We start from the raw sequence: 461,373 nt of genomic DNA, 5'->3' as shown, positions 1-461,373 counted from the left end.
CTGCTGATCATCCGGCTGGAAGAGAAGGCGCTGCGCGGCAAGGTGTCGCTTGCCGAAGCCATCGAGTAACGCGCGGACGCACTATGTCGTTGCGGGCGCCAGCGCGCGGTGCCTGGCCCGGCGCGCGACGCTGCCCTCGTATAGCGCCCAGCGCAGCGTGGGCGCCACGGTGCGCATGGCTGCCGACGCAAACGCTGCCTGCAGCGGCGGCCGCTTGAGATCGAGCATTTGTATCGCCCACGGCGGCAGCAACTGGATGCCCGCATCCAGGAAGAGGCGTACCGCCGGGCGCAACCCCGGGCGCGGCGCCTGCCACGTCATCAACACCTCCACCACCGTGCGCGTGCGATCGCCGGCCACCAGCTCGGCGCGCATCGCATTCAGATAGGTCTGCACGGCTGCCCGCGATTTCGGCACGTCGCGCGCGCCGAGCATCTCGGCCACCAGCGAGGTCTCTTCAAAATAACGATCCTGCTGGGTGACACTCAGGTTGCCATCCACGTAACGCAGATAGCCTGCCAGGAAGCTCGACATCTCGGCCACATGCACCCAGGTGAGCAGGTCTGGGTCGTTGGCCGAATACGGCCGGCCATCGGGCGCGATGCCTTGCACTCGGTCGTGGATGGTCTTGACGCGCTCGATGAGCGCCAGCGCATCATGCCGGCTGCCGTACGTGGTGCCGGCCACGAACTGGGCGGTGCGGCCCAGGCGCCCTTGCAGGTCTTCGCGAAAGTTGGAGTGGTCCCACACGCCGGCCAGCGCACGCGGGTGCAGCGCCTGGAGCAACAGCGCGCTGATGCCACCGGCCATCATCGCCGGAAAATCGGCATGCACCTTCCAGCAGACCGCGTCGGGGCCGAACAGGCCCGGGTCGCCTGGCGGCGAGGCAATGTCGAGGGTGAGGCTGCCGGTGGCGCGCGTAAGGCCGCGGACCTGGTTGGCGATGCGTTCGCGAATGGCGACGAGTGGCGAGGGCATGGTGCCGGAAGTGCCGGGAAGCACGAGGCGAAGAAGCGTTCATTTTACCGAGCCGCATCGAAGCACGCCCTGGCTGTCGTGATGACAGAACGCCGCATGGCCGATGTGCATCCGCAGGACCATTTGTTGCGAGACTGTGGGCGTTAGCGCCTCCTAGAATGAAGACCAATTCCACAAAAACGCCGTTTATGACCTTGCACCGACATCCCGCCTGGCTGCGCCCGATTGCCCTGCTTGCGCTGGTGGCCGGCCTATGCCTGAGCCCCGCCTCGCGCGCGGCAGACAATGCGCAGGGCCTGCGCGACAAATATCAGAGCGTGGCGTCCCAGTTGGCTGACAACCCGTTCCACCGCCCGCTGGCGTTGGAATCCACCGAGACGCCCACCATGCTCCAGGGCGACATTTACAGCGTGGTCGATTACCCGTTCGCTACGGTGAGCGGTGCGTTGAGTGACGCGACGCAAGGCCCCGGCAACTGGTGCGACGTGCTGATCCTGCACCTGAACATCAAGTATTGCCGCGCCGGGTCCGGGCCCCGTGGCACCGTGCTCGACGTGAATTTGGGTCGCAAGGTTGAGCAGAGCTTGTCGGCCAGCTATCGGCTGGAGTTCAACTACCGCCCCGTTGCAAGCAGCGCAGATTACTTTCGCGTGGAACTGAATGCCGAGTCCGGCCCGTTCAGCACGAAGGATTACCGAATCATGCTGGAGGCCATTCCGGCCCCGGCCGGCGGCAATCGCACCTTTCTGCATCTGACGTACTCGTACGGTTATGGCACCGCAGGGCGGCTGGCCATGCGCACGTATCTGGGCACGGTCGGCAGCGACAAGGTGGGTTTTACAAAGACGGCAGAATCCTCAGCCACCGCACCTGAATATGTGGGCGGTGTGCGAGGCTTGCTTGAGCGCAACACCATGCGCTACTACCTCGCCATCGATGCCTATCTGAAGGCGTTGTCGGCGTCGCCCGACAAGCGCCTGCAGCAGCGGCTGAGCACGTGGTTCAACGCGACCGAGCAATACCCGCGCCAGTTGCATGAAGTGGAGCGGCAGGACTACCTGCAGATGAAGCGCCACGAAGTCGAGCGCCAGCAGACGGCGCAGTAACGCTTCAGGCGGGCCGGTAGACCTTGGCGAAGCGCTGTGCCTGCACGACGCCGTAGTCGCCAGGGGCGTATTGGAGTACCCAGTCACCGGGCTGGCCGTGCAGCACATCGCCGGCTTCGGAGCGCGCCATCGAGAACGCTTCGCTCATCTGCCTGGCAAGCACCACGCTCGGGCGGTTGCGATAAGCGCCGGCCTGCCCATGTGCGAGCGATGCATCGGCGGGAGCGTACTTCGCATCGAAACGTTCGCGCGAGACCACCCAGCGGTCGCCCGTTGAACCGGTGATCAGCGCATCGCCGGGGGCGTAGTGGTTGGGGCCTTCCAGGCTCATCAGCTCGCCGGCTTCGGCGGCAAAGTCGACGTGGACGGTCTCGTCCTTAACGAAGGGGCGGGCGGCGGGGTCCGTGCGCAGGTCGACGTGTTGCAGCGTGGGCATGAGGTGACGCGAAAGCGATGAAGGCGAGGTCGGGCGAAAGGCCATAAGCGTAGCGCAAATGGCATGGCTGCAGCGTGGTGGGATTGCCGTTGCGGCTGCTTTCCAGCATCTTGTGGCGTGTCGGGCAGTCAGATCATGCGCGATTTTGCCCAGACCGCATCCGCTGAATCGCACCGACTTCTTTCGTCGATGTCTCATGCCAAGGAATCCATCGTGACCGCATGTGAACCCCACGCGCCATCCCAACTGACCGATCTCGATATGGCACTGTTGCGCCAGGCGATTGCGGTGGCCGACGACGCACGCAGGCGCGGGCGCCATCCGTTCGGCGCACTGGTGGCCGATGAACACGGCAACGTGATCGCCAGCGCGGGCAACAACTCGATGCCGCCCGAAGGCGACCCCACGCAGCATGCCGAGCTGGCGGCCGCGGCAGCAGCGGCCAGGATCCTGTCGCCCGAGCAGCTTGCGCGTTGCACGCTGTACACCAGTGCCGAGCCTTGCTGCATGTGCTCGGGCGCCATCTACTGGTGCAACATCGGCCGCGTGGTCTATGCGTTGTCGGAGCATCACCTGTTGACGCTTACGGGCGACCACCCAGAAAACCCGACGTTCTCGCTGCCATGCCGCGAGGTGTTTGTACGCGGCCAGCGCCAAATCGACGTGCACGGCCCGCTCATCGAAGACGAAGCCGCGCAATCTCACATCGGCTTCTGGGGGTGAGCGCCATGAACGTTCAAGATCGTCATGCTTTGTAGGGGCGTGTAAGCAACGGCGATAGAGCGATGGGCCGATCGCGCGCACAAGACCGCAGCTCAATTTTGCGGGGTGCGCATGCTCATCGATCGGTCCGTCATCGCTACGTACAAGCCCGACGCGCTGCAAGACACGATCGTCGACATGGAAGGCTGGGCGATGCCGCTTGACGCTGACCCGTCAGTCGAGACCGGCCAGATTCTGGGCGGCAACTACCGGCGCGTGTTCGAGGCGACGGTGGGTTGATCGGGGCCCGTGCTCTTTCTCACGGGCCAACGCGTGGTACGCAAGCGCTATAGGGCAGAAGCGATGGCGCCCATAGAGTGGTCTCGCCCTCTGCGGTTTGCTGTCTGTCGGGGGCATTTCTTTCACTCTTTGCGGAGCCCACCATGCCCCAAGCATTGCGCATCTATCAACTGGAATTCACCCAGAACAACGTCTCGGCCGGCAGCCTGCATACCAATCTGCAGACGTACGCTGCGCCCATCGCCCTGAGTGATCAGCGTTTCATCGTCGGTATTCGGCTGAACGAGCGCGGACTCCGCGATCTGCTCGGACACTTTTACTCCAACGGCCCCGCCATTATGCGTGTCGAGCACACCGACCGAGATGACTACGACCGCGCCGTCTGGACGCAGATCAACAACATCGTGAACAACGCCACCAATGCCAACATTGAGGTCGATTGGTAGGCTTGGAACCGGGCAGCGGCGCCCGGCCGATGATGGCGCGGACGTAGTAGAAGATCGTGGCGCGTGCATGCGGGCGGGTGAGCGCACCAGCCTAGACGTCCGCCCGCCGTCCGGTCAATGCCGCATGCGCGCGCGGTAGCGGACATTGGCGGTGTGATTGGCGTGTGGCCCAATACGGCGGATCTTCCCAATCTCGATGCCATGGCGATGGGCATCAAGCGCATGGCCGATTTGGTGGGCGTGGCGCACGTGGGGCTGGGCACCGACATGCTCGGTTTTATCCGGCCGCCGGTGTTCACCGGTTACGCGCAGTTGCCGACGCTGGCCACGGCGCTGCTGAAAGCGGGGTTCACTTCAGTGGAAACGGGCCAGATTCTGGGTGGCAATTACCGGCGCGTGTTCGAGGCGACGGTAGGTTGATCGTGGCCCGCAGGGCGCCAGGCAATGACGCCTTGCGGGCCCGATCACCGCACTTCCCCGTGTGTGCCCTGCGTTGCTGCGTTCCTGCGTATTAGCGGTCGTACTCGACCGACGTGGTGAAGTTCAGATCCAGCGGGTCTGCCCACGACATGTTGGTGAACGACATGTCTTGCGCGCCCGACCAACCCGTCACTGCGGGGAAAGCCACCCCCTGGTCGCCCGCTACATTGACGGTGAGCGTGGTCCCGGGCGCTGCCGGTGCGGCGCGGCCCACACCGTTCACGAACACCGTCGACTGGCCCGACATCGTGGAACGAATCTGCACGTTGACGCGCTTCACGAATGGCACGCCCGCCTTGGTCGTCCACGTGACGGGCAAGGTGGCGCCGCCTGCAAACGTTGATGCCGTGCCCGGGGTGAGGATGTCGCGCGTGGTCTGCGAGATGTCCTGCCACGTGTATTGGCGCAGCGCATCGGGCGAGGGCGACGGCGTGCGCAGCCGCACCGTGTACGTCTTGGACGGCTGGCTCGTAACACCGCCCTGATAGATGGCGATCGTGTAGGCGCTGAACGGCGTGATGGTCGCCAGCTCCGATGCCGTCAGTTGCGGCTTGGCCCAGGCCGTGTTGTTGCGCGGTGCATCGCCGGGCCACGTGAAGCCGCCCTGGTTGGCCGGGTCCTGTGCCACGCCTGCCAAGCGGAAGTTATTGCGGCAGGAGCTTTGCTTGGCAAGCAGAGCGAGTTGCGCCGGGGTCTGGCTCGCGCCAACCTGCGCACGGATATTCAGCGTGTCGCACGTGCCCGAAGAGGGCTGCAGGAACACGCCATTGCGCAGACCGGGCCCCGTAACAATCGCAAAGTCGACCGGCGTGCCGGCGGCGTCCGCGATGCCCACCTGCATGTTGATCGAATCGACAAACGCGTTGGTGCCCGTCAGCGCGGTGGCGCTGTTCAGCCAGTCCCACTTCTGCGCGTTGGCGTTGACTTTCGTGAACACGGCGCGCTGGTTGCCGACGATGCGCCAGCCGTTGTCGCCGCTGGCGCGTGAGGCAGGTTGTACCGCCACTTGCACGTGTTGCTGCATGCCGTCGCGAAGGCCATCGGCGCGGGTCCAGGCGAGCTTGACCCACAACGTGTCACCGCTGCTGGATGCTATGCGGATGATCTCCGGCAGGCTGAAGCTGGCGTTGTTCATCGCGTCGTCGGCAAACAGGCCCGGATTGCCCCCGCCCGATGCCGGGCCGAACTCCTGGTCAGCCGTCATGCCGTTGTTCAGGTAGGCCGACGGCACGCCGTTGATGAGCGCGCCGTTGGCCACGTCATCCACGAAGATTTGGCCGCAAACGGGCACGCTGCCGCCCGTGCGCGCCGCACCCGTGGAGCCGGCAAAGCACTGGTTCAGCGCAGTTTGCAGCGCAGCAAGGTCCGAGGCGGTCGGCAGGTTGGTGACGGGGTTGCCATTCATGGTCGCCACGCTGGGCAGGCTCGCCTTGTCGCTGGGCTGGGGCGCTACACCCGGCGCAAGCTGCAATTGCGCAGGCGTATCGCTCGACGCGCCCGCCACAGAGCTGATCTGCACGCTGCCGTCCGGCAGCACGTTCACCTTCAGCTGGTCGAGCAGGCGGTCGAGCCCCGGTGCGCCGGCCGTCAACGGGCCCGAGATCAGATCCACCCCGGTGTTGCCGGTGGCGGCCAGCAGGTCGGCCAGGGCGGCGGCATAGGCGGCCACTGTGCTTGAGACGGTTTGCGCGGTCACCTTGCTCTGCAGCAGGCCCGTGTTGCCCAGGAGCTTGCTCGGGTTGTCGCCCACGATGGTGGCGGCAATGGCATTGGTGATGGGCGTGATATTGATTGTCTGGCTGCCGGCACTGGCGGACAGCGCGATCAGCGTGGCTTGCGAGTCGGCCACGTTGCCGGCCGCCGACAACACGAACGGCGCGGCAAGACCCGTGACCGTGCACTGGAAAGCCCCCGTGGTGGCGTTGGCCGGGCAGTCGACCGACTTGCCGGCTGCGTCCATCAGCGTGACTGTCGCGCCCTGCATGGCCGCGCCCGTGGCGGCAACGCCGCTGACGGTCTGTGCTGCCGGAACGTTGGTGCCGGGCGATGTGCTGGCGCTGCTGCCGGAATCGCTGCCGCCGCAGCCCGACAGGGCAAGCGTGGCCAGTGCGATTGCAATGGGGGTGAGTTTCATGGAGTCCTCCGCTGGATCGTGGGTGCGCCGTGCATGCGACGCCGTTATTCGGCACGGAGATTCTCAAGTCGGCACTATGCGCCCGCATCATTCATTTGGAGGAAAGCGCCCCCAAATGAATGATGTTGAGCACCGCACGCGCGTGCTAAGTTATGTGCCCATAACATCACCGCAGCCACTTGGTTCTCACAGAGTGAGCATGGCGGGCGCCAAGGCCAGACAGCCATCCTTCGGGGGAGGGACGCGTGCTCAAAGACCAGCTTATTGGTGATCTGTACGAAGCTGCGGTAACGCAGGAAGGGTTTCTGAACGTGTTCCAGGGCGTGACCGAATCGCTTGGTGCCGACCTGTTCCACATGTTCAGTTGGGACGCCGTGCGCAATGCACCTCAGCTTTCGGTCTACTCCCCGAAGCAGGGGCTGGACGACACCATCGGGCTGTATGACCGGTACTACGGCGCATTGGACCCCCGACGCGGTTTTGTCGAACGTGCGAGCGTGCGCGAGTTTGCCTTCTGCCAGGATTACCTGTCCGATGCGTATGTTGAGCGCAGCGAATTCTTCCAGGACTATCAAATCCCTGCGGGTTTCCGTTACCTGATGGGCGTGCGCCTGGAGCGCCCCGGCAGCAGCGACATCCTGCTCGGCATGTTGCGCGCGCACGGCCGGACGCCCTTTTCCGACGAGGATCGTTTCAACGCTGCCGGCATGACCGACCACCTGCAGCGCACGATCAACCTCTGGCGGGATACACGCGTGCTGCATCGCGATGCAGCGCTCGGCGCCGAATTGATGGAGCAGCTTGGCCTGGCCGTATTCGCGCTCGGGCGGGACCAGCGCGTGCTGTTTGCCAATGCGCAAGCCGAAGCGTTGCTGCGCGCATCAACTTGCCTGCGGCTGGAGCACGGCCGACTGACAGCCGCGTTTGCTGCCGACAACGATGGTCTGCAAGCTGCACTGGCGCGGGTGACGAAGTCACGCAAGGGCGAGAGCTTTGCCGTGCGGCCGGCGCTCGGGGCGCCACACGAGATCTTTCTCGGCATTTCCCAATTGCCCGCCAATGCCGCGCATGCCGCGTTTGGCGATGCCGCCATGCTGGTCACCGCCCGGCGCAAGGGCGATGCGGTGCCGGTGACAGCCATGCAGTTGCGCCAGGCGTTCGGTCTGTCAGCGGCAGAGGCAGCGGTGGGCGAAGCACTGATCGCCGGCAAGACACCCGACGAATATGCGGCCGACGCCAATGTCGCCATGTCGACCGTGCGCTCGCAACTGCGGGCGATCTTCGAGAAGACCTGCACGCGCTCCCAGGCAGAAGCCGTGGGAGCGATGCTTTGGGTGCTGTCGCAGCGCAGGCCGCAAGGCTAGGCGGGCGTCAAGAAAGCACCGGGCGGAAGAAGCTGCGCTCGTAGCTGACGATGCAGCCGGTTTCTTCGGCGTACTGGATGGCCGCCATGCAATCGGGATCGGTCTTGGCGCGCTCGCGATAGACCTCGTAGGTCGCCAGACTCGGGAACGAGAATAAGGCCAGCGCGACGTTGTTCGCCCCTTCCGATGGGAGAAAGTAGCCGTGGTGCTGGCCGCCGAATTTCTCGACGAGCGGAATCCACATCTTTCCGTAGGCTTCGAATTCGACAAGCCGTGCCGGGTTGATGATGTAGCGGAGGTAGCAGGTGATCATGGCGCGTGTGGTGAGGTCGGGAGCGCGCCAGCCTAAACGCCCGCCCGCGGTCCGGTCAATGCCATATGTGGGCGGCGTGCTCAGTAGTACCGCAGTTCTGTCGCCTTGCCGTGGAACACCTTGTACGAATAGATCGTGTAGCCGACGATGGTTGGCAGCACGATGGCCACGCCCACCAGCATGAACTCCAGCGATTCCGGCGCACTGGCGGCCTGCCAGATGTCGAGCCTGTCCACAACGAGATACGGAAAGAGGCTGTAGGCCAGGCCATTGAAGGCCAGCAGGAAGATGGCGCCGGTGCCGACAAACGGCGCCCAGATCAGGTGTTCGTCACCCTTGGCAATCTGCCGTGGCAGGCGGCGCAGTACCCAGTCGATCAGCAGGAACAGCACGAACGTCACCAGCGGCACGGGCGCCAGCAGGATGATGTTCGGCAGCGCAAACCACTTGTCGAACACGCGTGTGCTGACCCACGGCGTTGCCAGCGACACGGCGGCCACGCCCAGCGCGGTGAACCACAGGCTGCCGCGAGCCCACTGCACCGCGCGCAATTGCAGCGCACCTTCGGTCTTCATGATGAGCCACGTGGCGCCCAGCAGCAGGTAGCCGGCAATCAGGCCGCCCGCCGTGCAGATCGCAAAGATGACGTTGGCTGCGTCGTACTGGAAGCCTGTGATGTACAGCCCGAGCATCAGACCCTGCGCTGCGGTGGCGATGACCGAGCCGGCATAGAACGCGCGGTTCCACCACGGCTTGTGGTGCGCGCGCGCCTTGACGCGAAAGTCGAATGCCACGCCACGCAGGATGAGGCCGAACAGCATCAGTGCCACCGGCAAATACAACGCGCCCAGGATCTCGCCATGTGCAGCCGGAAACGCCACCAGCAGCAGCCCGACCCCGAGCACGAGCCAGGTTTCGTTGGCGTCCCAGAACGGGCCGATGGAGGCGATCATCGTGTCTTTTTCGGCGTCGTCGGCGCGGCGCAGCAGGATGCCGACGCCCAGGTCGTACCCGTCGAGCACAACATAGGCGAGCACGGCAATGCCCATCAGGGCCATGAAGACCATCGGCAGCCAGCCGGCGGGTTGGGTGAGGTCAGGGATGGTGCTCATGCGTGGCTCGCGAGGGGCGAAGAAAGTTGAGAGGTGTGCTTGGCTGGGATATCGGCATCCGTCGGATCGATGGCACCGCCGGCCTTCCGGGCCAGATAGAAGACCACGCCGATGTAGGAGGCGATGAGGAACGCGTACAGCGCGAGATACATCGCCAGCGTGCTGCCGATCATCCGCGCGGGCACGGACGACGCAGCCTGCGCGGTGGTCAGCACGCCATAGACGAGCCACGGTTGCCGGCCGATCTCGGTGATGTACCAGCCGGCCACCACGGCCACCCAGCCTGAGAACGTCATGGCGACGAGGGCGCGTGCCAGCCAGTTCGGCAGTTCACCATTGCGGCGGAGGCGCCAGGCGCTCGTCCACGACACCGCCAGCATTAGCAGCCCGACGCCCACCATCAGGCGGAAGGCGAAGAACACCGGCAGCACGGGCGGGTGCTGGTCGAACTGATCGAGCCCCCGCACCTCGCCGTCGAGCGAATGCGTGAGATACAGCGACGCCAACTTCGGCACCGCAATCTCGTAGCGGTTGCTGTGCGAAGCTGCATCGGGAATGCCAAACAGCACGGCGGGCACGCCGCGCTCGGTTTGCCAGATGCCTTCCATCGCGGCCAGCTTGGCCGGTTGATGCTCCAGCGTGTTGAGACCGTGCGCGTCGCCGGCGGCAATCTGCAGCGGGATCAGCATGGCGGCGAGCACCACGCCTGTCTTGAGCGCCGCACGCACATCGCCACCGCGGTCCTTGCGCAGCCAGCGGTAGGCCGATACGCCCGCCAGCAGGAACGACACCGTCAGCCCCGAGGCCAGCAGCATGTGCGTGAACCGATACGGGAACGACGGGTTGAAGATGATCGCCAGCCAGCTTTGCGGATGTGCGCGGCCGTCGATCATCACGTAGCCGGCGGGTGTCTGCATCCACGAGTTGAGCGCGATGATCCAGAACACCGAGATGGTCGTGCCCAGCGCGACCAGGAACGTCGCGAATGTATGGATGCGCGGGCTGACGCGGCCTGTGCCGAACAGCATGATCCCGAGAAAGCTGGCCTCCAGAAAGAACGCGGTCAGCACTTCATACGCCAGCAGCGGCCCGGCGATGTTGCCGACGGTATTCATATAGCCGGGCCAGTTTGTGCCGAACTGAAAGCTCATCGTCACGCCGGACACCACGCCCAGCGCGAACGTCAATGCAAAGACCTTTACCCAAAGGCGATATGCGGCCATCCAGGCTTCGTTGCCGGTCTTGCGATAGCGCAGCTTGAAGAACAGCAGCACCCACGCAAGCGCGATGCTGATGGTGGGAAAGAGGATGTGGAACGTGATGTTGGCGCCAAACTGGATGCGCGCAAGGACAACGGGATCGAGCGACATGGTTTTTCTTGATACGGGGCTACTTCGATTTGCCGCCAACGACAACGGCAAGCTTGTTCTTCATCTCCAGCAGCTTGTGCACCTTGGAGCCCATCTTCATGAGTTGCTGCAACGAGTCGGCGTCGAGTTTCTGCACGTCGTCAAACCAGTTGGTCATGAGCGTGATGAGCTGGTACATCTCCTTCATGCGTGCCTGGGCGTGGCGGTCATCCGGATCGGTGGGGGATTCGAGCATGACGTCGCGCAGCAACGAGAGCGTGGGGTCGATCTCGCGCTTGCGGCGCTCCTCGGCCAGCGTGCGGAAGATGGTCCAGATGTCGTCCGGGGCGGAGAAATATTCGCGCCGGTCGCCCGGCTTGTGCGACAGCCGCACGAGCTTCCAAGACTCCAGCTCCTTCAGCCCGATGCTTACGTTTGAGCGGGAGAAGCCCAGCGCCTCGGCGATCTCGTCCGCGTTGATTGGCTCGCGCGCGGCGTAGAGCAGCGCGTAGATCTGCCCGACGGTGCGGTTGATGCCCCAGCGGCTGCCCATCTCGCCGAAATGCAGGACGAAGCGCTGTTTCAAGGGGGAGAGTTGCATTGTTTTGATCTTTCTCAATTTTTAGGAATTTCTGAAAGTTTAGCCCCCGTTGCCGCCCTTGGGATGTGACGCGCTGTCGCGGCGCGCGTGGGACGCTGCCCGCGGCCGAAGGTGCTCCAAGTGTGAGATCGATTCACAGGAAAACGTGTGGCGCCTCAATATCGCGCTTTGTATCTTATTTATCCGCCAATAATTAACGCAGATAAGGTATTAGCGGACTCGGCATACGGCATTCACTCGTGTCGCTTGCTGAAAAAGACAAGGGAGCGCGCGGGCGAAGCAGATAAGAATCATTTCCACTGAAGCAGTATCTGCTCGGGCAGATGAATGGGTGTTGGCTGAAAAACTAGGTTATCGGGTCTTAATAAATCCAGTTATGTGCCGATAATCCGTTGCGAAGTAAATCATCAAAGGAGATCCCCCCATGCGTGTCAACGAACCTGTTACCCAGCACGAATACGAGTTCCCGGACAACGCCACGCTCATGTCGACCACCGACACCCAGAGCTACATCGCCTATGCGAATGCAGCGTTTGTGGAGGTGAGCGGTTTTTCCCGCGAAGAGATTGAGGGCCAGCCACATAACATCGTGCGCCACCCCGATATGCCAACCGAGGCATTTGCCGATATGTGGGCCACGCTCAAGGCGGGGCAGCCATGGACGGCGCTGGTCAAGAACCGCCGCAAGGATGGCGACCATTATTGGGTGCGAGCCAACGCCACGCCCGTGGTGCGTAACGGACGGGTCAGCGGCTATATGTCGGTGCGCACCAAGCCCACGCGCGAGGAAATCGCCGCGGCCGAAGCGCTCTACAAGGATTTCCGCACCGGTCAGGCGGGCAGCCGCAAGTTTCACAAGGGTCTGATCGTGCGAACGGGCTTGATGGCCTGGCGTTCGGTGTTCCAACTGATGCCGGTGCGCTGGCGCATCCGGCTCACCTTCCTCGCATTGCTGCCCGCGTTGGCGGCGGCGGCGTGGGCATTTGGTCTCTCCGGCGCGGCGCTCGGCGGTTTTGCCGGCGCGTTGCTCGTGGCGCTGGCGCTGGCCTCATGGTCCTTGAAGGTGCAGATCGCCACGCCGCTTGAAAAGCTGCAGGAGCTCGCGCTGAGCGTGGCCTCGGGCGAGAGCCGGAAAGTCGCCATCGCAGACCGCGTGGACGAGATCGGCATGACGTTGCGCACGATCAGCCAGCTCGGGCTGATGTTCCGCTGGTTGATCGACGACGTGGCCGAGCAGGTTGTCAACGTGCAGTCGGCCAGCCAGGAGATCGCCAAGGGCAACGGCGACATCAACACCCGCACCGAGCAAGCCGCCGCGAGCCTGGAAGAAACCTCCAGCTCCATGACGCAAATGACCGCCACGGTGGCCAGCAATGCAGAGACGGCGGGGCAGGCGAATACGCTGTCGGGCGCGGCCACGCAGGCGGCGGTCAACGGCGGCCGTGCCATGGAGCAGGTGGTGGCCACCATGGGCGCCATCACGCAGAGTGCCAAGCAGATTGCCGACATCATCGGCGTGATCGACAGCATTGCCTTCCAGACCAACATCCTGGCACTCAATGCCGCCGTGGAGGCCGCGCGTGCCGGCGAACAAGGTCGGGGTTTTGCCGTCGTGGCGGGCGAGGTGCGTGCGCTTGCGCAGCGCAGCGCCGGCGCAGCCAAGGAGATCAAGGAGCTGATCGGCTCCAGTGTCGACAAGGTCGAATCGGGCTCGCGGCTGGTGGACGATGCCGGCAAGACCATGGACGACATCGTCGAGCAGGTCAAAAAGGTCTCGGCCATGATCGCCGACATCAGCCTGGCGACGGCGCAGCAGACCGACGGCATCACGCAGGTCAGCCAGGCGGTCAACCATCTGGATCAGGTCACGCAGGAGAACGCCACGCTGGTCGGCCAGAGCGCGGCGGCGGCCGAGGGCTTGCGCATTCAGGCCACGCGCCTAGTGGAGGCGGTCAACGTGTTCCGTTGAGCACGATGCAATTGCAAAAACCGTGTGAGCGCCACAGCGCGATTGTGCTGTCTTCGCCTACTATGCCTGTGCGGTAACGTCCCTCAAAACGCACATTCTTTGGAGCGCGAACATGGCCTCACACGGTTTGATTGCCTGGTTGATCATTGGCGCGGTGGCGGGCTGGCTGGCCGGCATCCTGGTCAAGGGTGGCGGTTTCGGCATCTTCGTCGACATCGTGGTCGGCATCGTCGGTGCGTTCATCGGCGGATGGCTAGCTGGGGTGCTGGGCATCTCGCTGGGCGGCGGGTGGATCGGCTCGATCATCACGGCGGTGATCGGTGCAGTGATCCTGCTGTTCATCATTCGGCTGATCAAGCGCGCATAGCGCAAGGAAGCACCAGTCCCAAGAACGGCGGTGGATGGCAGTGTCATCCAACCGCCGGATTTCAACACGCACCCCATCACCTAGACTGGTTGAACCAAGGGCAGCCGCGCCGCGCCACAAGCGCCGGCACGGCCGGTACACGCTAACCCAGCGAGGCCACCATGTCTGACCAGCTCACCACCGCACCGCAAGAACTCTACGAAGGGTTCGAGATTCACGTTGTGCCAAGCCCGACGCGGGCAAACTCCACGCGCTACACCTACACCGGCTACGTGTGCCACCCGGGCGCCGATCCTCAGTTGCCCGGTCACGTCGTGCCCTTTCATGCTGACGGGGACGACACCTTCCGCAGCCCAGAAGAGGCCATGGAGGAAGCCGTGCACGTGGCGCGCAGCATTGTCGACGGCACGCATCCGGATCTGTCGGTGCTGTCGATCGTGACGCACGGCTACTGACGCCGATACCTGCCGACATCTGGTCCGGCGGCTCCCTCAAATCGGTCCTGCACGTGATGCACCGGTCGCCATTGGCGGCCGCCGACGCATTTGCTGTGCCGCACCATCCCGAATCGCATCTGCACCGAAACCGTGCGATGCAGTGCTCGCGCATGAGGCACGCACCCCGGCCGATTTCGAGCTCATTTCCTGCAAACCGCGATAGCACAAGGCTTTGCGCGCCTGGCATACCTGTTGCATAGCAACATTGCGCGGGTCAAAGGCGATTCGTGCTCTTCGTGGTGAAGGCCCTGGTGCTCAGGGCTAATTGGACAACGGCGTCCCAGAACTCGGCTCTTGCAGCCCTGTTCTCGGACGCCTTTCTTTTTTTTGGCCCCTGATTGGGATTCAACATGACCGGCAAAGCCACCCGAATCGACCTGTTCAGCCTGCGTACGCCGCAGATGCGCGCCTTCCACCTGACGTGGCTCGCGTTCTTCGTGTGTTTCTACGCATGGTTTGCCTGCGCGCCGCTCATGCCGGTGCTCAAGGGCGAGTTCCACCTCACGCCCGGCCAGATCGCCAACATCAACATCGCCGCAGTGGCGGTGACGATCCTGGTGCGGTTGCTTGTCGGCCCGCTGTGCGATCGCTTTGGCCCGCGCAAGACCTATACCGGTTTGCTGCTGCTGGGGGCCATTCCGGTGCTGGGCGTGGCGCTCGCGCAAAGCTACGAAACCTTCCTCTTCTTCCGCCTGGCGATCGGCGCGATTGGCGCGAGCTTCGTCATCACGCAATACCACACGTCGGTCATGTTCGCGCCCAACGTGGTGGGCACGGCCAACGCGGCCGCTGCAGGTTGGGGCAATGCGGGCGGCGGTGTGGCACAAGGCACGATGCCGCTGCTGCTGACCGCCATCGTGATGATGGGCGTGACGCAGAGCATGGGCTGGCGCCTCGCCATGGTGGTGCCGGGCGTGGCGATGCTGATCGTCGCGGCTCTGTACTGGCGTTATACGCAGGACTGCCCGGAAGGCAATTTCAGCGCGCTGCGCGCTGCCGGCAAGACCATCGAAGGCGGCAAGAAGGGCGGCTGGGGCAGCTTCGTGGCAGCCGCTGGTAACTATCGTGTGTGGCTGCTGTTCATCACCTACGGCGCGTGCTTTGGCGTGGAGATCTTCATCCACAACATCGCCGCCACCTATTACGTCGACCACTTTGGCCTGTCGCTGTCGGGCGCAGGCATGGCTGCGGCGAGCTTCGGTCTGCTGGCGCTGTTTGCACGCGCGCTGGGCGGCATCGTGTCGGACCGCGTGGCAGCCAAGCGTGGCCTGGATGCGCGTACTCAACTGCTGTGCTTGCTGATGGTGGGCGAGGGCCTGGGCCTGTTCGGTTTCGCCCACGCAGGAAGCGTGACGGTGGCGGTGCTCGCGATGCTCGGTTTCGGCCTGTTCACGCACATGGCGTGCGGCGCCACGTATGCGCTGGTGCCGTTCATTGACCGCCGCGCGCTGGGTGGCGTGGCCGGCATCATCGGCGCGGGCGGCAACGCCGGCGCGGTGGCGGCGGGCTTCCTGCTCAAGGGTATGGCCGACACGCAAGCCACGTTGTCGGTGCTCGGCGTGTTTGTGGCGCTGTCTGCCATCTGCGCGATTGCCGTGCGCTTCTCGCCGGAACACAAGGCGCGCGAGCAAGCGCTGTACGACAACACGCTGGCCGCCGCCGCCAACGCCTAACGCAGTCAAGGAGACATCACCATGACCATGAAGATCGTCGTCATTGGCCACGGAATGGTGGGCCATAAGTTTCTGGAAAGCCTGCTGCACACACCGGGCCATCACCTTCAGGTGACGGTGCTGTGCGAAGAGCCGCGCCCCGCATACGACCGCGTGCACTTGTCGGAATTCTTCACGGGCAAGACGGCGGAAGATCTCTCGCTCGTGGCCCCGGGTTTCTTTGATCGCGATGACGTGGTGCTCAAGCTCAACGCTCGCGCCACGGCCATCGACACCATTGCCAAAACGGTAACGGCCTCCACCGGCGAGGTGCTGCCGTACGACAAGCTGGTCATCGCTTCGGGCTCGTCGCCGTTTGTGCCGCCGGTGCCGGGCAAGGACCGCAAGGACTGCTTCGTCTATCGCACCATCGAAGACCTCGAAGCGATGGCCGAATGTGGCCAGCGTGCCAAGACGGGCGTCGTCATTGGTGGCGGCCTGCTGGGGCTCGAATGTGCCAAGGCGCTGCGTGACATGAACCTGCAAACGCACGTGGTCGAGTTTGCCGGCCGCCTGATGGCGATGCAGGTGGACGACGGCGGCGGCCGCATGCTGCGCCGGAAGATCGAAGATCTTGGCGTGACCGTTCACACGCAGAAGAACACCTCGGAGATCATCGACGGCGAAACGGCGACGCATCGCCTGAACTTTGCCGACGGCACGCACCTGGAAGCCGACATGGTCGTCTTCTCGGCCGGCATCCGTCCGCGCGATGAACTGGCGCGCGCCTGCGGGCTGGAAGTGGGCGAACGCGGCGGCATTGTGATCGACTCCGAGTGCCGTACCTCGGCGCCGGACGTGTACGCGATTGGCGAATGCGCGCTGTGGGGCGGCAAGGTCTACGGCCTGGTCGCGCCGGGCTACGAGATGGCGCGCATCACCGCCAAGCAGATCCTGGCCGCCGACGAGGTGGCAGAGTTCAGCGGCGCCGACATGAGCACCAAGCTCAAGCTGATGGGCGTAGACGTCGCCAGCCTGGGCGATGCACAAGGCATCACGCCGGGCAGCCGCAGCGTGCAGTTCACCGACGAGCGCAAGCAGATCTACAAGAAGCTGGTGGTGTCGGAAGACGGCAAGTACCTGCTGGGCGGTGTGCTTGTTGGCGATGCGGCTGAATACGGCACGCTGCTGCAGATGATGCTCAACCGCATCGAGCTGCCCGAGGCGCCGGAATTCCTGATCCTGCCGCAGGCCGATGGCAACGCGCGCCCCGCATTGGGCGTGGATGCGCTGCCCGATAGCGCGCAGATCTGCTCGTGCAACGATGTATCGAAGGGCGCGCTGTGCCAGGCGGTGTGCGCCGGCGCCACCACCGTGGGCGCGCTCAAGGACGCGACCAAGGCCGGCACTTCGTGCGGCGGCTGCGTGCCGCTCATGACGCAGGTGATGAAGGCCGAGATGAAGAAGCAAGGCCTGGCCGTCAACAACCACATCTGCGAGCACTTTCCGTATTCGCGCCAGGAGCTGTATCACCTGGTGCGCGTGGGCCGCATCCAGTCGTTCGAAGCATTGCTGGAAGCGCACGGCAGCGGTATGGGATGCGACATCTGCAAGCCGGCCGTCGCGAGCATCCTCGCCTCGTGCTGGAACGACTTCGTACTCAAGAAAGAGCACGCCGGCCTGCAGGATTCCAACGACTACTTCCTCGCCAACATCCAGAAGGATGGGACGTACTCCGTGGTGCCGCGCATGGCGGGCGGCGAAGTGACGGCAGATGGCCTGATCGCCGTGGGGCAGGTCGCCAAGAAATACGGCCTGTACACCAAGATCACGGGCGGCCAGCGTGTCGACCTGTTCGGTGCGCGTCTGGAGCAGTTGCCGCTGATCTGGGAAGAGCTGATTGCGGCCGGCTTCGAGTCGGGCCATGCCTATGGCAAGTCGCTGCGTACGGTGAAGTCGTGCGTGGGCTCCACATGGTGCCGGTATGGCGTGGGCGATTCGGTTGGCTTTGCGGTGGCGCTGGAGAACCGCTACAAGGGGTTGCGCTCGCCGCACAAGCTGAAGTTTGGCGTGTCGGGCTGCACGCGCGAATGTGCCGAAGCGCAGGGCAAGGATGTCGGCATCATCGCTACCGAAAAAGGCTGGAACCTGTACGTGTGCGGCAACGGCGGCATGAAACCCCGTCATGCCGAACTGCTGGCGGCAGACCTCGACCAGGAAACGCTCATCAAGTATGTCGACCGCTTCCTGATGTTCTACGTGCGCACGGCCGACCGCCTGCAACGCACCAGCACGTGGCGCGACAACCTGGAAGGCGGCCTGGATTACCTCAAGGACGTGGTCATCAACGACAAGCTGGGCATCGTGGCGGAACTCGAAGCCGACATGCAGCACGTGGTCGACACCTATCAGGACGAGTGGAAGACGGCTGTGACCAACCCCGAAGTGCGCAAGCGCTTCCGTCACTTCGTCAACAGCGAAGCGAAGGATGCGAATGTCGTCTTTGTAGAGGAGCGCGGCCAGATCCGCCCTGCCACGGTGGAGGAGCGTGCCAAGACGCGGCCCGTGCGCATTCCTGTTGTTGCTGAAGCTGCTTGAGCTTGATAGAGGAGGACGCCATGCAAGCATCCCGTTGGACCCCGATCTGTGCCCTGGACGACATCGTTCCCAACACCGGCGTCTGCGCGCTGGTGGAAGGCGACCAGGTTGCCGTGTTCCGTGTGGGCGGCAACACACCGCAAAGCGTGTACGCCATCGGCAACTACGACCCGAACTCCGCCGCCGCCGTGCTCTCGCGCGGGCTGGTCGGCAACCTGGGAGAGCGCATTGTCGTCGCCTCGCCCATCTACAAGCAGCATTTCGACCTGACCACGGGCGAGTGCCTGGAAGCGCCGGCCAATTCCGTGCATGCCTACGCAACCAAGGTGGAAGACGGCAAGGTCTGGATAGCGGCATGAGCCGCAAGCCGTGAGCCGCGGCCATGGCCGCCGGCACGGAGTGAATCAAATGACCGACAACCTTCAGGAGAAGGCAGCATGAACGCCAAGACCGTACGCCCCAAGCTGGTCGTCATCGGCAACGGCATGGCCGGCATGCGCACGGTCGAAGAGTTGCTCAAGCTGGCGCCGGACCTGTACGACGTGACCGTGTTCGGTGAAGAGCCGCACGGCAACTACAACCGCATCCTGCTCTCGCCCGTGCTGGCGGGTGAGAAGCAGGTTGACGACATCATGCTCAACACGCGTGAGTGGTACGACGAGAACGACATCACGCTGCATGCGGGCGACCCGGTGGTCGCCATCGACCGCCCGCGCCGCACGCTGCGCTCGCGCGACGGCGTGGAGGTGCGCTACGACCGCCTGCTGATCGCCACGGGCTCGCGGCCGTTCATCCTGCCGGTGCCGGGGCACCTGCTTCCGGGCGTGATCGCCTTCCGCGACATTCAAGACGTGGAGACGATGCTGGAGGCGGCCCGCAACCACCGGCATGCGGTCGTCATCGGCGGTGGCCTGCTTGGGCTGGAAGCCGCCAACGGCCTGATGCGTCAGGGCATGGACGTGACCGTGGTGCACCTGCCCGACAGCCTGATGGAGCGCCAGCTCGACAAGCCGGCCGCCAAGCTGTTGCAGAAGGCGCTGGAGGCCAAGGGCCTGCGCTTCTTGTTGGGTGCGCACACGGCAGAGCTACTTGGCACCGACCGCGTGACTGCCGTCCGCTTCAAGGACGGCACCCAAATTCCCGCCGACCTCGTCGTCATGACTGCCGGCGTACGCCCGAACATTGAACTTGCAAAGGCCGCCGGCCTGCACTGCGAACGCGCCATCATCGTCGACGACACGCTGCAAACCTACGACCCGCGCATCTACGCCGTGGGCGAATGCGTGCAGCACCGCAGCGCAACGTTCGGTCTGGTTGCACCCATCTGGGACCAGGCCCGCGTGTGTGCCGCGCACCTGGCCGGTGCCGGACACCGCCGCTATATCCAGCAGGCCACGGCGACCAAGCTGAAGGTCACGGGCGTGGACTTGTATTCCGCTGGCGATTTCATCGGCGGCGACGGCACCGAAGACATCGTGCTGCGCGACCCGCGCCGTGGCGTCTACAAGCGCCTTGTGCTGAAGGAAGACCGCATCGTCGGCGCGGTGCTGTACGGCGATGTGGCTGATGGCCCGTGGTATTTCGACATGATCCAGCGCCAGACCCCGATCACACCGATTCGCCAGCGCCTGTTGTTTGGCCGTGCGCTGTGCGAAGCAGAAGCCGCCTGATCTCTGATCTGCCTGACATCCAAGGCCATCTCATGACGATGACGACCATCCCCATCCACCCGGCAGTCGATACCGCCGCCAACACAGTGCGCACCACCTGCCCGTACTGCGGCGTGGGCTGCGGCGTGCTGGCGACCCCGCAGGCGGATGGCAGCGTCGGCATTGCCGGGGACCCGGCGCATCCGTCCAACGCTGGGCGCCTGTGCGTGAAAGGCTCGGCGCTGGGCGAGACCGTCAGCCTGGACGGCCGGCTGCTATATCCGGCCATGCGCGAGCGCTCGCATGACGCGGACGCTGCGCAGCTCACCAAGCCGGCGCCATTGCAACGCGTCTCGTGGGAGACCGCGCTCGATGCCGTCGCGCAAGGTTTTCGCCGCATCGCTGAAGAGCACGGCCCGGATTCCGTGGCGCTCTACGTCTCAGGCCAGTTGCTGACCGAGGATTACTACGTCGCCAACAAGCTGATGAAGGGCTTTATCGGCACGGCAAACATTGATACCAACTCGCGGCTGTGCATGTCGTCGGCCGTGGCCGGGCACAAGCGTGCGTTTGGCGAAGACCTCGTGCCCGTCTGCTATGACGATCTGGAAACGGCGGACCTCGTCGTGCTGGTGGGGTCCAACACAGCGTGGTGCCACCCGATCCTGTTCCAGCGCATCGTGCGTGCCAAGGAAGCGCGGCCGGAGATGAAGGTGGTGGTGGTTGACCCGCGCCACACGGCCACGTGCGAGCTGGCCGATCTGCATCTGCCCATCAAGCCCGGCACCGATGTGTGGCTGTTCAATGGCCTGCTGTCGTTCCTCTCGCGGCGCGGTGTGGTGGACCGGAACTTCGTCACGCTGCACACCAACGGCCCGGATGCCGCCCTGGAAGCCGCAGGCACCGAGAGCCACGACGTCGAAGCCATCGCCAAGGCCTGCAAGCTCAAGCTCGACGATCTGCTGACGTTCTACAACTGGTTTGCCGAGACTGAACGCACCATTACAGCGTTTTCGATGGGCGTCAACCAATCGACAGCGGGCACGGACAAGGTCAACAGCATCATCAACTGCCACCTGCTCACGGGCCGAATCGGCCGCGCGGGTATGGGGCCGTTTTCGATTACCGGCCAGCCGAATGCGATGGGCGGACGCGAAGTGGGCGGTCTGGCCAACATGCTCGCCGCACACATGGAACTGAACGAGCCTTCGCATCGCGACCTCGTGCAGACGTTTTGGGGCGCACCGCGCATGGCCGACAAGGTGGGCCTCAAGGCGGTGGACCTCTTCAACGCCATTGAAGACGGGCGGATCAAGGCCGTGTGGATCATGGGCACCAACCCCGTGGTCAGCCTGCCCGATGCGGACCAGGCGCGCCGTGCGCTGGCCAAGTGCGAGCTCGTCGTTGCTTCGGACATCGTTGAAGCCACCGACACCACCGTTCTGGCCGACATCCTGCTGCCCGCACTGGGCTGGGGCGAGAAAGACGGCACGGTGACGAACTCCGAGCGCCGCATCTCACGCCAGCGCGCCTTTCTGCCGGCTCCCGGCGAGGCGCGTGCCGACTGGGACATCATCGCCGACGTTGCCCGCCGCATGGGTTACGACGGCTTCGACTTCAAGAGCCCGGGTGATGTGTTTGATGAACACGCACGCTTGTCCGCCTACGCCAACGATGCAAGCGGCACGCGTCGTGCCTTCCATCTGGGCGGCCTGACGGGGCTTGATGCCGATGCATACAACGACATGTCGCCGGTGCAATGGCCCATCGCAACGTCAGGCAACAGCGAAGCGCGTCTCTTCAGCGATGGCCGTTTCGCCCACCCCGATGGCCGCGCGCGTTTCGTGCCGACGCCTGCCCGTGCGCCCGCGCATGCGGCAGATGGCGAATATCCGCTCATCCTCAACACCGGCCGAGTACGCGACCAATGGCACACCATGACGCGCACTGGCCGCGCGCCCAAGCTGGCGGACCACGTGCCCGAACCGTTCGTCGATCTGCACCCGCACGATGCGCTCCTGGCCGGCGTGCGCGAGGGCGGCCTGGCGCGCGTGTCGTCACTCTGGGGCAGTGTGGTGGCACGCGTGCGCATGACGGGCGGCATCGCGCGCGGCAGCGTGTTCGTGCCGATCCACTGGAACGGCCAGTTTGCTTCCGATGCGCGCGTGGGCGCGGTCGTCAATCCGGTGGTCGACCCGGTCTCGGGCGAGCCGGAGTTCAAGCACACGCCGGTGATGGTTGAGCCTTTCGATGTGGCGTGGCACGGCTTTGTTCTCTCGCGTCGCGCGCTCGACACCGACGATGCAACCTGGTGGACGCGCATTCAAGGCAAGCAATTCGTGCGCTATGAGCTGGCCGGCCGCCAGCATCTTGGCTCTGTACACGATTGGGCGCGCGCGCTGCTTGGCGTGACCGACCCACATGCCGATTGGCTCGAATATGAAGACACCACCGCGCGTGTTTACCGCGCCGTGCACGTGGTGGATGACCGCATCGAAGCCTGCGTGTTTCTGTCACCCCGTCCGGACCTGCCGTCGCGCAACTGGCTCGCGGGCCTGTTCGCGCAAGAGCGCCTGGAAGACGTCGATCGCGCGGGCGTGCTGCTCGGCCAGCCGATCGAAGCGGGCGTCGATGTGGGGCCAACCGTGTGCTCGTGCTTTGGCGTAGGCCGCAATACGATCTGCGATGCCATCCGCACCAAGGGCCTGCAAACCACCGGCGAGATCACGGCTTGCCTGAAGGCGGGCGGCAATTGCGGGTCGTGCGTGCCGGAACTCAAACGGCTGCTGGTGGAGGCGCGCGTGCAGCAGGCCGCATGACCTTTGCATCACGGTACGCGCCAGACCGCTTTTATGCCCGGGTAATATTGACATCTAATTAAACCCGGGTAGAATGCGTTCCTGTTGAAACTTCAGCAGGAGCGCTTCTCATGGATGCCGCAGCAATCCACGCGTGCACGGCCTTTGCCGGCACACAACGCCTGGCCGGCGGGCCCGTCCGCGATGTCGCACGGGCCGTCAAGATACACCTCGATGCGCATCCCGAATCGCAGGTGCTGGTGTTCGACAACACCAGCGCGCAGCCCGTGGAGTTCGACTTGCGCGGCACGGTTGAAGAGGTGCTGGCGCGCATCGATCAACCCGCCCCATCTGCCGCTGAACCCGCCGAATCCGAAAGCCGCCCGCGTGGCCCCGGCCGTCCCAAGCTGGGCGTGATTGCCCGCGAGGTGACCTTGCTGCCGCGCCACTGGGACTGGCTGGCCGCGCAGCCGGGCGGGGCGTCGGTTACGCTGCGCAAGCTGGTCGAAGATGCGCGCCGCGCCGCCGAAGGCGCAGACCGCCGCCGTGTTGCGCAAGAGGCGGCGTATCGCTTCATGTCCGCCATGGCCGGCAACGCCGCGGGCTTTGAAGATGCCACGCGCGCCTTGTTTGCCGCGGATGCCATGGCGTTCGAATCCCTTACCCAATCCTGGCCCGCCGACGTGCGCGACTTTGCGCGCGAACTGGCGAGCCGGGCATTCCATCCTCAACAGGAGGCTGCATGACCGCGCCTGCTGCTCGCCCGTTGTGGCGAACATTCATTGCATTCCTCGGCCCGCTGATCCTGGCCAACATCTTGCAATCGTTGTCGGGCACGCTCAACAACGTCTATGTCGGACACTTGCTGGGCGTGAAGGCGCTCGCTGCGGTGTCGGCATTCTTCCCGATCCTGTTCTTCTTCATCGCCTTCATCATCGGGCTGGGCTCCGGGGCGGCGGTGTTGATCGGGCAGGCTTGGGGCGCCAAGAAGCCCGAGGCGGTCAAGACCGTTGCGGGTACCACGCTGTCGGTGGGCTTCATCGTCGGGCTGGCGGTGGCGCTGCTGGGCGGGCCGTTTGCAAACGCGCTGCTGGGGTGGCTCGGCACGCCGGCCGACATCCTGCAGGACGCCACGCTTTACGCCAGCGTCATGCTCTATGCCATGCCGGGCCTGTTTGTCTACCTGCTTGCCACGGCGATGATGCGCGGCGTGGGCGACACGCGCACGCCGCTGCGTACGCTCGCGCTGTCGACGTCGATCGGGCTGGTGCTGACGCCCACCTTCATCCGCGGCTGGTTTGGCTTGCCGCAACTGGGTGTGGCAAGCGGCGCCGTGGCCACCATCATCTCGTTCACCGTGGCGCTGGTGTGGCTCGCCTTCTTCCTGCGCCGGCGCAATCATCCTCTTGCGCCTGATGCCGTGTTGGCGCGCCATTTGTGGGTCGATTTCGGGGTGCTCAAAACCGTGCTGAAGATCGGCGTGCCGACGGGCGTGCAGCTTGTGGTGATCTCGATTGCCGAGCTGGCGCTGCTGTCATTCGTCAACGGCTTCGGCTCCGACGCAACGGCCGCTTACGGTGCAGGCACGCAGATCATCAGCTACGTGCAGTTTCCCGCCATGTCGATTGCGATTACGGCGTCCATCCTCGGCGCGCAAGCCATCGGCTCGGGCAATACGGAGCGGCTTGATGCCATTACGCGCACCGGGCTGTGGCTCAACTTGGCCATTACCGGCGTGCTGGTGGTGATGGCCTTGCTGTTCTCGCGCGCTGTCATCGGCTGGTTCACCACGAACACGGAGGTGATGAGCCTTGCCCAGAACCTGCTGCATATCTCGCTGTGGAGCTCGGTCATCTTTGGCATGGCGAGCGTCTTCTCGGGCGTGATGCGTTCTAGCGGCACGGTGATGGCGCCCACGGCGATTTCCATCCTCGCCATCGCGGCGGTGGAAGTGCCGGTGGCCTGGGTGCTGAGCCGGCATATCGGCACCGACGGCATCTGGGCTGCATACCCGGCCGCCTTCCTTGCCATGTTCGTGATGCAGGGGCTGTATTACGCGCTCGTGTGGCGCCGCCGCGCGCAGCGGTTCGGCATCCGCCGTATGGTTTGACGACACTGCTGCCGGCTGCCGCGGGTGCGGCCGGCGGTGGAGCGCGTGTGGGTTACGCCACGTTCTCGCGCAAGGCCTTCTTGTTGATCTTGCCGACGCTCGTCTTCGGTATCTCTGCGACGAAGGCGATCCGGTCCAGTTCCGGCACGGCGTACTTGCTGATGCGTTTGGCTTCAGCGTGTGCCAGCAGGCAATCGCGGATGGCCTCAGCCTTCAGGCGCGCACCGGGCTTGCCGACGACAAACGCCATCGGCCGTTCGCCCCACTTCGCGTCGCGCACACCGATCACTGCGCTTTCCTGCACGCCCGGCACCTGGGCAATCAGGCTTTCCACTTCAATGGACGACACCCACTCGCCGCCGGTCTTGATCACGTCCTTGATGCGGTCGACGATCTGCACAAATCCATCGGGCGTTATGACGGCGATGTCTTGCGTGTGCAGGTAGCCGCCGGCCCACAGCTCTTCTGATGCTGCCGGCTTGTTGAAGTAACCCTGCGTGAGGTACGGCGTACGCAGCACGATCTCGCCTTGATGCTTGCCGTCGTGGGGCACATCGCGCAGATGCTCGTCGACGATGCGCAATTCGGCCAGCGGCACCGGGCGCCCCGTCGCGCAGCGCATGCGGATCTCTTCCTGCTGGTCTGCGGGCTTACGGCCCGGCGGCAGTTGCGCCAGCGCAACCACGGGGCCGGTTTCCGACATGCCATAGCCGGCAAACACATCAATGCCCCGCGCGAGCGCCGCCTCGCAGAGCGCCGGCGACAACGCCGAGCCGCCGATGAGAACCTTCCACCCCGACAGATCGTGCATGCCGCCTTCCGCCGCCTGCAGCAGCATCTGCAGCAGCGTCGGCACGCAATGCGAGAAAGTCACCCGTTCCGTATCGTGCAGCTTGAGGAGAAGATCGGCCGCGTAGCGCCCCGGCAGAACGATCTTCAGGCCCAGCATGACGGCGATGTACGGCATGCCCCACGCCAGGACGTGGAACATCGGCGTGATCGGCATGTACACGTCTTCGCGGTGCAGGCGCTGGCCATCGCGCGGTGCGCACAGCGTCGTGGCGGTCGCCATGGTGTGCAGCACGATATCGCGGTGGCTGTAGCTCACGCCCTTGGGGTCACCGGTCGTGCCGGTCGTGTAGAAGGTTGCGGCCCGCGTGCGTTCGTCGAAATCGGCAAATGCAAAATCGGATGATGCATGGGCGAGCAGCGCCTCGTACTCGCCCGCCACCGGCAGCGTGGTGTGCGGCATGGGCGCGTTGTCGGCCAGCACCACAACGTGGCGCACGCTCGTCAGTTCGTTCCAGATCTCTTCCAGCAGAGGCACGAAGTCGGCGTGTACCAGCACGACTTCGGCCCGCGCATCGTTGAGCGTGTAGAGAATCTGCTGAGCAGAGAGCCGCACGTTCACGGTGAACAGCGTTGCGCCCATCATCGGCACGCCGAAGTAGCACTCGAGGTAGCGGTGGCTGTCCCAGTCCATGACGGCCACGGTCGAGCCGTGGTGGACCTCCAGCGTGCTTAGTGCCGATGCGAGCCTACCGATGCGTTCACGAAACGTGCGATAGCTGTGGCGCAGCGCACCACGATAGGTGATTTCCTGTTCGCTGTAGAGACATTGCGCATTGGTCAGCAAGTGCTTGACGAGCAGCGGATACGTGTAAGCCGAAGGTGTCGGGGTGATGAGGTTCGGATGCATGTTGAATGGTCTCGTTCAGTGTGCAGGTTCGTATCGCGCTTGGCGAATCAGCTGGCGTCTTCGAGCTGGATGACGACGTGGCCGTCGGTCTCCTGAACGGGGTAGGTTTTCAGGCACAAGCCGCCGGAGCCGGGCGTGCAGCCGGTGGCGAGATCGAAGCGCAAGCCATGCGCCGGGCACTGCAATACGTTGCCGACAAGACGGCCCGAGGCCAGCGATGCACCGTTGTGCGGGCAACTGTTGTCGATGGCATGAAGCCGGCCTTCAACGTTGAACAGGACGATGCTGCGGCCGTTGACGAAGACGAGCTTGCGCTCTCCGGCGCCCAGCTCGCCGGACAAGGCCACGGTGACATTGCACGCCATGTTATTCACTGCGCTTCCTCTTGCGATTGCAGTGGCGATAGCGACAGTGCGTTCTGCATGGCGCGCACCAGCGTGCTTGCCGGATGCGCACCGGAAATCGCCACGTCCGAGTTGAAGATGAAATGCGGCACCCCGGAAACAGTCACGCCGCGGCCCACTGGCTTGCAGACGCTGGGTGGGCACGCGCCGAGCGCCATTGCCTGGGCGATGTCGTGCTCGAACTCCAGGCGCTGCAGCACGTCTTCGTTGCCGATGTCGGCGCCTTCCAAAAAATAGGCACTGAAGATGCGCTCGATGAGCTGAGCGGGCTGTCCGCCCGCGTCGACCCGGCGATATTTCCGAACCACACCGTGCGCGCGCTCGGTATTGGGCAGGACATTGATGCGTGTGAAGTCGAAGTCGATGCCGGCCGCTTGCCCGGCGCGCTGCACCTGAGCACGCCGCATCGACACAGCAGTGGGGCTGCCGAGGCGGCTGAGATAGAACGCCTGATAGGGCAACCCGTCAGCCGGGGTGTCCGGCAGCAGCGGATACGGGCGCCATCGCACCTTCGGCTTCACCTCCGGATGCAGCGTCGCGAACGTGCGCAGCGCGCTGGCCAGATGGCGCGTACCGATCCAGCACCACGGACAGATGAAGTCGAAGAAGACATCGACGGTGAGCTTGGTGCGTGGGCGGATTGCGTCGCGCGGACTTGCCTGCATGGGCCGGTCAATCGAGTTCATGGATCAGGGCTTCCGCCATGGGCCACGGGCCGAAGCCGGCGGCAGGGTTCAAATGACCGACGTCTCCCAGATCGATCAGGCGGCTGCCCCAGTCGGCGGCCATGCCGGCCACGCGTTCGAACGATGCCAATGGATCGTTCCGACTGGCGGCGACGATGCTTGGAAACGGCAGCGGACGCCGGGGGCAGGGCAGCCAGCCATTTTTTTGCAGCACGTCCTGCGTGGGGTAGCCCGACGGCAACTGCGTGTCGAGATCGGCCGGGGTGGCCAGCAGGGCGCCGTGGATTTTGCGCGCGTGCCGCTTGGCCCAATGCACGGTGATCATCACGCCTGCGCTATGCGCCACCAGGATCACCGGGCCGTCGATGGCGCTGACGGCTTTGTCCAACGCTGCCACCCGTGCCGCGCAGCTCAGCCGGTCGACTTCCAGCGGCGGGACTGACGCAGCCTTGTGGCCCGCAGCCCGGAGTCTGGCTTCGAGCAACGTCTGCCAGTGTTCGGCCACGTGGTCGCGCAGGCCGGGCACCATGAGGATGGTGGGAGAAGTGTTGGACAACGTCATGATGAAGCGCCATGAAGAAAAAACGAGGAGGTCACCCTCCTCGAATGCCGACCGGGGAGACGGCGGAGTCCGCCTCCCGTGGTGTGGGCCGCTCAGAACTTGTGGCGAATACCGACGGCCGCGCCGAGCATGCTGGTCTTGCCGGCACCCAGGCCGTAGCCGGTGGCGTTGAGGTCCACCGTGGCCTGGTCGAGCGCCAGGCCCGCGTTGCGCGCATAGGCCGTGGTCAGGTACAGATCGGTGCGCTTGGAAAGGGTGTAGTCGGCAATGAACGCTACCTGCCACGGGTTGGCCTGCGTGGACGGCGCGCTGTTGATGGTCTTGATCTTCTGGTACGAGTATTCGAGCGAGAGCATCACGGCGTTTGTCGCCTGATAGTTCACGCCGGCCCAGAAGTAGTCGTCGCGCAGCGCCACGCTGCCGTTGGCGTTCTTGTTCTGGCCCCAGCGGTAGCCGCCCATGACCTTGAACACGTCGCCAACGAGGTAGCTGCCCGCCAGCGCCGCCTTGCGCACGGTGCCGGAGCTGAACGCGCCACCGCCCAGCGGGGCGCTGGGGTTGTACTGGTCATATGCGAGCGTGGCACCCAGCGGGCCAGCCGAGTACGCCACCCCGGCGCCATAGCCGCTGTCGCGCCGGGCTTGGCCGGGCACCTCGCCGTTGCCGCCGCCGGCGGGGTTGGCGCTCGGGGCGCCGGTGCCGAACGACCAATGCGCCTGCGCAGTCACCGGGCCGAAGTTGCCCGTGTACATGGCGGTGTTGTCGGACCGGAAATTCACGCCGGTCTGCACGGCGGCCGGTTCGTACTGCGTGGAATACGCCATCGGCTCGAAGTTGGCCAGCAACTGGAAGAGCGTCGTGTACTGGCGGCCGAAAGTGAATTGCCCGATCGTGCTGCTCTTGAGCCCAACGTAGGCCTGGCGCCCGAACAGCCGGCCGCCTTGCTGCGATTGGCCCGTGTCGCTTGCAAATCCGCTTTCGAGCACGAACAGCGCGCTCAGGCCGCCGCCAAGGTCTTCCACGCCACGCAAGCCCCAGCGCGAGCCTGACAGGCCGCCGCTTTGCATCGACACGCGGTTGCCCGAGCTGCCCGGTGTGGCGCCCGCCAGGTTGGTCGCATATTCGATGTTGGTATCCACCACGCCGTACAGCGTCACGCCGGATTGCGCGCAGGCCGCGCCGGCGCAGGCCAGCAGTGCAGCGGGGGCGATGTGCTTCGTCTTCATGTTGCAGGGTCTCCTCTTGGTGTTATCGCCGACGGGTCCGATGTGTCCCGACGATCGTTAGAACGGCTTGCCGCCGATGATGCCGGCGCGTTCCATCTTGCGATGGCACGGCGCGTAATCCATGACCGCGTAGTGCTGCGTGGCGGTGTTGTCCCAGATGGCCACGCTGTTCGGCTTCCAGCGCCAGCGCACCTGGTATTCAGGAATGTAGGCCTGGCTGATCAGGTAGCGCAGCAGCTCCGATGCACCTGTCGTGGCGTCCTGCCCGTAGCGCACGCGCCCAGGGGTGTGGTAGTTCGTGAAGTGGGTCGTGAAGCCGTTGACGTACAGGACTTTCTCGTCCGTTTCGGGGTGTGTGCGCACCACGGGGTGTTCCGGATCGGGGTATTGCGCCTTGAGGGCGAGACGCTTTTCGATGGGCATGGCGGCACCAAAGCTGGCCTCGATGCTGTGGCGGGCGCGCAGGTTTGCAATGTCGCGCTTGACGTCTTCCGGCAGCTTCTCGTACGCCAGCGCCATGTTCGCCCACATGGTGTCGCCGCCCACGGGCGGGCATTCCACGCAGCGCAGCACGGCGCCAAACTGCGGTGCCTCGCGCCACGTGGTGTCGGCGTGCCAACAGTTTTCGTAGCGATCGTTCGGGTGGTCGGGCGTCTTGTAGATGCGCACGAGGCCCGGGTGCTCCGGGTCGCTACCGGCCACGGGGTGGTCTTCCAGATCGCCAAAGCGGCGTGCAAACGCGACATGCTGCGCGCGGCTTAACTCTTGATCGCGCAGGAAGATCACGCGGTGCTTGAGCAGCGCGGTGCGGATTTCGCCGAACAGGCCTTCGTCTTCGATCGCGTCAGCCAGTTGCACGCCGGTCAGCTCGGCACCCAGGGCGTTGGTCAGTTGTTCGATACGCATGGCGGCCCCTCAGATGACGAAGACGGACGAACCCGTCGTCTTGCGCGATTCCAGATCGCGGTGTGCCTGCACGGCGTCTTCCAATGCATAGCGTTGGTGGATCTCGATCTTGATGCGACCGGCGGCCACGTGATCGAACAGCTCGCCGGCAAGCTCGGCTTTCTCGGCCGGATCGGCGATGTAATCGGCCAGGGCCGGGCGCGTGAGGTAAAGCGATCCCTTCATCGCCAGCAGTTGCGGGTTGAACGGTGGGATCGGGCCAGATGCCGTGCCCACGCACACCATCAGGCCGCGTCGCTTGAGCGAATCGAGCGAGGCATCGAAGGTGGCCTTGCCCACGCTGTCGAACACCACGTTCACGCCCACGCCGTCGGTCAGTTCGCGCACGCGTTTTGCAACGTCTTCGTGCGCGTAGTTGATGACGTGGTCGCAGCCGTGCGCGCGGGCGATGTCCGCCTTGGCTTCGCTCGATACCGTGCCGATCACGGTCAGCCCAAGCAACTTGGCCCACTGCGAGACGATGAGCCCCACGCCGCCGGCGGCCGCATGCAGAAGGATCGTGTTGCCCTTCGCAAACGGGTAGATGCGGCGCAGCAGGTAGGCCGACGTCAGGCCGCGCATGGTCATGGCGGCGGCGGTTTCGCAGGCAATGGCAGCGGGCAGCTTGATGAGCGGTGCGGCCGGGATGAGCCGTTCGGTGCTGTACGCACCCAGCGTGTTGATGAAGCCGGTGTAGGTCACGCGATCGCCCACGGCGACATTGCTCACGCCATCGCCCACGGCTTCAACGATGCCTGCTGCTTCCACGCCCATGCCGGCGGGGCGGGGTACGGGGTAGAGGCCCGAGCGGAAGTAGGTGTCGGCAAAGTTCAGGCCAACGGCTTCGTGGCGCAGACGGACCTGCCCCGGGCCGGGTTGGCCCACTTCGACGGTCTCGCAGCGCAAGACCTCGGGGCCGCCGGTTTCATGAAAGCGGACTGCGGTTGCCATGGATGTCTCCTGGATTCTTTTTCAGATGTTTGGGGTGCGCGCCGCCCGCGCGGCTCGCTTGGCGAGACGCGGTCAAGGCGGGAGAGGGGTGCGATGCCTTGTGGCGGCGCGCGGTTAGCGGAGTCAGGCCGTCATGCGGAAGCAACGGCGGCTGGTGCAGCGGTGGGCGCTGCGTCGATCGACACGTTGGCCACGCGCTTGAGTTCAGCTTCGTAGCTGCGTGCGGCCAGCAAGAAGCAGCCTGCCGCAACCACGCCGAAGATCGGCATCACTGCCAGGGCGGTCTGCAGGCCCCACGCGTCGGACACGGCGCCGCCCACAAACGGCCCGATGGCCAGGCCGAACAGGTTCTGGAACAGCGAGAGCACCGCAGCTCCGGTTGAGCGCACGCCGGGGTGCACCACGTCGAACACCACGCTGGAAGCCGGGGCCACCGTGCACGTCATCAAGAAGCCGCCGAAGGCGATCAGGAGGAACTGCTGGTTGGCCGGCATGGCGGTACCAAAGGCCGTCATGAACACGAGCAACGTGACCACCGCCAGCACAGCCACGGCAATCAGCCGGTTGCGCTGGCGGCGCGCTGCAACCACATCGGCCACCACACCCCACACGAAGGCGCCCAGCGCACCGCACAGCACCACCAGTGCGGCTTGCATGGCAGCGCGGTCCGGCGGTGTCCCGTGATAGCGATTCAGGTAGCTCGGCAGCCACGCCCAGATGGTCGACACGACGATCAACTGGAAGGCTGCGCCCAGGCACGTCCACCATAGCGTGCGCGAACTGGTGAGCGCGCCCGCAACGCGTTGCAGAAGCGTGCCTGCGGGTTGCCGCACTTGCGTGCCGCCAGCGGCCATCGCCACCGTTTTGTAGTCCGGCACGAACACATAGAGCAGCGCCAGCACCAGCCCCGGTACGCCCACCACGCCAAATGCCGCCTGCCAGCCCCAGCGCGCTGCAATCACGCCACCGAGCAACACGCCCAATACCGAACCGACAGATGCCGCGGCAAAGAAGGCGCCCATCAACGTGGCGCGCAGGCGCTTGGGGAACAGGCTGGCAATCAGTGCCGCACCCACCGAGCCGTAGCCGGTCTCACCCACGCCCACGATGGCGCGCGCGGTGAAGAGCTGTCCGTAATTGCGCGTGAACATGCAGGAGATCGTTGCCAGGCTCCATACGGTGGCCATCACGACGATGCTCTTGACGCGGCTGTAGCGGTCGGCCAACAGCGCCACCGGCAAGCCACCCACCGCCACCACGATCGAGATGACCGAGACGAGCGCGCCAAGTTGCTTGTCGGACAGCGCCCAGGCTGTCTTCAGATGCGGGAAAAGCGACACGATGACTTGCCGGTCGATGTAATCGAACAGCATCAGTGCAAAGGTCATTGCAAACGCAAACCACGCCTGGGGTCGGCCGACGAGGTAGCCGTCGTGGTGGTCTGCGCGCGGGTCGGCGGCATGCAGATTCATGGTTGTCTCCGAGTGGCGGCGCTTGCGTTGAGCGCCGCCTGTGTTGGCCCGGTGATACTGCGGCTTCTAGTTTAGGCCGCGCGCAGCGGCAGGTTTTTCACGTTCGGGGCACGGTTGGGGGACATGCCGTTCTTCGCCAGCGTTTCTTCCACGCTGTCATATTGCACGCCGATGCGGTAGATGGCGCGGGCCTCCTTGCCGCTGGCAACCTCACGGCCCAGTTCATGCGCCACGCGCACGCACTGCTCGATCTGCTGCACGGATGTCATGCGGTTGCCGTGCTGGTCGATGATCGTGTCTTCAATGCCGCAGCGCGGGTGCAGGCCCATTGCCATGGCCATCATGTTGAAGGGCAGCACGTTCTTGAGCAGCGACTCGGCCGTCAGCGTGCAACCATCCGGCGCGCGGTGGATGAAGTTGAAGAAGTTGAACGGGTTGGGGCCGTCGAAGCCGCCGCCAATGCCGATCCACGTCAGGTTGAGCGGGCCCTTGTAGACGCCCTTGCGGACCACGCGCTCCAGCGTTTCCAGCGCGTGGATGCCGGTCAACTGGAAGTGCGGTTGCACACCGGAGGCCTGCAGACGGCGCAGGTGCTCCTCCAGCCAGGCGGGGCCGGCGGGCACGGTCATTTCTGCGTAGGCCGCAGCCAGCGCCGGATTGGCCAGCGATGTGCCCTCCAGATATGCCGGATACAGCAACTCCATGATGTTCATCTGCGTGGTGTTGACGGCCACGGTCACCTGATCGGGTGCTGGGGTCAGGTCGGCCAGCATGTGGCGCGTGTCGTCCGACAGCCACTTGGCGGCTTGCCCTTCGTCTTCCGGCGCAAAAGAAATCGAGCCGCCTACCTGGATGATCATGTCGGGCACCGCCGCACGCACGCCGGCAATCAGCTCGTTGAATTTCGAGAGCCGCTTGGAGCCCTTGCCGTCCAGTTCACGCACGTGCAGGTGCAGCACGGTCGCGCCGGCGTTGTAGCAATCGACGGCCTTCTGCACCTGTTCTTCCATCGTGACCGGAATGTCTTCGGGAAAATCTTCCGGCATCCATTCCGGGCCGTACGGCGCAACGGTAATGACGACTTTGTCCTGGTTTTCGGGGTGCAGCGAATCATCGAGGAATTGCATGTTGGGGGCTCCTGTAGGGGATGTCTCGGCTGGACTTCACTATAGGGAAGCGGTAGCTTTGAATTTCTCAATTGGCGCCAATTTTTTCTCTTTTGGCGCCATTCCGTGTAAACACCAAGACGGTTCGGAGCACCCTGAAATCTATGGAAACGATGGTGCGTGCCCGCTCGCTCAACGGCTACTTCCAGGTCGTGCGGCGGCTCGGTTTCAACCCGCAGGAGGCGCTGCGGCAGGTGGGGCTGGACCCCGCCAGACTGACCGATCCAGAGCAGCTCGTCTCGGTCGTGGCGACGTGCCAGTTGATGGAGATCACCGCCGCTAACGCCCCGTGCCCGACGCTCGGGCTGCAGATGGCCGAGGCGCGCCAGGAACTGGATTTCGGTGTGCTCGGGTTGTTGCTCGCCCACAAGCGCACGCTGCGCGAGGCGCTGCAGGCCATCATCCAGTACCGCCACCTGCTGAATGAGGCGCTGGCGATCTACCTGGAATCCGACGGCGACATGGTGGTCATTCGCGAAGAGGTGATCACCGAGACGCCGGTGCCGCTGCGGCAGGCCAACGAGCTGGCCGTCGGCGTGCTCGCCCGGACGTGCAGCGCGCTGCTGGGGGTTCACTGGAAGCCGCGAAGCATCCACTTCTCACATGCCGCCCCCAGCGACGTCAGCCTGCATCGGCGCGTGTTTGGTTGCCCCATCGTGTTCGGCAGCGACTTCAACGGCATCGTCTGCGCGGCTGCCGATCTGGAGACGCCCAACCCTGCGGCTGACCCGGCCCTCGTGCGTTACGCGGAGAGCCTTGCCGAGCCGCTCAATGTATCGGCGCAAGAGGCGGTGGTGCAGGACGTGCGTCGGGCGATCTACCTGCTGCTGCCGCTGGAGCGCGCCTCGGTGGAGCAGGTGGCGGACCACCTCCACCTGAGCGTGCGGACCTTGCAACGCCAGTTGGAATCGGCTGGCATGACGTTCTCTGACCTGGTGGAGGAGGTCCGGCACAACCTGGCCGTTCGTTACATGGCGAACCCGAGCTACCGGATCGGGCGGGTAGCTGCGTTGCTCGGCTATACGCGGCAGGCGTCGTTCACGCGCTGGTTCATCGCCCACTTCGGCATGACGCCGCGTGCGTGGCGCGATGTGCAGCGCGGTGATCGCGGTGCCGACGCGGCTCAGGCAGGTTCAAGCCCGGCCGACGTATCGTCCGCACGCGGCTGACGCGCCAGCCGCACCGCGGGCGATTGCAGGATGCACAGCAACTGCAGTGCAAAGCCCGCCGCCGCCATCAGCAGGCACGCCCCCGCACCAGCGTGTGCGGCAAGCCACGCGGCCATTGCTGCGCCGATCGGCCGAGCGCCATACGACATCACATTCACTGCGGATACGCGCGCCAGCAGCGTGGGCGGCGTTACCGTTTGCCGAAGCGTCGTCGTGCTCACCACCCACAGAATCGGCCCACAACCCAGCAGAAAGAACCCCGCTTGTGCCAGCGCGGGCCACGGCTGCCAGAGCGTGGCCGCAAGAAGCACACCGCCCGCCAGTCCGCACACCGGGCCAGTCGCCACCACATGGCCGAAGCGCCAGCGCGCCAGAATGCGCGCGGCCAGCAGCGCGCCGATCACCATGCCCGCGCCGTACATGCCGAGCGTCATCCCAATCGCTTGTGCAGAGAGGTTCAACCGATGCGCCGCATACGGAACGAAGATGGCAAACACCATGAAGAACGCCATGGTGAAGACGCACTGCGTGATGAACACCGGCCGCAGCAGCGGATGGTGGAACACGAAGCGCGCGCCCTCGGCAATGTCGCGCAGCGGGTGCGCCGCGTGCCGCGCCACGGGCTCCGGAGCCGTCACACCTGCCAGCAGCGCCGCAGCCATGGCGGACAACGCCGCCGCCAGCGCGAATGCTGTCATCGAGCCGGTCCAGCCGATCAACGCACCGCCGATAGCCGGCCCGCACGCAAATGCAATCGTGCGCGCCAGCTCGATGCGGCCGTTTGCGCGCGCAAGCATCGCTGCCGGCACGAGCGAAGGCACCAGCGCTGGCGCCGCCACGCTGAACACCACCGTGCCGCACACCGCAATAAAGCCCAGCACGCCCAGCGTTGCCAGGTTCAGCCGCCCCGCCACCAGCAGGCCCGCCACAACAAACAACGCCAGCGCGCGCACCGCCTCTGCGCCGGCCATCAATGCGCGTTTGGGCCAACGGTCCGCCAGCATGCCCACGGGAATGGCAAACAGCACAAACGGCAGCGTGAGGGCCACCTGCAGCCAGCTCGCTGTGCTGGCGTCGGCATGCAGGGTAAGCACCGCAACCATTGGCATGGCGGCCAGCGCAATCTGTTCGGCCGACTGCGCGGCCAGGTTCGAGGCCGCCAGCCGGTTGAAGCCCGGCGGCAGGCGGTCGACAGCAGAGTCATGGGGATCGGACATCGCACACTCCTGAAAATGTTCACTTCAGGGTACGGACAGCGATGCCTGGAAGCGCTCCGCTTCTTGCGGGCGAACTCGGAACTCGTAACTCGGAGCGTGATTACAAGATGGGGGCGAACAGTTTGGCCACGTGCATGATCACGCGGCGCAGCGGGTGTGCACGTTCGTATTCGTCGCGGCCAACGCGAGCGGCTTCGGCAAAATCGACTTCGAGCATCTGTGCGACGTCATTGGCGAAGCGCGGGTCGGCGGTCATGATCATCAGCTCGAAGTTCAGGCGGAACGAGCGGTTGTCGAGGTTGGCGCTGCCCACGGCGGCGGCCTCGTCGTCGATCAGCACGACCTTCTGGTGCAGGAAGCCTGGCAGGTAGCGGTAGATTTTCACGCCTGCGCGGATCGCCTGATACGCGTACAGCGTGGAGGCCAGGAACACCATGTGATGGTCTGGCCGTGACGGGATCAGGATGCGCACGTCCACCCCGCGCAGCACGGCCAGGCGAAGCGCGGCAAACACAGCTTCGTCTGGTATGAAGTACGGCGACGTAATCCACAGCCGCTTGCGCGCCGATTGAATGGCTTCCATGAAGAACAGCGAGCAGGTTTCCTGCTTGTCTGCCGGGCCGCTAGCCACCACCTGACAGACCATGTCTTCCTCAGGCCGCAGTTCTGGCACGATCAACTGCGGCACTTCGCGGGCGGCCCAATACCAGTCTTCGGCAAAGGTCAGCTGCAAGTCCATCACCGCCGCACCGACGATCTCGATATGCGTGTCGCGCCACGGTGCGAGCGGCGGCTTTTCACCCATGTATTCGTTGCCGACGTTGTGGCCGCCAACGTAAGCGCGCTCGCCATCCACCACCACGAGCTTGCGGTGGTTGCGGAAGTTGAGCTGGAAGCGGTTGACGAACCCGGCGTGTGTGGAGAACGGCTTGGCCTGCACGCCGCCTTCAATGAGGCGCTGCACATAGCGGCGGGGCAGCGCGTGGCAGCCGATGCTGTCGAAGAGAAAGTACACCCGCACCCCGGCACGTGCGCGCTCGAGCAGCAGTTCGGCCAGGCGGCGGCCGAGCGTGTCGTCATGCACGATGAAGAACTGGACGATCAGCACGCGCCGCGCCTGTGCAATCGCCGCAAAGATGGCATCGAAGGTTTCCGCGCCGTTGACGAGCAGACGCACGCGATTCCGGGCCAGGCACGGTGTGCCGGTCAGGCGCGGCAAGGCCTGCATGCAGGTGTGCTGCGGCGCGACCACGCTGGATTCATGGTCGCGCAGGCGGCGCCAGTCGTCGGAGAGGGTGATTTCGCGCAGGCGGGCGTTGTGAAAGCGTCGCGCATCCACATAGCCGGCAAAGGTGCTTCGCCCGAAGATCAGATAGGGGATCAGCGTGAACTCCGGCAGCGTGACGAGCGAAATGGCCCACGCGATGGCACCCTGTGACGTGCGCACGGTCAGCACGGCATGCATGGCCGCGAGCACGCCCACGCAGTGCACAAGAAAGAGGAAAGTGGCAAATGCCGTGGTGTTGGTCAGCATTGAAGGCAGTGGGGGGAAACGGCACACCGTTGGCCATTTTGACACGCTCGGGGTGGCGTCGGATAAACACGGATATTGCCCCGGCTGATATCTCGCGTAGTCTGGCCGTGGCGTCGGTTCAGGCACGCCACATGCTGGTGTGAAGTAGACGTCCTCTCGACCTGCCGTACCCAACACAACATCGAACATGCAAGGGCACCCGAGGAACCTCCCGATCGCGTATCTGCGCGCCTGGTTTGCGTGTCTGGCCATCGCGCTGGTGACGGATTGCGCAAGCTTGCCGGAACACGTCGATCGCACCGTGACGACGGCGCTGCCCAATGCCGAGTCGGCCACCTCGCTCGGGCGCCTCGCACAGTCGAATGCGCCCTCGGCGGATGTGTCCGGCTTCCGGCTGATCCCGTCGGGCGAAGAAGCCTATGCCACGTTGCTCACGCTGGCCGACCGGGCCGAGCGCACGCTAGACTTGCAGTACTTCATCATTGCGAGCGACAACAGCGTGCGCGAACTGATGCGCCATGTGCGGGCCGCTGCCGACCGCGGGGTGCGCGTACGCATGCTGGTCGACGATCTGCACAGCGATGGGCGCGATCTGGCATTTCTCAAATTCTCGTCGCACAAGAACATCGACGTGCGGCTGTTCAACCCGTTTCCGGGCGGGCGGATGTCGAACGTCACACGGTACCTGAGCGGTGCCGCTGAGTTCCGCCGCGTCAATCGGCGCATGCACAACAAGGCCTTCATTGCTGACAACGCCCTGGCCGTGACGGGCGGGCGCAATCTGGGCGCTGAATATTTCACGCAGAACCAGACCACCAACTTCGTCGATCTGGACGTGCTGGCCGCGGGGCCGGCGGTGCGCCAGTTGTCGTCGGCGTTCGATGCGTACTGGAATAGCGAATTTGCCTATCCGGTGCAGGCACTGGCGCCCGAGCCGAGCAAGGCGCATCCGCCCGAGCCGAGAGAGGGCAACTATCCGCCGCCGGTGACGATGCCCAACCGGCCTGAAGGGCCGCCGCAGCATATCGATGTGCCGACCCGGCCGATCGACATGGGCTCCGGTTCGGCCAAGCCGGCATCCGATCAGACGATCTCGCAGCTCGAGCAACGCCGCAACCAGACCGATCTCGCCAGCCCCGCGCCGGAGCAGCCCTTGCCACTCAAGCCTGCCCCGCGCGATTGGTTCCTGGCTGATCAGATCGCCCGTGGCCGCCTGCGCCTCGAGTGGGCGCCCGCGCAGGTGATCGTCGATCGTCCAGCCAAGGTGTCGGGTGACGAGGTGGAACCTGGCGGCGAGCGCCTTGCCCAGACGCTTCTGCGTCTGGTTGACGAGGCCAAGCGCGAGGTGGTGCTGATCTCGCCGTACTTCGTGCCGGGCAAGCGCGGCGTCGAGGTAGCCAAGCGCCTGCAGGATCGGGGCGTGCGGCTGCGTGTGCTGACCAACTCACTGGCAGCGACCGACGCGCCCATCGTGCATGTGGGTTACGCGAAATATCGCGGCGCGCTGATCGACGACGGTGTCGAACTGTACGAACTGCGCCCGACGCTGGGCGATCGCCCGAAGATGTTCGGCACGTTCCGTTCGTCGCAGGCAAGCCTGCATGTGAAATCGATCGTGGTGGACCGCAGCACGCTGTTTGTCGGCTCGATGAACATCGACCCGCGCTCCATCGGGCTGAATACGGAAACGGGGTTGATCATCCGCAGCCCGGTGCTGTCGGATGCAGTAGCCAAGCTGTTTGACGATTCGGTGCGCGACAGCGCCTACCGGGTGACCAAGGACGACGGCCACTTGCGCTGGACCACGCATGAGAACGGCAAGGAGATCGTCGTCGATCACGAGCCGGAAGTGGGCCTCGGCCGCCGGACGTGGATCCAGATGTTGGCGCCATTTACCCCGGAAGAGCTCCTGTAGCGGCTCCAAAAGAAAAAACGCCGCGAACTTGCGGCGTTTCTCATCTCAAGCCAGGGGCTCCCCCCGACCGTCCCTTTATTACATCTTCTGCTTGGTGTTGTCAGCAGCGTTTTCCAGCTTCTGGCCGCCCGTCTGAATGTCCTTGCCCATGCCGGCCATCGTATTGCAGCCTGCCAGGACGACGCAGCCCAGGGCCAGCAGCGCGATCAGTTTCTTCATCTCGATCCCCTAGTGAGCCGTGCGGTATCCCGCACGATGTTTGCGTAATTGCCACCCCAACGGTGGCGCAACCCGCATTTTAGTGCCACCTCGCGCACGCGGGTGCGTCGGCCGCATCTTTTTTACTTCTTGCATATCACTTGCGGCGCATTCCGGACATTCGCGGTGATGCCCTCTATTTCCGCCGTCGCCTGCCGTTAGCACCTTTGGGAGTGAACAGGGTGCCTGGAGAGGGGCGCGGGAAGACGATCTCTGCGCCGCACGGCCCAATCATGCGGGGGAAAACAATATGTGGAAGTGGATGGATACGAGCATTCGCACGCGGCTGACGTTCCTGGTCGCGGTATTTGCAGTCATGATTGCCGTGGTGGGTTTCGCCGGTATCACGACCGGCCGGGCCACCAATGAAGATTTGCGCGCCGTGTATCTGGAAGATGCCAAGGGCCTGGACCTGCTGGCAAAAGACACCATCAACCTGCTGTGGGCGCGCATCCACCTGACCAATTTCGATGCGGTCTCGTCGCCTGAAGAGCTCAAGAAGCTGCTGTCCGATGCGCACACGATGGTCAACACAGCCAACGATGCCTGGGCCCAGTTCATGAAGCTGCCGATTCCCGATGCGGACCGCGCCCAACTGCAAGCCGCCGACGCGGCGCGCACCAAGTTCGTCAAGACCGCGCTGGAGCCGGCCATCGCCGCACTGGAACGCAGTGACCTCACCACGTACCGCGAACTGAACACGAACCTGGTGCCGAAGCTGTTTGTGGATTACGACTCGGCGCTCGGCCCCCTGGTTGGGGCGCGCTTCAAGTACGGCCAGCAACGCTTTGATCATTCCCAGTCGCGCTATGCGATGAGCATCTGGATCTCGGGTGGCTTGCTGGCCGCCGCGCTGGTGCTGTCGGTGGTGGCGCGTGGCGTGCTTGGCCGCACGGTGGTGCGTCCGCTTGAGCGCGCCATTCAGGTGTTCGAACGCATGGCATCGGGCGACCTCGCCGCGCGCATGGAAGGCCAGACCGCTGCGGGGCGCCGCGACGAAACCGCACGCCTGATGCACGCCGTATCGTCCATGCAAACGAGCCTGCAGCAGATCATCGGCCAGGTGCGCACGGGCTCGGATTCGATCGCCAGTGCCACCAAGCAGATCGCCGCCGGCAATGCCGACCTGTCGCAGCGTACCGAGCAGCAGGCCTCGTCGCTGGAAGAAACGGCGTCGAGCATGGAAGAGCTGACGAGCATCGTGAAGCAGAACGCCGACAACGCGCGTCAGGCAAGCACGCTGGCCGTCAACGCTTCGGATATTGCCGTCAAGGGCGGGGAAGTCGTGGGCCGCGTGGTGGACACGATGGCTGGCATCAACGAAAGCAGCCGAAAGATCGCCGACATCATCGGCGTGATCGAAGGCATTGCGTTCCAGACCAACATCCTCGCGTTGAATGCCGCGGTGGAAGCCGCACGCGCGGGCGAGCAGGGCCGCGGCTTTGCGGTTGTTGCCGGTGAAGTGCGCAGCCTTGCACAGCGCAGCGCCACGGCTGCCAAAGAGATCAAGGAACTGATTGGCGATTCGGTGGGCCGCGTGCAGAACGGTACGACCCTCGTGGCCGAAGCTGGCACGGTGATCGACGAGGTGGTGGTGGCCGTGCGCCGCGTGACCGACATCATGGGCGAGATCAGCGCTGCGTCAGAAGAGCAGAGCAGCGGCATCGAACAGGTCAATCAGGCCGTCACGCAGATGGATCAGGTGACGCAACAGAATGCAGCGCTGGTCGAACAGGCTGCTGCGGCGGCGGAATCGCTGGAAGAGCAGGCGGAGGCGCTGCGTAGCGCCGTGGCGGTCTTCCGCGTCGAGCACGCATAAGCAGCACGCGCGCAAGCACCAATGCCCTTCCGCCGTGAAAGCGGGAGGGCATTTTCTACGGCATCAGATCGCGTGCGCGCTCGGCAATCACGTCTTGTGTGTCGTCGATCCAGCGAGCAGGGAAAGGCTGCGAAAGCAGGTAGCCCTGGATCACGTCGCACCGGCAGGCGCGCAATGCGTGGAGCTGCGCGGCGGTTTCCACGCGCGTGGCGATGACGGGCACGCCCGCGCCATGCGCGGCAGTCACCAGGCGCTGCAGCACCGCGTGATCGCTCGCGTTGGTCACTGCGTTGACGATGGCCTGATCGAGCTTGACCTGATCGGGGCGGAACGTTGCCAGGCAATCAAGGCTGTGCGCGGTGGCGCCAAAATCTTCCACTGCCACGCGTGCGCCGCAGGCGTGCAGAGCTTCCACGGCTTTCTGCGCCGAACCGTTGGCACGATGCAGCGTGTGTTCCGATATTTCAAAGACGAGGCGTGTGGCCGGAACCGCGTGGCGCGCCGCAATCTCGCGCACCACGTCGCTCAATTGCGGATCAAGCAGCTGCGCAACCGACAAATTGACGGCTGCATGCACGCCTAGCTGGTGCCGGCTGTTGCGTCCCGCGCGCTGGGATTCCTCGCGCAGCAGCCCGGCCAGCATCTGGGCGGCGTTGTCGAGCACCCAGTGGCCCACCTCGCGAATGTCGCCCGTCTGCTCCAGGATCGGCAGAAAATCGGCAGGCGCCACGACTCCCAGTTCCGGTGAAATCCAGCGCAGCAAAAATTCGTAGCCGACGATCCGGCCGTCGGTCAGGCTCAGTTGCGGCTGCAGGTTCAGGCTGAACTGACGGCGCGCAAGCGCATGGCGCAGCCGGGCGGCCAGGCGTGGATGCTCGGCGGCGGCGTCGTATCCATCAATGGCGGCGGTGTTCCCGCCCGAGATCGGAGGCATGGCCGCCGGGGCATACAGCGCCGGGCTTTGTTCGGCACCGTGCTGGACCCCGTAGAGCGCCCGGTCGGCCTGTTCAATCAGCCGCGCTGCATCGGAAGGCATGGTCTCAAAAAGCGTCATGCCGATGCTGCACGAGCAGACCAGTTCGTAACCATGCGTGATGAAAGGTCGCGTGAGTGCCGCGGAGATCCGCCGCGCGAGGTCGTGCACGTCTTGTGCCGAGACGAAATCTGCGCAGGCAACGGCAAAGGTTTCAGGGCCGACGCGCCCGACGATGGGTGCGATGCCATTCGCTGGCGGCACGCTCAACGCTTCAAGCCGCGATGCACATTCGACGATGACCTCGCGCGCGGCCAGCGGCCCGAGCGTGTTGGTGGCCTCGGCAAAATGGTCGAAGCCGATCAGCAGCAGTGCGCCGATTGCATCCTGGCGTGCGGGTTGCGGCATGGCAGCCAGCAGCTGAACGAATCGTTCGCGGTCCGGCAATCCGGAGATTGGGTCCAGACTCGATGGCGCGGCAGACCTTGCGCGGCTCATAAATGGGGATCGTCCTGCAAATGCCTTTAAAACGGAAATACGTGCACTCGGCGCACTTTCAATTGTATAGCTTTGTCACAAGCTCGCCTTCTGCATCATAAGCTGAAAACCGGCCATGGAGGCCGCTTCCGGGCATGTTTTCGGGTGCGTCCGGCAGGCGGTTTTAACGTTTAACAGCAATTAAGTCTGATCAAAAAAAGTCGAATATCAGGTCTGTCTGCACGTTACACCATACGCTGGCCGCCCCAAAGCAGCTGTTCATAGATAAAGCACTGCAGCAGCATTTTTTGAGCAGCGACCAATTCGATGAATTCCACGCCGTATTGGTAAACGTTGGGCAGATCGGCCGGCTTCTCACTTCGCACGAGGGCCGCGGCCACCAGTTCGGAGTGGTAGTCGCGCGTTTTCACGCGAAAGCGCAGACGCGCCGGCGCGCCGCTCACTTCCAGCCGATGCGCGGAGCGGAATGACGCGCCCGTGGTGCTGATGTCGGAGATATGGATCATGCGCGGCGGGTCGCCGCTCACCAGCATCTTGCCGACCACGTTGGCACGCACGCGCAGCGATTTGCGCAACGTGCGGTTCTTGATCCGCCGCGGTGGTGACAACACGACGTATTCGAACGGGATGCGGCACACCCCCATCACCGTGCATTCGAAACTGGCAATGCCCTCGCCCGAGAATGCGTGGACTTCCACCAGCTCGTCCTTGACCGGCATGACCGTGCGGCCGTTGTCGGTTGGCATGGTGATGAGCAGATGGCGCTGCGGGCTGTAGCCCATCACGCGCGCGGCTCCCTTGGTCTGGCCGGCGCCCGCGGTCAGGCGCACGGTCAGCATGCCGCCGGGGCGCAAGCCCAGCAGCTCCATGGCGATCGTGCGTTCGCCGTCAGGGTCGTCGCCCATGTCGGGGAACATCGTGTTCGGGAACTGCGTATTTGCAAACGCGGGTGCAGGCGCGGGCGTGCCGTCCGCCAGACGGTGCGGGCGGTGCAGCGTGCACAGCAGGTCGACCTCCTCCGGGGAATGGATGACGTCGCCCTTCGGGACGAGCAGCTGCCCGTCGGCGTCAAGCATCGGCCACGGCAGGGGGATCGCAAGCGGAATGTCGAGAGGTTGAAGTTCGAGCATGGCAATAGGGGAGCCAACAGCCGCGCACGGCCCCACCGGTTTTATACGGCCAAATGTTGCATAACTTTAAGCGCGCTTATTGTGCGGGGTGCGTGGCACGCTCGTTGCGACCCCGCAGCCATGATCGAGCACAATGTCGGTTCCAAAGTGGATGGGGTGGGCACGCGCATGGCGTCTCGGCGGCATTTCTGGGCGGCGGTGGAGCAGTTTGCGCGCTATGTCGTCATCGGCGGGGGCGCGACGCTGGCGCATTATGTGGTGCTGTTCGGGCTGGTGCAGGTGGGCGTCTCGCCCTGGCGGGCGTCGGTGGCAGGCAGCGTGATCGGGGCCACGCTCAACTACTTCATCAGCCGGCAGGCCGTCTTCAACAGCACACGCGGGCACGTCGGCGCGATGGTGCGGTTCGGCCTGGTGGCCTTTCTTGCGCTCGGTTGTAACGCGACCATCATGGCCATCGGTCTGGGGATTGGCCTGTATTACCTGATCGCGCAGGTGTTCGCCTCGGCCATCACGGCCATCTTCAACTTCCTGCTGCACCGTTACTGGACGTTTCGTGACGCCGACGCAGTCGGCGCGCCAACTGAGCCGCAGCCGACCATCGTGCCGGAGCGGCCCACGCATCACGGGCCCTGAGCGGCCCTGCCCAGATTAATGTCGGCTTGCCACGCTGTGCAGGCCGGCCGTGGTTTCCGTAACAAACGTCACTTCGCCGATGCCGTCAGCAGGCGGCGTGGGGGCACCGTCACGCAGGCGCTCCACCACGAGGTGTACATCGATTACATCGGCCACACCGGATGCCTCCAGCGACACAAGTGCGGCCAGCTGCGCAATCGCAAACGTATCCGCGAGTAGCGGCGTGTCGTCGTGGAGATCGCCGGCAACGCGTGCAGGTGAGGTGTTGCCGGTAGCGCGCGTGCGGTGCTGTGCCGTCTCACGGGCGCGATAGGCGAAGTAGGCGTCGGCAAAGTGCACGCGGTGCGCGTCGAATACGCGCACGGCGGCGGTAAGGGCGTCGTCCACCCAGGCTGGATCGATTGGTGCCGTGCCGGGCTCCGTCCCTTCGGGTAGGCCCGCGAGCTTGAGCGCATACCGATGCGTCTGCGTGCCGGGGGCGACAAAACTCAATTCCATACAACCTCCCACAACCGCGTGCGCTTGTGCCGCGGCTCGCCGTGTTTGAATTCGCCCCCCCGAGCGATATTGAAGAATAGTAACGGAGCGGGCCGTTTGCGCGTTTCGTCCTTCCGGATGAGGTTGAGCGGCCTTGTCTTAACCTTAAGACATTCACAATGTGGAGATTGGGTGCCACCCACGTGGCAAACGGTTGCGTGCCGGCGGCGTCTGTGCGACCTAACCGAACGGCTAACTGCTTCGCCCAGGGGGCCGGTGTACAGTTATCGGGTGTCTGGCGACGCCGGGCAGCTGTCGACAATCGACGTCGACAAACGCAGACGGGAATGACGCGGGGCGCGTTTCCTTCGCGTCATCTCGCGCACATGGGGACCCAAAGCGGGCACGCGGTCCATGTCCCCTCGCGGGAAGGGATTGCCCCGTTAACTCGCGGCTTCTATAGTCCGCCTCGATTCGTGCGCTTGCAACGCACCTAGGTCTGCCATTACCCGCCGCCAACTGGGCCACGCAGACCACGAGACCGGTTACGGGGATCACGCCAACTGCCACCGCGCGCCTAACGCAACGATTGCGTCATGGGGCACCGGCGGTGCGATGGCCATCATATCAACCACCCCCCGGGACTGCCGCATTCGCGAAACAGCATCGCCATGCTTGAGGACCACCACTTGTACAAGGCTGCGATCGAACATTCGCCGATAGGAATCGGCCTGTGCGCGCCGGAGGGTCGCTTCCTCGACGTGAACCGAGCGCTGTGCGCGCTGACCGGCCACGAAGCGCAGGCGCTGCGCGCGCGCGATCTGTTTGACCTGTGCCACCCCGACCACACTGAACGCACACGACATGGCGTTGAATCGCTGCTCGCCGGTCAGCGCGACACGCTGTCGATGGAAACGCGCCTGGTCCGCCAGGACGGCACCACCGTCTGGGTGCAGACCGACGTGGCGGTGGCGCGCGACGACGGCAATGAGCACCTTGTCGTGCAGATGCAGGACGTGACCGCGCGGCGCCTGGCGCTGGAATCGCTGCGCGCGTCGGAGCAACGGCTGGCCTATGTGCTGGACGGCGCGGGGCTGGGTACGTTTGACTGGTCCACGCGTGCACGGCATGTGTCGTTCAACCGTCGGACGGCCGACATGCTCGGCTACGAGCCAACGGATCTGTCCAACGATCCGGATGCCTGGTTCGCCATGGTGCATCCGCAAGACGCGGCCTTGAGCGCGCGACGCATCTATCGCCATATGCGCGGCGATGCCGACAGCTTTGAAGTTGAACAGCGCATGCGCGCGCGCCATGGTCAATGGATCTGGGTGGCGGCGCGCGGCCGCGTGACCGAGCGCGATGCCCGCGGCACGGCCACGCGCGTGAGCGGCACGCTGCTCGACGTGACACAGCGGCGCACGGCGCTGGACCGGGCGCACCACCTCGCGCTGCACGATCCGCTGACGGACTTGCCCAATGCACGTTTGTTGCGCGATCGCCTGTTCGTCGCCATTCAGGCGGCACGTCGCGCGCGCGGCCAGGTTGCGGTCGTGTTCATCGATCTCGATCGCTTCAAGCCCGTCAACGATGAATACGGCCACGGGGTTGGCGATCTCGTCCTGAAGGCTACGGCCATGCGGTTGCGCAGCGGGCTGCGTGCCTCGGACACGGTGGCGCGCCTGGGCGGCGATGAGTTTGTCGCCGTGCTCACGCATTGCGCCACGCGCGACGATGTGACGCAAACCGTCGAACGCCTGATCGAAGAATTGCAGACGCCGTTCCGTGTGGAAGGCCATGTGCTGTCGATGGGCGTGAGCGCCGGCGTGGCGCTGTATCCGACCGACGGGCATGACGCGCAGACGCTCATCCGCAATGCCGACGCTGCGATGTATGAAGTCAAACGCGCCGGCGGCAACGGCGTGGGCTTCCATGCCTCGCTCAATTACGAGCGGCTGATGGGCATGCGATCGCGCGATCGCGATCTCGACGGCGACGCGCGTTGATTCACCGCCGCACGCCAAAACAAAACGGCCCGCCGCAGGGCAGGCCGTCTTTCTTCAAGCGTTGCAAACGCTCAAATCTTAGAACGTGTAACGCAAGTAAAGCTCGTTCAGGTCCGTGCCCGGATTCGGGCGCTTGATCGACGCGTTCGACAGGTGTTCGAAGCGGTAGCCCATTTGGAATTGTTGCTTGCTGCCAAAGGCCACGCCCACGCCGATCATGTCGGAGAACTGGAAGGCCGTGCTGAAATAGTGCTCGTTGGACGTGCTGACGTGCGACAGCAAGCGCGGGCCGACACCAGCCTCGATGAACGGTACCCACGAGCCGCCGCGCTTTTCAAGCCGGAACAGCGGCGTCACGCCGAATTCGGTGATGTTTTGGCGGTTGGTGCCCTTGGTCGAGCGCCACTGGCCCAGCGCGACTTCCCAATCCAGATTCACGAACCAGCCTTCCGGGTTGCCCCAGTGGAAGCCCGAGTCGAAGTCGAGGTCGACGCCGTATTTCTCGATGCCGTGCTTGTTGTCTTTGCCATAGATGACGCGCACGGACGGGTCAGCCTGAGCGGGCAGGGCGGCAAACAGCGTGGCGGCGCCCAGGGCGGCAGCCAGCAGCTTGGCGGAACGGGGAAGCGCGGATCGGATCATCAGAGAGAGCAGAGTCAGTTGAGCGGCGCGCGTGAATCGGGGCAACTGCGTCGGCAACCACGCGCGCGGCGGACATGGTGGCTGGCAAACAGACGGCCTGGATAGGACCGGGGCGGCTTGCAAGGCATCGGGCGACGCAATTTGCGCGCCCGATGCTGCATCAGCCGGCCCGGATGGTCGGGGCGGTCTGAAATAAAGTCCGTCGATTATAGGGGGAACTATCCGACTGCGTGCGGGCTTACGCACAAGGGGACATTGCCGGTGGCGAAATGTTGTCGGCCACCGGCAACAAAAGAAGGGTTATTGCGCGGCAGGAACGGATGCCGGTTGCAGTGCCGCCTGGCCAACCACCGGCACTTCGCCGTGCCACCCGCCGCCCAGCGCCTTGACCAGCAGGACGGCTGCCGAATATTGCTTGCCTTGCAGCGTGAGCAGCGTGCGCTCGGCATTGTAGGCCGTGGCCTGCGCGGTGATGACTTCCAGGAAGCTCACCGTGCCCGCGCGATAGCGGTTCAGATTGAGTTGCGCGGCTTCCTGCGCGGCCTTGACGGCATCGGCCTGCACGCCAAATTCCTGCGTCTGCCAGCGAAGCGCGGCGAGGTTGTCTTCGACATCCTGGAACGCGCCCAGCACCGTCTGGCGATATGTTGCGACCGACGCGTCATAAGCAGCGCCGGCCTTGTCGACGGCGGCTGCACGCGCGCCGCCATCGAACAGCGTGGCGGCCAGCGTCGGGCCGATCGACCAGACGCGGCTCGGCAGCGTTGCCAGGCGCGTCAGCGTGTTGGCAGCCAAACCTGCCGATGCGCCCAGCGTGAGCGTCGGGAAGTATGCAGCCTTGGCCACGCCGATCTGCGCGTTGGCAGCGGCCATGCGGCGCTCGGCGGCGGCGACGTCAGGGCGGCGTTCCAGCACGGCCGATGGCACTTCGAGCGGAATGGCGGGCAGGGCAGGCAAGTCGGCCGCGCTGGCAGCGGTGGCCGGGGCCAGCGAGAATTCCGCCGGCGGTTTGCCGATCAGCACCGCAATGGCGTGCTCAAGCTGCGCGCGGGTGACTTCGGTATCCAGCAGCAGCGCCTGCGACTGCTTAAGCTGCGTCTGCGCGGTCAGCACATCCGACCGCTGCGCCACGCCCACGGCGTACTGGTTTTGCGTGAGCTTCAGGAAACGCTCGTAGTCTGCAACCGTGCGTTGCAAGACAGCCTTCTGGGTATCCGTGACACGCAATTGAAAATAGTTCTGCGCAAGCGTTGCCTGCGCGGACAGCAAAGCGGACGACAAATCACCGACACTGGCTTGCGCGCTGGCCTTGTTGGACTCCACCGATCGGCGGATGCGGCCCCACAGGTCCAGTTCCCAACTGGCGTTGAGCGAAAGGCTTTGCGAGTTGAGCAGGCTCGGGTTGCCGGTCGACAGGCTGCCGTCCGGGTTGACCGAGGTGCGCACTGAACGGCTGCGTGTGGCCGAGGCACTGGCACCCAGCGTGGGGAAGAACGAAGCCTGCGCCGATTGCACCAGCGCCTGGGCTTGCCGGTATTGCGCCTCGGCCACCAGGATGTTCTGGTTGGCGGCGGCCACCTGTTCTTCCAGCGCGTTCAGTTGCGGGTCGTTGAAGATCTCCCACCACTTGCCGCGGGCAATGGCGTCGCTCGGGTCGGCGACTTTCCAGTCGCCGGCTTCTTTGTATTGCTGCGGCACTTCGGCGGTGGGGCGCTTGTAATCGGGCCCGACCGCGCAGGCCGAGACGAGCGCGCACGCAGCCAGCGCGAGCAATGAGGTACGAAGGGCTTGAGTGCCTCTTGTCATGTTCAGCTTCCTTGCGAATCCAATGCGGGCAGCGGTGCGTCTTTGCTGCGGCCGGCGCGACGCAGGCGCAGCCGGTCGAGCGCCAGATAGACCACCGGCGTGGTGTAGAGCGTGAGGATCTGGCTGACCAGCAGCCCGCCAACGATGGAGATGCCCAGCGGCGTGCGCAGCTCCGCGCCGTCGCCATGGCCGAGCGCCAGGGGCAGGGCGCCCAGCAGCGCGGCCATCGTCGTCATCAAGATCGGCCGGAAGCGCAGCACGCACGCGTGGAAGATCGCATCCGCGGGGCTCATGCCCTGGCTGCGCTCGGCCTCCAGCGCGAAGTCGATCATCATGATCGCGTTCTTCTTGACGATGCCGATGAGCAGAATCACGCCGATCAACGCGATGATCGAAAAGTCCGTGTCTGTAATGATGAGGGCCAACAGCGCCCCGACACCGGCTGAGGGCAGTGTCGACAGAATCGTGATGGGGTGGACGTAGCTCTCGTACAGCACGCCCAGCACGATGTAGATGGTGATGAGCGCAAACAGGATCAGCACGGGCTGGCTGGAGAGCGAATCCTGGAACGCCTTGGCGGTGCCCTGGAAGCTGCCGTGCACGGAGGACGGCACGCCGATGCGGTTCATCGCGTCCTGGATGTCCTGCGTGGCACCCGACAGCGAAGCCCCTGGCGCCAAGTTGAACGAGATCGTGCTCGCCGCGAATTGCCCCTGGTGGTTGACTGCCAGCGCCGTGTTGGTCGGCTCGTAGTGCGAGAAGGTCGACAGCGGCACCTGCGCACCTGTTGATGTGATGAGGTAAATGTCCCGCAGGCCGTCGGGGTTCTGCCAGTACTGCGGTGCGGCTTCCATCACCACACGGTACTGGTTGAGCGGGTTGTAGATCGTCGACACCTGGCGCTGTCCGAACGCGTTGTTCAGCGCGTTGTCGACATCGCTCGGATTGATGCCCAGCGACTTCGCCTTGTCGCGGTCAATGACGAGGGAAGTCTGCAGGCCCTTGTCCTGCGTATCGGTGTTGACGTCTGTCAGCGATTTCACCTGCGTGAGTGCCTGCTTGATTTTCGGATCCCACGCGCGCAGCTCGTTCAAGTCATCGGCCTGCAACGTGTATTGGTACTGCGCGTTGCTCGCCCGGCCCCCCACGCGGATGTCCTGTACGGATTGCAGGAACAGGCTCGCTCCTGGCTCGCGCGCCAACTTGCCACGCAGGCGATTGATCACCTGATCGGCAGAGAGTTTTCGGTCGGCCAATGGCTTGAGCTGGATGAACATGAAGCCGCTGTTCCGCTGGCTGCCTCCCGTGAAGCCGACGACGTTTTCAACCGCAGGGTCTTGCTGGATGATGTGGATGAAATCGGTCACCTTCGTGCGCATGGCCTGGAACGAGATGGCCTGGTCTGCCTGGATGTTGCCGATCACGCGGCCTGTGTCCTGCTGCGGGAAGAACCCTTTGGGTACGATGATGTACAGATAGACGTTCAGGCAAACCGTCGCAAACAGGATCAGCAGTGTGAGCCAGCTGTGCCGCAGCGCCCACGCCAGCGAGTTGCGATAGATGTCGAGCAGGAAGGTGAAGAAGCCTTCGGTCTTGCGGTGGAACCAGCCGTGTTCTTCCTCGGCGGCGGGCTTGAGCAAGCGCGCGCACATCATCGGCGTGGTGGTGAGCGACACCACCAGCGACACCAGGATGGCGACCGACAGCGTCACTGCAAACTCACGGAACAGCCGCCCCACGATGCCGCCCATCATCAGCAGCGGGATGAACACCGCAATCAGCGACAGGCTCATCGACACCACGGTAAAGCCGACCTCGCGCGCGCCCTTGAGCGCGGCCTGCATGGGCCGCATGCCGTTTTCGATGTGCCGCGAGACGTTCTCGAGCACCACGATCGCGTCGTCCACGACAAAGCCTGTCGCTACCGTCAACGCCATCAGCGAAAGGTTGTCGAGGCTGTAGCCGCACAGGTACATCACCCCGAATGTGCCGATGAGCGAGACCGGCACCGCCACGCTCGGAATGAGCGTCGCCCGCACGTTGCGCAGGAACAGGAACACCACCATGATCACCAGCGCAATCGACAGCACCAGCGTGCGCTCCACATCCCTGAGCGAGGCGCGGATGGTGGGTGTGCGGTCCATCATCACATCGAGGTTGATCTGCGCGGGAATGGTGTTGCGCAGGTACGGCAGGATGTCGTTGATGCGGTCGACCGTGTCGATGATGTTGGCGCCCGGTTGCCGGCTGATGATGAGCAGCACCGACGGCTTGCCATTGGCCGAGCCATAGTTGCGGATGTCCTGCACGCTGTCACTGACGCCTGCCACGTCAGCCAGCCGCACCAGCGAGCCATTGCGCCACGCGACGATGAGCGACTGGTATTCGGCAGCCTTCTTGGCCTGGTCGTTGGCGTAGATGGTCCAGACGCGTTCGCCGGATTCCATCATGCCCTTGGGCTTGTTGGCGTTAGTGCTGGCGATGACGGTGCGCACGGTCTCCATCGAGATGCCGTACTTGTTCAGTGCCATCGGGTTCAGCTCCACCCGCACCGCCGGCAGCGACGCACCGCCGATGGTGACCTGGCCGACGCCGTTCACTTGCGACAGCTTCTGCGCAAGGATGGTCGAGGCCGCGTCGTACAGCTCGCCGCGCGACTTGGTGTCGGACGTCAGCCCCACGATCATGATCGGCGCATCTGCCGGATTGACCTTCCGATACGTCGGGTTGCTCGGCAGGCCCGAAGGCAGCAGGCTGCGCGACGCATTGATGGCCGCCTGCACGTCGCGCGCAGCGCCGTCGATGTCGCGCGACAGGTCAAACTGCAGCGTGATCCGTGACGAACCGAGCGAGCTGGACGAAGTCATCTCGGTAATGCCAGCGATGCGGCCGAGTGATCGCTCCAGTGGCGTCGCCACAGTGGCTGCCATGGTCTCAGGGCTGGCGCCCGGCAGCGACGCGTTGACCGAGATGGTCGGAAAGTCCACCTGCGGCAGCGGCGACACCGGCAGCAAGCGGAACGCCGCGATACCGGCCAACGCCACGCCGATGGTCAGCAGCGCCGTGGCAACCGGCCGGGCGATGAAGGTGGCGGACAGATTCATCGCGGTCCGCCAGACTGATTGGTGCCCGCAGCGCCGTGGCGTCGGGCAGCACGGCGCGCGCGCCAGTCACGCAGGCGTTCGCCCAGGTTGTCGAAGGCCAGATAGATGACTGGCGTGGTGAACAGCGTCAGCACCTGGCTGACCAGCAGGCCGCCCACCATCGTGATCCCCAGCGGCTGACGCAGCTCGGAGCCCACGCCGGTGCCCAGCATCAGCGGCAGGGCACCCAGCAGGGCGGCCATGGTCGTCATCAGAATCGGGCGGAAGCGCAGCAGACACGCTTGGTGGATGGCGTCGCGCGGGGTCATGCCCTGCTCGCGCTCTGCTTCCAGCGCGAAGTCGATCATCATGATCGCGTTCTTCTTGACGATACCGATCAGCAGGATGATCCCGATGATCGCGATGATGCCCATGTCCTTGCCCGATACCAGCAGCGACAGCAGGGCACCCACGCCGGCCGACGGAAGCGTCGACAGGATCGTCACCGGGTGGATCGTGCTTTCGTACAACACGCCCAGCACGATATACATCGTGATGACGGCTGCGAGGATCAGCCACAACTGATTCGACAGCGACGCACGGAACGCCAGCGCCGCACCCTGGAAACTGGTTTGCATGCTGGCCGGCAAGCCGATTTCCTGTTCGACGGCATTGATCGTGTCGACCGCCGCACCTAATGAGGCACGCGGCGCCAGGTTGAACGAAATGGTCGCGGCCGGGAATTGCCCCTGGTGGTTCACCACCAGCGAGCCCGGTTGTTCCACCACCGTGGCAAACGCGCCCAACGGAATCTGTTGGCCACTGCTAGAGGCCACGTGCAGGTCGTACAGCGATTGCGGCCCAAGCTGCATCTTCGGGTCCGTTTCGAGCACTACGCGGTATTGGTTCGATTGCGTGAAGATGGTCGAAATCAGGCGCTGGCCGTAAGCGCTGTACAGCACGCTGTCCACCGCTGCCATCGTGATGCCGTACACCGCGGCCTTGTCGCGGTCGACCTGCACGTAGGCGCGCAAGCCGTTGTCCTGCAAGTCGCTCGCCACGTCGCGCAGTTCGTTGGTCTGCTGCAGGCGTTCAACGAGTTTCGGCACCCACTTGGAGAGGTTGTTCGGGTCTGGATCTTCCACCGTGAACTGGTACTGCGTGCGGCTCACGCGATCTTCAATCGTCAGATCCTGCACCGGCTGCATGTACAGCGAGATACCCGCCACCTTCGCCAATTCGGGCTGCAGGCGCTGAATGATCTCGGTGGCGTCGGCGTCGCGTTTATCTTTCGGCTTGAGGTTGATCAGCATGCGGCCGCTGTTGAGCGTGGTGTTCACGCCATCCACGCCGATGAACGACGACAGGCTCTCGACCGCAGGGTCTTTGAGCACGACCTCGGCCAGCTTCTGCTGCCGCTCGGCCATGGCCGAGAACGAAATCGACTGCGATGCATCCGAAATGCCCTGGATCACGCCGGTGTCCTGCACCGGGAAGAATCCCTTGGGCACCACCACATACAGCAGGCCTGTCAGCACCAGCGTGCCGATGGCCACCAGCAGCGTGGTCTTCTGCCGGTCAAGCACCCATTGCAGCATGCGGCCGTACCGCGCGATGACGTTGTCGAAGAACGCGCCCGCAGCGTGATAGAAGCGCGATTGTTCAGCTTCAGGGATGTGCTTGAGCAAGCGTGCGCACATCATCGGCGTGAGCGTGAGCGACACCACGGCCGAGATCAGGATCGATACCGCCAGCGTGATCGCAAACTCGCGGAACAGCCGCCCGACCACGTCGCCCATGAACAGCAGCGGAATTAGCACGGCGATGAGCGAGAACGTGAGCGAGATGATCGTGAAGCCGATCTGCTTGGAACCCTTGAGTGCGGCTTCCATGGGCGGGTCGCCCTCTTCGATGTAGCGGGCGATGTTTTCGATCATGACGATGGCATCGTCGACCACGAAGCCGGTGGCAATCGTGAGCGCCATCAGCGTGAGGTTGTTGATCGAGAACCCGGCCAGGTACATCACGCCGAACGTACCGACCAGCGACAGCGGCACCGCCACCGCCGGAATGACCGTGGCTGGCACGTTACGCAGGAACAGGAAGATCACCATCACGACCAGCGCCACGGCCAGCATCAGTTCGAACTGCACGTCTGATACCGAGGCGCGGATCGTTGTGGTGCGGTCGGTCAGTAGCGCTACCTCTACGTTGCCGGGCAGTGTTTCTTTCAACTGTGGCAGCAGCGCTTTGGCACGGTTGACCACCTCGATCACGTTGGCGCCAGGCTGGCGCTGCACGTTCAGGATGATGGCGGGGGTGGTGTTGGACCACGCGGCCAGCTTGCTGTTTTCGGCGCCGTCAACGATCTGCGCCACGTCGGTCAGGCGGATGGGCGCGCCGTTCTTGTAGGCGACGATCATCTTGCCGTACTCGGCGGCCGACTTGAGTTGATCGTTGGCGTCGATGGTGGAGGCGCGCATCGGGCCGTCGAAGCTGCCCTTGGCGCCATTCACGTTGGCGGTGCCGATGGCGGTGCGGATGTCGTCGATCGACAGCCCGAGCGCGGCTAGCGCTGACGTATTGGCCTGGATGCGGACGGCCGGGCGCTGCCCGCCGCTGATGCTGACCAGGCCAATGCCCGGCAACTGCGACAGCTTTTGCGCGATGCGCGTGTCGACCAGGTCTTCCAGCTTGGGCAACGGCATCGTGTTGGAAGTGATCGCCAGCGTGAGGATCGGCGCGTCGGCCGGGTTCACCTTGCTGTAGATCGGCGGCATCGGCAGGTCGTTCGGCAGCAGGTTGCCGGCCGCGTTGATGGCCGCCTGCACCTCCTGCTCGGCAATATCGAGCGAGAGGGACAGATCAAACTGCAGCGTGATGACCGAGGCGCCGCCCGAGCTGGACGACGTCATCTGTTTCAGGCCGGGCATCTGCCCGAACTGCCGCTCCAGCGGTGCGGTGATGGACGAGGTCATCACGTCGGGGCTGGCACCCGGGTACAGCGTTGTTACCTGGATGGTCGGATAATCGACCTCGGGCAGCGCAGAGAGCGGCAGCATCCGGTACGCCACCAGGCCCGATAGCAGGATGGCGACCATCAACAGCGTGGTCGCCACGGGCCGGAGGATGAAGATTCGGGAGGGATTCATGCCAGCTCGGAACAGAAGACTTCGTCAGGCGAGTGCACGCAATGCACGACTCACGGCTTACGGCTTGGCAGCCGGGGCACTTGCGGCGGGTGCCGAAGCGTCACCCTGGCCACGGCGATGACGCCCGCCCTGATGGGCCTGGCCGGCCGCGGGTGCGCTTGCGGCGGCGGCACCCGGCTGAATCACCTCCACCGGCGAGCCATCGCGCAGCTTGTCTGCACCGTCGATCACCACACGCTCTCCGGGCTGCAGGCCTTGCGCAACCGACACGCGTTCCTCTTCGGTCACGCCCAGCTTGACCACCCGCAGCGCCACCTTGTTGTCTTCGCCGATCACGTAGACGAAGGTGCCCTGCGTGCCGCGCTGGATGGCTGCGCTCGGCACGATTACCACGTCGCGTAGCGTATCTACACGCATGCGCACGTTCACGAACTGATTCGGGAACAGCATGGCGTTCTGGTTCGGAAACTGCGCACGCAGCTTGACCGTACCGGTGGTGTTGTCGATGGTGTTGTCCACCGTCATGAGCACGCCGCGCGCGAGCTGCGTGGTCTGGCCGCGGTCCCAGGCTTCCACCTGCAGCTTGTCGCCGGACTGCAGGCGCGGCATGACCTTGGGCAGGCTGTCTTCAGGAATGGAATAGATGACGGTGATCGGGTCGATCTGCGTGATGACCACGATGCCGTTGGTGTCCGAGGCGTGCACGATGTTGCCCGGATCGACCTGGCGCAGGCCAACCCGGCCCGACACCGGCGCAGTGATGCGCGTATAGGAAAGCTGCACGCGGGCGTTGTCGACGTTGCCCTGGTCCAGCTTGACCGTGCCGTCGTACTGACGCACCAGCGCTGCCTGCGTATCCACCTGCTGCTTGGAGATCGAATCCTGCGAGAGCAGCGTCTGGTAGCGCTGCAGGTCGAGCTTGGCGTTCTGCAACAGCGCCTGATCGCGCGCAAGCTGACCTTCCGCCTGGGCAAGCTGTGCCTGATAGGTGCGCGGGTCGACCTCGGCCAGCAGGTCGCCGGCCTTGACGGTCTGCCCCTCCGTAAACGCCAAGCGCACGAGTTGGCCATCTACACGTGTCTTGACCGTCACGTTGTTGACTGGCGTGACATTGCCCAGCGCCGACAGCACCACGTTGATGTCGCCTTTGACGGCCGTGCCGACCATCACAGGCATCGGCTTGCCGGCCATGGCCGCGCCGCGCCCACCGGGGCCACCTCGCCCACCGGGGCCGCCCGCGTTGCGGTACTTCGCGTGATAGACCGCATAGCCGATCAGCACCAGGATAATGATCACCACCCAGATGCCCCAGCGGCGGCGCTTGCCACCCTCGCGCGGGGGCGGCAGCAGCGTTGGAGACACCTCGTTGGGCGTCTCCTTCCCCTCGTGCGTACGGCGGCCGGCGTCGTCAAACTGGCCGGGCTTCTGGTCCTTGGGATCGGACATGTTGGCGTTCCTGTTCTTAACAATATGGGGACGAGCGCACATGATAGCTGGCGCCCATGCCAGTCAGACCGCAGCTTAAAGGCAACGTCTTTGCGAAGAATTAGTCGCGCAGCGGGTTCTATTACGGCAGATTACAAACCCATCGCGGTGTTACCGGGCGAAACAATATGGTGAAAGCGCGCGCGATTCGTGGTGGCCACAATCGCTATCATGAGCACACCTTCCTGCGCATACCAGACACTCCACCAGACAGATGAGCGGCACCAAGATCCTGGTCGTCGATGACGACGTCGAACTGCGCGACCTTCTGCGCGAATACCTGACCCAGCAGGGTTTTGCCGTTTCCGTGCTGCATGACGGCGATGGGCTGGGCGCCCGGCTCGAACGGGAGCGCCCGGCCCTTGTCGTGCTCGACCTGATGATGCCCAAGGTGGACGGCCTGTCCGCCCTGCGCGACCTGCGTGCCCGCAACGACGACGTGCCCGTCATCCTGCTCACCGCTCGCAGCGATGAGATCGATCGCATCATCGGCCTGGAAATCGGTGCCGACGACTATCTCGGCAAGCCGTTCTCGCCTCGCGAGCTGCTCGCCCGTATCAACGCGGTGCTGCGCCGGCGTCTTTCCGTGCCGGCCTCCGCACCAGAAGACCGCGACAGCTTCAGCTTCGGGCCCTTCAAGCTCAACTTCCGCATGCGCACGCTGTTTCGTGGCGACAGCGCATTGTCCATCAGCGATACCGAATTCGCGCTGCTCAAGCTGCTGATCGGGCATGCGATGCAGGTGCTCACGCGCGAGCACATCGTCGAGCTGATGTACGGGCCGGGCAGCGGTGTGTCCGACCGGGGCATCGACGTACAGATCTGGCGCCTGCGCCGCGTGCTGGAAGAAGACGCCCAGCGCCCGCGATACATCCAGACCGTGCGCGGCCGCGGCTACACCTTCGTGCCGGACGAGCGGGAAGAGGCCAATGAAGTTCAAGGCTAGATTCGACACGCTGTTCGGCCGGCTGGCGGTGCTGATCGTGGTGGTGCTCGTGCTGAGCCACTTCTCGTGGCTGGGCGTGCTGCGCGCGGAGCGCCGCGAGCGGCAGTTCCAGGCGTCGGTAGATCAGATGGCGTTCCAGTTGCAGGCCTTCCAGGCGGCGATGGACGGCCATCTGCATGTGAAACTGCCCGATCTCGTGACCGAAACTGATGAGCCGCCCTCGGGCGACGCGTCTTCGGCATCGGACAAGTCTGCGGAGTTGGTGCGACAGCTTGCGCGCCGTTTGCCATCCGACACGCAGTTGCGGCTCGAAGTGGGCCCCACGCCCCGCGTGTTCGTGCGCTTTTCGCAGCGCAACAAGTGGATTGCCATGCCCCTGGTGTGGGTGCATGCGCCGCCCACCATCTCGGCCGTGGTGCCGGGCGTGATGGTGGTGTTGGCGATTGCCATTGCGTTCTCGCTGTTTGCGGCGTGGCAGATCCAGCGCCCCGTGCGCGAGCTGGCCGATGCTGCCGGGGCGTTAGCCCGGCGCCGCTACGTGGCGCCGCTCAAGGAGCGCGGCCCGTACGAACTCCGGCAATTGACTGACCAGTTCAACCATATGGCAACTGACTTGTCGGCCGCTGACGAAGAGCGCAACACCATGCTGGCTGGCATTGCGCACGACCTGAAGACGCCGCTGTCACGCCTGCGCCTGCGTGCCGAAATGCTGGCCGACCAGAAGGCTGGCGCCGGTATCGAACGCGACGTCGAGTCCATGTCGGCCATCGTCGAACAGTTTCTCGCCTATGCGCAAAGCGGCGACAGCGAGGCGCGCGAGGTGTCGGTCGATCGCCATCTGCGCGGCCTGGTGCAGCCCTTTGCAGAGCACGGCAAACATGTCGCGCTCGATCTCCATGCGGGAGACCGCTTCCGCCTCAAGCCGACGCATCTGGAGCGCATCGTCGTCAACCTGCTCGACAACGCGTTCGCGTATGGCGCGGAGCCGGTGAACGTGCGCACCGCGGCGGACGAAACCGGCTATACGCTGACGGTGGAAGACCACGGCGCTGGCATCCCCGCTGCCGACTTTGACCGCGTCATGCGGCCCTTTGTGCGCCTGGATCCGGCGCGTGGCGGCAATGCGCATTGCGGGCTTGGGTTGGCAATCGTCGATCGGCTGGTGCGCCACCTGGGCGGGGATCTCGCCGTCGGGCCGGCGGATGTGGACGCGCCGTCGCCGGGGTTTCGCGTCACCATGCGGTTTCCGGCCTCAACAGCGGCGGCTTGATCGCCCGATCGCTCGACTGATTGCCCGACTGACACATGGGCAAGCGATTGCGTGAGCTATCCTAGGCGAGGCAAGCACGCTTGTTGCGTGCGTTCACCAGAACTCCGGGAGGAAAACGCATGAATCGCGCTGTCTGTCTCGTCAAGGATGCCGGCCAAGCCCGCATAACCGCCGCCGTTGCCGCGTGTGTGCTGGCGACGGGCCTGGCGGCCTGCTCGTCGCCGATGCCTCCGTGGCAGCCGCCGCGCACGATTATTCAGCCTGCGCCGCCGCCCGCACCGGCACCTGCGCCGGTGACCACGCTGCCGCCGTCACCGGCCATGCAGCCGGCGCCGTCTCAGCCGCCGGCCTACGCTCCACCGCCTGCCGCAGACACCGAACCCCCGCGCGCAACGCCGGGCATGGCGAATCCGGCATCCACGTATTGCCTGCAGCGCGGCGGCCAACTTGAGTTTTCCACGCGTGCGAACGGGGCTGACGTTGGAACCTGCGTCAGCCCCGGCGGCGACGAATGCGAGGAATGGGCGTTCCTGCGCGGTAGTTGCACGTGGTAAGTCGCGGCAGTTGCCGCAGGCAATAAAAAAGGGCCGCAGATATTGCGGCCCTTTTTGTTTGGAGGAGGCGAATGGTTTGGAGATGCGCTTACCGCCGCGCCACCACCACCTTGTCTGCAGATTCGGCCACCAGGCGCATGGGCACGCCGGCGTCTTGGAGTTTCTGCCAAGTGGTGCGGCGCATGAATGCGTAGGCGGGTGGCCCGTCGGTCCAGCGTTTGATCCATTCGTCTGTGGTGGCGACAACCTTGCTCGGCTCCAGGCCAGCGCCCATTTCCAGTTCGTCAAAGCCCGAGACCAGCGTCATCGGGCGACCGAGGTAGTAGATGGCGGTCTGGTCCAGCCACTCGACCGAGTAGAACGGCATCTCGGCCGGAATCGGGCCCGTCGCGCTCAGCGTCTTTTCGATGACGTCGCGGGCGGACAGTGCGTCGCGGAAGATCTCGCTGGCGTTGAGGACGCGGTCCCAGCAGACCAGGGCGGAGATGGATAGCACGATCACGGCCACGGTGCGCTTCTGCCAGCGCAGCGCCAAGAGTGCGGCCAGCGTACCGACGGCCAGCATGGCCATCACCTGACGCAACGCTGGCATGGCCAGCGCAACCTGTTCGGCGGGCATCTTCGCGCCGGCCTTGGCGCCGATCATCGGCACCGCAAACCACAAGCCGATGGCGATCAGCAGATTGACGCCCAGCGACCACGCAACGGCGCGCGTGGGCATCTTCTCCAGCGCCAGCGCCAGCGCAATCGCCAGTGCAGGGAAGGCCGGCACGATGTAGCCCGGCAGCTTCGAGTTGGATACCGAGAAGAACAGGAAAATCATTCCCGCCCACGCAATCGACCAGCGCATCAGGTCAAACTGTCGCGTGCCAACGAAGAGATCGGCCACGCGACCCATGCGCCGGCCGATGGCCGCAAACAGCAGCGGCGTCCACGGCAGCAGCCCAGCCAGGCCCACCGCGATGAAGTACCACCACTTGCCGCTGCGATGGTGCTCGTTGGTCAGGAAGCGCTCGAAATGCTCGTGGATGAAGAAGAAATGGAAGAACTCGGGGTTGCGCTCCTGCACCATGACGAACCACGGCACCGTGGCGATCAGGTACAGCGCAAGGCCAGGTAGCCAATGCATGCGGCGGATCAGTGCCCAGTCGCGCGTCATCAGCAGGTAGGCCATGCCGATCAAGCCCGGGACGACCAGCCCGATCAAGCCCTTGGTGAGCGTCGCGCCCGCCAGCGCCAGCCAGACCACCAGCATCCACGCGAGCTGCCCGCGACGCGATGCACCGCGCCGCTGGGCCAGCGCGAAGCCGCACGCGCCGACCGTCAGGAAAAAACCCACGCCCATGTCCAGCGTGATGACCTGCCCGAACAGCAGATACAGCAGCGACGAGGCGAGAATCGCCGCGCCGGTTGCCGCCGCGCGCCCACCGCGATAGACCGCCAGCGTCCAGGCTGTCATCAGGATCCCGCCCAGGCCGAACAGCACTGGCCACAGGCGCGCACCCCAGGCATTGACGCCGAATGCCTGGAACGTGGCGGCCGTCGTCCAGTACTGCAGGGGCGGCTTCTCGAAATATTTGAGATCGTTCAGGCGGGGCGTCACCCAGTCACCGGAAGCCACCATCTCGCGCGGGATCTCCGCATAGCGGCCTTCATCTGGTCGGAAGAGGGTGGAACGCTGGAACAGGTCGTCCGTCCACAGCGCGAGGAACACGGCGATGAGCGCGACGACAAGCAACGCCATCCATGGCGAGCGGCGGGAGGAGACTGGGCGGGATTCCATGCTGGGGTGAACTTCGCGGGCACGGTCGGAAAGGGTAGGATTCTAGTCGATGCCGGATTAGCGGATGGTTAGCCTGGCCAAATGTCTTTGACCTCACCTGTAAGACGCATGAGCAAGGCCAAGCTCGACACCTACCTCAACGACCGCCTCGACTGGAACCTGCTCCGCACGTTTCTCGCCATTGCGCGGGAACGCAGCATCAGCCGCGCCGCCACGCGCCTGCACCTGACGCAGCCGGCGGTGAGCCAGGCGCTCAAGCGTCTTGAAGACCAGCTCGGCCTGCAATTGATCGACCGCCAGGCCAATCCCATTGAGATCACGCGCGCGGGCGAAGAGGTTCGCCTGATTGCCGAGGAGGTCTACGGCACCATTTCGCGCCTGTCGCAGGCCAGCGGCGAGGGCGGACACGAGATTGCCGGCATGGTGCGCGTGGCCATCGTCAGCGGGCTGGATTTTCCGGAGTACGACGCGTTTCTCGGCCGTTTTCATCGGGACTACCCGCGCATCGAACTCGAATGCCAGGAAATGCGCAGCGCCGACGTGGTGCGCAGCCTGGAATTGCGCACGGCCACGCTCGGCCTATCACCCAAACGGGCGCTGCCCAGGAAGATCGAGCACCGGTTGTTCCTGCGCCAGCGCTACGCCCTGTTCTGTGGGCAATATCACCCGCTCTTCGGCAACGCCGATGTGCAGATTGCCGACCTAGCGGGCGAAAAGTTTGTCTCGTTCACCGGCGACAAGATCGGCGATCCGCTCTCGATGCTCACGTTCTTTCGCGATGAGATGGGCCTGACCGGGCCGGTGGTCGGCTCGTCGTCGAGCATGTGGGAAGTGCGGCGGCTGATCGTGGCGGGCTTTGGCATCGGTTGCCTGCCCGAGCATGTGGCGCAGGACGACGTGGAGCAGGGCCGTTTGCAGCGCCTGCCGCCCGAAGGCGGCGTGGCCGATGTCGACATGCACCTGCTGTGGATGGCCGACCGCAAGTTCAGCGCGGCGGAAGCGGCGTTTCTGGAAGCGCTGCACCGTTTTATTGATGTGCGCTATCCCGAAACCGCTTTGCGGGCGATGGGCGGTCAGTAACCCCGCTTGATATCCACCACATTTGCGAGCGCCTCGCCATTGAGCAGGCGCCGCACGTTTTGCGCGACTTGCAAGCCGATGGTATCGGCGCTGGCGACCGATGCCATGTGCGGTGTAACGATCAGGTTGGGTGCTCGCCAAAGCGGGGCGCTTGCGGGCAGCGGCTCGTGGGGGAATACATCGATGATTGCGCCTCCGAGCTGTCCATCTTCCAGTGCTTCGAGCAGATCGGGCGCGACGAGGTGTTCGCCGCGCCCGACGTGAATCAGCTTGGCGCCGGGCTTGAGCTGCGCGAACGTGCCTGCGTTGAGCAAGCCGCGTGTGGCTTCGGTCAGCGGCAACAGGCAGATCAGGATATCGGTGCCGTCAAGGAACATCGGCAAGCCTGCCTGGCCGCAGTACACGCCGATGCCGGGCAGGTCGCGCGATTGGCGCGCCCAGCCGCGTACGGTGAAGCCGAGTCGATGCAGTTCTTCGGCCACGTGCGAACCGATTTCTCCCAGGCCCATCACGCCCACGGTGCAGGTCGACGGATGTTGCTGTGCCGGCCGCAACCACGTTGCGCTGCGCTGGTTTGCCAGCACACGGTCCAGCTGCCGATGGAAATGCAGCACGCCCCAGGTGACGAATTCCGCCATGCCGCGTGCATGCTGTGGGTCGACCACGCGGCACAGTGGGACGGCAGGCAGCGTGGGGTCGACGAGGATGTTGTCGACGCCGGCCGCGATGCTGTGCACAAGGCGCACGCGCGGCATTGCGGCGATGGCGCCTTCAGGCGGATTCCAGCAAACAGCGATTTCCGCGTCCTGCGCGGCAGGTTCCCCGTACATGCGTACATCGAACTCTGGCGCCGCGCGCAAGATGGACGGCACCAGGTGCGACATGTCGTAGTCGCGACTGATGAGGGCAAGGGTCGTCATGCGCGTCAGCTCCGGTAATCGGAGCGGGAGGTGTCGATCAAGCGCAGCGCCGCAAGCCATGCACGGCGCGCAATGACGGGGGACTCTTCCCGATTGAACTGAGCAGCCGTGCGCTGACGCACTTCTTCAGGTGGAAAGCGCAACTGCGTGCCGCCGGCCAGCGCCTGCACCTGTGCCTGGCAAGCGCGTTCAAGAAAGTAGATCTCGTGGAACGCATCCGCTGCCGTGGTGCCGCCGGCCAGCAAGCCGTGGTTGCGCAGGATCATCGCCTTGTGCTGGCCGAAGTCGTGCAGGAGGCGTTCGCGCTCGCCCAGGTCCAGCGCGATGCCTTCGTAGTCGTGATACGCGAGCTTGCCGTAGAACTTGAGCGCATGTTGGCTGATCGGCAGCAGACCATGCTCTTGGGCCGAGACCGCAATGCCCGCGGCCGTATGCGTGTGCACCACGAAGTGCAAGTCGTCGCGCGCTGCGTGAATGGCTGAGTGGATCGTGAAACCGGCTGCGTTGACGGCGTAGTGCTCCGGGTCCGCATCGGCGCGTTCGTCGATGACATTGCCGTCCAGATCGATCTTGACCAGATCCGACGCGCGCATCTCGCCAAACAGCACGCCGTAGCGGTTGATGAGGAAGGCGGGGCGGCCATCCTCATCCGGAAGGCGCGCGGTGATGTGTGTGTCGATCATGTCCGTCATGCGGAAATGGTCGACGAGCCGGTACAGCGCGGCCAGATCGGTACGGACCTGCCATTCGATTTCAGAGAACGCCGCAGGGCGTGGCGTGTGCAGCGAAACGTGTTGAGCTTCCATGGGAATGCGGATGGAGGTGGACATCAATTCGTGGCGAGCGCAGCCGATTCTTCAGGCTGCCTGCCGTCGCGATACCGACCCAGGCCGATGATGCCGATGAGCGAGATCGCGGAGAGCCCCGTAAAGAACAGCGCCAGCGGCAGCCATTCGCCCTTGTAGCGTTCAGCCAGCATCGTGCCGATGAGCGGGGTGGTGCCGCCCGCGATCATGGTGCAGACCTGATAGGCGATCGAGATGCCGGAGTAGCGCACGCGCGTGGGGAAAGCAGGCGTCATGAACCCGGCGATGACGGCATACACGGCAGACAGCGTGACCACCGCCAGCGTGATGCCTGCCACCATCGCCACGGGGTTTTGCGTGCTCACCAGCAGGAACATCGGATATGGCGTGAACATCGAGATGAATGCGGCCCAGGTCAGGAAACGTGTGTCGCCGTAGCGTTGCGCCAGCAGCGCCGACACCGGCTGCGACGCCAACTGCAGGATCGTCACCATGAACAGGCAATCGAGAATCAGCGCCTTCGACATGCCCAGGTACGTCGTGACGTACGAAATCATGAACGTGTTGGTGAAGAAGAACCCTGCGGAGCCGATGGTGGTGGCCATGGCTGCCAGCACGATGGGGCGCCACGCCGTGCGCAGCACTTCGCCCACCGGGTTCTTGAGCACTTCGTTGTTCTTCTTCATACGCTCGAACTCGGGCGATTCCTTCACCCCCATGCGGATCGCTACGCCCACGAGCAGCAGCACGAAGCTCGCCAGGAACGGCAGGCGCCAGCCCCACGTGATGAAGCTCTCATGATCGAGCGACGACACCAGGCGGAACGACAGCAACGAGAGGATCAACCCAACGGGGCTACCCATCTGCGGGAACGACGCGAAGAACACACGCTTGGCTTTCGGTGCGTGCTCGCTTGCCATCAGCACCGCGCCGCCCCATTCGCCGCCCACCGCAATGCCTTGAAGCACGCGCAGCAGCACCAGCAGGATCGGCGCCCACACGCCGATGGTCGCGTAGCCGGGCAGCAATCCGATGCCGGTGGTGGCAATGCCCATCAGGAACATCGTCACGAGCAGCATCTTCTTGCGGCCGATGCGGTCACCCAGGTGGCCGAACACGGCGCCCGAGAGCGGTCGCGCGATAAAGCCCACGAAGAACGTCGCGAACGACGCCATCGTGCTCAGGAAATGGTTGCTGCTCGGAAAGAACACCTCACCCAGGACGAGCGCGGCGGCCGTGGCGTAGGTGTAGTAGTCATAGAACTCGACGGCGGTGCCGATGAAGGCGGCGGTGGCCGCACGCACGGGTTGGTGCGTCGCGGTGGATGGTTGCGGCGTTGACATGGGGCGTCCTCCTCTTTTGGGCGTGGTCCCGCTGCTGCGCCGCCGATGTTCGAACATCGGTCTGTGCCGTGGAAGCGGGATGTCGGTCGTCAGCCGACGCCGCCATTTATGCGCATCGATGTGGGCGGCGGCAAATTCGCATTTTTGATTCCCCGTATTAGCCGGGCTTATGCCCCCGGATGGGGCGTTCACGGGGCGCTCTTGCGTCATCGAGGTGCGGAAGCGCTATCGGGTCATCACTGCATGCACGCTTCGCGCCAGTGGTATTTGCTGGATTTATAGCCCGAATAAAGATTCGCAATTTGACGCGCATTTTGCGAGTGCCAGATAAAGACGGCTGAATGCGCCGAGCCGGTCGGCGTGCATGCAAAGGAATGGAGACATGTTGAAGGTCAACGGGGCGCGGCTGTGGTCGAGCCTGATGGAAATGGCAGCGGTTGGCGGCACGTCCAAGGGCGGCGTGCGGCGCTTGGCGTTGACAGAAGAGGACGCCGCTGGCCGCGCGCTGTTCACGCGCTGGTGCAAGGACGCGGGCATGACGCTCAGCACCGACCGCGTCGGCAATCTGTTCGCACACCGCGCCGGCAAGTCCGCCGAAGCCCGCACCGTGGCGAGCGGCAGCCATCTCGACACGCAGCCCGAAGGCGGGCGCTTTGATGGCGTCTACGGCGTGCTGGCCGCGCTGGAAGTCGTGCGCACGCTCAACGACGCGGGTATCGAAACCGATAAACCCATCGAGATTGTTGTGTGGACCAACGAGGAGGGCGCGCGCTTCACGCCCGCCATGTTGGGTTCTGCTGCATTTGCGGGCGTGATGCCGCTGGAACAGGCACTGGCCTCGCGCGATGCGCAGGGCGTCTCGGTGGCCGATGCGCTGGCGGCGACGGGCTACGCGGGCGAACGTGCCGTCCCCGGGGCACCGTTCGACGCGTATTTCGAGGCGCATATCGAGCAAGGCCCGATCCTGGAAGAGAACGGCGTGCCGATTGGCGTCGTCACGGGCGGGCAGGCGATCCGCTGGCTCGATGTGCGTGTGCGGGGCCAGGCGGCACATGCGGGCACCACGCCAATGCGCTTTCGGCGCGATGCGATGTTCGCAGCCGCCGAGATGGCTGCCTCGCTGGAAACGCTGGTCGAGATGTTTGCCCCGTACGGCCTCGTGACCATTGGCGAGATCGGTATCCGCAATGCCTCACGCAACACCATCGCCGCCGATCTGACCTTCACGGTGGACTTGCGCCACCACGAAGACGCTCGCATCGCCGAGATGGAAACCGCGCTGCGAGAGCGCTTTGCCGACATTGCCGAGCGCCGTGGCCTGGCTGTGCAGATCGACCAGCACTGGGTGAGCCCGGCCACGCCATTTGACGCGACCTGCGTGAAGGCGGTGGCCGATGCTGTGGAAGCACTTGACTACCCGCACCAGCGCATCGTGAGCGGCGCGGGACACGACGCCATCCACATTGCCAAGCGTTGCCCGACGGCGATGATCTTCATCCCGTGCGTCAACGGCCTGAGCCACAACGCAGCCGAAGATGCGCTACCCGAAGATGTGACGCGCGGCGCCGATGTGCTGCTGCACGCCATGTTGGCCCGGGCGCAGTGAACGAGATAGCGGGATAGCACTTTGCCCGACCCGTCAGTAGGGGCGAATCGTTGCAACTTGTTGCGGTAGCATTGCGCTTGCCGGCGATCCTGCCGGTTCAGTACGTCTTCAGGGCGGGGTGGAATTCCCCACCGGCGGTATGCGGACCTTGCGTCCGTGAGCCCGCGAGCGCCTTGCATGCGCCTGCATGCAAGGGTCAGCAGATCCGGTGAGAGGCCGGGGCCGACGGTCAGAGTCCGGATGGAAGAAGATGTGCGGAACAACACGCCCGTGCGACAGGGGCGCTTGGCTTTGCGCCCGGCTGCGCCGCTGCATGGCGCGCGCGTGTTTGTCTGCTTGCCCTGGAACGTCTTGTCGCCAATCTTGCGAGGAGCGTTTCCATGTTGTCCACTCAGCAATCCCCTGTAGTTCACCCGCCCGCATTGCCTGCCAGCAATGTGATGCTTGACGCCATCGATGCCCGCTTTGATCCGGCCGACATGCCTGCGCGCATGGCCGCCGCGCTCGACGCTGTGCGGTTGGGCGTGCCTGTTGTCGTGCTTGACGATGCCGACCGCGAGAATGAGGCCGACCTCATCGTCGCTGCCGACAAGCTCACGCAGGCCAGCATGGCCATGCTTATTCGCGAGTGCAGCGGCATCGTCTGCCTGTGCCTGACGGCCGAGAAGAGCGCATCGCTCGGCTTGCGTCCGATGGTGGAAGACAACCGCAGCCAGTACGGCACGGCGTTCACGGTGTCGATCGAGGCACGCACGGGCGTGAGCACCGGCGTCTCTGCGGCGGACCGCATCACGACCATCCGCGCAGCCATCGCGGCAGATGCCGATACGCAATCGGTCGTCAGCCCCGGGCACGTGTTTCCGCTGGTGGCAAAGGAGGGTGGGGTACTGGCACGGCGCGGCCATACCGAGGGCTCGGTCGACCTGGCACGTCTGGCGGGCTTGCCGCCGGCTGCCGTGCTATGCGAACTGATGCTGCCCGACGGCACCATGGCACGGAGGGACGAAGCGGTGCGTTTCGCTGATCAGCACAACCTGCCGGTGCTGACCATTGAAGACATCGTTCAATATCGGGAGCAGATGGAGCGCGCGGTCAGCTTCGTCTAAAGCCGAAGCCGGCCGCGCGAAAGAGGTAACGCCGATTTACCGCTTGAGCGCGGCCGCTTCCTTGGCGAGCGCCGTGATGCCTGCCCAGTCGCCGGCAGCGACCTTGTCCTTGGGCACCATCCACGAGCCGCCTACGCACACCACGTTGGGCAGCGCGAGGTAGTCGGGCGCGCTTTGCGGCGTGATGCCGCCGGTCGGGCAGAAACGCACATCGCCGAACGGTCCGTAGATCGACTTGAGCATCGGGATGCCGCCCGCCGCTTCAGCCGGGAAGAACTTGAGCGTGTTCAGGCCGAATTCCAGCGCCAGGATCAGCTCGGACGGCGTGGCGATGCCCGGCAGCCAGTCGAGTTCTGTCTTGGCCTGCGCCACGGCCAGCATGGGCGTAATGCCCGGCGACACCGCAAACACCGCGCCGGCATCCTTCGCCTGCTGGAAATGCTCTGGCCGCGTGAGCGTGCCGGCACCGACGATGGCATCGCTGCCCAGGTCATTCACCACCGCACGGATCACATCCAGCGCCACCGGCGTGCGCATCGTGATCTCGAACGTGCGGATACCGCCCTCGTACAGCGCGCGGCACACCTTGACGCCTTCATCGACAGATTGGAACTGCAGCACGGGGATGACCGGGCCGGCCTTGACGACGGAATCGATACCCACAACGTTCTCCTAGATCAACTTCAACAGAACAAGCTTAAACGACGGTCGCCAGCGCAAGCGTGAGCAGCAGCGCGACGATCGAGATGATGGTTTCCAGCACCGTCCACGTCTTGAAGGTCTGCGGCACGGTCAGGTTGAAGTACTCCTTCACCAGCCAGAAGCCGCCGTCGTTCACGTGAGAAAGGATCAGCGAACCGGCGCCGGTGGCCAGCACCATCAACTCCGGCTTGACCGCGGCGCCCGAAGCTGCGGCGATCGGGGCGACGATGCCGCAGGCGGTCGTCATGGCAACAGTGGCCGAACCCGTGGCGATACGGATCAGCACGGCCACCACCCAGCCCAGCAGCAGCGGCGACAGATGGGCATCGGTGGCGACAGCCACGATGGCCTTCGACACGCCCGAATCACGCAGAATCTGGCCGAAGCCGCCGCCTGCGCCCACCACCAGCGTGATCGTAGCGATCGGTGCCAGGCACTCGTTGGTGAACTTGAGGATGGTCTCGCGGGTGAAACCGCGTGCCTTGCCGAACGTGTAGAAGCTCACGATGGCGGCAATCAGCAGGGCCATCACCGAGTTGCCGGCCAGCTTGAGAATGTCGTTCGCCAGCGTCTTGGGCGCGGCGATCAGGTCGGCCCAGCTGCCGATCAGCATCAGCACCACCGGCAGCAGGATCGTGAACAGCGTCACGCCAAAGCCCGGCAGTTCGCGCTTCTGGTCGGCTTCAACAAATTGCGCGGCCAGCGGGTTGTTCTCGTCCGGCTTGACGTAGCGCGAGACCAGCATTGCCCACAGCGGACCGGCCAGGATGGCCGTCGGCAGGCCGACGATCAGCGCATACATGATGGTCTTGCCGATGTCGGCTTGGTAAGCCGTCACCGCCAGCAGCGCGGCCGGGTGCGGAGGGATCAGGCCGTGCACCACCGACAGGCCGGCCACCATCGGCAGGCCGACCATCAGGATCGGCGTGCCCGTGCGCTTGGCCACGTTGAAGGCAATCGGGATCAACAGCACGAAACCGACCTCAAAGAACACCGGCAAACCGATGATGAACGCCACGACCATCATGGCCCAGTGCGCGTTCTTCTCGCCAAAGGCACTGATGAGTGTTTTGGCGATGCGCTCGGCACCCCCGGATTCCGCCATCATCTTGCCGAGCATCGTCCCCAGGCCCACCACCAGCGCAATATGGCCGAGCGTGCCGCCCACACCGGTTTCGAATGCCTTGACGATATTGCCCATCGGCATGCCGACCACCACGCCCAGCGCGAGCGAGACGACGATCAGCGTGACGAACGGGTTCAGTTTCTGGACAGCAATCAGGTAGATCAGCGCGACCACCGCCAGCGCGGCGGTCAGCAATAGCGAGTTGCCTTGCATCGGGACCATCGGGTTTCCTCCTCAGGGATATTCACGGCTCTTGTTGTCGTGAGCGCTCCGTCGTGCGGGGCGCCCGTTTTGAATTGCACTTGTATTGCGCGTTACGGCTTCTTGTAGGCCACGCAATCGACTTCAACCTTGCAGTCGATCACCATGCTCGACACCACGCAGGCGCGCGCGGGCGGGTTGGCGCCGAAGTACTCCTTGAACACCTTGTTGAACGACTGGAAGTCGCGCGGATCATCCAGCCACACGCCGCATCGCACGACGTGTTCGGGGCCGTAGCCCGCTTCAGCCAGGATGGCGAGCACGTTCTTGATGGTCTGGTGCGATTGCTCGACGATGCCGTTGCCGACCACCTCGCCGTTCACCATGGGCGTCTGGCCCGAGACAAACAGCCAACCGTCTGCGCCGGCTGCGCGGGCAAAGGGCAGGTGCTGGCCACCGGTGCCGGTGCCGCCTTCAACGCCAATTCGGGTAATCGTCATCGCTACGTTCCTTCTTTCAAAACTCTCAAACAAACTTGGATTTCAGTGGACTTCCGCGGCCGCAACGGCTTGCGCACGTGGCCCGCGCTTGAGGAAGCGCCCGGCACGATGCGGTTGCACGGCGCCATCCTGATACGAGAGGCGGCCGTTGACCCACACCGCCGCAATCCCCGCAGCGGGTTGCTGCGGATCGGTAAAGGTGGCGACATCGCGCACCGTTTCGGGGTCGAACAGCACGAGATCGGCCCAGTAGCCTTCGCGCACCAGGCCACGTTCGGTCAGGCCGAAGCGCTCGGCGGACTGGCCTGTCATCTTGCGGATAGCGGCCGAAAGCGAGAGCAGCTTGCGCTCGCGGCTGTAATACCCGAGCACGCGCGGGAAGGCGCCCCACAGGCGCGGATGCGGTTTCGGGTCGTTGGGCAGGCCGTCGGAGCCGATTACCGTGGCAGGGTGGGTGATGATGCGGTCCAGATCCTGCGCCGACATGTTGTGGTACACGGCGCCGGCCGGCTGCAGGCGGCGCGCGGCGTCCGTCAGGTCGGTGCCCCACGCGGCGGCGATCTCCTTGAGCGTCTGCCCGGCCATGCCCGGCTCCGGCTCCGACCAGGTAATGAAGATGTCGAACTCGTCCGTCACCTGCTTGAGGTCCAGCGTGGACGAGCTTGCGGTGTACGGATAGCAGTCGCACCCCACCGGCTGATAGCGCTGCGCACCTTCGATGGATTCCAGCACTTCGCCCGCGCGGCCCCAGTTGGCCGCACCTGCGCACTTCAGGTGCGAGATCACGATGGGCACGCGCGCATGCTTGCCGATGCGATAAGCCTCGGCCATCGCATCCAGAATGGCGGCAAATTCGGTACGCAGATGCGTCGTGTAGATGGCGCCGGCCTCGGCCAGCGGCTCGGCCAGGCCCATCACTTCCTCGGTGGTCGACGCAAAGGCATTGGCGTAAGCCAGTCCGGTCGACAGGCCCAGCGCGCCGTGATCGAGCGCCTCGCGCAACTGTGCGCGCATGCCTTCGACTTCATCGGCGGTGGCAGGGCGGTCGAGGCGGTCCAGGTGGTTGTTGCGCAGCGCCGTGTGGCCGACCAGCGCCGCCACATTGACGGCCGGCTTGGCGAGCTCCACCGCATCGACATAGGCGGCGAAGGTCGGGTATGCAAACGCGCTGGCTGGCCCGAGTAGGTTCATCGGGTCGGGCGGTTCACCCTTGAGCGTGGCGGGCGACGCGCTAATGCCGCAGTTCCCGACGATCACCGTTGTAATGCCCTGCGACACCTTGCACAGCATGTCGGGCGTGCGGATCACGTTGGTGTCGTCGTGCGTGTGCACGTCGATGAAGCCCGGGGCGAGGACGCGGCCCTCGCCGGCGATTTCCTCATCCCCCAGCCAAGCGGTGGAGTCCGATGTGGCGATAGCGGCGATGCGGCCGTCGGTGATGGCCACGTCGAACAGCGTGGCCTCAGGTTCGTGGCCGCTACCGTCCACAATGCGGACTTGGCGGATGACGGTGTCGTACTGCTGCATGTGCTGCTCCTGCTCAATCTCCGAGCGGCTGGCGATTGCCGCCGCCGCGATGCGCATCGAGCACGTACTTGATGCGCCGTAAGAGCTCCTTGCTGCGATCGGCCTGCTGCAGTGCGACCTCGGTGGCCAGCAGGTCGATCATCATCATCATGGCGTAGCGCGATGACGACGGCTTGAAGATGAAATCGGTTTCCATGGCCTGGATCGGCAGCAAGACATCGGCCAGCGCCGCCAGCGGCGAGCCGATGGCCGTGATGGCGACGATCTTGGCGCCGTACTCGCGCGCGATGGTCACGCTGTCGATCACCTCGGGCACGTGTCCAGTGACGGAAAATACGACCACCACATCGTCCGGGCTGAGCGTGGCCGCGACCATCCTCTGCAGCATCGAATCATGATAGGTGGTGACCGGCCGTCCCAAGCGGGCGAGGCGGTAGCGCATTTCGTCGGCCATGGTGGTCGAGCCGCCACCCATGCCGAATACGGCAATCATGCGCGCCGCCACCAGCGCCACTGCCGCGGCGCGGAACGCCTCGGGTTGCACCAGCGCGCGGTTGGCCTCCAGCACATTGCTGATGTCGGCCAGGATGCCGTCGGCGCTCGACGGTGGGCGGTCTGCGCCGCCATCCAGAAAGCGCTGGCCGACTGCGGCTGCCTGCGCTAGCTTGAGCTTGAGTTCACGCACGTCGCGGCAGCCCATCGCCTTGGCAAATCGGGTGACGCTGGCCTCACTCACGCCAGCGCGTTCGGCCAGCGTCTGGATGCTGCCGGCGGCGGCCTCGGCAATGTCGCTCAAGACCGTTTGCGCGACCTTCTGCTCGGCGGGGCGCAGTTCTGCGGCGCGCTGGGAGAGTCGGGTCACGATGTCCATCGGTTCACGCATGAGGTCGGGCTTAGGGTCTCGCATTCTGGCCCCCGGTAGTCGTCCGGATAGCGGCTTTAAGAGTGCTTTGGTACTTTGTAACAGGCTGGCCGGGAGAATAATTTCGCCGCTATCATTGTGTCAACCCGATGTTTACCCCCAAAGGAACGCGAGCCGATTCCCATGAGTGATACAAAGTACCAAGGAGACGCCAACGCCGTCGTCAACCCGCTCGACAAGGGCTTGGGTGCGTTGGAAACCGCATGCGCGCCGGAACAGATTGCTGCCCAGCGCTGGAATGTGTTGAACGAAGACCTGAACCTGCCCGCGGCGGTGCTCTCGCAATCGCGTGTGGAGCACAACCTGGCCTGGATGCAGCGCTTCGTGAGCGAATACGGTGCCAAGCTCGCGCCGCATGGCAAGACGACGATGGCCCCGCGCCTGTTCCAACGCCAACTGGCCGGCGGTGCATGGGGCATTACGCTGGCAACGGCGCACCAGACGCGTGTTGCCTATGCCCACGGCGTGCGTCGCGTGCTGATGGCCAACCAGTTGGTCGGCAAGCGCAACATGGCCATCCTGGCTGAGCTGCTGGCTGATCCGACGTTCGAGTTCTTCTGTCTGGTGGATGCGGCGGACCAAGTCGATCAGCTTGCCGCCTTCTTCGGCAAGGTCGGCCGTCCGATCCAGGTGCTGATCGAGCTGGGCGTGCAGGGCGGCCGCACCGGCGTGCGCGACGACGCGCAATTGCAATCGGTGCTCGACGCGCTCACGCGTGCCAATGACGCCGTCAAGCTCGCAGGCGTCGAAGTCTATGAGGGTGTGATCAAGGAAGAAGCGGATATCCGCACCTTCCTGCAGCGCGCCGTGAAGGTGATGGAGGATCTGGCCAAGGCGGGTCGCCTGCAGCGCACGCCGGCCGTGCTGACCGGCGCCGGGTCGGCCTGGTACGACGTGGTGGCAGAAGAGTTCGCCAAGGCCAATATCGGCCAGCCGCTGGATGTCGTGCTGCGCCCGGGCTGCTACCTGACGCACGACGTGGGCATCTACCGCGCGGCGCAGGCTCGTATCGACGCCAACAACCCCATCGCGCACAAGATGCGTTCGAGCTTGCTGCCGGCGCTCCAGCTTTGGGCCTATGTGCAATCCGTGCCTGAGGCTGAGCGCGCCATCATCGCAATGGGCAAACGTGACGCTGCATTCGACGCGGGCCTGCCGCTGCCGGTGCTGCATTTCCGCCCGGGTGACAAGACGCCGTCAGCCACGCCCGCGCACTGGGAAGTCACCGGCATGATGGATCAGCATGCCTACCTGAAAATCGCCCCCGGCGACGACATCAAGGTGGGCGACATGATCGCCTTTGATATCTCGCACCCGTGCCTGACGTTCGACAAGTGGCGCCAGATTTCGGTGGTTGACGATGCGTACAACGTGGTCGACGTTGTGCAGACCTACTTCTGAGCGAGAGCGCCCATGGCAGACATCCTCGCCTATGGCGAAGCGCTGATCGAGTTCAACCAGGCGGATCCCGGCAGCACGTCGTGGAATTTCGGCTTCGGCGGTGATACGTCGAACTTCTGCATTGCCGCGGCACGGCAGGGCGCACGCACCGGCTATATCAGCGCGGTGGGCGCCGACCGCTTCGGCCAGGCGCTGCGCGCGCTGTGGCAGGACGAAGGTGTCGACCACACCTACGTGCACACCGATACGCAGGCGCCCACAGGCCTGTACTTCGTTTCGCACGATGCGCGTGGCCACCACTTCGACTACCTGCGCGCGGGCTCGGCGGCCAGCCGCTTCCAGACGATGCAACTGCCGTTGCAGGCGATTTCGTCTGCCAAGGCCTTTCACCTGTCAGGCATCAGCCTGGCGATCAGCGATACCGCGTGCGACGCGGGTTTGGCGGCGATGGCGCATGCGCGGGCGTCGGGTGTGCTCGTCTCGTTCGACACCAACCTGCGCTTGCGCCTGTGGCCGCTGGCGCGCGCCCGCGCCGTGATGCAGGAAGCGATGCGCACGTGCGATCTGTGCCTGCCGAGCTGGGACGATGTGACGGTGCTGCTCGACTGCCATGACCGTGATGGCATTGTCGATACGCTGCTCGGATGGGGCGTGAAGCTGGTGGCGCTCAAGATGGGCGCGGAAGGCTGCTATGTGGCGACACCGGAGTCCCGTACGCTGGTGCCGCGTCACACCGTCAATGCGATTGACGCGACGGGCGCGGGCGATTGCTTTGGTGGGTCGTTCGTGGCGCGGATCGTGGCGGGAGACTCGCCGGTAGAGGCGGCGCGGTATGCCAATGTGGCGGCTGCGATTTCGACTACTGGGTATAGCGCTGTGGCGCCGATTCCTCGGGCTGAGGTTGTGCGGGCGGCGTTGGCCTCGGCTCAGGCTGCTTGAATGGGCGTTGCGGGTGGGCTTCGTGTTTCATCCCCTGCCGGGGCTGACTCACTTTCTTTGTCTTGCCAAAGAAAGTAAGCAAAGAAAGGCGCGCCCGATGCGGCGAACCCCTCCTTGAATTTATGTGACCGTGCGGGGAAGGAGGCAAACTCGCTTCGCTCAGACAGGCCTCCTTCCTTTTTCCGCACGCTCACAGAAATTCAAGGCGCCGCATAGGGCAAGGTACGGCCAAACCCTCGTGTGCCTGTGTTCGTGCCAGAGTGGGTGCTTATTGGGTAAAAAAAACGCCACTGCATTGTTTGCGGTGGCGTTTCTCTTTTGCGCATCGTGTGCTTACTTTCCCGGCACCAGATGCACCCTAGACTCGGTAGCCGCCTCAACCGCCTTGCGCGAATACAGCAACGGGAAATACTCACCCTTGAGCCACAGCAGTGCTAGGTCGCGGTAGTGCGGGCTGTCAGGGTCACCGGACTGGCCGGGCAGGTTGACGGCGCGCGAGTTGTCCCAGTTGCCGACGTCCACCACCGTGCGGAACGACGGGCCGTTGGTCTGCAGGAAATCGTTCGCGCGATACGTGGATTGGTTTGGCGTGTAGGGGCTGCCGCCTTCGGGCGTGGGGCCGACGTTGAGCTTGGCGCGCGTCGCCTCGTCGACGATGGCGGCGAAGGGATGGGCGTTCAGGTTGTGGTGCAACTGGCCCCAGTTCCACGCCTGCGGGTTCGGGCCCTGGCGCCTGACCATGTCGCTCCACGCCAGTTTCAGGCTGTTGAGCAACACGGCATCGCGCTTGGCCGCGGCCTGTTGCGGGTCTTCGCCAAACTTGCGATCGCTGCCTTGCGGGTGTTCCAGCGTGTCGAGCATGACGGCGGTATCGGGCGCGGCCATTGCCTCGGCGCCGGCCTTGGAAAGCACGGCATTCTTGAACGCGCGGCCAAGATAATGCGTGAACCAGACCTCATGCAGCGCGGCCTGCGGAGAATCCTCCAGCATGGTCGCGTTCCAGCCCTTGAACAGATTGAGCGCAGCCTGCGTGTCGGCGTCGTTGGACGATAGCGGCGCCAGCAATGCCATCAGCCTGCGCGCCGGGATCGACACCATGTCGTTCTGCAAGTGCATCGAATCTTCGATCGACACCTTGTCGAGCTTGGCCAGCACTTCGTCAATGCGCGCGTGGCGCGAGCCGTTGGTCCACTCAAAGCCCAGTTTCCGCTCGCGGTACGGGTAATCCGGCGGCAGGTTCATCTCGTTGGACGAGGTGAAGTAGCCAGACTTCGGGTTGTAGGCGCTGGGCAGTTGATCGCCGCGCCAGAAGCCGGCCCATTCGTAGCGGCCGTCACCGGGTACGGGCAGCAGGCCATCCCAGTTCGGGCGGATCGGGGCGAGGCCGCCCGGCACCCAGCCGATGTTGCCCTTCGTGTCCGCATAGACCTGGTTTTCGGTGGGCGCGCCCCAGTTCATCATGGATTGCTTGAACTGCGCGAAGGTGCGTGCGCGCATGTAGCCGACCGACCCGAAATACGGCGACATGCCCGGTGACAGCCACGCGGAGCGCACGGCATACGCCCGGTGCTTCTCGGCATCGATGTAGATCACGGGGCCGTGGCGCGTGAAGGTCAGGTCGACGGGGCGGGGCTCACCGCCGCGCACCTTCACGGCTTCGTGCAGCACGGTGAAAGGCTCCCAGCCGCCGTTGTAGCGGTATTCGCTGTTGTTGACCGGGTTCAGCTCGTAGACGTAGAGGTCTTCCTGATCAATGTTGAAGATGGTCAGGCCGAACGCGATGTGCCCGTTATGCCCGATCGACACGGCCGGCAGCGATGGCTCTCCGGCGCCGATGATGTCGAGCGTGGGTGTGCTGACGTGGGCGATGTAGCGCAGGCTCGGTGCCGAATACGCGCGGTGCGGGTCGTTGGCCATCACGGCGCGGCCCGTGGTGGATTTGCCCGGTGCGATCACCCAGTTGTTGCTGCCCTCCATGGTCTCTTCAAGGTTGGCAGCGGCGGCCACGCGCGTGCTGTCGACATCTACGCCCTTGAGCGATTCAGGCGTGAGGCGCACGCCCTGCGTGGCGAGCGTGAAGACTTTCAGCAGATCCTTCGGCAGGCACGGGTCCAGGCCATCGGGCAACTGGGTTTGCCAGGCAGGCTGCAGGCCGAAGCGGATGGTGTCGTCGGCAAGATTGGCCTTGCACGCCACGTTGGCGCGCGCAACTTCCGATTGCAGATTGCGCGTCAGCCCGTGGCTGCGGATGCGAACCACGTCTTCCGGCGCCCAGTGCGCGGGCGTGTAGTTCAGCTTGCGGAACTCGAACGGCATCTGCTCCGGATGCTTGGCCAGCCAGTCGACATACGCGTTGATGCCGGCAACGAAGCGCGTGGCAATGCGCTGCGCATCGGGGCTGTAATGATTCCATTCGACCTGCATGTCACCGCGATATAGGAACAGCCGCGTCGCGCGATCCTGCTCGACATAGGCCGGCCCGAATACTTCTGAGAGTTGCCCCAGGCCCCGGCGACGCCACAAGTCGATCTGGAACAGGCGGTCTCGCGCCGCGTTGAAGCCTTGGGCGAAGAAGCCGTCGTCTTCGCTCTTGGCGTAGATGTGCGGCACGCCCCAGCGGTCGATCAGGATGTCGGCGGGTTTTGACAGGCCGGGTACGGCGATGGTCTGGGTGGCCGCCTTGGGCGCGTCTTTGGCAACGGCCTGCGCGGAAATGCCGAGCGCAACGGCAGACAACAGCATGGGAAGCGAACGGATAAGCATGGCGATGCAGTCTCCTCTCTGAGCCCGGAATGCCAGCGCAGCCCAGACGGGCAGGGAGGATTCAGGCGTTCTTATGGATACGGCAGACAACCGCGAACGCGGTTCATGGGAAGGGCAAGCTGGCCGATCGAGTGAGCCGGTGCTGGCAACTGCTAGGGGAGAGATGCCCACCGATCGGCACAGACCGATGAGTATGCGGATGCGCCGCCACTTGCGCCAATGACTTTTGTTCGGTCAACCATTCCGTCAAGGCATGGTTGCCGATGTGTCACACCAGCGTCTCAGGCCCGGTCTTGCGATGCACATTGGCGGCCAGAACGTGGCCCAGCTCGCCCGGGAAGATCGGCTTGGTGATGACGGATTGGTAACCGGCTTCCTTCGCTGCCTTCAGGCGGATCGGGTCGGCAAACGCCGTCACGGCGATGGCGGGCATGTCGGTCAAACCGCGTTCGCGCACGGCCCGGACCAGCTGCATGCCGTCCATGCCCGGCATGGCGAGGTCGCTGACCAGCGCATCGAACGGGTAGGCGTTGGCGGCTGCTTGTTCCAGCGCATCGAGCGCGGCAGCCCCACTGGATACGGTGACAACCTCTGCGCCGTAGCGCTCCAGCATCAGCGCGATCACGCCGAGCGATTCTGGGTTGTCATCCACCGCCAGCACGCGGATGCCGTCCAGCGTCGGCATGCCCGTCCCCGCCACCAAGCCCGGCGTTCGGTTGGCCTGTTCGCCCGGTTGCGCTGCATGCAGCGGTAGCGACACGGCCATGGTGGTGCCACGGTCCGCACCGCTGCTGGCCGCGGTGATGCGGCCGTGGTGCAGCTCGACGAGTTGTTTGGCAATCGCCAGCCCCAGGCCGAGTCCGCCGTGTCGGCGCGTGCTCGACAGATCCGCCTGCTGGAAGCGGTCAAAAATATGCGGCAGGAAGGCCGGCTCGATGCCGATGCCGGTATCGCGCACGGTGGCGACCACGCCTTCGGGCGACGGGTGCACCGAGAGCCGGATGTGCCCACCCTCGGGCGTGAACTTGACGGCGTTGGCCAGCAGGTTCCAGAAGACCTGCTTCAGGCGTCCGGCATCGCCTTGCAGCATTGGCACGGGCAGGAATTCGGTATCGATGGTGATGTTCTTCTGGCGCGCCATGGGCTCGATGGTCTCGCGCGCGCGTTCCAGCACGTCGGCCAGGTCCACGGGGCCTACCTCCAGGGGCACCTTGCCCGAGAGGATGGCCGACATGTCGAGCAGATCGTCGATCAGGTGGACTTGCGTACGGGCGCTGCGCTCGATGGCTTCAATGCCGCGCTTGAACATCGCTTCATCGTAGGCGCGCATGTTCAGCAGTTGCGCCCAGCCCAGCACCGCGTTGAGCGGCGTGCGCAGCTCGTGGCTGACCGTCGCCAGGAAATCGTCCTTCAGGCGGCTGGCGCGCTCGGCTTCTTCGCGGGCGCGGGATTCGGCTTCGAGCAGCTGCGTGCGGCGCGCCTCGGTCTGGCGGCGCTCGCTGATGTCGATCACGGCGTTGGTCAGACCGATGATCTCGCCCGTGTCGTCTCGCAGCGGCATGACCACCACGTCGTAGACCACGCGCTGCGTATGGCGCCGACGGAAAGCGAACTCCACGCGCGTAGGCGTGCCGGTTTCGATGACGTGCTGGCCGGCTTCAGTCAGGCGCGACGCGGCGCGGCGGCCGAACACTTCGCGTACCGTCCGCCCGAGGAGTTGCTCGGGCTGCAGGCCGAACACGGGGTTGTGGACCCACGTGAAGTGCATCGTGTTGTCGACGTCGTAGAGCGAAATGGGCGAGGCCTGCAGTGCGGCCAGCAGGCGCTGCTGCGATAGGCGTTGCTGGGTTTCGGCCCGCGCGCGCCGTTCAGCCCCGGCGCGGGCCCGGCGCAACTGCTCACACAGCGCGCAGATGAGCAGCGCACCCACCCCAAACACCGTCATCTGGATTGGCGTGAGTGGAATAGCGGCAGGCCAGCTTTGCAGCGCGGCCAGCCCGATGAAGAGCCCCGCATAACAGACGATGGCCAGCATCCCCGGCCAGAAGCCGCCATACCACGCGGCAATCGTCACCACCGGAAAGGCAAGATAGAACGGCAAATGGATGCCCATCGCCGATTCGAGCAGCACCCGGCCAATCGTGCCGACTGCGGCCGCACCGATCGCCACCAGCCACGCCGATGGACGAATGGCCGGTGCACCGTTGAACCCGCTGGTGCTGAAAGGCCCAGGATCCGGCAGCCGGGCAGCGCCGGCAGCGCGCGCGTCCGACGGGCGGGACGAAGAGGGCAGGATGGACGTCACAGTCAGGCGCAATACCGGGCGTGGAACAAGGCAGCCAAAGGTGACTCAGGATACGAATTGGCCACCGTCGATGCCATCGGGGTTTCGCTGACACGCTTGCAAGACACTGCCCCATTCTTGCTCAAGCCACCAGCGGCGCGGGTCTGCGGGTTTATCCCCCTGAAGAGGGGTGTCCGGTGTGCTCGTGATGCGGATCGCGCATGCGGTCGCGGTGCGTCAGGGCAGGGAACAGCCGCATCCAGGCTGCCGCCACCAAGAGCGTGCCCAGGCCACCAATCACCACCGAGGCCACGGGCCCCAGCAGCCCGGCCAACATGCCCGATTCGAATTCGCCCAACTGGTTGGACGCGCCTACGAACACTGAATTGACTGCGCTCACGCGCCCGCGCATGGCATCCGGCGTGTCGAGCTGCACCAGCGACGTCCGGATCACCACACTGATCATGTCCGACGCGCCTAGCAGCACCAGCGCCAGCATCGACACCGGCAGCCAGCGCGACACCCCGAAAACCAGCGTCGCCAGTCCAAACACCGCCACGGCGGCAAACATGACCCGGCCAACGTGCCGATCCAGCGGGCGGTGCGCCAGGAAGAGCGCCATGCCCAGCGCCCCCACCGCCGGCGCCGAGCGCAGCAGCCCCAGACCCCATGCGCCTGTGCCCAGGATGTCGCGCGCGTAGATCGGCAGCAGCGCTGTCGCCCCGCCCAGCAGCACGGCAAACAGGTCGAGCGAGATGGCGCCCAGCACCACCGGCCGCCCCTTGATGAAGGCGATGCCCGCGAACAGCGATTCGAGGCTCACCGGCGTGCTGACGGGCACCGCGCGCTCCATCCGCACCAGCGCCAGGAGCACGTGCGCCAACATGAACAGCCCGGCTGCCGTGGCATACACCACCGGCGCGCCGGCCACGTACAGAAAGCCACCCAGCGCCGGCCCCAGGATGACGCCGGTCTGCCCGGCCGAGCTGGACAGCGCCACCGCGCGCGGCAATGCCTGCAGTGGCACCAGCGTCGGCAATAGCGCTTGCAGCGTCGGCGTCTCGAACGCGCGCATCGCGCCAATCACCACCACGCACAGGAAGATCGGTTGCACACCGGCGTGCCCGTTGGCCGCCAAGACGGCCAGCGCGAGCGCAACCAGTGCTTCGACGGCCTGGCAGGCGCGTACGACGTATCGCCGGTCGTAGCGGTCCGCAATATGGCCGGAGGCCAGTACCAGCACCACCGACGGCAGGAACTGCGCCAGCCCCACCAGCCCCAGCACATAGGCGCTGCGCGTCAGGTCGTAGATCTGCCAGCCAACAGCCACCCCGAACATCTGATACGCGAAGGTGGTGGACAGCCGGGCGAACCAGAACAGCCTGAAGGCAGGGTAGGAGAACGGCGCATCTGACAGCGTTTGCGCGGATGCAGAAGAGGGGGCGGGAGAAAGACCGGCGTCGCCAGACACGTTGGATGTGCGCCGGAACCCGGCGATCAATGAAGGAGGCGAAAAAGAGGCGTGAAGCGTCCGTCATCGTAACGGAAGTCGCCCCTTTGTAGCCGCCCACGCGGGTATGCGGCTTGCGGAACTGTCGGTACCTCATTACAGGAGATTTCATCATGGCCATGCACCACGCCCGGTCCAAGCCGGCGCCGGCCAAATCGAAGGCCACACCGAAGCCCCAGCGCTGGTCGCACCATGTGATGGAAACCAGTGACGCGCTGGACATCGAACCCGACATCTTCAAGTCGCGCAGCCCCGCGCGGATTGCCGCGTCGCTCAAGGCTTCAGCCGAGCACAGCCGGCGGCGCAAGGGGACAGCATTCCAGTCGGCCATGTCAATGCTGACGTTCTATATCAATCGGGCTGGGCACAACCTCAGCGCCGGGCGGCGCCAGATTCTCGAGCGTGCCAAGGATGCGCTGCGCGCCGAATTTGGCCGCCCAGCACACAGCGCGGCCAAGGGCCGGCACTGATGAAGGTTTGGAGCCGCTCAGATGGTCAGCATGACGCTGAGCAGTTGACGGGCGACCGCCTTGTAGTCGGCTTCGGCACCCTGCGGCGAATACGTGGACAGTGTCTTGCCCCGGTATTTGACCGTCACGATGCCGTTGCGGGTCGAATAGGTGGCTTCGATGCTCCGGCCGTTGCGCTCGAGATTGAAGGGGATGGTCTCTGCAACCAGTCGCGCGGTTTCCTGTGTCGCCCGCGGCGTGGGCGGCACGGCCGACAACGGCGAGTATGAGGCGGGGGCTTGTTGTTCTGGGTGGCGCATGGCGCCTCCTCTTCGGGGAAACGGGTGTGCACTCCAACGCAGGTTCCGTACCAGCCCCGTCCGGCAAGGACATGCCGTGCGACCGCCCGAAAAATGGCACCTCAACCGCCATCAGGCGTTCGTCATGCGCGCGGGTTTGACGCCACGCGTCGGTCCGCTGACGATATTTGTCAGATTTGTAAACGCAATTAACCGCCAGGATTTTTTGGCCCCGTGCAAATCCGGGCTATCAAGGCGGAGGGACAGGTGCCATTCTGGTAAGTGCAATGGCGCGCGCATCGCATGCCAGCCGCATGCATATCGCGCCTTGCAGACACCCTGCCGACGTTCCAACCATGCCAACAAGGAGGCGATATGGGTTCCCATACCTACAAGATGATCGAGCTGGTCGGTTCTTCACCCGACTCCAGCGATGCAGCCGTCCGCAACGCCATCGCGCGCGCGGGCGAGACCCTCAAGCATCTGGACTGGTTTGAGGTGCTGGAAACACGTGGCCACTTGGTCGACGGCAAAATCGCCCACTGGCAGGTGACGATCAAGGTGGGGATGCGGCTTGAAACGCTGGAGAGCGAGAAGCCCGCCGGCAAGAAGAAGGGCAAATAGCGGCTAAAGAAAAAGGCGGCCAGGATTGCTCCGGGCCGCCTTTCTCGTGAGGACTGCGCTGCAGCGTTATTGCGCTTGCGTGAAGTCCAGCGCGTTGGTCAGGTCGCCCATCGGCTTGTTGCCGTTGGAGACGAGCGCCGCGTCACGTTGCTTGATACCCGGCAGCGTCGGCAGGTCGAAGCGGTGCGTGATCAGGCGCAGGACCGAAGCCGTGTCGTACTGGGTGTGGTCAACGAAGCCCTTCTTGGCGAACGGCGAGACGATGATCGCCGGGATACGCGTGCCCGGGCCCCAGCGGTCAGCCTTCGGCACCGTGGCGTGGTCGTAGAAGCCGCCGTTTTCGTCATACGTCACGACGATCACCATGTTCTTCCACTGCGGGCTCTTCTGCAGTTGAGCGATCACGTTGGCGATGTGCGCGTCGCCGTCAGCCACGTTGGCATAGCCCGGGTGCTGGTTCAGGTTGCCTTGCGGCTTGTAGAACGTCACAGCGGGCAGCTTGCCAGCGGCTGCGTCTTGCAGGAAGGCGGCGTCGTAGTCGCGCAGGTGAGCGGCACGTTCAGCAGCGCCGGTGGCCGTGGCCGGGTCGAAGCGGCTGAAGTAGTTGAACGGCTGGTGGTGCGGCTGGAACTGGATCGAGCCGCTGTAGATCACGCTGCGCGTGGTGTTCGGGGCGTCGGCCAGGGCTGCATTCCAGGCGCCCGCATACCAGGCCCAGTCCACGCCACGGGCCGTCAGCAGATCACCGATGTTGGTGGTCGACTGCTTGGGCAGCGTGGTGGCCTTGGTCGGATCGGCGTAGGCCGCGTTGCCGCTGGCCACGGCATTGCCCGACGGCTGGTACGGCGGCTGCATCGTGTTGACGGCGTACGCGTTGCCGTCCTTGTCGACCGGCGTCAGGTTGCCGTCCTTGGTCGCGTTGCCATCATCGGCGGCGCCGGCGTACGACGTCGGTGCGCCCGCCATCACGGAGCTCGCTGCGGGAATCAGCGTCGGGCTGCCATCTGCATTCGTCTTGACGTTGGCAATGCTGTTGGCCGCCGGCGATGCCTTTGCGTTCGGATAGATCGGTGCGCACGCGCAGATCAGGTATTGGTGGTTCAGGAACGAACCGCCGAAAGCGCCCATGAAGAAGTTATCCGCCAGCGTGTATTGCTTGGCGATGTTCCACATGGCCATCTTGCTGCCGTCGTAGTAGCCCATGGTCAGGCCACCGGCATCGGCAAAGGCGGCGAACTTGTCATTCTTGCCGCCGTTGATCTGCATCTGGTTCTGGTAGAAGCGGTGCCAGAGGTCGCGCGTGATGACGTTCTGGCCGACCACCGTGCCCGTGCTGCCGAAGCCCGACGGGCTGTCGATCTGGAACATCTGGTTGGGCATGTTGGCCGTGGAGGCCTGCGTGATCTGCACGCTTTGACCGGCTGCGGTCACGCCACCCCAGGTGGGCGGCAGCGTCGGCAGTACGGAGCCGTCGAAGTCCTTCTGCGCAACGGCAGTGCCCGTCGAACTCTGGTTCACACCGGGAATGCCATTGGCGCCGGGGAACAGGCCGTACAGGTTATCGAAGCCGCGGTTTTCTGCGTAGATCACCACGATCGTCTTGACGTTGCTGGCCAGCGCCATGCGCTTGGCAACGCCGTCGCGCAGGCTCTTGCCGATGTCGCCGCCATTGGCAACGGCGTCGGCAATCAGGGCGATGGCCTGGTCGATTTCAGCCTGCAGCGCAGCCTTGGTGCCAGCGTCGGTTTCCTTGTTGTGGTCTTCCAGCAGCTTGTCGATCGTCACGCCAAGGCGGGCGGCGAGCGCGGTCTTGGCGGCATTGATGTCGCCGCCGTTGCTGTCCATCAGCACTGCCAGTTCGGTCGAGATGGCGCTGACAACGGCATTGGCGCCAGCCGGTGCGCGAAACACCAGCGGCTGCGTGATAGCCGTGTGCGCGCCGGTGTCCGGATCGTTGCGGAAGGCGTCCGTACCGATTTCAACGGTGATGGGGCCCGTGCCCGACAGCGTGTAGGCACCGTTCTTGTCGGTGCGCGTGCTGGTTTCACCGGCATCGCACTTGCCATTGTTGTTGGCGTCGATACAGACCTTGGCATTCTCGAAGTAGCTGCCCGTCACGACGCCCGACGTGGACGCGGAGGCATTGCTGCTCGAATCACTGCCACCACAGGCAGACATGCTGGCCGCAACCAACGCGGTCAGCGGCAAAAGACGAAGCGCTCGGCTCATGATTTCCCTGGATTGTTGTGTGGGGGACGAAAGCGAGCGGGAGTCTGTGCTTCGTGTGTGACAAGTTGATGATGAAAACGCAGGCGTAGCGCCGATTTCGCCCCAGTTCAGCGTGATGACCATCATCAGGATGAGCAGGGGCGCCACCGAACGTTTGAAGACATTTGCCACCATGGGACCTCTCCAAGGGCTGACGTGACACACGTTTGACGACATCAAAGTGTCATGGGAGCCATGCTAAGTTGCAAGGCTCCCAAAATTTCGCCTATCGCCAATGCGCCGCCTTCTGCCTGCTGCAACTCTTCGCGTGATCGCTGTTTCTGCGCTTGTGCTTGTTGGACTGGCTGCCGGATTGAGCGGTTGCGGCCGCGGCGAAGCAGCGGTGGCCCATGCCGCAACCGTGGGAGCTTCGGCACCGGCAGCAGCGGCTGCTGCGGCAACACCCGCCAAGCCCGCAGCGGCGCCGGCGTACGAAAAGGCCTTCTACACAATGATGGCCACGCGCCGCCCGTCGGTACCCGCAATGACGGCGCTGGGCAAGGCGCTGTTTTTTGATCCTGCCCTGTCTGCTTCGGGCAAGCAGTCCTGCGCAAGCTGCCATAGCCCGACGCATGCGTATGGCCCGCCGAACGATCTGTCAGTGCAACTGGGTGGCGCAGACATGCGCAAGACCGGCGTGCGTGCCGCGCCGTCATTGCGCTATATCCAGAACGTGCCTGCGTTCACCGAGCATTTCTACGAGAGCGACGGCAACGACTCAGAAGATCAAGGCCCGACCGGCGGCTACACCTGGGACGGCCGCGTGTCGTCCACGCACGATCAGGCACGCATCCCGCTGTTGTCTGCGCACGAGATGGCCAACGGCACGCAGGCCGCCGTGGTGGCCAAGCTGCGCAATGGCCGTCATGCGCAGGCCTTCCGCCAAGTGTTTGGCAACGACATCCTGGACAACGAAGACACAGCCTTCCGTGCGGCGCTGATGGTGCTGGAGGTCTTCCAGCAGACGCCGGCCGAGTTCTATCCGTATGACAGCAAGTACGACGCGTTTTTGCGCAAGCAGGTGAAGCTGTCGCCGCAGGAAATGCGCGGGCTGCAGGCATTCGCCGATCCGGCCAAGGGCAACTGCGCCTCGTGCCACGTGAGTGCCATCAAGCAGGACGGGGCGTTCCCGGCCTTCACCGATTTCGGCCACATTGCCGTGGGCGTTCCGCGCAACCGTACGCTTGCGGCCAATGCTGACCCGAAGTTCTTCGATCTGGGCCTGTGCGGGCCCGATCGGACCGACCTGAAAGACCGCGCGGACTACTGCGGCCGCTTCCGCACGCCCTCGCTGCGCAATGTGGCACTACGCAAGACGTTCTTCCACAACGGCGCGATCCATTCGCTGGAAGACGCGGTGCGCTTCTACGCCCAGCGCGACACGCAACCGCAGAAGTGGTATCCGCGTAAGGCAGACGGCACGGTCGACAAGTTCGACGACCTGCCGCCCCAATACCGCGCCAACGTCAACATGGAGCCGCCGTTTGGCGGCAAGCCCGGAGGCAAGCCCGTGCTGTCCGAGGCCGATGTGCGCGACATCGTTGCCTTCCTCAAGACGCTCACCGACGGCTACCGCCCCGTGCGGACGACGCAATCCAGCGCCCAAGGCGGCAGCCGGGTTGCACAGCGCTGAACTGCCGGCTCCAAGCCCCGCGGCCCGTTTGTTGCAACACCCAACGCGGGATTCGCGCAAGGCCGTGCGTGCGCTGCGGTTATCATCGGCGGATCGTCTTTTTGCAGTCTTCCATTTCCCGCTATGACCTGGCTTGCTGACCCGTCCATCTGGATCGGCCTGTTCACCCTGGTGGTGCTCGAGATTGTTCTCGGCATCGACAACCTCGTTTTCATCGCCATCCTGGTCAACAAGCTGCCGCCAGCGCTGCGCGACCGTGCCCGGGTGATCGGGCTAGGCCTCGCCCTGCTGATGCGTATGGTGCTGCTGGCCGCTATGTCGTGGCTGATCGGGCTCACCAAGCCCCTGCTCACGCTTGGGCCGGTCGATCTGTCGGGCCGGTCAATCATCCTGCTGCTGGGCGGTTTCTTCCTGCTGTTCAAGGCCACGTCCGAGCTGCATGAGCGTCTGGACGGCGAGCCGCAGGACGAAAGCCATGGCACCGGTCACGGCAAGTTCTGGAATGTGATCGCGCAGGTGGTGATTCTCGATGCGGTGTTCTCCATCGACTCCGTCATCACCGCCGTGGGCATGGTCAACGATTTGCCGGTGATGATGACGGCCGTGGTGATTGCCATGGGCGCCATGCTGTTTGCCTCGCGCCCGCTGACGGAGTTCGTCAACGCGCATCGCACGGTGGTGGTGTTGTGCCTGAGCTTCCTGCTGATGATCGGCTTCTCGCTCGTTGCCGAGGGCCTGGGCTTTCATATTCCGAAGGGCTATCTGTATGCGGCGATCGGCTTCTCGATCCTGATCGAGTTCTTCAACCAGGTAGCCCAGCACAATACAGTGCGCTACGATCGCCGCCGCCCGCTGCGCGAGCGCACCGCCGATGCGGTGCTAAGCCTGCTGGGCGACCGCCGGGGCGCGCCGGCAGAGTCCGAATCGCACGAGGCCGCCTCGCACGACGCTGGCCAGTCCGTGCCCGAGACCGTGTTCCGCCCCGAAGAGCGCAGCATGGTCAGCGGCGTGCTGGACCTGGCCGAGCGCTCAGTGCGCTCGATCATGACGCCGCGCCACGATATTTCGTGGGTGGATCTCGATGCCGACGTGTCCATCACGCGCAAGCTGTTGCTGGCTGTGCCGCATAACCAGTTTCCGGTGTGCCGCGGCGGGTTGGATGACCTGGTTGGCGTGGCGCGCGCCAAGGACCTGATGGGCGACCTCGACACGCGCGGTGCCATCGACGTGGAGCGCAGCGTCAAGCCTGCGCTCAAGGTGTCGGACAACGTCGGCATCCTGCGCCTGATGGACAAGCTCAAGCGCGCACGCGGCCGCATGATGTTGGTGACGGATTCGCTGGATGTCGTGCAGGGCGTGGTGACGCCCATCGACGTGCTCGAAGCCATTGCCGGTGAATTCCCCGATGAAGACGAACGGCCGGGCGTGGTGGAAGTCAGCGATGGCTGCTGGGAAGTCGCCGGCGAGGCTGACCTGCGCCGTCTCGAAGATGTGCTGCATGTCGACTGGCTGCTCGACGAAGGCGGCAGCGCCACGAGCCTGGGCGGCTACCTCTTCAATCAATGGGACCGCCTGCCCGAAGTGGGCGATACGCTGGTGCGCCACGACCTGCGTTTCGTGATCCTTGAAGCCGGTAGCCGCCGCATCGTGCGCGTGCGGATTGAGCGTATGGAAGATGTGACGGCACCCGAGGCGGAAGCCTAAGACGTCGTCGATATTGCTGGCCGTGGTGCACGCGCCAAGCCAAGGCTGAGCACCGCTGCCAGCACGCAAGCAATGCCACCCACCTGGCGCGTGCTGACGGCCTCGCCGAGCAGCGTTGCTGCAAATACCATGGCTGCCACAGGTGCTAACGCGGTAAACAACGATGCCTCTGCACCGCTCACGCGCGCGGCCCCGGCATACCAGAGCACAAAACCACCGACGGTCGGCACGATGGCGTAATACGCCACGGCCATCAGCGCGTGCGTTGCTTGCGCCGATGCGTGCAACTGCCACGGCGCTTCCCACAGCGCGGGCAGCAGAGCCGTCAGCAAGCCGAATGTACTCATCAATGCCGACAGCGCAAGCGGTGGCACCGGCGTGCGCAGCCGCTTGTTGAGCAGGATGAAAAGCCCCTCGCACACCACTGCGCCCATCACGAGCAGATTGCCCAGCAGCGGATGGGTCGCGTCGCCGCGCGGCTGCAGGGCGATGGCCAGCACGCCGGCGGTGGCCAGCGCAATCGCTCCCAGCACCGCGCGCCCGGGCCGTTCGCCCAGCAGCGCGATGGCGATCAGGGCCGACATGACCGGCAGCGTGCCGATGATGACGCCAGCGTCTGCGGCTGACGTGTGCCGTAACCCGGAAATGAGCAGCGTCGTATAACCCACGCTGCCGGCACCCGCCTGCACGAAAAGCAGCGCCCAATCCCGGCGTGCGAGCACGGGCCAGCGTGTGCGCGTCATGCGCATGATGAACAGGAACAGCGGCAGCGCCATCGCAAAGCGCAACGCTGTCGCCGTAAATGGCGGCAAGCCCGCCGCGATGATCTTGCTGGCCGCAACGGTGCTGCCCACCAGCACCATTGCCAGGGCGAGGTAAAGACAACCTTCGAGTCGTTTGGACATATCGCATCCTGCGTGTGTGGAAGCCGCAGGATGGGCCCGCGCGATGTGCGCGTCTTGAACGAAATTGCAGCGGGGGGAGGGTGGGGGGAGGATGCGGCTAGCGCGCTGCCGCCACCATGCCCGGCGACACGCCGTACTTGCGGACGAACTGCCGCGTCATGTGGCTTTGATCGGCAAAACCGCATGCGGCTGCCACTTCCGCCAGCGGCTCGCCTTGGGCGATCAGGCGGCGCGCCAGGGCCACGCGCCGTTGCACCTGATAGGCGTGAGGCGTGAGGCCGGTCACGCGGGCAAAACCGCGCAATACCTGAAAGCGGCTCAGGCCTGTTTCCTGTGCGAGGTCGAGCAGGGAGATGGCCGCCGCGGGGTCGTCATCGATGCGGGTGCGGGCAAGCCGGATGGCGTCGGGGGCTGCGTCAGCGTGGTGGTTGGTGCGGTCGTTGGCGGCGTGCAGCGCGTCTGCCAGTACGGACAGCAGCAGCTGCTCGCGCAGCAGTGCATTACTTTGTGCGGCGGGCACCGTCATCTGCGCAAACAGCATGCGCATGCGGGGAGCGAGGTCTGCGTCGTGGATGACCGGGCGGTCGAATTCAGCGTCGCCGCAGTGGCCGGGGTGCAGGTCCGTCGCCAATTCAGCGACCACGCCGGGGTCGAGGTAAAGCATGCGCCATGCGCGGCCGGCATCGCCGATGGGTGTTCCATCGTGCACTTCAAACGGATTGACCGTGATGACGTCGCCTGCGCCGGCTTCTACCGTGCCGCGTCCGCTGAATGATCTCTGCGCTCCGCGATCAACGATGCCGATGCCGAACTGGCCATGCGTATGGCGCGGGAAGGCGTGGCCGGAATCTGCGGCGACGGCTTCCACGCCGCGCATGGCGCAGCGATGCATCGAAAACGCGAGGTTGGCCGGCCGGCTGGGCAAGGGCGGTTCCTTGTGAGGGGACGCGAATCTACGGGTGTGCAGCGTGGCAGCAGCATACGCTTTCTTCGCATTTCGCTCATTTTTCGCGCACCGGCGGTTGGTATGCTGGCGCTTTCTGCGGCAGCGCGCCCGGTAAGATGCGGCCGTGCCTGCTGCCGGGCAGCGCGGGAACCGCTCCCGCCAGCGGCGTCCGGCAGCCCCTGATTGATCCATGCGCCCGTCTTTCGGTATTACCTCCAAGCTGTTCGTTGCGTTGTTCATGCTGAGCATCGTTGTTGCGCTCGCCATGGGCGCGGCGGTGCGCTGGCGCTTTGATGCCAACTTTCTCGACTACGTGAACGCGCGCGAATCCGAGCGCATGGCCGTGCTCGCGCAGGGCGTGGAAGCCGCCTACACGCAGCACGGCAACTGGGATTTCCTGCGCAACGATCGCATGGCGTGGTTCCGCCTGCTGCGCCGCGAAGGCGCCCGGGCCCGAGCCAATGGCATGGGCGGCGACCGCTTCGACCTCCCGCCGGGCCACCGCTTCGATCCGCTCCCGCCCGGACCGGACCGCGGCATCGACAGAGACATGCCGCCTGGCCCGCCTCCCGCAGGGAGCCTGCCGCCGCACCCGCCCGGCGAGCCGCCGATCCCGCACTCGCCGATCTGGCTGCTTGATGCGCAGCGCAACGTCATCATTGGCGACGGGCCGCCGCTCGGGCCGAACGCGCGCTGGCATGAACTGCACCACAACGGCCAGACCGTAGGCTGGCTGGCCATGCCGCCGCGCGTGCGGGTTCCCGAAGGCGCGGATCAGGCCTTCCAAGCGCAGCAGTTGCGTGCCACGTGGATCATCGCGGGCCTGTCTGTCCTGCTGGCGGCGCTGGTGGCGGTGCTGCTCGCGCGCGGCCTGCTCGCTCCGATGCGCCGGCTGACGGATGCCGCACGCCGTATGGCTGACGGCGACTACGCCACCCGTGTCGACGTGCATTCGCGCGATGAACTTGGCGGGCTCGCGGCGGATTTCAACCACCTTGCCGCATCGCTGGAGGCCAACCAGAAAATGCGGCGTCAGCTCACGGCCGACATCTCGCACGAGCTGCGCACGCCCCTGGCGGTGCTGCGCGGCGAACTGGAAGCACTCGAAGACGGCGTGCGCCCGCTGACGGCCACCTCGCTCGCGTCATTGCAGGCGGAGGTGTCGACGCTCAGCAAGCTCATCGATGACTTGTACGAACTCTCGCTGGCCGACGTGGGGGCGCTCGCCTTCCACATGGAGCCGCTCGACCTGGCCGATACCGTGTGCAGCGCCGTGCAGGGCTTCACGTCACGCCTGATGGAAAAGGGCATCGCGCTGCAGCTGGACGTGCCGGCAGCACCGTCGCATGCAACGATGGTCAAGGGCGACGCGCAGCGCCTGCGGCAGGTCATGCAGAACCTGTTGGAGAACACCCTGCGCTACACCGATGCCGGCGGCACGCTGCGCGTGCATGTCCATCTGGACGGTGACTGGCAGCACATCGACGTGCAGGACAGCGCGCCGGGCGTGCCCGAGGCGATGCTGCCGCGCATCTTCGACCGCCTGTTCCGCGTTGATGCCTCACGCAGCCGGGCGCAGGGCGGGGCTGGCCTGGGCCTGAGCTTGTGCCAGACCATCGTCGCTGCACACGGCGGCACCATTGAAGCCAGACCTTCGCCGTTGGGCGGGCTGTGGATCGCCATTCGCCTGCCTGTTCTTGATGTGCTTGATCCGCTAGCCGACCATGATTCTGATCATTGAAGACGAACCCAAGCTGGCCGCATTGATGACTGACTATCTGCGCGCCGCTCACTATGAGACCGAGTGGCTGGCCGATGGCACGCATGCCACGCAGCGCGTTCGCGAAACCTCACCCGAACTCGTGCTGCTCGACCTGATGCTGCCCGGCAAGGACGGGCTGGAGATCTGCCGCGAGGTGCGCGCCTTTAGCGAGGTGCCCATCGTCATGGTGACGGCGCGCGTGGAAGAAATCGACCGCCTGCTCGGCCTCGAGCTTGGCGCTGACGACTACGTCTGCAAGCCCTTCAGCCCGCGCGAACTGGTGGCGCGCATCAAGACCATCCTGCGCCGCGTACAGCGCGCTGGCGGCGTGCCGGAGAGCGCCTTGCAGATCGACGGTGCCGCCTATGCCGCCACGCTGCGCGGCCAGCGCCTCGACCTCACGCCGGTGGAGTTTCGCCTGCTGGCCGCACTGGCGGGCGCACCGGGGCGCATTCTGTCGCGCTCGAACCTGCTCGAGCAGATCTACGACGACCACCGCATCGTGACCGACCGCACGGTCGATACCCACATCAAGAACCTGCGCCGCAAGATGGAGCAGGTGAACCCGGGCACCGACATGATCCATTCCGTCTACGGCGTGGGTTACCGACTCGACGCCTGAGGTTCAAGAAAACTCCTCTGTTTGCCCACCTTTTGTGCAGGGTCGATGGCTACAGTGAACGTATGGCCGGCATGTTCGGCCGACGATCTCATGAGGAGCTTCAACATGACCGCAGTGACTTCCCGCGTGGCAGGTTTTGCCGCCGGACTTTTGCTTTCGTGCGCCGCGCTGGCCCAGACCGCCGGGCCCGGCGCTGTTCCGCTCTCGCCCATGCCACCCATGTCACCACGTGGTCCGGGCATGATGGAGCGCGGGCCAGGCATGGGTCCAGGCGGCCCGCGTGGCATGGGCCCGCATCATGGCGGCGCGCCCTTTCTGCGTGGCCTGAGGCTGAGCGAAGAGCAGCGTGACAAGATTTTCGCCATCGAATATGCGCAGATGCCCGAAGCGCGAGAGCAGCGCAAGGCTATCGAGCATGCCCGCCGCGATCTGCATCAGATGGTGGCGTCAGGCCAGTATGACGAGGCGCGTGCGCGTGCCCTGACTGAATCGCTCGGCCGCGCCGTTGCCCGCGAAGCGCAATTGCGCGCGCAGGCCGGCGCCAAGATCATGCAGGTGCTTACGCCGGAACAGCGCAAACAGGTGGGTGAGCGTGAAGCCCAGCGCGTGGCGGAACTCGAGTCCGGCGAAGGCGGGCCGGAACCGGTGCCGATGATGTAATTCGCGGCTGCCCAAAGATGGAATCGATTCTCGGTCCGCAGCGGAGCCCGAGAACGGATTTCTAGCGGTAGACCACCACCGGCACGTGCGCGTAGGTCAGCACCTTGCGCGTCTCGTTGCCGATCAACAGTCGCCCCATCAGGCTGCGGTGCCCGTGCGATGCCATGAAAATGACGTCGCACGCGTGCCGCTTTGCCGCATCGAGGATGCCCAGATAGGGCTCGGCAAACTGCGACACATCGCTGTCGAACTGCACGCCTTCTTCCCGCGCACGCTCTGCAATGCGGTCGATGCAGTCCTTCGCGTAGCCCTGCACCGTTTCCATGTAATGCGCATGCGGACACTCGCCCACGCCGGCCGAATAGGCCATGTTGGGGAATTCTTCAATGCACGTGTAGGCGGTGAGACGGCAACCGGTGGCGTGCGCCAGCTTAAGCGCGCCGTCGATGGCCTTGCGGCACTGCTCGGAGCCGTCGGTCGGCAGGAGGATATGGGTAAACATGGCGGTCTCCATGGGGAACCCATCTCCACGTTACTGCGCCCGCCGATGCGCCTCTATCGTGGAAAACGCTAGTCCAGCACAGCTTTTCGGCCGATATGGACGACCAGGACAACCAAACGATCGCAATGCACGGTCGTTCGCATATTGACTTGGCAGATTGCGGGCTAGCCCCGTTGCCACGCCTGCCGGTAGCGCGACGGCGACGCGCCAAGCTGCAGCGCAAATCGCCGGCTGAAATGGCTGGCGCTGGCAAAGCCGCAGCGCTCCGCAATCGTCGCCAGCGCAAGGGTGGTCGTGCGCAGCAGCGTTTGCGCGCGCGCCATGCGCTGCTGCATCACCCACTCATGCGGCGCCGCCCCGAAAGACGCGCGAAACATCCGCGCGAAATGGAATTCCGACAGATTCGCTTCTGCCGCCAATTGCCCGAGTGACAGCGGCAGGTGCAGTTCGGCGTCGATGCGCGCGGCAATGCGCCGGCACACGTGTGGCGCCAGCCCGCCGCGCACAGCCAGCGCCCGTGTGCGGCCCTGGGTCTGCACGAGATACGACAGTGTGTCGTTGGCCAGCGCGTTGGCGCGCATGCGCGCGTCCAGGTCGGTCCAATCGAGCTTGGCGATGTTCGCGCAGGCTTGTGCGAGATGAGCGTCTTCGATGAAGGTGCGGTCGTGCAGCGTAAACAGGCGCGGCTCTGCGTCGAGCAGGCGTACAGCGTGTCCGGCCAGCGCATCGGGCGTGAAATACAGGTGAACGAAGCGCATCGGCTGCTCGATCACCCAGCTCGACTGGTGTTCGGCCGGCAGCATGCACACGCGGCCCGGCGCGCCGAACAGGTGCGGTAGATCTTGCCGGTGCGTGGTGTAGCCGCCTTGCAGATAGACCGACAGCGTGTGGTGCTCGGGCTGGATGTAGCGCGCCTCGTCGTGCTCGTTGCGCCAGATGGCGGCGGTCACGCCGTCGCCCAGATTCGTCACGCGCTCAAGCGATGCGCGCGAGCCGCGTGCAAGCGTGCCGAAGACGCTCGCGTCTGCGGTTACGCGAGGGTCGGCAGGTTGATGCGAAGGGGGCGTGGGGGCGGGGCGCACGCGTCGATGTTACCAACGATGGCATCGCGATGCGACGCAAAGAGCCCGGACGCTATCCGCTGCAGAGCTGGCGCGCCACCTCGCCCGCCAGGCCGACGCCATCCACGCGTTGCCAGCCCGCATCGTTGGCGATCTGTCTTTCGCTGACGGTCAGCGCGCCTTGATACAGCTTGGCTTGCGAGACCGAGAACTGCCGGCTGCGGCAATCGACGGTGTACAGAAAATCGGCCATGTCGCCGCGAAAGGCGCCGAACATGCGCTGCAGCGACCGCATGCCCGCACGGTTGGATGCTTCTACGCGCACCCACGCGCTGACCGGGCCGCTGGGCATCCGCTGGATGCTGCCGACGTCGAGCGACGCGTGGCTGTCCGGTTGATCGGGCAGCGGGATCCAGCGCTCAGCACCGGCCACCGGCATGGACAGCGCTGCCAGCGCCGCCAGCATGCCGGTCACGACACGGTGTGTGAAGCCGACGGATGTCATCGGGGCTTGCCGCCCGGTACGGGAATGGCAATCGAGTCGGAATGGCTGCAGGCCATCATCACGCCTGCCTTGTCGACGTCGATCATCACGGTGCCCGGCTTGTCGGCCGTGCTGGGCGTGGCCGCGAGGCTGCCCGACAGGCGCTGCATGATCGCCTGGCAGGTCGGGGCCGTGGAGGCAACGGTCGTGGCTTTGGCTGTCTTGGCGGCCGGAATTGGGGCAGGTGCGGCAGCAGCAACGGGTGGACGACTGGGAGCAGGGGCTGCCGCAGCCGCGGGCGGCGTAGAAGCGTGCGCACGCGGCAACGCAACAAGTGCGGCCAGCACGCTCACGGCAATCAACAACCGCGTGGTGCGCCGTGAAAGCGATCGATTGGGGGGAGACAGAGACGGCATGACAGTCCAGACACGTGCATCCAATTTGCGCCTGCTAGGTCACGGGGCAGACGCGCTCTTTCGACCACTAACGGCACGCCGCGCCCGAACTTGACGCGGCAATCTGCCTCATGGATCACTCAAGCGTGATTTTGCCTGCGCAAAATACTTCATGTGAACGACATAATCGGGCGGGGTTGGAACATTCTCACCAATGTAGCGACCAACCAATATGCCGGGGAGATTTTTTCCGGCATCGTCGCATCGTGAAACGAACCGCACATAAGGCTCGCACATGCAGGCGATGTAAGCAGACGGGGCAAGCAGCAACGGGGTTCGTGCAGTGCCAAAACAAATGGGTCGGCGGAAATGAAAATGCGATGGAATATCCGGCCTTTTCCGCCCTTTGTTTTTCCAAGGGGGCCACTATGATTCCTAACATGGTGATGCGATGGAGCTTTGCGTCGCTTGCCTCACGGGTCGGTTCTCCTCTCTGGAACAGATCGACACGGTCCAGAGATTTCAACCCGCGCCTCGTCAACTGAGCGCGGGTTTTTTCTTGGGTCATGCCAACGTAGGGTGGCCACCACACGCCCCTCAGGGGTATCACACGCTGAACCCTTCAGTTTTCCACCGGCGCGCCGTTGTGGTTAGGGGCGAGACACGTGTAGTCTGCCTCTCGCTTTCCCATTGCCGTCGCTGTTGCTGTTATCGCTCAAGCCATCGCATTGCCCATGACCCAGTTTCTTCCGGCGCAGGCCGGAGCCTCTCCTACAGACGTTGCGCCGCGCTCCGAAGCCGCGCAACGTCCGGTGGCGGCCATGGCGGGGGCGATGACTGATATGCGCGGTACCGGTTTCGACGCGCTGTCCCGGCTGTCGTCCGACGCGGTATTGCTGACCGTGGACGGGCGGCTGGTGCGAGCCAACCCGGCCGCCGCCCGCTTGCTGGGCGCGCAGGATCCAGCGCAACTGACGGGCCTGCAACTCGCCGGCCTGATTCATCCCGATGACGTTGCCCAGGTGATTCCGCGCCTGGCAGGCATGGTGAGCAGCGGCCTTTCTGCCCAGCCGGTCGAACACCGTCTGGTGCGCGCCGACTACACGCATGTGCTGGTTGCCAGCGAAGCCGCTGCGTGCGAGCACGAAGGTCAGCCCGCCGTCATGCTCGTGCTGCGCGAGGCCATGTCGCGCCATGCGTTGGAGCGCAATGCCGTAAAGGCTCGCGCCGAAGCGCTGCATGCGCGCCGTCTGCTTGCTTCGGAGAACGCCGTGCTTGCGCAACTTGCCTCCAATGCGACGCTGTCGACTGTGCTGCGCCACCTGTGCCTGTACGTCGAGCAGGTCTATCCGAATGCAATGTCGGCGCTGTTGTTGCTGGACGCCGACTCCCAGACCATGAGTGTGGCCGCTGCGCCGACGCTACCTGCGGGCTATGCCGCCACGCTGGAGAGCACGCCCGTCGGTCCCGACGCTGGCGCATGCGGCTGTGCCGTGTATCTGGGTGAGGCCGTTTTCATCGACAACATTGCGACCGACCCGCGCTGGCAACACGAGCGCACGGCAGCATTGGCAGCGGGCTTTGTTTCCGCATGGGCTTTGCCGATTCGCTCATCGCGCGGCGACAAGCTTGGCGTGCTCGGGCTGTTCTATCGGCAACCGTGCATGCCTGTGGAAGAAGAACAGCATTTCCTCGACGACGTCACGCATCTGGCAGGCGTTGCCATTCAGAAAGACAACGTCGAACGGGGCCTGGCCGAAAGCGAGGAGCGCTATCGGCTGGCGATCTCGAACCTGCACGAAGGCGTCGTGATCATGTCGCCGGACGGCGTGGTGCAGGCTGCCAACGCCAGCGCCGAGCGCATCTTGCGCGTGCGCCCGGGGCAGCTCGTCGGGCGAAACCGGCTCGACCCGATTCAACGCGTGGTGGACGAAGACGGCAAGGAAGTCGGTTCGACCATGATGCCGTCAGGGTTGGTGCTGCGCACCGGCGAACCCATCTTCGGTCGCGTGTACGGGCTGTTGCTCAAGACCGGTGAGCTGATGTGGGTGCGGCAGAACATCATCCCCATCCGTCGCCATGCTGAGCCGGCACCAAGCAGCGTGATGTTGTCGTTTGCCGATATCACCGATATCAAGCGCGCCGAGCAGCGCCTGCGCCATCTCGCTGCGCACGATGCGCTCACGGGGTTGACCAACCGCAGCTTCTTCATCGCGCACCTCGAAAGCACCATTGAGAGCGCCCGCGACGAGAGCCGTGAGCTGGCGTTGTTCTTCCTCGATCTCGACCGCTTCAAGAGCGTGAACGATACCGCCGGCCATGCTTGCGGCGACACGCTGCTGCAAAGCGCCGCCGCACGCCTGACCGATTGCATCGGCCCAGGTGACGTGATCGCCCGCCTGGGCGGCGACGAATTCGTCATCCTGATCGACCAGCGTGTCGAAGGAAAGCGCATTGCGTTGCTGGCTGAACGATTGCTTCAAGCCATGCGCGAGCCGTTCGATACCGTCAACGGGCGTTACTACCTGGGCGTGTCGATTGGTGTGGCGCTGTATCCGCATGACGGCATTTCGGGTTCCGACCTGCTGCGTTCGGCCGACGCCGCCATGTACCGCGCCAAGCAGAACGGCCGCAACCGTGCGCAGTTCTACACGGCTGAGCTCAACGCCCGGCTGCAACGCCGCTACATGCTGGAAAACGCGCTGCGCGATGCGCGCGAGAACAACGAACTGCAGCTCGTCTATCAACCCAAGTACGACCTGGCCAGCCATCGCATCGTCGGGGCCGAGGCGCTGCTGCGCTGGAACAGCGCCAAGCTTGGGGCGATCTCGCCGGTGGAGTTCATCCCGGTGGCGGAAGAGACCGGTCTGATCGTGCCGATTGGCGCATGGGTCTTACGGCGCGCGTGCGAACAGGCTGTGATCTGGTACGAGGCGCTGGGCTATGACTTCCGTATGGCGGTCAACCTGTCGGCGCGCCAGTTCCAGGCCGGGGACGTGGTCCCCATGATCGAACAGACGCTGGCCGACACCGGCCTGCCGCCTACCGCGCTCGAAGTCGAAATTACCGAAAGCCTGCTGATGGGCGGTGCGGATGAGGTCCGACCGATGTTCGATGCGCTCACCGCGCAGGGCATCCGGATCTCGATCGACGATTTCGGTACCGGTTATTCATCGCTGTCGTATCTGCAGCGCTTCCCGATCAGCAACGTGAAGATCGACCGCTCGTTCATCACCGGCATTCCGGGCGATCCGGATTCCGTGGCGTTGACGGAGGCCATCGTCGCCATGGCGCGCGCGCTGGGCATGACCGTCACCGCCGAAGGCGTGGAAGACGCCGACCAGGTGGAGTTCCTCGCCAAGGCGGGTTGCCAGGAAATCCAGGGTTACTACATCGGCAAGCCGGTCACGGCCGAAGGTTTCGACCGTTTGCTGCGTGCGCACCTGTCGGTGGTGGATGCCGGCGTGCGCGCCGCGCTGGGCTGACAGCGCGGCTAGCTGCACGGCTGGCTGAGCCGTTCACACCGGCGTTTCTGCCGTTCGTCGCAATCCGCTCCCGCGTGCGGGGGCCGGCACCTAAGCTGGCGTCATTCCAACAGGGAGACCGCCATGCTCGAATCGATCGCCTCCATCGTGTCGCATACGCCCACCTGGGTGTTCGTGGTGTTTGCCGTGCTGATCGCCATCGGGGTGCGTCAGATGCAGCCCCGCATCGTGTCGCGCCGCCGTCTGATCGTACTGCCGCTGGTGGTGGCCGCGTATTCGCTTTACGGTGTGTCGATGGCAAGCCATGGCAGCCCGCTTGCGCTCACGATGTGGCTGGTGGCCGTTCTGGTGGCGTTTCTGCTGACGTATATGTCGCCGCCCAACGGCGCTGTGTCTGAAACGGCCCGCACCGTTCGGGTGCCCGGAAGCTGGGTGCCGATGGTGGTGATCGTGGGCCTGTTTGCCGCCCGCTATGCCTACAACGTGATGCTGGCGATGCACCCGGAGGTCTCGCACTCTGCCAGCTTCATGGCGATGTTCAGCGCGCTGTTCGGCTTCCTGGGCGGTCTGCTGCTCTCGCGCTCGGTGCTGCTGCATGTGCGTACGCCGCGCCTAGCGGCGGCTTGAGCCGACCAATCAGCGTTAACATCTTGCATGTTGCAATCTCCATCCAAGACGAGACGACATGCTGGAACTCGACGGCACCATCTGGCTGCGCGCCGGTGAAGACAATTGGGGCGGGCGCGGCCGGATCGAACTGCTGGCTGCCATCGGGCAGACCGGCTCCATCACCGCAGGCGCGAAAGCTGTGGGTCTTTCCTACAAGGCCGCGTGGGACGCCATCGACACCATGAACAACCTGGCCGGCGAGCCGCTGGTGGTGCGCACCACGGGCGGCAAGGGCGGCGGCGGCAGTGTGCTGACGCCGCGCGCGCAACGGCTGATCGAGAGCTTCCGCGTGCTGGAAGCGGAGCACCGTCGCTTTGTCGAACGCCTGGATGCCGCCGCGCACGCTGCCAGCGAAGACGTCACCCTGCTGCGCCGCCTCATGCTGCGCACGAGCGCGCGCAACGCGCTGTTCGGCACGGTGGAATCGGTCGCATCAGGCGCCGTCAATGATGTGGTGACGCTGCGCCTGCCCGGCGGTCAGGCTGTTGCCGCCACCATCACCCAGGAAAGCACGCGCGTGCTGGGGCTGGCGCCGGGCGTGCAGGCCGTCGCGCTCATCAAGGCGCCTGCCGTGATGCTGATGCGCGGCGCCGGCGAGTGGCGCGTCTCGGCTGAAAACCAGTTGCCGTGCGTGGTCACGGAAATCCGCGATGGCGCGGTGCAGGCCGAAGTGCGCCTGCGCCTGCTGGATGCGAGTGCCGCATCGGCCGGGGAAACCGTGCTGGTGGCCATGCTCTCGCGCACGGCTGTGGAAACGCTGGCACTCGCCGAAGGCGTGGAAGCCGTGGCGGTGTTTGAAGCGTCGAGCGTGATCCTGGGATTGGCCTAAGCCCCCATGACGCTCAAAACCCTGCTGATCGTCTACCACTCGATGACGGGTGGCGCGCGCCAGATGGCCGAGGCTGCGCAGGCGGGTGCCGCAGAAGAAGGCGGCGTTGCCGTGCGGTTGATGCACGCAGCGCAGGCCGGCCCCGACGATGTGCTGGGGGCGGACGGCTATCTTTTCGCGACACCGGAAAACCTCGCAGCCATCAGCGGGCAGCTCAAGGATTTTTTCGACCGCTGCTATTACCCGGCGCTCGACCGCATCAACGGCCGGCCATACGCGTGCCTGATCTGTGCAGGCAGCGATGGCCAGAACGCGGTGCGCCAGATTGAGCGCATTGCCACTGGCTGGCGGCTCAAGCCCGTGGCCGAGCCGATCATCGTCTGCACGCATGCGCAAACACCCGAAGCCATCCTGGCCCCCAAGCAGATTGGCGCAGACGAGCTGGAGCGCTGCCGCACCCTGGGGCAGGCCATGGCCACCGGGCTCGCGTTGGGCGTTTTCTAGCGCTTCACCACAGCCGTCAGATGCGGATACGGCGACAGCGGTGCCGCATCGGGTGCGCGCACCGCATCGGCCACGACGCGGCCATCGCGCAACTCGAATACGTGGTCTCCGAAGATCTCCACATCGGCCGGGTCGTGCGTGATCATCAGCATGGGTATCTGCAGCCGCGCTTGCAGGGCGGACAGCTCGGAACGCATGCGCGTGCGCAGTGCCGGGTCCAGTGCGGCAAAAGGCTCGTCGAGCAGCAGCATCGATGGCTCGGCGATCAGCGCGCGAGCCAGCGCCACACGCTGGCGCTGCCCGCCGGAAATCTGCGACGGGTAATTGGCGGCGACGGCGCCCAGCTCGAACGTGTCGATCCACTGCTGCACGCGCGGGTCGCGTGTGCGGCGCGGCGGGTTGAACCACCCGCGCTTGAGCCCGAACGCGATGTTCTGCGCCACCGTCAGGTGGTTGAAGAGCGCGTAGTCCTGGAAGAGGTAGCCGACGCGGCGTTCCTGCGCGCTCAGGTTGATGCTCTCGGCGTGGTCGAACAGCGTGCGGCCGTTCAGCACGATGCGGCCGCGCTCGGGCGTCATGAGGCCCGCAATGCTGCGCAACGTGAGGCTCTTGCCGGCGCCCGACGGGCCGTACAGCACCACGCGCCGGCTCTCCGAGCGCACGGCAACGTCGAGCGAGAACACGCGCGCTGCGCTGGTGAGCGTTTTCTGCACGACGAGATCGATCATGCCGCCGCTCATGCCAGTTGCTCCTGCAGGCTCGGCGCGCGTGCCTGTAGCAGGCGGCTGGCCACCACCAGCACCACGATGCAGGTGAGCGAGGTAATCAACACCAACGTGTTGGCCGTGGCATCGTCGCCGGCCTGCACGGCTTCGTAGATGGCGACGGAAAGCGTCTGCGTACGGCCGGGCAGGTTGCCGGCAATCATGAGCGTGGCACCAAATTCGCCCAATGCGCGCGCAAACGCCAGCAGAACGCCGGCGGCGATGCCGCGTGCGGCCAGCGGCAGCGTGACGCGAAAGAAGACTGCGGCCTCCGGCAAGCCCAGCACGCGCGCCGCGCTTTCCAGTTGATGATCCACACCTTCAAAGGCGGCGCGCGCGGATTTCATGACCAGCGGAAACGCCACCACGGTGGAGGCGATCACCGCGCCCTGCCACGTAAAGACGAGCTGGATACCCATGCTGTCTAGCCATCCGCCGACCGTGCCGCGCCGGCCCAGCAGCACCAGCAGGTAATAACCGAGCACCGTGGGTGGCAGCACCAGGGGCAGGGTCAGGACGGAATCGATGACGTCGCGCAGGCGGCTGCGCGTGCGCGCGAGCGCGTAGGCTGCGCCCACGCCCAGCACGAGGTTCAGGACGGTCGCCCAGCCGGCCACCTTGAGTGAAAGCAGCAGAGGCATCCAGATGGATGTGGACATGCGAATAGTGAGCGAAGGTGCCATCGGCCGGCCGAGTGATTCTCGCGAACCGAGAGGTGACGCGTTGGGTGCCGGCGACAGATTGGAAGAGTTATCCGCAATATAGGGTTGGATATAACGCACGGTCAATCCTGACACAGTGATGCCCGGCATGCGGCAAGGGGCATGGACGCGCGGCCCCACAGCCATTGTCAGAGGCATGGTTCGCTGCATTGCGACATAAGCCGCGTCGATGGTGGGGCACTAAAAAGTTTTGTTGGACAACGTTGCCACCGGCTTGCAACAATGCGCCAAAACGTAGGCCGGACGTCGCTTTTCACGATCTGTGCCCAGCGGTGCTCAGGGTCACCGCGCAGCAAATGTCATCCCCCGGGGGGGAAACAGCCTTGGCGATGGCCGGAAGCATTCCGGCGGCCAAGCAGGTGTTTCCAACATGACCGGAGGACGGCAATGGCCGCCGCACATCGCTCAGATGGTCTGCAGGCAGTACGTTTCCCCCGCGCCGAAGACCTGGCGCTGCTGATGGACATGCGCACCGCGCTCAAGGCGGCGGGCGCGCAGTCTGGCGTTTCCACCCACGCAAGCACTTCCGTCCAGCTTGACCTGGATGCGCTATCCGCGAAGGCGGACACTGCGCCGCTGCCAGGGCACGCCGATTCCCTGGCCGCGCGCACTGCCGCAGACGATGCCGCCAATGGCGACCGCTTTTTCGTACCGCTGCCGCCTGGGACGGACATGGTTTCGGTGGACGAGCACGCGCTGCTGTTCGAGCCCGCGCCCGCACAGCCGGGTCGACTGCGCTTGGCTGCCGAGCTGCAGGCCGCACGCGGGGTGGCCGAGCGTGCGCGCATCGTGTCCGGGCTGATGGGGTTGATGGGTTTTTCTTCGCTCACCTACGCGCTGACCGAACACCACGAAAACGCGCCGCCCACGGTGGCCATGCTCAAGAATTACGTGGCGCCGCGGTTCCTGCAGCGCTACTGCGACGAGCGCCTCTTCACCGTCGACCCGCGCCTGCCTGCGGTGTTTGCCACGGGCATGCCGCTGGTGTGGGATCTGGCATCGCTCGCGCGGGGCCAGGCGCGCATGGAACCAGCGATGCGCGCGCTGCTGCAGACGATGGACGAACACGGCTTGCGCAGCGGCGTGATGTTCAGCCTGGGTGCGGGCAAGGGCATGAACCATGCGATTGTCAGCCTCAGTTCGCCGCATGCGGGGCGGGAATGGATCAGCGACAGCGTGCTTGGCCAGTCGATCCTCTTTGGCATGGCGCTGCATCAGGTCTGGCGGGCGCCGCTGCAAACGTTCACGCGCAACACGCGCGTATCTGGTGAAGACGCACCGCTCACCGTCATGCAAAGCCGAGTGCTGACGTGCCTGGCCGCCGGCATGAGCGACAAGGAAATCGCCATCAAGCTGCACACCACGGCGCACAACGTTGATTACCACCTACGCCTGATTCGCCGCCGCTACGGCGCGACCAACCGCGCTCAGTTGGCCTACATTGCGGGCCGCCTGAACCTGATCTGACCGGGATGGGGATGTGGAAGCTGCCGCGCGGCGTTCAGCGCGGCAGCGCCACGCAGCGCAGGCACGATGTGCCGTCGGCGCGATTACATGCAAGGATCATCACCTGCCGGCCGGTCTGGCCGGTGCATGCGCTGCCGGTCAGCACTCGTGGCTGCGCGGGCGCAGATACCGGGCGTGGCGCCCTGGGAGCGGGCGTACCGCCGCCGGCGGGCACGACAGGAATTGGCTCGATCCGTCCACGGGCGGCGTCGGGCACGATGGCCGGCACGTCGCCCGCATTGGCGACAACCTTCTGCACATAGCCGTGGCGGAAGCCGGTCTCGAAATTGCCGCTGTAATAGCACGACAGCGCCGCGCGCAACGCCTGTTGCTGATCTCCATAGCGCGGCAATGAGCGTGCAAAGCATTCAGCCAGGATGGTGCCGCCTGCGCGCAGGTTGCGGCAGGCATCGAACGCGGTTTCCAGCGTCTCGCCAAAGCGTGCGAGGTTGTAGCGGTTGACCTGCCCGAGCCCCACGCTGAAGTTGTAGCCCTGGCGTTCCAGCGAATGCGCAGTTGCCACGGCTTCTTCCAGCGTGGCGGGCTGGCGCTCGAGCCTGCCGCCCACCACGCCGATCGCATAGGGGTTGTAGGCAGACTCTGTACGCACCAGCGCTTCGAGCGTGACGCGGTCAACGCGCGGCGCGCACGTGGCGGCCAGCGTGGCGAAGGCTCGTGCATCAATACGCGGGCCTGCCACGGCAGACGTGGTTGCCATGCAAGCGCCAAATGCCATGGCGGCAATGATCAAAGCACTGGCACGCATGGTCGCTACCTCTATCGATAAGACAGCACGAGCCCGTGCACGAGCACCGACCAGCCATCGAGCATCACGAACAGCAGCAGCTTGAACGGCACCGAGATGGTGGTCGGCGCAATCATCTGCATGCCCAACGCCAGCAACAGGTTGGCCACCACCAGGTCGACCACCACGAAGATGATGTAGAGCACAAAGCCCACCTGGAACGCCTTGATCAGCTCGGTGAGGGTGAAGCTCGGCACGAGCACCGTCAGGTCGTCGTTCTTCAGGCCGGCCGCCCGCTCCTTGGGCCAGATGCTCGTTGCCGATTTGACGAAGAAGTTGCGCTCCGATTCCAGCGTGTGTGTCTGAAGGAATTTCTTCACCGGCGGCTGCGCCGCATCGAGGATGGCGATCACGTCATCCACGCTCATCTGGCTGCTCAGGTTGAAGTTGCGCCCGCGCAGGTTGTCGACCATGTCCATGCCGACCGGCGCCATGATGAACACCGTCAGGATCAGCGCGATGCCGTTGAGCACGATGTTGGGCGGCACCTGCTGAATGCCCAGCGCCGAGCGCAGCAGGCCAAACACCACCACCAGCTTGGTGTAGCTCGTGACCATGAGCGCGGCAAAGGGCGCGATGCCCAGCGCCGCCACCACGGCGATCATCGCTACGGGATTGGGCAGGTTTCCCATGGGGCGTGTCGAGTGTGTCGATGCGTTGTTCTTGTTGAGGGGAGGGCTGGGCGTTATGCCTGCCCCGGTGCCGCCTGACCGATGAAGCGCGATACGCGCACACCAAGCCGGTTGCCGACAGCAATCAGGTGGCCTTCGCCCACCGGCATGCCATTGGCCAGGATGCGGATGACAGCCTGGTTGAGTGGCTGCGCCAGCTCCATGACCGTGCCGGGCCGCAACGCACGCAGTTCGGCCAACGACAGGCGCCGCTCTTCCAACTCGAAGGTGGTGACGAGTTCGATGTCGTCCAGGCTGTCGGTGGGAAGCGGGCGCGCCGTGGGCTCGGTGCCGGATGCAGCGGTGTTCGGGGCTGGGTTCTCGGTTGTCATTGGCTTTTCCTCCACGTTTTCCACGACGATGCGCGTGCCTTGCACTTGTCCGAACACACGCAGGTGCAGCCGCCCGCGCACACGGGCCACGCAGCGCAATGCATCGCCCGCAGGCAGCCATTTTTCGATGCGCACGATGTCGCCCAGCGCAATGCCGGCAAAGTCCCGGCGCGACAGAAAGGTGGCGCCCAGCTCGAAGCGCAGCGGCACGTGCGTGCCCATGAAGGCGGCCAGCGGAAGGGGCTCCGCAGTCAGCTCGGTCGGGCACAGTTCGGGCAGGACGTTGGGCGCGTCGAACAGCAGTCCGGCGCGCGCCAGCCATGGCGCGGCACCGTCTTCGATGGGTGCGTCATCGTGGCGGCTGATCATCATCTGCAGGACGTCTGGCCGGTCCAGCAGGACCTCTGGCGAGGCGGCCTCCGGCAACCATGTAAGCGCACGTCCGCTGCGTTGTTCGATACCGCGTGCGAGTGGCGCCAAGGCATCGGCCAGCACCGCGCAGCGCAGGGCTTGCGGCACGTGCGCATCTGCGGCGTCGGCCAGCCATGCATGCTCAGCGGCGGCATCGAGCAGCAGCCAGCCCGGTGCATCGCCCAGCGTGAATCGATAGGCCTGTGCCGCAGCCTGCACGGCATGGGCTTCGCAACGCGCTTCGAAGGGCGTGTGCCCTACGGAAAACGGTAGTGCCGCGCGCGCCAGGTAAAGGCGCGACAGCGTATGCGCCAGTGTCTGGTCCACAGCCGAGAGCATGCGGGCGTCGAGCGTATTCATGTCATGAACATGCGCCCGGCCATATAGGCCAGCTGCACGCGGTTCTGCGCACCGTATTTCTTCTTGAGCTGACGCAGGTGATAGTCGACGTTGTGCGGCGACATGTTGAGCTGCTCGGCAATCGCCTTGTCCGATAACCCGCTGGTGATGAACTCCAGAATTTGCCGTTGCACCTGCGTGAGCGCGCGCGCGTGCGTGTCTTCATGCAATGGCTTGGCGTGCTGCATAAGAAATTCATGCAGGCCCAGCCCCACGGCATAGGCTTGGCCGACCACGTTGTCGGCAATCCAGCCCTTGGCGTTGTTGCCCGATCCAAAGCAGATGACGCTGTGCTCCAGGCTGCGCGGGCTGACGACACCAAAGCTGATGCCGCTGCGCAGGCCGGCGCGTTCGGCGTCTTGCAGCAGGCGGTGCAGGCGATCCGCATCTGCCGGAGCGGTGAGTGTGGCGCCCAGGTCGGCCAGATCCCACACAAGTGGCCATTCGTAGCGCAGCGCGAAGGCCAGCCGCGGGTCGACTTCAAAGTAGCGTTCGTCGACGTAGCGCTTGGGCCAGTTCGGCGGGGAATACGCACGGAAGTACAGCACGCGCGTAATCGATTCCCCAATGCGTGTCAGCCGGTAGTAGCAGAGCCAGTCGAAGCCGATGCTGCGCAAGACTGCGCGCAGCAGCAATTGTCGTTCCTGAGCACCGTGCGCGGCCCGCAGGTCCTGCGCGGTTTCAGAGAAGGACTCTGCGCGCGCCGTCGCACCCAGGCGGATCGATTCCGCATCGACCACGATGTGCTCTTCGCCAAACAGGATCGGCGCGCGGACATCGCCGGCACCCACATTCGAAGCATTCAACCGTGGCCTCTCGCGTGGCAAGTGAATGCACTTACTGTAGTGGCGCGCACACGCTGCGATGAACTACCGAAAAGCGTAGTCGACCCCGAAACTTCGTCAGAGATTGGCTGCACGACTACGAGTTTCAGCGTTGAGCGGACAGCCCCCCCACTTCTACACTTTTCGCAAGGGAAGCGGGTGCTGAACGGCGCCGGTCTTCTACGGACATTCGTGGGCTATGCCCACACGGCCCAAAGGCGCTCCATGGCAAAGCCTCGCAATCTTGCTGCAGCGTTGGACGTTCCGCTCTCCGGCTTGCGCTGGGCGCGGCTGTTGAACTACGACATTGCGATTGCCGTGTTTGTGGTGGCGGTCGTCGCGCTCTTTGTACTGCCGCTGCCGACCGTCGTGTTGGACGGGCTCATCTCGCTCAATCTGGCGGCCAGCATCGTGCTGCTGTGCGTGTCGATCTATCTGCCGTCAGCACTTGCGTTCTCGTCATTTCCGGCCGTGCTGCTGTTCACGACGTTGTTCCGGCTGTCGCTGAACATCGCGTCGTGCAAGCTGATCCTGCTGCAGGCCAATGCAGGCCACGTGATCGACACGTTCGGCAAGCTGGTGGTCGGCAACAACTTCGTCGTGGGCGGCGTGGTGTTCCTGGTGATTGCGGTGGTGCAGTTCATCGTGATCGCCAAGGGCTCGGAGCGCGTGGCGGAGGTCGGTGCGCGATTTTCGCTGGATGCGATGCCCGGCAAGCAGATGAGCATCGACGCTGATCTCCGGGCCGGCATCATCACGTCGGACGAAGCCAAGCGCCGCCGCGAAGCGCTGGAGCAGGAATCGCAGTTGCACGGCGCGATGGACGGTGCGATGAAGTTCGTCAAGGGCGACGCCATCGCGGGCATCATCATCGCGGTCATCAACATCCTGGCTGGTATTGCCGTGGGTGCGCTCATGCACGGCATGTCGATTGGCGATGCGCTGCACCGTTACGCGATCCTGACGGTGGGCGACGGCATGGCCTCGCAGATTCCGTCGCTGCTGGTGTCGATTGCAGCCGGTATCGTCACCACCCGCGTGGCGACGCGGGATCGTGAAGCACGCCACCTTGGCCAGCAGATCGGCGCGCAGATCACCGCCCATCCGCGCGGCATGCTGATGGCCAGCGGTGTGCTGCTAGCGTTTCTGCTGGTGCCCGGGTTTCCGAAGTGGTCGTTCCTGCTGCTGGCGATCGGCACCGCTTCGGCTGCGTTCCTCCGCATGCGCCAGCGCCGGCAGGCCCCGCCGCTCGATCTGCTGGTGCTCGGCCCCGACGCACGGCGGTTGGCCGAGCCCGAGGCAGGCTCGCCCGCTGAAGGCATTGCGGCACCCATTGCGGTGCGCCTGTCGGATGACCTGCGCGGCGAGATCGAACTCGTTGCCTTGCAGACCCGCCTGGCCGAAGCCAAATCACGCGTGCAGCGCAGGCTCGGCGCGGTGTTCCCGCGTGTGCAACTGAACTGGGATGCGGCGTTGCCCGCCCACAGTTACGCGTTGCTTGTGCAGGACGTGCTGGCCGCCGAAGGCACGCTGCCGGAGCGCGATGCGATTTCGGACGCCGCCGTGCCCTCCGAAGACCGCCTCGCGGCCGAAGTCGAAACGCTCATCGAGCGCAACGCCGCGTCACTCATCGGCATTCAGGAAACACAGAACCTCATCCAGATCATGCGCCGCGAACACGGCGAACTGGTGGCCGAACTCACACGGCTGGTGCCCCCACAGCGCATTACGGAAGTGCTGCGCCGGCTGGTGCAGGAGGGCGTGTCGATCCGCAACCTGCGCGCCATTTTCGAGAGCCTGATCACGTGGTCGCCCAAGGAGCCGGAAGACGTGATCGGCCTTGTAGAACTGGTGCGCGTGGATTTGCACCGCCAGATCACCGAGCAGTTCTGCGGCACCAGCCGCGTGCTCGATGTGGTGCTGTTCGAGCAGTCCTTGCAGGAGCGCATCGAGCAGGCCGTCGTGCACACCAAGCAGGGCAGCGTGTTGAGCCTCACGCGTGAGGCTAAGCAGGCGATTACCGACCAGGTGGTGAAGATCCTTGGCGGCACACGCCCGCTGGAGAAAGACCGGCATGGCCGCCCGCTGGCGGTGATGGTGTCGCTCAATTGCAGGCGCTACGTCAAGACGATGTTGCAACCGGTGTTTGGCGATCTGCCGGTGCTGTCGTACCAGGAGATCGACGAAGCCATCGAACTCAACACGGTGGGCTGGGTGACCAACCCCGCCTGAACACACAGAACGCACGGACCGCACAAGGAGACAGGCCCATGAACATGAGCGCCACCATTCTTGAAGCCACCCGCCAGGGCTTGCTGCTGGTGCTGCTGGTCTCATTGCCGGTGGTGGCCGTGGCGACGGTATCGGCCTTGCTGATTGCCATCGCGCAGGCAGTGACGCAGATCCAGGATCAGAGCATCGGGCTGTCGGTGCGGCTGATTGCGGTGATGGTGACCATCGTGGTGCTGGCGGGGTGGGGCGGACGCGAAGTGCTGCGTTTTGCCCGCATGGCACTCGATCAGGTGTTTTACGGCGGTGTGGCGCCTTTTTAGCGAGGGGATCGCGAGATGGCGCCGAACGAACAACAACATAACCGAGCGAGAACACGCGTGAACAAACGCTATCGATTCCTGCGGTGGAGTGCATCGGCGGCCTGTCTGTGGTTGCTGACGACTGCGGCCATGGTGCAGGCGGCCGAGCTGCGCTGGCGCAACCGGTCTTACACGCTGGTGGCGGAAGGTAAGAAGGTGGGCGATTTCATCCGCGAGCTGGCGGCATCCCAAGGCGTGACGGCGGTCGTCGACCCGAAGGTGGAGGGCACCATCAACGGCAAGTTCTCGGGCCCGCCGGCCAGCACGCTCAACACGGTGTGCGCCACCTACGGGCTCACGTGGTACTACGACGGTTCGCTCATCTACGTGGACCGCGCAGATGATTCACAGACGCAGGTCTTCCCGATTCCGAAGGGCAGCGGGCCAGAGCTTGCGCAGATCCTGCGTGCCATGCAGATCACCGATCAGCGCTTTCCGCTGGTTGTGAGCGACAAGGAAAACACGGTCTACGCGTCTGGCCCGAAGCGCTATGTGGAACTGGTGCGCCAGGCCATTGCATCGATTGCCGATCCGGCGCGCGGCATGGATCGCGCAGAGATTCGCGCGTTCCCGCTCAAGTACGCCTGGGCGGGCGATGTGGAGATCAATCGGTCTGGCAAGCCCGTGACGATTCCGGGCATTGCCACCATGATGCGTCGCCTGCTAGGCGCACCCAACCCGGGTGCCAGCAGCCCCGGCATGTCGCCTACGCGCGCCATGCGGCTGACTGGGCCGACGCGGCAGATGAAGCTCAGTTCCGGCGACAGCATCAACGTGCCGCGCATCGAGATTCCGCTGGCGGGCGCGCAAGGCGATTCCGGCTACGGCGTGCAGGCACCGGTAGCATCGGGCGGTGGTGCGCCGCCTGACCTGCCGCGCATCGAGGCCGACGCCGGCATCAACGCCGTGCTCATCCGCGATGTGCCCGAGCACATGGCGCAATACGAGCGCCTGATTGCCTCGCTTGATACCAAGCCGCGGCTGGTGGAGATCAACCTCACCATCATCGACATCAGCACCGATTCGCTCGACAGCCTGGGCGTTGACTGGCGCCTGCATACCACGCACGGCGATTTCCAATCCGGCAACGGCAACAATCCGCCGCTCACATTCAACCTCGGCACCACCGAAGACGGCCAGACCGGCGCCACCACGCCGATCGGCATGGCGCTCACCGCATCGATTGGCGGCAGCTTGCGCAACTACCTGCTGGCGCGCATCAATGCGCTCACGCAGAGCGGCAATGCGCAATTGCAAGCCAAGCCGAAGGTGCTGGCGCTGGACAACACCGAGGCCATCCTTGAAAACCTCATCCACTTCTACGTGCCGGTGTCGGGCTTTCAGGATGCATCGCTGTACGGCATCACGACGGGCACGAGCGTGAAGGTCACGCCGCTCATCGTCAACGAGGCCGGGCAGATGAGCGTGATGATGTCGATCGACATTGATGACGGCAACCTGACCAACGACCGCGTCTCGCAACTGCCCGTGGTGCAGGAGCGTTCGATCGTGACCAAGGCGATGATCGAAGAAGGCAAGAGCCTGCTGATTGCCGGCTTCAACTCCGACAGCCTGAACAACACCAAGTCGGGCATTCCGTTCCTGTCAGACGTGCCCTTCATCGGCAATCTGTTCAAGTACACCAACAAGACCGGCCAGCACATGGAGCGTTTCTATCTGCTGACCCCGCGCATCCTGACCGCCGTCAGCACCAACCCGAACGACGTGCCCGCCGTGTCGATTCCGGGTGTTGGTATGCCGGTGCCGGGATCGACCGATTGGAAACCGGGCCCGTTGCCCAACACGCCGGCACCCAACCAGCCGCCGGCCAGTGTCGGTACCTTGCCCACGCCGCCTGTTTCACGACTGCATGAACCAGCCAGCCATACAACCCTCGCCGCACTCGGATAAATCGCCCTGGAAGCTGTGCTTCCTGAGCGGCCCGCTGTACGGCAGATCGATGCCGCTGCGGATGGGCGCCAACGTGGTCGGTTCGGCGCCCAGCTGCGAAATCATCGTGCCCGACAGCAGCGTCGCCGCGCGCGAGTTGATGTTCGAGGTGGGCGGCATTGCCGTCTCTGCCCGCCGGCTGGACGACGCCGAGCCAACGCTCAACGGCCAGCCCTTCGGCCAGACGCGCCGCAGCGTGGTGCCGGGCGATGTGATTGCCATGGGCGACATCCGCGTCGGCATCGAGAAGGTCGGGACGATCCGCATGCCGGCCGCTGCGGTGGAAGGTGGGGGTGCTGCGGTGCTGGCAGAGCGCGTGCCGTCGTGGCTGCCGCTGGCCGCCGCGGTGTGGCTGTCTCGGGTGTCCACCAAGGCCGGGCGCGGGCGGACGTGGCTGATAGCCGGCATCGGCCTGTGGCTTGCGGTGCTGCTGGCCGGTGGCGTGGTGGCGTTTGCCGGGCACGACGGCTGGTCGCTCTGGGGGCGCGACCCAGCAGCGCGTGCAGCGCAGGTCCGTCACGCGTTGGGTGATCCGGCGGAGATTGTGGTGACGCCGGCGTCGGACGGCACGTCGCGCGTGTCCGGCTACGTGCCGACCGAGGCAGACCATCAGGCGCTGCTGAGCCGCGCGCGCGGGTTGTCCGATGTGTCGATTGGCGAGGTGTATGTGGTGAGCGATCTGCTGGCCGCTGCGCAGCAGTACTTCAGCGCGGGCGGCACAAGCGGTACGGCCGCGCTGAACGTGGCCTACGACGGACATGGCCGCATCGTGGTGAGCGGCACGGCCGATCGGGCGCAGGCATGGCAGCGCATCCGCAACTACGCGCGCGACGCCAAGCCGGCCGTCGAGGTGATCGACCGCGTGGCGTGGGATGGCCCGCCGCCGCCGAACATCGTGGCGGAAGCGCCGCGCGCCGACGGCCTGCCCGCCATCGTGAGCACGTATGAAGACGAAGACGGCACGCGCTTTGTGCAGACACGCGATGGCCAGTTGTATTTCGAGGGCGCCCGGCTCAAGGGCGGCCTCCAGGTGAAGAGCATCGCTTCAGATGGTGTGGTGCTCGACCGCGGCGGGCAATCGGTCACGTGGCCGATCCAGCCGCAAACACCGTAGCGCAGCGGGTCCCCCTTTCCCGCGCGTGAGGTGTGTCGTACGGAGGTCGCCGGCAGATGCGAGGCCGGCAGCCCCCGCCAGGCAGTTGGTAGTTCCGGTAGTTCCGGTAGTTCCGGTAGTTCCGTTTGATCCTTTTGACCCTTTTGACTGACATCCAGGAGAGCACCATGGCAGGTACACCCACCACCGGCGTTGACGGCGCCATCGGCAGCATCAACCAGTCCGGCGATGACCAACTGAAGATCGCCACGGCAGTGCAGGCAGCCGCAGCCAAGGGCGCCGCAGCCAGCGGCATCATCGGCGCGGCCCAATCGCTGAGCAATACGGCGGCTTCGGCAGCCGGTGCCGTCCGCGACGGCGCGCGCGCGAGCTGACGCGCAACCCCAGCGGCGGCGGGCGCGGCCTGCCGCCGCTTCACCGAATTCAGGAGGGCACGATGTCGATCGAAGCGAATGCGATTGCGGCCGTTGCCGCGACTCAGGCCGCACAGGCGCAAGCCGGCGGCGCTGCCGGTGCCAGCCAGGCCGCGCAGGTGAACCCCGCGGCGTATGCGGCCCAAGGCCCGGGGCAGGTCGAGCAGGGCATCGGCACTCCGGCTACGCAGGCCGCCATGCCCACCGACGCCCAGCAGTTTGGCGGCATGATGCGCCCGGTTGCCACCACGACGGTGCAGCCGGCCACGCTGCCGGCGCAGCCCATTCCGATGGCCTCCAACGCAACGCCATCGCCGGTGCCGGATGTGTCGTTCTCGTTCACGCGCGGGCCCGGTGCCGACGGTGCGATGGGCCAGTGGCGCGACTACGGCCATGACCTCAACGAGCGCTACACCAGCATCAACAGCAAGCGGCAGGAGATGCTCGACTCGCTCGACAGCATGGACGTGACCATGACGATGGTGAAGCTGGCTGACTTCAGCTACTTCGCCTCGATGACGCTGGCCGAGTACCAGATGGACATGAGCTTTGCGCAGGCCGCCAACGGCGTGAGCCACTCGCTGCTGAAGAACCAGGAAGGCTGACATGAACCGATTGCTGGGTGTGCTGATGGCGCTTGCCTGCCTCTTCGGCCTGGCCGGGTGCGAGCAGGAGCTGTACACCGGCCTGTCGGAGGTCGAGGTCAACGAGATGGTGGCCGCGCTATCGGCGGCAGGCATCAGCGGGCAGAAGCTCGTGCAGGACGGGCAGGGCCAGGAGGGCCGTACCTGGACGCTTACCGTCGACCAGGCCGACATGGGCCCTTCGCTGGCCGTGCTGCGTGCGCAGGGCCTGCCGCGCCCGCGCCTGGCATCGCTTGGCCAGGTGTTCCAGAAACAGGGGCTGGTGGCCACGCCTGCTGAAGAGCGCGTGCGCTACATCTACGGCGTATCGCAGGAGCTGTCGCGCACGCTGCTGGATGTGGACGGCGTGATGCTGGCGCACGTGCACGTCGTCATTCCCGAGAATGATCCGCTGGCCGACAAGGCCAAGCCAGCCTCCGCTGCTGTGTACATCCGCTACCGGCCCGGTGTGAACCTCACCGCCATGGCGCCGATGGTGAAAGACCTGGTCGCGCACAGCATTGAAGGGCTGAGCTACGACAACGTATCGCTGTTCTTGCAGGGCGCACAGCCGGTGCCCGTGGACGCGCGAAAGGGCGCGGCGTTGCTGGGCACATTCAGCACGCGCAACCCCCTGGTGTGGTTGCTTGGCTTGCTGATCGTCGCGGCGCTTGTTGTGACGGGTCTTGTGGCATGGCGGCGCGGCGTGTTCGACAACCTCAGCGGACGTAGGCCGGAGCGCGCGTCATGACCACCGATGCGCGCCTGGCAGGGCTGGTTGCCACGTTCAACCTGCGGCCGGATCGCTATATCGACGCGTCGTGGCTCCCGGCCGACTGGCCGCTTGCGCTGCGCGACCCCGCCCGTTACGGCGAGGCAGGGCGCGCCGTGCTGGCGCGGGCGCTGCTGCAAGCCCATCAGTTGCAGGATGAATGGGACTACGACTTTGCTGCCGTGGAAAAGCGCATCGCCCTGTTGCCCGCCGACGCGCTGGAGCGCCTGGCCGTGTGCTGCGGCCTTTGCCTGCATCGCCAGTGGCTGCGCGAGGGCGAAGTCCCGCGCAAGACGCGGCAGGCCATCGATCTGGCGCTCGGCGCACCGCTGGTGGCATTTGCGTTGGAGCGCATGCCGGCCTTCGAGGCCGTTGCCGAAACCCTGCAGGTGCAGCGTCAGCACCCCCGCCTGGCGGTGGAAACGCTGCGTGCCCGTGGGCGCCGGATACTGACCGATTTTTTGGTGCCCTTTGGTCCGGCCGTCATTCGTCGGCTGGCGCTGAAGTTTCCGCGCAATGCGGTCGATGCCGATCGGCCGCCGTATTTGCTGGGTCGCACGCAACGCGCTGAACTGGGCGAGCTGCTGCGGCTGAGCTTGATTCCTGAACAGGTGCCGGCATGGGACTGGCTTTTCTGATTACTACTGACAAGCTGCAGATCCTGAGCGAGCGCAAGGTGCTCAAACAGCACGAGTATGCAGCGCTGCTCGACGCCACGAGCATCCTCGGCAACGCACAGGAAGAGCGCGAGAGGCTGCTGGAAGATGCCGAAGCCCATCGCCAGCAACAACTCAAGGCAGGCTACGACGAGGGCTATGAAAAGGGCGAACGCGAAGCCGCCACGCGGCTGTATGCCGATGCGCTTGCCAACGCGCGTGCCCTGGCGGCCATGAAGCAATTGATGGCCGAGCTCGTCACGCGCACCGTGCGTGAGCTGGTGGCCGATCTGCCGCGCGAGGCCATCTATGCCAAGGCGTTCGCGCGCATTGAAACACTGGTCGAACACGAGCCTGTGCTGACGGTGCGCATCGCCCCGCAGCAGGTGGCCGATCTGGAACGCGTGCTGGGAACCATGACCGACGGTACCCGCCGCGTGCGCGTGGTGCCCGATGCCAGCCTGTCGGAAGAGGCGCTGGTGGTGGAGACCGCATCCGGCGTGGTCGAAGCCGGCATCGACACGCAACTGGCTGCGCTGCACGCCGCACTCGTTGGGGACGAAGCATGACCGAACCCGCCGTCAGCCACATCATCGACGCGGGCGATCTGGAACGTAGCCTGCGCGACGTGCTGGAGCGCGCCGACGGCGTGGCTGCGGGCGTCCAGATGCGCGGGCGCATTCACCGTGCGGTGGGGCTCATGCTCAATGCATCGGGCATCCAGGCGCGGCTGGGCGAGGTGTGCGAATTGCGCACGCCCGGTGAACGTAGCATCTATGCGGAAGTCGTTGGCTTCGAGCGGCAGTCGACCTTGTTGACGCCGCTGGGCAGTGTGCACGGCTTGTCGGCGGCGACGGAGGTGATCCCATCCGGCAGCGCGCATCGCTTTGGCGTGGGCGACGCGTTGCTTGGCCGCGTGCTCGATGGGCTGGGCGCGCCCATGGATAACGGCGGGCCGCTGTTCATCAACGAGCGTGTTTCAACGCATGCAGAACCACCTAGCCCGCTGTCTCGCCGCCGCATCGACGCGCCGCTTTCAACCGGCGTGCGCGCCATTGACGCCATGCTCACGGTGGGCATTGGCCAGCGGCTTGGCATCTTTGCGCCGTCGGGTGTGGGCAAGAGCACGCTGCTTGGCATGATCGCGCGCGGTGCGCAGAGCGATGTCAACGTCATCGCGCTGATTGGCGAGCGCGGGCGCGAAGTGCGTGAATTCCTGGAGCTGTGCCTGCCGGAGGCGACGCGGCGCAAGACGGTGCTGGTGGTATCTACGTCTGACCGGCCGGCCATGGAGCGCGTGAAGTGCGCGCTGGTGGCCACCGCCGTGGCCGAGTATTTCCGCGACCGCGGCAAGAACGTGCTGCTGCTGGTCGATTCGCTCACGCGGTTTGCGCGGGCGCAGCGCGAGGTGGGCTTGGCGAGCGGCGAGCCGCCCACGCGACGCAGTTTTCCGCCCTCTACGTTTTCCGTATTGCCGCAGTTGCTGGAACGGGCAGGCGCCGGTGCGCATGGTGTCATCACCGCCTTCTACACCGTGCTGGTGGAGGGCGATGAAGAGAGCGATCCGATCGCCGAAGAGGTGCGCTCGATCGTCGACGGGCACATCGTGCTCTCGCGCAAGCAGGCGCTGGCGGGGCGCTATCCGGCCATCGATTTGCTGGCCAGCATCAGCCGTGTGATGCCGCAGGTGACCACGCCCGCGCATCGCGCCGCCGCGCAACGCGTGCGCGAGCTGCTGGCCAAGTACCAGGAGATCGAATTGCTCGTGCAGATTGGCGAATACCGCGAAGGCAGCGATGCCCTGGGCGATACCGCATTGCGCGCCCATGCCGCGCTCGGTCGCTTCTTTGAGCAAGACGCCGATGCGCGTGTGAAGCTGGAGCGCACCGTGGCCGACCTCGAAGCCGTGGTGGGGGCGCTATGAGCGATGTGCTGCGGCAGCTCGCGCGCGTGCGCGAAGCGCGCAAGCTTGGTGCCATGGCGCGTGCGCAGAAGCAGGCTGCCCTGGTGGCCCAGGCAGCCGCGCAGAACGCGGCGGCGCAGCAAGGGTTGCAGCAAACGGTATCGGCGCGGTCTGCGCACGACGCCGCCGTCGAACAGGCCGTGCGTGAGGATGCCCGTAGCGCCGTCGCGCTGCTGTGCGGCGCCAATGCCGCGCGGCTGGCGCTGGATCGTGCCATCGTCAACGCGCATGTCGAATCAACGCAGACCGGCACTGCGCTGGCGGCCGAAGAGGTGGCGCAGGCCCGTGCACAGCGGCATGTGGCCCGCGCAAATGCCAAGTGCGAAGCCGTCGATCGTGCCGAGCAGCGCGTGGTGGCCGCCCAGCGCCGCGCGGCGGAATGGCAGGAAGAAGACGCCGCGCTTGAAGCCCAGCTCGCGCGCCAGTTGGTCAGCCAGAAGATCACCGCCTGAGCCGATGCAAGGGTTCGATCCACACTCCATGGAAGGCCTGTTCCGGCAAGCGTTGCTGGTGCTGCCGCGCCTGCTGCCCATCATGTTCATCGTGCCCGTGTTCAGCGGGCGGGTGGTAACGGGCATGGTGCGCAGCGGGTTTATCGCCATCCTGGCGGTGTTCGTGGCGCCGTCCATGGCGGGCGCGGCGATGAACGTGCAGGGCGGCGGCCTGTGGATGGCGCTGGCGCTCAAGGAAGCGCTGATCGGCGTGCTGCTCGGCATGGCGTTTGGCGCGCTGCTTTGGGCTATCGAAAACATCGGCCACCTGATCGACTTTCAGACAGGCTCGGGAAACGCATCGTTCTTTGATCCGGTGGCCGGGCATGAGAGCGGGCCGACCGCCAGTTTTCTCGGCTTCATGGCGGTCACGTTGTTTGTCACGGGCGGCGGCCTGCATGTGATGCTTGGCGCGTTCTTCGAGTCGTACAAGCTTTGGCCGATTGAGCGCATGTTGCCAAGCGCATCGGTTGCGCTGGAGCAGTTTGCGGTGCACGAGGCCGATAGCGTGCTTGGCTGGACGCTCAAGCTGGCCGCACCCGTGATCATCGTGCTGGTGGTGGCGGAGCTGGGCATTGGGCTGATCAACCGCTCGGTGCCGCAGTTGAACGTGTTCCTGTTTGCTCAGCCGGTAAAAAGCCTGCTGGCCGTGCTGATGATGGTGCTGTTCCTCGGCTTTGTCTTTGAATCGATGCGCACCTTCCTGGCCGGCAATGGCGAGATGGTCTGGCTGTTGCGCGCGCTGCTGCACAACCCCGGCTCATGAGCGAGAAACAGCACAAGCCCACACAGCGCCGGCTGGAGGACGCGCGGCGCGAAGGCGAAGTCGTCCGCAGCACGGACGTGACGAGCGCGCTGGTCTTTATGGGGATGCTCGTGCTGTTGTGGCAAGGCGGGCCGTGGTTGCTCGAACGCATGCGCGGCCTGCTGATACAGAACGTGAGCGCCGTGGCGCAGGCGCGCGACCCGGCTGCAGCGGTGCGGCAGGCATTGGTATCGGCAGGGGCGGAGTGGATCCTGTTGAGCGCAGCCGTCCTGGTGCTGGTGACCGTGCTGGCCGTGCTCGGTGCGTTTGCCCAAGTGGGCGGCATGTTCGCGCCCAAGCGCCTGATGCCGCAAATGTCACGGCTCAATCCTGGCGAAGGCATTCAGCGCATGTTCTCCGTGCGCAACCTGATCGGCCTGGCCATCATGCTGTTCAAGGTGGCTTGCCTGGCGCTGACGCTGTTCGTGGTGATTCGCGGGTCGTTGGCGTTGCCGCTGCAGGCGGGCTACGGGCGGCCGGCGGCCATCCTGGCCGTGGTCGCGCACATGATTCTTCTGCTGTTCGGCTGGGCGGCGGTGGTTTACGTGCTGATGGCTGCGCTCGACTACTGGCACGTGCGTTTCGAATTCTTCAAGAAGAACCGCATGTCTACCGAAGAACTGCGCCGTGAGCACCGCGAGCTGCAGGGCGATCCGCACATCGTGGGACGCCGCCGCCAGCTTGCATTGGAGGTGCAATACAGCGCGCTGGAAGATCGCATGCGCATTGCCACCGCCATCGTGTTCAGTGCGCGGCATGCGGTGGCGCTGTATTACCCCGGCGATGGCACGTTGCCGATGGTGATCGCCAAGGGCAGCGGCGAGTCTGTCCAGCGCATCCGGCAGATGGCCGAATACCACCTCGTACCGACCGCAGCCAACGCCGGCCTGGCGGAGCGCCTGCACGACACCGTGCCGATGGATACCACCATTGACCGCACGCTGTTCCGCGATGTGGCGGCGCTGCTGCGCTGGGCTGAAGGCGCGGATGCGGTGGGTAACCCGTACGTGTCGTCAACCTCCTGAACGCGCACAAGAAAACAGCGGGCAAACAGCGGGCGCCTGACTGCTGCGCCCGCCGTTGATGGCTCACCTTCCCCGTTATCCGATCCGCACGATGTCCCCCGGGACGACAAGATCCGGGTCCTGCCCCGTTGCGCCCTGCGTGTACGGATTGCCGTCCAGCGCGGCCCAGTCGAACTGGCTGTTCATCGGCGGCAGCTTGTCGAATGCGGCAAGCGTACGCGGGTCGGATGCCGGGCCCGTGGTGCCGAGCAGCTTGGCGGCATCGGCAGCGCTCAGTTGCCAGAGCGTGTCGCCAGGGCCAACGATCGCGTACTGCGGCGAGGTGGCCGTGCCGATCGAAGGTAACGCGTGCGGAGCGTTGGCGCGCAGCACGTCACCGCTCACGCCTTGCATGTCGGGCAGCGGGAACGCGGCAATGGGCTGGTTGTTTTGATCCTGACCGTTGCCGCTGGCCTGCACTTGCGCGACGGCCGGCTTGGCTGCCTGGTTGGGCACGAACAGCTCGATGCCGAAGCGCGTGACTGCCGCTACACCCAGGATCACACCGCCAGGCAGCATGGCGTTGCTTGGCAGGCGCTGGCCGACCTTGGGCATCAGGTCGCCGGCAATGCGCAGGGCGCCTGCACCGAATGCCAGGTCCAGTGCCGCCTTGGTGGCGCCCATGGCCGGGCTGTTCGTATGCATGAGCGCGTCGTTCATCGCCAGGGGTACCGAACCGACCGTGTACAGCGACATCGTGAACGCCTGGGCACGGTTGAGCCACGGGCTCGTGTTGGTCGGCTTGTCGTTGAACGTAGCGCCCAGGCGGCCGGCAAAGTTCCGGCTGGACAGCGCCAGGTTGGCGCTCAGGAACAGCGCATTGCTCCAGAACGATGGCGTGTTCAGGTGTGCCCCATGTGTGGCAAACCAGTAAGCCGTGTTGCCGTTGTTGAGCGCCAGCGTGAGCAGTTGCAGCGTGTCGTTGGCGCGGCCAATGGGGCTCTTTGGAGAAAGCAATTTCGCCGGTGCGCTCGTGAGCGCTTGCAGGCGCTGCACGTCGCGCTCAGTCTGGGCGTCGGGGTTGTTTTTCTTGCTTAGCGCATCGGCGAGGGCGTCCGGGTTGGCTTGGAAATGATCCAGCGCTTCACCGATGGCCGCGCGGTCTGTCTTTGACAGCCCCCAACGGCCGGCCTGATCGCGCACGTTGGCTTTGAGCCACGCCAGCGCCGAGGCGGAGTCCTCCGTCCCCAGCTTGCCAAGCTGCTCGTTGATCGCGCGTGTCTTGTTGGCGCGCAGCGCCGCGATGCTGCCGCGATACATGAATGAAAGCGGACTCGTGACGGAGGGGTCGAATACCGCATGCGTGGCGGCGCTTCCGGTGAGCGTGGCGGAACTCGCAGCCGTGGAGAACGCCCCCGTCAGCGAGCCCGCGAAGATCCACCGGATCCACGGCTTGCGCTTGGGTTCTCCGGCGCTGGCGGCGCTGTTCGGCTCGGTGGGCGGGTTGCCGTTGCTATCGTCGCCGGCCTCGCCGGTCTTGATTGGCGGGGTGCTGGGCTCCGTGGGCTTGCTGCTGGAGGCCTGCGTGCCGGGTGCGGGCGTGTCCGGCGACGGGCTGTCCGGACCCTTCGGCCCCGTCGCGTTTGCTGCCGCTGGTGGGGGCACGTCAGGCTTCTTGCCGGCGGCCAGATTGATCATCTGCACAACGGTCTGGTAAGTGTTGCTGTCGTGCCCGCCCACGGTCGGATCGGTGCGGCCGGTGACGCCATCAACCGCCCCGGCGTTGGCACTGGCCTGGAGCGCGTCCATGTGCTGCTGATGCGTACTGAGCAAATCCGTGCGGCCAGCGGCCTTCAATGCAGATGCCGCAAGGCCGTGCGCGCCCCAGTTTGAGTTCGATGCGCTCACGTAGTGGTCGGCCGCTACAACGGAGCGGGGGTCGACCACGGTGCCGTCGGGCAGCGTCACTTGCGGGGCCGTGCGGCGCGTGTTGCCCATGCCGGCTTCATGCCCGCGCGAGCCTACGCCGATGGTGGTCACGCCATCGGTCTTCCAGCCGGCTGCGACCACTTCATCCAGCGGCACGGTCTGGTCAGTGACGTCGTTACCGTTCTGGTCGATATACCGGCCATCGGCGTTGCGACCGTGCACGTTGATCGAGACGATCGTGTCGGGCGACTCCTGGTTGATGAGGTCTTGCGCGGTGGTGCGTGCCGGCTCGCCGGGGGCTGCATCGAACGGGACGATGCTGTAGTCGTTGACCGCCGCGCCGCGTGCCTGAAGGGCGGCATCGAGCGCGGGCACCGCTTGGTGCGGGACCACATAGACGACCTGCTTGCCTGATGCCTGCATGTCGTGGCCAAACACGGCGGCGCCGGCAATGCCGTCGGTGTCGACAGCGCCATGCGCATTGCGGGCGCCGGCTAGCACCAGGATGCGGTTGCTGTCCTGTAGCGCGGCGGCGGCGTTGTCGACCCCCTTCGGGTTTTCAATGCGCGCCATGTCGGGGTTGAACAGCGCCATCACGGCGTTGCTGATGGGCGTGGGCTCCATGCGCGGGTTCGGCGGGATGGTGCCGTCCAGCGTCTTGCCGGGGCCGAACCTGCGCACGCGCTGCACGGGCACGTTGAGGCGCTCCATCAGGTTCTGCACCGATTCGCTCACGGGCCCGGTCTTGCCGGAAGTCACGACGTAAGGCTCGGTGGAATAGGCGGCGCTGGGTACGTGCCACTCGGCCTTCCCGATCTGGTTGAGCAGGGCCTTGGCCTGGTACTCCATCGGATCGATCACGGGAATATCCATGCCGCGCTTCTGCAGCGAGGTCACGAGAAAATCCTTCATGGCCGGGTAGTGCGTGCAGCACAGCCACAACGACGTGGTATTCGGGTCGAGTTCCTCCACGTATTTGTCCGAGGCGGCTTGCAGCTCCGCTTTCACCGCCGGGTCATCGCTCTTGTGCTTGAGGTCGTTGACGAAATCCGCAAATTTGTGGGCTGCCACAGCCTGCGGTGTGATGTCGCCATTGGTCAGCTCAGCGACCTTGTTCTGGTATGCGCCGCTCTTGACGGTGCCTGCTGTGGCGATGACGGCAGGGCGGTCACCGCCGTGTTCGACCATGGCGCGCGAGGTCACGTCAATCAGGTTGATGACAGGCACATCCACGTTGTCCAGCGCTTTCGGGAACGCCGTACACGCGGTGTTGCACGCCATGGCCACCATGGCCGCCTTCAGGCGCTGTGCGGTCTGCAGGCCATTGCCCACCAGCCGGATGAGCGTATCGGGGCTCTTGGGGCCGTAGGGCGCGTTGGCATGGTCCACCACCGGCACCATCTGCAGGTCTTCCCCCGTTTCGGCCTTGATGATTGCCAGCATGTTCTTGGCCGCGATCAGCCCGCCGTTGCTGGAGTCGAAAGCGGCAACGGTGAAGGGTTCGTTTGGCGTGGCCTCGTCAAACGTCTTGCCGTCAGGCATGTGGTTCATGGCGTTACGCAGCAGTACGAGCATGCCCTGGTGCACCTGCGAGGCGAAACCGTCGACGCTGGCTTCGCCCTTGCGGCTCACGCCATCCACCGCACCGGCATCCACCGAAGCCTTGATGGCCGCGTGCAGTTGCTCCGGCTTGGGCATGAGATCCAGCCGCCCCATGTTGCGCAGCATGTTGGCCAGGATGGCCTGCGCGCCAAAGTTGGAGTTCCACGCCGTGACAGGAAAGTCCACCGGGACCGTCGACGCGAAATCGACCGTGCTGCCGTCGGCCAGCGTGACCGGCGGGATCTTGCTGCGCAGGCTGCCCATGCCGGCTTCGTTGCCGCCGTCACCCACGCCCACCGTGACGATGCCCTTGCGCTTGTTGGCCTCCAGAACGATCTGGTCTTTCGGCGCATTGACGTCGGCGACCGAGATGCCGCGCATGTTCAGGTAATCGCCGTCGGCATTGCGCGCCGGCAGCTCGATGGCCACCACGGCTTCGGGCTGCACGCGGTCGAGCAGTTCGTTGGCCGCATCGCGCGCGGGCTGGCCGCGCTTGGCATCGAACAGCTCGAGCTTGACGAGGTGGCCGCCCGGATATGTATCGAGCACCGACTGGAGCACGGGCATGTTGGCCGAGTCGGTGGCGACGGTGATGTCGTAGCCGGCCTGTGCGAGCGTGGCGGCTTTCTCGCCTGTGCCGACGGGGCCATCGGTTTCCGGCAGCATGCGGCCTGTGGTGGGGTCGCGCCCCACTGTAAAGCCGGTCACCATCAGGATGCGCTTGCCCATCAGCGCGGCGGCGGCATCTTCGGTCCCGCCCTTGACGAAGAAGTTGCGGATGCCGCGGTCGATGAACATGGCCTGGATGCGGTCCACCGGCGACATGATGCGATCGGCCGTGCGCCCGAATACCGACGACTTGCCGCGATAGAGCTGCATGCGCTGGCGCCAGCTCATGCGCACCGGGTCTTTGATGTTGGCGGTATCGTGCGCGAACTCGGCCTTGCTCAGGATGAGTTGCCGCTGCTCATCGCTCATCTTCGAAAGCGCGCTGGCCAGGCGCCGCACGCCAATGCCACGCGGGTGACGGCCAGCGGTGGTCCCGCTGGTACGGTAATTCTCTGCGTCAAGCAAAAGGTCGGCGTGCTGCGACAGCGCGTTCTGCGTGCCCGCGTCGAGTGCCTTTTGCGTGTCGGTAAAGTTGGTGAGCGTGACTTCCGGGTTGGCGAGGTCATCCAAAGCGCCCGGCAGCGGCCGCGAAGGGCGGGCGGGTCCCGTGTTGGTTGGATTGCCTTCGTCGCCCGGCGTGCCCGTTTTGCCGGGTTCAGGGGGGAGCTCGCCTGCTGTTTTGGGCTTGCCTGTGGCCGGGTCGATCGGGTCGGTTCCGGGCTTGCCCATCGTGCCGTCTTTCCCATCGTTGCCAGCGGTGGTGCCGGCAGGCTCCGTCGTCTTGCCGCTGGCTTGCGTGATCACTGGCTCGGTGGTCGGGTCGGTTGTGGGCCGGCCCGCGCTGGCTGGGTCATTGGCAGCCACCGTGGTGGGCTCGGGCACCACCTCGGTGGGCTTGTAGCGGTCGGCGTTGTTCTTCAGGGCGTTGAGCAGGCCGACGCGCTCCGTGCCTTGCGACAGGCCAACTCGTTCGAGCATGCGCGTTGCGCCCACCTGGCCCAGGCCGAGACCCAGGAACATGATGGATTCGGCTTTCTGTTCGCCCGACATCCGGTCGCCGTACATCAGCAGGTCCTTGACCTGCGCGCCCGTCATGACGATGCCGCCGCCACCGGCCACCAAATCCGAAGCCGAGCGCGTGAGCGTGAACATCTTTGAGGCCGCCGCCGCTTCCGACAACGCGGACACCCCCTTGCCGGCCAGGCTGTATTCGCCCGCTGCGGATGTGACGATGGCTAGCCAGTCGTTAAAGGCCTCGGGGTTGGTGGGCGACCACGAGCGGCCGTGGTCGGCCAGCGTGTTGAGGTGGTCGACGGATTCGCCAACGATCCAGCCTGTGCCCACCGCCACCATGGCGCCGCCCACAATCGATGCGCCGCCGAATGTGCCGACCGACAGGATCACCCCGCCCACCGCCGTGGCCACGCCGGCCACGATGTCGACAACGTGCCGGATCTTTTGCCCCGTTGTGGTGATGTGCGCGCTGAAGTGATCGACGTCAGGGATGCCCTTGCTGTCGAGCGCCACAGTGCCCGCAAGGTTCTTCGGCACGTAGATCGTGCCACCGTCAGATAGGGCGTTGTTATGGCGGTAGTCGTCGAGGTTCTCGTAGTCCCAGCCGCGATCGTCGATGTAGTGCGGCTTGCCCCCATTCTTGTCGGTGACTTCGAACAACGCCGTCGGCATCACGCCTGCGCTCTTGTCCACGTAGGCAATCGGAATGGCTTTCACGGTTGGGTTGTTGCCACCCACCTCGTGGATCTTCTTGTTGACCTCGTCGATGATCTTGGTGCTGTTGCCGCTGGTGAACCACGCTGTGCCGGTGGTGCCACTGCTCTGCGCGCCGGCGTTGTCAGCCTGGATCATCAGCGCGCCGCCGATGTAGTTTTTGAGCTGCGTGTCGGCATCAGGGCCGGTGAAAGACTGCGCCTTGTCGTTGTAGAGCGGCGTGTCCTTGCCAAAGGTGGCCTTGGACATCTGCCCGAAGATGTTCTTCAACCCCGCATTCTGGTCGGACTGGAACGTCTTGTAGTCGGCTTCCGCCTGCTTTTGCTGGACCTTCTCGTTGCCGCGATCGAATGCGCGTTGCAGCATGTCGGCGTTGGGCAAGTCCTTGCCGTGCTGCTGGATCAGCGCGTTGGTGACCGTGGCGCCGTTGCCGTCGCCCACGGCGTTCTGCACCGGCACCCACGACGGCATGCTCCCCCCCGAGCCGGAGGTCTGCATGCTGTAGAGGAACGATTTGGCATTCGAGTTGGTGGTCAGCCAGTTGGCAACCTGCTGGGCGTGGTCGGTGCTCGACTGGTCACTGGCAAAGCGCGGCGAATCGGCCACGGCAGCCGTCAGGCTCAAGCCGCCGTAAAAGTCCGAGCCGTGGGGCACGAGTCCCGACGTGTCGGCGCCGGCGTTGCTCTGGAACCAGTTGCCGTTGTCGTTGAAGCGATCTTCTACGGTGGTCAGCAGGTTGTTTGCCACCTCGGGTGGGGCCACCTTGGCCAGGTCCTTCATCCATTTGCCGACGGCGTCGTATTTGACGGTGCTATCGGCCATCTTGCGACTGGCGTCGGGGTCGTCGGGGTTGTACTTGTAGACCTGGGTGAGGTCGCTGATCTGCTTGTTGAAGTAGTCGCTGTGTGCGTTGAAGAACGGCGCGCCGGCCACCTGGTACAGATGGTCGCGCGCGTCGGGGTCGGCGCTGGTGACCGACACGTCGTTCATGTTGGTCGACAGGATCTTCAGCGCGCCCTGCGCATCGCCCGCCTTCATCTTGGCCGCGACCTGATCCTTGGTGTAGTTCACGCGCACGTCGTAGCTGGCTGCGCCGATCTGTTCGTAGATCTGCTCGGCGTTCTTGTCATTGGCGTGCGGCCGCGCAAGCTGCACGCACGCGAACTGCACCGGATCGTTGGTGGCGAGCGCCTTGTCCTGCGCCGACAGCGTTGGGTCGTTCGGGTTGATGTGGTTGATCTGGTACTGGATCGCATCGGCTGTGGCGATGTTCCTGGCAAACGCGAGGCTGCCGTCGTCCCAATCGGGGTGGGCCTTTGCCAGCGCATCGGCGGCGTCGTTGGCCGCCTTCAGGTTATCGCCCGAGCCGAAGTTCTCATAGCTTGAAAGCTCGCCGCCAATGGCGGTCTTGAAGTCCTGGATGGCCTTGTCCAGGTTGGTCTGCGCCGTGTTGATCGAGTCCTGCTTGTCTTCAGCGATGGTCCTGTTGGTGACCTTGATGTTCTGCGCATCCTGCAGCTTGTCTTGCGCGTCGAGCACGCCGTCGCGCGCTTCCGATGCGGTGCGCTGGCTCGGGTCTTGCTTCTCCACCGCGTCCTTTGCATCGTCGACGATCTTGTCGAGCCATTTGGCATCGGGGTCGCGTTTCTTGATGGCGTCCGCTGCGTCTTCGATGGCTTTCTTCTCGCCGCCAGCGGGCGCTTCGTCGGCCTGCCGGCGCAGCTCGTTCTGCACCGAGTTGATGACGTCCGAAAGCGGCTTGTCGAGCTTGGCCTGGGCGGCCTTGGAGTCGTCGCCGTTGTTGATGTAGTCGTTGACCGCCGTGTTGGCCGTCTGGATGGCCGCGTCGGTCTTGGTTTTGGCGTCGGCGGCTGCTTGTTTCTGCTCAGGGGTGGGTGGAGGCGGCGGCGGGGGCGGCGGACGGTAGTAGACGATGCGGCCGTTGATCTCGTCGATGGCGGGCATGGTGTTCTCCAGCGGCGCCCCATACGGGGTGGGCCTGATTGAAAGCAATCGGGTGATAGGGGCATTCTGGACGCCGGTTGTCAGCGCAGCTATTGGCGAATTACGTAGTGCGGCGCGGGATGGGGGCGCCCGCGTTGTAGAAACTACGAGGTTCCGTGGCAGTTTTGGCCGGGCATTGGTAAAAACCGCCCAGCACGCGTGCATGAGCGTGCGCCGCAGCGCGAAAATCCGTAACCTGAGCGCGCTGCATGGGCCGATGGCGCAGCGAGTGCGCCGCAAGCGAGCCGCATACAACAACACGAGGGGCAGGGCATGAACCTACGTTTTCTGGAAACCTTTGTCTGGGTGGCGCGGCTGCGCAGTTTTCGGCTCACCGCAGACAAGCTGTTCACTACGCAGGCGTCCATTTCTGCACGCATTGCCGCGCTGGAAGAAGAGCTTGGCGTACGCCTGTTTGACCGCGACACACGCGGCGTGCAACTCACGCCCGATGGCCACAAGGTGCTGGAATATGCAGACCGCATGGTGAGCACGCTGCACCAGTTGCAGGCGGCCGTGGCACAACGCCCGGGCTTTGAGGGGCGCGTGCGGGTCGGGGCGATGGACAGCGTCATCCATACGTGGCTCTCGCCGCTCATTGCGCGCACGGCGGAGATGTTTCCCGCCCTGGAAATCGAACTCGTGGCCGACAGCGCGATGCACCTCGTCGAGCAGTTGCAGAAGGGCGCGCTCGACATTGCGTTCCAGACCGATCTGCTGCGTGCCGAAAGCGTGCGCAACGTGCAGCTCGCGCAGTACCCGATCCATTGGGTGGTGGCCACCAACTCGCGGTTGGCGCATCCATACGGCAGCCTGGGCGAACTTGCGCGCGAACGGCTCATCACCTTCGTGCGCAACTCCCGGCCGCATCAGGACATGCTGAACCTGCTGCACCTGAGCGGGGTGGAATCACCGCGCGTGAACTGCGTCAATTCGGTGGCCGCCATGACGCGCCTGGTGGGCGATGGCTTTGGCGTGGGCGCGTTGCCCACCGTGCTGGTGCGCGACCGCATTGAGAGCGGCGCGTTGACGGTGCTGGAAGTGGAGCCGGCGTTGCCCGCCCTGCCGATCATCGCGTCGTGGCGCGCGGGGGCGGGGCTGGAGGTGCACGAAGCCATCGTCGGCCTGGCGCGCACGATGGCGCGCGAATTCTGCCTCTCGGTCGGGCCGCGCTACGCCATTGCCGAAGAAGTCGAGCGCAATACGGAAGCGGCCTAGGCTAACGCAGCGTGCCGTGGCGCCAGCGTCAGAAGATCGAGCGGCCGGTCAGCGTCGTGAGCCATTCCAGCGCCTGCAGGCCGGCCAGCGAATTGCCGCTGACGTCCAGCCCCGGAGACCATACGCACACGCCAAATTCGCCCGGCAGCACGGCGACGATGCCGCCGCCCACGCCGCTCTTGGCCGGCAGCCCCACGCGATAGACGAAGTCGCCAGCCGCGTCGTAGGTACCGCAGGTCAGCATCAGTGCAGAGAGGCGCTTGGCAGGGCTGGTACCGACGATGTGCTCACCGCTCCACGGCACGACGCCGCCGTTGGCGAGAAACAGCACGGCGCGGGCGAGGTCGGTGCAATCCATCTCGATGGCGCATTGGCGGCAGTACGCATCGATGACAGTTTCCACCGGCATGTGCAGGTTGCCGAAGCTCTTCATGAAGTGGGCCATCGCGCGATTTCGGTCGGCATGGGCCAGTTCGGATTCGGCCACGCGCCGCACGTAGTCGATGCGTGGGTTGTCGACCAGCCGCCGCATGAATTGCACCAGTGCGGTTTCAGCCTGCACGAAGCGGCGGCACAGCACGTCGGTCACGACCAGCGCACCGGCATTGATGAACGGGTTGCGCGGGATGCCGTTCTCGTATTCGAGTTGCACCAGCGAGTTGAAAGCATTGCCGGAGGGTTCGCGGCCGACACGTTGCCAGAGCGTTTCGCCCTCAAGCTGAAAGGCCAGCGTGCAGGCAAACAGCTTGGAGATGCTCTGGATCGAGAACGGCACATCCGCCTTGCCCACCGTGTAGACATCGCCGCCCAGGGTGACGATTGCCATGCCGAAATCCGCCGCATTGGTGCCGGCCAGCTCGGGGATGTAATCGGCAACCCGCCCCTGGCCGAGGTACGGCTGGATGTCGCGGTGGATGGTGTCCAGGATCGCTTGGTAGTCCATGTCAGGCCAGGAGGGCAAACGGTGGGGCGGCGATTTTACACGCGCGGGTGCTGCACCGGCCTCGGCAATCACCTTTTCCTATCGCCTGCAATCCGAAACTTTCGTTGGACCGCGTTTCATCACGCTTTCACAATCAGCCGCACGAACAACCTTGTGGAAGAGCTTGCATGACTACGGCAGTGGAGACAGCCCAGGCAAAAAGAATGCCGGAACAACCGGCACCGATGCCCGTACCCGCCCGCACGGGCGCCAGCGTGGCCTACGCAAATCCGTATTCCGCCCGACTGGCAGCACGCTCGGGCGTGCTGCGTGGCCATACCAGCGGCCTGTGCGATGGCTATGTGCAGGCCAACATTGTGATGCTGCGCGATACGTGGGCCAACGAGTTCCTGCGCTTCTGCCAGCTCAACCCGAAGCCGTGCCCGCTGCTGGACGTGACCGAGCCCGGCGTGCCCGTGTTCCGCCATCTCGGCCAGGACGTTGACGTGCGCCGCGACGTGCCGCGTTACCGCGTCTACCGCAACGGCGAACTGGCCGGCGAACCGGCCGACGTTGAAGCGCTGTGGACCGACGACATGGTTGCGTTTGCCATTGGCTGCTCGTTCTCGTTCGAGCATGCGTTGATGGAGGCGGGTGTGCCGCTGCGTCATATCGCCATGTCGCGCAACGTGGCGATGTATCGCACGTCGGTCGATACGATCGGTACGTCCCGCCTGGCCGGCAAGCTGGTGGTGTCGATGCGGCCGATGTCGGTGCCAGATGCCATCCGCGCGATCGAGATCACCTCCCGCATGCCGCGTGCGCACGGCGCGCCGGTGCACTTTGGTGACCCGGCGGCCATCGGCATTGCTGATCTGGCGCAGCCCGACTGGGGGGATGCGGTGCCCGTGCAGCCGGGTGAAGTTCCGGTGTTCTGGGCCTGTGGCGTGACACCCCAGGCGGTGGTGCAACAAGCGCGGCCTGAGCTGTGCATTACGCATGCGCCGGGGCACATGCTGATTACAGACTTGCGCACCGCAGCGCTGACCTGAGCGCGCAGTCGCAAGACCGAAAGAGCGAAAGACGGACGGGTACCGGGGTTCCAGCCGGCGCACGCAGAGGCGCTGGCCTATAGCAAGCAATAAGCGATAGACGCATCGAGACAGCATCAGTAACAAGGAGGAAACACCATGACAACCGAAGCCACGGTTGCGCGAGCGCCCGCCGGGACGGACGCCACAGCCGCAACCAATTCCGGCGGTTTGTTCCGCTGGTACCGAGAGATCTCCACGCAGGAGCGCCGCACGTTCTGGAGCTGCAAGGTGGGCTACGCGCTCGACGCGATGGACACGCAGATCCTGAGCTTCGTCATCCCCACGTTGATCGGCGTGTGGGGGCTTTCCAAGGCCGATGCGGGGTTGATCGGCACGTGCACGTTGCTGGCATCGGCGGCGGGCGGCTGGGTGGCTGGCATCCTGTCGGATCGAATCGGGCGGGTGCGCGCGTTGCAGATCACCATCCTCTGGTTTGCGGTGTTCACTTTCCTGTGCGGCCTCGCGCAGAACTACGAACAACTGCTGATTGCACGCACGCTCATGGGCTTCGGCTTTGGCGGCGAGTGGACGGCCGGCGCGGTGCTGATCGGTGAAGCCATTCGCTCGCGGGATCGGGGCAAGGCCGTTGGCATGGTGCAAGCAGGGTGGGCGCTGGGGTGGGGCGCATCGGCATTGCTGTACGCGTGGTTCTTCAGCGTGATGCCCCCTGAGACCGCATGGCGCGCGTTGTTCCTCGTGGGGATCGTGCCTGCCGTGTTCGTGTTCTTCCTGCGCCGGCTGGTGAAAGAGCCAGAGGTGTTTCAGGAAGCGAAGTCACAAGCCGCCGAGCGCACGAGCTTCTTCGAGATTTTCTCTCCGCGGCTGTTGAGCACCACGCTGCGTGCCGCTGTGCTGACCACCGGCGCGCAAGGCGGCTACTACGCCATCACCACGTGGCTGCCGACGTTCCTGAAAACCGAGCGCCATTTGACCGTGCTGGGCACCGGCGGCTATCTGGCCGTGGTGATCATCGGTTCGTACATCGGCTACCTGATCAGCGCGGTGCTGACTGACCGCCTGGGCCGCAAGCGCAATTTCATCCTGTTTGCTGTGGGCTCGATGGTGGTGGCGCTGGCCTACACGCAGCTGGAGGTGACCGACAGCACAATGCTGCTGCTCGGCCTGCCGCTGGGCTTCTTTGCCTCGGGCATCTTTGCCGGCATGGGCGCGTTCCTGACCGAATTGTTTCCAACGGCGGTGCGCGGCTCGGGTCAGGGCTTTTGCTACAACGTGGGCCGGGCGGTGGGCGCATGCTTTCCGTTCCTGATCGGGCAGGTGAGTGCGCATTCGTCGCTCGGGCATGCCATTGGCATCTTCGCGGCGGGCGCCTATGGGCTGCTCATCGTGGCGGCTCTCACGTTGCCGGAAACGCGCGGCCGAGAACTCGAATCGATTTAACTCCTGTGCTTCCCCCAAAAGTGCACAGCGCGCGGCGTTTGGAAGACGCCGCGCTTTTTTTTGTCAGCCGATAATCCAAACACCCCACTAATGGGTGGGAATGATTTGGCCTTTTTGTGTTTTCGTTGCACGTTGCAATTGCGTATGTTTCGGTTTCAAGACAAGCCGGGCATGAGACGCCGATTTATCAGCTGATTATTCAAGATCAGGCAATCAACCGGCTGCAACGCAAGTGCCAGTGCGGCTCCGCGTCCTGCGGACAGTTTCAGCAACGCACGCGATCCCGCATCCAATTTTCTCCGTTAGCGCTGGTTATGTCCGGCACCCCCTAAAGAAGGGGTAATCCTAGTCAGCCTTTCTGTTTAAAAAAACGAGGGGTGGCGGCAATGGCGTGTTCATTGAGAAAATTGCGGCCTGCACGACGCCCGGTTTCCCCGCCCCCACGGTCGCACAAGAACAAGAAGGAGGCACGGAGGAGGCGTCACCCGTTTCCCTTCGTCAGTCCTGTGTGCTGTATGCGCGTCTGCGATGCGCATGCCGTGCGTCTTCTATCCGGCTATGAAAATTCTCTCCGTCTTCGGCACACGGCCCGAAGCGATCAAGATGGCGCCGCTCGTCAAGGCACTGGCCGAGCAGTCGGCCATGGAATCCGTCGTATGCGTGACGGGGCAGCACAAGCAGATGCTGCAGCAGGTGCTGGACCTGTTCGACATCACGCCGCAATACGACCTGGAGCTGATGACGCAGAACCAGACGTTGAACGGACTGAGCGCGCGCCTGCTCACAGCGTTTGACGACGTGCTGGAGACAGTGCGCCCCGACCGCATCCTGGTGCACGGCGACACGACCACCGCGATGATGTCGGCCATGGCGGCGTTCCACCGTCGCATTCCCATCGGCCACGTTGAAGCCGGCCTGCGCACGGGCGACCTGTACCAACCGTGGCCGGAAGAGATGAACCGCCGCACCATCGACGTGTGCGCCGATCTGCTGTTTGCCCCGACCGATTCGTCGCGCCGCAACCTGCAGGCAGAGAACCTGGGCGGGCGCATTCTGGTGACGGGCAATACCGTGATCGACGCGCTGCTGCAGACCACGCAGCGCATCGTGAAGGACGATGCCTTCCGCAACGAGCTGGATGCGCATTTCCCCTTCCTGAAGGACGACCGCAAGGTGCTCCTGGTGACGGGACACCGGCGTGAAAACTTCGGTTCGGGATTCGCCAACATTTGCGAGGCGCTGGCCAAACTGGCGCGCCGCGACGATATCCAGATCGTCTATCCGATCCACCTGAACCCCAACGTGCGCGGGCCCGTGCAGACCGCGCTGGCAGGCCTGCCGAATGTGCACCTGATCGAGCCGCTGGACTACGCCCGCTTCGTGCGCCTGATGCAGCGTGCCCACGTGATCCTGACCGACTCGGGCGGCGTGCAGGAAGAGGCGCCGTCGCTGGGCAAGCCGGTGCTCGTCATGCGCAACGTGACGGAGCGCCCGGAGGCCGTGCAGGCCGGCACCGTACGCCTGGTCGGCACTGAGGTGGACAGCATCGTGGGAGCCGTCAGCCACCTGTACGACAACGACGACGCATGGCGCGCGTTCTCGCAGCACCTCAACCCCTATGGCGATGGGCTGGCTTCGCAGCGCATCGTGTCCGCCCTGGGCGGCGGCTTCGTCCATGAATTCCTGGGCGACGCGGACGCACGCGAAGCCGCGTGAGCGGAAACCGAAAAGGCAATCACGATCATGTCCACGCTCGCAATCGATATTCTGCTGGTGCTTGCGTTCTGCATCATCACGCTGCTGGTGGTGTACACCGCGCGTCACTACCTGTTCACGCTGAACCGGCTGTTCGGCCGTCAGCGTCAGCCGTACCTCGACATTGAACAGGGTGTGTGGCCCAGCGTGGTGGTCTGCGTGGCGGCGCACAACGAAGAGCGCGTGATTGCCGATTGCCTCAACGCGCTGCTGCTGGTGGATTACCCGCAGGACAAGCTGACCATCATGCCGGTCAATGACCGCTCGAAGGACCGCACGCGCGAGATCATCGACGAGATTGCAGCGCGCAACCCAGGCCGCTTCCAGCGCTTTCACCGCACGGAGGGCCGGCCCGGCAAGGCGGCGGCGTTGCGCGACGCCACGCAGTTGATCGACGCCGAGATCATGATCGTGTTCGATGCCGACTACCTGCCGGCGCGCGGCCTCATCAAACAGCTCGTGGCGCCGTTCTTTGATCCGGAAGTGGGCGCCATCATGGGCCGCGTGGTGCCGGTGAATGCCGGTGCGAACCTGCTCACGCGCCTGCTCGATTTGGAGCGCTCCGGCGGCTACCAGGTCGACCAGACCGCCCGCATGAACCTGGGCCTGGTACCGCAGTACGGCGGCACCGTGGGCGGCATCCGCCGTCGCGCGCTGGACGATATCGGCGGCTGGAACATCGACACGCTGGCCGAAGACACCGATGTGACGTTCCGCCTGCTGCAGCACGGCTGGAAAACGGTCTACCAGAACCGCTCCGAATGCTACGAAGAGGTGCCCGAAGTCTGGCCCGTGCGGCTCAAGCAAATCAGCCGGTGGTCGCGCGGGCACAACCAGGTGATGGTGCAGAACATCCGCAAGCTGCTCGCCAATGACCGCATCAGCCGGCTGGAACGGCTGGATGGCGCATTGCTGCTGCTGATTTTCGTCATGCCGATGGTGCAGCTGGCCGGCTGGGTGGTGGCCGTCATCCTGTTCTATGCGGCGGCGCAGTCCATCGTCTCGGGCTGGATTCTTCTGGCGGCGCTGCTGTGCTACGGCGGGCTGGGTACCAACGCGGCCTTCTTTGAGATTGCGGCGGCCACCTACCTCGATGGGCATCGCAACCGCATCCGCTTGCTGCCGCTGAACCTGCTCGGCTTCCTGGTCAGCATGATGACGATCGCGCGCGCGGGTGTGACGCAGGTGATCGATGCCGTGAAAAAGCGCGAACTGGTGTGGGACAAGACCGAGCGCTTCCGCACCGAAGCCGCGGGTGTGGTCAACCTCATGGCTGGCGAGGTGCCCGTGCGCACCGGCCCGGAGGGCACATGATCGGAAGCGTGCTGCTGCTGAGCGGCGCGGTTGCGGGCCTGCTCGTGCTGCCGTTCCTGCCGGCGTTGTCGGAATGGCTGCGCCCCACCGACTCCGCGCCGCTGCCGATGCGGCGTGACCAGCCGAACAATCTCACCTTCTTTGCCAACAGCTTCCGCCGCCGGCTGCAAGAGCAGTACGGCGTGGATGTTGAAGCCATGCGTGCTGCGGGTGCCGCCTACCAGGTGCCCGTGAGCGCGGAACTGAGCGTGGGGCGCGACCCGCGCGGCCGGCCGTCTGCCGAGCAATCCGGGCTGGTGCGCATGCTGGACAAGGTCAACCACATCGTCGTGTTCCGGGGCAACGCGTGGTTGGGCCCACGCAGCCGCGTGCGTGCCGACTTGTACGTCGAGCAGGATGTCGAGGTGGAGCACGACACCCGCCTGCGTGCCTGCCTGGCTGAAGGCGATATCGAACTGGGCGAAAACGTGGTGGTGCAGCGCTGGGTGCATGGCCGCAATGTGCGGTTGCGGCCTAACGTGCGTGTCGAAGGCCGTGTCACGGCGGAGGACCGCATCGTGATGGCTGCACCGGCGCGCTTCGAACGTGCGGGCGCCACTGAGGTGATGTTTGGCGACGTGCGCAACGCTGCGCAGCCGGCGGGCATGCCGAAACCCGCAACCGAGCGCCGCGTGCTCGATGGCGATGCCACGCTGTCGGCCGGCGAGGTAACCGATTGCGACTACGTGGTGCGCGGCGACTGCCGTGTCGCGGGCGGCATTGCGCTCGAAGGCAGTATCAAGACGCACGGGCACCTCCGTACGGGCGACGGCGTACGCATCGCCGGGACGCTGTCTGCGCGCAAGAATCTTGAGATCGGCGCGGGCAGTGCGGTACTGGGCCCGCTGATCGGTTTTGAGGACATCGTCCTCGGACCCAACTGCCGTATCGGCCGCCCTGATGCGCCGACCACGCTGGTCTGCAACCGCCTGTTCGTTTCGGCGGGCTGCGTCGTGCATGGCGTGATTACCGCGCACGAGTTCGCGCGTGTGGAAGGGTAAGGAGGCTTGCATGGTCACGTTCTGGAGCGCTTGCGTTCGCCGCTGCGGTGCCGTACTGGTCGGGCTTGTGCTGTCGGCTGCCGCTGCGCACGGTGCCACGATGTTTGAAGACTTCACCACGCCCGACGGGGCCATGACCGTATTCGCCCGGGGCGATTACGTCGAGCCCTACGTTGCCATCGAAGCCCTGCTGGTCGCGCACCGCCTGGGTGCCGACGTGCAAGCCCCGGCTGTGGGGCTTGCCAATTGGCTGCTGCCGTATCAACAGGCCAATGGCACGTTCCCACGCCTTTGCCGCAATGGCACAGACGGATGGGCCGCATGTGGCCACGCCGACGCGGATGACTCGCAAGCGGTGTTCTGGTGCCTGCTCGTCAACGAGATCCTGCATGGCCCGCCGCAACTGCTGGCGAGCTGCAGCCTCGCGTTGATGCACCTGGCCACGCTGTGGGACCCGAAGCGCGCGACATTCCAGGCGTTTGCCGACCGGCCGGAAGCCTACTTTGCCGACAACGTGGAAGTGGCCGGGGCACTCAAGCACCTGCGTGCCGACCCCAAGGCATCGTTGCACTACACGCTGGAGCTGGCCGCGCTGCCCACACACAAACAGATGATGGACGGCCTTGCGCATGCCTATGGTTACCAACGGAATGGCGCGCTGGAGCCCGCACGCGTGAGCCTGCCGCCCACGCCCTACGGCTTCTACCCGACGGCGGTTGCGCCGGTCTATCCGTGGGTGCATGACCTGGAAACCGGCTCCGCCGCCCAGCGTAAATGGGCGGTATGGAAGTTCCGCTACGGGCAGGCGTGGCTGTCGGGCAAGGCAGACCCGTTCCCGTGGGGCATGATCGCCTGGGCCGCCTACACGCTGGGCGATATGCCGACCGCGCAGAAGTGGCTGCAGGCCGCGCCGCAATGGCGCGCCGCAGGCCGCTGGAACTTGATGGAAGAGGGCGCGTTGATCGGGCTCTCGCATGCACTGGCGATTTCCGAATGAGCACACCTTCCAAGCGCATCAACTGGCGTAAGCACCTGGCCAGCCTGTTGATCCTGATCGCCTTTGCCGCCTGCGCGCTGCTGCTGGCACGCAACCTTAGCGCCGGCCCAGGCCGCCCGCAGACCGACGACATCGTGCTGGTGGTGCCTGACAACCTCGGGCAAGACAACCGCATCTACGTGCAGGCCTGGGAAGACGCCGCACTGGAAGAGGGCGTGCGCCTGCGCACCATGTCGGCGTCGGATTTCGTGCGCCATGGGTTGAATGGCGAGCGTGTGTTTGCCGGTGTGATCCTGCCCGACACTGTGCACCGGTCGATGACGACCGCGCTCGTCAACCAGATCAGCCAGTTCGTGCAAGACGGCGGCGCGCTCATGCAGGTGTACGACGCCGGCATCCTCAACGAAAAGGGCTTCTACGAGGATGGCGCCTCGCGCATGTCCACGCTGGCCGGCGTGCAGTACGGCTTCTATTCAACGCTGCGCGAAAAGATGGCCAGCAAGGCCACCGTCTATGGCCAGCCCGATGCAATGGTCGATCTGCATATTCCGCCGGGGCGCTGGATTGTCTCGCAAGGGCGCGCCGTGTTGTCGGGCTACGGCCACGACATGCTGCAGTATCCGACCCTGCGCACGCATGGCGACTACGCCGGCAAGGTGCTGCTGCGCTCCGAAGACAACTCGATCATTGCGGGCGAGCGCAGCGTGGGCAAAGGCCACGTGTTGTTCGTCAACCTGCCGCTGACGTATCTCAAACTGCGTACCGATGGCGTGCTGATGCACGGCTTCCTCAGCTACTTTGCCGGCCACGTGCTGGAACAGCCGCGCCTGTCGCCGGCGCCGCAAGGTGTGGGTGGCCTCGTGCTGAACTGGCACTGCGACGCGCGCATCTGTATTGACGCCACAGACAAGCTGATTGAAGACGGCGTCTTCAAGCGCGGCCCGTTCAGCTTCCACATCACCGCCGGCCCTGACCAGCGCCAGTTTGGCGACGGCTTGGGCGTGAACCTGGCTCACAACCCTGCGTTTGCGGAGGTCGTGCACGGCCTGATGAAGCAAGGGCACGAGGTAGGCAGCCACGGCGGCTGGATTCACGACTGGTTTGGCCTGAACGTGACGGAAGAGAACCAGGCCACCATGGAGACCTATCTGCAGAAGAATGCAGACGCCATCCAGGAGCTGACCGGCAAGCCGCAGACCGAGTATTCCGCCCCCACCGGCAACCAGCCCGAATGGGCGACGCGCTGGCTGGATGAGCACAACGTCAAGGGCTACTACTTCACCGGCAACATTGGCCAGGGGCCGACGCGCACGTATCGCAACGGCCGGCGCGACGCGCACATCTGGTCTTTCCCCGTACAGACGTATGGCCAGTACGCGACTATCGAAGAAGCCGACATGGCGCACATTCCGGAAGCGGAGATTGCGGCGTGGCTGACTTCGCTGGTGAAGTTCACCACGGACTCCGGCGAGATCCGCCTCATCTACTTCCACCCGCCCGGGGCGGTGCGCTACCTGCACGCCATTGACGCGCTGATGGAAGCCGCCGACGCGGAAGAGGCACGCAAGCGCTTCCACTGGCACACCATCACGCAGATGGCCGAGTTTGCCGAGCGGCGTGAGAAGACCGTGTGGCACACGACATCGGATCGCGGCGACGTGCGCGTGATTGCAGAGAATCCTGAAACACTGAACGACCTGACGTGGCTGTTCCCGGCGGATCGCTATGCCGAGCCGCGTGTGGAGACGGGCCAAGCGAGCGTGGTGCGGGAAGGGAGCAACTGGCGCGTGGTCGCAGGCACGGGCAACAAGCTCGCTATTGCAGCCCGGTTGAACACCGGCAGCTAAGCACAAGAGAACAAGCAGGCAGGGCCGCCGCCACGCATCAAAAAAAATGGCAGGCGCCCGCTTCAATAACAGACGGGGAAATATCAGCGTGGACCGAACTCCAATCGCGTGGATGGTGGCGGCGGCCATCTGCGGCATGACAGCGCCAGCGGCGTGGGCTCAGGCTGCCGAGCCGGCCGCCGCCCCGGATGCCGCCAAGCCGGCGCAAGACGCACAACCGGCGCAACCGACAGAAACTGCACAACCGGCCGGAGCGATGCAACCGGCAGAGCCGGTAACCCAGCAAGAGGCTGCAACCGAACCGGAACAACCGGCTGCACAGGAAGGCGCCACGCCGCCGGCAGACGCCACGGCATTGGCCGCAACCCCCGTGCCCACGCCTGGCGCCAACGCGCCCACCGTGCCGCAGCCTGTGCCGGAACCCTACGCGCCCGAGCGCGCCGCCATCGAAGCCGTGCTCGACACCGGCCGTATGAGCGACGGCTTTGGCGGTGCCACGGCAGTGGCCTTGCGCGGCATGATGGTCACCTCATATGGCATCTGGCAGGCTGAGCTGGATCGGCAGAGCCGGTTTGGCTTTGCGGGCCAGTACGGCGCACTCTCGCTCACGCGCGATATCTCCGAGGATTACTACTTCCTGGTTGGCGCTGGCACGGGCAACAGCGAGCTGTTCTCGAAGTGGCGTGTGGATGTAGCGGGCTATCGCAAGTTCGGCCCCGACCGCCGTTTCGTGGCCGGCATTGGTGCGTACTACGCGCAGGGCCAGGACAGTGTGCGCAATGACCAGGGGCTGGTGCTCAGCTCGCTGGCGTATTTCCAGTCGGTGGTGCTGGAAGGCGGCCTGCGCTTCAACCGGGCCAATCCCGGGCTTGTGTTCGGCCCGAGCCAATACATTGCAGCCACGATCGGCAACGACGAAAAGCGCGCGCTCGTGCTGCGCGTGGAGCACGCTCGCGAGGCTTATCAAGTCTTGACCACCGGCACCGAGCGTGCGGACTACAACAGCATGAGCTACGCCATCCAGTGGCGCGAGCGCGTGTCGCGCGATCTGCTGTTGCTCATCGGCGCGCAGTACTACCGCAACCCCTTCTACAACCGCACCTACGGTGAAATCGGCTTCCGCTGGAGTTTCCGATGAACGCCAAGCCGATCGAGGAAGCGCCAGCCGACGACTTGCCCACCAGGCGGAGATTGCGCGGGCATGAGCCCAAGCGGGTGATCGGCTATCGCGGCGATCGCATCGTCATGCACCGTGCGATGCGGCGTCTGGCGTTCCCGCTCTCGCGCTGGATCGACGTGCTGGGGCTTCCGCTGGCGCTCACCGCCGGCTACTGCGCGCTCTGGCCAACCGTGGCCCGTCTGTGGGAACGCATCATCGGTTTCTGGAGCGTGGCATTGGAAGGGCAGGTTCGCGTGGCGGCCGTGAAGGCGCTCGTGCCGGGCTTTGGTGCCATTCCGTATCCGCACAGCGACGCCGGTTTGCCCACCGCCGTGCAATGGCTGGTCGGGATGATCGTCACGCTGGCGCTGCTGTTCGGCACCCGCTTCATCGGCGGCCGTGCGTTGCCGCTGGCGTACTGGCTGCGCTTTATTGGCGTGGTGCAGGCCAGCGCCCAGTTCTACTTCTTCATGTGGCCCGCCAGCTTTCCGTATGACGGCGGGGGTTCCATCGGCTCGCTCACGCAGGCGTCGGTCGTGGTGGTGCTGATCACGCCATGGCTCTATGCGCTGATCTACAACGTGCTGGACTTTGGCCTGATCCGCAAGCTTGTGCTGTCGGTCATGGGCATGGCGTATCTGACGGTCTTCATTCCGTTTCAGTACACGCTGGCGTCAGTGGTGCTGCTCAAGGGGTCGATGCTGTGGTACCCGCAGATCTTTCTGCTTTGGGCCGTGTTCCTGCAGTTCGGCACGCTGGTGGGCTTCTATGCGTGGGCGATGAGCTGGAACGCGCGCGGCGCCACGTCAAAGACGTTCGGCGCCTGAGTGCATAGCCCCAGTGCGGGGAGCTGCGCTGGTTTTTTATCAATCGTTAATGTTGGCGTGGTCCTCCGCCAATTAAGTGCATGCATGCCGACGCGGCACAGCGCATTTAGCCCGCGTTAAACCAGAATTCAATAAATTTCAGGTTCCAAGTAACGGAACGCTCATCTGCAAAACGCATGCTTCCACTAGCATGCGAGCCATCGCTTGTCGACAACGTATCGGCGGGCATGCCGGGGGGATTCCGGCTGAAGGCAACGAGTCTGCGTAGTTGGCCCGGCCGGTGCAAATCGCATAGCACGATGGGAGCGGGCCCATGAGTTTCACCTCTACCGGCAACGGCAAAGCGCCGTCCGGAAATTCCTTTTTGTCGACGCTGTCTGGCGGCGGATTGTCGTCGGGCATCGGCATGGTTGCGGACGCCGCAGGCATGCTGGGCAACGCGCCGGGGGCCGGTTTGATAGGCGGCGCGGCCCGCGCTGCGCAGTTGGCGCAGACGGGCATGTCATTGCTGGGGCGTACGCCAGCCTCGATTGCCGATGCCATCAACGGCATGCCGGGCGCGAAGTCTCGCCTGACGCAGGACAGCCGCTTCGTGCGCATGGAGTCGCCACTCGGGCCCGACGTACTGCTAGTCAACGCGCTGGTGGTGGACGAGTACGTCAGCCGCCTGCCGGAAATCCATCTCGACCTGCTATCGCACCAGAGCGAAATTGAGATCGACAAGATCGTCGGGCAGCAGGTGTCGGTGTCGCTGGAACCCAAGTCCAGCGGCGGCGTGTTCAGCCAGTTGGCGGCCGGGCCGGAGATCGGCCAGCGCTACTTTCAGGGCTACGTTGCATCGTTCGGGCGAGTCGGGCACCCCGGCTCGGTCACGCGCTACGAGATGACGGTGGTGCCGTGGTTCTGGTTTCTCACGCGCTCGACGGACTGCCGCATCTTCCAGAACAAGACGGCGGAAGACATCCTCTCCGAGATCTTTGTCGAGCTCGGCTTTCACGATTTCGAGTTCAACCTGAAGTCGGAGCAGGCGCGGCTCGAATACGTCGTCATGTACCGGGAGTCCTACTACAACTTTTGCGCCCGCCTGTTGGAGCAGGAGGGCATGTTCTGGACGCACCGCTACGAGAAAGACCGGCACGTTCTCGTCATTGGCGACACCAATGACCTGTTCAAGCCGCTGACGCCTGTCGATACGATTTCGTACTACGGCGCCAGCGCCGCCAGCGAGCGCAACGGCATCGACCGGTGGGACGAGGCGTTCAACTTTCGCGTGGGCAAGATCACCTATCGGGATTTCAATTACGACACGCCGTCGTCGCCGCTGATGCACGTGGAAGTGCCGACCACGCTGAAGAACCCGAACATCGGCGGCACCGAGCGCTACGAATACCACTCGCTGTACGACCACAGCGACGACGGCCGCCGGTACGCGCGCTATGCCATGGAGGCAGAAGAGGCGCAGGCGCATCGGTTCAAGGGGGCGGGCTTCGTGCAGGCCATGACCACGGCCGGGCGCTTCCGGCTGACCAATCACCCCGTCTCCGCATACGACGACAAGTCCTTTGTGCTGCTGCACGTACGCCACCACGCCGTGAACGACTACACGAGCCAGGGCGCCGAGCAGCCGTACCGCAACAGCTTTACGTGCCTGCCCGTGGATGTGCCGTTCCGTCCCGAGCGCCGCACACCCAAGCCCTACATGTACGGTACGCAGGCGGCGGTGGTGGTCGGCCCAAAAGGCGAAGAGATCCATACCGACGGCAGCCGCGTCAAGGTGCATTTCTTCTGGGACCGGCGCGGCAAGATGGATGGCTCCGATTCCATCTGGGTGCGCGTGTCGCAGCCGTGGGCCGGCGCGGGTTGGGGCGGCGCGGCCATCCCGCGTATCGGCCAAGAGGTGATCGTCGCCTTCAACGAGGGCGACCCCGACAACCCCGTCATCGTCGGCCGCGTCTTCAACGGCGAGGCCGCCAACCCGTACCACGGCGACGGCGGCCAGACCATGGGTATCCGCAGCCAGACGCACAAGGGCGGCGGCTCCAACGAACTGCGCTTCTCTGACGTCAACGGCGCGCAAGAGGTGTTCATGCACGCGCAGAAAGACATGAACACCGTGGTGCAAGACGCGCAAAGCACGCATGTGGTCAAGGGCGATCGGACGATTCTGGTGTCCACGGGCAACCATGCGACTGAAGTCTCTACCGGCAACATGAGCGAGGCGGTCAAGGGTGACCGCACGACATTGGTGACGCAGGGTGATCACAAGACGCAGGTCGATACCGGCAACATGGAAACCACCGTCGCCAAGGGTGACAAGAAGCTCACCGTTGCCCAGGGCAACTACGAGACGACGGTGTCGGTCGGCGATCAGTCCCACACCGTGACCCAAGGCAACACCACGCAGAAGTCGCCCGCCGGTGTGCACACGATCGAGGCCAAGGAACTGTGGATCAAGGTGGGCGGTGCTGGCGGTACGTCGATCCACATGACAGCCGACGCGATTGAGCTGCACAAGGGCTCGTCCACGATCCGGCTGGATGCGGCCGAGATCAAGATCCAGGCACCCAATACCCATATCAACCCGGATAACGGCTGACATCATGTATCAGATGCAGGAAGGTTCCTTGTCGCTCCCACCGGACTGGATCGACAAGACGATGAATGTGTTCGTCTCCGCCTCCACCGGCACGGAAGGCGTGAGCTTTGTCGTCACGCGCGAGCGTCTGCCATGGGGCATGCAGTTTGGCGAGTACGCCGCCAGCGAGCTGCAAAAGCTCGCCAAGCAGGTGCCCGACTATGAAGCGGTGAGCAGCAGCGAAACCACGGTGTCCGGTCGGGCAGCGTATGCGCACGAATACAAATGGTCGAACAACGGCCGGCCGCTGCAGCAGTTGCTGACGATGGTGGAGCATGGCAAGCAGGTGCTGATGCTCACCTTTACCGCGCCCGGCGTGCTGAGCGCCAGCCAGAAGACGCTGGTAGAAGGCGTGGTGCAGAGCCTGCGCCTGAACGAGCCGGCCTGAGCGCAGCGCAGTCATGGCTGATCAAGATCCAAGCACACCCACTTCTCCGACCGGGCCGAGCGGTACCGCCGAGGAGCGCTTGGCCGCGCTTCAGAACCTGGAAGACGGCGAGGCGAAGAAGCAGTCACAGATGAAGTGGGTGGACGGCGCCAACTATGGGATGTTGGGTGCCGACGTCGGCTACGGTGCTTACGCAGCGGGCACGGCCGCCACCGCCGCGGGTGCGACCGGCGCTGCAGCAGCGGGCGCGGCGGCGCTGGCGGCGGTGCCCGCCGTGGTGGCCCTCGGCGGTGCGTGGGTGCTGGGCAAGATCGGCGTGACAGGGGCGATGGCGGAAGGCGCCGAGTGGCTCGGCGACAAGCTTGGCCTCACCATCGGCCGGGGCGACCCGCACCCCGCCTGCGTGGGTGACGACATCGCGCATTCATCAGGCTTCTGGGGCATGGTGGCAGGTCTCGCGATCGGGGTCGCCATCGGTGCCATGGTGGCGGCAACCGTGGCCACGGGCGGGCTCGCCGGCGCAGTGCTGGTGGGGGCCTGCATGGCAGGCGGCCTGAGCATCGGCAGTGCTCTGGCGTCGGCCAGCCAGAGCATGGGCAGCAACTGCGGCAAGATCGCCACGGGTTCAGGCAACGTCACGTTCGAGGGTAAAGCCGCGGCGCGCGTGACGGACATCATCGCCTGCGACAAGCATCCCGGGCCCGAGCCGCTGGTCGAAGGCAGTCTGACCATCACCGTCAACCAACTGCCGATCGTGCGCATCGGCCATTCGAGCCATTGCAGCGGCAAGGTGAACTCCGGCCGCAAAAGCATCCTGATCGACAAGACCACCGGACAGTTCGGGCCGAAAAACCCCGAGCTGACGGCGGGCGAGGAGTTCTTTGCGGGTCTCGTGGGTGGGCTGCTTGGGGCCAAGCTGGGCGGCATGATCGGCGGCAGGGCGCCGGGGGAGCCGAACAAGTCGGCCGAACGTGATGGCGTCAAAGACGAAACCGCCACCAACTGCAAAGACCCGATCGACGTGGCGACCGGCGAGATGGTGGAGATCCGCACAGACGTGTCGATTCCCGGTGTTCTGCCTCTCGTGCTCACGCGCCGCTACCGCACGCGTTCGGATGACGAGGGCCTGCTCGGTCCAAAGTGGTCAACGAACTGGTCGCAGCGCTTGCGGTTGGATGAAGGTCGCCTCGTTCGCTTCTTCGATGGCGGTGGGCTCACGATCACCTTTGAGGCACCCGATGCCGATCTCAACGGCATCAACCTGCGCGAATCACGTTATCGCCTGGAGGGCACGCGAACCGCACCTCGCGTGCTTGACGATGAAACGCGCCATATCCTGTGGTTTGCACCATTGGTCGACGGCGCCGTATCGCGAATCGAGCGTATCGAGGACTGGAGCGGCAATGCCATCGCGTTCGAGTACGACTCGCATGGCCGGCTGACAGGGCTGCGACACACGACCGGTTACGCGCTCGTGTTGACGTATCCGGGCGCGCTGCGGACTGTGTCCAGCATTACCTTGCTCGAAGAGTCGGGCGAGACACGACGTTTGGCCGACTACGTGTATGAAGGCGGCATGCTCGCGCAGGTATCGAGCTTCCAGCATGGCCAGTTCTACTACTCCTACGACGCGCACGGCTGGATGACGAGCTGGCGCGACGCCGACCAGACAGAGGTTCGCTACGCCTACGACGGCTTCGGCCGCGTGGTCGAGACCGGCACGCGCGAGGGTTACCACACCGGCCGCTTCGTCTATGAGGACGGCCTCACGCGTGTGCTCGATGTCGATGGTGAATGGCTCTACGCCCACAACGCCGAAGGACTGGTCACACGCGAGGTGAACCCGCTTGGACATGTGATTCAACGCGAGTGGCAACTCGGCCGATTGGTGTCGCAAACCGACCCGCTCGGGCGGCGCACCGATTTTGGGTACGACGCACAGGGCCGGCTGGCCAGCATGGGCGATCCCACCGGCGGCGCCACGCTGTTCAAGTACGACGCACAGCGTCGCCTTGCGGCTGTGGTGCAGCCGAACGGTGATCGCGTGGCAATGGAGTATGACGACAAGCATCGGCTGATCGCACGCACCGAACCCGATGGGCAGGTCAAACGCTATCGGTACGGTGAACGGGGCGAGCTTCTGCGGGCGGTCGAGGCCGAGCAGGAAACCCGCTTCGACTACGACGCACAGCTTCGGCTCATCAGCACGCGGTTCCCGAACGGCGCGAAGCACGGCTCGCGCTTTGACGTGCTTGGCCGCCTGCTGGAAGAAGTTGATGCGAAGGGCAACGTGACCCGTCACGATTACGCCGCCGGCCTGGACAACCCGCGCGGCGGCCGGGCGCAGACCACGCTGCCGGACGGCAGCACGCATCGTACCGCCTACAACGCCGAGGGGCTGGCGGTGGCGAGCACCGATCCGCTGGGGCGCATCACGCGCCATACCTACGGTCCGTTCGATCTGCTGACAAGCACGATTGACGCCGCAGGTCACATCACCCGCTTTGAATACGACCATGCGACGCGGCCGGCACGGATCGTCAACGCGCGCGGTGAGGTGTGGGAGTTCCGCTATGACGCGGCCGGGCGGCTTGTCACCGAGATCGACTGGGGTGGTCGAGTCTCGCACTATGAGCGAGACGTAGCTGGGCGCGTGGTCAAGAAGACGTGGCCGGACGGCGGTGTCTGGCTCTATCGCTATGACGCGGGGGATCACCCTGTGGCCATCGACGCGGGCGATGTCAAACTCGTCTATCGGTACGACGCCGCCGGGCGCATGACAGCTGCGGCCGTGCAAGGCGAGTCCACGCACATCATCCGCTTTCGCTACGACGGCAAGGGCCGCTTGATCGAAGAGGATCAGCACGGCCAGCGCGTTGAGCATGCCTACGATGCGCGGGGTCGACGCGATGCGCGCAAGACGGCGCATCGTGAGACACGCTATGAGTACGATGCGCTTGGCGCGCTCACGCAGGTTGGCGGCATGCGCATCCAGCGGGATCTGCTCGGAAACGAAACAGGTCGTCAGGCCGGTGAGTTTGTTTTGCAGCGACAGTACGACGCCGTAGGCCGCCTGCAGCGCCAGACAGTCGGCCCCCGTACCGCCTTCGACGCGCTGCCGGTCAACCCCGTTGAAGCGCTGCAGCAACTGACGCGTCAACATTTCCGTTACGACGCTGCCGGGCAACTCGCGCAGATCGATACCGACGCAGACAGCTTCGCGTATGCGCACGACGTACGCGGACAAGTCACTTCCGTCGACAGCGTTCGCCAGCCCGCCGAGCACTATGCCTACGATGTGTCCGGGAACATTGCCGCGCATGGCCGCCCGGGGCCGGTTGATCGGCACGACTACCTGGCGGGTGGCTTGCCCGTTCAGGCGGGGCATGTCCACTACCGCTACGACGCTCGCGGGCGGGTCATCGAAAAGACCATCGAGGAACCGGGCGCTCAACCCCGGACATGGCGTTACACCTGGGATGGCCTGAACCGCCTGGTCGGATTGCACACCCCCGCCAACGAAACCTGGGCGTACCGCTACGACGCCTTCGGCAGGCGTGTTGAAAAAAGGCATGTCGGGACAGGCAGCGCGGTGCGCTTCTTGTGGGATGGCTACACGCTGGCCGAACAGTGGGAGTGCGGTCGCGATGGGCGCATGGGCGCTGCCACGACCTGGCATTTCGAGCCCGAAAGCTTCGCACCGTTGGCCCAGGAACGTGGCGACCAGATGTACGCCATCTTCTGCGCACCCACTGGCCTACCGCTGGAGATATACCGGGACTCGGGTGAGAAAGTCTGGTCTGCCCGCTACAACCTGTGGGGCAAGCGCATCAGCGAAGAGGCGCATGCGGCAGAACCCGCCCCAGACACCAGCCTGCGTTTTGCAGGGCAATGGGCAGACGAAGAGTCCGGCCTGCACTACAACCTCAACCGCTACTACGACCCCGACAGCGGCTGCTATCTCAGCATTGACCCGATTGCCATCCGGGGCGGGCACCGTACGCAGGGCTATGTGCAGAACCCGTTGCGGCAGGTGGATCCACTTGGGCTGGCGGTTTGTCCGGAGCGGTACGACCGATATAAGCAATTGCGTGCGGAGGGGTACTCGGCGGCAGATGCTGCGAAGTTGTCGAAGACGGCAGAAGACGGCACCTTGCCTGAGGTGCCGGGGACCCGAGAAAGCGCCGGTGGTAACACAACCGGCGGCCGGAAATATGGCCCGAAAGAAGGCGAGTCGGAACCCGATTGGGGTGGGCTGGTACGTGGTTACGAGGGCGATCCTCCGGCTGACATGGTCAACCCGCATGGACACCATGCAGTGTTCAAGAAGGGGCGCGGCGTGAAGATGCGAGAGTATCTGGACGAGAGCAAAGACGTCCTCGAAAACTACGATATCGATTGGTACAGAGGACAGGAAAATTTGGGATGGGCGCCAAATAAGAACCACAGCACCGCCGCTGCTAAAGCTGTTCGGGATGCGTTGGTGGAGGCGCACCAAACCGTGGGAACGAGGGAGGCGGTTGTAGATGCGTTGGCCAAGCTAAAAGAGCATTTCAGGAATGATACGATTGGAACCCTTTTCGATTAACGGGGATTGACATGGATTTCGACGATCTTCGCTCGAAGATTGAGCAGGCTGCCTCAGAAGCTTTTCTCGCAGTAAGAAGAAAGTTTCCTAGCCAGATTTTTTGCGGCTATGCCCTGTATTCAGATCCGGATGCGGTGACGGTCGCACCTGCCGTGAATTCGGTTGGTCACCTGCAAAAGATGATTGGCGATGACCCGGGGGACGCCGTCTATTACCGATGGAGTCCCGGTGAGTGGGATCACGAGTTCGAAGGTGCCGAGTACTTCAAGGATATCTCCATCCTTTTGAATAACGAGGCCAAAAAGCTGGATTCGGAAGCCAAGCGCGAAGCATTCCGAGAGCGTGTCTACGAATCCTGTGTTGCAGTGCTCGAATCCATGAAATCGAAGGGTTTTTTCTCCGATATGGATGAAACAGGGGTGTTGGTTTTCACCATATCCGATGGCGAAAGCGATTTGGAAAGCGACTGGATCGCTCGCTTGAACCGACGTGAACTCGCTGAGGAATTCCGGAATTGGATTGTTTCCCTGGGGTGATATGCCGGAGCTACCGGAAGCGATTCATCAGCAAATCGTCGCGCTGTGCGCCCAGGGCGACGAACTGGTAGAGCACGGGAACCTCGACGCCGCCAAACAGCAATACACCGCCGCACTGCGCCTGCTGCCCGACAACCCGCTCGACTGGGAAGCCGCCACGTAGATTTACGTCGCCATTGGCGACGTCCACTTCCGCACGAACAATTTCGACAAGGCGTTCAAGTGCGTCTACAACGCCGTGCAGTGTCCCAAGGGCTTGGGCAATCCGTACATCCATCTTCGCCTCGGCTAGCTTTACTACGAGCAAGGCAACTTCGATAAGGCGGCTGATGAACTGACCCGCGCCTATATGGGCGGCGGCTTGGACATCTTTCTCGACGGCAATCCAAAGTCACTCGAATTCCGCTCAGCTAGTGCAACCCACGTGGCTCGAACATGTCTGGCGGCACGCCGGCGCATCGCCCTGAAACAGCCGATCACGGGCGTTGATGGCTGGAACGTGACCCTCCGACCCTCGCGGTCGGACCTCCACGGGCCACACGCGAGCCTCGAACAGTCGCCTTCCACAGTCAGAGGTCGAAATTTCCGAGCTCTGACAGCCGGCTTCCGGCCTCGGACCGTCGCGCATGAGCCTCAGAGGCGCAACATCGACGGTTTGAGGGCGACGCTCGGGTCTCTGAGGTCCGATGTATCGGATGTTTTCGGGCCGCGTTCGGGCCTCCGAGGGCCGTGCGCCACCGTTTGACGGTCGCGCGCCGCTCTCGGACTGTCGCAATCGAATGTTTGGGATCGAAACGCGCACCGAAAACTGCGGCGCTCTACCGTCTGCGGGGCAACGGCGGTGGGTAAAGGGTCGAGTTTGCTTCGGCAAGTTTCGATCGCCGCTCGCTGGGAACCGAAATGCGCAATATGCGCACCGCTGTTGAAGCCCCGAGCCTCGTGCATGGAAGCGGGACGCGGAAGAAGCGTCCGCCGCCGCAATCGGCGCAGTTCACTGCAAAACGGCAAAAAAAAACGCGGCCGAAGCCGCGCAGATCTCGCTTTCCAGAGAGAGAGGAGAGAAATTCTTACTGCTGCGCCACCGTTGCCGGGTTGGCCGCGTTGGCCGGTGGCAGATCGCCCCAGCCACCGCCCAGCGCCTTGATGAGCCCCACCGTGGAGTTCATGCGGCTGCCGGCCAGTTGTACACCGATGCGTTCGGCGGACAGCATGTTGCGCTCGGCATCGATCACGTCCAGGTAATTGACCGAACCCGCGTTGTAGCGCGTGCGCGAGAGTTGCGCGGCGCGCGTAGACGCGCGTACGGCATCGTCCTGGGCCTTGGATTGATCGGCCAGGAGGCGCAGTTCCGAAAGGTTGTCTTCCACCTCGCGGAAGGCGACGAGCACGCTTTCGCGGTAGTTGGCAACGTTCTCTTCATACGCGGCACGCGCCTGCTTCACGCCAGCACTGCGTGCGCCACCGTCAAAGATCGGCAGTGACAGCGCGGTGCCCACCAGCGGCCCGAGAATCCACGTACGGCTGCCCCACTTGAGCAGGTCGCCGATGTCGTGTGACTCGTAGCCGAAGCCACCCGTGAGCTGCAGTTGCGGGAAGAACGCCGCGCGTGCCACGCCGATGCGCCCGTTGGCCGCCGCCATCGAGCGTTCCGCCGCAGCCACGTCGGGGCGGCGTTCCAGCAGGGCGGAAGGCAGCCCGGCCGGTACGCGCACGTCGGCCGATTGCAGCGGGTCGGTGGCCATCGTGAAATCAGCCGGTGCCTTGCCCAGCAGCGTTGCCAGTGCATGCTCCAGCACCGCGCGGCGGCGCTGTACGCCGATGCGGTCGGAGCGTGCCGTTGCCAGTTCGGCATCGGCGCGGGCAACGTCCAGCTCGCCAATGTCGCCCGTGTTGAAGCGGCGCTGCACCAGCTTGAGCGCCTCTTCACGGCCGACCAGCGTGCGGGAGAGCAAGGCCTCTTCCGCATCCAGCGTGCGCAGGCTGAAGTACGTCTGCGCCACGTCGGCCTGCAATGACAGGCGGGCCGCACGGTACAGCGCTTCGACACGCTCTGCATCGGCGCCGGCGGCATCGATGTTGTTGCGCACGCGGCCGAACAGGTCGACCTCATACGCCACGGTGGACTGCGCACGCCAGTACGTCTGCGGCTGCACGGGCGCACCGACCGGTAAGCCGGCCGATGCCGCCGAGGCCCGCTGGCGCGTCGGACCGAAGCCCGCATCCAGTTCCGGGAACAGCGATGCACGGTTGGCCTGCACGAAGGCACGCGCCTGATTCACGCGTGCGGCTGCGGCGGCCAGCGTGGGGCTGGCTTCAGCGGCCTGCGCTTCGAGCTTGTCGAGCGTCGGGTCGTTGAAGATCTTCCACCACGCGCCGTCGGCGGGCAGGGCGGGCTCGGCGGTCTTCCACTTGCCTTGCTCGCCTGCAGCCAACGGTGCGTCCGCCGGTTGTGCCGGTTGTGCGGCTTCCTTGAAGGCGTTGGGCGTGCCAACGTCCGGCTTCTCGTAGGTCGGGGCGAGCGAGCAGGCCGCGAGGAACAGCGCGGCGGCCAGCGCCAGCGGGGTCCAGCGGCCCGACCGCATGGCCGGACCTGTCTGTTGTTGTGTAGACGCGTTCATAGCGATGTCTTGATGAGTGTTGACCTTAGTGCTGGGCCGAGGGCACGGGCAGCGCGCCGTCCAGGTCCAGATCGCGGTCGGGTGCATCTTCAGAGCGCTGGCCGCGGCGTGCCGCCAGCGTGCGCAGCAGCACGTAGAACACCGGGGTGAGGAACAGGCCGAACAGCGTCACACCCAGCATCCCCGCGAACACGGCCACGCCCATGGCATGGCGCATTTCCGCGCCGGCGCCGGTCGACACCACCAGGGGCACCACGCCCATGATGAAAGCGATCGACGTCATCAGGATCGGGCGCAGACGCAGGCGGCAGGCCTCGATGGCGGCTTGCACGATGGTGCGACCTTGCAGCTCAAGCTCGCGCGCAAACTCCACGATCAGGATCGCGTTCTTGCACGCCAGCCCCACCAGCACCACCAGACCGATCTGCGTGAAGATGTTGTTGTCTCCATGCGAGAGCCAGACGCCCAGCATGGCGGCAAACAAGCTCATCGGCACGATCAGGATCACGGCCAGCGGCAGCGTCAGGCTTTCGTACTGGGCAGCCAGCACCAGGAAAACCAGCAGCACGCAGATCGGGAAGATCCACACGGCCGAGTTGCCGGCCAGGATCTGCTGATACGTCAGATCCGTCCACTCGAAGCGCACGCCCTTGGGCAGAGTTTCATGCGCAATGCGTTCCACAGCCGCCTGCGCCTGACCAGACGAGAAGCCCGGGGCCGGGCCACCGTTGATGTCGGCAGCGGTGTAGCCGTTGTAGCGCACGACCATGTCCGGCCCGAAGCCTTGCGACACGCGCAGCAGCGAAGACAGCGGAACCATCTCGCCTGCGGTGTTGCGCGTCTTCAGCTGCAGGATGTCTTCTGCATGGGCGCGGAACGGCGCGTCTGCCTGCACCTTCACTTGATACGTGCGGCCGAAGCGGTTGAAGTCGTTCACATACAGCGAGCCCAGGTACACCTGCATGGTGTCGAACACATCGGTCACCGGCACGCCAAGCTGCTTGGCCTTCACGCGGTCCAGGTCTGCGTTCAACTGCGGCACGTTGATCTGGTAGCTTGAGAACGACGGGCCCAGTTCAGGCGTCTTGCGTGCCTTGGCCATGAAGGCCTGCGTGGCGGCAAAGAGCTGTTCGTAGCCGACCGAGCCGCGGTCTTCCAGTTGCAGCTTGAAGCCACCCACAGTGCCGAGGCCTTGCACCGGCGGCGGCGGGAACACCGCAATGAAGGCGTCCTTGATGGCGCCGTATTGCTTGTTCAACTGGCCCGCAATCGCGCCGCCCGACAGGTCGGCACTCTTGCGCTGGTCAAACGGCTTGAGCGTGACGAACACGATGCCGGCGCTCGGGCTGTTGGTGAAGCCGTTGATCGACAGGCCCGGGAACGCCACGGCGCTTTCCACGCCGGGGTGCTTCAGGGCGATGTCCGACATGCGGCGGATCACGTCTTCCGTGCGGTCCAGCGAGGCACCGTCTGGCAGCTGCGCGAAGCTCACCAGGTACTGCTTGTCCTGCATCGGCACGAAGCCGCCCGGCACCTTGTTGAACAGCAGCGCAGTCGCACCGATCAGCGCCAGGTAGATACCGAGCATGACGGCCTTGCGACCAATCACGCGCGACGTGCTGCGGCCATACGATTCGGATGCGGCACCAAACACGCGGTTGAACGGACGGAAGATCCAGCCCAGGCCCTTGTCCATCGTGCGCGCCAGCCAATCCTTCGGCGCGTCATGGCTCTTGAGCAGGAGGGCGGCCAGCGCCGGCGACAGCGTGAGCGAGTTGAAGGCCGAGATGACGGTCGAGATGGAGATCGTCAGCGCGAACTGCTTGTAGAACTGACCGGTCAGGCCCGTCATGAAGGCCAGCGGCACGAACACGGCAATCAGCGTCAGGGCAATGGCGATGATCGGGCCGCTCACCTCGCGCATGGCCTTGTAGGTGGCCTCGCGTGGCGATAACCCTTCGGCGATGTTCCGCTCGACGTTTTCCACCACCACGATGGCATCGTCCACCACGATCCCGATCGCCAGCACCAGCCCGAACAGCGACAGCGCGTTGATCGAGAAGCCGAACATCAGCATCAGGCCAAACGTACCGATGATGGACACCGGCACCGCCAGCAGCGGAATGATCGACGCACGCCACGTCTGCAGGAACAGGATCACCACCAGCACCACAAGCGCCACCGCTTCCAGCAGCGTATGCGTGACGGCTTCGATACTCGATCGGACGAACTGCGTCGGGTCGTAGACGATGCGGTAGTCGACGCCTTCGGGAAAGTCTTCCTTCAGCTCGGCCATCGTCTTGCGCACGTCATCCGAAATCTGCAGCGCGTTGGAACCCGGCGCCTGGAAGATCGGAATGGCCACCGCCTGCTTGTTGTCCAGCAGCGAGCGCAGGCCGTATTCCGATGCGGCCAGCTCGATGCGGGCCACGTCACGCAAATACGTGACGGCGCCATCGGGCGAACTCTTCAGGATGATGTCGCCGAATTCCTGTTCGGTCTTCAGCCGGCCCTGCGCGTTGACGGACAGTTGCAGATCCGTGCCCGGCACCGAGGGCGAACCGCCGATCACGCCAGCCGCCACCTGCACGTTCTGGTCGCGGATGGCTTTGACCACTTCGTTGGCAGTCAGGCCGCGCTCGGCCACCTTGTTCGGGTCGAGCCACACGCGCATCGAGTAGTCACCCGAGCCGAAGAGCTGCACCTGGCCGACACCGCTGATCCGTGCCAAACGATCCTTGACGTTGAGCACTGCGTAGTTGCGCAGGTACGTCATGTCGTAGCGGTCGTTGGGCGACAGCAAGTGCACCACCATCGTCAGGTCGGGGCTGCTCTTGACGGTCGTCACGCCCAGGCGTTGCACCACGTCGGGCAGACGCGGCAGCGCCTGCGACACGCGGTTCTGCACGAGCTGCTGCGCCTTGTCAGGGTCGGTGCCCAGCTTGAAGGTGACCGTCGTGGTCAGGTTGCCGTCGCTGTTGGCTTGCGACTGCATGTAGAGCATGTTCTCGACGCCGTTGATCTGCTCTTCGAGCGGCGAGGCGACGGTCTCGGCAATCACCTTCGGGTTGGCGCCCGGGAACTGCGCGCGCACCACCACCGAAGGCGGCACGACCTCGGGGTACTCCGAGATCGGCAATCGCCAGATCGAGATGATCCCGACCAGCAGGATCAGCGTGGATAGCACGCCCGCAAAGATCGGGCGGTCCACGAAAAATTTAGAGAAGTTCATGGCTATGAGCGATGAGTTTCAGTCGCAATCCGGCGCAATCAGGCGCGGTCGGCCGGAAGGCGTTGGGCGTCGGCTGCGGTCTTGGCGTTGGCGGGCTTGGTTTCGGCCTTGGCGGCGGGCGCAGCGGGCGCGGCGGGTGTTTGGGCTTTGGCTTCGGCGGGCGCGGCGGGGGCTTCCGGCTGTGCGCCCGGCAACACCACACGCTTCGTGACCAGGCTATCCATGGTCACCGTGTTGGGTGCCACGGCGTCGCCCGGGCGCACGCGCTGGATGCCGTTCACGACGATGCGGTCACCCGCCTTCAGGCCCGACTTCACCACGCGCAGGCCGTCAATGGAGGCGCCCAGCACAACCGGGCGATAGCTCGTCTTGTTGGCGGCATCCACCACCAGGACGAACTTCTTGTCCTGGTCCGTGCCGATGGCCTTGTCGCTGATGAGGATGGCGTCGTGCGGTGCGCCGGTGCTCATGCGCACGCGGGCGTAGAGCCCGGGCGTGAGGCGGCCGTCGGCGTTGTCCAGCGTGGCGCGCACGCGGATGGTGCCCGAGCGCACGTCCAGCCGGTTGTCGACGGACTGGATTACGCCTTCGCGCGTGTAGCCGTCTTCATTGGCCAGCCCGATGTAGACCGGTGTCTTCGCGCCCTGGGCCGCCTTGGCGGAGTAGCGCAGGTAGCTTTGCTCATCCGCATCGAACGCCACGTACATCGGCGAGACCGACACCAGCGTCGTCAATACCGGGGCAGCGCCACCGGCGGAAACGACGTTGCCGACCGTAATCTCTGCGCGCGACACGCGGCCTGCGACCGGCGCCACGATGTGCGTGTACTCCAGGTTCAGCTTGGCGGCATCCAGCGCGGCGGCGGCGCCTTGCAGGTTGGCCTGTGCCTCGCGTGCGGCGTTTTCCTTCTCTTCGAACTCGCGGCGCGCGATGGCGTTGTCGGCCACCAGCTTTCGTGCACGGTCCAGCTCCGACGTGGTGTAGGCCACGCGCGATTTGGCGGCCGTCAGCGCGGCTTGCGTGCGGGCGACTTCGGCGGCGTAGGGGCGCGGGTCAATGGTGAACAGCGCGTCGCCCTTCTTGACGATGCTGCCGTCCTTGAAGTGGACGGCGGTGACGGTGCCGCTCACCAGCGGGCGGACTTCAACGCGTTGAACGGCTTCAATGCGGCCGGAAAACTCATCCCATTCGGCCACGTTCTTTGCCAGGACCGGCGCCACATCCACCGGCGTGGCGGCTGGGGCGGCTGCCGGCTGCTGCGATGCGCCGGCGCTGGAGACCAGACCGTAGGTGCCCACAGCTGCAACGCCGAGCACGGCGGCAACCGAAATGGCGAGTGTGCGTTTGGACAGGCTCATGATGACTCTCTCGATTTTGTTGGGTAAGCAAAGAGAAAAGACTGGATAAAAGCGCTTTGGCCGCAGCGTAGAAAAACGCGGGCGGCCTCGCACTCCGTTTCTTGTTGTATGGGTTCAGCCAGGCGTCTCCGCGGTCGGGTCAATGGAGGTGTGATCCTTTCGATCCGCACGTGCGCGGCGTTTGCGTGGCGCAGCCGCTTGCCGCGTCATCCCGAGGTGCCAGCGCAGGAAGCACGTCATCTCGTCTTGCGCCACCGCGCTCATGGCAATCGAGTCATGGCAGGCCTCGTTCACGCGCACGACCTGCGTGACGACGCCCGCTTCAATCAGGCACGCGGCATAGCGTTCGGCTTCGGTGCGCAGAAGGTCTTGCGGCGCGGTCAGCAGCAGGGCGGGGGGCAGGCCCTGAAGGCGGCGCGATTCCACGGGTGCGGCGTATGGGTGGACGCGCTCGGTCGGCCGGGGCAGGTACTGGCGATAGCAATCGGCGCAGACCTCGGCCGAGTTGTCGGCGTTGGCCAGATGGTCTGGGCGCACACGGGCCATGGTCGGATCGAGCATCGGCGCGATCAGGACCTGGGCGCGCAGATTGGGGCCGCCACGGTCGCGCGCAATCATCGTCAGCGCGGCAGACAGGTTGCCGCCGGCGTCATGCCCGGCCACTGCGATGCGGCGACGGTCAATGCCCCATGCCTCGGCATGGTCGGCCATGCAGCACAGTGCGGCGTACACGTCTTCGGGCGCGGCAGGAAAGGGCGCGGCCGGCGCAAGCGAATAGCCAACCGTAACCACCACCGCCGGCAATGTGGCGGCCAGAAGGCGCGCCGGTGCATCGGCATCGTCAATCGAGCCGCGCACGAAACCACCGCCATGCAGGTACAGCACCCCAGGGCGGCGCAACGGCGCGGCGGCATCGTCGGAGTGCATTTCAGGGCGGAACACGCGCAGGCGGATGCGGCTGGCGTAACCCTGCGTCCAATAGTCTTCCGACGAGACCGGGCGCGGCAGCGGCTCCGCACCAGCCGTTTCATCGCATGCGGAAGCTTGCTCAGGCAGCTTGGATGCTGCGCCGCGCAAATTGTTATTCAGTGCAACATTTGTGGGGGCGGGCGTTGCGTACGGTCGCGCTGGACGAACAGCGGCGGATGCCGCATCGCTGGCCAGCGTGCGATCCGAAACAACGAGGCGCGGTGGAGAAGAACCCATGATGTCAGGCGGGGCTTACCTTTACGGATAACCCGGATATCGATGGGCTGAATGATGGTGATTAGACGAACGCGGATAAATGCCTATAATCGGACATCACTATTAGTTGCAGCCGAACAATCAAAATTTACGGTTGTGCTACAAAGTGTTCTTGCTCGAGGCCGATCTTGTTGCACTGCGAAAACCCGTAGTCGCCGCCTTCCTGATCGCGCCTCATGCTCAGAACGCGTGCGTGTTCTCGAGCATGAGCAGACCCCTTGATTCCACAGGTCCGGCGCATTGCCCGTTTGATTCCGGCAGTGCGCCCGCCCCGTGGAGTCCGTCCCTAAGGAGCCGCAGATGGATCGCTTGCAGGCCATGCAGGTTTTCACGCGTGTCGTGGAGGCCAGCAGTTTCACCAAGGCTGCCGACAGCCTTCAGTTACCCCGCGCCACGGTGACGAACCTGGTGCAAAGCCTTGAGGCGCATCTCGGCGTGCGCCTGCTGCACCGGACCACGCGCCGCGTGAACGTCACCGCCGATGGCGCTGCGTACTACGAGCGCTGCGTGCGTCTGCTCGGCGATCTGGAAGAGACCGAGGCTGCGTTCTCGCAAAGCGCATCGGGGGCGCGCGGCACCCTGCGCATCGACGTGCCTGCGTCGATTGGCAAACGGTTGCTTGTGCCGCGCATTCGGGATTTTCACGAGGCGTACCCCGATCTTCAGCTGGAGATCGGCATGAGCGACCGCACCGTCGACCTGGTCCAGGAGGGTGTGGATTGCGCCGTGCGTGGCGGCGAGTTGCAGGATTCGAGCCTCGTCGCGCGGCGCATCGGCCAGCTGTCGATGGTCAATTGCGCGTCGCCCGAATATCTGGCCCGCTTCGGCACGCCCCAAACGTTGGAAGACCTCCAGGACCACACGGCGGTGAATTACTTCTCTGCGCGCAACGGCCGCCGCATGGACTGGGATTTCGTGATCGACGGGCAGAAGCAGATCCACAAGGTGCGCAGCATGGTGTCCGTCAACGATGCCGAATCGGCGGTGGCGTGCGGCCTGCATGGCCTGGGGCTGCTGCAGACTTCGCGCTTCCTGGTGTACGAGCACCTGATGTCGGGTGCGTTGGTGGAAGTGCTGCCGGACCATGTTTCGGAGCCGGTGCCTGTGTCGGTGGTGTATCCGCACAACCGGCACTTGTCGCCCAAGGTGCGGGTGTTTGTGGACTGGGTGGCGACGCTGTTTGCTGACCACCCGTGCCTGCAGCTCAAGGAAAATCCACGGCTGCAGATTGTTAGCGCCGCCTGAACAGTTATTTCTGCAAAGTCGCATTTATCAGACGGGAGCAACGATCTATTCTGCCCTCCAAGCGCAACAACGAGCGCAAACGAACAAGGAACAGATCATGAACTCCCGCCTCTTCTCTGCTTTTTTCCGCCGCGCCGTCCTGGCCATGGTGGCCACCGTATCGGCTTCTGCCGCGCTGCTGTCGCAGCCCGCAACGGCTTCCATCCAGCCCAACTTTGACGCTCCGGCCGCGACGCAGGCGGGCCGCTTCGACCCGTACACCCAAGGCGCTGACCGCCAGGCAGACACCTACGGCTATCTGTCGTGGAAGAACGATCGCTTTGATCCGTACAGCCAAGGCGCGGATCGCCAGGCCGACACGTATGGCTACCTGTCGTGGAATGGCGATGCGAGCTATCCGAAGGCCGGCGCTGCATCGCGCGCATAAACCGCGCACCCGCTGAATTTCTCCTCCTCCCTGTTTGCGGCGTGACTTTAGCGGTCACGCCGCATTTTTATTGGTGCTAGAGCCGGAGCACGGGGGCGCGGATGTCGGGTTGGGAGTATCGTCGCAAGCATGCAGACCGTCATCCTCACGTTCGATTCCAGTCTGACGCCGCTTCTTCCGCTGGCGTTGCGCGGGCGTCCCGTTGTGCGCGCGTGGGCAGAGGGCGCCACGCTCAAGCACGCTATCGAGGCGCTTGGCGTGCCGCATACCGAAGTGGGGCAAGTCCTGGTGGATGGCGCACCCGCGGGTCTGGAGGCCATGTTGCCCGGTCGGGGGCACGTTGCCGTCTCAGCCGTGGAGCCCCTGTTGCCGACCGCGCCGCTGCATTTTCTGTGCGACGCCCACTTGGGGGCCACCGCTCGGCTGCTGCGCATGGCGGGCTTTGACACTACCTACGACAACAATTACGCCGACGCGGCCATCGAAGCGCTGGCCCTGGGCGAAGACTGGATCGTGCTCTCGCGTGACCGTGAGCTTCTCAAGCGACGCGGCATCCGCCGGGGCGCATTCATCCGCGCGCGCGAGCCGCAAGCGCAGATGCGTGAAATCGTGACGCGCCTGCGGCTGGCCGATGTGGCCAAGCCGTTCTCACGCTGTCTCGAATGCAATGTGCCGCTGCGGATGCTAAGCCCGGAAGAGGCTTCCGCCAGCGTGCCGCCCCGCGTGCGCGAGCGCCAACGGCTCTTCAGCACCTGCGATGTCTGCCGGCGTATCTATTGGCCCGGTTCGCACTGGGCACGCATGAATGCGGTGCTGGCCGACATGCTGTCGCCCCAAGCCGGCGTATCGATAGACCTACCGGAAGCGGTCGAACGTATGTCGCGCACTGGTAGCGCAGGCGCCTGACTACTGCGATGGCGCGTTGCGCAGATCGGCCACAAACCGCTCGCGCCAGATGGTGAGGTTGGCCGCCCGCAGCCGATCCATCATGTGGGCATAGCGCGCCTTGCGCTCTTCCAGTGGCATCGTCAATGCGCGGTTCAGTGCCTCGGCCATGCCGCGCGTGTCGTACGGGTTGACGATCAGCGCGGCATCCAGCTCGCGCGCCGCGCCGGCAAAGCGCGACAGCACGAGCACGCCTGGGTCTTCCGGGTCTTGCGCGGCCACGTATTCCTTGGCAACGAGGTTCATGCCATCGCGCAGCGGTGTGACATAGCCGATCTGCGAGCTGCGGAAGAGGGCCATCAGCACGCGCCGTTCGTACTGCTTGTTGATGTAGCGGATGGGCGTCCAGTCCAGCTCCGAATGCTTGCCGTTGATGCGGCCCGACTCGGCCTCCAGCCGCTGCCGGATCTGCTGATAGGTCTGCACATCCTGTCGCGACGTTGGCGCTATCTGGATGAAGGTCACGTGGCGGCGGTGGTCCGGAAAATCGTCCAGCAACTGCTCGAACGCGCGGAAACGCTCCGGCAGCCCCTTGGAATAGTCGAGCCGATCCACGCTCATGATGAGTCTCGGCGGCTGCTGGCCTTGACCTTGCCCCTGACCAACGGCGCGCTCGCCGCGCGGGCTCGCATGCCGCGTGAATGGATTGCGCCGCGCCAGCGACGCCTTGGCTTGCTGCGCAATCTCGTCCGGATGCACACCGATCGGGTAGACCTCGGCGCGCAGCGTGTGGCCGTAGGCGTGCACGGGGCCGTTCTGTTCCTTCTGTTCGATATAGCCGCGCGCCTCGCGCTCGATGTAGTCGTAAAAGGCGACGCGATCGGTCTCGGTCTGGAAACCGACCAGATCGTACGAACACAGGGCGCGCATCAGGTCTTCATGCGGCGGAATCGTCGTCAGGATTTCCGGCGACGGAAACGGAATGTGCAGGAAGAATCCGATGCGGTTGGTGAGCCCCAGCGCGCGGCACTCCGCGGCAAATGGAATCAGGTGGTAGTCGTGCACCCAGAGGATGTCATCGGGCTGCACCAGTGCCTTGAGCTGATGCGCGAACTGCGCATTCACGCGTCGGTAGCCGTGGTACTCCTGGCGCTCGTAACGTGAGAGGTCCACGCGGTAGTGGAAGATCGGCCACAACGTTGCGTTGGCGAAGCCGCGGTAGTACTGATCGTAGTCTTTGCGGTTCAGGCCGACGGTGGCATAGGTGATGTTGCCCTTTGTGACGATGTTCGGCTCGTGCGACACAGTGGTCGCGCTCTCACCGCTCCAGCCAAACCAGATGCCGCCGGTTTCACGCAGCGCATCAAACACCCCCACGGCCAAGCCGCCCGCAGTTCCCTGGCCCTCGGTAACGGGCGCAACGCGGTTGGAGACAACAATGAGTCGGCTCATGCGGCACCTCGCTTGGGCGGGGCCGCCAGCGTTGCCAGCCATGCGCGCAATGCCGCGGCGTCTTGCACGCGCCAGCGCGCTTGGCTCGGGCCCGCACCCACCTTGATCGACCAGCCCTCCAGCGCATTGACGGCATCGAAGGCGCTTTCATCGGTCAGGTCATCGCCAGCAAACAGCACGGTGCGGCCCATGAAGGGCGACTCGGTCATCAGCGTATGTACTACATCGCCTTTGCTGGCGCCGCGCGGCTTGAGTTCGACAACCATCTTGCCGGCCTGCAGGCGCACGTGGTCGGCATAGCGGCGCGCGATGCGGTCAGCCACCGTCAGCACGGCGTTCTCAGCCTCTGGTGCGTGGCGGTAGTGCAGGGCAAAAGCGATGCCCTTGCTCTCCAGCACCACGCCGGAAAACTGCGTCGACAACTGCGTGAGTTCGGCGCGCAACTCGCGCTCCAGCCGGGCGAGCGCGTCGGCGTCGGTGTTCAGGCGGACGAAGCCGCCGTCTGCATAGCGGCGTTCGGCGCCGTGCACACCGGCGATGACGAGCCCCGGCAGAGACAGGCGCGACTCGACGTCGTGCACCGTGCGCCCGCTGATGATCGCCAATGCGCCCCCGCTTGCGGCGTGCAGCGCGGCCAGCGTTTCACGCAGCGGCGCGCCGACATGCACGGCATCGGGCTGCGGAGCGATGTCGACGAGCGTGCCGTCAAAGTCCAGCAAGAAAGCCGTCCGGCCCAGGTCGAGCGAGGGCAGCGGAACGGCGTTGGCAGAAGACTGGGGAGAGACGTTCTTAGGCAAACCGGTTCTTGGGAATGTGCGTGATGCGCCTTTTCACGCAAGAACCGGGCCGACCGCGCCAGCCGTTGTCATTTCGGCATTCACGGTGGATCGGCGGTGGCCGTCAGATTGTAAAAACGGCCACGTGATGCAAAACCTTCATATGGCGCGTGACCGATACGTCATAACGATGCCGCTAAGCGGGTGCCCTGGTTGATGGCACGCTTGGCATCGAGTTCGAGTGCTTCGTCGGCGCCGCCAATGACGTGCACCTTGGCTCCGCCCGCCTGCAGCGGCTCGACCAATTCACGCAGCGGCTCCTGCCCTGCGCACAGCACGATGGAGTCGACCGCCAGCCATTCGGCGGCTTCGCGTTTTTCACCGTAGCTCACGAGCAGGCCTTCGTCGCCGATGCGCTCGTAGTTGACGCCGCCCACCATGCGCACGCCCAGGTTCTTCAGGCTTGTGCGATGAATCCAGCCGGTGGTCTTGCCCAGCCCGCCGCCGAGTTTGCCGGCACGCCGCTGCAGCAGGACGATCTCGCGCGCGGGTGTTTGGGGTTCAGGGCGGATGCCATCCACACCGCCACGCACTTCGGTCGGATCACCGACGCCCCATTCAGCGCGCCACGTTTGCAGATCCAGCGTGGGCGAGTGGCCGTCAAGCGCGAGGAATTCCGCCACGTCAAAGCCGATGCCACCCGCGCCGACAATCGCCACGCGCTTGCCCACTGGCTTGCGATGGCGCAGCACATCGATGTACGACAGCACGCTCGGATGGTCCTGCCCAGGGATCTTCGGATTGCGCGGCGACACGCCTGTCGCGATGATGATCTCGTCGTACTTGCCTGCCAGCAGTTGCTGCGCATCCACACGCGCACCCAGGCGGGGCGTCACGCCGGTGGCCTCCACCCGGCGCTTGAAGTAACGCAGCATCTCGTGAAATTCTTCCTTGCCGGGGATCGTCTTGGCCATGTTCAACTGACCGCCGAGTTCCGGCGCCGCGTCAAACAGGTCTACGGCGTGCCCGCGCTCGGCCAGCGTGATGGCTGCCGACAAGCCAGCAGGCCCCGCGCCCACCACCGCAAACCGCCGCTTGACGGGCGTCGGGCGGATGATGAGTTCGGTCTCATGGCACGCCCGCGGGTTGACGAGGCAGCTCGCAATCTTGGCCTTGAATGCGTGATCCAGGCACGCCTGGTTGCAGGCGATGCAGGTGTTGATATCTTGCGCGCGGTTCGTGGCGGCCTTGCGTACGAAGTCGGCATCGGCCAGCAGCGGGCGCGCCATCGACACCATGTCGGCGTAGCCATCGGCCAGCACGGTTTCGGCCACCTCCGGCGTGTTGATGCGGTTGGACGTCACCAGCGGGATGCCGACTTCGCCTTTCATCTTCTTCGTCACCCATGCAAACGCCGCGCGCGGCACGCTCGTCGCAATGGTGGGGATGCGTGCCTCGTGCCAGCCGATGCCCGTGTTGATGATGGTGGCGCCCGCGCGCTCCACGGCCTTGGCCAGTTGCACGACTTCTTCCCACGAGCTGCCGTCCGGGATCAGGTCGATCATCGACAAGCGATAGATGATGATGAAATCCTTGCCGACAGCCTCGCGCGTGCGCTGGACGATTTCCACGGGCAGGCGCATGCGGTTCGCATAGCTGCCGCCCCAGTCGTCCGTGCGTTTGTTGGTGTGCGTGACGAGAAACTGGTTGATGAAGTAGCCCTCGGAACCCATGATCTCGACGCCGTCGTAGCCGGCTTCGCGGGCCAGTTGGGCGCAGCGCACGAAGGCACGGATCTGCCGTTCGATACCGCGCGCCGACAGCTCGCGTGGCGTGAACGGGCTGATAGGCGATCGCAGCGCAGTGGGCGCCACCGCAAACGGGTGGTAGCCGTAGCGGCCAGTGTGCAGTATTTGCAGGGCGATCTTGCCGCCTTCCTCGTGCACGGCGTTGGTGACCGTGCGGTGGCGGCGTGCGGCGCCATGCGTGGCGAGGCGCCCCGCAAAAGGCTTTGTCCACCCGGCAATGTTGGGTGCGAATCCGCCCGTGACCATCAGCCCGACATCGCCGCGTGCGCGCTCGGCAAAGTAGGCGGCCAGCCGGTCAAAGTGGTTGCCATCTTCCAGACCGGTGTGCATCGAGCCCATCAGCACGCGGTTCTTGAGCGTGGTGAAGCCCAGATCGAGGGGCTGAAGCAGGTGGGGGTAAGGCGAGGAGGGCGTGGAAGAGGGCATGTCCGGCGCAGGGCACAGGCGCTGCGATGATGTGGAAACGCGCCGGACGGTAGCACCCAAGCGCCCGTTGGAACAACAGGGCGGGGTTCTAGATGTGTGGACTGCGCGTCAGGATTTTCCCGACTTCTTCGCGTCGTCTTCAGCGGGCTTGCCGAGCAGCGCTTTCAGGAGTTTGTTCTGGGGAATCGCCTTGCCGGTGCCCTGGCCGGGCTTGCCGGTGCGCTGGCTGCCGCGCTTGATGTTGTTGGCAATCTTGAGGCCCTTGAGTTTTTCGAGGTCTGTTTTCTTCACGATGGGGTCCGCAATGGGATACATGGGCTGCGTGTTACGCTCGGCAGGATACGCGAATTGCCAAACCCCCGGTCCGCCCGCGCCCGTTTTTCTGCATTTCCGCTACCGCATTGACCTCATTCACGCCGCCCGCCACGCCCGTTCCGGATCTGTTTCAGCCCAGCCTGCAAGACTGGGCTGAGCGGCCCGCGCAAGCCTTCGAGCACTGGTTGGCCGCACGCGGCTATCGCGAATCGTCGGCGACGGTGTACCGCGCGATGTGGCGCAAATGGCTGCGCTGGGCGGAGTCCCACCAGCGCGCATTGGCCGATTGGAGCGCCGGCGACATCGCTGCGTTTCTCGACGAGTCGGGCCTGACCAAGCTGCATCGCTACCGCTACGCGCGCCTGATAGAGCGCGTCTTCCATCAGATCGAGCAGCAACGGACTGGCACGCACAACCCTGCAAGCTCTGCGGTGCAGCAGAAGTTGGCCGAAGGCGAGAACGATCCGACCACGTTCCTTTCATCGGCTGAACGTGCGGCAATCGAGGCGTCACTGGAAGTGGGCGCGCAGGCCGGCGAGGCCGCCGTCAACGCCAGCGCGTTCAAGCTGGCGCGCGACCGCGCACTCGTAGCCGTGTGCCATGGCGCGGGGCTGAAGGTTGCGCAGGTGCAATCGTTGTTGCTCCGCCAAGTGGACGAGGCGCTGGAGGCGATCACCGTCGAGCGCTCGCGCGGCCCCTCATACAAGGCGCCTTTGCTCGAAGCCGCTCGCCCTGCGTTGGCGGCGTGGCTGGCGGTGCGCGCACACGCAGAAGTGCCGGGCGAGCGCGTGTTCGTTGCCGATTCCGGCGGGCGCGTCATGCACGCCGCGTCTGTGTACCGGCGCGTGGAGGCATGGCTGGCCGCGTTGCCGGCGTTGCTGCACCGCAGCGAGCGGCTGTCACCACAGACGCTGCGCAACGGCTATACCGCCGCGCTGTTCGATGCAGGAGCAGACCCTGCTGAGGTGGGGTACGCACTGGGCTTGCGCGATGCGACTTCGGCGTGGCGTCTGCGCGCCGCCTATGCTGAGTGGCAGGCGGCTGCCCATCCCGACGGCCGGCCGTAGTGCCTTTTGGGCAACCAGAGCTTCAAACTGACCGCGAGCCGTTGGCAGGCTTTGCTATGATCGCGCTGTTTTGCGCGCTGCGGAGCAGGTCGGCGCAGCGTAGAACGACGATGCCGGGTTCAAACCGGCACGCTAGCTCTCTCCTTCCTCGATACCTCGCACCCCATGACAGAAACCATTCTGCTGACCGGCGCTACCGGCTACATCGCCTCGCACACCTGGGTTGAACTGTTGGATGCGGGCTACCAGGTGATTGGCCTCGACAACCTCTGCAACAGCAGCTCGACCGTGCTGTCCCGCATCGAGCAGATCACCGCCAAGACACCCAAGTTCGTTCAGGGCGACGTACGTGACCGGCGCCTGCTCGACGACCTGTTTGCCAGTTCGCGCATCTCGGCTGTCATCCACTTTGCGGCGCTCAAGTCGGTGGGCGAATCGGTGCAGAAGCCGCTGGCCTATTACGACAACAATATGGGCGGACTGGTCACGCTGTGCGCGGCCATGGCGCATGCGAATGTGCGCCAGCTCGTATTCAGCTCGTCGGCAACGGTGTATGGCAATCCGCATACCGTGCCGATTACCGAATCGTTTCCGCTGTCGGCCACCAATCCGTATGGCCAGACCAAGGTGATGGGCGAGCAGGTGCTGCGCGATCTGGAGATTTCCAACGCCGCCTGGCAAATCGCTTATCTGCGTTATTTCAACCCGGTGGGGGCGCATCACAGCGGCCTGATCGGCGAAGACCCGCGCGGCATCCCCAACAATCTGATGCCGTACGTGGCCCAGGTGGCGGTCGGCAAGCGAGAGAAGCTCTCGATTTACGGCGGTGACTGGCCCACGCCCGACGGTACCGGCGTGCGCGACTACATCCACGTGGTGGATCTGGCGCGCGGGCATCTGTCGGCGCTTGACACGCTGCGCCGTGACAACCGCGGTTTTACCGTCAACCTCGGCACGGGCCGCGGATATTCGGTTCTGGAAGTCGTGGAGGCTTACAAGCGCGCCAGCGGCAAGCCGGTGCCGTATCAGATTGTGGACCGCCGCCCCGGCGACATTGCCGCATGCTATGCCGATCCGGCACTGGCGGCCTCGCTCCTGGGGTGGCGCGCGCAATACGGCATCGAGCGCATGTGTGAAGACTCGTGGCGTTGGCAGAGCATGAATCCGGACGGCTTTCAGACCCGTGGTTGATTCATTGAACGGATCGAACCAACAGGAGACGCCCCTTCGTGGATGAGGCGTTCATCGCTCACCTGATCAGTGCGCTGGCGCACGCATTGTTGCCTGCGTTGCTGCCATTTGTCGTGGCGTGCGGCGCGGGCAGTTTGCTGCTGAGATTGCTCGATGACTTGCGCAGCGCGATGGCCCCGCGCACGCGCGTGCCGCTGGTCATGACGGCGCTGATCTCGGCGGTTGGGCTGTGGGCGGTGCCGCTGCTGCCGCTGCTTGCGCATTGGCCGTTGCACGAAGACACTGCGGTGCTCGTGATGACGCTGGCTTCGTTCTGCTGGAGCCTGGCCGTTGCGGCATTGTGGTGTGTGCTGGGCGGTCGTGCAGGTCTGATGCGCGCCATGTTGCTTGGCGTGTTGCTGAGCGTAAGCGGGCCGATCGCGGTGTTGCTGCTGGTCGGCGTGACAAGCTTCAGCGCCACCGCTTGGGAAGACGCTGGGCTGCTGGCTATCGTCATGGTGCTGTCGTCCATGGGGTGTGCGGCGGCGCTGCAGTTTGCGCTTTCGGCACGATCGGGGGCGACGGGGGTGGCGGTGCGTCGCCCTGGCGTGAGTCTGTTTTTGAGCGTGCTGTTTGGCGCCGCGCTGACGGTGGATGCCGTGTACACGGCGTCGCTTGCAGGCTCGTTTTCACCGCTTTCCGCCATGCCGGGCAATGCGCCCGCAGGGTTGCGGTTATTGCTGGTGATTGGCACGGTTGCAACGGTGCTGGCAGCGCTGCTGCTGGGCTATCGGGACCGCGCTACGGGCGACACTGCCACCGCCATCTCGGCGCGCGAAATTCGTCTGCGCAAGGAAACCGTGCAGGCACTCAACGACCTGGAGCAGAGCTATCGCCGCCGCGAAGCAGAGCTCGTTGCACGTCATCAACTGCTGCTCGACGGCGCAGATGTCGGCCTTTGGGAGTTCGATCTGGTCACGCGTGCCGCGCAGTTTTCCGCGCGCTTTGCCGACATGCTGGGCTACTCGCTCAAGGAGATCGGCCCAAGCACGAGCGAGTATCTCCGCCTTGTGTATCCGGACGATCTGCCCATGGTGCTCAATCGCATCCAAGCACATGTTGACGGCAACACACCCGCATACGTGGCGGAATTCCGCATGCGGCACAAGGATGGCAGCTATCGCCAGATTGCTGCGCACGGCGTTGCAGTGCGGGACGCCGGTGGCCATGCCGTGCGCATGGCCGGGTCGCATATCGAGGTGGCGGCAAAAGTAGCCTCGGCAGAATTTGCCGTGGCGTCTTCTTCAACTTCCGTCGACGCGCCCGAAACGCTGCGTCGCCATGGCTTGTGGGAGTCCTGGACACCTGTCGACCATCCCCCGGCGGAAGCTGCTGCACCGCAAACGGAATCGACATCAACGCCCGTGCCCGCCACGACCTCCACTGGCGGCACGCTTCCGAGCATCAATCCTGACGCCTTGCGCTGAGGCGTTTTCTTTCTTTCTTTCCCTTTCTCGCTGGCGAACGGGCGCTTGAGTACATGTCCTACTCAAGTTTTTCGTGTTTGTGTTCGATAGCTCAAGCAGAGCGCGTGTAATCGCGCCAGGGGAGCGCCGCGAACGGCATTTGTGCCATGCGCGGACAAAAGAAACGCTTGGAGGGAAGGAAGATGAATCGACTCACGCTTCGTCAGAAGCTGTGGCTGCCGCTCGTCCTGAGCTGGCTTTGTCTGTTGTTGATCACGTTGTGGAGCGCCTGGGAAACCCGCACTCTGCGTTTGGAAGAACGCGAGCGCGACTTGCAGAACATCAGTGAATCCGTATTCAGCATCATCAAGGACTACGGACAGATGGCGCAAGACGGCAAGCTCACCGCCGACGAAGCACGCGCCCAGGCCCTCGCGCGCATCAAGGTGATCCGCTACGGTAAGGATGGCTACTTCAGCATCAACCAGACCAACTCGGTGATGGTGATGCACCCGATCAAAGCCGAAATGAACGGCAAGGACATGTCGGGTTTTACCGATCCGGCAGGGAATCATCTGTTCCAGGAAATCTCTCGCGCGGGCAAGAGCGGCGGCGGTTTTGTCGATTATCTATGGCCGAAGCCTGGCGCGGAGGCCCCGCAGCCGAAAAAGAGCTACGTGCTGTATTACCAGCCGTGGGATTGGTGCCTCGTCACGGGCACCTACATGGACGACATCACGACCGCATTCCACGCCTCGCTCCTCAAGGCACTGGGGCTGCTGTTTGGCGTCGGCTTGCTGATGACGGTGGTGGTCGTGGCCGTTACGCGCAGCCTGCAGCGCCAGCTGGGGGGCGAGCCAGCCTATGCCGCCCATATTGCCGGCCGCATCGCCGCGGGTGATCTGGCTGTGCAAGTTGAAACCCGCTCGGGGGACCGCGACAGCATGCTGTTCGCCATGTCGCAGATGCAGCAGCAACTGACCGGCACGATTGGCGACATCAAGAATTCGGCGGATTCCATTGCCAGTGCCACCAAGCAGATTGCCGCCGGCAATGCCGACCTGTCGCAGCGTACCGAGCAGCAGGCCTCGTCGCTGGAGGAAACGGCGTCGAGCATGGAAGAGCTGACGAGCATCGTGAAGCAGAACGCTGATAACGCGCGTCAGGCAAGCACGCTGGCCGTCAACGCGTCGGATATTGCGGTCAAGGGCGGTGAGGTGGTCGGGCGCGTGGTCGAGACCATGTCCGGCATCAACGAGAGCAGCAAGAAGATTGCCGACATCATCGGTGTGATCGAGGGCATCGCCTTCCAAACCAACATCCTGGCGCTGAACGCTGCCGTAGAGGCCGCCCGCGCGGGCGAGCAAGGCCGCGGCTTTGCCGTGGTGGCGGGTGAGGTGCGCAGCCTGGCGCAACGCTCAGCAAGTGCGGCCAAGGAGATCAAGGAACTGATCGGCGATTCGGTGGGCCGTGTGCAGAACGGCTCAGCGCTGGTGGAAGAGGCCGGTGTGGTGATTCAGGACGTGGTGACCGCCGTCAAGCGCGTCACAGACATCATGGGCGAGATTTCCGCGGCGTCCGACGAGCAGAGTTCCGGCATCGAACAGGTCAACCAGGCTGTGAATCAGATGGACGAAGTGACGCAGCAGAATGCCGCGCTCGTGGAGCAGGCGGCGGCCGCAGCGCTGTCCCTGGAAGAGCAGGCGCAATTGCTGCGCACGGCAGTGGGGCGCTTCCAGGTATAACCCCGCTTGACCTCTGTCACGCAGAAATGCAAAAGGCCGGCAAATTCGCCGGCCTTTCTCTTCTGTGGTTTCCGGCTCGCCTCTTTGTGCGGGCTCGGAATGCTGCGCTGAAAGCGCTGCTCAGGCAACCAGAAAATCCTCCATCTTCCGGCCCGACGACAACTCCTTTACCAGCCAGCCCGGGCGCTTGCCACGACCCGTCCAGGTATTGCCATTGTTGTCGCGGTAACGCACCGGCACCTTGCGGCCAGCCTTCTTCGAGGCCACTGCGCCCTTGGCGCCAAAACCGAGGTCTTCGGCGGTCAGGCCGTATTCCACGATCTTGTGTTTGATTTCAGCAATCACCGTTGCTTGTTCATTTGCCCGGAGTTCATCGGCTTGGCGCTGCAGTTCAGAGATCTTCTGAACGATTTCCTTGTAAGTCGGCATTATGGATTCCTCAACTTTGCAATTGAAACATGGGCACGCTCCCCGTAGCCCACGGCATTATAACGACTTTGCAGGTGAGAATTGAATTTCGTTAAGACCTCATGTCAACGGCGTGGATTTTTTGCTGCGCCGCTTTTGCGCAAACCTGTATGTGGCGGGCGTTTGCGGGGTGTGTCGAAATCGTAAACATATGAACCGTTGCAAAACCATTGGGCTGTATTGCAGTCGATGCAGCGCACTCTCTACGCAATCCCAACACAATTCCTTTCTTATGTGACTGCTTCATTGCTTCGGCAATCGCATCTACCATTCACCTAATATTTCCGAATATGAAGGTGAAAGGTTGCTGAAAGGTTGTGTCGAATGCATCAAGCCGGCGCATTTTCTATGCCGCCTTTTCGAGCTTGAGTGTTCAGGCGTACTCCATTCCAAGCAAGCCCTGAAAATCCTTGGCCGGCATGGGGCGGGCCAGAAGATAGCCCTGCACCTGATCGCATTGCAGATTCACCAGTGCCTGCATTTGCGCTTGGGTTTCCACGCCCTCTGCAACCACCGTCATGTCCAGCGAGTGCGCCATCGCACAAATGGCGCGAATGATGGCAGCTGCCTCGGGCGGGTTGTCGTCGAGCGCAGAGACGAACGCGCGATCGATTTTGATCTGCTGGGCGCGAAAGCGCTGCAGATAACTGAGGCTGGAATAACCGGTGCCGAAATCGTCGATGGCCACCTCGAAGCCGAGCGACTGGATCTGACGAATGGCGGCAATGCTCTGGCCGGCATCGCGCATGGCCGCCGTCTCGGTAATCTCGAACATCAACCGATGCGCGGCAACCTGGTAGCGATGCAGGATCTGCGACAGACGCTGCACGAGATCGGGCTGCTGGAACTGCCGTGGCGAGAGGTTGACGGCAATGCGCTGCGGCGGCATGCCGAGGGCGTCCCAATGCATGATCTGACGGCAGACTTCTTCGACCACCCAGTCGCCAAGTTCGACGATGGTGCCGGTGCGTTCGGCCAGCGGGATGAACTCCGCCGGAGACACGGGGCCGAGCTCCGGATGATTCCAGCGCAGCAGTGCTTCAGCGCCGGTCATGGCCTGGGTGTGCGCATCGTACTTCGGCTGGTAGTGCACCGAGAGCTGCCCGTTGAGCGCTGCATGCGAGAGCGCACGTTGAATCTGTAGCACGCGGTGCGCGGTGGTGTTCAGGCGCGGCTCGAAGAAGCGGTAGGCGTTGCCGGTGGACTGCTTGCAATCGAACATGGCCGTGTCGGCATGTTCAAGCAGCGTGTCTGCCGTCGCGCCGTTGTGTGGATGGACGACCACGCCAATGCTGGCGGTCGCGCGAAGGCGCCGGCCGTCCACCTCCACCGATTCACGCAGGCGGAACAGCAGCTTGTCGCCGATGGTGGCGGCAGATTCGGGTAGCGCCAGGCCTTCAACGAGGATGCCGAATTCGTCGCCGCCAAGGCGTGCCACGGTGTCTTCGCCGCGAATGGTCTGGCGTAGGCGCTCGGCAATGATCTGCAGCACGCGGTCGCCCGCGTTGCGGCCGTATTGATCGTTGATCTGGCCGAAGTTGTCGAGATCCAGGTAGAAGAGAGCAAACGGACGCCCGCGCCGCGTGGATGACAAAATTGCCGCCTCCAGTGCTTCGCGTAGATGCAATCGGTTCGGCAGGCCGGTCAGCGTGTCGTGGAGTTGAGGCCGGGGCGTTTGGTTTGCCACGCGTGCCAGTGATGCTTCCAGGTGTGCCTGCGCCGAGTCGACACGCGTTTCGAGCATCATCAGCACGGCATGCAAGCCCAGCGCGATCAACACACCGCCGGCGCTGAGCATGATGACGGGCACGATATGCATCGTCGACTCATCTGCCGGCCATGCGGTGGCACCCGGCCACAACACAAGCGACAGCACAGCCGTTGTGGCCAGCACCGCCGCAGCACGGGCACGCAGACCTACGGCAGCGCGGCGCTGGGCGGGTGGCATATGAAACGCCATACACATTGCCAGGCACACGCCTGCGCCAAGCACCAGCGTGCCGCCGCCCCAGCCCAGCAGGGCGCGGCGCAGCGGTAAGGCCTCGTCATGCACCCAGGGACGCGTGAGATACAGCTCCATCGTCAACAGCCCGATGCCAAGCGCCACAGCGCCCATGGCAACGCTGCGTCGTTGCGGAGCCTGTGCACCATTGGAGGGCGATGTGTCCGGCAACACGATGGAGAAAGCCGCCAGCGATGCAGCCAGCGCAGTCATGAGCGTTGCCGCAATCGGCGCGGATATAGGTGTGCCGACCTGCCGATGCAGGCCAAGCTGGCCGAGCCAAAGCCCGGACCACAACCCAATGCCAAGAATGGCGGCGCAGGCAATGCGCCAGTTGCGGCGTTTTGCGACCGTCGAGCCCCCCGGCAGACGTGTCGCAGCGTCCAGTGCGGCAAACGTGGTCAGCCCTGTGCTGACCCACGCAAACAGCAGCAGCGCAATATGGAAATCGTTATGCATGCGAGCGCATCCGGCGCGGCCCCCCGATCTACGACCAGCGCCTAGTCTGTGTTTTGCGGCGAGGATAGCGCAAAAACCTGTCGTTTCAGGCCGCGAAAAGGTGCGTTTGTTGCGCGCTATTCACAGAATGCGTTGGAATCATTCGCCGCTACCGCCTCGCATCAAGCAAGCATGACGGCGCCACGCCTGTCTTAGAGGATCGGCAGAAACTGTCGAAACGTGAGCCGGGTATACGCGGATGGCTCGACGCCCGTGGTTGGGCGTCGAAGTCAGGCGAAGTGGGGAGGAAAATCGGGCGCGAACTCAGGCATTGAGGCGGCCGCGTCGGCGTGAAGCCGGGGTGGCGGCGCCTGCACGCTCCAGATCGACGCTGGGCAGCAGATGCAGCAGGCGCACAAGTTCAGACTGGCGATGTGTGCCGGTCTTGCGCAGGATGTCGCGGATATGCACGCGGACCGTGTGCAGCGAGAGGAATTCGCGCTCGGCAATTTCCTGCAGGGTTTCGCCTGCGGCCAGCCGTGCAGCGACGATGCATTCCTTGTTGGTCAGCCCAAAGAGTGAGGCGAGCACGCCGGCGTCCATGACCGAGCGGGCCTCGGAGTTGCCGACGAGAACCAGCGCCAGCGGCGAAGCCCAGGTCGAACGCATCGCATCGGAGGGCGCGAGGGGCGTGGCAATGAAAGGCACCGGGCGGCCATCGCGCGCCAGGTACATCCACGAACCGGCCGCGCCTTGTACGCCGAGTGACCCGGCGGCATGTTCGATAAGGTTGCGCAGTGCCGCGTCGTGCGTGTGATCTGCCGAGTGCAGCAGGCCGCCATCGAGCGACAGACGGTCGTCGCCCGTCGTCATCGTGCGCGCCCAGGCATTGGCGTATTTCACGCGCATGGTGCGCTCGATGACCATCACGCCGAAGTCCAGCGTATCCAGGCCGGCCATCCCGAGTGCGGCGAGTTCGTTCAGCTCCAGATTGCGCTGCTGCATGCGCGCAGCCCGCTGCAGGTGCGGCAGCACGCGTTGAAGGCGTGTCTCGCGCTCGATGGCGCTGACTTCCGACACATCGTCGTCGCGCGTGCGCAGACGCATCGTGACGCACATGTCGGGCGTATCGATCAGGGTCATCGAGGCCGACGGCGTCTCTTCAGGTTGCCCGGCGTTGATCAGTTGCGGGTCCTGGCAGAAGGCGTTGCAGTGACCTGGTTGCGGGCAGTGCTGGCACCAGCCCGACGAAACGCCGTGACGCGGCGTGTCGGTGTGCTTATCCCAAACGAAATAGTGTGCGCTTTCGGCGCCGGCGTAGACGGAGAGCAGGGCCAGGGCGATCGGCATCTGCGCAGGCTCGAGTACCGCCTCGTAGATGGTATCGACGAGTCGATGGAATTCTGCGTCATCCGATAGACGTTGCAGCATGATGGCCCCCGGTGCGTATTGCGACAGCTCAGAGTGCATTCCCTTGCTGTCGGCGTGTTGCGGCGTGATGCCGCCGTCGCTGTCATGATTATTGTTGTTCTGCGCGACTTCTGTGGTAATCGGCAACTCTTTGGAAAAACTTAACATTCCGCTTTTGATGCTCCCAAATTCCGGCGGCGATGTATCCCCCCCTTGAGAGGGGAGTATGGTCGACTTTCAGCGCTGAAAATATAAAAAATATAAAAAAGTAGTTCACATGTTCATGATTCCAGCGCGGGTCAGTTGAACTGGTAGGTATAGGCCGCGTTGAACCGCAGGCTGCGCGAGCTTGAGTTGATCGGTTTGTCGCCGACCGGTCGCGCGATGGCGAGGTCCAGCGTGTAGTACTTCCGATCGGAGAAGCGCACCCCCAGCGCGATCGACCCGAGCTGATCATGCACGAGCGTGCCCGCGTTTGAATAGACCTTTGCGGTGTCGTACAGCACGTAGGGCTGCAGGGTTTTCAGGTAATCCATCGATACCTGGAAGGCACGGTTGAGTTCGACCGAAGCGCCCCAGCCGCGATCACCCGCCACTTCACCGGCCGGATAGGCGAGGCCGAAGAAGCGCCCGCCAAAGCTGATCTGTTCCGACGATGGCAGTACCGCGCCGCTGTACTGCGCGGCTCCCGACACCACCACGCCAAAACCCAGGGGCAGGTCGTGGGCTTCGCTGGCGGTGATGCGCGTGCGCAGGAAGCTCAGGTCGACGTTGTTGTTGACCGATTTGCCTGCGCCGAGGCTGTTGATGCCTTGGTAAATGCCAAGCGACGCACGGCGCGTTTCACCGGGTTTCACCTCGGTGTACAGCGCTTCAGCGCCAGCCACGCGCACCTTGGCATCCAGTTCAGTCTGGGCAAAACCGGGGTTTTGCGGCGTATAGCGCTGCTTGTCGTCGTTGCCGTAGAAAGTGCCCGTCACCGTCAGGTTGCGCGAGTTCGACAGCAACACCGGATAGCTCAACGACAACCCAAGCCGCTGCGTGTCGGTCAGGTAGCGCGACTGATAGCCCAGTTGCTCCAGCGGCAGATTTTCGGGCATGCCGCGATAGTGTGACCACGTGAGCTTGGCAAGCAGCCCATCGGTGCCGATCGGCTGCGCCCACGTGGCGGAGTAGAACGTCTCGTGATCCGACCCACGCGGTTGCAGCGTCGAGACGGTGATCTGCTCACCCAGCGGCGTCACGCTATTGAGCGTGCCCGTGATGATCGCCCGCACACCCGGCGAGCGGTATTCGACGCCCGTGCCGATGGTGTACGGCTGGCGCTTCACGTTCAACACGAGCTCGCTCGCGCCATCGGTGGTGGTGGGCGGCTGCACGGTCGCGGTGATCTGCACGCCGGGTTGCAGCGCGAGCACACCAGTTACACGCTCGAAGGTTTCGCGGCGCAGGGGTTTCTCATTCATCAGGCGCTGCGAGATTTCGCGCAGGCGACCTTCCAACGGGCCGGGTGTGCCCTCGATGCGCATGCGTGCCACATAGCCTTCGACCACGGTGACGCGCACGACGCCGCCTTCAAACGTCTGTGCCGGCACAAAAGCAAACGAGAGCGGGAAACCGCGGTCGGCATACAGCTTGGTGACATCGTTCGCGGCCTGCAGCAGTTGCGCGACGGTGATGTCATGCCCGGCCAACGGCGCGAAATGCGCGGCCACCTCGGGGAACGGCAGCGTCTTGACGCCTTCGATCTGGAACTTGGTCGGGGTGAGATGCGTGGCAAGCAGATTTTCCAGCGCCGGATTCGGCCGCTGCACTTCTACCTGGATCTTCTGCTGGGGCGGGCGGGAGGTATCGACCTTGGGAAGCGTGTCGATCGGGTTGCCTTGGTTGGGGCTGCTTTGTGCCCAGCTCAGTGCCGGGCCGGTCAGTGCTACGCCTGTGGCCAGGGCCAACCGCATGGTGGTGGTCCGCACGCCTGTCTCCTCCGTGGTTTTCGTTTGTGGTGTCGCGAAGCGGTGCAGCCGCGCGTTGGATCAAACGATAACCGCGAGACATGGTGCTTTACAACAAGACACATAGAGGGAGCGTTCACGCGACGCAACGGCCCAAGTAAATACTGGGATGCGTCGGTGCGTGCCAGCCAGCCCAATGACGATGCCGCATTGCGCGGCATCGGTGCGTTTGAAACGTGACAGCGGCGGACTGGCGTGATAGCCGGTCCGCCGAAGCGCAGAGCGTGGATCAGCGGGGCGTGCCGCCCAGTGCGGTGCCCACCGTGCCCAGCAGACCGCCCACCGCGCCAGTGACCGGCGCCAGCGGTGTAGCACCGCCGGCCGACGCCAAGCCTGTGCCTACCGTGGTGACCACGTTGCCAACCGGAGCCGTGAGCGTGCTGACGGGGCCGAGCGGGTTGCTGGCCCCGCCGGCTGCGCCGCCCAGTACGCTAGTGATGGGAGCGAGCGGGTTGGAGCCACCAGCGCCGCCAAGACCACCAAGTGCGCCGGTGATCGGAGCGAGCGGGTTGCTGCCGCCCGTCGCGCCACCCAGGCCGCCCACCAAGCCTGTGATCGGAGCCAACGGATTGGCACCACCAGCGCCGCCAAGACCGCCGAGTGCGCCGGTGATCGGAGCGAGCGGGTTGCTGCCGCCCGTCGCGCCACCAAGGCCGCCCAGCAAGCCCGTGATCGGAGCCAGCGGATTGGAGCCGCCAGCGCCGCCAAGACCGCCGAGGCCACCAAGTGCGCCAGTGATCGGGGCGAGCGGGTTGCCGCCCGATGCCGTCGGCGAATACACCACGCCGCCGAGCGCGGCAACCGTGTTGCCCGTGGCCGTCACCACGCCACCCAGGCCGCTCACCACCGGAACGTTCGCTGCGGTGAGGGTGGTGCCGCCATTGGCCACCGCGCCACCAATCGTGCCCAGCAGCGTGTTTGCCGGCGAGCCGAGGCCCGTGGCAGCGCCCAGCGTCTGTGTACCGCTGGTGATCTGCGAAGTCAGCGGCACGATGGCCGTGCTCAGTTGCTGCGTGAGTTGTTCCACCGGGCCGGTCGACAAGGCTGTGCCCAGCGTGCTGCCGCCATTGGCAACCGCTTGGCCGACTTGCGTGACCACGCCTGCCAGCGGTGTCGTCACCGGAGCCAGCGGCGCCAGAGGGCCAGTGCCGAGGTTATTGACCAGCGTGCCGGCGCTCGTGACCGTGTTGCCTGCGCCAGTCACCACATTCCCGAGGCTGGAAACCGTGGTGCCCACCGGATTGGCGTTGCGGCCGATGCTGCCCAACCCGTCTTGAATGCCAGTGCCCAGTGCCGAGACTGTCGCGCCGGCATTTTCGACCACGCCGCCCAGCCCGCTTTGCACGCCGCTCAGTTGCGAGGGCAGCGGTGCGGTGGCGATGGTATTGCCAAGGCCGCTCACCGTCGAGCCAGCCGCCGTGACGACGCCGCCTGCATTGTTGAGGACGGCGCCAGCCGGCGTCAGCGGAGCCGGTGCCGGCGTCGGGCTGGGGGACGGCGAAGGCGACGGCGAAGGGGAGGGCGACGGAGACGGTGAAGGCGACGGCGTGGAGCCGCTGCCGCTGTTATTCGAGCCGCTGCCGTTGGAGCCGCCCAGCGAACTGCCCATGTCGCCGGAGCCGGAGCTGGCGCAACCACCCAAAACCAGCAGGCTTGCCATGGTGGCGGCCAGGCACTTGATGTTCTTATTCATGATGGATCTCCCGTTTTAAAAGTCCGCTTTAGTCAGCTGGAAAATGTCTCACTGTCGATGTGAGGTGGCCGGACTCTGCAAACGGTGTGCCATGTCACGGTTATTACGCAATGCGTAATGAGGTGTGTGAATTTGTCGCGTTTAGCTCAATAAAAATGGAGGGATTGTGAAAACTAATCAGAATATGGGATTTACATACCCCACCAAAGTGGGGGTTAAACGTTTGCTTAGAGGGTTATGTCCGAGGCGAATGTGTTCCCGTGTCACGTTACGTCGTAACGCTCGGAACACGGATTTGGGTGGGAAACAGTCTGTGTTCAGGGTCGGCTGACACCTGGCGCGCTGCCTACAAAACCAATAACCACGCCGTCCTTTGAAAACTGAATCCGGTTTCTACTGCGCCTGGCATGCCATTTGCAGAATGTGGCCCGCAGTCCGCAATACCGAGCTCAGACATCAAGACACATCATTCCAAGAAGGGGACGGACCATGACTCACATTCGACACTCCATTCGCATTGCGCCGTTGGCCTGCGCTGTTGCCGCTCTCATGCTGGCGGCTTGCTCTTCGGGAGGCTCCGGCTCCGGCAGTTCGCCGAATCCGAGCCCGAGCGACACGACAGGCGTGACGCCCGTCGGCAAGGTCGCAAACGGCACCGGCAACACCGTTGTGGCGACCGGCCAGGCAGTCAGCAGCCTCGGCTCGACGCTCCAGAACGCAAACATTCCCGGCCTGTCGGACCAAGCCAAGGCTGGCCTTGGCGGCACCGTGGACAACACTGGCAAAGCGGTCAGCGATCTCGGCCTGGGCGTCCAGACCGGGCTCGGCAAGATGGGCCAGAACCCGAACCCGATCGGCACGACGGTGGCCAGCACCGGCAATGTCGTGACGGATCTCGGCCAGGCAACCGTAAGCGCCGGCTCCCTCGTGCAGGGCCTCGGCCAAGGCTCTGGCGCACCGCTCGCACCGATCACCCAACCGGTGGGCGGCGGCGTTCAGCAGATCGGCCAGGCGCTGATCGGCGGCGGCACGCTGCTGGGCAGCGCGCTGTCTTCCGGCGCGGTTCAGCAGGTGACGCAGCAACTGAGCACGGCGATCGTGCCGGTTACCACGCAGGTCAGTGGCGCCACCCAGATGATTGGCGATTCGACGGGCCTGGGCGGAGCCCTGAACAACCTGCTGGGAACCGTTGGCGGCGGCGTGGCCGGCGCCGGCAACACCCTCACCGGGACGGGCGTGCCGGTGGTCTCGAACCTGGGCCCGGTGGTGACTTCACTCGGCACCACGGTTGCGGCAATCGGCGGCGTCGCCACGACCGGCGGTTCGGCGGGCAGCAATCCGCTGGGAGGCTTGCTCGGCGGCGTGGGCGGCGGCACTGGCGGCACGAACCCGCTGGCGCCGTTGACCGGCTTGCTGGGCGGCGCATCTGGCGGTTCCAACCCCCTGGCCCCTGTCACGGGCCTGCTGGGCGGCGCAGCCGGTGGCAGCAACCCGCTGGCCCCCGTCACCAACCTGCTGAGCGGCGCGACCAGCGCGGCCGGCGGCGCATCGGGCAGCAATCCGCTGGCCCCTGTAACCAACTTGCTGGGCGGCGTTGGCAGCCTGGCGCACTGAGCAGTACCTGTCTGTGCTCTTGAAGGTGCGCGGGCGTGTTCCCGTCGCTCGCGCATCCTTTTTTTGCCTAGACAGACATGGGGAGCGTTCAGGCCGGCCCCCAAGGATTAATGGGAAACCCGTCCAGATAATTGATCTAGTCTTAGGGTCATTAGGGGATTTCCATTAGTTTTCAGTGGGTTGGCACGTCTTTAACAAAATTAAATAGAGACTTCACTCTAATTTGCGGCAAGTACCTAAATTGAGTTATTTTGTTTGCGACACCGCACGCCTATAAAGTTGTTACGCGTGTTACGTGACATACGTGACATGCCAAAAAAAATAGAATGCCCATGGGGGGCGTGTGGTGATCATCGGGCGTGTTCGGGACGCTTTGTTCGGTGATATTTGAATTCCGTTCCATTAGTGGAACGGCGCGAACGGCGAGATTTTTTTGCTGCTCGTGTCATCGCAGTAAATCCCCATGCGTTTTATCCGTTATTAGTAAATATGAACTGGCTAAGGTTGGAGCGCCGAAAGCTGGTCGGGATCAACACATCCGCGGGCGAGTGCAAACAGGAGAGAGATCATGAAGAACGCCATTCTGAAGTTCATCCGTGACGAACAAGGTGCCACTGCCGTCGAGTACGGCATGATCGCTGGCCTCATCGCAGCAGCGATCGTGACGATCGTGTCCACGCTCGGTACCAAGCTTGAGAGCGTGTTTGCGTCTATCTGCCAAGCCGTCAACAAGAACGTGGCTTGCTAGCAACCTGGTACGGCCACGTCGATACGCCAGGCTGGGCAGCGATCGTAGTCCTTTCATTAGTTGCAATTGCGCAGGATTTCCGTTCAAGACGGGTGCCGAACTGGCTCGTCGCTGCGGGGGTTGTGCTGTCCGTCACCCTGATCAAGTTCGGCGGGGTACAGGCGCTTGCCTATGACTGGCAGGACTTCTGGCTCGGCGGAGCGATTGCGTTTGCCTGCTTTCTGCCGCTGTACGCCCTCGGCTGGATGGGCGCCGGTGACGTGAAGTTCTTCACTGTCGTCGGCCTGCTGGCAGGCTGGCATGGCCTTGTGGCCGTGTGGCTTATCTCGAGCATGATTTCCGGCCTGCATGCGCTCGCCATCATGGTGTTACGCCAGTTCGACGCGTCGTCGCCACCTGCGTGGATCGTGATGCGCGTGTGCCCAGCGATCGTGCGTTGGGACACCGCTCAGGCGGGGCGCCGCGGTATCCCGTACGCCGCCTATATGGCAATCGGGTTGCTGAGCCTGCCGTGGGTGCCGTCAGTGATGCGGATGCCGTGGCTGCCGGGCATGTAGTTCAGACAGTTGAAGCGTTGAACAAGAGCCGCCAAGCGGCCAGCCTATAAGAAAGGAGTCGGCCATGCCGACATTGCAACGGGAACGGGAGGGTGCTCGTACGCGCCCGAAAGTCCGCACGCATGGCGTCCGCCGCCCCCGGCGGCACGGCAGCCGCGGCGCAGCTTCAGTCGAATTTGCCGTCGTCGTGCCGGTGCTGTTGGTGCTCATGCTTGGCATCGTGTACTACGGCATGATCCTCGCCATGCAGCAGGCGCTGACCCTGGCGGCGGAAGAGGGCGCACGCGCCGCGCTCCGCTATCAGCCTTCCAACACGCAACGCGTGGCAGCTGCCTATGCGGCCGTGACGTCGGTACTCCCCACGTTCCTTACCGGGCGGGTGCAGACCAATCAGAACAGCACCCCGCTCGTGAATTGCCAGAACGTGGCAGGCATGCAATGCCTGAGCGTGGTCCTGACGTTGCCCGTGACCTCCGGCAACAACCCCCTGCTGCCTTCGATACCGCTGTTGCCAGCGCCGGACACATTGACGGGTTCAGCCGTCGTGCAGCTGGTGCCTGGCTCCTGACACTTTTCGGTTCGCTGACCCACTCGATCGACCGCTCGGACACGCTGCCCAGATGACCAGCAAACACCTCCAGATCTTCGCCGCCGCGCTGTTGCTGCTGGCCGCCATTCTTGGCGCCGTGGCATGGAAGACGGCGCATCGCCCGCCGGCACCCGTGGCCGAGCAGAAAGATGGCAAAGCCGTCTATCCGGTGGTCGTGACCACGAAACCGCTGGAGGCGGGCAAGCCCATCACCGCAGACCAAGTGGCCGTCGAGCAACTGCCCATCAATCCGGCGGAGGCGTTTTCGGACGTGACGAAGGTGGTGGGGCGTGAACCCATTCTGCCGGTCGGCGTCGGTGTGCCATTGATTGCCTCGCAACTGTCGTCGGGCCTTGCGCAGCAGGTGGAGGCCGGGCAGCGCGCGGTCGCCATCAACGTGGATGAGGTGATCGGTGTGGGCAACCGCGTGATGCCGGGCGATTACGTCGACGTGTTCCTGGTGATGCGCAAGGATGGCCAGGAGGTCGAAGACAGCCAGGCACGCCTGCTGTTGCCGCACCTGCGTGTCCTGGCGTTTGGCCCGCTGGCCGTCAATGAAGGGGCGCAGAAGCAGCCCGAGAACAACGGGGTCACGCGCAAGGTCGATCAAGCCAAGACGGCCGTGCTGGCAGTGCCGGTGGAAGCGGTCAGCCAGTTGGCGATGGCACATCAGAGCGGTCGCCTGCTGCTGGCGCTGCGCAACCCGGGGGACGACGCCGAGCCGACCGTGAAGCCGCAGGACGCAGCCCTGCTGGCTGCCGCGAACCGCAATCCGATGGACGTGGCACAGGCCGGGGTATCCCTTGCCAGCCTGACTGGCGCGGCGCGCCGCTCGCCGGTGCTTCAGGTGCCGCCGCTGCCCGTGGTGGCGTCAACGCGCGCGACCGCACGAGCCAATACGGTCGCCACCGGCGGCGTAGAAATCATCCGCGCAGGAAAACGTGAGGAGCAACATGACTGATGCCGCCATGGTTCGCGGTTGGATGGGCGTACTCGCGTTGGGCTGCGCCGCCTTGGTGCCGAGCGCATTTGCCGAGACGGCACCAACCGGCCAGACGCTTCATCTCCTGACGGGCAGTCAGCGCGAAATTCGCCTGGGCAAGCCGCTAGAGCGCATTGCCATCGGCAACCCTGAAATTGCCGATGCGTTGCTGCTCAAGGGGCGCGGCACGGCCACGAGCGTTTTAATCATCGCGAAGAAGCCGGGCGCGGCCAACGTGATGGTCTGGACGCAAGGCGGCGTTGCGACGACTTACAACGTCCAAGTGGACGCCGTGGCGCCTCTGCCTGGCGATCCGGCCGTGGTTGCGCAAGGCGATAGCGCGGTCGTGTCCGGCCAGCCTAAAGATGTCTACGCGCTTGCCCGTGCGCGCCGCTCGGCCGCCGCAGCCAGCGGCGGGGAAAAACCTAAGGACGGCAACGTCATCGACACCACCTCGATGAACGTGCCGGGCACGGTGCAAGTCGACGTGCGCGTGGTGGAGTTCAGCAAGACGGTGCTCAAGGAAGCGGGTTTCTCCTTCACCCGCACACGTGGCGGTTTCAGCTTCAGCACGTTCTCTCCGTCATCGCTGACCAAATACACATTCGGCTCGACAGGGTTGTCGACCGAATCGACCATGCCGATCGGCTCCGCGTTCAACCTGCTGATCGGGTCGGTCAGCAAGGGGCTCTTTGGCAACCTGAGTTTGATGGAATCGAACGGCATGGCGCGCGTGCTGGCCGAGCCAAGCCTGGTTGCCCTGTCAGGCCAGAGCGCCAACTTCCTGGCCGGCGGCGAGATTCCGATTCCCGTGCCGCAAGCGCTGGGTACCACCACCATCGAGTACAAGCCGTTCGGCATCGGGCTGACGGTCTCACCGACGATCCTGTCGGAAAATCGCATCGCCCTGAAAGTGGCGCCCGAAGCGAGCGATCTGGATTTCAGCCGAGGCATCACGCTCAATGGCGCAACGGTGCCGGCCATCGTCACGCGCCGTGCCGATACGACCGTTGAACTCGGCGATGGCGAGAGCTTTGTCATCGGCGGGCTGGTCAGCCGATCGACGCTGTCCAACGTCGACAAGGTGCCGTTCCTGGGCGACGTGCCGATCATCGGGACGTTCTTCAAACGCCTGAACTACAACCAGGAAGAGCGGGAGTTGGTGATCATCGTCACGCCGCATCTGGTCAAGCCGATGGCACGCAATGCGCCAATCGACAAGATGCTGCCGGGACAGAGCGGCGGGCGGGATCGCGATACCGCAGGCGACGCTGTGTGGCGGCCGTTTGCCCTGGGGGTGGCAGATCCGGCCACCATGCCCGGGTTCTCGAAGTAAGGGGCCGGCATGGATTACTTCCTTCTGCACGGCGGCGCGCGTGGCGGTATGCAGGGCGACGCCCAGGCGGCAGCTGTGCACCGCTGGCTGGCTGGGGCGATTCGCGAGCTGGGCGTGCTAGTGGCTGAGACGACCGGTCACGACGCATTCATTGAGCAGATTGGCGCAGTGAACCCCGAAGTCGTGTTCGTGCGCTTTGCCTCGTCGCCCACGCTCATTGACGTGCCAGATGACGACCAAAAGTTGGGCGAGGGCGCCGACGCCATCAACGAGGCGACGCAACTGGTCGCGCAACTCACGCGGTTGTTTCCGGGCTTGCCGCTCGTGGCTGTGGGTTCCGCTGCCGATGGCCGCGCGATGCTGGCTGCCTTGCGCGCAGGGGTGAAGGATTTCGTCGATGTGGACGGCGCACCGGCCGAGGCCGTGCGCGTGGTGCGCCGCCTGCTGGCGGAGCGCGCATCGGCTGAGCCGACCCGCCGCGGCCGCGTGCTGGCCGTGTTGGGCGCACGCCCTGGCGTGGGCGCCACCACGTTGGCCACCAATCTGGCCACGCTCGTGCGCCGCACGTCGGCCAGTGATGTAATGCTGCTCGACCTGGGGCAGCCGCTGCGTGACGGCGCGCTGTACCTCAACGTGCAGACCAATTTCCATTTCGTTGAGGCTGTGCGCAACCTGCGCCGTTTCGACCAGGTGTTTGTACAGACCGCGCTGTCGCGTCATCCGAACGGGCTTGCCGTCCTGCCGCTGCCGATCTCGCTGGCGGAAATGCGCGACATTTCGTTCTCTGAAGCGCTCGGCCTGCTCAATCGGCTGCGTACGTTCTTCGACCTGCAGGTCGTTGACCTGGGCGGGTTCGGCAACGTCGATTTCATCGCGCAGATCATCAAGGCCGCCGACGACGTGATGCTGGTAACCGAGCAGAGCGTAGGCGCCATCGTGTCGGCGGCCGAGCTGATGCAGGAACTCAAGAAACGCGAAATTGACCGCGACCACCTGCACCTGACCATTTCGAAATTCGACACGCGCCTGTCGTTGGACGCAGCGCAGATTGCCGAGCGGCTGGAGATCCCCTCGGTGCTGACCGTGCCGAACCGCCGCGAAGCGCTGGTGATCGCCTCCAACCAGGGCGCGATGCTGGCGGAGACCCACCCCACGGATGCCTATGTGCGTGCGCTAGCCCAGATTGCCCAGACGCTGGGCTATGCGCAGCAGAGTGAGCGCGCGTCAGGTGTGTCGAGCTGGGTGTCTGGCGTGAGTGCGCGGCTGGGCGGGCGCTTTGGCGGGCGCTCCAAACGCAAGTCGGCAGACGCCACTGAACTGGATATCGGTACCTCCGAACGGAACGCGACATGACCCAACCCATCGAGTTCTCCAACCAGGCGGACGCCGGCCACGGCGTGTTTGCCGTTTCGCAGGCCTTCCAGGACATCAAGGAAGCCGCGCACGAACACCTGCTGACGCGCATCGAAGAACTTGGCGCCGAGTTCGGTCGTTGGTCGCGCACGGCCATCCAGCGTTTCGTCGATCTGGAAGTGGAAGGCTTCACGCGTATGCGCCGCATCCCCGTCAACGAGACGGAGGTGCGGCAGATTGCCGAGGCGCTGACCAAGGAGTTGGCCGGCTTTGGCCCCATCGAAGACCTGCTGGCCGACCCGGCGGTGGAAGACATTCTCGTCAACGGTCATCTGGACGTGTACGTGTCGCGTCACGGCATTCTCGAGCGCATTCCGGTGCGCTTTTCCGACAACAACCACCTGCTGCGCATCGTGCGCCGCATCCTCGCGCCGATCGGGCGCCGGTTGGATGAGTCGAACCCGATGGTCGATGCGCGCTTGCCCGACGGCGGCCGCATCAACGTGGTCATTCCGCCGCTGGCCCTCGAAGGGCCGGTGGTGTCGATCCGCAAGTTTCGAAAAGACCCGCTCAAGCCGGAAGACCTGCTCGGCCTGGGCACCATGAGTGAAGAGATCGGTGCGCTGATCGAATCTGCTGTGCGCGCCCGATGCAACATCCTGGTGAGCGGCGGTACCAGCTCGGGCAAGACCTCGCTGCTTAACGCGATGGCGTATCACATTCCCGAGGTCGAGCGCGTGATCACCATTGAGGACACGGCCGAACTGTCGCTCAACCACCCGCACGTGGTGCGCTTGGAAAGCCGGCCGGGCGGATTCGAGGGCACGGGCGTCGTCACGATTCGGGAGCTGCTGCGCAACAGCCTGCGCATGCGGCCCGACCGCATTATCGTGGGCGAAGTGCGTGGCGGTGAAGTGCTGGAGATGCTGCAAGCCATGAGCACCGGCCACGATGGCTCGATGGGCACCATTCACGCCAGCAGCCCGCGCGAATGCCTCTACCGGCTGGAGATGCTGGCGGGCTTTGCCGGCTTCCAAGGCAGTGAGGTGAGCTTGCGCCGGCAGATCACCAACGCCATTGATTTCATCGTGCAGATCGGGCGGTTGTCCAGCGGTAAGCGCCGCATCCTGTCGATCACGGAAGTGACGGGGCTGGGGGACAACATCATCTCCACGCAGGAGCTGTACCGCTACGAGCCCTACATTGGCCCGGACGGCGAGGAGGTCGACCGCTGGACGGCGCTCGGCCTGCAGCCGCATTCGCCCAAGCTGGCCCGCATGCGCAATAGCGAGGGCGGCGGGATGGATGGCGGCATGACTGGATTCGGTGGCGGAGGCCGTTTCCATGTCTAGCATGACGCTCTGGTTTGGTTGCCTCGCGCTGCTCCTGATGGGCGCATCGCTCATGCTGTGGGCGGAGGCCGTGCGCCGTCGAGAGCGCGAGGCATCGCGCAGCTTCGTGCGCGCACAGACCGAGCAGATCAATGCGCGTTATCAACCGAATGTGGAGCCCGTGCCGGCAAGCGTGCCCGATTCGCTCAATCGCGCCTGGCACGATGCATTGCGCCGCGCCGATATCGAGCCGAGCCGGCGTTTTTACGTGCTGCTGATTGGCCCGGCGCTGATGATTGCGCTCGCGGTCTGGGCGATGTCGAGCGCGCTTTCGGCCCTGACGGCGCTGGCACTGTATGTCTTGATCGTTGCGTTCCTGTTTTGGAACCGCACCCGGAAGATGAACGAGCGCCTGCTGGCGCAATTGCCAGGCTTTCTCGATGGCGTGGTGCGGCTGATGAGCATTGGCAGCGCGGTACCCGCGGCGTTTCAGGCGGCGAGTGCCAATACCGAGCAGCCATTGCGCAACTGCCTGATCGCCATCACGCAGATGCAGCGCGCGGGCAAGGACCTCGATGCTGCAGTGCTGACAGTCGGCCAGCAGTACCGTGTGAACGAACTGGTCCTGCTGTCGTCGGTGCTGCGCCTGGCATTGCGCTACGGCGGGCGGGCCGACATTGTGATGGAGCGCACGGCTGCATTCATGCGTGACCGGCAGCAAGCCCAGCGCGAGCTGTTTGCACTGTCGGCGGAAACGCGCTTGTCCGCATGGATCATCGGCCTGCTGCCGATCGTGGTGGGCGGTGTCATCGTCATGTTCAACGCGGCGTACATCATGTCGATGTGGCGTGACCCGTTCGGCAAGACGTTGATTCTTACGGCATTCGGCATGGAAGTGCTGGGTGCGGTCATGCTGGCCAAGCTAGCGAAATCGGTCTGAGGAGAACGCATGGACGATGCCCTGATCACCCTCAGCCTGACCGCGGCGGCCGCGGGCGTACTGGTATTCGGTGGGCTCGCGGTGCGCGCAACGCTCACGCGACATCGCAGCGCACGCAAGCTCGATACGGCGCTGTCCGACATGCGGGCGACGGCGGCCAACCCCGCCGCAACCGCCGCGTCGCCGGTTGTGCAGCCCGCCGCCAAACCCCGCCCGCACGGCCCGCGTGAAGCGCAGCAGCTCCAGCAACAGATTGCCAAGGTTGGACAACGGTGGATCGACACCGGCCTGGGCCGCCGCATCGTGACGGAGGAAGACCGCAAGCTGCTTGAAGAATGCGGCTACTACGGCGAACACGCCCGCACCGTCTTTGGTGGGACCCGTATCCTGCTGCCGCCGCTGCTTGCTGTGTTCGGCGCACTGCATGCGTCATCGCTCCTGTTTGTGTTCGTGTTCGGCTTTGTCGGCATCGCGTTGGGCTACCTTGCTCCGAAGTGGCTGCTCGGGCGCCGCAAGGAAACCCGCCGGCGCCGTATGGACGACGAGCTGCCCATCATGGTCGACATGCTTCGGCTGCTGCAGGGCGTCGGCTTGTCAATTGACCAGAGCCTGCAGGTGATCGCCAACGAGTTCCACAGCATGCTGCCCGTGCTGGCGGGCGAATTTGGCCGCGCCAACCAGCAGTTCGCCTCGGGCCGCCCCCGCGAGCAGACACTGCTGCGCATTGCGCGCCTGTTCGACAACGAAGACCTGAAGGGCCTGATTACGCTACTCACGCAGGTGGATCGCTTCGGCGGCGCAGTGCAGGAGCCGCTGCGGCAGTTCGGTGGGCGTCTGCAGGAGAACCGCCGCGCGCGCCTGAAGGAGCGCGTGGGCAAGCTGACCGTGCAGATGACGATGATCATGGTCATGACGCTATTGCCCGCGTTGCTGATCGTCACTGCGGGGCCGGGCTTCATGGGCGTCATGCGCAGCCTGCAACACACCGGGGGACATTGAGATGACACGCTTCCCAAACACCGCGCGCGCCAGCTTGGTCGGCGTGGCCATGTTGACAATCCTCCTGGCTGGCTGTGGCTCGATGGCCACGTCCGACATGAGCCTGCGCGCCGATGCCGATATTGAAATGGCACGTCAGCGCCAAAGCCAGGAGAAGTCCGAGATCACCAGTCCGGCGACGTATCTTTCGTTGATCCGCAAGATGCAGGAGCAGGGCCTGTACTACGCGTCGCTCGCGCATATCGATGCCTACCAGCAACGCTATGGCCGCGCGCCCGAAATCATGCTGCTGCGCGCGGATGCGCTGCGCGAAACCGATCAACTTGCCGCTGCCGATGCTGAGTACCGCGCGGTGGTGGGCGCCACCTCCGCCATGGGTGCAGGCACGCAAGGCGGATTGCTCAATGCCGCGGCCTGGCGTGGGCTGGGCATCGTTGCGGGGCGCCAGGGCAACTTTGCCGAAGCGGCTCGCCGGCTGCAGGTCGCGGCTCAGGCCAATCCGACCGACGCCAGCACGGCCAGCGATCTTGGCTACGCGCTCATGCGTGCTGGCGAGGTCGAGCAAGCCCGCGTGCCGTTGATGCAGGCACAGCAGATGGCCGCCGCCAGCCCGAAGATCGCGGGCAACCTAGCGATCTGGCTGACCGTGAACGATCGCAAGGGCGATGCTGCATCGCTCGCGTCGCATGCACAACTGACGGCCTCTGCCCTCAAGGCAGTCGATGACGACGTTGCCCGCGTGCGCGCTGCGTGGCGAGATCGCCGTATCGCTCGGGAAACCACGACGATGGCGCCGCGCGGCGTGGCAATGGGGCCTTCTGCCGCAGCGTCTGCTGGCGTCTCGGTCGCCGCCGCGGCGACCGCCACCCAAACATCGGCGCGCCCGCTGGCATTGCAGCGCGGTCGCCTGCTTGACACCTTGGAGGCTTCACAATGACTTCCCGCATCTTGATGGCCGCCGGTGTGGCGGCATGGCTGACGTGCGGCGTCGCCGGCGCCCAGGGGTTCTCGGGCAGCGACTCGCAGGGCGCCGCGGCGGCACCCAAGGTCGGCACCCACGTGAATGATGCGACGCGGGCGCTGTTCAAGGCGCAAGCCGAGGGCACCTACGCGGGCGAGTTCGTGCCGTTGCGAGGCGAGCAGGCAGCGCTGGCCTATCAGCGCTACCTCAATTCGTTCAATCAGGCCATGCCTGGCCTTGCACAGCAGAGCTCCGGAACGCGGGCGTCGACAGTCAACCTTGTCCAGCAATCTGGGCGCTGATCTCTGCAAAACGTACCTCACGCTGTGACACGAGCCACCGCCCCCCGTCTTCGCCGAGCCGTCATGCTCCGCCGCCGCCTGCGTGGCGCGGTCAGCGTGATGACGGCCACTTTTATCGCCACGGTCGGGCTGGCGGTGCTGGTGTCGATCGACATCGGCAACCTGTTCTATCAGCAGCGCGCGCTGCAACGCTCGGCCGATCTGGCAGCGATGGCCGCCGTGCAGAGGCTTGACCTGCCGACCGCCGCACAACAGGCGGTGGTGCAGAACGGACTGACAGTCGACGGCACCAATGTCACGCTGGCAGTCGTGCCAGGCGTTTGGGATGCCAGCGCGGGCACGGCGCCCACGTACTTCACCGCGCAGGCGGCCGTTGACGGCAACACCAACGCAGCACAGGTGACGATCACGCAGAACGTGCCGTATTTCTTCATGGTGGGCCGGCGGCAACTGACGGCGACGGCGATTGCGAAGAACACATCCATCGTAGCGTTCTCGCTCGGGTCTGGGCTTGCCTCAGTCGATAACGGACTTCTGAACCAGCTGCTCGGATACCTGCTCCACACGAACTTGAATATCGATGCCGTTTCGTATCAGGGGCTGGCCACGACCAACATCCGCCTGGCCGACCTAGCGGTGGCGCTGGGTGCGGGGTCGATGCAGGAACTGCTGTCGCTGTCGCCTAGCCTAGGGACTTTTTTCAATGCCGTGATCTCGGTGGCGTCGCAGTCCGGGCTGGCCGGGGTGTCGGTGGGTGGGGCAGGCGCCAGCAATGCGCTGTCGTTTGGCAGCGATCTGAATGTGCCGATCAATATTGGCGATGGAGGAGCCTCGTCGCCGGGCTTGCTGCAGGTGCTGGCGTTGGCGGGCAATGAGCAGGCTGCCCTCAACGCCACCGTCAATGTGCTCGATCTCCTGACAACCGCTGCGCAGATTGCGAATAGCCAGTCGGCTGTGAATGTGTCGCCGGTTACGCTCAACATCCTAGGGCTGGGGACGGTCACGCTATCGCTGAAGATCATTGAACCGCCGGCGATTGCTGTTGGGCCACCGGGGCAATTTTTGTCGGGACCGAACGCAGGGCAGTGGAGAACGCAAGCGCGGACGGCGCAAGTGCGGTTGGGTTTAGGCATCAATGCCAATGTGCTGGGGCTTGCCGGTATTACGTTGCCGATCGGTTTGCAGGTCGCGGGCGCCCAGGGGCACGCGAAATCGACCAGCTGCGTCGTTCCTCGTCAGAACTCGACAGCCACCATCTCCGTACAACCCCAGCCCGTTTCGCTGTGCATTGCTACAGGGGCGGATACGGCGGTAAGTGGCGCGTTGAATTGCGCATCGGCCGCACCGGCGCCTCTCGTCACTCTGCTTGGGATTGGTGCAGTCAGTATTAAGGCCAACGTGTCGCCGACCCCCAATTCGGGGTGGGCTGACGAAACCATCGCGGCCACTCAGATCGGTTTGAATCCGCAGACCGATACAAGCGGCAATTCACCACCGCGTGTGAGTACGCAAGCAGTGTTTGGCTCTGTCCTGAACAGCAACCTTGATCAGCTGCAGTTGACCGTCCTGGGAATTCCACTTGGGCCGATCGGTACGGCGATTCTGTCTCCGGTGCTGGCTCTGATCGGCTCGACGCTCGACGCCATCCTGACCCCTCTACTCGAAGTCCTCGGCATCCAACTGGGCTACGCCGACATCAAACTCCTCTCGCTCGACTGCGACGCCGTCGAGTTGGTTTACTGACATGGAAGCGACGACATGAAAACCGATCGCTGGGCGTACGAAACGCTTGAGATTTTTGTCTGGGAAGGCCGCCACGACATTGCCGATCGTGTAGCGCGGTTCATGGCGCCGTTCGGGGCAGAGGTCATCCGCGCAGGCGGTATCGATTTTCAACCGGCCGAGCCGCGGCTGAAGCCAGCGGTGGCGGTGATCAGCGCATCGGTAGTGGAAAGCGGTGGCTTTACTGTGCTCGACTGGCAGGCTGCGCAAGGCATGCCGGTGATCTGGGTGGCGGCGGATACGCAGCATGATTCGAGCCGCTTCCCGCCCGAATACACGTACGTGCTGGGTCCGGATTTTGGCGCCACCGAGCTGCGCGCGCAGATCAGCAAGGTCCTGCCGTCGATGTCGTCTGCGCAGGCCCAGGCGCAGGATCAGAGCGACCTCGTGGCCGCATCGCCGGCCATGCATGGGTTGCTGGAGCAGGTCGATACCTTTGCCGATTGCGACAGCAACGTCATGCTTTATGGCGAAACCGGCGCCGGCAAGGAGCGTATTGCGCGCCTGCTGCACGACAAGAACAGCGTCTACGGCAAGGGGCCATTCGTGGCGGTCAACTGCGGTGCGATTCCCGACGGGCTGTTCGAATCGCAGTTCTTCGGCCATGCCAAGGGCGCGTTCACGGGCGCCATGTACGCGCACCGCGGCTACTTTGAACAGGCCAACGGCGGCACGCTGTTCCTCGATGAGCTGGGAGATCTGCCGCTGTACCAGCAGGTGAAGCTGTTGCGCGTGCTGGAAGACAGCGAATGCACGCGGTTGGGTTCGACGGTGCCGGTCAAGCTGGATTTCCGGCTGGTAGCCGCCACCAACAAGAACCTGCGCGAAATGGTCGCCACGGGCAAGTTCCGCGCAGATCTGTACTTCCGTCTGGCCGTGATCGAGTTGCGCATCCCCAGCCTGGAGCAGCGCGGCGCAGACGACAAGATCGCGCTGTTGCACTCCTTCCTGCGGCACTTGCTGGGCGACAAAACCTTTAATGCCATGCCGCCGGTACCGGAATGGGTGCGGGCCTCGGTCGGTCGCGCCTACTTTGCCGGCAATGTGCGTGAGCTGCGCAACCTGGCAGAGCGCATCGGCATTACGCTGCGCCAGTTCGGCCGCTGGGACGAAGCCCGCATCCTGCCGCTGTTCGCCGGCCTGCAGCGCGATGCTTTCGAGCGCGAAGGCGGCAATGGCGAGCGCGGTAGCGGTGGAAATGGCAGCAGTGGTGGCGAAGAAGAGCGTCGCCGTATCCTCGCCGCGCTGGACGCCAACAATTGGCGCCGCCAGGACACCGCCGCCACGCTGGGCATCAGCCGCAAGGTGCTGTGGGAAAAGATGCGCAAATACCAGATTGCCGACGGCGAAGCCGAGCTGCGCGAACTGGAGTGACGCCATACAACACCCTACTGCGCGGCGGGCGTCCGGCTCGCCACTTGGGGAGGCGGATCGCGTATAGTTTTCGGCTGCAACACCTGCGCAGAATCCACAGGGTCGAGATGAGAACACAACAACAATCAGGGAAAGCGTCGCATCAGGCGTTTCAGAGGGGATTGGCCATCGCGGCCGCAGTCGCAGTCTTGGCCGGTACGGCCGCCTGCACATCTGCCGTGGCGCAGAGTCCGGCCGCACCGCCCACCGCCATTGCTCCGATTGCCGCCGCCGCGCCCGTGCCGGCGTTGACGGCCACGGTTGGCCAGCCGGCTGCAGCTGCACCCGCTGCCAGTGCGCCAGCCACGCCCAGCGGCGCGGCCAGCACCGGCAGCCGGGCTTCGTCCAGCGCCGTATTCGAGCTGCAACAGCGCATGCAGGCGCACGAACTGTCGGAGCTGCGAACCACGTACAACGGCGCCTACGGCGCCAGCCTGCTGTTTGCCCAGAGTGACCTGACGTACTACGTCACGCTGTTCCAGCAGAAAGACCTCTGGCGTGTCATCAAGACCACCAACGAAGCCTTTGCCGAACGTCTGTACAACGACTTCGCCCAGCAGACCCGCACGATGGCCGATCTGGAGCTGCAGCGCATCCGCCTGGAAGCCCAGAAAGAGCGTTCCGAGCGCCAGATTGCCGCCCAGCAGGAAAAGCTCCGTGGTCTGAAGACCGACCTGGACATCCAGCGTCAGCAGCAGGCCCAGGCGCAGGAGCGGCAGAAGACTGCCCGGACCGAAGCCGAAGCGCTGGATATCGAACGCCGCGCCGCTCGCGCCCGCGTAGACGAATTGCAGCGTCAGATCCGCGAACTCGAAGCACAGGTCAACGCGCCGTTCAGTCCACAGCCGCGCCGGCGCTGATTCAACGCTTCACGTCATCCCCAGATCGGGCGGCCTACGGGTCGCCCGGTTCACTTTTAGGGGGCGGCATTCAAACATGGCGACTTTGTTTGATGCGGAGCGGGACGGCGCGTACATTGGCGGACAACCCATTTTCGCAGTCGACCGCGCATGCGTTCCGCCTCCGAGTTACCCGCCAATGCTTCGCCCGCAGCGGCGGCGCCCATCCCGCAGCCCAAGGGGCTGCCGTGGCTGGGCAACCTGCTTCAACTTCCCAAAGACCGCCTGGCCCAGACGCTCCTGGAGACCAGTCGGCAGTTTCCCCAAGGCCTTTACCAGCTCGACTTTGCCGGGCGGCGCGTGCCGTTCGTCTATTCCGCCGATCTGGTGGCCGAACTGTGCGACGAAACGCGCTTTCGCAAACTGATCGGGCCGCCGCTGTCGTTCCTGAGGGCGGGGGCGGGCGATGGCCTCTTCACCGCGCATCAGGACGAGCCCAACTGGGGCAAGGCGCATCGCATTCTGCTGCCGGCCTTCAGCCAGCGCGCGATGAAGGGCTACTTCGACGTCATGCTTGAAGTGGCCAACGCGCTGGCCGACAAATGGGCGCGCCAGGGGCCCGACGCCGATATCCCCGTGGCCGACGATATGACGCGGCTCACGCTCGACACCATCTCGCTGGCGGGCTTTGGATATCGCTTTGATTCGTTCAACACGCCGGAGCTGCATCCGTTCCTGGCGGCCATGGTGGGTGTGCTGTCCGAAGCCATGGGCAAACTCACGCGCCTGCCGCTCAAAGACCGCTTCATGCGCGAGCACCATCGCCGGTTTGCGCACGACGTGGCCGCCATGCACCAACTGGTGGACGAGGTGATCCGCGCACGCCGTCAGGCAACACATGGCGGCAGCGGCGCGAGCGACTTGCTCGGGCTGATGCTCAACGCCCGCGATCCGGTGTCGGACGAGCCGTTGGATGACACGAACATCCGCTTCCAGGTCATCACCTTCCTGATTGCCGGGCATGAAACCACGAGCGGCTTGCTGACGTTCGCGCTCTACATGCTGCTGCGCCATCCGGCGGTGCTGGCGCAGGCGTACGCCGAGGTCGACCGCGTGCTGCCGGGCGATACCGTGCCGCAATATGCGCACCTCGCGCAGCTCGACGTGATCGAACGCGTGTTGAAGGAAACGCTGCGCCTGTGGCCGACCGCCCCGAGCTTTGGGGTGGCGCCTTACGAAGACACGCGCATTGGCGGTCGCTACGCCATCCGCAAGGACCAGCGCGTGGTGACCGTGCTGCTGGCCCTGCACCGCGACCCGGCGGTGTGGGACCGCCCCGAAGTCTTTGACATCGACCGTTTCCTGCCCGAGAACGAAGCCAAGCTCCACCCGCATGCCTACAAGCCCTTCGGCAACGGCGAGCGCGCCTGCATCGGCCGCCAGTTTGCGTTGACGGAAGCCAAGCTCGCGCTGGCGGTGATCCTGCAGCGCTTTGCGTTGTCCGACCCGTACGATTACGGCTTCCATATCAAGGAAACGCTGACGCTCAAACCGGACGGTTTCCGCCTGCGCGCGCGGCTGCGCAATGCGCGGGAGCGGCTGTCGATCGCCATGCCTTCGCGCACGGAGGTGGTCACACGAAACGACGCCGAAGCCGCGCTAGCCGGCGGCGGCGAACCGATGCATGTGCTGTACGGCGGCAGCCTGGGCACCTGCCAGGACATCGCCGAGCAGCTTGCTGCCACCGCATCGCGCGCTGGGTTCGACGCCAAGGTGGCGCCGCTGGATACGATTGCCGACGCGCTGCCGCAGCGGGGCGTGCTGATCGTGGTGGCCGCCACGTACAACGGCCGCGCGCCGGACAGCGCCCGCACGCTGGAGGCGCGCCTGGATGCCGCCGATGCGCTTACGCGGCAGGCAACAGGATTGCGCTATGCGGTGCTTGGCTGCGGCAACTCGCAATGGCCCGCGTTCCAGGCGTTTCCAAAGCGGGTGGAAGCGATGCTTGCGGCAGCCGGCGCACAAGCCATCGTGCCGCGCGGCGAGGCTGATGGAAACGCTGGTTTCGACGCCGCCGTTGATGCCTGGACGCGCGGCTTGTGGAGCGCCCTGGGCGCCCGCCAAGCGCAGGCCGATGGCCCCTCCGTCCACGTCGAGTATCTCGCTCCCGACGCCGTGCGCGCCGCCACGCTGCCGCCCACCGCCCGCGCGATGACGGTGATGGCCAACGAAGAACTCATCAGCGACCCCACCGGCCTGTGGGACTTCACACAGGAAGCCCCGCGCGGCCCCACGCGTCACCTCACCGTGCGGTTGCCCGACGACGTGACCTACGCCACCGGAGACCACCTCGCCGTCTATCCGCGCAATGCGGACGACCGAGTCGACGCGGCCATCGCTCGACTCGGATTGGAGGGCGACGCGCTCGTCACGCTGACCGCGCGCCATGCGCACGTGCGGCATTTGCCGCTCAACCAGGCGGTGTCCGTGCGCCAGTTGCTGCGTGATTTCGTCGAGCTGCAGGACACCGCCACCGTGCGCGACATCACCGCGCTGCATGCGGCCACGCGCTGTCCGTTCACGCGAGGCCAACTTGCGGTCTGGCTGGAAGGCAACGATGCAGCGCAACGCTTCGACCAGGACATTCAAGTCGCGCACGTGAGCGTGCTTGACCTGCTGATCCGTTTCCCGGCGATTGAATTGACGCTGGAGGCGTTTCTCGCGCGGCTTGGCGCAATGCGACCGCGCTTCTACTCCATTGCGTCGTCGGCGCGTGTGTCGCCGGGCGTGGCTGCGCTGACGGTGGGCACGGTGTCGGGGCCGGCATGGTCTGGGGTTGGCACGTATCGCGGTACGGCATCGAACTACCTGATGACGCTGCGTGCAGGCGCGGAGATCGCTGCCGCCGTGCGCACGCCCAACCCGCCGTTTGCCCCCGACGCCGATGCCGGTAAGCCGATGGTGCTGATCGGCGCCGGAACGGGCATCGCGCCGTTCCGAGGTTTCCTGGAAGAGCGCGCCGCGCAGCAGGCGGCAGGCGAGGCGGTGGCAACGTCGTTGCTGTGCTTCGGCTGCCGCCACCCCGAGCACGACTTCCTCTACCGCGACACCTTGCGCGTGTGGGAAACCGCAGGCGTGGTGCGCGTTTTCCCGGCATATTCATGCGTGGCCGATCATCCGCATCGCTTCGTGCAGCATGCGCTGTGGGATGCGCGCGAAGCCGTGTGGGCGGCGTTCGATGCGGGCGCCACGTTGTACGTGTGCGGCGACGGCCGTGCGATGGCGCCGGCGGTGCGCGACACGCTGATCCGCATGCACCAGGCGCGCTACGGTAGCGACCTTGCGACCGCGTCTGACTGGTTGACGGCGCAAATGCAATCCGGCCGCTACCGCCAGGACGTCTTCAACTGAGGCTGCCTATAGGGCTCTGATGGGGCACTGATAGGACGCGGATAGCGGGCGTGGGTGTTCGGCACTGCCGCATTGGCGGCCCCGCTTGAGCGGGGGCGCGGGTGCCCCATGTTACGATTTGCCCCTCGGAGCACCGCGCTTTTGGCTCAGCGACGCCCTGTCAGGCGCGTCCGGCGCAGCAGCTCCACGAGGAGAAATGAAAATGTGGCGCCGAATCAAAGCGTCCTGGATGGCGATCTTTCTGGTCACCCTGCTGGGTGTCGGGTACTTGTGGATGTACCGTTTTGAGCCGCTGCTCTCTGGCGAAGCTGGCAGCGATGTGTTCGTGTGGGACCGCTGGACCCACCGCGTCTGTGCGCTGACCGACAACGGTGAAGCCACCGAATGGCGGTGCGACAACGCCATGGAAACCGACGGCTCCAGCAACAACACCAACTCGGATGTCTCGATACGGAAACGCATGCGAGACGCCGTCCAGCGCATCAAGCTGTAAATCCCACGCCCGCCGTTCGTTGCGGGCGTTTTTCTTTCCCTGATTGTTATCCCTTGCTGGGTTCAGCCGCGTCCACCAGTTCAGGCGAGGGCACGGGCGTGAGCTTGCGCACCTGCGCGGTTTCCATGCGGCCCTGACGCTGGAACGGCCCAAGGTTTTGGGGCTGGCCGGATTCCAGCGCGCGTTCGATGGCGGCCAGCACGCGCACGTCGGCCAGGCCTTCTTCACCGTTCGGTTCGGGCTCCCGGTTGCGGAGGATGCAATCGGAGAAGTACTGCAGCTCGCCGCCAAACTGGTCGGTGGCGTCGAAGGCTTGTTCGTGCGTCTTGCCGTCGATTGTGGCGCGGTATTTCAGCCCGACGCCAAACATGAAGCCGGGCGAGACTTCCAGGTCCCCCTTTGTGCCGAGGATGCGGTACTGGTCCATGCTGGCGCCGCTGTAGCTGACCACGAACTGGGCGATGCGGTGGTCGGAAAAGCGCAGCGTCACGCTGACGGTGTCATCGAAGTTGAAGGGCAGCTCGGGGTCGCGCACGCCGCACGCTGAAACCTCCACCGGTTCTTCGCCAAACAGATTGCGCACCGCGTTGATGGGGTACACGCCCATGTCCGACACAGGCCCGGCCCAATAGCCGTGGCTGGCGCGGTGGTTGGACGGCGCCACGGATTGGCTGAACACGGCCGAAAACGCGCGGATGCGGCCCAGCTTGCCTGCGCGCACGAGTTCAATGGCGGCCAGCGTGGCGGGCTCAAAGTGCAGCCGGTAGGCGATCATCAATTTTGCGTTGCCGTTGCGGGCCGCTTCGATCATCGCTTCACAATCCGCCTCGCTGGTTGCCATGGGCTTTTCAAGCAAGGCATGGATGCCGCGCTGCAGGGCGGGCAGGGCGTATTGGCGGTGCATGTCGTTGGGCAGCGCCAGGTAGATCGCGTCGATATCTCCGGAGGAGAGCAACTGGTCGTAGTCGGCATAACCGTGGACGTGCTCGATGCCGTAGCGGTCGGCCAGCGCCGTGGCCTTGGCTTCATCGCCAGTGACCAGGGCGGTGACGACGGAGTTGCCGCTCTGTGCCACGCCCGGCAGAAACGCCGCCTGCGAAATCCACCCGGCGCCGACCACGGCATAACGCACCGGGCTCTGAACGGTGCGGGCTGGAGCGACTTGCGGCTCACGTTCAGCTTCATGAAAAGCGGTAGACATGACAATTCCTTTGCAATCGTTGCGCACGGAGGGCCTGCCGATGCCGTGGTGCGGCGCGCTTGGCCGTGCGGGTTCTAACTGACTAAGCAAAGGTGGTGCCCGGTGAGCGCAAAAGGCGTTGCACCGGGCTACAGTCGAACGCCGTGCCGTGCGCTTAGGCGTGCTCGGCGCGGCTGTCGGCTGGGGCTTGGTCGCGCTCGGTCATGCCGTAGTCGCGCACCACGTGGGCGATGCGCAACCGATAGTCGGCAAATGCGTGGTCGCGGCCGGCGTGCTGTGCGCCGCGGTGCTGCTCCATGTTGCGCCAGGCCTTGACGGCCTCTTCATCGCGAAAGAACGACAGCGAAAGCATCTTGTCTGGGTTGGTGATGCTCTGGAAGCGCTCCACCGAGATAAAGCCGTCGACCTGCTCAAGCAGCGGCTTCAAACGCGCGGCGAGGTTGAGGTAGGTATCGCGCTGGCCTGGTGCGGGTTCGACTTCGAAGATGACAGCGATCATGGCAAGTCTCCTGGGGTGTTTTCGCAGCGGTTTCGTTGTTTGCAATTTCAAGCGTGAAAGCTGGGAATGCGCGCGTTGGGCGACGGGCGATACGCCACCTCACCAAGGCTGGCGAGCCACCGGTCGATATCCGGCAGGCTCAGCAGATGCAGCACCGCTTCGCGCGCGATGGTGGTTGCCAATGCATCGGCGGGGCAGCGGTGCACGCCGCCGCCGAACGTCCACAGGCGCGGCTCTGCGCGGTCGATGTCGAAACGTAGCGGGTCCGGGTTGGCTGTGCCATCGACGTTGGCAGCGGCCAGCAGCACCAGGATCTTGTCGCCCGCGCGCAGCGACTGGCCGAGCAGCACAACATCGTGCGCGACAAAGCGGCGCGTGTTCTGCACAGGCGCGTCGCGGCGCAGGATCTCGCGCACGAAGGGCTCGATGGCGTGCGGTTGTGCGCGCAGCCGTGTCGCCAAGCCAGCGTGCCGGGACAGCGCGACGATGCAGTTGCCGAGCAGCCCGGCGCAGGCGTCGTAGGTTTGCGCGAGCAGGGCAGCGAGGTTGGTGATCTCGGCGTCGCCGTCATCATCACCGCTAGCGAGCGGGGAGTCGGTAAAGCGGCGCTGCAGGCGGTCGACGGCGGCATCTGCTTGTGCAACGGCTGCTGCGCTGGCACCCGGGCCGAGCGCGGCCAAGTACGCGGCAATGTCAGCCTGGCAGGCAGGCGCATCGGCGTGATCGCCCAGCAGCGTTTGCGCGATCGTGGCGAGCGGCACGGCGAAGTGAGCATCGGTCTCCAGCGCAGCGTGCAGATGCGCTGCATCGGGCAGCGCAGTGCGAGCATGCCGCTGCGCGCGGCCGGCCAGCGCCGACGCATCCAGCCGGCCCAGCGCGGCTATCACCTTCGCCTTGCGCGCGCTGTGGTCCGGTCCGTCGATCTGGCGCACGAGGCGCCCGAAGAATGCGCCCGTGGGCGTGGCGGTCACGGCCCTGGGCACGGGTTCATCGGCCGGCCGTACGCGGCAGGCAGCGCTGCCGAGCACAGCGTCCACGGCTTCGGCGCTGGCGGCCACCCACCAGCCGAGGGCGGCATCGAAGAAGAATGGGCGCTTGGCGGCAAGTTCAGCGTAATAGGGTGCCGGGTCGGCATGCACGATGGCTTGCAGCGCGTCGGCGGGCGGGGCGATGTCCAGGGCAGTCATCAGCGTGGGGGCGCGGGAGTAAGATGGCGCCCATTGTCTGGACTGCCCGCCCGCGTGTCACGCGCCAACAGTTTGGTCTCCATCGAACCATGCCTGCATCTTCCTCAGCCACCGAATCGACAACCCAGCCTGACATCGGCCGCGTGGCCGCCACCATTGGCGATCCCACCCGCATCCGCATGCTGCTGCTGTTGATGGAAGGTCGCTCGCTTACCGCCAAGGAACTCGCCTACGGGGCCGGCGTGGAGCCCGCCACGGCCAGCGCGCACTTGCGCCGGCTTGAGGCCGATGCGCTCATCACTTCGCTGTCCAGCGGGCGCTACAAATACTTCGGGCTGCGCTCGCCGGCGGTGGCGGAGATGATCGAATCGTTGCTGGTGGTCGCACCGGAAAAACCAGCCGACCCGCGGCGCTCGGCCGTGCCCGAAAACCTGCGAGCGGCGCGCCTGTGTTACGACCATCTGGCCGGTCAGCTTGGCACGGAAGTCTCGGAGAAACTGCTGTCGCGCGGCTGGCTAATGCAGCTCGATGAAACGCACGGCGCCTACGACGTGACGCCCGAGGGTGGGCAGGCGCTGGCCGCCATCGGCGTCGATGTGAACGCGCTGCGCAACGGCCGACGCCGCTTTGCTTACGGTTGCATGGATTGGAGCGAGCGGCGCCCGCATCTGGCCGGTGCGCTCGGGGCCGCCGTGGCAGAACGCTGCATCGCACTGGGATGGCTGGCGCGGCAGAAGCATTCGCGCGCACTGAGCATGACCGAAACCGGGCAGCGCGAATTGCACGCGTGGCTGCACACGGCGTAGTTTTGGCCGCCGTGCGTTAGCTGCCGTCGCGGACCGTCTTTACGTAGTCGCGCTGGAACACGCACATGCGCAAAGCGTTGTGATACGCGCCGTTGCTGAAGAACTCCTCGATCAGTTCGCCTTCGCGCTGGAAGCCGCATTTTTCGTAGACGTGGATCGCGCGTTCGTTCTCCACATCGACGACGAGATACAGCTTGTGCAGATTCAGCACCATGAATGCATAGTCGATTGCCAGTCGCGTTGCGGTTGATGCATAGCCGTGACCTTGCCAGCCGGGCGCGATGATGATCTGGAATTCGCCGCGGCGGTGGATGTAGTTCAGCTCCATCAACTCCACCAGACCCACGGCTTCGCCGGCGTCGTTCTCGCAGATGAAGCGGCGCTCGCGCTGGTCGTGCACGTGGCGGTCGTAGAGTTGTGAGAGTTCGGTGAAGGTTTCGTATGGTTCTTCGAACCAGTAACGCATGATTTTCGCGTCGTTATTCAGCTCGTGCACGAAACGCAGGTCATTGCGTTCCAGCGGGCGCAGGGAAAGATCGCGGGATTTCTCGATCACCATGTTGTTGTCCTTGTTGTGTTGAGGCGCTCGACATCGCTTCGACGCCCCTACGTTTTTAGCAAGGACGTGTCGCTGCGGATGTGTTTTTGCGCTGCGGTTGCGCGCGTCGGCGCCGATCCAGATACAGCCACCATCCCGTTGCCGCAAACACCGGCAGCATCAATGCTCCGATCAACACTAGCACGACGCCGATCGGCCCGAAGTAGCGTCCATTGTGAAGCGGCAACATGCCGGCCAGCAGACGTTGCATTGGCGGTTTGCTTGCGAAGGATTCGTTGCGGATGACCGCGCCGGTGCTGGCGTCTATCGTCAAGCGGTTGAAGGCGCGGTCGTGCGGTGCGTCGGCGGGAAGCCAGTTGATATCGACTTTGCCGGTACGGGCGTCGTCGATACGGAGGGTGGCAGTTCCGTAATTGGACGCGCTGGCCAGAAAAGCGTTCCAAGTGCGCGCCAATGCCGCACCTCCGAGCGGTTGTCGCACGCCTTCCAACGGTTTTGCCTTGGCGGCGACAGGCATGCCGGCAAAGCGCTGCAGGCCATCGCGGTACCAGTCATACGCCCAATACAGCCCGCTGAAGGCGGCCAGCAAATACAGCGGCAGCACCAGCGTGCCGATGACGGTATGCACATCCCACCAGCGGATGCGGCCAGCGCGGCTCCAGCGGATGACCAGCCAGCTTCGCCAGTTCGTGACGCGACGCGGCCAACGCAGGTACAGGCCCGACAGCGCCATCATGACGAGCCCAATCGTGCTGGCCCCCACGATTTGCTTGCCGATCTCATCCGCAAGCAATGTCCGGTGCAGCAGTTTGACTGTGGCAAAGAAGCGCTGGCCGCGAGCTTCGGGCAGCAACGTGCCGGTAGCGGCATCGATGTAGCGCAGCTCACCGCGGCTGCTGCCGCCGTGTTTGCCGGGCGGCCACGCATACCAGACGCGCCACGGCTCGGTTGGGTCGGATGCGGCAGTGATGAAGGTGACAGGGCGCTCGGGCATGGCAGCGCGGGCCTGCGCGGCCACCTGCGGCAGCGTTGGCGCGGGGCCGGTGCGCGCGGGCAGGCTAAGCACGCCGGGGTTGAGCGCCCGCAGCAGTTCGTCTTCGTACGCCATCAGGGCGCCGGTGGCGCCAACGACGGCCAGCACCACACTGGCCGACAAACCGATCAGCCAGTGCAGGCGGAAGAGTACCCGTCGCAGCATTGCGTTCGCCGCTTACATCTTGTAGCGCACGCCCAGCAGCGCCATGCGCGGGGCACCCGGCATGTTGTAGTTCTCTGCGCCGCCGTGCGCCGACACGTAGTACGCGCGGTTGAACAGGTTCTGCAGGTTCAACGTGACATCAACGTGCTTGCTGCGATAACCGGCGCCCAGGTCGACGGTCATGTAGCCGGGCAACGTCGTCAGGTTGTACTGCGATGCATAACGCGCAGCTTCCGCACGCACGCCGCCGGCTACGTAGAAGCCGTTCGGCAGATCGTGCTTAAGCCATACCGAGCCGCTATGCCGCGGTGTGAGCGACGGCTGATTGCCGTTGACGGCTACGCCGCCGCTGCGGTCGTTCGGGTTCTCCAGGCGGCCGTTCAGGTAGGCATAGCTCGCCATCAGCGACCAGGTTTTCACAATCTCGCCCGTGAACGACAGCTCCAGGCCGCGCGTGCGCTGCGTGCCGATGGGCACACCCAGCAGCGTGACGGGATCTGCCGCCGTCAGGTTGGTCTGCTTCATGTCGAACAGCGCGGCCGTGACGCTTGCACCGGCCGACAGATCGTACTTGGCGCCAATCTCGTAGTTCGTGGTCGATTGCGGGGCCAGTGCGCCGCTGTTGGGGAAGAACGTAAAGCTATCCGCCAGCGGCTGGAACGAGCGGCTGTACGACGCGTACAGCGAAAGCGGCTCGATCGGGTGATACACAACGCCCAGGCGCGGGCTGACCGGCTTGTCGGTGCGAGACAGATCCACATTGCGCGCGGTCAGGTCGTCGCGGCTTTGCTTGAGGATTTCATAGCGCAGGCCGGCGAGCACCGTCCATTGCGGTGAGAACTTGATCAAGTCCTGCACGTACGCCGCATACGTCTCGTTGTGCGAGAGGCCGTAGTTGGTCGGCACCGCGTTGCCGGGTACGGTCGGCAACACCTGCAGCGTCGGGTTGAAGAGGTTGTAGGTCGTGCTGCCCGGCGCGCCGGCCACGCGGTCGCTCTTGTCCTGGTAACCCAGCTCGATGCCGTACAGCAGCGTGTGCTGGATGCCCCAGGTTTCGGCCTTCTGCGTCAGCTCGTTCTGCCACAGCGTGCCGCGGTCGCTGCGGTTGCGCTGGTTGACGGAGAGCGTGACAGTCGGGATCGGCCCGTCGGTGACGCGGCTGACGGTTGTGTAGTTGTTGCGGCCGAGCGAGTATTCGTAGTTGCGCACCACGCTGTGGAACGACCATTTGTCGTTGAAGCGGTGGTCCAGCGTGCCGGTCACGCTCTTGACGGTGGACTCGACATTGCCGGCAGCGGCATTGGCGGAGCCATAGCGTGTCTCGATCGGTACGTCGACAGGGCGGCCGTGGTACGACGGCACGCCCTGGTCTGCAATACGCTTGTCGTGCAGGTAGTCGAACTGCACCGTTAGCTTGGTATCCTGCGCGAGGTTGAACAGGAACGATGGCGAAATCGCCTGGCGGCGCAGGAAGTAGTCGTTGCGGAAACCACCCGAATCTTCAACGGCGCCGGTGATGCGCGCGCGGATGGCGTCGTCATTGATGGACGTGTTCAAGTCGAACTCTGCGCGCTTCTGGCGCTCGGTGCCTACCACCACGCCCACCTCTGCCAGCGGCGTCGCCAGCGGTTTCTTGGTCACGCGATTGATGATGCCGCCGGATGAACCACGGCCATACAGCACGGCGGCTGGACCCTTCAGCACTTCAATGCGGTCGATGTTGGACAGATCACGGAAGTAGAGCGAGTCGTCCCGCAGGCCGTCGACGTACTGGTCATTGATCGACGAGAAACCGCGAATGGTCACCTGATCGCGCTGCGCATCGCCCAGCGAGGCTGACACGCCCGGCACGTTGCGCAGCGTGTCGTTGATCGACAGCGCACCCTGGTCCTGGATCACTGCACGCGGCACGACGTTCACCGACTGCGGAATCTCGCGCAACGGCACCGGAATCTTCGTGGCAGTGTTCGCGATGGGCGTGTCGTAGCTCATGCTGCTGCGCGTACCCTTGACCGTGGAAGTTGGCAAGGTGCCGGCGTCGGCTGCGGCAACGGTGTCGGCGGCAGTTGCCACCTGGGCAAACGGCAGCGTTCCAAGGACGGCCAGAGACAAGCACAAACGTTTCGGCGGCATTGCAGTTCCCGTAAAGTGAAAAAAGTAGAGCGCGACTCCCTCCCCCGAGGTTGGCGCCTTCAGAATGTGAAGGCGCAAATAATAATGAGAACAATTCCTATTTACAAGAGAGTTAAGGCGGGCTTTTGACGATAGGCAACGTTTGCCGATCTTGTGCGCGGCAATTTTCCGTGGCATACCGCAAGATTTTGGGCACCAAGTTGCGCCTTGGTCGTCTCATTCGCCTGCTTTCTGCCATTTTTTAAACATGTCGCATTCATCACATCAGATGCCGTTGAAAGCCGCTTTGGTGGGCTACGGCTACGCTGGCAAGCTGTTTCACGCCGCGTTGATCGACGCCACGCCCGGGCTGCATTTGCAGGTCATCGGTTCCAACCGGCCAGACGCCGTGCATGCGGATCGGCCCAACGCCGTGGTCTGCACGCCCGAGGCGGCGGCTACGCATTCGGACGTCGACCTCGTCGTCATTGCCGCGCCCAACGACCGCCATGCGCCTTTGGCCGAAGCTGCGTTGCGCGCGGGCAAGCATGTCGTCGTGGATAAGCCGTTTACCGTCACGCTGGCAGAGGCGCGGCATCTGGCTCGGGTGGCGCGTGAAACGGGGCGCGTGCTGTCGGTCTTCCAGAACCGCCGCTGGGACAGCGATTTCCTCGCTGTGCAAGCCGCGATTGCCGGCGGCAACATCGGCGAGGCCATGCACGTCGAGGCGCATTTCGACCGCTATCGCCCGCAGGTTCGCGCCCGCTGGCGTGAGCAGGCGGGGCAGGGCACGGGCATCTGGTTTGATCTTGGCCCGCACCTGATCGACCAGACACTGCAACTGCTTGGCCTGCCGGATGCGGTGAGCGCCTCGTTTGCACGCCAGCGGCCGGGCGCCGAAACGCCGGACTGGGCGCATGTCGTCCTGGAAGCGGGCGAGCGCCGAGCGGTCCTTCACGCGAGCATGTTGGTGGCGGGCGGCTCGCCGCGCTGGGTCGTTCATGGAACGCGCGGTTCGTTCATCAAGCGCCGGATGGATCAGCAGGAAGCGCAGCTGCTTGCCGGCATGCAGCCCGGTGCGCAAGGCTGGGGTGTGGACGATGACGCGGGCCTGCAGATCGACGGTGCAACCTCGGCCGAAACCAGCATTGCAACGCCCGCGGGCGATCAGCGCGCTTACTACGCTGCTGTTCGCGACGCCATCCTCGGCCTGCGCGCAAACCCGGTCCCGCCCGTGCAGGCTGTGGCCGTCATGGCCGTGCTGGAAGCCGCCGTGGCCGCCGCCGAAACCGGCACGGCGGTCGTGCCGGACCTGACCGATGCAGAACGCGCAGACTGGCTGGCTGCGCAGGAGACCGCCTCGTGAACGGCGTCGTCATCCTGTTGCTGGTGGCGGGCGGTTTGCTCGCCGTGGTGGCGCTGGTGCAGATGCTGGCCTCGCGGCTGACGCTGCCGGAATCGACATTGCTGGCGCTGGCGGGCATCGGCATCGGCGGCGCCTATGTGATCGTGCAGAACAGCGCGCCGGCTTCCGCAACCACGTTCTTCGCGCCGCTGGTCGATCCGAGTTGGCCGGCGGAGGCGTATCTGTGGCTGTTCTTGCCGCCGCTGCTCTTTCAGGCAGCGCTGTCGGTGGACGTGCGCAGCATGGCGCCGGATGCCGCGCCGATCTTGATGCTGGCCATCGTGGCCGTGGTGGTTGCCACGGGCGTGATCGGGCTCGCAGCGGCCGCTGTCACGCCGTTCGGCATCGTCACGTGCCTGCTGCTTGGCGCGATGATTGCCACGACCGATCCATCCGCGGTGATTGCGGTGTTTCGCGATGTGGGCGCGCCGGCACGGTTGATCCGCCTGGTGGAGGGCGAGGCGCTGCTCAACGACGCGGCGGCCATTGCCATCATGGGCGTGCTGCTTGCGATGCTGACGGGCCACGGCGGTGATGCCACCGTTGGCACCGGCCTGCGCGAACTGGCGAAGGCGTTTGGTGGCGGCGTGGTATTCGGGTTGATTGCCGGGCGCATCGCCGCATTCCTGCTGCCGGCGCTGCGCGGCATTGCTCAGGCTGAAGCCGCGTGGACGCTGGCGCTGCCGTATCCGCTGTATCTCGTGGCCGAAAACGTGCTGGGCGTGTCGGGCGTGGTGTCGGTGGTTTGCGCGGGGTTGGTGATCGGCGCGCTGGGGCGGACACGCCTGACGCCGCGCAACTGGTCGCACCTGCAACTCATTTGGGAGCAGATTGCTGCGCTGGCCGGGGCGGTGGTCTTTTTGCTGGCTGCGGTGCGCGTGCCGGAGCTGTTGCACGGCGTGGTGTGGAAAGACGCGCTGTGGCTGGCGGTGATCGTGCTGGCCGCACTCGCTGCGCGCCTTGCGGTGCTGTTTGGCCTGTTGCCTGCGCTCGCGTGGCTCAAGCTCTCCGCTCCGGTCACCCATGCCTACAAGCTCGCGATTGCATGGGGTGGCTTGCGTGGCGCCGTCACGTTGGTACTGGCGCTAGGTGTGGCGGAGAACCAGGCTGTGCGCGAGGCGGATCGTCATTTCGTCACCATCCTCGCCACCGGCTTTGTGCTGGTGAGCGTGCTCTTCAACGGCGCCACGCTGCGCTGGGTGATGCGCCAGCTGGGGTTGGATCAGTTGTCGCCGCAAGAACAGGCCCTGCAGGGCCAGGCGCTGAACATGTCGACAGAGGAAGTGGAATCGACCATGCGCCGCATCGGCGGGCATTTCCATTTCGCCTCGGGCGCGACGGACCAGGCAGCGGAGGCGTATCGGCGAGAGGTCGCGGCCGGCGCGGTTGAGCTGAACCTTGAGGAAGCGCTGTCCGAACGCGAGCGCCTGACCATTGGCCTCGTTTCACTCGCCACGCGTGAGCGCGAGTTGATTCCCGAGTACGGCAACGGCCTGGTCTCCATCCGGAACCTTGACGCGATGATGCGCAACACCGCCGACATGATCGACGCGGCCCGCACGGAAGGGCGCCTGGGCTACAAGCGCGCATCGCGGCGCATCCTGGCCAAGCACGCCGGCTACCGGTTCGCGGTCTGGCTGCACCGCGTGGTGCATATCGACCGCCCACTGGCCAACGCGCTGGCCGATCGCTTTGAATTGCTCATCTGTCGTCAGACGGTGCTCGAACGCTTGCGCGCTTACAACCGTACGTCGCTGCAGCCCGTGTTGGGCGAGCGCATGGCAGACCTGCTCGACGGCGTGTTGATTGCCCGGATCGAGGCGGCGGAAGAGGGCTTGGCCGAGCTGCGCGGAAAGTTTGGCGACTACAGTGCCGCGCTGGAAAAGCGCCTGCTGGTGCTGTTCGCACTCTACATCGGCCAGAGCAAGATCGACACGATGCTGGCCGAAACGGTGATCTCGAAAGAGGTCTACAAGCAGATCAGCGCGGTGATCCACCGTGCCTGGACGGCCGCGCTGCCGCGGCCGCCGCTGTCGACTGCATTGCACATGCCGCCCGCACGGGAGTAGCTTGCTCAGAGCCGCTTGTCCTCCCGCTCCACGCCCGGATGGCGGTGGATGTCGTGCGTGACGAAGCCCGTGTCGTTATCGGGCATCTCCAGCCACTCCGGGTGCGAGAGCGATTCGCGAATATCCGCCAGGCCCGAGGCCCAGTGGTCGCGCATGGTTGATGGCCCGAACTGGATGTCCTTGCCCGGCCCCTCGTGTTCCTTGGCAGCGTAAATGAGGTGGAAGACGTTGTAGCGCTTGGTACAGGCCATCTCCTGCGCGTGCTTGTACCACTGGGTGCGCTCGAACTCCTTGGGCGGCAGGTGATCGAGCAGCTTGCGCATGAGCCGGCGCGTGGATTGCGAACGCTCCATCCAGTCGGTGGTAAGCCGCGTGCGGCTGGAGTACTGCAAGTCCTTCTGCCGGCTGGCCACGCCGATCATCGTGTTGGGCACCGGGCCCAGCGCGCTCCAGAGGTCTACCTGAAACACCAGCGTGTCGCGGCGCGGCTTGGTGCCCAGCACATACGACAGCGGTGTGTTGGAGACGACACCGCCGTCCCAGTAATACTCGCCGTCGATCAGCACGGGCGGAAAGCCCGGCGGCAGCGCGCCCGATGCCATGAAGTGCTCCGCGCGCAGACGGCGCTCGGTGTTATCAAACGCTTCCAGATTGCCCGTGCGGACGTTCACGGCGCCCACTGACACGCGGATGCCGCCATCGTTGATGCGGTCGAAATCGCACAGGCGTTCCAGCGTCGCCTTGAGCGGCGTGGTGTCGTAATAGCTGGCTTCGAGCGGGTCGACTTCGTTGGCTGGAAGCGGAGCGGGAAAGCGCGGTGTAAAAAAACCGCGCTGGCCCTCGAGCAGCGTGTCGGCGGCCTGCATGGCGGTCAGCCATTTGCGCAGATGCGCATTGCCGTCAAACCAGGCGTTTTCCAGGATGTCGGGCAGCGGCGGCGAGAACGTCGGCTGCGTGATGATCTGCCAGAACTCACGCAGCTTTGCTTGTCGATGCTCGGGCGCATTGCCGGCAATGATGGCCGTATTCAGCGCCCCGATGGAGATGCCCGCAATCCAGTTCGGCACGATGCCGGCTTCGTCCAGCCCTTCGAACACGCCGGCCTGGTACGAGCCAAGCGCGCCGCCGCCTTGCAGCACCAGCGCGATGTTCTCGTACGCCGGCAGCACGATGCGCTGTGCCGTGGTGAGCGGCGCATCTGCCGGGCGCGACGATTCTGCCGGCGTGGGCCGCTTGCTTGCGGCCACGCGTAGTTTGGGTGCGGGCATATCTTCTCCAACCTCCTTGCGTGTGCTGAGATTTACTGCATGAACCAGCCGTGGCTCACCACGAACGATTGGCCAGTCAGCGCAGCGCTCGGGAACGTGGCCAGGAAGCGAACCGTCTCGGCCACGTCTTCCACCGTGGTGAACACGCCGTCCACGGTATCACCCAGCATGACCTTTTTCACGACCTCGTCTTCGCTGATGCCGAGTTCCTTGGCCTGCTCGGGAATCTGCTTTTCGACCAGCGGCGTGCGCACAAAACCGGGGCACACCACGTGCGAACGCACGTTATGCGCCGCGCCTTCCTTGGCCAGCACCTTGTTCAGGCCGAGCAGCGCGTGCTTGGCCGCCACGTAGGCCGATTTGAGCGGTGAGCCCTCGTGAGAGTGCACCGACCCCATGTAGATCACCACGCCGCCACGGTCGTCCTTGTACATGTGGCGCAGCGCGGCGCGTGTGGTCAGAAACGCGCCGTCGACGTGGATAGCCTGCATCTTCTTCCAGTCGGCAAACGAGTAGCTCACGAACGGGTTGACGATCTGGATCCCGGCGTTCGAAACGAGGATGTCGACCGAGCCGAGCTCTTCAGCCACGCGATCGATGCCGCTGTCCACGGCTTGCTCGTCGGTGACGTCCATGCGCAGGCCGATCGCCTTGCCGCCTGCATCGCTGATCTCTTTGGCGACGGCCTTGGCGCCGTCTTCGTTCAAGTCAACGATGGCGATGGCCGCGCCCGAATTGGCGAGCGTGAGGGCGATCTGCTTGCCGATGCCGCTTGCGGCACCCGTGACGACAGCGACTTTGCCTTTCAAATCAGACATGTGTGTACTCCGAGGGTTGACGGAAAAAAAGGATGGCGTCGGGCAGGCGTTACTGCGCGAGGTAATCGAACACGACCTCGCCCATGCCAAGGGTCAGGTCTGCAATGATGTGTCGGGCTTCGACAATCTCCAGCACGGGCAGTTCGGCCACGGGGGCCAGTGCATGGTGCGCCAACTCCAGCGACGCCGGCCCCGTCCAGGCGCCTTTCATGTCGACGTCAATCATGTAGTTGCGCGACAGCTCGCAGATGCGCGCGGTCTTGCCGTCCACGTGCGGAATGATCTTGAGCAGAAAGTTGGGGCGCTCCAGGCGGCGTTTCTGCTCGGCGAGGTCCAGCTCGCGGTGCTTGTAACCCATGGTGCCGGTTGCCACGCGCACGGGGCCGTAGTCGAGCGTGCCGATCAGCGTGTCCTTGTCGGTCACGAGCTGGGGTGAGGCGAGCTTCTTGGGAAAGCCCCACATTTCACGGCCGCCGGCCAGGGGCGGATGGTCGTCCAGATACATCGCGAGCGTGTACGTGCCGGGCTTGCCTTCGTAGGTGACTGGGATGACCTGGCCGCTTTCGGTGTAATCGCCAAAGCCGGTGGAGTCGGCCATGCGGATGAACTCGTAGGCGACCAGCGGTTCGGGCACCTCCAGCGGCTCCGGCACCATGGCGCGCAGCGTGGCCGGGTCGGTGCGGTACGTGATGATGAAGAACTCGCGATGGATGAAGCGGTACGGGCCGGGCGGGTAGGCGGGGCTCGTGAGCGGCATTGCGAACGCGGTTTCGCGGACGGTCTTGATGTCCATGGCACTCCTTGTGCAGGTTGGGCTGCAAGTGGCGTTGGGAATCGGTACGGCGCAAGAGAACGGTAGGCGACAGCGCATCGTGTCGCGCTTGTGTGACGCTGCAACCATCCGGTCACGCCGAATTCACGTTTGAGTGCCCATAACGTGATTGATTGCATGCAATACGTCATTGCGACGCATGCTGGGCAGCGCCGTTACGCGTGCGAGAGGAATTCCCAGAGTGCCGGTTCGGCGGAGTAAGCCACATTGAAGCGTAGCCACGGGCTGGGCTCGTCATGCGGCCGGAAGTACTGTCCCGGCGCGAGCCAGATGTTGTGGTCGATGGCCCGATTGGCCAGCGCAGCGGCATCTGCGTGGCCCGGCAGCCGGGCCCATAGGAAGAGGCCGCGCCCCGGTGTATCGAACAGTTCGGCACCATGTTGGCGCATGAGGGCTTCGACTTGCGTGTGCGCTTCTCCCAGTCGTGCAATCAGCCGGGCCACGTGCTCGGCATAGACGGGGCGCGTGACGAAAGCGTGCACGATGCGCTCGGTGATCTCCGACGAGGTGAGCGCCACTGCCATCTTGGTGCGCGCCAGCTCGCGCGTGATGGCGGCGTCTGCCACCACATAGCCCGCCCGCAATGAGGGTGAAATCGTCTTGGAGAACCCACTTACGTACAACGTGCGGCGAAGGCCATCGAGCGAGGCCAGCATGGGCGCGGCGGGGTCGGCCAGCTCGCGGTGCAGATCGTCTTCAACGATCCAGAGGCCGTGTTGTTCGGCCAGTTGCAGCACGCGGTAAGCGTTTTGCGCGGTCATCGACGAGCCGGTGGGGTTCTGCAGCACGGAGCTGGTGAAGAGCGCGCGCGGCCGGTCCGCATCGTCCGCGCGGAGGATGGTTTCCAATGCCGCTGTGTCGAGCCCATCTGGCGTGCGTGGCACCCCGATCACGCGCAGGCCGGCCAGCTTGAGCACCTGGAGCACGTTGCAGTAGCCCGGATCATCCACGGCCACGACGTCGCCGGCCTTGAACAAGGTGCGGACGATCAGATCGAGTGCCTGGGTGGCGCCGCTGGTCAGCAGCACTTGCGAGCGTTCCACCGGCAACCCCCGCAGCGCAAGCGACTGCGCCACGTATTCGCCCAGCGGCGCATAACCCCACGGATGTCCGTAGCCCGCCACCCGCAGTGCGGAAACACGGCTCACCGCGCGCATGGCTTCCTGCACGCCGCGCTCGTCCAGCCAGTCGTTCGGCAGCCAGCCGCAGCCCGGTTTGATGGCGATGGAGCGATCGGCAAACACATCCGACAGCAGCCACGCCGCGTTGAGTGTGGGCGGCTCCCAGCGCGGGGCCACCGGCGCTGGTTGGGTGGGGGTGCGCGCCGCCACCAGATAGCCCGAGCGCGGCCGCGCCACGATGGCGCCCAGCGCCGCCAGCCGCGTATAGGCCTCCGCCACCGTAAAGGTGCTCACATCGTGGGCCTGCGCCAACTTGCGCACGGAGGGCAGCCGCGTGCCCGGCAGCAGGGTATGGCTGTCGACCGCCGCACGAATGCCTTGGACGATCTGGTCGACCAACGTACGCTGGGGATGAGAAGGATCGAGTTCGAGTTGCATGTTGCGATGCGGCATGGGCGGGGTGGTCGGCGCCTATACAGTTTCTTATAGAACCGCCATCTGTGCATGTCCGTGTCGGATTTGACTCTGTACAGTTTGCTCCAACGGCTGGCTTGCCAGTCCATTCCCTTTCCGCTGTTTTTTCGGAGTGACCGATGAAACCCGCACCGCACCCGCTGGAAACGACCGATCTGTCTTACTTCTGGATGCCGTTTACGGCCAACCGCCAGTACAAGGCCGCACCGCGCTTGCTGACGTCTGCCCAGGGCATGTACTACCGAGACGGCGACGGCCGCGAGGTGCTGGACGGCACGGCCGGCCTGTGGTGCGTCAACGCCGGCCATTGCCGCAAGGAAATCGTCGACGCCATCACCGCGCAGGCTGCCACGCTGGATTTCGCACCCACCTTCCAGATGGGCCACCCGCTTGCGTTTCGTGCGGCAGAAAAAGTCGCCGAGATCATGCCGGAGGGTCTGAATCGCATCTTCTTCGTCAACTCCGGTTCGGAAGCGGTGGATACGGCGCTCAAGATTGCGCTGGCATACCACCGTGCACGGGGCGAAGGGCAGCGCACACGCCTGATCGGCCGCGAGCGCGGCTATCACGGGGTGGGTTTCGGCGGCATCTCGGTGGGCGGCATCTCGCCAAACCGCAAGGCGTTCTCGGCCAACCTGCTGCCGAGCGTCGACCACCTGCCGCACACGCATGCGCCTGAGCACAATGCGTTTTCCAAGGGCCAGCCAGCCTGGGGTGAGCACCTGGCCGACGAACTGGAGCGTCTTGTGACGCTGCATGACGCGTCGACCATTGCCGCCGTCATCGTTGAGCCGCTGGCAGGTTCCACGGGCGTGCTGGTGCCGCCCAAGGGCTATCTGCAGCGCCTGCGCGCGCTGTGCGACAAGCACGGCATCCTGCTTATCTTCGACGAGGTCATTACCGGTTTTGGCCGCCTTGGCGCGGCAACGGCGGCGGAGTTCTTTGGCGTGACGCCAGATCTGCTGACGATGGCCAAGGGCATCAACAACGCCGCCGTGCCGATGGGCGCCGTGGCCGTGCGCCAGTCGGTGCACGATGCCGTCGTCGATGCCGGCGCGCCTGGCGCGATCGAGTTGTTCCACGGCTACACGTATTCGGCGCACCCGCTGGCAGCGGCCGCGGCGGTGGCCGCACTGGATCTGTACCGCAGCGAAGGGCTGTTCGAGCGCGCACGTGCGATGTCGCCGGCGTTTGAAGCAGCAGCGCATTCGGTCAAGGGCGCGCCGCATGTGAAGGACATCCGCAACCTGGGCCTGGTCGCCGGCATCGAGCTGGAATCGCGGCCGGGCGCGGTGGGCGCGCGCGCTTACGAAGTCTTCCTGAAATGCCTGGAGCGTGGCGTGCTGGTGCGCTACACCGGCGACATCCTGGCGTTCTCCCCGCCGCTCATCATCGAAGAGGCGCAGATCGCGCGCATCTTCGACACCGTTCGTACCGTTCTGCAAGAGGTAGCCTGAAATGAACCGACCGATTGATCCCGCCGTGACGGAATCCGTCATCAGCCATTACATCGGCGGGCAACGCCATGCCGGCAACGGCACGCGCAGCGCCGATGTGTTCAATCCCGCCACGGGCGCCGTGAGCGCGCAGGTGCTGCTGGGTGGCAAATCCGAAGTGGACGCGGCCGTGGCCGCGGCGCATGCGGCCGCCGCCGACTGGGCCGAGACCTCGCCGCTCAAGCGCTCGCGCGTTCTGTTCAAGTTCAAGGAACTGCTCGACCAGAACCAGGACGCCCTGGCTGCCGCCATCACGCGGGAGCACGGCAAGGTGTTCTCCGATGCCAAGGGCGAAGTCACGCGCGGCATTGAAGTGGTCGAGTTCGCCTGCGGCATTCCGAACCTGCTCAAGACCGACTTCACCGACAACATCGGCGGCGGCATCGACAACTGGAACCTGCGCCAACCGCTGGGCGTGGTGGCCGGCATCACGCCGTTCAATTTCCCGTTCATGGTGCCGATGTGGATGGCGCCGGTGGCACTGGCGTGCGGCAACACGTTCATCCTCAAGCCGAGTGAGCGCGATCCGACCCCCAGTCTGATGATTGCCGACCTGCTCAAGCAGGCTGGCCTGCCCGATGGCGTGTTCAACGTCGTACAGGGTGGCAAGGATGCCGTCGATGCGCTGCTCGAGCATCCGGATGTGCAGGCCGTCTCGTTCGTCGGCAGCACGCCCATCGCCGAATACATCTACGCCGAGGGCACCAAGCGCGGCAAGCGCGTGCAAGCCCTGGGTGGCGCAAAGAACCACCTCGTGGTCATGCCAGATGCGGACCTCGACCAAGCCGTGGATGCCCTGATCGGTGCCGGCTACGGTTCGGCCGGCGAGCGCTGCATGGCGATCTCCGTGGCCGTGGCAGTGGGCGACGTGGCTGACAAGCTGGTCCCGCGCCTTGCCGAGCGCGCCCGTGCGCTCAAGATCGGCAACGGCATGCAAGCCGACAGCGAAATGGGCCCGCTCGTAACCGCCGCGCACAAGGCGAAGGTTGAGGGCTATATCGCCAAGGGCGTGGAAGAGGGCGCCAAGCTGGTGGTGGACGGCCGTGGCCACTCGGTCGAGGGCCATACCGAAGGCTTCTTCACGGGCGGCACGCTGTTCGACCACGTCAAGCCCGGCATGACGATCTACAAGGAAGAAATCTTCGGCCCGGTGCTTTCGGTGGTGCGCGTGCATGATCTTGCCGAGGCGGTGAAACTGATCAACGCGCACGAGTTTGGCAACGGCGTGTCGTGCTACACGAGCGATGGCGGCGTGGCGCGCGCATTTGCCCGGCAGATCCAGGTGGGTATGGTCGGGATCAACGTGCCGATTCCGGTGCCGATGGCGTGGCATAGTTTTGGCGGCTGGAAGCGCTCGCTGTTCGGTGACCACCACGCCTATGGGGAAGAAGGTGTTCGTTTCTACACGCGTTACAAGAGCGTGATGCAACGCTGGCCGGATTCGATTGCCAAGGGCGCCGAGTTCGTGATGCCGACAGCCAAGTAATCCGGCGCATCACCCATGAGAAAGGGAGGCAATGCCTCCCTTTTTCTTTTGAACATGCCGAGTTGAAACCGGCGTGTCATATTGGTTTGATGTTGACGGCGATCAGTTCGCCGTCGGGCCCGATCTCTACGTCAAAACTGACGCGCTGCCCTTCATGGAATGTCTGCGAGCGCGAAAACTGGATTTCCGAATCCCGAATGAAACTCGGGGCAGCATGCATTTCTGCAGCTGCCCCGGCGGGCGGATCATACTGAACGGCGTTCTCTTCAATTCGGCTGGCCATTGCATGCTCCCAATAGGGGTTCGTCAAACCAGGTCACCGCTTCCGATGACCCTCCGACTGCTTGATGGCAAACACGTACTGAACAACCTGCCTGGCGGAATATCCCAGCCAATACACGCGCGAGGAAACCCCGCGCGGCAAGCCAAAACCGGGCTACCGCGCCCGCGTGCTCCTTGTTACTGGGGCACGATGTTCGAAGCTTGCTTGCCCTTAGGGCCTTGCGTGACTTCGAACGACACCTTCTGACCTTCCTTCAGGCTTTTGAAGCCTGCGGAGTTGATAGCAGAGAAATGTGCGAAAAGGTCTTCGCCGCCATCATCCGGGGTAATGAAGCCGAAACCCTTTGCGTCGTTGAACCACTTGACGGTACCAGTAGCCATGATTTTGAGTCGTGAAGTTGAGAAATCGATCGGCCGCCGGCCAAATACAAACACAGCTGGCAGACCCGGCCGAACCGGCCAAACGATCGTTTGGTGAATATATGCTTGGCGCGTCTCCCCGTCAAAGTCTGTTTTTTTAAGCTTTTTGCTTAGACCCGGTGGACATGTTGTTTTCAGCCGCTCAGCAGGGTTGGCGCAGGCTTGCCATCGGTGCAAACACCGGCGCAAAACCGCGCGTTTTCACCTAAGCTTTAGTGGCTTCTGCCGCACTCGGCTCGCCCCGTAAAGCCAGCGCCGCAGACGGTGCACGAAAATTGCGTGCGCCCCCGTCGTTCCAGTCGCAGCCTATCCATGACGACCGCCGCAGCCAGTAAAACCAAAAAAAATCCCGCGTTGATGGCCACCATGATTGGCGCAATCGGCGTGGTTTTCGGGGACATCGGCACCAGCCCCCTGTACGCGCTAAAGGAATGCTTCAACCCCGAGCATGGGGTTCCGTTTTCCGATCAGACCGTCTTCGGCATCCTGTCGATGCTGTTCTGGGCGATGACGCTGGTGGTGTCCGTCAAATACGTGTTGTTCGTTATGCGCGCGGACAACAACGGCGAAGGTGGCATCCTCGCCCTGACGGCGCTAGCCATGCGCGCAAGCAGGGGAGGCGCCCGGTTCACACGCACGTTGATGCTGCTCGGCCTGCTGGGGGCCGCCATGTTCTACGGCGATGCCGTCATCACACCCGCCATTTCGGTGCTCTCCGCCATTGAGGGCATGGAGATCATGGCGCCCGCGCTGCAGAAGTGGGTGTTGCCTTTGGCGCTGATCGTGCTGATCGCCCTGTTTTTGATCCAGAAGCAGGGCACGCACGTGGTGGGGCGCCTGTTCGGGCCAATCATGGTGCTCTGGTTCCTGCTGCTGGGGCTGATGGGGGTGGTTTCGGTGGCGAAGTCGCCGCAGATATTGGTGGCACTGAGCCCTGTGTACGCCATCGAGTTCGGATTCCGGCATACGGTGCTGGCGTTCATCGTGTTCGGCTCGGTGTTTCTGGCGCTGACCGGCGCTGAGGCGCTATACGCCGACATGGGCCACTTTGGCGTGCGCCCGATCCGCTATGCGTGGTTCTACATTGCCATGCCGTGCCTGTTGCTGAACTACTTTGGCCAGGGCGCCTTGCTGCTGCGCGAGCCGAGCGCCGTGCAGAACCCGTTCTTCCTGTTGATGCCGAACTGGGCAGTGGGTCCGATGGTGGTATTGGCCACGGTGGCCACCGTCATTGCGTCGCAGGCAGTCATCTCAGGTGCATTTTCGATGACGGCGCAGGCGGTGCATCTGGGCTATGCGCCGCGCATGAAGATTCTCTACACGTCGGATGTGGAGATCGGCCAGATCTACGTGCCGGTGGTCAACTACATGCTTTTGGTGCTGGTGGTAGCGGTGGTGTTGGCTTTCGGCAAGTCCGACAACCTTGCTGCGGCCTACGGTATTGCGGTAACGACCACCATGGTGCTCACGACGGGTCTAGTCACGGTCGTCATGCGTAACGCCTGGAAGTGGCGCCTGTGGCTGGTGGCCTGCATCGGCACGGTTTTCCTGGCGGTGGATTTGTCCTTCTTTTCCGCCAACCTGCTGAAGATTGCCGCGGGTGGCTGGTTTCCGCTGCTGCTGGGTGGCTTGATCTTCTTCCTGATGGTGACGTGGCACTCGGGCACGCAGCTGTTGAAGGCGCGCAATGTGGAAGGTGGCATTCCGCTCGAACCATTCATGGAAGGGCTGCTGCGCCATCCACCGTATCGTGTGGACGGCACGGCCGTGTATCTCACGCCGAGCATGGATTTCGTGCCCTTGGCGTTGCTGCACAACCTCAAGCACAACCACGTGCTGCACAAGCGCGTGCTGTTCATCCACTTCCGCACGCTGGCCGTGCCGTATGTGGACCCAGCCAAGCGCCTGGTTATCAAAACCATTGGCGACGACATCCACACGGCCGTGGTCGATTTCGGCTTCAAGGAAACACCGGCGGTGGACGAGATCGTCCGTAACGTGGGTGAGCGACTGGGCATCGTTTTTGAAGATATGGAAACCTCGTTCTTCATTACGCGCGCCACGGTGGTGCCGTCGCCGCTGCCCGGCATGGCGATGTGGCGCGAATCGCTGTTTGCCTGGATGCAACACAACAGCGCCAAGCCGTCGGACTTCTTCCGGATTCCCGCCAACCGACTGGTCGAGCTGGGGAGCAAGGTGGAGATTTAGCCTCGGGCGTGCTGTGCGCTACGCAAACCGCGTCACGCTCTCGCCCCGGCAGAACGCCAGCAGTGTCAGCTGTCCGGCCTTGGCGTGGCGAATCGCCAGCGAGGACGGCGCGGAGATTGTCGCCAGCAGCGGCACCTGCACCTGTACGCACTTGCGCGCCAGTTCGAAGCTCGCGCGGCTTGTCATGACGATGAACCCGTCTGAGGGGTGGATGCCGATCCGGGCCAGTCGGCCGATCAGCTTGTCCAGCGCGTTGTGACGGCCCACGTCTTCCAGCACATGCAGCGGCGCGTTGCCGTCCGCAGGTACCCAGCCCGCGGCATGCAAGCCGCCCGTGAGCGCGTTGGCAGGTTGATGCGCCGTCATCGCCTGCATGGCGTCCAGCACTTGTGCGTCGGTCAATGACGCCATCCACGTGGGCGGGACTAGCGGGGTCGGTGCATCTTCAAAGGTCTGCAGGCTTTCAATGCCACACAGGCCGCAGCCGGTTGGGCCGGCCAGCGCGCGGCGGCGTTCCTTCAGCCGCACGAAGCAATGCGAAGCGATTTCCGCATGCACTTCAAGCCCATGCGGGTGCGTTTCCACGTCTGCGCCACGCCAATCGGCGCGACTGTCGATGATGCCTTCGGACAGCGCAAAGCCCAATGCAAAGTCTTCCAGGTCGGCTGGCGACGCCATCATCACCGCATGCGTGATGCCGTTGAAGACAAGCGCGACCGGCGCTTCATCGGCGACAGCGGTGGAGGCGTCTTCTTGCGTGCCGGTGCGCGTGCGTTTTGTCGCGGTTGTCGAAACGACGGGCATTCCGGCGGGGTGGCGGGGCAGAAAAGTCATGCAGTGAGATCGGGCAGAACGCGGCCGGCGTCGAGCAGCACGATGAGCCAGCGTGTGTCGTCCATGGCGACGCGCAGCAGGCCCGCGTCAGCCAGCGGATGCAGCGCGCGTAGCACCGTGCTGGCGCGCTCGCCTACGCGCTTGGTCAGCCAGGGTAGCGAGACCGGCTTGGCGGCGTCGGTCTCGCGCAATGCGGCCAGCAGCGCCAGTTGCAGCGCAGACCACGCCGGCTCGGTAGACATCAGGCTTCTGCCGTGGTGGCCGCTTGGGACTCTGCGGTGCGCTCGGCCTGGCTCGGCACCAGCATCACCGGAATCGACTTGGACGTCGGCGTGCGGGCCTGGTCAGCCACGGAAGACAGCGGCACCAGCGGATTCGTCTCGGGGTAATACGCCGCCAAGCAGCCGCGCGGAATGTCGTACGCCACAAGGCGGAAGCCATCGGCGCGGCGCGTGTTGCCGTCTTCGGAGAGCGTCACCATGTCGACCCACTCGCCGTCCTTCATGCGGATCGTGTGCAGGTCTTCCTTGTTGATGAAGACCACGCGGCGCTGGCCGAACACGCCGCGGTAGCGGTCGTCCATGCCATAGATGGTGGTGTTGTACTGATCGTGCGATCGCACCGTGGCCAGCGTGAAGACCGTCGTGTCCGCATGGCGCTCGCGGGCGCGGTGGACGGGCGTGTCGGTCGGCACGGCGTGCGTGTGGAATTCCGCCTTGCCCGACGGCGTGCTCCACACACGTTCGGATGCGGTGTTGCGCAGGCGGAAGCCGCCCGGCACGCGAATCTTCTCGTTGAAGCCGGCAAAGTCGTCGAACACGGCTTCAATGCGCTCGCGGATGCGGTCGTAGTCTTCCACCAGCCAGCGCCACGGGATCGTGCTCTCGGGCAACGTGGCTTCCGCCAGCCGCGCCACGATGGCCGGCTCCGACAGCAGATGCGCCGAGGCCGGCGGATTGATGCCCGCCGACATGTGCACCATGCTCATCGAATCTTCCACCGTCACGCCTTGCGTGCCGCCGGCCTGTTGGTCGACTTCGGTGCGGCCCAGGCACGGCAGGATCAGCGCGGCCTTGCCGTGCACGATGTGGCTGCGGTTGAGCTTGGTGGTCACGTGCACGGTCAGGTCGCACTGGCGCAGGCCGGCCCACGTGGCGGCGGTGTCCGGCGTGGCCGCCGCAAAGTTACCGCCCATGGCGAAGAACACGCGCGCGGCGCCTTGCTGCATCGCCTCAATGGCGCCGACGGTGTCGTAGCCATGTTCGCGCGGCACCTGGATGCCGAAGACCTTTTCAAGCCGATCCAGAAACGCAGGGGCGGGCTTTTCGTAGATGCCCATCGTCCGGTCGCCCTGCACGTTGCTGTGGCCGCGCACCGGGCACGCGCCGGCGCCCGGGCGGCCGATGTTGCCCCGCAGGAGCAACAGGTTGACGATCATCTGGATCGTCGCGACCGAATGCTTGTGCTGCGTAATGCCCATGCCCCAGCAGGCGATGACGCTGCCGGCCTTGATGTACGTGTCGCCAGCCTGGCGGATTTCGTTCTCCGGCAGGCCCGATTCTGCTTCGATGGTCGCCCACGATTCCGCGCGCACGTCGGCGGCGAAGGCATCATAGCCGCCGGTGTGCTGGGCGATGAAGGCGTGGTCGATGATGGCGGGCTCTCCGCGGCTGCGTGCCACGTCGTCACGTTCGATCACGTGTTTGATGATGCCTTTGACGGTGGCCAGGTCGCCGCCGATGCGCACCTGGTGGTACTCCGTGCTGATGCGCGTGGAGCCCAGCGTCAGCATCTCGATCTTGCTTTGCGGATCGGCAAAGCGCTCCAGCCCGCGCTCGCGCAGCGGGTTGAACGAAACAATCTTGGCGCCGCGCTTGGACGCCTCGCGCAGCTCACCGAGCATGCGCGGGTGATTTGTCCCCGGGTTCTGCCCGAAGATGAAGATGGCGTCAGCCTTGGTGAAATCGTCGAGCGTGACGGTGCCCTTGCCAACGCCGATGCTGCCCCGCATGCCCGTGCCGGAAGGCTCGTGGCACATGTTGGAGCAGTCGGGGAAATTGTTCGTGCCGTAGGCGCGCACGAACAACTGGTAGAGGAAGGCCGCCTCATTGCTGGTGCGGCCGGAGGTGTAGAAGATCGCCTGGTTCGGATCGGGCAGCGCGCGCAGGTGCTGCGCGATCAGCGCGAAGGCGGCATCCCATTCGATCGGGACGTATTTGTCGCTGGCCGCGTCGTAGACCATCGGGTGCGTCAGGCGCCCTTGGTCTTCGAGGGCGTAGTCGGACCAGTCGGCCAACTCCCGCACGGTGTGCTGTGCGAAGAATTCCGGCGTGGTGCGGCGGGATGTAGCCTCAGCGGCCACGGCCTTGACGCCGTTCTCGCAAAATTCAAACGTGGAGGCGTGGTCGCGGTCAGGCCAGGCGCAGCCGGGGCAGTCGAAGCCGTCGGGCTGGTTGGCCGACAGCATCGTCTTGGCGCCCTTGGCCGCGATGCCCTGCGACAGCAGTTGATGCGCAACGCTTTTAAGCGCGCCCCAGCCACCGGCCGGATGACGGTAGAACTCGATCTTCTGGTGCTTCATGGGTGGCGGGGCGGCTTTAAATCACGTATTTAGGAGAACAGAACGGCAGCTTTTTGGAGTGTAATCCAAACCCCCCAGCCCAACGGCAGGCCCACGGCGGCCCAGGCCACCACCACGGCCACGGCAGAGCCCGGATGCGCTTTCCATTCCAGCGACGTTTCCGGCGAGGCAACCGACGGCGTCGGGCTCTTTGTTGCAGCAGCGTGACGCTGCTCGTCGAGTTGCGCTTCGGTCATGAAGTGCTTTGCGTTGACCGGGCGCACCAGCAGGTTGCAGATGAAGCCGAGGATCAGCAGGCCGGCCAGGATCATCATCGTGATGTCGTACACGGCTGCGCGTTCCACGCCATGGGCGATCTGGTATTCGCGCAGGTAGTTCACCAGCACGGGGCCCAGAATGCCGGCCGTCGACCATGCCGTGAGCAGGCGGCCGTGAATGGCGCCCACCATCTGCGTGCCGAACATGTCAGCCAGATAGGCCGGCACGGTCGCAAAACCGCCGCCGTACATCGACAGGATCACGCAAAAGGCCAGTGCGAACAGGGCGATATTGCCCGTGTGCGACGTCCACGGAATCGAGGCGTACAGCACGAAGCCAAGCACGAAGAAGACGGCGTACGTCATCTTGCGGCCCAGGCGATCCGACAGCGATGCCCAGAAGAAACGGCCACCGATGTTGAACAGGCTCAGCAGACCCGTGAAGCCCGCAGCGATGGCCGCGATCTGTCCCTTTTGCGCGGCGGTCAGGTCCATGAACGACGTCGTCACGCCCAGCAGCTTGCCGCCAAACACTTCCTGCAGCAGCGGCGAAGCCATGCCCAGCACACCAATACCGGCCGACACGTTCAGGCATAGCACGGCCCAGATCAGCCAGAACTGCGGCGTCTTCAGCGCTTCGTTTGCGTGCACGTGGCGTTGCGTGACCATCGTGTCTTTCGCCCTGGTGGGCGAGGGGGTCCAGCCGGCCGGTTTCCAGCCCGTGGGCGGCACGCGGTAACCCAGCGCACCGGCCATCATGAACACGAAGTAGATGCCGGCCAGCACAATAAACGTTTGCGACACGCCCACCGATTCGGGCGTGGCAAACAACTTCATCAGGCGGTCAGCCAGCGGGGCGCCGATCATCGCGCCGCCGCCAAAGCCCATGATGGCCATGCCGGTCGCCATGCCGCGCTTGTCCGGAAACCACTTGATCAGCGTCGACACGGGGGAGATGTAGCCCAGCCCCAGGCCGATGCCGCCGATCACACCAGAGCCCACCCACAGCAGCCAAAGTTGGTGCATCTGGATGCCAAGCGCGGAAATCAACAGCCCGCCGCACCAGCACACGGCCGACACGACGCCAGCCTTGCGCGGGCCGACGCGCTCGAGCCAACCGCCCCACATGGCTGCGGATGCGCCCAGGAAAACGAAGAACAGCGTGAACATCCAGCCCAGGCTGGACACGCGCCAATCACAGGTGGTGGTGAACAGCTCGGCGATCAGCGAGACATCGGCGCCGCAGGTGAGCGGCTTGGTGATGCCAAGCGCGCGGCCAAGCGGCAGCCAGAAGACGGAGAAACCATAGGCCATGCCAATGCACAGATGGATGGCCAATGCAGCAGGCGGAACCAGCCAGCGGTTGAAGCCAACCGCGGCGACGGTGCGCTCGCGCGAAAAAAATGGATGCAGGACTGCTTCGGACATCGAATCCCCCCGGATAAGTTGAGCCCGTGTTGTGACGTACGTGGTGAAACGGTGCGGCCGTGCCGGTCATGGCCGGCGCGTGCCAGGCGGCTGCAGTTGGAGTGCGCCGACGTTGCCCGCGAAAGATAGTGGGGTAGCGTGTCCTAGATCAATAGTTGTAATCACCCGTTGTATTGCGAATCACGCAATTTGCAGCCTAATCAATTAGTTTATGTTTGAAAAAACATAACTTGATTGGGCCCAGGGTGACGCTTCTCCGCAACCGATGGCTTGTGGAGCGCGGCGCGCCGTTAGCCCGCCACCGCCGCGTTTGGCCAGGGACAGTCATTGGCCTGCTGGCGGAATTCATCGGCCAAGGCGCGCAGGCAGGCGAGGGCGGATTGCATTTCTTGCGCTCGCTGCTGATAGGGCCCGATGCTTTGCGCAGCGCGCTCGATGCGACGGGCAGCGTCGCCAATCGGCTGATGCCCCAGCATGCGCGCGGAACCGACGATGCGATGCGCCGCTTCCACGATCTGCGCATCTTCGCCGCCGCGGATGGCGTTCGCCAGGTTGGCGAGATCCTGTTCTGCCGTCTCGCAGAATAGATCGACAATAAAACGCCATTGCTGCAGATCATTGCCAAACAGCTCGATGAGTGTGGCGACGACCTGCGGCGGGAACTGGGCGACGACGCTTGGGGCTACGTTGGGCGTGGGGAGCATGGTGGCGACGCGTGCGATGAGAATCAGAGGCGCACTCTGCTCGCCTCGGCTACGCGCAACCATGAGATTGGTCCGATTCTGGTGTCAGTCCAAATAAAAACGGGCACACCGCTGGCAAAGCGATGCGCCCGTTGCGCCTTCAACGCACGCGGCTTAAGGCAGCATGGCCGCAGTCGGATTGACGTCCGAATCGCGCGAGGGCGGCCGGCGATGACGGTGCGCCCACGTGAAGACCACCGGCAGCACCAGCAGCGTGAGAATCGTCGTGGTGACCATGCCGCCGACGATCACCAGCGCCAGCGGGCGCTGCGCTTCCGAGCCGATGCTGTGCGACAGCGCCGCCGGCAACAAGCCCAGGCCCGCCAGCATGGCCGTCATGATCACAGGGCGCAGGCGCAGTGCGGCGCCGTCCACGGTGGCTTCGCGCACGTTTTCAGATTGCGCCAGACGATTGACGTACGAGATCAGGATCACCCCGTCCTGGATGGCGATGCCGAACAACGACAGGAAGCCAATCCCCGCTGAAATTGATAGCGTTTCGTGCGCGATATGCAGCGCCAGCAGCCCCCCGATGGCGGCAAACGGCACATTCAGCACCACCATCAGCGCATCCTTGAAGTTGCCGAACGTGCTGTACAGCAGCAGGAAGATCACGAGAATCGTCAACGGCACGATCACCATCAGCTTGCTCTGGGCGACCTTCATCTCGTTGAACTGGCCATCCCACTTGACGGTGTAGCCCTCGGGCAACTGCACGCCGTCGCCCACCACGCGCTGTGCTTCGTCCACGGCGCTGCCCAAGTCACGGCCGCGCACGCCGAACTTGATGGCGATGTAGCGCTTGCCGAGTTCACGGTAGATGAAGAATGGGCCGTCGGTCATTTCCACCTTGGCGATCATCGACAGCGGGATGTGCTGGCCATCGGGCGTATCGATCAGCAGCTCGCGGATGGCGTCGTACGACGCACGTGCTTGCTGGTTCAATCGCACCGCCAGGCCGAACGATTTTTCGCCCTCCAGGATTTGCGTGACCGGCGCCCCGCCAATGGCGTACTGCACGAGGTTCTGCACGTCGCTCACGTTGATGTTGAAGCGCGCAGCGGCCTGGCGGTCGATGGAAACGTTCAGCGTCGGCTGGCCCAGTTCGCGGAAGATGCCAACGTCCACCAGCCCTGGCACCTTCTTGAGTTGCGCCTGGATTTCATTGGCCTTGGCTTCGAGCACATTCAGGTCGTTGCCGAACAGCTTGACCGAGTTCTCGCCCTTCACGCCCGAGAGCGCTTCATCCACGTTGTCCTGGATGTATTGCGAGAAGTTGTATTCGATGCCGGGAATCTTTTCCAGGCGCTTGGACAGGCGCTCGACAAGCTTCGCCTTCGTCATACCGGCCGGCCATTGGTCAGGCGGCGCGAAGTACAGACCGTATTCCTGGTTGAACACGCCGGTGGAATCGGTGCCGTCATCGGGGCGGCCGATCTGCACCGAAACCTGGTTGATCTCCGGCTGCTTGACGAAGTACGCGCGCAGGTCGTTGGCCACTGACGACGAGTAGTCCAGGTCGACCGTGTTGGGCAACGTAATGCGCAGCCACAGGTTGTTTTCTTCCAGCGTCGGGAGGAACTCCGTACCGAGGAACGTGGCGCTGTACAGCGCCAGAACGAGCGCTGTGATGGCGGTAGCAAAGACCGCCATCGGGCGTGCAATCAGCTTGCGCAGCAGCGGCTTATACCAGCGCAGAATCGCCGTAATAAACGCTGGCGAATGCGGATGCAGCGTCTTGCCGAACACGAACGACGTGGTGGCCGGCACGAACGTCAGGCTCAGCACGATCGACGCCATCAGCGCAAAGCCCATCGTGAACGCCATCGGCTTGAAGATGATGCCTTCCACGCCGCCGATGAAGAACAGCGGCGAATACGCCACGATGATGATGCCCGTGGAGAAAATCATCGCGCGCTGCACTTCGCTGGTGGCCTTGACGATGGCGTCATCCAGCTTCTCGGCACCTTCTTCCAGGTGCCGCATGATGTTTTCCATCACGATCACGGCCGCGTCGACAATCACCCCAAAGTCGATCGCCCCAAGCGAGATCAAATTGGCCGGCACATGGAAATGCTCCATGCTGATGAACGACACGCACAGCGCCAGCGGAATCACCGCCGCCACCACAGCCGCCGCACGGAAGTTGCCCAGGAAGACGAACAACACCGCCAGCACCAGCGAGATGCCGACCACCAGCGTGTGTTCAACCGTGCCCATGGTGATGTCGAGCAGCACCTGGCGGTCGTAGAACGGCTTGATCTGGACGCTCTTGGGCAGGATGCCGTTGTTCAGCTCCGTTACCTTTTCGCGCACCTTGGCCAGCACCTCGCTGGCGTTGGCGTCGCGCTTGAGCAGCACGATGCCTTCCACCACGTCGGGCTGATCGTTGTATTGCACTTGGCCCAGACGCTGCACGTTGCCGACTTCCACCTCGGCAATATCGCGCACGCGCACCGGCACGCCGTTGTTGGCGGCCACCACCACGTTGCGGATATCGTCAACCGTCTGCAGCAGGCCCACGCCGCGCACGACGAACTGTTGCTCGCCGTCGCGCAACAGGTTGCCGCCCGTGTTGTTGTTGGCGTTGCCGATGGCCGTGATGAGCTGCGACAGTGTGATGCCGTACGACTGCAGCTTCGCCGGCGAAGGCACGATGTGATACTCCTTCACCTTGCCGCCGAAGGAGCTGACATCGGCCACGCCCTGCACGTGCTTCAGCTCTTTGGTGATGTCGTAGTCCTGGTAGCTCTTGAGCGTGGTGAGGTCTACGCCGTCGCCCACGAGGCGAAAGCGCATGATCTCGCCCGTTGCATCCGAGTCCGGGCTCAGCGACGGCTGCACACCGGTCGGCAGATTGGCTGCCGCCACATATTGCGAGAAGTTCTGCCGCGCCTTGAAGCTGTCGGTGCCTTCCTTGAACTTGAGTGTCACCACCGACAGCCCGAACAGCGATACCGAGCGGAACGACTGCACATCCGGCACGCCGGCCAGCGCATTTTCAATCGGGATGGTGATCTGCTGTTCGACTTCGGTCGTGCTGCGGCCCGGCCATTGCGTGATGGCCTGCACCGACAACGGCGCCACGCCCGGATACGCCTGCAGCGGCAGCTCGCGGAACGCCAACACGCCCGCCACCAGCAGCGCGATCGCCAGGAAAACAATCAGCAGCCGCCGCTTGAGAATGCCCGCGATGGGGTTGAAGCCCATGCCTACGCCCCCGCCTTGACGATCATCTCGTTGAGCAGCGCGGCGCCGCGCACGACCACCTGCGACGAAGCCTCAAGCCCGGCCGTCACGGCAAAGTTGCCGTCGGTGCCGGTGTCCTTGCCGTGCACTTCCACGCGCTTGAAGTGCGTGGCGTCGCTCTGCACGATCACGTAGTAGCTGCCGTGGTCTTTCACCAGGGCGGCCTTCGGCACCACCGTGGCCTGGCCGCTGCCCGTCTGGATGCGCGCCGTGGCGTACATCTCGGGGCGCAGCAGGCCATCGGTGTTGGGCACGTCGCAGCGCACCGTTAAGGTGTGCGTTGCCGGGTCGATGTTCGGGGCAATGAAGCTCACACGGCCGGTGAACTCGCGGTCCGGATACGCCGCCGTGTGCAGCGAGATCGGCTGGCCGATGTGCACGCTGGCAATGTCGTTCTCATACACATTGCCCGTGAACCACAGCACACGCGTATCGACGATGCTCATGAACGAGTCGCCCACGTTCAGGAAGGCGCCTGGGTCCATGTTGCGCTTGACGATCGTGCCAGAGATGGGCGCGCGCAGCGTCAGGTGTTCAGCCGGCGTGCCGCGCTTGGCAATCTGCGCGACATCGGCATCGGACATGCCCAGCACATGCAGGCGGCCTGCGGCGGACTGCACGGTGGCGTCTGCATCGTCCTGCAGATCCTTCATGTTGGAACCCTTGAGCTGGCGGGCGGTATTCAGCGCCAGCAGGTATTCCTTCTGTGCCGAGATGAAGTCTGGCGAGTAGAGCTGCGCAATCGGTTGGCCCTCACGCACCAGCGCACCTTCGAACAGGAGAATCTGGTCCAGCCGCCCAGCCACGCGCGCCGATGCCAGCTTGGTGCGCTCGGCGTTATAGGCGAGCTTGCCGGGCGTGGAGAGCTCCACCGGCACTGAAAGCTGACTGACCTGCGCAACCTTCACCTGCTGCGGGTCGAAGCCGCCGGCCGGAATTTCCACGGAATCCGGCTTCGCGCGCGGCGTGGCTGCAGGAGCGGATGCGGGGGCAGCGGGCTTTGCGGTCTCGGCCGGTGAAGCGGCGGGCCATTTGCGTCCGACCACCACACCAACAGCCAGGGCTGCGGCCAAGGCGATGACTGCAACAACGGGAGAGAACTTCTTCATGATGTTATTGAGCTTGAACCGGCGAGCGACCCGTGGCCGCGAGCAGCGCGTGATAGGCCTGCAAGGCTGTGGCCTGAGCCTGGGCGACCGACAGTTCGGCGTTCCTGAGCGCGCCCTGGGCGGTGAGCAGGTCGTTGAAATCAGCGTTGTTGCTGGCGTAGTTGGTCATCGTCACGCGATAGGCCGCCAGCGCCTGCGGCAGTTGCCGCTGCTTGTTGAAGTCAAGTTGGGCAAGCGTCTGGCGCAGCGTGTTGTAGGCGGTATCGACGGCCAATAACGTCTGCTGGCGCACCGACACGTCATTCGCCTCGGTGGCAATCTGACTTTCCACCGCCTGATTGACGCCGTACTTCTCTTTGGCCAAGAACCAGAACGGAATGATCACATCCAGCTCGAGCTGGTAGCTGTTCGGGCGCACGCCATACGGCGGGTTGTCCGTCGTAACGGTGGCGATGACCTGGAAGTCGGGCAGGTAGGCCTTGCGAGCGAGCGTCACGCTCTTGCGTGCGGCGTCCATCAAGTCTGCCGACGCCTTGATCGACGGGTGCTCGCGCAGCGCCTGGTTTTCCAGCTCGGGCAGCGGCTCTTCCGGCAGGTGTACGGACTCGTCGTCGGCGCGCAGCACAAGCGGGAAGCTCGGCTCCTTGCCGATGAGCGTGTTGAGGGTCTGAAGCGTGCTGTCGTACTGACGCTGTGCGGCAAACAGGTCGTTCTGCGCGCTGCTCTGCATGACCTGCGCGTTGAGGAAGTCGGCGTACGCAGCGGCGTTGTTGGCGTAGCGCACACGCGTGATCTGCTTGACCTGCTCCAGGCGCGTGATGGCCAGCTTCTGTACATCGATCTGTTTCTGCAGCGCGATCGCTTGGTAATACGTGGTGGAAAGCTGAGCGTAGAGCTGCAGGTACAGCGCGTCGTTTTGCGCGTTCAGCGATTCCGCCTGGCGATCGGCAATCTCGGCTGCCAGCGCCTTCTTGCCCGGAAACGGGATCTGCTGCGTCAGGTTGTACTGGCTGCCGCCCGCGCGGTTGACCGCCAGCGGAAACCCCTTAGGAATGCTGTTCCAGATGTAGCCGAGTTGCGGGTTATTGGGCGCGGCAAGTTGCGGTGGGATCGACTTGGCCGACAGGTAGTTATGGCGCGCCTGGATCAACTGCGGGTTGTTGCCCTTCAGTTCTTGCAGCAGCTCGACCAGGTTGAAGCCGGCGCCCGTCACGCCCGGCACGGAAGGCTTGATCGGCGGCATGGTCGCCACCGGCATGCTGGCCGCAGCCGGCGCCGGTGCTGGCGTGGCTGCCCAGGCAGCGGCAATTGGCAGGCAGGCCACCGCGCACAGCACGGCCCTTGCCTGTGGATGGAACGCACCCCGATGTTTCACTGCAGCAGACTCCCCTTGAGACGGGAGCGTTTTTACCGACGCGAACTTTCAAGCGCCTTTCACGACTCAGCAAGCCGCCAGGGCGTGGGGGAAACGCGCCAAACCCGCCCTGCGGCGGGAGTCTGCGACAGTCATATGACGAAACGTGGCGGAGTCTCAGGTCGGTGCAAGCGGGCATGGCATCCCGACGCGGGCAGCGAGTGCATCACGCGTGGCCTGCAAGCTGGCGATGCGCACATCGATGGCGGTAAGTTTCTCCCGCAGTAGCGCCGTAACGGCGGCATCGATGTCGGGTTGCTGCCACACCTGCGCCATCCCTTCGCCAATTTCTGCCAGCGTGAAGCCCAGTTGCTGAGCCGTGCGCACGTAGTTCACGAGTTCGACGGTTTCGGGCGGGTAGGCGCGGTAGCCGTTACTGCGGCGACGAGCTCGGATCAGGCCTCGTGCTTCGTAAAAGCGCAGGCCGTCCCGCGAGACGCCAGTGGCGGCGGCCAGATCGCCGATGGAAAGGTCGCCGGTACGCGCGTTGGGAGCGGAAGCGGGAAGTGCAACAGGCATGGTGGCTTGGAAGAGTGAGGCGGCCGAGGGCTTGACCTTGGAGCGTACACCAGGCTTTACCGTGGCGACTCCTTCACTTCATTCCTGGAGTTTCACCATGGTTTCTGAATCGACCTTCCTGCGTGTGGTGCGGGCCAGCGGCTGGTATGACCTGATCGTGACTGCACCGTTTGCCACGCCGTGGACGTTTGCCCTCTTGCATCAAGCGCTCACCGCATTGGCGCATGCGCTGGGCATCGGCAGCTTGCCGGCATTTGAGCCAGAGCACCTGTTGATGGCCAATCTGATGGGGTCGGTGGTGTGCGTGTGGTCGGCGCTGCGTATCCGACAGCCGAGTGTGGCGCTGGGCCGGTACGACGCCGTGGCGCGCGGCCTCTTTGCGGCGTGGCTGGCCTATGCGCTGGCATCGGGTGCCACGCTGCTGGCGTTGCCGTTCCTGATTGTGGAGATCGGCTTCGGCCTGCTGCAATCGGTGCCCGTGGGCCGCTTGCCAGGGCGGACGGGCGCGCAGGCAACTTAAGTGCTTGAACGCGTTAGCGCGCGGCGGGGGCGCTGGCCGGCGCTGCGGGCGGCAAGCCGGCAGGGATGAACGGACCGCCGCCCAGCACCTGCATGCGCGAGAGCACGCGCAACTGGTTGTCGAGCTTGGCCGAGTCAACAAAGCGTTTGACGTCGTCACCAGCCCGGCGGGCCATTTCGGCGGTATCGACCCAGCCCGTCAGCGTGACCTTGCCGTCCGGGGTGGAGCGGATGCGAATCTGACGCGTGCTGAGCGCCGTGTCCTGATCCAGCGCTGCCTTGACTTGGTACGTCAGCAGCGAATCGTCGAGCATGTGTGCGCCGGTGGCGTTCGGGCTATCGCCCCACGCGCAGGCAGTCAGGAGAGTTGCGGCGGTGATTGCAGCCAACACACCGGCCGAGGCAGCGAAGGACAACTGAGGGAAGCGCATCGATGCTCCTGAAGAGAGGGCGACAAGCCAACATCATAAGCCCGTCGCCCACGCATTCTGCTTAACGCGTGCGGCGCTCCCAAAGGGTCTGCGCCGCCAGCCAACCCGGTCCCACCGTCGCCACCAGCGCTATCAGCACACCCCACACAAAATGAAACTCGATGGCCGATGCGGACAGATTGGCCCAGTAGGATACCGCCGCCACGACGTTGACGAAGAACAGTCCTGCTGCCGCAAGCCGCGGCACGATGCCGGCCAGCATGAGAGACGGGAAGACCAGTTCGCCAAACGTGCCGAGCGCGGCTGCCAGGGCGGGCGGCAATAGCGGCACCTTGTATTCCTCGGTGAAGAGCAGCACGGTCGTGTCCCAGTCGTGCAGCTTGGTCAGGCCCGAGCGGAAGAACACGTAGAACAGATATGCCCGCGCGATCAACAGGATGAGCGAGCAGAGCGCGCTTTGCGGCCCGGCGAGTCGGTCAAGCGAAGCGCGGATGCGCGTGAGTGGGGCAAAGGTCGTGGCGAGGGTGTTCATGGCGTGTCTCCAGTTGGCGGAGTTGTTGGGCATGCAGACAGTGCGAGCAGCCCCGAGCGATAGAGGCCAGACAGGCATGCGGTCAAATCAAGATTTGGCTGTTCGGCCAGCGTGGTTTCGAGTGCGGCTTGAAGCGACGGCGTAGCGTCGCAAGCTGCGAGGAACGTGGCTGTGGGGGCATCAAGATCGAGCACGGCAACACGATGCCCGCGCACGGCAATCGCTGCGGCTTCGCCCACACCCAGGTCGATTTTGTTGAGTGAGATGGTTGCGCCGGGCTGATGGGCGCGCCAGATTGAAACCACGGGCCACGGCGAAACCACCCACTGCGCTCCCTCGACCAACCCCGCGCGAAGCGTGTCTGCAGGTTGTGCGAGCAGGTCGGCGTTGGCCGCTTCCACGTGCGCATCCGGCGCGTAATGCGCCCAGTGCACGCACCACTCCAGACGCGCCACGTCAGCGAGATACGGCACGCTGTGCGCCAACGGAGATTGCGCAATGACATCCGGCAGCGCATTTCCATAGCGATGCAGATTCGGGGATGTAGATGCCTGCACGTCCAGCGTGTCGCGCACCAGCGCATCAAAGCAGTCTTCACCGACGAGCGCGCGGCAGACGGGATACGCGCCCGCCAGCGCGTTGCGCAGAATGGCCAGACGCGCATTGCGGTAGATGGCAATACCGCGCGCCTCTTCGTGGCTTGCAGGGTTGGTCAGAGCGCCGATAAGGTGCGCTTCCCAGTCAGGCAGTCGCATGGCGTGGCTCCTGCATGGGTGCATTGGCGTGGCGGTCGAGCGTTGCTTGGGCGCGTGCAGCTTCGTCCAGCAACACCTGCACGGGCGGCAGTTCCGCATCCCATTCGACCAGCGTCGGGCGTGCGCCGTGCTTGGCAATCCATGCGTCGTACAGCGCCCAGACGGGCGCATGGACCGGCGCGCTATGTGTGTCGATCAGCATGTCGTCTTCCACGCTGAAGCCGGCTAGGTGAATCTCGCCGACCAGCGCAGGGTCGATATCGGCCAGTACCGATTCGACGGTCACGCCATGGTTGACGCTGTTCACGTACAGATTGTTCAGGTCCAGCAAGATGCCGCAGCCCGTACGCCGGGCGAGGGCGGTCAGGAATGCGCCTTCGGAGAGGGCTTCGTCGGCATCGACCAGCGCGCGGCAGTCGATGTACGCGGCGATGTTCTCGATCAGCAGCGGCCGCTTGAGGATGTCCTGTGCACGCATGATGTTGGCGCAGACGACATCCAGCGATTCGCGGGAATAGGGTAGCGGCAGCAGGTCGTTGACGACCTGCGGACCGCTGCGGTTGAAGCACAGGTGCTCGGAAATGGCGGCGGGCGCTACCGCATCGGCCAGCGTGGCGATGGCGCGTACGTGCTCGACGTCCAGTCCATCCGCATTGCCCAGCCCCATGCCCACGCCGTGCAGGCTCACGGGCTGGTGCGCTCGTGCGGCCAGCAGCGCTGCGCAGGCGGGGCCGCCATACAGATAGTTCTCGCTGTGCACTTCCACCCAGGGGAAGCGGGCTTCCCCGCGCAACAGGGCGGGAAAGTGCGGTGCGCGCAGGCCTGCGCCGGCGCAGGTTGGCAGAGCGGTCTGCATGGCGGTCACCCGGCGTCGCGCGTTACTTGGACGGGGCCTGCATCGTGCCGCCCATCTGCGCGCAGGTGCCGGCCGGCACGTACTTCCACGACATTGGGTCCTTGTCCATCTTCGATTGGCCGGCGCAGGCGTGGGCGCTGCCCGGGCTGGCGCAATCGTTCTGGCCGGCCTTGGCGACGCCGTAGCACTTTTCCTTGCCGGCGGCATCAGCGGCCTGCACCGGTGTCGACAGAGCGCCCAGCGCGAGCAGGCTACCCAGAGCGGCGGCGATCATGGCGTGTTGTTTCATTTGTGTTCTCCTTGAGTGGCAGGTGTCATTGAACGGCGGACAGGGCCAAATCCCTCGCCGTACGGTGCACTGCGGCATCGCGCAGATGTGTTCCGTGCACCTTCGTCGGCGCACGCGGGCGTTCCTGACACGGAGAACAAAAATTTTTTGATTTTTTTTTGTGAGGCAATCCGCCAATAAAAAAGGCGACCCCGATGGGTCGCCTTCCGGCTGAACAGGAAAGATTTACCTGGCGTGCGCCGCGCGCGTGCGTGCCGCCTTCTTGGCGGCGGCGGATCGGCCGGCTGCGCCCTTGGTGGCAGCGCCCTTCTTGGCCGCCGCCGAGCGCTCACTGCTCGAACGCTTGGAAGCCGCGCTGTGCGCCTGCTTGGACAGCGAGGATTTGGAAGCCGCCGAATGCCCTTCCTTCTTCAGCGTGCGCGTTGTGGTTTTGCTGCGCTTGGCCGTGGATTCCTTGCTGGCACTGGCGTGGCTGCCAGTCTTGTTGCCTGCCTTGCTGCCGGCCTTGACGTCATGTTCCGCCTTCTTGCGTGTGGCGGCCGACGCTTTGCCTTCCCCCGGCGGCTTGACGGCAACGCCCGCGCGGCGTGCTTTCGATAGACCGATCGCAATGGCCTGCTTGGTGTTTTTCGCACCGTGCTTGCCTTCACGGATGTGATCCATCTCTTCCTTCACGAAGTTACCCGCCTGGGTCGAGGCGGCCTTGCCGTGGCGCTTGTCGGCGCGCGCACGTTCTACGGTTTTGCGTTCCGGCATGATGACGTCCTCCGTTGGGTTGGAGCGCCAGCCGGTCATGCTGGGCATCAGCCCACAGATCAACAAACCGGCAGCGCTTGCACACCACCACGCAACCGGCGTACCTGTGCATTGCCTGCGCTTCAGCCCACGCGGAAATGCTCGATACTCTGTCCTGCGTTGACGGCGCGCTTCAGCCAGTCGGGCATGTCGCCCATGCCGTCCCAGTGCTGGCCGTCGGCGCTCATGTAGACCGGGCCGATGGGGGCGGATGGTGCGGGTGGCGGCGGTGGCGCGTCAAAACAGCCATGCGCCTGCAAATCTTCGACAGACAGGTCGTAGGTTTGCATTTGTTCCAGGATCCAAGCGATCGCGGTTTCGCGACCCGGCTCCGGCGGGTGACCTTCCTTCATCTTGTACGTGTGTTTGGGGTTTTCTGTCCGCTGGCTGCCAAAGGGAGAGAGAGGCAGGCGCAGGGCGCGCCGGGCGCCAGCGGAAAACGCACAAGAATAACAGCAGTTGGGCCGCAGATTCGTGTTGCGAATGTGGGGGACTATTGCGCGTATTGCGTTATTTGGAAACGGGGGATTCGGCCCGTGCCCGCAACCAGCGATACGGCGACCACCCGAGGTTCATGCCCGCCGCTGCCAGCAGGATCGCGCCGGCACCCAAAAACTGCGCCAGTTGCAGGCGATGCCCGAACGCAACGATATCTACCACGATGGCAACAATCGGATAGATGAACGACAACGATCCGGTCAGATGCGTCGGCAGCCTCTGGATGGCGCCATACAGCAGGATGTACATCAACCCCGTATGCACCACGCCCAGCGTGATCAGCATCCCCCATGTGTGCGCATCAGCCGGCAGATGCCGCAGATTGGCCAGCGGCGCCAGCATCAGCACGCCCACACACACCTGGATGAGCGCGATCAGATGCGGCGGCGTCCCGGCCAGCTTCTTGATCAGGAGCGCGGCCACCGCATAGGCAAACGCCGCGCCGAGCGCCATCGCAATGCCAGTCAGGTAATCGGTCCCTACGCCGGCCGCAGGCCCCACCTGCACAATCAGTACGACGCCGATAAAGGCGATGGCCAGCCATGTGAGTTTGGCCGCCGTCAGCTTTTCTGACAGAAACAGCGCGCCCAGCCCGACCAGCATGAACGGCTGCGTGTTGTAGACCGCCGTGGCAATCGAGATAGATGCGCGCGGATACGCCGCGAACAGCAGCAGCCAATTGATGACGATTGCCACGCCGCCCAACGCGGCAATGCCCGCACGACGCCACGTGATGGCGCCGTGCAGCAGCCCCAGGCCGGCGCAAACCCCCAGCAGCGTCAGCGCGCCGAACACGCAGCGCCAGAACACAACGTCGGCCACCGGCTGGCCGGAGCGGACAACGAACCAGCCGATCGTCCCGGAGATGACCATGGCGGTGGTCATCTCGACCGTGCCGCGCGTCTTATCGTTCATGCGAACCACCTTGAGCGTTGGATGCAAGAAGGATCGCATGCGGATCGAGTGACTTCCATTGCTTTTCTAAGGCAAAATTGACGTTCTTTCTAATGAAGTAAGGCGAAATGCCCGAATTGAAGATGGAGGAGCAATGAACATGATTGACGTGCTGGATCAACGCATTCTTGACGTCCTGCTGACCGATTCCCGCATTTCGCTCAAGCAACTGGCCGAGCAGGTGGGGCTTTCGTCCCCCAGCGTGTCGGAGCGCCTGCGGCGGCTGGAGGAGCGCGGCGTGATCCGGCATTACACCGTCGACATTGACCCGGCGGCGCTGGGCTACACGCTGCAGGCCATCGTGCGCGTGCGGCCCATGCCGGGCAAGCTGCATATCGTGCAGAAGCTGATCGAAGAGATTCCCGAGATCGGCGAATGCGACAAGGTCACGGGCGAGGACTGCTTCATCGCCCGGCTGTATGTGCGCTCGATCGATCAGCTCGACCAGATTCTCGATCGCGTGGCGTATCACGCCGAGACCAACACCGCCATCGTCAAGACGCAGCCGGTAAAGCGACGTGCGCCGCCGTTTGCACCGGCTGACTGACGTGCTGGCGGTTATGCGGCAACAGCGGGCTCCTGGATGGCTGCACGCGCCATGGCTTGCCGCAGATCGGCAATCAGATCTTCCGGCGCTTCCAGCCCGACATTGAGCCGCACCAGGCGGCCGTGATAGTGGCGATTCGGTCGCGCCAGATCAGGATATGGCATCACCAGGCTGCTCGTGCCGCCCCAGCTCATGCCGATCTGGAACATGCGCAGCGCATCGATGAACGCGTTGACCTGCTCGGCCGAGACGCTTTCCTGGAATACCACCGAAAACACGCTGGTTGCGCCGGTAAAGTCGCGCTTCCAGAGTTCGTGGCCGGGGCATGACGGCAGCGCCGGATGGAGCACGGTGGCAACGCAATCCTGCAGATGAAGCCAGCGCGCCACCGCCAGCGTGGAGGCTTGCAGGCGCTCCAGCCGCAGCCCCAGCGTTTGCAGGCCACGCAGCGCCAGGCTGCAATCGTCGGGCGAGGCGCCCATGCCAAGGTCGGCAAACGCGCTGCCCACACGTTCGAACATCGCTTCCGAGTTGACCGAGACCGAGCCGAGCAACAGGTCGCTGTGCCCGCCCACGTACTTCGTCAGCGCCTGCATGCTGACGTCCACGCCGTGCGCAAAGGCATCGAAATACACGCCGGCCGTGTACGTGTTGTCGAGCGCCACCGGCACGCCGCGCGCGTGCGCCGCTGCCACGATGGCCGGCACGTCCTGCACTTCCATCGTGACCGACCCGGGGCTTTCAGTCCAAACCAGTGTGGTGTTTGGGCGGATGAGCCCGCCGATGCCCGCGCCGATGAGCGGGTCATAGGTTTCGACTTCGATGCCCATGCGTTTGAGCAAGCCGGCGGCCATGCTGCGGTTGGGTCCATACGCACTGAACGGCACCAGCGCATGGCTGCCCGCGCCGCAGCACGCGAGGTAGACGAGCGCGATGGCAGCCTGCCCGCCAGGGACGATAAAGCTGTGGCGCGCGCGTTCCAGTTGCGCAATCCGCGCGCCAAGCTCAATGGCCGTCGGTGTGCCGTAGAGGCCGTAGGTGTAGCCGTGCTGCGCATGGCGCCAGTCGTCCACGACCTGCGCGGCGTTGTCGAACAACACAGTGGAACCACGGTAGACCGGGGTGACCAATGACCGGAAGCCGCCAGGGGCAAGCGTTTCGGGGTTGACGAGCTGGGATTGCCAATGCATGGGATGGCCCTCTACGAACATGTGGACCGTGAAATCCTATGTCACGTCAGCAGAGCAATTTCAGCTATTCTGCCCAGCCAGACGCAAAAATTTCTCGCTCCCCGCCCTTTATGGCCACGCAGAAATCGCTCGAACTCGACGCATTCGATATCGCTATTCTCAACGCTGTGCAGCGGTGCTACACCACGCCACTGCGCGTGATCGGGGAGCAGGTCAATCTATCGACCGCCGCCGTGCAGCGGCGCATCAAACGGATGGAGGAAGCGGGCGTCATCGTGGGCAACGTGGCGGTGGTGGACCCGGAGCGGGTGGCCAAACCCATCACCGTGATCGTTGAAGTGCATGCCGAGCGCACCAATACCGCGGCAATGGCTGCGCTCAAGAAGGCGCTCTCCGGCCCCGAGGTGCAGCAGTGCTACTACGTGACGGGCGAGGCCGATTTCGTCCTCATCCTGAACGTGGCCACGATGACGGAGTACGAAGCTCTGGCGCGACGCCTGTTCGACGACAACGACAACATCCGCTGGTACCGCACGGCCGTGGTCCTCAACCGCGTGAAGGTTGGGCTCGAGGTGCCGCTGGGCTAGCGATGCGTGCCGTTCCACCGCCTGCACAATGCGTCAATACGGGGATGAGGCTATAGTGCCCCGGCGCACCGCCTGATAAGGTTCGCGCGCCATAACACGTACGCCGGCACGACCGGCGTCCTTGAAGGTACCAAAGGAGCTCCTATGCAGAATCCAAGAACAGGCATGCGGTGGATCGCCGCCGCAATCGCATCGATCAGCATCACGACCGTCGCACACGCGGCATCCGTCGCACCCGTGGCCGCAGAAAACGGCATGGTCGTTGCGGCGCAGCATCTGGCCAGCAAGGTCGGTGTGGAAGTGCTCAAGCGCGGCGGCAATGCTGTCGACGCAGCAGTCGCCGTGGGTTACGCGCTGGCCGTGGTCTATCCGGCAGCGGGCAACCTTGGCGGCGGTGGTTTCATGACCATTCAGCTGGCCGATGGTCGCAAGACCTTCCTCGACTTCCGTGAAGTCGCACCGAAGGGCGCCACCGCCAACATGTACCTCGACAAGGACGGCAACGTCATCAAGGGCGCGTCCACCAAGGGCCATCTGGCCGTGGGTGTGCCGGGCACCGTGTCGGGCATGGAGTATGCGCGCCAGAAGTACGGCACGATGCAACGCGCTGCACTGATCGCGCCGGCCATCACGCTGGCCGACAAGGGCTTCGTCCTCGATCAGGGCGATGTCGACATGCTGCACACCTCCACCAAGGACTTCCAGGAAGACGCTGCATCGGGCGCGATCTTCCTGAACAAGGGGCAGCCGTTCCAAGTGGGCGAGAAGCTCGTCCAGCATGACTTGGCCAAGACGCTGCGCGAGATCAGCAACAAGGGCACCGACGGTTTCTACAAGGGCTGGGTCGGGCAGGCCATTGCTGCATCGAGCAAGGCCGGTGGTGGCCTGATCACGCAAGAAGATCTGGTCGGCTACAAAACGCGCGAACTGGCGCCGGTCGAGTGCGACTACCGTGGCTATCACGTGGTGTCGGCACCGCCCCCGAGTTCGGGCGGCGTGGTCATCTGCGAAATGCTGAACATCCTGGAAGGCTATCCGCTCAAGGACCTGGGCTGGCATTCCGCGCAGGCAACGCACTACCAGATCGAAGCCATGCGCCACGCCTATGTGGACCGCAACAGCTACCTGGGCGACCCGGACTTCGTGAAGAACCCGCTGGACCGCCTACTGAGCAAGGACTATGCGGCCAAGATCCGTGCGGTGATCGACCCGAAGAAGGCTGGTGTGTCGAAGGACATCAAGCCGGGCGTCGAACCGCATGAGGGCAGCAACACGACGCATTACTCGATTGCCGACAAGTACGGCAACGCGGTGTCGGTGACGTACACGCTCAACGACTGGTTTGGCGCGAAGGTGACGGCCGCCAAGACGGGCGTGGTCCTGAACGACGAGATGGACGACTTCACGGCCAAGGTCGGTGTGCCGAACCTGTACGGCCTGGTGCAGGGCGAGGCCAACTCGATTGCCCCGGGCAAGCGTCCGCTGTCATCGATGAGCCCGACCATCGTTACCAAGGATGGCAAGCCTGTCATGGTGGTGGGCACGCCGGGCGGCAGCCGCATCATCACGGCCGTCATGCTGACCATGATCAACGCGATCGACTACGGCATGAACGTGCAGGAAGCCGTCGACATGCCGCGCTTCCACCAGCAATGGCTGCCGGACGTGACCAACGTCGAGCCGTACGCGCTGTCGGAGGATACGCGCAAGATCCTGACGTCGATGGGCCACAACCTGGGGGCGCCGCAGCCGGCCAACCACCTGGCGGCGATCATTGTCGGGGCGCCGTCGCTGGGCGGCAAGCCGGTCGGCAACAACCGCTTCTATGGCGCGAATGATCCGCGTCGCAATACGGGGTTGGCAGCCGGTTATTGAGTGGCATTGCAGCATCCGCAGTACGAAAAAAAGCCCGCCGAAACTTGGCGGGCTTTTTTCTTGGCGACGTTTTCCGGGTCAGGCCGCCGCAGTCAACACCGGCAGATTGCCTTCGCCAAAACCGTGGTGCCCGCGCCGCTGCACGATCTCGAAGAAGATCTCGCCTGGATGGCGTTTGACGAAGGTTTGCAGGAACAGTTTGGGCACGCCGTCGACGATCTCGCCGTCGACCAGGATGCCATATCGGCGCAAGGCTTCCAGGTCCAATCCGTGATCGGGCAAGCGCGCGTCGACGGTGTCGTAGTAGTGTGCCGGGGGCTCGACGAAGGTGAGGCCGTTGGCGGCCAGCGCGGCGGCTGTACGCAGGATGTCGTCGGTAGCCAGCGCAATGTGTTGCACGCCTTCGCCGGGGTGGTCGGGCAGGTAGGCGTGCATGAGGTGCGCGCGGTGCGTGCCTTCTTCATAAAGCGGGATGCGGATCATGCCGCACGACGACACCATCACGCGGGAATCCGCCGCGACGTGCCAGTTGGCGTGCAGCTCGTGGATCTCGCGAAAGCCGAGCTGGTTGCGGTAGAAGTCGATCCAATCCTGCAGGCGGCCGGCGCCGACGGTTTGCGTCAGGTGGTCGACGCGTGCCAGCCCAACGCCGGCGTGGTGCCAGTCCTCATGCGCGGTCTCTGCATCCAGCGGCCGGAAATCGATGTCGTAGATGGAGATGTCGCCCAGGCCGCCCCTGGCGCCGTGCTTGCCGCGCCAGCGGTCGACAAAATACAGATGCGTATCGCCCACGCCCTGGATTGCCGGGATCACCAGTTCGCTCGGGCCGATGGGCTCGGCTTCGGCCGGCCATGCGCCCAGTTCGACGGCACGACCGTAGGCGTGCTGGGCATCGTCGACGCGGATGCCGATGGCGCAGATGCCCACGCCATATTCCTCAGCCCAGCGGTGCGCGAAGGACTCGGCTTCGGCGTTGACGAGGAAGTTCATGTCGCCTTGCCGATACAGCGTGACGTCCTTGCTTACGTGCCGCGCGATGGCCTTGAAGCCCAGCGATGCGAACACCTGGCCCAGCGCAGCCGGCGCTTGCGTGGCGAACTCGATGAACTCCAAGCCGGCGGTCTTGAAAGGCAGGTCGGCGTTGCGGCTCATGGTCAAACTCCTGTGGCTGAAGCAAAGAATGCAGACACCGCATTGTGTACCACGCGCGTGGCAATGCGCATCCAGCAGTTGCTATGCGGCAGCGCTTTGTGGATCCGGCTGGTTCTGCAGCTTCGGTAGCCAAAGGAAGGCGATGGACGCCAGCACGGCGCCGGCAAGCATCATCGGCACCACCATGGGCCAGGCACCAAGGCTGTGCGATATGTCGTCAAAGGCCGCCGCGGTCTGGCCCAGGCAGAAGGCCGCCAGCATCATGATGAAGCCCGACCATGACACCGCGCGCCCCGCAAGATGCGGCAGTTCGCCCACCGCACCGGCTTGGCCGCAAGGCTGGTGAATGCCGTGGCCCATGCAATAGACGCCATGCCCGAGCAGCAGAGGCCACGCCTGCCCGGGAAGCAGCCAGCAGCCCAATCCCTGGATGCTGGCGCCGAGCAGGCTGAGCGTTGCGCCTTGCTGCACCGTTCGCACGAGGCTCTGCCTGCGCAGCAGGCGCCGACAGCCCGTCGTGCTCAGGATATAGACGAGCGATCCGCCGGCCGGTATCCAGCCATAAAGCTCGGGAGACAGGCCGAGGTACGCGATATAGACCATCGGCGAAAGCAGCAGGAAGCAGAAGATGCCGGCGTAGGTCGTGGCTGCCAGCAACCCCCAGACGCGAAAATCTGCGCTGGCGAAGATCTCGCGCACGCTGCCCGCCTGGGCGTGCCTCTCTTGGCGGGTTTCGGCAAAGCCGTACCAGCACATCGCCCACAGCACGACTGCATAGAAGCTCATGCCCGCCAGCACCCAGCGCCAACCTGCGTGTTGTGCGACGAAGGCACCGAGAATCGGTGCCATCAACGCCACGAAACCCAGCCCCGTGAGGCCGCGTGCCATGACGTGCGGACCATCGCGCGCCGGGTGCAGATCGCGCACAGCGGCGCGTGCGCACACCAAGATGGCGGCCATCGAGAAACCCTGCAAGGCGCGTGCGGCGGTCAACATGGAAGCGGTTGTCGCCAGCGCGCCGGCCAGTGCAGCCACGGCATAGCACGCCAGCCCGATCAGCAGCACCAGGCGGCGGCCAAAACGATCGGCCAGGCTGCCCATCGGCAGTTGCCCAATGCCAAAGGCCAGCGCGAAGACCGTGAGGCTCGTGCTGGCCGATCCCAGCGTCTTGGCAATGGCGGGCAGGGCGGGGAGGTAACTGTCGGTTGCAACCGGTTGCGCCGATAGCAGCAACGGCAACAGCAGGGCAAAGCTCAGAGGGCGACGCGTCATCGGCTCAGTATGCAATGGCTGCGCTGCGCCGCAGCTCATCTGCGGTGGCGGTGCCGAAGCCGAAGAACTCCAGGTACGCGGGAATCATCTCGAACAGCATGTCGGTGCCGACCTGGACATCGCAACCCTTGTCGAGCGCCGCGCGCAGCAGCGGCGTGTACTCGGATTTCATGACCACCTCGCCGACAAAGCAGCTCGGCGCGATGCGTGCCACGTCGAAGGGCAGCGGATCGTCTTCCTTCATGCCCACCGGCGTGGCGTTGACCACCACGTCGAAGCCGTCCGGATCATTCGACCCGGTGCGCACCACCAACGCTGGGTAATGCTCGCGCAGACGCCGCCCCAGCGATTCAGCCGATTCTGTGCGCGTGTCATACAAGGCAAGCTCGCCGACACCCGCAGCCGCCAGCGACGCGGCAATCGCCGAGCCGACACCGCCGGCCCCCGAGAGCAGCACACGCGCCCCGTCCAACTGGCGCCCCTTGCGCAGCACGCCGCGCACGAAGCCGGCACCGTCGAACTGGTCGCCCAGCAACGTGCCGTCATCGCGCTTGAGCACCGCATTGCAGGCGCCCGCGATGCGCACGGCCGGCGTGACTTCGTCGACCAGATCCACCGTGGTGACCTTGTGCGGCATGGTAATTAGCGCGCCGCGCAGGTTGGTAAAGCGGCAGATCGATTCGAAGCTCTGCGCGTAATCCTCTGCCTTCACCCCCATGGGCACCACAACGGCGTCGATGCCTTTTTGCTCGAACCAGGGGTTGTAGATCATCGGCGACTTGAAGGTCTCGGTCGGGTAGCCGATGTGGGCAATGAGGGTGGTTTTTCCAGAAATCATGGTTCAGGCGTGCGTGTTTCAGGCGGCCAAGGCTCCGGCCCGCTGGCGGGCATATTCGGCCTTGTCGACGGGTTGGGCGGCTGGCTGGCCCAGCTCGTCCATATGAATGCGGTAGGTCTCGCGTGCGGTCATGGCGGCCACGGCGGCAATCACCGTGACGCCAAAGGCAATGGCGCCCACGGTCAGCCAGATGTTGGTGGCTCCCGGCGGTGCCACGGCGGTGAAGAGGGCCGGCAGCATGGCGGTGATAGCCGTGCCGACGTTCTGCGAAATTGCCATGGCCGACACACGGGTGCGCGTCGGGAACAATTCCGGATAGAAGCTCGGGAACACCGCGTTGTAGCCCTGGTAGACCACGCCCCACATCAGAATCGAGATGACGAAGGCGAGCGGCACGTTCTTGATGCTGATGGCGTACAGGTAGGCAAAGGCGAGCAGGCCAGCGAGCAGCGAACCGATCACGATCGGCGGCTTGCGGCCGATGCGGTCGGACAGGTCACCAACATATGGAATGACGAGCACTGCAACGATGTTGCCCACCACCGGAATCCACAGGTAGATGTCTTGGGCAAAGCCGATGCCGTAAGCCGGCTGCACCGCATAGGCGGCGCCAAAGATGGTCGCCACCACCGGAATCACGTTCATCAGCGCCATGCAGACCACGCGCAGCATGTCGGGCGTGCTGTATTTGAAGGCGTCGATCACGGGGGAGCGCGGGCGGCCTTGTTGCTGTTGCTCAGCGGTAAACGCGGGGGTTTCGTGCACTTCGCGGCGGATGATGTAGCCGGCGATGATGACGACGAAGCTCAGAACGAACGGAATGCGCCAGCCCCAGGCGTTGAACTGGTCGGCGGGCATGTAGTGCGCCAGCGGTAGGAATACGGCGGCCGCCAGGATCTGCCCGGCCTGCACGCCTTGCAGCGTAAAGCTCGCGAAGAACCCGCGCCGGCCAAACGGTGCGTGCTCCAGGATCATCGAGCTGGCGCCCGAGATTTCACCGGCCACGGCAAAGCCCTGGATCAAGCGCATGATGACCAGCAATGCGGGAGCCCACAGACCGACTTGGTCATACGTGGGCAGCAGGCCCACGGCAATCGTCGAAAAACCCATCAGGAACATGCACCAGAGCAGCACGTTCTTGCGCCCGTGCGTGTCGCCCAGATGGCCCAGCACGAACGCGCCGATCGGCCGCGCGATATAACCCACGCCGTACGTCGCCAGCGAGGCGATGATGGCCGTCTTCGGGTCACCCTTGGGGAAGAAGATCTGCGGAAAGATCAGCGCTGCGGCGGTGGCGTAGATGAAGAAGTCGTAGTACTCGAGCGCCGAGCCGATCCAGCCGCTGGCGGCGGCTTTCTTCGACTGGTGCTTGCCCAGGGGTTCATGGGCAGGGGCTGCGGTCATGGTTGTCTCCGGTTTTATCTGTGCGGCCTATCGTGCGATTCGTTCGATGAAGGGCCGTCTGTACACGCAACGCAGCGTAGTCCGCCGCCAGGGCGGGGCACAAGCGACTGCTGATTAAATTCGTTCGATAATCGCACAACGTGGTGCGAATAACGTACGAGTCAAGGGTTTCTCCGAGTTCATATGTCTGTCAAAGCGCGAGGTCTTGGTGCAACGGACGTGCGTGGCGCGCTACAGCACGCGCATGATCGAAAGCGCGGTGTCCTGCAGTACCTGCAGCACACGCTGCAAGGCGTGCTCCGTTGTTTCCTCGCCGACTTGCATGTTCACACTCAGCGCGGCAATCACGTTGCCATGCCGATCGCGCAACGGCACCGCCACGCCACGCACGCCAATCTGCAATTGCTGTTCGACCACGGCGTAATCCTGCCGGCCCGCCTTGCGGATTTCATCGAACAGGCGGTCCCGCTGCAGGATCGTGTAAGGCGTGTAGGGCGTCAGCACGCAGGTCTCCAGCCATACCTTGACCTTTTGCTCGGGTTGCGCGGCCAGCATCATCACGCCGGCCGAGGCGAGCGGCGCCGGCACGCGCGCACCCAGCACGAATCCGGTACTCATGACCCGGCTGGTGCTGGTGCGCGAGATGAAAACGAGCTCCCAATCATCCAGCACGCTGAGGTACGCCACCTCGCCCACAGCGGCAGTCACCTGCTGCAGGAAGGGCTGCACCGTGCGCGGCAGGCGCGCCGAATCGAAGTACGACCAGCCCACCTTCAGCACGCGCGGCGTCAGGCTGAACAGCGTGCCTTCGCTGGTGAGGTAGCCCAGGTGTTCGAGGGTCAGCAGATAGCGGCGCGCGGCCGTGCGGGTGAGGCCGGTCAACTCGGCGGCCTGGGTGGGCGTCAGGCGCGGGTGCTCGTGGTCGAACGCCTCCAAGATGGCGAGCCCTTTTTCCAGCCCAGCGATCCAGTCGCGCCGGTTCAGCGGTTCCTTCGTCATGGCGATAACCCTAAAAACGAGCGATATGTGCGCATGATTGTACGATCATCGAACGCTGTTGCGCGAATGCCGCTTGTCGGCATGTTGGGGCGCTCCTACGCTGCGGGCATTGCTTGACGTTCGACCACCGTATCGCCATGAACTCGCTTCACCCAGCACGTCGCCCCAAATGCATCGCCACGGTGTGCCTGTCCGGCACGCTGCCTGAAAAGCTGGAAGCCGCGGCCGCCGCGGGCTTTGACGGCGTCGAGATCTTCGAAAACGACCTGTTGAATTTCGACGGATCGCCGGCGCGCGTGCGGCAAATGGCGGCGGAACTTGGGCTGGCGATCATGCTGTACCAGCCCTTCCGCGATTTCGAGGCAATGCCCGGCGAACTGCTCGCCCGTAACCTGGCGCGCGCCGAGCGCAAGTTCGACGTGATGGCCGAGCTGGGCGTCGAGATGGTGCTCGTCTGCAGCAACGTGCAGGACATCGCCATCGACGATCCTGCGCGCTCGGCAGACGATCTGCGCCAGATGGCAGAAGCAGCGGCACGGCGCGGGCTGCGCGTGGGATATGAGGCACTGGCCTGGGGGCGGCACACGCGGACCTGGCGTCAGGCGTGGCAGATTGTGCGGCAGGCTGACCACCCGGCGCTCGGGCTGATTCTCGACAGCTTCCATACGCTGTCGCTGGGCGACACGCTGGATGGCATTCACGACGTACCGGCAGACAAGCTGTTCTTCGTGCAATTTGCAGACGCCCCGAAGTTGTCGATGGACGTACTGTCCTGGAGCCGGCATCACCGTAATTTCCCGGGGCAGGGTGACCTTCCGGTGACGGACTTTGCGCGCGACTTGCTTGCTGCGGGCTATACGGGGCCCTTGTCGCTTGAAGTCTTCAATGACGAATTCCGCTCTGCACCGGCGCGGCTCACGGCGCTGGACGGCATGCGTTCGCTGCGCTGGCTGGAGTCCGAAGCTGGCGGTGCGGAACTGCCTGCGGCTGCTCAATTTGAAGGCGTGGATTTTCTGGAGTTTGCGGTGGACGCGGCGGCAGGACGGGAACTTGAAACGCGCCTGCGTGCGCTGGGTTTTATTCTTGCGGGGCACCATCGCTCCAAGGCGGTTGACCTGTATCGGCAAGGCGGCGTCAACGTGATCCTGAACATGGAGCAGGACAGCGCCGCGTCGGAGCACTTCCAGCTGCACGGGCCGTCTGTCTGTGCGATCGGCCTGAAGGTGGACGATGCCGAGCGCGCCATGACACGCGCACGTGAGCTGTGCGCCCAGGAGTGGCGCGGGCCCGTGGGGCCGACTGAGCGCAGCATTCCCGCGCTGCGCGCACCCGATGGCACGCTGCTCTATCTGATCGACGATCGCGAGGCCGATCGCAGCATCTATGAAAGCGATTTTGTCTTGCATCCTGGCGTGCAAGACGATGCAGCAGGCTGGGCATCGATTGACCATGTTGCGCAGGCGCTGCCCGCGCACCGGCTCGACAGCTTTGTGCTGTTCTACCGTGCCGTCTTTGGCATGCACGCCGAAGCCGTACAGGAGATTGCCGATCCGTACGGCCTCGTGAAAAGCCGGGCGATGGTGAGCCCGGACCGCAACGTGCGGATTCCGCTCAACGTATCGGAAAGTGGGCGCACGGCCACGGGCAGGTTCATCACGGCCTACGCGGGCTCGGGGGTGCATCACATTGCATTCCGCACTGAGCGGCTGTTCGAGACCATTGAGGCCATTGACCGTGGCGCGGCCTGCCTACAGCACGTGCCAGAGAACTACTACGACGACGTTGCCGCCCGACTTGGGCTGGATGACGCGCTGCTCACCCGCCTGCACGACGACGGTCTTCTCTACGACCGCGACCCGCACGGCGATTTTCTGCACGCCTACACCGAACCCTTTCGCGAGCGCTTCTTCTTCGAGCTTGTCCAGCGCAACGGCTACCTGGGCTACGGCGCAGCAAACGCTGCCGTGCGCATGGCTGTGCAGGCACAACTGAGCCGCGGCGCCACCACTTCGGCTGACCACTGAGACACGAGAAATCTTGCGCTCACGGTTGTGCGGCCATGGGCGCTATCCACGCAACACCGCGGCTGCGCGTGCGGCCGTCGCACATCCATACCCATCACACCAAAGAGGAGACAAGGGAGCCATGAACAAGACAATGATTGCCGCACTGGTGCTCGGAGCCACGAGCCTGCCAGCGGCGGCGCAAACCGCCGGCGGTGTCACGCTCTACGGGCTGATCGACACCACCATCCGCTACAGCACGCACGAAAATGCGGCAGGCAACAGCAATCTGCAGATGACAGACGGTGTGCTGACCGGCAGCCGTTGGGGCTTGCGCGGCACGGAAGACCTGGGCGGCGGCACCAAGGCCATGTTCATCCTGGAATCGGGCTTCTCCCCCGATACCGGTGGCAGCCAGCAGGGCGGACGTCTGTTCGGGCGTACCGCAGTGGTCGGCCTCGAAGGCGACTACGGCAAGCTTTACCTCGGCCGGCAATACACGCTGGCGCACGAGGTCCTGTCTTCATACGAGGCGATGGCGTTTGCCAACAATTCCATCGTCGGCTATCAAGGCGGCAACTACACCGGCCTGCGCTACGACAACACGGTCAAATACATCAAATCGTTCGGCGGCCTGCAACTTGCCGGCGCATGGACCTTTGGCGAGGCAGCGGGCAGCTTCAGCAAGAGTTCGGCCGGCGCCGGCTCGATCGTCTACAGCATGGGCCCGGCTGAAGTGGGCGCGGTGTATCAGGTCACGCGCGATGTGTCATCAGCGTTCTTCGGTGCGGTGCCGGCTGCGCTGGCGAGCAAGCAGACGGTCTGGGGCTTTGGCGGCAAGCTTGATACCTCGATTGCCACGTGGTACCTGGGCTATACAAACAGCCGCCTCGACGTGGCCGACTACAAGAACCAAGCCGCCTATGTGGGCGCGAAGGTGCCGATCTCCGGCGCACTGAGTTTCATCGGCACCGTGCAATATGACTGGATGAAGCATCTCGACGCGAGCGGCAAGCGCCTGACCACCGCCGGCATGCTCGACTACGCCTTCAGCAAGCGCACCGACGTCTACGCCGAAGTTGACTACACCCGCCTGCAGGGCGCCTGGATTGCGCTGAATAGCGCGGCCGCGTTCAACAACTCGGGTAACACGTATGGCAACAACTCGCGCCTGGGCGTCATGCTGGGCGTGCGGCACAAGTTCTGATCGCTCCGATCGCTCTCGCAATGAAAAAGCCCGCCAGAGTCTCGGCGGGCTTTTTCTTTTGCTGCGATCAATGCAATGGGCAGTCGCGCGCGATCACGTCGCCCACCATTGCGGCGGTGGCGCCGGATAGCGTCCAACCCAGATGCCCGTGGCCCGTGTTGTAGAACACGCGCCCATGCCGCCCACGGCCGACGCGCGGCATCATGTCCGGCATCATCGGGCGCAAGCCCGCCCACGGCACCACGCGCGACGTGCCAATCGCAAAGTTGCGGCGCGTCCAGGCCACCAGGGGCTCGATGCGGTCCGCGCGGATATCGCGGTTGTAACCGTTGAACTCCGCCGTGCCCGCCACGCGGAAGCGGCCAGCGCCGAGGCGGCTGGTCACGATCTTCGCGCTCTCATCGAGCAGGCTGACCCACGGCGCGCCTTGCACGCTGGCTTCGTCGTCCAGGTGCACCGTGATCGAATATCCCTTGACCGGATACACGTTGATGCGATCGCCCACCATTTGCGCGATATGCCGGCTGCCCACGCCCGCGCACACGACCATCGCGTCGGCGGCAATGTCCTGCACGACATTCGCCTCGCTGGTGGAAAGGCGGTCATCCAGCGTGGTTTGCAGCAAGAGACGAACGCCGCCTTCACTGGTTTGCACATCGCGCACATCCACGCCTTGCACAAAGCGCACACCGCGCTTTTCGCACGCCTGCGCGAGACCGCGCGTGAACTTGTGGATGTCGCCGGTGGCGTCGGATTCTGTGAAATAACCGCCGTAGTAGTTGCCCCGCAGTGTGGGCTCGATGGCTGCAATGTCTTCGGGGCTCACGGCGTGGCGCTCAAGCCCGCCGGCGACGAGCAGGGCGTTGGCCTTGCCTGCGGCCGTAAAGCTCGCCTTGTCGTGATAGACGTGCAGAATGCCGCGCTTCTGCAGATCGAAATCGATTTGTTCCCGTTCGGCCATCGCAAACAGATGCTTGCGTGCCTCGATGGCCATGCGCGTGGTTTCGATGGTGTTGCGGCGGTAGTGCGCGATGCTAGCGACGAACTCGCCGATCCACGAGTATTTGTGCCAGGACGGCTTGGGATTGAGCAGGAGCGGGGCGTCGTTGCGCAGCATCCATTTGATGCCCTTGAGCAGCGTGCCGGTGCTGTTCCAGACTTCAGCGTTGCTGGCGGAAAGCTGCCCGCCGTTGGCGAACGAGGTTTCCATGGCCGGATACAAGTGGCGGTCGAGCACCGTGACCCGATAGCCGAGTTGCGAGAGCGTGTAAGCAGTGGTGACGCCGGATATGCCGGCGCCGACGATGACGATGTGCGTCATGGCGGTCCCTATGGAGTGATGTCATGACCGGACGATCCGGTCGGCTCACCCCATCTGTCTCGGGACCTGAGAGCTTGGGCGTCAGCAGCGCTGGCGCCATCCCCTTCGGTGGGCGCACGCGTGCACGCCTCTCTCCAGATTCGCAGTCGACGCCACAGTCCTTTTGCCTGAGAGTTTCCGGGGTGGTTGCTCCATCGGCGCCGGGCGTTGCGCGTGTGCGCGTTAAGCCCGGTCTCTCCTGCGGCGTGTTGCAGCTGTCGTTGGTGCGTCAGCCGCGCCTGCGTGCTGCCGGTGTGGGCAGCGGGAGGGAGTGTGTCACGGGTCGTGGCGTTCGGCAAGTCGGGATGTACCGGAGGCGATGGATGGCGTGTCGTCCTTCAGGTCCACGCCGCTGCGACCGAGCGCCAGCGCGCCTTTGAGCAGGAACACCAGCCGGGTCGCTGCCTGGTCATAAGTCAGCCCTGCCGGGCGCACATTCGAGATGCAGTTGCGCTGCGCATCGGAGCAACCGACGCGCGGCGCGTAGGTCAGGTAAATGCCCAGGCTGTCAGGCGAACTCAACCCCGGCCGTTCACCGATCAGCATCACCACCTGCCGCGCACCAAGCAACGCACCGATCTCATCCCCCAACGCCACGCGAGACTGCCCGGCGATGACAACAGGGCCGATGGACCAGTCGCGCGGCAGACGATCGCGCACGCAGCACAGGAGTGGCACGCTGTGGCTTTGCACCGCCAATGCGGAAAGCCCGTCAGCAATCACAAAGACAACGTCGAAGGGCTGCGCTGGCCGCAACGGGCCGAGTTTTACTCGGCTGGCATCGTCAAGCCGGCGGCCGAGATCTGGACGGCGCAGATACTGGGCGCGGTCAGCTGCCGCGCTGTGCACGGTCAATGCCGTGAGGCCCGCCTGCCCAAGCGCGGCCGACAACGCCGTGCTATCGAGCGGCAAGTGCACGGCATCGCGCGCTTGGGCATGTGCCACGCCAAACGCGAGCACGGCGTCGGTCGTCTGGCTGTTGCCGGCGCGGCCCAACGCAATACGTGCGTCGGTAAAGGCACGCAAGTGTGTCCACGGATTCGGCTGAACGAGCGTGTGTTTCGGCATGTGCGGATATCCAACGGGGTTCACAGCGCGTGGGCCAACTGCAGCAGCGGCTGCCGCGCCGTGGCGTCTTGCAGGCGCCCAGCGGCGTCGACAATACCCATGCTTTGCAGCCACGCCTCAAACTCCGGCGCCGGCCGCAGGCCCAGCGTGTCGCGCAGATAGAGTGCGTCATGAAACGAGGTGCTCTGGTAATTGAGCATGATGTCGTCGGCGCCCGGCACGCCCATGATGAAGTGGATGCCGGCCACGCCAAACAGCGTGAGCAGCGTATCCATGTCGTCCTGATCGGCTTCAGCGTGGTTGGTGTAGCAGACGTCGCAGCCCATGGGCAGGCCCATCAGCTTGCCGCAGAAGTGGTCTTCCAGCCCCGCGCGGATGATCTGCTTGCCGTCGTAGAGATACTCCGGACCGATAAAACCGACCACCGTGTTGACCAGCAACGGCGAGAACGCCCGCGCCACCGCATAGGCACGCGCCTCCATGGTTTGCTGATCGACGCCGTGATGCGCATTGGCCGACAACGCGCTGCCCTGGCCGGTCTCGAAATACATCACGTTATTGCCGACCGCACCGCGCGCCAGGCCCTGCGCCGCGTCATGCGCCTCGGCCAGCAAGGCAAGACTAATGCCGAATCCCGCGTTGGCCTGTTCGCTGCCCGCCACCGATTGAAACACCAGGTCAACCGGCGCGCCCTGGTCAATGGCGCGCAGTGTGTTTGTCACGTGGGTCAGCACGCACGACTGCGTGGGAATGGCGTAGCGATTGCGCAGTTCATCGACCAATTGCAGCAGCGATACGATCGCACCGAGATTGTCGCCCGCAGGGTTGATGCCGATGGTCGCATCGCCGCAGCCATAGAGCAGGCCATCGATGATCGACGCGGCAATACCTTTGGGGTCGTCCGTCGGGTGATTGGGCTGCAGCCGGACTGACAATCGGCCGGGCAAGCCGATGGTGTTGCGAAAGCGCGTGACCACGCGGCACTTGCGGGCCACGGAAATCAGATCCTGATTGCGCATCAGCTTGCTGACCGCGGCGGCCATTTCGGGCGTGATGCCGGGCGCGACGCTTGCCAGCGTCTGGCTGTCCGTCTCATGCAGGAGCAACCAGTTGCGGAACTCGCCCACCGTGAGCGAGGCAATCGGCCGGAAGGCCTGTGCGTCGTGCCGATCAAGAATCAGGCGCGTGACCTCGTCTTCCTCATAAGGCACCAGCGCTTCGTTAAGGAACGCCGACAGCGGCACGTCTGCCAGCGCCATGCGCGCGGCCATGCGCTCGCCTTCGCTGGCAGCAGCCAGGCCCGCCAGATAGTCGCCGGAGCGCGCCGGGCTGGCTTTGGCCAGGAGCGTCTTGAGATCGTTGAACACATAGCGCTGCGCGCCAATGGCCTGAGCGAAGTGCATGATGGGATACGCGGAAGCGTCCAATGACGGTGACGGTGACGGCGATGCCTATCCTGCCACTTTAGTTGCCTTCTATGCCACGGCGGCAATGTTCTAATACGCGCTTCCCAAACGTCGATCTCGCCCGCAAATGACCGCATCCGCCACACCGTCCCGCACACATCACGCGGGCTCTGCCATGGAAGTGCTGGCGGTCTTTCTCAAGCTGGGTCTCACCAGTTTCGGTGGGCCGGTCGCACATATCGGCTACTTCCGGCGCGAGCTCGTGGAGCGCCGCCGCTGGCTGGACGACGCAACATTCACCGACCTTGTCGGGCTTTGCCAGTTTCTGCCGGGGCCTGCCAGCAGCCAGGTGGGGTTTTCCGTCGGGCTGCTTCGGGCGGGATGGCGTGGCGGGTTGGCAGCATGGTGCGGCTTTACGCTGCCCTCCGTCTTGCTGCTGCTGGTTTTTGCGATGCTCGCGCCGAGCTTGGGCGGCCCGATTGGCGCGGGCCTGATCCACGGTTTGAAGCTGGTTGCCGTTGCGGTGGTGGCGCAGGCCGTGTGGGACATGGCGCGCAAGCTTTGTCCTGACTGGCAGCGCGCAGGTATCGCGCTGATCAGCATCGCCGTGCTCAGCGCGTTGACGACCGTTTACGCGCAACTTGTCGTGATCGTGCTTGGCGCCGTACTGGGGCTGATGTTATGCCGATCGTCCCGTCCGGCGAGTGGTGCTCCGAGGGCGGAGCAGGGGGCTGCATTCCGCGTGTCTCACGTGGCGAGCATCGTCAGCCTGGTGCTCTTCTGCGCGCTGCTGTTCGGGCTTCCGGTTGTTGCAGGTCTTCATCCGTGGATGCCCGCCAAGGTGTTCGACGCGTTCTATCGTTCGGGCGCGTTGGTTTTCGGGGGCGGGCACGTCGTGCTTCCGCTGCTGGAGCATCAGACGGTCGCGACGGGTTGGGTCACGTCGAACGATTTCTTGGCAGGCTACGGCGCCGCGCAGGCCGTGCCCGGGCCGTTGTTCACCTTCGCCGCTTTCCTTGGCTGGACGATCGGACCGGGGCTGAATCACTGGGCCGGGGCTGCGCTTGCCACGGTGGGCATTTTTCTGCCGGGCCTGCTGCTGGTCATCGCGGCGCTGCCTTACTGGCAGGCGTTGCGCGCGCGTCCTTCCATGGCGGCGCTGCTGGCGGGTGTGAATGCCGCAGTCGTTGGATTGCTGGCTTTTGCCCTTTACACACCCGTCTGGACGAGCGCCGTGCGGTCATGGAGCGACTTTGCCGTCGCGGCGATTGCGTTCCTGCTGCTGACGCGATGGAAAACGCCACCGCTGATTGTGGTGGCGTTTTGTGCGGCGGCGGGCGTTGCCGCTGCCATGCTGGGTTGAATCGCGCTCTTCCTACGAGCGGCAACCGGTAACTGCGCAGGGGCAGGGGGTCATTCGTCCATGAGCCGAACCCTGACCTTCTTGCCCTTCAGCGTGCCGCCGTTGAGCTTGCGCAGCGCCTCGCGTGCGATGCCGCGGTCGACCGCAACGTAGGTCGAGAATTCGGTCACGTTGATCTTGCCGATCTGGTCGCCCCGAAAGCCGGCGTCGCCTGTCAGGGCACCGAGCACATCGCCGGGGCGGATCTTCTCCTTGCGTCCGCCGAGAATCTGTAGCGTTTCCATTGGCGGCAGCAGCGGTGCGTCATTGCCGGTATCCAGCTCGTCGAGCTTGTGCCATTCGACCTCGCGCCCGAGGGCCTGCTCGATGTTGCCGACACGGCCCATCTCGTCCATGCTCGCGAGGCTCAGCGCCCAGCCGTTCTCATCGGCGCGGCCCGTGCGGCCAATGCGATGCACGTGCACTTCGGGGTCGGGTGTCACGTCAACGTTGATCACCGCTTCGAGCTGCGCAATGTCGAGCCCGCGCGCGGCAACGTCCGTTGCCACGAGCACCGAGCAACTGCGGTTCGCGAACTGGATCAATACCTGATCGCGCTCGCGCTGTTCGAGTTCGCCATGCAGCGCCAGCGCGTGGATGCCCTGAGCGCGCAGCACGTCGAGCAGGTCACGGCATTGCTGCTTCGTGTTGCAGAACGCGAGCGTGCTCACCGGCCGATAGTGCTTGAGCAGCAGCCCGACCGCATGCAGCCGCTTGTTGTCGGTCACCTCGTAGAAGCGCTGGCGAATCTTGCTGTCGTCGTGGCGCTCTTCGAGCTTCACCTCTTTTGGATTGCGCAGAATGCGCTGGCTCAGCTTCGCAATACCTTCCGGATAGGTCGCCGAGAACAGCAGCGTCTGTCGATCAGGCGGGCATTGGCGCACGACCGTCGCGATGTCATCGAAGAAGCCCATGTCGAGCATGCGGTCTGCTTCGTCAAGCACGAGCGTCTTCAGTGCGCCGAGCGCGAGATTGCCGCGCTCCAGATGGTCCATGATGCGCCCCGGCGTGCCGACGATGACGTGCGCGCCATGTTCGAGGCTCGCCGCCTGCGGGCGCATCGGTGTGCCGCCGCAGAGCGTCAGTACCTTTACGTTTTCTTCGGCGCGTGCCAGGCGGCGGATTTCCTGCGCAACCTGATCGGCAAGCTCGCGCGTCGGGCAGAGCACCATCGCCTGCACGTCGAAGCTGCGCGCGTCGAGCCGTGCGAGCAGTGCCAGCGCAAACGCTGCCGTTTTGCCGCTGCCCGTCTTTGCCTGCGCGATCAGATCGTGGCCCGCAAGCGCGATGGGCAGGCTTGCAGCCTGGATCGGCGTCATGTCGGTGTAGCCGAGCTGCGCAAGGTTCGCGAGCACGGCCGGGGCGAGCGCTAGGGTGGTGAAGGGCGTGGCGGTTGGTTCGATGGTCATGTCGTTGCGTTGGATCACTTGAGCGGCTTGCCTTCGATTTGCTTGTAGATGACCCGGCCGTCTTTGGTTTCGACGCGTTTGAGATAGTTGCGCGCGCCGCATAGCGCACAGCGGAACAGCGGCCCTTGGCCCTCATCCTTGATGACGACGTCGGACAGCTCCCACTGCGTGCCGCAGCTCTGGTTGATGCAAGTGAACACGATTTTCTCTAAATGGATTGTTCGTTGCGCCTCGATGACGAGGCAGGTGGGCCGGGGCCGCGAGCGCGCCGATGTCAATCCGGATCAATATCTCAACCACAAATGGCGTTGCCGAGCCGTTCGTAGGAGATTGCGCTGCCCTTTGGCTATTTTGGCCTGACAGGTGGGGAAGTCATCTCGTCTCGCGACGCCCACGCCATGCGCCCAATGCATCCTGTTGGTGCAACAGATTCGCGGGTACAACGTTGGGAGCGATGGAAATATGGGGCCGATCTTGCAGATCGTCACGTTTTCCCCGCCGGACTCTAACACACCCATTTAGGCCCGTAAGGCGCGGGCGAAGCCTCTGTGACGACTGGCAGGAAACTGCAGATGTCATTTCTTTGACACTGTCTAGAGTCCGCGCTCTTGTCCCGGTTTGAGGTGCGTCAAGTCTGGTCGGTAGCCGCTGGCATCTAATGGATCGCATATTGGCAATCGTTTGACGCCCCAACTATGCGCACCGCCCCCGTGCCGTCTTCATCGACTGCAGAACAGATCGATCTGCCGATCGATCTGCCGTTTCACGCTGCTCTTGCCCGCACATCGAATTCGCTGTCCCTCGCATCAATGCAACTAGCGTTGCTTGATTGGGCGCTGCATCTTGCCGTCTCGCCTGGGAAGCGGCTGGATCTGTGCCGCCTGGCGCTGACGCAGGCCGAACAACTCGAGCGTTACATCCGGGACTGTATGGCGTCCGGCCCTCAGGACGTGTGCCTTTGCGTCCAGCCGCCGGCCCGCGACCGTCGTTTCTCGGCGGACGAGTGGCGCCTGTGGCCGTTCAACGTATTGCACCAGTCCTTCCTGTTGACCGAACAATGGTGGGAGGCGGCCACGCGCGGCGTGTGGGGTGTCGCCAAACATCATGAGGACGTGGTTGCCTTTGCTGCACGTCAATGGCTCGACATGATGTCACCGGGCAACCAACTGGTAACCAACCCGATTGTTCTGCGCCGGACCTTTGAACAGCACGGCACCAATCTCGTGCGTGGCGCGCTCAATGCGCTTGACGATCTGGAGCGCTCCATGAGCGGCGCGCCGGCCGCCGGCACTGAACGCTTTGCGGTGGGCCGCGACGTTGCCATCACTCCCGGCAAGGTGGTCCTGCGCAACCGCCTGATCGAACTGATCCAGTACACGCCGACCACGAGCAAGGTCCAGGCCGAGCCCATCCTGATCGTGCCGGCATGGATCATGAAGTACTACATCCTGGATCTGTCTCCGCAGAACTCGCTGATCCGCTATCTGGTAGAGCAGGGCCATACCGTGTTCTGCATCTCCTGGAAAAATCCCGACGAGGCCGATCGCACCCTCGACATGGATGACTACCTCAAGCTCGGTGTCTTTGCCGCGCTCGATGCCGTCAATGCCATCGTGCCGGGCCAGCGCGTCCACGCCACCGGTTACTGCCTCGGGGGCACGTTATTGGCCATTGCCGCGGCTGCCATGGCGCGCGATGGCGATGCGCGGCTGGCATCCATGACGCTCTTTGCCGCACAGACAGACTTTTGCGAGCCGGGCGAACTCGGCCTGTTCATCGACGAGGCGCAGGTCAGTCTGCTGGAAGCGCAGATGGAGCAGACCGGCTATTTACGCGCCAGCCAGATGGCCGGAGCCTTCCAGATGCTGCGCTCGTACGACTTGCTGTGGTCGAGGGTGGTGGGTGAATACCTGCTGGGCGATCGGGCACCCATGAACGATCTGATGGCCTGGAACGCCGATGCCACGCGCATGCCCGCGCGGATGCACAGCCAGTATCTGCGGCATCTGTTTCTGAACGACGACCTGAGCGAGGGCCGCTACCCCGTCAACGGCAAGCCGGTGGCCCTTAACGACATCGACCTGCCGATCTTCGTTGTGGGCACGTTGACCGACCACGTGGCGCCATGGCGCTCGGTCTACAAGCTGCATCACTTGACCGAGTCGGAGCTGACGTTCGTGTTGACAAGCGGCGGTCATAACGCCGGCATCGTCAGCCCGCCGGCCAACTCGCATCGGCGGTTCCAGATGCAGACACGCCACGTCGGCGAGACATCAGCGGCGCCAGATGACTGGCTGGCATCGGCCCCCACCACCGACGGTTCATGGTGGCCAGCATGGGATGCATGGCTGGTCGCGCATGCATCGGGCGCTACAGCGGTCAAACCGCCGAAGATGGGCGTACCCGGACTGCTGCCACTGGCCGATGCGCCCGGCACCTACGTGCTGGAGAAATAGATGCGTGTGGAGAAACAACGCCGGGCATGCGGCAGGTACGCCGGCACGCGTATGGCCGCCATGGTGGCCTCTGCCACTGCGCTGGCCCTGTCGGCTTGCATCTCGATGGCGCCGCCTTACGAGGCACCTGCCTTGCCCGTGGCTCAGCACTACGACGCCGACGATGGCCGGGATGGCCTGTCTGCCTCCGCCACCGGCTGGCAGGCGTACTTTACGGACAAGCGCCTGCAGGCGTTGATCGCTCAGGCGCTGGAGAATAACCGCGACCTGCGCACCGCCGTGCTGCGGGTGGAAGAGGCGCGTGCCGCGTTTGGCATCCAGCGGGCGGAGATATTTCCGCACCTCGACGCGCAGGCCGGCATCAGCCGCCTGAGCATTCCGGCGGACCTGAGCCCGTTCGGCACGCCGATGCGTGTAACGCAATACCAAGTGGGCGCCGGTGTCTCCAGTTGGGAGATCGATTTCTGGGGGCGCGTACGCAACCTCAACGACGCCGCACTGGAAAGCTATGTGGCTTCCGACGCCGCGCGCCGTGCGGTAGCGCTTGGGCTGATCGCGCAGGTGGCCGACAGCTACCTTGTATTGCGTGAACTGGACGAGCGCATCGCGCTGGCGCAGCAAACCGTGGATAGCCGAACCGAGACACTGCGCATCTTCTCGCGTCGTGTGGCAGTGGGGGCGACTTCACGATTGAACCAAACGCAGGTCGAGACCCTGCTGACCCAGGCGCAGGCGCTGTTGACGCAATTGCAGCAGGCGCGGGACGCGCAGGCGCACGGCCTGGCCTTGCTTGTCGGCAAGCCGATCGACTTGCCACCGGTTTCTGAGCCACTTGACGAGCACCGCATGCTGGCGGAGCTACGCGCGGGCCTGCCTTCCGACCTGCTGGCGCAGCGCCCGGACATTGTGGCTGCGGAACATCGCCTGCGTGCTGCGCATGCCAGCATCGGTGCTGCACGGGCGGCGTTTTTCCCACGCGTGGCCCTGACCGGCGCTTACGGCACGATCAGCCCGGAACTGGGCAATCTGTTTGCGCCCGGTACGCGCGCCTGGGTTTTTGCACCCAGCATCAGCCTCCCGCTGTTTGAAGGCGGCAAGCTACGCAGCAACCTTGACTTGGCAGAAGCCCGCCGAGACCTTGCCGTGGCTGCCTACGAGAAGACCGTGCAGAGCGCTTTCCGCGACGTGTCCGACGCGCTGTCCGCACGCAAGTGGGTGGCCGAACAGCTCGACATTGCGAAGGCCGCGCTAGCAGCGCAGACCGAACGCGCTCGGCTGTCACAACTGCGTTTCGACGCCGGCGCATCGACATTCCTCGAGGTGCTTGACGCCCAGCGCGATTTGCTTGCCGCTCAGCAGCAACTGGTGCAGGTGCGCCGCGCGCTTCTGTCGAGCCGCGTTGGCCTGTATGCGGCGCTGGGCGGCGGCACGCAAGCTGTCGAATCCGCACCCGATCCGCAACCCCATCTGAGCCCGACGCCGCCACCGCGCGTATCGGGCGAACCAACACCATGACCACGACTCCCCGACAACGATGGATTGCGCTGCTCGCTGCCGCCTTGGTGGTCGCCGGTGGGGCGTTCGCATGGAAGGCCTTGCGGCAAGACGGGCCCGGAAAGGGCTTTGTGAGCGGCAACGGCCGGATCGAGGCCACCGAAATCGACGTAGCCACCAAGCTTCCCGGCCGCGTGCAAGACATCCTTGTGGATGAGGGCGACTTCGTGCGGGCCGGCCAGCCGCTTGCGCACATGCAGGTGCAGACCTTGGAGGCGCAGCGCGACGAAGCTCAGGCGCGGCGGCAGCAATCGGTTTCTGCCGTGGCAAGTGCACAGGCCCAGGTGGCTGTACGAGAGGCTGACCGGCAGGCCGCACTGGCGCAGATCGCCCTGCGTGAGAGCGATCTGGATGCCGCGCAACGGCGGTTGACACGGTCCGAGACGCTGTCGAACGAAGGGGCCTCGTCGATGCAGGAGCTGGACGACGACCGCGCCCGGGTGCGCAGCGCCAAGGCCGCGCTTGTGGCGGCCCGCGCGCAAGCCGAGGCGGCGCAGGCCGCCGTATTGGCCGCCCGTACGCAGGTGGCCGGCGCCGGTGCCACCGTCAAGGCGGCCGACGCAACCGTACTGCGCATCAAGGCGGATATCGATGACAGCGCCTTGACGGCCCCGCGCGACGCCCGCGTGCAATACCGCATCGCCCAGCCCGGTGAGGTTCTGGCCGGTGGCGGGCGCCTGCTCAATCTCGTGGATCTTTCCGACGTCTACATGACCTTCTTCGTGCCGGAGACGGACGCAGGCCGCATTGCCATGGGCAGCGAAGTGCGTATCGTGCTCGACGCCGCGCCGCAATTCGTGATTCCGGCGCGCGTGTCCTTTGTGGCCAGCACTGCGCAATTCACCCCCAAGACCGTGGAGACGGCCAGCGAGCGCCAGAAGCTGATGTTCCGCGTCAAGGCCCAGATCGATCGCGATCTGCTGCGCAAACACCTGAAGCTGGTGAAGACTGGCCTGCCCGGCATGGCGTGGCTCAAGCTCGACGGGCAAGCCGAATGGCCGGCCGGCCTGGCGATCAAGGTTCCGCAGTGACCACCTCTGCCGACCCATCTGCGTTACATGACGGGCCCCTTGCGCCGCCGGTGGCGAGCCTGGCCGGCGTGAGCCTGCGCTATCGCAAGACGCTGGCGCTGGATGGCGTCACGCTCGACTTGCCCGCCGGGTGCATGGTCGGACTGATCGGCCCGGACGGCGTGGGCAAGTCCAGCCTGTTGTCATTGGTGGCCGGCGCGCGTGCCCTGCAGGACGGCGCAGTGCATGTGCTGGGCAGCGACATGGCCGATCGCCGTGCGCGCGCCGCGGTCGGTCCACGCATTGCTTACATGCCGCAAGGGTTGGGCCGCAACCTGTACCCCACGCTGTCGATCGAGGAGAACCTGCAGTTCTTCGGCCGGCTGTTCGGCCACGATGCGGCGGAGCGCCGACACCGCATTGATGCGCTCACGTCGAGCACCGGCCTGCGGGCGTTTCTCTCACGCCCAGCCGGCAAGCTGTCGGGCGGCATGAAACAGAAGCTGGCCTTGTGCTGCGCGCTGATCCACGACCCGGATCTCCTGATCCTGGACGAGCCGACCACGGGCGTTGACCCGCTCTCGCGCACGCAGTTCTGGGACTTGATTGCCGATATTCGCGCTGCGCGCCCCGGCATGAGCGTGATCGTGGCCACGGCTTACATGGAAGAGGCTGAGCGCTTCGACTGGCTGGTCGCCATGGATGCGGGGCAGGTGCTTGCCACCGGCACGCCGGCCGAACTGCGCAGCCGTGCCGGTACCGATTCGCTTGAAGCCGCTTTCATTGCGCTCCTGCCGCTCACGCGCCGGCAGGGTCATCAAGCCGTGGTGGTGCCACCCCTGGTGGCCGGTGCAGAAGACGATGTGGCCGTGCAGGCGAGCGGCCTGACCATGCGCTTTGGCGACTTTGTGGCGGTCGACCACGTCGACTTCCGAATCCGTCGTGGAGAGATCTTCGGCTTTCTCGGCTCGAACGGCTGCGGCAAGTCGACCACCATGAAGATGCTCACCGGCCTGCTGCCTGCCAGCGAGGGCCAAGCGTGGTTGTTTGGTCACCCGATCGATCCGAAGGACATCGACACACGCCGGCGCGTGGGCTACATGTCGCAGGCGTTCTCTCTGTATGGCGAGCTGACCGTGCGCCAGAACCTTGTGCTGCATGCGCGCCTGTTCCAGGTGCCTGAGCCGGAGGTGCAGTCGCGTGCGGCCGAGATGCTGACCCGTTTCGGGCTGCAAGAGGTGTCCGACAGCCTGCCCCAGAGCTTGCCGCTGGGCATGCGGCAGCGGCTGTCGCTGGCCGTGGCGATGGTTCACAAGCCTGAGCTGCTGATCCTGGATGAGCCGACTTCCGGTGTGGACCCGGTCGCGCGCGATATGTTCTGGCGCCTGATGATCGACCTCGCCCGGCGGGATCGCGTGACCATCTTCATCTCCACGCACTTCATGAACGAGGCCGAGCGATGCGACCGCATCTCGCTCATGCATGCCGGCCGCGTGCTGGTGAGCGATGCGCCCGCGGCGCTGGTGCGTGCTCGCGGCACACAGACGCTGGAGCAGGCGTTCGTTGCCTATCTGCAGGAGGCCGCCGAAGCGTCTGAGGGCACCGCCAAGATTGCCGCGCCGCTGCCCGTACGCACGGCTGCCGCCAGTGCGCCTAGCGGCATGCCCGCGCGCCGCCGCTTCAGTCTTGCTCGAGCACTGAGCTATTCGCAGCGTGAGGCGCTGGAGCTGCGCCGCGACCGCGTGCGCGCCACGCTGGCGCTGCTGGGTACGGCCATTCTGATGTTCATCATCGGATACGGCATCAGCCTGGATGTGGAGAACCTGACGTACGCCGTGCTGGATCGCGACCAGACCGTGCTTTCGCACGACTACACGCTCAACCTGGCGGGCTCGCGTTATTTCATCGAAAAACCCCCGATTCGTGACTACGCTGAGTTGGACCGCCGCATGCGCAACGGCGAGTTGTCGCTGGCGATTGAAATCCCACCGGGCTTTGCGCGCGACATTGAACGCGGCGCGGCCGTACAGATCGGCGCCTGGGTGGATGGTGCAATGCCCACCCGCGCAGAAACTGTTCGAGGTTACGTGCAGGCCATCCACCAGCTCTGGCTTGCGGATGCGGCTGTACACCGGCTGGGTGTGCGTCTTGCGACACCCAGCAGCGTCGAAACGCGCTATCGCTACAACCCCGACGTGAAAAGCCTGCCTGCCATGGTGCCCGCCGTGATTCCGATGCTGCTGATGATGATTCCCGCGATGCTGGCGGCGTTGTCGGTGGTGCGTGAAAAGGAGCTGGGCTCCATCATCAATTTCTACGTGACACCGGTCACCCGTGCGGAGTTTGTGCTCGGCAAGCAGGCGCCGTATATCGTGCTGGCCATGCTGAACTTCTTCTTGCTGGCGCTGCTGGCGGTGACGGTGTTCGGTGTGCCGATCAAGGGCAGCTTTGCGACGCTCGCGCTGGGGGCGCTGATCTTCGTGACGTGTTCGACGGGTTTTGGGCTGTTTGCGTCCACCTTCACGCAAAGCCAGATCGCGGCCATGTTCGTCACCATGATCGGCACAATCATTCCTTGTGTGCAGTTTGCCGGATTGCTCAATCCGGTGTCGTCGCTGGAAGGGGCGGGGGCCTTGATCGGACGCGTGTATCCGGCCACGCATTTCCTGACCATCAGCCGGGGCGTGTTCAGCAAGGCGCTGGATATGGGTGCGTTGGGCAGCGCCTTCTGGCCACTCCTGGCGGCGGTGCCGTTCATCCTGGGCGCCACCTTGCTGATGCTGCGCAAGCAGGAAAGGTAGGAGAGCCAGATCATGCCGAGCCTTCCGATCGATCGCCGCACCGCTCGCCTGAACAACATCTTCCGTCTTGGCATCAAGGAATTACGAAGCCTGGCGCGCGACCCGATGATGCTGGTGCTCATCGTCTATACCTTCACGGTGTCGATCTACGTGGCGGCCACAGCCATGCCGGCAAGCCTGCACAATGCCTCGATCGCCATCGTCGATGAAGACAGCTCACCGCTGTCGGCGCGCATTGTCTCGAGCTTCTATCCACCGCATTTCCGCACGCCGGCGCTGATCCCGCTCACCGAGGTGGACCCAGGCATGGACAGCGGCCGCTACACGTTCGTGCTCGACATTCCGCCCAACTTCCAGCGCGATGTGCTGGCCGGCCGCGCACCGTCCATCCAGCTCAACATCGACGCCACGCGCATGAGCCAGGCTTTTACCGGCAACGGCTACATCCAGCAGATCGTCGCGGGCGAGGTGAATACGTTCCTGCAGCGCCACCGCGCTGCGCCTGCCACGCCAGTCGACCTGGTGCTGCGCACGCGCTTCAATCCGAACCTGGAGCAGACGTGGTTCGGCTCGTTGATGGAAATCATCAACAACGTGACCATGCTGTCGATCATCCTGACCGGAGCCGCGCTCATCCGCGAACGCGAGCACGGCACGATCGAGCACCTGCTCGTGATGCCTGTCACGCCATTCGAGATCATGGTGTCCAAGGTCTGGTCGATGGGGCTGGTGGTGGTGGTGGCCGCCCTGGTTGCACTGGTGTGTGTGGTGCAGGGCGCGCTGCATGTACCGATCGAGGGCTCGATCCTGCTGTTCATGCTGGTGGCGACGCTGCATCTGTTTGCCACGACTTCCATGGGGATTTTTCTTGCGACGGTGGCGCGATCCATGCCGCAGTTCGGCATGCTGTTGGTTCTGGTGTTGCTGCCGCTGCAGTTGCTATCGGGCGGGACCACCCCGCGCGAGAGCATGCCCAGCGTGGTGCAGGACATCATGTTCGCTGCACCAACCACGCACTTTGTGTCGGCTTCGCAAGCCATTCTCTATCGGGGTGCGGGGCTCGAGGTCGTGTGGCCGCAGTGTCTGGCCATCTGCGTAATCGGCACCGTGCTGTTTCTCGCATCATTGACGCGCTTTCGCCAAACCATCAGCCAGATGGCTTAAAGGAGCCAACATGGATACACCCGCTAACGTTCCTCTCGCGCTCCAAAAGGCGCAAGTCAAGTTCGCGCTGCAGACGTTGGGCCTGCTCAAGGCAACACGGCAGCGCTGGTATGAACTGGGCGCCGAGCTGCTGGCCCAAGACGTTGCTCGCACCGAGTCTGCGCTGGCCGATCTGCAAGGCGTCGAAGACTGGAACGCCTTTGCAGCGCTGCTGCCCAACGCATTCTGGCAGACCAGCCAGCGCACCATGAATGTGCTGCAAGGCGTGCTGCAGACGGCCATCTCTAACCAATCGAGCTTCGTGGCGGATTATCAGCGCGTCATGCTGGAATGGCAGCAGGCTTCCGTACGGGCATTGAGCACGGCAGGCAATGCCATGCCGGTCAATACGGCCCTGCAGGGCATGCTGTCGGCGTGGGGCGTGCCGGGCGATGCATTGCTCCGCTCCGCACCCGAACGGTCAACTCCTGTACGTGCGCCCGGCAAGGGCAACGGTCAACTCCACCAAGCTTCCTGACGAGCACACATGGGCCCCGATCATCTGTCTGCACCGCCGGTGCTGCTGCCGGGTGGCGATCTGAGCGTGGTGCGCAATCGCACCTTTGACGAGATTGCCATTGGCGACACGGCTGCCATTCTGCGCACGCTCACGGCGGAGGACATCCAGCTCTTTGCTGTGTTGTCTGGGGACGTCAACCCGCAGCACCTGGATCCGGAGTTTGCGGCGTCCACGCGTTTTCATGGTGTGATTGCCCACGGCATGCTGGGCGGCGCGCTTATCTCCGCTTTGCTTGGCACGCGTTTGCCGGGGCCGGGAACGATCTACCTTGGGCAGACGCTGCAATTCCTCGCACCGGTGCGCGTGGGCGACACCTTGACCATTCGCGTGACGGTGGTCAGCAAGGAGGAGGAAAGAAAGCGGATCAAGCTGGCATGCACCTGTACAAACGACGGCGGCACGGTGGCCATCACGGGCGAGGCCGAGGTCATCGCGCCCACCGAGCGGATCGAGCGTCCGCGCACCACACTGCCGGATGTGCGTATCACCACCGGCAGTGATGGGATCCACCGCTTGCTCGACCATGTACGGCCTCTTGGTGCGATCCGCATGGCGGTCGTCCACCCGTGCGATGCGCTGAGCCTGTCCGCCGTGATGGACGCGCACGCTGAAGGTCTGATCGAGCCTTGCCTTGTTGCGCCGTACGCCAAGCTGATGCGCGTAGCCGCCGAGGCTGGCCTTGACCTCAAGGGCATCGAGATCGAAGACGTGCCGCACAGCAGCGCCGCCGCCACCCGCGCAGTGGAGCTTGTCACGCAGGGCAGGGCAGAGGCGCTGATGAAGGGCAGCCTGCATACCGACGAGTTGATGGCGGCGGTGGTGCGCGAGGAGGCAGGGCTGCGTACCAAACGTCGGATCAGCCATTGTTTTCTGATGCAGTCGCCAGCGTATCCGCGCCCGTTTATCGTGACGGATGCCGCCATCAACATCGCGCCGACCTTGGATCAAAAGGCGGACATTGTCCGCAACGCCATCGATCTGGCGCATGCGATTGGCGTTGAACGGCCGCGGGTGGCGATCCTTGCGGCGATCGAGACTGTGAACCCGCGCATGCCCGCCACGCTTGATGCGGCCGCACTGTGCAAGATGGCGGATCGCGGTCAGATCGAGGGCGGTGTGCTGGACGGGCCGCTGGCTTTCGACAACGCGGTATCTGCCGCTGCAGCGCGTATCAAGGGCATTGTTTCGGAAGTCGCTGGTCAGGCCGATGTGCTGGTTGTGCCCGATCTGGAAAGCGGCAACATGCTCGCCAAACAGCTGGAATACCTGGGCGGCGCTGCCAGCGCAGGCATTGTGCTCGGCGCCCGCGTGCCCATTGTGTTGACCAGCCGTGCCGACTCGCGCGAGTCGCGCATCGCGTCGTGTGCCGTTGCCACCTTGCTGGCTCACCGTTACCGCAACTTACCGCCATGAAAGATTGCATCGTCGTACTGAATTGCGGCTCGTCGAGCATCAAGTTTGCGTTGTTCGATGCCACCCTGGATCCATTGCCGCGCGCACCCATGTGGAGCGGCAAAGTGGAGGGCATCGGCACCGAGCACCCCGTGGCGACAGAGGCAGGCGCGCCAACACAATCGCTAGAGCTTGACAGTGCGCAGCCATATCACGCCGCGCTCATGCACATTCGCCAGCGTGTCGAGCACAGGCTGGACGGCCGCCGGCTGATGGCCGTGGCGCATCGGGTGGTGCATGGCGGCTCCAAATACTTCGCCCCGGTACGCGTGAGCGCCGATGTGTTGTCCGATCTACGCAGCTACATTCCTCTGGCGCCCCTGCATCAGCCGTTTGCCCTGGAGGCCATCGAGGCGCTTCTGTCGGACTTGCCTGATGTGCCGCAGGTCGCGTGCTTCGATACCGCTTTTCACCGCACGCTGCCGCAGGTCGAGACGATGCTGCCGCTGCCTTATACGGCATGGGAGCGTGGTCTGCGACGCTATGGCTTTCATGGGTTGTCGTACGAATACATGTCGATCGCTTTGCCGGAACGGCATGGCGATATCGCACTCGAGCGAACCATCGTCGCGCACCTGGGAAGCGGCGCCAGCCTATGTGCAATGCACGGGCTGAAGAGCGTAGCCACAACCATGGGGTTTTCCGCCCTCGATGGCCTGATGATGGGGACGCGATGCGGCGCGCTTGATCCGGGTGCGGTGCTCTACATGATGGAGACGGAGCATCTTTCCCCTGCACAGGTCGGGCACGTGCTGTATCACGAATCGGGTCTGCTTGGGGTGTCAGGGCTGTCTTCCGACCCGCGCGAGCTGATTGCGCGAGAGGCTGACAACCCGCGTGCACAGGCAGCGCTCGCGCTCTACGTGCGCCGGATCGTCCGTGAGATCGGTGCCCTGGTGGCCGTGCTGGGTGGCCTGGATTTCTTGGTCTTCACGGCGGGTATTGGCGAACACAATGCCGTGCTGCGCGAACGCGTTGTGGGCGCACTTGGTTATTTGGGTGCCGACCTGGATGACGCGGCCAACCAGGCGCATGCGGCGATCATCTCCAGTTCAGCGAGCCGGATTCGCGTAGCAGTGGAGCCTACAAACGAGGAGTGGGTGGCAGCACGGCATGTGGTTCAGTGCAATCGATGATCATGAGGCTTCTTGGCGAAACCGCTGATCGGCTCGGCAGACGGTTACGCAACCTCGGGCTACATCGCCCCATGTCCACTTGGCTTAGTGGACATGGGCTTGCGGAAATCAGCATTACCGTGGCATCTGCCTCCACATCTGATGGTTCAGCATCATCTGCTCCATCATCTCGTAGTGAAGGTCCATGTACTGGTCCGACATGTACTGGCGTTCCTTCATCTGCTCGGGCGTGAGGTGCGAGTAGTAGCCTCCCATCCCTCGCCACCCCATCATCGGGCCGCCGCCCATCATGTGGCCGCCGCGCATTCCACGGCCACCCATCATTCCAGGACCGCCCATCATTCCCGGGCCCCACAGCTCGCGCATCATGCCCATCGTGCTCTGCATCGTTGCCCAATGTTCGTCGAGCAGTTTCTGGCGCTCTTTCGGATCCTGGGTCTGACGGGCCTTGTCCATTTCTTCCTGCATCTTCTTCATATTCTCTCGAACAGCCGCCGTCTTTTTGTCGAACTCAGCCACGTTTGTTTGCGTCTGCGCGGTTTGACTGCCCTTGTTCGCGGGAGTGGTCTGTTGAGCAAGGACGGGCGCGCTGGAAATGGCCACACATGAAAGCATGGTCAGCAACACTGCTTTTTTCATCACGTATCTCCTGAAGCGAAATATGAAGGCCAATCTGAGTGAGGTGGCGTGCGATGGCGATGGCTCTCAATAGGGCAATCCTTCTTCGATCGGAAGGGAAGGGTCCCGGGACCACTCGTTCCAGGAACCGAGATATAGCCGCACGTTCTTGATGCCGGCTTCCTCCAGTGCGACGAACGTTGTGGATGCGCGCGCCCCTTTGAAGCAGAAAACAATGACGGGGGTTTCCTGACGAATCCCGACGGTCGCGCATTCGGCAAGAATCTCCGCTGGTGACTTGAACATCTGCCCAGTGGGGGTCGGCTTCATCATGCGATACCACTCAAGCCAGACCGAGCCCGGAATACGGCCTTTTCGCGGGCAGAAGTCCTTGCCGTAGGGCGATGAACTCTCGCCAATCCACTCGTCCACGTCCCGTACATCGAGCTTTACGACATGCGGGTCCGCGACTGCCTCCTTCATCTCGTCGAGGTCGACGAGGATGCGGCTTCCTTGCGTTGCCAGAGGAAAGTCGGCGGGCTTCGGGGCCGGCACGTCTGTCGTGCTTGGTAGCGCCGCCGCGCGCCATGCGCTGAAGCCACCGTGGAGCACCTTGATCTTGTCTCTGGGATAACCGAGGTAGCGGAGCAGAACGTAGCCCCGACAAGACTGCCCAAAGCCGGTCGTCATCGATTGCTCATAGACAACAGCTGTCTCCTTCCCGGACAAACCAGCCTTGCCAAAGGCTTCGCTAAATGCCTGCCGCAATGCCGCCACGCCTTGCGGCGTTGACGTCGCCAAATAAGTAAAGATTTCATGGATATTGACCGCGCCAGGCAAATGCGCTTCGGCAAAACCGGCCGCGTCCCGGGTATCGATGAGTACGAGTGGCTCGGTTTTCATCATCTCCGCCAACTCGACAGGAGACATGAGAACTCTTTCGTGCATGGCCGACCTCATCGTGTGATGGACAAAGGCGTTTCGGCGCAGGCAATCTTCAAACAAGCGCCTGAAGAAAATGTAGGCACTGTGGCGAAGTCGATATTGATGCCCGTCAACTGGGCGCGCGGCTGCAACGCGCCACGTTGCGCATCATGCCAATGGTCAAGCCGACCAGCAGCCGCCTGCAGCGCCGCAGGTGGCTGACCAAAGTTTGCGCGGGTGCGGAATTGCCCCTTCTTTTAACCCCCCGGACTGCCTGCCAACTGCCGCGCAGATGGGCGCGCGCGATGTGGCCTCAGAGGGCGTTAAGCGGGATTTTCAGGTAGCGAACGCCGTTCTCTTCGGGCGGCGGCAGCTCTCCAGCACGGATGTTGATCTGCACTGAAGGCAGAATCAGCGTCGGCATCGCCAGCGTCGCATCGCGGGCCTGTCGCATGGCGACAAACTGCGCCTCGGTCACGCCGTCGTGCACATGGATATTGCGATTGCGTTCGTCACGCACCGTCGTCTCCCAGGCCGGCCCCCGTCCTTCGGGCGGGTAGTCGTGACACATGAAGAGCCGGGTCTCGCCCGGCAAGTCGAGCAGCTTCCGGATGGAGTGAAACAGCTCGTGTGCATTGCCACCCGGGAAGTCACAGCGCGCGGTGCCAACGTCCGGCATGAACAGCGTGTCGCCGACGAAGACCGCATCCTCGAATTGGTACGCCATGTCGGCAGGCGTGTGACCTGGCACGTGAATCGCCTTGCCGGTCAACCCGCCAACGGAGAACGTCGCGCCGTCTTCAAACAGATGGTCGAACTGTGACCCGTCTGGCTGGAACTCCGGCTCCAAATTAAAGAGTTGTTTGAACACGGCCTGCACGCCGCGGATGTTTTGGCCGATGCCGATGCGGCCACCCAGATGACGCTTGAGATAGGGCGCGGCGGAAAGGTGGTCTGCGTGCGCATGCGTCTCAAGAATCCATTCGACGCGCAACGCACGCTCGCGCACAAACGCGATGACCCGGTCGGCGCTGGCCGTCGACGTCCGGCCCGACTTTGGGTCGTAATCCAGGACCGAGTCGATGATCGCGCACTCGGAGCGCGCTTCCTGATGAACCACGTAGGTCACTGTCCAGGTTGCCGGGTCAAAGAACGGCTGAACAATCGGTTGCATGGGGCCTCCTATGCCGCACATCAATCTACTGGAAAATAATATATTTTTTTATATACTATACGCATGGAAACCGAAAGCTCATATGGACAACGATCAAGTTGCTATTGACCTCGTCAGCATGCAAGCCGCCGCAACGAACGCGTGCGCCTTGCTCAAGGTGCTCGCCAATCCTGACCGACTGCTGCTGATGTGTCAGTTGTCGCAAGAGGAGCTGTCCGTGGGCGCACTGGAGGAGCGGCTGGGCATCCGGCAGCCGACGCTGTCGCAACAGCTGGGCATCCTGCGCGAGAACGGCTTAGTGGCGTCACGTCGTGATGGGAAGAACATCTTTTATTCGGTCGAAAGTGGGCCGGCGCTCGCAGTCATGACTGTCCTTTACGAACAGTTCTGCGCCGACGGCAAAGGGGAAAAGACATGCTGATTGACATTACAAACTTCACGCCTGGCCTTTCGCTGGCCGGCGGACTGATCATCGGTGCGGCGGCGGCCGTGCTGGTGCTGTTCAACGGCCGTATCGCAGGCATCAGCGGCATCCTGGGCGGCTTATTGGGCCTGCCACGCACCGATATGGTCTGGCGCGTGACTTTCCTTGTCGGTCTGATCGGTGCCCCGGTCATTGCGACTTTGCTCGGCAGGCCGCCCGTTGCAGAAATCCAGGCCGGCTGGAGTGAAATCCTGGTCGCCGGCTTTCTGGTGGGCCTGGGCACGCGCTACGCCAGCGGTTGCACAAGCGGCCACGGGGTATGCGGTATCTCGCGCGGCTCCGTTCGCTCCCTGGTTGCGACCTCCACCTTCATGGCGGCTGGCTTCCTGACCGTCTTCGTGCAACGGCATCTGATTGGAGGCTGACATGGCTGCCATTACCGCACTGCTCGCTGGCTTGCTGTTCGGCCTGGGCTTAATGATTTCCGGGATGGCCAATCCGGCCAAGGTGCAGGGCTTTCTCGACCTGGCAGGCCGGTGGGACCCTTCTCTTGCTTTCGTGATGATCGGCGCGATTGCCGTTGGCTCACTCGCGTTCTTCTTTGCCAAACGCCGCAAGCGTTCGTTCCTCGGATTGTCCATGCAGTTGCCAGCAAGCACGGTCGTGACATTGCGGCTGGTGTTGGGCAGCGCCTCGTTTGGTATCGGCTGGGGCTTGGCAGGCTTCTGCCCGGGCCCCGCGCTCGTGGCCCTGGGTGCGGGCTATCCGAAAGCGATCGGCTTCGTAGCCGCCATGGTGGCGGGCATGGTTGTCTTCGAGGTCTTTGAGCGAATGAAATCCAGCGCACAACACGCATAAGCAGGCGACGGGGAGTCAATGGAAAACATCGTTGTAAGCAGCGCCGCACTTGGCGCTGTGGTCGGTCTCATCCTGGCGTTGACTGGTGCAGGTGGCGCGATCCTCGCGGTTCCGCTTCTACTGTTCGTCCTGCGCCTCAATGTTGCAGAGGCCGCGCCGGTCGCCCTGCTTGCAGTGGGCCTGTCTGCGGCCGTTGGAGCTGCCATCGGCCTGCGGGCGGGCATCGTGCGCTACCGCGCCGCTATGCTGATGGCCTTGGCCGGTACGGTCTTCTCACCCGCCGGCTTGTGGCTTGCGCACCGTCTTCCGAACGGACCGCTGACGCTGCTCTTCGCTGCCGTGCTGGCCTTTGTTGCGCTGCGCATGTTCAAGCAGGCTAGCGCGAGTGCTCCACACAAAGCGGAAACCGAGCAGCACCCGCAACCGTGTCAACTGGATAACCAGACCGGCCGCTTTGTCTGGACTGCTTCCTGCACCCGCGCGCTCGCGCTTTCGGGCATTGGCGCTGGCTTTCTCTCGGGCCTGCTGGGGGTGGGTGGGGGCTTCGTCATCGTTCCCGCGCTCAAGAAAGCCACCAATGCCCCGGTGCACTCCATCGTGGCGACCTCTCTGGCAGTCATTACCTTGGTGTCCGCCTCAGGCGTCATCACAACTGCCTTGTCCGGGCGAATGAACTGGCAGATTGGCGTGCCTTTTGCCACGGGCGCCATGCTTGCCATGCTGGGTGGGCGGGTCGTGGCCGGTCGGTTGAGCGGCCACAGGCTGCAGCAGGGCTTCGCGTTCATCGCGGGTCTTATCGCCATCGGGATGGTGGCGAAGGTCGCGCTGGCAACGTAAAGCCAAACACACAAACGTACCCAGGAAAGGTACGCCTCATACAAAGGAGACACTCTTGAACTCAATCAAATCGCGCACCCTGGTCGTAGCGCTTCTGGCGGCAACCAGCATGCCGGCGCTATCGCAACCTCAGACCGTCCCGATGCACGTGCCGGAAGAGTCGTCGATCCCACAGGGGCCCATGGGGGACGGCATCAAGCGCGGCAAGGAGTTGCTGACGGATACCCACAAACAGTTGCCCCGCAACGTGGGCAACGGCCTGAACTGCACGAGTTGCCATCTGAATGGCGGGACGACGGCCTACGCATCGCCTTGGATCGGGCTCACCGGAGCCTTTCCGGAGTACCGGTCTCGCAGCGGCAAAATCATCTCGCTCCAGGAGCGCATCAACGATTGCTTCCAGCGCTCGATGAACGGCAAACCGCTGCCCTTCGACTCGGCAGAGATGAACGCCATCATGGCCTATATGAAGTGGCTGTCCACAGGCGTGCCTACTGGCACCAATGTGGCCGGCCGGGGTTTCGAAAAGATTGACACCTCGCTCGTTCCAAACCGCGAGCACGGCAAATCAGTCTACGAAGCACAGTGTGCGTCCTGCCATGGCGCAGAGGGGCAGGGCACCAAGAATCCGCAAGGTGGCTACATCTTCCCGCCACTGTGGGGCAATGACTCGTTCAACGTGGGCGCGGGGATGGCCCGGCTGTACACCGCCGCTGCGTTCGTGAAGCACAACATGCCGCTTGGCCAGGGCGGCACGCTGTCAGCGCAGGATGCCGTGGATGTCGCCGCGTTCTTTACCCAGCAACCTCGCCCCGACTATGCGCCACGTGTCAACGACTGGCCCAAAGGTGACAGGCCGAAGGACGCGCGCTAACGCTGGGCGGCCGGACGGCGAATCACTTAGCAAAGTGTTGCGCTACATCATGACCCCGCTTTTGACTTGAGTTAAAAATTTCTGCAAGGCGCATATAAGACGCCCAACCTCTGAACGGATTGCGCAGCACGTTCAGCGTTGGTGAAGAAGCCTGTGCAATCGTCGTTGAATGAAGGAGTCCGCCATGCAAGCAAATGTTGGAACGATCGACCGCGTAATTCGAATCGTTGTCGGGTTGGTCTTGATTGGTCTGGCCGCGACAGGGCGCGTTGGCGCCTGGGGCTGGATTGGCATCGTGCCACTCCTGACAGGCATCGTGCGCGTCTGCCCCGCCTACAGCATTCTGGGCGTGAAAACGTGCGCTGCGCCGAAGACGGAAGCAAAGTGACGTCACTTCAGTTGGTCAGTTCTCCTGACCAACTGCTGTGGCCCCACTGAGCGACATTTCCCGAAGAGATAGGCGTGAGCCAACGCCTTTGACTACCTCGTCGCCAGCGGGAATAGCGGCGTCTCAAGACTGGCAAGGTCAGGGTTCTGACCAAGGGCTGGGCGTCACCCGCGTCGGCAGGCAAGGGCAATGGTGTCGACGTCAGCATCGCCGTCAGCGATTTCAAGATCAGCAAGCCTGCTGGCAAGCGCGCTATTGAGAAAATCCGCCACTGACGAAGCGCGCTTGCGCTTTGATTGCCGTTTCAGGTGAGCGCTCTGTGCCCAGGCAAGCGTGCTCAGTCTTTGGCCGCTTCCGATTGATTCTCCAGTTCGCGCAAATTCTCCAGCGCGGCCTCCGCCATCTTGACTCGAAAGCGCCCGTTCTGGAGCTGGGTTCGAGAAAGAACTCGGCGACTGGGCTGGCGTCCCGCAAGGCGGCACAGGCATCCCCATAGTTGACCTGACGCCAGTTTCCGGATCGGCTTACCGCATCGCCTTGTTGGGGCGTTCGTGGTACTGCGGTTGGCTGCCTGAGCCCAAATTCAGCTTTCCGTGCCAGTGCATCGGCGTGATGCGGATCAACGCCCGCAGATTGGGGTTGGCTAGCATAACTTTATCCGTGCAATGGAGCATGCCGATGCGGGCAAAGAATTCGATGCCGAGAATGCCAGCATCGCCTCTTGGCGCCGCTGTGTTGGCGGATCGTTATCTCGCTCCAGGCGAGACAACATGCGAGGACATCTTCAAGCGCGTCGCGCGTGCCCTTGCCGTCGCGGAAGCTCCCGAGCTTCGCACGCGTTTTACTCGCTTGTTCTACTCCAACTTGCTGCAAGGTGCCATTGGCGCGGGGCGGATCATGGCGAACGCGGGAGGTGCGAAGTCGGGGACGATGGTGAATTGTTTTGTTCATCCTATCGCCACCAGCGGACAGCCCGTTGCAGACGCATCTGATATTGAACAGGCTTTGCAGAAGGCGCGCGTCACGCTGCAGATGGGTGGCGGGGTGGGCTACGATTTCTCGGTCATCGCCCCTGTCGATTCCGAGCAGGCAACATCAAACGGCGGGATGGGGAGCGTCTGTGCGGTCATCGATGCCTTCGATCGAACGTGTATGGCGCTGGCGCAAGGCGACACACGAGGAGGGGCGCAGATGGCTGTGCTGCGCTGTGACCATCCCGACCTCGCAGCTTTCGTCGCCGCCAAGCGCGGACGAAAGCGCTGGTCAACGTTCAACATATCGGTGGCTGTTACCGATGCTTTCATGCAAGCCGTTGCCGATGATGGATTGTGGCGGCTGCAACATCGCGCTGCGCCTAACGCTCGGCGGTTGGAAGAGGGCGCCCACCTGCTGCCCGACGGAAGCTGGTGCTACGCAGTCATACCCGCACGGCAACTCTGGGGCATGCTTGCGGAAGCGGCGCGCCATAGCGCAGAACCGGGCCTACTGTTCATCGACACCATCAACGCAGCCAACGACCTTGCCGGGATTGAAACCATCGCTGCGACCAACCCGTGTGGCGAGCAACCGTTGCCGCCATGGGGCGGTTGTGTGCTTGGCCCCATCGATCTGTCAAGGTGGGTGCGATGCCCGTTTGGCGCGGGCGGGCAACCCATGTTTGACTTCATCGGATTGGGCCGGGTAGTGCGCATTCAAGTCAGAATGCTCGACAACGCGATCGATGTCACCCGCTGGCCGTTGGCTGAGCATAGGCAGGAGGCCCACGCCAAGCGCAGGATCGGTGTAGGCGTGACCGGACTTGCCGATGCGCTGACAATGATGCGCCTGCCCTACGACGCTCCAGAGGCACGAAATATGGCATCGCAGATCGCGCGCTGCCTGCGCGACAACGCGTACGCAGCCTCTGCCGAACTTGCGCGCGAGCGCGGGCCGTATCCGCTGTTTCAGGCGGAGCGTAGCCTGGCATCCGGGCACTTCAGTGCTTCGCTACCACGGGCTGTGCGAGAAGCCATTGCAAAGCATGGTCTGCGCAATAGCCACCTGTTGTCTCTCGCACCCACCGGGAGCGTCAGTCTTGCGTTCGGAGACAACTGCTCCAGCGGCATCGAGCCAGCGTTCGACTGGGTGTATCAACGTCGAGTGCGCATTCAGCATCGCGCGCCACTGCTTTACGGTGTAGAGAACCGCGCCTATCGGAGTTTCCGTGCGCAGTATGGACAGGGTGCCATGTTGCCTAGCTACTTCGTCACCGCGAGGCAAGTCGATGGCTTTGACCATCTGCGCATGGTGGCGACGCTGCAGCCGTTCGTTGATGCATCGATCTCCAAGACGGTCCTTGTCCCCAGTGACACATCCTGCGGCTATGTTGAATCGCTGCTCTTTCATGCGTGGCAGCTGCGGCTCAAGGGCATCACGATCTTCAGGCCGGGCGCAGGATCGGACGATGTGCTGTCCGCGTTGCCCATCGTTGATGGCCGACCCGCATGCTTTTGCTGAGCATGCCGATTCCGGGTCAAGCTAGGTTCGAGTCATCCTAACCGTGCAGAGCGCGCGTACATCCGCTCCGAACTGCCGCGCGACCCGGCGAACAGCGCAAACGGCTTGAGTGCGGACGGTTGGTGGCTGCTCAGACTGGGTGCACGTTCGAGAAGTCAGGCGGAGCGGGCCCGTGGCGACGATGGCTACCGGAAAAAAACGGGGGCTACCGGGGTTGAGTGGCAGCGCTCGCCTTGACGATATAGGCGACGACATCATCCAGCGTCACCAGGCGTGCATAGTCGGATTCGGGAATCTCGACTTTCAGCTTGTCATGCAAGCCCAACAGGAAGTTGAGCCAATCCATTGAATCGAGGTCTACCTGTCTGCGCAAGGGCCGGTCGGCACGTAGCGTAGCGGCATCGATCTCGGGGGCGATTGCTCGCAGCGCCGAGATCACGATCGCACGGATGTCACCTTCGTTCATTGGTCCAGCGCCTCCGGGTGCTGCAGCTGTTCGCGTAGTTCCATGAGGAAGAGGGCGCCTCGGTGGCCATCAGAGACCCGATGATCCGCCGAGAGGCTTGCAGTAAAGGCTGGCATGATCTTCAGCACGCCGTTCTCAGCCCATGGTTGCTCTGCGATGCGGCCGAAGCCGACCAACGCAACCTGTGGCGGATAGATGATGCCGAACACCTGTGCAACCCCCTGATCGCCGAGGTTGGTCACGGTGATGGTGGGCGAAGATATCTCGGAACTTCTCAATGATCCGGCTCGGCAGCGCTTGACCAGATCCGCGAGTTCCTGCATCAACCGGGTGAGAGGTTTGGCATGGGCGTCCAATAACGCCGGGGCGATCAGTCCACCTTGCCTCAATGAGATTGCTACACCGATGTGTGCGGCCGTCGACGCTTCAAAGTTGCCGCCGCGAAAGACTCCGTTGAACTCCGGAAATTGCTTGAGCGAAAGCGCGACGGCCTTGATGAGTGCAACCGCAGGCAACAACCGTTCAGCCAATGGGCGCTTGGCATTCTCCACTGCAAGCCAATTCAGCATGGTTGCCATTGGGATCGTTTCTGCCACGTAGTAATGCGGTATTTCTTGCTTGGAGCGCGTCATGGCGCTGGCAATGGTCTTGCGGATGTCGGGTGATTTTCCGCCCGGCACTGCGGCGTTTGCCTGAGCAGCGTGCTCAATGTCGGCCAACGTGACGGCCCCGCCGTGACCCGTACCGACGATGGTGCTGCTATCGATACCGCGCTCGCGCGCGGCCCGACGTGCTGCGGGCGAGACCATGTGGCGGTGCTCTGGCAGAGGCGCGGAGGCCACAGCGTGCGTGATCCCGTGCAAATGCGTGACGGTGCCTGGCGCTTCCCCCGGCTCCACAAATGTCGCCATCAGCGTTCCAACCGGAATCTTCATGCCTGGCTCGACCAGGAGCTCCGCGACGGTGCCGTCGTGCCAACTCTCGACGTCTATCGCGGCCTTGCTGGTATCCACCACGGCGATGATCTGGCCCTTCTTGACGACGTCACCGGGCTTGATCAGCCATTCCAGCAACGTCCCTTCGTCCATGTCAGCGCCCAGAGAGGGCAGCGTGAACTCGATCATGTAGCCTCCGCACGGGTTGCTGCGCAAGGGCGTGCGCTCATGACACCATCTGCTTGACCGCATCGACGATGCGGCTGGCCTGCGGCAGTGCGGCATCTTCCATATGCTTTGCGTAAGGAATCGGCACCTCGGCAGTGCAGACCCGGGCAACGGGAGCGTCTAGCTCATAGAACACCTGCTCGACAATGCGCGCCATGATCTCGGCGGCCAAGCCGACGCTGCACCAGCCTTCATCAACGATCACTGCCCGGTGGCACTTTGCAACCGACGCCATGATGGCGGCATCGTCGAGCGGTCGAAGCGAACGCAAGTCCACGACTTCCGCTGCAATTCCGTCTGCAAGGAGCATTTCTGCTGCCTGCAGTGCTTTGGGCAGCGACCCGCCGTAGGTGATGATCGATACATCCTTGCCTTCGATCCGGGTGCGCGCAGAGTGGATGTCGGCGATGCCGGCGTCGGGCAACTCGCCCTCCATGTTGTAAAGCCCGGCATGTTCGAAGATCAAAACCGGATCGGGATCGGCCAACGCGGGCGCAAGCATGCCGCGTGCATCTTCAATGGTGGCGGGGGCCACCACCTTGATGCCTGGAATGCCGGCGTACCAGCCCTCGAAACTGTGCGAATGCTGCGCGGCAACCTGCCGGCCGGCACCGGTTGCCATACGGATCACCAGTGGCACAGAAAACTGCCCGCCCGACATGTGTCGGTACAGGGCTGCCGTGTTCACGATCTGATCGAGTGCCAGCAGGCTGAAATTGACGGTCATCACTTCGACGATCGGGCGCATGCCGCCCAACGCCGCACCAATGCCCGCGCCGGTGAAGCCAAGTTCCGAGAGTGGTGTATCGCGTATGCGCTCCGGGCCGAACTCGGCTAACAGCCCTTTTGAAACTGCATAAGACCCTCCATACCGGCCGACATCCTCGCCCATGAGGAAGACACGCGGATTGCTCAAGAGTGCTTCACGCAGGGCTTCGCGCAACGCGTCACGGTAGGTGAGGCGGCGGCTCATGGCGCGGCTCCGGTGGGCGTGTAGACGTCTTTCAGCAGGTCATCCACGGGTTCCCAGGTGCCGGCGTCTGCGAAAGCCTCTGCCTCGGCTATTTCCGCATTCACTGCAGCATCAAGAGCGAGGAACGCATCCTCCGTCAATTTGCCCTCGGCCTTGAGGCGTGCCGTGAACGTATGGATTGGCCCGATTGCCTTCCAGGCCTGCAACTCTGTGGCTTGCCGGTAGAGGTCGGGGTCGTACATCGAATGGGCGCGAAAGCGGTAGGTCTTCAACTCCAGGAACCCCGGGCCATCGCCGCTTCTGATGCGGGCAACGGCATCCTTTGCTGCTTCATGCACGGCAACGATATCCATGCCATCGGCCGATTGCGCTGCCATGGCGTAGGAGGCAGCCTTGGCGCACAGATCGGTCTGGGCTTGATGGCGCTCCAGAGCGGTGCCCATGGCATAGAGGTTGTTTTCGCAACAGAACAGCAGTGGCAATTTCCACAGCGCTGCGAGATTCATCGATTCATGGAAAGCACCTTCCGCCACCGCACCATCGCCAAAGAAGCAGGCGGTGATGCGATTGCTGTGCTGCATCTTCTCTGCCAATGCCAGGCCCACAGCTAGCGGAAGGCCGCCGCCGACAATGGCATTACCGCCAAACAGCCGGTGGTTATGGTCGAACAGATGCATCGAACCACCACGGCCTCGTGCGCATCCCTCGCGCTTGCCATACATCTCTGCCATCAGCACGCCCATGTCCATGCCGCGCACCAGCGCATGACCATGTTCGCGATAGGTTGCGACGATGTTGTCTTCAGCCGATAGCGCATGCAAGGCGCCCACCCCTGCGGCCTCCTCGCCGATGTACAGGTGCAGGAATCCGCGGATCTTGCCCGCACCGTAGAGCTCTGCGCACTTCTCTTCAAACCGGCGAATGCGCAGCATGTCACGCAGCAGCGTCTTTGCGAATGTCGCGTCGTAGGGGACGGGGCCGGTCGGCGGTTGCGGAGCTGGGTGGTCGATGTCAGTCATGTTCCGCCCTCCAGCGTCGACGTATCGCCTTCGGGCAGGCCCAACTCGCGCGCCTTGAGCAAGCGTCGCATGATCTTGCCGCTGCGCGTACGCGGCAGCAGCTCCAGAAAGGCGATTTCCTTGGGGGCGACTGCTGCGCCCAGGCGTGTCCTGGCATGACCGAGGAGTTCCAGGCGCAGTTTGTCGCTGGGCTCGAACCCGGGGTTGAGCGAGACAAAGGCTTTCACCATTTCGCCAACCACTGGGTCTGGCTTGCCGATCACGCCTGCTTCGGCCACCGCCGGGTGTTCCATCAACGCACTCTCGACTTCGAACGGGCCGATCAGATGCCCCGCAGACTTGATGACGTCGTCGGCGCGGCCAACGAACCAGTAGTACCCGTCTGCATCACGCCTGGCCAAGTCGCCCGTCAGGTACCACTCGCCGGAGAAGCTCTTGCGATAGCGCTCTTCGTTATTGAGGTAGCCCCGGAACATGGATGGCCACCCTTGCTTGAGCGCGAGTTCCCCTTGCTTGTCGGGTGCATTGATGATGCTCACGCTGCCATCTTCGCCGCGCTGCACGATCGCCGCCTCGACGCCTGGCAGGGGGCGGCCCATTGAACCGGGCTTGATGTCGAAGGCAGGGGTGTTGGCGATCATGATGCCGCCGGTCTCTGTCTGCCACCAGTTGTCGTGAATCGGCAAGCCCAGGACTTCTTTGCTCCACCAAACGGCTTCCGGGTTCAATGGTTCTCCCACGCTGGCGATAAACCGAAGCCGTGGCAGCGCGTACCGTCTCGCCACCTCGGGCCCGGCTTTCATCAACATGCGGATTGCGGTTGGCGCCGTGTACCAGACGCTGACACCCTCGTCACGCAGGACGCGATACCAGCGTTCGGCGTCGAATTCTTCCCGATCGACGATGGAGGTCACCCCGTGCAGCAGCGGAGCAATGGTGCCGTATGACGTACCTGTCACCCAGCCAGGATCGGCGGTGCACCAGTAGATGTCGCTAGCGTGCAGGTCCAGCGCGTACTTGCCGGTTGCCCAATGTGTCGCGACTGCGCCATGCACGTGGACTGCGCCTTTGGGCGTGCCCGTCGTGCCACTGGTGAAGTGCAGCAGCGCCATGTCTTCCGCGGTGGTTGGCGTGAGATCGCACGCATCTGGCGCATTGCGCAGCAGCGAAACCAAGTCGAGTGTTCCTGGCTCGGACGTCTGCCCGCCGTCTTCGGCCACCAGCAGTACGTGTTTCAGGCTGGGCATACGGTCGCGCCATTTGGCGACCTTGCGAGCGTAGAGGGCGTCGGTTGTGAGCAAGACCGTGCCGGCACCCAGGTTGATGCGCGTAGCGATTGGCTCCGGACCGAATGCCGAAAAAAGAGGGGAGACTACGGTGCCGTTCTTCAGGGCGCCCAGCAGACCGACATAAAGTTCCGGAATGCGTCCGGCCAGGATGAAGAGTCGCTCGCCCTTGCCGATGCCGAGCGCGCGTAGCACATTGCAAAAGCGATTGGTTTGCGCGCACAGCTCTGTGTAAGTGACATCACGGCAAGGCATGCCGGCCGCAAGGAAGCGGAAGGCGATCCGCTCACCTTCACCACGGTTTGCATGCCTGTCCACCGCGTGCCATGCAATGTTGACGATCCCTGGAGGCAGGCCCGTCAACTCATGGCTGACCGCATCCCAGGAAAAGCGGTGGCACTCGGCTTCATAGTCCGCAAGGTTCGGTCTGACCCGCAAGTCGCCGGCGGTCTTGTGGATGATCTGCGATGTGTCCATTGCGCCCCCCAGCTCAATATAGGCTTCCGGGCACACAACAGAAAGCAGGATGGGCCTGCCCATGCTTCTGCAATAGTGCGATGAAATGCACTTTGAGAACACGATGGACTCTGCATGGGAAGGGGCTGTAAAGCGCGATGTCGCCCGCCCTTGAGAAACGGGCTGGCTGCAATTGAAACAGGGGCCCACATTCCCAGATGTGCTCCCAAGAGGCAAGCCAGTGCGGACAGGTGTTCGCAGATCATCAGGCGGCCTGAAACCGGAGGCAGATGCCCTCCACGCCGCATCGCGGGAAGCGCCCGCACTCCAGATGAACACGCAAAACCGCGCCCACGACGCACAGAGCCATACCGAAACGATGAGCCGTCTGATGGCACTTGCTGCCGATCAAGGCTATCTGGTCCATTCGCATATTGCCGATGCACTACCGGCTGACACGCTATCCATCGAAGGCTTGCAGGACGACACGCTTCCTATGCTCCTGGCTGTGCCGCGTGAACCACTCTCGCTTGACTCGCCTGTGGCCGAGGGCGACACGCAACTCGTGGAGTTGATCGAAGACCACGCTTCGCCGGATCCGTTTGGCGTTCTGGTAAATGCGCGCATGCGCGAGTTCGTTGAATCTTTGCTCGGCTCGATGACGCCTATCGACGCCATGGTGCTACGCCTGCGTTTCGGTATCGGGGGTGGCGGGCAGTACAGTCACGAGGAAGTCGCCCGGCAAACGGGAATGACCACCGCACAAGTGCGGCGTGCCGAGCGACAGGCCCTTCAGGCGCTGCGAAGCTCCGCACAGACCTCGGCGGCTGCCTGGACATTTTTGGTCGCGGAAGACTGAACCAGCGTAGCCGCAGCGCTATCACGGGTGGATATCAAGCGGTGGCTTGACCGGTATCAAGCCATACGCTGACCGCCGGCGAACAATGATTCTGTTCCTTCATTGCGGCCACGAACATGAAGCCAGTGTTGCGAGACGTGCTTCGCCGGCGGTTGTTGCAACATCGGCGCCAAGCAGACCCGACACCCGCTAACGGCGACGGCTCTGAGTCTGTTGTCGTGGATGCTCAGGCGTCAGCCACGGAGCGCGAGTCCAGCGTGCTTCCTGGACTTCACATGAGGGAGCCTGCGCAACGGCATGCCGCCACGCAGGGCTTCTACCACCTCGAGCACAGCAGGATCAGCGAGTGCGCTTGTGCTGGCTTGGCTTGTTTCGCTGCTCGCGCTGATCAGCCAGACCGCTGGCAGATCGCGGCCACCCAGACGCCTGCCCTCTACTGCCTCGGCAAATGCTATGACGCACCGAGTGACGGTGCACACGATGTTCGTCCACACGTCGGTCAGCATGCGAGCCGTCCTGTGCTGCTGGGCAACGTGCTGCGCGGCGGCGTGCGTGATCTGATGGCGTATCGCAGCGATGGCGGCGGTGATGCGCTTGCCATGGCTCGGCAGATGGCGCCGCAAGCGTTGGTCAACCTGGTACAGGCGTCTAGATTGCGGGGGCGGGGTGGTGCCGCATTCCCTGCAGGCGTCAAATGGCAAGCCGTTGCCAATGCTGAAGCCCGGATCAAGTATGTTGTGGTCAATGCTGACGAAGGGGATGCAGGAGCGTTCTCGGATCGCTTCCTGCTGGAGGACGATCCGTTTCGGCTTATTGAAGGCGCTGCGATTGCCGCGCATGCTGTTGGCGCACAGCGCGGCTACCTCTATATCCGGAAAGAGTATCCGGCAGCGGTGCAAGTGGTCTCGCAGGCTTTGGAACAGGCTCGGTCGGCTGGCTGGCTTCTTCCGACATTCCAACTTGAATTGGTCGTAGGGCAAGGCGCCTACATCTGCGGAGAAGAGACATCGCTATTGAATGCGCTGGAAGGGCGCCGCCCGGAAGTCCGGCCGCGGCCGCCGCAGATCAGCGCACGCGGTCTATTCGGTGCCCCCACGCTCGTGCATAACGTCGAGACCCTGTGCGCAATCCCATGGATCGTGACCCACGGCGCCGCCGCTTATGCTGCACTTGGTTTCTCGCAGAGCCGGGGCACCAAACTGCTGTCGCTGAACTCCTTGTTTCGCCGGCCCGGGCTTTACGAAGTGGATTTCGGCATCCGTCTGGCGGATGTCGTCGATCAACTCGGTCAAGGGTTGCGCCGCGGCAGGCTGAGGGGGGTGATGGTTGGAGGGCCGCTGTCTGGCATCGTGCCACCAGCGCTGCTCGACACACGGCTTGGCTACGAAGAAATGCAGGCCATCGATTGCGCCGTCGGGCATGGCGGCATGATTGCGTTTTCGGACGACACCTCCATTGCAAGCATCGTTGTGCAGGTCTTGCGCTTTGGTAGTCGCGAGTCATGCGGGAAATGCACACCCTGTCATCTGGGCACGCCCATTCTGGCAGCCATGGCGCAGGCAGCGGCAAACGGCATGCCGATCGACGGCAACCGCTTCCGACGCCTGATCGAGGCTTTGGCGGAAACGAGCCTCTGCGGGCACGGACGGGGATTGGCTGAGTTTGTCCAGTCCGTGCGGCGTCACTATCCGTCGGAGTTCCAATCATGGTTCGATTGACCATCGACGGTACGGCGTGTGAGGCGGCCGAGGGCGCATTACTGATTGATGCCCTGTCGGCGGCCGGCAAGATGGTTCCACACCTATGCCACGACGACCGGCTGATACCTTCCGGCGCATGCCGTCTCTGCATCGTGCATGTGAAGGGGCAGACCCACCCCGTTGCAAGCTGCTCCACCGAAGTTGCCGAGGGCATGGTCGTACAGACGCGGAGCGATACGCTCGACGCTCTGTGCCGTACAAACCTGGAGCTGATCGCCGCGCGCTATCCGAGAACCGCCTATGCGGCGGACCCGCGTCACCCGTTTCACCGCTTGCTGGCCAAATACGATGTGCCGCCCGGCGGCAAGTTTGAGGACGGGCTGTTCCGGGACGACAGCCACCCTTACCTCGGGGTGGGCATGGATCGTTGCGTCTATTGCGAACGCTGCGTCCGCATTTGCGAAGAGGTGCAAGGCCAGTTCATCTGGGAGATGGCTGGGCGCGGCGATGCAACACGCGTTGCGATCAGCAAGGGGCCAACGCTGCTCAGCGCAGGCTGTGTGAGTTGCGGTGCATGTGTCGACACTTGCCCCAGCGGTGCCCTGTTTGATAAGCGAATCGTCTCCAAACCGACAGCCTGGACACGAACGACGTGTGCGTATTGCGGGGTCGGCTGCCAAATGGATGTGGGCACCGCCAACGGCCGCGTGGTCGCCGTGCGCCCTGCGGATCAGCCAGTCAATCGTGGCCACCTGTGCGTGAAGGGGCGCTACGCATTTGAGTACAACCACGCCTCGGACCGCGCCACTCAGCCCATGCTTCGCCGTGATGGACGTTGGCAGGCGGTGGGCTGGAGCGAGGCGCTCGATTTCACCGCCGCACAACTGCAGGCCATCATTGCGCGGTACGGGAGCGATGCGGTTGGCGTGCTGGCGTCTTCGCGCGCGACCAACGAGGAGAACTATCTGGCGCAGAAGTTTGCCCGTGTGGTGCTGGGTACACACAACGTTGACTGCTGCGCCCGTGTTTGTCACACACCCAGTGCCAAGGCCCTCAAGACAATGCTTGGCGTTGGAGCAGCCACCAACAGCTTCGACGACATCGAGCAGGCGCATGCTTTCCTGATCTGCGGCGCCAATCCGACCGAGAACCATCCGGTCGTCGGGGCGCGTATCAAGCAGGCGGTGCTCAAAGGGGCGCGGCTTGTTGTCATCGACCCACGCCGTACAGAGCTGGCGGCGTTGGCCGATGTCCATCTGCCCGTGCGCATGGGCTGCAACGTACCGCTATTCAATGCGCTGGCCGCCGCGATGATCGAAGAGGGACGTATTGATCGGGCATTTCTGGCCGAGCGGGTCAGCGGCTTCGATACTTTCGCCGCGCATGTTGCAGCCTTTGCACCCGAGCGTATGGCCGAGGTGTGCGGCGTGCCCGCGGATGCAATCCGCGCCGCAGCAAGAATCTATGCCGACAGCCGGCCGGCCATGTGTTTCCATGGCCTTGGCGTAACCGAGCACCTGCAAGGCAGTGAAGGCGTGATGGCACTCATTAACCTGGCCCTGCTCACAGGCAACCTTGGCAAGCCCGGCAGCGGCATCAACCCCTTACGTGGTCAAAACAACGTGCAAGGTGCGGCGCAGATGGGGTGTGACCCGGCCACACTCACCGGCTCGCAGTCGATCAGCCGGGCCGGCCCCCGCTTCGAGCAAATCTGGGGGCACCAGTTGCCAACCGGCCGCGGCCTGGATGTCCTGGAAATGATGGACGCCGCTAAGGCGGGCCACCTCAAGGCGCTGTGGGTGATGGGTTATGACATTTATCTTTCATTGGCCAACGCAACGGCAACTGCTGCTGCACTGGCTGCGCTTGACCTGGTGATCGTGCAGGATCTGTTCGTCAATCAAACCGCCGAAGCGTTCGGGACGGTTTTCCTGCCGGCGGCATCGGCCTTTGAAAAGGAGGGCACCTTCATGAACTCGGACCGGCGGGTGCAGCGTGTCCGCGCCGTCGTCACGCCCCCCGGACAGGCACGTCCAGACTGGTGGATCATCCAGGCGCTCGCTGCGCGCATGGGCAAGCCGAAGGGTTTCGAGTTCGAGACTCCGCAGCAGATCTGGGATGAAGTGCGCTCGCTCTGGCCGGATGGCGCTGGATTGGCATATGCCCGCCTGGAGCGCGAAGATCTTCACTGGCCATGTCCGGCCGAAACTCATCCAGGCACAGCCGTGCTGCATCGGGATCGCTTCTTCGCCAGCAAGACTGCCGCCCTGGTTCCGGTTGCATACGTGCCCACATCTGAGCAGACCAGCGACGCTTATCCGTTCCTGCTGACCACCGGTCGGGGGCTGCACCATTTCAATGCCGGCACCATGAGCTACCGCACCCCCAATGCAGTGCTGAAGCCATCGGACACGCTGGACATGGCACCTGCAGATGCGGCATGTCATGGCCTGGTCGAAGGCGACATGGTCGAAGTGTCAAGCCGGTACGGTGCCGCGATCCTGCCGCTGCATATCAGCGATGCAATGCAAAAGGGACAGTTGTTCTGCAGCTTCCATCGCCCGGATCTATTGATCAACCGATTGACGTCTGCGGTGCGCGACCGGCTGGTGCATGCGCCGGAATACAAGGTGACTGCTGTACGGGTGAAAAAGCGCGACGCCTGAACATCGGGGATGTCAGGTGTGGTCTGTGAGGGGAGGCCGCCCGAGTGGCGGCCTTATCACGGGGTTTCCAGCGCAGCGCGCTCGGCCGCGGCCACAGTGCGTTTGACCGCAATGAAGCTATCCGGGCTCACCGATATGGAATCAATGCCGCATTCGACAAGGAAGGCGGCAAACTCAGGGTGGTCACTGGGTGCCTGGCCGCACAAGCCGACGTGGGCGCCTGCCTCGTGGGCCTTGGTGATGACGCTTTGAATCATCCACTTGACCGCATCGTCCTGTTCATCGAAAAGCTCCGCGAGATCTGCCGAGTCGCGGTCAACGCCGAGCGTCAGTTGTGTCAGATCGTTGCTGCCAATTGAGAAACCGTCGAAGCGTTGCGCGAAGGCCTTCGCCAGAATCACGTTCGATGGAATCTCACACATCACATAGATCTTGAGGCCGGCTTCGCCGCGCCGGATACCGTTTTGCGCCATCACCTCCAGCACGCGGTCGGCCTCTTTTGTCGACCGGCAGAACGGAATCATGACGACCACATTCTTGAAGCCCATCTCATTGCGAAGGCGGAAAATGGCCCGGCATTCAAGCGCGAAGCCCTCCTGGTAGCGGGGCGAGTAGTACCGTGACGCTCCGCGGAACCCGAGCATGGGATTTTCTTCCTTCGGCTCGAATTCCGCCCCTCCGATCAGATGCGCATATTCGTTGGTCTTGAAGTCGCTCATGCGCACGACCACGGGCTGCGGATACTGGGCCGCGGCGATCCGTCCCAATCCACGCGCAAGGCGGTCGACGAAGTATTCCGTGCGGTCTTCATAACCGGCAGTCATCGCTGCGATGGTCTGTTTGGCGTCTTCGTCTTTGAGCGTGTCGAAGCGGACAAGGGCCATCGGGTGGATCTTGATGTGGTTGCTTACCACGAACTCCATGCGTGCCAGCCCCACGCCGTCCGCCGGGATTCGCCACCACCGAAATGCTGCCGCCGGATTGGCGAGGTTCAGCATGACCTGGGTGTGTGTCGCAGGGATACTGCCGAAATCGATCTCTTCGACCTCAAAGTCGGCAATGCCTTCGTAGACAAATCCTTCCCGACCTTCCGCGCAGGACACCGTGACCTCCTGCTCGTCATGCAGCAGATGCGTCGCGTTGCCAGCGCCGACGATGGCCGGAAGCCCCAGTTCGCGGCTGACGATGGCCGCGTGTGATGTGCGGCCGCCCTGGTCGGTGATGATGGCAGCGGCCCGCCTCATCACGGGCACCCAATCTGGGTCTGTCGTCTGGGTGACGAGAATGGCGCCGTCGACAAAGCGCTCCATGTCGCGCGGGCTTTCGATGATGCAGACTTTGCCCGCCGCGACGGCTTCGCCAATGCTGACGCCGGACAGGATCTTGCGACCGGTTTTCTTGATATGCCAAGTTTTTACCGCACTGGCTTCGCGACGCGACTCGACCGTCTCTGGCCTGGCCTGCACGACGAACACCTCATTGGTGACACCATCTTTTGCCCATTCAATATCCATCGGCTGGCCATAGTGCTGCTCGATCACACAGGCCCATCGCGACAAGGTGAGGATCTCCTGGTCGCTCAGGACGAAACTCGCACGCTCGGCTTTTGATGTCGGGACGTTCTTCGTCGGGTGGTCGCCGTCGTTCGTGTAGATCATTTTGAGACCTTTGCCGCCGAGCTTCTTCCCAACGATCGGCGACAACGACGGCTCAGACAGCAGCGGCTTGTAGACCTCGTATTCGTCGGGCTCCACGTTGCCCTGGACCACGTTTTCGCCAAGCCCCCAGGCCGCATTGATCAGGACAGACTTGTCAAAACCCGTCTCGGTATCGATGGTGAACATGACACCGGCGCCGCCCAGATCGGATCTGACCATGCGCTGCACGCCCACCGACAATGCGACCTTGGAATGGTCGATTCCCTTCGCCTGGCGGTAGCTGATTGCGCGGTCTGTAAACAGCGATGCGTAGCAGCGGCGGCAAGCGTCCAGCAGGGCACGCTCGCCGCGGATGTTGAGATAGGTTTCCTGCTGCCCGGCAAAGCTCGCCTCCGGAAGATCCTCGGCCGTCGCGCTCGATCGCACTGCAACATCTATGTCGACCTGTCCCAATCGGCGGTTCAGTTCGTCGTAGGCAAGCCGGATCGCCTCAACCGTCTCCACTGGCCATTCACCGCGCAACATGGCCCGTCGGATGGTGAGCCCGGTCTCTGCCAGGGAAAGCTTGCCGCCATCAAGCTCAGCAAGCGCTGAGGCAATCACCGGCTGCAAGCTATTTGCATCGACGAAGCGCCAGAAGGCCTCGGCTGTGAGTGCAAAGCCCGGTGGGACATTGACGCCCCGGCCGGCAAGCGTGGCCACCATCTCGCCGAGCGATGCATTCTTGCCGCCGACTCGTGGAACGTCGGTCCGTCGCAATGCCTCGAACCAGACAACGTGCGCAGTGTTGTTGACCATGCGTTGCTCCTTCGCGGCGGGTGCCCAAGGTCGGCAGGGGGGCCGAGTCGCATTGCAAATGCGAACTTAGCAACCGTGTCCGGATGCATCGAAGTCCGGAAACTCCGCGTCAAGCAGCTCGTAGATCAACTTGGCCTTGCCGGAGAGTTCGATGTCCATCCCGCGGACGAGATGCTCGTCAGAGCGCAGCCACTTATAGGCAAGTTGCACGTCCTCGATAGTGGGCTCGATGTCGAGGATCCGGGTTAGCACTTCCGTCTCAAATGGCCCGATGACTTCGCGAATCTCCCGCGCAGTCGGGCGACCCTCAATGCTGTGGCGTTGGGCTGTGGCGTTCATGGCGGTTGTGTCTCCAAGGGTGTCAGCCGGTGCATTTGCATCGCGTCGAACATGGCTGTGCACGCACCGACTTGGCATGACATGCAAACAAGGTTTCTCGGCGGATCAAGTCAATACTGGCATGCCCGATAGCGTCGGCTTTGCGCCGTATCAAACGTCGATCACGTGCTGTGCGTCAAGAAGACTGGAGGCTTGTAAGGCCGGGATTTGTGACGCTCGCCATTCAGTGACACTCGCCATTAACCACAAGTGACAAGTGAGGGCATCACTGCCGCGACAATTTCGAGCGTCGCGCCTGCGCGGAACGTTGCGCGCCTCGCTGAACCAGGCCCTCTACCGTTGGTTCCGAGTGCTTGCTGGGGTTTCAAAGCGATCGCGTTCCACCACCGACGGCGCCTGCAAGCCATTCAGTAAGAAATGCGCTGACTCTCTTTGTAGAGCAACTTCTGTCTCCGCTATGCCGTCATGACTGCATGGAAGTAACTCCGTGCGAAAAATCAACGCGCACCCGGGTCGCAAGGAAAAATCAGTACAAAACGAAAGGGCGAACAGTAGCTACCTTCCCATCTCACCAGCGAGGCTCGGTTGGATTAGCGATCGCAACTCTTGGGTCTGGAGGTACAGACATTTTCTGATGCAAAGCCAACTCAATCTTGTGGGTTGCTACTGCGTTGTTGCGCGATCCGACCGTGCATCCGACAGCCACTTGTCTTCGTATATTGATTGCTTCCACGTTGCGAAGCGCCACGATAGAGGTCAACGATGAAACGGTATCAACTGGCAAAGTTGTCTGGTGTTCTGCTTTCTTTCGCAATCATTTCTGGCGGCTATGCGTCCGTAGCGACGGCCGCAATGGGCGATGGCGAAGCCACCACCATGGTGGGCGGCGCTCCGATGTATCCGTCCAAGAACATTATTCAAAATGCGGTCAATTCGAAGGATCACACCACTCTTGTTGCTGCCGTGAAGGCAGGTGGCTTGGTCGAAACACTGTCTGGGACGGGGCCATTCACCGTGTTCGCACCAACCAACGAAGCCTTTGCTGCGCTGCCCTCCGGCACCGTCGATCAGTTGCTCAAGCCTGAAAGCAAGCCGACCTTGGTCAAGGTGTTGACCTATCACGTGGTGCCCGGCCGGCTCACGGCACAAGACCTTATGAAGGCTGTTGCCGATGGCGGCGGCAAGGCGATGCTCAAAACCGTCGAGGGTGATCCGCTCACCGTCATGCAGAAGGGCGATCGTTTGACCGTCACCGACGACAAGGGTGGCGTCGCCGTTGTAACGATCGGCAACGTGTACCAGTCGAACGGCGTGATTCACGTCGTGGACAAGGTATTGATGCCGTAATCCTTCCCCTGCAGCGCAAGGGCGCGTGCCCTTGCGCGCTCGAGCTATGACGGGAGGAGGGCAATGTCATCTCAATTTCGCTACGCGCAAGATGTTCATTGCCGGAAGGACGCGGGAGATATGCTTTTGCCGCATCCCGTCACGGGTAACCCGGGCACGCGAAATCAAATGCACGTTGTCGGAGCATCTTCGCCCGGGCCCGCGGGCACGATATCAGCGCCGCAGGAAACCGCCCGGGAACGGCTTATTGAGCTGCTCAAGCAGACTGGCGAAGGAAGCAAATCGGCGTTCGCAGAACTCTGTACGCTGACTTCTCCCAAACTCTATTCGTCGGCTTACACAATCCTCCGCCGTTCAGGCGAAGCAGAAGACGTGCTGCAGAACTGAGTCTGTACGCAGGGCACGATTCCGTTGTACCGATGGAGCATGTGGCGTCGATGCAGCCCGTCTTGGAGCAAGGCAATGCCAAGGACAAAGCCATCAGAAACAGCGGGCATTGGCGCGCTTCGGGCGGGTGGCCTCCGGCAGTCTGCTTGGCGTTGATACAGTAGTGCCGGACACGAACACGACGTCCACCTGTTTCACGCGTGAATCAGTTCTGGCGTGTTTCGCGACGACGCGTCATGCCCGACGCGCTGATGTGCCGTGGTTCGCGCCTTTAGCTGCGTTGGCGTGGTTCTTGCGCGGATTCACCATCTGTGCAAAGTACATTGCTGCGGAGACGTCCGCCATGCCGCGGAACCATCCAGAATGCCCGCCAGTCCGTCACGACCGCCATTACGGTGGCGCCTTCGACGCGCGCGCGAGCGACGGCCGACAAGGTAGGCGGTGCCATCGACGCAGCGTCGTGGTGCAGCGTTCCGCCGCACGCGATCATGGCCGATACGCCGCTGCAATCCTGAAACGATCCTGTGCCTTCAACGGATGTGGTGGCGCCAGCGGTGGTGCTGCCTGCGTACGGCCGCGACGCCGTTCGCCATTTACGTGACGGTAGAGACCTGTTCTACAACTGGCGTCGGGAGGGAATGGCACGGGGGCCGTCGAATCTCGTTGTCAGAGCAGTGTTTGGCAAACCGGGACGAGCGCTTCTTCAAGGTGAGGGCGGCGCGTTGCGTCAAGGGGACGAATCATGACATCCAAACATTGCACACCATCGTGGACATGGGCACGCAAGGGCCTGCTGACCGCCACGATCGGATTGCTGGGGGCTACAGGCTTTGCTGCGCCGACCGGTACAACCGGATCGACCGGCCCAGCCAAGAATGCCGGCATCAGCGCGTCGCCGCATATGCTGAACGGCAAGGTGGTCCCGCCGCCTCGTCCCACCGTGCCAACAGTGATCGTGCCGGGCATGCCGCGTTCGCTCATGCGCGAAGCAGAGCACGGCCATAGCACCGGCGGCACGATCGTCTCTCCGGCGTCGGTGCATCGCCAGAACGGCGCTGTCTGGGTCGACTGACGGGGGCGATCATGAAAAAACTCATCCTGGCATGCATGCTCGCAGTCAGTCTCCTGCTGGCATTCCGGCCCATATCCATACCATCTGCCCAGGCTGCGACGCCGATGAAGGTGCTTGTACTGTACGACGCGCCGCCTAACGACCCTTACACCAACCTGGGTCTTGCCTACGCAATCATGCTGCGCAACCTGCTAGGGCATTGGAATACCTCAGTCAGTCTGGTCCCGATCCAGAATTACACGGCGGGCTCCGTGCAGGCCAGCCAGGCCACCTTCTATCTGGGCGACTACTACAACAACACCATTCCCCCTGCGTTCCTGAGTGACGTGATGTCAACCAGCTCCACCGTGGTCTGGTTCAAGTACAACCTGTGGGAGCTGGCCTGGGACACGGTCGATTACGCCAATCCAACCTTCACCCAGAAATTCGGCATCGCCTTCAACGAGGTCTATGGCTTCAACGGCAACGTCTATCCGTCGTCGAGCAATCCGAACCCGGGGTTCTTCGATACCGTGGCTTATAAGGGCATGTCGATGGTGAAGTACTACAACTTCAACGCGACGACGGGCGTGGTCAGCGCCGATCCGGACATCGGCGTCACGCAGGTCACTGACGCAACGAAGGCGAAGGTGCTGGTCAACATCACGGACAGCCAGACCGGAGCCGTGGCGCCCTATGTGGTCCGCTCGGGCAACTTCTGGTACTTCGCTGATCAGCCGTTTTCGTACATCGGCCCGCGCGACCGCTACCTGGCGTTCTGCGATCTGCTGCACGACATCCTCGGCGACAGCCCGTCAACGGTCTACACCCACCGGGCCATGGTGCGCTTCGAAGACATGAATGCGTACACCAGTACAAGCTCGATGAAGAAGCTGACGGATTATCTGTACAACAAGCACATTCCGTTCTCGATGGCGACGATTCCGGTCTACACCGATCCGAACGGGTATTACAACAACGGCGTGCCGGAGACGATCACGCTGGCCAACGCGACTGGGTTGAAATCGGCGATCAACTATGCGCTCAAGCGCGGGGGCAGGGTGATGATGCATGGCTACACGCATCAATACGAGAACGTGCCCAATATCGACAACGCGGTGAGCGGCAATGATTTCGAGTTCTGGTATGCGACGGCCAATACCCCGACCGACGACGACTCGCTCCAGTGGGCGGGCGGGCGACTGGACGCGGGCCTCCAGCAGTTCACCAGCAACGGTTACACACCGTTCGCCTGGGAGGCTCCGCATTACGAATCGTCGCCGCTGTCGATTGCCGCCGTACCGCCGCGCTTCAACTCCACCTACCAGCGCGTGGTGTACTTCGCGTGCACCAACAACACCACGAACAGCGTCACCAACACCAATAGCATCTGCAGCAATAGCGATCTGTACACGCTCAACTCAACCGCCAACAGTCACGCGTTCGCGGTCGGGCAGTTCTTCCCGTACGTGATCTATTCCGACTACTACGGCCAGCGCATCATTCCGGAGAACCTGGGCAACATCGAATACAACATCTGCAATATCGATCCGTTCTCGTGCCTGACATACACCTGGCAGGATATCTACCTGAATGCCCAATATGCGCGGGTCGTGCGCGATGGTTTCGCGTCGTTCTTCTTCCATCCGTTCTGGTTGGACTCCGACATGTCGGGTACAGCTGCGTCCAACGCATTCCAGGATTTCCAGAGCCTGGTGAAAGGCATTTCCGGCCTCGGATACCAGTGGGTGGATGCAAGCACAGTGAAATAGCAGCCGACGCGCAAGGCAAGGCGGTGGACGCCACCTCACCGCCTTGCCTGTCCCACGGGTGGGCGGCCGGCTGTCTCACCCCGCACAGGTCAACGCGGTGAGGGCAGGGCTGGGCCGGCTGCTCCACCCGCGGCGCTCGCTCAGCGGCACCCAGTCGATCGGCGGTCGCTCCGTCACTGGCTGAGCCGGCTTCCGGGGTACGCACCCGGCACCAGGATCGGCAGCTCCACGTCGGTCGCAGACACGTTATAGACGTTTGGCGCTGCCGCCGCCGACAGGTCGAGAGCCGATGTAACCGGAGGGATCTGCGTGCCGAGCGCAAAGTTGACGACGTTGGTCGCATTGGGCAGCGAGCTCGCGCTGACGATTGCCGCGTACTGAACGTGCTGCGGATAGAACAGCAGCCCGACCTGGTCGCCGTCCTGAAGCTGCTCTCCAATGGCTGGCAGCAGGACTGCGCCTGCGTTCAGCCCCGGATCATCCTGATGGTCGCCTTCTGCAAACGCCGTCACCTGGTCGTCCACCAGGATCAGCTTGCCCGCACGCTGAATGCCGACACCGACGTAAGCCACCGCCGCCTGGACCGCACCCGTTCCGCGCGTCACCGCCAGGTTGGTGATACGGGGCACGCCGGCCAGCACCTGCCCGGTACCGCTGATGGTCGTGATCGGTACGAAGACCGGCCCGGCCGCACCCAGCGGCACCGACGCGGTCAGCGTGGAGGCACTCGTGGGAATCGCCCCCGGCCCGGACAGCGAGCCCACGGGGATGCGGTCCATCTCCAATCCGACCGGCTGCGTATTGGGGGCGCCAACCGTATCCGCCACCGAGAGGCAAACCTTGGGGATCGCGTTGAACGTGTCGGATTCGATACCCTTCAACTGCCTGTCGAACCAGCTGAGGATCGACGCGACACCCACGACGCCGCCGCAATTGGCGGTGCCCTGCGACTGGCCCGCCAGCGGATTCATATGACCGCCTTCGGTCGTCAGCACGCGCACATCCGCGCCGGTCGACGCGAAATACCGCGCGTTCATGTAGGCCTCTGTCACGTTGAACAGAACATCGCGGTTGCCCTGCAGGAACAGCGCTGGCACCTTGCGCAGTACTGCCTGGGTTTCGCCAAAGTTCCAGGGAAGGCCCGCACGCTGCTGCGCCTCGAAATAGCCCATGCCATGATCGAAGAAGAACTGGGTCAGCTCCGTGCCGGAGACGGGACGCGGGTACGCCGTCGGCAGACTCGCCAGATTGAACAGGTCTGTCTCCGTGCGGACGGTACTGGCTAGCGGCCCCTGCACGCCGATGGTGTTGCACAGCGTCGCTACCAGCGGCGTATTCGATACGCCGTGCCCGCCCGGGCTTGCAGTCGTGGCGGTGCTGGCCAGCAGGCAAAGCAGCCCACCATAGGAGAGCTTCATGCCTTGGCCCGGCAGCAGGCTGTACAGCAGGTCATACCAGGTGCCGTTGGGCACGATGGTGTCGATGCGTGGGTCGAGCGCGGCCAGCGGCATCTGAAAACCGCCCCCGTAGCTGTAACCGACCGTGCCGACTTTGATGTCTTTGGGTATCCCGGTCTGCGGCTCGGTCTGCACGTACAGACTGTCGGCGTTGTCGTAGGCCCAATCCAGGATCGCGCGAGCGTCCTGAACTTCGGCGCGCGGATCGATGATGCGGGCATTGCCGCCGCCATTGGCTGGCACGCTGTCGCCGTGTCCGCGTTCGTCGTAGCTGATGACAACGTAGCCGTGATACGGCAGCGCCTGCACCAGTTCGTCCACCGACGTGAAATGCGGATCGCCCGGATGCAGATCGCCATTGGCTGCCAGGGTTTTCAGTCGATTGCCGCCGTAGCCATGGCTGTGCAGGACCACCGGAAAGCGATCGCCAGGACAGCGCGAGGGCAGCATGACCGAAAAGTAAACACGGGTGGTTGGCGTTGGATTCGCGCTCGGGTCGAAGTCCGACGGCACCGGCACGACGATCGAGTTGTTGACCACACTCGGTGCCAGTGGTGTATCGCAGGCAGCCGACTGCGCGACAGGGGACGTTGCCACGACCGAGGAGGTCGCTGATCCTGAGGTGCCCGCCGTTGATGAATCAGATGCGCCGCCACCGCAGGCGGCAACGAGCAGACAAAGACTGGCTGCAAGGCAGCCGGTGCGGATGTGCAGCATGGGGTCTCCTCCTGCCTCGATCGGCGTTTTCTATGTACGTATGCCGAGGCTGCGAGGATTCTATTGACGCCGTTCTGTTTGAGACACGCTGTTTTTTAGAGCCTGTCATCGAAAGGGGCGCGCGATGCAGGTTAACCCGAGCGACAGTGGCCGTTCTCCCGATTAGCGAAAGCAAGAACTTTCATCCAAGCGCGGGGAAACCACGACTGCGGGAGGCCGGTGAGGCGCTGTGGATTCGCCCGGGGGCGATGCAGAGATTGCAGGTGACAGGCTGATGCTGTTCACCCGTTCGTGTTGAAGCAGTAACTTTAATGGAGGCCGGCGAATCTACTGGCCCACACGTTATCCGTCGCGGTCAAGAAAACCTTCGACCATCAGGCCGAAGGTTTAGCACGTGAAATCAAGAACCGGACGACAGGTACTGTTCTCGCACCGCCAGCCCGGCGTAAGGCAAATTGCTCGCGGTGACGATCGCCACGTAGTCGGAGAATCGGTACTGCAACCGTGCCGTCTGCAGTGGCGATCCGCTCAATACCTCGGGTGATGGATTACCCATTGTCGACGTGGGCATACCGAGCGCATTGCGCAGCGCATATCTCGCGCCATCCCAGGCGGCCGTTGTGTCGCCGGCGCTCATACCGCGTCGGTAGACGTCTATGCCGACGAGATGGCCACTGGGCCCGAAGCTGAGCCACAACTCGCTGACAGGCGGGCCGGCAAGACCGAGCTTATTGGCGTCCACACCTCGGCAGCGAAGATAGCGGTAGCCGTGCTTGACATCATCACAGGCTATGTCATTTTCGTATGCCCAGCGAGCGGCCTCCTCGGCGGTCGTGCGGTCCAGTACGAATCCGCCTGGGACGGGGCGAGCCGGTGCGAGTTGGTCTGTTCGAAGGTGCGCCAGGCCGCTGGCACGCAGTGCGCTGACTTGCTCCGCCGTGGTGTTGTCGACGGGGCAGGGGACGCCAAGCATCGCGAGCAGAGGACGAGCCGCCTTCGAGTGCATTGCCCCGACCAGACCAATCGCAACCGTCAGCGCTGCAACACTGGGCATTGTGTAGCGTTGCAGCCAGCGGCGCGGGCTCATTGGCAGTTCTGGGCGGTGTTGGGGCCCAGATACTGAGGCATCGACGACACGATGGTCGACTTGAGACCAGTGAGCACGGGTGCTACACGGGAGATGTAGGCATCCGGAACGCCATCGGTCTTCATGACAGCAGCGGCATCGGTAATGAACTGATCGAACACACAGCCAGGGATACCGACGTCGGAATGTGCTGCGGCCATGTCGTCACACATGACGGTGGTGCCGTCCGCCGCGACTTGCCCTGGATAGCTGAAGGGGCCACCAAACAACGCTTTGAACTGGAGGTTCAGGCAAGCCTTGAGACGACCCACCGTGTCGTGGCCAGGTTGACCGATGTTGGCAAAGTAAGGTGCTTCTTTGGGGTCTGCCAGCAGACCGGACACTGCGTCGTCGACCACCTTCGAAATGGCGGCCGGTGCACTTGCATCTCCGCCAAGTCCGGCCCACATGTCGGCGTTTTGTGGAAATTGTGCTGTCGACGCCGTCGATGCCATCGACATGGGCGCATCGTCGCCGCCGCCGCATGCGCTCAGCGTCGCGGTGGTCAACGTCAAAACCAGTAGCAGTGCTCGCTTCATGGGTCAATCTCCTTGGGCAGGGTATGGATCGGGCGCTGCGCGACTTGTCTCAAGCCCGGCGCAGCGCTGACGTCATATACGTCTGCCATGCGAGATCGGATGCAGGATGGATCGATTCACTGCAGAATTTTGATGTGCGGCATGATCCACGCTCGCGCACGACTGCATCGAACCGCACTGGAGCGTATCAGTGCACGGAATTAGTTGAGGTACCGCAGCGCCTGCATGTGGACGTTGCGTTATCTGCGAGGCTCTTTTATTTTACATAACACAAATTATGCGTGATTAAGGCGCGAGCTTGGGTCGACGCTGCATGGGGACGATAGCGAATACCACGCGCTTTCTGCCTGTGCACAACCACCGAGGTATCACTCCTGCTTCCCGATCTTTATTGGCGTTTCAGCAAATATGCTAGATGGCGCACGCAACCCTGCGATGCCATGTCAAGCAAGCGGCTCGGCCTCGGGGTCAGCGGGCGCGGAACGCCGCACTGATCTGACGTGCACGTTTTACCTCGTCGCCGTGCAGGTAGATCGAAGTGGTCGAAACCGATGCATGCCGGAGGTTGTCCCGCACGGTCGTCAGCTCTGCGCCGCGCTCCAGGGCATGGGTGGCGTGCGTATGCCGCATCCAATGTGGACTGGCCCTTCGTAGCTTCTCTGCTAGCACAGGATGATCGCCTTCAATCACGTCGGCCGCCGTCAGGAAGAACCGTTTGACCACATTCCATAGTCGCGCCCCTGTGATCCCGCCATTGGGATCCAGCCCCAGTGTTCCGATCAGCGAGGTTCGAGGATCCCAACGCGCCTGCGTCACCGGCAACCCGCGTTCCACTAGGTAGCGATCGAGCGCCCCGCGCGCCAATGGTGGCAGCGCAACCTTGCCAGCGCGACTGCCCTTCCCGACCAGATGGATCCAATGGTCAGTCTGCCGATCCGTTTCGAGATCACCTAGCTTCGCAGAAACGAGTTCGCTCGCCCGTAGGCCGGTCGCATAGCCGAAGTCCAGCACGAAGCGCAGCCGCTGCGCGGCAGGCGCGTCCCACCCATACGACCACTCCAGTCCATCAGCGATGGTGCGGGCCAGCGCCCATTCGCCCTCGGTAAAAGCATGCGAGGCATCCAGCGCGGCAGTCCTCCCGCCGCCGCGTACCTTGACGCCGGCAAACGGGTTGGCCAGCACGTACCGCTGCTGAATCAGCCAACGGTACATGGCCCCCAACACGGACAACGCGTAGGCGACCGAGCGCGCAGACAACCCATCCGTGAACGGCCGCCATTCAACGGACGTGCGCGGGAGCGCCGGGCCGACCCAGCGCTCCCGTGGCGTCGGCCGGCGTAGGAAGCTCCGGTAAGCAATGGCGTCCTCGGTGGTGAGCGACGACAGCGGCCGACCGCGTTCGACGATCGCCCACAAGATCAGGCGCTCTGCCTCTTTGCGGTATGACCGTTGGGTCGCGGGCGATTCATGCAAGGAAAGCCAAGCTTGCACCGCTTCGTAGTCATTGTCGGCGGTGAGGACGCAGGTCTCGCGCGGCGCACGGAATTGCCCTTGCGAGCCATCGACTTCGTGCGGCAGGCGCAATTGCTCCCACGGCACCACCACGCCGCGGACCTGTTCAGCAATCAGCGCCCGGGCGCGCTCGGTCAATCGAGGGTGCTCTGCAAAGAATGCCTCGATGCGCCGCGCACTGGCCTGCCCCAATCCAGGAATGACCGCCCACCAGCGGCGTCGGCGCGGCACGCGCACAGTCAGGTCGGCCAGGGTGTCAATACCGGCGGCACGCAGTGCGACGACAGCACGAGCATCCAACCACAGTTCCACATCATCGCTGATAAGCGGGGCTGATAGCGGCAGCGTGCGGAGCAGTTCGATCGCCTGGTCGGCTGCCCTGCCCCGTTTTGCACGGTCGGCTGCTGACATCTCGAACAGTATCGCCAGGTCTTCGCGCTGACGTCGGCGGGCAAACGTGGCGAGCTGACGCCGGACACGACCCAGTACGCCACGCGAGGACTGCCTTGGAGTCAGGCGCTCGCCCAGGTAGTGCTCAACGGCCTCGCGAGTGGACAAGCCGGCATGCCAGGCACGCAACGCCGCCAGTTCGGCGGCATCGGGGAAATCAGATGGTGTGCCTACGGAGGGATCGACGGGAAGCAGACGCGTTTTCATGGAAGGCAGTTTAGTGCCTCCATGCTGCTATTGCGATAAGAATAGTTATCGCAATAGCTCTATATCCTCGAAGAAGGACGTATGCAGTTTTCGGCTACTTTTCTTCAAGACCCTTGGAGGGATGACTGCGCCGCTGTCGTCTGTTGGTCAGCGGCGGCGTTCGTGCTGACAGATGCCAATTCGCTCGGGCGATCCGAATCATTTGGAAATGACGGTTTTTCCGCTGAATTCACTCGTCTTCACAGCATGTCTTCCACTTCAAATCGTGAAAATCATGCCGAATTCTTCACGTCCCAGCGGTACTGTCTCTTGGTGCGGGGTCACCTCACATGCACACCCTGTCCGTCCTGTGTAGACCGAACAATGGAGCTGCGCGTCATTTTTTTCTGCCGAAAAAAAACTTCATAGTGCCGGCGCCTTGCGGACGGCTTACGCGTTTTCTACTTTTGCGGCAGTTCAAAGAAAAAGCGATGCGCAAGAACTGCGCGCACGAACAGAGGCGGTTGTCCCTCAAACAGCGCACCCGACAGGCGAGTATTCCCATGAAGTCCTTAAACCCCTCCGGCGGCGCCTCGCATCCAGCGCGGCTTGATTCAGCGGCCGTCATGACCAACCTGCCGCCGCACGGCGGCCGATGTGCTCCGGCCTGAACGCTCGACACGCCGTCACCGCACCGCGCATCTCGTCTTTCGCCCGCCGTCGTTGCGCCGCTGCGCCTCGCAGTGGCGCAGCCGTCGGCGTCGCTCATCCCCAGACCCGCAGGAAGCCCCACATGGACATGCTGGACGTAATTGGTATCGGGATCGGCCCGTTCAACCTCAGCCTAGCAGCACTGATTGCGCTCACACCGCTGCGGGCACTGTTCCTGGAAAAGCGCAACGCTTTCTGCTGGCACCCAGGGCTGATGTTGCCTAACGGTCGGCTACAGGTCTCGCCGCTCAAGGACTGCGTCACGCTGGTCGACCCGACCAGCCCTTACTCGTTCCTCAACTACCTGGCGGTGCACCGGCGGCTCTACAGCTTCGTCAACAAGCGCAGCGCCTCCACCTCGCGGCGAGAGTTCACCGACTACTACCAGTGGGTTGCGCAACAGCTCGGTACGCTGCGCTTTGGTGAGGAGGTGATCGACATAGCGCCCGTGGCTGGCGGCTATCGCGTCAGCACGCACGCCGGCACCTTCCATGGGCGAGCCATAGTGATGGGCGTGGGCGTGGAGCCGAAGATCCCGGCCAGCGCCCGCGCATGGCTGGGCGACACGGTCTATCACGTGGCCAACTACCTCGATTGCCCACCGCTACGCGCGGGCGAGGAGGTGCTGGTGGTAGGCGGCGGCCAAAGCGGCGCCGAGGTGGTCGAACATATGCTCGAGCAGGCGCCGACGGCGCGCATCACGTGGGTCACCTCGCGGGCCAACCTGTTTGCCATGGACGACAACGCCTTCGTCAACGAAGCCTACATGCCGGGCTACAACCGGCGCTTCCACGCCCTGCCGATCCGCCAGCGCCGCGCCATTGTCGAGGCGGAGAAACTCACCAGCGACGGCATCTCGGCCGAGCTGTGCAACCGTCTGTACGACGTACTGTACGAACGCAGCGTGGCCGGCACGCTAGCCGGCAGCTTCCGCCTGCTGCCAGGCGTGGTGATGGAAGACATCACCCGCCGCGACGAACGCTGGCAGGTGGGGCTGACCGCGCTCACCACGCCACACCGCTGCCGCATCCAGGCCGACCGCATCGTGCTGGCAACCGGCTTCCAGCCGCGCACTCCGCCCTTCCTGCAAACGCTGCTGGCCGGTGCCTGCTTGGAGGACGGCCTGCCCGACCTCGGCGACGACTACGCCGTGCGCTTCGAGAAGGGCATGCCGGGCCCGGTCTATCTGCAAAACCAGGGCCGCGTCCAGCACGGGCTGCAAAGCGTGAACCTATCACTGGTTGCGTATCGCAACAGTCGCATCATCAACAGCCTGCTCGGGCGTGCGTTCTATCCAGACGTACCGGACCAGCAAATGCTCGGCGTCCTTGACCACGCCGAGGACGCCGCTGAGGTTGACCTTAGCCTCAGCTTTGACACCATCCCCCACCCGCGCCGCCACGCCGCCATCGCATGACCGCTGCTTCGCTCTCTGCTGTCCACAACCGGCCTGGCATCACAGTGCCTCCACATGCTGACCTGCTGCCCGACACGCTGGAGCTGCGCGCCTTCGTGCCGTTCCTGATCGCATCGATCGTGATTGCGGCCGCCTATGGCACCAGCTTCCTGTTACCGGACTACCTAAAGGCGCACGGCATGAACAGCGCCGCAGCGGGAGCCATCATCTCCAGCGGCATGGTTGCCACCATCGTGTGCTGCTGCCTGGCGGGATGGGTGGCCCAGCGCATCGGCGTGATGCCGACCATCGCTGTTGCATCGCTGGCCATGGCGCTCGCCATGCTGGGCTTTGCCGGTGTGGCAGTCGATGCGCGTGCGGCATACGTGGGCGGCATGCTGTTGGGCGTGGGCTGGTCGGTGTTCTTCATCCTGGCGCCACTGCAGATCATCCACCACTTGCGGCCAGCCGCGCGCATCCAGTATCTGACCATCGTGTCGGGCGCGCAGATGGCGGGGCTAGGGCTGGCCACGCCGCTCAGCCGCCTGCTGGCGCAGTACACCGGCTCGGTGGCGGTCGTGTATGTGATGTTTGCGGCGGCCTGCGTTGCGGCAGCGATGTGCGTGGAGGCCTCGCGGCGTGCCATGGTCCATGCGCCCGGCCTGCCGATGACGCGTGTGGCCATCACCGCGCGTGAAACGCTGGCGCTACTGAGCGAGCGCACCGCCGCGCCCATCGCCATGATCGTGTTTGCCGCGTGCGTGTTTGCGGGGCTGTCGACCTACCAGAGCGTGTATGCCGAATCACGCCACCTGCGGCCCGATCTGTTCTTCCTGGCCTTCACGGCAACCAGCGTGGCGCTGCGTTTCTCGCTGGCACGCGTGATGGGGCGCATGCCGGTGCAGCGGTTGGCCCTGGTGCTGTTCGTGGCGACGGCCGCATCGCTGGCGCTGTTCATCGCCAACACAGGCAGCACGCTGCTGTACGTGGCGGCCACGGTGGTCTTCGCCACGGGCTACGGGCTGAGCTATTCCACGCTCAACGGCATGGCGGTCAACCTAGCTGGCGAACAGGGCGTGTCGGTGCCGGTCACCTCGCAGATCTTCACGCTGGCGTACTTCATCGGGCTGTTCGGGTTTCCGTTCATCGGAGGGCATCTGATCCGCCGCTCGGGCCCCAACGCCATGCTGCTCGCGCTACTGGGGGCGGTGGCCATCAATGTCGTGCTGCTGGCCACGCTGCGCGTGCGGGCGGCCGCACCGGCCGTGCGCTGAAGCGCGGCCTTCGTCTTTCTTCTCAAGGAGGTTATTTCGTATGCTGACCGAAGCGCAACAGGAAAAGTGGCACCAGGACGGGTATCTCAGGCTGGAAGGCTTCTTCGACGCGACCGCGCGCGAGCGCATCTCCAACCTGGTCGACGAGATCGGCCGCTGGAACGTGAGCGACGACAAGTGGATGATGTGGTTCGAGAGGACCAAAGAAGACCGCAAGATCATCTCCAAGGTGGAGAACTTTCTCGACTATAACGATGCCCTGCGCGAAGCCCTGCTGGCCGATGGCCGCATCCGCAGCGCCGTCGAGACGCTGCTTGACGAAGACACGCGCATGCTCAAGGAGCTGCTGATCTTCAAGTACCCCGACAGCGGTGGCTACCGTCCGCACCAGGACATCTATCACATCCCGCACAAGATTCCGGAGCGCATGGTGCACGCAGTCGTCGCCATCGGAATCGACGATTCCGACCCCAACAACGGCGGCCTGTTCTTCACGCCCGGCCGCCACAAGGAAGGCGTGTTTCCGATGAACAAGGGCGGCGTGATCGACACCGAGGTGGCGAACACCTTCACGTGGGAACCAACGCCCTGGAAGGCCGGCGACATCTTCATCTTCGACGACTACGCGCCGCATTATTCGGAGCCCAACAAGAGCGACCGCTCGCGCCGCACGCTGTATCTGGTGTTTCAGCGCGCCTCCACCGGCGGGCCGACACGTGCCGAATACAACCGCATGAAGCGCGCCTACAACCCGCCCGAGGGCAAGGTGGCAGACATGGATAACCTGAAGGTGTCCAACGGCATCTTCTACCGCGACTGAGCGGACAACCCTGGGGGAATGCACACGTGTACACGAAGCAGATCGACCGCACGATGATGCGGCACGAGTACGGCGTGCTGGTCTGCCGCCTGCTGGAGCACCTGCCGCAGGGCCTGCAGACGCAGTTCGGCACGTCGGTGGTGGAAGTGGTGCCGGGCGGGGCGGTCGATCTGCACGCGCACCACGAGCACGAGCTGTGGGTGCTCATCTCGGGGCGCGGCGAGTTCGAGGCCGACGGCCAGATCCGCCTGGTGGGCGAATCAACGTTGTTCTACATGCCGCCGCACCAGAAACACGCCATCCGCAATACCGACCCGAATGCCAGCCTCAAATTCCTCTCCATCTGGTGGGACTGACCTGACCGATATGCGCACCTACTTCGTTTGCCCCGCACCGCCCTGCCCCAATGGCAAGCTGCACCTCGGCCATATCGGCGGCGTCTACCTGCTCACTGACGTCTTCGTGCGTTTCCAGCGCATGGCTGGCCACCGGGCGTACCACGTCACTGGCGCCGATGAGCACGGCACCTACACCCTCGTGAAGGCCCGCAAGCTCGGCCGCCCGGTCGACGAGGTCGCACAGATGCACATCGATGAAATCTTGCAGTGCCTGCGCGCGCTGCAGATAACACCCGACGTGTTCGTGCGGACTTCCAGTGCCGCGCACAAGAACAACGCCCTGGCGATCTTCCGCCAGTTGCAGGACGCAGGCTATGTAGATGTGCGCGACGGAGTGCAACTCTACTGCGCACACTGCGACGAGTTCGTCGCTGACTCGCTGGCTGCCGGCAACTGCCCGGCTTGTGGCGCACCCACAGACAGCAACCTATGCGAAAACTGCGGCTTGGCTGTGCAACACGCTACCTTGCGCAATGCGCGGCACGCCACGTGCGGCAACGCGCTCACGTTGCGGCCGATTCGACAAGCGGTGCTCAACGTACCGCTTCTGGCGCAGGCGCTTGACGAGGCCATCTCGCGGAGCGCGTGGCCCGAGGTGATCCGCGAAAAAGAGCACAGCTGGCTGGCTCGCGATGCCCATGCACTGCCGATGTCACGCCACTTCAGCCGCGGCGTAGTGCTCGACCAGCCCGAAGCCGTGGCTGGTCAGACGCTGCTCACCTGGTTCGAGGGCCTGTGGTGTTACGACACGGGCATCCGCGAGCAATGCGCCCGCGACGGCCTGGACGCCGAAGCGGTGCTGCACGACCCCGACACGCACCTGCTGTTCTTCATGGGCCAGGACAACCGCTTCTACTACACGGTGGGCGTGAGCGGAGCCCTGCTCGCGCGCGGCTACCCCATCCCCGATAACCATTCGATCCAGGATTTCTACAAGCTCGAAGGCGAGAAGTTCTCCACCAGCCGCAACCACGCGCTGTGGGCCGACGAGGTGGCCCGCGAGCTGGAACCCAGCGTCCTGCGCTACGCGCTGGCGCGCGTGGCCAAACCGTTTGGCGGTAATGACAACGATTTCCAGATCGACGGCCTGATTGCCGCTACCACGCATCTGCGCGCATGGGAAGACGCGCTGCGCCGTAACGCCGAGGGAGCCCTCACGGTGGATGCCAGTGGCCTTTCGCCCGCCCTGCGCGGCATCACCCAGCGTTACGCTCGCGCCATCGAAGACGTGCGCTTCTGGGACGCGCTCGACGCCGTCGACGCGTATTTCGAGGAGTCGGGCTTGGCACATGAGAGCACAGGCGCATGGAAGGCGGAGCGCGTGTCGGTGTTCCTGAGCCTGCTGTATCCGGTGGTGCCGGCGCTAGCGATCCGCTACGGTCAGCACTTCTTTGGCGCGGCTTGGCAGCCCTCGCTCAAGGAGTCCGCTGTGCAGCCTGCCCTGCCAAAGGCCACTGCCGACTTTCCTTACTTCAGTGCACCGGTGCCCGCCAGCTTTATCGCAGCCTACTACGAGCGCTTTCGCCCTGACCACGCCGCCGCGACCATGCCTGCCTGACCCATGAACCTGATCCCCTCGCACCGCAGCCGCCTGTCGCAAGACTTTGCCGCGTTCGACTACTCGGGCGGCAAGCACGCCGTCAACTTCGCCTACGGCCTGCCGGACCCAGCTCTGTTCAAAGAGCTTGCCTGGCCGGATGCCTTCGACACTGCCACCGGCGTATCGGCGGCCGACCTGCCGCAGTACACCGATGCGCTGGGCCTGCCGGAGCTGCGCACGCAGATCGCGCTGCGTCACGGCGTGCGGCAAGACCAGGTGATCCTGACCAACGGAGCCTCGCAAGCAGTGCAACTGCTGGCTGACCTGTACCTCGATCCAGGCGACGTAGTGCTGACCGAAGACCCGTCGTATCTGGGCGCGCTACGCACGTTCTCGGTGGCAGGGGCGACCATAGTGCAGCTCGGCATGGGAGCAGACGGCGTCGACCTGGATGCGCTGGAAGCCGCTCTGCGTCAAACGCACCGCGTGAGGCTGTACTACACCACTCCTGCCTTCCACAATCCGACCGGCTGCCATATGCCACGTGCGCACATGGCCCGCGTGGCAGCGCTGCTGGCGCAGCACGGGGTGCCGCTGGTCCAGGATCTGGTCTACGCCGAACTGCCCTACGATGGCCTCACCGAGTGGCTTTCGTCCGGTGGCAACGTGATCAATGTGCACTCCATCTCGAAGGTGGCGGGACCGGGCCTGCGCGTAGGCTGGGTGCTGGCGGAGCCCGACATCATCAGCCAACTCGCGCGGCTCAAGTGCGACGGCGGCGTGAGCCCGATCGTGAGCAACGTGGTGCTGGGACTGATGCGGTCGGACGTGCTCGATACGCACATCGCGCGGCTGCGCCCGCATTACCGCGCAAAGCGCGATGCTCTGCACAAGCTGCTTCAAGGCAGCCGCTTCTGCGAGCCCGACTACACCATGCCACGCGGCGGGTTCTCGTTTTGGGTTCGGCTGGTGGCTGGCACCGATGCGCAGGCCTTCATCGACGCAGCGCGCCGCGAGCACGATGTGCGTTTGGTGCACGGCCAGCACTACGGCCCGGCCAGCCTCAACCACGTCCGGCTGTGCTTCAGCTATCTGCCGATGTCCAGCATCGCGCAAGGGCTGGCACACCTGGACGTGTTGCATACGCGGCTCTATAGGCCGAGGCAAATCGCCGTTGGGACTGTAGCGGCCTGAGCGAGCGTTGTGTCCGAGAAATAACTTTGACCGTTACGCCGCGTCAGCACTTAGGCCCCTTAATAGGTACTCAAGTGGGGCTAAGCTAACAGCGACCGGGCACGGCTTTTACGACGCACGACAAAACAAGATTTCCTTCGGCGAGCGTGAGGTAAATGATGAGCCATCGTAGTCGACAAGCCGCGCCACGACATTGAGTCCGTTGAGCCCACAAATCGCCTGCAGCTCTTCGGGAAAGAAGCATCGCCTGCGACCTTCTTCGTCCTGGTGAGCCTGCCATCACGCATGTAATAGAGCTCGAACTGTTGATTTGCGCCGAATCCCCGTGAGTCAGGATTCCGTGCAAATCGACATACTGAGCAACAAAAGCAGGAGGTCCGTACCTTTCTCGACAGTCTCGCCTTGGCACCAAAGGTGAGATCAGCGACGCGTTGATCGTCCTCTTTCGGCCATGAACGGACCTTCAGGTCGCTACATCGCCGACATCCAGTCGTGATCTTCCAAGTAGGCGACGAAATCGTCGACAACGTCCATCGACAGATCGAAGCAAGTGCGATAGCCCCCTTCGGGTGCTTTTCGTGATCTCGACGTGGCGTATTCCGGGCGCTGACGCCAAGAGCTGAATGAGCTCGGTGCGCTCAAGATCCGTATAGACGTTCGCACTCCGTCGCCCCATGAGCCGACGATATTGCCTCATCCCCCTTCCCCGTGACCTTGTGGCAAATAGAGCGTGACCAGTACCGACGCGTCGTCGAGCGCCTCGAGTCAGTGCGCTTGGCCCGGCACGATGAAGAGCAAGTCCCCGGCGTGCATCGTGCGTACAGCGACGTCCGTGCCGAACGTCAAGCTTCCTTCGAGGCACTGCACGGTAATTTCACCTGGCGCGCGGTGTTCGGGAATCCGCTTGCCGGCTGGAAGCACGAGCCGTATGACCTCGAGATGGTCGGACCGCATGAGCGAGACCGACTTGGCGCTCTTCACGCCCGGACCGAGCGGTCGCACGTCGATCAGTTCCCCTGGCGCCGCTCGTGGTGTTGCCATAATGGTTTTTGCTCCTTTCTCCAAAACGGTTTAAATGATCCGGCGTACTAGCATGGTTTTGATCTCGCCGATCGCCTTCGCTGGGTTCAGTCCTTTCGGGCAAACGTCGGTGCAATTCAATATCGAGCGGCAGCGGAACAGTCGATATGGATCCTCGAGATTGTCGAGCCGTGCATTCGTGCCCTCATCGCGTGAGTCCACGAGGAAGCGGTATGCCTGTAGAAGCCCTGCGGGGCCGACATATTTGTCGGGGTTCCACCAGAACGATGGACAAGCGCTCGAGCAACAGGCGCACAGGATGCATTCGTAGAGCCCGTCAAGTTGATCGCGTTCGTCCGGCGACTGGAGGCGCTCGCGTTCAGGTGGTGGCGTATCGTTGATCAGGTATGGCGTGATCGAGTGGTATTGCTTGAAGAATGCCGTCATGTCGACGATCAGGTCGCGGACGACCGGCAAGCCGGGCAACGGGCGCAAAACCGTATGGCGTGGCAGATCGAGAAGGTTCGTCGTACAGGCAAGACCGTTCTTTCCATTGATGTTCATCGCGTCTGAACCGCATACGCCTTCCCGGCAAGAGCGCCTGTAACTCAACGTTTCATCGAGCGCCTTCAGCCGCACCAAGACGTCGAGTAGCATCCTGTCAGTTGACGTGATGTCGATCTCCAACGTCTGCATGTGTGGCGCGGTGTCACGGTCCGGATCGTAGCGGAAGATGTCGAACGTTCTGGACTCGGCCATGGAGTTTTCCCGTCGTTCCCTGCACCAGCATCGCTGCGCATAGGCACTGCTACGCACGTGGTTCTGACAGCGGCCATGAGGGCACCGCTTCGCGACATCATCTTATGCATGCATGCTTTAGATGTATCACAATGTGATATAAAAAGCAAAGTCGGTCATGGTGACGTGGCTCAGTTCTGGGCGGATCGCTGCCGCCACTACGGGGCGCCCATCACCTAGCTCGTGGCCACGTTCACTGATCGACCTCCTCCAGCCATGCCGCTCGTTACGGGCGGGTTGCATTCTGCGGCAAGGCGGCGCCGTTCGCTGACGCATGTCCTGCCACACACAGACTAGACATAATCAGCGACAACACCAATGCACGGCATAGGCCGCCCTAGTAGGATCGAGATGAACGGAGGGAGTAGGCCGGACGCATCAGCGGCAGCTCTCCGCGTACGGGGAACGCAGCTCGGCCCGCCGAGTTTCAACCGCGGCTGCGTGGGTAATCGCTATGTCCGCCCGCGAACCTGTACGACTCGCTATGTGGATTGTGTAGCCGAATGACGAACAAGTTGGGCCAGCCCTCTACTTTGGGCTGACCTTTACTTGTGTCCGGAGGATGCTCGGACGCCTACGTTGCAGTCACAGGATTTCGGTGTCGCTATCTACCCCCCGGGACGCAGCGGGCGCTCAGATTGCCTATTTCAGGGGCCGCACGCTCATGCCGTTACTAAGCGTGGTTGGAGGATAAACGACCACAGTGTCGTGGTCCTGAAGCCCGTCGAGTATCTGGGCTTCTTCCGCGTTGCGCTGTCCGATCTGGATGATTCGCTGGACAGCTTTTCCATTCTCGACGATGAACGTGCACCAGTGGTCGGCACAGCGGAATAACGCGCCGATCGGTAGCTTGAGTACATCAGGCTGGTCCGAGATGACAATGCGGCCTTGTACGCGGTACCCATCGTTCAACTTTCCGGGTGGGTCCACAAGATCCGCGACAACATGGACGCGCTGTTCTTCGACCCCCAGCGCCGACACCTTGGTAAAAGCCCCCGGACCGACTGTCCGTACCGTGGCGTTGACCGCTAGTGGGCCACCCCACTCCACTACCGATACGCGCATTCCGGGGCTGATCTTGACAGCATCGGTCGACAGCACGTCGACGACCAGTTCATAGCGGGAAGGGTCAGCTAAGACCATGAGGGCCGTACCTGCAAGCACGACGCGCTCACTTTGCTGTTCGATACGTAGCAGCACCGAGTTGGCCGGTGCCCGGACTTCAACAGGTTGCCCTGCTTCCAACGCCTTCAGATTCGCCATGGCGACGCGCACATCGGCTGCGGCCGACGTCTCCCTTGCGCGTGCTGCTGACAGATCGCTGGCGCTCGAGGCGGACATGGTCCGCATCTGCTCCACTTCCTGCCTCGACGTGGCGCCGCTGCTCAGAAGCGTTTCGCCCCGGGCCAGGTCCCGGCGAGCTTGTTCGTAGTCCGCCCTGGCGTGAGCGGCCCGCGCCTGGGCCTCTCGGAAAATTGCCTCTGCCGCATCAACCCTTGCTCGTTGCGATGCCCCCTCCCCCGGCGTCATCGGCACCGGCACCAGGGCGGCGATCACCTGCCCGCCTTTGATCTGATCGCCTTCATGCAGCTCAACCCGAAGCAGTCGGCCTGTGATCGGCGCCGTGATGACGTAACGATCATGCGCACGAATTTCGCCGTCTTCGTCGATCGTGACTTGAAGCGGCCCACGTGTGACGCGCCCTGTGTCCACTGCCGCAGGCGCTGGCCAGAGCGCATACGCGAGCGTCAATGCCAGCGCAAGCGCGGCACCCGCAAGAGCCAGTGACTTTCGCACAGCGCCGGGCTTCATGATTCTCTTGCCTTGAGGACGGCGACGATATCCAACCGTCTGATCTTGGCCGCTACCAACAGGCCCGAACACACCACCGCCCCACCGGCGACAAGGAATGCGTAAGCGAAGGTCGCCGCATGAACCACAAGCGGAAGGCGGTACAAGTCAGTTGCCAGCCGAGTCGCGAGGAGCCCGCATACGCCATAGCCAAGCAGGAGTCCGGCTGGCAGCGCAATGGCGGTGAGCACAAACTGCTCCCCAAGCAGAATCCAAGCGACTTCGGTCTGCGTGAACCCGAGCACGCGCAGGGAAGCCAACTGCTGAACACGTTCCGAGTAAGCGATGCGCATGCCATTGAACGCCACACCAAACGCAATCACACAGGCAAAGGCGAAGTTGATGGACGTGGACAGACGAACGCTTTCATCCATGATCTTACGAAAGCTGGCGATGACGGACTGGCGAACCGCCACTGCATTGACCGACGGCAGCCGCTTGAGCGTCGCATACAGATGTGCAGCCGCATGCTGATCGACAGACAGCCTCGCTCCTGACCAGTTTCCGCTCTCCCCCAGGAGTTTCGCCAGTGCCGTCTGGTCCATGTAGGCCGCGACGCCCACCAGATCGCCCGACAGCTGCATCAACGTGACTTGTTTGGTTTGGCGCTCTCCTTCGAGCACTTCAATGGTGACCGGATCACCGGGTTTTATGCCAAGAACGGCGGCAAGTCTGGCCGAAACCACCAAGCCATCCGGGGGCATATGCAGCGGTCTGCCCTCATCATCAACCAGCCTGTGCAGAGCTGCCTTCTGAGCGATTCCGCTCAGCGAGACCCGCCGAGACCGATACCCAGCGGATAGCTTGACCGGCACATCGCGAAACCCCTCGACCTTCAGCACGCCCGGCAGACGCTCGATCGCGTAGACGGCGCGGTGGGATAACGGCTGAGAAAAGGCCACCGTCACATCCTGGCGCTCGATCTGCTGAAATTGCGTATCGAAAAGGAAATCGATTGAATCGAAGAAGAACCCGCCAACGACGAGAATCGCGCTCGCGCATGCAATGGCCAAGGAACCCAGGAGCGACTTGACGGGCTGGCGCGCGATATTGCGCGCAATCATTCGCCACACCACGCTCAGTTGCCGATAGATGCCGGCCCGCTCCACCCAGCCCACTGAAAACGCAGGCGGAACGACTGCGCGAAGCGCCTCTACGGGCATCAATCTCATGGCCTTGGCAGTGCTCGCGATGGCACCACCGATTGCCGTTCCGAAGCTGATGAAGAACGCCCAGGTCATGGTCGAAAGATCGGCGCGAAACTCGAGGTGGGCAAGCCTGTAGTACCTAGCGTAGAGGTCTGTGAGATACGTCCCCAACGCCAATCCACCTCCAATACCGACAAGGGTGCCTGCGGCAGCAACGACGCAACCAAGCTGCAGGTAATGCAAACCGACTGAAAGGTCACTGTATCCAAACGCCTTCATCAAGCCGATCTGTGAGCGTTGCGTATCGATCAGCCGGGTCAGGACGTTCTGCAAAAGAAACATCGCGACGAGAAAAAAGATGGCCGGCACATAGGTGGCAGTTACCCGGTTTTGCGCGATCTCGTCAGTAATGAAGCGATTCGATATCTGGTTTTCCCGGCTGATGGTTCCAAGTCCGCCATACGGTAGCAACGTTCGGTCGATCTGCGCGATGACGTGCGGCGCGGGCACGCTGCTATCGAGAGACAACACGAGATCATTGAAGGCGCCATCCATGCGGAACGCTGCCGAAACCGCATTCGTTCCCATCCACACCACGCCGTAGTGACGGTTGTCCGGGAAGATGGAGCCCGCGCCTGCTTCGTAGACATACTCCGGCGAGATTGCAAGACCAACAATGTGCAGCCGCTTCCAGCGGCCATTCAATATGGCGCTGAAGTATTGGCCCGCTCGCAGGCTGTTGGCTTCAGCGAAGGCCGCGCTGACCAGTACTTCGTCCTCTCGGCCCGGCGAAATGTATCGGCCGCTTTGAAGATGCAGTAGGTTCAGCGCGGGCCACCCGAGTTCCGGGATCGAAACAAGGCGCGCTGTGGCTGGCTCGGAAAGGCCGGGAATGTCGACCGTGACATCTGACACCACCCGCGCGTCCACATGTGACACGCCGGGCAATGCAGCAATGCGCGAAGCCGTCTCCAGTGGTGCGCGCTTCAGATGCACGAAGAGATCGGCAAAGCGGTATGACGCGTAGTAGTCCTGCTGGGCGTTCAACAAAGCCAGATAGGTGCTGCGCATCGCAACAAACGTGGCAACACCGCACCCGACAACGAGGACTGCCGCCAAGACCTGCGCCCTCATTTGCCAGAGGTCTCGCCAGAGTAGCCGGACAAGCATGGTCACCATGCCAGATCTCCCACTCGGGCACGCTGTGCGTTGCGGTGTTGCTCGACAATGGTTCCGCTGCTCATCCGGACGACACGATCCGCCATGTCGGCGATGACGACGTTGTGCGTGACGATGACAATCAGAGTGCCGAACTCGCGGTTCACCTGCTCGAGCACCTCTAGCACCAGTTGCCCCGTCCGAAAATCCAACGCACCTGTCGGCTCATCGCACAGGAGGACATCCGGCCGCTTTGCGACCGCGCGGGCGATGGCAACACGTTGCTGCTCACCCCCCGACATTTGCGAGGGAAAGTTGTCCGCCAACGCACCGATCCCCACACGGTTCAGCGCCTCGGTGGGGTCCAGCGGGTGCTCTGCGATGTCCGTCACCAGTGCGACGTTCTCGCGAGCAGTCAGACTTGGAATCAGGTTGTAGAACTGAAAAACGAATCCGACATGCTCCCGTCGGAATCGCGTAAGCCCTCTGTCTCCCGCGTGGGAAAGATCGTGATCCCGATACACGATGGAACCTGTCGTTGGCGTATCCAGCCCGCCCATCAGGTTGAGTAACGTGGATTTGCCGCTGCCCGACGCCCCGAGCAGCACAACGATCTCACCCGCCCCGAGTTGCAGGTCGACGTGTTCCAGGGCGCGCACGCTCACGCTTCCCATTGGATAGACCTTGCTGACGGCCTGAATGTTGAACACCGTTTCCACAACACACCGGCTGGCTAGGGAGGCGGGCGAGTGAGCCGCTCAGATGTTCGGCCCCGCCCTGACGGCGAGGCCCAGCGTTCAGCAATTGCTCGGCCCACCTGCATGCCGGCTTCAATTGCGCCATCCACAGAGTCAAAGTCTGCAGCGACGTGGTGGAAGCGCTCGAGGTCTGGATATTCCAGCGCGGCTGACTTGGGCGAACAGATAAAGCCGGTGTAGGCGTACTTGAATCCATCGCACCGTCCAACGACCGCCAAGATATGAATGGAGCAGCCCCGGTACTGTTCAATTGCCCAGGCCGACATATCGATCTCCTGCAAAGCACACGGGGCTGTCATGCATGCCAGCCTCTTCAAGCTCTGGCTCCGCATGTCTGAGAAGGATTTTCCGGGCGAAGAAGAGAGGGCCAGCGCACTGGTTCTTTCAGGCTACTTGCATTTGCCCGCCAGACGTTGACCTACCTCAATCAGTACAGATGCCAGCGCTGCAGGGCCAACGTCTCGCTAATCCGCCGCGCATTCAGGGCATTGATATCCCACTCAAAATGAGCACTGTCGATGACATGCGCGGCGACCAGGCCAGAAGCAGGCGCCGCCCATCGCATTCCTTACGCAAAGCATGTGGGTCTGCTCATCGCCCTGCCCTTGTCCGTGCGGCTTTGGCGGACGATGCGATTGAATCCGGTCGCCGCCAGCGCAGACGCTTCGCTTGCAGAAGGTACTGCCAGTCCAGTTTGGCAAACCCATAGACGAGAGCCAGAAACACGACCTGCGACACGACGAAGTACACGCCCATATACGCGCCGTCAATCTCCGTCTCCACGTCCAGATAACGGGCACCAATCTGGGCAATGCGCGTCCAGGTCAGATAGCTTATCCAGCGGCCCACGAAGAACGGAAGTCCGATCAACCAAAGCCGCATCCCGGTCAAGCCGTAGGCTATGAAGATGTAGTTCGACGGGAACGGGCTGAACGCGTACGCGAGCATCAGACCAACCGTCATACCTTTGCGTTCTTCGAGCCAGGAGCGAACGACATCGACGTTCTGGCGATCGGCCTCGCGCATCCAGCGATTGCGTACGAGCGTGCAGGATAGCCGCGCCAGAACCAGGCGGCCGACGGTTGCTGCGCAAGCGGCAATGCCCGCCAGAAGCACCGGGTTGGCATCAGGCCGTGAGAAGCCGATCCATGACATCACCATCCACGTCGGCGGTGCGAACGCCGGCATCACGTTCAGCAACAGGATGGTCACGAACAATGCGAGCAGGTTCGTCATGACGATCACACCTCCTCACTGAGTACATGGAACAGTTCGTCTTCTTGTGCGCAATGCAGCCGCACGACGGCATCCAGCCCGTAGAGCAAGCGTTGCAGCTCTTGCGTCACTGCGGCATCGGGTCCGTCAGAGGAAACATCTGCCACGATCCGGCCCAGCAGGTTCGTGATTCGGAATATCTCGCGATGCATGGCGCTCATTGCCGCCATTGGGTCATCTCCACCGAGCAGGCGGGCGACGTCTGGATAGAGCTGGGTATCGTCTCGGCGCTCATGCGGTACCAGCACGTCTGCCAAGGACTGATTGAGCGATAGCAACGAGGTTTTTGCCGCGCTGCCGGCCATATGAGGCAGCGTGTCGGCGACCACTCGGATCCGGCTCAGAATCGGTTCCAACTCCGCGTGTTCGGCTTTGAGGCGCTCGACGTCTGCAGAGACGAGTGAACGGGTTGTCTCGTCTGGTGTCGGTCGCAGGGCGCGCAACGCACTGGCGATCGCCAAGACATCGATGACCTCTTGCAGCATCGCGCCCGCCAAGGGTGGTAGATGCCCCAGCGCTGCGACAACCATGGCGGCCAGCGACAGCGACATGCCGATCATCACGCTCTGCAGCGCGACGCGGCGTGTGCGGTGCGCTATGCGGACGGCATCAACGAGCCGATCCAGGCGGTCCACCAACAAGACAATATCCGCAGCTTCCGAAGAGGCTGCCGCGCCGCGCGCACCCATTGCCACGCCAATGTCCGCAGCGGCGAGCGCAGGCGCGTCGTTGACGCCATCGCCGACCATGATCACCTTGCCGTCCGTTCGGGCATCCCGAATCACCCCGAGCTTGGCCGCCGGCGACAGGGCCGCATAGACCTCTGTCACCCCCAACATGGACGCAACGGATTCAGCAACATCTGGCCGATCCCCGGTCAACATTGCCTGTCGTGTGATGCCCTCCCGGCGCAGGAGTCGCAGCGCGCGAGGCGCCTCAAGACGGACCCGGTCAATCAACTGCAATGCGCCCACCAGTTGACCGTCCACGCCGACAAAGACGGCCGACGCACCGGCATAGCTCACGCGCTTGACGAACGCCTCCACCCAGCGCGGTACATCAGCCGAACCCAAGACATAAGGCAACGCGCCGATCGACACGACATGACCTTCAACGCGGCCGCAAACGCCGGCTCCTGGACTCTCGACCACCGCACTGGGCAGTCGCAGCGTTGCGCCCTGTTCGCGCGCGGCCTTGGCAACGGCTTCTGCCGTGACGTGATTCGATGCCTGTGCAAGTGAACCGGCCAGGCTCAGCACAACGTCGGCAGCGTACTCCGGTGCGCACTCAACGTTGACCAGTCGTGCATATCCGCTGGTCAACGTGCCGGTTTTGTCGAAGAACAGCGTGTCGGCCAACGCCAGTCTCTCCAGCGCGCCGCCGCCCTTGACCAGCACGCCTCGCTTGGCGCAACGCGACAGCCCTGAAACGATGGCGACAGGCACCGCCAGGATCAACGGGCACGGCGTGGCCACGACGAGCACGGCAAGACAACGCGCAGAATCACCGGTCAGGATCCAGCTTGCCCCCGCCAGGAGAACGGCGACGCTCCCAAAGGCAAAGGCGTACCGGTCAGCCAGCCTCACGGAGGGGCTGCGTTCCGCCTGCGCCGCACTGACCAGCCGGACAACGCCCGCAAACGTGCTTTTTTCAGCAGACGCACTGGCGATCATTTCGAAAGCGGCGCCCACATTCAGCACACCGCTGCAAATGGCATCCGCCGTCAGGCGACGGCGGGTGACCGATTCTCCTGTCAATGTGGATTCATCCAGATCGGCCGGCCCGGACAAAGTGCCATCCACCGGTACGACTTCGCCGTGCCGCACCAGCAGGCGGTCGCCCGCTTGAACCTGTTCCAGACCGACTTGGCGCCACTGCCCCCCCTCGAAGCGATTGGCCCGCTTGGGTGCATGGCCCAGCAACGCAGTCATCTCGCGTTCCGCACGCGCCTGGGCAAAGTCTTCCAGCGCGCGCCCCGTCGCAAGCATCAACGCAATGACCGCCGCGACGAGCACCTCACCCGACCAGAGTGAAAAGGTGATCGCCAGGACCGCCAGAATATCCACGCCGGCCTGCCGTCGCACCAGCGACCGAATAATCGTGACGACCAGGGCCACCCAGTTCGGCACGACGCCAATCAGCCAGAGTTGCCGCGCCAGCGCATCGGCACCGAGGTACCGTGCCCATAACCCCGCCGCCATGGTCAGCACCGGCAAGGCGAGCAATGCAACGTTGGCGAGCAAGCGCGGAGAGTGCATCGTCGAGTCTCTTGTCGGCGCAGTTGTCATGTGCGCTAGATCATTCGGCGCAGCAGGCGATCCTTCAGGATGAACTCGTGCCAGAGCGCCGCGGCGGCATGCAGCCCGACCACGATATAGACGACCGTGGCGCCCGACTCATGAATTTCCTTGGCCAAGTGGGCCAACGACTTGTCCTGCGCCAATGCCAGCGTCAGATCCAGTCCGAATGGTTGAATCGGCTTGCCCGCCAAAGCCAGTGCCAGCAAGCCCAAAACGGGCATGCCGACCATCAGGACATAGAGCGCGCCGTGCGTGAGTCGCGCGACAAGCTGCACCAGCGGTGAGCCCGGCACGGGAGGCGGTGCCTGTGTGCCCACCCGGGCCAGCAGACGCAACACCATCAGGGCGAACACGGAGAGCCCCGCTGTCTGGTGAACGATGAATAAAGCGGCACGCTCAGCGCTGCCTTTCGGGAAGAAATCCATGATTTCGATGGCCACGACGGCGATCAACACCGCCAGAACCACCAGCCAATGGAGCGAGCGCATGGTGAGGGAGTATTTCTGTTCGGATTGCATAGCGTTATCCAGAATGTGTTGAGTAAAGGGTGAGGCTGGAGCAGGTCAATCGTCAAAGTCCCACATCCGGTGCAGATCGAGCTTGAGGCGGCTGTCTGCCTCCAGCAGATCAACGCGGGCGAGCCGCTCGGCCAGCAGGGCCTCGGCCAGACTACGGCGCGTTGCCAGTAGTTCAGTCAAGCCCGACTCACCTGCCCGATATGAACGCGTTGCCCTGTCGGATGCGCTTTTCTGCAGCGTAACCGCTTCCATCTGCGCTTGCGCGCTCGCCCGTTTGCCTTGCAAGTTGCCATAGAGCACGTCGAATTCGGCACCCAGCCGACGCTCAGAACCCAATCTGCGCCGAGCAGCCGCTTCCGCATCGGCAGCCGCCGCCAACGCCGCAGAGCGACGATGCACCGAACCGATCGGCACGGCAACGCTCACGCCCATGATGCGTTCCGCACCGCCGCGCTCCACCGTAACGAACATGCCGACGGTCGGGTCAGGCCGACGCTCCAGATCTGCGCGCTTGGCCATTTGCTGTGCCTGAACCTCTTCTGCCATGGCGAGACGGTATTCGTGGCTGTCTTGAATGTACTGGGTACGCAATCGATCTGGGGGATCTTGCGGCAATGCGGGCACCACGGTATCGGCGCTAAACGAGGGGCGCCCCAACCCCGGAAATCGGGCTTGCAGCTCCGCCTGCGCCGTCTGTTCCGCTGCGACGGCTGTTGCCAGCGCAGCTTCCGTGCGCGCCCGATCGGCGGCGGCCAGTTCGGCATCCAGGCGAGAGGCATCGCCCAGTTGCACCCTTCGGGCAGTCAGCGCCGCCAGGTCGGCAGCCGCTTTGGCATTCTCCTGCGCTGCCTGGCGCGCCTGCCCCGCACGCACGGCGCCAAACCAGAGGGCCAGAATCTGGCGCGATGCCTCGTGGCGCGCATCCTTGACGGCCAACTGCCCAGCCTCGGCGGCGGCATCGGCCAATTGCCCATCGGCTTGCGCTTTGCCCCAAAGCCGCAATGGACGCTCCACCGCTATCTGCCCTTCGGCATGGCGCTCGGAGGGATCGCGCACCTGGCGCCCTTGGCCAATTGCGCGCACGACGGTTTCCGCAGTGCCGGCGCGAATGCCATCAGCCCGCGCCAGTACGGCATCGCGGCGGGCCTCTGCCGTCAGCACGTCGGGCGACTGCGCGACGGCCTCGCGCACTGCGCTCTCCGCCGGCAGATAGGTCGGCGAGCCTTGCGCTTGCGCGGCGGTGCCGCAAAGCAGCATCGTGCTCGCTCCCGCCAATACGATGCGAAACAGATTCAACCTCATTGCGAATCTCCCTGCCCAGCGGCCGCACGCGGCCGAGGCAACCCAAAACGTTCAAACAGCAGGGGCAGAAGAAGCAGCGTCAGCGCGGTCGAAGAAATCAGCCCGCCCGATACCACGATCGCCAGCGGCCGCTGAATCTCTGACCCCGGCCCGCTGGCCAGCAGCAGCGGAATCATCCCCAGAGCGGTAATGCAGGCCGTCATCAGGACGGGCCGCAGGCGGTCGCGCACGCCATCGCGCACGGCTTCCGTCATGCTCAAACCTGACTCCAGCAGCGTGTTGAAGTGCGAAACCAGCACCACGCCGTTGAGTACCGCGATACCGAGCAGCGCGATAAAGCCAACGGAGGCCGGCACCGACAGGTATTCGCCCGAAATCCGCAGCGCCGCAATGCCACCCACGAGCGCAAACGGAATGTTGGCGACCACCAGCACTGCCTGCCGCACCGAGCGGAACGTCAACATCAGCAAGAGAAAGATTGCGCACAGGGCCAATGGGACAACCAACGCAAGACGCGCTGCAGCGCGTTGCTGGTTCTCGAACTGGCCGCCCCACACCACCCGCAATCCTTTTGGCAACGTGCCAATACCGCTGACTGCTGCCTGGGCTTCCTGCACGAAACCTGCCAGGTCCCGACCATCGACATTGGCCTGGATCACGGCAAACCGGGCGCCATCTTCGTGGTTGATGCGCACGGGCCCATCCACGCGTTCGATACGTGCCAGAGAGGTGAGCGGCCAGACTTTGCCGTCGGGTGCCGTTACCAGGAGGTTGGTCAGGTTTTCGGGCGCCTGTCGCAAGCCTGCTCCACCACGCAGGATCAACGGCGTGCGGACGATGCCCTCAGGCACCACGCCAATCCGGTCGCCCTCGATCAGGGCGCGCAGTTGCGCCTGGAGGGCGTCGCCGGAAAAGCCGGCCTGACCGACCGCAGCGCGGTTCAGCGAGACTTTCAGGTACTGCACGCCACTGTTGCTGGGCGCGATCACCTCTGCCGCACCCGGGATGGTGCGGACCTTGGCAGCAATGGCCTGCGCGGCTGCGTCAATCGAGGCAAGGTCGCTGCCAAACAGCTTGATGGCAACGTCGCCACGTGTGCCGGTCAGCATCTCCGAGACACGCATCTCAATGGGCTGCGTGAAGCCGTAGATCACGCCTGGGAAGCGCTCCATTACGCGCCGGATCGCAATCGCGATGTCTTCCTTGCTGCCGCGCCACTGATCCTTGGGCTTGAGCACCAGGAAGGTATCGGTTTCGTTCAGCCCCATTGGGTCAAGGCCGAGATCATCCGAACCCGAGCGCGCAACGATCGAGCGTATTTCCGGCACCTCCTTGAGCAGCGCCTGCTGCACGCGCTGGTCCATGTCCAGCGACGCCGTGAGCGAAACCGACGGCGCTTTCTGCAACTGCACGATCAGATCGCCCTCGTCCATCGTCGGCATGAATGTCTTGCCGACCGACATGTACAACACCACGGCCAGCGCCAACGCCGCCCCCGCCAGGCCGAAGACCGTGCGGCGATGCGTTGTCGTCCATGCCTGGATTCGTGCAAAACCGCTCGCGACCTTTCGCATCAACCAGGGGGGCTCATCTGCATGCGCAAGCAAGAGCAACGAAGCGAGCGCCGGGACCACCGTAAAAGCAATGACCACGGACGAGGCCAGCGCCAGCACGATGGTCAGCGCTACCGGCCCGAAGAGCTTGCCCTCCAGACCTTGCAATGACAGCAGCGGCAGAAACACGATGGCAATAATCGAGACGCCCGACAGCATCGGTACCGCTACCGTTGCCACAGCATGGCGGATGACCGCACCGCGCAGCGCAGGATCGGTCTTGTGGTCTTGTGCACGCGCCATGGCCGTCTCGATGTTCTCGACCACGACGACGGCGGCGTCCACAAGCATGCCCAGTGCAATAGCAAGGCCGCCCAGGCTCATCAGGTTGGCCGTCAAGCCCACATAGCGCATCAGAAGGAAGGTCGCCAGCATCGACAGCGGTAGTGTGGCCGCCACGACCAGGGCCGACCGCACCCCACCCAGGAACAGATACAACGTGATGACGACCAGCACGCTGGCCTCAATCAGGGCGCGAACCACGGTATTGGCCGCACGGGTTACCAGCTCGCCGCGGTTGTAGAAGACGTGGGTCGACATGCCCTTCGGCAACTGGGGCCCTAGCGCATCCAGCCGCTCCTGCACCGCCTCGACCAGCTTGCGGGCATCGCTGCCGCGCAGGCCCAGCACCAGCCCTTCAACCGCTTCACCGTTGCCGTCTTTGCTGACAGCGCCGTTGCGGGTGGCCTCGCCCAGCCGGACGGTGGCAACATCGCCCACCGTGACCGCAGGGGCGGAAGTCAGGCCCTGCGCCGGCACGACGACAATCGCTCGCAAATCGTCCAGTCCGCGTATGCCACCTTCCACGCGCACGACCCAGTGCTCGTCTCCGCGGTCCAGCCGCCCCGCGCCGTCGTTGCGATTATTGGCGTCCAGCGCCTGACGTAATTGCTCAAGGGTGACGGAGCGCGCACGCAAGCGGGCCGGGTCGGGTGTTACCTCATAGCTGCGCACCTCGCCGCCCAGGGCGTTGACGTCGGCCACGCCTGCCACGGTGCGCAGCGCTGGCCGGATCACCCAGTCCAGCACGCGGCGCCGCTCGGCCAGGGAATAGCCATCGCCCTCCACCGTGAACATGAACATCTCGCCCAACGGCGTGGTGATGGGCGCCAGGCCGCCCACGGCGGTCGACGGCAGATCGCGCGCCAAGCCGGCCAAGCGCTCCGATACCTGCTGGCGCGCCCAGTAGACGTCTACGCCCTCTTCAAAATCGACGGTCACGTCGCTGATGCCGTATTTGGATACCGAGCGCACGATCGTCTTGTGCGGCAGGCCGAGCAGCTCCTGCTCGATGGGCGTGGAGACCCGCTGCTCGACCTCCTCCGGGGTCATGCCCGGTACTTTCAGCACGACCTTGACCTGCGTCGGCGAGATATCGGGAAACGCATCGATCGGCAGGTTCAGATACGCCCACACGCCGGCCACAGCGAGCACGCCAGCCGCGATCAGCACCAGCACGCGCTGGCGCAAAGAGAACTCAATCAGGCGGGGCAACATCACTGCTCTCCCGCCAGCAAGCCCTTGAGCGCACCGACACCTGTCACCGCCACGCGTGTACCCGCTGGCAGGTTGGCACGGACGACGGCAATGGCGTCATCCGTACTGGCGACTGCGACATCCTGGAAGCGGAAACCCTTATCGGTTGCGACGAATACGCCGGGCGCGCCCCGCACGTAGACCAACGCAGCCACAGGAACCCGCAGCAGGCCCGGAGCGTTTGCATTGGCCGCGCTGCGCAGCTTGAGCGTGACATTGACGCTCTCTCCGGCGCGCAGGTCCCCACGTCGCTCCAGCGACGCGCGCACACGCACACCCGCTGTGCCATCACCGGAAGGCGCAACACCAATGACGGTGCCGCCCGCGCCGCGTTGTGCGATCTCGATGCGGTCGCCTGTGGCCGGCACCGGTATGTCGCGGCCAACGAGCATGTCCAGCTCCAGAGCCGCTGGGTCAACAATCCTGAAAAGCGGTGCCGCAGCTTCTACTCGCGCCCCCGGAACGGCGTTGACTTCGGAAACCACACCGCCACGGCTGGCAACCAATTGCGCCTCACCGCCCGCGCCGCTGAATGCAATGCCTGCGGAGGCCAGCTCTGCCCTGCGCGCCTTCACCATGGCACCGGCCTCAGCGGCCCGCGCCTGCGTTGCCTGCCAGCGGCTTGCTGCGATGATGCCGTCGTCGTACAGCGCCTTGTCGCGAGCGAGCGACTGCTGCGCGAGCCGCGCCTGCGAGTTGGCTTCCGTCAGTGCGCGACTGGTTTCGAAGAGCTGCGGACTCAGAAAACCCGCCAGCGGTTGGCCCGCCCGAACGGTTTGCCCAATCGACACCAACACCCGGGGAACCATGCCCGCGTATGGGGCGGCCACCACATATTGCGCATCCGGCTTGAAGACCACACGCGCGTGCGTGCCGACCTCCAACCCTGAAGAAGCGGCGACCGGGCTGAAACGCACGCCCAGGGAGCGCGCCTGCTCAGCCGATAGCGGCACCACCTGGGCGCCTGCTTGGGCAGCGGCCTGCTCAAGGGGAAACGCGATCAGCGCAATACACGCACTGGCCGCGACGATTCGTTTGAAAGACATGCCTGACTCCAATCCTCGGAGGCAACGCCACGGACGCTGCCTCTGATTGCCGCGCATACGCGGGCGACCTAAAGACCAACCGTCGCCCAGCATTTCCATGCGACGCGAACGACAAACTCTTACGGTGGATGGCCGAAGGGAAGTGGAGTTGCTACCACCGCGTAGCGTCAGGCGTGCGCCATGAGTCAGAAGACAACACTTCTGACTCATTCATCATCGCCAATGCAGACACGAGAGGCTTGTTGCAAGTCAACAAGTTGCGGAGCAACCCGCTCGCCGGCCGTCAACCGGGTACGGATCAGAACTGCAGTGGAGGCGCCTGTGCAGGAGGTGGCCGATTGATGCGATCGCGCCAGCGCGCTCGAACGGGCGTTGGCCGATAGGCGGGACGCAACACTGCGGCGAGAGCAAGCGCCGCAAGCAGGAGGAACGTCAGCGCGGATACCCCTGGCGCCGCCGCTGCCCAAAGAAATGCACCCAGATCTGCAGGGCCAATGGCAGGCTCGACATCCACCTCGAAGGGTTCCTGGCTCGTCAATGTCAAGTCATGACGACCGGCCACGGCCGATTCCTCAATGAGAGGACGGTGGGCAAACGCTACGGATTGGAAATGAGAATCAACTGCGGCAGGAACCGCGGTGTGCACGTGCAGGCCAAATTGTTTCGGTGTTCCGAGATGGCCGTGCAGAAGCGGGCTTAGCAGCTGCATCAACACAATGGTCAACAACAGCATTGCCCGAAGCGAGATGCTTGCGGTCGCACGTGACATTTCAAGATTGTAACGCAATGTGCCTTTTATTTGTCGGCACCACACATCCAAATCGCCGGCGAAAGTCCGGCGGGCAAGCGGTTCGCACGAGCGTTGTTACACGTCCCGAAACAGCAACTGACGATGCGGCAAGTCTCCTTTTGTTGGGTCCTGATGCATCCGTCAGGACGGCTTGATGTCAGCCCACTGCGGTTGAAGACAGACCCACCACAGCATGCGACAACGCATATGCCGACGAATACTCCAGCTCGCCCGAGGCTTGCGCGTGAATCGTAAACAACGGTTGTCCGACACTCACCTGATCGCGCAGTCGCACATGCATTTCGACCCCCGCAACTTGACGCATCGGTGCGCCCGCAAGTTTGGCGATGCGGGCAAGGTGGCGGTTGTCGATGTTCGTGACGATGCCATTTTGTTCGGCAACGACGTCTCGGCGGAAGACGGCTTCTCCGGGGATCCGCAAGCCGCCCTGCGCCTCGCAAATCGCTTCGAACTTCCGCCATGCGGCTCCGCTATCCAGCAGGCCGGTTGCCATGTCCAGCCCCGTTCCGGCCACAGCGGCGCCGCAGAATTCCAGCAATGCACCGGCGAGCAACAATGACCGCTCCCGCAAGTCGAACGGCGCCGTAGGGGATCGTTCAAGTACGGCCAGAACGTCTCTAGCTTCCAAAGCGGGGCCGATTCCACGGCCAACAGGTTGCGCGCCATCCGTGCGCACCACTAGAACCTGCACCCCAAATGCGTGGGCCACGCGCTTGAGCAGCATTTCAAGGCGTTCGAGATCTTCGACGCTACGGACTTTGGCCGTCGGGCCCACGGGCACATCGATCAGCACATGGGTGGACCCGGCTGCGATCTTCTTAGAAAGAATGGACGCCACAAGCTGCGCATCGCTGTCGACATCAAGGGCCCTTTCCACGCGAATCAAGACGTCGTCCGCCGGGCTGAGGCTCAATGCCCCACCCCACGCGAGCGATGCCCCAACCTGCCCCACTACGCATCGCAGCTCAGCAGCGGTCAAGTTGACGCGGGTGAGTGTTTCCATCATGTCGGCGGTACCCGCTGGCGAGGTGATCGCACGCGATGAAGTCTTGGGCAGCAGCAGCCCCGCCGCCGCACAGATGGCAACGACGATGGGGCTGGTGCGATTGCCGGGCAGACCGCCTACGCAGTGCTTGTCTGCCACGACCGCGCGGTCCCACTGCAGGCGCTCGCCCGAATCGACCATGGCTTGCGTGAGGTCGATGGTTTCCTTGATGGTCATGCGGCCCGATGCGCAGGCACTCAGGAAGGCTGCGATATGGACATCGGCATAGCGCTCGTTCGAGATGTCCGCAATGATCTCGTGCAACTGCCTGGCGTCCAGATGCCCACCGTAGATCTTGGCCCGCAAGGCGCGCAGCGACTCGAGCGACGGCGCATGCCTGACGCAGACCTCGTCCCCTGGGCGCGCCATCAACGCATCGACCGCGGCGGCTGACAGGCTCACCTCATGCTTCTCTAGCAGCTCCGACCCGACCAGGTTCAGCGTGGCGATCGTCGATCGCTGCCCGATCTGGACTTCCACACGCGCCTGCGCAGCGAAGCCCTCCGACCGGCAGATCGCGCTGTCCGGATGCATGTAGATCACGTGCTCTTGCCACGTATCAATGCCAAGCGCCTTGAACCTGAGGCACCCCGGCGGCACGACGGGTGCGTCAGCCGTGGGCATGGAGAGGGTGCTCATGACATGCGCGTCAGCCGGCAAAACGGAAGTGCCCGCTGTGTAGCGTGATCTCCTTGGAACCAGTCTGCTCGAACAGCATGCGGGCGACGTCTTCGATATCACCGCGGTGCTCTTTGAATGCGCTGAGCAGATCGTCCGACCGGCAGGAGCGGGCGCCAAAGTGGTCCTCAAGAGCCTCCGCCGTGATTGCATAGCTTGCGGAGCTGCCATCGACCGACGCGCGGCATTGCAGACGCGGCCCTGCGTCGCAGTATGTCGGCTCGTCAGGCAGGAACCTGATCTCTTTCATGATGGCCTCCAGATACGAAAGTGCCCTGGTCAAACAAGCACCTGCTTGCCCGAAGGCAGGGGTAAATCGAACATGCTTGAAACGGCGTCAACCAACGGCTCTGTGAGTGCAATCTCGTTCGAGGGGTGAGGGATGGTGTCGCACGTCACGATCTCTGCGCTTGCCGCGCAAAGCTGGCTGTACGCGTCGGCGGCAAACACAGCGTGCACGCCAACGCAAACCGGCTGCGGTTTGCCCGCACGCTGTAGCAAGCTTGCCGCGGCGAGCATCGTGCGCCCCGTCGAGATGATGTCGTCTACCAGCACCGGCACACACCGCGGTGGAATGTTTGGCAAATCCGCGATTTCCACGTGCCATGCGCTGTGTCGCGTCTTGGTCAACGCTGCCCATGGAGCCTGGCAAAGGCCTGCCACATGCTCGACCCACTGCCTGCTTTCGTCGTCGGGCCCGATCAGGAACGGCGCCTCTACGTGAGTCTGGATCCATGCAGCAATGGCAGGCGCGGCTTCCACGGCCACCGTCGGCATGCGATAGACATTTGATAAATGTGAAATGCGGTGCAAATGCGGATCCACCGTGACAAGCCAATCGAATACCGGATTCAGCAAGGCCGCAAAGTGTTCTGCTGCGCGAATCTCGCCCGCTTTGAAGATGACGTCCTGACGCATGTACGCCAAGTACGGCGCAATCAATCCAACACGGCGCGCCCCGCCTTGGCGTGCGGCAATCGCGAGCCAGAGCAGCGGTAACAGCTTCTCGTCAGGATGATCGAGCGTGCAGACAATGGCAACTTCGGCGCCTTGCACGGGCGTGTAGAGCCGCACATAGGATTCACCGTCAGGGAAGTGGCTCACGGCCGCATGGCCCAACTCGGCGCTCAGCGGCGTGGCAAGGCGCATGGTGGCGGCTTCGCAGCCCGGCATGGCAATCAGCACACGCTGCGGATCCAGAGCAACGACCGGCGAAGTCATGCACCCTCCAGATCGTAGGACTGGCGATACTCCGGCATGCGGACTGACCACTGTAGTTCGCGCTCGATGCGCTGGCGCAAGGCGTCGCTGGCGGCCGGCTCGCCATGCACGATGAAGGTCTGCCGTGGCGGCCGCGTGAAGCCCCGTAACCAGACCATCAGTTCATTGGCGTCCGCATGGGCGGACAGATTCTGAATCTGCTCAACCGAGGCCCGGATGGCGACCTCACGTCCGTGCACCCGCAATGCCCGTTGACCGGCCAACAGCGCCGCGCCACGTGTGCCTGCCGCCTGGAATCCTGACATCAGGATGGCGTTGCGCTTACCGCCACCAAAGCTCTTGAGGTGATGCAGCACACGGCCGCCCGTTGCCATGCCGCTTGCCGCAAGGATGATCTTAGGCGCGCGATCGCTCCCCAAATGCCTCGACTGTTCGGGGCTCTGCACCGGCACAGCCAACGCACAAGCGGCCTGGCAGTCGGCAGCCCCGATATGCAGATCGTCCACATGATGCGCAAACACCCCGGTCGCCAGTTCGGCCATCGGGCTGTCTAGGTAGATCGGCACATGCGGAATCCGATGTTCGCGGATCAGCGTGTAGAGGCAGTACAACAGCTCTTGCGTACGCCCCACCGCAAAGGCGGGAATCAGCAGCGTGCCGCCCTGCCCGATTGTCCGCTGCACAACCTGCTGGAGTGCATCGAGCGGGTCACCCTCCGGATGCACGCGATCGCCATAGGTGGATTCGACCAGCAAGGTATCGGCCTCCGCGATGGGCTCGGGTGGCCGCATGACGGGATCGACCTGCCGCCCCAGATCGCCAGAAAAGACGATGCGACGGCCCTCGGCCAGCAATGTCGCCGTAGCGGCACCGATGATGTGTCCTGCGCGGTGGAACTCCGCTTCCACGCCCTCAGCAACGGGAAAGCGCTCGCCATAATCAACGGGATGCAGACGGCGTAATGCCCTGGCAGCGTCCTTTTCATCGTAGAGCGGCAAGGCGGGATGATGGCGCGAGAACCCCTCGGCATTGGCGTAGTGCGCATCCTCCTGCGCAAGCCGAGCGCTGTCAGGCAGCAGGATGTTGCACAGTTCCGCCGTGCCTTTCGTGCAGTAGACCGGGCCATGGAAGCCATTTCGGACCAGCAGCGGCAGGTAGCCGCTGTGGTCGATATGGGCATGCGTGAGCACGACCGCATCAATGTGGTGCGGGTTGACGGCGAGCTTGTCCCAGTTCCGCAAGCGCAATGACTTGTAGCCTTGGAACAGCCCGCAATCGACCATGACACGGCGTGCGCCGGTCTCAAGCACGTACTTCGAGCCGGTCACCGTGTCGGTGGCGCCAAGAAATTGCAGCCGCATGCCACACCCCCTGACGCTCAGCGAATCGTGACGCGCTGCTGTTGAGACGCTTCTTTCTTGGGCAGCGTCACGCGCAATAGTCCGTTCTCGTACGTTGCGTCGACCTTGGTTTCATCGACCGCCGCATCCAGCGTGAACATGCGCTGCATCGATCCGCTGTAGCGCTCGCTGCGGATGATGCGCTCGCCTTCCTTCTCCTCGGAGTGGCGTTCCACCTTGGCCGAGATCATGACCGTGCCGCGATCGACCGTCACGTCGATATCTTCCTTCTTCGCACCCGGGATTTCTGCGACAACGTTGTATGCCTTGTCGGACTCGGTCACGTCCACCTTGAACGGCAGCGCGCCATCCATGCCGCCGCGAAACGAGCGCAGGAGCCCTTGGAAAATGTCGCCAACCGGCTCGATGGCGAACGGGTCATAACGCTTGAGTTGACTCATGACTGCCTCCTGATGATTGGCCCTGGGGATCTTCGGGCTAACAGATTCATCGTGGCACGGCGGTGCCGGAACGCCTTGCGGCAGATCAACGGGCGCGCAGAGCGGCCACTGCAAGGCGTCATGGGATTCTTACCCAGCACATCGCTTCTGAGACGCCGGCCACCTTGTCAGGCTTTTCTGACATGGAAACCCGCAGCTCCGACAGCATTCTCAGCACAGCCTGCATGACGACGGCGAGCAAGCTGCCAATACTGGTGAAACGCCAACAGGCCACGCAGCATCTTGTCGAATCGCCCCCGGAACCCGACAACGAGCCAGTACAACGGAGCGCGCCATGAGCCAGAACATCGAATGCATCGCCCAGTGGAGTGGCTCGCGCGACTCCGCCGCTTTCGACGCGGTGCTTCCTGTTGGCGCGCACCTTGTGGCAGAACGCAATGGATACGAACACCACGGCATCTATGTCGGCAACGGGCAGGTGATTCACTACGCCGGCTTCTGCCACCGTCAGCGCTGCGGGCCGGTCGAGCGCATCTCCATTGGCAGCTTTGCATGCGGCTTTGCGGTAACCATTCAGTGCGACGCCAGTCCTTGCTATGACGGCGAAGAAGTCGCCCGCCGAGCCGGTTCACGCCTGGGCGAGCGCAACTATCGGCTGCTGACCAACAACTGCGAGCATTTCTGTTCGTGGTGCCTGTTTGGAGAATGTCGCAGCGCACAGGTGGAGGCGTGCCTGAAAAGCCCCATACGCGCTGCGCGCACGCTATTCAAGCTGGTGCTGGTGGCACTTTCCGCCGAATGGCGCACTGCACAGCCACCGGCTCAGCCCGTATGACGCCGGAGCGCACCATGCCCCAATACGACACCTCGCTGCGCGGTCTGGTAGCCAAGTGGTTTGGCTTAAGCGACACACCACATCTGCGAATCACGCGCCTGCATTGCCCCGGCGTTGATTGCGGCTGCGTGCGAGCGGAATTGACGACATCTGCCCGCCCACTTGCCATCGTCTTCTTCCGTCACCAGGCCGGTTGCTGGAGACTGTTTCCGCCATCGCGCGTACGCCGCCTATAGCCGCAACGCAGATCTGTCTGCTGAAAAGCGGCGGGACTTGGCCCGTGGTTGATCCGCATCAACCGCCGTACCGCCTCAAGCACGAACATCAAGGTTCGATCGGACGTTGGTTGACACACGACCATGCGAGGGTGACGAAGTGAAAGAGAATATGCAGCCACGGCAGCAAAGGTTCTCGCTCTGGTACGCCGTGATCGTCGCGCTGACCATGCTGGCACTCCAAACGCTGTTCATGTCCGAGCAGGTCGACACCCTCCCCTATAGCGACTTCAAGGTCCTCCTGCATGCGGGCAAGATCAAGGACGTCGCGATTGGTGACCAGGACATCACAGGCACTTTCTCGACCGAAGGCGTCGAGGGGTTGTTGACGCAGCAGCAGATCGATGCCATTCGCCGCACGGGCAAGGGCGACCATCCCTTCCAGACCCTTCGCGTGAATGACCCGGCCCTGGTTCAGGAGCTGGAGGCCGCCAAGGTGCGCTTTGTCGGTCGGCCGGACAACAAATGGTTGAGCACGCTCCTGTCGTGGGTCGTGCCTGCCCTCCTGTTCTTCGCTGTCTGGAACTTCCTGATCCGGCGCATGGGCGGCGCCGCAGCCGGTGGGCTGATGGAAATCGGAAAGAGCAAGGCAAAGGTCTACATGCAGAAGGAAACCGGCGTGACCTTTGCCGACGTTGCCGGCATCGATGAAGCCAAGGAGGAGCTGTCAGAAATCGTGAGCTTTCTGAAAGAGCCGTTGCGGTATCAGCTCCTGGGCGGCAGGATCCCCAAGGGTGTGTTGCTTGTGGGTGCACCCGGCACAGGCAAGACCCTGCTTGCCAAGGCAGTTGCCGGTGAAGCAGCGGTGCCATTTTTCAGCATGAGCGGGTCGGAGTTTGTTGAGATGTTCGTCGGTGTAGGTGCGGCGCGCGTGCGGGATTTGTTCAGTCAGGCCGAATCCATGGCGCCGTGCATCATCTTCATTGATGAACTCGATGCCTTGGGCAAGACGCGTGCGTTCAACCTCGTTGGCGGCAATGAAGAGCGCGAGCAGACGCTGAACCAGCTTCTGGTCGAGATGGACGGCTTTGACAGCAACAAAGGCGTCATCATCATGGCCGCGACGAACCGGCCCGAAATACTCGACCCTGCCCTGCTTCGTCCTGGCCGGTTCGACCGCCATGTCGCCCTGGACCGGCCTGACCTCAAGGGTCGAGAGCAGATACTCAAGGTCCACGCCAGGAACGTCACGCTTGGGGCCGATGTTGACCTGGGGAAAATCGCCGCGCGAACGCCGGGTTTTGCCGGGGCCGACCTGGCCAACCTGGTCAATGAGGCGGCGCTTCTTGCCGCGCGCGAAGGTAAATCCGCCGTTCAGACCGTCGACTTCGACGAGGCGCTCGACCGCATCGTGGGCGGCCTGGAAAAGAAGAACCGCGTGATGAACGCCAAGGAAAAGGAGACGATCGCGTACCACGAAGCAGGTCATGCCATCGTGGCCGAGCACCGCCCGCTGGCCGATCGCGTTTCGAAGGTTTCCATCATTCCAAGAGGTATCGCCGCCCTCGGCTACACACAACAAACCCCGACGGAAGACCGCTATCTGCTCAAGCGCAGCGAATTGCTGGACCGGCTCGACGTGCTGCTGGGCGGTTACGTGGCCGAGCAGATCGTGTACCACGACGTATCGACTGGTGCGCAGAACGACCTGCAACGCGCAACTGACATGGCCCGCCAGATGATCACCCAGTTCGGCATGAGCGAGCAGCTCGGTCTGGCCACTTACGAGCAAACGCCCAACCCGCTCCTTGCCGGTGCAGGCCTGATGCAGCGCGAGCGCAAGGAATATAGCGAAGACACCGCTCAGTTGATCGATGCGGAAGTCCGCAAGGTGCTGTCCGATGCCAGCGCGCGCGTAACAGCCACGCTGGAAGGCCAGCGCGCCAAACTGGAAGCACTGTCGCGCATGTTGCTGGACAAGGAAGTGGTTAACCGCCACGACCTGGACATGATCCTGTCTGGCAACGTGACCCCGATGCCGCCGCCGAGATCCGAGGCGGGCTCTCCCGTCAGCGCTCCGGCGCCGCTGCCCGCGCAAAAACCGCATTAGCCAATGCGACACATGCAATGCAATCTGGCGCACACGTGCGGTCAAGGTAGCAGCGCTGTGCTCAATGGTTCGATGGCGGAGGTTTCGTCCAGATGGATCAGCGCATCAAACTGGGCGCCGATGGCGGCATCGAAGTAGTGCGACGCGTACTCGGTCTTGGGGAGGTACAGCACACCGATTGCCCGTTCCAGCATTGGCTCGCGAAACACCTCTGCCGCCGTATCGCCGAGCGGGAGGAAGAAGCGATCGAGCCCGGTGCTATGGAACAGGTGTTCCCAGCTATCTGGCCGCGCTGGCCGCACCCATTTCCGCTCGGCCTCGCCGCCCCACTCGGATGCGGCGCACACGTGGCCGGTATAGGTCGTAAAGCCGACGAGCAATGCGGCACCGCCAACCTGCTCACGCACGAGTTGCCCAAGGGTCCACTCATGCCGATTGGCGGATTCCGTTGCCCGTGCGTCGCCCACATGCGAGTTGTGCGCCCACACCACGATCCGCCCGTCACCGCCACGGCGCTGCCGATACGCAGACAAACCGAACAGCGTCTGTGCCATGTGGGCGTCGCGCAGGTTCCACGTGTTGACGCGGTGCCCGAATGATTCACGGTAGTACGCCTCTGCGTTGACGACGACGATAGCGTTTTGCTCGGCAAAGAAATGCGAGTCGATGGCAGCGATGCCGTCCTGCTCGATCAAACTGGCCTCGCTCGCCCGAAGCCGGCGCAGTTGCTCGATCACCTCACGTTGCGCAGGCAACCTCAAACCTGCGGCCGCTTCGTAGCCGTAAGTCATGGGTTCACGCACGTGGTCAAGCGCCGCGTAGTGCATCCGCGCCACCGCCGCCTGTTCCGGGTCGGTCTTCTGCAGGTATTCGATGACAGCCTCGGCCGACCTGTACAGGCTGTACAGATCCAACCCATAGACGCCAACACGTTCTGAGGCAGCAAGGGCCGCGTTGTGCGCATGCAGCCAGCTGATGAAGTCGAGCATCTCCGGATTGCGCCACATCCACTCAGGAAACCGCTGGAAATCGCCCAGCGCTCCGGCGGCGGTGTCCGTGCCCTCGCCCTGAACATAGCGATTGATGCGCCACACATCCGGCCAATCTCCCTCGATGGCGACGGCATCAAAGCCGCCTTGCACGATCAGCTGCCGGGTAATGTCTGCGCGTGTCTGGTAGAACTCCCGTGTTCCGTGCGTCGCCTCGCCAAGAAGAACGTAGCGCTTCGCGCGGGCCATCTCCAGAAGGCTGTCGTAATCGCCAGCGCTGCCAGTGAGGCGGCTGGCCACTTCACGTACACCAAGGAAAGGTGTGAGCGGTGTGGACATGGGCGATCGACTCCACGGATGTAGCAGCGGTATTTCCAGTCTAGACAGCGCGACTGCACGCTGATTGCGCTATCGCAAACGACGGGCCCCTCGGCAGGCGTACCGCTGATCGCGCACTCCGGCGCGGATGTTGCCCGTGCGTTGACGCGCGTCAATCGCCATCCAAACCAATCGTCCAATATGAATCGGGGCCCCGTCCGGTTCGCGACGTGTGGCCGCCATTCCTTGCGGAGGCAGCCAATGAAGGCGCAATGGGTAAGGCAGCTGGCCATTGCCCTGGCACTCCTGCTCTTGTTTGGCGGTCCGGTAATAGCGCAGCCAGGCGCATCGGAAAACGATCCACAACCGGCTACTGCGGTGCAGCTCGATCAAATGCTGGCACCCATCGCGCTGTATCCCGATGCACTGGTCGCGCAGATCCTCATGGCAGCCACATATCCGCTTGAAGTGGTGCAGGCTGATCGCTGGGTGCGTGACCCCGCCAACGCCACCCTTGGGGGCGACCGGTTGGCCGAAGCCCTCGCACCCCTGCCGTGGGATCCGAGCGTGAAATCTCTGGTGCCGTTTCCTGGGCTCTTGCACATGATGAACAGCAACCTGGATTGGACGGAACGCGTGGGCAACGCCTTTCTGGCTGACGAGGGCGCTGTCATGGACTCGATCCAGCGCTTGCGCAGCCGGGCTCAAGCCAACGGCACCTTGGGGTCGACAACACAAGCCGTCGTGTCAACGCAGGATGACGCCATCATCATCGAGCCCACCAACCCGAACGTGGTCTACGTTCCGGTCTATGACCCTTACCTCGTCTATGCACCGTGGCCCTATCCCGCTTACCCGCCATACATCTTTCCCGACATCGGGGGCGGAGTGATCATCGGCGGGCTCGGGTTCGGATGGGTGGGTTTTTCGGTAGTCGTTCCGTTGTGGGGCTGGAGCCATTGGAACTGGCACAGCCATCACATCGATATTGACCGGGGCCGCTTCGGCAACATCGACCGCCATCGTCCCCCACCCAGCGGCATCTGGGCCCATGACCCGGGGCATCGCCATGGCGTGCCATATCCGGGAGCATCGCGGGGGCGGTTTGGCCCAGGCTCTGCCATCTCGCCAGACGCGCGACGCGGCTTTCGTGGCTACCCAACGCCCCCGAGCCCGCCAGCGGGCTCCGTGATACGCCCGGCCCCGGTTCCTCCTGCACATCCCACGATCCGGCCGCCGCCGGCCAGACCGGTGCCCGCTCCTGGTGCACGCTCCTCCCGGCGCCAATCACCTGGCTACCCACCCTCGTTCGAGTCGTTCGGGCAAGGAGCCGATGTGCGCGGACAGGCCCAGCGTGGGCAAGCCAGCCGCATGACGCCCGCCGTGCCCCAGCCTTCCGGGCCGCGCTCTGGCGGCTTTGCACCCCATGGCGCGGCGGGCGGCGGAGCCAGGAGACGATGATGCGCACGATCTGTAGAGCGCTGCGCCTGCGCCGCCTAGCCGGGCGACTGGTGATGCTGGCTGCCTGTGCGAGCGCCCTTCCAGCCTGGGCCGACAAGCCCGTACAGCAGGCGTTCTCTTCGCCCGAGACCGCAGCCGAGGCATTGGCGTCCGCATGGCGCTCGGGAAACACGGATGCCCTGCTCGCCCTGTTCGGGCCCGCAGGGGCAACGCTGGTGAAATCGGGCGATCCCATCGGCGAACAGATTGCCCGCAGCAAGCTGGCCTCCGCGTACGACGAAGGGCATCGAATCGAACGAGACGCTGAGGGCCATGCCGTCATCCTCCTGGGCAAAGACGAATGGCCCTATCCGATCCCGCTGGCAAGGCGGGGCACACGCTGGCGCTTTGACACGAAAGCCGGCGCACAACAGATCATTGATCGACGCGTTGGCCACCACGAGGCACACGCAATCCGCGTCTGCCGGGCGTATGTCGAAGCGCAACTGGCTTATGGCACTTTGCACCGCACCGCAGAGGGGCGCGCCGAGTTTGCACAGCGCCTTGGCAGTTCACCAGGAAAGCATGATGGCCTGTTCTGGGTGCCTTCCGCCGGAGATGAAGAGAGCCCGCTGGGGCCGCTCATCGCGCTCGCCGATGCCCAACGCCAGGACGCGTCAGGCGCGGGCAAGGTCATCCCCTTTCATGGCTACATCTTCCGGATCCTGACTCGGCAGGGAGAGCACGCCCCGGGCGGCGCGCGGAGCTATGTCGACGGCAGACAGATGACAGGCGGATTCGCGCTGGTCGCATTTCCCGCAACGTTTGGGGCATCGGGTGTCATGACGTTTATCGTCAACCAGGATGGCGTCGTGTACCAAAGAAACCTCGGCCCGCATACCGCCCAGATCACACGGCATATGCGCGCGTATGACCCCGACGAGGGCTGGAGCCCAGCATTGCCATGACGCTGCTGCCTGGCCGCCGGCAATTCAGAAGATGACGACATCATGGAACGCGCACCTGACTCTGACGCAGCCGAAAACGCTGCCTGCCATGTCGGCCGTCATGCGCGCCATCGCGACGCATCTCCACTCAAGTCTGGTTTGATGAGTGCCGCTGCACGCAGACTTGATTCAGCCCAAATTGCGTCGCGCTGCGGAAGGTACTCTGAGAATTGTCCACCGCGACTGCGTTGCAGGTTCTGGTCTGCAGCAAGCCGGAGGAACTCGCCCTTATAGGAGTCAACATGAAACAACGCTCTCAATCCGAACGAGTGCGGCCGGCACGCTGGAGCCCATTTGCCGTCGAGCCGATCCACAACCGGTATCGGCAACCCGACAAGGCACCGGCTGCAAGCTGCTGCCCCGTTTGCGGTGCCGTCTATCTCAAGGGCCGCTGGCTGTGGCGCAGTCCACCGCCCGGGGCCAACTCATTGATCTGCTCGGCATGCCAGCGTGCCGCCGACCAGATGCCCGCAGCCCGAATCCACCTGTCGGGAGACTTTGAGGCGGCCCATCGGGAAGAGATCCTGACACTCGCCCGCCACCGCGAGGCAGATCTGCGCGCGGATCATCCGATGGAGCGCATCATGGCCGTCGAAAGCGCGAGCAGCGGCACTGACATCCTGACGACCGGCTTTCATCTGGCGCGCGACATCGGCCATGCAATCCACCATGCATTCCACGGACACCTGACGTTTGACTATGGCAACGCAGAAACCGAACTGCACGTGAAATGGAGCCGGTAGCACCCCGGGGCGTTCCGTAACGCCCCCAACCGCCTGTCCGACAGATTGGTTACCTGAACAACGGATCATCGAGCCGCCGTTGCGCGCCAACCGGCGCTTCAACCGCGGTCGATCTCGTCGGAGCAGGTACGCCTCAAGACAATGAGACCTCTGCGTAGCGCTGCTCGATCTCGGCGGCGCTGCCAAGTTCGGTACCGGCATGGCTCAACGCTGCTGCTGCGGCTGCCATGCCGTATCGAAACGCCTCTCGCATGCCTGCATTCCGGTTAAGCGCCCACACCATTCCGCCCACGAAGCTGTCACCCGCCCCAATGGTGCTGAGGAATGACGTTGCGACAGCGCCTGCCCGGACAACTTCTTCCTGCGTGACGAGCATGGCCCCGCCTGCGCCCATTGTGAGCGCGACCGCATGCGCGTGCCCATTGCGGACAATCTCTTGCGCAGTCTGCATGCAATCCGCTTCCGTCTCCAGCGCGCGCCCAGCTAGCTGTCGAAGCTCGTTCAGGCTGGGCTTGATCAGGTATGGCCCATGCGGCAACGCCGCGCGCAACGCCGGCCCCGAGGCATCCAGTACGACACGGCTGCCATGAATCTTGGCCTGATCAATAACCCGCGCGTAGAAGTCGTCGGCCACCCCGAGCGGCAGGCTTCCGCTTAGAACGAGGTAGCGCGGCGCAGGTTGCAGCGCATCCAGGTAATCCAGGCAGTGCTGCGACTCTGATTCCGAGACGGTCGGGCCCGGCATCACGAACCGGAATTCCCGGTGGCTGCAGCGTTCCGTCACGGAAAAGTTCTCACGCGTCTCCCCTTCGATCCCGAGCGCGACGAGCGATAAGCCCTCTGCCGACAAAAGACGTCCCAGTTGCTCAGCCACCGGGCCGCCGGCAAGGTAGATGGCCAGGCAATCCCCACCCAGACGATGGACAACACGGGCGACGTTGACTCCGCCGCCTCCCGGGTCACTGCGGGCCGGGGCGCAGCGCATCTTGTGTGTGTCCGTCAAGCGCTCCACCGACGTGGCGATATCGATTGCGGGATTGACCGTGAGCGTGACGATTTCCGGCATTGCACACCTCAAGAGGCTACGGCCGGCAGCCGGTAGTCATGCTGCACATCCGCGTTTCGATCCCGCCGCCCTGATCATTTCAAGCATGTCTCGAAGGGCATTGAGAAGCGCGACATGTACGTCCACATCCGATGCTTGGTCTATTGCAAGCTCCCGCCCCTGCATCTGCACTTCGACGTGGACGAAATAGGGGCCGCCGCAAAGCGGCTCGGCTCTCTCGGAAGCCAACCTCACGCTGCAGCTTTCAACCCCGCATGGAAGACCGCTGAGTCTGGTGGAGAACCGCCTCACGGCTTCCTTGATGGCATCCGAGGGAGGCAGATGACGGAATTGAATCTCGACTCGCCGAGTGTCCATGATCTAAACGGAATGAAAACCAAGTTCAACAGCGAAGCAGCACCAAAGCGACCTGATCTATTAGCGTATTGGCCGCTACATGGCGCGCTTTGACCTACCTCAACAACGTAATACCTGCTTACGCTAATCACGCCCAGTAGCTGTGCACATCGACGTGTTTGCATAGGTTTCCGGGATATGCGAGCGGGTGCATGCACAGAAGCGTCCGCTTCACCCAGACACCGCCGTTCGACTTCGCCGCCGCCAGCACTGCGCCGTGGTCACCCGCACCCTGAGGCCTGACGGCTTCGCCGCAGTCCGCGTACGATTTCGTGGTACTGCCGGCTGGTGCGCCATTCCGCCGCCGCAGTTTTCGTCTTTCCGCGCACCGTAGATATACCGGGCAGACAGCCGTAAGAAGCTTGCCCTGCGCATTGCTTTGATGTCGCTCGACATGGGAATGGACTCCTGTGTATGCAGCCGAAACACGCTCACAGCCGCGGGGTTTTGGCGGATCAGCCGATTGATCAGGCAACGATCGCGCGCTCGATTTCACTGCTTGCTTGGGGCTCACCAACCGAATATCTGCGCTGCCTCATATTGATGCGCTCGCTTGCAAGCTAAGGTTGAACACTACAGAGGCGAGTCAACGTGAGTAAGCGGCCTGGGATGAAATGCACATCAGCCCGATAGCGCACCGCTTGTCAGGAAAACCTGACAAGGTTCGGTGCCATGTCGGAGATGACGTCCAGCCCCACGTTGCAGCGGCCACGTACCGCCCGCACAGGTTCCAAATGGGAGAGTGATCTTGAGCGACCAAGGGGGCAATCCCCGCATCTTCCTGTCGACAGTCCAGCCGCGACCGAATCAGCAGCGGCTGGTCATGGCAGTGATGCTGGCATCCGTCGTCGTCTTTGTGGCCGTATTGCCGTTCGCTCAATGGCAACTGGCGCAGGTCTGGGGCTTTATCCCTGTCTATGAATCCGCGGTGGTCATCAACGACCTGGTCACCGCCGCGATGCTGGTCGGGCAGTTCACCTTGCTCCGCTCTCCAGGATTGCTGGCCCTGTCATCCGGCTACTTCTTTACCGCCACGGTCGCGGCGGTGCACATGCTCAGTTTTCCTGGGCTGTTCTCAGCATCGGGGCTTCTGAATGCGGGCCCGCAAACGACAGCGTGGCTTTACATGTTCTGGCACGGGGGGTTTCCCGTCTCTCTCATCGCCTATGCCCTTTTGCAGGAAAACGCGCGAACACGGCATATCCGGTTGCGGCGTGTCGTCTACCCCGTTCTATGGGCTGCCTGTGTTGTACTGCTTCTGACTTACGGGCTGACCGCGCTGGCCACCCACCCGTCTCTCTTGCCGATCATCATGCGCGGGCATGGATATACCGGTGCAATGTCATCGACAGTGGGCATTGTTTGGCTGCTGAACGTGCTGGCCGCAGCCATTCTATGGCGGCACCGCGGCCACTCCCTGCTGAATCTATGGTGTGCGGTTGTCGCCGTCACCTCGGTATTTGAAGTCGCACTTTCTGCCATGTTCAATCATGGGCGGTTCGATCTCGGTTTTTACGCGGGCCGTGCCTACGGCCTTGTCGCTTCCGGCTTTGTTCTTGTCGCGCTGATCATTGAACATGCCAGGCTTTACGCCATGCTGGTGAAAGCCCTTGATAGCGAAAGCGCAGCGCGCACACGCGCTTTGGACAAAACGCAGCAACTGAACGAGGCGAACGAGCACCTCGAGCAGCGCGTCAAGGACCGCACCGCCCAGCTCAGCGTCACGAACGTCGAGCTTCGACAGGAAATTGCCGAGCGCAAGCGCGCCGAACAGGCGCTGGAGCGCTCGAGAGAGGAATTGCGTGAGTTGGCAACGATCAGCTCACGGGCGCGCGAAGAAGAGCGACGACGCCTTTCGCGCGAGCTTCACGATGAACTCGCCCAATCGCTGGCGGCGCTCAAGGTCGACATGCAGATGCTGGAGCAGAAGCTTGATGCCGCGAACAAGCCGGTTGCCGACCGCTTGAGTTCAATGGAACAAGCCGTGGATGACATGATCGGTGCGACACGGCGGCTTGCCTCCGATTTACGCCCCTCCATGCTCGACGATCTCGGCCTTGTACCTGCGTGCAGATGGCTTGTTGAATCGTTTCAGCGGCGCCACCGTATTCGATGCGAGCTAACAATCACGCCGGAGCACTTTGAGCTTCCCGAGCCTTTCGCCTCCACCGTTTATCGCGTGCTGCAGGAATGTCTGGCCAATGTGGCGCGCCATGCTGGCGCGTCAACCGTACAGGTGAGGCTGGTCTATGACGTGCCCACCGTGCAACTCTCCGTGCAGGACGATGGCATCGGCTTCGACCCTGCGCATCCGAGAAAAGACTTGTCTTTCGGGCTTGTTGGCTTGCGTGAGCGTGCCTACCTCGTGCGCGGGAGCCTAAGCATCGAATCGTCGCCAGAGGCCGGGACGTTGATCGACCTGACCATTCCGCAAACGATGACGGCAGCTACGGAAGCACCGCTGCCAGCACCCGGCGCCCAACCAAGGGCAATCTAGTACGGCATCGCTGCGGCCAGTCTCATACCAACCCGTGGCTGAGCGCGTACCGTACCAGGGCGACATCGTTCGGCAAGTTCATTCGTTCAAGAATGCGCGCTTTATACGTGCTGACCGTCTTCTTGCTGATGCACAGATCGTGCGCAATCGTCGCCAGTGAATCGCCTCTCGACAGGCGCACAAAAATATCGAACTCGCGGTCACTGAGCCGCTGATGAAGCAGCCTGTCTGCAGGGTCGCCGAGATTGTGTATCAGCAGCTCTGCCACGGCCTGCGTCATGTACGTACCGCCCGATGCGGCCTTACGGATGGCCTTCTCGAGCTCCTTGACCGCACCCTCTTTCGTCAGATAGCCGACGGCCCCGGCTCGGAATGCGCGTAGCGCGTACTGGTCCTCGGCATGCATGGTCAGGACCAAGATCTTGAGTTGCGGAATGTCCCTATGAACCTGGGCGATCAGGTCAATACCGCTGCGTCCGGGCATCGACAAGTCCAGCACGATGACGTCGGCTGGTGTACGGCGCACCAGATCGATGGTTGATGCGCCGTCAGTTGCCTCGCCAACAACTTCGATATCGCTGGCATCGCTCAGAATGCGGCCCAATCCCTCACGAAAGACGGCATGGTCGTCCGCTATCAGCACCTTGATCATCGCGTATCCCTTAGATCTGCACTCCCACTGTTTCATGGTAGGTGGCGGGGGGATTCCCACACAACGCTTGGCATCCGGCTTCTCTGATCAAGGTCAGGAACGTAACGGCGCTGTTTGTGGCGAACACGGCGGTAACCAAAACGCTCGCCAACCCTGCTCGGGCAACGACGGGACCGTTTGCGTGATCTCCAGCCAAACACGATGTGCCCACAGACCATGTGGCGACGCGTCGCCGGCACCGATCGGTTGACGACCATCAAGATGCTGTCCACGTCGGCGTCCAGAATGGTTTCTCCCAGACCCCCCACAGGAGAAAGCATCATGGCTGAATCCGATACCAAGATTGCCGTGAAGACCGGCGCGGAAGCTTCGACCAAGCAGCCTGGCGCCATGCAACCCTGGCGCGCTTTTGACAACCTTCGGCAAGAGGTCGCGCGTGTGTTCGATGATTTCGACCGCGGATTTCATCTCTTCCCTTCTCGTCGCGCGGCGCTCGATATCGAGCCATTCTGGCGGCGTGAATGGGCTCTGACATCCGCGCCTGCCGTGGACGTTGTGGAAACCGACACGGCTTACGAGATCAAGGCCGATCTGCCCGGCATGGAAGAAAAGGACGTCGAGGTGAAGCTGGCCAACGGCGGCCTGACGATCAAAGGCGAGAAGCAGGAAGAGAAGGAAGAGAAGCAAAAGGACTACTACCTGCATGAACGCCATTTCGGCGCATTCGAGCGGTCATTCCGGATGCCGGACGGCGTCGACACAGAGAAGATCCAGGCCAGCTTCAAGAATGGCGTATTGACGGTGACGCTCCCCAAGACAGACGCGGCGCAAGCCTCGCCCAAAACGATCCCCGTAAACGGGGGCTGATGTAGCGGACGACGCACCGCAAGAGCAGCGGAGGACGAGCAGCGAGTCGTTGCACGACTCGCGCCTCCGCCCACCTTGGCTCTACTCGCGGCCCGAGCCGCCATGCTGCGGCCGCGTCGCCCCGGTTGACAGGAACTGACCTAGAAATTCTCGGCTGCCCATGATGACGTGGCGGCGTCCGATTTTGGGTCAAGGAGTGCAAGCGTGACTTTGGCATTGGACATTTCATTTCGGGATTTTCCGTACTCCAAAGCAATCGAGGATGCTGTCGTCAAACAGGCGAATAGCCTTGGCAGCGTTCAGCTGGAGATCGCACGTTGCCGCGTCAAGTTGATCCAACTACCGCGCCAGCAGCTACACATCCCATCCTTCAGGGTTCACATAGACGTGATGACACGCCACCAGCGCCACCTCTCGGGCCATGCCTCCAGCGACGACGCCCTCCTGGCACTTCGCGATGCGTTCAAAGACGTCGAGTTCGTATTGCGAAGCGAGATGGTCCGTGAACAATCGAGTGCAATCATGGAAGCAAAGGGGGGCATATGAGCTTGACCATTCATGCCGAGCGGGGTTGGGTGGACGTTCGTACAAAACGGCGAAGCGACAAGCGCTGGGATTGTGAATGCAGATTTGTTTCACCCAATGGAGACTGTTCATCCTGGGTCTCGGCGGCCAGCGCTGAGGGCTATGTGTCCCGAGATCTCGCATTCAGTGCCGGTATTCTGCTCGGCCGCGAACTTGCCGCGCGCTTTACGGCACGCGTGGAATCGGCTCGACCGCGCATGTATCAATAAATGAAGTGGCCGGGCAAGGTCCGCCGACGGGCGGCATGCCTCGCCCGCTTCAAGGTTGCATCGGTTGCAGCGTGTTGCCGCGTGTGGCCGGCAAGTGATTCAGCGGGGCCAGGTCATGGTGCGCACGGCGGCCCCATGCGCCGGCACGACAAGCGTGCCCTGCCGTATCACGCCGTTATAAGACGCGCTGACTTGGTACTTACCGCTTGGCAGACGGACGTAGAGCAGCGGGCCTTCCGATACGACTGCCAGGGACACCGCGCCGCTTGCAGAGCGAATACGCGTGTCGACATCTGAAACGTACGCGCCCCCTTGCTCAACGAACGTCAAGCGCAGGTTGTAGTCGGCCGCAACGCTACGCATTGCGTCCACCTCGTCTTGCCCCACCCCACCTGACACATAGGCCACGCCCCCTTGCACACGTTGAACGGGACGGGCGGTGTAAGCACCATCATTCAGGCAGCCCATCTCGTACATGGCTCGCCACGAGCGCCTGTTCGTCATTGCGCTATGCCTGCCACCTCGTGCCCGGCCCGTCAGCCGATCAGGCTCGTTCACGCCTTGGATATCCCGCATGCGCTGCATCAACGCGCGGCGCTCTGCCGGTGTCCGAGCATTGCGCAGTTGCGCACAAAAATCGGGGCTCGGCGGGCGTACTTGCTCAGGGGCGGGCCCCTGCGCCAATGCCGCGTTTGTCGACAAGAGGGACGCTGCAACCAGCGCGGCGTGCAAGAGGCTGTGTACCCGAACCATGACCGACTCCTCGAGAGTTCATTCGCTTCCCTAGAGCCACAATGGCCTATGCGCGCTGGAGCGCGTTGATATGGCGCAACCTTTGATCCAGACCAAACGCGCGCATGAGGTCATGGCTAACCTGAAAAGCAGCAGCCCGTGCATCGCATACCACTCGTGGCGGTGGCACCCACCGTTTCTGTGAGCGAAGCAGCACGCTGCGGCACATCCCATCCAAGGGGAGTTGACCATGACAGCCCGCACCCTCGTCTTCCATCAAACCGCACGCAGGATGATGCTCAACGGAATCGACCTGTTGGCCCGAGCTGTCAAGGTGACACTCGGACCTGGCGGCCGCAACGTGATCATCGAACGGCCGGGCATGACGCCTATGGTCGCCAACTCTGGCGTGGTTGTTGCGCGCTCCATTTCACTGCGCGAACCCTTTGCCGATATGGGCGCTCGATTGCTGTGCGAGGCGGCAGCGCGCACCAGCGAGGTCGCAGGTGACGGCACCACCACGGCCACCACCTTGGCACACGCAATCGTGGCAGAGGGCGTGAAGTACGTCGAAGCCGGACACGACCCGATGCAGCTCAGGCGCGGTATCGAGGCCGCCGGCGCCGTTGTTGCGCAGCAGCTCCACGCGATGGCCCGGCCCTGCACCACCGTTGACGAAATGCGGCAGATCGCCACGATTTCCGCCAGCGGAGACCAAACCGTGGGCACGCTGGTGGCGCGCGCGGTTGAGCAGGTCGGCAAGGATGGCGCTATCAGCGTAGAAGATGGCTCAAAGCTTGAAGACCAGTTGGAGATCGCAAAAGGCGCACGTGTTGACCGCGGCTTTCTATCGCCATTCTTTGCCACCACCGAAAGCCGGGCCGTCGTGCTCGAAGAACCATGGGTTTTATTGTGCGATGCCACGATCAGTTCGATTGCCCAACTGCTGCCGGTTCTCGAAGCCGTGTCCGGCACCGGCAAGCCACTGCTGGTCATTGCAAACGAAGTGGAAGGCGAAGCGTTGGCCACGCTCGTAGTCAACAACCTGCGCGGCACGCTCAAGAGTTGCGCGATTCGCTCGCCCGGCTTTGGCGAGTCCCGCACGGAACAACTGGCCGATCTTGCTGCGCTGACCGGTGCGAGCGTCATCTCATCGCAGACCGGCGTTTCGCTCGAGCACGCGACGCTTGATCAGCTCGGCCGCGTACACCGAACGGAAACCACCAAGGATTCGACCACACTCATCGCCGGAGATACGGCAAAGGCCGAGGTGGAACGCCGCGTGGGCCAGGTGCGGGCTCAACTCAATGACGCAAAGACAGACTACGACCGCGAACAGCTTCAGCACCGGATCGCGCGCCTGAGTGGTGGTGTGGCTGTCATCAAGGTAGGCGCTGCAACTGAAGCCGCATTGCACGAGCGAAAGAACCGCTTCCAGGATGCCCTTCACGCCACCCGCGCGGCCGTTGAGGAAGGCATCGTTCCCGGCGGTGGTGTTGCACTGCTACGCGCGCGCTCCGCGATCGATGCATGGAACGCGCCAAACGCTGAACAGTACGCCGGCGCCCGTATCGTGGATACCGCCTTGGCCGCGCCGATGCTGCAGATCGCAGCCAACGCAGGAGCAGACGCACAGGCAGTCGTCCACCAGGTCCTCGCCGGTGAAGGATCGCACGGCTACGATGCGGCGTCCGATCGCTATGGCGACATGCTGGAGCTAGGCGTGGTCGACCCGGTCAAAGTGGTACGCACCGCATTGCAGAACGCCGTCTCCATTGCCGCCCTGTTGTTGACCACGGATTGCATGATCGCCGACGTGCGAGAAGGCTATGTTGACCGGTCGGATGAGACTTCAAGCTCGGCCATGTTCAATACCGGATACGCGTAGCAAAGCTCCGGCGCTCTCGGGCCTTCATGAGCCCACTGGCGTCCGGTCAAGCTTTGTTCACGATCAAGGGAGCTTCCGAACCGTCCTCTACAGTGATGACAAGACACCTCGACACGCCGGACTTGCCATGATCGCTACCGCCTTCGTCCACCATCAGCGCTCCAGAGCGACGCCCGCTCGGCACATCAACGAAGACGCGTTGGCGACGGCCTTTCTTCCGGATGCCAGTGCGTGTCAGCTCCCTGATCCGGCGCTTGCCGTTCTGGCAAGAACGGCCGCTTCCTGGTTTGCCCCAGCGTTGGCCACCGCAATCCATCTCAGCGCGGAGCATGGGCGCATTCGCGTTGCCGGCCACGTCAGCAATGCCCGCCCGCTGGCCTACCTGAAGATTGCACTGCTGCGCTTGCCCGGCGTCGTCGGGCTGGACATGACGGTTACGGTGGAAGCCACCACCGATCCGCTGCAAGCGGATTACGTGGCCCTGCAACGTCACCACGTCGGATAACCGGGGTTCGCAAGCATGCATACGACATATTTCTGCGCGACCAGTTGTCCGTGCCCCCATGCCGCCTTCGATCCGACATGTCCGCAGTCGGTGGAGGAGATTCTCCGCGCGTATGCCGCGCTTTTCTGGTTCAACCTCTACCTCAGGTGCCCCGACTTCTCTGCCACCGATGGCATGTTCCCACGGGAGCCGGAGGCTCGCCGCAGATATCTGGCGGTGCATTCGAAAGTCTTCACACACTGGGCCACGGCGGCCAATCGTATGGGCATCACCACCGCGCGTTTTCGTGATGTCTGCGCGAACGTGCGCGCAGCTTGGATTGGACCGGACGACCCTTTGCGCGCGTGCCGCTCCCGTGCCGACGTCCTGTCAAACCATCCAGAATTGGATTTGGACTAAGCACCGGGCCGCCTCTTCACCAAGTGCAATGAGGCGCGCATCGCGCTCTGACGAACGTCTTTTGGCCCAGGCAGCTAACAGCCTCACGATAGCCGCCCAATCAGGGGCGTACGGCAAGCCGATCTGGCGGCTTGCGTCAGGTCAAGTCTGGCAATGACGAACTGCCTACCCTGCAGTCATATCAACCGGAGATCGTGATGCCACAGCCCACTGATGCAGTCTGCAATCTCGCCTGCGCCACCATGCGCGATGCCAGCCGCGCAGCCGAGTTCTTCGTCGATAGTCAGCTTCAGCTCGCGCGCCTTCGCGTCAAGATGGCGGAAACGGCGCTGCAGAATCTGTCCCAGCTGGAGGGCCAGTTGAACGCAGTCAAAGACTGGAGCACGCTGGCATCGGCGCAAAGCGCCTATATGAAGCTCCAAGCCAGCCAAAGCGCAAACGCAGCTCGCCAGTGTGCCGATCTCCTCAATGACGCACAGCGCTCTTATCTGCGCCAGGCGACAGCGTGGAACGATCAGTTCCAACATCGGCCGGGCACTGCTGCATCTCCTGCACAACTCTTGATGGCGTCCTTGGACTCTTGGCAAACATTGGTCGACACCTTCAACGCGATAGCCGCATCGGCTACGCAAGGCCGGGCGCCGTCATAACCGCACACGAGGCCCAAGAGCGCGCAAGGCCGGTGACGGCTCTCTGGCGGAATGGCTAGCGATTGCAGAACGGCATGTGCAATGCATGACCTCGACGAAAGAGAAGAGCTTGATTCCTGTCAACGAGGATGTTTGGCAGCTACCTATTCTTAAAGTAGCCATCGGACAACACAGTGGATGGAAACGATTGTTGATTCAGCGGTTGAACTTGATTTGTTTGCAGGAGCAAAAAATGCGCGGAAAACTCATGATGGCTCTGCTCGTTGTTGCAGCAGCCTCCACGTCGGCGTACGCACAAGGCAAGCCCGACACGGCACCGAACAGCGACGGACAACGGGCCGGCAAGGTGAATCCCTACACGGATGGCGCCAAACAGACCAAGCCCGATCCGTACACAGAAGGATCGAGGAGCGGCAAGTTTGATCCATACACGGAAGGCGCAAAGGGCAAACGCGACGCATATACGGAAGGCGCCAAACAAGCCAAGCGCGACCCTTACACGGAGGGATCGAGACGCGGCAAGTTTGACCCTTACACGGAAGGCGCAAAGGGCAAACGGGATCCCTACACGGAAGGATCGAGGAGCGGCAAGTTCGACCCGTACACGGAAGGCGCAAAAGCCAAACGTGACCCATATACGGATGGCGGCAATAAGACGAAGTAGCAGCATCTGGTATTGCCTTGTCGTATTCCATCTGTCGGCGTAGCTGCCATCTTCAATACAGCAGATACGCCGCTCGCTCGGGAAGAAAGGCATCGGTCTGTGCAATGGAGGCGTGCTCGATCGCGTCGAGCGAAACGCCATCACGCAGCATTGCCCAGACCGTCTCCGAGCCAACCGAAGTGCGAATCGCCTCCAGTTTGAAATGCTGTGGATAGCGCTGCGACAGCACCCGGGCCAGCGCTAATCCGATGCGACCCGGGCGCGTGAGCGCAGACGTCCGGTGGATCGCCACACCCGAGCACGAGCGACCATGGTATGGCCCCTCCGCGGGAACGAAATGGACGGGCGTATAGGTGGCACCGGCATCCAGCGCATTGAGTTCTCGCGCGACCGAAGCGCCGTCCATCCACGGTGCCCCGACCATGCCGAACGGCGCCGACGTGCCTCTGCCAACGCTGACGCTCGCGCCCTCGATCAACCCCACATCCGGATATCGCTCCAAGGCAGCGAAGTCATGCAGGTTTGGCGATGGCCGAACCCAACCCAGCCCGGTATTGGCAAAGCGCATTGCGCGGTCGTACTGCTCCATGGCCACGACATCCAGCGCTGCGCCAATGTGCAGCTGGTCGTTCAGCAACTTGGCAAGCTCGCCGATCGTCATGCCGTGCACAAGCGGCAGAGGCACGTAGTTCGTCAATGAGCGGTCTGCCGTATCGGATACCGGTCCACCAACGAGATCACCGCCTATCGGATTGGGACGGTCCAGAACCAGCACTGGAATGTGGGCCTTCGCTGCGGCCTCCAGCGTCGCCCCCAAGGTGGCAAGGTAGGTGAAGAAACGTACGCCGGCGTCCTGCAGGTCAAACACCAGGACGTCGATTTCGCCCAGCACGCTGCGTGGTATGTCCTTGCTGTTGCCATAGAGGCTATGGACGACCACGTTAGAGCGTGTGTCGATCGTGTCACCAAAGCGAGCGTCGAGATCGGTGCCAAGGCCATGCTCCGGCGCAAAGATGGCGCCCAACCGCACACCGGGCGCCTCATTCAGTACATCGATGGTCCGGCGCCCCTGCGCATCGAAGCCGCTGTGGTTCGTGACCAAGCCGACCCGCTTTCCGATAAGCGGTTCGAAGCCTTTGGCCTCCAGTACGTCGATACCTGATCGCACGGGACCGACCGCCATGGGCAAGCGGCGGCCCGCACTGATGGCTGCATCAGCCATGGTCGGGGCGCGCACCGCGATCTGTTCGCCGGAGAGCAGCGGCGCAGTGCTCGATACCAGATTCAGCACGGCTTCACGCAACGGCATGGCGTTACCCTGCTCGTCCGGATACAGCCGGCTTGTGAGCACAATCACGAATCGGCGCGTGACCAGGTCGATCCATAAGCCGGTTCCGGTATAGCCCAAGTGCTGGAGGAGTCCGGCGCGCGGCGCGCGATAGCGGTTTGGGATCAACGGCGCCTGGACTTCCCATCCCAGCGTGCGAGTCGCCTCCACTGCAGTCGAACTGTCCGGCGTCAACAGCAGGGCAACGCTGTCCGGCTGCAAGATACGGCGATCCCCAATGCGGCCCCCGTTGAGCAGCATCCTGGCGAACAGCGCGAGGTCATCCGCCGTAGAGAACAAGCCCGCGTTGCCGGAGACGCCCTCCAGTGCGGCGGCGGTCGGATCATGGACTTTGCCGCGAAGCCATCGTCCGTTGCGAATGATAGTTGGAGCAATGCGCGTGATCGCCTTGTGGCTCGGACGGAACGCGGTGTCGCGCATACCAAGCGGCCGAAAGATATGCTGCGCACACCATGCATCAAGTCCGACCCCACTGACACGCCGGACGATCTCGCCCAAGGCGACATAGTTGAGATCGCTGTAGATGACACGCTGACCTGGCTCCGAAATCGGCGGCATGGTCCCGATCGCGTGAAACACCGTGGCGGGGCCCCGGAATTCCGAACGGGCTGCCAGGCCAGGAGGCAGGCCGGAAGTGTGAGTGAGCAACTGTCGTATTGTGATGCCCGACTTCCCTCCGTCCGCGAAGGCTGGCCAGTACCGGCTGGCAGGCGCATCCAGGTCCAAACGTCCGCGCTCTGCCAACTGCAACACTGCCGTGGAAGTGGCCACTGCCTTGGTAAGGGAAGCCAGATCGAAGATGGTGTCTTCAGTCATCGGCTCAGCGTCGCGTCCGACGGTCCGCTGACCCAGCGCGACACGTTCGCGCACCCCGCTGGCATCACCGATGGCTACCACCGCCCCGGCCACATTGGCATCGGTGATCTGCGCGGCTACCACGGCTTCCAGCTCGTGCATGCGCACAGGCTTGCCCAGCGGCCCTGGCGCGTTGATGGTTGGCTCGGCGCGCCCGCTCTGCATGCAGGCCAACAGCACCGCAGCCAGCACGACAGCTATCGCGGCAAATTGGCAGGATCGTAACGATTGCGCGCGTTCCATAGCATCCACCCGTTGGTACCTTCCGCGTCAGCAGCGTCGACTTGGGCGCGAATCATCTCGGCATTGAACTCACGACGATCAAAAGCATAGTCCCGGAATGCCTGCAGCCATGGCCGAAATCTCACCCCCGGCAAACCTGTGCGCCGCTTCGCTTCAGCCAGGGAGTGCGAAACGATCTCGCCGGGCTTCTCGGTGGGTTTTCTGACACCCGGCAAGCCCCATGTGAAACCGGACGGATAGAGCATGGGCGAGATGTAGTCGACCACAGCCCCCAGTGTGTTGATCTGCTGGCCGATCGCCGTGTCGTCGGTGTTCCAGCAGACGTAGCCGAAAATATCCGCTGCCAGGTAAATGTTGTACGGCCGCAGCCGCTCTCTCGCCTGCGCAAGAAAACCTGTCACGGCCGCAACCCGGTGTGCTTGCGTGTTGGCCTGATGGAACTGCAAGCCATTGGCGTCCGGAAAACGCAGGTAGTCAAATTGGATTTCGTCGAACCCGAGTCGTGCAGCCTCTTCCGCCACGTCAAGCGAGCTGGCCCAGGCGGCTTCGAAACCGGGGTCGATCCATTGTTGATCTTCACGATCGTGCCAGACCGCCCCATCACGATCTCGCACGGCCCATTCGGGGTGCGCCCGGGCCAACGGGTCGTCCTTGAAGACAACGATGCGCGCAATCAGATACAGGCCACGTAGACGAAGTTGCCGAATCACGGCGGCGAACTGGTTGATGCGCGCTGCAGCGTTTTTCTGTTCGCGGGCCGCGCCTAATGCCACACGGGCCGCGCTCGGGTACGGTGTATCGCCCCGGTCGCCCTTGATGTCGATCACCAGCGCATTGATCGCTGTCTCACTCTGGAGGGCGACTGCAGCATCGCGCAAAGATCGGTTGGATACGCCCTGTACCGACAGATAGACCGCCCGGGGCTTGATCTGCTTGAGCACGATCTCGGCTGCGGGCTGCGCGCCGCCAAGCACCAGCTCGGCGCGTGCATAGCCAGGGGCGCGGACGCTGACCACCGCGCGTGCATCCACCGCCGCGGCTGGAATGTCGACCAGGCCAGCCGCATCAGTATTTCCGCTCTTGCCCTGAACGAATGTGATTGCGCCTTCCACAGGAAGGTAGGTCTGTGCATCTACCACCCTGACCTCGGCCGCGCCGGCAAGCTGCGCGCAGGAAAGCCACACAACTGCAAGCCAGAGGCACAGACGGCTACTCATGATTGCCCTCGGCTGCATTGAGAATGTTCGTCATGCACCGCCCTCCACAGCCATCGGTGATCAGGTATCGGGGCAATGCCATGGCGGGTTGGCTCGCCTGCAGCGGTTGCGGGTCCAGCGTGAAGGCTGCGGTATAGCCTTCCTGTTGTGCAATGCGCTCCAGCTCAGAATCGTGAATGCCGAAAGGCCATGCCAGCAGATGCACTGGGCCGCCGATTTCTGTCTCGATGCGCACCTTTGCGCGGCGCAACTGATCGCGGGCGAACTTGACGAAATCATCGGCGCTTCGGTGCATCCGCTCCACGCGGAAGTTCGGATGCCAGTAGGTATGGGACTGCACGTCAAACTGGCCAGTGCGGGCCAGCTCTCGCAACTGCGGCCAGGTCATTGCGTAGGCGGCATTTGAAATGGCAGACGGGTACACAAACAGCGTTACGGGAATGTGCCGGCCGCGCAGCGCAGGCCACAACGTCTCGTACACAGACCGATGACCGTCATCCACCGTAATGGCCACCGCCTTCACCGGCAGTGCATCTTGCTCGCCTTGGTGCCAGCGCAGGATGTCCGCGAGCGGCACGATGCGATAACCAGCCGCCTCGATCGCCTGTAGATGTGCTTCGAACGTCTGCATCCGAACCGTCATGGTGCTATCCACCGTCGATGCAAAGCGGTGATAGACGAGTACCACCACATGTGGCGGCACGGCCGGCATGTCTGCGTGGGCAGCCGGGCACGCAAGCATCAGAAGTGCACAACACAACGAGAGGACCCAGCTGTTCATCAGCCGCACCTGCGAAGAAGGATGGATGGTGCGCATCGCCCGGGCCGCCCCGCTTATGACTCTTTTGATGTGCCGTGCAGCCAGTGCCAAAGCAGCACCCCGCTGCCTGCCATGCCGCCCAGATGGGCAAAGTGCGCGACATCGACTTCGGTGCCGCTCATGCCCAGCGTCAGCTCCACGATCGCATAGAGCGTTGCAAACACCCACGCAGGCATCGGGATGGGCGGGATCAACGGAACGATCATGCGATTGGGAAACAGGACGGCATAAGCGAGAATCAATCCGAATACGCCCCCGGAAGCGCCAATGACGGGCCCCGCCGTCTGAATACTCAAGACCGTAAAGGCGATTTGTGCGAACGCGGCACTCAAGATGCTGGATACGTAGAGCAGCCAGGCCCGCGGTGTACCCACGGTGCGTTCCACGTCGCGGCCAAACATGTAGAGCCCGAACATGTTGAGCACCAGATGCGCGCCGTTTGCGTGCAGGAAGGCGTATGTCAGCGGTTGCCACGGCATGAATCCGCTCCGCAGGCCAGCCCCTGATATGCCGAGCGGCCAGAGCGCAAAGGTACGCAGCAGCTCGTCTCCCGCAAAGAGCTCTGCACAGAACACCGCCACGTTGGTGAGGATGAGCAGCTTGATCATGAAGGCACCTCTGATCTCTGCCCACGATACGGCCGCGCGCGTTGGCCGGGTTGATCTCGCGCAAGACGGTTCGACAGTGTGTCGTGATCCTGCAAAGCCACGCATTCCGTTTGATGTGTCGCAAGGCCCCGGTATGGCCAGATGGAACCATGGAGCTACGTGCACGCGAGAGGATGCCCCATGCCATTGGCCGCTTCTTATCAGTACCCCGCGAACCAGGCCATCGCTGCGATCTTCAACGAAATCGCTGATTTATTAGAGGTTGAGGAGGCCAACCCTTTTCGGGTACGTGCTTACCGCAATGCTGCCCGCATGGTCGAAGGCATGACGGAAGGCGTTGACGCCATGCTGGCACGCGGCGCCGACTTGACCGTCTTGCCGGGTGTTGGAGTCGACCTCGCGGCAAAGATGCGCGAGATCGTCGAAACGGGAACCTGCGCCATGCTCACACGTGTGCGTACGGAGGTGCCATCGTACGTGCTTCAACTGCTTCAATTGCCTGGGCTGGGCCCAAAGCGGGCCCGTGCTCTGCAGCACGAGCTGGGCATCACATCGTTGGATGAGTTGGCTCGGGCAGCAGTGGCGCACCGCATTCGCGAGCTGCATGGCTTCGGCCCCCGAAGCGAAGAGCGATTGGTCGAGGCACTCAACGCACGCCTGGCGCGCGATCGCCGTTATGGGTTGGCAATCGCCAAGCCGTGCGCCGACGCATTGACGCATTACCTGCTGGCAAGCGGCCTGGTCGACCAGCTCGTCGTTGCCGGCAGCTACCGGCGGGGGCGAGACACCGTGGGGGATCTGGATCTGCTCATCACGGGAAGAAAACGCGCCCAGATCGTTGAGCATTTCGTGCACTACAACGAGGTCGCTACCCGAATCTCAGCGGGGCCCACCCGCGCAAGCGTCGTCCTGAAAAACGGCATGCAGGTGGACTTGCGCGTGGTGCAGCCTGACGCTTTCGGCGCGGCGCTGGTGTATTTCACCGGCTCGAAGCCGCATAACATCGCGCTGCGCAAGCTTGCGCAGGCCCAGGGTCTGAAGGTCAACGAATATGGTGTTTTCCGAGGAAAGGCGCGCATCGCCGGCCAGACGGAAGCATCGGTCTACCGTGCAGTGGGCTTGCCTTGGATCTGTCCGGAGCTGCGTGAAGACCAAGGAGAGATCGCGGCTGCGCAGTCCGGCTCACTACCATCCCTCGTTGAGCAGGGCGACATCAAGGGGGATCTCCATACCCACACATCCGCCAGCGATGGCACCGCAAGCCTCGAAGCCATGGCGGCGCAGGCGCGCCTGCTGGGCTATCAATACCTGGCGGTGACCGACCATTCGCCACACATTGGCGTAACACATGGGCTCACGGCGGACCGCCTGGCAGCACAAGCCGATGCCATTGACCGTTTCAACGCTGAACACGAGGGTTGGCCCGTGCTGCTCAAGGGTGTTGAAGTCGACATCCTGGAGGATGGATCACTGGACCTGCCGGATTCGGTGCTGGGGCGCCTGGATCTTGTCGTGGGCGCAATTCATAGCCACTTCAGCCTGCCGGCCGACCAACAGACGTCGCGCATTCTTCGTGCGCTCGATCATCCGCACTTCACCATCCTCGCCCACCCGCTGGGCCGCCTGATCGGCGAGCGCAACGCCTGCAATGTTGACCTCAAGCGGGTTTTGACAGCCATCGCACAGCGCGGCTGCTACGTTGAGGCCAATGCCCAGCCCTCCCGCCTGGACCTGTTCGACAGTGGATGTCGCCTGGCCAAGGCGGAAGGTGTGCTCGTGAGCATTGCGTCCGACGCGCACAGCCCGGCCGATCTGATGAACCTGCCCCTGGGTGTCACGCAAGCCCGCCGTGCGTGGCTGGGGCAAGCAGACGTACTCAATGCGCACTCGCTCGATACCCTGCTGCCGTTGTTGAAGCGGACCATGTGACGAGCGCACGCGCACACCACCTCGGACAGTCTGTATCTGCACCGCAACATGTCGTACGCCGTGCCCATCGGGTTGATCCGAGTCAAGGTGCCGGAAATCGAGCGGTCAAGAATGAACACATGAATTTCCACATCAGTAACCAAACCAACCGGAGCCAAACCATGAGCGTGCCAGTCGATATTTCTTTCCAGGGTATTCCGCATTCCAAGGCCGTCGAAGAAGCGGTTATCAACCATGCGGACCGCTTGAAGCGTATTCGTGCCGACCTGATGCGCTGCCGCGTCAGCCTTGCCGTGGGCGCCAAGCACCAGCACCAGGGCAAGCCGTTCGACGTCCACGTCCACGTGTTCACACCGCACCAGACGCATGTTTCGAGCAATACGTCCGACGAGGATCCATACGTCGCGCTTCACGAGGCTTTCACGCACGTGGAGCGGATGCTCGTGGAAGCCAATGGCAATGACAAACACAGATCGCAGTCTTGACGCATCGTGGGTGTGCGCATGCGCTATTGCATGTGCATACCACCATTCACCGCCACGTTGGCACCGGTAATGTAGGCAGCGTCCTCGCCGCACAGAAAAGCCACCAATGCAGCCACTTCGTCCGGCCGGCCGAGGCGGCCCACCGGTATCTGCGGAAGAATCCGCTCTTGCATGATGTCGCTGGGAATATCGCGCGTCATTCGCGTGGCGAGATAACCGGGCGAGATGGTGTTGACGGTCACGCCCTTTGCGGCGCATTCCAGTGCCAGCGCCTTGGTGAACCCGTGTATGCCGGCTTTGGCCGCCGCGTAGTTCGTCTGCCCGAACGCGCCCCGCGATCCGTTAACCGACGAGATGTTGATGATGCGGCCCCAACCGCGCTCGATCATGCCTTCGTATAGCGGCTTGGTCATGTTGAAGACGGAGTCGAGATCGGTGGCCAGCACGTTCCGCCAGGCATCCAGCGTCATGCGCTTGAACGTCATGTCTTGGGTGATACCGGCGTTGTTCACCAGAATGTCGACCGGGCCCACGGTGGAGAGCACATCCGATGTGCATCGCTGGCAAGCGTCGTAGTCAGCCACATCCACGGCGAACGTCTGAAACAGACGCCCCTGGGCGTGCTGTTCCGCCATCCATGCGGTCACATGCGTATTGCCCAACGAATGCGTTACCACAACCCGATGCCCTTGCGCATAAAGACGGATGGCAATGGCTTCGCCCAACCCGCCCATACCGCCGGTGACGAGCGCAATGCGTTGTGTTGTCATGACGGCCTCATCGCGTCGTCGGACGTGCCCCAGTGCGAGGGCAATCGCGCTTGCACAGCAGCCACCGGTCTGTTTCCGGTTCGATACGCAACCGCACAACGGTATCGACCGGCTTCGTACTTGCCCGAACGCTGAGGGTCTGCATTACGCCCCGGTACGCAGCCGTTATCTGATAGTGCCCGCGGGGCAAGCGCATATACAACAGCGGCCCCTCCGTGCGCACGCGCAAACGGAGTTTGCCGTGATCATCGGCAACCGAAACATCCACATCCGACAATGCCTCGCCGGTTCTGGCCGACACCACGTTCAGCCGCACGTTGAAACGGCTTGCCATCGCGTGCATGGTGTCGCGCTCGTCGCTCCCCACGCCACCTGACACATAGGCGATCTCGTTCTGGACGCGGACCTCCGGCGCCGCCGCCGCATCCGGTCCGACCGCACCAGCGTGAGCGCTGGCGGCCAAAACAAACGCGGCGAGAATGCCGCGTGGCAAAAAACGACCTGCTTGGTTCATCTCATACCTCATTGCTCAGCGGCTGGGTGGCCGACCGTCTGTGCCAGCACCGGAACTTCGTCTTCATTGAGTGACAAGGCTTCTGCCAGAAGACGCTGATTGAGCCAGCCACGCACCACACAGCCGAGCCCGGCCGAGGCACAGTAAAGCGACACGTTTTGCGAGATCGCTCCCGCGGCGACGCCGGAAAAGGTTTCGCGCACCACTTCGGGCATCTGGTCTGCACGCGCATGGTTCACCACGTACACCAGATCCAGCGGCGCCTTGCCGACAAAATCCTGGTACCCGGTCAGGTTGCGCGCGTCCACGGCGTGCTTGAGCCGCAAACGGTGCGCCACAGGCTCGTATTCGTAGACGCCCTCTGGCAGCGCGACGTAGATGTCGATCTCGTTCAGGCCATGCGCTGAGGGTGCCGTGCGCCCGCCTGTTTCCGGCCGGTTGATGCCGTTCGCCGCCCATAGCAATTCGCTCAGTTGCTGCGGCGACAGCGGCGTGGGCGCGAACTCCCGCACGCTCTTCCGCTTGGCAAGCGCTGCAGTCAACGTGTTGCCGCCCTCCAATAGCGGCGGTGCCAGCGCAATGGTTGCCGGTGGCGCCGCGTGAGACGTTGGCTGCGGCAGTAGATGTTGCACAGGGTCATAAGACAGGAGCATCGCCTTGCTCATGGCGTCCACCTCACAAAACTGAAAATCCATCGGACATGTGTTGCCGCCTAGGCGGCGATGATCACCTTGAGTGCCTGCGTCTTCGCGGCGTTGCGGAAGGTGTCGTAGGCAGTGAGGATGTCGCCGAGCTTGAACCGGTGCGTAATCAGCTGCCCCGGCTGCAGCTTCCCAGCACGCACAGTTTTGAGAAGCATCGGAGTACTGACGGTATCCACCAGCCTCGTGGTAATGGCGATGTTCTGGCTCCACAAGGTTTCCAGATGCAGGTCTGCCTTGACACCGTGCACCCCAATGTTCGCAATCACCCCGCCCGGCGCAACCAGTTGCTGGCAGAGTTCGAACGTCGCGGGCACGCCCACCGCCTCGATCGCACAATCGACCCCCACGCCATCCGTCAGCCGCTTCACGGCGGCAACCGCGTCTTCACTGGAGACGTCGATGGAGGCCGTTGCGCCCAGCCGGCCGGCCACTTCCAGCCGCGCCGCGTTCGTGTCGATCATGATGATGTGCGCGGGCGAGTAGAACTGCGCCGTCAGCAACGCGGCCAACCCGATGGGTCCTGCACCGACAATGGCCACGTTGCTACCGGGCTGCACGCGGCCATTGAGCACGCCACATTCAAATCCAGTCGGAAAGATGTCCGACAGCATGACCAGCGCCTCTTCATCGACACCAGGCGGGAGTTTGTAAAGGCTGGTCTCGGCGTGCGGAATCCTGACGTATTCGGCCTGCACACCATCAATGCGGTTACCCAGGATCCAGCCGCCCGTCTCGCAGTGCGAGTACATGCCGCGCCGGCAATTCGCACATTTGCCGCAAGATGAAATGCACGAAATCAGCACGTGGTCACCCGGCTGCAGCGATGTCACGGCAGCGCCGACAGACTCCACCACGCCCACGCCCTCGTGGCCCAGCGTGCGCCCAGGCTCGCAAGTCGGCACGTCGCCCTTGATGATGTGCAGGTCGGTACCGCAAATGGTCGTCAACGTGACGCGCACTACCGCGTCGCCGGGCGCCTGCAATTCCGGTTTCGGCTTGTCGGCCAGGGTGATCTTGCCAGGCCCTTCGTAGACGAGTGCTTTCATGGGAACCCCCAAGAAGACGATGACTCCATGCTAGGCAACCGACCCGTGCGGACGTTGATCTACGTCAGGGCGCATGGCAGCAACCGCGCGATATTGACCTTCTCTATCCGGAGGCGAAGCCCGCGTATGGCCGAACAAGCCACCACCATTCCATGTTCGCAGCCACCAGAAGCGTTGGTGACTCGCATGCTCGAGGCAGCAGCGTATCCACACCCCGCTGTGGATCTGCAGATGATCGAAACCCATCTCTCGTGGGTCTTCCTGGCCGGAGAATTTGCGTACAAGGTGCGCAAGCCGATCAAGCTGGACTTCGTCGATTTTTCGACGCTACGCGCGCGGCAAACCGATTGCGATGAGGAATGGCGCCTCAACCGCCGCCTCGCCCCTGCGCTATACCTTGGCGTGGTGCCCATTTCGCACGACCCTGCGACGGACGCCATCCGCGTCAATGGGCAAGGCACGCCTTGTGAGTACGCGGTCTGCATGCGCCGGTTCGCTCAGCAGGACGTACTGAGCGCATTGGCTCGTGATGGGCGACTCCGCGCGGGGGAGATCGACTCACTGGCCGACCTGATCGCAGACTTCCACGCAACCGCGCCTGTCTGCGCCTCAGGCTCAGACGATGGAACACCCGCAAGCATTCGGCGCACGCTGGAGGATTGCGCAGCGGGGGTGATTGCCCTCAGCACGGAACCCCAGATTGCAGCGGCCACGGTGGCGCTGCTTCGTCAGCACGCAAGTCGCCTGGAAGCGACATTCGCGTCACGCCGGCGCAGCCGCCACATCCGCGAATGCCATGGCGACCTTCACCTGGGCAACATCGTGTTGATCAATGGCCAGCCGACGCCGTTCGACTGCCTGGAATTCTCTCCGTCGCTCCGATGGATCGACACCATGTACGACACGGCCTTTCTGTTCATGGACTTGCTCGCAGCGGGCCTACATGGGCTGGCGTATCGGCTGATCAACCGTTATCTCGAACGATGTGGCGACTATGCGGGGTTGGCAGTCTTGCCTTTCTACGCATCGATGCGCGCACTCGTGCGTGCTCGTGTGCTGCTGGAGCGCGCCCATCAGTTGGACGGAACCCCCGATCTGGCTGCCAGGCCACGCGCCGAGGCACGCCGCATGCTCGACCTGTCTCGGGAGTTGCTCTGCCGAAACGACGCCTGCATCCTTCTCATGCATGGCCTTTCGGGCAGTGGAAAATCCACCCGCGCCGCACAGCTTGCCGAAGCAGAAGGGATGATTCGCGTGCGCTCCGACGTCGAACGCCAGCGCTTCGGGCATCTAGCCGCCGTCGATCGCTACCTGCCGCGCGCAGTCGAACGTACCTATCGGCGTCTGGCCGCCGTCTGCAAGCTGGGTGCAGGGGCTGGTTTTCCGATGATTGCGGATGCCACGTTCCTGGCCGAGCGGCAGCGCCGACGTTTCTTCTCGCTGGCACGCCGATTGGGTGCGCCCCTGGCCATCGCGGACTGCGTTGCCGACGTCGACACGCTGCGCATGCGTATCCGCAATCGCATGCGCAGCGGGGCCGACGCATCGGAGGCGGACCTGCACGTGCTCGACGCCCAGATCGCCACACAGCAGCCGCTCAACGTGGAAGAGCGGGCGCATGTGATCCCTGGCGAGATATCCAACGTGGTGCCCTACATCAGAGGCACAGAGCGGTGATTCCGTTTCGGCAAGCTCAGGCAACCAAGTACCTTGAGATCAAGCACCGTAGGGATGATGCTTCGCGGGCGGCCGCCAATTTGCGCCATATCAACGCACACAACCGCAAAGTGCCTACGCTGCATATGGATACCTCATTTGGCGGCCCCCCTCACCTGCCCGCCACGACCCCACCGGAGATCACAATGCAACAACCTGCTGATATGGCATGCAACCTGGCATGCGCCGCCATGCGCGAGATGAGCCGCACCGCCAGCTTCATGCTCGAGGCGCAGATCGACCTGGCCCATTTCCGCCTCAAGCTGGCTGAGGCTGCGCTGGAAGACGTGCGTGAGCTGGAACATGAACTGAGCGGCACACATGACTGGACATCGCTGACCACTGCGCAAAGCATCTTCATGAAGATGCAATCAAGCCACGGCGCCAACGCTCTGAAGACGTGGGCCGAGTTCACGAACAAGCTGCAGGCCGCCTATTTTCGTCGGTTGACGGAATGGACCCAGCAGGTGCAGCAACCCGAAGGCCAAACCTCTTCTTCACAGTTGTTTGCCGCGTCCTCCGATTCGCTGAAGGCCTTCTTTGACAGCTTCAACCTCATGGCTCCGCCAGACTCCGAGGTGAAGAAGAACGGACTGGCACGCTCCACATCGGCAAGAGCTGAAAAGGCCGCCTGATCGACAAAGCCGAGGAGGCCATCATGCGAGTTCAGGACGTCTATTCACACAATGCAGTACACATTCCGCTTTCCTGCACGCTTCAGGAAGCGGCACAGCAGATGCGCCAGAAGCATGTCGGTGCGCTTGTCGTGACGGAGAACACCCCTTCGGGACCGCGTGCGATCGGCATTGTCACGGATCGCGACATCGTGCTTGATGCGGTTGCGGTTGGGGTGAGCCCCTCGCAGACCTGTGTGGCTGACGTGATGAGCCGGGGCATCTCCAACGTACCGCTCGAGGCAAGCCTGAGCGACGCGTTGCAGGAAATGCTCGCATGCGGCGTGCGGCGTGTCGGTGTGACGTCCGATGGTGCGCTGGTCGGCGTGCTGTCTTTGGACGATGTGCTCGGCGCGATGGCCACCGAATGGAGCCTCATCGCCCGGCTCGTTCATAACGAGCGTGAGCGCGAGACGACCGGTAGCGTCCAGCCGCCGCTGAGCGTGTAATCCGGCTGCCACTTCACTTCAGGAAGACCTCTCCCATGAATCCCGAGCCGCTTTCTCTCAGCATGGATATCGTGGCGGACGACGCAGTGCTGGAAGGCACGTTGGACTGCCCTGGCAATGCAACCGGCCTGGTGATCTTTGCGCATGGCAGCGGCAGCTCGCGGCTTAGTCCGCGCAACCAGTACGTTGCGGATCAGCTCCACGCCGCCGGCCTGGGCACGCTGCTGTTTGATCTGTTGAGCGCCGAAGAGGCGTCACACGCGTCGTGCCGGTTCGATATCGACCTTCTGGCACGGCGCCTGCAGACAGCCACACGCGCGGTCGGCAGCATCGCCCGCGAACGCAAATTGCGCCTCGGCTACTTCGGCGCCAGTACAGGCGCCGCAGCCGCGATCCTGGCGGCGGCCGAACAGGACGACGCCTGCCCGATCGAAGCGGTCGTCAGCCGTGGCGGCCGTCCGGATCTTGCCGGCCAACGTGCGCTGAGCAAACTCGCCTGCCCGACCCTGCTGATCGTTGGCGCGGCCGATTTGGACGTGCTCGATCTCAACCGGCAGGCCCTGAGCCAAATGCACTGTGAAAAAGCTCTGGAGACGGTACCCCACGCAACGCACCTTTTTGAAGAGGAAGGTACGCTCGAACAGGTGGCCGAGCTGGCGCGGGCGTGGTTTGCCCGCCACCTGAGTGCAACCTCCCAACCTCACCGACACGCGAGGTAGCCCCATGCGATTCAAAGATCGATTGGATGCAGCGCGCATGCTCGCGCAGGCACTCGAGAAGTACAGGGACATGCACCCGCTGGTGTTGGCCATCCCAAGGGGCGCGGTTCCAATGGGCGCACTCATCGCGCACGCACTCGGCGGTCAGCTTGATGTGGTGCTGGTTCGCAAGCTCGGCGCGCCGTTCAACCCTGAACTGGCTGTCGGCTCTATAGAAGAAGGCGGCTGGACTTACTTCGCACCCTATGCGAGCCGCATTGGCGCGGACACCACATACCTCGAACAGGAAAGCGCCGAACAGATGGACGTCATCCGTCGGCGACGTGCGCTCTATACCCCGAACCGCGGTCCGTATGACGTAGAAGGACGCGTCGTGATCGTGGTCGACGATGGGTTGGCAACCGGAGCTTCCATGAAGGCAGCACTCCACGCCATACGACAGCGCCATCCGCAACGCCTCATCTGCGCCGTTCCCGTGGCGGCACCGGATAGCCTGGACGAAATCCGACCGCTGGCCGATGAGGTCGTCTGCCTCTACGCGCCGCAGGGCTTCCGCGCGGTCGGCTTGTATTACGCCGATTTTCCTCAGGTGGAAGACGCCGAAGTGCGTGCTGCGTTGGGCGTGGCCCCGCAAACCGAGCGCCAGACTGGCTGACCCGCCTGGCTCAATCCAAGCCGTATCTGCGCACGTACCAGGCTTTCATCACGTAGGCGCACAAGCCGTAGGCAAGGATGATCGCTGCCAGGCAGGGCCAGTAGGCTGCCGGCAGCGGCGCAAAGCCGAACAGCGCCCCGACCGATGTCAACGGCATGGCGATACCCACGCAGGCAATGGCAATGCTGGTCAGCACCAGCGCGGTGCTCGCCCGGCTTTGCACGAACGGCACCTTGGCCGTGCGGATGATATGGATGATGAGCGTCTGCGTGAGCAGCGATTCAACAAACCACCCGGACTGGAACAGCGCCGGATCCGCCCACGCGTGAAAGACGCCTAGCAGCAGCGCATAGGTCGCGAAATCAAACAGCGAGCTGACAGGCCCCATGTACAGCATGAACTTCAAGATGCTGCCGATCTCCCACCGTCGTGGTTTGACGAGGTAGTCCTCATCCACGTTGTCGGTCGGGATGGCGGTTTGCGAAAAGTCGTAGAGCAGGTTGTTGAGCAGCACCTGCACCGGTGCCATTGGCAGGAAGGGCAGAAACAGGCTGGCGCCCAGCACGCTAAACATGTTTCCGAAGTTCGAGCTGGCGCCCATCTTGATGTACTTGACGATGTTGCCGAACACCTTGCGCCCTTCCGTCACGCCCTCCCCAAGCACGGCCAAGCTTTTCTCCAGCAGGATGATGTCGGCGGACTCCTTGGCAATATCGACCGCGCTATCCACAGAGATGCCGACATCCGCGGCCTTGAGCGCCGGCCCATCGTTAATGCCGTCGCCCATGAAGCCCACAACGTGGCCCCTGCGGTGCAGTGCCTCGACAATGGCTGCCTTTTGCGCCGGCGACACCTTGGCGAACACCGACGCGCGCTCGGCTACCTCGGCCATCTGGTCAGGTGACATGGCGGCCAGCTCGGCGCCAAGCACCACCGGTTCCACGGCCAGCCCGACCTCGCGACAGATCTTGCGCGCAACAATGCCGTTGTCCCCGGTCAGGATCTTGACCGCCACGCCGCGGGCCTTCAATGCGGCAATGGCAGGCGCGGCCGTATCACGCGGTGGGTCGAGAAAGGCGATGTACCCCAGCAACGTCAACCCTGACTCGTCTGCCACGGCGTACTGGCTTTGCTCGGGCGGCATCTCCTTGTACGCAACCGCCACGACACGGAAGCCGTCGGCGTTGAGGTTCTCCGCCAGTTGCTGCGTATCTTGGAGGTGGCTTGCCTCCAGCGGGCCAGCCTCGTCACCGCTTACGTAGCGCGCACTGACGGCCAGCACTTCTTCCACTGCCCCCTTGCAGATCAGCACGTGCGTGCCGTCGTCTTGCGCCAGCACCACCGACATGCGCCGGCGCTCGAAGTCAAACGGCAGCTCATCGATTTTCTGGAAACGCGCATGCACATCCAGGCGCTGCTCCAGCTCCACGTGCTTGAGCACGGCCACGTCCAGCAGGTTCTTCAGGCCCGACTGATAGAAGCTGTTAAGAAACGCGTACTCCAGCACCTGGTCAGATTCTTCGCCGCGCAAATCCAGGTGATGCTTGAGGATGATGCGATCTTGAGTAAGCGTGCCGGTCTTGTCGGTACACAGCACATCCATGGCACCGAAATTCTGGATGGCGTTGAGCCGTTTGACGATGACCTTCTTGCGCGACATGGCAATGGCGCCCTTGGCCAGATTGACCGTGACGATCATCGGCAGCATCTCGGGCGTCAGGCCCACGGCCACGGCCACCGCAAACAACAGCGCCTCGAACCAGTTGCCCTTGGTCAGTCCATTGATGAGAAAAACCGTGGGCGCCATCACCAGAATCAGCGTCAGCATCAGCCAGGTGAATCGGGTAATGCCGCGATCAAAGCTGGTCTGCACGCGTTGCGCGGCAATCAGGTTGGCCACATGGCCAAAGGCGGTCCGGTGGCCGGTGGTCAGCACAACGGCAGTTGCGTAGCCGCTCACCACGGCGCTGCCCATGAAGCACAGGTTGGGCCGGTCGAAATCTGCCGCGGGATGGCTGTCGGAAGGCTCCGCGTGCTTTTCCTGTGGCATGGCTTCGCCAGTCAGGGCCGACTGGTTGACGAACACATCCTTCGCGCTGAGCAGCCGCAAGTCTGCCGGCACCATGTCACCGGCGGAAAGCTGGACGATATCGCCCGGCACCAGCTGCTCGATCGGGATTTCCTGGCTTGCTTCGGCGCCATCGGAACCGATGCGCCGTACCGTTGCCGTGGTATGCACCATGCGCCGCAGTGCCTCCGCCGCGCGGTTCGAGCGATGCTCCTGCAGAAAGCCCAGCACAACGCTCAGCACCACCATGAAGGCAATCAGCACGGCCGCCCGTACATCGCCCAACACCGCCGAGACGCCCGCCAGCGAGATCAGCAGCAGATTCAGCGGATTGACCGAGCGGCGCGCCAACTCAATCAGCACAGCTTCGTGATGGCCGTTGGCCACGCGGTTGAACCCGTATTCGCGCAGGCGCTGTGCAGCGGCTTCCTGCGTCAGGCCGTGCGTCTGGGTCTGAAGCCGCTCCAGCACGTCCTGTGAGGCAAGCGCCGACCACATTGAGAGATCGTCGGCGGGCGAATGCGGAAACGGCGCGGACGTGATGTGCATAGGAAATTGCGAGCAAACCGCATGGATGTGCAAACCATTAGAGCGCAGGACGCGCGTGGGGCCTTGACGCAACTCAACGGCCATCGTTGCCTGGGCGGCTGTCGTGCGTGCCCGCCACTGGCGCTTCAATGCCGGTGCCACGCCAGCCGCCGCCCAGCGCAAGGAACAGCGCCACGGTGTCTTGCAGCCGCTGCGCACGCACCTGCAGCGTGCCGAGCACGGCTTGCTGATACTGCAGGTCGGCACTGAGCACCTGCAGATAGCCGCTAACACCGGCACGGTAGTCAGCGTTGATCTCTTCCAGGGCGGCACTTGCCGCCGCCTGCGCGCGCAACTGTGCGTCAAGCTGCGCTGCATCGTGTTCCAGTGCACGCAGCACATCGGCCACTTGTTCGAACGAAGAGAGCACCACCTGCCGATAACCAGCATCGGCTGCCTGCAATGCCTGCCGGGATGCGGAGCGGCGGAAATACAGGGTGCCGCCTTCAAACAGCGGGGCCACAAGGTTTGCCCCCACGCTCCAGGCGCCGGCCTTTGCACCAAACAGATCGGCGCTACGGCCGCTCATCCGGGCGTAGTCTGCGCTCAGGGTCAAACTGGGCAGCATCGCCGCCGTTGCAACACCCACCTCAGCGCTGGCTTGGTGCAGGCGCGCCTGTGCGGCCAGAACGTCGGGCCGCTGGCGCACCAGTTCAGAAGGCACCAGCCTGGGCAGGTCCGCCGGCAGTTGCAGCCCGTTGAGCGCGACGTCTACGGCGTCTGCCTCGGAAGGAAATCGGCCGGCCAACACCGCTTGCAGATGCGCAGCCTGGTCACGCTTCTGCTCCAGCGGCGGCAGCGATGCCTCCAACGACGCCAACTGCGCAGCAAGGCTCAACTCGCTGGCATGCGCCATGACGCCGGCTTCGACCTGCGCGTGTGCAATCTCCACCTGCTCGCGCACCACGGCAATCAGGTTGCGCGTGGTGTCGATCTGCGCCTGATAGGCGGCATGCGCGATCACCGCGTTCACCAGATTGCCGGTCAGCGCGAGGTATGCGGCGGCCACCGCGTACCTTTGCCCTTCCGCTTGCGCCGCCAGTGATTCCACCGCACGCCGATTGCCACCAAAGATATCGACCGCGTAACTGATAGATGCTCCCAGCGTCCACAGCGTAAAAAGGCTTGGCGCCCCGGTCTGCCCGAGCCTGGCGGGCAACGCTGCCTGACGTGACACATCGGCTGATCCAGCCACCTGGGGGTAGAACACTCCTGCGCCAGCTCGCAACAGGTCTTGCGCGGCGCGCAGGTTGGCTTCTGCCTGCTGCAGGCTCGGGTTAGCCGTAACGGCCGCTTCCATGGCCTGATCAAGCGCGGGACTGCCGAGGGCACGCCACCAGTCTGCCGGCACTGTTGCGGCCGTAAAGCGTTGCGCAACGCCGTCTGCGGAGGCCGCCTGCGCAGGATCACCGTCACGAAGATAGCGATCGACGCCCGGTGCCGGAGGTATGTGGAAATCCGGCCCGACGGCGCAGCCCCAGACCACCGCCGCTGCAGCAATTGCCCCCGCCGCCGCTTTCACGAGGCCCCCTGCAGATAGACGTCGACCAGTTGGCCGGGATAAACGGCCAGCTTGTCAGGCTGCTTGAAGCGGAAAAGCAATGGCAGCACGCGCACATCCACGCGTTCGGAGCGCTGGTCGGACAACTGCACCTTGGGCGACACATACGGCTGCACGCGCACGAATTCCAGCGGCACGCTGATATCGGTGCCGCGCACAAACATGCGTGCCTGCACCTGGCCGGGCGGAAGGCGGTGCACCAGGATCTCGTCCACATACACACGGACAGCCAGCTTGTTCTGGCCGGTACTCATCGTGACGAGTGGCACGTTGGCACGTGTGTAGGCGTCATAGGTGCCCTGCGGCGATACATAGCTGCCCATCGCAGTGTTCACCGACATGACAACACCATCCACCGGTGCCCGCACGGCATATTTTTCGAGCAACGCCGCCGCTGCTGCCGCGCCCTTCTGCAAGGCATCGCGCTGTTTCTGCAGCGTGCGGATGTCGTAGCTCCAGGCGCCGGCGCGCGTCAGGTCGTACTGACGCTGGGCAACTGCAAGATTGCCGTGCGCCACCCGTACCGCGTTGGCAGCGTTGTCCATTGCATCTCGGCTGACTGCCTTGGGATTAAGCCGGGCGGCCGCCTCAAGCTTGTCCAACTGATCCTGCACGGTGCGCAAGCCGGCATCTGCGGCGCTCACCTGTGCACGCGTGACCTCCAGCGCCTCCTTGCGCGGCTGTGCCAGCAGCGCGTTCAACTGGGCATCGACGGCATCCGCTTGCGACTGCTGCTGTGCCGTCAGGGCGCGTTGCACGGAATCCTCGATCTGGATCAGCACATCGCCGCGCTTGACCACCTGCCCTTCCTGCACGGCGATACGCGCGACGGTGCCCGACACCTCTGCATACAGGTTCAGGTTTGCGCCGCTGGGCTGATCGCTTTCGACAATGCCGTTGGCGTAGATGCCCGTCGCGTACGGATTGGCCGCCGGTTGGAAGACAGGCGGCAGCGGCGGCCTCTGCCGTGCGTAGTAGATGGCCGCCCCCACCCCAGCCAGCGCGCCGATCACAGAGAGCACAAACAACCATCGGATCTTCATCGCATCTCTCCGTGTTCAATGCGGCTCAGCTTGCCGTCTTCCATATCGAGGATGCGGCTTGCCATGTCGAGGATGCGCGCGTCGTGCGTCACGATCACGATGCAGCGGTGCGCGTTCAGGATCTCCGTCTTCACGAATTGCATGATGGAGCGGCCGGTGTCGCCATCCAGCGATGCGGTGGGTTCATCCAGGATCAGGATGTCGGGCTGCGTGACGATGGCACGTGCAATGGCCACGCGCTGCTGTTCACCGCCGCTGAGCTTGACCGGAGGCAACTGCGCACGGTTCTTCAACCCGACCACATCGAGGTAGTGCATGGCTTGCTCGAGCGCTGTGTCCCACGGCACATGTCGCAGGATCAGCGGAATGGCGACGTTCTCGACCGTGGTGAGCCGCGGGAACAGGTGGTAGTCCTGAAACACGAAGCCGATCCTGCTCAGACGGAATTCGGCCAGCGCGTCGGCACCCAGGCTCCAGATATCGACGCCGTCCACCACGGCCCGCCCGCCATCTGGGCGCAGGATGCCCGAGATCAAGCTCAGCAGCGTCGTCTTGCCGCTGCCCGAAGGCCCGACGATGAACAGCATCTCGTTGAATTGGGCCTCGAAACTGACCTGCTTGAGCGCGCAGGTACGCGCCTCGCCTTCGCCAAACCATTTATCGAGGGCCTGAGCGGCAATGGCAACGTTGGCCACGATCAACCCCGGAAGATGTCAAAGGGCTCGATGCGAAGTACCTTGCGCACCCCGATGTAGCCCGATATGCCGGCAATCACAACCACCATGGCCAGCGCCAGCATCAGATTGGTGAACGTGATCATGGCCGCATAGTCCGGAATGCGAAGACGCACCAGCGCGATCGACGCGGCGCATAGGCCGATGCCCAACCCGTAGCCAACCAGCGCCACGAACGTAGCCTGGAAGACAATCATCGTGACCAGCTCGCGCCCCTTGGCCCCGATGGCCTTGAGTGCGCCGAAGCGCTCCAGGTTTTCCAGGATGAAGGTGTAGAAGGTCTGCCCCGATATGGACAGCCCAACCACGAAGCTGATCACCGTCATCAGCAGGATGTTGGTGCCAAGCCCGGTCTGGAAGGTATAGAAGTGCGAGATGCGGCCAATGAACTCTTCCTTGGTCAGGGCGCGATAACCGAGCCGGTCTACCGCGCGTTCAATTGCAGCAATGTCGGCGTCGGACTTGGGCTCGATCAGGATGTACGACATCGTGTAACGCGTGCCGGGCAGATACTGCACAGCGCGGCGGTACGTTGTGTACAGGGTGGGCACGCCAAACAATCCGCTGGTCGCCACCTCGCCAATGCCGACGATCACCCCTCGATGGTCATTGACTTCGAACTCCGTGCCGATATGCGGGTTTTCCAGCTTCCCGAACTCGGCGTCCTGGATGACGATGAAGGCGTTGTCGCCGTACAGGTCCTGGATGCGGCCACTGAGCATGTGCGGGCGGCCGAACAGGCTGGTGTCGTCAATGCCGACGACGGTGACCGGCTGATAGGTTCCGCTCTTCAGGCGCACAAGTGCGCCGCCTGAATACAGTGGAACGGCAAATTTCACTCCGTGAATGCTGCGTACCGCATCAAGAACGTAATCCGGCATGCCGATCGAATTGGCCACGGTGTTGACGGCCGGGTCCATCACCCACATTCGCGCGCCGATGTTGTACACGGCAGACGAAGACCGATTGAGCACGCCCGCAAACAGCGACGTCATCTCGATCATCAGAAACACCGCAAACGTAATACCCACCAGCAAGCCGCTCAGCTTGGCCTTGTCATTGACCAGCAGCTTGTAGGCGAGTTTGAGAATGGCTTGCACATGGCCCCCTTGGCCATGCACGGCAGACAGGGGTGCGCCCCGGGGTGATATCGACCGGCCGATGCATGTGCATCAACGATAGCGATTCGGGGGCTGCGGCCTTTGATGTGTCGCAAGGCAGTGGCGAGTCCTGCGGCTGAGTGCGCTACAGCGTATCGTCGTCGGAAAACAGGCGATGACGTATCGCGTACCGCACAAGGGCGGCTTCGCTGGAGAGCTGCAGCTTGTCCATCAACCGCATCTTGTAGGTACTGATGGTCTTGGCGCTCACGCACAGACTGGCGGCGATCTCGGTCAAGGGCTCGCCCCGCACCAGCCGACGATAGACCTCCATCTCACGGTCGGACAGGCGTGTGTGAGCCGCCTCCTCACTGGGCTCGCCGAGGCTGTGGGCAAGCTTCTCCGCCATGGGCGGGCTGACATACGTGCCGCCGGTCGCCACCTTCTGCAGCGCGGTGACCAGTTCGGTCGCAGCGCTCTCCTTCGTCAGGTAGCCGGCCGCCCCCGCACGAAAGGCGCGCGCCACGTACTGCTCTTCAGCGTGCATGGTCAGCACCAGCACGCGCACCCTGGGGTGGTCGTCGTGCAACTGGCGGAGCAGCTCCAGCCCGCTGCGCCCCGGCATCGAAAGATCCAGCACGATCACCTGCGGTTGATGGTCGCGCACCAGTTGCAGGACCTGCGTACCATCGGAAGCTTCGCATGCGACCTCAAAATCCCCTGCGCGCTCCAGGATATGACGCACACCATCGCGCATCACGGCATGATCGTCGGCGATCATCACGCGAATCATGTCCGTGCCTCCTCGGTGACTTTGTGAACGGTGGGAAAGCTTACGCTCAAGCGAAAGCCGCCGCCCGGCGCGTGTGTGATCGTTGCCTGCCCGCCCAATAACCGGGCCCGCTCACGAATGCCAAGCAACCCCAGCGGCTTGCGTTCACCCACCGCCGGAGGTGCCCCGCTCCAGCCATGCCCATTGTCTTGAATGGACAACTCCAGCACGTCTTCCTGCTGCGAGAACGCGATCTCAACACGCGTGGCATCGGCATGGCGCACGACATTGTTGAGCGCCTCCTGCACGATCCGAAAGACCGAGATGGCAGCGCGCTCGTTCATTGCCAGCTCTTGAGCATGCACAGTCACGACCAGGCCAAAGCGTTGGCGAAAATTCTTGGCCATCCATTCGATGGAGGGCACGAGCCCTAGCTCGTCGAGCAACGGCGGCCGAAGATCCGCAGAAATCTGCCGCACGGCAACAATTGTCTCGTCGATCACGTGTTGCATCGCCTGGGTCTGGTCGATCAGCGTCGTGTCGCTCCGTGCTGCCTGCAGATCCGCCGCCAGCAGCGAAATGTCCATCTTGAGCGCGCTCAGACGTTGACCCAGATCGTCGTGCAGCTCACGGGCGATGCGGTGCCGCTCCTCCTCCCGCGTAGCCAGGATGCTGTCCGACAAATGCTGCAGTTCTTCCTGGGAGCGCCGCAGTGCCGCTTCCGCGCGGACGCGCTCCGTGGTGTCGCGCAGCATCACCGTGAACAGCTTGCCGCCGTTCACCTCGATCTGTGAAATCGACGCTTCGATCGGGAATTCCCGCCCGTCGGTGTGCAGGGCAAACAGCGGGCGCTGCTTACCCATCTGACGCTCCGATACGCCCGTCACCCCGAAGCGCCGCACATGGGTCTCGTGGGCACCGCGAAACCGCTCGGGAATAAAGTCTGACAGGGGGCGACCGATAGCCTGGCGAGCCGAGCAACCGAACAGTGTCTCGGCCATGGGATTGAACAACACGATGCGCTGGGCGTCATCGACGGAAATGATGGCTTCCATGGACGAGCGAATGATGCCGGCCAGCCGGGCTTCGCTCTTTTCAAGGTACGTCAGATCGCGGGCGACGGCGGCTCGCAACTTCTGCAGCCGCAGCCAGTAGAACACCAGCGCGACGATGGCAAAAATACTTGCCGAGGCTAGCAAAATAAACGGTGCGTCCCCGGCCTGGAGTGCAAACGCCAGCCGGGCAACCGACGCGGCCAGCAGCAAAATGGCCAGTACCCCCACCACAAGTTCGGCCGAAGTGGATTGCAGCTGCAGCAGCCGCCTGTGCATTGCCTTCGAGGATTGAGTGTCTTGCTCCGCCACCAAACACCACCAAAAGGTCGGGATGCAATCAACATAGCCCATTCCCAAGGCTGGAGATACTAGCCGAGTGAAGGAGAAGCCCCCCGGAAAACCCTGCCGCCGGTGTCAGGGAATCCTGACAACGGCATGGCGCATCCCGACGGTCAACTCAGCGCTGCCTGATTTCGCGCAAACGCGGCGCCTCCGATACTGAGCGTACGGACACCGGACCTTGATGGAACGCAGTGACCGGATACCCACCGCCTCACCGAGGATGTGTGGCTCAAAGACCACAAACGCCTCCCGGAGCCGCCCCATGATTCCGCGCACCATAGAGTCCCCTGCCCCCATTGAAACCCGCCATCCTGCTGCGCTTCCCCAACTCAGGCTCGTGCGCGACGCCACCCAGGCCCGGCAGACTACGCCACTGATCCCAAGCAGCCAATGTGCCAATTGCATGATGCACTGGGCCTGCATTGCGAGCGCTGTACCATCCGCGCAACGCGAACAACTGGACCAGATGGTGCACACGTGGCGCAAGATCGCCAAGGGCGAAGCACTCTTCCGTGCGGGTGACAACTTCCACGCGCTGTATTCCATCCGGTCGGGATCGTTCAAAACCGTGGTCTCGCACCCCAACGGCGCAAGTCACGTCACCGGATTCCAACTGTCGGGCGAAACGCTTGGGCTCGACGGCATTGCCGCCGATCGCCACACCTGTGATGCGATTGCCCTGGAAGACAGCACGGTCTGCTCCATGCCTTTCCATTGCGTTGAGGACCTCTGCCAGGACATCCGCCCACTGCAACATCGCCTTCACCAACTGATGGCCGAAGAGATCGTGCGAGAGTCGGGCCTCATGCTGCTGCTCGCGGGGCTGAGTGCGGAGGCGCGCGTTGCCACCTTCCTGTTGAACCTCTCCACACGCATGCAAGACCGCGGGTACTCCGCTTTGAGCTTCACGCTGCGCATGACGCGCGAAGAAATCGGCAGCTACCTCGGCATGCAGCTTGAGACTGTCAGCCGTGCGCTGTCGAGGTTCCAACGCGAAGGCTGGATCGTCGTGAGCGGCAAGAACATCGAACTGACTGACAAGGCAGCACTGACGGAGCTTTGATCGGTCTGCCTGTTATCCCCTAAAAAAACGCTGCTCCGGTTTTGCTTCCGGGCAGCGTTTTTTCTTTCTTGCATGACCTCCGACCTTACGGCGCGATCTGGAGATGATCGATGACTTCCGTTACGCCAGGCGCGGACCATGCCGCACCCTTTGCCGCGCGCCGCTCCGCAGCGGAACCGATGTGGCCGCTGAGCGTCACCGTCCCGCCCTGAACGGAGACGCGGATGTGATCGGCCTCGCGTGCTGCATGCCGCTTGAGTGCCGCACCGATCTGCTCGGCAACATTGGCCGGCACCACGCGCGCTTTGATCCGCAACCGGTTGATCAGCCCCGCGACACCGCGCAATGATCCCACCGCATGCGCCGCCTGTTCGCTCTGGTATGGCCAGTCGACCTCTCCCGAGAGCGTTACCCAGCCGTTTTCGACCAGCACCTCGATGCGATTGGACGGCAGGCTGACCTGCCATTCAAGCGCGTCACGGGCTGCTTGAGCAACGTCCGCGTCTGTGTGTGCACCGGGCAGGCGAACTTCGATTTTCTGCACGACACCACGCACGCCACCCACGCGCTCGGCTGCATGCTCGGCAGCAAGCTTCTCCATGTAGCTGCGCACGTGGCCGGTCAGTGTCACCACGCCGTTCTCCACTTCGACACCAATCGCGGCGGCATCCACCGCAGGTTCCCAAAGCAGTTCGTCGTTGACGTCCTGCTTGATGCCCAGATCGCTTTTCATACCTCGCTCCTGCTAGATAGAGTCGCCTGGCTATGCCCAGTGGCGTTCACGCGCCGTTTGGCAAGACAGACAGCGCATGGCTGTCGGCTGGGCTTGCAGGCGTAAAAACGGAATCGTTTCGCCACAATCGACGCAGATGCCGTAGCTGTGCTGCTGCATACGCTCGCGCGCAGCATTCAGTTGCTCCAACTCGCTTCGGTAACGGGCGAGCATGACGTCGTTCGTTTGGTCACCCGCCTCTTCATCGGCAAGGTCCGCGTTTTCGAACGGCGCCTCACGCTGGATCGGCACAACGGAATCGCCCAGCGCCAATAGTTGGCGTTGCACGCGGGCTTCCTGCTCGTCGAGCAAGCTCCTCAGCCGTTTCCATTGCGCCTCGGTAAAGGGGGTCATGCCCAGTCTCCTTCTGTTGATTCAGCGTCGCGCTGTGTGTTCGGCTTCAGGCTTCCGTTGGCGACAGCCAGGCCGGACGTTGCCTCGATTGCTCCCACCGGCCGGCCGTCTTCACCTGATCGATAAAGCCCGCGATCTCCTCCTGCGACAACCCGCTGAGCACGTCGCGCTGGAACAACGCCAGCACCGGCGCCGGAATGGTGGCCGTGATCCGCATGATTTCTTCCACAGCGCGGAATGCCCCGCGCGCCGCCATGACACAAATCACAGACAAGTGCGTGGACGCCGGCAATTGGTCAGCCAGGAAGTCCCGCATGGGCGAAGCCAGATGGCCCATCCAGATGGGCGCGATCACAACGACGTGTTCGACTTCACCAAGCGGCGGACCTTCGTAGCGATACTTGGCGCGTGCATGGAATACCGTTTCGATGACGCAGCGCGCATCGCCCAGGAAGCCGGCACGCGGGTGCTCGTCGGTCACCTCGGCAAGCTGCCATCCGCTCTGCGCAGCCATCTGCTCGGCAACCTGACGTGCCGTACCGGTGCGCGAGTAGTACACGATCAGCTTCTTTTCCATCTCGGACTCCAGGGTTTTCGAAAGCAGTGGAACGGGCAATTGCCTCTAGGAAACAACCCACATCTGATCGACAACGGCACGCACGCCCGGCGCGTCCCATGCGGCTTCACGGGCCGCGCGGCACTCGTTGAGGTTGCGCAGCGGCCCATACAACGTCACCGTCCCGTCCGCCACGGAGACACTGAGGCGCGAGGCGTCGACCACAGCCAGGCGTTGCAGCGCCTTCGCAATGCGATCACTCAGATCTGCCGGGCCAGCGGCGGGGCGCAATGTCAGCGCATTGGCCACGGACTTCACGCCGTGGACTCTGCGCACCGTGTCCAGAGCAGCACGGCGCTGGAAGTCCTGATCGACTTCACCGCGCAGCGTCACGGCCCCGTTTTCAACAGTGATCTGGACAACGTTCGGCGGGACCGATGCATTCCAATGCAACGCATTGCTGATCGCCTGGGCTATCTCGTCATCCGGGCGCTCCATATCTGGCGGCATCCGTACATCCACATGGATGACAAGCGCGGTCACGCCGGCAACGCGGCGGATCGCCTCCTCCGCGGCATGCTTGTCGGCAAACGTGTCGACGCCGCCGGAGAGCGTGACGACGCCGTCCTTGGCCTGCACCGCAAAGCGGCTGGCGTCCACCGCCGGATCCCATTGCAGCTCCTCTTCGACATCGGCCTTGAGCTGGATATCGTTCTTCATGGTGATCTTCTCAGGTGCAATTGAGGTCGAGGCTCAGTGCGACATCAGCACCGGTACGGTCATCGTCTTGAGCAGGGTGCGTGTCACGCCGCCCAGCACGAGTTCACGCAGGCGGCTGTGCCCATAGGCGCCCATCACGATGAGATCGGCATTGAAGTCGGCCGCTCGCGAGAGCAGCAGCTCGCCCACGGCGGTGTCGGAATCTGCGCAGTCGGCCTCTTCCACAGTGGTGTGGATGCCGCGCGCGTTGAGCGCACGCGCGACCTGACCGACCGTGGTTTCTTCAGCCCAATGCTTGGGCTGCGTGCTCGTGATCTGCAGCACGTGCACCGTTGCGCCCGTCATCATTGGCATGGCATCGTGCAGCGCGCGGGCCGATTCGCGGCCGCCGCTCCAGGCTAGGAGCACACGCTTGGGCAATGCCGTGAAGTTGCCCGCGTACGGCACAACCAGCACCGGGCGGCCCGACTCCAGGATCAGAGTTTCCACAAAGTCGCCGGCGATAAATTCATCCGGGTCGTCATGGTTGCGTTGTCCGACGACCAGAAGATCGGTCTCCCGCGCTTCACGCAGCACCAGTGCCACGGGGTCGCCTTCCACATCGCGCCATTCCGTCTCGACCGGAAGCTTCTCGGTCGCCTGGCGAAAGCGCGCATGCACGGCATCCCGCACGCTGTCGCGCCGGATCCGGTCTTCCTCCAGATAGCGTGCAGCGTTTTCCATCATGTAGAACCAGCTGAGGCTTGGCGCAAAGCTCGCGTAGATGCCGACGAGTTTGGCACCGTGCGCCTGTGCGTACTGGGCCGCAAGGTTGAGGCGGTGCATGGCGCGTTCGCTGCGGTCCAGATGCACCATCAGACTGGCGTAGCTCATGGTCAGATCCCGATGTCGTGTCAGAGGATGCGCTACCCGACTAGGCAATGACGGCATTGCTCAGCGGTTCCGTAGCGGCGTGCGGTGCTTGCGCCTCCACCGCGCGGACGAGCAGCACCGGCAGCGTGCTCCGGCGTACAACGCTCTCGGCCACGCTGCCCAGGAACAAGCGCTGGAAGCCGCGACGCCCGTGCGTGCCCAGCACCAGGGCTTGAGCGCCGACGTTGTGGGCTGCCTGTTCAATGGCAGTGCCGATATCAAAGGTACCGATCGGGTCGTCAACCACGACGCTATGGACGTGCACGCCCGCCTTTTCGGCCTTGTCCCGCGCGTCGGCGACGATTTGATTGCCTTGTTTGACCAAGGCTTCGGTAAAGGCGCCGACATCGATGTAGCCAACGTCGTACATCAGATACGAGTTGTCGATCACGTGCGCGATGACCAGCTCAGAGCCGAGCTTTTGCGCAAGCTGGATGGCCTCGTCCAGCGCGCGATCTGCCGTCGGGCTGCCATCCACCGCTACCAGAATCCTGTCGTACATGATCTGCCTCCATCGAATCCGTCGTCCGCCCCAAACGGGGTTGCTGGATTCAATGTTGGACCACCAAGCGGATCACCCCTTGATTTACATCAGCGTTTGGCTCAGCGCCCCCAGCCACGCCACTTGATCTGCCTCAAGTGCAAGCGTCCAACGCTCAATAGACTCCTTCGCTATCGGCTGCCGCCTTGTGCAGTCATGGAAAGCTCACGGCACCTTGTGCGGGATCAACTTCTGACACCGGCCCGTTCTTATAGTGAAAACGTACGCGCATCGGAGTTCAGCATGAGGGTCGACGAGATTTGCTCCCGCCGCATCGTCCACGTCCAGTCAACGGCGACGCTGCAGCAGGCCGCCCGATTGATGCGGGACGAAAGCGCCCGTGCGCTACTTGTCACGGAACGCACCGGCTGCGGAGCGCGGGTGGTCGGCATCGTGACAGACCGGGACATGGTGGTGCACGGGATAGCCAACCGCGGCGACTGCACCGAGACCGCTGTATCGGAAGTCATGACGCGCGGTCTTCTCACCATTCACGATGACGCCATGATCAGTGAAGCCTTGCGCTCGATGCTGAGCCACGGCCTGCACCGTCTGGCGGTGGTCGATCGTCAGCAACGACTGGTGGGTATGCTTAGCCTGGACGACACCATCCGCGCAATGGGTGGCGAATGGACCTTGCTGGCCGGCATTCTCGGTCGCGACAACGCTAGCGGGTCCCGCCAGCATGCGCCGTCCGATTTGATTCTCTAAGTCTTTTCCTCTGGTGACGGGTCTGATCCGCATGCGCATTGGCCGGAATTGACTAGGCGACAAACCAGAACACCGCCCAGCAGGACAAAAGCATGGTCAGCAGACCTGCGGTGACCCTGCTGGCAAAGGCACGCCCCCCGCTGATGGCCACGACAACCTTCGAGAACGTGTTGGCCGTCAGCGCGAGCATCACCAGCGTGCCTGCCGTAGATATCTGCAGCGTATGACCAGCAACCTGCGTTGCAATGGATGCAGTCGCGGCATGCACATCGGCAAATGAGCCAAACACGGTGACAGCCACCACCGCTGCTGTCCCGAACCATGTGCGCGCGGCGGCGGCGGCAAGCAGCAAGGCAGCCGTCCACAGGGCAAAACCAATTGCGACACGCCAGTTGATGGATGACGCTGAACTCTCCGGCGCCTCCTGAAGTGGCTCGCTGCCACGCCACACCCACAGAGCGGACCATGCCACGGTCGCAATCATGCCGACCGCCAGCGGAGCCCCCAGCACACGCAGAAAGTCGATGTTGATGGCGGCAATCAGCAGCAGCATCTGCACCAGCGTAGCGACGTTGGACAGCAGCGCCGCGGCAACCGCACCGTCAATGGGGCGATGGTCCTTGCGGACGCGCGCTGCCATCGCCGTGATCGTCGCCACACTCGATGCAAACCCGCTGAACAGGCCTGCCAGTGGCAATCCGATGCGCTCTCCAAACCATCGCGCCGCAAAATGGCCCGTGTTGCCGGTCAGCATGACAAGCAGCACAACCAGCCACAGCGTATGCGGGTTCCAGGCGTTCAGCGGCCCTATGTTCCGGTCGGGAACCGCGGGCCAGACCAGCAATGCCGCGACGGCAAGGATCAGCAGATCGGCGAGTTCGCGCTGGGTGATGACCGTGCGGGCGAACCGATGCAAACCCGCTTTGGCATAGAGCAGGACGAGAAGTGCAGTACCGAGGCCAGCCGTCATTTCGGGCTCGCTCACGGCATAGGCGCCTAACAGCGTGGTGGCCAGCAATGCGAGTTCCGTCGTCACGCCGGGATCGACATTGGCCGAATGGTGATAACCCAGCGCCGCCAACACCGCGACCGCCAGCAACACGGTAGGCACGGCAAGCGGTATCGGCAGGCTTGCCGCAATGGCACCAGCCAGCGCCCCGATCGCAAACGTTCGCATGCCAGCCGGCAGTTCTGCGCTGCCGGTGTGACTACGCTCGCGCTCAAGGCCGATCGCCAGGCCCACGCCCAGGGCAACCGAGAAGGACAGCAGTGAAGTCATTCAGTGGAGCCGGATGGCCGTTGCATTGCACCCATTCAGTATTGCGCGCGGCAACGGCTTCCGATTGATCTGGCGCAGTCGATGGTCGACTGCCGGGACATCGTTTTTCAGGGCTGATCCATACTGACCAGACACACCATACGGAGACAGCGATGTATGAATCGATGCGGGCCATGGTGATGGAAGGCGCCGGTAGGCCATTGATTTGGCGTGAAGTGCCCATGCCCAAGCCTGGGCCGGGCGAGGTCCGGATCGCGGTGTCCGCTTGTGGTGTCTGCCGTACCGACCTCCATATCGTGGACGGCGAACTGACTGCCCCAAAACCCTCCCTCATTCCCGGGCACGAAATCGTCGGCATCGTCGAGTCGCGCGGTGAAGGCGTGACGACGCCAGCCCCGGGCGAGCGCGTGGGCGTGCCATGGCTTGGCTGGACATGCGGCGTCTGCCCGTACTGCCTGCACGGCCGCGAAAACCTGTGCGACCACCCTGCATTTACCGGATACACGCGCGATGGCGGGTATGCGCAATACGTCGTCTGCGACGCGCGATACTGCCTGCCGATTCCGGCGCGGTACGACGATGCCCACGCGGCGCCCCTGCTCTGTGCCGGCCTGATCGGCTACCGCACGCTGCGCATGGCCGGCGATGCGCGCCGGATCGGCATCTACGGCTTTGGCGCCGCGGCCCACCTCATCACGCAGATTGCCGTGGCAGAGCAGCGTGAAGTGTTTGCCTTCACCCGGGCCGGCGACACTGCGGCTCAGCAACTTGCGCTGGACACCGGTGCCAGGTGGGCAGGCGCCAGCGACGGCCCCGCACCGGAGCCGCTCGACGCCGCGCTGATCTTCGCGCCCATCGGCGCGCTCGTGCCGCAGGCGCTGCAGGCCGTGGTCAAGGGCGGCTCGGTGGTCTGCGGTGGCATTCACATGAGCGACATCCCCACGTTTCCGTACCGGTTGCTATGGGAAGAACGCAAGCTGGTCTCGGTGGCGAACCTGACGCGGGCGGATGGGCTCGCGCTCATGCGCATCGCAGCGGAAGTCCCCTTGCAGGTTCACGTCACGCCCTACCGCCTGCAAGACGCCAACACCGCCTTGGAAGACCTCCGCGCCGGGCGGGTGGCCGGCGCAGCCGTCCTGCAGGTGTCTTCGGAAAACATTTGACGCGTATCAACAGCCCAGGCGCCACGCTGTCTACGCTGGATTACATGCGGTGCCCTACTGCGCAACGCCTTGGAGACCACCATGTATCAGCGAATCCTGCTCGCCATCGACGGCAGCCACGCGTCCTATCTCGCGCTGCACCAGGCTATTGTGGTCAGCAAGGCGACGGGCGCGGAAGTCGAAGCCCTATTCGTTGCCGATAGCAGCGACATCACCTTCGACATGGTTGGAGTTGACTCGATTGCTTACTCCAACCAAGTGGTCGGCTACGGCCGTGACACCCTTGCCGAGGTATCGAAGAAGCTGGACGCTGCGGGCGTCAAGCATTCGACCAAATTGCTCGAAAACTCCATTGCGCCGGGGCAAATTTCCGCAACGATTGTCGGGGAAGCCAACGAGACCGGAGCCGATCTGATCGTGCTCGGCACGCATGGCCGGCGCGGGCTCAAGCATCTGGTGCTCGGCAGCGTGGCCGAGGGCGTAGTGCGCAAGACCAACAAGCCGGTATTGATGGTGCGTAGCGAGGTCGACGAATAAGAGGTCGGGGGTAGGTGCAGCCTGTCGCCGCCCGCCCGAGGCCCGGGCGGGCGGCGAAGTCTGCCTGAAAACCATATGGCATTGCCGAGCGACCAGATTTCTGAGGCCACCGCGCCATGCGTGTGAGCCTGCCGCGCAGCGGATTGTGTATTCGAGCGCACTCGACTCTTCCCGCAATGCAGCTGCCCAAACCTGCCCTGCGTCAATTTGACCAAGGCGCGAATGTCACTTTCGGTTTCAAGCCGAAGCCAAATCTCCATCCCAATGGTCGATGCATCGGCTTGGGGCGATTGCCCCGAGCCTGCCTACCCATACTGCTCGACCATGGAAAACTTTCTCTCGCACCTTCATCCCGAACGCCTGAACTTCCTCTGGGACGCCTTCAGCCGCCTGGCCGTCAGCCTGTGCGCGGCGATGCTCATCCTGTTTCTCGGCTGGTGGATCTCCAAACGCATCGGCCGGTGGCTCAACCGGCTGACGAGCGGCCAGACGCGCATTGACGCCACACTCACGCCGATCCTGTGCGACATCGCCGTCTGGGGCATCCGCATTCTTGCCATCGTTGGGGCGCTGTCCCGGCTGGGCATTGAAACGGCCAGCATCATTGCCGTATTGGGTGCAGCCGGCCTGGCCATCGGGCTGGCACTGCAGGGCACGCTACAGAACATTGCGGCGGGCATCATGCTCCTCGCGCTGCGGCCGTTCCGGGTGGGCGACTACATCGATGGGGGCGGCGGCGAAGTTGCCGGCACGGTGGAAGAAGTCAGCCTGTTCATGACCCGCCTGACCAAGCCTGACGGTATTTGCGAATACGTACCGAACAGCGCGCTGTGGAGCCATTCCGTGCGCAACTACACGCGCAACCCGACCCGCCGGCTGGACCTGGAGATCGAGGTCTCGCTGCAAGACGACATCCCGCGAGCCCTTGAGGCGCTCAAAACGCTGGCCGCCAACGAACCGATGGTGCTGGCCGACCCGGCACCGTTGGCCATGGTGATGCGTTTTGACGACAGTATTGCGGTGCTGAATCTGCGCGTCTGGGCCAGGACCGAGCACTTCTGGGACATGCGTTGGACGCTCGCCCAGCAAGTCCGCGCCACCCTCGCAGAGGCCCGATGCGCCGTGCCCATGCGGATTCGCGAGCTGCATATCGTGCGAGACGCCGCCCCAAAAACAGAGGACGAACGTGCCCGTCAAGGCCGCAAAACCGCCCAGACCCTGGCCGGATGAGGGTCGGGATTTTCTTGTGCATTCGCAAACGCATTGCATAGACTCACCTTTCAAGGCATCTCTATAGGCAATGCATCATGTGTCGCTGGCTGGCGTATTCAGGCAATCCCATTCAGATGGAGACAGTGCTGTTCCGGCCGCGGCACTCGTTGATCGACCAGAGTCTGCGCTCCCGCCTCGGCGGCGAGACGACCACCAACGGCGACGGTTTCGGCATCGGGTGGTACGGCCGCTACTCTGAAGTGCCCTTCCGATATCGTTGCCTGCACCCCGCGTGGAACGACACCAACCTGCGTGAAGCCGCCCGCGCCATCCGCTCGTCCATGTTCATCGCCCACGTGCGTGCGGCAACGGACACCCCCGCCCAGGAAACGAACTGCCACCCGTTCCGCTACGGCCGGTGGCTTTTTGCGCACAACGGGCTGATCCGCGAATACCCGCTGCTCCGCCGCGCCCTGATGATGGAAGTGGCGCCCGAGCTGTTTCGCTGGATCGAGGGCTCGACCGATTCCGAGATCATGTTTTTCCTGGCGCTCTCGTTCGGTCTGGACCGAGACCCACGCGGCGCCCTGGAACAGATGGTCGGGCTGATTGAAGACATCGGCCGTCGCCACGGCGTCGAATACCCATTGAACATGACGGTCTGCGCAACGGATGGCGTTCAGATCGTGGCCGCGCGCTATTCCAGCGAGGGCGAATCACGCTCCCTTTTTCACAGCACATCTTTCAAGCACCTGCACCAGCTTTATCCTGACAGCGCCGCAATTGAAGACGCAGGGGACGGCGCGTTTCTTGTGCTGTCCGAGCCGCTTGTCGACCTGCCTGGCGCTTGGGCGGAGATCCCCGAAGAAACCGTCGTCATCGTCAAGGGCGGTGTGGTCGAGCACCACCGTTTTGTGCCGCGCAAGCCCGGCCCCACGGGTTTTGACCTCCCCGCCAACCAAGCCACTTACGGACGCGAGGCAGGCTGATCGCGCTCCCGCCGGGGTGATACCAGCATCACCCCGTTCTTTTTTCCCCTCCGCTGAAACCTCCTGACAAAACGCTGTCAGGAGCCCTGCGTTACGCTCGCGCTCGCGACATGTTTCGTAGGCGAACCGGATCTTCATAATCCGCTACAGTTTACGGTTCGAATTCTGATTGCCGACGCGGCTGCCAATGGTTCACCCACGCCGGCATTCCCCCCTTACCTCCAAGCTCCAAGGAACGCCCTCCATGTCCTCCGGTGTCATTCGCCTGCGCGGAGCCCGTCAGCACAATCTTAAAAACCTCGATCTGGACCTGCGCACGGGCGAAATGACCGTCGTGACCGGTCCGTCGGGGTCCGGCAAGTCCAGCCTCGTTTTCGACACGCTCTATGCCGAAGGCCAGCGCCGCTACGTCGAGACCTTCAGCGCCTACGCGCGCCAGTTCCTGGACCGCATGGACCGGCCGCAGGTTGAGCACGTTGAAGGCGTGCCGCCCGCCATCGCCATCGACCAGACCAACCCGGTGCGCAGCTCGCGCTCGACGGTCGGCACGATGACGGAGCTGAACGATCACCTTAAGCTGCTGTTTGCACGCGCAGCGCAACTGTTCGACCGCGACACCGCGCTGCCGGTGCGGCACGACACGCCAGAAACCATCTACGACGAGCTGCTCTCGCGCACGCGTGAGGGCGATCCTCGCCTCGTGGTGACGTTTCCGGTAGAGCTGCCGGCCAATACGAGCCCGGAAGAAGTCACTCAGTGGCTGTCGGTCAGCGGCTATACACGCGTGCAGGCCGAGCGCGTGGTCGAATCTTCCACGGGCAAGCGCAAGCTGCTTGACGTGGTGGCCGACCGCTTCCGCCTGCAGGGCACCGAGCGCGCCCGCGCGCTTGAGGCCATCGAGTCGTCGCTCAAGCGCGGCGGCGGGCGCGTGAACGTGTACGTCTTGCCGGCCGATGAAGCTGCGCAGCCCACCATCTGGCGCTTTTCCACCGGCCTGCACTGCCCGGAAAGCGACCTGCGCTACGCAGACCCGCAACCCGCGCTCTTCTCGTTCAACTCCGCTTACGGCGCGTGCGACGCCTGCCGTGGTTTCGGCCGCGTGATCGGCGTCGATCTGGGGCTGGTGATTCCCGACGAGCGCAAGACCCTGCGCGACGGCGCCATCAAGCCGATGCAGACGCCGGCGTGGAAGGAATGCCAGGACGATCTGATGCGCTACGCGGCTGCAGCCGACATCCCGCGCGGCACGCCGTGGGCGGAGATGACCGAAGCCCAGCGCAACTGGGTGATCAATGGAGACCCGGCCTTCAAACGCGGCGGCTGGAACAAGCAGTGGTACGGCGTGCGTCGCTTCTTCGACTACCTGGAGTCGAAGGCGTACAAGATGCACATCCGTGTGCTGCTCTCCAAGTACCGCAGCTACACAACGTGCGAAACCTGCGGCGGTGCGCGCCTGAAAACCGAGTCGATGCAGTGGCGCCTGGGCACCAAGGAAAACGCCGACGCCGTGCTCGCGCCCGAACACCGCTTCATGCCGCGTGGCGTGGCCTGGAACCGCGCCCAGCTCGAAGCCCTGCCCGGCCTGACCGTGCACGACCTGATGCTGCTGCCTATCGAGCGCATCCGCCGCTTCTTTGACGAACTGACGCTGCCCTCCACGCTGCTCGACGACGCGCTCAAGCTGCTGCTGGACGAGGTGCGCACGCGCCTGGCATATCTGTGCGATGTCGGCATCGGCTATCTGACGCTCGACCGCCAGAGCCGCACGCTCTCGGGCGGCGAAGTGCAGCGGATCAACCTGACGACGGCGCTCGGCACATCGCTCGTCAACACGCTGTTCGTGCTGGACGAACCGAGCATCGGCCTACACCCGCGCGATCTGGACCGCATTGTCCAAGCCATGCACCGCCTGCGCGACGCGGGCAACACGCTGGTGGTGGTTGAGCACGATCCATCCGTGATGCTGGCCGCAGACCGCCTGATCGACATGGGGCCCGGCCCCGGCGAGCGTGGCGGCAACATCGTCTTCGACGGCACGCCGGCGGCCATCCGCCAGGCCGATACGCTCACCGGCGCCTATCTGTCCGGACAGCGGCGCGTGGCTGATGCGACGGATTGGCAAGCACGCCCCGTCAACAACGCCACGCCGCGTCTGGTGCTCGACGGCGCGGCTGAACACAACCTGCGCGATGTCACGGTCGAGATTCCGCTGCAGCGCCTGGTGTGTGTGACCGGGGTGTCCGGCTCGGGCAAATCGACGTTGATTCAGGACGTGCTCCACCCCGCGCTGGCACGCCACTTTGGCAAGGCGACGGAATCGCCCGGTGCATTCCGTGCCCTTCGCGGTGCCGACCAGATCAGCGACGTGGTGTTCGTTGACCAATCCCCGATCGGCAAGACCGCGCGTTCCAACCCCGCCAGCTACGTTGGCGCGTTCGATGAAATCCGCAAGCTGTTCGCCAAGGCGCCGATGGCGCTGCAGCGCGGCTACACGGCCGGTACCTTCAGCTTCAACTCGGGCGATGGCCGTTGCCCGACCTGCGGCGGCTCGGGCTTCGAGCACGTCGAGATGCAGTTCCTCTCCGACATCTACCTGCGCTGCCCGGATTGCGACGGCACGCGTTATCGCGCCGAAATTCTGGAAGTGAAGATCCCGCGCGCTGGCCAGTCGCTGTCGGTGGCCGATGTGCTGGAGCTGACGGTGAGCGAAGCCGCCACCGTGTTCGCTGATGACGCCGACGTGCTGCGCGTGCTGCAGCCCATCGTTGACGTCGGCCTGGAATACGTGAAGCTTGGCCAGCCGGTGCCGACGCTCTCCGGCGGCGAGGCTCAACGCCTGAAGCTGGCAGGCTTCCTGGCCGAAGCCGCACAGGCCGCCCAGGCGGCGGCTCGCAAGCGCGTCAAGCAGGACGTGCCCGCCAACGCCGGCCGCCTGTTCATGTTCGACGAGCCGACCACGGGCCTGCACTTTGACGACATCGCGAAGCTGATGCGCGCCTTCGGCAAGCTGCTGGAGGCGGGCCATTCGCTGATCGTGATCGAGCACAACCTCGACGTGATCCGCGCGGCGGATTGGATCATCGATCTCGGCCCAGAGGGCGGCGACGCAGGCGGCCTGCTGGTCTGCGCCGGCACGCCTGCGCAGGTCAAAGGCTGCGCTGAATCGCACACCGGTGCGGCGCTCAAGCACTACGAAGCCAGCATCGGCCAGCCCGAGGCAGCCGAAGGTGTGCCGCTGCAAACCGCGTTGGCTGAACGCCGTGCAAAGCGCGCTGCCTTGGCCGAAGTCCAGGGCGAAAACGTGGTGCGCATCGTTCACGCACGCGAGCACAACCTGAAAGGCCTGAACGTCGATATTCCGCACGGCAAGTTCAACGTGGTGACGGGCGTGTCGGGCTCGGGCAAGTCGACGCTGGCGTTCGACATCCTGTTCCACGAAGGGCAGCGTCGCTATCTTGAGTCGCTCAATGCGTATGCGCGCTCCATCGTGCAGCCGGCAGGTCGGCCGGAAGTCGATGCCGTGTATGGCATTCCGCCCACCGTGGCCATTGAGCAGCGCCTGTCGCGTGGCGGCCGCAAGAGCACGGTGGCGACAACGTCCGAGGTCTGGCACTTCCTGCGGCTGCTGTATGTGAAGCTGGGCGTGCAGCACTGCATCCACGATGGCACGCCGGTGTCCGCGCAAAGCCCCGAGGCGATCTTTGCCCAGCTCATGCGCGATCATCGCGGCCAGCACATCGGCCTGCTCGCGCCGCTGGTCGTGAACCGCAAGGGCGTCTATACCGACCTTGCCAAATGGGCCAAGGCGCGCGGCTATACGCATCTGCGCGTCGATGGAGAATTCCTGAGCGTCGACCCATGGCCGCGCCTGGATCGCTTCCGCGAGCACACGCTGGAACTGCCCGTGGGCGACATCGTTGTCTCGCCGGAAAACGAAGCCGCGCTGCGTGCACTGCTGGAGCAGGCGCTGGAATATGGCAAGGGCATCATGCACGTGCTCGCGCCGCTCGATGGCCTGCAGAACGCCATGCGCAACGGTGGCACGGCGCACGTCGGCAACGTGAAGGTGTTTTCGACCAAACGGGCGTGCGCCACCTGCGGCACCAGCTACCCCGAGCTTGACCCGCGCATGTTCTCTTACAACAGCAAGCACGGCTGGTGCGCGAGCTGCGTCGGTACCGGATTGGCGCTTACGCGCGATCAGCGTGCTGCGTTTGATGACACCGTGCTTGGCGGTGACGATCGCGGCCGCGAACAGACGCTGCCGTCGGAGGAAGTCGATCCGGACGGCATGACCGACCTGCCCTGCCCGGATTGCCACGGCACGCGCCTGAACCCGACTGCGCGCGCTGTCACCTTTGCCGCCAAACCCATCGTCGACATTGCGCAGTGGACGGTCAGCCAGACCCGCCGCTGGGTCGAAGGCCTGGACCTGACCGGCCGCGATGCCGACATCGCCCGCGACGTGGTGGCCGAAATCCACAGCCGCCTGTCGTTCCTGGAGGAGGTCGGCCTGGGCTACCTGAGCCTGGATCGCGCCGCGCCGAGCCTGTCGGGCGGTGAAGCGCAGCGTATTCGGCTGGCTGCGCAACTCGGCAGCAACCTGCAGGGCGTCTGCTACGTGCTGGATGAGCCGACCATCGGCCTGCATCCGCGCGACAACCGGATCCTGCTCGACGCGCTGCGCAAGCTGGGCGACAAAGGCAACACGCTGGTGGTGGTTGAGCACGATGAAGACACCATCCGCCGGGCCGACCACATCATCGACATCGGCCCGGGCGCCGGCAAGCGCGGCGGCACGTTGGTGGCACAAGGCGGCGTGGCGGACCTGGCGGCCCAGCCGGATTCACTCACTGGCCGGTTCCTGTCGCAGCCGATCGAGCATCCGCTTCAGCCGCGCCGTCAGGTGGTTGCGCCGCGTGCCGGCGCTCAGGCGGTGCCCGAGCAATGGCTGACGGTGCACGGCGCCAAGCTGCACAACCTGCGCAACGTGACGGCAACGATGCCGCTGTCGCGCCTGGTGGCCATTACAGGCGTATCGGGCTCCGGCAAATCGACGCTGGCCCGCGATGTGTTGATGACGAACCTGCTCGATGCGGTTGGCCGTTCGGTGCTGTCTTCGCCGGCCACGCGCCGCGCGCGCAAGGCTGCGCAGGCTGAGGTGCCTGACGCCAAGATGCCGCGCAAGCTCGACGTCAAACACGACTGGCACGGCTGCGACAGCGTCACCGGCTGGGAAACCATCGACCGTGTGCTGGAGGTCGACCAAACCCCGATCGGCAAGACGCCGCGCTCGTGCCCGGCCACGTACATCGGCGTGTGGGACACCATCCGCAAACTCTTTGCCGACACGCTGGAGGCCCGCGCGCGCGGCTATACCGCCTCGCGCTTCTCCTTCAACACCGGCGACGGCCGCTGCCCCGCCTGCGAAGGCCAGGGCGTACGCACCATCGCCATGAGCTTCCTGCCCGACGTGAAGGTCGGCTGCGACGTCTGCCACGGGCAGCGCTTCAATGCCGAGACGCTTGCCGTCACCTGGCGCGGCAAGAACATCGGCGATGTGCTCACCATGGAAATCGACGAAGCGGTCGAGTTCTTTGGCGCGATGAACAGCATCGCCCACCCGCTGCAGTTGATGAAGGACGTCGGCCTCGGCTACCTGACGCTCGGCCAGCCTTCGCCCACGCTGTCCGGCGGCGAGGCGCAGCGCATCAAGCTCGTCACCGAGTTGTCCAAGGTGCGCGATGACCTGACCCGACGCGGCCAGAAGGCGCCCCACACGCTGTACGTGCTGGACGAGCCGACCGTCGGTCTTCACATGGCCGACGTGGCCAAGCTGATCCGGGTGCTGCATCGCCTGGCAGACGGCGGGCACAGCGTGATCGTGATCGAGCACGACCTCGATGTGATTGCCGAGGCGGACTGGATCCTCGACCTGGGCCCCGAAGGCGGCGATGAAGGCGGCACGATCGTCGCGGCTTGCGGGCCGGAGGCGTTGACGCGCGTGGCGGCCAGCCATACCGGCGCGGCGTTGGTACCGGTGCTGGCACGCGGCAAGCAAGTCGACCCAAGCAAGGAAGGCGAAACGGTCTAGCGTGGCGTGCGACGGTCTCCGCCCGGGTGGAGACCGTCAGCGCGGTGCGCCGCTTGGTGTGGCGCCGGCAATTCTTTCGCTTTCCTGAGCAAACCGGCAGAAAATGCCTGCCCGAGCAGGGTTTGCCCTAAAGAACCGGGCAGCGCTGCCGTCACATTGTGGAGATTGTGAAGAAAGCGTTTGCGCGCATCCGACATGGCCACTTCGTCCACAAGCAACAACTACATTCCGCCGATCTCGGTTCCGGGCATCGGTACGAACATCGACGTCAACAGCCTTGTGACGAAGCTGATCCAGGCGGAAAGCAAGGGCATGACGCTGCGGCAGACGCAGCAGAAGGCTTTTCAGACGCAGTTGTCGGCGGTCGGCTCGCTCAAAAGCGCGCTGGCGACCTTCCAGACGGCGATGGCGGCCCTGAACAATCCGGACACGTTCACCGGCAACAAGGCTAGCGGACACGACACCTCAATCCTCACGGCTTCGCTGTCCAACACGGCGCCGGCGGGCACGTATCAAGTCAACGTGACGCAGCTTGCGCAGGCGCAGGTGCTGTCGGCCAACGGGCAGGCCTCCAGCAAGACGCCCATTGGCGGCGGCACGCCCACCACCCTCACGTTTTCATTCGGTAGCGTCTCGGGTGGCAGCTTTGCCGACGGCAAATACACCGGCTCCACCTTCACGCAAAACGGCAACCAGGCTGGCGGCACGATCACCATCGACCCGTCGAACAACACGCTCGCCGGCATTCGCGACGCTATCAACAGCGCCAACGTGGGCGTCTCGGCCAGCATCGTCAACGACGGCAGCAATTCGCCCTATCGGCTGGTGCTGACGTCCACCGCGGGCGGCGCCAACTCGGAGATGAAGATTTCCGTGTCGGGCGACCCTGCACTGCAATCCCTGCTGAGTCACGACCCGGCCGGCACGCAGAACATGACCGAGGTGGCCACGGGCCGCAACGCCATGGCCACCGTCAACGGCATCAGCGTGCAAAGCGCCACCAACACGCTGACGGACGTTGTCGACGGAACGTCGTTCACGCTGGCCAAGACGGGCAGCACGACCGTCACGGTCGGCAGCGACGCCGGCCAGGCCAGCCAGTCAGTGCTCAATTTTGTGAAGGCGTACAACGCGTTGCGCATCCAGCTCAACGCGCTGACCAAGTTCGACACGGCCAACGCCGCCAACAACGGCGCGCTGGCCGGCGACGTCAGCACCAAGATGATGATCAACCAGCTGACCGACGTGCTGGGCCAGGGCATCGGCAACGGCGCGTTCCAGTCGCTAGGCAGCATCGGCGTGACGATGGACAAGGAAGGGACGCTGTCGATTGACGACCCCAAGCTGACCGCCGCGCTGAAGAAATCGCCCGGCCAGGTGGCGGCGCTGTTTGCCGGCACGGGCACAGCGACGGATTCACTGCTGAAGGTTTCAGCGTTTTCAACGACCACGCAGGCCGGCAGCTATGGCATCAACGTCACACAACTGGCCACGCAGGGCTCACTGAAGGGCTCGGCGGCCGCCAACACGACCATCCAGAGCGGCGTGAACGACAGCCTGTCGGTCACGCTCAGCGGCATTACGACCAACATCAAGGTGCCGGCGGGCAGCTATACCCCGTCGAGCCTGGCCGCGCAGCTCCAGAGCCAGATCAACGCATCGCCCGACCTGCAGAGGGCCAAGGTGGAAGTCGCCATCGGCGCCGATGCCAACGGCGTACTGACGTTGACCGACAAGCAATACGGATCGGTATCGACGGTGTCTGTGTCAGGCAATGGCGCGGCGTCGCTGCTCGGCGGCAGCCCGACGGCCACCGGCGGGCGCGATGTGCAAGGCACCATCAACGGCGCTGCCGCCACGGGTTCGGGCCAGAACCTGTACGGTGCCAGCGGCTCGGCTGTGGATGGTCTGACGGTGCAAGTCACTGGCGGTGCGCTGGGCGACCGCGGCACCGTCACCGTGCAGCGCGGCTACGCGGCGCAACTGCACACCGTGTCGGGCAACTTGCTGTCGAGCAACGGCATGGTGCAGAACGCCACCGACGCCATCAACAATTCGATCACTTCGCTCGGCACCCAGATCGACCGGATGCAGAAGCAGCTCGATGCCAAGCAGGCGCTGTATTACGCGCAGTTCAATGCGCTGTCGAAGGTGGTGGCCAGCATGACGAACACCAGCAACTACCTGACGACGCAGCTGGCGCTATTGCAGAAGCAGCGGACGGCGGGCTGATCGCGCTGACCGCACCTTGAGTGCGCATCCGCTGCGGCCAATTGCCTGGTTACTGCTGCGGTTTTCCCCACAACGGGTTCTTGTTATCCGAACCCAGCACTTGGGCGAGCTATCATTTCGCGCCAGTCTTCGCGGGCGGCGAGATGGGCTGATCACCGGACGTCTCGTCCGGGTTGTGGTAGCTGGTGTCGACGCTGTAGCCCTGAGCATTCAGCTTTTGCTCGGAGCTGGCACGCTCGGCACGCATCTGGCGTTGCAGGCCGGGAAAGAGGTCACGCCAGTGTGGGCGGTCCTGCTCATTGAACGCATTGCGCCAGAAGTTGGCGTAGCCCTCGAGCTTGATCTTGACGAAGTACGCGCCCGGCTCATCCACCTTCATGCGCGTCGAGTCTCTGGACATCTGAACGTCCATGTAGACCCCGTTGAGATAAAAGCGCCACGAGGTCATGTCGGGGAGTTTCATCCAGTCTTCCAGGCCCGGCACATACTCCGGGTCCAGTGAATCCACCCCTTGGTCTTTTACGAGCCGATAGCGAACGGCCTCGGCACCTGCCAACCGCGGATTTTCCGGATATATCCACCGCTTCCAGCCAGCCTGCTGGATACGCTTGAGCATTTCGTAGAACTGCAGGCGTGCCTGATCGTGCGTAACGTTGTTTCGCGGGAAGATGCCCAAGCTGATGCTGTAGTCATAGATGCCTTCTTCAGCGTGGGCCTTGTCGAACGAACCCGAGACGCCCAGGGCTGTGTCCAGACGCACCTCGCTCTTTTGGTTCTTGATGACGACCGTACCTTGTGAGCTGTCGGGCCAATCCACCCCATAGAAGGTCACGCCGTAGGCCTGCTCGTTCTTGTTGTCAACATCCACAGCCTTGCCATAGCGCCCAATGAGCGCCTGCGGCGACTCGCCTATCTCAATCTCAATACTTTGCGGCATCACTATTTTGCTGGATGACTTGCTGGTGGAGGAAGGCTGGCACCCCATGACCAGAAGCGCGGCCAGCGTTGCGAGAAGACACGAAACCGTGCGCCGTGTTCGAACTATCATCGTGCGGGGTTTGCGAAGCATGGCCGGAGAATTGGGGCCTTTGTTTTAAAATTATTCAAACGCGCCCATGCAATCAACTTCTGCCACACCCGCATTCGTTTTTCTTTCACAAAACGAAGGAACCCGCCCATACCGACCAAGATTTTTATCAAAAAAATAAGTAACCACAATGGACGCATACCCTCCCAACGAATTGGGTAATGGCTGCGTTTCGGATGTAACTACAGCGGGTAGACTTCCACCACCCCCCATCTTGAAATCCGTGGCATCCGCACACGGCATAAAAAGTATCACGCAGCCACGCTTACCCCGAACCTCGTACAACAGCCTTGAGGGATTTCTGGACGGGGTTCCATCCCAAACCCAAAAATATTTCTTTTGCTCTGACTTTATCTTCGTTCTCTCACGATAAACAACCAGCTCTTCATTTTTTTCCCGTTCCCCAATTAAATATCTCTCGAAATCTTTGACACAAGTTCCGACAGGAGACGGTTCCCAGGGGTTGTTTTCCGGTTGAGCCCAAGCGTCCGAGAGTGCCAGCAATACAAGCGCAATCGCAAGAAAAGCTGCATTAGAAATATTGCGATTCATTGTTCACGCTCCGTGGATTGAGTAATTTATTACCGCCTAGGGAAAGCGATCGATACGCGTGGCACCCTCAAACGTCCGCTGCACAGTCTCATACGTAGTCGATCCCGCACACCCTACAGGAATGTTAGACGGCTGAATTGCTGCGTGGTGGCAAGCTGCATGCGCAACTGACCGACGCTGGCATCAAAGACGAGGCGGTTGTAACCGCTGCCGGCATGTTCCGCGCTCTCGAAGCCGGCGTGGGCCGCGACGTTGCGGTGGCCTTCGGCTTCCGTGCCCGTGCTGTGCTAGGTGGGCTGCGGCCGCAAGCTCCTTGTCTACTGTTGTGGCTTTCTTCTCCAGCAACTCCCGCTCTGAGAGAAATTTTTATTTGGTTTCCTGATACCGCCGAGCGCACTACTGCTTCACCACGTGCTCCAACTCGGGCATCTGCGGTGACGTGGGACGCAGACGAATGCTCTTGAGTAGCGCGTCGAACCTCGGCCGCGCTTCGGCATAGGGAGGTGCATCGGCATTCAGCCTGGGATGCGCATTGCGGCTGGCAGACTCCATCACGACCTCGATCGTCGGTAGAATTTGCGAGCCCGACCAACCCGCATTGCCAGCATAGGCGTGATACCCCTCGCGCGCCGGTTGGCCGGGGCGCTGAGCTTCAACAACGATGCCGCCTTGCACGGAAGTCAGCGCACCGATCTTCACTGGGCGTGGGCCAAGCCGCTGGGTCACCTTCATTCCGGCAGGTGCACGATCGCCCAAGGCGTCCATAGAGCGGCCTGCTCCGTTGATCAACGATGTGGGCGACGGCGTTCCTGCAGGAACTGCCGCGAAGTTGAGCTGGTAGGTCACCGCCGGGCTGTCAGCAAACCGGAACGACGAGGAAATCTCGTTCCCATCGGTACCGTCGTCACGCAGGAAGGCGTATGGCAAACAGAAGCCGCGCTCTTTGGGAATTTCGTAGAGGTCTCGCGCTTGAAGCTGGCCGATTAGCTTGCGGAGAGCGTTTTCGGCGACAGTCCATTGCGCTTCAGTTGGATCATCATCATTCTTGAGGCCACGAAGCATCGACTCGAACGCAACGAGGTGGTTACCCAACACGATCGCACCGCGCAGATACGACGCACTCTGTATTCGCTCATCAGAGCGGAACGCTGCACTATCTGGCCGCCCCAGATCAATAGCCTTCTGGTAACGATCTGCCTTGAGATCCGCGATGTCTCTTTCGATTTTTCTTCGGCCGTCTGCTAAATTTTGCTTAGTATTTGGGCCAAGAAGTTCTGGGCTTCTTTTATATAGGTCCTCATCCTCTTCTTGGCTTTGCAACGAGCCAAGTTTTCCGCGCAGCGTTGCGGCATTCATGCGCGCTCTATAGTTCAGAAACTCCTCACGTAACTTAGGCGTAACAGGCCCGTATACAGCAAAGGTGGTCCGTAACTCCGACGTTTCGATCTCGATCCGGCCTCGTCCAGTACCGTTATCGAAGTACTGAAACAGTTGCTCGTAAGGCCCCTGCTTCGTAGATTTGGACGCGATTGCCCATTCAAAATCTAAACTGCGCGGGACATCAAACATCAACCGGCCAAGGCATTCGAGCCGACTTTCTGGCGGCGTGACATAGCCCGGTGCTGTGGCCTCAAGCCTGTCAGCCTTGGTCGGATTCGGTATCCGTACTCGCTCACCCAAGCGATTCGTAACCTCTACCTCTTTTGGCGCGGGCTCCTCGGCATGCCCGCCCCGGCCGTACGCGGCCAGGAGAACGGTCACGGTGCAGATCGTTAGTCGCCGCAGGCCGTATAGGGAGGATTGATACTGCATCGATACATTTCCTATTCGCGTTCGTTTTTTTAGGGTCGGACTGCTCAGGAACTGTGCAGCGGTTTGCCAGGACATATCCGGACCGCCCGTCCGAGGTACGCAAGTTGAGGGGCTACCGGCAAACCACCGGTGTAACTAGCCCACCTTGCGCGATCGTCAAATCGTTGCCGTTGTCATCGGTGCCAATACCCATCGCGGTGTAGCCATACACAGATTGGTACTGGGTGCCGTCGTAGCGGTAATAGGTCACGTAATGCTCGCCCATGCTGACACGCGCCGCAGTCATAAGATCTGGCATGCCATTGCACGTAGTTTTCAACATGCCAGACGGCCCATCATCGATGGCAAGTAGCGATTCAAGTTTGGCGCCTCTGATGCGAAAAAGCCATTCTGGAGCGTTCACCTGATTGCCACTCATCGTGCATCCCGCAAAGACGAGTGTGCCTTGCAACCCCCGGCAGGTTTGCACGGACAACGACTCTGGGGCGCACGTGTCGACAATGTCTTTCTGAACTTTGGCACCCAGCAATGCACGCACCTTGGCCGCCGCCACGTCGACGGCTTTCGAAACGCATAGCCCTGTTCCATTGGGCCATTCCGGATGGGAATTCAGGTACACCGCCGACAAGGCGGCAATCGCTGCATCCAACTCGCGGTCGAGGCATCCTGTGTTCTTGCATCGGCCCATGGCGTCACTCTGCGCACGGATCTTTGCATCAAGATTCCATGGATCGCTTACCACCGCAATCGAGGCGTACTGCAGGAATCTCGCTTTGAACAACTTCTCCACCAGAGCCGGCGAATCACCCGTCTCGGGGGGCAGCCCCTTTCGCGCATCTGCGACCTGCTTTAGAAGATCGTCGTTCGGCTCGGGCGACCATTCATGAATATCCAGGCATGGCTTGAGCAGCAACGCCGTGCTCAAGTAGCCGTCAGTGGCTTGTTCGCTTCGGGGAATCGTCAACGGGCCGTCTGCCAAGGCCGGAAACGCCGTAGCAAATACATACGCAAGCAAAGCGTAGCGAAGCATCTTCAATCCGGACGCAGTCGTGTTACGCATGACTTGGGAATGTTGTTCTCGAAGAACGTGCTGATCAGTTGTTTGCGTTGCCCGTCTACTCGAAGGTTGAGGAACGCATCGCCACAATGGGGATGGCGTTCAACGAAATCGTTCCGCTTTCGTGAGAAGGTGAAAACTCGATAGATTTTGTAAACGCCCTGCCCCTCGTCAATCGACCAGAACGCGAAGCCCTGTCGTCCACTGAAATCGTAGTCGGCAGTTTCTAGGTGGATTGCCTTTTCAGTCTCGGTGGGGATTGTTGCACTGCGAACGCCGCTCGCAGTTCGCAACTCGTAGTGAACGTCGCTGCCTCTGACTTCAACCGTGGCTTTGATGTCTTGATCGAGCGAAATCGCAATGGCGTCGGCTGCCGATGCGAGGTGCTGGGCCGCAACGAAAAACGCTAACGCTGTCGCTATGCAGCGCACGCAACCTGTCGTGTTGAGACGCAAAGAAGACCGTTCAGCAAGAGATATTGGTTGTCCGATTCCGACGGCGGCCGAGTGTACTGAGGTATATGAATCACCCTTGGATATGGTGGTAGCCAGGCGGTGTCGTCGCGTCTCGCTTCACACCGGGCACGACCTCGTCGGGCAAAAGTGGTATCGGCTCTGCCGGCACTTGAGGAGGTGGCGGTGCATCCTTCAACGCACGCATCTCCTCTTGAAGCCGGGCCCTTCCCGCCGCCTGCGCTCGGGCGCGCTGTTCAGCCTCACGCGCTGCACGTCGGCTTGGCTCAAAATGGAAATCTGCCGGCTTAACAGGATAGGCTGGCCCAGGATATTCCGGGTGGCCAGCCACCTTGCTTGAAATGATGAGGCGAACCTTTCCTCCTGGCAGGAAATGCACGTCTAACTTGCCTGCCTCCACATATTTCTCAATGCGAACGACAGCCTCGTGCCAATGCGGCTTCACTGCATCGCCGGTCGCGTTTGGGTCAGAACTGGATGTGGTCCATTTCACCGTAGCGGTTAAGCCTGGGCGCCAGATTCTCGGGTACACGATGCAACAGACGAAACTCCCACCGCCGCCATAAGCAAACGAGTTGCCCCCCCAGGTTCCATCCACGTAGAACTGGTGGATATAGTCGGGAGTGTGGTTGTACGAAGTGATGCTGGCCGCTACCTCGTCATCCGTTGGTGCAGCCTTCGTGGTGCAGGCAATCAATACGCAAAACGCCGTTGAGGCAATGGCCGCTGCGCCGAGGCATCTCCAGGTTTTCATTGCGTTTCTTTGCGGACCGGTGCGGTCAAGGTTCTGCCTCAGGCGGCACCGCGTCGCTCATCCGAATACAAACCGCTATTACTGCTGCGGCTTTCCCCACAACGGATTTTTATTATCCGAACCCAGCACCTGGGCGAGCACTTCAGCGTCGCCGTCACGGGCGACTGGGGTGTTCCTGCGCGAACGGGCGACCTTGGCCTTCTTGCCGTGCTTCTTGGCGTGCACAGCTTTCTTGATTCCGCTTTGCGGGGCATTACCCGGTGCCGGCACGGTCGAGGCGTGCTGGGCGCAGATGCCTGCGCTCATCCAGGCGGTGGTTAGGAGGGCTACTACCAATTTCCTGTACATCGTTGATCCGAGAGAGATTTTGATTTTGGGTTGCTGCACTTCCGCAGCTGGACTACTGCTTTACCACCTGCTCCAACTCAGGCATCGGCGGTGACGTTGGGCGCAGGCGAATGCTCTTGAGCAGCGCGTCGAACCTCGGCCGCGCTTCGGCATACGGAGGCGCATCGGCATTTAGCCGGGGATGCGCATTGCGGCTGGCCGACTCCATCACGACCTCGATCGTCGGCAGAATTTGCGAGCCCGACCACCCGGCATTGCCGGCATAGACGTGGTAACCCTCACGTGTGCTTTGGTCGGGTCGTTGAGCTTCGACAACGATGCCGCCTTGCACGGAAGTCAGCGCACCGATCTTCACTGGGCGGGGGCCAAGCCGCTGGGTCACTTTCATTCCGGCAGGCGAACGGTCGCCCAAGGCGGCCATGGAGCGGCCTGTTGCGTTGATCAGCGATGTGGGCGACGGCGTTCCTGCAGGAATTGCCGAGAAGTTGAGCTGGTAGATCACGGCCGGCCTGTCAGCAAACCGGAACGACGAGGAAATCTCGTTCCCGTAGGTACCGTCGTCACGCAGGAAGACGTAAGGCAGGCAGAAACCACGCTCCTTCGGGATTTCGTACAGCTCTCGTGCCTGAAGCTGGCCGATCAGCTTGCGCAGAGCATTTTCGGCGGTGGTCCATTGTGCTTCGGTAGGGTATTCATACGTCGGGATGTCGGCGAGCAGCATCGACTCGAATGCAACGAGATACTTGCCAAGAACAATCGAACCCCGCAGATATGAAGCACCTTGCGTGCGCGTGTCAGAACGGAAGGCGGCGCTATCTGGCCTCCCAAGGTCAACGGCCTTCCGGTAGCGATCCGCTTTCAGATCAGCAATGTCTTGCTCAATCTTCCGTCGACTGTCAGCCAAGTTCTGCTTGGTGTTCGGGCCAAGAAGCTCAGGGCTTTTTCTATAAAGGTCCTCATCTTCTTCCTGACGTTTCAAGGAACGTTGCCTTCCGCGAAGTTTTGCCGCATTCATCTCTGCGCGATAGTTCAAAAATTCTTCGCGCAACGCGGGTGTAACGGGGCCGTACACAGCAAAGGTCGTCCGCAACTCCGGTGTTTCGATCTCTATCTGACCACGTCCGGTACCGTTGTCGAAATACTGAAACAACTGCTCGTAAGGCCCTTGCTTTGAGGAAGCCGACGCGATTGCCCACTCAAAACCGAGATTGCGCGGGACATCGAACATCAATCGACCCAGACATTCGGAGCGACTTTCTGCTGGCGTGGCATAGCCGGGAGCTGTGGCCTCAAGCCGCTCGGCGTTGCTCGGATTGGGTATTCGTACCCGCTCCCCCAAACGGCCCGTGACCTCCACCTCTTTGGGGGTTGGTTCCTCCGCATGGCCACCCCGACCGCACGCGGCCAGGAGAACGGTCACGATGCAGACCGTTAGTCGCCTTAGACCGTCTAGAGAGGATCGATACTGCATCAACATGCTTCCTATATGTTTTGTCTTTAGGTACTCATCTGATCGGACTGGTCGGGGGATAACGCAGCGGTTTGCTGCGACATATCCAGACCGCCTTCGGGGCCAACGTCTGCCAGTGTTGTCAGGTTCATCCCGGAGTTGTTGTCCTCGCCCAGGGTCCACTTGGTAGGCAGTGCCACGATGAATCCTCGCACACCTGTCGGGGCATGCTCAGGCGACAGCTGCTTGGCATCCCAAGTGAATGACTCTGCTCTCGGTCCAGGATCGCTCCAAAAACGCTCGTTGAAAGGCATATAGCCTTTGAGTTTGCCCGCTGTGGAATCCCATGTAGGCCATATAGAACTCCGATCGTCAAACTTCGGAAGAAACTGAAACGCCTTTTGGTACGCAAGCGCATTGTCGGCAGCCGTCTTTTGTATCGCGCTCCAGGTGCGAGGGGCAGCAGGTTGCTCCAACATGGCTCCCAACGCAGTAGCAGGTGCCGAGCCCCCCATCAGGCCAAAGTGCTTGCGCCACAAAGCCTTTCGCAGATTGTGCGCAGACGCGCCTACCCGCTGCATATTCTTTCCATCCAGGAGCACCGACACTGGCGCATCGTCATGCATGATGACCGCCAATTCCGAATCACGGTCTCCCATCTGGCTCCGGTCATTGATATTGGCGCTACCCAGTACCACGGTCCGGTCATCTGCGATGAGCAGCTTGCTGTGAATATAGATCTGCTCCGTAACATGGCGACCGCCTAACGTGTCCCAATTCCGCAAGTTAAGTAAGGTGAGGTAGGGTTGCCAGTTGTCTTCAATTTCGTCGATCAGCTTTGTGACTTTTACGTTCTCTGCAGCCGCCACCGCTTCTTTCCAAGAAATCTTCCGCTCCTTCACATACTGCTTGGCCAACAGGGCTCGCCGGACCCGGTTAACGAGACTGTCAGAACCAAACACCAGCGACTGCATCGTCAAATGCAGTTGCGTCATGATGTTCAACGTGTCGAGGGTTCCCTCTGGGTGCACAGGCAACAAGAGGTACGCATGAAACGGCAGGTCGTCTCTAATAGCTCGGGCAATACGATCCCCCAGCGCCTTGCCAATCGGGTTTAGCAGCGTCTTCTGCGCCGGCCCCAACGCGGCAAAACCTGCGATCGTGCCTTGGTTGCCCACCACCTTCATCACGTCATTGACGAAGTCAGCACCTCCGCCCTTCAGGTCGCTGCGAACCGAATCAATCTGGCTCCAGCGCAAGCGCCCCAACATCTTGGAGGGCGGAACGCCATCGATGCCAAGTTGCTTGGCGTACTTCGCATACCCGGGGGATCCCCGCAGATCAAGCAATGCCCGCATTGGGCCCGACCGGCCGCCTGGTACATTTCCGGCCGCCTCATCATCGCCAATGATCTCGTCGCCGTGTTCAGACTGGAAGAACTGGCCTTCGATGTACACGAAGTGAACTGCCCCATGAATTGCCCTGAGCATCGCGCTAAGGCATCCGCTTTCGCGGGTAGTGGGTACCGCTTGCTCACCTTCGCCCAGGGCTTCCGCCTTTCGCATTTTCAGTGGAGCGCTGCGCAATAGCTGGACCCAACACTTTCCCGGCATGCCCGCGGATTCCCCTTGTTTCTCGGGGGGCGTTTTCGGTCGGTGCTCAACTGCAATACGAGGCGCTTTCAGTGGCTTATTGATGCCCATCTTCTTCAGCAAAACTTCGACTGTAGCCCGATCGCTCATTTCATACTGCTTGGCCACACCATTCCATCGACGCACGAAGTTGCGGCTCAAATCGTAAACGGATGGGCCCTCTAGGCGGCTGTGAACGTCATGCCACGGCATCCGCGGCTGCTTCTCGGGATCGACACTCTTGGCGCCTACTGGCAACAGCTTGCCTAGCTTGACCAAGTTCTCGTACGGCGCTTCGCGTGTGGCGCCCTGTGCCTGCAAAGCAAGCACAACACGAATAGCGAATGCCTGAATCGCGTCGGCAGTCTCCTCCAACAGATGCGGTGGCAGATTTGCCAAACTTGCGCCGTTCAGCCACGCCAGCAACGCCGTAGCCTTGTCTTGTACTTGGGCACTACCGAACTCGCGCAGTTTCCTGATCTTCGCTCGCGTGCCTTCGTCGAGTTGGTGATACGCCCATTTAGCGGTCCCGGTAACTGCATTCTGGCCAGCATCGACAACAGCCTCGCGGGCTTTGTGAACAAAGTCCGGTACTAGGTCGACAGTATTCCACCAGTCAGAGACTTCTTTCTGCGTGTCCTTAACGTGATCACTCGCGGCGTTCCACATATCCATGGGTACCGCCAATTGCTTCATAGGTGCGGAAAGAATGAACTGCGCAACGCTCCCAAGCTTGTTGTCAAAGCAGGCGGCGACAAGTTCGGCTCGCGTCAGATAGTCGACTTGCTCACTTTTGGAAAGCGAGTGGATTGCAGGTACACAGCTGTTATAGAGCTCACTTCCTTTTCGTCCCTCCGACGTCAGCAGGAAGCGACCGTCGTCTCGCCGGCCATACGCCAGATCAATCCCGCCCACAAAAGCGACATTGTTGTCGATCACGACCTGTTTCTGGTGATGCGAAAACGCAATGCCCAGACCGCCGGCTTGATCACACTGCGATACCGCAGGCAATACAAACGCGCGAGGTGAAGGAAGACCAGAATTGAGTTGGAGAATGGCCAGTGCGGTTTCAAAGTCGCCTGTATCGACCCCCGCCTTTGGCGACATCCATGGCATCACATAGACAATGGCTCCTTGCTGGGTGGCCGTGCGCAAACATGTCCAAAGCGTCTTCTTTCCCGTGAGCACCACGTCAAAGTTCACCTGCCACCCTGCAATGAAGACGCAGGTTTTGGCATTCTCGATCGCACTCGCAACCTGCTCGAAATACTCTGCGCCTGTCGGATAGTAGTGAACGGCGTTGCCTTTCCTCGCCTTCGAGAAAAACTCGTCCCCTTGAAGGAAGCAACCCGGAGCCGAGGCAGCGGTCTTTGCTGGCTTTCCGTCTTTCCCGACAATCTGGTGGATCTGCTTTTCAGGTGCGCCCATCTGACTTACTTGGTGAGTTTTTCGTAGATCTGCTTGGCAGAATCAGCGTCGAACGCTTGCCGCGCATAGCTCAGGTGATGCTGGGTTTGATCGCTCGTCATCGTGGCGGGCAACTCAGCGCTGAAGTCACCGGCATTCAGTGCGTGCCGCGCTGCGTCTTGCTCCGTCCAATCGTCCTGCTGTTCTGCCACGTTGATTCGAACGGTTTGCCCCGGATACACCAGCCACGTGCTGCCGGGGTTGCTGCTGTAGGCTCGTGCCAAGGCCTCGTGCTGTTCGCTCGTCAGATTCAGATGGCCATCCTGATCAGTCACGCCTTGTGCAACGAGATGCTCGTCAGCAATCAACCCGAGCCCTTCAGGCGCATCCCCAGTTGCGATCTTCCATGGCGCGTGAGCAATGGCGTGCCCCCCAAGGCCAGGAGTATTGGCAAGCTTCATGCTGAATTCCATGGGCTTGTACGGGATCGCTGACACGGGGAATACAGGCAAGGGATAGTCGGCACTGACCGGCCCCTCAAACACCCGCTGCGCCGCCTTATACGTAATCGGCCCCGCACACTCCACGGTGATGTTCCCACCTTCGAGCGTGATCGACGCCCCGCCGGCCGTGGCGATGCGAATGCGCTTGGCCGCCGCAAAATCCACATTCATATTGGCCGACACCAGCTTCAGGTCCTGCTTGGCCATCAGCTTGAGCACGTCGTGCTGGGCTTGCACGTCGATGTTGTCTTGCCCGGCCGTCAGTTGCAGGCCGATGTTGTTGTCGCCAGCTTTCGACAGACCTGCCGCTACGCCGATCGCCTGACCAGCGTGCATCCGTGCCTGCTTGCCGATGGCGAGATTGGTGTCCTGGCCGCTGCCCAGCGCGATGCTCTCTCCATTGGTGAGCTGCAGGTCTTGCCCGGCCACCATCACAAGGCCCGCGCGGCCCGCCAGGTGCGCGATGGCTTCGCTCTGATGCGGTACCTTGCCTTGCGTGGCGGTGTTGCCGGCGCTGGCGTCCTGCTTGGCGGCGTCGAGTGCCTTGCCGTCGACCATGCCGGCCACCGCCTTGGCTTGCTTGGCAAGCGGGGCATCGTCGTTCTTGGCGGTGTCGAGTGCGGCCGTCTGATGCGTGACCGCGCCTTGGCCCAGCGATGACGTCAATTCCTTGGCTTGCTTGATCAGCGCAATGCCTGCCGCGTTGTCGCCGGTGGGCACGGCTTTGCCGTTGCTGGCATCGCGGTAGGTGGTTAGTAGCAGGCCAGCCTGGCCGCGCACAGCGGCGTGGCCATCGGTGCGCAACTCGAAGCCCTGGCCACGGAAGCTGCCGCGCCGGTTGTCTTGTTGATGGACGAGATGGCCGAGGTTGAGCTGGCTGAATTGCTGCGTGGTGGCGAGCTGCGTGCGCAACTGGCCGTCGCTGTCGTCAAAAACGAGGTGGTTGTAGCCACTGCCGCCGTGTTCCGCGCTCTTGAAGCCGGTGTGGGCGGCGGCGTTACGGTGGCCTTCGGCCTCCGTGCCCATGCCGTGCCAGGCGGGGCTGTGGCCGCCGGCCACGTTGCCTTGCGCGCTCGCAGCGCTGTCGCTGCCTTGCTTGTAGAGGGCCGTGCTGTCGCTTTGGTCAGATGCGCCCTGCCCGCCCGGCGTGGGCGCAATGCCTGCTTCCCCCTGACCGTTGTACAACGAGCCGATCACGACCGGCTGGTCGATGTCGTCTTCGCTGAACTTGACGAGCACTTCCTGCCCGATACGCGGCAGCCATTGCCAGCCCATGCCGGAACCGGCCTGCCGCTGCGCGACGCGCACCCAGCGGCTGCTGCGGTCATCCGCACGCTCGCCTTGTTGCCAAGGGAAGCGCACGCGGATTTCACCTGCGGGGGTGGCGTGGTGCTCGCCGTCTCCGCCAGCCTGCGTCTGGCCGTCGGGGCCGACCACGATGGCGCTGTGCACGCCCTGCGCGGTGGGCGCGGCGTAGAGGCGGCCGCAATCAGGCTCTGTCACGGCCGGGCGCCACGGCCGACGTGCATCGCTGGCGCGGAACATTCCGGCGTAGCCATGCGTGCGTGCGGCTTTGAGCAGATCGCCAGTCGGGGCGTTGCGCTCGACGGAGCCTTCTGCTTCCTGGAAACCGAAGACGCCGGGGCCGGACTCCGGCGCGCTGGGCGGCGTATCGAATTCCAGCGCGGCGTCGAGCCCGCCCAAACGCTGGCTGAGCGCGTTGTGCGTATCGACGGTCAGGTTGTTGATGCCGCAGTGCTCGACCAGATCCATCAACAGCGGATAGGCGCCTTCCACGTCTTGCGGCATGTGCGGGCAATCCACCACCTGCAGGCGCGTGCCGCTGCGCAGCGTGCGCACGGTGCCGCGCCCTGAAAACAGCAGCGCACGCGCCTCCAGGCTTTCCATGACCTGTTCGGCAATGCGCTGGGCATTGGCGGAGTCGGGGGCCAGCGAAGGACTGATCGACAGATACGCATCCGGGCTGCCCGCGCTGGTGGCGAAGCGTGCGGGCGCATGGGCGCGAGCGTTCTGCTTGCCTTCCGGGTCCCACGCGGCCACCGCCACGCCACTTACGGTGGTGCGGCTATGGCAAGCGAGTTGCTGGATCGCGTCGCGCTCTTCCAAGCTGTGTGCGCGGTGGAAGCGGATACCGCCCGCCGCTGCCGATTCCGCGTCTTCCTGCAGTTGTGCGCTGTCGGCAAAGATCACGAGCGTGTGGCCGCCATGCGCCTGATCGTCTTCCACCGTGGTGAAGCCGAGCCCTGCCTCGGCCAGCAGGCGCGTGACAAAGTGATAGTCGGTCTCGCGAAACTGGGCGATGTGCGCGCGTGTACCGAAATCGCTCATGCGCGCTTCGGCACCCGCCGCGTAGCGCCACGAGGCGTACGGCTCGTACGGCGACAACATCTGTTCAATGATGTCCGGCAGGGGCCGGTTCTGGAACACCTGGCTATGGCGCTGCTGCGTGGTCAGCCAGAACCAGGGCACCACGGTCAGGCGATAGCGTGTGAGGCTGCCATCCGCGCCGAGCTTCTCAGCCAGCCGGATCAGGCCTGTACGCTTGGTCTGCGTCCCGTCGGCCAGCGTCGTGACCAACGTAACGCGCTGGCCCAGCAGCGATTTGAGCGCGATGCGCGCATTGGCGCTGACGGCCACCACGCGCCATTCAAACAGCTCGGACAGCGCCTCCCGCCCGAGCCAGGCTTCCACCGCAAGGTCCGCGAGCGCCCCGTCCCCCTCCAGCGTGTATAGGCGGCGTGTGGGTGCAAAGAGGTTCTGAAGAAGGGTCGTGGCGTCCATTCGCTGTCCGGTGCTGCAACGCCTGGCGTATCACGGGGCGATTTCGTGAAACCAGCGCGGGCATTTACGAGGCAGCGCAATGTCGAGCATCGCACCCGCCTCCGCTCAATTACCCGGTTGTAAAAAAAACCAACCGGGCAGTCGGGCGGCTATTGCCCTTTGTAAGTGGGTGAATTGGCGGGCTTATTGGCAGCATTCTGCGGCGCAAGCAAAGCGGCCAGCAGATCAGCGTCAGGATCATCAGGCGCCAATGTGCCCTTTCGGTTCTTGCCGGCTTTGGCAGTTGAGTGCGCCTTGGGCTTTGTTGGCTGCTGCAGCGCCTTAAATGGCGTATTGGTCGATTTGGCCACCAGCTTGGCGGTTGCCGTCTTGCCTTCGTCGGTATCCGCCGTGGGGCTGGCAGACTTTGCCGCCACGGAATGCGCGGCCGGCGCCTCATCATGCGCCTCCTTGACGGGCGCGCTGGCAACCGACGCGTTATCGCCCTTCTCGCTCGCGTGCTCTTCGCCCGGCGGAACGTTGACGATGGTGGCGGCCTGCACTTCCGCCACGGGCTCGCTTGCGGAAGCGACAGGCGCCGCTGCGGCCGTGTGAGCGGCTTCCGGGGCCGCTGCCTGCGTGGCTGCCGGCGATTGAGCGGCCGCGGGCGCGGGTTGTTCTGCCACCTGGGCGGGCGCGGATTCGCCGCTCGGATTCAGCATGATCCATGCGCCAATACCGGCGGCGAGCACGACAACCGCCGCTGCAACGCCATAGCGCTGCCCCGACTTTTTCGGCCCCTTGCCGCTGGCCGCGACGCGGCCTTCCAGGCTCGCCAGAATGCGCGTATGCCCGGCCTCATCGGTCTCGGATTCAGAATTGAAGAGCGTTGGGGGCCCTTCTTGTTTCAAATCGCCGTTATTACTCATCACGGGTCCAGAATTGAAATAGAATGCGCGGCGAACGTATGGATTACAAACAACCGCCGATTCCGGTGGTGGCTGCTGATTCTAAGTCTGGCCTTGCTGAAAGACAAATGATTGACGTAGGTTGCGGTATTTTTTTTATCGTTTCTTAATATTTCTGCGTAGCGAGCGCCCGATTATTACCGTTTATTAATAATTTAGAGTTCTAAATACAGATATAAATCTGGATGAATTGACGTAGGCGCCCACGCTCCGCAGGTCGGTATGGTTTTTCTAGCTCTTGTTCTCTACTTCGTTGCCATGGTGGTGGTGGCTGCCGTGCTGCTGCTGCCGTCGGTACGGCAGCGCTGCGCGGCGTTACTGCGTGCTCAGTGGCGGCGCTTGAGCACGGGGGCTGCGGTGGTGGGTGCGCGCTCGGCAGGGTCGTTGCGCGAGTCGGTGGACAACGCAACCTCAGGGGTATCGGCGTTCAAGCAGTTCGTGGTGCGGCGGCGGATGTTGCTGCTCGGTGCACTGGGTGTGCTGTCGGTGCCGCCCATGCTGGCGCTGGCGCTGCGCGAGCAGCAGTCGTTCGAGTTCGATGACGACCAGGTGCGCGAACCGGATCCGCACATCTCGGCGCTGCTCAATGGCGAACGGCTCATCCCGCCGCCGCCCTTGCCGCCCGAGGTGTTCACCACGCGTGAAGTCGAGCAGATCCGGCCGGCCATCCGCGATGCGAGCCGCGACTGGAACCTGCTCGACGCGGATTTCCGCCAGCGTTTGCTGCTTGTCTACAAGATCATGCGCGACGAACACGGATACGAGATGGCGCTGCTCGAAGGCTACCGAAGCCCCGAGCGGCAAGTGAAGCTGGCGGCAATGGGCAGCAATGTCACGCAGGCCACGGCGTTCCAGAGCTATCACCAGTACGGTCTGGCGGCGGACAGCGCGTTCTTCCGCGACGGCAAGCTGGTCATCAGCGAGAAAGACCCGTGGGCAATGCGCGGCTACGAGCTGTACGGCCAGACGGCGGAATCGGTCGGCCTTGTGTGGGGCGGCCGCTGGAAGATGATGGATCTGGGCCACGTCGAGCTGCGCCGCAAGGGCGTGCTCGGCAAGCAGCCAGCACCAAGGCAATGACGATAGGACACATGGGGAGCATGCAATGACACGGCCCTTCATCCTGCTGGGTGACAAGACCGACCACGGCGGCGTGGTGATCACCGCATCGGGCAACACAAGCACCGGCGGCAAGGGCATCGCCTGCGTGGGCGACAAGGTGACCTGCCCGCGGAACGGCCACGGCGGCACGACCGTCATCGTGACGGGCGACCCCAACGTCATCATCGACGGCAAGCAGGCGGCGCGCCATGGCGACAAGACCGCCTGCGGCGCCACGCTCCTGTCCAGCCAGGGCAACACCGGCAGCATCTGAACGCGCACGACATGGTTGCAAGACTCTTCCGGTCCGGGCTGACGCTGCTCGCTGTCTTCGTGGTGGTGTGGATTGCCGTCATCGTGTGGTGGCAATCCGCCAATCGCATGCCGACCACCGCCGACATCCTCACCTACCTGCTGTTGCTGCCGGTGGGCATGATCGTCGGCTATTGGGTCATCAAGCGCGCGCTGGATGGCATTCGCTCCAATGTGGTCGCGGGCCGCGAGCTGGCAGCCGCCTCGCCGGCCACTGCAGGCACCGACGCCAAAGCCGCCGACCCGCAAGACGCCACGCGCCAATGGCGCGCCGTGCTGCTGGCCAGCGCCCTGCGCGCACCTGCAGGCAGCGATGCGGCATCGGTGGTGGACGCAGTGCAAGCCAACACGCAACCGAGCCTGACCGATGTCCAAGGCTTCGGCCAGCCGATCTTTGCAGCGCAAGTGGAAGGCATCGACATCGAAGACCTGCGCGCCGAACTGGCCGAGCATCACCCCGACGTCGACTGGCTGGACGAACGCCTGCGCGCCCTCTCGCTTGCTGGCCAAGTGGCCGAAGAGCTGGCGGCACACGCCGTTGCGCAGGTTCCGGAAACGACCGCGCCGGAAACCACGCGACTGATCATCACCGCCCTGCTCCCGCGCGACTGGACACCGCAGCATCAAGCCGCCGCCGACGGCTGGCTGCGCCAACGCATCGCGTTGATCTGGCCCGCCGACCGACTGACGCTGGAGCCCATCGCAGCCAAGGGCGATGCCGATGCGCTGCTGCTGCTCGATCGCGCCACGCAAGGCGTGAACCGCAGCAGCGACGAGCGCGTGCTGCGCATGGTGGTGGTGGCGGATTCGCTGGTCGGCCCAAGCGCTGTTGAGCAACTGATGCAGCACGAGCAATTGTTCGAAGCCAATCGCCAACACGGCCGCGTGCCGGGCGAAGCCGCTGCGGGCGTGCTGCTGTGCGCGCCTGCCATGGCGCAGAGCCTGCTGCCGCCTGCGCTGGAAGGCGAAGCCGCTGCAACGGAGTCGTTCACGATCACGCGCGCCGGCGTGGCGCGCCTTGAATCGCCGACGCCGGATCGCGGCCAGCCGCAACTGCAGGCGCTGGGCGATGCCGTGGGCCACGTGCTCGATACCTTGGCCGCCACACCGGTCAAGGCTAAGCAGGACGTTGCGCCCGCTGAAAAGGCAGATACCGCCGAGGGCGAGTCGGCTGCCGACCCCATCACCATTGCCGGCGTTGTCTCAGACACCGGCATGCACCCCGTGCGCACAGTCGAAGTGGCACGCGTGTTTTCCGAACGTTTTCCAGCGCTGGACCTGGCGGCAGATCTGCTGCCGATTGGCACGCCCTGCGGCTATGTGGGCGCTGCGGGCCCGCTGCTCTCGGTGGTGGTGGCGCACCAGTTGAGCCAGCAGACCGGCAAGCCGGTGCTGGCCATTACCGCCAACGACATCCAGCAGCGCGGCGCCATCGCGGTGGTGCCCAGCCTGACGTGACCTCGTTCCTGATTTCGATTCCGATTCTGTCTGTTCCCGAGCCGAAGGCAACATGCAACGCTTCCTGAACTTCCTGACCAACTCACGCACGCTGTCCATTCTTGGCGTGATCGTGCTGACCATCTTCCTGCTCCTCATGGCGCAGACCTTTGAGGTTGGCCTGGTCTGGGTCGGCGTCGCGCTAGGCGTGCTGCTCGCGCTGTGGCTGCTGACGTACCTGTGGAAGCGCTGGCGTGCGCGTCAGGCCAGCAACAAGCTGGAGGGCGTGCTCGAGCAAGCCGCCGCCGACAAGACGGCCACGCCCGACAAGCGGGAAGAAGTGGAAGCCCTGCGCGTGCGCCTGGCCGAAGCCGTCAAGACCATCAAGCGCTCCAAGCTCGGACAGATGTCGGGCAGCGCAGCGCTGTACGAGCTGCCCTGGTACATCGTGATCGGCAACCCGGCTGCGGGCAAAAGCACGGCCGTGCTCAACTCCGGCCTGCAGTTTCCGTTTGCCGACAAGGGCGGCGCCGTCATCCAGGGCATTGGCGGCACGCGTAACTGCGACTGGTTCTTCACCACCGAAGGCATCCTGCTCGACACGGCCGGCCGTTACTCGGTGCACGAAGAAGACCGCCGCGAATGGCTCGGCTTTCTGGACTTGCTCAAGCGCTATCGCCCCAAGGCGCCCATCAACGGCATCGTCGTAACGGTGAGCGTGTCGGAACTCACGCAAAACCGTCCCGAATTCGCCATCAACCTGGCCAAGAACCTGCGCCAACGCGTGCAGGAACTGACCGAACGCCTGGAAGTGTTTGCCCCGGTGTACGTGATGTTCACCAAGGCCGACCTGATCACCGGCTTTACCGAATTCTTTGGCGACAGCGAGAAGCAGGAACGCGACCGCGTATGGGGCGCCACCCTGCCCTTCGAGCCCGATTCGAAGCCGGACGTGGCGGCGGTGTTCGACCAGCGCTTTGACGAGTTGTGCGACGGGCTGAAGGAGATCAGCGTGGCGCAGATCGCGCTGCACCGGAACAACAAGCTTTCGCCGGGGTTGTTGAGTTTCCCGCTGGAGTTTGCATCGATCAAGCCGACGCTGCGTGCGTTCCTGATGACGCTGTTCGATGAAAACCCGTTCCAGTACAAGCCGGTGTTCCGCGGCTTCTACTTCACCAGCGCGCTGCAGGAAGGTGCCACCAACAGCGTGTCGGCCGAGCGCATTGCGCGCCGCTTTGGCCTGTCGACCGACGGCGCCGCGCGCACCCGCGAAGTGTTCTCCAAGAACGGCTTCTTCCTGCGCGACCTGTTCTCGAAGGTGATCTTTGCCGACAAGCAGACGGTGCGGCAGTTTGCCAGCCCCGCCAAGACGCGCCTGCGCATCGCCACGTTCTTTGCGCTCGTGCTGGCGCTGGGCGTGATGCTGGGCGGCTGGACGTGGTCGTACATGGGCAACCGCACACTGACTGCCAACGTGCAGGCCGACCTCGACAAGATCGTCAAGATGCAGCAGAACCGGGTAGACCTGCAGGCCCGCCTGGAGGCACTCGACATCCTGCAAGACCGTATCGAACAGCTCGACCGGTATCGCAATGACCACCCGCTGGCGCTGTCGCTGGGCCTGTACCAGGGCGACACGCTGCAGCACAAGCTGCTTGACGAGTACTACAACGGCCTGCGCCAAGTCATGCTCAAGCCGGTGGGCGGCGCAATCGAAACCTTCCTGGCCGAAGTGAACGCGCATCCGGATCAGCTGGCCCCGATGGTGCGGCCGCCGGAAACCGGTGCAGTGATGACCACGTCCGTGACGACAGCCACCGCCACCCTGGGTGGTGCGTCGGGTGTCTCAGGTGCCTCCGGTGCGGCCGCCAATGCGCCTGCTGCACCGAACCAGGCCACGGCTGCAACCGGAGCAAAGCGCTACACCGACGCCTCCCCCACCAACGTGGAAGACGGCTACAACGCGCTCAAGACCTACCTGATGCTGTCGGACAAGCGCCACGTGGAAGTCGCGCACCTGACCGATCAGATCACGCGCTTCTGGCGCGGCTGGCTGGAAGACAACCGGGGCAACATGCCTCGCGAGCAGATGATCCGCTCGGCGGAACGCAACCTGTCGTTCTTCCTCGCCCGCGTAAACGACGACAACTGGCCGCTGCTGGAAGGCAACCTCTCGCTGGTCGACCAGACGCGTGAGAACCTGCGCCGCGTGGTGCGCGGCATGCCGGCGCGCGAACGCGCCTATGCCGAGATCAAGGCACGCGCGTCCACGCGCTACGCCCCGATGACGGTCGCACGCATCGTTGGCGATACCGGCGCTGGCCTGGTGGCCGGCAGCTACGCCGTGCCCGGCACGTTCACCAAGGAAGCATGGTTCGGCTACGTGCAACCCGCCATCAAGGAAGCCGCCAACAAGGAACTGCAGACCAAGGACTGGGTGTTGAACGTTGCAGCACGCGACGACCTCACGCTGGAAGGCAGCCCCGAGCAGATCCAGAAGGCGCTGGTCACGATGTACAAGACCGAATACGCGCGCGAATGGCAACGCTTCATGCAAGGCGTGGCGATCCAGGATTTCACCAGCTTCGATCAGGCCGTCACCGGCATGAACCTGCTGGGCGATCCGACCAACTCGCCGATCCGCAAGGTGCTCGACACCGCGTACGAGCAGACGTCGTGGGACAACCCGTCGATGTTCAATGCCGGCCTGAAGCAGGCCAAGACGGGCGTGCTGGGCTGGTTCAAGCAGCTGTTCGCGCGCCAGACGCCGTCGCAGGTGAACGTCAACGTGGACGTGGGCGGTAATGCTGAGGCTGGCGCCATCCCGATGGGCCCGGTGGGCAAGGAGTTCTCGGGGCTCGCACGCGTGGTTGTCATGCGTGACGACAAATCGCTGCTGCGCGGCTATATGGATTCGCTCTCCAAGGTGCGTACGCGCTTCAACCAGATCAAGAATCAGGGTGACCCGGGGCCGGGTGCACGTCAGTTGATGCAGCAAACACTGGACGGCAGCGGCTCGGAACTGGCCGACACGCTCAAGTACGTGGATGAGCAGATGCTGACGGGCATGACTGACAGCGAGCGCGCAACGCTGCGTCCGCTGCTGGTGCGCCCGCTGCTGCAGTCGTATGCGGTGGCGATCCGTCCGGCCACGACCGAAGTCAACAAGGTGTGGAACGCGCAGGTGTATCAGCCGTTTGCCACCACGCTGGCAGACAAGTATCCGTTTGCGCCCAACGCCAAGATCGAGGCCAGCGCGGCCGAGATTGGTCAGGTATTCGGCCCGGACGGCGCGATTGCCAAGTTCGCCAGCACGACGATCGGTCCGCTGTCCGTGCGCCGTGGCGACATGATCGCCTCCCGCACGTGGGGCGATCTGGGCATTGCCTTTGTGCCCGAGTTCACCACGGGCTTCACCCGCTGGATCGCACCGCTCACGGGTGGTGCGGCCGGAGGTGCAGGCGGTGCCGCAGCCGCTGCACCGCAGACGGTGTTCCAGATCCTGCCGGTGCCGTCGCAAGGCGCGACCGAGTACACGATCGAGATCGATGGGCAGCAACTGCGCTATCGCAACACGCCACCCCAGTGGGCCAATTTCGTCTGGCCGAATCCGCAAGGCACGCCGGGCGCGCGCGTGACGGCCACCACGTTTGACGGCCGCACGGTAGAGATGCTCAACGAGCCCGGCCGCTTTGGTCTGGAGCGCCTGATTGCCACGGCGCAACGCAAGCGTCGTCCGGATGGCGCGTTCGATCTGTCCTGGACGAAGGACAACCTGACGGTATCGATCAGCCTGCGCATCATCAGCAGCCCGCAGACTGGCGGCACGACGGCATCGGATTCGCCGCAAGGCCAGGGCCTGCGCGGCCTGCGCCTGCCGACGTCGATTGCCGATGCATCGGCACCGCAGAACACACTGACGCCGCCCGCCCCGGCAGCGCCCGCAGGCACGCCGCCTGCGGCGCAGGCAGCAGTGTCCACGCAGGCCGCACGCCGCAGCATCACGGAAGAGCAAGGAGGGACGGCGCAATGAGCCAGACCCAGTTGCAGCTTTCGTACTTCGGGAAGCTTCCGTCGCGCGGCGATTTCGTCAAAAGCGCCAACAACGTCCAGTTGCTCGACACGCTGGACCGCTGGCTGGCGCAAGGCATGGAATTGCTGGCCGAAGCCCCGGACTGGAAGACGACCTACGACAATTGGAAGCCGGTGCAGTTTGCGTTTCTCGGCTCGCAGAGCAAGCTCGCCATCGCGGGCACGCTCATGGCGAGCAGCGATCTGTCATCGCGCCGCTTTCCGTTCCTGACGGCGGCGGCCATGGAAGTCGATCGGCCGATCAACTTCATCGCGCGCAGCCCGATTGCGCTGGCGCGCCTTTGGACACGCGCCGGGCAGCAGATGATCTCGCTCGGCACGGCCACCGACGCCACTGAAGGCCTGCGGCTGCTTGCCGAAGGTCAGCACGGCGTGGAGACCGGCACGACCGGCACGAGCACGCAGTCGCACGACGCGAGTTTTTCGGATTTCATCGACTTCCAGACCGTTGCCGGCCTTGAGCAGATGCTGCGCTCGGAAGGTCACAACATCCGCCTGCGCCGCACACTCCTGGCGCTCGGCACGCTGCTCCAACCCGTAATGGCGAACGGCTCGTCACGGCTTGAGAAGGGGCTCACGCTGCCCCTGCCCGCAGACCCGCTCTATCGCAGCCTGGTCGCGAGCTTCTGGCTGGAGCTGGTGTCGCGCTTCCTGCAGCGGGCGGACTTCGAGCTGTCGCTGTTCCTGGGCGACATCAACGGTGCCGAGCGACTGGTCATCGGCTTCAACGGTGCCTCGTCACGCACGCTGCACAGCGTCATGTCGCCGCTGGCGTATGCCGAACAGAACATCAACATCGACGATCCGGAATGGGTCGACCAGCACGTCAGCGGAGATTACGGCTTGGCCAAGTTCGTGAGTTACCTGGATCAACCGCAGCTCTCGCTGCGCGTGGCGGTCGATACCTTCCGCGAAGTCTTCATCGGAGAATGAACATGGGTCTGGATGCAATCAAGCGCGGCTTCCGGCCTGCAACCTTCCTGGCGAATGCCGCAATGCTGGTGTGCCTGGGCAGCGCCCTGCCGGCCCATGCCGCCGCTGGCGACGCTCCCGTACCGGGTCAAGTCGTGGCCGGTGGCACGGTTCCGGACGAAGCCACCAAAGCGACCGTGCTAGCCAAGCTGCGCGAGCTTTACGGCAGCGCCAACGTGGTCGACCAAATCGAAGTGGGCAACGTGGTGTCGCCGCCCAACTGGTCTGCCAACGTGCAGAAGATCCTGTCGCCGGCCATCAAACAGGTCAATCGCGGGCAACTCAACATCGACGGCACGCAGGTTTCCCTGCACGGCGACGTTGGTAACGAGGCACAGCGCCAACAGCTCACGAGCGACATGGCGACGGCGCTCGGCCAGAGCTACACGATCAAGAACGGGCTGCGCGTGGCGGCGGTGTCCGAGCAAGGGCTGCTGGACCAGACGCTGGCCAACCGCATCATCGAGTTTGAAACCGGCAGCGCCACGCTCACGCCCAAGGGGCGCGCGATTCTGGATGAAATGGCCGCCGTGCTGCCACGCCTGAACGGCCGCAAGATCGAGATCGTCGGCCACACCGACAACTCCGGCAGCCGCGCGCTGAACCTCAACCTGAGCCAGGCGCGCGCAGAAACGGTCAAGAACTACCTGATCGCCAAGGGCGCCGAGCCAGGCACGCTCACCGCGATGGGCGTGGGGCCGGATCAGCCTGTGGCGGCCAACAACACCGATGAAGGCCGCTCGCGCAATCGGCGGATTGAGTTTCGGGCGAGTAAGTGACGCGGGAGGATGCACGCCGGCGGGCGCGGTTGCGCGAGCCGTCGCCAGCTACCCCATTACAGCCGGGTGATGAACGGCGTGCGTCCCCTCAAATCCGCCTCGAGTATCACGATCCCACCAGAAAACCGTCGCAGCCAATCGCGCAGTTTTCTCCGATGAAAGAGCGTATCTGGTGGCTCTGGTGCCATCTGGTATGGGCTTGGCAGCAGCTTGAGCACTGGCTTGCCAGTCGACGACAGGGTGCACCCGTCGCGATCGTCAGCGGAATCATTCGCTCGGTACAGGTGGATAACGCGGCATTCAAGGCCTATGAGGCCATGGGAAGGAGCGTCGACACCAATGCGCACAGCGCATATGACTACACCGACGATACTTCGCGAGACACCTACTATCGCGTGACCCCCGTCGTCATCACGCTGACGGACGACCGGGTCATCCACTTCTGCGAATACCAGGTCACGGACCGTCGGGTTTCGTCCAACGCGCCCTATTTCGCAGGCCTGAACGGCATGCGCGTGCTGGCTGCAGGCTGGTGGGACAACGACTGTTTTTCGGCGTGGGGCATGCGCTTGACCGGCCGCCGTGAGCCACAGACCGTCTATGTTGCAAAGCGCCCTCGCGACTTGCCCGAGCCGCTGGAGACCATACTGTCGCGCAGGAGCTCCGGCTTTAGCGAGACGATCGGCCTCCTCGGTTATTTCAGCGCGCTGATGCTCGTGATCATGCTTTTTTTTGTGGGCAGTGAGTTTGGCCTCGAGGCCGCCGGCCCCGTCGCGGGGATGATGGTCGGGATGTTTACCCTCGCGCCGATGTTGCTCGTGATCATTTCACAGACGCTGATGCGCCTGATGGCGGGGCCTCTGCGCCCGATCCCAGAAATGATGGCGGCTGGTGAATACGGTAACCGCCATCTCCGCTTGCGCAGCTTCGACTTCGGTCGCTGTGAGCGCGCGGTGTTTCTGGCGCTGGAGCGGCGGAAGGACACTTAGTCGTGCGCGGCCAGGTCGCGCTGCCGCCCGGACAACCAATCATGCACGCACAGCAACAACGGTTGATAGCAACACAGATGACATCGTCCACCCCACCGACCTCGCCCGATTCCGCAGCGACCGAAGCGGATCGCCAGGCCTGCCTGCTTCGGCTGAGCCAGTATTCGCCCGACGCGCCTGACGCTCCTGTGCCGTTCAGTCACCGCTTGGCCGAAGCCGAGGGTTGGTCGCGCTTGCATACGCTGGCAGTCATCGAGGAATACAAACGTTTCGCGTATCTGGCGGTGTTTGCCGGGCATGCGGTCACGCCTTCCGAGGCGATCGACGCGGCATGGCATCTCCATCTGCAATATTCGAAAGAGTATTGGACGGTGTTCTGCGGGGAGGTACTGGGCGCGCCGCTTCACCATGCGCCAGGTATTGGTGCCCCGGACGAAGACGACACCTACGCGCAGCACTACCAGCAAACGATCGAAAGCTACCAGCGCACGTTTGGTATGGAGCCGCCTCCCGATGTCTGGCCGGTGCCGGAACCTGTCCAGCCAGACAGTGCGCCAGAGGCTACCAGCCCCGCACGGCATCCGCCCAACCCTGTCACGCCGCCACGTGCGTCAACCGCGCGCTCGGTCATGCCATCCGTGTGGCTCGTGATCGGAGCCTGCCTCATCGCAATCACCACGAATGTCGCGTCAGATTTCGATGTGCTGAACTATGCAGGGCCGCGGTTTCTCGCGTTCTATCTGGGCGTGTGCCTGATGGCGTGTCTGCTGATCCGGGGCCTGCATCGATTTGCATACCCGCGCCGCCCATGGGGAGCCACCGATGGCAACGTGCCACGGCAGCTGGCGCCCGCCGAAGCCGCACTGATCACCGGCGATGCCACGCGAATGGCGCAGGTTGCGACGCTGACACTCCTCGACGCGGGTGCAATCCGCGTCGCCTCTCCAGCAAAGAGAAAACGTGACCGCAACACATACGTGGTCGCGAACGAAACGCCAACGCCCGATCGCCACGTCGACGCGTGGACTTGGCTCGCCCGGCAACCACAGCGCCGTTCGCCATGGCCAGCCTTTCGAGACCGATTTCTCGACGAAGCCATCGACATGACAGATCGGCTGCGCCACGAAGGTTGGATGTGGGCCACCGGCGCGATGCGCGGAACGACCGTCGCTGCATGGGCGATCGGACTATCGGTGCTGTGGCTCGGGGTGATAAAGGTATTTGTTGGCCTGTCCAGAGAGCGTCCGGTGATGTGGCTGCTGGTCGAGATGGCGCTATTCGGAATCGTCTACTGGTGCGTGACCGTGCGGCTGATCGGCGTCGGCCGTGCGGGCCCCACCGCAGGAGCCAGCGCCGCGCTCGATGTGCATCGTCAGCGTAGCCAGCAGGCACCGAAGGCCGGTTTGTCGACAAGCGATCTACTTTGGCTGGCGGCGTTTGGCGGCACGAGCGTGCTGGCCAACACAGCGTGGGCCGGCTACCGACCGATGATGGGAACACACGCCGGCGCCAGTTCCAGCGGCTCTGGCAGCGACACGTCGAGCAACTGCAGTTCAAGCAGTAGCTCTAGCAGTTGCAGCTCGAGTAGCTGCGGATCCAGCGGCTGCGGCGGTTGTTCGAGCAGCTAGCCGGTTCAGCTCGCGCTTTCCGACGGCGGATCGCCCAAGCCCAGCAGCTCCTCAATCTGCGACAGCGTCGCATCGTCCTTGACCACCGTGCGCAGCCACGCATGCAGCGGCATATCGCCCCACTTGGCGGCGCGCGCGGCAAGGTATGCAACAGGGCTGTGCGGCTCGGTCTGACGGAAGAATTCAGCCACATCGCGCAACTGGTTCAGCGCTTGGGCGCGCGTGCGGATGGGGCCGGAAACCACAGTTTCGATGGCGGTGCCGGCGGAAGACTGCGTTGACTGTTGCGGAGCACTCTTCGCCTCCACGGCAGTTGGCTTAGGCTCCGGCTTGCCACCAAAGCGCTCGACCAACGCGCGCACCGCCTGCAACGCTTCACGTGCGGGGCGGAAGCTCGGCGCATGGTCTCCAGCGCGTGCATCCAGCACGGATTCCAACCGCAACAGCGCAGCGCCACAGCCAACCACATCATCATGCAGCGTCTTGTAGAACGCCGGCGACGTGGCACGCCGCGCCGATTCAAACTGTTCCTGCGTGATTTTTCCGCGCGACAACTCATCCGCCTGCTCCGGATCGCGGCGGATGGCTTCGACCAAGCTGGTCGCGACTTCCCAATCGACAAGGCTGTAGCCGCCCTTGCCCGCTTCCACCAACGGCACCTCGCGAATCAACTGGCTTGAACGCGTCGCAAGCCACGCCATGCTGCCCGTGCGGGCTTCAGGATCGTCGGCTTCGGGCAGCGGATAGATGTGTTCCCAGAACTGTTCGCACAGGCCCGCGATCAGCTCGTAGCCCTCACGCAGGCCGGCGAAACCGCGCTCTTTCGACAACGCCTCGGCCAACCATGCGGCCAGGCGCAGATCTTTCGTGCGGTTCTGCAGCAGGGACGTGCTCTCTGCGATGACGGCGCGCCAGTCGGCTTCCTTGATCTCCGTGACCCACTCGCCTTGATCGAGTGAGGGGTCATCAAAGCGGCGCGCATCCTGGATGCTGTCGAATTCGGTGGAGAAAAGCATGTCTTCGCCGCACGGTTGGGCGCCGGGCAGCGGAGCGAGCAATTGGTCAAACGGAAGAGAGGCCATGATCGGAAACGTAAACTGGAGAGCGGTACAAAGGTCAGGGCTTGGCGACGCGGCAATCCGCCAGCGCCAGCGTCACGCCAACGAACTGGCGGTTCAGGCAATCCAGCGTGATGTCCTTGCTGGGCTTGTAAGCCGCCAGCTTGTGATCAGGAAACAGCGCCCTGAGTGCGTCACGCTGGTCATCCTGAAACGGCGCGCCCACCTTCAGGTCTTCAGTCACGGCCAGTGTGTTGAGGCTGTCGTCGGACAGCGGATAGACCTGGCCCTTGAAGACGAGCCGGTGGCCGTCGTATTTCTTTGACGCAGTCGGCGCGTCCTTGAAATACTCGGTCAGCACCTGGCGGTACGAAACCTGCAGCGGTGTGTCGTCCTGCGCGAATGCGGGTGAGACAAGCAGCGCGGCCAGAGCACAAGCGGCGGCGAAGCGGGACAGTGCGTTCATATCAGCGTGCGTGAAATGTGACGTCCGCACACGCAAGGGCGGACGGTGGAGATGCTACGCAGGCTTGGGGCGGTTGGGGGGATTGTTTCTAAATCTTCATGTGGCTAGTTGGCAGCACGTCGCCCAGAGCGCGTTCCATCGCATCGAGATAGCGGGCCAACGCAATCTCTCCGATAATACGGTTCGTTTTCAAACCGATCCTGACATCAAGATGGCGATTTCCGAGCGACTCCAGTGCCGATTTGTCCTTCCGCTTTCCGTGATGTTATGGGGCGCCGCAAGCTCTAACGCGTGGGCGTTCGACAATAGCTTGGCGGTAAAAACGTTGCTTCAGAAAGCAAAAGCCGATCTTGTGTTCGTAAAGGGGGGCACGTTCAAGATGGGCGACTTTGGACCGGAAACAACACGGGACAAATTACCTTACGTGCCAAGCTATGGTTATGGCAGTCCGGCACATGAAGTCCAACTTGATAGCTTTTCCATCAGCAAATTCAAGGTGACCTATGAGGACTTCGACGCCTATACAGATGCGCTAGGCAAACCACGTATTGCGACGCTGCGCATAGACAGCAAATATCGCAAGGTTCCGAATACTCCCGCAGGGGTCAACTGGCAGGAAGCCAAGGACTATTGCTTGTGGCTGGGCAAGGTATCCGGCCTGCCGTTCGATTTGCCTACCGAGGCACAATGGGAATATGCCGCCCGCAGCCGGGGCAAGCTCGTCCCGTACGCTACGAACAATGGCAAATATGAAGAGGGGCGTAACGTTGCGAGCTATGAGCAGAAACAAGAAATGATGAAAGGTGTGTCTTCTCCGCAGGTGTATCCAATCGGCAAGTTCCCCCCCAATCCTTTAGGACTATATGACATGGCGAGCAATGGCACTGATTGGGTGAATGACTGGTTCTCGGAAAACTACTATGCACACTCACCGCGAAAGAATCCAAGGGGTCCGGAAACCGGCACGGAGAAAGTAAGACGGGGCATCGCAACCGACTACGTGACAGCACTCGCTATGTACCGGCAAAAACAAGCACCGCAGGTCAAGCCCTCAACCCTAGACGACGGAACCATTATTTCTGATCGTCACCCAAATAACGGGTTCCGCTGCGTCGTCAATTCCCCCAGCAAGGTGTTGCCCTGATCCCGACTCACGCGTATGTAGTTGGCGGCATCGCCATCGAACCGATGTCTGCCAACATGGAGTGGTCGATACCGTAGTCCCTCTGCGCCAAGTAGGTGGGTGATGTGTTTTCACACATTGCGTAGCCGCGAGTCGGCTCAGCCTTTAACGACGCTTGCAAGTTGTCATAGAAGGTGTCAATTTCTTGACCATCGCCGGAACTGCCAACGAGGCTCGTGTTTAAGAAATCCCTCAACTGAGCACGATTCTTGGCAGTCAACGTTGCATCACACCTCGAGCCGTCTGCTGACATGTGCTGGACAACATTATCGAAGTCGCGACGCGTCTGCGCTTCCCGCAGGATTTTCTTCACCGCATCCTTGCGTCGGCCATAGTAACGTCCACCGTGGTTCCGGCCGTCCAGACCGTCAACTTTCCAGTCGTGACGTGTCATCTGGTACAGCATCACGCCCTTCGCCTCCGGCGTGGTGTAGCGAAGGAAGCCGTGGGGATTAGCGATAATCCGGTTCATTAACTGGACACGACGCTCCTCCTGATCTAGACGAGCAATGATCTCCTCGTACTTGGCAGTGATTTCATCTTCCGCCCACCCAACTGCTTGCTCCATTTTTTCGATGGTGCCCTCGATAATCATCACTTGGAGTTTAACGATGTATTCAAACGCTTCCTTAGCGATGAACTTCAACTGTTTGTAGTCGGCGTGGTAAAGCTGGTAAGCGAGCCACTTCCAGAACTGAACAATTTGCCCGACATCGACTTCCAGTTCGAGGGCGCCCTTTGCTCCCACACCCAAGCAGACACTAGCCATCATGCGAAAACGGAACTTGCCCGCCGCATAGCTCAACTCAAACAAGCAGCCCGCGCCCGCACCGAGCATACCAGTGACCGTTTCACCAACTTTGGCAAACTCCTGGTAGCCAAGTCCCAATTGCTCGGGATTGAGCCATTGCACGCCGCCCCACAGTTTGATTTCAGCCTTGGCGCCGGCAAAGACCTCCAGCTCCGCCTTTGCGGACGGATCCACTGGCTTCTGATTGATACGCAACTCGCGCTGCCTATTTCCAGCCCCGCTTACCGCCGCACCATAGAGCCCCAGCTCTTTACGTTTTTCATCCTTCCAGTCGACAGCAATGCCCACTTCTCCAACGATACTCGCGCCTGCCATGGCCGACACAGCCAATTCCGCTGCGAACCGAATCGCCGTGGATTTGTCCTTAGGATTGTCGGTCAGCCGCCAGACCCAGCCCACCCGGTCGGGGAAATAGAACGTTCCCGCGGCCTTGGCTTCTGCGACGGCAAACTCTGCGCGCCCGCTCGCCTTCAGCGCACAGTTGCCCTTTAGCGGATCCCATTCGGTCGATAAACCGACTCCTGCAAAGTAGCGCATCAACTGGGCCTGCGCAGTCAGGTCGATATTTCTGCTCCACTTCGCATCGGGATTGCGTGCTGCGCGGTCGTACGTAAGTTTTTTGTTCCACCCATCCGCCCAAGCTGTAAGGGCGCCCTGCACAGAATGAGTTTCAATCTTGAGCAGATCACCCTTAAACTTTGTACTGAGCGTTCCGGCTCCCTTCTTCAATTCGTCCTTGTTGAACTGCAGTTGGTCATTCTGCTTTGAAAAAAACGCTCGAGAAGCGAATGCCTTATGCGCTGAATCCTTTTCGGCGGCCGTACCTTTTCGCTTCTCCCAACCCGCGGGAATGTAGCGATCCCATTTACTCTTAATGCGGTCCGAGCGTACATAGCGGGCGGTGTACTTGCGAAACGAGCGAACCGGTCCGCCGGCTGAGTTGTAGATCGGGATGATCTCAACGATCGACATGTGGCCGCTGTCCATTTTTCCGAGTGGAGTCAGTGCTCCATGCAGCTTCTCGTGCGCGGCCTTGGCCTCTTTATAAGCGTCGTCCAGCGCTTTTTCTAGTTTCTGTTGCTCGGCAGGGCTACGAAGTGCTTTGATTTGCAACTGGTGAAGCTCCTCGGCGAGATCGTCGACCTTGGCGTTGGCCTTATGCAGCGTATCAACCAACATGTCCCATAGGTTGGCGTCGTTCTCAAACGCCGTAACTTCATGCGCGGGAATACAAATGAACTCGCCTGTTTCCGGTCTGAATATTAGTAGAGGTTCGGGCTCGTAGTGCACGTCCACCTCGCTCTTCCGACGAGGGTTCGTTTTTGCGGTACCGCGCACTGGCGCAAGGCTTTCATCTTCCGCGCTGGGGGCTTGCTTTTCGGGGGTGGGAAGAACGGAGGCGTTTCCGAATGCCATAGCGATCTCTCTAGAAACGGATTTTGATGCCTGCCGGATTAGCGGTGTACACGCGCGCTACACGGCCCTGCTCGTCCGTGATTCCTTGGGCCAATACATTGCCTTGCGCGTCTTCCACTCGGTAGGGACGGTGCGGCAGAAGCTCGTTCGTGTGTTTGTCTCGCAGAACAAACTGCTCGTCGTAGGGGGGGGTGCCTTTAGGTAGCGAGGTGTTGGTTTGCGATCCACCCGGGCCAACGAAGTCGTGCCGTGCGCCTTTGAACGTCACCATACCTGGGGCATGCAACTCGATGCTGCCCTTCGTGACCTTAATGTGTGCACCCGCTGCATTGAGCAGCACATGCTTTTTTGCTTCCACGGCCATGCCGGCTTGCGTTGACGCCAACGTCACCTGCTTCTCGGCAGCGCAGGCGACTGCGCCTTCAGTGGCACTCAACCCGACCTTGCCGGCCGCAGCGTGAAGCGTAATACCGGGCGACGCTTCTGACGATTGGCCAACGGCCTTGCCGTGCGAAAACAGGCTGATTCCCTCTGTTGCAGCCATGACAAAATTGCCGCCCGCCGCAACATTGGTGTCCTGCTTGGCAACCAGCGTGGCCTGGGTGCCCGCCACCATCACCGCATCCACCGGCGTCGTGCTGACGATGCCCTTGGGTGCGGAGACCTGCAGATGCGGCTCGCTGTAGGCAACCGCTTCGGCGCCTTCACCAGCGCTTTCGGCATGGCGCAGCACCTCGGTGGTGTGGCGCAGTTGCTTGAGCGCGGGGAGTTCCTTTGCAGCAGGCTCATCGGGCAGACCAGCCTTCTGCTTCTGCGCTGCGTCGGCAAGCGATTCGGCGAGGTCGCTCACGGCTTCGATCTGGCTGGCGGCGGCTTCGCTGTCTTGTAGCGACGCGCTGGTGCCAGCGCTGTGTGCTGTAAGCAGCAGGCCGGCGCCCGCGCGCACGGCGCCGCTGTCGTCGGTGGCGAGCGCGGCCCCGTGGCCGAGGTCTGCCTGGCGGGCGCTGTCGATCTGTTCCTTGTGATGACCGAGCACGAGGCCAGTCGCCGCCTGCGTGGTGCCGAGCTGCGTGCGGCCCTGCCCTTCGGAATCATCAAAGACCAACTGGTTGTAGCCCGATGAGCCCGATTGGCTGCCGGCCAGCGCCTGTGTCTTGATGCCGGACAGCACCGCATTGTGGGCGTAGGCGCCCTGGCTCTTATTGCCACCGGCAAACCAGGCCGGGGCATTGCCGGTGGCACCCGCGGCGCCTGCCTGGTTCTGGTTGTATTGCGCGTCGGTCTGGCCGCTGCCGTTGTAGGCCGCACCCACCACCACGGGCCGATCGATGTCGCCTTGCAGGAATTCGACCAGCACTTCCTGGCCGACGCGCGGCAGCGCCACACCGCCCCAGTTCGGTCCGGCCACGGGCGCTGTCACGCGCACCCATGCGCCAAGGCCGGCACTGGCACGCGCGTTGTCATCGCCCGCCGGATGCGATTGGCGGCTGGCTGAACGCGCGCCGCGCTGCCAGTGGAATTGAACCTTGATCCGATGGTCCCGATCGGTATGCACAGGTCCTTCCGCCCCCACCACCAGCGCCGTCTGGCTGCCGTTGACGGTCGGGCGCGGGTGCAGCGCGCAGCCTTGCTCGTCGCTCTGCTGCGGGCGCACGGGCACGTTGTCGCGCACGACGGTGAAGTGGTTGCGATAGAACGGCGCGTCCTCGCCCGTGCCATGGTTGCTGCCAGCGGCCAACGCATCGCCGCCGCGCAGCCCGCCCAACGTTTCGGTCAGGACCTGGCCGAAGCGGTCGTTGAAGTTGTTGCGCGCCTGGTGCGTCACGGCCAACACCGCAAAGCGCTGCTCGCCATCGTCGTGATCGAAATGATCGAGCAACTGGAAGCGCGTGCCGGTCGCCAACGTGCGCGCAGTGCCTTCGCCGTCGAACTGCTTGTCCCGCAACTCCAGCGCTTCCATCATCAGCCGCGCGACGCGTTGCGCCTGGTTGTTGTCTTCAAACCAGTACTGGCCGGGGTAGTCGGTGTCTTGCAGCGTCAGTTGCGGGCCATCGTTGCCTTGCTGCTGCGCCCCAAGCTGCGCGGTCCGCTTGGCGTTGGCGCGGTAGTCCCAGCTGGCGATCGATACGGCGTTGGTCTGCCAACGGCGTGCGCCTTGCCAGCGGTCGATCACGTCTTCGGTGGCCGTGGCATCGGCACGACCAAAACGGATGCTTGCCTGCGCGTTGTCGGCAAACACGTCATTGGAATCGGCAATGACCATGCGGTGCACGCCCAGCGCGTCGCCATCCTTGGCTTCATGTTCGAAGAAGTAGAACAGTCCCTCTTCGGCCAACAGGCGCGTGACGAAATCGAAGTCGCTTTCGTCGTATTGCGTGATGACGCTGCGGCGCGTGTAGACCGAGCTGTCGCGCAAGGCCCAGCGCCATGCTGGCACCAGGCGGCCTTGGCCTTGGTAGTCGCCAAACAGGCTGTCGATCACCTCGATGACCGACATGTCCTGGAACAGGAAACTGTCTTGCCGATGGCGCAGGAACGCGAGCCAGGGCTCGATCACCAGCCGATAGCGCACCAGGCCGCCGTTGGCCCCCACCTGCTCGAAGCGCGTCACGTGACCATGAAACGGCCGCAGCGTGCTTCGGCTTTGCTGCGTCAGCAAGTCGAGCCGCACCGGCTGACCGAGCAACTTGGCCGAATCGATGTCAGCGTTGTCAGACAGCGCCGTGAGTTCCAGCCGAAAACCGCCTGCGTCGATGTGCTCGGCAACGTCCACCTGTTCTGGCAGCAGCGCGTTCGGCCCCAACGGCGTTTCCAGCCGCAGCAGCCGGTCGGCCTGGGAGAACGATGCACGTAGCAGGTTTGCCAACTCGGTCGGAGAGACCATGATGTGCTCCAGCGAAGCGACTTAATTGATGCGGTACTTGAACTCGCCGTTCTTGCCGACGCCGACTTTGATCTTCTCGACGCTGCCGCCCTCGGCCATGCGCGTCAGCACCGACTCGGCAATCTGCGGAAGCAGCGTGCCGTTGAGGATGTGATCAACCGCGCGGGCGCCGGCATCCACTTCAGTGCAGCGTGCGAGCACGGATTCAACCAACGCGCTGTCCCACTGGAACGTCGCCTTGTGGTTAATGGCCACGCGATCGCGGATGCGACCCAGCTTGAGCGTGATGATCTCGGCCAGCACGTCGTCGGAAATCGGGTAATACGGCACCACCTTCATGCGCCCCAGGAATGCGGGCTTAAACGCCTTGTAGAGCGTCGGGCGCAGCTGCTCGGCCAGCGCATCGGTGTCGGGCAGTTCCTCGGCAGACTTGTTCAGGCACGCCTGCATGATGGCCTGCGACCCAACGTTCGACGTGAGGATGATGATGGTGTTTCGGAAGTCGATGGGGCGGCCTTCCGCGTCGTCCATCTCTCCCTTGTCGAACACCTGGAAGAACATCTCCAGCACGTCAGGGTGAGCCTTCTCCACTTCATCCAGCAGCACGACGCTGTACGGGTTGCGACGCACGGCTTCGGTCAGCACGCCGCCTTCGCCATAACCGACATAACCCGGCGGCGAGCCCTTGAGGCCCGACACGCTGTGCGCTTCCTGGTACTCGCTCATGTTGATGGTGATGAGCTTGCGCTCGCCACCGTAGAGAATGTCGGCCAGCGCCAGCGCCGTTTCCGTTTTACCGACGCCAGACGGGCCGGCAAACAGGAACACGCCGCGTGGCTTGTTCGGGTCTTCCAGGTTGGCTGTGGCGGTGCGCACGCGCTGGGCAATCGCATCCAGCGCGTGGTCTTGCCCGATCACGCGGGCGGCCAGCAGCGGCTTGAGGTTCAGTACCGTGCGCAACTCGTCCTTGACCATGCGGCCCAGCGGGATGCCCGTCCAGGCCGAGACAATTTCCGACACGACATGGCCATCCACCTGCAGCGGCACCATGGGCGACTCGCCTTGCAGGGCGCGCAGCTCGGCAAGGAGCTTAGCCAGTTCGTCCGGTTCGTCCGCCTTGTCGGCAGCGCGCTTGCGTTTTGGGATCGACACAACGTCGCTGTTGGCGGCCACGGGCAGTGCTTCTTCCTCGCCGGCTTGCCCGGCATCGCTTTCGCGCGCCTCGCGCAGCGCCTGAATGCGAGCGACCAGCGCGCGCTCCTGCGCCAGGCGTTCGGTGTTCAGTGCGACGCGTTGCTCCAGTTCCGTGCGCTGCTCGTTCAGCGCCTTCAGGCGTGCGTCGTGCTCGGCGCCGGCGCTTTGCTCGCGCTCCAGGGCGTTGATTTCACCCTGCAGGCGTTCCAGCGTCTTCTGGTCGTCTTCAATGGCACCGGGCGTGGCGCTCTGGCCCAACGCCACCTTGGCGCAGGCGGTGTCCAGCACGCTGACGGCCTTGTCCGGCAGCTGGCGGCCGCTGATATAGCGATGCGACAACCGCACCGCCTCAGTAATCGCCTCATCCAGCACGCGCACACCAAAGTGGCGCTCCATCAGCCCGGCCATGCCGCGCAGCATGGCGGCCGCCAGCGGCTCGCTGGGCTCTTCCACCTTCACGACTTGGAAGCGGCGCGCCAGTGCCGCATCTTTTTCGAAGTACTTCTTGTATTCGCTCCACGTGGTGGCCGCGATCGTGCGCAACTCGCCGCGTGCCAGCGCAGGCTTGAGCAGGTTGGCCGCATCGTTCTGCCCGGCCTGCCCGCCGGCACCAATAATCGTGTGCGCTTCGTCAATGAACAGGATGATCGGCTTCGGGCTCTTCTTCACCTCGTCGATCACGTTCTTCAGGCGATTCTCGAATTCGCCCTTGACGCTGGCGCCGGCCTGCAACAGCCCCATGTCGAGCGTGCGCAGCGTCACGCCCTGCAGCGGCGGCGGCACGTCGTTGGCAGCCACGCGCAGGGCCAGCCCCTCCACCACAGCGGTCTTACCCACACCGGCTTCCCCGGTGAGGATGGGGTTGTTCTGGCGACGACGCATCAGGATGTCGATCACCTGGCGGATCTCGGCATCGCGGCCGATCACAGGGTCGATGCGGCCATCGCGCGCGGATTGGGTCAGGTCGACGGTGAACTGATCCAGCGCCGGTGTGGCCGTCAGGGCAGCAGCGGGCTTGCCGCCTTCGCCCTGCGCTGCGTCTGCGCCGTCGTCAGCAATGTCCACGGCCTGTACTTGTTCGTCCGAACCGGCGGTCAGTCGATCGAAGTCGTGCTTGAGCCGGTCCGCCTGAATCTGCCCGAACAGGCGCGAGCCACGTTGCGCGAGCGCCGACAGGCTCGGCTCCGTCAACAGTGCCAGCAGCAGATGGCCGGACCGAATGCGCGTGATTTGCGAATCGAGCGAGGCGATCAGCCAGCCGTGCTCGAACAGCTTCGGCAGGTACGGCGAAAACGCCGGCGTCCGCGTGTTGCCGGTCTGGAAGCGGCCGATCTCCGCCTCCAGGTCACGTTGCAGCGCGGCCAGGTCGATGCCGCTAGCACGGGCCGCCACGGCAAAGTCACTGCGGCGGTTTTCCAGCAAGGCCAGGAACAGGTGTTCGAGATCGACCTCGTAGTTGCCGCGCGCCATGCACAGCGACGCAGCCCGCTCGGCGGCTTGCCGGCTCGTCGCGTTCAGCTTGGCGATCAGGGTTTTGAGTGGGATGGCCATGGCGGCAGCGCTCCGAAAGAATCGATGAATGTGTCGGTATCAATGCAGCGGCGCGAGCGTGTACTGCGCATCGCTGCGGTCCTGCTGCGCGGGGCGGGAGCACAGGAAGGTGTCCCAGCCCAGGCGGCCGTCATTGCTGTTGTCCAGCGTGCTGCCGATCACGTCTTGGTGGCGCAGGATCAGCTTGATCTCAAACTCCAGCGTGGTGCCGCACAGGATGGTCAGCATCTTGCGCAGTGCCAGCGCGCCAGACGCACCCGGCAGGAAATTGCGGTACTGCGCGCGCTTGAGCGGCCCGACCCACAGGCGCACCCGCAAGTCGCGCTGCCACACCCGGGCGCCGGCCAACGCCGTGGCCCCCAGCAGGTTGTTGGTGCTGCCCAGCCGCGTGTATTGCGACGCCGGTACGCGATACCACCCGCCAACGAACTGCTCAACTCGCATCGGCGCCTGGAAGTAATCCGACAGCACGCGCTGCAGATACGCCGCAGACACCGGCCGATGCCGGATCGCCGTGGCATAACCGGCCAGCGCCTCATCGAGGATCGGCCCCGGCGTGGTGGAAAGATCGCTGCGCAGCGTCTTGTCAGCCGCGCCCGCAAGCGACAGCAGCAGCGGCAGGTAATGCTTGTTGCTGTCGACTTCGTACTGGAACGGCAGGCGGTATTTTTTCCACGCCAGATAGAACAGCGCGGTCGCCCGGTTTGAAAAGATATCGAAGAACGAACGGGCTGCGCGGTCGCGCCACAGGCTTTCGCGCTCGGCCACGATTTCGGTGTAGCGCAGCGGCAAGGCTCCTTGGCCGCCCAGCATGCCGAAGAACGTGGGCGTGATCGCCAGCGAATCGAGCGCGCCCTCTTCCAGCGCTGCGATGAACGCGGCATCGGTTTCGAGCATCTCGGCGGTAATGCCCTCGGCCTCGATGTGCTGCAGTTCGCTGGGCGGAAACGAGAGCGAGAGCGTGTTGCGAAAGCTCAGACGCGTGGCCAGCGCCTGCTCGGGCGCCATGCCGCCTTCGCGCGCAAACAGCTGCTCCAGCAGGCGCACAGCCTGAAAGAATTGGTACCGATGCGGCTGTTTGAGCAGCCGCCGGATCACACCAGGATCGATTCGCCGCTGCGGGGTGCGCATTTGACCAATTCCTTGCCACTGCGGCGCGAGACCGCAATCAGCTGCACAAAGCTGTTCATGTGGACGTACAGGCCGAAGAAGTGATCCAGCACGCGGATGAACCGGTGCATGCCTGTGCCCACAAAGGCGTCTTCATCCAGCGTGAGGCGCACTTCCAGGCCACGCACGAAGGTGGCGAACGGCTTGCCCGCCAGCCACTGCGTCGCCGGCTGGTAGTCCAGGGCAACGATGCCCTCGATCTGCCGCGCCGAGATCGCGTTGCGCGGCAGATCGTGCAGGCGCAGCATCTCTTTCAATGTCGGCAAACCGTTCTGCACGAGCGACAGATGGTTGAGCGCCAGCAGCGAGATCAAACGCCACTGCGCAGCGCGCCCGCCGCCAAACCGCATCGAGGGCGTCGGCTTGCGCAGGAAGGTGATGTTGCGGGCAATGGAGCTGCCTTCCATCGACAGATCGCCATCGGGCTGCCCGAACGCCAGCGTCGAAGGCAGGTCGCGGTTCGTGCAGGTGACGGTCAGGCTCAGCGTGTCGGTCTGCGGGCTGGTCGGATCAAAGTGCGTATCGACGATGGAGATCTCGGTTTCGAACCCCGGGCTGCGCTGCGCGATCAGCTCGTTGCGGCGTGCCAGCCAGTAATGGCCCGCGCGGCCGGGCTCTTCACCGTGATGCAGGGAGTAGAACGGCCGGAACTCCGTGACCTTCTCGTGCGCAGTGGTTTCGCGCACCAGCTGCACGTTGTCGATGGAATAGATGTCAAAGCCGTGCGCGCGCCGGCTATCGGCCACCACCGGATAGGCGCTGGCCGTATGTTCGATTCGGATCGGGTCGGCCTTCTGCTGGAACAGATTGACCACGGGCGTGCAATGCAGGCGCAGGTGCTCCGGCTGCAGGTTTTCAAGCAGGCGCGCCGCGTGCGAATCGCTGCGCAAGTCTTTCAGCACCAGATGCAGCGTCAGACGGCGCACCGGCACGCCCGGCGTCATGCCGCGTCGCAATGCAGCCAGGTCGATATCGAAGAAGTTGAATTTCTCGGCAAAGCTGAAGTGCTCGGTCAGCAGCCGATAGGCCGGGTGCGAGCGTGCCGGGCAATCGATCAGGGATTCGTCTTCACTAAAGCCGACTTCGTGCAGGGGCACGGAAATCAGGCGCTTCCAGACGCCTGCGCGTTCGGCTTCCACATAGCCGGCCGCGGTATGCAGGAACAGCGCGTCGCCGAGCGCGGCCACGAAAGACGGTTCGCCGTCCATGTAGACGCGCAGCTTGTCCATCGACAGCGATTCAAAACCGCCGCGTTCGCCCACGTATTCCAGCGTGATCGCAATCGAGCCGGTCGCGCCCTTGGGCAGTTGCACAGCGGCCGGCGCGGACACGGCGCGCTCGAATGTTGCACCGGCAACACGCACCGGCGCGAACGTGACGTCGTATGCAGTGCGGAAACGGCATTCGACCTTGCGCACCACGCGTGTGGTGAGAAACGTGCCGCGTGCGATCGTGACCGGCGCGCTCAGTTGCGCAGCCACGCCGCGCACATCGAAATGCGCCACCGAGCACGATGGAAAGGGCCGCAGGTAGTGCGGATACAGCACCTCCAGCAGCGCCTCGGTAAATTCGGGGTAGTCGTCGTCAAGCTTCTTGCTGACACGTGCGGTCAGGAAGGCGAACGATTCGATCATCCGTTCGACATGCGGATCGTCGCAGCCGTCGCCAGACATGGCGAGGCGGCCGGCGATCTTCGGATACCGCTCGGCGAAGTCGCGCGAGTACCGGCGCAGGAAGGCCAGTTCTCGTTCGTAATAAGGCAGCAGCTCTTCCATTCTTCGTGGCGGTCCGGTGGCGGTCCTGCGGGTGCTTCAGCGTGTTGCGGGTGGTGCCGTATGCAGGGTCGTGCAATCTCAGCCGCGTCCGCGCGACACGGAATACCGCAGCGTCGAGGGTTGCAGCATGGCGTCAAAACTCACGGGCTCGCGAGCGGGCCCCACCAGCAGCACCGCGCTGATCCCAAAGCACAAGGCATTGGTCGCGCGCTCATTGATCTCTAGCGACACATTTACATGCTGCAGACGCGGCTCGTGCCGCTCGATCGCCTTGGTAAGCGACTGGCAGATGTAGTTGCGGTCGTAGAAACTGGCCAGGCTCAGGCCGGAAAAATCGTTCAGGCCATACGTGAGCAACGACCGCTTGCATTCCGGCAAGCCGTGCAAGTCCTCCTCCTCCAACACGATGCGCGTGTTGAGCAAGGATTCAATATCGCGTGCCACGGTGCTCTTGAGTTCTTCAAGTGAGAGCTGGCGCAATGCCGTGGGCATGGGCGCGTGCGGCTCGTCGTCGAAGAGCTTGTCGAGCAGGCTGGGTTCGAAGCCTTTCATATGCTGCTAGAAAACAAGATGCCGCAGCACGGCGGCTGCGGCTCTTGTCATCAGGAGAACACCAAACGTTAAACCGAGTAGGTCTTGTCGTTCTTGGTGAGGCTCCAGGCGCCTTGCGAGTTGCCGCCTTGGCCGCCGGCGCTCTTCTGCTGCGTGTACTTCCACTGCACAGCGGCGTAGCGCAGGCTGAAGGTGTCGGTCGGAATGCCTTGAGCGACCACTTGCGAATCGACTTCGCTCAGGATGGCGTTCTTCAGCTTGACTTCGAGGTACTTCACGCGGTTGCCTTCGCCGTCTGCGCGGAAGAACTCGATGGTCACTTCGCCGAAGGTCGTGCCGCCCGAAGCGTGCTGGTACAGCAGCGGGCTGACGACGTCCAGATCCTTCGTGAAGACCATGTCGCGGTGCTCGCAACGCTCAGCCGTGTGGCCGCCGGCGGTCGAAGCCGTGGCCGAACGCGGTTGGCTGATTGCTTGCGACCAGCTGTTGATTTCGATCCAGTCCTTGTGATCCTTGTCTTGCGACTCCCCCTTGATGGCCGGGCTATCGAACTTGACGTAGATATCCTTCATACAGAGACCCTCTTCAATAGATTGGTTGTTGGTACTGCAACGGGTAACGAGCGTAACGGGTGGTTATGCCCGAACATTCCCCCCCGGGGAGAGTCCGGTCAGGAATTACGAGTTGGCCGACTTGGGCAGATCCGCCACCAGGCGCAGCGAGATCGACAGTTCATCCAACTGGAAGTGCGGCCGCAGGAACGCCACGGAGCGGTAAGTGCCCGGCTTGCCCGGCACTTCCGCCACCTGAATCGACGCCTCGCGCAGCGGGAATTGCGCCTTCTGTTCTTGCGTGGCGTTGTCGTCCAGCAGCACGTACTGCGAAATCCAGCGGTTCAGGAACGTCTCAACGTTCTTGGCCGAGGCAAAGCTGCCGATCTTGTCGCGCATCATCGCCTTCAGGTAATGCGCCACGCGCGATACCGAGAAGATGTACTGCAGCTGCGCAGACAGGACCGCATTGGCGTTTGCGCTGTCGGAGTCATACTTCTTGGCCTTCTGCGCCGACTGTGCGGCGAAGAACGCGGCGTAGTCCGTGTTCTTGCAATGCACGAGCGGAATGAAGCCAAGGTCGCTCAGTTCCTTCTCGCGGCGGTCGGTAATGGCGATCTCGGTCGGGCACTTGAGTGCGATTTCGCCGTCGTCCGTCTTGAAGGTGTGTGTCGGCAGGTCTTCGACCAGGCCGCCACCTTCCACACCGCGGATGGCAGCGCACCAGCCGAAGTCGTCAAACGCTGCCGTCAGGCGGGCGCCGAACGCCCAAGCGGCGTTGCACCACAGGTACTTGCTGTGATCGGTGCCGTCCACGTCTTCAACAAAGTTGAAGCTCTCGACCACGGTGCCGTCCTTCGGGTTGTACGGCAGACGGCCCAGGAAACGCGGCAAGGTCAGACCCACGTAGCGCGAATCTTCCGAATCGCGGAACGACTTCCACTTGGCGTATTCAACCGTGTCGAACACCTTGGCCAGGTCACGCGGCTTGCCCAGGTCGGCAAACGATTCCAGGCCGAGCAACTCAGGCGACGACGACGCAATGAACGGCGCATGCGAAGCCGCTGCCACGTGCGCCATCTGCTCGATGAAGTACATGTCTTCGGGCTGACGCGTGACTTCATAGTCGCCAATCAGCGCGCCAAACGGCGCACCGCCAAAGGTGCCGAATTCTTCTTCGTAGACCTTCTTGAACAACGCGCTCTGGTCAAACTCGATCGCGGTCTTGAAGTCTTTCGTCAGATCGCGCTTGGTCGCGTTGAGCGCCTTGATCTTGATCGTCTGGCCGGTACTCGTTTCCTTGACCAGATAGTTCAGGCCGCGCCAGGTGGATTCCAGCTTCTGGAATTCCGGCGCGTGCATGATTGCGCTCAGTTGCTGCGAGATCAGGCGGTCCAGCTCGGCCACACGTGCATCGAGCGTGGCAGACAGGTTGTCGGACACCACCACGGTGCCGCTCAGCACCTGGCTTGCGAGCTCGCCGATGATGTCTTTCGCGCGTTCACGCTCGGAGTCGGACTTGGCGACGCGGCTTTGCTCGACGATGCTGTCCAGCAGGCTCACCTCTTCCGCAACCGAGGCGCCCTGCGCAGCGGATTGGTTCTCAAGCATCCTCGCCCCCGTTTTGCTTGGCGCCCAGCTTCTTCGCGTTTTCGGTGTTCTTCAACACTTCCGACAGCAGGTCTTCCAGCTTGTCGTTACCGGCCATCTTGTTGCGCAGGTCAGCCAGCTTGGAGCGGGCTTCGAGCAACTTGCGTAGCGGCTCCACTTGCTCAACCACGGCTTCGGGGCTGAAGTCTTCCAGCGAGCGGAACTTCAGGTCGACGCCAAAGCGGCCGCCGTCTTCCGTCAGCGTGTTCGGCACCTGGAACGCCGCGCGCGGCTCCACGCCCTTCATCACTTCGTCGAAGTTGTCGCGGTCGATGTTGACGAACTTGCGATCGCGCAGCTTGGGTTGCTGCACCTCGGATTGGCCCGACAGGTCAGCCACCACGCCCACCACGAATGGCAGCTCCTTCGTCTCGATTGCGTCGCCGATTTCGACGTCATACGTCAGTTGTACACGCGGCGGACGCACCTTTTGCAGACGCTTCTGTACGCTTTCTTTCTTGGCCATCACGTTCCTCCAGGAATGCGAACCAGCGCTGCGCTTAACGCAGTGCGCCGAACGGGTCTGCGCTGCCGCTGGCAGCACCGGTAGCAGCTGCAGGCGCAGCAGTGGTGCCGTGCTCAACAGCGTGAGCCGGGCGGCGAACAACGCGGGTCGGGCGGCGCACAGGTTGCTTGACAACCGGTTGTTCGCCCGGGAACAGGACCTGCTCACCCAGCGTGTCGCGCAGCATCTTGGCAAGCACTTGCGCGTCGGTCTTGACGTCGCCGGCCAGCGCGCTGTCGGCACGCAGCTCTTGCAGCGAACGGCGCGCCACGCGCAGGCCGCTCACAGCCAAGATGCTCTTGGCTTGGCGATCAGCGTTGTCACGCTGCAGGGCTTCCTCTGCGGCCAGGATGGCCTGCGGGTACTTCTCTGCGCCGAACTGGATCTGCGCGATGCGCACCCACGGCTCGTCACGGGTCGGGTTCTGCTTGGCGATCTGCTGGTACAGATCAATCGCCTTGTCCTGCTGGCCGCCCTTGGCCGCAGCTTCCGCCTCCGACATGCTCTGGCCGAAGGCCTCGTCGGTTTGGGGCCCGGGGTTGGTAGTCGCGCAACCCGTAAAGAGAGCGGTGGCCGCAGCCAGCACGATGAAGGAACGGAGAACGGAAGTAGACGAGGATTTGGCCACGGCGAGACTCTTCAAAGTTTCAAAGCGGTGTGTCGATACCCAATCAAATTCGCCGGAATTGGCGAGTTAAATGTTGGTCTCGACTGGCGCGAAATAGTACACTCCGCTCGTTGCCGTTGACAACCAAAAACGGATTATTAAGGAACCGAAACATCCTTTGTATTCAACGCCTTAGAACCGCACCGGGCAACGATCTCCGATTATTAAGAAACGGAAACATTCTTCGGTTTCCCTTTATTAAGGAATCGAAACAATTCACCGGTTTCCTTTATCGGAACAGGCGCGACAGCAGTCAAACAAAGAGAATTAAGTAATTCAGAAATCAGGCATGAAGATGATGAAATTCGATGCTGCTTGGGGGCAAGCGGCAAGGCAGCCGGGCTGCGGCAGCCTTCTGAAGCACTCTCTGAAGTACCGTCTCGCAGGGCCGCTCAAGCTGATGCTGGTGAGCGCCAGCGTGGCCGCATTAGCCGCCTGCTCCACCGGTGCGAGCGTGCTGGCTGGTGCGGCCAACGGCGCCCTGGAAGCGATGGGGATCAAATCGTCGAACCTGCCCGACGCGCAGAAGCCCCCGCGCGAAGTGCCGCTCAAAATGACTGCCGGCAACAACCTGAACGCAGCCAACGACCGCCGCCCGGTAGCGTTGGTGGTGCGCCTGTATTCACTGAAAGACCCGACCAGCTTCCTGCAGGCGCCGTATGACACGTTCATCGACCCGGCGCGTGAGAAGCAAACGCTGGGCGCGGATCTGGTCAATGTGCGGGAAATGACGCTGATCCCGGGTCAGCGCTACGACTTCACCGAGAAGGTCTCGCGCGAGGCCACCACGCTGGGCATCGTGGCGCTGTTCCGCAGCCCTGCAGCACAGCGCTGGAAATTTGCTTTCAACACCGAGAAGAACGAGAAGTCGGGCATCGTGATCGGGCTGCACGCCTGCGCCATGACGGTCACGTCCGGCACGCTGACCACCCCCGCCGGCGCCACGCCGCTGACTGATGTCAACCTGCTCTCCCCCGCGGTTTGCGGTAGCTGAACAACAAGGGCCAACGTGAGTTACTCCGCAAAGATTCTCTGGGGCGAAGGGCTGTTCCTGCGTCCGCAGCATTTCCAGCGTCAGGACGCGTATCACGAGTCGCGCCTGCACGCGACCGCGCAAGTCATCCAGCCATACGGATGGGGCATCCGCCATGCGCGCTTCGATACCGATGCGCTGGCCAGCGGCGTGCTGCGCGTGATTGAGCTGTCGCTGTTCTTTCCCGATGGCGAGCTGTATTTCGCTCCGCAGGCCGATGCGCTTCCGCCTCCGCTGGTGCTGGATGCCATTCCCGCCGGCGTGTCGGAGCTGACGTTCCATATCGCGCTGTATCCGTTGCAAGACAACGGCGGCAACTACCGCGAGCAGATCGAAGGCGCATCGGTATCGCGCTTTGTCGGCACGGAAGAGGAAACGGCAGACCTGTATACCGAGGCCGAGCCTGCTGCCATCACGTATCTAAAGAAGTCGGTCAAGCTGATTGCCGAGACGGAACCGCGCGAGCAGTTCATCTCGCTGCCCGTGGTGCGCGTGCGGCGCACCGGCACCGGCGGCTTTGAACTGGACGAAAACTTTGTCGCGCCCAGCATGGCGATCAACGCCTCGGCCGTGCTGTATCAACGCCTGCGCCGGCTGCTTGACGCGCTGCAGGCCAAGGTCAACGCGCTGTACGGTTTTCACCGCGAGCCGACCAAAAACATCATTGAATTCCGCTCCGGCGACATTGCATCGTTCTGGCTGCTGCATACGGCCAATGCCGCCTTCGCGGCGCTGTCGCATCTGTATCACCACCCCGACCTGCACCCTGAGCGCCTGTTCCAGGAAATGCTGCGCCTGGCCGGCGCGCTGATGACGTTCACCAAGAGCTACACGCTGGCCGACCTGCCTGCCTACGACCACGACAATCCGGGCCCGGTGTTTGCCAAGCTCGACACGATCGTGCGCGAGCTGCTCGATACCGTCATCTCCACGCGCTACTTCGCGATCGCTCTGGAAGAGACGCGCCCTTCGTTCCACCTCGGCCGCATCGACTCCGGCAAGATCGACGACCAGACCAGCTTCTATCTGTCGGTGTCGGCAGACATGCCCGCAGCCGAGCTGGTGGAAGCCATTCCGGCGCGCTTCAAGGTCGGTGCACCCGACGACGTGGAAAAGCTCGTGTTGTCGTCCATGCCCGGCGTGCCACTCACGTATACGCCACAAGTGCCGCCCGCCATTCCGGTGCGCCCGGGCGCGTGCTACTTCGCCGTTGAAGCACGGGGCATGCTGTACGAACGCATGCTGCAAGCGCAGACCCTCACTATCTATGCCCCGGCCGGTATCCGGGAACTCAAACTTGAACTGATCGCGGTGACTTCATGAGCGCTACCTCCACCCCTTCGCTGTTTGGCGGTTCGGCACCGGCAACCGCTGCGGCGGATGCACGTGAATCCAACACACACGCGCGCACGCTGCTTGATTTGCTGTATGACGGCTTCTTCATGCTGTTCCAGTTGCGCAACGCCCAGCAGCCGGCCAGCGCGGAAGAGTTCCTGAATCGCGTACGCGCCTTCCTTGACGATTTCGACCGTGGCGCCAAGCGCCTCAACGTGTCGGCAGAAGACGTGTTCGACGCCAAGTACGCGTTTTGCGCGGCCGTGGACGAAACCATCCTGTCGTCCAACTTTGCGATCCGCCCGGCCTGGGAGCGCCGCCCGCTGCAGCTCGTGCTGTTTGGCGAGCAACTCGCCGGCGAGACCTTCTTCGTCAAGCTTGAAGAGCTGCGTGCGCACGGCGCGCCCCGCCTGCAGGCGCTGGAGGTGTTCCACATGTGCCTGCTGCTGGGCTTCCGCGGCAAGTACATCCTCGAAGGGCCGGAGAAACTGGCTTACCTGACCGCACGCCTGGGCGACGAGATTTCCGCCATCAAGGGCAAGCGCGCCGCGTTTGCACCGCACTGGCCGCTGCCCGACAAGGTCGCGCACATGCTCAAGCGTGAAACGCCGCTGTGGATTTTTGGCGCCGTGTTTGCGCTGATCGGGCTGCTGGGCTTCCTCGGGCTGTCGCACACGCTGAGCACCAAGACCAACGAAACGCTGGAAGGCTATTCGCAGGTCATCAAGCTCGGGCCGCGCTTCTCGCACCTGACGATTTCGCTGCCTTGATGGCCACGATGGGCCGCGTGCCCATGCTCCTGCTGAAACGCAACACGAACCCCAGCGCGACGCTGTTCCGATGAAGCCTTTGTCCAACCTGCCGGCCGCCGTGCCACAAGCCGTCCTGGGCGCGTTGCTCGGGCAGCAGACCCGCCAGATCACGCTTGAGACGGCGCTCGCTTCCGACAACCTGGTCGTGGAGCGCTTTACCGCCACCGAAGCGGTGTCGGCCTCGTTCCTCCTGCATATCGATTGCCTGAGCCCGTCGGCGCATCTGGACACGGCCAAGCTGGCCTCGCAGGAAGTCACGCTGCGCCTGGTGCAAGCCGACGGCAAGCGGCGTGCGTGGCACGGTTACGTAGCGGATTGCGCATCGCTTGGCGGCGACGGCGGCCTCGCGCGCTACCGCCTGCGCGTCGTGCCGTGGCTGGATCGGCTGCGCACGCGCAGCGATTGCTTCGTCTACCAGGACAAGACCGCGCTGGAGATCATCGAAGAGGTTTTCAGCGAATATCCCACCGCGCATTACAAGATCGCGGCCACGCAGCCATGCACCAAGCGCTCGATCTGCTGCCAATACCGCGAAACCGACTACGCCTTCGTGATGCGCCTGCTGGCCGAAGAAGGCCTGTCGTTCCGCATTGAACACGAGCAAAGCGACGACAAGCAGCAGCAAGGCAGCGCCCAGTCACGCCACACCGTCGTCATCTTCGACAACGATGCGCAACGGCCCACCTGTCCGCAGCCGGAGATCCGCTTCCATCGCGTTGACGCCACCGAAAGCGACGACGCGATCGAGCGCCTGTCAAACGCGCACAGCGTGGGCACCAACGCGGTGACGCTCGCCTCGTGGGACTACAAGGCATTGGCCGCCACCAGCGCCCAAGCCAGCGCAAGCGACCCCGGCGGCGAACTGCCCACGCTGGAACGCTTTGAAGCCTCGGGCTCGTATCAATATTCGAATGCGCAAGAGGCCAGCCGCGCCGCGCAGTTGCGCATGCAGGCACACGAAGGCGCATACCTGCGCTACGAGGGGCAAGGCAGCGTGCGCCAATTGGGCGCTGGCCAACGCTTTACGCTCACGCAGCATTTCGACAGCAAGCACAGCGAGTTCGTCACGCTCCAGGTCGAACACGAAGCCGCCAACAACCTCGGTGCTGACATTGCAAGGCTGCTCGCCACCACCGAGATCGAATCAGGCAGCTATCGCAATCGTTTCGTCGCCGTGCCGGCAGAAGCGCCCATCGTGCCGCCCTACCGCCGTCGCCCGACCGCGCCCGAGGGCCAGGCCGCCGTGGTCATCGCCGACGATGGCGCGCCGCTCACCACCGACCGCGACCACCGCGTGCGCGTGCGCTTTCCGTGGCTGCGCGCGCCGGAGGTCAATGCGTTTTCCGACCCGTCCAGCAGCGAACGCACGCAGGTCACCGCCTGGGTGCGCGTGGCCAGCGCCAGCGCGGGCCCGAACTGGGGCGGCAATCACCTGCCGCGCGCCGGCACGCAAGTGCTGCTGACCTTCATCGACGGCGACATCGACCGTCCGATGATCGCCATGCAGCTGCACAACACGCAAGACGCCCTGCCCTGGGCCCCTGCCGATGCGCCCCTTGGGCAGGCACTGTCCGGCTGGCACTCGCAGGGCCTGGGCGGCGACGGCTACAACCAGTGGGTCGTCGACGATCACCCAGGCCAATTGCGTACGCGCCTGGCCAGCTCCACCGCCAATAGCCAGCTCAACCTCGGCTATGTCACCTCGCACGGCGCCACGGGCGGAGACCGTGGCACCTGGCGCGGCACTGGCGCAGAGCTACGCACCGATGCCTGGGCCGTGGTGCGCGCGGGTGCGGGCCTGCTGCTCTCGACCACCGCGCGTGCGCAAGCCGCCAGCACACTGCTCGACGCCCACGAAGCGCGAGGGCAACTCACCGCCGCGCAGAAAACTGCACAGCGCTTGTCCGACGCGGCCGCCAGCCAGCAAGCGCTGCCGCTGGCAGCCAACGAAGCCTTCGAGCCGATCGACAAAGCACTCGACCCCACGCAGGACGGTAAATACCCCAGCAACGTCAATGGCCAGGACTCACAGCAGCCCGTCGACAAGTTCGGCCAGCCGCTGCTGGTGACCGAATCGCCATCGAGCATCGCGCTCACCTCGCAAGCCACGACTACCGTCTACGCGGGGCGCCATCTGCACGGCACTGCGCAGGCTGACTGGCACCTCGCAGCGGGCAATGTCATTGCAGCGGCGGCGGCAAAGGGCGTGAGCCTGTTCGCCCAGCGCAACGGCATCCGCGTGATTGCCGAAGGCGGGCCGGTGTCGATCCAGGCGCATACCGATGCGCTGGCCGTGCTGGCAGACAAGGCGGTTACCGTGACCTCGTCGGCCGATTCGGTCGAGATCCTCGCGCAGCAGAACATCGTGCTGCATGGCGGGGATTCGTTGATTCGGCTGGAAGGGAATGCGGTGACGTTTGAGACGTCAGGGCTGCTGTCGGTTAAGGGGGCTGGGCATCCGTTTGAGGGGCCTGGGGGGCAGGCGGCGGCGTTGCCGGCGTTGCCCTTTGGTTCTCTGATGCCTAAACCGGCGGAGCAATCGTTGCTCCAAAAATTCGACGAGCAGGTGCTGTTCAAGGACGCTGACCAGAAGGTCGTCGATGGCCGGCTGCGCTTCCGCATACAAAACAAAGCGCAGCCCGAGCAGACCTTGCAAGGTGACGCCCCGCATGGGGGTGAGACGGCACGACTCCAAACGCCCACAGAGCAACCACTCGAGCACGCCCTGCGCTACGCTCGTTTCAAATTCGATCGATGAAAGGAGAAGGTTTGCACAATGGCGCATGACGACGACAACGGCTACGACATCGAAGTGCTTGGCCAGTGCCGGACGAACCCGAGAGAAGGATCTCAGCACACACAGAATGTCGAAGCCAGATTCCTGTGGTCATACGCGCAGGAAGAAGCTCTGGTTGCGCTTAGCGAGCAAGGTGCGGACAAGTGTTGGCACCTGATTACCGATCCCGAGCGGCGTGCCAAACGCATTGCTGCCCGTTATGCCGACCTGTACTTCGCGAGTGCCGATAAGTCGCGCGGCAAGCTGCAGATGCTCTGGCCAGCTTTGGCAGCCTTCGTGGTCAAGGACATTGTGGACGCCTACCGATATTCGCGCGAGGACGTACTCAACGGGGGCTGGTCCAACATGGCGCGCACTTCGGGCCCGTCGCAATTGGTATCCGAGTTGCTCACAGACGCGTCACCTTACGAACACTCTTTACGCGTGTATGCAGCGCTGGCCAAGGGAAACTTGTGGCTGTTCATGGACATCTACCCTTGGCTGTGGTTTGTGCTCGAGTATGGCCTCAATCGGGATGGCAGCCTGAATGCCGATCGGTTGCGCAGTCACGTGGAAGAGCGTGACGCCAGTACGCTGCAGGCGCAGTCCAGGGATGCAGTCAAGGAGTTACCCTTCGGCGCCAACTGGATGAAGAGATTGCAAGCACGTATCGAGGCTGACCCGGTGTACGCACACGGGCGGAGCTACTTCCAGACCGCCCCAACATGGGGGGGAATGGACGGCGGCTATGGACAGTTCGAAGCCAATGCAGGGCAAGCACACCGTTACGTGAAAGCGAACGTAAAGAACTACGACAAAGGCTATCGAGTGCCGGGCTCGGAATACTGGGGGAGCTTCCAGCAGGCCTTCTATGTCATGGAGGAAGAGCGCAAAGAGCTGAGCCGACTCGTGGACGACACGGGAGCCCTCGGACGACTGCAGAAGGTGGCGCAGTTTAAGGTGACCGATGAAGTAAGAAAGACGTACTCTCTTTTCATCGACGAATATGCTCTGGACCGGGCCGGCAAAGTCAGCAGTCAGCAGGAAGAGGTGAACATCATTGCAAAGCAGGAGCAGATCAATGTGCTGCAACCGTTGATCTACCAAGACCCAAAGCTGATAAAGACAATGGATATCAACCATCGAATCAGCCGCGCGTCGCTGGGTTCATTGTCCCCTACCTATACGCTGTACTTCAGCTCTGCGCCGAAGAACGCTGACCCAGCGTTACAGGCGACCTTCGATAAGCCGAAGGGCCCGTGGGACTATGTGACGGGGAAAAAGATGAGCTTGCCGAATCCGACAGACCGGATGGTCTATGTCAAGGAACTCGCAGACAAGTTCAACGACTTGATGAAGAACAGACGGTCATATATGGATGGCGAACTCCAAAAAATCCGAGGGTGGCTTCATGCTTAACCGGCGGCATTTCATGATGCTTGCCGTGCTGTCCATCATGGGCAGCTTGCTGGGTTGTACCAAGAGTGCAGGAGAAGGAATGACAGAAATACGGTTCGATCTTGGGAAGAACATCGTCGACACAGCACGTGCGTCGGGCGTTCCGGCGTTCGCAACCGACAACATCGATGGCTATATCAGCTATAGCGTCTCGCCAGTCCCGGACGCCGTGGTCGCGCACTACACGCGTGAAGGCTTTGAGATTCGGTGGCACCCCATCTTCTCGCTGGCCATGCGTGCCGACGAGAAGAGATTTCCGGACCGTAGGGTTCAGTCGGTGTCCCTTCTGCTTAACGATAAGAGCATAAAGACGAACGCTGAGGCGCAGACCCTGGTAGAACAAACGATCGCTCAGTTCCAGCGTGGTAAGTGGCAGCGATATTACGACCCTGAATCGGACGTGCTGCTGACAGGGCGTTCCAGCTTGCTGAATGAGAATGGTCAATTCGCACGTTTCCCGCGAACGATTGACCCCGCGTACAAGATTCCCGCGCAAGACTGGCCCGCGGTTGTACAACAAGGCCCCATCTGGCGCTGGGTCGGTGACGGCGTGTTGGCAGAGTTGAGCGTCAAAGGCGACGTAGGCACTGCCGGACTGAACTACGACGTTCGTCTTAGCTTCGATCTACTGGATGTGGCACTCAAACGCAATGCGGAGAATCTGGAGCAGCAACTCAAGGAAGGGGATGCCAAAGGCTGGAACAGTACCGCCGAACACGAAGCAGACAAGAAAAAGCGTGTCGAACTGAACAAACGTCTAATCGAGAACGCCATCAAGCGCGGCGATGCAGTGGTCAGCCCCGGTTCTTCGCACTAACATCGCACACGGTCCCGCAACATCGACCGACTCGCGTCCGTGGCCACATCGCACGTAGCAGTTCCATCGCGTGCCCTAGCGAATGCAGCGCGTTAAATTCGTCCTCGGCAACTGAGCAGGTCATTGATGTTTTGGCTTCTCTATCTGACCCTTCCCGTCTACGCCGGGGCGCACGCCGCATCGCACGTCGCACCTAAGCACGGCTTCCTCGCGGGACTCGGTGTCCTGATTGCCGTGATGATCGCCGTGCTGGTGCCGCAAACGGCTTTTCTCCTTTGGTTGAGCGCCGTCGTGGATCGTCGGCGCAAAGCCAACCCCGAGAAAGGGCCAGCTCGGGCCACGGTAGAGACCGCCAACGTCCCGATGCCAGAGAAGACTGGCGCACGAGCACGCTTTCGCCAGTTGATCGTGTACGGCGAAGAAAACGGCCGCCACGCCGCAACGCGGCTCGTCTATGACCTATTGCTAAGGATGGTCGCCGAACACCAGGTCGTAGAACAAGGGCATGGCGAGACCGACACTTCGATGGTCTCCGCGAGGGAGTTGGCGGACGATCTGGCCGAGTTGCAGCCCGACGATGTACTTGTGGTTTTCCGCTCACACGACAACGCGTGGGTCGGCTTCAGATGCGGAAACGACAGCTTCCGTTTTCGGCATCGCGCTGTGGGGAAAGTGATATGCACGATTATTTACCCGGCCAGGGGCGGCGGCGGGTACGACATCACATTTGAATTCCGAGCCCTACGTAACGATCGCTCATCAGCTGCTCGGGGACAAATCGCCCAATACGAATTGCCCTTCGCCAATGAGGCACGGCACGTGAGCGCGCTCACCTCGGCATTCGGCGAGATTGCGGACATGCTCGACGCCAAGTTCGTGTGCCAGCAATATGCGGATGTCTAAGCTTGCTTTTCACTCTACAGAGTGCGTAGTCAAACTGACGAACAACGACAAAACACCATGGGCCTACTGAAAAAACTATTCGGCCGAAACGCCAACGACCGGGTCGCCAACCCGCCCAAACCGCCGAAAGACGACGACACCTCGCCTGACATCGCCCCCGAACTCGCCCCCGCCCTGGAGGCCTACCAGCAAGGCCGGCACGAAACTGCCATCGCAGCCGCAGCGCCCTACGCCGATCGCCACGCCGACGCCAACCGCCTATGCGCACTCGCCTATTCGGACATGCGCCGTTATCCCGAGGCGTTTCCTTACTGGCTTGCGCTGTTCGAGCAAGAGCCCAGCGCGCACAACGCACTTCAGTTGGCGACCACCTCGGTCATGTGCGGCGAATTGAAGCGCGGCGAAGCCTGGCTGATGAAGTTCGACGAGGTCAATGAGCAGACGCACGAAATGTCCGGCGTCACGGCTCGCACGCAGTTCATCTCGTCGCTCACGCAGAGTGGACACATGGCCGAGGCATTGCCGTATCTGGATTGGTTACGCGATGTCTACGCGCACGTTCGCATCACAGATTCGCATTTCCTGTACATGCGCGGCATCCCGTTTTTCCCGAGCTTTTTGGAAAACAGCCTGCCCATCCTCAAGGCGAACCTGCCGATCGAGGCCATTGCTCAATGGTATGGAGTGCTGTCGGGGCAGTTGGATGAGGACGGCGAGGCGCAGCTTGGGCAGTGGATGCAATCGTTGAGTGTCACCGCCGCGGATTGAGTTTTTCCCGGCAGTTGATGCATAGGAACGCAAGGGTGAATCAGACGGAATGAAGTTGATAGCCGCCGAGCGAAGCGCACGCATGCACAGATGCATCTCGCAACGATGGGCAATGCTCTGCGTGGCGGTGGCTATCGTTGGCTGCATGCGAACCGAGCCGCCGATCAACACCAGCGTTGCCGAGTTCTCGCAATACGTCCGTCTGAGCACGCTACCTACCGCATCCCGGTTCGAGCTCGCCACGCTGCCGGAGAACAACACCGGCATTGGCGTACCGGGCCCAACCGACTATGTGGCGTTGATCGCCGCGATCAAGTTGCCCGCTTCGGGTGCCTCGCTTATAACAAGCCAACCCCGCTTTGCTGAATCGACTCCGGTTCCCGAAGCGTTCCGGCGCGCATGGCTGTCGGCGCCGGAGAAAGACGCCTTGCGACGCGCATCTATTCAGGGCAGCGTGGCGTACAACATCCGCGCGCTGGCGACTCATCCGACCAAGCGCGCACTCGCCATCCCGGTCAGTGCCGAAGAGTGGGTTCTGTACCTCGAATATGTCGCGCCTTAGTCGCTACAGGCAATAGACGCGCGCCTGTCACTCCCCGCCACCCGGCGCCAGCACCTCCCGCTGCCCATTGCGCCCCATCGGCGACACCAGCCCAGCCGCTTCCATCTGCTCAATCAACCGAGCTGCGCGGTTGTAACCAATGCGCAGTTGCCGCTGCACCGAAGAAATCGAAGCGCGGCGCGTGTTGAGCACAAACGCAGCCGCTTCGTCGTAGAGCGGATCGGCTTCTGCATCGCCGCTTTCGCCACCGAACAGATCACCGCTTGCGGCAGCTTCGGCCGGATCGCCGGCGAGGATGGCCTCGTCGTATTCGGGTTCGCCAAACTGTTTCCAGTGTTCAACCACGCGGTGCACTTCTTCGTCGGCAACGAACGCGCCGTGCACGCGCTGCGGATAGCCGGTGCCCGGTGGCAAGAACAGCATGTCGCCCTGTCCAAGCAGGGATTCGGCGCCCATCTGATCGAGAATCGTGCGCGAATCGATCTTGGATGACACCTGGAAGGCCACACGTGTGGGAATGTTCGCCTTGATGAGGCCGGTGATGACGTCCACCGACGGCCGCTGCGTCGCCAGAATCAGGTGGATGCCGGCGGCACGGGCCTTCTGTGCGAGGCGCGCGATCAGTTCTTCGATCTTCTTGCCGGCCACCATCATCAGGTCGGCCAGCTCGTCGATGACGACCACGATCAGCGGCAGCGTCGAGAGCGGCTCGGGCGCATCAGGCGTAAGCGAGAACGGGTTCGGCACCTTGCGGCCGGCCTGTTCCGCGGCCCGGATTTTCTGGTTGTAGCCCGCCAGGTTGCGCACGCCCAGCGCCGACATCAGGCGGTAGCGTTTTTCCATTTCGCCCACGCACCAGTTGAGCGCGTGCGCGGCCTGCTTCATGTCCGTCACGACCGGCGCCAGCAGGTGTGGAATGCCCTCGTACACCGAGAGTTCCAGCATCTTCGGGTCGATCATGATCATGCGCACGTCGTCGGGCGTGGCCTTATACAGCATCGACAGGATCATCGCGTTGACGGCCACCGACTTGCCCGAGCCGGTCGTGCCGGCCACCAGCAGGTGCGGTGCGCGTGCGAGATCGGTCACCACCGGGTTGCCCGTGATGTCCTTGCCCATCGCCAGCACGAGGTGCGATGCGTGCGCCTGGAAATCCGCCGCGTTCACGACTTCCGACAAGCGGATCATTTCGCGCTTGGCGTTGGGCAGCTCCAGGCCCATGCACGTTTTGCCGGGGATGGTCTCTACCACGCGGATGGACGTCACGCCCAGTGCGCGCGCCAAGTCCTTCATCAGCCCGACGACTTGCGCGCCACGCACGCCAATCGCCGGATCGACCTCGAAACGCGTGATGACCGGCCCCGCCGACGCGCCCACGACCGTCACGGGCACCTTGAACTCCGCCAGACGTTGGGCGATCAGGTTGCTGGTCTCCTCCAGGTGTTCGGCGGAGACAGCTTCAGCGCTGGTTGATGCGGCGGTCAGCAATGCCGCGCCCGGCAAGCGGTAATCGACGATGCGCGGTGCAACAGGAGCCGGAACTGGAACAGGAGCGGGCGCCGGCACGGGTACAGCCGCGATTGCCGGTGCCGCACGTGACACCACCTCCCCCACCACGGCAGGCAAGACGATGCGCGGCTTGGGCGTGGGTAATGCAGGTGCGGCTTCCGGCTGCGCGACCGGCTCGAGAACCGGCGTGGTGGGCAGCGTTTCCGCCTCGGGCAGTGCTTCGACAATCGGAGCGGCTTCCGCTTCAACTAGCGGCTCGGCAACCTCTGGCTCGGGCATCGTCGCTGCAGCGGGCGCCATCAGCCCCCGCAGTTCGGCCAGGAGCGCTTCCGCCTCCTGACGCACAGCGTCCAGGTCGACGGTCTGGGTTTCTATAACGGCGGCTTGCGCTTCCACCAACTCCGGCGCCGTCGGTTCGGGCAGGACAACCGACTCGGATGGCGGCGTAGCCTGCGTCTCAGGTGCCGCTGGTGCTGGTCCCTTTGTCTGTAGACCCAGTTGTGGTTGATGGAACGGGCTGCTGACGATGGTGGCGCGCGGTTTTGGGCGTGCCGGGGGCGCCTGTGGCGGCGTGGGCATTGCCGCCAGCGCCGAGGTTTTTGCGCTTGCGGGCGCGTCTGCCGGCGCGCCCTTCTTTGCGTCGATCAACGGCCAGATCTCGCCCGGTTGCGGTGGCGAGGGGCGCGTGCGCGGGGGTGGCTGCCATGCGGGCTGACGGCGGGCAGAAACGGCTTCGATCCCCCGGTGCCGCACGGCGGGCTTCGCGGGGCCGGTGTTACCGCTCCAAAGCGCCTCCCCTGCCCCGCCGAGGCCGAGCGCGGTCGGCTTCAAGCCGTCGTCAACGGGTTCGTCGTGGCGGGTGTCTGGCTCGGGAGACGTCTCGGTATCAGCAGTGCGGCGGCGGTTGAACACCTGACCCCACGATCGCCCGAACACCATGGGCGCGACCCAGATCAGCACGCCGAGCATCAGCAGGAACGCGCCCGTCCAGCCCAGCATGTGCGAGAAGAGCGACGACACCGCGCGCCCGGCGGCTCCGCCGGCCTTGTCCTGCGGATCGGCGCCAGAGGTCAGCGCTTCAAGCGCGGCGCTGGCGCTCAGCGCGACGAGCGTCACCAGCCAGAGCCGCACGGTGCCCCGACCTTTGAGGAAGTCCCGCTCCCCCGCCAGCGCGCGCGTTACATACCGCCACACCAACGGCAGCAGCCACACGGTGGAAATGCCAAACCAGCCAAGCACCATTTCAAACGCCATCGACAAATGCCAGGCCGCGATTGTAGCGGGGCGCGCCACCGCCATGAGATTCGCCCGACCGAAAAACACCCGGCCGGGCGTACTGGCAACACAATTCAGCGCAGCGTGCCCGATGCGGTGGCCCGTGTGCTTGCGCTGCGCGAGGCCTCGATCAGCAGGATGATCATCAGGATGGTGCCGGCCAGCGCAAACACCGCATAGCCGATTTTGCTGCCTTCAATGGCGAACAGCGACGGTGAATAAGCCGCGCGCATTCTGGCCAGCGGCGGCGGGTTGGATGTTGAAGAAGCCGCAGGCCGCTGGCGCAACGGCGAGTGGGTCGACTTCGACCCGCTCAGCCCTGCCAAGCTCAACCCTAAGATTGCTCAGCGGGCCGCCTGACGGACGGCCTTTGCAGTTGCGGCTCAGACAGCGGTGCTGGTCGCCGTACCGCTTGGCTGCACTGGCACCGGACGCGCCTGTGTATCGTTGAGCATGGTCCACACGAGGATGGCCGCCACGATGTCGAACACGGCCAGCGCCACGAACAGCGGGTTGTAGCCGATGGTCGTTGCCAGCGTGCCGACCGCCAGCGAGAAGAGCATGCCACCCATGTAGCCCGACATGCCTGCCAGCCCCACGGCCGTGCCGACTTCATGCTTGCCGAACATATCGGACGTGAGCGTATAGAGCGCGCCAGAGAGCGTCTGGTGCGCAAAGCCACCCGCGCAAAACAGCGCAATCGCCGTGTAGGGGCTCGTCGCCAGACCAATGCAAGCCGGGCCGATCATGCACAGACAGCCCGTCACCATCACCAGCTTGCGAGACGTCACGAGCGATACCGAGAACCGCTTCTGGAACCACGGCGCCAGATAGCCGCCCAGCACGCACCCCACGTCCGCTGCCAGGAACGGCAGCCACGCAAACAGGGCAATCTCTTTCAGGTTCATATGGCGCTCGGTGGCCATATAAAGCGGAATCCAATAATTGAACGTCTGCCACGCCGGCTCCGACAGAAAGCGCGGGATGGCGATGCCCCAGAACCGGCGGCCACTGACGATCTTGCCCCATGAGGGCTTGGGCATGTTCGCGGTGTCGTCCGGCGTTTCCTGGCCTGCGCGAATGTAGTCACGCTCCTCTTCCGACAAGCGGTGATGTTTGGCCGGCACGCGATACAGCAGGAACCACAGCACGCTCCACACCAACCCGATCCCGCCAATCACGGCAAAGGCAAAGCGCCAGTCGCCATGCAAAATGCACCAGACCACCAGTGGAGGCGCCACCACCGCGCCCACGGACGAGCCGATGTTGAACCAGCCGGTTGCAATCGACCGCTCCTTAGCCGGGAACCACTCCGCCGTTGCCCGCAGCGCCGATGGGAAACCGGCCGCTTCCGTCATCCCCAGCATCGCCCGGAACGCCGCCAGCGACAGCCAGCTGCCCGCCGTACTGTGCAGCAGGCAGACCACCGACCACGCCGCTGCAAACAGCGCAAAACCCAGCTTGGTGCCGAGCACGTCCAGCACGTAGCCCGCCACCGGCTGCATCACCATGTACGCTGCCTGGAATGCCGCCACGATGTAGCCGTACTGCTGCGTGCTGATGTTCAGCACCTTGTTCACTTCGGGCGCCGCCACGGCCAGCGCATTGCGGGCCAGGTAGTTCATGATCAGGCCGCTGAGTACCAGGACGATGATCCACCAGCGCAAGCCTTTGATGGGTTTCATTTGTTGTCTCCTAAGAGCCCCGGTTTGTTCTTGTGTGCGGGGCGTATTGCAGGTTCAGAGGTGCAAGACGGGTTCCGGCAATCCGGTCACGCCCGGGCGCACTGCAAACGTGGCGCCCGAGAGCGGGTCGTCGCCGATCAGGATCGACGTAACGAACAGGGTATCCAGCCCAGGCCCGCCGAACGCGCACATGGCAGGTTTGGACGTGGGAATGGCGATGCTGCGATCGAGACAACCATCCGGCGTGAAGCGATGCACAAACCCCGCATCGTTACCGCAGATCCAGTAGCAGCCGTCGGCGTCCACCGCAGCGCCATCGGGGCGGCCCGGGTGCGCGTTCATATCGATGAAGACGCGGCGGTTGTGCGGCGTACCGCTGTCAACGTCGTAGTCGAAGGCCCAGATGGTCTGGCGGCTTGCATGCGAATCCGACAGATACATCGTCTTGCCATCGGGGCTGAAGGCCAAGCCGTTCGGCACGATCAGATCGTCGATGACGGCATCGACACACCCGGCGCGCGCAGCCTCCGCATCAAAGCGATACAGCTTGCCGAGCGGCAGACCTAGCGAGGTATCGAACACCATCGTGCCGGCCCACAAACGGCCCTGGCGGTCGCAGCGGCCGTCGTTGAAGCGCATGTCAGGGCGCGAGTGCGCCACGGTGGCGAGACACTGCAGCGGGCCAAGCTCGGCGCCGGCGCGGGGCTGTGGCGCGAGGAAGATGCCCGTCTCCATGGCCATCGCCCAACCGTTGGACGTCATTGCAATACAGCCGGCCATCTCGGGCAGCGCCCAGTTGTTGGTCTGGCCAGAGAAGAAGTTCCAACGCCACAGCCTGCGGCCCGGAATGTCCGTCCAGTACAGCGCTTGCTCGCCGGCGTGCCAGATGGGGCTTTCGCCCACACCGCATTGCATGCTGCCAATGCGCTCGACAGTCGGCTCTACATTCACTTGCATTGCGTCAGTCTCCGAACGGGCCGGCTTTGACAAACGCCCCGCCCTGGTACTGCGCAGCCGGGTCATCGGCGGGCAGCGGCGGTTGTGCTTCGACCTGTGCGCGGAAGACCTCGCTCGTCTCCGTAGGTGTGTAGCCAAGGTGCGCAGCGTGGCGGTTGTCCCACCAGCGGTCGCGGTTGTTCGACATGCCGTAGACGACGGTAAAGCCCACGCGTGGGACGAACAGCGCGCGGCGGATGAGCTGCTCCAGGTCGTCGTAGCCGAGCCAGGTGACAAGCATGCGGCGGTCCTTCGCTTCGGCAAACGAAGAGCCGATGCGGATGGCGACCGTCTCGATGCCATAGCGATCGAAATAGAAGCTGGCGAGCTGTTCGCCAAACACCTTGCTCAGACCGTAGTAGCCATCGGGCTTGGTGGGCGCAGTGCTGTCGATCACCTCGCCCTGCTTGTAGAAACCGATGGTGTGGTTCGAGCTGGCGAACACGATGCGGCGCACGCCATGACGACGCGCGGCTTCGTACAGGTTGTAGGTGCCTGCGATATTGGCCGGCAGGATCTCTTCAAACGGCCGCTCGACCGACACGCCGCCCAGATGCACGATCGCATCCGTGCCGGCGACAAGCGCATCAACGGCTTTCGCGTCAGCCAGGTCACACGGTGCGAGCTCCTCGCCGGTGCGCGCTTCGCCGAGATTTGATATATCAGACAAGCGCAAAAAATCGGCGTATTTGGGCAGCCGCTCGCGCAGCACCTTGCCAAGGTTGCCGCCTGCGCCAGTCAGCAGCAGGCGGTGGCAACGCGTGGTTACCCCCGCGAGCGGGTCGGGTTGAACGTGTACTTCAGTAGTCATATCAGGTCACCGGGGCGGGATTGAACAGAGCCAGCGCATTATGCAGGCCCAGCTTGTCGGCGCAAACTTCCTTGCGGCCGCTCGCCACGTCAAGAATCAGGTGGAACAGCTCCCAGCCGATGTCGGCAATGCTCGCTTCGCCCGTGGCGATGCGGCCAGCGTCGAGGTCGATCAGGTCGTGCCAGCGCTCGGACAGCGCCTTCCGCGTCGACACCTTGATGACCGGCGCCATGGCAAGCCCATACGGCGTGCCGCGGCCGGTGGTGAAGACCTGCAGGTTCATGCCAGAGGCCAGCTGCAACGTGCCGCAGACGAAATCGCTCGCGGGTGTCGCGGCAAAGATCAAGCCCTTGCGACGCACCTTCTCGCCCGGACCGAGCACGTCGACGATGGGCGTGCTGCCCGACTTGACGATCGAACCCAGCGCCTTCTCCACTACGTTCGACAGGCCGCCCTTCTTGTTGCCCGGCGACGGGTTGGCGCTGCGGTCGGTCTGGCCGCCGCTCAGGTAGTTGTCGTACCACGCCATCTCGCGCAGCAGCGCACGGCCGACGTCTTCATCGATGGCGCGCGGCGTGAGCAGGTGAATGGCATCACGCACCTCGGTCACTTCCGAGAACATCACGGTGCCGCCCGCGCGCACGATCAGGTCCGCCGCAAAGCCCACCGCCGGGTTGGCCGTCACGCCCGAAAACGCGTCGCTGCCGCCGCACTGCACCCCGACCACGAGGTCGGACGCGGGGCAGGTTTCGCGCTGGCGCTTGTTCAGGTGTTCCAAACGGCGCTCGGCCATCTCCATGATGGCGTCGGTCATGCCGATAAAGCCGTCGAAAGCTTCATCCTGCAGACGCAGCACCGGCGAATCTGCGGTGCCGGCAACTTCAATGGGAATGCGGCCACCCGGCGCGAGCCTTTCCGGCACGAGGCGTTCGGGCACGAGCTTTTCGCAGCCCAGGCCGATCACCATGATCTCGCCGCCAAAGTTCGGGTTGAGCGCCAGGTTTTGCAGCGTGCGAATCGGCACGATGGCGGCCGGCGCATTGATGGCGACGCCGCAGCCATACACGTGGTTCAGCGCCACCACATCGTCAACGTTCGGGAAGCGCGGCAGCAGCTCGCGCTTGATGCGGCCAACAACGTAATCCGTCACGCCGGCCACGCACTGCACGCTGGTCATGATGCCGAGCACGTTTTTCGTGCCGACCGTGCCGTCCGCGTTGCGATAGCCCTCAAAGGTGTAGCCCTCCAGTTTGGCGAGCTTGGGATCGGGGCGCGTGGCCAGCGGCAGCTCATCCAGCGCGGGAGCGGACGGCAGCTTCACGGCGTGCTCGTTGACCCAGCTACCGCGCGGCAGCGGCTTCACGGCATAGCCGATCACCTCGTTGTAGCGGATGATGGCGTCGCCTTCGGCCAGGTCGACCAGCGCCACCTTGTGGCCTTGCGGCACGCCTTCGACGAGCACGGTGCCATCGGCCAGTGCCGTGCCAGCCGGCAAGCCACGCGCATTGACGACGATGGCGACGTTGTCACCATCGTGCACGCGAATCGTCAGCGCCTTTTCAGTTGCGTTGCCGGCTTCAGGGGCCAGCGTCGGTTCAGACATCACAGACTCCGTGATTGATACAAACGGGTTTTGCTTCAACGTCCCAGGCTCGGACGTTTCGGGTCATACGTCCAGCCCGGCACGAGGTATTGCATGGCCATGGCGTCATCACGCGCGCCAGGGCCCAAAGTCTTGTACAGCGCATGGGCCGCCATGACGCGCTCCATGTCGATTTCGATACCGAGGCCCGGACGCTCCGGCACAGCCACATGGCCGCCCTGGATGCGCAGCGGCTCGCGCGTCAGGCGCTCCTCGGCTTCCTGCCAGATCCAGTGCGTATCGATGGCCGTGATGTTGCCCGGCGCGGCGGCGGCCACATGCGTGAACATCGCCAGCGACACGTCAAAGTGGTTGTTGGAGTGCGAGCCCCACGTCAGGCCCCACTCGTCGCACAACTGCGCGACGCGCACGGAGCCTTGCATGGTCCAGAAATGCGGATCGGCGAGCGGAATATCGACCGCGTGCAGTTGGACGGCGTGGCCCATCTGGCGCCAATCGGTGGCGATCATGTTGGTAGCTGTCGGGATGCCGGTGGCGCGCTTGAACTCGGCCATTACTTCACGGCCCGAGTAGCCGGCTTCGGGGCCGCACGGGTCTTCGGCGTAGGCAAGCAGATGCCCTTGGCCCTTGCACAGCGCAATCGCCTCGTTGAGCGACCATGCGCCATTCGGGTCCAGCGTCACACGGGCCTGCGGGAAGCGCGCCTTGATGGCGGCAATCGCTTCCATCTCATCGGCACCGGGCATCACACCGCCCTTGAGCTTGAAATCGGCAAAGCCGTAGCGCGCGGTGGCGGCTTCAGCCAAGCGCGCGATGGCGTCGGGCGTCATCGCGGCTTCGTGGCGCAAGCGCAGCCAGTCGTCGGCGCCCTTTGCGCCATCCAGGTACGGCAGGTCGGTCTTGCCACGGTCGCCAACGTAGAACAGATAGGCGAGCATCGGCGCGCTATCGCGCTGCTGGCCGGCGCCGAGCAGTTCGGCCACCGGCACCTCCAGAAACTGGCCAAGCAGATCGAGCAACGCGGCTTCCACCGCCGTGATGACGTTGTCCATGCGCAGGTTGATCTCGTGCGGCTGGCGTAGCACGGCGGCTTCCGAAGCCGAGGTCACCTGGTGCACCGTCGCCTGGTGCGCGGCATTGCCGCCACCCGCCAGCGCCCGGCGAATGCTGTTCAGTACGCCGTTGGTACGGCCGATCGATTGACCAATCACCAGCGGAATCACGCGTTCCAGCGCCTGACGGATGCCCTCCCCGCCCGGCACCTCGCCCACGCCGGTGCGCCCGGCGTTGTCCTTCAGGATGACGAGGTTGCGCGTAAAGAACGGAGCGTGCGCGCCGCACAGGTTCAGCAGCATGCTGTCGCGGCCCGCGACAGGGATCACCAGCATTTCCGTCACACGCGGTGTGTGGGTGCGCGCGCCAGATTCGATCGATTGCAACGTCACTTCCAAGGCTCCCGTGGCTTACAGCGGCTTGAGTTCCACACGCTTGATCTCGCCCACCATGAACAGGTAGCAGACGATCGCAACTGCAGCGTGGATACCGACGTACACCAGCGCACCGTTGAACGAACCCGTGGTGTTGACGATGTAGCCGATGGCGATGGGGGTTGTGATGCTCGACAGGTTGCCGAACGTGTTCATCAGCGCGCCCGACAAGCCGGCGATCTGCTTCGGTGCCGTATCCGAGTTCACAGCCCAGCCCAGCGCCCCGAGGCCCTTGCCAAAGAACGACAGCGCCATGACCGCCACCACGATGGCCTGCGCATCGACGTAGTTGCAGATCACCATGGTCATGGAGAGCAGCATGCCCAGCACGATCGGCACCTTGCGCGCCACCGACAGCGACGCACCACGGCGAAGCAGCGCGTCAGAAATGATCCCGCCCAGAATGCCACCCAGGAAGCCGCACACCGCGGGAATCGACGCGACGATGCCCGCCTTCAGGATCGACATGCCACGCGCCTGCACCAGATACACCGGGAACCACGTGATGAAGAAGTACGTGAGCGCATTGATGCAGTACTGCGCGATGTACACACCCATCAGCATGCGGTTCTGCAGGAGCTGCTTGACATAGCCGAGTTTCGGCCCTTCCGTCTTTGCCGCGCCGGCACGGTCCATGTTGACCAGGCCGCCGCCGGCTTCGATGTACTCGATTTCGGCGCGGTTCACACCCGGGTGGTCCTTCGGTTCGTGCACGAACGCCCTCCACACGACCGCCATGACGATACCGATCACGCCCATCACGATGAACACGTGATGCCAGCCGAACGCGTGCACCAGCCAGGCCATCAGCGGAGCAAACACCACCGTGGCGGCATACTGTGCGGAGTTGAAGATGGCCGCTGCAGTGCCGCGCTCATTGGCCGGAAACCACGCTGCCACGATACGGCTGTTCGCAGGGAAGGACGGCGCCTCTGCCGCGCCCACGAGGAAGCGCAGGAGAAACACCATAGCGATGGCTGTCGCGCCGGTAAAGAAGCCGATCGCACCCTGCGCCAGCGTGAACAGCGACCACAGCAGAATGCTGAACGTGTACACGCGCTTGGAACCGAAGCGGTCAAGCAACCAGCCGCCCGGAATCTGCGCAATCACATAGGCCCAGCCAAACGCCGAGAAGATATAGCCAAGCGACACGGCATCGATGCCGAGTTCCTTCTGCATGGCCGAGCCGGCAATGGAGATGGTCGCCCGATCGGCGTAATTGATGGTCGTCACGATAAACAGCATCGCGAGGATCACGAAACGCACGCGGCTCATGCGCTCAGCGCGCGGAACGGCCTGTGCTCCCACTGCAGGGGCTTTGATGTCCATCGTCTCCTCCTTAAGCCGGCACCCGTCGTGCCGGTCGGTTCAAGTTGCCGGGTCCTGTGCGGCCCGGCGTGTTGTTTTTGCTATTCGACTGTTACGGCTTCAGGCCCAGCTTCCATCCACCAAACGGCGCAGCTTGAGCGGATTGGCGTCTTGCAGGGCCTCGGGCAGCAGTTCGGCGGGCAGATCCTGGTAGCACACCGGGCGCAGGAAACGCTCGATGGCCGCCGTGCCAACCGAAGTCGTGCGTGCATCCGTGGTTGCCGGCCATGGGCCGCCGTGCACCATGGCGTGGCACACCTCGACGCCGGTCGGCCAGCCGTTGGCCAGAATGCGGCCCGCCTTGCGTTCCAGGATCGGCAGCAGCGAACGCGCGATGGCTGTGTCGCCCGCATCCAGATGGAGCGTGGCGGTCAACTGGCCTTCGAGCGATTCGGCCAGCGCGCGCAGCTCTTCTGCATCGCGGCAGCGCACGACCAGGCCGGTCGCGCCGAAGATCTCATCGTGCAGCGCCGGCTGCGCCTGGAAGCTCTTCGCATCGGTAATGTAGAAGCCGGCTTGCCCGCGGTTGGGTTGGTCGCTCTCTTGCCCGCGTGCGACGCAGCGCACGTTGGCCTCGGCAGCCAGCTTGTCGACGCCGCGCGTGTAGGCGGTGTGGATGCCCGCCGTGAGCATCGGCTGTGCAGCCACGTCGCCCATGGCAGCGGCAGCGGCAGCTTCAAAGGCATCCAGTTCCGGCCCGTCGATGGCGAGCAGCAGGCCCGGGTTCGTACAGAACTGGCCAGCGCCCATCGTGAGCGATGCCACGTATTGCTGGCCCAGCGCAGCAGCGCGCTTGGCCAGGGCATCGGGCAGTAGGAAGACGGGGTTGATGGCGCTCAGTTCGCCATACACCGGAATCGGCTGCGGACGTGCCTGCGCAATGCGCAACAGCGCCTGGCCGCCCGCACGCGAGCCGGTAAAGCCAACTGCCTGGATGCGCGGATCGGCCACCAGTGCGCCAGCCGCGTCGTTATCCGCCAGGATGAGCGAGAACACGCCCTCCGGCAGCCCGCACTGGGCAACCGCAGCTTGAATAGCGCGACCCACCAGTTCGGACGTACCCGGGTGCGCCGGATGCGCCTTCACGACCACCGGGCAACCTGCAGCCAGCGCCGACGCGGTATCACCACCCGCCACCGAGAACGCCAGCGGGAAGTTGCTCGCGCCGAACACCGCCACCGGGCCCAGTGCGATGCGGCGCATGCGCAGGTCCGAGCGCGGCAGCGGCTTGCGCTCCGGCAGGGCCGAATCCAGGCGCGCGCCCACGGCATCGCCGGCACGCACCACGCTTGCAAACAGGCGCAATTGGTTGCACGTGCGGCCACGCTCGCCTTCCAGGCGCGGACGCGGCAATGCCGATTCGGCCATCGCGCGTTCGATCAGCGCATCGCCCAGCGCTTCGATCTGGCTGGCGATGGCTTCCAGGAAGGCAGCACGGGTTTCCGGCGCGGTCTCGCGGTAAACGTCAAAAGCCGCGGCGGCCAGTTCAGCAGCTCGCGCGGCATCGGCCTTGGAGGCCAAGGTGAATTCGGGTTCGAGCCATTCCCCGGTGGCGGGGTTCATGGCGCGAACCTTGCCGACACCACCCGCTACGCGGGCAGCACCCAACAACAGTTCGCCGCTCAATTGCAT

At 63.6% G+C, this 461,373-nt stretch carries 378 protein-coding genes, 1 pseudogene and 2 riboswitches (1 of these 381 running past the window's edge); of the genes and pseudogenes, 180 read left to right on the top strand and 199 right to left on the bottom strand.

The genetic code is table 11. The features are described from left to right. On the top strand, positions 1–69 hold the end of the coding sequence (locus tag NKG59_RS02165) for an MDR family MFS transporter (RefSeq protein WP_253534795.1). Its footprint begins 1,512 nt before the window's first position; only the last 69 of its 1,581 coding nucleotides appear in the window; its start codon lies off the left edge, out of view; it ends in the stop codon at positions 67–69. Positions 70–81: 12 nt separating this feature from the next. On the opposite strand, the gene NKG59_RS02160 is transcribed toward NKG59_RS02165, so the two are convergent. Next, the gene (locus NKG59_RS02160; protein ID WP_253534793.1) at positions 82–978 is read right to left on the bottom strand and encodes an oxygenase MpaB family protein; all 897 of its coding nucleotides are present in this window, start codon (positions 976–978) and stop codon (positions 82–84) included. Positions 979–1,166: 188 nt separating this feature from the next. On the opposite strand from NKG59_RS02160, the gene NKG59_RS02155 reads away from it, so the two are divergent. Further along, complete coding sequence (locus NKG59_RS02155) at positions 1,167–2,084, top strand: hypothetical protein (protein WP_253534782.1); 918 nt, start codon at positions 1,167–1,169, stop codon at positions 2,082–2,084. 4 nt (positions 2,085–2,088) lie between these two features. Here NKG59_RS02155 and NKG59_RS02150 read toward each other — a convergent pair whose 3' ends face one another. Beyond that, positions 2,089–2,520: a PGDYG domain-containing protein gene (locus NKG59_RS02150; protein WP_253534780.1), complete on the bottom strand. Its 432-nt coding sequence runs from the start codon at positions 2,518–2,520 to the stop codon at positions 2,089–2,091. A 261-nt stretch (positions 2,521–2,781) separates the two neighbouring features. Between NKG59_RS02150 and NKG59_RS02145 the strand changes: the two genes are divergently transcribed. The 4 genes from NKG59_RS02145 (at position 2,782) to NKG59_RS02130 (ending at position 4,388) form a co-directional block, all read left to right on the top strand. Then, a complete protein-coding gene (locus NKG59_RS02145) occupies positions 2,782–3,243 on the top strand; it encodes a nucleoside deaminase (RefSeq protein ID WP_253535668.1) in 462 nt (153 codons plus the stop codon). Positions 3,244–3,354: 111 nt separating this feature from the next. Next, the gene (locus NKG59_RS02140; protein ID WP_156158324.1) at positions 3,355–3,522 is read left to right on the top strand and encodes a hypothetical protein; all 168 of its coding nucleotides are present in this window, start codon (positions 3,355–3,357) and stop codon (positions 3,520–3,522) included. 143 nt (positions 3,523–3,665) lie between these two features. Continuing rightward, a complete protein-coding gene (locus NKG59_RS02135; protein ID WP_024978550.1) occupies positions 3,666–3,968 on the top strand; it encodes a hypothetical protein in 303 nt (100 codons plus the stop codon). Positions 3,969–4,085: 117 nt separating this feature from the next. Continuing rightward, the gene (locus NKG59_RS02130) at positions 4,086–4,388 is read left to right on the top strand and encodes a membrane dipeptidase (protein WP_253534778.1); all 303 of its coding nucleotides are present in this window, start codon (positions 4,086–4,088) and stop codon (positions 4,386–4,388) included. 91 nt (positions 4,389–4,479) lie between these two features. Here NKG59_RS02130 and NKG59_RS02125 read toward each other — a convergent pair whose 3' ends face one another. Next, entirely contained in the window at positions 4,480–6,582 is a 2,103-nt protein-coding gene (locus NKG59_RS02125) for a hypothetical protein (RefSeq protein WP_253534776.1), read from the bottom strand. A gap of 245 nt (positions 6,583–6,827) precedes the next feature. Between NKG59_RS02125 and NKG59_RS02120 the strand changes: the two genes are divergently transcribed. Beyond that, positions 6,828–7,946 carry a helix-turn-helix transcriptional regulator gene (locus tag NKG59_RS02120; protein WP_253534774.1) on the top strand — a complete coding sequence of 373 codons (1,119 nt, stop codon included), beginning with the start codon at positions 6,828–6,830 and terminating at the stop codon, positions 7,944–7,946. Between the two features lie 7 nt (positions 7,947–7,953). Here NKG59_RS02120 and NKG59_RS02115 read toward each other — a convergent pair whose 3' ends face one another. From NKG59_RS02115 to NKG59_RS02100, 4 genes are all read right to left on the bottom strand, one after another. Beyond that, a complete protein-coding gene (locus NKG59_RS02115; RefSeq protein ID WP_253534771.1) occupies positions 7,954–8,259 on the bottom strand; it encodes an NIPSNAP family protein in 306 nt (101 codons plus the stop codon). Between the two features lie 80 nt (positions 8,260–8,339). Then, positions 8,340–9,371: a cytochrome d ubiquinol oxidase subunit II gene (locus NKG59_RS02110; protein ID WP_253534769.1), complete on the bottom strand. Its 1,032-nt coding sequence runs from the start codon at positions 9,369–9,371 to the stop codon at positions 8,340–8,342. Continuing rightward, the gene (locus NKG59_RS02105; protein ID WP_253534767.1) at positions 9,368–10,741 is read right to left on the bottom strand and encodes a cytochrome ubiquinol oxidase subunit I; all 1,374 of its coding nucleotides are present in this window, start codon (positions 10,739–10,741) and stop codon (positions 9,368–9,370) included. Before NKG59_RS02105 ends, NKG59_RS02110 begins: the two co-directional genes overlap by 4 nt. Before the next feature lie 19 nt (positions 10,742–10,760). After that, positions 10,761–11,321 carry a GbsR/MarR family transcriptional regulator gene (locus tag NKG59_RS02100; RefSeq protein WP_253534765.1) on the bottom strand — a complete coding sequence of 187 codons (561 nt, stop codon included), beginning with the start codon at positions 11,319–11,321 and terminating at the stop codon, positions 10,761–10,763. A 424-nt stretch (positions 11,322–11,745) separates the two neighbouring features. Here NKG59_RS02100 and NKG59_RS02095 point away from each other — a divergent pair, with 424 nt between their 5' ends. From NKG59_RS02095 to NKG59_RS02050, 10 genes are all read left to right on the top strand, one after another. After that, positions 11,746–13,290: a methyl-accepting chemotaxis protein gene (locus tag NKG59_RS02095; RefSeq protein WP_253534763.1), complete on the top strand. Its 1,545-nt coding sequence runs from the start codon at positions 11,746–11,748 to the stop codon at positions 13,288–13,290. Between the two features lie 112 nt (positions 13,291–13,402). Further along, complete coding sequence (locus NKG59_RS02090) at positions 13,403–13,657, top strand: GlsB/YeaQ/YmgE family stress response membrane protein (protein ID WP_004627540.1); 255 nt, start codon at positions 13,403–13,405, stop codon at positions 13,655–13,657. Positions 13,658–13,818: 161 nt separating this feature from the next. Further along, entirely contained in the window at positions 13,819–14,112 is a 294-nt protein-coding gene (locus NKG59_RS02085; protein WP_252694309.1) for a hypothetical protein, read from the top strand. Between the two features lie 392 nt (positions 14,113–14,504). Next, a complete protein-coding gene (locus NKG59_RS02080; RefSeq protein WP_045201716.1) occupies positions 14,505–15,827 on the top strand; it encodes an MFS transporter in 1,323 nt (440 codons plus the stop codon). A 21-nt stretch (positions 15,828–15,848) separates the two neighbouring features. Beyond that, entirely contained in the window at positions 15,849–18,404 is a 2,556-nt protein-coding gene (gene nirB / locus NKG59_RS02075) for a nitrite reductase large subunit NirB (protein WP_253534761.1), read from the top strand. Between the two features lie 20 nt (positions 18,405–18,424). After that, a complete protein-coding gene (gene nirD / locus NKG59_RS02070; protein WP_045201714.1) occupies positions 18,425–18,763 on the top strand; it encodes a nitrite reductase small subunit NirD in 339 nt (112 codons plus the stop codon). A 78-nt stretch (positions 18,764–18,841) separates the two neighbouring features. Next, positions 18,842–20,074 (top strand): NAD(P)/FAD-dependent oxidoreductase, encoded by a 1,233-nt coding sequence (locus NKG59_RS02065; protein ID WP_253534759.1) that lies wholly within the window; start codon positions 18,842–18,844, stop codon positions 20,072–20,074. A gap of 32 nt (positions 20,075–20,106) precedes the next feature. Continuing rightward, the gene (locus NKG59_RS02060) at positions 20,107–22,872 is read left to right on the top strand and encodes a nitrate reductase (RefSeq protein WP_253534757.1); all 2,766 of its coding nucleotides are present in this window, start codon (positions 20,107–20,109) and stop codon (positions 22,870–22,872) included. Between the two features lie 110 nt (positions 22,873–22,982). Next, entirely contained in the window at positions 22,983–23,597 is a 615-nt protein-coding gene (locus NKG59_RS02055; protein ID WP_253534755.1) for a DUF2239 family protein, read from the top strand. Further along, entirely contained in the window at positions 23,594–24,961 is a 1,368-nt protein-coding gene (locus tag NKG59_RS02050) for an MATE family efflux transporter (protein ID WP_253534753.1), read from the top strand. Before NKG59_RS02055 ends, NKG59_RS02050 begins: the two co-directional genes overlap by 4 nt. Before the next feature lie 52 nt (positions 24,962–25,013). Here the strand turns inward: NKG59_RS02050 and NKG59_RS02045 are convergent, their stop codons facing one another. The 9 genes from NKG59_RS02045 to NKG59_RS02005 form a co-directional block, all read right to left on the bottom strand. Next, positions 25,014–26,660, bottom strand: a complete 1,647-nt coding sequence (locus NKG59_RS02045; protein WP_253534751.1) for a fatty acid--CoA ligase — start codon at positions 26,658–26,660, stop codon at positions 25,014–25,016. Positions 26,661–26,707: 47 nt separating this feature from the next. After that, positions 26,708–27,025, bottom strand: a complete 318-nt coding sequence (locus tag NKG59_RS02040) for a Rieske (2Fe-2S) protein (RefSeq protein WP_253534749.1) — start codon at positions 27,023–27,025, stop codon at positions 26,708–26,710. A 5-nt stretch (positions 27,026–27,030) separates the two neighbouring features. Further along, positions 27,031–27,750, bottom strand: coding sequence for a DsbA family oxidoreductase (locus NKG59_RS02035; protein WP_253534746.1), 720 nt, complete (start codon positions 27,748–27,750; stop codon positions 27,031–27,033). Continuing rightward, the gene (locus NKG59_RS02030; protein WP_253534744.1) at positions 27,737–28,312 is read right to left on the bottom strand and encodes an RBBP9/YdeN family alpha/beta hydrolase; all 576 of its coding nucleotides are present in this window, start codon (positions 28,310–28,312) and stop codon (positions 27,737–27,739) included. The genes NKG59_RS02035 and NKG59_RS02030 overlap by 14 nt, the downstream gene beginning before the upstream one ends. A gap of 92 nt (positions 28,313–28,404) precedes the next feature. After that, complete coding sequence (locus tag NKG59_RS02025; protein WP_253534742.1) at positions 28,405–29,538, bottom strand: porin; 1,134 nt, start codon at positions 29,536–29,538, stop codon at positions 28,405–28,407. 57 nt (positions 29,539–29,595) lie between these two features. Further along, positions 29,596–30,444, bottom strand: a complete 849-nt coding sequence (locus tag NKG59_RS02020) for a TauD/TfdA dioxygenase family protein (RefSeq protein WP_253534740.1) — start codon at positions 30,442–30,444, stop codon at positions 29,596–29,598. A 9-nt stretch (positions 30,445–30,453) separates the two neighbouring features. Continuing rightward, positions 30,454–31,434 (bottom strand): quinone oxidoreductase family protein, encoded by a 981-nt coding sequence (locus tag NKG59_RS02015; RefSeq protein ID WP_253534738.1) that lies wholly within the window; start codon positions 31,432–31,434, stop codon positions 30,454–30,456. Between the two features lie 131 nt (positions 31,435–31,565). Beyond that, complete coding sequence (locus NKG59_RS02010; protein ID WP_253534736.1) at positions 31,566–32,906, bottom strand: MFS transporter; 1,341 nt, start codon at positions 32,904–32,906, stop codon at positions 31,566–31,568. Between the two features lie 71 nt (positions 32,907–32,977). After that, the gene (locus tag NKG59_RS02005) at positions 32,978–34,033 is read right to left on the bottom strand and encodes a beta-keto acid cleavage family enzyme (RefSeq protein ID WP_045201692.1); all 1,056 of its coding nucleotides are present in this window, start codon (positions 34,031–34,033) and stop codon (positions 32,978–32,980) included. Positions 34,034–34,176: 143 nt separating this feature from the next. Between NKG59_RS02005 and NKG59_RS02000 the strand changes: the two genes are divergently transcribed. Beyond that, complete coding sequence (locus tag NKG59_RS02000; RefSeq protein ID WP_253534734.1) at positions 34,177–35,241, top strand: AraC family transcriptional regulator; 1,065 nt, start codon at positions 34,177–34,179, stop codon at positions 35,239–35,241. Here the strand turns inward: NKG59_RS02000 and NKG59_RS01995 are convergent. Further along, complete coding sequence (locus NKG59_RS01995) at positions 35,196–36,458, bottom strand: MFS transporter (protein WP_253534732.1); 1,263 nt, start codon at positions 36,456–36,458, stop codon at positions 35,196–35,198. The two genes, NKG59_RS02000 and NKG59_RS01995, sit on opposite strands and share 46 nt — an antisense overlap. Before the next feature lie 100 nt (positions 36,459–36,558). Further along, complete coding sequence (gene cls, locus NKG59_RS01990; protein WP_045201689.1) at positions 36,559–37,992, bottom strand: cardiolipin synthase; 1,434 nt, start codon at positions 37,990–37,992, stop codon at positions 36,559–36,561. 187 nt (positions 37,993–38,179) lie between these two features. On the opposite strand from cls, the gene NKG59_RS01985 reads away from it, so the two are divergent. After that, positions 38,180–39,907, top strand: coding sequence for a phospholipase D family protein (locus NKG59_RS01985; RefSeq protein WP_253534730.1), 1,728 nt, complete (start codon positions 38,180–38,182; stop codon positions 39,905–39,907). Positions 39,908–39,985: 78 nt separating this feature from the next. Here the strand turns inward: NKG59_RS01985 and NKG59_RS01980 are convergent, their stop codons facing one another. Beyond that, positions 39,986–40,126 carry an entericidin A/B family lipoprotein gene (locus NKG59_RS01980; RefSeq protein ID WP_024978581.1) on the bottom strand — a complete coding sequence of 47 codons (141 nt, stop codon included), beginning with the start codon at positions 40,124–40,126 and terminating at the stop codon, positions 39,986–39,988. Positions 40,127–40,415: 289 nt separating this feature from the next. On the opposite strand from NKG59_RS01980, the gene NKG59_RS26380 reads away from it, so the two are divergent. After that, the gene (locus NKG59_RS26380; protein WP_301288030.1) at positions 40,416–41,984 is read left to right on the top strand and encodes a methyl-accepting chemotaxis protein; all 1,569 of its coding nucleotides are present in this window, start codon (positions 40,416–40,418) and stop codon (positions 41,982–41,984) included. Positions 41,985–42,039: 55 nt separating this feature from the next. On the opposite strand, the gene NKG59_RS01965 is transcribed toward NKG59_RS26380, so the two are convergent. Continuing rightward, positions 42,040–43,455, bottom strand: a complete 1,416-nt coding sequence (locus NKG59_RS01965) for a bifunctional diguanylate cyclase/phosphodiesterase (RefSeq protein ID WP_253534727.1) — start codon at positions 43,453–43,455, stop codon at positions 42,040–42,042. Positions 43,456–43,679: 224 nt separating this feature from the next. Beyond that, positions 43,680–44,585 (bottom strand): flagellar brake protein, encoded by a 906-nt coding sequence (locus NKG59_RS01960; RefSeq protein ID WP_253534725.1) that lies wholly within the window; start codon positions 44,583–44,585, stop codon positions 43,680–43,682. A gap of 120 nt (positions 44,586–44,705) precedes the next feature. Between NKG59_RS01960 and NKG59_RS01955 the strand changes: the two genes are divergently transcribed. Continuing rightward, positions 44,706–45,218 (top strand): GtrA family protein, encoded by a 513-nt coding sequence (locus tag NKG59_RS01955; protein WP_253534723.1) that lies wholly within the window; start codon positions 44,706–44,708, stop codon positions 45,216–45,218. A gap of 15 nt (positions 45,219–45,233) precedes the next feature. On the opposite strand, the gene NKG59_RS01950 is transcribed toward NKG59_RS01955, so the two are convergent. Further along, the gene (locus NKG59_RS01950; protein ID WP_253534721.1) at positions 45,234–45,716 is read right to left on the bottom strand and encodes a hypothetical protein; all 483 of its coding nucleotides are present in this window, start codon (positions 45,714–45,716) and stop codon (positions 45,234–45,236) included. Between the two features lie 650 nt (positions 45,717–46,366). Between NKG59_RS01950 and NKG59_RS01945 the strand changes: the two genes are divergently transcribed. After that, the gene (locus NKG59_RS01945; RefSeq protein ID WP_045202215.1) at positions 46,367–47,701 is read left to right on the top strand and encodes a sensor domain-containing diguanylate cyclase; all 1,335 of its coding nucleotides are present in this window, start codon (positions 46,367–46,369) and stop codon (positions 47,699–47,701) included. A 78-nt stretch (positions 47,702–47,779) separates the two neighbouring features. Here the strand turns inward: NKG59_RS01945 and NKG59_RS01940 are convergent, their stop codons facing one another. The 5 genes from NKG59_RS01940 to NKG59_RS01920 form a co-directional block, all read right to left on the bottom strand. Continuing rightward, positions 47,780–48,343 carry an acyloxyacyl hydrolase gene (locus NKG59_RS01940; RefSeq protein ID WP_024978588.1) on the bottom strand — a complete coding sequence of 188 codons (564 nt, stop codon included), beginning with the start codon at positions 48,341–48,343 and terminating at the stop codon, positions 47,780–47,782. A 300-nt stretch (positions 48,344–48,643) separates the two neighbouring features. Further along, entirely contained in the window at positions 48,644–50,149 is a 1,506-nt protein-coding gene (locus tag NKG59_RS01935) for an efflux transporter outer membrane subunit (protein WP_253534718.1), read from the bottom strand. 2 nt (positions 50,150–50,151) lie between these two features. Then, a complete protein-coding gene (locus NKG59_RS01930) occupies positions 50,152–53,253 on the bottom strand; it encodes a multidrug efflux RND transporter permease subunit (protein ID WP_253534716.1) in 3,102 nt (1,033 codons plus the stop codon). Continuing rightward, a complete protein-coding gene (locus NKG59_RS01925) occupies positions 53,250–56,384 on the bottom strand; it encodes an MdtB/MuxB family multidrug efflux RND transporter permease subunit (RefSeq protein WP_253534714.1) in 3,135 nt (1,044 codons plus the stop codon). Before NKG59_RS01925 ends, NKG59_RS01930 begins: the two co-directional genes overlap by 4 nt. Before the next feature lie 57 nt (positions 56,385–56,441). Continuing rightward, entirely contained in the window at positions 56,442–57,830 is a 1,389-nt protein-coding gene (locus NKG59_RS01920) for an MdtA/MuxA family multidrug efflux RND transporter periplasmic adaptor subunit (RefSeq protein ID WP_253534712.1), read from the bottom strand. Positions 57,831–58,083: 253 nt separating this feature from the next. Between NKG59_RS01920 and NKG59_RS01915 the strand changes: the two genes are divergently transcribed. The 3 genes from NKG59_RS01915 to NKG59_RS01905 all read left to right on the top strand — a co-directional run bounded on the left by NKG59_RS01915 (position 58,084) and on the right by NKG59_RS01905 (position 60,639). Next, positions 58,084–58,815 (top strand): response regulator, encoded by a 732-nt coding sequence (locus NKG59_RS01915; protein ID WP_253534710.1) that lies wholly within the window; start codon positions 58,084–58,086, stop codon positions 58,813–58,815. Further along, a complete protein-coding gene (locus NKG59_RS01910) occupies positions 58,799–60,085 on the top strand; it encodes an ATP-binding protein (protein ID WP_253534708.1) in 1,287 nt (428 codons plus the stop codon). Before NKG59_RS01915 ends, NKG59_RS01910 begins: the two co-directional genes overlap by 17 nt. A 119-nt stretch (positions 60,086–60,204) precedes the next feature. Continuing rightward, positions 60,205–60,639 carry a putative hemolysin gene (locus NKG59_RS01905; protein ID WP_253534706.1) on the top strand — a complete coding sequence of 145 codons (435 nt, stop codon included), beginning with the start codon at positions 60,205–60,207 and terminating at the stop codon, positions 60,637–60,639. An 88-nt stretch (positions 60,640–60,727) separates the two neighbouring features. On the opposite strand, the gene NKG59_RS01900 is transcribed toward NKG59_RS01905, so the two are convergent. Beyond that, positions 60,728–62,422: a glycosyltransferase family 39 protein gene (locus NKG59_RS01900; RefSeq protein WP_253534704.1), complete on the bottom strand. Its 1,695-nt coding sequence runs from the start codon at positions 62,420–62,422 to the stop codon at positions 60,728–60,730. Between the two features lie 108 nt (positions 62,423–62,530). Between NKG59_RS01900 and NKG59_RS01895 the strand changes: the two genes are divergently transcribed. Next, on the top strand, positions 62,531–63,502 hold the full coding sequence (locus tag NKG59_RS01895; RefSeq protein WP_253534702.1) for a LysR family transcriptional regulator: 972 nt from the start codon (positions 62,531–62,533) through the stop codon (positions 63,500–63,502). Here the strand turns inward: NKG59_RS01895 and NKG59_RS01890 are convergent. Genes NKG59_RS01890 through NKG59_RS01880 form a run of 3 tightly spaced genes read right to left on the bottom strand, consistent with a single transcriptional unit; the run spans position 63,496 to position 66,571 of the window. Further along, complete coding sequence (locus tag NKG59_RS01890) at positions 63,496–64,422, bottom strand: 2-hydroxyacid dehydrogenase (protein ID WP_253534700.1); 927 nt, start codon at positions 64,420–64,422, stop codon at positions 63,496–63,498. The two genes, NKG59_RS01895 and NKG59_RS01890, sit on opposite strands and share 7 nt — an antisense overlap. Positions 64,423–64,427: 5 nt before the next feature. Continuing rightward, complete coding sequence (locus NKG59_RS01885; protein WP_253535667.1) at positions 64,428–65,228, bottom strand: class II aldolase/adducin family protein; 801 nt, start codon at positions 65,226–65,228, stop codon at positions 64,428–64,430. A 23-nt stretch (positions 65,229–65,251) separates the two neighbouring features. Then, positions 65,252–66,571 carry an MFS transporter gene (locus tag NKG59_RS01880; protein ID WP_253534699.1) on the bottom strand — a complete coding sequence of 440 codons (1,320 nt, stop codon included), beginning with the start codon at positions 66,569–66,571 and terminating at the stop codon, positions 65,252–65,254. Positions 66,572–66,953: 382 nt separating this feature from the next. Between NKG59_RS01880 and NKG59_RS01875 the strand changes: the two genes are divergently transcribed. Continuing rightward, positions 66,954–68,177: a Zn-dependent hydrolase gene (locus tag NKG59_RS01875; RefSeq protein WP_301288029.1), complete on the top strand. Its 1,224-nt coding sequence runs from the start codon at positions 66,954–66,956 to the stop codon at positions 68,175–68,177. 100 nt (positions 68,178–68,277) lie between these two features. After that, positions 68,278–68,433, top strand: a riboswitch (FMN riboswitch). Positions 68,434–68,557: 124 nt separating this feature from the next. Next, the gene (gene ribB / locus NKG59_RS01870; RefSeq protein WP_253534697.1) at positions 68,558–69,283 is read left to right on the top strand and encodes a 3,4-dihydroxy-2-butanone-4-phosphate synthase; all 726 of its coding nucleotides are present in this window, start codon (positions 68,558–68,560) and stop codon (positions 69,281–69,283) included. A gap of 36 nt (positions 69,284–69,319) precedes the next feature. Here the strand turns inward: ribB and NKG59_RS01865 are convergent, their stop codons facing one another. From NKG59_RS01865 to NKG59_RS01845, 5 genes are all read right to left on the bottom strand, one after another. Further along, positions 69,320–69,946: a bifunctional 4-hydroxy-2-oxoglutarate aldolase/2-dehydro-3-deoxy-phosphogluconate aldolase gene (locus tag NKG59_RS01865; RefSeq protein ID WP_024978599.1), complete on the bottom strand. Its 627-nt coding sequence runs from the start codon at positions 69,944–69,946 to the stop codon at positions 69,320–69,322. 34 nt (positions 69,947–69,980) lie between these two features. Then, a complete protein-coding gene (locus NKG59_RS01860; protein ID WP_253534696.1) occupies positions 69,981–71,333 on the bottom strand; it encodes a GntT/GntP/DsdX family permease in 1,353 nt (450 codons plus the stop codon). A gap of 92 nt (positions 71,334–71,425) precedes the next feature. Then, entirely contained in the window at positions 71,426–71,812 is a 387-nt protein-coding gene (locus NKG59_RS01855) for a RidA family protein (RefSeq protein WP_009240594.1), read from the bottom strand. A gap of 42 nt (positions 71,813–71,854) precedes the next feature. Beyond that, positions 71,855–73,339: a D-aminoacylase gene (locus tag NKG59_RS01850; protein ID WP_253534695.1), complete on the bottom strand. Its 1,485-nt coding sequence runs from the start codon at positions 73,337–73,339 to the stop codon at positions 71,855–71,857. A gap of 13 nt (positions 73,340–73,352) precedes the next feature. After that, on the bottom strand, positions 73,353–74,222 hold the full coding sequence (locus NKG59_RS01845; RefSeq protein WP_024978603.1) for a MurR/RpiR family transcriptional regulator: 870 nt from the start codon (positions 74,220–74,222) through the stop codon (positions 73,353–73,355). A gap of 162 nt (positions 74,223–74,384) precedes the next feature. On the opposite strand from NKG59_RS01845, the gene NKG59_RS01840 reads away from it, so the two are divergent. Together NKG59_RS01840 and NKG59_RS01835 are read left to right on the top strand one after the other, a co-directional pair. Continuing rightward, a complete protein-coding gene (locus NKG59_RS01840; RefSeq protein WP_253534694.1) occupies positions 74,385–75,662 on the top strand; it encodes an amino acid deaminase in 1,278 nt (425 codons plus the stop codon). A gap of 12 nt (positions 75,663–75,674) precedes the next feature. Beyond that, positions 75,675–76,601: a sugar kinase gene (locus NKG59_RS01835; RefSeq protein WP_253534693.1), complete on the top strand. Its 927-nt coding sequence runs from the start codon at positions 75,675–75,677 to the stop codon at positions 76,599–76,601. Between the two features lie 333 nt (positions 76,602–76,934). Here the strand turns inward: NKG59_RS01835 and NKG59_RS01830 are convergent, their stop codons facing one another. From NKG59_RS01830 to NKG59_RS01820, 3 genes are all read right to left on the bottom strand, one after another. Next, positions 76,935–79,364 (bottom strand): penicillin acylase family protein, encoded by a 2,430-nt coding sequence (locus NKG59_RS01830; protein ID WP_253534691.1) that lies wholly within the window; start codon positions 79,362–79,364, stop codon positions 76,935–76,937. A gap of 268 nt (positions 79,365–79,632) precedes the next feature. After that, positions 79,633–81,669 carry an ATP-binding protein gene (locus NKG59_RS01825; protein WP_253534688.1) on the bottom strand — a complete coding sequence of 679 codons (2,037 nt, stop codon included), beginning with the start codon at positions 81,667–81,669 and terminating at the stop codon, positions 79,633–79,635. A gap of 151 nt (positions 81,670–81,820) precedes the next feature. After that, complete coding sequence (locus tag NKG59_RS01820) at positions 81,821–83,119, bottom strand: MFS transporter (protein WP_253534686.1); 1,299 nt, start codon at positions 83,117–83,119, stop codon at positions 81,821–81,823. 152 nt (positions 83,120–83,271) lie between these two features. On the opposite strand from NKG59_RS01820, the gene NKG59_RS01815 reads away from it, so the two are divergent. Continuing rightward, complete coding sequence (locus NKG59_RS01815; protein ID WP_413411148.1) at positions 83,272–83,628, top strand: DUF3175 domain-containing protein; 357 nt, start codon at positions 83,272–83,274, stop codon at positions 83,626–83,628. Between the two features lie 17 nt (positions 83,629–83,645). Here NKG59_RS01815 and NKG59_RS01810 read toward each other — a convergent pair whose 3' ends face one another. Then, a complete protein-coding gene (locus NKG59_RS01810; RefSeq protein WP_045201637.1) occupies positions 83,646–83,927 on the bottom strand; it encodes a hypothetical protein in 282 nt (93 codons plus the stop codon). Between the two features lie 354 nt (positions 83,928–84,281). On the opposite strand from NKG59_RS01810, the gene NKG59_RS01805 reads away from it, so the two are divergent. Next, on the top strand, positions 84,282–84,530 hold the full coding sequence (locus NKG59_RS01805; protein WP_253534684.1) for a dodecin: 249 nt from the start codon (positions 84,282–84,284) through the stop codon (positions 84,528–84,530). 66 nt (positions 84,531–84,596) lie between these two features. Here the strand turns inward: NKG59_RS01805 and acpA are convergent, their stop codons facing one another. Continuing rightward, positions 84,597–86,759, bottom strand: a complete 2,163-nt coding sequence (acpA, locus tag NKG59_RS01800) for an acid phosphatase (RefSeq protein ID WP_253534682.1) — start codon at positions 86,757–86,759, stop codon at positions 84,597–84,599. A gap of 274 nt (positions 86,760–87,033) precedes the next feature. Here acpA and NKG59_RS01795 point away from each other — a divergent pair, with 274 nt between their 5' ends. Both NKG59_RS01795 and NKG59_RS01790 read left to right on the top strand, forming a co-directional pair. Then, positions 87,034–88,431, top strand: coding sequence for a cytochrome-c peroxidase (locus NKG59_RS01795; protein WP_253534680.1), 1,398 nt, complete (start codon positions 87,034–87,036; stop codon positions 88,429–88,431). A gap of 123 nt (positions 88,432–88,554) precedes the next feature. Then, positions 88,555–90,135: a TerC family protein gene (locus tag NKG59_RS01790; RefSeq protein ID WP_045201631.1), complete on the top strand. Its 1,581-nt coding sequence runs from the start codon at positions 88,555–88,557 to the stop codon at positions 90,133–90,135. Here NKG59_RS01790 and NKG59_RS01785 read toward each other — a convergent pair. After that, the gene (locus tag NKG59_RS01785; RefSeq protein WP_253534678.1) at positions 90,132–91,040 is read right to left on the bottom strand and encodes a DMT family transporter; all 909 of its coding nucleotides are present in this window, start codon (positions 91,038–91,040) and stop codon (positions 90,132–90,134) included. The two genes, NKG59_RS01790 and NKG59_RS01785, sit on opposite strands and share 4 nt — an antisense overlap. 97 nt (positions 91,041–91,137) lie before the next feature. Continuing rightward, positions 91,138–91,917: an AraC family transcriptional regulator gene (locus NKG59_RS01780; RefSeq protein ID WP_253535665.1), complete on the bottom strand. Its 780-nt coding sequence runs from the start codon at positions 91,915–91,917 to the stop codon at positions 91,138–91,140. A gap of 259 nt (positions 91,918–92,176) precedes the next feature. Between NKG59_RS01780 and NKG59_RS01775 the strand changes: the two genes are divergently transcribed. The 3 genes from NKG59_RS01775 (at position 92,177) to NKG59_RS01765 (ending at position 95,030) form a co-directional block, all read left to right on the top strand. Beyond that, positions 92,177–93,727, top strand: a complete 1,551-nt coding sequence (locus NKG59_RS01775; RefSeq protein ID WP_253534676.1) for an ATP-binding protein — start codon at positions 92,177–92,179, stop codon at positions 93,725–93,727. Then, entirely contained in the window at positions 93,711–94,370 is a 660-nt protein-coding gene (locus NKG59_RS01770; RefSeq protein WP_045201625.1) for a response regulator, read from the top strand. The genes NKG59_RS01775 and NKG59_RS01770 overlap by 17 nt, the downstream gene beginning before the upstream one ends. A 105-nt stretch (positions 94,371–94,475) precedes the next feature. Continuing rightward, a complete protein-coding gene (locus NKG59_RS01765) occupies positions 94,476–95,030 on the top strand; it encodes a Spy/CpxP family protein refolding chaperone (protein ID WP_045201623.1) in 555 nt (184 codons plus the stop codon). A 61-nt stretch (positions 95,031–95,091) separates the two neighbouring features. On the opposite strand, the gene NKG59_RS01760 is transcribed toward NKG59_RS01765, so the two are convergent. The 4 genes from NKG59_RS01760 to NKG59_RS01745 form a co-directional block, all read right to left on the bottom strand. Then, positions 95,092–95,532 carry a universal stress protein gene (locus NKG59_RS01760; protein ID WP_045202201.1) on the bottom strand — a complete coding sequence of 147 codons (441 nt, stop codon included), beginning with the start codon at positions 95,530–95,532 and terminating at the stop codon, positions 95,092–95,094. Positions 95,533–95,696: 164 nt separating this feature from the next. Next, positions 95,697–96,614: a helix-turn-helix domain-containing protein gene (locus tag NKG59_RS01755; protein ID WP_045201621.1), complete on the bottom strand. Its 918-nt coding sequence runs from the start codon at positions 96,612–96,614 to the stop codon at positions 95,697–95,699. Positions 96,615–96,666: 52 nt separating this feature from the next. Then, entirely contained in the window at positions 96,667–97,098 is a 432-nt protein-coding gene (locus tag NKG59_RS01750; RefSeq protein ID WP_045201619.1) for a hypothetical protein, read from the bottom strand. Further along, complete coding sequence (locus tag NKG59_RS01745; RefSeq protein WP_045201617.1) at positions 97,095–97,493, bottom strand: hypothetical protein; 399 nt, start codon at positions 97,491–97,493, stop codon at positions 97,095–97,097. The genes NKG59_RS01750 and NKG59_RS01745 overlap by 4 nt, the downstream gene beginning before the upstream one ends. 713 nt (positions 97,494–98,206) lie before the next feature. On the opposite strand from NKG59_RS01745, the gene NKG59_RS01740 reads away from it, so the two are divergent. From NKG59_RS01740 to NKG59_RS01725, 4 genes are all read left to right on the top strand, one after another. Further along, positions 98,207–100,957 carry a sensor domain-containing protein gene (locus NKG59_RS01740; protein WP_253534674.1) on the top strand — a complete coding sequence of 917 codons (2,751 nt, stop codon included), beginning with the start codon at positions 98,207–98,209 and terminating at the stop codon, positions 100,955–100,957. 123 nt (positions 100,958–101,080) lie between these two features. Continuing rightward, positions 101,081–101,584 (top strand): DUF6622 family protein, encoded by a 504-nt coding sequence (locus tag NKG59_RS01735; protein ID WP_253534670.1) that lies wholly within the window; start codon positions 101,081–101,083, stop codon positions 101,582–101,584. 58 nt (positions 101,585–101,642) lie between these two features. Further along, a complete protein-coding gene (locus tag NKG59_RS01730) occupies positions 101,643–102,455 on the top strand; it encodes a TOBE domain-containing protein (protein WP_045201611.1) in 813 nt (270 codons plus the stop codon). Positions 102,456–102,461: 6 nt separating this feature from the next. Beyond that, complete coding sequence (locus NKG59_RS01725) at positions 102,462–102,959, top strand: flavodoxin family protein (RefSeq protein WP_045201609.1); 498 nt, start codon at positions 102,462–102,464, stop codon at positions 102,957–102,959. Here NKG59_RS01725 and NKG59_RS01720 read toward each other — a convergent pair. Together NKG59_RS01720 and modB are read right to left on the bottom strand one after the other, a co-directional pair. Beyond that, the gene (locus NKG59_RS01720) at positions 102,956–103,699 is read right to left on the bottom strand and encodes an ABC transporter ATP-binding protein (protein ID WP_045201607.1); all 744 of its coding nucleotides are present in this window, start codon (positions 103,697–103,699) and stop codon (positions 102,956–102,958) included. The two genes, NKG59_RS01725 and NKG59_RS01720, sit on opposite strands and share 4 nt — an antisense overlap. Then, entirely contained in the window at positions 103,696–104,382 is a 687-nt protein-coding gene (gene modB, locus NKG59_RS01715) for a molybdate ABC transporter permease subunit (RefSeq protein ID WP_253534669.1), read from the bottom strand. Before modB ends, NKG59_RS01720 begins: the two co-directional genes overlap by 4 nt. Before the next feature lie 450 nt (positions 104,383–104,832). On the opposite strand from modB, the gene NKG59_RS01710 reads away from it, so the two are divergent. Continuing rightward, positions 104,833–105,912 (top strand): helix-turn-helix transcriptional regulator, encoded by a 1,080-nt coding sequence (locus tag NKG59_RS01710; RefSeq protein ID WP_253534667.1) that lies wholly within the window; start codon positions 104,833–104,835, stop codon positions 105,910–105,912. 34 nt (positions 105,913–105,946) lie between these two features. Here NKG59_RS01710 and NKG59_RS01705 read toward each other — a convergent pair whose 3' ends face one another. The 4 genes from NKG59_RS01705 to NKG59_RS01690 are packed head-to-tail and all read right to left on the bottom strand — an operon-like array spanning position 105,947 to position 109,375. Next, positions 105,947–106,669, bottom strand: coding sequence for a lytic transglycosylase domain-containing protein (locus NKG59_RS01705; protein ID WP_253534665.1), 723 nt, complete (start codon positions 106,667–106,669; stop codon positions 105,947–105,949). Between the two features lie 59 nt (positions 106,670–106,728). Further along, positions 106,729–107,388 (bottom strand): type III secretion system export apparatus subunit SctR, encoded by a 660-nt coding sequence (sctR, locus tag NKG59_RS01700; RefSeq protein ID WP_045201601.1) that lies wholly within the window; start codon positions 107,386–107,388, stop codon positions 106,729–106,731. A gap of 53 nt (positions 107,389–107,441) precedes the next feature. Further along, a complete protein-coding gene (sctQ, locus tag NKG59_RS01695; protein ID WP_253534663.1) occupies positions 107,442–108,530 on the bottom strand; it encodes a type III secretion system cytoplasmic ring protein SctQ in 1,089 nt (362 codons plus the stop codon). Further along, positions 108,527–109,375: a helix-turn-helix transcriptional regulator gene (locus tag NKG59_RS01690; protein WP_052672747.1), complete on the bottom strand. Its 849-nt coding sequence runs from the start codon at positions 109,373–109,375 to the stop codon at positions 108,527–108,529. The genes sctQ and NKG59_RS01690 overlap by 4 nt, the downstream gene beginning before the upstream one ends. A gap of 243 nt (positions 109,376–109,618) precedes the next feature. Between NKG59_RS01690 and NKG59_RS01685 the strand changes: the two genes are divergently transcribed. The 13 genes from NKG59_RS01685 (at position 109,619) to NKG59_RS01625 (ending at position 121,796) form a co-directional block, all read left to right on the top strand. Then, positions 109,619–111,625, top strand: a complete 2,007-nt coding sequence (locus NKG59_RS01685) for an FHIPEP family type III secretion protein (protein WP_253534661.1) — start codon at positions 109,619–109,621, stop codon at positions 111,623–111,625. A 44-nt stretch (positions 111,626–111,669) separates the two neighbouring features. After that, positions 111,670–111,945, top strand: a complete 276-nt coding sequence (gene sctS, locus NKG59_RS01680; RefSeq protein WP_024978637.1) for a type III secretion system export apparatus subunit SctS — start codon at positions 111,670–111,672, stop codon at positions 111,943–111,945. Between the two features lie 15 nt (positions 111,946–111,960). Further along, the gene (gene sctC, locus NKG59_RS01675; RefSeq protein WP_420804009.1) at positions 111,961–113,895 is read left to right on the top strand and encodes a type III secretion system outer membrane ring subunit SctC; all 1,935 of its coding nucleotides are present in this window, start codon (positions 111,961–111,963) and stop codon (positions 113,893–113,895) included. Further along, the gene (locus NKG59_RS01670) at positions 113,855–115,048 is read left to right on the top strand and encodes an FHA domain-containing protein (RefSeq protein ID WP_253534659.1); all 1,194 of its coding nucleotides are present in this window, start codon (positions 113,855–113,857) and stop codon (positions 115,046–115,048) included. The genes sctC and NKG59_RS01670 overlap by 41 nt, the downstream gene beginning before the upstream one ends. A 167-nt stretch (positions 115,049–115,215) precedes the next feature. After that, positions 115,216–115,422, top strand: a complete 207-nt coding sequence (locus NKG59_RS01665; RefSeq protein WP_024978640.1) for a hypothetical protein — start codon at positions 115,216–115,218, stop codon at positions 115,420–115,422. 62 nt (positions 115,423–115,484) lie between these two features. Further along, entirely contained in the window at positions 115,485–116,066 is a 582-nt protein-coding gene (locus NKG59_RS01660; protein ID WP_052672744.1) for a hypothetical protein, read from the top strand. A 1-nt stretch (position 116,067) separates the two neighbouring features. Beyond that, on the top strand, positions 116,068–116,835 hold the full coding sequence (gene sctJ, locus NKG59_RS01655; protein ID WP_052672743.1) for a type III secretion system inner membrane ring lipoprotein SctJ: 768 nt from the start codon (positions 116,068–116,070) through the stop codon (positions 116,833–116,835). After that, complete coding sequence (locus NKG59_RS01650; protein WP_052672742.1) at positions 116,832–117,494, top strand: SctK family type III secretion system sorting platform protein; 663 nt, start codon at positions 116,832–116,834, stop codon at positions 117,492–117,494. The genes sctJ and NKG59_RS01650 overlap by 4 nt, the downstream gene beginning before the upstream one ends. Continuing rightward, positions 117,476–118,081: a type III secretion system stator protein SctL gene (gene sctL, locus NKG59_RS01645; protein ID WP_253534657.1), complete on the top strand. Its 606-nt coding sequence runs from the start codon at positions 117,476–117,478 to the stop codon at positions 118,079–118,081. Before NKG59_RS01650 ends, sctL begins: the two co-directional genes overlap by 19 nt. Continuing rightward, positions 118,078–119,436: a FliI/YscN family ATPase gene (locus NKG59_RS01640; protein ID WP_253534655.1), complete on the top strand. Its 1,359-nt coding sequence runs from the start codon at positions 118,078–118,080 to the stop codon at positions 119,434–119,436. Before sctL ends, NKG59_RS01640 begins: the two co-directional genes overlap by 4 nt. After that, complete coding sequence (locus NKG59_RS01635) at positions 119,433–119,927, top strand: hypothetical protein (protein ID WP_253534653.1); 495 nt, start codon at positions 119,433–119,435, stop codon at positions 119,925–119,927. The genes NKG59_RS01640 and NKG59_RS01635 overlap by 4 nt, the downstream gene beginning before the upstream one ends. A gap of 28 nt (positions 119,928–119,955) precedes the next feature. After that, positions 119,956–120,732, top strand: coding sequence for a type III secretion system export apparatus subunit SctT (sctT, locus tag NKG59_RS01630; protein WP_253534651.1), 777 nt, complete (start codon positions 119,956–119,958; stop codon positions 120,730–120,732). Further along, complete coding sequence (locus NKG59_RS01625) at positions 120,729–121,796, top strand: EscU/YscU/HrcU family type III secretion system export apparatus switch protein (protein ID WP_253534648.1); 1,068 nt, start codon at positions 120,729–120,731, stop codon at positions 121,794–121,796. The genes sctT and NKG59_RS01625 overlap by 4 nt, the downstream gene beginning before the upstream one ends. A gap of 75 nt (positions 121,797–121,871) precedes the next feature. Here the strand turns inward: NKG59_RS01625 and NKG59_RS01620 are convergent, their stop codons facing one another. Beyond that, positions 121,872–129,608: a glutamate cyclase domain-containing protein gene (locus NKG59_RS01620; protein ID WP_253534646.1), complete on the bottom strand. Its 7,737-nt coding sequence runs from the start codon at positions 129,606–129,608 to the stop codon at positions 121,872–121,874. A gap of 312 nt (positions 129,609–129,920) precedes the next feature. Between NKG59_RS01620 and NKG59_RS01615 the strand changes: the two genes are divergently transcribed. Then, positions 129,921–130,865: a LysR family transcriptional regulator gene (locus tag NKG59_RS01615; RefSeq protein ID WP_045201589.1), complete on the top strand. Its 945-nt coding sequence runs from the start codon at positions 129,921–129,923 to the stop codon at positions 130,863–130,865. Positions 130,866–130,893: 28 nt separating this feature from the next. Here the strand turns inward: NKG59_RS01615 and NKG59_RS01610 are convergent, their stop codons facing one another. After that, positions 130,894–131,808 carry a glutaminase gene (locus tag NKG59_RS01610; RefSeq protein ID WP_045201587.1) on the bottom strand — a complete coding sequence of 305 codons (915 nt, stop codon included), beginning with the start codon at positions 131,806–131,808 and terminating at the stop codon, positions 130,894–130,896. 224 nt (positions 131,809–132,032) lie between these two features. Here NKG59_RS01610 and NKG59_RS01605 point away from each other — a divergent pair, with 224 nt between their 5' ends. The 14 genes from NKG59_RS01605 to NKG59_RS01540 all read left to right on the top strand — a co-directional run bounded on the left by NKG59_RS01605 (position 132,033) and on the right by NKG59_RS01540 (position 151,528). Then, positions 132,033–132,839: a putative hydro-lyase gene (locus tag NKG59_RS01605; RefSeq protein WP_045202182.1), complete on the top strand. Its 807-nt coding sequence runs from the start codon at positions 132,033–132,035 to the stop codon at positions 132,837–132,839. 138 nt (positions 132,840–132,977) lie between these two features. Next, positions 132,978–134,279 carry an MFS transporter gene (locus NKG59_RS01600; protein ID WP_045201584.1) on the top strand — a complete coding sequence of 434 codons (1,302 nt, stop codon included), beginning with the start codon at positions 132,978–132,980 and terminating at the stop codon, positions 134,277–134,279. Between the two features lie 558 nt (positions 134,280–134,837). Then, a complete protein-coding gene (wecB, locus tag NKG59_RS01595; RefSeq protein ID WP_253534644.1) occupies positions 134,838–135,995 on the top strand; it encodes a non-hydrolyzing UDP-N-acetylglucosamine 2-epimerase in 1,158 nt (385 codons plus the stop codon). 27 nt (positions 135,996–136,022) lie between these two features. Then, positions 136,023–137,348, top strand: a complete 1,326-nt coding sequence (locus NKG59_RS01590) for a glycosyltransferase family 2 protein (protein WP_045201582.1) — start codon at positions 136,023–136,025, stop codon at positions 137,346–137,348. Then, the gene (locus tag NKG59_RS01585; RefSeq protein ID WP_253534641.1) at positions 137,345–138,388 is read left to right on the top strand and encodes a bactofilin family protein; all 1,044 of its coding nucleotides are present in this window, start codon (positions 137,345–137,347) and stop codon (positions 138,386–138,388) included. Before NKG59_RS01590 ends, NKG59_RS01585 begins: the two co-directional genes overlap by 4 nt. A gap of 10 nt (positions 138,389–138,398) precedes the next feature. Next, a complete protein-coding gene (locus tag NKG59_RS01580; RefSeq protein WP_253534639.1) occupies positions 138,399–139,385 on the top strand; it encodes a hypothetical protein in 987 nt (328 codons plus the stop codon). Then, the gene (locus NKG59_RS01575; protein ID WP_253534637.1) at positions 139,382–141,232 is read left to right on the top strand and encodes a polysaccharide deacetylase family protein; all 1,851 of its coding nucleotides are present in this window, start codon (positions 139,382–139,384) and stop codon (positions 141,230–141,232) included. Before NKG59_RS01580 ends, NKG59_RS01575 begins: the two co-directional genes overlap by 4 nt. An 88-nt stretch (positions 141,233–141,320) precedes the next feature. Beyond that, positions 141,321–142,370, top strand: coding sequence for a YaiO family outer membrane beta-barrel protein (locus NKG59_RS01570; protein WP_253534635.1), 1,050 nt, complete (start codon positions 141,321–141,323; stop codon positions 142,368–142,370). Then, a complete protein-coding gene (locus NKG59_RS01565) occupies positions 142,367–143,218 on the top strand; it encodes a hypothetical protein (protein WP_253534633.1) in 852 nt (283 codons plus the stop codon). The genes NKG59_RS01570 and NKG59_RS01565 overlap by 4 nt, the downstream gene beginning before the upstream one ends. Positions 143,219–143,531: 313 nt before the next feature. Beyond that, positions 143,532–145,814 carry a type VI secretion system Vgr family protein gene (locus NKG59_RS01560; protein ID WP_253534630.1) on the top strand — a complete coding sequence of 761 codons (2,283 nt, stop codon included), beginning with the start codon at positions 143,532–143,534 and terminating at the stop codon, positions 145,812–145,814. Between the two features lie 4 nt (positions 145,815–145,818). Then, on the top strand, positions 145,819–146,241 hold the full coding sequence (locus NKG59_RS01555; RefSeq protein ID WP_045201576.1) for a DcrB-related protein: 423 nt from the start codon (positions 145,819–145,821) through the stop codon (positions 146,239–146,241). Between the two features lie 13 nt (positions 146,242–146,254). Further along, a complete protein-coding gene (locus NKG59_RS01550) occupies positions 146,255–150,829 on the top strand; it encodes a DUF6531 domain-containing protein (protein ID WP_253534616.1) in 4,575 nt (1,524 codons plus the stop codon). 11 nt (positions 150,830–150,840) lie between these two features. Further along, positions 150,841–151,365, top strand: coding sequence for a DUF4303 domain-containing protein (locus NKG59_RS01545; protein ID WP_253534614.1), 525 nt, complete (start codon positions 150,841–150,843; stop codon positions 151,363–151,365). A gap of 1 nt (position 151,366) precedes the next feature. Continuing rightward, entirely contained in the window at positions 151,367–151,528 is a 162-nt protein-coding gene (locus NKG59_RS01540; protein WP_253534612.1) for a hypothetical protein, read from the top strand. Positions 151,529–152,432: 904 nt separating this feature from the next. Here NKG59_RS01540 and NKG59_RS01535 read toward each other — a convergent pair. The 4 genes from NKG59_RS01535 to NKG59_RS01520 all read right to left on the bottom strand — a co-directional run bounded on the left by NKG59_RS01535 (position 152,433) and on the right by NKG59_RS01520 (position 159,779). Continuing rightward, complete coding sequence (locus tag NKG59_RS01535) at positions 152,433–153,983, bottom strand: efflux transporter outer membrane subunit (RefSeq protein WP_301288026.1); 1,551 nt, start codon at positions 153,981–153,983, stop codon at positions 152,433–152,435. 25 nt (positions 153,984–154,008) lie between these two features. Further along, positions 154,009–157,215 carry an efflux RND transporter permease subunit gene (locus NKG59_RS01530; RefSeq protein WP_045201570.1) on the bottom strand — a complete coding sequence of 1,069 codons (3,207 nt, stop codon included), beginning with the start codon at positions 157,213–157,215 and terminating at the stop codon, positions 154,009–154,011. 38 nt (positions 157,216–157,253) lie between these two features. Continuing rightward, positions 157,254–158,573 (bottom strand): efflux RND transporter periplasmic adaptor subunit, encoded by a 1,320-nt coding sequence (locus NKG59_RS01525; RefSeq protein WP_253534610.1) that lies wholly within the window; start codon positions 158,571–158,573, stop codon positions 157,254–157,256. Positions 158,574–158,687: 114 nt separating this feature from the next. After that, positions 158,688–159,779 (bottom strand): alpha/beta hydrolase, encoded by a 1,092-nt coding sequence (locus tag NKG59_RS01520; RefSeq protein WP_253534607.1) that lies wholly within the window; start codon positions 159,777–159,779, stop codon positions 158,688–158,690. A gap of 339 nt (positions 159,780–160,118) precedes the next feature. Between NKG59_RS01520 and NKG59_RS01515 the strand changes: the two genes are divergently transcribed. The 3 genes from NKG59_RS01515 to NKG59_RS01505 all read left to right on the top strand — a co-directional run bounded on the left by NKG59_RS01515 (position 160,119) and on the right by NKG59_RS01505 (position 162,396). After that, on the top strand, positions 160,119–161,063 hold the full coding sequence (locus NKG59_RS01515) for a LysR family transcriptional regulator (RefSeq protein WP_045201564.1): 945 nt from the start codon (positions 160,119–160,121) through the stop codon (positions 161,061–161,063). Positions 161,064–161,160: 97 nt separating this feature from the next. Continuing rightward, positions 161,161–161,490, top strand: coding sequence for a hypothetical protein (locus NKG59_RS01510; protein ID WP_253534605.1), 330 nt, complete (start codon positions 161,161–161,163; stop codon positions 161,488–161,490). Between the two features lie 129 nt (positions 161,491–161,619). Continuing rightward, on the top strand, positions 161,620–162,396 hold the full coding sequence (locus NKG59_RS01505) for a Mut7-C ubiquitin/RNAse domain-containing protein (protein ID WP_253534603.1): 777 nt from the start codon (positions 161,620–161,622) through the stop codon (positions 162,394–162,396). Here NKG59_RS01505 and otsA read toward each other — a convergent pair whose 3' ends face one another. From otsA to NKG59_RS01485, 4 genes are all read right to left on the bottom strand, one after another. Further along, complete coding sequence (gene otsA / locus NKG59_RS01500; RefSeq protein ID WP_045201560.1) at positions 162,397–163,827, bottom strand: alpha,alpha-trehalose-phosphate synthase (UDP-forming); 1,431 nt, start codon at positions 163,825–163,827, stop codon at positions 162,397–162,399. Then, positions 163,824–164,624, bottom strand: a complete 801-nt coding sequence (gene otsB, locus NKG59_RS01495; protein ID WP_253534601.1) for a trehalose-phosphatase — start codon at positions 164,622–164,624, stop codon at positions 163,824–163,826. Before otsB ends, otsA begins: the two co-directional genes overlap by 4 nt. Positions 164,625–164,785: 161 nt before the next feature. Continuing rightward, positions 164,786–166,837, bottom strand: coding sequence for an NADPH-dependent 2,4-dienoyl-CoA reductase (locus NKG59_RS01490; protein ID WP_253534598.1), 2,052 nt, complete (start codon positions 166,835–166,837; stop codon positions 164,786–164,788). A gap of 108 nt (positions 166,838–166,945) precedes the next feature. Next, the gene (locus NKG59_RS01485; protein WP_082075940.1) at positions 166,946–167,152 is read right to left on the bottom strand and encodes a hypothetical protein; all 207 of its coding nucleotides are present in this window, start codon (positions 167,150–167,152) and stop codon (positions 166,946–166,948) included. 86 nt (positions 167,153–167,238) lie between these two features. On the opposite strand from NKG59_RS01485, the gene NKG59_RS01480 reads away from it, so the two are divergent. The 4 genes from NKG59_RS01480 to NKG59_RS01465 all read left to right on the top strand — a co-directional run bounded on the left by NKG59_RS01480 (position 167,239) and on the right by NKG59_RS01465 (position 172,600). Further along, positions 167,239–168,219, top strand: coding sequence for a tyrosine-type recombinase/integrase (locus NKG59_RS01480; protein WP_253534596.1), 981 nt, complete (start codon positions 167,239–167,241; stop codon positions 168,217–168,219). Positions 168,220–168,384: 165 nt separating this feature from the next. Next, a complete protein-coding gene (gene galE / locus NKG59_RS01475) occupies positions 168,385–169,410 on the top strand; it encodes a UDP-glucose 4-epimerase GalE (RefSeq protein WP_045201552.1) in 1,026 nt (341 codons plus the stop codon). 38 nt (positions 169,411–169,448) lie between these two features. Beyond that, the gene (locus NKG59_RS01470) at positions 169,449–170,876 is read left to right on the top strand and encodes a PAS domain-containing protein (protein ID WP_253534594.1); all 1,428 of its coding nucleotides are present in this window, start codon (positions 169,449–169,451) and stop codon (positions 170,874–170,876) included. Between the two features lie 182 nt (positions 170,877–171,058). Beyond that, a complete protein-coding gene (locus tag NKG59_RS01465) occupies positions 171,059–172,600 on the top strand; it encodes a methyl-accepting chemotaxis protein (RefSeq protein WP_045201547.1) in 1,542 nt (513 codons plus the stop codon). Positions 172,601–172,720: 120 nt separating this feature from the next. On the opposite strand, the gene NKG59_RS01460 is transcribed toward NKG59_RS01465, so the two are convergent. From NKG59_RS01460 to NKG59_RS01440, 5 genes are all read right to left on the bottom strand, one after another. Continuing rightward, a complete protein-coding gene (locus tag NKG59_RS01460; protein ID WP_004627393.1) occupies positions 172,721–173,029 on the bottom strand; it encodes an H-NS histone family protein in 309 nt (102 codons plus the stop codon). A 412-nt stretch (positions 173,030–173,441) separates the two neighbouring features. Then, positions 173,442–175,529 carry a putative bifunctional diguanylate cyclase/phosphodiesterase gene (locus NKG59_RS01455; RefSeq protein WP_253534592.1) on the bottom strand — a complete coding sequence of 696 codons (2,088 nt, stop codon included), beginning with the start codon at positions 175,527–175,529 and terminating at the stop codon, positions 173,442–173,444. Between the two features lie 303 nt (positions 175,530–175,832). After that, a complete protein-coding gene (locus NKG59_RS01450) occupies positions 175,833–177,086 on the bottom strand; it encodes a helix-turn-helix transcriptional regulator (RefSeq protein ID WP_253534590.1) in 1,254 nt (417 codons plus the stop codon). Between the two features lie 131 nt (positions 177,087–177,217). Next, positions 177,218–178,891, bottom strand: coding sequence for a ShlB/FhaC/HecB family hemolysin secretion/activation protein (locus NKG59_RS01445; RefSeq protein WP_253534587.1), 1,674 nt, complete (start codon positions 178,889–178,891; stop codon positions 177,218–177,220). 268 nt (positions 178,892–179,159) lie between these two features. Further along, a complete protein-coding gene (locus NKG59_RS01440; RefSeq protein ID WP_253534585.1) occupies positions 179,160–180,623 on the bottom strand; it encodes a collagen-like triple helix repeat-containing protein in 1,464 nt (487 codons plus the stop codon). 489 nt (positions 180,624–181,112) lie between these two features. Here NKG59_RS01440 and NKG59_RS01435 point away from each other — a divergent pair, with 489 nt between their 5' ends. From NKG59_RS01435 to NKG59_RS01355, 17 genes are all read left to right on the top strand, one after another. Further along, positions 181,113–182,237, top strand: coding sequence for a collagen-like triple helix repeat-containing protein (locus NKG59_RS01435; RefSeq protein ID WP_253534584.1), 1,125 nt, complete (start codon positions 181,113–181,115; stop codon positions 182,235–182,237). Positions 182,238–182,805: 568 nt separating this feature from the next. Continuing rightward, positions 182,806–182,985, top strand: a complete 180-nt coding sequence (locus tag NKG59_RS01430) for a Flp family type IVb pilin (protein WP_024978683.1) — start codon at positions 182,806–182,808, stop codon at positions 182,983–182,985. A gap of 92 nt (positions 182,986–183,077) precedes the next feature. After that, the gene (locus tag NKG59_RS01425; RefSeq protein ID WP_253534583.1) at positions 183,078–183,542 is read left to right on the top strand and encodes an A24 family peptidase; all 465 of its coding nucleotides are present in this window, start codon (positions 183,078–183,080) and stop codon (positions 183,540–183,542) included. Positions 183,543–183,606: 64 nt separating this feature from the next. Next, entirely contained in the window at positions 183,607–184,110 is a 504-nt protein-coding gene (locus NKG59_RS01420) for a TadE/TadG family type IV pilus assembly protein (RefSeq protein ID WP_253534582.1), read from the top strand. 52 nt (positions 184,111–184,162) lie between these two features. Next, the gene (cpaB, locus tag NKG59_RS01415; protein ID WP_253534581.1) at positions 184,163–185,092 is read left to right on the top strand and encodes a Flp pilus assembly protein CpaB; all 930 of its coding nucleotides are present in this window, start codon (positions 184,163–184,165) and stop codon (positions 185,090–185,092) included. After that, entirely contained in the window at positions 185,085–186,449 is a 1,365-nt protein-coding gene (locus NKG59_RS01410) for a type II and III secretion system protein family protein (protein ID WP_253534580.1), read from the top strand. Before cpaB ends, NKG59_RS01410 begins: the two co-directional genes overlap by 8 nt. A gap of 9 nt (positions 186,450–186,458) precedes the next feature. After that, entirely contained in the window at positions 186,459–187,802 is a 1,344-nt protein-coding gene (locus NKG59_RS01405) for a CpaE/TadZ family protein (protein ID WP_253534579.1), read from the top strand. Next, the gene (locus tag NKG59_RS01400) at positions 187,799–189,154 is read left to right on the top strand and encodes a TadA family conjugal transfer-associated ATPase (RefSeq protein WP_253534577.1); all 1,356 of its coding nucleotides are present in this window, start codon (positions 187,799–187,801) and stop codon (positions 189,152–189,154) included. The genes NKG59_RS01405 and NKG59_RS01400 overlap by 4 nt, the downstream gene beginning before the upstream one ends. Then, positions 189,147–190,073, top strand: a complete 927-nt coding sequence (locus tag NKG59_RS01395; protein WP_253534575.1) for a type II secretion system F family protein — start codon at positions 189,147–189,149, stop codon at positions 190,071–190,073. Before NKG59_RS01400 ends, NKG59_RS01395 begins: the two co-directional genes overlap by 8 nt. Positions 190,074–190,082: 9 nt before the next feature. Beyond that, positions 190,083–191,072 carry a type II secretion system F family protein gene (locus NKG59_RS01390; RefSeq protein ID WP_253534573.1) on the top strand — a complete coding sequence of 330 codons (990 nt, stop codon included), beginning with the start codon at positions 190,083–190,085 and terminating at the stop codon, positions 191,070–191,072. 1 nt (position 191,073) lies between these two features. Then, entirely contained in the window at positions 191,074–192,009 is a 936-nt protein-coding gene (locus tag NKG59_RS01385; protein ID WP_315862588.1) for a hypothetical protein, read from the top strand. After that, complete coding sequence (locus NKG59_RS01380) at positions 192,006–192,335, top strand: DUF3613 domain-containing protein (RefSeq protein ID WP_253534569.1); 330 nt, start codon at positions 192,006–192,008, stop codon at positions 192,333–192,335. The genes NKG59_RS01385 and NKG59_RS01380 overlap by 4 nt, the downstream gene beginning before the upstream one ends. A gap of 63 nt (positions 192,336–192,398) precedes the next feature. Next, positions 192,399–194,078 (top strand): TadG family pilus assembly protein, encoded by a 1,680-nt coding sequence (locus tag NKG59_RS01375; protein WP_253534567.1) that lies wholly within the window; start codon positions 192,399–192,401, stop codon positions 194,076–194,078. 15 nt (positions 194,079–194,093) lie between these two features. Then, positions 194,094–195,491, top strand: coding sequence for a sigma 54-interacting transcriptional regulator (locus NKG59_RS01370; RefSeq protein ID WP_253534565.1), 1,398 nt, complete (start codon positions 194,094–194,096; stop codon positions 195,489–195,491). 107 nt (positions 195,492–195,598) lie between these two features. Continuing rightward, complete coding sequence (locus NKG59_RS01365) at positions 195,599–196,390, top strand: DUF2968 domain-containing protein (protein WP_253534563.1); 792 nt, start codon at positions 195,599–195,601, stop codon at positions 196,388–196,390. 150 nt (positions 196,391–196,540) lie between these two features. Then, entirely contained in the window at positions 196,541–199,780 is a 3,240-nt protein-coding gene (locus NKG59_RS01360) for a bifunctional cytochrome P450/NADPH--P450 reductase (RefSeq protein WP_253534561.1), read from the top strand. Between the two features lie 202 nt (positions 199,781–199,982). Beyond that, positions 199,983–200,273: a hypothetical protein gene (locus tag NKG59_RS01355; RefSeq protein WP_253534551.1), complete on the top strand. Its 291-nt coding sequence runs from the start codon at positions 199,983–199,985 to the stop codon at positions 200,271–200,273. 46 nt (positions 200,274–200,319) lie between these two features. On the opposite strand, the gene NKG59_RS01350 is transcribed toward NKG59_RS01355, so the two are convergent. The 3 genes from NKG59_RS01350 to NKG59_RS01340 form a co-directional block, all read right to left on the bottom strand. Then, positions 200,320–201,474 carry a Gfo/Idh/MocA family protein gene (locus NKG59_RS01350; RefSeq protein ID WP_253534549.1) on the bottom strand — a complete coding sequence of 385 codons (1,155 nt, stop codon included), beginning with the start codon at positions 201,472–201,474 and terminating at the stop codon, positions 200,320–200,322. 154 nt (positions 201,475–201,628) lie between these two features. Then, on the bottom strand, positions 201,629–201,973 hold the full coding sequence (locus tag NKG59_RS01345; protein ID WP_045201508.1) for an antibiotic biosynthesis monooxygenase family protein: 345 nt from the start codon (positions 201,971–201,973) through the stop codon (positions 201,629–201,631). A 47-nt stretch (positions 201,974–202,020) separates the two neighbouring features. Next, a complete protein-coding gene (locus NKG59_RS01340; protein WP_253534548.1) occupies positions 202,021–203,160 on the bottom strand; it encodes a cytochrome P450 in 1,140 nt (379 codons plus the stop codon). A gap of 89 nt (positions 203,161–203,249) precedes the next feature. On the opposite strand from NKG59_RS01340, the gene NKG59_RS01335 reads away from it, so the two are divergent. Continuing rightward, positions 203,250–203,966 (top strand): ArsR/SmtB family transcription factor, encoded by a 717-nt coding sequence (locus tag NKG59_RS01335; protein WP_253534543.1) that lies wholly within the window; start codon positions 203,250–203,252, stop codon positions 203,964–203,966. A gap of 16 nt (positions 203,967–203,982) precedes the next feature. On the opposite strand, the gene speG is transcribed toward NKG59_RS01335, so the two are convergent. From speG to NKG59_RS01320, 3 genes are read right to left on the bottom strand one after another with little or no spacing between them, the layout of a single operon-like run. Continuing rightward, the gene (gene speG, locus NKG59_RS01330; protein WP_253534541.1) at positions 203,983–204,525 is read right to left on the bottom strand and encodes a spermidine N1-acetyltransferase; all 543 of its coding nucleotides are present in this window, start codon (positions 204,523–204,525) and stop codon (positions 203,983–203,985) included. A gap of 55 nt (positions 204,526–204,580) precedes the next feature. Further along, entirely contained in the window at positions 204,581–205,723 is a 1,143-nt protein-coding gene (locus tag NKG59_RS01325; protein WP_253534540.1) for a PepSY-associated TM helix domain-containing protein, read from the bottom strand. Positions 205,724–205,735: 12 nt separating this feature from the next. Beyond that, on the bottom strand, positions 205,736–207,856 hold the full coding sequence (locus NKG59_RS01320) for a TonB-dependent receptor (RefSeq protein ID WP_253534539.1): 2,121 nt from the start codon (positions 207,854–207,856) through the stop codon (positions 205,736–205,738). 268 nt (positions 207,857–208,124) lie between these two features. Between NKG59_RS01320 and NKG59_RS01315 the strand changes: the two genes are divergently transcribed. Together NKG59_RS01315 and NKG59_RS01310 are read left to right on the top strand one after the other, a co-directional pair. Then, entirely contained in the window at positions 208,125–209,201 is a 1,077-nt protein-coding gene (locus tag NKG59_RS01315) for an oxidoreductase (protein WP_253534538.1), read from the top strand. Continuing rightward, positions 209,198–211,309: a cation:proton antiporter gene (locus NKG59_RS01310; RefSeq protein WP_253534537.1), complete on the top strand. Its 2,112-nt coding sequence runs from the start codon at positions 209,198–209,200 to the stop codon at positions 211,307–211,309. Before NKG59_RS01315 ends, NKG59_RS01310 begins: the two co-directional genes overlap by 4 nt. A gap of 5 nt (positions 211,310–211,314) precedes the next feature. On the opposite strand, the gene NKG59_RS01305 is transcribed toward NKG59_RS01310, so the two are convergent. The 4 genes from NKG59_RS01305 to NKG59_RS01290 all read right to left on the bottom strand — a co-directional run bounded on the left by NKG59_RS01305 (position 211,315) and on the right by NKG59_RS01290 (position 215,786). Beyond that, a complete protein-coding gene (locus tag NKG59_RS01305; protein ID WP_024978708.1) occupies positions 211,315–212,577 on the bottom strand; it encodes a DUF3734 domain-containing protein in 1,263 nt (420 codons plus the stop codon). 32 nt (positions 212,578–212,609) lie between these two features. After that, a complete protein-coding gene (locus NKG59_RS01300; protein ID WP_045201494.1) occupies positions 212,610–213,395 on the bottom strand; it encodes a 3-hydroxybutyrate dehydrogenase in 786 nt (261 codons plus the stop codon). Positions 213,396–213,444: 49 nt separating this feature from the next. Next, on the bottom strand, positions 213,445–214,188 hold the full coding sequence (locus NKG59_RS01295; RefSeq protein WP_045201492.1) for an acetoacetate decarboxylase: 744 nt from the start codon (positions 214,186–214,188) through the stop codon (positions 213,445–213,447). A gap of 194 nt (positions 214,189–214,382) precedes the next feature. Next, complete coding sequence (locus NKG59_RS01290; protein ID WP_045202162.1) at positions 214,383–215,786, bottom strand: aminotransferase-like domain-containing protein; 1,404 nt, start codon at positions 215,784–215,786, stop codon at positions 214,383–214,385. A gap of 155 nt (positions 215,787–215,941) precedes the next feature. On the opposite strand from NKG59_RS01290, the gene aptA reads away from it, so the two are divergent. Beyond that, positions 215,942–217,279, top strand: a complete 1,338-nt coding sequence (gene aptA / locus NKG59_RS01285) for an omega-aminotransferase AptA (RefSeq protein ID WP_253534536.1) — start codon at positions 215,942–215,944, stop codon at positions 217,277–217,279. Position 217,280: 1 nt separating this feature from the next. Continuing rightward, complete coding sequence (locus tag NKG59_RS01280; protein WP_045201488.1) at positions 217,281–218,804, top strand: CoA-acylating methylmalonate-semialdehyde dehydrogenase; 1,524 nt, start codon at positions 217,281–217,283, stop codon at positions 218,802–218,804. A 76-nt stretch (positions 218,805–218,880) separates the two neighbouring features. Here the strand turns inward: NKG59_RS01280 and NKG59_RS01275 are convergent, their stop codons facing one another. Both NKG59_RS01275 and NKG59_RS01270 read right to left on the bottom strand, forming a co-directional pair. Continuing rightward, entirely contained in the window at positions 218,881–219,087 is a 207-nt protein-coding gene (locus NKG59_RS01275; RefSeq protein WP_024978714.1) for a cold-shock protein, read from the bottom strand. A 176-nt stretch (positions 219,088–219,263) separates the two neighbouring features. Then, complete coding sequence (locus NKG59_RS01270) at positions 219,264–219,467, bottom strand: cold-shock protein (RefSeq protein ID WP_004627322.1); 204 nt, start codon at positions 219,465–219,467, stop codon at positions 219,264–219,266. Positions 219,468–219,818: 351 nt separating this feature from the next. Here NKG59_RS01270 and NKG59_RS01265 point away from each other — a divergent pair, with 351 nt between their 5' ends. After that, complete coding sequence (locus NKG59_RS01265; RefSeq protein ID WP_253534535.1) at positions 219,819–221,714, top strand: potassium transporter Kup; 1,896 nt, start codon at positions 219,819–219,821, stop codon at positions 221,712–221,714. An 18-nt stretch (positions 221,715–221,732) separates the two neighbouring features. On the opposite strand, the gene fdhD is transcribed toward NKG59_RS01265, so the two are convergent. From fdhD to NKG59_RS01220, 9 genes are all read right to left on the bottom strand, one after another. Then, a complete protein-coding gene (fdhD, locus tag NKG59_RS01260; protein ID WP_253534534.1) occupies positions 221,733–222,548 on the bottom strand; it encodes a formate dehydrogenase accessory sulfurtransferase FdhD in 816 nt (271 codons plus the stop codon). Next, positions 222,545–222,790, bottom strand: a complete 246-nt coding sequence (locus NKG59_RS01255; protein WP_253534532.1) for a MarR family transcriptional regulator — start codon at positions 222,788–222,790, stop codon at positions 222,545–222,547. Before NKG59_RS01255 ends, fdhD begins: the two co-directional genes overlap by 4 nt. Beyond that, positions 222,790–225,129 (bottom strand): FdhF/YdeP family oxidoreductase, encoded by a 2,340-nt coding sequence (locus NKG59_RS01250; RefSeq protein WP_253534530.1) that lies wholly within the window; start codon positions 225,127–225,129, stop codon positions 222,790–222,792. Before NKG59_RS01250 ends, NKG59_RS01255 begins: the two co-directional genes overlap by 1 nt. A gap of 29 nt (positions 225,130–225,158) precedes the next feature. Then, positions 225,159–226,814, bottom strand: coding sequence for an OFA family MFS transporter (locus NKG59_RS01245; RefSeq protein WP_253534528.1), 1,656 nt, complete (start codon positions 226,812–226,814; stop codon positions 225,159–225,161). Between the two features lie 290 nt (positions 226,815–227,104). Further along, positions 227,105–227,581 (bottom strand): Hpt domain-containing protein, encoded by a 477-nt coding sequence (locus tag NKG59_RS01240; RefSeq protein WP_253534525.1) that lies wholly within the window; start codon positions 227,579–227,581, stop codon positions 227,105–227,107. 90 nt (positions 227,582–227,671) lie between these two features. Beyond that, complete coding sequence (locus NKG59_RS01235) at positions 227,672–230,767, bottom strand: efflux RND transporter permease subunit (protein ID WP_253534523.1); 3,096 nt, start codon at positions 230,765–230,767, stop codon at positions 227,672–227,674. 2 nt (positions 230,768–230,769) lie between these two features. Then, on the bottom strand, positions 230,770–231,915 hold the full coding sequence (locus NKG59_RS01230; RefSeq protein ID WP_253534521.1) for an efflux RND transporter periplasmic adaptor subunit: 1,146 nt from the start codon (positions 231,913–231,915) through the stop codon (positions 230,770–230,772). 4 nt (positions 231,916–231,919) lie between these two features. Beyond that, positions 231,920–233,290: a TolC family protein gene (locus NKG59_RS01225; RefSeq protein WP_253534519.1), complete on the bottom strand. Its 1,371-nt coding sequence runs from the start codon at positions 233,288–233,290 to the stop codon at positions 231,920–231,922. A 156-nt stretch (positions 233,291–233,446) separates the two neighbouring features. Beyond that, entirely contained in the window at positions 233,447–233,848 is a 402-nt protein-coding gene (locus tag NKG59_RS01220; RefSeq protein ID WP_253534517.1) for a MerR family transcriptional regulator, read from the bottom strand. Positions 233,849–233,945: 97 nt separating this feature from the next. Here NKG59_RS01220 and NKG59_RS01215 point away from each other — a divergent pair, with 97 nt between their 5' ends. Further along, the gene (locus tag NKG59_RS01215; RefSeq protein WP_253534515.1) at positions 233,946–234,368 is read left to right on the top strand and encodes a hypothetical protein; all 423 of its coding nucleotides are present in this window, start codon (positions 233,946–233,948) and stop codon (positions 234,366–234,368) included. A gap of 13 nt (positions 234,369–234,381) precedes the next feature. On the opposite strand, the gene NKG59_RS01210 is transcribed toward NKG59_RS01215, so the two are convergent. The 8 genes from NKG59_RS01210 to NKG59_RS01175 all read right to left on the bottom strand — a co-directional run bounded on the left by NKG59_RS01210 (position 234,382) and on the right by NKG59_RS01175 (position 239,438). Then, on the bottom strand, positions 234,382–234,798 hold the full coding sequence (locus NKG59_RS01210; RefSeq protein ID WP_253534513.1) for a BON domain-containing protein: 417 nt from the start codon (positions 234,796–234,798) through the stop codon (positions 234,382–234,384). Positions 234,799–234,859: 61 nt separating this feature from the next. Then, a complete protein-coding gene (locus NKG59_RS01205) occupies positions 234,860–235,330 on the bottom strand; it encodes a DoxX family protein (RefSeq protein WP_045203840.1) in 471 nt (156 codons plus the stop codon). Further along, complete coding sequence (locus NKG59_RS01200) at positions 235,327–236,085, bottom strand: HvfC/BufC N-terminal domain-containing protein (RefSeq protein ID WP_253534511.1); 759 nt, start codon at positions 236,083–236,085, stop codon at positions 235,327–235,329. The genes NKG59_RS01205 and NKG59_RS01200 overlap by 4 nt, the downstream gene beginning before the upstream one ends. Then, positions 236,072–236,941 carry an MNIO family bufferin maturase gene (bufB, locus tag NKG59_RS01195; RefSeq protein ID WP_253534507.1) on the bottom strand — a complete coding sequence of 290 codons (870 nt, stop codon included), beginning with the start codon at positions 236,939–236,941 and terminating at the stop codon, positions 236,072–236,074. Before bufB ends, NKG59_RS01200 begins: the two co-directional genes overlap by 14 nt. Positions 236,942–236,963: 22 nt before the next feature. Then, positions 236,964–237,230, bottom strand: coding sequence for a BufA1 family periplasmic bufferin-type metallophore (locus tag NKG59_RS01190; RefSeq protein ID WP_024978729.1), 267 nt, complete (start codon positions 237,228–237,230; stop codon positions 236,964–236,966). 225 nt (positions 237,231–237,455) lie between these two features. Beyond that, a complete protein-coding gene (locus NKG59_RS01185) occupies positions 237,456–237,986 on the bottom strand; it encodes a hypothetical protein (protein ID WP_045204032.1) in 531 nt (176 codons plus the stop codon). Positions 237,987–238,108: 122 nt separating this feature from the next. Beyond that, on the bottom strand, positions 238,109–238,378 hold the full coding sequence (locus tag NKG59_RS01180; RefSeq protein ID WP_045203842.1) for an H-NS family nucleoid-associated regulatory protein: 270 nt from the start codon (positions 238,376–238,378) through the stop codon (positions 238,109–238,111). A gap of 157 nt (positions 238,379–238,535) precedes the next feature. After that, the gene (locus NKG59_RS01175; protein WP_253534505.1) at positions 238,536–239,438 is read right to left on the bottom strand and encodes a DMT family transporter; all 903 of its coding nucleotides are present in this window, start codon (positions 239,436–239,438) and stop codon (positions 238,536–238,538) included. Between the two features lie 133 nt (positions 239,439–239,571). Here NKG59_RS01175 and NKG59_RS01170 point away from each other — a divergent pair, with 133 nt between their 5' ends. Continuing rightward, the gene (locus NKG59_RS01170; RefSeq protein WP_253534503.1) at positions 239,572–240,024 is read left to right on the top strand and encodes an Lrp/AsnC family transcriptional regulator; all 453 of its coding nucleotides are present in this window, start codon (positions 239,572–239,574) and stop codon (positions 240,022–240,024) included. Positions 240,025–240,035: 11 nt separating this feature from the next. Here NKG59_RS01170 and NKG59_RS01165 read toward each other — a convergent pair whose 3' ends face one another. Beyond that, positions 240,036–241,214, bottom strand: a complete 1,179-nt coding sequence (locus NKG59_RS01165) for a cystathionine beta-lyase (RefSeq protein WP_253534501.1) — start codon at positions 241,212–241,214, stop codon at positions 240,036–240,038. 110 nt (positions 241,215–241,324) lie between these two features. On the opposite strand from NKG59_RS01165, the gene NKG59_RS01160 reads away from it, so the two are divergent. Continuing rightward, on the top strand, positions 241,325–241,801 hold the full coding sequence (locus NKG59_RS01160; protein WP_253534498.1) for an Lrp/AsnC family transcriptional regulator: 477 nt from the start codon (positions 241,325–241,327) through the stop codon (positions 241,799–241,801). 144 nt (positions 241,802–241,945) lie between these two features. Further along, positions 241,946–243,676 carry a gamma-glutamyltransferase gene (gene ggt, locus NKG59_RS01155; protein WP_253534496.1) on the top strand — a complete coding sequence of 577 codons (1,731 nt, stop codon included), beginning with the start codon at positions 241,946–241,948 and terminating at the stop codon, positions 243,674–243,676. Positions 243,677–243,754: 78 nt separating this feature from the next. On the opposite strand, the gene NKG59_RS01150 is transcribed toward ggt, so the two are convergent. From NKG59_RS01150 to NKG59_RS01130, 5 genes are all read right to left on the bottom strand, one after another. Further along, positions 243,755–244,828, bottom strand: coding sequence for a 4-hydroxyphenylpyruvate dioxygenase family protein (locus tag NKG59_RS01150; protein WP_253534494.1), 1,074 nt, complete (start codon positions 244,826–244,828; stop codon positions 243,755–243,757). Between the two features lie 81 nt (positions 244,829–244,909). Next, positions 244,910–246,100, bottom strand: a complete 1,191-nt coding sequence (locus NKG59_RS01145) for an MFS transporter (protein ID WP_253534492.1) — start codon at positions 246,098–246,100, stop codon at positions 244,910–244,912. Between the two features lie 4 nt (positions 246,101–246,104). Further along, entirely contained in the window at positions 246,105–246,938 is an 834-nt protein-coding gene (locus NKG59_RS01140) for a shikimate dehydrogenase family protein (protein ID WP_253534490.1), read from the bottom strand. Between the two features lie 18 nt (positions 246,939–246,956). After that, positions 246,957–248,342: an MFS transporter gene (locus tag NKG59_RS01135; RefSeq protein WP_253534488.1), complete on the bottom strand. Its 1,386-nt coding sequence runs from the start codon at positions 248,340–248,342 to the stop codon at positions 246,957–246,959. A 231-nt stretch (positions 248,343–248,573) separates the two neighbouring features. After that, positions 248,574–249,341 carry an IclR family transcriptional regulator domain-containing protein gene (locus tag NKG59_RS01130; protein ID WP_253534484.1) on the bottom strand — a complete coding sequence of 256 codons (768 nt, stop codon included), beginning with the start codon at positions 249,339–249,341 and terminating at the stop codon, positions 248,574–248,576. A 137-nt stretch (positions 249,342–249,478) separates the two neighbouring features. Here NKG59_RS01130 and NKG59_RS01125 point away from each other — a divergent pair, with 137 nt between their 5' ends. Next, complete coding sequence (locus NKG59_RS01125; RefSeq protein WP_253534482.1) at positions 249,479–251,365, top strand: bifunctional sugar phosphate isomerase/epimerase/4-hydroxyphenylpyruvate dioxygenase family protein; 1,887 nt, start codon at positions 249,479–249,481, stop codon at positions 251,363–251,365. Positions 251,366–251,486: 121 nt separating this feature from the next. Then, positions 251,487–252,551: a porin gene (locus NKG59_RS01120; RefSeq protein WP_253534480.1), complete on the top strand. Its 1,065-nt coding sequence runs from the start codon at positions 251,487–251,489 to the stop codon at positions 252,549–252,551. A gap of 67 nt (positions 252,552–252,618) precedes the next feature. Here the strand turns inward: NKG59_RS01120 and NKG59_RS01115 are convergent, their stop codons facing one another. From NKG59_RS01115 to NKG59_RS01105, 3 genes are all read right to left on the bottom strand, one after another. Then, positions 252,619–253,872: a D-amino acid dehydrogenase gene (locus NKG59_RS01115; RefSeq protein WP_253534478.1), complete on the bottom strand. Its 1,254-nt coding sequence runs from the start codon at positions 253,870–253,872 to the stop codon at positions 252,619–252,621. Positions 253,873–254,017: 145 nt separating this feature from the next. After that, positions 254,018–254,123: riboswitch (glycine riboswitch) on the bottom strand. Positions 254,124–254,187: 64 nt separating this feature from the next. Continuing rightward, a complete protein-coding gene (gene eutC / locus NKG59_RS01110) occupies positions 254,188–254,979 on the bottom strand; it encodes an ethanolamine ammonia-lyase subunit EutC (RefSeq protein WP_253534476.1) in 792 nt (263 codons plus the stop codon). 20 nt (positions 254,980–254,999) lie between these two features. Then, the gene (locus NKG59_RS01105) at positions 255,000–256,382 is read right to left on the bottom strand and encodes an ethanolamine ammonia-lyase subunit EutB (protein WP_253534474.1); all 1,383 of its coding nucleotides are present in this window, start codon (positions 256,380–256,382) and stop codon (positions 255,000–255,002) included. Positions 256,383–256,512: 130 nt separating this feature from the next. On the opposite strand from NKG59_RS01105, the gene chrA reads away from it, so the two are divergent. Then, entirely contained in the window at positions 256,513–257,748 is a 1,236-nt protein-coding gene (gene chrA, locus NKG59_RS01100) for a chromate efflux transporter (RefSeq protein ID WP_253534472.1), read from the top strand. A 50-nt stretch (positions 257,749–257,798) separates the two neighbouring features. Here the strand turns inward: chrA and dbpA are convergent, their stop codons facing one another. Together dbpA and NKG59_RS01090 are read right to left on the bottom strand one after the other, a co-directional pair. Then, a complete protein-coding gene (gene dbpA, locus NKG59_RS01095) occupies positions 257,799–259,196 on the bottom strand; it encodes an ATP-dependent RNA helicase DbpA (RefSeq protein ID WP_045204036.1) in 1,398 nt (465 codons plus the stop codon). 14 nt (positions 259,197–259,210) lie between these two features. Further along, positions 259,211–259,396 carry a hypothetical protein gene (locus NKG59_RS01090; RefSeq protein ID WP_024978748.1) on the bottom strand — a complete coding sequence of 62 codons (186 nt, stop codon included), beginning with the start codon at positions 259,394–259,396 and terminating at the stop codon, positions 259,211–259,213. 495 nt (positions 259,397–259,891) lie between these two features. Between NKG59_RS01090 and NKG59_RS01085 the strand changes: the two genes are divergently transcribed. Genes NKG59_RS01085 through NKG59_RS01050 form a run of 8 tightly spaced genes read left to right on the top strand, consistent with a single transcriptional unit; the run spans position 259,892 to position 271,328 of the window. Continuing rightward, complete coding sequence (locus NKG59_RS01085; protein ID WP_253534469.1) at positions 259,892–261,652, top strand: PHA/PHB synthase family protein; 1,761 nt, start codon at positions 259,892–259,894, stop codon at positions 261,650–261,652. Beyond that, positions 261,653–263,167 (top strand): efflux transporter outer membrane subunit, encoded by a 1,515-nt coding sequence (locus NKG59_RS01080; RefSeq protein ID WP_420804008.1) that lies wholly within the window; start codon positions 261,653–261,655, stop codon positions 263,165–263,167. It abuts the gene before it with no gap. Beyond that, a complete protein-coding gene (locus NKG59_RS01075; RefSeq protein ID WP_253534467.1) occupies positions 263,164–264,237 on the top strand; it encodes an HlyD family secretion protein in 1,074 nt (357 codons plus the stop codon). Before NKG59_RS01080 ends, NKG59_RS01075 begins: the two co-directional genes overlap by 4 nt. Then, the gene (gene rbbA, locus NKG59_RS01070) at positions 264,201–267,017 is read left to right on the top strand and encodes a ribosome-associated ATPase/putative transporter RbbA (protein ID WP_253534465.1); all 2,817 of its coding nucleotides are present in this window, start codon (positions 264,201–264,203) and stop codon (positions 267,015–267,017) included. Before NKG59_RS01075 ends, rbbA begins: the two co-directional genes overlap by 37 nt. A gap of 12 nt (positions 267,018–267,029) precedes the next feature. Then, entirely contained in the window at positions 267,030–268,181 is a 1,152-nt protein-coding gene (locus tag NKG59_RS01065) for an ABC transporter permease (RefSeq protein WP_253534463.1), read from the top strand. Positions 268,182–268,191: 10 nt separating this feature from the next. Further along, positions 268,192–268,698 (top strand): hypothetical protein, encoded by a 507-nt coding sequence (locus tag NKG59_RS01060; protein WP_253534461.1) that lies wholly within the window; start codon positions 268,192–268,194, stop codon positions 268,696–268,698. Positions 268,699–268,707: 9 nt separating this feature from the next. Next, entirely contained in the window at positions 268,708–270,153 is a 1,446-nt protein-coding gene (locus tag NKG59_RS01055; protein ID WP_253534460.1) for a bifunctional enoyl-CoA hydratase/phosphate acetyltransferase, read from the top strand. Continuing rightward, positions 270,150–271,328 carry an acetate/propionate family kinase gene (locus NKG59_RS01050; protein WP_253534459.1) on the top strand — a complete coding sequence of 393 codons (1,179 nt, stop codon included), beginning with the start codon at positions 270,150–270,152 and terminating at the stop codon, positions 271,326–271,328. Before NKG59_RS01055 ends, NKG59_RS01050 begins: the two co-directional genes overlap by 4 nt. Positions 271,329–271,442: 114 nt before the next feature. Here NKG59_RS01050 and NKG59_RS01045 read toward each other — a convergent pair whose 3' ends face one another. From NKG59_RS01045 to NKG59_RS01035, 3 genes are all read right to left on the bottom strand, one after another. After that, positions 271,443–271,967: a hypothetical protein gene (locus tag NKG59_RS01045; RefSeq protein WP_045203861.1), complete on the bottom strand. Its 525-nt coding sequence runs from the start codon at positions 271,965–271,967 to the stop codon at positions 271,443–271,445. A 66-nt stretch (positions 271,968–272,033) separates the two neighbouring features. After that, positions 272,034–272,894, bottom strand: a complete 861-nt coding sequence (locus tag NKG59_RS01040) for a sulfurtransferase (RefSeq protein ID WP_045203862.1) — start codon at positions 272,892–272,894, stop codon at positions 272,034–272,036. Between the two features lie 289 nt (positions 272,895–273,183). Then, positions 273,184–274,044, bottom strand: a complete 861-nt coding sequence (locus tag NKG59_RS01035; protein WP_253534458.1) for an MBL fold metallo-hydrolase — start codon at positions 274,042–274,044, stop codon at positions 273,184–273,186. 82 nt (positions 274,045–274,126) lie between these two features. Here NKG59_RS01035 and NKG59_RS01030 point away from each other — a divergent pair, with 82 nt between their 5' ends. The 7 genes from NKG59_RS01030 to NKG59_RS01000 all read left to right on the top strand — a co-directional run bounded on the left by NKG59_RS01030 (position 274,127) and on the right by NKG59_RS01000 (position 279,921). Continuing rightward, a complete protein-coding gene (locus NKG59_RS01030; RefSeq protein ID WP_045203864.1) occupies positions 274,127–274,465 on the top strand; it encodes an ArsR/SmtB family transcription factor in 339 nt (112 codons plus the stop codon). Beyond that, positions 274,459–274,893: a YeeE/YedE family protein gene (locus tag NKG59_RS01025; protein WP_045203865.1), complete on the top strand. Its 435-nt coding sequence runs from the start codon at positions 274,459–274,461 to the stop codon at positions 274,891–274,893. Before NKG59_RS01030 ends, NKG59_RS01025 begins: the two co-directional genes overlap by 7 nt. A gap of 1 nt (position 274,894) precedes the next feature. After that, positions 274,895–275,326: a YeeE/YedE family protein gene (locus tag NKG59_RS01020; protein ID WP_253534457.1), complete on the top strand. Its 432-nt coding sequence runs from the start codon at positions 274,895–274,897 to the stop codon at positions 275,324–275,326. 18 nt (positions 275,327–275,344) lie between these two features. Next, positions 275,345–276,163: a sulfite exporter TauE/SafE family protein gene (locus NKG59_RS01015; RefSeq protein WP_253534456.1), complete on the top strand. Its 819-nt coding sequence runs from the start codon at positions 275,345–275,347 to the stop codon at positions 276,161–276,163. A 55-nt stretch (positions 276,164–276,218) separates the two neighbouring features. Beyond that, complete coding sequence (locus NKG59_RS01010) at positions 276,219–277,037, top strand: c-type cytochrome (protein WP_253534455.1); 819 nt, start codon at positions 276,219–276,221, stop codon at positions 277,035–277,037. Between the two features lie 184 nt (positions 277,038–277,221). Beyond that, positions 277,222–277,425, top strand: a complete 204-nt coding sequence (locus tag NKG59_RS01005) for a YgaP family membrane protein (RefSeq protein WP_253534453.1) — start codon at positions 277,222–277,224, stop codon at positions 277,423–277,425. Between the two features lie 678 nt (positions 277,426–278,103). Then, complete coding sequence (locus NKG59_RS01000) at positions 278,104–279,921, top strand: adenosylcobalamin-dependent ribonucleoside-diphosphate reductase (RefSeq protein WP_253534451.1); 1,818 nt, start codon at positions 278,104–278,106, stop codon at positions 279,919–279,921. A 205-nt stretch (positions 279,922–280,126) separates the two neighbouring features. Here NKG59_RS01000 and NKG59_RS00995 read toward each other — a convergent pair whose 3' ends face one another. The 5 genes from NKG59_RS00995 to acsA are packed head-to-tail and all read right to left on the bottom strand — an operon-like array spanning position 280,127 to position 285,305. Beyond that, a complete protein-coding gene (locus NKG59_RS00995) occupies positions 280,127–280,387 on the bottom strand; it encodes an acyl carrier protein (protein ID WP_253534449.1) in 261 nt (86 codons plus the stop codon). Further along, positions 280,384–281,511 (bottom strand): dihydrolipoamide acetyltransferase family protein, encoded by a 1,128-nt coding sequence (locus NKG59_RS00990; RefSeq protein WP_253534447.1) that lies wholly within the window; start codon positions 281,509–281,511, stop codon positions 280,384–280,386. Before NKG59_RS00990 ends, NKG59_RS00995 begins: the two co-directional genes overlap by 4 nt. A gap of 37 nt (positions 281,512–281,548) precedes the next feature. Continuing rightward, the gene (locus NKG59_RS00985) at positions 281,549–282,523 is read right to left on the bottom strand and encodes an alpha-ketoacid dehydrogenase subunit beta (protein ID WP_253534445.1); all 975 of its coding nucleotides are present in this window, start codon (positions 282,521–282,523) and stop codon (positions 281,549–281,551) included. Further along, positions 282,520–283,542, bottom strand: a complete 1,023-nt coding sequence (gene pdhA, locus NKG59_RS00980) for a pyruvate dehydrogenase (acetyl-transferring) E1 component subunit alpha (protein WP_253534443.1) — start codon at positions 283,540–283,542, stop codon at positions 282,520–282,522. The genes NKG59_RS00985 and pdhA overlap by 4 nt, the downstream gene beginning before the upstream one ends. Next, positions 283,539–285,305 carry an acetate--CoA ligase gene (acsA, locus tag NKG59_RS00975; protein WP_253534441.1) on the bottom strand — a complete coding sequence of 589 codons (1,767 nt, stop codon included), beginning with the start codon at positions 285,303–285,305 and terminating at the stop codon, positions 283,539–283,541. The genes pdhA and acsA overlap by 4 nt, the downstream gene beginning before the upstream one ends. Before the next feature lie 310 nt (positions 285,306–285,615). Here acsA and NKG59_RS00970 point away from each other — a divergent pair, with 310 nt between their 5' ends. From NKG59_RS00970 to fdhF, 3 genes are all read left to right on the top strand, one after another. Then, entirely contained in the window at positions 285,616–286,143 is a 528-nt protein-coding gene (locus tag NKG59_RS00970) for a sigma factor-like helix-turn-helix DNA-binding protein (RefSeq protein WP_253534439.1), read from the top strand. 275 nt (positions 286,144–286,418) lie between these two features. Then, entirely contained in the window at positions 286,419–287,861 is a 1,443-nt protein-coding gene (locus tag NKG59_RS00965) for an NADH-ubiquinone oxidoreductase-F iron-sulfur binding region domain-containing protein (RefSeq protein WP_253534437.1), read from the top strand. Next, positions 287,849–290,509 (top strand): formate dehydrogenase subunit alpha, encoded by a 2,661-nt coding sequence (gene fdhF, locus NKG59_RS00960; protein ID WP_253534435.1) that lies wholly within the window; start codon positions 287,849–287,851, stop codon positions 290,507–290,509. The genes NKG59_RS00965 and fdhF overlap by 13 nt, the downstream gene beginning before the upstream one ends. Positions 290,510–290,565: 56 nt before the next feature. Here the strand turns inward: fdhF and ppsA are convergent, their stop codons facing one another. Next, positions 290,566–292,965, bottom strand: coding sequence for a phosphoenolpyruvate synthase (gene ppsA / locus NKG59_RS00955; protein ID WP_253534433.1), 2,400 nt, complete (start codon positions 292,963–292,965; stop codon positions 290,566–290,568). A gap of 66 nt (positions 292,966–293,031) precedes the next feature. Next, positions 293,032–293,304, bottom strand: coding sequence for a hypothetical protein (locus tag NKG59_RS00950; RefSeq protein ID WP_253534424.1), 273 nt, complete (start codon positions 293,302–293,304; stop codon positions 293,032–293,034). A gap of 762 nt (positions 293,305–294,066) precedes the next feature. On the opposite strand from NKG59_RS00950, the gene NKG59_RS00945 reads away from it, so the two are divergent. The 4 genes from NKG59_RS00945 to NKG59_RS00930 all read left to right on the top strand — a co-directional run bounded on the left by NKG59_RS00945 (position 294,067) and on the right by NKG59_RS00930 (position 297,861). Next, positions 294,067–294,651 (top strand): fasciclin domain-containing protein, encoded by a 585-nt coding sequence (locus NKG59_RS00945; RefSeq protein WP_253534422.1) that lies wholly within the window; start codon positions 294,067–294,069, stop codon positions 294,649–294,651. Between the two features lie 63 nt (positions 294,652–294,714). Continuing rightward, positions 294,715–295,038, top strand: a complete 324-nt coding sequence (locus tag NKG59_RS00940) for a hypothetical protein (RefSeq protein ID WP_253534420.1) — start codon at positions 294,715–294,717, stop codon at positions 295,036–295,038. A 742-nt stretch (positions 295,039–295,780) separates the two neighbouring features. Next, the gene (locus NKG59_RS00935) at positions 295,781–296,110 is read left to right on the top strand and encodes a hypothetical protein (RefSeq protein WP_253534418.1); all 330 of its coding nucleotides are present in this window, start codon (positions 295,781–295,783) and stop codon (positions 296,108–296,110) included. 11 nt (positions 296,111–296,121) lie between these two features. Next, positions 296,122–297,861: a DUF2334 domain-containing protein gene (locus tag NKG59_RS00930; protein ID WP_253534416.1), complete on the top strand. Its 1,740-nt coding sequence runs from the start codon at positions 296,122–296,124 to the stop codon at positions 297,859–297,861. A gap of 173 nt (positions 297,862–298,034) precedes the next feature. On the opposite strand, the gene NKG59_RS00925 is transcribed toward NKG59_RS00930, so the two are convergent. From NKG59_RS00925 to NKG59_RS00910, 4 genes are all read right to left on the bottom strand, one after another. Continuing rightward, positions 298,035–300,035, bottom strand: a complete 2,001-nt coding sequence (locus NKG59_RS00925; protein WP_253534414.1) for a CocE/NonD family hydrolase — start codon at positions 300,033–300,035, stop codon at positions 298,035–298,037. A 400-nt stretch (positions 300,036–300,435) separates the two neighbouring features. Further along, positions 300,436–301,122, bottom strand: a complete 687-nt coding sequence (locus NKG59_RS00920; RefSeq protein ID WP_045203884.1) for a hypothetical protein — start codon at positions 301,120–301,122, stop codon at positions 300,436–300,438. Then, complete coding sequence (locus NKG59_RS00915; RefSeq protein ID WP_253534412.1) at positions 301,119–301,700, bottom strand: globin family protein; 582 nt, start codon at positions 301,698–301,700, stop codon at positions 301,119–301,121. The genes NKG59_RS00920 and NKG59_RS00915 overlap by 4 nt, the downstream gene beginning before the upstream one ends. Positions 301,701–302,168: 468 nt before the next feature. Next, positions 302,169–303,869, bottom strand: coding sequence for a phage integrase family protein (locus tag NKG59_RS00910; protein ID WP_045203886.1), 1,701 nt, complete (start codon positions 303,867–303,869; stop codon positions 302,169–302,171). Between the two features lie 772 nt (positions 303,870–304,641). On the opposite strand from NKG59_RS00910, the gene NKG59_RS00905 reads away from it, so the two are divergent. Genes NKG59_RS00905 through NKG59_RS00880 form a run of 6 tightly spaced genes read left to right on the top strand, consistent with a single transcriptional unit; the run spans position 304,642 to position 311,181 of the window. Further along, positions 304,642–305,976: a lysine N(6)-hydroxylase/L-ornithine N(5)-oxygenase family protein gene (locus NKG59_RS00905; protein WP_253534410.1), complete on the top strand. Its 1,335-nt coding sequence runs from the start codon at positions 304,642–304,644 to the stop codon at positions 305,974–305,976. Further along, positions 305,973–307,229 (top strand): MFS transporter, encoded by a 1,257-nt coding sequence (locus NKG59_RS00900; RefSeq protein WP_045203888.1) that lies wholly within the window; start codon positions 305,973–305,975, stop codon positions 307,227–307,229. The genes NKG59_RS00905 and NKG59_RS00900 overlap by 4 nt, the downstream gene beginning before the upstream one ends. Before the next feature lie 40 nt (positions 307,230–307,269). Further along, positions 307,270–308,049, top strand: a complete 780-nt coding sequence (locus NKG59_RS00895; protein ID WP_045203889.1) for a phytanoyl-CoA dioxygenase family protein — start codon at positions 307,270–307,272, stop codon at positions 308,047–308,049. Positions 308,050–308,075: 26 nt separating this feature from the next. Next, positions 308,076–308,405, top strand: a complete 330-nt coding sequence (locus NKG59_RS00890; protein ID WP_045203890.1) for a cupin domain-containing protein — start codon at positions 308,076–308,078, stop codon at positions 308,403–308,405. Positions 308,406–308,415: 10 nt separating this feature from the next. Further along, entirely contained in the window at positions 308,416–310,005 is a 1,590-nt protein-coding gene (locus NKG59_RS00885) for a class I tRNA ligase family protein (RefSeq protein WP_045203891.1), read from the top strand. A gap of 3 nt (positions 310,006–310,008) precedes the next feature. Further along, the gene (locus NKG59_RS00880) at positions 310,009–311,181 is read left to right on the top strand and encodes an aminotransferase-like domain-containing protein (protein WP_253534408.1); all 1,173 of its coding nucleotides are present in this window, start codon (positions 310,009–310,011) and stop codon (positions 311,179–311,181) included. A gap of 765 nt (positions 311,182–311,946) precedes the next feature. On the opposite strand, the gene NKG59_RS00875 is transcribed toward NKG59_RS00880, so the two are convergent. The 17 genes from NKG59_RS00875 to NKG59_RS00795 form a co-directional block, all read right to left on the bottom strand. Beyond that, entirely contained in the window at positions 311,947–312,222 is a 276-nt protein-coding gene (locus NKG59_RS00875; protein ID WP_045203893.1) for a cupin domain-containing protein, read from the bottom strand. Between the two features lie 30 nt (positions 312,223–312,252). Further along, positions 312,253–312,960: a succinate dehydrogenase iron-sulfur subunit gene (locus tag NKG59_RS00870; RefSeq protein WP_045203894.1), complete on the bottom strand. Its 708-nt coding sequence runs from the start codon at positions 312,958–312,960 to the stop codon at positions 312,253–312,255. 681 nt (positions 312,961–313,641) lie between these two features. After that, positions 313,642–314,811, bottom strand: a complete 1,170-nt coding sequence (locus NKG59_RS00865; RefSeq protein ID WP_253534406.1) for an efflux RND transporter periplasmic adaptor subunit — start codon at positions 314,809–314,811, stop codon at positions 313,642–313,644. After that, the gene (locus tag NKG59_RS00860; protein WP_253534404.1) at positions 314,808–317,177 is read right to left on the bottom strand and encodes an ABC transporter permease; all 2,370 of its coding nucleotides are present in this window, start codon (positions 317,175–317,177) and stop codon (positions 314,808–314,810) included. The genes NKG59_RS00865 and NKG59_RS00860 overlap by 4 nt, the downstream gene beginning before the upstream one ends. After that, a complete protein-coding gene (locus tag NKG59_RS00855) occupies positions 317,171–317,875 on the bottom strand; it encodes an ABC transporter ATP-binding protein (RefSeq protein ID WP_253534402.1) in 705 nt (234 codons plus the stop codon). Before NKG59_RS00855 ends, NKG59_RS00860 begins: the two co-directional genes overlap by 7 nt. Positions 317,876–318,505: 630 nt before the next feature. After that, complete coding sequence (locus NKG59_RS00850) at positions 318,506–319,150, bottom strand: hypothetical protein (RefSeq protein WP_253534400.1); 645 nt, start codon at positions 319,148–319,150, stop codon at positions 318,506–318,508. 5 nt (positions 319,151–319,155) lie between these two features. Then, the gene (locus tag NKG59_RS00845; protein WP_253534398.1) at positions 319,156–321,447 is read right to left on the bottom strand and encodes a heavy metal translocating P-type ATPase; all 2,292 of its coding nucleotides are present in this window, start codon (positions 321,445–321,447) and stop codon (positions 319,156–319,158) included. 35 nt (positions 321,448–321,482) lie between these two features. Then, a complete protein-coding gene (locus tag NKG59_RS00840; RefSeq protein WP_045203900.1) occupies positions 321,483–322,007 on the bottom strand; it encodes a cytochrome b in 525 nt (174 codons plus the stop codon). A 45-nt stretch (positions 322,008–322,052) separates the two neighbouring features. After that, positions 322,053–323,309 carry a TolC family protein gene (locus tag NKG59_RS00835; RefSeq protein WP_253534392.1) on the bottom strand — a complete coding sequence of 419 codons (1,257 nt, stop codon included), beginning with the start codon at positions 323,307–323,309 and terminating at the stop codon, positions 322,053–322,055. After that, positions 323,306–326,419: an efflux RND transporter permease subunit gene (locus tag NKG59_RS00830; protein ID WP_253534391.1), complete on the bottom strand. Its 3,114-nt coding sequence runs from the start codon at positions 326,417–326,419 to the stop codon at positions 323,306–323,308. The genes NKG59_RS00835 and NKG59_RS00830 overlap by 4 nt, the downstream gene beginning before the upstream one ends. Beyond that, entirely contained in the window at positions 326,419–327,504 is a 1,086-nt protein-coding gene (locus tag NKG59_RS00825) for an efflux RND transporter periplasmic adaptor subunit (protein ID WP_253534390.1), read from the bottom strand. The genes NKG59_RS00830 and NKG59_RS00825 overlap by 1 nt, the downstream gene beginning before the upstream one ends. A 298-nt stretch (positions 327,505–327,802) precedes the next feature. Continuing rightward, a complete protein-coding gene (locus NKG59_RS00820; protein WP_253534389.1) occupies positions 327,803–328,237 on the bottom strand; it encodes a hypothetical protein in 435 nt (144 codons plus the stop codon). A 214-nt stretch (positions 328,238–328,451) separates the two neighbouring features. Further along, complete coding sequence (locus tag NKG59_RS00815; RefSeq protein WP_253534387.1) at positions 328,452–329,999, bottom strand: thymidine phosphorylase family protein; 1,548 nt, start codon at positions 329,997–329,999, stop codon at positions 328,452–328,454. Between the two features lie 10 nt (positions 330,000–330,009). After that, entirely contained in the window at positions 330,010–330,288 is a 279-nt protein-coding gene (locus NKG59_RS00810) for a DUF1488 family protein (protein ID WP_045203905.1), read from the bottom strand. A 29-nt stretch (positions 330,289–330,317) separates the two neighbouring features. After that, on the bottom strand, positions 330,318–331,259 hold the full coding sequence (locus NKG59_RS00805; protein ID WP_253534385.1) for a ribose-phosphate pyrophosphokinase: 942 nt from the start codon (positions 331,257–331,259) through the stop codon (positions 330,318–330,320). Then, positions 331,256–332,620: an MBL fold metallo-hydrolase RNA specificity domain-containing protein gene (locus NKG59_RS00800; RefSeq protein ID WP_253534383.1), complete on the bottom strand. Its 1,365-nt coding sequence runs from the start codon at positions 332,618–332,620 to the stop codon at positions 331,256–331,258. The genes NKG59_RS00805 and NKG59_RS00800 overlap by 4 nt, the downstream gene beginning before the upstream one ends. Before the next feature lie 17 nt (positions 332,621–332,637). Beyond that, entirely contained in the window at positions 332,638–333,060 is a 423-nt protein-coding gene (locus NKG59_RS00795) for an Hsp20/alpha crystallin family protein (protein ID WP_045203907.1), read from the bottom strand. Positions 333,061–333,394: 334 nt separating this feature from the next. Between NKG59_RS00795 and NKG59_RS00790 the strand changes: the two genes are divergently transcribed. Continuing rightward, positions 333,395–333,895: a lecithin retinol acyltransferase family protein gene (locus NKG59_RS00790; RefSeq protein WP_253534381.1), complete on the top strand. Its 501-nt coding sequence runs from the start codon at positions 333,395–333,397 to the stop codon at positions 333,893–333,895. Between the two features lie 387 nt (positions 333,896–334,282). After that, positions 334,283–336,220 (top strand): ATP-dependent zinc metalloprotease FtsH, encoded by a 1,938-nt coding sequence (gene ftsH / locus NKG59_RS00785; protein ID WP_253535656.1) that lies wholly within the window; start codon positions 334,283–334,285, stop codon positions 336,218–336,220. Between the two features lie 41 nt (positions 336,221–336,261). On the opposite strand, the gene NKG59_RS00780 is transcribed toward ftsH, so the two are convergent. After that, the gene (locus tag NKG59_RS00780; RefSeq protein ID WP_045203910.1) at positions 336,262–337,548 is read right to left on the bottom strand and encodes an erythromycin esterase family protein; all 1,287 of its coding nucleotides are present in this window, start codon (positions 337,546–337,548) and stop codon (positions 336,262–336,264) included. Positions 337,549–337,788: 240 nt separating this feature from the next. On the opposite strand from NKG59_RS00780, the gene NKG59_RS00775 reads away from it, so the two are divergent. From NKG59_RS00775 to NKG59_RS00765, 3 genes are all read left to right on the top strand, one after another. After that, positions 337,789–338,988 carry a DUF3300 domain-containing protein gene (locus tag NKG59_RS00775; RefSeq protein WP_253534379.1) on the top strand — a complete coding sequence of 400 codons (1,200 nt, stop codon included), beginning with the start codon at positions 337,789–337,791 and terminating at the stop codon, positions 338,986–338,988. 53 nt (positions 338,989–339,041) lie between these two features. Beyond that, positions 339,042–339,935, top strand: coding sequence for a DUF2950 domain-containing protein (locus tag NKG59_RS00770; protein ID WP_253535654.1), 894 nt, complete (start codon positions 339,042–339,044; stop codon positions 339,933–339,935). Between the two features lie 281 nt (positions 339,936–340,216). Then, complete coding sequence (locus NKG59_RS00765) at positions 340,217–340,717, top strand: BCAM0308 family protein (RefSeq protein ID WP_253534377.1); 501 nt, start codon at positions 340,217–340,219, stop codon at positions 340,715–340,717. A 133-nt stretch (positions 340,718–340,850) separates the two neighbouring features. Here the strand turns inward: NKG59_RS00765 and NKG59_RS00760 are convergent, their stop codons facing one another. Next, positions 340,851–341,783, bottom strand: coding sequence for a 1-phosphofructokinase family hexose kinase (locus NKG59_RS00760; RefSeq protein ID WP_253534375.1), 933 nt, complete (start codon positions 341,781–341,783; stop codon positions 340,851–340,853). Positions 341,784–341,819: 36 nt separating this feature from the next. After that, a complete protein-coding gene (locus tag NKG59_RS26480) occupies positions 341,820–342,140 on the bottom strand; it encodes an HPF/RaiA family ribosome-associated protein (RefSeq protein ID WP_052672795.1) in 321 nt (106 codons plus the stop codon). 787 nt (positions 342,141–342,927) lie between these two features. On the opposite strand from NKG59_RS26480, the gene NKG59_RS00755 reads away from it, so the two are divergent. Beyond that, complete coding sequence (locus NKG59_RS00755; protein WP_253534373.1) at positions 342,928–344,676, top strand: sensor histidine kinase; 1,749 nt, start codon at positions 342,928–342,930, stop codon at positions 344,674–344,676. 22 nt (positions 344,677–344,698) lie between these two features. Here NKG59_RS00755 and NKG59_RS00750 read toward each other — a convergent pair whose 3' ends face one another. Next, a complete protein-coding gene (locus NKG59_RS00750) occupies positions 344,699–345,328 on the bottom strand; it encodes a response regulator (RefSeq protein WP_045203914.1) in 630 nt (209 codons plus the stop codon). Positions 345,329–345,649: 321 nt separating this feature from the next. Between NKG59_RS00750 and NKG59_RS00745 the strand changes: the two genes are divergently transcribed. Together NKG59_RS00745 and NKG59_RS00740 are read left to right on the top strand one after the other, a co-directional pair. Continuing rightward, complete coding sequence (locus NKG59_RS00745) at positions 345,650–346,195, top strand: Hsp20/alpha crystallin family protein (protein WP_253534371.1); 546 nt, start codon at positions 345,650–345,652, stop codon at positions 346,193–346,195. Positions 346,196–346,399: 204 nt separating this feature from the next. Further along, a complete protein-coding gene (locus NKG59_RS00740; RefSeq protein WP_253534369.1) occupies positions 346,400–346,741 on the top strand; it encodes an HPF/RaiA family ribosome-associated protein in 342 nt (113 codons plus the stop codon). A gap of 347 nt (positions 346,742–347,088) precedes the next feature. Here the strand turns inward: NKG59_RS00740 and NKG59_RS00735 are convergent, their stop codons facing one another. After that, the gene (locus tag NKG59_RS00735) at positions 347,089–347,493 is read right to left on the bottom strand and encodes a carboxypeptidase regulatory-like domain-containing protein (protein WP_253534367.1); all 405 of its coding nucleotides are present in this window, start codon (positions 347,491–347,493) and stop codon (positions 347,089–347,091) included. A 478-nt stretch (positions 347,494–347,971) separates the two neighbouring features. On the opposite strand from NKG59_RS00735, the gene groL reads away from it, so the two are divergent. The 4 genes from groL (at position 347,972) to NKG59_RS00715 (ending at position 351,827) form a co-directional block, all read left to right on the top strand. Continuing rightward, on the top strand, positions 347,972–349,609 hold the full coding sequence (groL, locus tag NKG59_RS00730; RefSeq protein ID WP_253534366.1) for a chaperonin GroEL: 1,638 nt from the start codon (positions 347,972–347,974) through the stop codon (positions 349,607–349,609). Positions 349,610–349,736: 127 nt separating this feature from the next. Continuing rightward, entirely contained in the window at positions 349,737–350,114 is a 378-nt protein-coding gene (locus NKG59_RS00725; protein ID WP_045203919.1) for a hypothetical protein, read from the top strand. A 530-nt stretch (positions 350,115–350,644) separates the two neighbouring features. Further along, complete coding sequence (locus NKG59_RS00720) at positions 350,645–351,163, top strand: hypothetical protein (protein ID WP_253534365.1); 519 nt, start codon at positions 350,645–350,647, stop codon at positions 351,161–351,163. 85 nt (positions 351,164–351,248) lie between these two features. Further along, complete coding sequence (locus NKG59_RS00715) at positions 351,249–351,827, top strand: hypothetical protein (RefSeq protein ID WP_253534364.1); 579 nt, start codon at positions 351,249–351,251, stop codon at positions 351,825–351,827. Between the two features lie 52 nt (positions 351,828–351,879). On the opposite strand, the gene NKG59_RS00710 is transcribed toward NKG59_RS00715, so the two are convergent. From NKG59_RS00710 to NKG59_RS00695, 4 genes are read right to left on the bottom strand one after another with little or no spacing between them, the layout of a single operon-like run. Then, on the bottom strand, positions 351,880–354,273 hold the full coding sequence (locus NKG59_RS00710; protein WP_253534357.1) for a serine hydrolase: 2,394 nt from the start codon (positions 354,271–354,273) through the stop codon (positions 351,880–351,882). Then, positions 354,228–355,508 carry a putative glycoside hydrolase gene (locus NKG59_RS00705; RefSeq protein ID WP_253534355.1) on the bottom strand — a complete coding sequence of 427 codons (1,281 nt, stop codon included), beginning with the start codon at positions 355,506–355,508 and terminating at the stop codon, positions 354,228–354,230. Before NKG59_RS00705 ends, NKG59_RS00710 begins: the two co-directional genes overlap by 46 nt. Beyond that, positions 355,483–356,271 (bottom strand): polysaccharide deacetylase family protein, encoded by a 789-nt coding sequence (locus tag NKG59_RS00700; protein WP_253534353.1) that lies wholly within the window; start codon positions 356,269–356,271, stop codon positions 355,483–355,485. Before NKG59_RS00700 ends, NKG59_RS00705 begins: the two co-directional genes overlap by 26 nt. A 53-nt stretch (positions 356,272–356,324) precedes the next feature. Further along, the gene (locus NKG59_RS00695; protein WP_253534351.1) at positions 356,325–356,918 is read right to left on the bottom strand and encodes a rhomboid family intramembrane serine protease; all 594 of its coding nucleotides are present in this window, start codon (positions 356,916–356,918) and stop codon (positions 356,325–356,327) included. Between the two features lie 180 nt (positions 356,919–357,098). Between NKG59_RS00695 and polX the strand changes: the two genes are divergently transcribed. Both polX and NKG59_RS00685 read left to right on the top strand, forming a co-directional pair. Continuing rightward, positions 357,099–358,847, top strand: coding sequence for a DNA polymerase/3'-5' exonuclease PolX (gene polX / locus NKG59_RS00690; protein ID WP_253534343.1), 1,749 nt, complete (start codon positions 357,099–357,101; stop codon positions 358,845–358,847). A 119-nt stretch (positions 358,848–358,966) separates the two neighbouring features. Then, positions 358,967–359,332 carry an HPF/RaiA family ribosome-associated protein gene (locus tag NKG59_RS00685; RefSeq protein ID WP_392397981.1) on the top strand — a complete coding sequence of 122 codons (366 nt, stop codon included), beginning with the start codon at positions 358,967–358,969 and terminating at the stop codon, positions 359,330–359,332. A gap of 23 nt (positions 359,333–359,355) precedes the next feature. Here the strand turns inward: NKG59_RS00685 and phbB are convergent, their stop codons facing one another. Genes phbB through NKG59_RS00665 form a run of 4 tightly spaced genes read right to left on the bottom strand, consistent with a single transcriptional unit; the run spans position 359,356 to position 362,366 of the window. Beyond that, positions 359,356–360,102, bottom strand: a complete 747-nt coding sequence (phbB, locus tag NKG59_RS00680) for an acetoacetyl-CoA reductase (protein ID WP_253534341.1) — start codon at positions 360,100–360,102, stop codon at positions 359,356–359,358. A gap of 7 nt (positions 360,103–360,109) precedes the next feature. After that, a complete protein-coding gene (locus NKG59_RS00675; RefSeq protein ID WP_253534338.1) occupies positions 360,110–360,628 on the bottom strand; it encodes a hypothetical protein in 519 nt (172 codons plus the stop codon). Further along, positions 360,625–361,281 carry a nitroreductase family protein gene (locus tag NKG59_RS00670; RefSeq protein WP_253534336.1) on the bottom strand — a complete coding sequence of 219 codons (657 nt, stop codon included), beginning with the start codon at positions 361,279–361,281 and terminating at the stop codon, positions 360,625–360,627. The genes NKG59_RS00675 and NKG59_RS00670 overlap by 4 nt, the downstream gene beginning before the upstream one ends. Before the next feature lie 47 nt (positions 361,282–361,328). After that, a complete protein-coding gene (locus NKG59_RS00665) occupies positions 361,329–362,366 on the bottom strand; it encodes a zinc-dependent alcohol dehydrogenase family protein (RefSeq protein ID WP_253534334.1) in 1,038 nt (345 codons plus the stop codon). Between the two features lie 186 nt (positions 362,367–362,552). On the opposite strand from NKG59_RS00665, the gene NKG59_RS00660 reads away from it, so the two are divergent. Genes NKG59_RS00660 through NKG59_RS00640 form a run of 5 tightly spaced genes read left to right on the top strand, consistent with a single transcriptional unit; the run spans position 362,553 to position 366,579 of the window. After that, positions 362,553–364,043, top strand: a complete 1,491-nt coding sequence (locus NKG59_RS00660) for a bifunctional aminoglycoside phosphotransferase/ATP-binding protein (protein WP_253534332.1) — start codon at positions 362,553–362,555, stop codon at positions 364,041–364,043. Beyond that, positions 364,040–364,717: a hypothetical protein gene (locus tag NKG59_RS00655; protein ID WP_253534330.1), complete on the top strand. Its 678-nt coding sequence runs from the start codon at positions 364,040–364,042 to the stop codon at positions 364,715–364,717. The genes NKG59_RS00660 and NKG59_RS00655 overlap by 4 nt, the downstream gene beginning before the upstream one ends. 23 nt (positions 364,718–364,740) lie before the next feature. Then, positions 364,741–365,205, top strand: coding sequence for a CBS domain-containing protein (locus NKG59_RS00650; RefSeq protein ID WP_253534328.1), 465 nt, complete (start codon positions 364,741–364,743; stop codon positions 365,203–365,205). Between the two features lie 35 nt (positions 365,206–365,240). Next, complete coding sequence (locus NKG59_RS00645; protein ID WP_253534317.1) at positions 365,241–365,924, top strand: dienelactone hydrolase family protein; 684 nt, start codon at positions 365,241–365,243, stop codon at positions 365,922–365,924. 4 nt (positions 365,925–365,928) lie between these two features. Beyond that, positions 365,929–366,579: a phosphoribosyltransferase gene (locus NKG59_RS00640; protein ID WP_045203933.1), complete on the top strand. Its 651-nt coding sequence runs from the start codon at positions 365,929–365,931 to the stop codon at positions 366,577–366,579. A 10-nt stretch (positions 366,580–366,589) separates the two neighbouring features. On the opposite strand, the gene mgtA is transcribed toward NKG59_RS00640, so the two are convergent. From mgtA to NKG59_RS00605, 7 genes are all read right to left on the bottom strand, one after another. Beyond that, the gene (gene mgtA, locus NKG59_RS00635; RefSeq protein ID WP_253534315.1) at positions 366,590–369,196 is read right to left on the bottom strand and encodes a magnesium-translocating P-type ATPase; all 2,607 of its coding nucleotides are present in this window, start codon (positions 369,194–369,196) and stop codon (positions 366,590–366,592) included. A 73-nt stretch (positions 369,197–369,269) separates the two neighbouring features. Continuing rightward, positions 369,270–370,757 (bottom strand): efflux transporter outer membrane subunit, encoded by a 1,488-nt coding sequence (locus NKG59_RS00630; RefSeq protein WP_253534313.1) that lies wholly within the window; start codon positions 370,755–370,757, stop codon positions 369,270–369,272. Further along, a complete protein-coding gene (locus NKG59_RS00625; protein ID WP_253534311.1) occupies positions 370,754–371,839 on the bottom strand; it encodes an HlyD family secretion protein in 1,086 nt (361 codons plus the stop codon). The genes NKG59_RS00630 and NKG59_RS00625 overlap by 4 nt, the downstream gene beginning before the upstream one ends. Beyond that, the gene (locus NKG59_RS00620) at positions 371,836–372,534 is read right to left on the bottom strand and encodes an ABC transporter ATP-binding protein (RefSeq protein WP_420804006.1); all 699 of its coding nucleotides are present in this window, start codon (positions 372,532–372,534) and stop codon (positions 371,836–371,838) included. Before NKG59_RS00620 ends, NKG59_RS00625 begins: the two co-directional genes overlap by 4 nt. A gap of 2 nt (positions 372,535–372,536) precedes the next feature. Further along, on the bottom strand, positions 372,537–373,673 hold the full coding sequence (locus NKG59_RS00615) for an ABC transporter permease (protein WP_253534306.1): 1,137 nt from the start codon (positions 373,671–373,673) through the stop codon (positions 372,537–372,539). A gap of 145 nt (positions 373,674–373,818) precedes the next feature. Next, positions 373,819–374,466: a response regulator gene (locus tag NKG59_RS00610; RefSeq protein WP_253534304.1), complete on the bottom strand. Its 648-nt coding sequence runs from the start codon at positions 374,464–374,466 to the stop codon at positions 373,819–373,821. Next, positions 374,463–375,851: a PAS domain-containing sensor histidine kinase gene (locus NKG59_RS00605; RefSeq protein WP_253534302.1), complete on the bottom strand. Its 1,389-nt coding sequence runs from the start codon at positions 375,849–375,851 to the stop codon at positions 374,463–374,465. Before NKG59_RS00605 ends, NKG59_RS00610 begins: the two co-directional genes overlap by 4 nt. Before the next feature lie 253 nt (positions 375,852–376,104). On the opposite strand from NKG59_RS00605, the gene NKG59_RS00600 reads away from it, so the two are divergent. Continuing rightward, a complete protein-coding gene (locus NKG59_RS00600) occupies positions 376,105–376,905 on the top strand; it encodes a helix-turn-helix domain-containing protein (protein WP_253534300.1) in 801 nt (266 codons plus the stop codon). A gap of 85 nt (positions 376,906–376,990) precedes the next feature. Here NKG59_RS00600 and NKG59_RS00595 read toward each other — a convergent pair whose 3' ends face one another. The 6 genes from NKG59_RS00595 to NKG59_RS00570 are packed head-to-tail and all read right to left on the bottom strand — an operon-like array spanning position 376,991 to position 380,721. Further along, positions 376,991–377,638, bottom strand: a complete 648-nt coding sequence (locus tag NKG59_RS00595) for a BON domain-containing protein (RefSeq protein WP_045203941.1) — start codon at positions 377,636–377,638, stop codon at positions 376,991–376,993. A gap of 30 nt (positions 377,639–377,668) precedes the next feature. Continuing rightward, the gene (locus tag NKG59_RS00590; protein WP_253534298.1) at positions 377,669–378,031 is read right to left on the bottom strand and encodes a TraR/DksA family transcriptional regulator; all 363 of its coding nucleotides are present in this window, start codon (positions 378,029–378,031) and stop codon (positions 377,669–377,671) included. Positions 378,032–378,077: 46 nt separating this feature from the next. Next, positions 378,078–378,608, bottom strand: coding sequence for a flavodoxin family protein (locus tag NKG59_RS00585; RefSeq protein WP_045203943.1), 531 nt, complete (start codon positions 378,606–378,608; stop codon positions 378,078–378,080). A gap of 45 nt (positions 378,609–378,653) precedes the next feature. Next, positions 378,654–379,307, bottom strand: coding sequence for a BON domain-containing protein (locus NKG59_RS00580; RefSeq protein ID WP_045203944.1), 654 nt, complete (start codon positions 379,305–379,307; stop codon positions 378,654–378,656). A 33-nt stretch (positions 379,308–379,340) separates the two neighbouring features. Next, positions 379,341–380,180, bottom strand: coding sequence for a universal stress protein (locus NKG59_RS00575; protein WP_045203945.1), 840 nt, complete (start codon positions 380,178–380,180; stop codon positions 379,341–379,343). 40 nt (positions 380,181–380,220) lie between these two features. Then, positions 380,221–380,721, bottom strand: coding sequence for a universal stress protein (locus tag NKG59_RS00570; protein WP_045203946.1), 501 nt, complete (start codon positions 380,719–380,721; stop codon positions 380,221–380,223). A 282-nt stretch (positions 380,722–381,003) separates the two neighbouring features. On the opposite strand from NKG59_RS00570, the gene NKG59_RS00565 reads away from it, so the two are divergent. Next, on the top strand, positions 381,004–381,471 hold the full coding sequence (locus NKG59_RS00565; protein WP_253534295.1) for a CBS domain-containing protein: 468 nt from the start codon (positions 381,004–381,006) through the stop codon (positions 381,469–381,471). Positions 381,472–381,523: 52 nt separating this feature from the next. Here NKG59_RS00565 and NKG59_RS00560 read toward each other — a convergent pair whose 3' ends face one another. Further along, on the bottom strand, positions 381,524–382,750 hold the full coding sequence (locus NKG59_RS00560) for an MgtC/SapB family protein (RefSeq protein ID WP_253534294.1): 1,227 nt from the start codon (positions 382,748–382,750) through the stop codon (positions 381,524–381,526). A gap of 152 nt (positions 382,751–382,902) precedes the next feature. On the opposite strand from NKG59_RS00560, the gene NKG59_RS00555 reads away from it, so the two are divergent. The 6 genes from NKG59_RS00555 (at position 382,903) to fliD (ending at position 394,977) form a co-directional block, all read left to right on the top strand. Further along, positions 382,903–383,913 (top strand): zinc-dependent alcohol dehydrogenase family protein, encoded by a 1,011-nt coding sequence (locus NKG59_RS00555; protein WP_253534293.1) that lies wholly within the window; start codon positions 382,903–382,905, stop codon positions 383,911–383,913. Between the two features lie 81 nt (positions 383,914–383,994). Next, a complete protein-coding gene (locus NKG59_RS00550; protein ID WP_045203950.1) occupies positions 383,995–384,450 on the top strand; it encodes a universal stress protein in 456 nt (151 codons plus the stop codon). A gap of 324 nt (positions 384,451–384,774) precedes the next feature. Further along, positions 384,775–385,680 (top strand): mechanosensitive ion channel family protein, encoded by a 906-nt coding sequence (locus NKG59_RS00545; RefSeq protein ID WP_253534292.1) that lies wholly within the window; start codon positions 384,775–384,777, stop codon positions 385,678–385,680. A gap of 77 nt (positions 385,681–385,757) precedes the next feature. Then, entirely contained in the window at positions 385,758–386,651 is an 894-nt protein-coding gene (locus NKG59_RS00540) for a class II glutamine amidotransferase (protein ID WP_024978952.1), read from the top strand. A gap of 244 nt (positions 386,652–386,895) precedes the next feature. Continuing rightward, positions 386,896–392,745 carry an excinuclease ABC subunit UvrA gene (gene uvrA / locus NKG59_RS00535; protein ID WP_253534291.1) on the top strand — a complete coding sequence of 1,950 codons (5,850 nt, stop codon included), beginning with the start codon at positions 386,896–386,898 and terminating at the stop codon, positions 392,743–392,745. A 195-nt stretch (positions 392,746–392,940) separates the two neighbouring features. Continuing rightward, positions 392,941–394,977 carry a flagellar filament capping protein FliD gene (gene fliD, locus NKG59_RS00530; protein WP_253534290.1) on the top strand — a complete coding sequence of 679 codons (2,037 nt, stop codon included), beginning with the start codon at positions 392,941–392,943 and terminating at the stop codon, positions 394,975–394,977. Between the two features lie 112 nt (positions 394,978–395,089). Here fliD and NKG59_RS00525 read toward each other — a convergent pair whose 3' ends face one another. From NKG59_RS00525 to NKG59_RS00470, 12 genes and pseudogenes are all read right to left on the bottom strand, one after another. Next, complete coding sequence (locus tag NKG59_RS00525) at positions 395,090–395,914, bottom strand: hypothetical protein (RefSeq protein ID WP_253534289.1); 825 nt, start codon at positions 395,912–395,914, stop codon at positions 395,090–395,092. 162 nt (positions 395,915–396,076) lie between these two features. Then, positions 396,077–396,616, bottom strand: a complete 540-nt coding sequence (locus tag NKG59_RS00520) for a hypothetical protein (RefSeq protein WP_253534288.1) — start codon at positions 396,614–396,616, stop codon at positions 396,077–396,079. Between the two features lie 113 nt (positions 396,617–396,729). Further along, a pseudogene (locus NKG59_RS26375) lies at positions 396,730–396,792 on the bottom strand (hypothetical protein); the annotation flags it as partial. 220 nt (positions 396,793–397,012) lie between these two features. Continuing rightward, positions 397,013–398,428, bottom strand: coding sequence for a T6SS immunity protein Tli4 family protein (locus NKG59_RS00510; RefSeq protein WP_253534287.1), 1,416 nt, complete (start codon positions 398,426–398,428; stop codon positions 397,013–397,015). A 112-nt stretch (positions 398,429–398,540) separates the two neighbouring features. After that, positions 398,541–399,458, bottom strand: coding sequence for a hypothetical protein (locus NKG59_RS00505; protein ID WP_253534286.1), 918 nt, complete (start codon positions 399,456–399,458; stop codon positions 398,541–398,543). Positions 399,459–399,460: 2 nt separating this feature from the next. After that, positions 399,461–399,940, bottom strand: a complete 480-nt coding sequence (locus tag NKG59_RS00500; RefSeq protein WP_253534284.1) for a hypothetical protein — start codon at positions 399,938–399,940, stop codon at positions 399,461–399,463. Between the two features lie 70 nt (positions 399,941–400,010). Beyond that, on the bottom strand, positions 400,011–400,712 hold the full coding sequence (locus NKG59_RS00495; RefSeq protein WP_253534282.1) for a DUF3304 domain-containing protein: 702 nt from the start codon (positions 400,710–400,712) through the stop codon (positions 400,011–400,013). A 78-nt stretch (positions 400,713–400,790) separates the two neighbouring features. After that, on the bottom strand, positions 400,791–401,018 hold the full coding sequence (locus NKG59_RS00490) for a hypothetical protein (protein ID WP_253534280.1): 228 nt from the start codon (positions 401,016–401,018) through the stop codon (positions 400,791–400,793). A 94-nt stretch (positions 401,019–401,112) separates the two neighbouring features. Then, entirely contained in the window at positions 401,113–402,480 is a 1,368-nt protein-coding gene (locus NKG59_RS00485) for a T6SS immunity protein Tli4 family protein (RefSeq protein WP_315862587.1), read from the bottom strand. A 77-nt stretch (positions 402,481–402,557) separates the two neighbouring features. Further along, positions 402,558–405,569 (bottom strand): phospholipase D-like domain-containing protein, encoded by a 3,012-nt coding sequence (locus NKG59_RS00480; protein WP_253534276.1) that lies wholly within the window; start codon positions 405,567–405,569, stop codon positions 402,558–402,560. A 5-nt stretch (positions 405,570–405,574) separates the two neighbouring features. Continuing rightward, complete coding sequence (locus NKG59_RS00475) at positions 405,575–408,853, bottom strand: type VI secretion system Vgr family protein (RefSeq protein WP_253534270.1); 3,279 nt, start codon at positions 408,851–408,853, stop codon at positions 405,575–405,577. 149 nt (positions 408,854–409,002) lie between these two features. After that, positions 409,003–409,761, bottom strand: a complete 759-nt coding sequence (locus tag NKG59_RS00470) for a hypothetical protein (protein WP_253534268.1) — start codon at positions 409,759–409,761, stop codon at positions 409,003–409,005. 261 nt (positions 409,762–410,022) lie between these two features. Between NKG59_RS00470 and NKG59_RS00465 the strand changes: the two genes are divergently transcribed. From NKG59_RS00465 to NKG59_RS00430, 8 genes are all read left to right on the top strand, one after another. Then, positions 410,023–410,880 carry a M15 family metallopeptidase gene (locus NKG59_RS00465; protein WP_045203962.1) on the top strand — a complete coding sequence of 286 codons (858 nt, stop codon included), beginning with the start codon at positions 410,023–410,025 and terminating at the stop codon, positions 410,878–410,880. A gap of 25 nt (positions 410,881–410,905) precedes the next feature. Further along, a complete protein-coding gene (locus NKG59_RS00460; RefSeq protein WP_024978961.1) occupies positions 410,906–411,175 on the top strand; it encodes a PAAR domain-containing protein in 270 nt (89 codons plus the stop codon). A gap of 11 nt (positions 411,176–411,186) precedes the next feature. Then, positions 411,187–412,671 carry a hypothetical protein gene (locus NKG59_RS00455; protein WP_253534266.1) on the top strand — a complete coding sequence of 495 codons (1,485 nt, stop codon included), beginning with the start codon at positions 411,187–411,189 and terminating at the stop codon, positions 412,669–412,671. Between the two features lie 52 nt (positions 412,672–412,723). Then, positions 412,724–416,683: a type VI secretion system membrane subunit TssM gene (tssM, locus tag NKG59_RS00450; RefSeq protein ID WP_253534264.1), complete on the top strand. Its 3,960-nt coding sequence runs from the start codon at positions 412,724–412,726 to the stop codon at positions 416,681–416,683. Further along, the gene (gene tagF / locus NKG59_RS00445) at positions 416,680–417,675 is read left to right on the top strand and encodes a type VI secretion system-associated protein TagF (protein WP_253534262.1); all 996 of its coding nucleotides are present in this window, start codon (positions 416,680–416,682) and stop codon (positions 417,673–417,675) included. The genes tssM and tagF overlap by 4 nt, the downstream gene beginning before the upstream one ends. Positions 417,676–417,677: 2 nt before the next feature. Next, positions 417,678–418,493, top strand: a complete 816-nt coding sequence (locus tag NKG59_RS00440) for an OmpA family protein (RefSeq protein WP_253534260.1) — start codon at positions 417,678–417,680, stop codon at positions 418,491–418,493. A gap of 155 nt (positions 418,494–418,648) precedes the next feature. After that, positions 418,649–419,482 carry a hypothetical protein gene (locus NKG59_RS00435; RefSeq protein WP_253534258.1) on the top strand — a complete coding sequence of 278 codons (834 nt, stop codon included), beginning with the start codon at positions 418,649–418,651 and terminating at the stop codon, positions 419,480–419,482. A 2-nt stretch (positions 419,483–419,484) separates the two neighbouring features. Next, on the top strand, positions 419,485–421,110 hold the full coding sequence (locus tag NKG59_RS00430; RefSeq protein ID WP_253534256.1) for a TIGR04222 domain-containing membrane protein: 1,626 nt from the start codon (positions 419,485–419,487) through the stop codon (positions 421,108–421,110). A gap of 5 nt (positions 421,111–421,115) precedes the next feature. Here NKG59_RS00430 and tssA read toward each other — a convergent pair whose 3' ends face one another. After that, complete coding sequence (gene tssA / locus NKG59_RS00425; RefSeq protein WP_253534254.1) at positions 421,116–422,192, bottom strand: type VI secretion system protein TssA; 1,077 nt, start codon at positions 422,190–422,192, stop codon at positions 421,116–421,118. Between the two features lie 34 nt (positions 422,193–422,226). Beyond that, positions 422,227–422,634: a hypothetical protein gene (locus NKG59_RS00420; RefSeq protein WP_253534252.1), complete on the bottom strand. Its 408-nt coding sequence runs from the start codon at positions 422,632–422,634 to the stop codon at positions 422,227–422,229. Between the two features lie 82 nt (positions 422,635–422,716). Between NKG59_RS00420 and NKG59_RS00415 the strand changes: the two genes are divergently transcribed. Then, positions 422,717–423,778, top strand: a complete 1,062-nt coding sequence (locus tag NKG59_RS00415) for a formylglycine-generating enzyme family protein (protein WP_253534250.1) — start codon at positions 422,717–422,719, stop codon at positions 423,776–423,778. A 7-nt stretch (positions 423,779–423,785) separates the two neighbouring features. On the opposite strand, the gene NKG59_RS00410 is transcribed toward NKG59_RS00415, so the two are convergent. The 10 genes from NKG59_RS00410 to NKG59_RS00365 form a co-directional block, all read right to left on the bottom strand. Next, positions 423,786–426,044 carry a hypothetical protein gene (locus NKG59_RS00410; RefSeq protein ID WP_253534248.1) on the bottom strand — a complete coding sequence of 753 codons (2,259 nt, stop codon included), beginning with the start codon at positions 426,042–426,044 and terminating at the stop codon, positions 423,786–423,788. 10 nt (positions 426,045–426,054) lie between these two features. Next, entirely contained in the window at positions 426,055–428,928 is a 2,874-nt protein-coding gene (locus NKG59_RS00405) for a type VI secretion system Vgr family protein (protein ID WP_253534246.1), read from the bottom strand. Between the two features lie 21 nt (positions 428,929–428,949). Further along, positions 428,950–431,673, bottom strand: coding sequence for a type VI secretion system ATPase TssH (gene tssH, locus NKG59_RS00400; protein ID WP_253534244.1), 2,724 nt, complete (start codon positions 431,671–431,673; stop codon positions 428,950–428,952). 39 nt (positions 431,674–431,712) lie between these two features. Further along, a complete protein-coding gene (tssG, locus tag NKG59_RS00395) occupies positions 431,713–432,804 on the bottom strand; it encodes a type VI secretion system baseplate subunit TssG (protein WP_253534243.1) in 1,092 nt (363 codons plus the stop codon). Next, complete coding sequence (tssF, locus tag NKG59_RS00390) at positions 432,768–434,618, bottom strand: type VI secretion system baseplate subunit TssF (RefSeq protein ID WP_253534242.1); 1,851 nt, start codon at positions 434,616–434,618, stop codon at positions 432,768–432,770. Before tssF ends, tssG begins: the two co-directional genes overlap by 37 nt. Before the next feature lie 78 nt (positions 434,619–434,696). Then, positions 434,697–435,170 carry a type VI secretion system baseplate subunit TssE gene (tssE, locus tag NKG59_RS00385; protein ID WP_009241814.1) on the bottom strand — a complete coding sequence of 158 codons (474 nt, stop codon included), beginning with the start codon at positions 435,168–435,170 and terminating at the stop codon, positions 434,697–434,699. 68 nt (positions 435,171–435,238) lie between these two features. Next, positions 435,239–435,742 carry an Hcp family type VI secretion system effector gene (locus tag NKG59_RS00380; RefSeq protein WP_009241815.1) on the bottom strand — a complete coding sequence of 168 codons (504 nt, stop codon included), beginning with the start codon at positions 435,740–435,742 and terminating at the stop codon, positions 435,239–435,241. A 105-nt stretch (positions 435,743–435,847) separates the two neighbouring features. Continuing rightward, complete coding sequence (gene tssC / locus NKG59_RS00375; RefSeq protein ID WP_024978980.1) at positions 435,848–437,332, bottom strand: type VI secretion system contractile sheath large subunit; 1,485 nt, start codon at positions 437,330–437,332, stop codon at positions 435,848–435,850. After that, a complete protein-coding gene (gene tssB / locus NKG59_RS00370) occupies positions 437,325–437,837 on the bottom strand; it encodes a type VI secretion system contractile sheath small subunit (RefSeq protein WP_009241817.1) in 513 nt (170 codons plus the stop codon). Before tssB ends, tssC begins: the two co-directional genes overlap by 8 nt. 34 nt (positions 437,838–437,871) lie before the next feature. Next, on the bottom strand, positions 437,872–438,504 hold the full coding sequence (locus NKG59_RS00365; RefSeq protein ID WP_253534241.1) for an outer membrane protein assembly factor BamD: 633 nt from the start codon (positions 438,502–438,504) through the stop codon (positions 437,872–437,874). 328 nt (positions 438,505–438,832) lie between these two features. On the opposite strand from NKG59_RS00365, the gene tssJ reads away from it, so the two are divergent. The 9 genes from tssJ (at position 438,833) to NKG59_RS00320 (ending at position 449,007) form a co-directional block, all read left to right on the top strand. Further along, entirely contained in the window at positions 438,833–439,537 is a 705-nt protein-coding gene (tssJ, locus tag NKG59_RS00360) for a type VI secretion system lipoprotein TssJ (RefSeq protein ID WP_420804005.1), read from the top strand. 15 nt (positions 439,538–439,552) lie between these two features. Further along, positions 439,553–440,899 (top strand): type VI secretion system baseplate subunit TssK, encoded by a 1,347-nt coding sequence (gene tssK, locus NKG59_RS00355; protein WP_045203976.1) that lies wholly within the window; start codon positions 439,553–439,555, stop codon positions 440,897–440,899. Next, a complete protein-coding gene (icmH, locus tag NKG59_RS00350; RefSeq protein WP_045203977.1) occupies positions 440,896–441,681 on the top strand; it encodes a type IVB secretion system protein IcmH/DotU in 786 nt (261 codons plus the stop codon). The genes tssK and icmH overlap by 4 nt, the downstream gene beginning before the upstream one ends. 70 nt (positions 441,682–441,751) lie before the next feature. Next, the gene (locus NKG59_RS00345; protein ID WP_253534240.1) at positions 441,752–444,481 is read left to right on the top strand and encodes a type VI secretion system Vgr family protein; all 2,730 of its coding nucleotides are present in this window, start codon (positions 441,752–441,754) and stop codon (positions 444,479–444,481) included. A gap of 18 nt (positions 444,482–444,499) precedes the next feature. Continuing rightward, positions 444,500–445,918 carry a DUF2515 family protein gene (locus NKG59_RS00340; RefSeq protein WP_253534239.1) on the top strand — a complete coding sequence of 473 codons (1,419 nt, stop codon included), beginning with the start codon at positions 444,500–444,502 and terminating at the stop codon, positions 445,916–445,918. Then, positions 445,878–446,774 carry a hypothetical protein gene (locus tag NKG59_RS00335; protein ID WP_253534238.1) on the top strand — a complete coding sequence of 299 codons (897 nt, stop codon included), beginning with the start codon at positions 445,878–445,880 and terminating at the stop codon, positions 446,772–446,774. The genes NKG59_RS00340 and NKG59_RS00335 overlap by 41 nt, the downstream gene beginning before the upstream one ends. Before the next feature lie 126 nt (positions 446,775–446,900). Beyond that, positions 446,901–447,677 carry a hypothetical protein gene (locus NKG59_RS00330; protein WP_253534237.1) on the top strand — a complete coding sequence of 259 codons (777 nt, stop codon included), beginning with the start codon at positions 446,901–446,903 and terminating at the stop codon, positions 447,675–447,677. A 57-nt stretch (positions 447,678–447,734) separates the two neighbouring features. Further along, positions 447,735–448,445, top strand: coding sequence for a hypothetical protein (locus NKG59_RS00325; protein WP_253534236.1), 711 nt, complete (start codon positions 447,735–447,737; stop codon positions 448,443–448,445). Between the two features lie 145 nt (positions 448,446–448,590). Then, positions 448,591–449,007, top strand: coding sequence for a hypothetical protein (locus tag NKG59_RS00320; protein ID WP_156158376.1), 417 nt, complete (start codon positions 448,591–448,593; stop codon positions 449,005–449,007). Positions 449,008–449,034: 27 nt separating this feature from the next. Here NKG59_RS00320 and NKG59_RS00315 read toward each other — a convergent pair whose 3' ends face one another. From NKG59_RS00315 to NKG59_RS00275, 9 genes are all read right to left on the bottom strand, one after another. After that, positions 449,035–451,770 (bottom strand): DNA translocase FtsK 4TM domain-containing protein, encoded by a 2,736-nt coding sequence (locus tag NKG59_RS00315; RefSeq protein ID WP_253534234.1) that lies wholly within the window; start codon positions 451,768–451,770, stop codon positions 449,035–449,037. Between the two features lie 95 nt (positions 451,771–451,865). Continuing rightward, positions 451,866–452,024 carry a hypothetical protein gene (locus NKG59_RS00310; protein ID WP_156158377.1) on the bottom strand — a complete coding sequence of 53 codons (159 nt, stop codon included), beginning with the start codon at positions 452,022–452,024 and terminating at the stop codon, positions 451,866–451,868. Positions 452,025–452,174: 150 nt separating this feature from the next. Then, positions 452,175–453,476, bottom strand: coding sequence for an MFS transporter (locus tag NKG59_RS00305; protein ID WP_253534232.1), 1,302 nt, complete (start codon positions 453,474–453,476; stop codon positions 452,175–452,177). A gap of 54 nt (positions 453,477–453,530) precedes the next feature. Continuing rightward, positions 453,531–454,433, bottom strand: a complete 903-nt coding sequence (locus NKG59_RS00300) for an SMP-30/gluconolactonase/LRE family protein (protein ID WP_253534230.1) — start codon at positions 454,431–454,433, stop codon at positions 453,531–453,533. Positions 454,434–454,437: 4 nt separating this feature from the next. After that, positions 454,438–455,283 (bottom strand): NAD-dependent epimerase/dehydratase family protein, encoded by an 846-nt coding sequence (locus NKG59_RS00295; RefSeq protein ID WP_253534228.1) that lies wholly within the window; start codon positions 455,281–455,283, stop codon positions 454,438–454,440. 1 nt (position 455,284) lies between these two features. Further along, entirely contained in the window at positions 455,285–456,886 is a 1,602-nt protein-coding gene (garD, locus tag NKG59_RS00290; protein ID WP_045203987.1) for a galactarate dehydratase, read from the bottom strand. A gap of 35 nt (positions 456,887–456,921) precedes the next feature. Then, on the bottom strand, positions 456,922–458,331 hold the full coding sequence (locus NKG59_RS00285; RefSeq protein WP_045204059.1) for an enolase C-terminal domain-like protein: 1,410 nt from the start codon (positions 458,329–458,331) through the stop codon (positions 456,922–456,924). Between the two features lie 18 nt (positions 458,332–458,349). Then, complete coding sequence (locus tag NKG59_RS00280) at positions 458,350–459,702, bottom strand: MFS transporter (protein ID WP_045203988.1); 1,353 nt, start codon at positions 459,700–459,702, stop codon at positions 458,350–458,352. A gap of 99 nt (positions 459,703–459,801) precedes the next feature. Then, positions 459,802–461,373, bottom strand: a complete 1,572-nt coding sequence (locus NKG59_RS00275; protein ID WP_253534226.1) for an aldehyde dehydrogenase (NADP(+)) — start codon at positions 461,371–461,373, stop codon at positions 459,802–459,804.

Origin of the sequence: Ralstonia chuxiongensis, assembly GCF_024158925.1 — a bacterium.
In the GTDB taxonomy this organism is placed as follows: Bacteria; Pseudomonadota; Gammaproteobacteria; order Burkholderiales; family Burkholderiaceae; genus Ralstonia; species Ralstonia chuxiongensis.
The sequence above is the reverse complement of the archived record's forward strand: the minus strand, read 5'-3'. Positions and strand labels throughout refer to the sequence as shown.

Excerpts from the sequence above, each read along its gene's own strand:
- NKG59_RS02160 (WP_253534793.1), bottom strand. The coding sequence starts at position 978 with ATGCCCTCGCCACTCGTCGCCATTCGCGAACGCATCGCCAACCAGGTC.
- NKG59_RS02155 (WP_253534782.1), top strand. The coding sequence starts at position 1,167 with ATGACCTTGCACCGACATCCCGCCTGGCTGCGCCCGATTGCCCTGCTT.
- NKG59_RS02150 (WP_253534780.1), bottom strand. The coding sequence starts at position 2,520 with ATGCCCACGCTGCAACACGTCGACCTGCGCACGGACCCCGCCGCCCGC.
- NKG59_RS02145 (WP_253535668.1), top strand. The coding sequence starts at position 2,782 with ATGGCACTGTTGCGCCAGGCGATTGCGGTGGCCGACGACGCACGCAGG.
- NKG59_RS02140 (WP_156158324.1), top strand. The coding sequence starts at position 3,355 with ATGCTCATCGATCGGTCCGTCATCGCTACGTACAAGCCCGACGCGCTG.
- NKG59_RS02135 (WP_024978550.1), top strand. The coding sequence starts at position 3,666 with ATGCCCCAAGCATTGCGCATCTATCAACTGGAATTCACCCAGAACAAC.
- NKG59_RS02130 (WP_253534778.1), top strand. The coding sequence starts at position 4,086 with ATGCCGCATGCGCGCGCGGTAGCGGACATTGGCGGTGTGATTGGCGTG.
- NKG59_RS02125 (WP_253534776.1), bottom strand. The coding sequence starts at position 6,582 with ATGAAACTCACCCCCATTGCAATCGCACTGGCCACGCTTGCCCTGTCG.
- NKG59_RS02115 (WP_253534771.1), bottom strand. The coding sequence starts at position 8,259 with ATGATCACCTGCTACCTCCGCTACATCATCAACCCGGCACGGCTTGTC.
- NKG59_RS02110 (WP_253534769.1), bottom strand. The coding sequence starts at position 9,371 with ATGAGCACCATCCCTGACCTCACCCAACCCGCCGGCTGGCTGCCGATG.
- NKG59_RS02105 (WP_253534767.1), bottom strand. The coding sequence starts at position 10,741 with ATGTCGCTCGATCCCGTTGTCCTTGCGCGCATCCAGTTTGGCGCCAAC.
- NKG59_RS02100 (WP_253534765.1), bottom strand. The coding sequence starts at position 11,321 with ATGCAACTCTCCCCCTTGAAACAGCGCTTCGTCCTGCATTTCGGCGAG.
- NKG59_RS02095 (WP_253534763.1), top strand. The coding sequence starts at position 11,746 with ATGCGTGTCAACGAACCTGTTACCCAGCACGAATACGAGTTCCCGGAC.
- NKG59_RS02090 (WP_004627540.1), top strand. The coding sequence starts at position 13,403 with ATGGCCTCACACGGTTTGATTGCCTGGTTGATCATTGGCGCGGTGGCG.
- NKG59_RS02085 (WP_252694309.1), top strand. The coding sequence starts at position 13,819 with ATGTCTGACCAGCTCACCACCGCACCGCAAGAACTCTACGAAGGGTTC.
- NKG59_RS02080 (WP_045201716.1), top strand. The coding sequence starts at position 14,505 with ATGACCGGCAAAGCCACCCGAATCGACCTGTTCAGCCTGCGTACGCCG.
- nirB (WP_253534761.1), top strand. The coding sequence starts at position 15,849 with ATGACCATGAAGATCGTCGTCATTGGCCACGGAATGGTGGGCCATAAG.
- nirD (WP_045201714.1), top strand. The coding sequence starts at position 18,425 with ATGCAAGCATCCCGTTGGACCCCGATCTGTGCCCTGGACGACATCGTT.
- NKG59_RS02065 (WP_253534759.1), top strand. The coding sequence starts at position 18,842 with ATGAACGCCAAGACCGTACGCCCCAAGCTGGTCGTCATCGGCAACGGC.
- NKG59_RS02060 (WP_253534757.1), top strand. The coding sequence starts at position 20,107 with ATGACGATGACGACCATCCCCATCCACCCGGCAGTCGATACCGCCGCC.
- NKG59_RS02055 (WP_253534755.1), top strand. The coding sequence starts at position 22,983 with ATGGATGCCGCAGCAATCCACGCGTGCACGGCCTTTGCCGGCACACAA.
- NKG59_RS02050 (WP_253534753.1), top strand. The coding sequence starts at position 23,594 with ATGACCGCGCCTGCTGCTCGCCCGTTGTGGCGAACATTCATTGCATTC.
- NKG59_RS02045 (WP_253534751.1), bottom strand. The coding sequence starts at position 26,660 with ATGCATCCGAACCTCATCACCCCGACACCTTCGGCTTACACGTATCCG.
- NKG59_RS02040 (WP_253534749.1), bottom strand. The coding sequence starts at position 27,025 with ATGGCGTGCAATGTCACCGTGGCCTTGTCCGGCGAGCTGGGCGCCGGA.
- NKG59_RS02035 (WP_253534746.1), bottom strand. The coding sequence starts at position 27,750 with ATGAACTCGATTGACCGGCCCATGCAGGCAAGTCCGCGCGACGCAATC.
- NKG59_RS02030 (WP_253534744.1), bottom strand. The coding sequence starts at position 28,312 with ATGACGTTGTCCAACACTTCTCCCACCATCCTCATGGTGCCCGGCCTG.
- NKG59_RS02025 (WP_253534742.1), bottom strand. The coding sequence starts at position 29,538 with ATGAAGACGAAGCACATCGCCCCCGCTGCACTGCTGGCCTGCGCCGGC.
- NKG59_RS02020 (WP_253534740.1), bottom strand. The coding sequence starts at position 30,444 with ATGCGTATCGAACAACTGACCAACGCCCTGGGTGCCGAGCTGACCGGC.
- NKG59_RS02015 (WP_253534738.1), bottom strand. The coding sequence starts at position 31,434 with ATGGCAACCGCAGTCCGCTTTCATGAAACCGGCGGCCCCGAGGTCTTG.
- NKG59_RS02010 (WP_253534736.1), bottom strand. The coding sequence starts at position 32,906 with ATGAATCTGCATGCCGCCGACCCGCGCGCAGACCACCACGACGGCTAC.
- NKG59_RS02005 (WP_045201692.1), bottom strand. The coding sequence starts at position 34,033 with ATGCAATTCCTCGATGATTCGCTGCACCCCGAAAACCAGGACAAAGTC.
- NKG59_RS02000 (WP_253534734.1), top strand. The coding sequence starts at position 34,177 with ATGGAAACGATGGTGCGTGCCCGCTCGCTCAACGGCTACTTCCAGGTC.
- NKG59_RS01995 (WP_253534732.1), bottom strand. The coding sequence starts at position 36,458 with ATGTCCGATCCCCATGACTCTGCTGTCGACCGCCTGCCGCCGGGCTTC.
- cls (WP_045201689.1), bottom strand. The coding sequence starts at position 37,992 with ATGCTGACCAACACCACGGCATTTGCCACTTTCCTCTTTCTTGTGCAC.
- NKG59_RS01985 (WP_253534730.1), top strand. The coding sequence starts at position 38,180 with ATGCAAGGGCACCCGAGGAACCTCCCGATCGCGTATCTGCGCGCCTGG.
- NKG59_RS01980 (WP_024978581.1), bottom strand. The coding sequence starts at position 40,126 with ATGAAGAAACTGATCGCGCTGCTGGCCCTGGGCTGCGTCGTCCTGGCA.
- NKG59_RS26380 (WP_301288030.1), top strand. The coding sequence starts at position 40,416 with ATGTGGAAGTGGATGGATACGAGCATTCGCACGCGGCTGACGTTCCTG.
- NKG59_RS01965 (WP_253534727.1), bottom strand. The coding sequence starts at position 43,455 with ATGAGCCGCGCAAGGTCTGCCGCGCCATCGAGTCTGGACCCAATCTCC.
- NKG59_RS01960 (WP_253534725.1), bottom strand. The coding sequence starts at position 44,585 with ATGCTCGAACTTCAACCTCTCGACATTCCGCTTGCGATCCCCCTGCCG.
- NKG59_RS01955 (WP_253534723.1), top strand. The coding sequence starts at position 44,706 with ATGATCGAGCACAATGTCGGTTCCAAAGTGGATGGGGTGGGCACGCGC.
- NKG59_RS01950 (WP_253534721.1), bottom strand. The coding sequence starts at position 45,716 with ATGGAATTGAGTTTTGTCGCCCCCGGCACGCAGACGCATCGGTATGCG.
- NKG59_RS01945 (WP_045202215.1), top strand. The coding sequence starts at position 46,367 with ATGCTTGAGGACCACCACTTGTACAAGGCTGCGATCGAACATTCGCCG.
- NKG59_RS01940 (WP_024978588.1), bottom strand. The coding sequence starts at position 48,343 with ATGATCCGATCCGCGCTTCCCCGTTCCGCCAAGCTGCTGGCTGCCGCC.
- NKG59_RS01935 (WP_253534718.1), bottom strand. The coding sequence starts at position 50,149 with ATGACAAGAGGCACTCAAGCCCTTCGTACCTCATTGCTCGCGCTGGCT.
- NKG59_RS01930 (WP_253534716.1), bottom strand. The coding sequence starts at position 53,253 with ATGAATCTGTCCGCCACCTTCATCGCCCGGCCGGTTGCCACGGCGCTG.
- NKG59_RS01925 (WP_253534714.1), bottom strand. The coding sequence starts at position 56,384 with ATGAATCCCTCCCGAATCTTCATCCTCCGGCCCGTGGCGACCACGCTG.
- NKG59_RS01920 (WP_253534712.1), bottom strand. The coding sequence starts at position 57,830 with ATGTCCGATCCCAAGGACCAGAAGCCCGGCCAGTTTGACGACGCCGGC.
- NKG59_RS01915 (WP_253534710.1), top strand. The coding sequence starts at position 58,084 with ATGAGCGGCACCAAGATCCTGGTCGTCGATGACGACGTCGAACTGCGC.
- NKG59_RS01910 (WP_253534708.1), top strand. The coding sequence starts at position 58,799 with ATGAAGTTCAAGGCTAGATTCGACACGCTGTTCGGCCGGCTGGCGGTG.
- NKG59_RS01905 (WP_253534706.1), top strand. The coding sequence starts at position 60,205 with ATGAATCGCGCTGTCTGTCTCGTCAAGGATGCCGGCCAAGCCCGCATA.
- NKG59_RS01900 (WP_253534704.1), bottom strand. The coding sequence starts at position 62,422 with ATGGAATCCCGCCCAGTCTCCTCCCGCCGCTCGCCATGGATGGCGTTG.
- NKG59_RS01895 (WP_253534702.1), top strand. The coding sequence starts at position 62,531 with ATGAGCAAGGCCAAGCTCGACACCTACCTCAACGACCGCCTCGACTGG.
- NKG59_RS01890 (WP_253534700.1), bottom strand. The coding sequence starts at position 64,422 with ATGACGACCCTTGCCCTCATCAGTCGCGACTACGACATGTCGCACCTG.
- NKG59_RS01885 (WP_253535667.1), bottom strand. The coding sequence starts at position 65,228 with ATGGAAGCTCAACACGTTTCGCTGCACACGCCACGCCCTGCGGCGTTC.
- NKG59_RS01880 (WP_253534699.1), bottom strand. The coding sequence starts at position 66,571 with ATGTCAACGCCGCAACCATCCACCGCGACGCACCAACCCGTGCGTGCG.
- NKG59_RS01875 (WP_301288029.1), top strand. The coding sequence starts at position 66,954 with ATGTTGAAGGTCAACGGGGCGCGGCTGTGGTCGAGCCTGATGGAAATG.
- ribB (WP_253534697.1), top strand. The coding sequence starts at position 68,558 with ATGTTGTCCACTCAGCAATCCCCTGTAGTTCACCCGCCCGCATTGCCT.
- NKG59_RS01860 (WP_253534696.1), bottom strand. The coding sequence starts at position 71,333 with ATGGTCCCGATGCAAGGCAACTCGCTATTGCTGACCGCCGCGCTGGCG.
- NKG59_RS01855 (WP_009240594.1), bottom strand. The coding sequence starts at position 71,812 with ATGACGATTACCCGAATTGGCGTTGAAGGCGGCACCGGCACCGGTGGC.
- NKG59_RS01850 (WP_253534695.1), bottom strand. The coding sequence starts at position 73,339 with ATGCAGCAGTACGACACCGTCATCCGCCAAGTCCGCATTGTGGACGGT.
- NKG59_RS01845 (WP_024978603.1), bottom strand. The coding sequence starts at position 74,222 with ATGCGTGAACCGATGGACATCGTGACCCGACTCTCCCAGCGCGCCGCA.
- NKG59_RS01840 (WP_253534694.1), top strand. The coding sequence starts at position 74,385 with ATGAGTGATACAAAGTACCAAGGAGACGCCAACGCCGTCGTCAACCCG.
- NKG59_RS01835 (WP_253534693.1), top strand. The coding sequence starts at position 75,675 with ATGGCAGACATCCTCGCCTATGGCGAAGCGCTGATCGAGTTCAACCAG.
- NKG59_RS01830 (WP_253534691.1), bottom strand. The coding sequence starts at position 79,364 with ATGCTTATCCGTTCGCTTCCCATGCTGTTGTCTGCCGTTGCGCTCGGC.
- NKG59_RS01815 (WP_413411148.1), top strand. The coding sequence starts at position 83,272 with ATGGCCATGCACCACGCCCGGTCCAAGCCGGCGCCGGCCAAATCGAAG.
- NKG59_RS01810 (WP_045201637.1), bottom strand. The coding sequence starts at position 83,927 with ATGCGCCACCCAGAACAACAAGCCCCCGCCTCATACTCGCCGTTGTCG.
- NKG59_RS01805 (WP_253534684.1), top strand. The coding sequence starts at position 84,282 with ATGGGTTCCCATACCTACAAGATGATCGAGCTGGTCGGTTCTTCACCC.
- acpA (WP_253534682.1), bottom strand. The coding sequence starts at position 86,759 with ATGAGCCGAGCGCTTCGTCTTTTGCCGCTGACCGCGTTGGTTGCGGCC.
- NKG59_RS01795 (WP_253534680.1), top strand. The coding sequence starts at position 87,034 with ATGCGCCGCCTTCTGCCTGCTGCAACTCTTCGCGTGATCGCTGTTTCT.
- NKG59_RS01790 (WP_045201631.1), top strand. The coding sequence starts at position 88,555 with ATGACCTGGCTTGCTGACCCGTCCATCTGGATCGGCCTGTTCACCCTG.
- NKG59_RS01785 (WP_253534678.1), bottom strand. The coding sequence starts at position 91,040 with ATGTCCAAACGACTCGAAGGTTGTCTTTACCTCGCCCTGGCAATGGTG.
- NKG59_RS01780 (WP_253535665.1), bottom strand. The coding sequence starts at position 91,917 with ATGCGCGGCGTGGAAGCCGTCGCCGCAGATTCCGGCCACGCCTTCCCG.
- NKG59_RS01775 (WP_253534676.1), top strand. The coding sequence starts at position 92,177 with ATGCGCCCGTCTTTCGGTATTACCTCCAAGCTGTTCGTTGCGTTGTTC.
- NKG59_RS01770 (WP_045201625.1), top strand. The coding sequence starts at position 93,711 with ATGATTCTGATCATTGAAGACGAACCCAAGCTGGCCGCATTGATGACT.
- NKG59_RS01765 (WP_045201623.1), top strand. The coding sequence starts at position 94,476 with ATGACCGCAGTGACTTCCCGCGTGGCAGGTTTTGCCGCCGGACTTTTG.
- NKG59_RS01760 (WP_045202201.1), bottom strand. The coding sequence starts at position 95,532 with ATGTTTACCCATATCCTCCTGCCGACCGACGGCTCCGAGCAGTGCCGC.
- NKG59_RS01750 (WP_045201619.1), bottom strand. The coding sequence starts at position 97,098 with ATGACATCCGTCGGCTTCACACACCGTGTCGTGACCGGCATGCTGGCG.
- NKG59_RS01745 (WP_045201617.1), bottom strand. The coding sequence starts at position 97,493 with ATGCCGTCTCTGTCTCCCCCCAATCGATCGCTTTCACGGCGCACCACG.
- NKG59_RS01740 (WP_253534674.1), top strand. The coding sequence starts at position 98,207 with ATGACCCAGTTTCTTCCGGCGCAGGCCGGAGCCTCTCCTACAGACGTT.
- NKG59_RS01735 (WP_253534670.1), top strand. The coding sequence starts at position 101,081 with ATGCTCGAATCGATCGCCTCCATCGTGTCGCATACGCCCACCTGGGTG.
- NKG59_RS01730 (WP_045201611.1), top strand. The coding sequence starts at position 101,643 with ATGCTGGAACTCGACGGCACCATCTGGCTGCGCGCCGGTGAAGACAAT.
- NKG59_RS01725 (WP_045201609.1), top strand. The coding sequence starts at position 102,462 with ATGACGCTCAAAACCCTGCTGATCGTCTACCACTCGATGACGGGTGGC.
- NKG59_RS01720 (WP_045201607.1), bottom strand. The coding sequence starts at position 103,699 with ATGAGCGGCGGCATGATCGATCTCGTCGTGCAGAAAACGCTCACCAGC.
- modB (WP_253534669.1), bottom strand. The coding sequence starts at position 104,382 with ATGTCCACATCCATCTGGATGCCTCTGCTGCTTTCACTCAAGGTGGCC.
- NKG59_RS01710 (WP_253534667.1), top strand. The coding sequence starts at position 104,833 with ATGGCCGCCGCACATCGCTCAGATGGTCTGCAGGCAGTACGTTTCCCC.
- NKG59_RS01705 (WP_253534665.1), bottom strand. The coding sequence starts at position 106,669 with ATGGCAACCACGTCTGCCGTGGCAGGCCCGCGTATTGATGCACGAGCC.
- sctR (WP_045201601.1), bottom strand. The coding sequence starts at position 107,388 with ATGGGAAACCTGCCCAATCCCGTAGCGATGATCGCCGTGGTGGCGGCG.
- sctQ (WP_253534663.1), bottom strand. The coding sequence starts at position 108,530 with ATGAATACGCTCGACGCCCGCATGCTCTCGGCTGTGGACCAGACACTG.
- NKG59_RS01685 (WP_253534661.1), top strand. The coding sequence starts at position 109,619 with ATGGCAAAGCCTCGCAATCTTGCTGCAGCGTTGGACGTTCCGCTCTCC.
- sctS (WP_024978637.1), top strand. The coding sequence starts at position 111,670 with ATGAGCGCCACCATTCTTGAAGCCACCCGCCAGGGCTTGCTGCTGGTG.
- sctC (WP_420804009.1), top strand. The coding sequence starts at position 111,961 with ATGGCGCCGAACGAACAACAACATAACCGAGCGAGAACACGCGTGAAC.
- NKG59_RS01670 (WP_253534659.1), top strand. The coding sequence starts at position 113,855 with ATGAACCAGCCAGCCATACAACCCTCGCCGCACTCGGATAAATCGCCC.
- NKG59_RS01665 (WP_024978640.1), top strand. The coding sequence starts at position 115,216 with ATGGCAGGTACACCCACCACCGGCGTTGACGGCGCCATCGGCAGCATC.
- NKG59_RS01660 (WP_052672744.1), top strand. The coding sequence starts at position 115,485 with ATGTCGATCGAAGCGAATGCGATTGCGGCCGTTGCCGCGACTCAGGCC.
- sctJ (WP_052672743.1), top strand. The coding sequence starts at position 116,068 with ATGAACCGATTGCTGGGTGTGCTGATGGCGCTTGCCTGCCTCTTCGGC.
- NKG59_RS01650 (WP_052672742.1), top strand. The coding sequence starts at position 116,832 with ATGACCACCGATGCGCGCCTGGCAGGGCTGGTTGCCACGTTCAACCTG.
- sctL (WP_253534657.1), top strand. The coding sequence starts at position 117,476 with ATGGGACTGGCTTTTCTGATTACTACTGACAAGCTGCAGATCCTGAGC.
- NKG59_RS01640 (WP_253534655.1), top strand. The coding sequence starts at position 118,078 with ATGACCGAACCCGCCGTCAGCCACATCATCGACGCGGGCGATCTGGAA.
- NKG59_RS01635 (WP_253534653.1), top strand. The coding sequence starts at position 119,433 with ATGAGCGATGTGCTGCGGCAGCTCGCGCGCGTGCGCGAAGCGCGCAAG.
- sctT (WP_253534651.1), top strand. The coding sequence starts at position 119,956 with ATGGAAGGCCTGTTCCGGCAAGCGTTGCTGGTGCTGCCGCGCCTGCTG.
- NKG59_RS01625 (WP_253534648.1), top strand. The coding sequence starts at position 120,729 with ATGAGCGAGAAACAGCACAAGCCCACACAGCGCCGGCTGGAGGACGCG.
- NKG59_RS01620 (WP_253534646.1), bottom strand. The coding sequence starts at position 129,608 with ATGCCCGCCATCGACGAGATCAACGGCCGCATCGTCTACTACCGTCCG.
- NKG59_RS01615 (WP_045201589.1), top strand. The coding sequence starts at position 129,921 with ATGAACCTACGTTTTCTGGAAACCTTTGTCTGGGTGGCGCGGCTGCGC.
- NKG59_RS01610 (WP_045201587.1), bottom strand. The coding sequence starts at position 131,808 with ATGGACTACCAAGCGATCCTGGACACCATCCACCGCGACATCCAGCCG.
- NKG59_RS01605 (WP_045202182.1), top strand. The coding sequence starts at position 132,033 with ATGCCCGTACCCGCCCGCACGGGCGCCAGCGTGGCCTACGCAAATCCG.
- NKG59_RS01600 (WP_045201584.1), top strand. The coding sequence starts at position 132,978 with ATGACAACCGAAGCCACGGTTGCGCGAGCGCCCGCCGGGACGGACGCC.
- wecB (WP_253534644.1), top strand. The coding sequence starts at position 134,838 with ATGAAAATTCTCTCCGTCTTCGGCACACGGCCCGAAGCGATCAAGATG.
- NKG59_RS01590 (WP_045201582.1), top strand. The coding sequence starts at position 136,023 with ATGTCCACGCTCGCAATCGATATTCTGCTGGTGCTTGCGTTCTGCATC.
- NKG59_RS01585 (WP_253534641.1), top strand. The coding sequence starts at position 137,345 with ATGATCGGAAGCGTGCTGCTGCTGAGCGGCGCGGTTGCGGGCCTGCTC.
- NKG59_RS01580 (WP_253534639.1), top strand. The coding sequence starts at position 138,399 with ATGGTCACGTTCTGGAGCGCTTGCGTTCGCCGCTGCGGTGCCGTACTG.
- NKG59_RS01575 (WP_253534637.1), top strand. The coding sequence starts at position 139,382 with ATGAGCACACCTTCCAAGCGCATCAACTGGCGTAAGCACCTGGCCAGC.
- NKG59_RS01565 (WP_253534633.1), top strand. The coding sequence starts at position 142,367 with ATGAACGCCAAGCCGATCGAGGAAGCGCCAGCCGACGACTTGCCCACC.
- NKG59_RS01560 (WP_253534630.1), top strand. The coding sequence starts at position 143,532 with ATGAGTTTCACCTCTACCGGCAACGGCAAAGCGCCGTCCGGAAATTCC.
- NKG59_RS01555 (WP_045201576.1), top strand. The coding sequence starts at position 145,819 with ATGTATCAGATGCAGGAAGGTTCCTTGTCGCTCCCACCGGACTGGATC.
- NKG59_RS01550 (WP_253534616.1), top strand. The coding sequence starts at position 146,255 with ATGGCTGATCAAGATCCAAGCACACCCACTTCTCCGACCGGGCCGAGC.
- NKG59_RS01545 (WP_253534614.1), top strand. The coding sequence starts at position 150,841 with ATGGATTTCGACGATCTTCGCTCGAAGATTGAGCAGGCTGCCTCAGAA.
- NKG59_RS01540 (WP_253534612.1), top strand. The coding sequence starts at position 151,367 with ATGCCGGAGCTACCGGAAGCGATTCATCAGCAAATCGTCGCGCTGTGC.
- NKG59_RS01535 (WP_301288026.1), bottom strand. The coding sequence starts at position 153,983 with ATGAACGCGTCTACACAACAACAGACAGGTCCGGCCATGCGGTCGGGC.
- NKG59_RS01530 (WP_045201570.1), bottom strand. The coding sequence starts at position 157,215 with ATGAACTTCTCTAAATTTTTCGTGGACCGCCCGATCTTTGCGGGCGTG.
- NKG59_RS01525 (WP_253534610.1), bottom strand. The coding sequence starts at position 158,573 with ATGAGCCTGTCCAAACGCACACTCGCCATTTCGGTTGCCGCCGTGCTC.
- NKG59_RS01520 (WP_253534607.1), bottom strand. The coding sequence starts at position 159,779 with ATGGGTTCTTCTCCACCGCGCCTCGTTGTTTCGGATCGCACGCTGGCC.
- NKG59_RS01515 (WP_045201564.1), top strand. The coding sequence starts at position 160,119 with ATGGATCGCTTGCAGGCCATGCAGGTTTTCACGCGTGTCGTGGAGGCC.
- NKG59_RS01510 (WP_253534605.1), top strand. The coding sequence starts at position 161,161 with ATGAACTCCCGCCTCTTCTCTGCTTTTTTCCGCCGCGCCGTCCTGGCC.
- NKG59_RS01505 (WP_253534603.1), top strand. The coding sequence starts at position 161,620 with ATGCAGACCGTCATCCTCACGTTCGATTCCAGTCTGACGCCGCTTCTT.
- otsA (WP_045201560.1), bottom strand. The coding sequence starts at position 163,827 with ATGAGCCGACTCATTGTTGTCTCCAACCGCGTTGCGCCCGTTACCGAG.
- NKG59_RS01490 (WP_253534598.1), bottom strand. The coding sequence starts at position 166,837 with ATGCCCTCTTCCACGCCCTCCTCGCCTTACCCCCACCTGCTTCAGCCC.
- NKG59_RS01485 (WP_082075940.1), bottom strand. The coding sequence starts at position 167,152 with ATGTATCCCATTGCGGACCCCATCGTGAAGAAAACAGACCTCGAAAAA.
- galE (WP_045201552.1), top strand. The coding sequence starts at position 168,385 with ATGACAGAAACCATTCTGCTGACCGGCGCTACCGGCTACATCGCCTCG.
- NKG59_RS01465 (WP_045201547.1), top strand. The coding sequence starts at position 171,059 with ATGAATCGACTCACGCTTCGTCAGAAGCTGTGGCTGCCGCTCGTCCTG.
- NKG59_RS01460 (WP_004627393.1), bottom strand. The coding sequence starts at position 173,029 with ATGCCGACTTACAAGGAAATCGTTCAGAAGATCTCTGAACTGCAGCGC.
- NKG59_RS01455 (WP_253534592.1), bottom strand. The coding sequence starts at position 175,529 with ATGCATAACGATTTCCATATTGCGCTGCTGCTGTTTGCGTGGGTCAGC.
- NKG59_RS01450 (WP_253534590.1), bottom strand. The coding sequence starts at position 177,086 with ATGTTAAGTTTTTCCAAAGAGTTGCCGATTACCACAGAAGTCGCGCAG.
- NKG59_RS01440 (WP_253534585.1), bottom strand. The coding sequence starts at position 180,623 with ATGAATAAGAACATCAAGTGCCTGGCCGCCACCATGGCAAGCCTGCTG.
- NKG59_RS01435 (WP_253534584.1), top strand. The coding sequence starts at position 181,113 with ATGACTCACATTCGACACTCCATTCGCATTGCGCCGTTGGCCTGCGCT.
- NKG59_RS01430 (WP_024978683.1), top strand. The coding sequence starts at position 182,806 with ATGAAGAACGCCATTCTGAAGTTCATCCGTGACGAACAAGGTGCCACT.
- NKG59_RS01420 (WP_253534582.1), top strand. The coding sequence starts at position 183,607 with ATGCCGACATTGCAACGGGAACGGGAGGGTGCTCGTACGCGCCCGAAA.
- cpaB (WP_253534581.1), top strand. The coding sequence starts at position 184,163 with ATGACCAGCAAACACCTCCAGATCTTCGCCGCCGCGCTGTTGCTGCTG.
- NKG59_RS01410 (WP_253534580.1), top strand. The coding sequence starts at position 185,085 with ATGACTGATGCCGCCATGGTTCGCGGTTGGATGGGCGTACTCGCGTTG.
- NKG59_RS01405 (WP_253534579.1), top strand. The coding sequence starts at position 186,459 with ATGGATTACTTCCTTCTGCACGGCGGCGCGCGTGGCGGTATGCAGGGC.
- NKG59_RS01400 (WP_253534577.1), top strand. The coding sequence starts at position 187,799 with ATGACCCAACCCATCGAGTTCTCCAACCAGGCGGACGCCGGCCACGGC.
- NKG59_RS01395 (WP_253534575.1), top strand. The coding sequence starts at position 189,147 with ATGTCTAGCATGACGCTCTGGTTTGGTTGCCTCGCGCTGCTCCTGATG.
- NKG59_RS01390 (WP_253534573.1), top strand. The coding sequence starts at position 190,083 with ATGGACGATGCCCTGATCACCCTCAGCCTGACCGCGGCGGCCGCGGGC.
- NKG59_RS01385 (WP_315862588.1), top strand. The coding sequence starts at position 191,074 with ATGACACGCTTCCCAAACACCGCGCGCGCCAGCTTGGTCGGCGTGGCC.
- NKG59_RS01380 (WP_253534569.1), top strand. The coding sequence starts at position 192,006 with ATGACTTCCCGCATCTTGATGGCCGCCGGTGTGGCGGCATGGCTGACG.
- NKG59_RS01375 (WP_253534567.1), top strand. The coding sequence starts at position 192,399 with ATGCTCCGCCGCCGCCTGCGTGGCGCGGTCAGCGTGATGACGGCCACT.
- NKG59_RS01370 (WP_253534565.1), top strand. The coding sequence starts at position 194,094 with ATGAAAACCGATCGCTGGGCGTACGAAACGCTTGAGATTTTTGTCTGG.
- NKG59_RS01365 (WP_253534563.1), top strand. The coding sequence starts at position 195,599 with ATGAGAACACAACAACAATCAGGGAAAGCGTCGCATCAGGCGTTTCAG.
- NKG59_RS01360 (WP_253534561.1), top strand. The coding sequence starts at position 196,541 with ATGCGTTCCGCCTCCGAGTTACCCGCCAATGCTTCGCCCGCAGCGGCG.
- NKG59_RS01355 (WP_253534551.1), top strand. The coding sequence starts at position 199,983 with ATGTGGCGCCGAATCAAAGCGTCCTGGATGGCGATCTTTCTGGTCACC.
- NKG59_RS01350 (WP_253534549.1), bottom strand. The coding sequence starts at position 201,474 with ATGTCTACCGCTTTTCATGAAGCTGAACGTGAGCCGCAAGTCGCTCCA.
- NKG59_RS01345 (WP_045201508.1), bottom strand. The coding sequence starts at position 201,973 with ATGATCGCTGTCATCTTCGAAGTCGAACCCGCACCAGGCCAGCGCGAT.
- NKG59_RS01340 (WP_253534548.1), bottom strand. The coding sequence starts at position 203,160 with ATGACTGCCCTGGACATCGCCCCGCCCGCCGACGCGCTGCAAGCCATC.
- NKG59_RS01335 (WP_253534543.1), top strand. The coding sequence starts at position 203,250 with ATGCCTGCATCTTCCTCAGCCACCGAATCGACAACCCAGCCTGACATC.
- speG (WP_253534541.1), bottom strand. The coding sequence starts at position 204,525 with ATGGTGATCGAGAAATCCCGCGATCTTTCCCTGCGCCCGCTGGAACGC.
- NKG59_RS01325 (WP_253534540.1), bottom strand. The coding sequence starts at position 205,723 with ATGCTGCGACGGGTACTCTTCCGCCTGCACTGGCTGATCGGTTTGTCG.
- NKG59_RS01320 (WP_253534539.1), bottom strand. The coding sequence starts at position 207,856 with ATGCCGCCGAAACGTTTGTGCTTGTCTCTGGCCGTCCTTGGAACGCTG.
- NKG59_RS01315 (WP_253534538.1), top strand. The coding sequence starts at position 208,125 with ATGCCGTTGAAAGCCGCTTTGGTGGGCTACGGCTACGCTGGCAAGCTG.
- NKG59_RS01305 (WP_024978708.1), bottom strand. The coding sequence starts at position 212,577 with ATGCCCGCACCCAAACTACGCGTGGCCGCAAGCAAGCGGCCCACGCCG.
- NKG59_RS01300 (WP_045201494.1), bottom strand. The coding sequence starts at position 213,395 with ATGTCTGATTTGAAAGGCAAAGTCGCTGTCGTCACGGGTGCCGCAAGC.
- NKG59_RS01295 (WP_045201492.1), bottom strand. The coding sequence starts at position 214,188 with ATGGACATCAAGACCGTCCGCGAAACCGCGTTCGCAATGCCGCTCACG.
- NKG59_RS01290 (WP_045202162.1), bottom strand. The coding sequence starts at position 215,786 with ATGCAACTCGAACTCGATCCTTCTCATCCCCAGCGTACGTTGGTCGAC.
- aptA (WP_253534536.1), top strand. The coding sequence starts at position 215,942 with ATGAAACCCGCACCGCACCCGCTGGAAACGACCGATCTGTCTTACTTC.
- NKG59_RS01280 (WP_045201488.1), top strand. The coding sequence starts at position 217,281 with ATGAACCGACCGATTGATCCCGCCGTGACGGAATCCGTCATCAGCCAT.
- NKG59_RS01275 (WP_024978714.1), bottom strand. The coding sequence starts at position 219,087 with ATGGCCAGCCGAATTGAAGAGAACGCCGTTCAGTATGATCCGCCCGCC.
- NKG59_RS01270 (WP_004627322.1), bottom strand. The coding sequence starts at position 219,467 with ATGGCTACTGGTACCGTCAAGTGGTTCAACGACGCAAAGGGTTTCGGC.
- NKG59_RS01265 (WP_253534535.1), top strand. The coding sequence starts at position 219,819 with ATGACGACCGCCGCAGCCAGTAAAACCAAAAAAAATCCCGCGTTGATG.
- fdhD (WP_253534534.1), bottom strand. The coding sequence starts at position 222,548 with ATGACTTTTCTGCCCCGCCACCCCGCCGGAATGCCCGTCGTTTCGACA.
- NKG59_RS01255 (WP_253534532.1), bottom strand. The coding sequence starts at position 222,790 with ATGTCTACCGAGCCGGCGTGGTCTGCGCTGCAACTGGCGCTGCTGGCC.
- NKG59_RS01250 (WP_253534530.1), bottom strand. The coding sequence starts at position 225,129 with ATGAAGCACCAGAAGATCGAGTTCTACCGTCATCCGGCCGGTGGCTGG.
- NKG59_RS01245 (WP_253534528.1), bottom strand. The coding sequence starts at position 226,814 with ATGTCCGAAGCAGTCCTGCATCCATTTTTTTCGCGCGAGCGCACCGTC.
- NKG59_RS01240 (WP_253534525.1), bottom strand. The coding sequence starts at position 227,581 with ATGGTTGCGCGTAGCCGAGGCGAGCAGAGTGCGCCTCTGATTCTCATC.
- NKG59_RS01235 (WP_253534523.1), bottom strand. The coding sequence starts at position 230,767 with ATGGGCTTCAACCCCATCGCGGGCATTCTCAAGCGGCGGCTGCTGATT.
- NKG59_RS01230 (WP_253534521.1), bottom strand. The coding sequence starts at position 231,915 with ATGAAGAAGTTCTCTCCCGTTGTTGCAGTCATCGCCTTGGCCGCAGCC.
- NKG59_RS01220 (WP_253534517.1), bottom strand. The coding sequence starts at position 233,848 with ATGCCTGTTGCACTTCCCGCTTCCGCTCCCAACGCGCGTACCGGCGAC.
- NKG59_RS01215 (WP_253534515.1), top strand. The coding sequence starts at position 233,946 with ATGGTTTCTGAATCGACCTTCCTGCGTGTGGTGCGGGCCAGCGGCTGG.
- NKG59_RS01210 (WP_253534513.1), bottom strand. The coding sequence starts at position 234,798 with ATGCGCTTCCCTCAGTTGTCCTTCGCTGCCTCGGCCGGTGTGTTGGCT.
- NKG59_RS01205 (WP_045203840.1), bottom strand. The coding sequence starts at position 235,330 with ATGAACACCCTCGCCACGACCTTTGCCCCACTCACGCGCATCCGCGCT.
- NKG59_RS01200 (WP_253534511.1), bottom strand. The coding sequence starts at position 236,085 with ATGCGACTGCCTGACTGGGAAGCGCACCTTATCGGCGCTCTGACCAAC.
- bufB (WP_253534507.1), bottom strand. The coding sequence starts at position 236,941 with ATGCAGACCGCTCTGCCAACCTGCGCCGGCGCAGGCCTGCGCGCACCG.
- NKG59_RS01190 (WP_024978729.1), bottom strand. The coding sequence starts at position 237,230 with ATGAAACAACACGCCATGATCGCCGCCGCTCTGGGTAGCCTGCTCGCG.
- NKG59_RS01185 (WP_045204032.1), bottom strand. The coding sequence starts at position 237,986 with ATGCCGGAACGCAAAACCGTAGAACGTGCGCGCGCCGACAAGCGCCAC.
- NKG59_RS01180 (WP_045203842.1), bottom strand. The coding sequence starts at position 238,378 with ATGAAGGAAGGTCACCCGCCGGAGCCGGGTCGCGAAACCGCGATCGCT.
- NKG59_RS01175 (WP_253534505.1), bottom strand. The coding sequence starts at position 239,438 with ATGAACGATAAGACGCGCGGCACGGTCGAGATGACCACCGCCATGGTC.
- NKG59_RS01170 (WP_253534503.1), top strand. The coding sequence starts at position 239,572 with ATGAACATGATTGACGTGCTGGATCAACGCATTCTTGACGTCCTGCTG.
- NKG59_RS01165 (WP_253534501.1), bottom strand. The coding sequence starts at position 241,214 with ATGCATTGGCAATCCCAGCTCGTCAACCCCGAAACGCTTGCCCCTGGC.
- NKG59_RS01160 (WP_253534498.1), top strand. The coding sequence starts at position 241,325 with ATGGCCACGCAGAAATCGCTCGAACTCGACGCATTCGATATCGCTATT.
- ggt (WP_253534496.1), top strand. The coding sequence starts at position 241,946 with ATGCAGAATCCAAGAACAGGCATGCGGTGGATCGCCGCCGCAATCGCA.
- NKG59_RS01150 (WP_253534494.1), bottom strand. The coding sequence starts at position 244,828 with ATGAGCCGCAACGCCGACCTGCCTTTCAAGACCGCCGGCTTGGAGTTC.
- NKG59_RS01145 (WP_253534492.1), bottom strand. The coding sequence starts at position 246,100 with ATGACGCGTCGCCCTCTGAGCTTTGCCCTGCTGTTGCCGTTGCTGCTA.
- NKG59_RS01140 (WP_253534490.1), bottom strand. The coding sequence starts at position 246,938 with ATGATTTCTGGAAAAACCACCCTCATTGCCCACATCGGCTACCCGACC.
- NKG59_RS01135 (WP_253534488.1), bottom strand. The coding sequence starts at position 248,342 with ATGACCGCAGCCCCTGCCCATGAACCCCTGGGCAAGCACCAGTCGAAG.
- NKG59_RS01130 (WP_253534484.1), bottom strand. The coding sequence starts at position 249,341 with ATGACGAAGGAACCGCTGAACCGGCGCGACTGGATCGCTGGGCTGGAA.
- NKG59_RS01125 (WP_253534482.1), top strand. The coding sequence starts at position 249,479 with ATGAACTCGCTTCACCCAGCACGTCGCCCCAAATGCATCGCCACGGTG.
- NKG59_RS01120 (WP_253534480.1), top strand. The coding sequence starts at position 251,487 with ATGAACAAGACAATGATTGCCGCACTGGTGCTCGGAGCCACGAGCCTG.
- NKG59_RS01115 (WP_253534478.1), bottom strand. The coding sequence starts at position 253,872 with ATGACGCACATCGTCATCGTCGGCGCCGGCATATCCGGCGTCACCACT.
- eutC (WP_253534476.1), bottom strand. The coding sequence starts at position 254,979 with ATGCCGAAACACACGCTCGTTCAGCCGAATCCGTGGACACACTTGCGT.
- NKG59_RS01105 (WP_253534474.1), bottom strand. The coding sequence starts at position 256,382 with ATGCACTTCGCTCAGGCCATTGGCGCGCAGCGCTATGTGTTCAACGAT.
- chrA (WP_253534472.1), top strand. The coding sequence starts at position 256,513 with ATGACCGCATCCGCCACACCGTCCCGCACACATCACGCGGGCTCTGCC.
- dbpA (WP_045204036.1), bottom strand. The coding sequence starts at position 259,196 with ATGACCATCGAACCAACCGCCACGCCCTTCACCACCCTAGCGCTCGCC.
- NKG59_RS01085 (WP_253534469.1), top strand. The coding sequence starts at position 259,892 with ATGCGCACCGCCCCCGTGCCGTCTTCATCGACTGCAGAACAGATCGAT.
- NKG59_RS01080 (WP_420804008.1), top strand. The coding sequence starts at position 261,653 with ATGCGTGTGGAGAAACAACGCCGGGCATGCGGCAGGTACGCCGGCACG.
- NKG59_RS01075 (WP_253534467.1), top strand. The coding sequence starts at position 263,164 with ATGACCACGACTCCCCGACAACGATGGATTGCGCTGCTCGCTGCCGCC.
- rbbA (WP_253534465.1), top strand. The coding sequence starts at position 264,201 with ATGGCCGGCCGGCCTGGCGATCAAGGTTCCGCAGTGACCACCTCTGCC.
- NKG59_RS01065 (WP_253534463.1), top strand. The coding sequence starts at position 267,030 with ATGCCGAGCCTTCCGATCGATCGCCGCACCGCTCGCCTGAACAACATC.
- NKG59_RS01060 (WP_253534461.1), top strand. The coding sequence starts at position 268,192 with ATGGATACACCCGCTAACGTTCCTCTCGCGCTCCAAAAGGCGCAAGTC.
- NKG59_RS01055 (WP_253534460.1), top strand. The coding sequence starts at position 268,708 with ATGGGCCCCGATCATCTGTCTGCACCGCCGGTGCTGCTGCCGGGTGGC.
- NKG59_RS01050 (WP_253534459.1), top strand. The coding sequence starts at position 270,150 with ATGAAAGATTGCATCGTCGTACTGAATTGCGGCTCGTCGAGCATCAAG.
- NKG59_RS01045 (WP_045203861.1), bottom strand. The coding sequence starts at position 271,967 with ATGAAAAAAGCAGTGTTGCTGACCATGCTTTCATGTGTGGCCATTTCC.
- NKG59_RS01040 (WP_045203862.1), bottom strand. The coding sequence starts at position 272,894 with ATGCACGAAAGAGTTCTCATGTCTCCTGTCGAGTTGGCGGAGATGATG.
- NKG59_RS01035 (WP_253534458.1), bottom strand. The coding sequence starts at position 274,044 with ATGCAACCGATTGTTCAGCCGTTCTTTGACCCGGCAACCTGGACAGTG.
- NKG59_RS01030 (WP_045203864.1), top strand. The coding sequence starts at position 274,127 with ATGGACAACGATCAAGTTGCTATTGACCTCGTCAGCATGCAAGCCGCC.
- NKG59_RS01025 (WP_045203865.1), top strand. The coding sequence starts at position 274,459 with ATGCTGATTGACATTACAAACTTCACGCCTGGCCTTTCGCTGGCCGGC.
- NKG59_RS01020 (WP_253534457.1), top strand. The coding sequence starts at position 274,895 with ATGGCTGCCATTACCGCACTGCTCGCTGGCTTGCTGTTCGGCCTGGGC.
- NKG59_RS01015 (WP_253534456.1), top strand. The coding sequence starts at position 275,345 with ATGGAAAACATCGTTGTAAGCAGCGCCGCACTTGGCGCTGTGGTCGGT.
- NKG59_RS01005 (WP_253534453.1), top strand. The coding sequence starts at position 277,222 with ATGCAAGCAAATGTTGGAACGATCGACCGCGTAATTCGAATCGTTGTC.
- NKG59_RS01000 (WP_253534451.1), top strand. The coding sequence starts at position 278,104 with ATGCGGGCAAAGAATTCGATGCCGAGAATGCCAGCATCGCCTCTTGGC.
- NKG59_RS00995 (WP_253534449.1), bottom strand. The coding sequence starts at position 280,387 with ATGAACGAAGGTGACATCCGTGCGATCGTGATCTCGGCGCTGCGAGCA.
- NKG59_RS00990 (WP_253534447.1), bottom strand. The coding sequence starts at position 281,511 with ATGATCGAGTTCACGCTGCCCTCTCTGGGCGCTGACATGGACGAAGGG.
- NKG59_RS00985 (WP_253534445.1), bottom strand. The coding sequence starts at position 282,523 with ATGAGCCGCCGCCTCACCTACCGTGACGCGTTGCGCGAAGCCCTGCGT.
- pdhA (WP_253534443.1), bottom strand. The coding sequence starts at position 283,542 with ATGACTGACATCGACCACCCAGCTCCGCAACCGCCGACCGGCCCCGTC.
- acsA (WP_253534441.1), bottom strand. The coding sequence starts at position 285,305 with ATGGACACATCGCAGATCATCCACAAGACCGCCGGCGACTTGCGGGTC.
- NKG59_RS00970 (WP_253534439.1), top strand. The coding sequence starts at position 285,616 with ATGAACACGCAAAACCGCGCCCACGACGCACAGAGCCATACCGAAACG.
- NKG59_RS00965 (WP_253534437.1), top strand. The coding sequence starts at position 286,419 with ATGAGGGAGCCTGCGCAACGGCATGCCGCCACGCAGGGCTTCTACCAC.
- fdhF (WP_253534435.1), top strand. The coding sequence starts at position 287,849 with ATGGTTCGATTGACCATCGACGGTACGGCGTGTGAGGCGGCCGAGGGC.
- ppsA (WP_253534433.1), bottom strand. The coding sequence starts at position 292,965 with ATGGTCAACAACACTGCGCACGTTGTCTGGTTCGAGGCATTGCGACGG.
- NKG59_RS00950 (WP_253534424.1), bottom strand. The coding sequence starts at position 293,304 with ATGAACGCCACAGCCCAACGCCACAGCATTGAGGGTCGCCCGACTGCG.
- NKG59_RS00945 (WP_253534422.1), top strand. The coding sequence starts at position 294,067 with ATGAAACGGTATCAACTGGCAAAGTTGTCTGGTGTTCTGCTTTCTTTC.
- NKG59_RS00940 (WP_253534420.1), top strand. The coding sequence starts at position 294,715 with ATGTCATCTCAATTTCGCTACGCGCAAGATGTTCATTGCCGGAAGGAC.
- NKG59_RS00935 (WP_253534418.1), top strand. The coding sequence starts at position 295,781 with ATGACATCCAAACATTGCACACCATCGTGGACATGGGCACGCAAGGGC.
- NKG59_RS00930 (WP_253534416.1), top strand. The coding sequence starts at position 296,122 with ATGAAAAAACTCATCCTGGCATGCATGCTCGCAGTCAGTCTCCTGCTG.
- NKG59_RS00925 (WP_253534414.1), bottom strand. The coding sequence starts at position 300,035 with ATGCTGCACATCCGCACCGGCTGCCTTGCAGCCAGTCTTTGTCTGCTC.
- NKG59_RS00920 (WP_045203884.1), bottom strand. The coding sequence starts at position 301,122 with ATGAGCCCGCGCCGCTGGCTGCAACGCTACACAATGCCCAGTGTTGCA.
- NKG59_RS00915 (WP_253534412.1), bottom strand. The coding sequence starts at position 301,700 with ATGAAGCGAGCACTGCTACTGGTTTTGACGTTGACCACCGCGACGCTG.
- NKG59_RS00910 (WP_045203886.1), bottom strand. The coding sequence starts at position 303,869 with ATGAAAACGCGTCTGCTTCCCGTCGATCCCTCCGTAGGCACACCATCT.
- NKG59_RS00905 (WP_253534410.1), top strand. The coding sequence starts at position 304,642 with ATGGACATGCTGGACGTAATTGGTATCGGGATCGGCCCGTTCAACCTC.
- NKG59_RS00900 (WP_045203888.1), top strand. The coding sequence starts at position 305,973 with ATGACCGCTGCTTCGCTCTCTGCTGTCCACAACCGGCCTGGCATCACA.
- NKG59_RS00895 (WP_045203889.1), top strand. The coding sequence starts at position 307,270 with ATGCTGACCGAAGCGCAACAGGAAAAGTGGCACCAGGACGGGTATCTC.
- NKG59_RS00885 (WP_045203891.1), top strand. The coding sequence starts at position 308,416 with ATGCGCACCTACTTCGTTTGCCCCGCACCGCCCTGCCCCAATGGCAAG.
- NKG59_RS00880 (WP_253534408.1), top strand. The coding sequence starts at position 310,009 with ATGAACCTGATCCCCTCGCACCGCAGCCGCCTGTCGCAAGACTTTGCC.
- NKG59_RS00875 (WP_045203893.1), bottom strand. The coding sequence starts at position 312,222 with ATGGCAACACCACGAGCGGCGCCAGGGGAACTGATCGACGTGCGACCG.
- NKG59_RS00870 (WP_045203894.1), bottom strand. The coding sequence starts at position 312,960 with ATGGCCGAGTCCAGAACGTTCGACATCTTCCGCTACGATCCGGACCGT.
- NKG59_RS00865 (WP_253534406.1), bottom strand. The coding sequence starts at position 314,811 with ATGAAGCCCGGCGCTGTGCGAAAGTCACTGGCTCTTGCGGGTGCCGCG.
- NKG59_RS00860 (WP_253534404.1), bottom strand. The coding sequence starts at position 317,177 with ATGGTGACCATGCTTGTCCGGCTACTCTGGCGAGACCTCTGGCAAATG.
- NKG59_RS00850 (WP_253534400.1), bottom strand. The coding sequence starts at position 319,150 with ATGACGAACCTGCTCGCATTGTTCGTGACCATCCTGTTGCTGAACGTG.
- NKG59_RS00845 (WP_253534398.1), bottom strand. The coding sequence starts at position 321,447 with ATGCACTCTCCGCGCTTGCTCGCCAACGTTGCATTGCTCGCCTTGCCG.
- NKG59_RS00840 (WP_045203900.1), bottom strand. The coding sequence starts at position 322,007 with ATGCAATCCGAACAGAAATACTCCCTCACCATGCGCTCGCTCCATTGG.
- NKG59_RS00835 (WP_253534392.1), bottom strand. The coding sequence starts at position 323,309 with ATGAGGTTGAATCTGTTTCGCATCGTATTGGCGGGAGCGAGCACGATG.
- NKG59_RS00830 (WP_253534391.1), bottom strand. The coding sequence starts at position 326,419 with ATGTTGCCCCGCCTGATTGAGTTCTCTTTGCGCCAGCGCGTGCTGGTG.
- NKG59_RS00825 (WP_253534390.1), bottom strand. The coding sequence starts at position 327,504 with ATGTCTTTCAAACGAATCGTCGCGGCCAGTGCGTGTATTGCGCTGATC.
- NKG59_RS00820 (WP_253534389.1), bottom strand. The coding sequence starts at position 328,237 with ATGCTGTTGTTGACCATTGTGTTGATGCAGCTGCTAAGCCCGCTTCTG.
- NKG59_RS00815 (WP_253534387.1), bottom strand. The coding sequence starts at position 329,999 with ATGAGCACCCTCTCCATGCCCACGGCTGACGCACCCGTCGTGCCGCCG.
- NKG59_RS00810 (WP_045203905.1), bottom strand. The coding sequence starts at position 330,288 with ATGAAAGAGATCAGGTTCCTGCCTGACGAGCCGACATACTGCGACGCA.
- NKG59_RS00805 (WP_253534385.1), bottom strand. The coding sequence starts at position 331,259 with ATGACTTCGCCGGTCGTTGCTCTGGATCCGCAGCGTGTGCTGATTGCC.
- NKG59_RS00800 (WP_253534383.1), bottom strand. The coding sequence starts at position 332,620 with ATGCGGCTGCAATTTCTTGGCGCCACCGACACGGTGACCGGCTCGAAG.
- NKG59_RS00795 (WP_045203907.1), bottom strand. The coding sequence starts at position 333,060 with ATGAGTCAACTCAAGCGTTATGACCCGTTCGCCATCGAGCCGGTTGGC.
- NKG59_RS00790 (WP_253534381.1), top strand. The coding sequence starts at position 333,395 with ATGAGCCAGAACATCGAATGCATCGCCCAGTGGAGTGGCTCGCGCGAC.
- ftsH (WP_253535656.1), top strand. The coding sequence starts at position 334,283 with ATGCAGCCACGGCAGCAAAGGTTCTCGCTCTGGTACGCCGTGATCGTC.
- NKG59_RS00780 (WP_045203910.1), bottom strand. The coding sequence starts at position 337,548 with ATGTCCACACCGCTCACACCTTTCCTTGGTGTACGTGAAGTGGCCAGC.
- NKG59_RS00775 (WP_253534379.1), top strand. The coding sequence starts at position 337,789 with ATGAAGGCGCAATGGGTAAGGCAGCTGGCCATTGCCCTGGCACTCCTG.
- NKG59_RS00770 (WP_253535654.1), top strand. The coding sequence starts at position 339,042 with ATGCTGGCTGCCTGTGCGAGCGCCCTTCCAGCCTGGGCCGACAAGCCC.
- NKG59_RS00765 (WP_253534377.1), top strand. The coding sequence starts at position 340,217 with ATGAAACAACGCTCTCAATCCGAACGAGTGCGGCCGGCACGCTGGAGC.
- NKG59_RS00760 (WP_253534375.1), bottom strand. The coding sequence starts at position 341,783 with ATGCCGGAAATCGTCACGCTCACGGTCAATCCCGCAATCGATATCGCC.
- NKG59_RS26480 (WP_052672795.1), bottom strand. The coding sequence starts at position 342,140 with ATGGACACTCGGCGAGTCGAGATTCAATTCCGTCATCTGCCTCCCTCG.
- NKG59_RS00750 (WP_045203914.1), bottom strand. The coding sequence starts at position 345,328 with ATGATCAAGGTGCTGATAGCGGACGACCATGCCGTCTTTCGTGAGGGA.
- NKG59_RS00745 (WP_253534371.1), top strand. The coding sequence starts at position 345,650 with ATGGCTGAATCCGATACCAAGATTGCCGTGAAGACCGGCGCGGAAGCT.
- NKG59_RS00735 (WP_253534367.1), bottom strand. The coding sequence starts at position 347,493 with ATGACGAACAGGCGCTCGTGGCGAGCCATGTACGAGATGGGCTGCCTG.
- groL (WP_253534366.1), top strand. The coding sequence starts at position 347,972 with ATGACAGCCCGCACCCTCGTCTTCCATCAAACCGCACGCAGGATGATG.
- NKG59_RS00725 (WP_045203919.1), top strand. The coding sequence starts at position 349,737 with ATGATCGCTACCGCCTTCGTCCACCATCAGCGCTCCAGAGCGACGCCC.
- NKG59_RS00715 (WP_253534364.1), top strand. The coding sequence starts at position 351,249 with ATGACCTCGACGAAAGAGAAGAGCTTGATTCCTGTCAACGAGGATGTT.
- NKG59_RS00710 (WP_253534357.1), bottom strand. The coding sequence starts at position 354,273 with ATGGAACGCGCGCAATCGTTACGATCCTGCCAATTTGCCGCGATAGCT.
- NKG59_RS00705 (WP_253534355.1), bottom strand. The coding sequence starts at position 355,508 with ATGCAGCCGAGGGCAATCATGAGTAGCCGTCTGTGCCTCTGGCTTGCA.
- NKG59_RS00700 (WP_253534353.1), bottom strand. The coding sequence starts at position 356,271 with ATGAACAGCTGGGTCCTCTCGTTGTGTTGTGCACTTCTGATGCTTGCG.
- NKG59_RS00695 (WP_253534351.1), bottom strand. The coding sequence starts at position 356,918 with ATGATCAAGCTGCTCATCCTCACCAACGTGGCGGTGTTCTGTGCAGAG.
- polX (WP_253534343.1), top strand. The coding sequence starts at position 357,099 with ATGCCATTGGCCGCTTCTTATCAGTACCCCGCGAACCAGGCCATCGCT.
- NKG59_RS00685 (WP_392397981.1), top strand. The coding sequence starts at position 358,967 with ATGAATTTCCACATCAGTAACCAAACCAACCGGAGCCAAACCATGAGC.
- phbB (WP_253534341.1), bottom strand. The coding sequence starts at position 360,102 with ATGACAACACAACGCATTGCGCTCGTCACCGGCGGTATGGGCGGGTTG.
- NKG59_RS00675 (WP_253534338.1), bottom strand. The coding sequence starts at position 360,628 with ATGAGGTATGAGATGAACCAAGCAGGTCGTTTTTTGCCACGCGGCATT.
- NKG59_RS00670 (WP_253534336.1), bottom strand. The coding sequence starts at position 361,281 with ATGAGCAAGGCGATGCTCCTGTCTTATGACCCTGTGCAACATCTACTG.
- NKG59_RS00665 (WP_253534334.1), bottom strand. The coding sequence starts at position 362,366 with ATGAAAGCACTCGTCTACGAAGGGCCTGGCAAGATCACCCTGGCCGAC.
- NKG59_RS00660 (WP_253534332.1), top strand. The coding sequence starts at position 362,553 with ATGCTCGAGGCAGCAGCGTATCCACACCCCGCTGTGGATCTGCAGATG.
- NKG59_RS00650 (WP_253534328.1), top strand. The coding sequence starts at position 364,741 with ATGCGAGTTCAGGACGTCTATTCACACAATGCAGTACACATTCCGCTT.
- NKG59_RS00645 (WP_253534317.1), top strand. The coding sequence starts at position 365,241 with ATGAATCCCGAGCCGCTTTCTCTCAGCATGGATATCGTGGCGGACGAC.
- NKG59_RS00640 (WP_045203933.1), top strand. The coding sequence starts at position 365,929 with ATGCGATTCAAAGATCGATTGGATGCAGCGCGCATGCTCGCGCAGGCA.
- mgtA (WP_253534315.1), bottom strand. The coding sequence starts at position 369,196 with ATGCACATCACGTCCGCGCCGTTTCCGCATTCGCCCGCCGACGATCTC.
- NKG59_RS00625 (WP_253534311.1), bottom strand. The coding sequence starts at position 371,839 with ATGAAGATCCGATGGTTGTTTGTGCTCTCTGTGATCGGCGCGCTGGCT.
- NKG59_RS00610 (WP_253534304.1), bottom strand. The coding sequence starts at position 374,466 with ATGATTCGCGTGATGATCGCCGACGATCATGCCGTGATGCGCGATGGT.
- NKG59_RS00605 (WP_253534302.1), bottom strand. The coding sequence starts at position 375,851 with ATGGGCTATGTTGATTGCATCCCGACCTTTTGGTGGTGTTTGGTGGCG.
- NKG59_RS00600 (WP_253534300.1), top strand. The coding sequence starts at position 376,105 with ATGATTCCGCGCACCATAGAGTCCCCTGCCCCCATTGAAACCCGCCAT.
- NKG59_RS00595 (WP_045203941.1), bottom strand. The coding sequence starts at position 377,638 with ATGAAAAGCGATCTGGGCATCAAGCAGGACGTCAACGACGAACTGCTT.
- NKG59_RS00590 (WP_253534298.1), bottom strand. The coding sequence starts at position 378,031 with ATGACCCCCTTTACCGAGGCGCAATGGAAACGGCTGAGGAGCTTGCTC.
- NKG59_RS00585 (WP_045203943.1), bottom strand. The coding sequence starts at position 378,608 with ATGGAAAAGAAGCTGATCGTGTACTACTCGCGCACCGGTACGGCACGT.
- NKG59_RS00580 (WP_045203944.1), bottom strand. The coding sequence starts at position 379,307 with ATGAAGAACGATATCCAGCTCAAGGCCGATGTCGAAGAGGAGCTGCAA.
- NKG59_RS00575 (WP_045203945.1), bottom strand. The coding sequence starts at position 380,180 with ATGAGCTACGCCAGTCTGATGGTGCATCTGGACCGCAGCGAACGCGCC.
- NKG59_RS00570 (WP_045203946.1), bottom strand. The coding sequence starts at position 380,721 with ATGTACGACAGGATTCTGGTAGCGGTGGATGGCAGCCCGACGGCAGAT.
- NKG59_RS00565 (WP_253534295.1), top strand. The coding sequence starts at position 381,004 with ATGAGGGTCGACGAGATTTGCTCCCGCCGCATCGTCCACGTCCAGTCA.
- NKG59_RS00560 (WP_253534294.1), bottom strand. The coding sequence starts at position 382,750 with ATGACTTCACTGCTGTCCTTCTCGGTTGCCCTGGGCGTGGGCCTGGCG.
- NKG59_RS00555 (WP_253534293.1), top strand. The coding sequence starts at position 382,903 with ATGTATGAATCGATGCGGGCCATGGTGATGGAAGGCGCCGGTAGGCCA.
- NKG59_RS00550 (WP_045203950.1), top strand. The coding sequence starts at position 383,995 with ATGTATCAGCGAATCCTGCTCGCCATCGACGGCAGCCACGCGTCCTAT.
- NKG59_RS00545 (WP_253534292.1), top strand. The coding sequence starts at position 384,775 with ATGGAAAACTTTCTCTCGCACCTTCATCCCGAACGCCTGAACTTCCTC.
- NKG59_RS00540 (WP_024978952.1), top strand. The coding sequence starts at position 385,758 with ATGTGTCGCTGGCTGGCGTATTCAGGCAATCCCATTCAGATGGAGACA.
- uvrA (WP_253534291.1), top strand. The coding sequence starts at position 386,896 with ATGTCCTCCGGTGTCATTCGCCTGCGCGGAGCCCGTCAGCACAATCTT.
- fliD (WP_253534290.1), top strand. The coding sequence starts at position 392,941 with ATGGCCACTTCGTCCACAAGCAACAACTACATTCCGCCGATCTCGGTT.
- NKG59_RS00525 (WP_253534289.1), bottom strand. The coding sequence starts at position 395,914 with ATGCCGCAAAGTATTGAGATTGAGATAGGCGAGTCGCCGCAGGCGCTC.
- NKG59_RS00520 (WP_253534288.1), bottom strand. The coding sequence starts at position 396,616 with ATGAATCGCAATATTTCTAATGCAGCTTTTCTTGCGATTGCGCTTGTA.
- NKG59_RS00510 (WP_253534287.1), bottom strand. The coding sequence starts at position 398,428 with ATGCAGTATCAATCCTCCCTATACGGCCTGCGGCGACTAACGATCTGC.
- NKG59_RS00505 (WP_253534286.1), bottom strand. The coding sequence starts at position 399,458 with ATGCTTCGCTACGCTTTGCTTGCGTATGTATTTGCTACGGCGTTTCCG.
- NKG59_RS00495 (WP_253534282.1), bottom strand. The coding sequence starts at position 400,712 with ATGAAAACCTGGAGATGCCTCGGCGCAGCGGCCATTGCCTCAACGGCG.
- NKG59_RS00490 (WP_253534280.1), bottom strand. The coding sequence starts at position 401,018 with ATGAGCGCAGGCATCTGCGCCCAGCACGCCTCGACCGTGCCGGCACCG.
- NKG59_RS00480 (WP_253534276.1), bottom strand. The coding sequence starts at position 405,569 with ATGGGCGCACCTGAAAAGCAGATCCACCAGATTGTCGGGAAAGACGGA.
- NKG59_RS00475 (WP_253534270.1), bottom strand. The coding sequence starts at position 408,853 with ATGGACGCCACGACCCTTCTTCAGAACCTCTTTGCACCCACACGCCGC.
- NKG59_RS00470 (WP_253534268.1), bottom strand. The coding sequence starts at position 409,761 with ATGAGTAATAACGGCGATTTGAAACAAGAAGGGCCCCCAACGCTCTTC.
- NKG59_RS00465 (WP_045203962.1), top strand. The coding sequence starts at position 410,023 with ATGGTTTTTCTAGCTCTTGTTCTCTACTTCGTTGCCATGGTGGTGGTG.
- NKG59_RS00460 (WP_024978961.1), top strand. The coding sequence starts at position 410,906 with ATGACACGGCCCTTCATCCTGCTGGGTGACAAGACCGACCACGGCGGC.
- NKG59_RS00455 (WP_253534266.1), top strand. The coding sequence starts at position 411,187 with ATGGTTGCAAGACTCTTCCGGTCCGGGCTGACGCTGCTCGCTGTCTTC.
- tssM (WP_253534264.1), top strand. The coding sequence starts at position 412,724 with ATGCAACGCTTCCTGAACTTCCTGACCAACTCACGCACGCTGTCCATT.
- tagF (WP_253534262.1), top strand. The coding sequence starts at position 416,680 with ATGAGCCAGACCCAGTTGCAGCTTTCGTACTTCGGGAAGCTTCCGTCG.
- NKG59_RS00440 (WP_253534260.1), top strand. The coding sequence starts at position 417,678 with ATGGGTCTGGATGCAATCAAGCGCGGCTTCCGGCCTGCAACCTTCCTG.
- NKG59_RS00435 (WP_253534258.1), top strand. The coding sequence starts at position 418,649 with ATGAAAGAGCGTATCTGGTGGCTCTGGTGCCATCTGGTATGGGCTTGG.
- tssA (WP_253534254.1), bottom strand. The coding sequence starts at position 422,192 with ATGGCCTCTCTTCCGTTTGACCAATTGCTCGCTCCGCTGCCCGGCGCC.
- NKG59_RS00420 (WP_253534252.1), bottom strand. The coding sequence starts at position 422,634 with ATGAACGCACTGTCCCGCTTCGCCGCCGCTTGTGCTCTGGCCGCGCTG.
- NKG59_RS00410 (WP_253534248.1), bottom strand. The coding sequence starts at position 426,044 with ATGGCATTCGGAAACGCCTCCGTTCTTCCCACCCCCGAAAAGCAAGCC.
- NKG59_RS00405 (WP_253534246.1), bottom strand. The coding sequence starts at position 428,928 with ATGGTCTCTCCGACCGAGTTGGCAAACCTGCTACGTGCATCGTTCTCC.
- tssH (WP_253534244.1), bottom strand. The coding sequence starts at position 431,673 with ATGGCCATCCCACTCAAAACCCTGATCGCCAAGCTGAACGCGACGAGC.
- tssG (WP_253534243.1), bottom strand. The coding sequence starts at position 432,804 with ATGCGCACCCCGCAGCGGCGAATCGATCCTGGTGTGATCCGGCGGCTG.
- tssF (WP_253534242.1), bottom strand. The coding sequence starts at position 434,618 with ATGGAAGAGCTGCTGCCTTATTACGAACGAGAACTGGCCTTCCTGCGC.
- tssE (WP_009241814.1), bottom strand. The coding sequence starts at position 435,170 with ATGAAAGGCTTCGAACCCAGCCTGCTCGACAAGCTCTTCGACGACGAG.
- NKG59_RS00380 (WP_009241815.1), bottom strand. The coding sequence starts at position 435,742 with ATGAAGGATATCTACGTCAAGTTCGATAGCCCGGCCATCAAGGGGGAG.
- tssC (WP_024978980.1), bottom strand. The coding sequence starts at position 437,332 with ATGCTTGAGAACCAATCCGCTGCGCAGGGCGCCTCGGTTGCGGAAGAG.
- tssB (WP_009241817.1), bottom strand. The coding sequence starts at position 437,837 with ATGGCCAAGAAAGAAAGCGTACAGAAGCGTCTGCAAAAGGTGCGTCCG.
- tssJ (WP_420804005.1), top strand. The coding sequence starts at position 438,833 with ATGAAGATGATGAAATTCGATGCTGCTTGGGGGCAAGCGGCAAGGCAG.
- icmH (WP_045203977.1), top strand. The coding sequence starts at position 440,896 with ATGAGCGCTACCTCCACCCCTTCGCTGTTTGGCGGTTCGGCACCGGCA.
- NKG59_RS00345 (WP_253534240.1), top strand. The coding sequence starts at position 441,752 with ATGAAGCCTTTGTCCAACCTGCCGGCCGCCGTGCCACAAGCCGTCCTG.
- NKG59_RS00340 (WP_253534239.1), top strand. The coding sequence starts at position 444,500 with ATGGCGCATGACGACGACAACGGCTACGACATCGAAGTGCTTGGCCAG.
- NKG59_RS00335 (WP_253534238.1), top strand. The coding sequence starts at position 445,878 with ATGGCGAACTCCAAAAAATCCGAGGGTGGCTTCATGCTTAACCGGCGG.
- NKG59_RS00330 (WP_253534237.1), top strand. The coding sequence starts at position 446,901 with ATGTTTTGGCTTCTCTATCTGACCCTTCCCGTCTACGCCGGGGCGCAC.
- NKG59_RS00325 (WP_253534236.1), top strand. The coding sequence starts at position 447,735 with ATGGGCCTACTGAAAAAACTATTCGGCCGAAACGCCAACGACCGGGTC.
- NKG59_RS00320 (WP_156158376.1), top strand. The coding sequence starts at position 448,591 with ATGCGAACCGAGCCGCCGATCAACACCAGCGTTGCCGAGTTCTCGCAA.
- NKG59_RS00315 (WP_253534234.1), bottom strand. The coding sequence starts at position 451,770 with ATGGCGTTTGAAATGGTGCTTGGCTGGTTTGGCATTTCCACCGTGTGG.
- NKG59_RS00310 (WP_156158377.1), bottom strand. The coding sequence starts at position 452,024 with ATGCGCGCGGCTTATTCACCGTCGCTGTTCGCCATTGAAGGCAGCAAA.
- NKG59_RS00305 (WP_253534232.1), bottom strand. The coding sequence starts at position 453,476 with ATGAAACCCATCAAAGGCTTGCGCTGGTGGATCATCGTCCTGGTACTC.
- NKG59_RS00300 (WP_253534230.1), bottom strand. The coding sequence starts at position 454,433 with ATGCAAGTGAATGTAGAGCCGACTGTCGAGCGCATTGGCAGCATGCAA.
- NKG59_RS00295 (WP_253534228.1), bottom strand. The coding sequence starts at position 455,283 with ATGACTACTGAAGTACACGTTCAACCCGACCCGCTCGCGGGGGTAACC.
- garD (WP_045203987.1), bottom strand. The coding sequence starts at position 456,886 with ATGTCTGAACCGACGCTGGCCCCTGAAGCCGGCAACGCAACTGAAAAG.
- NKG59_RS00280 (WP_045203988.1), bottom strand. The coding sequence starts at position 459,702 with ATGGACATCAAAGCCCCTGCAGTGGGAGCACAGGCCGTTCCGCGCGCT.
- NKG59_RS00275 (WP_253534226.1), bottom strand. The coding sequence starts at position 461,373 with ATGCAATTGAGCGGCGAACTGTTGTTGGGTGCTGCCCGCGTAGCGGGT.